This window comes from Algibacter sp. TI.3.09, assembly GCF_038154905.1.
In the GTDB taxonomy this organism is placed as follows: domain Bacteria; phylum Bacteroidota; class Bacteroidia; order Flavobacteriales; family Flavobacteriaceae; genus Algibacter.
In genome coordinates, this window is the sequence record NZ_JBAKAN010000001.1 from 1 (window position 1) to 461,373 (window position 461,373).

335 protein-coding genes, 1 other RNA gene and 1 riboswitch (1 of these 337 only partly in view) are annotated in these 461,373 nt (G+C 32.7%); of the genes, 162 read left to right on the forward strand and 174 right to left on the reverse strand.

The window, feature by feature from the left end:
• The first annotated feature begins 1,874 nt into the window (after positions 1–1,874).
• Complete coding sequence (locus V6246_RS00005) at positions 1,875–4,085, forward strand: NADP-dependent isocitrate dehydrogenase (RefSeq protein WP_341558342.1); 2,211 nt, start codon at positions 1,875–1,877, stop codon at positions 4,083–4,085.
• A gap of 84 nt (positions 4,086–4,169) precedes the next feature.
• Here V6246_RS00005 and V6246_RS00010 read toward each other — a convergent pair whose 3' ends face one another.
• Both V6246_RS00010 and V6246_RS00015 read right to left on the reverse strand, forming a co-directional pair.
• Positions 4,170–4,658, reverse strand: coding sequence for a hypothetical protein (locus V6246_RS00010; RefSeq protein WP_341558344.1), 489 nt, complete (start codon positions 4,656–4,658; stop codon positions 4,170–4,172).
• A gap of 102 nt (positions 4,659–4,760) precedes the next feature.
• Complete coding sequence (locus V6246_RS00015; protein ID WP_341558346.1) at positions 4,761–5,750, reverse strand: helix-turn-helix transcriptional regulator; 990 nt, start codon at positions 5,748–5,750, stop codon at positions 4,761–4,763.
• An 82-nt stretch (positions 5,751–5,832) separates the two neighbouring features.
• Between V6246_RS00015 and V6246_RS00020 the strand changes: the two genes are divergently transcribed.
• The 8 genes from V6246_RS00020 to V6246_RS00055 all read left to right on the forward strand — a co-directional run bounded on the left by V6246_RS00020 (position 5,833) and on the right by V6246_RS00055 (position 15,638).
• Positions 5,833–7,101: a flippase gene (locus V6246_RS00020; protein ID WP_341558348.1), complete on the forward strand. Its 1,269-nt coding sequence runs from the start codon at positions 5,833–5,835 to the stop codon at positions 7,099–7,101.
• A 58-nt stretch (positions 7,102–7,159) separates the two neighbouring features.
• Positions 7,160–9,535, forward strand: a complete 2,376-nt coding sequence (locus V6246_RS00025; RefSeq protein WP_341558350.1) for a TonB-dependent receptor — start codon at positions 7,160–7,162, stop codon at positions 9,533–9,535.
• A gap of 4 nt (positions 9,536–9,539) precedes the next feature.
• Positions 9,540–10,355 (forward strand): DUF4249 domain-containing protein, encoded by an 816-nt coding sequence (locus V6246_RS00030; protein WP_341558352.1) that lies wholly within the window; start codon positions 9,540–9,542, stop codon positions 10,353–10,355.
• A 144-nt stretch (positions 10,356–10,499) separates the two neighbouring features.
• Positions 10,500–11,744, forward strand: coding sequence for an efflux RND transporter periplasmic adaptor subunit (locus tag V6246_RS00035; RefSeq protein ID WP_341558354.1), 1,245 nt, complete (start codon positions 10,500–10,502; stop codon positions 11,742–11,744).
• 2 nt (positions 11,745–11,746) lie between these two features.
• Positions 11,747–13,102, forward strand: a complete 1,356-nt coding sequence (locus tag V6246_RS00040) for an ABC transporter permease (protein ID WP_341558355.1) — start codon at positions 11,747–11,749, stop codon at positions 13,100–13,102.
• 6 nt (positions 13,103–13,108) lie between these two features.
• Complete coding sequence (locus V6246_RS00045) at positions 13,109–14,569, forward strand: TolC family protein (RefSeq protein ID WP_341558357.1); 1,461 nt, start codon at positions 13,109–13,111, stop codon at positions 14,567–14,569.
• Positions 14,570–14,599: 30 nt separating this feature from the next.
• Positions 14,600–15,418, forward strand: a complete 819-nt coding sequence (murQ, locus tag V6246_RS00050) for an N-acetylmuramic acid 6-phosphate etherase (RefSeq protein WP_341559887.1) — start codon at positions 14,600–14,602, stop codon at positions 15,416–15,418.
• Positions 15,408–15,638 (forward strand): DUF6095 family protein, encoded by a 231-nt coding sequence (locus V6246_RS00055; RefSeq protein WP_042504933.1) that lies wholly within the window; start codon positions 15,408–15,410, stop codon positions 15,636–15,638. The genes murQ and V6246_RS00055 overlap by 11 nt, the downstream gene beginning before the upstream one ends.
• A gap of 13 nt (positions 15,639–15,651) precedes the next feature.
• On the opposite strand, the gene V6246_RS00060 is transcribed toward V6246_RS00055, so the two are convergent.
• The 14 genes from V6246_RS00060 to V6246_RS00125 all read right to left on the reverse strand — a co-directional run bounded on the left by V6246_RS00060 (position 15,652) and on the right by V6246_RS00125 (position 30,716).
• Complete coding sequence (locus tag V6246_RS00060) at positions 15,652–16,155, reverse strand: hypothetical protein (RefSeq protein WP_341558364.1); 504 nt, start codon at positions 16,153–16,155, stop codon at positions 15,652–15,654.
• A gap of 92 nt (positions 16,156–16,247) precedes the next feature.
• Complete coding sequence (locus tag V6246_RS00065) at positions 16,248–18,698, reverse strand: helix-turn-helix domain-containing protein (RefSeq protein ID WP_341558366.1); 2,451 nt, start codon at positions 18,696–18,698, stop codon at positions 16,248–16,250.
• A gap of 292 nt (positions 18,699–18,990) precedes the next feature.
• Positions 18,991–19,422, reverse strand: coding sequence for a hypothetical protein (locus V6246_RS00070; RefSeq protein WP_341558367.1), 432 nt, complete (start codon positions 19,420–19,422; stop codon positions 18,991–18,993).
• A gap of 104 nt (positions 19,423–19,526) precedes the next feature.
• Positions 19,527–19,946 carry a thiol-disulfide oxidoreductase DCC family protein gene (locus V6246_RS00075; protein WP_341558369.1) on the reverse strand — a complete coding sequence of 140 codons (420 nt, stop codon included), beginning with the start codon at positions 19,944–19,946 and terminating at the stop codon, positions 19,527–19,529.
• Between the two features lie 80 nt (positions 19,947–20,026).
• A complete protein-coding gene (moeB, locus tag V6246_RS00080) occupies positions 20,027–21,091 on the reverse strand; it encodes a molybdopterin-synthase adenylyltransferase MoeB (RefSeq protein ID WP_341558371.1) in 1,065 nt (354 codons plus the stop codon).
• On the reverse strand, positions 21,091–22,203 hold the full coding sequence (thiH, locus tag V6246_RS00085; protein ID WP_341558373.1) for a 2-iminoacetate synthase ThiH: 1,113 nt from the start codon (positions 22,201–22,203) through the stop codon (positions 21,091–21,093). The genes moeB and thiH overlap by 1 nt, the downstream gene beginning before the upstream one ends.
• 7 nt (positions 22,204–22,210) lie before the next feature.
• A complete protein-coding gene (locus tag V6246_RS00090) occupies positions 22,211–22,984 on the reverse strand; it encodes a thiazole synthase (RefSeq protein ID WP_304407059.1) in 774 nt (257 codons plus the stop codon).
• A 36-nt stretch (positions 22,985–23,020) separates the two neighbouring features.
• Positions 23,021–23,674 (reverse strand): thiamine phosphate synthase, encoded by a 654-nt coding sequence (thiE, locus tag V6246_RS00095; RefSeq protein ID WP_341558376.1) that lies wholly within the window; start codon positions 23,672–23,674, stop codon positions 23,021–23,023.
• Between the two features lies 1 nt (position 23,675).
• Positions 23,676–24,428: a hydroxymethylpyrimidine/phosphomethylpyrimidine kinase gene (locus V6246_RS00100; RefSeq protein WP_341558378.1), complete on the reverse strand. Its 753-nt coding sequence runs from the start codon at positions 24,426–24,428 to the stop codon at positions 23,676–23,678.
• On the reverse strand, positions 24,425–25,024 hold the full coding sequence (locus V6246_RS00105; RefSeq protein WP_341558380.1) for a thiamine phosphate synthase: 600 nt from the start codon (positions 25,022–25,024) through the stop codon (positions 24,425–24,427). The genes V6246_RS00100 and V6246_RS00105 overlap by 4 nt, the downstream gene beginning before the upstream one ends.
• A gap of 159 nt (positions 25,025–25,183) precedes the next feature.
• Positions 25,184–27,043 (reverse strand): phosphomethylpyrimidine synthase ThiC, encoded by a 1,860-nt coding sequence (gene thiC, locus V6246_RS00110; protein ID WP_341558382.1) that lies wholly within the window; start codon positions 27,041–27,043, stop codon positions 25,184–25,186.
• Between the two features lie 77 nt (positions 27,044–27,120).
• Positions 27,121–27,324: a sulfur carrier protein ThiS gene (thiS, locus tag V6246_RS00115; protein ID WP_341558385.1), complete on the reverse strand. Its 204-nt coding sequence runs from the start codon at positions 27,322–27,324 to the stop codon at positions 27,121–27,123.
• Between the two features lie 86 nt (positions 27,325–27,410).
• A riboswitch (TPP riboswitch) is annotated at positions 27,411–27,513 on the reverse strand.
• A gap of 161 nt (positions 27,514–27,674) precedes the next feature.
• A complete protein-coding gene (locus tag V6246_RS00120; protein ID WP_341558387.1) occupies positions 27,675–28,520 on the reverse strand; it encodes a hypothetical protein in 846 nt (281 codons plus the stop codon).
• A 27-nt stretch (positions 28,521–28,547) separates the two neighbouring features.
• On the reverse strand, positions 28,548–30,716 hold the full coding sequence (locus tag V6246_RS00125; protein ID WP_341558389.1) for an endonuclease MutS2: 2,169 nt from the start codon (positions 30,714–30,716) through the stop codon (positions 28,548–28,550).
• Between the two features lie 401 nt (positions 30,717–31,117).
• On the opposite strand from V6246_RS00125, the gene V6246_RS00130 reads away from it, so the two are divergent.
• The 6 genes from V6246_RS00130 to V6246_RS00155 all read left to right on the forward strand — a co-directional run bounded on the left by V6246_RS00130 (position 31,118) and on the right by V6246_RS00155 (position 53,075).
• Positions 31,118–32,431, forward strand: a complete 1,314-nt coding sequence (locus tag V6246_RS00130) for a hypothetical protein (protein ID WP_341558391.1) — start codon at positions 31,118–31,120, stop codon at positions 32,429–32,431.
• Positions 32,432–32,561: 130 nt separating this feature from the next.
• Positions 32,562–34,004 carry a T9SS type B sorting domain-containing protein gene (locus tag V6246_RS00135; RefSeq protein WP_341558392.1) on the forward strand — a complete coding sequence of 481 codons (1,443 nt, stop codon included), beginning with the start codon at positions 32,562–32,564 and terminating at the stop codon, positions 34,002–34,004.
• Positions 34,004–36,946 (forward strand): PorP/SprF family type IX secretion system membrane protein, encoded by a 2,943-nt coding sequence (locus tag V6246_RS00140; RefSeq protein ID WP_341558394.1) that lies wholly within the window; start codon positions 34,004–34,006, stop codon positions 36,944–36,946. Before V6246_RS00135 ends, V6246_RS00140 begins: the two co-directional genes overlap by 1 nt.
• A gap of 66 nt (positions 36,947–37,012) precedes the next feature.
• Entirely contained in the window at positions 37,013–50,842 is a 13,830-nt protein-coding gene (locus V6246_RS00145; protein WP_341558396.1) for a T9SS type B sorting domain-containing protein, read from the forward strand.
• Positions 50,843–50,883: 41 nt separating this feature from the next.
• Positions 50,884–51,858, forward strand: coding sequence for a PorP/SprF family type IX secretion system membrane protein (locus V6246_RS00150; RefSeq protein WP_341558399.1), 975 nt, complete (start codon positions 50,884–50,886; stop codon positions 51,856–51,858).
• A gap of 71 nt (positions 51,859–51,929) precedes the next feature.
• A complete protein-coding gene (locus V6246_RS00155) occupies positions 51,930–53,075 on the forward strand; it encodes an MFS transporter (protein WP_042504960.1) in 1,146 nt (381 codons plus the stop codon).
• 7 nt (positions 53,076–53,082) lie between these two features.
• Here V6246_RS00155 and V6246_RS00160 read toward each other — a convergent pair whose 3' ends face one another.
• Positions 53,083–54,117, reverse strand: coding sequence for a glutaminyl-peptide cyclotransferase (locus tag V6246_RS00160; RefSeq protein ID WP_341558403.1), 1,035 nt, complete (start codon positions 54,115–54,117; stop codon positions 53,083–53,085).
• A gap of 88 nt (positions 54,118–54,205) precedes the next feature.
• Here V6246_RS00160 and ffs point away from each other — a divergent pair.
• Together ffs and V6246_RS00170 are read left to right on the forward strand one after the other, a co-directional pair.
• Positions 54,206–54,304: signal recognition particle sRNA small type (ffs, locus tag V6246_RS00165), an RNA gene on the forward strand.
• Positions 54,305–54,453: 149 nt separating this feature from the next.
• Entirely contained in the window at positions 54,454–55,257 is an 804-nt protein-coding gene (locus tag V6246_RS00170) for an SDR family oxidoreductase (RefSeq protein WP_341558405.1), read from the forward strand.
• Between the two features lie 4 nt (positions 55,258–55,261).
• Here the strand turns inward: V6246_RS00170 and V6246_RS00175 are convergent, their stop codons facing one another.
• A complete protein-coding gene (locus V6246_RS00175; protein ID WP_341558407.1) occupies positions 55,262–56,686 on the reverse strand; it encodes a TlpA family protein disulfide reductase in 1,425 nt (474 codons plus the stop codon).
• A gap of 194 nt (positions 56,687–56,880) precedes the next feature.
• Between V6246_RS00175 and V6246_RS00180 the strand changes: the two genes are divergently transcribed.
• The gene (locus tag V6246_RS00180) at positions 56,881–58,500 is read left to right on the forward strand and encodes an ABC-F family ATP-binding cassette domain-containing protein (protein WP_159019779.1); all 1,620 of its coding nucleotides are present in this window, start codon (positions 56,881–56,883) and stop codon (positions 58,498–58,500) included.
• A gap of 250 nt (positions 58,501–58,750) precedes the next feature.
• Here the strand turns inward: V6246_RS00180 and V6246_RS00185 are convergent, their stop codons facing one another.
• From V6246_RS00185 to V6246_RS00295, 23 genes are all read right to left on the reverse strand, one after another.
• Positions 58,751–59,035 (reverse strand): DUF2007 domain-containing protein, encoded by a 285-nt coding sequence (locus V6246_RS00185; protein WP_341558412.1) that lies wholly within the window; start codon positions 59,033–59,035, stop codon positions 58,751–58,753.
• Between the two features lie 111 nt (positions 59,036–59,146).
• A complete protein-coding gene (locus tag V6246_RS00190) occupies positions 59,147–59,383 on the reverse strand; it encodes a putative signal transducing protein (protein ID WP_159019781.1) in 237 nt (78 codons plus the stop codon).
• Between the two features lie 97 nt (positions 59,384–59,480).
• Entirely contained in the window at positions 59,481–61,907 is a 2,427-nt protein-coding gene (gene pheT, locus V6246_RS00195) for a phenylalanine--tRNA ligase subunit beta (protein WP_341558414.1), read from the reverse strand.
• Between the two features lie 108 nt (positions 61,908–62,015).
• Entirely contained in the window at positions 62,016–62,435 is a 420-nt protein-coding gene (locus V6246_RS00200) for an RDD family protein (RefSeq protein WP_341558416.1), read from the reverse strand.
• A gap of 2 nt (positions 62,436–62,437) precedes the next feature.
• On the reverse strand, positions 62,438–62,620 hold the full coding sequence (locus tag V6246_RS00205) for a hypothetical protein (protein ID WP_341558418.1): 183 nt from the start codon (positions 62,618–62,620) through the stop codon (positions 62,438–62,440).
• Between the two features lie 122 nt (positions 62,621–62,742).
• Positions 62,743–63,915, reverse strand: a complete 1,173-nt coding sequence (locus tag V6246_RS00210) for an ABC transporter permease (RefSeq protein WP_341558419.1) — start codon at positions 63,913–63,915, stop codon at positions 62,743–62,745.
• Positions 63,912–65,072 (reverse strand): ABC transporter permease, encoded by a 1,161-nt coding sequence (locus tag V6246_RS00215; RefSeq protein WP_341558421.1) that lies wholly within the window; start codon positions 65,070–65,072, stop codon positions 63,912–63,914. The genes V6246_RS00210 and V6246_RS00215 overlap by 4 nt, the downstream gene beginning before the upstream one ends.
• Positions 65,069–66,052 (reverse strand): HlyD family secretion protein, encoded by a 984-nt coding sequence (locus V6246_RS00220; RefSeq protein WP_341558423.1) that lies wholly within the window; start codon positions 66,050–66,052, stop codon positions 65,069–65,071. Before V6246_RS00220 ends, V6246_RS00215 begins: the two co-directional genes overlap by 4 nt.
• A gap of 14 nt (positions 66,053–66,066) precedes the next feature.
• Positions 66,067–67,455, reverse strand: a complete 1,389-nt coding sequence (locus tag V6246_RS00225; RefSeq protein ID WP_341558425.1) for a TolC family protein — start codon at positions 67,453–67,455, stop codon at positions 66,067–66,069.
• Between the two features lie 789 nt (positions 67,456–68,244).
• Positions 68,245–68,571 carry a DMT family transporter gene (locus V6246_RS00230; RefSeq protein WP_042504983.1) on the reverse strand — a complete coding sequence of 109 codons (327 nt, stop codon included), beginning with the start codon at positions 68,569–68,571 and terminating at the stop codon, positions 68,245–68,247.
• Between the two features lie 27 nt (positions 68,572–68,598).
• Positions 68,599–68,991 (reverse strand): ACT domain-containing protein, encoded by a 393-nt coding sequence (locus tag V6246_RS00235; protein WP_341558427.1) that lies wholly within the window; start codon positions 68,989–68,991, stop codon positions 68,599–68,601.
• Positions 68,992–69,801 (reverse strand): type 1 glutamine amidotransferase domain-containing protein, encoded by an 810-nt coding sequence (locus V6246_RS00240; protein ID WP_341558429.1) that lies wholly within the window; start codon positions 69,799–69,801, stop codon positions 68,992–68,994.
• Between the two features lie 150 nt (positions 69,802–69,951).
• Positions 69,952–70,281: a Crp/Fnr family transcriptional regulator gene (locus V6246_RS00245; RefSeq protein WP_341558431.1), complete on the reverse strand. Its 330-nt coding sequence runs from the start codon at positions 70,279–70,281 to the stop codon at positions 69,952–69,954.
• A gap of 30 nt (positions 70,282–70,311) precedes the next feature.
• Positions 70,312–70,515: a hypothetical protein gene (locus V6246_RS00250; protein WP_341558433.1), complete on the reverse strand. Its 204-nt coding sequence runs from the start codon at positions 70,513–70,515 to the stop codon at positions 70,312–70,314.
• Positions 70,516–70,808: 293 nt separating this feature from the next.
• A complete protein-coding gene (locus V6246_RS00255; protein WP_341558435.1) occupies positions 70,809–71,285 on the reverse strand; it encodes a hypothetical protein in 477 nt (158 codons plus the stop codon).
• Positions 71,286–71,394: 109 nt separating this feature from the next.
• A complete protein-coding gene (locus tag V6246_RS00260) occupies positions 71,395–71,847 on the reverse strand; it encodes a hypothetical protein (RefSeq protein ID WP_341558437.1) in 453 nt (150 codons plus the stop codon).
• A 229-nt stretch (positions 71,848–72,076) separates the two neighbouring features.
• The gene (locus tag V6246_RS00265) at positions 72,077–73,357 is read right to left on the reverse strand and encodes a hypothetical protein (RefSeq protein ID WP_341558439.1); all 1,281 of its coding nucleotides are present in this window, start codon (positions 73,355–73,357) and stop codon (positions 72,077–72,079) included.
• Between the two features lie 90 nt (positions 73,358–73,447).
• Complete coding sequence (locus V6246_RS00270; RefSeq protein WP_341558441.1) at positions 73,448–73,918, reverse strand: hypothetical protein; 471 nt, start codon at positions 73,916–73,918, stop codon at positions 73,448–73,450.
• A gap of 183 nt (positions 73,919–74,101) precedes the next feature.
• Complete coding sequence (locus V6246_RS00275) at positions 74,102–76,513, reverse strand: alpha-ketoacid dehydrogenase subunit alpha/beta (protein WP_341558443.1); 2,412 nt, start codon at positions 76,511–76,513, stop codon at positions 74,102–74,104.
• Positions 76,514–76,675: 162 nt separating this feature from the next.
• On the reverse strand, positions 76,676–79,513 hold the full coding sequence (locus V6246_RS00280) for a metalloprotease (protein ID WP_341558445.1): 2,838 nt from the start codon (positions 79,511–79,513) through the stop codon (positions 76,676–76,678).
• Between the two features lie 289 nt (positions 79,514–79,802).
• Positions 79,803–80,492 (reverse strand): LOG family protein, encoded by a 690-nt coding sequence (locus tag V6246_RS00285; RefSeq protein ID WP_042499644.1) that lies wholly within the window; start codon positions 80,490–80,492, stop codon positions 79,803–79,805.
• Between the two features lie 37 nt (positions 80,493–80,529).
• Positions 80,530–83,370 (reverse strand): excinuclease ABC subunit UvrA, encoded by a 2,841-nt coding sequence (gene uvrA, locus V6246_RS00290; RefSeq protein WP_341558450.1) that lies wholly within the window; start codon positions 83,368–83,370, stop codon positions 80,530–80,532.
• A 128-nt stretch (positions 83,371–83,498) separates the two neighbouring features.
• The gene (locus V6246_RS00295) at positions 83,499–83,846 is read right to left on the reverse strand and encodes a hypothetical protein (RefSeq protein ID WP_341558452.1); all 348 of its coding nucleotides are present in this window, start codon (positions 83,844–83,846) and stop codon (positions 83,499–83,501) included.
• A 371-nt stretch (positions 83,847–84,217) separates the two neighbouring features.
• On the opposite strand from V6246_RS00295, the gene V6246_RS00300 reads away from it, so the two are divergent.
• Entirely contained in the window at positions 84,218–84,742 is a 525-nt protein-coding gene (locus tag V6246_RS00300) for a hypothetical protein (protein ID WP_341558454.1), read from the forward strand.
• A 7-nt stretch (positions 84,743–84,749) separates the two neighbouring features.
• On the opposite strand, the gene V6246_RS00305 is transcribed toward V6246_RS00300, so the two are convergent.
• From V6246_RS00305 to V6246_RS00330, 6 genes are all read right to left on the reverse strand, one after another.
• Positions 84,750–86,291 carry a ComEC/Rec2 family competence protein gene (locus tag V6246_RS00305; protein ID WP_341558456.1) on the reverse strand — a complete coding sequence of 514 codons (1,542 nt, stop codon included), beginning with the start codon at positions 86,289–86,291 and terminating at the stop codon, positions 84,750–84,752.
• Between the two features lie 163 nt (positions 86,292–86,454).
• Entirely contained in the window at positions 86,455–87,171 is a 717-nt protein-coding gene (locus V6246_RS00310; RefSeq protein WP_341558458.1) for a hypothetical protein, read from the reverse strand.
• A 59-nt stretch (positions 87,172–87,230) separates the two neighbouring features.
• Entirely contained in the window at positions 87,231–87,407 is a 177-nt protein-coding gene (locus tag V6246_RS00315) for a hypothetical protein (RefSeq protein ID WP_341558460.1), read from the reverse strand.
• Positions 87,408–87,594: 187 nt separating this feature from the next.
• Positions 87,595–92,838 carry a T9SS type B sorting domain-containing protein gene (locus V6246_RS00320; RefSeq protein WP_341558462.1) on the reverse strand — a complete coding sequence of 1,748 codons (5,244 nt, stop codon included), beginning with the start codon at positions 92,836–92,838 and terminating at the stop codon, positions 87,595–87,597.
• A gap of 125 nt (positions 92,839–92,963) precedes the next feature.
• Positions 92,964–94,664: a gamma-glutamyltransferase gene (ggt, locus tag V6246_RS00325; RefSeq protein WP_341558464.1), complete on the reverse strand. Its 1,701-nt coding sequence runs from the start codon at positions 94,662–94,664 to the stop codon at positions 92,964–92,966.
• Positions 94,661–95,260, reverse strand: coding sequence for an acyl carrier protein phosphodiesterase (locus tag V6246_RS00330; protein WP_341558465.1), 600 nt, complete (start codon positions 95,258–95,260; stop codon positions 94,661–94,663). Before V6246_RS00330 ends, ggt begins: the two co-directional genes overlap by 4 nt.
• Before the next feature lie 63 nt (positions 95,261–95,323).
• Here V6246_RS00330 and glmM point away from each other — a divergent pair, with 63 nt between their 5' ends.
• A complete protein-coding gene (gene glmM / locus V6246_RS00335; RefSeq protein ID WP_341558466.1) occupies positions 95,324–96,712 on the forward strand; it encodes a phosphoglucosamine mutase in 1,389 nt (462 codons plus the stop codon).
• Between the two features lie 94 nt (positions 96,713–96,806).
• Here the strand turns inward: glmM and V6246_RS00340 are convergent, their stop codons facing one another.
• Positions 96,807–97,697, reverse strand: a complete 891-nt coding sequence (locus tag V6246_RS00340) for a lysophospholipid acyltransferase family protein (RefSeq protein WP_341558467.1) — start codon at positions 97,695–97,697, stop codon at positions 96,807–96,809.
• A gap of 56 nt (positions 97,698–97,753) precedes the next feature.
• On the opposite strand from V6246_RS00340, the gene V6246_RS00345 reads away from it, so the two are divergent.
• Positions 97,754–98,389 carry a rhomboid family intramembrane serine protease gene (locus V6246_RS00345; protein WP_341558468.1) on the forward strand — a complete coding sequence of 212 codons (636 nt, stop codon included), beginning with the start codon at positions 97,754–97,756 and terminating at the stop codon, positions 98,387–98,389.
• A gap of 72 nt (positions 98,390–98,461) precedes the next feature.
• On the opposite strand, the gene V6246_RS00350 is transcribed toward V6246_RS00345, so the two are convergent.
• Positions 98,462–99,259, reverse strand: a complete 798-nt coding sequence (locus V6246_RS00350; protein ID WP_341558469.1) for a hypothetical protein — start codon at positions 99,257–99,259, stop codon at positions 98,462–98,464.
• Positions 99,260–99,516: 257 nt separating this feature from the next.
• On the opposite strand from V6246_RS00350, the gene lon reads away from it, so the two are divergent.
• From lon to cmk, 3 genes are all read left to right on the forward strand, one after another.
• Positions 99,517–101,967: an endopeptidase La gene (gene lon, locus V6246_RS00355; protein ID WP_341558470.1), complete on the forward strand. Its 2,451-nt coding sequence runs from the start codon at positions 99,517–99,519 to the stop codon at positions 101,965–101,967.
• A gap of 169 nt (positions 101,968–102,136) precedes the next feature.
• Positions 102,137–103,156 (forward strand): type IX secretion system protein PorQ, encoded by a 1,020-nt coding sequence (gene porQ, locus V6246_RS00360; RefSeq protein WP_341558471.1) that lies wholly within the window; start codon positions 102,137–102,139, stop codon positions 103,154–103,156.
• 128 nt (positions 103,157–103,284) lie between these two features.
• Positions 103,285–103,980: a (d)CMP kinase gene (gene cmk, locus V6246_RS00365; RefSeq protein WP_341558472.1), complete on the forward strand. Its 696-nt coding sequence runs from the start codon at positions 103,285–103,287 to the stop codon at positions 103,978–103,980.
• A gap of 143 nt (positions 103,981–104,123) precedes the next feature.
• Here the strand turns inward: cmk and V6246_RS00370 are convergent, their stop codons facing one another.
• Positions 104,124–104,504 carry a LysM peptidoglycan-binding domain-containing protein gene (locus V6246_RS00370; protein WP_159019808.1) on the reverse strand — a complete coding sequence of 127 codons (381 nt, stop codon included), beginning with the start codon at positions 104,502–104,504 and terminating at the stop codon, positions 104,124–104,126.
• A gap of 325 nt (positions 104,505–104,829) precedes the next feature.
• Here V6246_RS00370 and rpsA point away from each other — a divergent pair, with 325 nt between their 5' ends.
• Positions 104,830–106,662 carry a 30S ribosomal protein S1 gene (gene rpsA / locus V6246_RS00375; RefSeq protein ID WP_341558473.1) on the forward strand — a complete coding sequence of 611 codons (1,833 nt, stop codon included), beginning with the start codon at positions 104,830–104,832 and terminating at the stop codon, positions 106,660–106,662.
• Positions 106,663–106,987: 325 nt separating this feature from the next.
• Here rpsA and fumC read toward each other — a convergent pair whose 3' ends face one another.
• The gene (fumC, locus tag V6246_RS00380; RefSeq protein WP_341558474.1) at positions 106,988–108,385 is read right to left on the reverse strand and encodes a class II fumarate hydratase; all 1,398 of its coding nucleotides are present in this window, start codon (positions 108,383–108,385) and stop codon (positions 106,988–106,990) included.
• Between the two features lie 186 nt (positions 108,386–108,571).
• Between fumC and V6246_RS00385 the strand changes: the two genes are divergently transcribed.
• Both V6246_RS00385 and V6246_RS00390 read left to right on the forward strand, forming a co-directional pair.
• Entirely contained in the window at positions 108,572–109,213 is a 642-nt protein-coding gene (locus tag V6246_RS00385) for a peroxiredoxin (RefSeq protein WP_042505021.1), read from the forward strand.
• Between the two features lie 93 nt (positions 109,214–109,306).
• Positions 109,307–109,483: a hypothetical protein gene (locus V6246_RS00390; protein WP_199270200.1), complete on the forward strand. Its 177-nt coding sequence runs from the start codon at positions 109,307–109,309 to the stop codon at positions 109,481–109,483.
• A gap of 135 nt (positions 109,484–109,618) precedes the next feature.
• Here V6246_RS00390 and V6246_RS00395 read toward each other — a convergent pair whose 3' ends face one another.
• From V6246_RS00395 to prfB, 3 genes are all read right to left on the reverse strand, one after another.
• Positions 109,619–112,027 carry a TonB-dependent receptor domain-containing protein gene (locus V6246_RS00395; protein WP_341558475.1) on the reverse strand — a complete coding sequence of 803 codons (2,409 nt, stop codon included), beginning with the start codon at positions 112,025–112,027 and terminating at the stop codon, positions 109,619–109,621.
• 91 nt (positions 112,028–112,118) lie between these two features.
• Positions 112,119–112,460, reverse strand: coding sequence for an arsenate reductase (glutaredoxin) (gene arsC, locus V6246_RS00400; protein WP_341558476.1), 342 nt, complete (start codon positions 112,458–112,460; stop codon positions 112,119–112,121).
• A 60-nt stretch (positions 112,461–112,520) separates the two neighbouring features.
• A protein-coding gene (gene prfB, locus V6246_RS00405; RefSeq protein WP_159019813.1) for a peptide chain release factor 2 occupies positions 112,521–113,631 on the reverse strand; the annotation gives its coding sequence in 2 pieces (ribosomal slippage) (positions 112,521–113,567 and positions 113,569–113,631; 1,110 coding nt in all).
• 94 nt (positions 113,632–113,725) lie between these two features.
• On the opposite strand from prfB, the gene V6246_RS00410 reads away from it, so the two are divergent.
• Positions 113,726–114,742 (forward strand): threonine aldolase family protein, encoded by a 1,017-nt coding sequence (locus V6246_RS00410; protein WP_341558477.1) that lies wholly within the window; start codon positions 113,726–113,728, stop codon positions 114,740–114,742.
• Positions 114,743–114,748: 6 nt separating this feature from the next.
• Here the strand turns inward: V6246_RS00410 and V6246_RS00415 are convergent, their stop codons facing one another.
• Positions 114,749–115,072: a YbaB/EbfC family nucleoid-associated protein gene (locus V6246_RS00415; protein ID WP_159019815.1), complete on the reverse strand. Its 324-nt coding sequence runs from the start codon at positions 115,070–115,072 to the stop codon at positions 114,749–114,751.
• Positions 115,073–115,218: 146 nt separating this feature from the next.
• On the opposite strand from V6246_RS00415, the gene V6246_RS00420 reads away from it, so the two are divergent.
• The 3 genes from V6246_RS00420 (at position 115,219) to V6246_RS00430 (ending at position 119,964) form a co-directional block, all read left to right on the forward strand.
• Positions 115,219–117,288, forward strand: coding sequence for a S9 family peptidase (locus tag V6246_RS00420; RefSeq protein ID WP_341558478.1), 2,070 nt, complete (start codon positions 115,219–115,221; stop codon positions 117,286–117,288).
• 78 nt (positions 117,289–117,366) lie between these two features.
• The gene (locus V6246_RS00425; protein WP_159019817.1) at positions 117,367–118,407 is read left to right on the forward strand and encodes a PLP-dependent cysteine synthase family protein; all 1,041 of its coding nucleotides are present in this window, start codon (positions 117,367–117,369) and stop codon (positions 118,405–118,407) included.
• Between the two features lie 297 nt (positions 118,408–118,704).
• On the forward strand, positions 118,705–119,964 hold the full coding sequence (locus V6246_RS00430) for an aminotransferase class I/II-fold pyridoxal phosphate-dependent enzyme (RefSeq protein WP_341558479.1): 1,260 nt from the start codon (positions 118,705–118,707) through the stop codon (positions 119,962–119,964).
• An 82-nt stretch (positions 119,965–120,046) separates the two neighbouring features.
• Here the strand turns inward: V6246_RS00430 and V6246_RS00435 are convergent, their stop codons facing one another.
• Both V6246_RS00435 and V6246_RS00440 read right to left on the reverse strand, forming a co-directional pair.
• Positions 120,047–121,165, reverse strand: a complete 1,119-nt coding sequence (locus tag V6246_RS00435; RefSeq protein ID WP_341558480.1) for a GTP cyclohydrolase — start codon at positions 121,163–121,165, stop codon at positions 120,047–120,049.
• A 26-nt stretch (positions 121,166–121,191) separates the two neighbouring features.
• Positions 121,192–122,196, reverse strand: coding sequence for a transporter (locus tag V6246_RS00440; protein ID WP_341558481.1), 1,005 nt, complete (start codon positions 122,194–122,196; stop codon positions 121,192–121,194).
• Between the two features lie 169 nt (positions 122,197–122,365).
• Here V6246_RS00440 and V6246_RS00445 point away from each other — a divergent pair, with 169 nt between their 5' ends.
• The 7 genes from V6246_RS00445 (at position 122,366) to V6246_RS00475 (ending at position 133,465) form a co-directional block, all read left to right on the forward strand.
• The gene (locus tag V6246_RS00445; RefSeq protein WP_042499604.1) at positions 122,366–122,617 is read left to right on the forward strand and encodes a DUF4834 family protein; all 252 of its coding nucleotides are present in this window, start codon (positions 122,366–122,368) and stop codon (positions 122,615–122,617) included.
• Between the two features lie 114 nt (positions 122,618–122,731).
• Positions 122,732–125,152 carry a YfhO family protein gene (locus tag V6246_RS00450; protein ID WP_341558482.1) on the forward strand — a complete coding sequence of 807 codons (2,421 nt, stop codon included), beginning with the start codon at positions 122,732–122,734 and terminating at the stop codon, positions 125,150–125,152.
• Positions 125,153–125,185: 33 nt separating this feature from the next.
• Complete coding sequence (locus V6246_RS00455) at positions 125,186–126,475, forward strand: glycosyltransferase (RefSeq protein WP_341558483.1); 1,290 nt, start codon at positions 125,186–125,188, stop codon at positions 126,473–126,475.
• 59 nt (positions 126,476–126,534) lie between these two features.
• Positions 126,535–127,989 (forward strand): oligosaccharide flippase family protein, encoded by a 1,455-nt coding sequence (locus tag V6246_RS00460; protein WP_341558484.1) that lies wholly within the window; start codon positions 126,535–126,537, stop codon positions 127,987–127,989.
• A gap of 111 nt (positions 127,990–128,100) precedes the next feature.
• Positions 128,101–129,303, forward strand: coding sequence for an exonuclease subunit SbcD (sbcD, locus tag V6246_RS00465; protein WP_341558485.1), 1,203 nt, complete (start codon positions 128,101–128,103; stop codon positions 129,301–129,303).
• A 12-nt stretch (positions 129,304–129,315) separates the two neighbouring features.
• Positions 129,316–132,969, forward strand: a complete 3,654-nt coding sequence (locus V6246_RS00470; protein WP_341558486.1) for an AAA family ATPase — start codon at positions 129,316–129,318, stop codon at positions 132,967–132,969.
• A 10-nt stretch (positions 132,970–132,979) separates the two neighbouring features.
• Positions 132,980–133,465: a hypothetical protein gene (locus tag V6246_RS00475; protein WP_341558487.1), complete on the forward strand. Its 486-nt coding sequence runs from the start codon at positions 132,980–132,982 to the stop codon at positions 133,463–133,465.
• Between the two features lie 285 nt (positions 133,466–133,750).
• Here the strand turns inward: V6246_RS00475 and V6246_RS00480 are convergent, their stop codons facing one another.
• Positions 133,751–134,899: a hypothetical protein gene (locus V6246_RS00480; RefSeq protein WP_341558488.1), complete on the reverse strand. Its 1,149-nt coding sequence runs from the start codon at positions 134,897–134,899 to the stop codon at positions 133,751–133,753.
• Between the two features lie 294 nt (positions 134,900–135,193).
• On the reverse strand, positions 135,194–135,850 hold the full coding sequence (locus tag V6246_RS00485) for an HAD family hydrolase (protein WP_341558489.1): 657 nt from the start codon (positions 135,848–135,850) through the stop codon (positions 135,194–135,196).
• A gap of 97 nt (positions 135,851–135,947) precedes the next feature.
• On the opposite strand from V6246_RS00485, the gene V6246_RS00490 reads away from it, so the two are divergent.
• The gene (locus tag V6246_RS00490; protein ID WP_341558490.1) at positions 135,948–136,373 is read left to right on the forward strand and encodes a DUF3995 domain-containing protein; all 426 of its coding nucleotides are present in this window, start codon (positions 135,948–135,950) and stop codon (positions 136,371–136,373) included.
• Between the two features lie 5 nt (positions 136,374–136,378).
• A complete protein-coding gene (gene rlmF / locus V6246_RS00495; protein ID WP_081959202.1) occupies positions 136,379–137,254 on the forward strand; it encodes a 23S rRNA (adenine(1618)-N(6))-methyltransferase RlmF in 876 nt (291 codons plus the stop codon).
• 79 nt (positions 137,255–137,333) lie between these two features.
• Here the strand turns inward: rlmF and V6246_RS00500 are convergent, their stop codons facing one another.
• Complete coding sequence (locus tag V6246_RS00500; protein ID WP_341558491.1) at positions 137,334–138,008, reverse strand: ZIP family metal transporter; 675 nt, start codon at positions 138,006–138,008, stop codon at positions 137,334–137,336.
• 62 nt (positions 138,009–138,070) lie between these two features.
• Entirely contained in the window at positions 138,071–138,802 is a 732-nt protein-coding gene (locus V6246_RS00505) for a class I SAM-dependent methyltransferase (protein WP_341558492.1), read from the reverse strand.
• Between the two features lie 246 nt (positions 138,803–139,048).
• Between V6246_RS00505 and V6246_RS00510 the strand changes: the two genes are divergently transcribed.
• The gene (locus tag V6246_RS00510) at positions 139,049–140,206 is read left to right on the forward strand and encodes a THUMP domain-containing class I SAM-dependent RNA methyltransferase (protein WP_341558493.1); all 1,158 of its coding nucleotides are present in this window, start codon (positions 139,049–139,051) and stop codon (positions 140,204–140,206) included.
• A gap of 72 nt (positions 140,207–140,278) precedes the next feature.
• On the opposite strand, the gene V6246_RS00515 is transcribed toward V6246_RS00510, so the two are convergent.
• The gene (locus V6246_RS00515) at positions 140,279–140,854 is read right to left on the reverse strand and encodes a GNAT family N-acetyltransferase (RefSeq protein ID WP_341558494.1); all 576 of its coding nucleotides are present in this window, start codon (positions 140,852–140,854) and stop codon (positions 140,279–140,281) included.
• Positions 140,855–140,985: 131 nt separating this feature from the next.
• Between V6246_RS00515 and V6246_RS00520 the strand changes: the two genes are divergently transcribed.
• The 5 genes from V6246_RS00520 (at position 140,986) to V6246_RS00540 (ending at position 145,746) form a co-directional block, all read left to right on the forward strand.
• Complete coding sequence (locus tag V6246_RS00520; RefSeq protein ID WP_074940413.1) at positions 140,986–141,408, forward strand: PaaI family thioesterase; 423 nt, start codon at positions 140,986–140,988, stop codon at positions 141,406–141,408.
• A 2-nt stretch (positions 141,409–141,410) separates the two neighbouring features.
• Positions 141,411–142,532: a chorismate-binding protein gene (locus tag V6246_RS00525; protein WP_341558495.1), complete on the forward strand. Its 1,122-nt coding sequence runs from the start codon at positions 141,411–141,413 to the stop codon at positions 142,530–142,532.
• 50 nt (positions 142,533–142,582) lie between these two features.
• Positions 142,583–144,343, forward strand: coding sequence for a 2-succinyl-5-enolpyruvyl-6-hydroxy-3-cyclohexene-1-carboxylate synthase (gene menD, locus V6246_RS00530; RefSeq protein ID WP_341558496.1), 1,761 nt, complete (start codon positions 142,583–142,585; stop codon positions 144,341–144,343).
• Between the two features lie 87 nt (positions 144,344–144,430).
• Positions 144,431–144,769 (forward strand): DUF2853 family protein, encoded by a 339-nt coding sequence (locus V6246_RS00535; protein ID WP_042501323.1) that lies wholly within the window; start codon positions 144,431–144,433, stop codon positions 144,767–144,769.
• 146 nt (positions 144,770–144,915) lie between these two features.
• Positions 144,916–145,746, forward strand: coding sequence for a CvfB family protein (locus V6246_RS00540; RefSeq protein WP_282148418.1), 831 nt, complete (start codon positions 144,916–144,918; stop codon positions 145,744–145,746).
• On the opposite strand, the gene V6246_RS00545 is transcribed toward V6246_RS00540, so the two are convergent.
• Positions 145,738–146,166 carry a hypothetical protein gene (locus V6246_RS00545; RefSeq protein ID WP_341558497.1) on the reverse strand — a complete coding sequence of 143 codons (429 nt, stop codon included), beginning with the start codon at positions 146,164–146,166 and terminating at the stop codon, positions 145,738–145,740. The genes V6246_RS00540 and V6246_RS00545 overlap by 9 nt on opposite strands.
• A 216-nt stretch (positions 146,167–146,382) precedes the next feature.
• Here V6246_RS00545 and mnmE point away from each other — a divergent pair, with 216 nt between their 5' ends.
• From mnmE to V6246_RS00635, 18 genes are all read left to right on the forward strand, one after another.
• Positions 146,383–147,780 carry a tRNA uridine-5-carboxymethylaminomethyl(34) synthesis GTPase MnmE gene (gene mnmE, locus V6246_RS00550; protein WP_341558498.1) on the forward strand — a complete coding sequence of 466 codons (1,398 nt, stop codon included), beginning with the start codon at positions 146,383–146,385 and terminating at the stop codon, positions 147,778–147,780.
• 150 nt (positions 147,781–147,930) lie between these two features.
• On the forward strand, positions 147,931–149,061 hold the full coding sequence (locus tag V6246_RS00555; protein WP_341558499.1) for a site-specific integrase: 1,131 nt from the start codon (positions 147,931–147,933) through the stop codon (positions 149,059–149,061).
• Between the two features lie 2 nt (positions 149,062–149,063).
• Positions 149,064–149,669: a hypothetical protein gene (locus tag V6246_RS00560; RefSeq protein ID WP_341558500.1), complete on the forward strand. Its 606-nt coding sequence runs from the start codon at positions 149,064–149,066 to the stop codon at positions 149,667–149,669.
• A 119-nt stretch (positions 149,670–149,788) separates the two neighbouring features.
• The gene (locus tag V6246_RS00565; protein WP_282148414.1) at positions 149,789–150,076 is read left to right on the forward strand and encodes a helix-turn-helix transcriptional regulator; all 288 of its coding nucleotides are present in this window, start codon (positions 149,789–149,791) and stop codon (positions 150,074–150,076) included.
• Between the two features lie 107 nt (positions 150,077–150,183).
• Entirely contained in the window at positions 150,184–150,627 is a 444-nt protein-coding gene (locus V6246_RS00570) for a helix-turn-helix domain-containing protein (RefSeq protein ID WP_341558501.1), read from the forward strand.
• Between the two features lie 63 nt (positions 150,628–150,690).
• The gene (locus V6246_RS00575; protein WP_282148412.1) at positions 150,691–151,317 is read left to right on the forward strand and encodes a hypothetical protein; all 627 of its coding nucleotides are present in this window, start codon (positions 150,691–150,693) and stop codon (positions 151,315–151,317) included.
• 370 nt (positions 151,318–151,687) lie between these two features.
• Positions 151,688–152,248: a BfmA/BtgA family mobilization protein gene (locus tag V6246_RS00580; protein WP_341558502.1), complete on the forward strand. Its 561-nt coding sequence runs from the start codon at positions 151,688–151,690 to the stop codon at positions 152,246–152,248.
• Positions 152,226–153,230, forward strand: a complete 1,005-nt coding sequence (locus tag V6246_RS00585) for a DUF5712 family protein (RefSeq protein WP_341558503.1) — start codon at positions 152,226–152,228, stop codon at positions 153,228–153,230. Before V6246_RS00580 ends, V6246_RS00585 begins: the two co-directional genes overlap by 23 nt.
• A gap of 315 nt (positions 153,231–153,545) precedes the next feature.
• Positions 153,546–154,520, forward strand: coding sequence for a hypothetical protein (locus V6246_RS00590; protein WP_341558504.1), 975 nt, complete (start codon positions 153,546–153,548; stop codon positions 154,518–154,520).
• Positions 154,517–155,557: a hypothetical protein gene (locus V6246_RS00595; protein ID WP_341558505.1), complete on the forward strand. Its 1,041-nt coding sequence runs from the start codon at positions 154,517–154,519 to the stop codon at positions 155,555–155,557. The genes V6246_RS00590 and V6246_RS00595 overlap by 4 nt, the downstream gene beginning before the upstream one ends.
• 659 nt (positions 155,558–156,216) lie before the next feature.
• The gene (locus V6246_RS00600) at positions 156,217–156,582 is read left to right on the forward strand and encodes a hypothetical protein (RefSeq protein WP_341558506.1); all 366 of its coding nucleotides are present in this window, start codon (positions 156,217–156,219) and stop codon (positions 156,580–156,582) included.
• Positions 156,583–157,101: 519 nt separating this feature from the next.
• Positions 157,102–157,344 (forward strand): helix-turn-helix transcriptional regulator, encoded by a 243-nt coding sequence (locus V6246_RS00605; RefSeq protein ID WP_341558507.1) that lies wholly within the window; start codon positions 157,102–157,104, stop codon positions 157,342–157,344.
• Positions 157,316–157,633 carry a HipA N-terminal domain-containing protein gene (locus tag V6246_RS00610; protein ID WP_341558508.1) on the forward strand — a complete coding sequence of 106 codons (318 nt, stop codon included), beginning with the start codon at positions 157,316–157,318 and terminating at the stop codon, positions 157,631–157,633. The genes V6246_RS00605 and V6246_RS00610 overlap by 29 nt, the downstream gene beginning before the upstream one ends.
• On the forward strand, positions 157,630–158,583 hold the full coding sequence (locus V6246_RS00615) for a HipA domain-containing protein (protein WP_341558509.1): 954 nt from the start codon (positions 157,630–157,632) through the stop codon (positions 158,581–158,583). The genes V6246_RS00610 and V6246_RS00615 overlap by 4 nt, the downstream gene beginning before the upstream one ends.
• A 79-nt stretch (positions 158,584–158,662) precedes the next feature.
• Entirely contained in the window at positions 158,663–160,582 is a 1,920-nt protein-coding gene (locus V6246_RS00620; protein ID WP_341558510.1) for a DarT ssDNA thymidine ADP-ribosyltransferase family protein, read from the forward strand.
• A 9-nt stretch (positions 160,583–160,591) separates the two neighbouring features.
• Positions 160,592–162,130 carry a hypothetical protein gene (locus V6246_RS00625; RefSeq protein ID WP_341558511.1) on the forward strand — a complete coding sequence of 513 codons (1,539 nt, stop codon included), beginning with the start codon at positions 160,592–160,594 and terminating at the stop codon, positions 162,128–162,130.
• 1 nt (position 162,131) lies between these two features.
• On the forward strand, positions 162,132–162,794 hold the full coding sequence (locus tag V6246_RS00630) for a hypothetical protein (protein WP_341558512.1): 663 nt from the start codon (positions 162,132–162,134) through the stop codon (positions 162,792–162,794).
• A complete protein-coding gene (locus V6246_RS00635; protein WP_341558513.1) occupies positions 162,778–164,169 on the forward strand; it encodes an ADP-ribosylglycohydrolase family protein in 1,392 nt (463 codons plus the stop codon). Before V6246_RS00630 ends, V6246_RS00635 begins: the two co-directional genes overlap by 17 nt.
• Positions 164,170–164,475: 306 nt before the next feature.
• Here V6246_RS00635 and V6246_RS00640 read toward each other — a convergent pair whose 3' ends face one another.
• Complete coding sequence (locus V6246_RS00640; protein ID WP_341558514.1) at positions 164,476–164,652, reverse strand: hypothetical protein; 177 nt, start codon at positions 164,650–164,652, stop codon at positions 164,476–164,478.
• A gap of 155 nt (positions 164,653–164,807) precedes the next feature.
• Here V6246_RS00640 and V6246_RS00645 point away from each other — a divergent pair, with 155 nt between their 5' ends.
• The 5 genes from V6246_RS00645 to V6246_RS00665 are packed head-to-tail and all read left to right on the forward strand — an operon-like array spanning position 164,808 to position 171,356.
• The gene (locus V6246_RS00645) at positions 164,808–165,707 is read left to right on the forward strand and encodes a DUF4007 family protein (protein WP_341558515.1); all 900 of its coding nucleotides are present in this window, start codon (positions 164,808–164,810) and stop codon (positions 165,705–165,707) included.
• Positions 165,694–168,918: an ATP-binding protein gene (locus V6246_RS00650; RefSeq protein ID WP_341558516.1), complete on the forward strand. Its 3,225-nt coding sequence runs from the start codon at positions 165,694–165,696 to the stop codon at positions 168,916–168,918. The genes V6246_RS00645 and V6246_RS00650 overlap by 14 nt, the downstream gene beginning before the upstream one ends.
• A 2-nt stretch (positions 168,919–168,920) precedes the next feature.
• Complete coding sequence (locus tag V6246_RS00655; RefSeq protein WP_341558517.1) at positions 168,921–170,048, forward strand: phosphoadenosine phosphosulfate reductase family protein; 1,128 nt, start codon at positions 168,921–168,923, stop codon at positions 170,046–170,048.
• Between the two features lie 16 nt (positions 170,049–170,064).
• Positions 170,065–170,823: a hypothetical protein gene (locus V6246_RS00660; protein ID WP_341558518.1), complete on the forward strand. Its 759-nt coding sequence runs from the start codon at positions 170,065–170,067 to the stop codon at positions 170,821–170,823.
• On the forward strand, positions 170,820–171,356 hold the full coding sequence (locus V6246_RS00665; protein WP_341558519.1) for a 3'-5' exonuclease: 537 nt from the start codon (positions 170,820–170,822) through the stop codon (positions 171,354–171,356). The genes V6246_RS00660 and V6246_RS00665 overlap by 4 nt, the downstream gene beginning before the upstream one ends.
• Before the next feature lie 364 nt (positions 171,357–171,720).
• Here V6246_RS00665 and brxL read toward each other — a convergent pair whose 3' ends face one another.
• From brxL to V6246_RS00700, 7 genes are all read right to left on the reverse strand, one after another.
• Entirely contained in the window at positions 171,721–173,145 is a 1,425-nt protein-coding gene (brxL, locus tag V6246_RS00670) for a BREX system Lon protease-like protein BrxL (protein ID WP_341558520.1), read from the reverse strand.
• A gap of 5 nt (positions 173,146–173,150) precedes the next feature.
• Positions 173,151–175,454, reverse strand: a complete 2,304-nt coding sequence (locus tag V6246_RS00675) for a hypothetical protein (protein WP_341558521.1) — start codon at positions 175,452–175,454, stop codon at positions 173,151–173,153.
• A gap of 12 nt (positions 175,455–175,466) precedes the next feature.
• Positions 175,467–180,092, reverse strand: a complete 4,626-nt coding sequence (locus V6246_RS00680) for a hypothetical protein (RefSeq protein WP_341558522.1) — start codon at positions 180,090–180,092, stop codon at positions 175,467–175,469.
• Between the two features lie 23 nt (positions 180,093–180,115).
• On the reverse strand, positions 180,116–180,529 hold the full coding sequence (locus tag V6246_RS00685) for a hypothetical protein (RefSeq protein ID WP_341558523.1): 414 nt from the start codon (positions 180,527–180,529) through the stop codon (positions 180,116–180,118).
• The gene (locus V6246_RS00690; protein ID WP_341558524.1) at positions 180,522–181,304 is read right to left on the reverse strand and encodes a DUF4007 family protein; all 783 of its coding nucleotides are present in this window, start codon (positions 181,302–181,304) and stop codon (positions 180,522–180,524) included. Before V6246_RS00690 ends, V6246_RS00685 begins: the two co-directional genes overlap by 8 nt.
• Positions 181,305–181,359: 55 nt before the next feature.
• Positions 181,360–182,490: a cysteine desulfurase family protein gene (locus tag V6246_RS00695; protein WP_341558525.1), complete on the reverse strand. Its 1,131-nt coding sequence runs from the start codon at positions 182,488–182,490 to the stop codon at positions 181,360–181,362.
• 814 nt (positions 182,491–183,304) lie between these two features.
• Positions 183,305–184,045, reverse strand: coding sequence for a hypothetical protein (locus V6246_RS00700; RefSeq protein WP_341558526.1), 741 nt, complete (start codon positions 184,043–184,045; stop codon positions 183,305–183,307).
• Positions 184,046–184,890: 845 nt separating this feature from the next.
• On the opposite strand from V6246_RS00700, the gene V6246_RS00705 reads away from it, so the two are divergent.
• Positions 184,891–185,142, forward strand: a complete 252-nt coding sequence (locus tag V6246_RS00705; protein ID WP_341559888.1) for an HNH endonuclease — start codon at positions 184,891–184,893, stop codon at positions 185,140–185,142.
• A 49-nt stretch (positions 185,143–185,191) separates the two neighbouring features.
• Here V6246_RS00705 and V6246_RS00710 read toward each other — a convergent pair whose 3' ends face one another.
• Positions 185,192–185,374: a hypothetical protein gene (locus V6246_RS00710; protein ID WP_341558527.1), complete on the reverse strand. Its 183-nt coding sequence runs from the start codon at positions 185,372–185,374 to the stop codon at positions 185,192–185,194.
• 286 nt (positions 185,375–185,660) lie between these two features.
• Entirely contained in the window at positions 185,661–185,780 is a 120-nt protein-coding gene (locus V6246_RS18450) for a Fic family protein (protein WP_445818981.1), read from the reverse strand.
• A gap of 813 nt (positions 185,781–186,593) precedes the next feature.
• On the opposite strand from V6246_RS18450, the gene V6246_RS00715 reads away from it, so the two are divergent.
• The 10 genes from V6246_RS00715 to V6246_RS00760 all read left to right on the forward strand — a co-directional run bounded on the left by V6246_RS00715 (position 186,594) and on the right by V6246_RS00760 (position 204,379).
• Positions 186,594–187,688 carry a helix-turn-helix transcriptional regulator gene (locus V6246_RS00715; protein WP_341558528.1) on the forward strand — a complete coding sequence of 365 codons (1,095 nt, stop codon included), beginning with the start codon at positions 186,594–186,596 and terminating at the stop codon, positions 187,686–187,688.
• Between the two features lie 157 nt (positions 187,689–187,845).
• A complete protein-coding gene (locus V6246_RS00720; RefSeq protein WP_341558529.1) occupies positions 187,846–188,538 on the forward strand; it encodes a vWA domain-containing protein in 693 nt (230 codons plus the stop codon).
• 145 nt (positions 188,539–188,683) lie between these two features.
• Positions 188,684–189,115 (forward strand): hypothetical protein, encoded by a 432-nt coding sequence (locus V6246_RS00725; protein WP_341558530.1) that lies wholly within the window; start codon positions 188,684–188,686, stop codon positions 189,113–189,115.
• On the forward strand, positions 189,105–189,794 hold the full coding sequence (locus tag V6246_RS00730; protein ID WP_341558531.1) for a protein phosphatase 2C domain-containing protein: 690 nt from the start codon (positions 189,105–189,107) through the stop codon (positions 189,792–189,794). Before V6246_RS00725 ends, V6246_RS00730 begins: the two co-directional genes overlap by 11 nt.
• A gap of 3 nt (positions 189,795–189,797) precedes the next feature.
• Positions 189,798–191,225 (forward strand): protein kinase domain-containing protein, encoded by a 1,428-nt coding sequence (locus tag V6246_RS00735; protein WP_341558532.1) that lies wholly within the window; start codon positions 189,798–189,800, stop codon positions 191,223–191,225.
• Entirely contained in the window at positions 191,222–194,611 is a 3,390-nt protein-coding gene (locus V6246_RS00740) for an AAA domain-containing protein (protein WP_341558533.1), read from the forward strand. Before V6246_RS00735 ends, V6246_RS00740 begins: the two co-directional genes overlap by 4 nt.
• Entirely contained in the window at positions 194,608–196,575 is a 1,968-nt protein-coding gene (locus V6246_RS00745; RefSeq protein ID WP_341558534.1) for a hypothetical protein, read from the forward strand. The genes V6246_RS00740 and V6246_RS00745 overlap by 4 nt, the downstream gene beginning before the upstream one ends.
• A gap of 21 nt (positions 196,576–196,596) precedes the next feature.
• The gene (locus V6246_RS00750) at positions 196,597–199,086 is read left to right on the forward strand and encodes a hypothetical protein (RefSeq protein WP_341558535.1); all 2,490 of its coding nucleotides are present in this window, start codon (positions 196,597–196,599) and stop codon (positions 199,084–199,086) included.
• Between the two features lies 1 nt (position 199,087).
• A complete protein-coding gene (locus tag V6246_RS00755) occupies positions 199,088–202,498 on the forward strand; it encodes a hypothetical protein (RefSeq protein ID WP_341558536.1) in 3,411 nt (1,136 codons plus the stop codon).
• Positions 202,499–202,639: 141 nt separating this feature from the next.
• Positions 202,640–204,379 (forward strand): Card1-like endonuclease domain-containing protein, encoded by a 1,740-nt coding sequence (locus tag V6246_RS00760; protein ID WP_341558537.1) that lies wholly within the window; start codon positions 202,640–202,642, stop codon positions 204,377–204,379.
• A gap of 907 nt (positions 204,380–205,286) precedes the next feature.
• Here V6246_RS00760 and V6246_RS00765 read toward each other — a convergent pair.
• The 3 genes from V6246_RS00765 to V6246_RS00775 all read right to left on the reverse strand — a co-directional run bounded on the left by V6246_RS00765 (position 205,287) and on the right by V6246_RS00775 (position 208,121).
• Complete coding sequence (locus tag V6246_RS00765) at positions 205,287–206,270, reverse strand: alpha/beta hydrolase (protein ID WP_341558538.1); 984 nt, start codon at positions 206,268–206,270, stop codon at positions 205,287–205,289.
• A gap of 503 nt (positions 206,271–206,773) precedes the next feature.
• A complete protein-coding gene (locus tag V6246_RS00770; protein ID WP_341558539.1) occupies positions 206,774–207,568 on the reverse strand; it encodes a polysaccharide deacetylase family protein in 795 nt (264 codons plus the stop codon).
• Between the two features lie 124 nt (positions 207,569–207,692).
• Positions 207,693–208,121 carry a hypothetical protein gene (locus V6246_RS00775; protein WP_341558540.1) on the reverse strand — a complete coding sequence of 143 codons (429 nt, stop codon included), beginning with the start codon at positions 208,119–208,121 and terminating at the stop codon, positions 207,693–207,695.
• Positions 208,122–208,462: 341 nt separating this feature from the next.
• Between V6246_RS00775 and V6246_RS00780 the strand changes: the two genes are divergently transcribed.
• Positions 208,463–210,571, forward strand: coding sequence for a DEAD/DEAH box helicase (locus tag V6246_RS00780; RefSeq protein WP_341558541.1), 2,109 nt, complete (start codon positions 208,463–208,465; stop codon positions 210,569–210,571).
• 44 nt (positions 210,572–210,615) lie between these two features.
• Here the strand turns inward: V6246_RS00780 and V6246_RS00785 are convergent, their stop codons facing one another.
• The 43 genes from V6246_RS00785 to V6246_RS00995 all read right to left on the reverse strand — a co-directional run bounded on the left by V6246_RS00785 (position 210,616) and on the right by V6246_RS00995 (position 277,335).
• Positions 210,616–211,083 (reverse strand): DUF423 domain-containing protein, encoded by a 468-nt coding sequence (locus tag V6246_RS00785; protein ID WP_341558542.1) that lies wholly within the window; start codon positions 211,081–211,083, stop codon positions 210,616–210,618.
• A gap of 34 nt (positions 211,084–211,117) precedes the next feature.
• On the reverse strand, positions 211,118–212,116 hold the full coding sequence (locus V6246_RS00790) for a TlpA disulfide reductase family protein (RefSeq protein WP_341558543.1): 999 nt from the start codon (positions 212,114–212,116) through the stop codon (positions 211,118–211,120).
• A gap of 74 nt (positions 212,117–212,190) precedes the next feature.
• Complete coding sequence (locus V6246_RS00795) at positions 212,191–213,405, reverse strand: alpha/beta hydrolase-fold protein (RefSeq protein ID WP_341558544.1); 1,215 nt, start codon at positions 213,403–213,405, stop codon at positions 212,191–212,193.
• 428 nt (positions 213,406–213,833) lie between these two features.
• Entirely contained in the window at positions 213,834–214,736 is a 903-nt protein-coding gene (locus V6246_RS00800; protein ID WP_341558545.1) for a 3-keto-disaccharide hydrolase, read from the reverse strand.
• A gap of 41 nt (positions 214,737–214,777) precedes the next feature.
• Positions 214,778–215,143 (reverse strand): hypothetical protein, encoded by a 366-nt coding sequence (locus V6246_RS00805; protein ID WP_341558546.1) that lies wholly within the window; start codon positions 215,141–215,143, stop codon positions 214,778–214,780.
• Positions 215,144–215,360: 217 nt separating this feature from the next.
• Positions 215,361–215,918, reverse strand: a complete 558-nt coding sequence (locus V6246_RS00810; protein ID WP_341558547.1) for a hypothetical protein — start codon at positions 215,916–215,918, stop codon at positions 215,361–215,363.
• Positions 215,919–215,924: 6 nt separating this feature from the next.
• Positions 215,925–216,176: a hypothetical protein gene (locus V6246_RS00815; RefSeq protein WP_042505115.1), complete on the reverse strand. Its 252-nt coding sequence runs from the start codon at positions 216,174–216,176 to the stop codon at positions 215,925–215,927.
• Positions 216,177–216,202: 26 nt separating this feature from the next.
• The gene (locus tag V6246_RS00820) at positions 216,203–216,538 is read right to left on the reverse strand and encodes a hypothetical protein (RefSeq protein ID WP_341558548.1); all 336 of its coding nucleotides are present in this window, start codon (positions 216,536–216,538) and stop codon (positions 216,203–216,205) included.
• Between the two features lie 223 nt (positions 216,539–216,761).
• Positions 216,762–217,337 (reverse strand): hypothetical protein, encoded by a 576-nt coding sequence (locus tag V6246_RS00825; RefSeq protein ID WP_341558549.1) that lies wholly within the window; start codon positions 217,335–217,337, stop codon positions 216,762–216,764.
• Positions 217,338–217,499: 162 nt separating this feature from the next.
• Positions 217,500–219,218, reverse strand: a complete 1,719-nt coding sequence (locus V6246_RS00830; protein WP_341558550.1) for an amidohydrolase — start codon at positions 219,216–219,218, stop codon at positions 217,500–217,502.
• 741 nt (positions 219,219–219,959) lie between these two features.
• Positions 219,960–220,778, reverse strand: coding sequence for an RNA helicase (locus tag V6246_RS00835; protein ID WP_341558551.1), 819 nt, complete (start codon positions 220,776–220,778; stop codon positions 219,960–219,962).
• Between the two features lie 160 nt (positions 220,779–220,938).
• Positions 220,939–222,150, reverse strand: coding sequence for a hypothetical protein (locus V6246_RS00840; protein ID WP_341558552.1), 1,212 nt, complete (start codon positions 222,148–222,150; stop codon positions 220,939–220,941).
• Positions 222,151–222,288: 138 nt separating this feature from the next.
• On the reverse strand, positions 222,289–223,323 hold the full coding sequence (locus tag V6246_RS00845) for a restriction endonuclease (protein WP_341559889.1): 1,035 nt from the start codon (positions 223,321–223,323) through the stop codon (positions 222,289–222,291).
• A gap of 184 nt (positions 223,324–223,507) precedes the next feature.
• Positions 223,508–224,416, reverse strand: coding sequence for a hypothetical protein (locus V6246_RS00850; RefSeq protein WP_341558553.1), 909 nt, complete (start codon positions 224,414–224,416; stop codon positions 223,508–223,510).
• Positions 224,417–225,021: 605 nt separating this feature from the next.
• Positions 225,022–227,097 carry a T9SS type A sorting domain-containing protein gene (locus tag V6246_RS00855; protein WP_341558554.1) on the reverse strand — a complete coding sequence of 692 codons (2,076 nt, stop codon included), beginning with the start codon at positions 227,095–227,097 and terminating at the stop codon, positions 225,022–225,024.
• Positions 227,098–227,288: 191 nt separating this feature from the next.
• Entirely contained in the window at positions 227,289–228,743 is a 1,455-nt protein-coding gene (locus V6246_RS00860) for a sulfatase family protein (RefSeq protein WP_341558555.1), read from the reverse strand.
• 133 nt (positions 228,744–228,876) lie between these two features.
• A complete protein-coding gene (locus tag V6246_RS00865; RefSeq protein ID WP_341558556.1) occupies positions 228,877–230,553 on the reverse strand; it encodes a RagB/SusD family nutrient uptake outer membrane protein in 1,677 nt (558 codons plus the stop codon).
• Between the two features lie 16 nt (positions 230,554–230,569).
• The gene (locus V6246_RS00870) at positions 230,570–233,665 is read right to left on the reverse strand and encodes a SusC/RagA family TonB-linked outer membrane protein (RefSeq protein WP_341558557.1); all 3,096 of its coding nucleotides are present in this window, start codon (positions 233,663–233,665) and stop codon (positions 230,570–230,572) included.
• A 607-nt stretch (positions 233,666–234,272) separates the two neighbouring features.
• A complete protein-coding gene (locus V6246_RS00875; protein ID WP_341558558.1) occupies positions 234,273–236,381 on the reverse strand; it encodes a right-handed parallel beta-helix repeat-containing protein in 2,109 nt (702 codons plus the stop codon).
• A gap of 13 nt (positions 236,382–236,394) precedes the next feature.
• A complete protein-coding gene (locus V6246_RS00880; protein WP_341558559.1) occupies positions 236,395–237,696 on the reverse strand; it encodes an alpha-L-fucosidase in 1,302 nt (433 codons plus the stop codon).
• 38 nt (positions 237,697–237,734) lie between these two features.
• Positions 237,735–240,068: a GH92 family glycosyl hydrolase gene (locus V6246_RS00885; protein ID WP_341558560.1), complete on the reverse strand. Its 2,334-nt coding sequence runs from the start codon at positions 240,066–240,068 to the stop codon at positions 237,735–237,737.
• A 24-nt stretch (positions 240,069–240,092) separates the two neighbouring features.
• Positions 240,093–241,580, reverse strand: a complete 1,488-nt coding sequence (locus V6246_RS00890) for a sulfatase family protein (RefSeq protein WP_341558561.1) — start codon at positions 241,578–241,580, stop codon at positions 240,093–240,095.
• Between the two features lie 4 nt (positions 241,581–241,584).
• A complete protein-coding gene (locus tag V6246_RS00895) occupies positions 241,585–243,477 on the reverse strand; it encodes a beta-N-acetylhexosaminidase (protein WP_341558562.1) in 1,893 nt (630 codons plus the stop codon).
• A gap of 8 nt (positions 243,478–243,485) precedes the next feature.
• Positions 243,486–244,916, reverse strand: a complete 1,431-nt coding sequence (locus tag V6246_RS00900; protein WP_341558563.1) for a glycoside hydrolase family 30 protein — start codon at positions 244,914–244,916, stop codon at positions 243,486–243,488.
• 6 nt (positions 244,917–244,922) lie between these two features.
• Complete coding sequence (locus V6246_RS00905) at positions 244,923–247,604, reverse strand: glycoside hydrolase family 3 protein (protein ID WP_341558564.1); 2,682 nt, start codon at positions 247,602–247,604, stop codon at positions 244,923–244,925.
• A 12-nt stretch (positions 247,605–247,616) separates the two neighbouring features.
• Entirely contained in the window at positions 247,617–248,987 is a 1,371-nt protein-coding gene (locus V6246_RS00910) for a sulfatase family protein (protein WP_341558565.1), read from the reverse strand.
• An 8-nt stretch (positions 248,988–248,995) separates the two neighbouring features.
• Positions 248,996–251,299 (reverse strand): glycoside hydrolase family 95 protein, encoded by a 2,304-nt coding sequence (locus V6246_RS00915; protein ID WP_341558566.1) that lies wholly within the window; start codon positions 251,297–251,299, stop codon positions 248,996–248,998.
• 44 nt (positions 251,300–251,343) lie between these two features.
• On the reverse strand, positions 251,344–252,945 hold the full coding sequence (locus V6246_RS00920) for a sulfatase family protein (protein ID WP_341558567.1): 1,602 nt from the start codon (positions 252,943–252,945) through the stop codon (positions 251,344–251,346).
• 322 nt (positions 252,946–253,267) lie between these two features.
• Positions 253,268–254,914 (reverse strand): alpha-L-fucosidase, encoded by a 1,647-nt coding sequence (locus V6246_RS00925; RefSeq protein ID WP_341558568.1) that lies wholly within the window; start codon positions 254,912–254,914, stop codon positions 253,268–253,270.
• 1 nt (position 254,915) lies between these two features.
• Positions 254,916–256,442, reverse strand: a complete 1,527-nt coding sequence (locus tag V6246_RS00930) for a sulfatase-like hydrolase/transferase (protein ID WP_341558569.1) — start codon at positions 256,440–256,442, stop codon at positions 254,916–254,918.
• Positions 256,443–256,444: 2 nt separating this feature from the next.
• On the reverse strand, positions 256,445–257,524 hold the full coding sequence (locus V6246_RS00935; protein ID WP_341558570.1) for an alpha-L-fucosidase: 1,080 nt from the start codon (positions 257,522–257,524) through the stop codon (positions 256,445–256,447).
• A gap of 11 nt (positions 257,525–257,535) precedes the next feature.
• On the reverse strand, positions 257,536–259,167 hold the full coding sequence (locus tag V6246_RS00940) for a sulfatase family protein (protein WP_341558571.1): 1,632 nt from the start codon (positions 259,165–259,167) through the stop codon (positions 257,536–257,538).
• 43 nt (positions 259,168–259,210) lie between these two features.
• Positions 259,211–260,515, reverse strand: a complete 1,305-nt coding sequence (locus V6246_RS00945) for a sugar MFS transporter (protein ID WP_341558572.1) — start codon at positions 260,513–260,515, stop codon at positions 259,211–259,213.
• 367 nt (positions 260,516–260,882) lie between these two features.
• On the reverse strand, positions 260,883–262,064 hold the full coding sequence (locus tag V6246_RS00950) for a PNGase F N-terminal domain-containing protein (RefSeq protein WP_341558573.1): 1,182 nt from the start codon (positions 262,062–262,064) through the stop codon (positions 260,883–260,885).
• Positions 262,061–264,280, reverse strand: a complete 2,220-nt coding sequence (locus V6246_RS00955) for a GH92 family glycosyl hydrolase (protein WP_341558574.1) — start codon at positions 264,278–264,280, stop codon at positions 262,061–262,063. Before V6246_RS00955 ends, V6246_RS00950 begins: the two co-directional genes overlap by 4 nt.
• 83 nt (positions 264,281–264,363) lie before the next feature.
• Positions 264,364–266,700 (reverse strand): glycoside hydrolase family 20 protein, encoded by a 2,337-nt coding sequence (locus V6246_RS00960; RefSeq protein WP_341558575.1) that lies wholly within the window; start codon positions 266,698–266,700, stop codon positions 264,364–264,366.
• Positions 266,701–266,708: 8 nt separating this feature from the next.
• Positions 266,709–267,731, reverse strand: a complete 1,023-nt coding sequence (locus V6246_RS00965; protein ID WP_341558576.1) for a N(4)-(beta-N-acetylglucosaminyl)-L-asparaginase — start codon at positions 267,729–267,731, stop codon at positions 266,709–266,711.
• Positions 267,732–267,741: 10 nt separating this feature from the next.
• The gene (locus V6246_RS00970; RefSeq protein ID WP_341558577.1) at positions 267,742–269,988 is read right to left on the reverse strand and encodes a GH92 family glycosyl hydrolase; all 2,247 of its coding nucleotides are present in this window, start codon (positions 269,986–269,988) and stop codon (positions 267,742–267,744) included.
• Positions 269,989–269,994: 6 nt separating this feature from the next.
• A complete protein-coding gene (locus V6246_RS00975; RefSeq protein ID WP_042506106.1) occupies positions 269,995–271,104 on the reverse strand; it encodes a family 10 glycosylhydrolase in 1,110 nt (369 codons plus the stop codon).
• Positions 271,105–271,110: 6 nt separating this feature from the next.
• Positions 271,111–272,181, reverse strand: a complete 1,071-nt coding sequence (locus V6246_RS00980) for a carbohydrate-binding family 9-like protein (protein WP_341558578.1) — start codon at positions 272,179–272,181, stop codon at positions 271,111–271,113.
• Positions 272,182–272,191: 10 nt separating this feature from the next.
• Complete coding sequence (locus V6246_RS00985; protein WP_042506104.1) at positions 272,192–273,157, reverse strand: glycoside hydrolase family 130 protein; 966 nt, start codon at positions 273,155–273,157, stop codon at positions 272,192–272,194.
• A gap of 24 nt (positions 273,158–273,181) precedes the next feature.
• Positions 273,182–275,080 (reverse strand): sodium:solute symporter family protein, encoded by a 1,899-nt coding sequence (locus V6246_RS00990; RefSeq protein ID WP_341558579.1) that lies wholly within the window; start codon positions 275,078–275,080, stop codon positions 273,182–273,184.
• Positions 275,080–277,335 carry a GH92 family glycosyl hydrolase gene (locus tag V6246_RS00995; RefSeq protein ID WP_341558580.1) on the reverse strand — a complete coding sequence of 752 codons (2,256 nt, stop codon included), beginning with the start codon at positions 277,333–277,335 and terminating at the stop codon, positions 275,080–275,082. The genes V6246_RS00990 and V6246_RS00995 overlap by 1 nt, the downstream gene beginning before the upstream one ends.
• A 126-nt stretch (positions 277,336–277,461) precedes the next feature.
• Here V6246_RS00995 and V6246_RS01000 point away from each other — a divergent pair, with 126 nt between their 5' ends.
• Both V6246_RS01000 and V6246_RS01005 read left to right on the forward strand, forming a co-directional pair.
• The gene (locus tag V6246_RS01000; RefSeq protein ID WP_341558581.1) at positions 277,462–278,550 is read left to right on the forward strand and encodes a sensor histidine kinase; all 1,089 of its coding nucleotides are present in this window, start codon (positions 277,462–277,464) and stop codon (positions 278,548–278,550) included.
• Between the two features lie 15 nt (positions 278,551–278,565).
• Positions 278,566–279,276, forward strand: a complete 711-nt coding sequence (locus V6246_RS01005; protein WP_159019904.1) for a LytR/AlgR family response regulator transcription factor — start codon at positions 278,566–278,568, stop codon at positions 279,274–279,276.
• A gap of 34 nt (positions 279,277–279,310) precedes the next feature.
• Here the strand turns inward: V6246_RS01005 and nagB are convergent, their stop codons facing one another.
• From nagB to V6246_RS01020, 3 genes are all read right to left on the reverse strand, one after another.
• Positions 279,311–281,224, reverse strand: coding sequence for a glucosamine-6-phosphate deaminase (nagB, locus tag V6246_RS01010; protein WP_341558582.1), 1,914 nt, complete (start codon positions 281,222–281,224; stop codon positions 279,311–279,313).
• 129 nt (positions 281,225–281,353) lie between these two features.
• Positions 281,354–282,994 (reverse strand): beta-N-acetylhexosaminidase, encoded by a 1,641-nt coding sequence (locus tag V6246_RS01015; RefSeq protein ID WP_341558583.1) that lies wholly within the window; start codon positions 282,992–282,994, stop codon positions 281,354–281,356.
• Between the two features lie 27 nt (positions 282,995–283,021).
• On the reverse strand, positions 283,022–285,376 hold the full coding sequence (locus tag V6246_RS01020) for a beta-N-acetylhexosaminidase (RefSeq protein WP_341558584.1): 2,355 nt from the start codon (positions 285,374–285,376) through the stop codon (positions 283,022–283,024).
• A 612-nt stretch (positions 285,377–285,988) separates the two neighbouring features.
• On the opposite strand from V6246_RS01020, the gene V6246_RS01025 reads away from it, so the two are divergent.
• From V6246_RS01025 to V6246_RS01095, 15 genes are all read left to right on the forward strand, one after another.
• Positions 285,989–289,183, forward strand: a complete 3,195-nt coding sequence (locus V6246_RS01025) for a SusC/RagA family TonB-linked outer membrane protein (RefSeq protein ID WP_341558585.1) — start codon at positions 285,989–285,991, stop codon at positions 289,181–289,183.
• Positions 289,184–289,235: 52 nt separating this feature from the next.
• The gene (locus tag V6246_RS01030) at positions 289,236–290,951 is read left to right on the forward strand and encodes a RagB/SusD family nutrient uptake outer membrane protein (protein ID WP_341558586.1); all 1,716 of its coding nucleotides are present in this window, start codon (positions 289,236–289,238) and stop codon (positions 290,949–290,951) included.
• Between the two features lie 718 nt (positions 290,952–291,669).
• A complete protein-coding gene (locus V6246_RS01035) occupies positions 291,670–294,969 on the forward strand; it encodes a SusC/RagA family TonB-linked outer membrane protein (RefSeq protein WP_341558587.1) in 3,300 nt (1,099 codons plus the stop codon).
• Positions 294,970–294,987: 18 nt separating this feature from the next.
• Positions 294,988–296,694, forward strand: coding sequence for a RagB/SusD family nutrient uptake outer membrane protein (locus tag V6246_RS01040; RefSeq protein ID WP_341558588.1), 1,707 nt, complete (start codon positions 294,988–294,990; stop codon positions 296,692–296,694).
• A 530-nt stretch (positions 296,695–297,224) separates the two neighbouring features.
• Positions 297,225–298,115, forward strand: a complete 891-nt coding sequence (locus V6246_RS01045) for a BPSS1187 family protein (RefSeq protein ID WP_341558589.1) — start codon at positions 297,225–297,227, stop codon at positions 298,113–298,115.
• Positions 298,116–298,257: 142 nt separating this feature from the next.
• Positions 298,258–299,697, forward strand: a complete 1,440-nt coding sequence (locus V6246_RS01050) for a hypothetical protein (protein WP_341558590.1) — start codon at positions 298,258–298,260, stop codon at positions 299,695–299,697.
• A gap of 360 nt (positions 299,698–300,057) precedes the next feature.
• A complete protein-coding gene (locus V6246_RS01055; RefSeq protein WP_341558591.1) occupies positions 300,058–303,213 on the forward strand; it encodes a SusC/RagA family TonB-linked outer membrane protein in 3,156 nt (1,051 codons plus the stop codon).
• A gap of 11 nt (positions 303,214–303,224) precedes the next feature.
• Complete coding sequence (locus V6246_RS01060; protein WP_341558592.1) at positions 303,225–304,664, forward strand: SusD/RagB family nutrient-binding outer membrane lipoprotein; 1,440 nt, start codon at positions 303,225–303,227, stop codon at positions 304,662–304,664.
• Positions 304,665–304,839: 175 nt separating this feature from the next.
• The gene (locus tag V6246_RS01065) at positions 304,840–306,408 is read left to right on the forward strand and encodes a sulfatase (RefSeq protein WP_341558593.1); all 1,569 of its coding nucleotides are present in this window, start codon (positions 304,840–304,842) and stop codon (positions 306,406–306,408) included.
• 46 nt (positions 306,409–306,454) lie between these two features.
• The gene (locus tag V6246_RS01070) at positions 306,455–308,020 is read left to right on the forward strand and encodes a sulfatase (RefSeq protein WP_341558594.1); all 1,566 of its coding nucleotides are present in this window, start codon (positions 306,455–306,457) and stop codon (positions 308,018–308,020) included.
• 113 nt (positions 308,021–308,133) lie between these two features.
• Positions 308,134–308,844: an aspartate/glutamate racemase family protein gene (locus V6246_RS01075; protein ID WP_341558595.1), complete on the forward strand. Its 711-nt coding sequence runs from the start codon at positions 308,134–308,136 to the stop codon at positions 308,842–308,844.
• Positions 308,845–308,995: 151 nt separating this feature from the next.
• Positions 308,996–310,447, forward strand: a complete 1,452-nt coding sequence (locus V6246_RS01080; RefSeq protein ID WP_341558596.1) for a sulfatase-like hydrolase/transferase — start codon at positions 308,996–308,998, stop codon at positions 310,445–310,447.
• A gap of 170 nt (positions 310,448–310,617) precedes the next feature.
• On the forward strand, positions 310,618–311,382 hold the full coding sequence (locus V6246_RS01085; RefSeq protein ID WP_341558597.1) for a hypothetical protein: 765 nt from the start codon (positions 310,618–310,620) through the stop codon (positions 311,380–311,382).
• Between the two features lie 50 nt (positions 311,383–311,432).
• A complete protein-coding gene (locus tag V6246_RS01090; protein WP_042500278.1) occupies positions 311,433–312,005 on the forward strand; it encodes a Crp/Fnr family transcriptional regulator in 573 nt (190 codons plus the stop codon).
• A 58-nt stretch (positions 312,006–312,063) separates the two neighbouring features.
• A complete protein-coding gene (locus tag V6246_RS01095) occupies positions 312,064–312,798 on the forward strand; it encodes an acyl-CoA desaturase (protein ID WP_042500276.1) in 735 nt (244 codons plus the stop codon).
• A gap of 78 nt (positions 312,799–312,876) precedes the next feature.
• Here V6246_RS01095 and V6246_RS01100 read toward each other — a convergent pair whose 3' ends face one another.
• The 3 genes from V6246_RS01100 to V6246_RS01110 form a co-directional block, all read right to left on the reverse strand.
• Positions 312,877–314,238 (reverse strand): exonuclease domain-containing protein, encoded by a 1,362-nt coding sequence (locus tag V6246_RS01100; RefSeq protein WP_341558598.1) that lies wholly within the window; start codon positions 314,236–314,238, stop codon positions 312,877–312,879.
• Between the two features lie 181 nt (positions 314,239–314,419).
• Complete coding sequence (locus V6246_RS01105; protein WP_341558599.1) at positions 314,420–322,375, reverse strand: T9SS type B sorting domain-containing protein; 7,956 nt, start codon at positions 322,373–322,375, stop codon at positions 314,420–314,422.
• Positions 322,376–322,700: 325 nt separating this feature from the next.
• Entirely contained in the window at positions 322,701–323,483 is a 783-nt protein-coding gene (locus V6246_RS01110; RefSeq protein ID WP_341558600.1) for a hypothetical protein, read from the reverse strand.
• 364 nt (positions 323,484–323,847) lie between these two features.
• On the opposite strand from V6246_RS01110, the gene V6246_RS01115 reads away from it, so the two are divergent.
• The 3 genes from V6246_RS01115 (at position 323,848) to V6246_RS01125 (ending at position 335,281) form a co-directional block, all read left to right on the forward strand.
• The gene (locus tag V6246_RS01115; RefSeq protein WP_341558601.1) at positions 323,848–330,471 is read left to right on the forward strand and encodes an amino acid adenylation domain-containing protein; all 6,624 of its coding nucleotides are present in this window, start codon (positions 323,848–323,850) and stop codon (positions 330,469–330,471) included.
• A gap of 66 nt (positions 330,472–330,537) precedes the next feature.
• Complete coding sequence (locus tag V6246_RS01120; RefSeq protein WP_341558602.1) at positions 330,538–334,512, forward strand: non-ribosomal peptide synthetase; 3,975 nt, start codon at positions 330,538–330,540, stop codon at positions 334,510–334,512.
• On the forward strand, positions 334,505–335,281 hold the full coding sequence (locus tag V6246_RS01125) for a 4'-phosphopantetheinyl transferase family protein (protein ID WP_341558603.1): 777 nt from the start codon (positions 334,505–334,507) through the stop codon (positions 335,279–335,281). Before V6246_RS01120 ends, V6246_RS01125 begins: the two co-directional genes overlap by 8 nt.
• On the opposite strand, the gene V6246_RS01130 is transcribed toward V6246_RS01125, so the two are convergent.
• Together V6246_RS01130 and V6246_RS01135 are read right to left on the reverse strand one after the other, a co-directional pair.
• Complete coding sequence (locus V6246_RS01130; protein WP_159019922.1) at positions 335,265–335,657, reverse strand: response regulator; 393 nt, start codon at positions 335,655–335,657, stop codon at positions 335,265–335,267. The two genes, V6246_RS01125 and V6246_RS01130, sit on opposite strands and share 17 nt — an antisense overlap.
• On the reverse strand, positions 335,644–337,515 hold the full coding sequence (locus tag V6246_RS01135; RefSeq protein WP_341558604.1) for a PAS domain-containing protein: 1,872 nt from the start codon (positions 337,513–337,515) through the stop codon (positions 335,644–335,646). Before V6246_RS01135 ends, V6246_RS01130 begins: the two co-directional genes overlap by 14 nt.
• A gap of 489 nt (positions 337,516–338,004) precedes the next feature.
• On the opposite strand from V6246_RS01135, the gene V6246_RS01140 reads away from it, so the two are divergent.
• Positions 338,005–338,451, forward strand: coding sequence for a hypothetical protein (locus V6246_RS01140; RefSeq protein WP_159019924.1), 447 nt, complete (start codon positions 338,005–338,007; stop codon positions 338,449–338,451).
• A gap of 41 nt (positions 338,452–338,492) precedes the next feature.
• On the opposite strand, the gene V6246_RS01145 is transcribed toward V6246_RS01140, so the two are convergent.
• Complete coding sequence (locus V6246_RS01145) at positions 338,493–339,074, reverse strand: tRNA-(ms[2]io[6]A)-hydroxylase (RefSeq protein WP_341558605.1); 582 nt, start codon at positions 339,072–339,074, stop codon at positions 338,493–338,495.
• A 50-nt stretch (positions 339,075–339,124) separates the two neighbouring features.
• Positions 339,125–341,230, reverse strand: coding sequence for an ATP-dependent DNA helicase RecG (gene recG / locus V6246_RS01150; RefSeq protein ID WP_341558606.1), 2,106 nt, complete (start codon positions 341,228–341,230; stop codon positions 339,125–339,127).
• Between the two features lie 107 nt (positions 341,231–341,337).
• Between recG and V6246_RS01155 the strand changes: the two genes are divergently transcribed.
• Together V6246_RS01155 and V6246_RS01160 are read left to right on the forward strand one after the other, a co-directional pair.
• Entirely contained in the window at positions 341,338–343,335 is a 1,998-nt protein-coding gene (locus V6246_RS01155; protein ID WP_341558607.1) for a M1 family metallopeptidase, read from the forward strand.
• 214 nt (positions 343,336–343,549) lie between these two features.
• Entirely contained in the window at positions 343,550–344,470 is a 921-nt protein-coding gene (locus V6246_RS01160; RefSeq protein ID WP_074939406.1) for a patatin-like phospholipase family protein, read from the forward strand.
• On the opposite strand, the gene V6246_RS01165 is transcribed toward V6246_RS01160, so the two are convergent.
• On the reverse strand, positions 344,462–344,980 hold the full coding sequence (locus V6246_RS01165) for a DUF7935 family protein (RefSeq protein WP_341558608.1): 519 nt from the start codon (positions 344,978–344,980) through the stop codon (positions 344,462–344,464). The two genes, V6246_RS01160 and V6246_RS01165, sit on opposite strands and share 9 nt — an antisense overlap.
• A gap of 284 nt (positions 344,981–345,264) precedes the next feature.
• Here V6246_RS01165 and V6246_RS01170 point away from each other — a divergent pair, with 284 nt between their 5' ends.
• The 10 genes from V6246_RS01170 to V6246_RS01215 all read left to right on the forward strand — a co-directional run bounded on the left by V6246_RS01170 (position 345,265) and on the right by V6246_RS01215 (position 356,387).
• Complete coding sequence (locus V6246_RS01170; RefSeq protein ID WP_341558609.1) at positions 345,265–347,016, forward strand: carboxypeptidase-like regulatory domain-containing protein; 1,752 nt, start codon at positions 345,265–345,267, stop codon at positions 347,014–347,016.
• A gap of 37 nt (positions 347,017–347,053) precedes the next feature.
• Complete coding sequence (locus V6246_RS01175; RefSeq protein WP_341558610.1) at positions 347,054–347,854, forward strand: prolipoprotein diacylglyceryl transferase; 801 nt, start codon at positions 347,054–347,056, stop codon at positions 347,852–347,854.
• Positions 347,855–347,894: 40 nt separating this feature from the next.
• Positions 347,895–348,545 carry a putative metal-binding motif-containing protein gene (locus V6246_RS01180; protein WP_341558611.1) on the forward strand — a complete coding sequence of 217 codons (651 nt, stop codon included), beginning with the start codon at positions 347,895–347,897 and terminating at the stop codon, positions 348,543–348,545.
• Between the two features lie 94 nt (positions 348,546–348,639).
• Positions 348,640–349,071, forward strand: a complete 432-nt coding sequence (locus tag V6246_RS01185) for a hypothetical protein (protein ID WP_341558612.1) — start codon at positions 348,640–348,642, stop codon at positions 349,069–349,071.
• A 22-nt stretch (positions 349,072–349,093) separates the two neighbouring features.
• The gene (locus V6246_RS01190; RefSeq protein WP_341558613.1) at positions 349,094–349,765 is read left to right on the forward strand and encodes a hypothetical protein; all 672 of its coding nucleotides are present in this window, start codon (positions 349,094–349,096) and stop codon (positions 349,763–349,765) included.
• A gap of 73 nt (positions 349,766–349,838) precedes the next feature.
• The gene (locus V6246_RS01195) at positions 349,839–350,276 is read left to right on the forward strand and encodes a hypothetical protein (RefSeq protein WP_341558614.1); all 438 of its coding nucleotides are present in this window, start codon (positions 349,839–349,841) and stop codon (positions 350,274–350,276) included.
• Positions 350,277–350,353: 77 nt separating this feature from the next.
• On the forward strand, positions 350,354–350,905 hold the full coding sequence (locus V6246_RS01200; RefSeq protein ID WP_341558615.1) for a hypothetical protein: 552 nt from the start codon (positions 350,354–350,356) through the stop codon (positions 350,903–350,905).
• Positions 350,906–350,953: 48 nt separating this feature from the next.
• Positions 350,954–353,803 (forward strand): sensor histidine kinase, encoded by a 2,850-nt coding sequence (locus tag V6246_RS01205; RefSeq protein ID WP_341558616.1) that lies wholly within the window; start codon positions 350,954–350,956, stop codon positions 353,801–353,803.
• Positions 353,803–354,543, forward strand: coding sequence for a LytR/AlgR family response regulator transcription factor (locus tag V6246_RS01210; RefSeq protein ID WP_341558617.1), 741 nt, complete (start codon positions 353,803–353,805; stop codon positions 354,541–354,543). Before V6246_RS01205 ends, V6246_RS01210 begins: the two co-directional genes overlap by 1 nt.
• 83 nt (positions 354,544–354,626) lie before the next feature.
• Positions 354,627–356,387: a hypothetical protein gene (locus V6246_RS01215; protein WP_341558618.1), complete on the forward strand. Its 1,761-nt coding sequence runs from the start codon at positions 354,627–354,629 to the stop codon at positions 356,385–356,387.
• A 56-nt stretch (positions 356,388–356,443) separates the two neighbouring features.
• Here the strand turns inward: V6246_RS01215 and V6246_RS01220 are convergent, their stop codons facing one another.
• Positions 356,444–357,991, reverse strand: a complete 1,548-nt coding sequence (locus tag V6246_RS01220; RefSeq protein WP_341558619.1) for an FMN-binding glutamate synthase family protein — start codon at positions 357,989–357,991, stop codon at positions 356,444–356,446.
• Positions 357,992–358,220: 229 nt separating this feature from the next.
• Here V6246_RS01220 and V6246_RS01225 point away from each other — a divergent pair, with 229 nt between their 5' ends.
• Positions 358,221–360,506 (forward strand): ATP-dependent helicase, encoded by a 2,286-nt coding sequence (locus tag V6246_RS01225; protein ID WP_445818988.1) that lies wholly within the window; start codon positions 358,221–358,223, stop codon positions 360,504–360,506.
• A gap of 146 nt (positions 360,507–360,652) precedes the next feature.
• Positions 360,653–361,321 (forward strand): hypothetical protein, encoded by a 669-nt coding sequence (locus tag V6246_RS01230; RefSeq protein ID WP_341558621.1) that lies wholly within the window; start codon positions 360,653–360,655, stop codon positions 361,319–361,321.
• A 63-nt stretch (positions 361,322–361,384) separates the two neighbouring features.
• Here the strand turns inward: V6246_RS01230 and V6246_RS01235 are convergent, their stop codons facing one another.
• Positions 361,385–362,254: an alpha/beta hydrolase gene (locus V6246_RS01235; protein WP_282148332.1), complete on the reverse strand. Its 870-nt coding sequence runs from the start codon at positions 362,252–362,254 to the stop codon at positions 361,385–361,387.
• Positions 362,255–362,367: 113 nt separating this feature from the next.
• Here V6246_RS01235 and V6246_RS01240 point away from each other — a divergent pair, with 113 nt between their 5' ends.
• Positions 362,368–362,988, forward strand: coding sequence for an L-threonylcarbamoyladenylate synthase (locus V6246_RS01240; RefSeq protein ID WP_042503747.1), 621 nt, complete (start codon positions 362,368–362,370; stop codon positions 362,986–362,988).
• 13 nt (positions 362,989–363,001) lie between these two features.
• Here the strand turns inward: V6246_RS01240 and V6246_RS01245 are convergent, their stop codons facing one another.
• From V6246_RS01245 to V6246_RS01330, 18 genes are all read right to left on the reverse strand, one after another.
• Positions 363,002–363,403: a hypothetical protein gene (locus V6246_RS01245; protein WP_341558622.1), complete on the reverse strand. Its 402-nt coding sequence runs from the start codon at positions 363,401–363,403 to the stop codon at positions 363,002–363,004.
• Between the two features lie 76 nt (positions 363,404–363,479).
• Positions 363,480–363,974 carry a lipocalin family protein gene (locus tag V6246_RS01250; RefSeq protein ID WP_341558623.1) on the reverse strand — a complete coding sequence of 165 codons (495 nt, stop codon included), beginning with the start codon at positions 363,972–363,974 and terminating at the stop codon, positions 363,480–363,482.
• 206 nt (positions 363,975–364,180) lie between these two features.
• Positions 364,181–364,807 carry a hypothetical protein gene (locus V6246_RS01255; protein ID WP_341558624.1) on the reverse strand — a complete coding sequence of 209 codons (627 nt, stop codon included), beginning with the start codon at positions 364,805–364,807 and terminating at the stop codon, positions 364,181–364,183.
• A 171-nt stretch (positions 364,808–364,978) separates the two neighbouring features.
• Complete coding sequence (locus tag V6246_RS01260) at positions 364,979–365,950, reverse strand: hypothetical protein (protein WP_341558625.1); 972 nt, start codon at positions 365,948–365,950, stop codon at positions 364,979–364,981.
• A gap of 50 nt (positions 365,951–366,000) precedes the next feature.
• Positions 366,001–366,546 carry a hypothetical protein gene (locus V6246_RS01265; protein ID WP_235833551.1) on the reverse strand — a complete coding sequence of 182 codons (546 nt, stop codon included), beginning with the start codon at positions 366,544–366,546 and terminating at the stop codon, positions 366,001–366,003.
• A 593-nt stretch (positions 366,547–367,139) separates the two neighbouring features.
• Positions 367,140–367,454 (reverse strand): hypothetical protein, encoded by a 315-nt coding sequence (locus V6246_RS01270; RefSeq protein ID WP_341558626.1) that lies wholly within the window; start codon positions 367,452–367,454, stop codon positions 367,140–367,142.
• Between the two features lie 164 nt (positions 367,455–367,618).
• The gene (locus V6246_RS01275; RefSeq protein ID WP_341558627.1) at positions 367,619–368,122 is read right to left on the reverse strand and encodes a hypothetical protein; all 504 of its coding nucleotides are present in this window, start codon (positions 368,120–368,122) and stop codon (positions 367,619–367,621) included.
• Positions 368,123–368,531: 409 nt separating this feature from the next.
• On the reverse strand, positions 368,532–369,839 hold the full coding sequence (locus V6246_RS01280) for a short-chain dehydrogenase (protein WP_341558628.1): 1,308 nt from the start codon (positions 369,837–369,839) through the stop codon (positions 368,532–368,534).
• Between the two features lie 112 nt (positions 369,840–369,951).
• A complete protein-coding gene (locus tag V6246_RS01285; RefSeq protein WP_341558629.1) occupies positions 369,952–370,419 on the reverse strand; it encodes a hypothetical protein in 468 nt (155 codons plus the stop codon).
• Between the two features lie 3 nt (positions 370,420–370,422).
• Complete coding sequence (locus V6246_RS01290; RefSeq protein WP_341558630.1) at positions 370,423–370,773, reverse strand: hypothetical protein; 351 nt, start codon at positions 370,771–370,773, stop codon at positions 370,423–370,425.
• Between the two features lie 274 nt (positions 370,774–371,047).
• Complete coding sequence (locus V6246_RS01295; protein ID WP_341558631.1) at positions 371,048–372,139, reverse strand: serine hydrolase domain-containing protein; 1,092 nt, start codon at positions 372,137–372,139, stop codon at positions 371,048–371,050.
• A gap of 229 nt (positions 372,140–372,368) precedes the next feature.
• Complete coding sequence (locus tag V6246_RS01300) at positions 372,369–372,623, reverse strand: Imm17 family immunity protein (RefSeq protein ID WP_042503755.1); 255 nt, start codon at positions 372,621–372,623, stop codon at positions 372,369–372,371.
• 167 nt (positions 372,624–372,790) lie between these two features.
• Complete coding sequence (locus tag V6246_RS01305) at positions 372,791–373,396, reverse strand: hypothetical protein (protein ID WP_341558632.1); 606 nt, start codon at positions 373,394–373,396, stop codon at positions 372,791–372,793.
• Positions 373,397–373,842: 446 nt separating this feature from the next.
• Positions 373,843–374,397, reverse strand: a complete 555-nt coding sequence (locus V6246_RS01310; protein ID WP_341558633.1) for a DUF4274 domain-containing protein — start codon at positions 374,395–374,397, stop codon at positions 373,843–373,845.
• 158 nt (positions 374,398–374,555) lie between these two features.
• Positions 374,556–374,993, reverse strand: a complete 438-nt coding sequence (locus V6246_RS01315; protein ID WP_133965553.1) for a hypothetical protein — start codon at positions 374,991–374,993, stop codon at positions 374,556–374,558.
• A 305-nt stretch (positions 374,994–375,298) separates the two neighbouring features.
• Positions 375,299–376,138: an OmpA/MotB family protein gene (locus V6246_RS01320; protein WP_341558634.1), complete on the reverse strand. Its 840-nt coding sequence runs from the start codon at positions 376,136–376,138 to the stop codon at positions 375,299–375,301.
• Positions 376,139–376,245: 107 nt separating this feature from the next.
• Positions 376,246–377,232 (reverse strand): glycosyltransferase family 2 protein, encoded by a 987-nt coding sequence (locus tag V6246_RS01325; RefSeq protein ID WP_341558635.1) that lies wholly within the window; start codon positions 377,230–377,232, stop codon positions 376,246–376,248.
• Between the two features lie 60 nt (positions 377,233–377,292).
• On the reverse strand, positions 377,293–377,745 hold the full coding sequence (locus V6246_RS01330; RefSeq protein WP_074939512.1) for a type I restriction enzyme HsdR N-terminal domain-containing protein: 453 nt from the start codon (positions 377,743–377,745) through the stop codon (positions 377,293–377,295).
• A 102-nt stretch (positions 377,746–377,847) separates the two neighbouring features.
• On the opposite strand from V6246_RS01330, the gene holA reads away from it, so the two are divergent.
• Complete coding sequence (holA, locus tag V6246_RS01335; protein ID WP_341558636.1) at positions 377,848–378,852, forward strand: DNA polymerase III subunit delta; 1,005 nt, start codon at positions 377,848–377,850, stop codon at positions 378,850–378,852.
• Between the two features lies 1 nt (position 378,853).
• Here the strand turns inward: holA and V6246_RS01340 are convergent, their stop codons facing one another.
• Positions 378,854–379,288 carry a DUF1801 domain-containing protein gene (locus tag V6246_RS01340; RefSeq protein WP_341558637.1) on the reverse strand — a complete coding sequence of 145 codons (435 nt, stop codon included), beginning with the start codon at positions 379,286–379,288 and terminating at the stop codon, positions 378,854–378,856.
• Between the two features lie 68 nt (positions 379,289–379,356).
• On the opposite strand from V6246_RS01340, the gene V6246_RS01345 reads away from it, so the two are divergent.
• Complete coding sequence (locus tag V6246_RS01345) at positions 379,357–380,022, forward strand: uracil-DNA glycosylase (protein WP_341558638.1); 666 nt, start codon at positions 379,357–379,359, stop codon at positions 380,020–380,022.
• A gap of 37 nt (positions 380,023–380,059) precedes the next feature.
• On the opposite strand, the gene V6246_RS01350 is transcribed toward V6246_RS01345, so the two are convergent.
• Complete coding sequence (locus V6246_RS01350) at positions 380,060–380,236, reverse strand: hypothetical protein (RefSeq protein WP_341558639.1); 177 nt, start codon at positions 380,234–380,236, stop codon at positions 380,060–380,062.
• 176 nt (positions 380,237–380,412) lie between these two features.
• Complete coding sequence (locus tag V6246_RS01355; RefSeq protein WP_341558640.1) at positions 380,413–381,528, reverse strand: C1 family peptidase; 1,116 nt, start codon at positions 381,526–381,528, stop codon at positions 380,413–380,415.
• A 54-nt stretch (positions 381,529–381,582) separates the two neighbouring features.
• Here V6246_RS01355 and V6246_RS01360 point away from each other — a divergent pair, with 54 nt between their 5' ends.
• The 7 genes from V6246_RS01360 (at position 381,583) to sppA (ending at position 389,284) form a co-directional block, all read left to right on the forward strand.
• Positions 381,583–382,422 carry a 1,4-dihydroxy-2-naphthoyl-CoA synthase gene (locus tag V6246_RS01360; RefSeq protein ID WP_074939351.1) on the forward strand — a complete coding sequence of 280 codons (840 nt, stop codon included), beginning with the start codon at positions 381,583–381,585 and terminating at the stop codon, positions 382,420–382,422.
• A complete protein-coding gene (gene menA / locus V6246_RS01365) occupies positions 382,423–383,325 on the forward strand; it encodes a 1,4-dihydroxy-2-naphthoate octaprenyltransferase (RefSeq protein WP_341558641.1) in 903 nt (300 codons plus the stop codon). It abuts the gene before it with no gap.
• A gap of 42 nt (positions 383,326–383,367) precedes the next feature.
• Positions 383,368–384,045: a metal-dependent hydrolase gene (locus V6246_RS01370; RefSeq protein ID WP_341558642.1), complete on the forward strand. Its 678-nt coding sequence runs from the start codon at positions 383,368–383,370 to the stop codon at positions 384,043–384,045.
• Between the two features lie 230 nt (positions 384,046–384,275).
• The gene (locus tag V6246_RS01375) at positions 384,276–385,322 is read left to right on the forward strand and encodes an o-succinylbenzoate synthase (RefSeq protein ID WP_341559890.1); all 1,047 of its coding nucleotides are present in this window, start codon (positions 384,276–384,278) and stop codon (positions 385,320–385,322) included.
• Positions 385,313–386,269 carry a CPBP family intramembrane glutamic endopeptidase gene (locus tag V6246_RS01380; protein ID WP_341558643.1) on the forward strand — a complete coding sequence of 319 codons (957 nt, stop codon included), beginning with the start codon at positions 385,313–385,315 and terminating at the stop codon, positions 386,267–386,269. The genes V6246_RS01375 and V6246_RS01380 overlap by 10 nt, the downstream gene beginning before the upstream one ends.
• Positions 386,270–386,271: 2 nt before the next feature.
• Positions 386,272–387,342 (forward strand): AMP-binding protein, encoded by a 1,071-nt coding sequence (locus tag V6246_RS01385; RefSeq protein ID WP_341558644.1) that lies wholly within the window; start codon positions 386,272–386,274, stop codon positions 387,340–387,342.
• A 178-nt stretch (positions 387,343–387,520) separates the two neighbouring features.
• The gene (sppA, locus tag V6246_RS01390) at positions 387,521–389,284 is read left to right on the forward strand and encodes a signal peptide peptidase SppA (RefSeq protein ID WP_341558645.1); all 1,764 of its coding nucleotides are present in this window, start codon (positions 387,521–387,523) and stop codon (positions 389,282–389,284) included.
• Positions 389,285–389,360: 76 nt separating this feature from the next.
• On the opposite strand, the gene V6246_RS01395 is transcribed toward sppA, so the two are convergent.
• Together V6246_RS01395 and V6246_RS01400 are read right to left on the reverse strand one after the other, a co-directional pair.
• Entirely contained in the window at positions 389,361–390,281 is a 921-nt protein-coding gene (locus V6246_RS01395; RefSeq protein WP_341558646.1) for a PorP/SprF family type IX secretion system membrane protein, read from the reverse strand.
• Between the two features lie 10 nt (positions 390,282–390,291).
• Entirely contained in the window at positions 390,292–397,413 is a 7,122-nt protein-coding gene (locus tag V6246_RS01400) for a BspA family leucine-rich repeat surface protein (RefSeq protein ID WP_341558647.1), read from the reverse strand.
• 189 nt (positions 397,414–397,602) lie between these two features.
• Between V6246_RS01400 and V6246_RS01405 the strand changes: the two genes are divergently transcribed.
• Positions 397,603–401,055, forward strand: a complete 3,453-nt coding sequence (locus tag V6246_RS01405; RefSeq protein ID WP_341558648.1) for a VIT domain-containing protein — start codon at positions 397,603–397,605, stop codon at positions 401,053–401,055.
• A gap of 85 nt (positions 401,056–401,140) precedes the next feature.
• Here the strand turns inward: V6246_RS01405 and V6246_RS01410 are convergent, their stop codons facing one another.
• Positions 401,141–402,769, reverse strand: coding sequence for an acyl-CoA carboxylase subunit beta (locus tag V6246_RS01410; protein ID WP_341558649.1), 1,629 nt, complete (start codon positions 402,767–402,769; stop codon positions 401,141–401,143).
• Between the two features lie 148 nt (positions 402,770–402,917).
• On the opposite strand from V6246_RS01410, the gene V6246_RS01415 reads away from it, so the two are divergent.
• The 4 genes from V6246_RS01415 to V6246_RS01430 all read left to right on the forward strand — a co-directional run bounded on the left by V6246_RS01415 (position 402,918) and on the right by V6246_RS01430 (position 405,041).
• Positions 402,918–403,274 (forward strand): DoxX family protein, encoded by a 357-nt coding sequence (locus V6246_RS01415; protein ID WP_042494702.1) that lies wholly within the window; start codon positions 402,918–402,920, stop codon positions 403,272–403,274.
• Positions 403,275–403,276: 2 nt separating this feature from the next.
• A complete protein-coding gene (locus tag V6246_RS01420; protein WP_341558650.1) occupies positions 403,277–403,807 on the forward strand; it encodes an NADPH-dependent FMN reductase in 531 nt (176 codons plus the stop codon).
• A 2-nt stretch (positions 403,808–403,809) separates the two neighbouring features.
• Positions 403,810–404,247: a MarR family winged helix-turn-helix transcriptional regulator gene (locus tag V6246_RS01425; RefSeq protein WP_052415272.1), complete on the forward strand. Its 438-nt coding sequence runs from the start codon at positions 403,810–403,812 to the stop codon at positions 404,245–404,247.
• 71 nt (positions 404,248–404,318) lie between these two features.
• Positions 404,319–405,041 (forward strand): pirin family protein, encoded by a 723-nt coding sequence (locus tag V6246_RS01430; protein ID WP_341558651.1) that lies wholly within the window; start codon positions 404,319–404,321, stop codon positions 405,039–405,041.
• A gap of 86 nt (positions 405,042–405,127) precedes the next feature.
• Here V6246_RS01430 and V6246_RS01435 read toward each other — a convergent pair whose 3' ends face one another.
• Positions 405,128–406,312, reverse strand: a complete 1,185-nt coding sequence (locus V6246_RS01435; RefSeq protein ID WP_341558652.1) for an MFS transporter — start codon at positions 406,310–406,312, stop codon at positions 405,128–405,130.
• 274 nt (positions 406,313–406,586) lie between these two features.
• Between V6246_RS01435 and V6246_RS01440 the strand changes: the two genes are divergently transcribed.
• Together V6246_RS01440 and ettA are read left to right on the forward strand one after the other, a co-directional pair.
• A complete protein-coding gene (locus V6246_RS01440; RefSeq protein ID WP_042494706.1) occupies positions 406,587–406,769 on the forward strand; it encodes a CAL67264 family membrane protein in 183 nt (60 codons plus the stop codon).
• Positions 406,770–406,830: 61 nt separating this feature from the next.
• Complete coding sequence (ettA, locus tag V6246_RS01445; protein ID WP_159019975.1) at positions 406,831–408,522, forward strand: energy-dependent translational throttle protein EttA; 1,692 nt, start codon at positions 406,831–406,833, stop codon at positions 408,520–408,522.
• 376 nt (positions 408,523–408,898) lie between these two features.
• Here the strand turns inward: ettA and V6246_RS01450 are convergent, their stop codons facing one another.
• Complete coding sequence (locus tag V6246_RS01450; protein WP_233268011.1) at positions 408,899–409,096, reverse strand: hypothetical protein; 198 nt, start codon at positions 409,094–409,096, stop codon at positions 408,899–408,901.
• Between the two features lie 369 nt (positions 409,097–409,465).
• Here V6246_RS01450 and V6246_RS01455 point away from each other — a divergent pair, with 369 nt between their 5' ends.
• The 13 genes from V6246_RS01455 (at position 409,466) to V6246_RS01515 (ending at position 421,773) form a co-directional block, all read left to right on the forward strand.
• The gene (locus V6246_RS01455; RefSeq protein ID WP_159019977.1) at positions 409,466–410,809 is read left to right on the forward strand and encodes a microtubule-binding protein; all 1,344 of its coding nucleotides are present in this window, start codon (positions 409,466–409,468) and stop codon (positions 410,807–410,809) included.
• A 212-nt stretch (positions 410,810–411,021) separates the two neighbouring features.
• A complete protein-coding gene (locus V6246_RS01460) occupies positions 411,022–411,489 on the forward strand; it encodes a hypothetical protein (RefSeq protein ID WP_341558653.1) in 468 nt (155 codons plus the stop codon).
• A 34-nt stretch (positions 411,490–411,523) separates the two neighbouring features.
• Positions 411,524–412,588: a hypothetical protein gene (locus V6246_RS01465; RefSeq protein ID WP_341558654.1), complete on the forward strand. Its 1,065-nt coding sequence runs from the start codon at positions 411,524–411,526 to the stop codon at positions 412,586–412,588.
• Positions 412,589–412,679: 91 nt separating this feature from the next.
• Positions 412,680–413,039 (forward strand): four helix bundle protein, encoded by a 360-nt coding sequence (locus V6246_RS01470; RefSeq protein WP_341558655.1) that lies wholly within the window; start codon positions 412,680–412,682, stop codon positions 413,037–413,039.
• A 113-nt stretch (positions 413,040–413,152) separates the two neighbouring features.
• A complete protein-coding gene (locus V6246_RS01475; protein ID WP_282148314.1) occupies positions 413,153–415,114 on the forward strand; it encodes an AAA family ATPase in 1,962 nt (653 codons plus the stop codon).
• Positions 415,104–415,694, forward strand: a complete 591-nt coding sequence (locus V6246_RS01480; RefSeq protein ID WP_341558656.1) for an NUDIX domain-containing protein — start codon at positions 415,104–415,106, stop codon at positions 415,692–415,694. Before V6246_RS01475 ends, V6246_RS01480 begins: the two co-directional genes overlap by 11 nt.
• A 10-nt stretch (positions 415,695–415,704) precedes the next feature.
• The gene (locus tag V6246_RS01485) at positions 415,705–416,292 is read left to right on the forward strand and encodes a hypothetical protein (RefSeq protein ID WP_341558657.1); all 588 of its coding nucleotides are present in this window, start codon (positions 415,705–415,707) and stop codon (positions 416,290–416,292) included.
• Between the two features lie 87 nt (positions 416,293–416,379).
• On the forward strand, positions 416,380–417,615 hold the full coding sequence (locus V6246_RS01490; RefSeq protein ID WP_341558658.1) for a DUF6638 family protein: 1,236 nt from the start codon (positions 416,380–416,382) through the stop codon (positions 417,613–417,615).
• Between the two features lie 82 nt (positions 417,616–417,697).
• Entirely contained in the window at positions 417,698–418,213 is a 516-nt protein-coding gene (locus V6246_RS01495) for a hypothetical protein (protein ID WP_341558659.1), read from the forward strand.
• 50 nt (positions 418,214–418,263) lie between these two features.
• On the forward strand, positions 418,264–418,677 hold the full coding sequence (locus tag V6246_RS01500) for a hypothetical protein (protein WP_341558660.1): 414 nt from the start codon (positions 418,264–418,266) through the stop codon (positions 418,675–418,677).
• 57 nt (positions 418,678–418,734) lie between these two features.
• Complete coding sequence (locus V6246_RS01505) at positions 418,735–420,450, forward strand: hypothetical protein (RefSeq protein WP_341558661.1); 1,716 nt, start codon at positions 418,735–418,737, stop codon at positions 420,448–420,450.
• Positions 420,451–420,550: 100 nt separating this feature from the next.
• Positions 420,551–421,045 carry a hypothetical protein gene (locus tag V6246_RS01510; RefSeq protein WP_341558662.1) on the forward strand — a complete coding sequence of 165 codons (495 nt, stop codon included), beginning with the start codon at positions 420,551–420,553 and terminating at the stop codon, positions 421,043–421,045.
• Between the two features lie 299 nt (positions 421,046–421,344).
• On the forward strand, positions 421,345–421,773 hold the full coding sequence (locus V6246_RS01515) for an FKBP-type peptidyl-prolyl cis-trans isomerase (RefSeq protein ID WP_159019988.1): 429 nt from the start codon (positions 421,345–421,347) through the stop codon (positions 421,771–421,773).
• Between the two features lie 290 nt (positions 421,774–422,063).
• On the opposite strand, the gene V6246_RS01520 is transcribed toward V6246_RS01515, so the two are convergent.
• The 4 genes from V6246_RS01520 to V6246_RS01535 form a co-directional block, all read right to left on the reverse strand.
• On the reverse strand, positions 422,064–423,257 hold the full coding sequence (locus V6246_RS01520; protein ID WP_341558663.1) for a sensor histidine kinase: 1,194 nt from the start codon (positions 423,255–423,257) through the stop codon (positions 422,064–422,066).
• Positions 423,258–423,423: 166 nt separating this feature from the next.
• Positions 423,424–424,209: a TIGR02757 family protein gene (locus V6246_RS01525; RefSeq protein ID WP_341558664.1), complete on the reverse strand. Its 786-nt coding sequence runs from the start codon at positions 424,207–424,209 to the stop codon at positions 423,424–423,426.
• Positions 424,210–424,477: 268 nt separating this feature from the next.
• Entirely contained in the window at positions 424,478–427,600 is a 3,123-nt protein-coding gene (locus tag V6246_RS01530) for a LamG-like jellyroll fold domain-containing protein (protein WP_341558665.1), read from the reverse strand.
• A gap of 231 nt (positions 427,601–427,831) precedes the next feature.
• Positions 427,832–428,908, reverse strand: coding sequence for a helix-turn-helix transcriptional regulator (locus tag V6246_RS01535; protein ID WP_341558666.1), 1,077 nt, complete (start codon positions 428,906–428,908; stop codon positions 427,832–427,834).
• A gap of 137 nt (positions 428,909–429,045) precedes the next feature.
• Here V6246_RS01535 and V6246_RS01540 point away from each other — a divergent pair, with 137 nt between their 5' ends.
• Positions 429,046–430,212 carry an MFS transporter gene (locus V6246_RS01540; RefSeq protein ID WP_341558667.1) on the forward strand — a complete coding sequence of 389 codons (1,167 nt, stop codon included), beginning with the start codon at positions 429,046–429,048 and terminating at the stop codon, positions 430,210–430,212.
• On the opposite strand, the gene V6246_RS01545 is transcribed toward V6246_RS01540, so the two are convergent.
• A complete protein-coding gene (locus tag V6246_RS01545) occupies positions 430,209–430,871 on the reverse strand; it encodes an ABC transporter ATP-binding protein (RefSeq protein ID WP_341558668.1) in 663 nt (220 codons plus the stop codon). The genes V6246_RS01540 and V6246_RS01545 overlap by 4 nt on opposite strands.
• 121 nt (positions 430,872–430,992) lie before the next feature.
• Here V6246_RS01545 and folE point away from each other — a divergent pair, with 121 nt between their 5' ends.
• The 6 genes from folE (at position 430,993) to V6246_RS01575 (ending at position 435,446) form a co-directional block, all read left to right on the forward strand.
• A complete protein-coding gene (folE, locus tag V6246_RS01550; RefSeq protein ID WP_042494719.1) occupies positions 430,993–431,580 on the forward strand; it encodes a GTP cyclohydrolase I FolE in 588 nt (195 codons plus the stop codon).
• A 56-nt stretch (positions 431,581–431,636) separates the two neighbouring features.
• Positions 431,637–431,915, forward strand: coding sequence for a hypothetical protein (locus tag V6246_RS01555; protein ID WP_042494720.1), 279 nt, complete (start codon positions 431,637–431,639; stop codon positions 431,913–431,915).
• 199 nt (positions 431,916–432,114) lie between these two features.
• Positions 432,115–433,515, forward strand: a complete 1,401-nt coding sequence (gene lpdA / locus V6246_RS01560; protein ID WP_341558669.1) for a dihydrolipoyl dehydrogenase — start codon at positions 432,115–432,117, stop codon at positions 433,513–433,515.
• A gap of 337 nt (positions 433,516–433,852) precedes the next feature.
• On the forward strand, positions 433,853–434,437 hold the full coding sequence (locus V6246_RS01565; protein WP_159019995.1) for an RNA polymerase sigma factor: 585 nt from the start codon (positions 433,853–433,855) through the stop codon (positions 434,435–434,437).
• A complete protein-coding gene (locus tag V6246_RS01570) occupies positions 434,437–434,607 on the forward strand; it encodes a hypothetical protein (RefSeq protein WP_304404895.1) in 171 nt (56 codons plus the stop codon). The genes V6246_RS01565 and V6246_RS01570 overlap by 1 nt, the downstream gene beginning before the upstream one ends.
• A gap of 23 nt (positions 434,608–434,630) precedes the next feature.
• The gene (locus tag V6246_RS01575; RefSeq protein WP_341558670.1) at positions 434,631–435,446 is read left to right on the forward strand and encodes a mechanosensitive ion channel family protein; all 816 of its coding nucleotides are present in this window, start codon (positions 434,631–434,633) and stop codon (positions 435,444–435,446) included.
• 159 nt (positions 435,447–435,605) lie between these two features.
• Here the strand turns inward: V6246_RS01575 and V6246_RS01580 are convergent, their stop codons facing one another.
• On the reverse strand, positions 435,606–437,027 hold the full coding sequence (locus V6246_RS01580; protein WP_341558671.1) for an L-serine ammonia-lyase: 1,422 nt from the start codon (positions 437,025–437,027) through the stop codon (positions 435,606–435,608).
• 420 nt (positions 437,028–437,447) lie between these two features.
• On the opposite strand from V6246_RS01580, the gene dnaK reads away from it, so the two are divergent.
• From dnaK to V6246_RS01605, 5 genes are all read left to right on the forward strand, one after another.
• Positions 437,448–439,346 carry a molecular chaperone DnaK gene (gene dnaK, locus V6246_RS01585; RefSeq protein ID WP_341558672.1) on the forward strand — a complete coding sequence of 633 codons (1,899 nt, stop codon included), beginning with the start codon at positions 437,448–437,450 and terminating at the stop codon, positions 439,344–439,346.
• Between the two features lie 165 nt (positions 439,347–439,511).
• Positions 439,512–440,021 (forward strand): hypothetical protein, encoded by a 510-nt coding sequence (locus V6246_RS01590; RefSeq protein WP_341558673.1) that lies wholly within the window; start codon positions 439,512–439,514, stop codon positions 440,019–440,021.
• 85 nt (positions 440,022–440,106) lie between these two features.
• Positions 440,107–440,481: a hypothetical protein gene (locus V6246_RS01595; RefSeq protein WP_341558674.1), complete on the forward strand. Its 375-nt coding sequence runs from the start codon at positions 440,107–440,109 to the stop codon at positions 440,479–440,481.
• A 4-nt stretch (positions 440,482–440,485) separates the two neighbouring features.
• Positions 440,486–441,715, forward strand: coding sequence for a class I SAM-dependent rRNA methyltransferase (locus V6246_RS01600; protein WP_341558675.1), 1,230 nt, complete (start codon positions 440,486–440,488; stop codon positions 441,713–441,715).
• Between the two features lie 79 nt (positions 441,716–441,794).
• Positions 441,795–442,742 (forward strand): NAD(P)H-dependent flavin oxidoreductase, encoded by a 948-nt coding sequence (locus V6246_RS01605; RefSeq protein ID WP_341558676.1) that lies wholly within the window; start codon positions 441,795–441,797, stop codon positions 442,740–442,742.
• A 31-nt stretch (positions 442,743–442,773) separates the two neighbouring features.
• On the opposite strand, the gene V6246_RS01610 is transcribed toward V6246_RS01605, so the two are convergent.
• Both V6246_RS01610 and V6246_RS01615 read right to left on the reverse strand, forming a co-directional pair.
• The gene (locus V6246_RS01610; RefSeq protein WP_341558677.1) at positions 442,774–443,901 is read right to left on the reverse strand and encodes a hypothetical protein; all 1,128 of its coding nucleotides are present in this window, start codon (positions 443,899–443,901) and stop codon (positions 442,774–442,776) included.
• Positions 443,902–443,931: 30 nt separating this feature from the next.
• Entirely contained in the window at positions 443,932–445,500 is a 1,569-nt protein-coding gene (locus V6246_RS01615; protein ID WP_133965604.1) for a hypothetical protein, read from the reverse strand.
• A 483-nt stretch (positions 445,501–445,983) separates the two neighbouring features.
• Between V6246_RS01615 and V6246_RS01620 the strand changes: the two genes are divergently transcribed.
• Both V6246_RS01620 and V6246_RS01625 read left to right on the forward strand, forming a co-directional pair.
• Entirely contained in the window at positions 445,984–447,744 is a 1,761-nt protein-coding gene (locus tag V6246_RS01620) for a serine hydrolase (RefSeq protein WP_341558678.1), read from the forward strand.
• Between the two features lie 143 nt (positions 447,745–447,887).
• Positions 447,888–448,874, forward strand: a complete 987-nt coding sequence (locus V6246_RS01625; RefSeq protein ID WP_042503813.1) for an aldo/keto reductase — start codon at positions 447,888–447,890, stop codon at positions 448,872–448,874.
• Positions 448,875–449,327: 453 nt separating this feature from the next.
• On the opposite strand, the gene uvrA (V6246_RS01630) is transcribed toward V6246_RS01625, so the two are convergent.
• On the reverse strand, positions 449,328–452,111 hold the full coding sequence (gene uvrA, locus V6246_RS01630) for an excinuclease ABC subunit UvrA (protein WP_341558679.1): 2,784 nt from the start codon (positions 452,109–452,111) through the stop codon (positions 449,328–449,330).
• A 235-nt stretch (positions 452,112–452,346) separates the two neighbouring features.
• Between uvrA (V6246_RS01630) and V6246_RS01635 the strand changes: the two genes are divergently transcribed.
• On the forward strand, positions 452,347–452,931 hold the full coding sequence (locus V6246_RS01635; protein ID WP_042495324.1) for an RNA polymerase sigma factor: 585 nt from the start codon (positions 452,347–452,349) through the stop codon (positions 452,929–452,931).
• Between the two features lie 237 nt (positions 452,932–453,168).
• Here V6246_RS01635 and V6246_RS01640 read toward each other — a convergent pair whose 3' ends face one another.
• The 7 genes from V6246_RS01640 to V6246_RS01670 all read right to left on the reverse strand — a co-directional run bounded on the left by V6246_RS01640 (position 453,169) and on the right by V6246_RS01670 (position 460,542).
• Positions 453,169–454,038 carry a hypothetical protein gene (locus V6246_RS01640; RefSeq protein WP_341558680.1) on the reverse strand — a complete coding sequence of 290 codons (870 nt, stop codon included), beginning with the start codon at positions 454,036–454,038 and terminating at the stop codon, positions 453,169–453,171.
• Positions 454,039–454,749, reverse strand: coding sequence for a hypothetical protein (locus tag V6246_RS01645; protein ID WP_341558681.1), 711 nt, complete (start codon positions 454,747–454,749; stop codon positions 454,039–454,041).
• A gap of 83 nt (positions 454,750–454,832) precedes the next feature.
• Positions 454,833–456,398, reverse strand: coding sequence for a hypothetical protein (locus V6246_RS01650; RefSeq protein ID WP_341558682.1), 1,566 nt, complete (start codon positions 456,396–456,398; stop codon positions 454,833–454,835).
• A 30-nt stretch (positions 456,399–456,428) separates the two neighbouring features.
• The gene (locus tag V6246_RS01655) at positions 456,429–457,157 is read right to left on the reverse strand and encodes a DUF6048 family protein (protein ID WP_341558683.1); all 729 of its coding nucleotides are present in this window, start codon (positions 457,155–457,157) and stop codon (positions 456,429–456,431) included.
• Entirely contained in the window at positions 457,123–457,674 is a 552-nt protein-coding gene (locus V6246_RS01660; protein ID WP_341558684.1) for a DUF6452 family protein, read from the reverse strand. The genes V6246_RS01655 and V6246_RS01660 overlap by 35 nt, the downstream gene beginning before the upstream one ends.
• Positions 457,675–457,736: 62 nt before the next feature.
• On the reverse strand, positions 457,737–459,149 hold the full coding sequence (rlmD, locus tag V6246_RS01665; RefSeq protein WP_341558685.1) for a 23S rRNA (uracil(1939)-C(5))-methyltransferase RlmD: 1,413 nt from the start codon (positions 459,147–459,149) through the stop codon (positions 457,737–457,739).
• Between the two features lie 223 nt (positions 459,150–459,372).
• The gene (locus V6246_RS01670) at positions 459,373–460,542 is read right to left on the reverse strand and encodes a mechanosensitive ion channel (protein WP_341558686.1); all 1,170 of its coding nucleotides are present in this window, start codon (positions 460,540–460,542) and stop codon (positions 459,373–459,375) included.
• A 215-nt stretch (positions 460,543–460,757) separates the two neighbouring features.
• Here V6246_RS01670 and rocD point away from each other — a divergent pair, with 215 nt between their 5' ends.
• On the forward strand, positions 460,758–461,373 hold the 5' portion of the coding sequence (rocD, locus tag V6246_RS01675) for an ornithine--oxo-acid transaminase (RefSeq protein ID WP_042494738.1). The gene runs 665 nt beyond the window's last position; 616 of the gene's 1,281 nt are visible here — the first part of the coding sequence; it begins with the start codon at positions 460,758–460,760; its stop codon lies off the right edge, out of view.

Below are 461,373 nucleotides of genomic sequence, written 5' to 3' on the forward strand. Positions count from 1 at the left end.
GTGGGAGAGTAGGTCGTTGCCTTTTTTAATCCTCAACATTTATTTGTTGAGGATTTTTTTTGTAATAAACTCAACGTAAAGAATCAATGGTAATGTGTATTGAATGAGCTGTTTACGATTTAAATAGACTTTTTTTATTTTCTTCAATATAAGATGGCTGTATAATTTTTGAATATTGATTACAAGCTAAGTAATATATTAAGTGTTAAGCTTATTATGTTTTGTTATACTACTGTTTAAAAAGTAATAAGATTGTTTACTTTAGAATGCATGAATTATATGAAATAATGATATTCTTAGTTATACTTCCGCGTAAGCGATATTGTTCTGTTTGTTCAGGGAGAGTTTTATAAGGATAGTACGATACCTTAAGTAACTGTATTAATAAATATAAGGAAGGTAGTTTTGTTTAATATATTTAGATATATTTAAATTCAAGGGATTTAGTATCTAGATCTTTGGTTTTCCTGTCAGTTAAGCATATAGGCTTATATATGAATTCTTGATGTATAGAGTCTACCAAGGGTATCTAAATCTATTTATAATACTGTTCTTTGTAGTAGAAGTTTTAAGATTAAACTTAAATTGACTTTATTTAATACGTTTTGGATTTATCGGTTGACTTATTCATAACTAGTTATCGTTATAAGTAAATGTATTAAGCTGCTAATAGCTGTGTATATAATAATTGTATACAAATACTATTTAAAGATGTACGAAAGTAAAAAAGAGGTTATTTGAATTAAATCAAATAACCTCTTTTTTTATGTTCAAAATTTATTATTGCAATATTAAATCTAGGTAAGCCTTGATATCTAATTTTTTTGTGTTTAAATTATCCATTATTATGTGAGTATAACCTCCGGTTTTAGCGAGTGTTTCGTTTTGAATACAGTCTAATTAAAACATCTGTGTTATAGTCTCTTTCGTTGTCACCGCATGATCTAGTAGGCAAATATAATGGACGGAGAGTTGGTTTTTTGTGTTATTATCTGGATAGCTAACCCATTTATTGTTAAGTTTTAGAGTTTTAATCCGCTGTGTGGTGCTAATATAATAATAGGTAAGTTACCTGGTATGTGCTCTATATATTCTTTACTACTAGTATCAAATTGAGAAACTCTTGGTCTTTTCGCAGATAGTGTAAAAGAGGTCAATAATGAGGTGTAAAATTTTTTTTATAATGTAGTTTTTGGGTGAAAATAAAATTTACGCTAATAATAAGTTTGAAATATGTAAAACGCAATATAAACACCATAAAACCTTTATTTAATAGGGTTTATGTTCATTTATTGATTTTATATAATTGGTTGTGTATAATTAGTAGGTTGGCTAAATTGAAATCATTAATATAGTTTTAGTTGAAATTTAAGCTAAGAATTTTTAAGCGATAGCTACGCTAATTTGTTCAAAAAAAGTAATTTTTCTTGCTAAAATAGCTTGTGATTTTTGATAGAAATAGGATTTTGCCTGATAGGCGCGAGAGCGATAGTAACGGCATCCTTTTTGGACGAAAGTTTTAATTTAAATTTAATGTTACTATTTGTAATTGAGTAGAGTAGCATAAATACTTGTAGGAAAAGATAAATGTTCAAAAAGATACAGTGGATAGCGCGGTTTTTAATTTTTATTAAAAACTCGCACTTTTAGCAATGATTTATTATCGTATTCGTAAAATATTTTTGCTTTATTTTAATTTTGTGAATAATATGGGTTTTTGGAAGAATTGTTACAAATTTGCTATGCTTTATCTCCTTTCGTGTCAAAAATGAGGCATTTTAAAACTCAATTTTTGTATATTCGCAACGCAAAAAATGGCATCTTTTTATTACTATCCATTTTTTAGATATAATAACTCACAAAACATCACACGAATGTCTAAAATTATTTACACGAAAACGGACGAAGCTCCGGCTTTAGCAACACGTTCTTTTTTACCTATTGTTCAAACTTTTGTAAAATCGGCGGGAATTGAAATTGAAACGAAAGATATTTCGTTAGCTGCAAGAATTTTAGCCGTTTTTCCTGATTTTTTAAAGGAAGATCAAAAAGTTTCGGATGATTTAGCTTTCCTTGGAAATTTAGCAAAACAGCCAGAGGCTAATATTATCAAATTACCGAATATTAGTGCATCTATACCGCAGTTAAAGGCGGCTATTTCTGAACTACAAAGCCAAGGCTTTGCTATTCCGAGTTACCCAGATGAGCCTAAAACAGATGCGGAAAAGGAAATTAAGTCTCGTTACGATAAAATTAAAGGAAGTGCTGTAAACCCAGTATTACGTGAAGGTAATAGTGACCGTCGTGCGCCAAAAGCTGTAAAAAATTACGCTAAAAACAATCCGCATTCAATGGGAGCGTGGTCTAGCGATTCTAAAACACATGTAGCAACTATGGATGCTGGCGATTTTGCTCATAATGAGAAATCGGTAACATTATCAGAAGCAACAAGTATAAAAATTGAGCATACCGATACTAACGGAAACGTAACGGTTTTAAAGGATAATTTAGGTCTTTTAAAAGGAGAAATTATTGACGCTACTGTTTTAAGTAAAAAAGCTCTAATCGAGTTTTTTGAAACTGAATTTGCAAATGCTAAAGCAGAAGGTGTGTTATTATCTCTGCACATGAAAGCAACGATGATGAAGGTGAGTGATCCTATTATTTTTGGTCATGCAGTTCGTGTGTATTTAAAAGATGTTTTTGAAAAATACGGAGAAACTTTTGATGAAATTGGGGTTGATGTAAATAACGGATACGGAAATTTAGTTGATGGTTTAAAAGAATTACCAGAAGCAAAACAAACCGAAATTAAGGCTGCTATTGATGCTGCTTTTGAAAATGGTGCAGATTTGGCTATGGTAAATAGTGATAAAGGTATTACTAATTTACACGTACCTAGTGATGTTATTATTGATGCTTCTATGCCAGCAATGATTCGTACGTCTGGTCAAATGTGGAACGCTGCAGGTAAACTACAGGATACTAAAGCGGTAATTCCTGATAGTAGTTATGCAGGTATTTACACAGCAACTATTGATTTTTGTAAAAAACATGGTGCTTTTGATCCAACTACTATGGGAACTGTTCCTAACGTAGGTTTAATGGCTCAAAAAGCAGAAGAATATGGTTCTCACGACAAAACTTTTGAAATTCCAACTAATGGTGTTGTAAAAGTTATTGATGCTTCTGGTGCTACTTTATTAGAGCATACGGTTGAAGCCGGAGATATTTGGAGAATGTGCCAAGCTAAAGATGCTCCAATCCAAGACTGGGTTAAATTGGCTGTTACTCGTGCTAGAGCATCAGAAACTCCTGCTGTATTTTGGTTAGACGAAAACAGAGCTCATGATGCTGAACTTATTAAAAAAGTAAATTTATATTTAAAAGATCTTGATACAACTGGTTTAGATCTACGTATATTATCTCCTATAGACGCTACGCTTTTTACTTGCGAACGTTTAAAAGATGGTAAAGACACTATTTCTGTTTCTGGTAATGTATTACGTGATTATTTAACCGATTTATTCCCAATTTTAGAAGTGGGAACTAGTGCAAAAATGTTATCTATTGTACCATTAATGAATGGTGGTGGATTGTTTGAAACTGGAGCAGGTGGTTCTGCACCAAAGCACGTGCAACAATTACTAGAAGAAAACCACTTACGTTGGGATTCTTTAGGTGAATTTTTAGCACTTGCAGTTTCTTTAGAGCATTTTAGTTTAGCAAACAGCAACCCTAAGGCTAAAATTTTAGGTGAAGCTCTTGATAACGCTACTGATAAATTATTAGAAAACAGAAAAGGCCCTTCTAGAAAAGTTGGTGAGTTGGATAATAGAGGTAGTCACTTTTATTTAGCTATGTATTGGGCACAAGAATTAGCAAATCAAAATGAAGACGCTGCTTTAAAAGCTGAATTTACTCCAATTGCTAAACAATTAGTAGATAACGAAGCTGTTATTGTTAAAGAGCTTATTGATATTCAAGGTGCTTCTGTAGATTTAGGTGGTTATTATGAGCCTAACGAAGACTTAATAAATAATGCAATGAGACCAAGTAAAACCTTTAATGCTATTTTAAACTAAAAGCATTTTAGATTGTTTTCAAATTATAAATAAAAAAGCACCCATTTGGGTGCTTTTTTTGTTTTATCAAGAATTGGTGTGATTCTAATTATATTTAACAGTCCGAAAAGCCATTTCATTTGCATAGTTAAAAGCACTTTGATAATAGCTCGCTCTCATATTTATAGCTTCATCGTCATTGGGATGCGTGTTGAGATAAGTTTCAATATCATTTAAAAAGTAGGTGTCATCATTTTTTAAATGGATTATGGCACGATTTTTAAAAACATCTGATGTTTTGCCTTCTAAGCTAATAACTTCGTCGAAATTAACTAGAGCATCATTCAGAACATTTAAGTGATATAAGGCAATCCCTTTAATCTTATAAGCTATGGCTAAGGTGTCTGTGATGTCTATAGCTTTATCACTATACTTCACAGCTGTTTCGTAATCTTCTATGGCATTGTATTGGTTTGCTTTTTTTACATAGTAATTGTAGACCCTAAGTTGATCTTGTTTGGAAAATCTAGAACCACAATTACAGAGTAATAAAAACATAACGCATGGCGCTATAATTTTATATAACTTTTTCATAGCTATATTTTTTAAATGTTTGTTGTACAAATAAAAAGACCAACTAGACAATACGTGTCCGGTTAAAGAATGAAATAAAAAAGAGGGATAAAAAGAAGTCGTTTAACGAATAAAATCGGGATAATAATGTTGTAAAATAAAATCGTGTTGCTCTACTATGGTTTTTATCAACCACTTTGGTTCTATAACTTTTACCCACATATTAAATTTAAATAATTCAATCAGGAATTCATAATTCGGTTTTAGGGTTACCGAAATTTCACCAAAGATATCCTGGTCTGTATAATCTAAAACGTCAGTATTCATTTTAACAGGACGGCTTAAAATGATTTGAGAATGGTGGAGTGGTTTAGATTCTAAATATTTAAAGTGATGGTTTGCAACTTTTAACCTAACGGTTTCGGTTTTAATATCATTATTTAAAATTCCGAAGGCATCTTTAAAATACAGAGATTCATCAAAAGAAAATGGATCTTGTACCAATTCTTCAGTAATTGTAATGTTAGAAACCCGCTTATCTAAACAAAGTACTTTTACGCCAATAGCTTCATTATAAGTTAATAGATACCAAGCCTTATTCGCTTCTTTTATATGTAAAGGTTGCACTTTAGCTTGTTCAATTTCGGTAAACCGATCATCGTCGTACCAACCTTCATAATTAATTTTAATAAAAACTTTACGTTCTATGGCCTTAACTAAACCTAAAATATTGATTTCGGTATTTAAAGACGATTCTTCTGTGGTAATATAAGGAGACCATTGACGCTCTTTGTGGCTCGCTAAAAATAATTCCATTTTATCGAAAACCGTACGGTGCGTTTTAGTAATTACCGATTTATTAACCATATAATGCCCCTTGTGCCTAACATGTTCAATTTCTACTCCAAAAAAGGATTCGATATCTTTTACATCACGGCTTATTGTTTTTTCATTACTCACCAATAAACCTTGGTATAGCTTGTCTCCAAGATGATAATCTAAATACATTTTTTCTAATATGCTGATTATCTCTTTTCTAGACTTACAATTATTGAGAGAAGTGGTTGCTAGTATTTCATAGATATGAAATTTTCTAATAAAATCTGGGGTCATCAAATAGGGGTTTGAAGTTTCTAAGGTAATAAAATTTGTTGAAAACTTACTATATAGTGCTATTTTAGCCCAAAAAGTAGCATTGAGTTTATTCAGTAAAAAAGATTTCGCAAATGCCAAATGGTATATTGTAGAAAAAGTTTGTCAGTTAATTGTGGGTATTTATATTACTCCTAAAATTTTTAATAGTTTAGGAGCGTTTAATTCGGGCGAATTAGAAATATCTAAAGCTATTGTTGGTGTATTGGCACCCTTTTTCTTTCTTGGTTTATCGGCTATATGTATTCGAGAATTAGTGTTTAAACCTAAAATGAAAAACCAGATTATTGGCACTACTTTAGTTCTTCGCTTATGTAGTTTTGTGTTACTTTCATTGTGTTTGTTAATCTATACTTATTTTACAAATACAAGTGAGATCACCTTTATTGTTTTAATTATAGCGTTTAGTTATTTGTTTAGAATTAGTGATGTTATTGAGTATTTTTTTGTTGCTAGAAAAAAATATAAATACGTTTTTATCTGTAAAATTATCACGCTCATATTTGTATTGATTGTTCAGTATTACGGCGTGGAGCGTAACTTTGGCTCATTTTATTTTGCAGGAGTATTGTTTTTTGAATTCGCTATGCAAACCCTTATTTATTTGGGTATTTTAACGTATTCTAAAGAATTAAACCTTACCAAGTTATCTTGGTCTTTTAAATTAGCTAAAGATTTATTGGTTTCAGCTTTCCCTTTATTACTCACCAATTTTATAATAGTTTTTTATTTAGCAATAGACGATTTTTTTATCAACACCTATTTAGGAAGCGCCGCAAACGGTGTGTTTTCTGTAGTTAATTTTTTAGTTATTTTTATCACCTGGAATATTGGTGCAGCTTTTATTTACGGATTATATCCAGCTTTAGCAGAATGTTATTTAGAAGATAAAATTTTGTATGCCAAACGTTTAAAGTTTATGCTAAAAGTGGTTATTCTTTTCGGTATTTGTATAGGAATATTTTACACTTTTTTAGGAGATTATGTAATATCTACTCAATATGAGAAAAGCTTTGAAGCCGCAAAAAGCCCATTAAAGGTTTTTGCTTGGGCACCTATATTTGTTTTTGTAGGTATGTTGTTTGAGAAGCATTTGGTGAATCAGAATAAATTAAATCGTAATGTTTATCGCTTTATTTTGGGTTGTGCTGTAAACGCTTTATTGTGCTTTTTATTTATTCCAAAATATCATCTTGTCGGTGCAGCTTTTGCACTTTTATTAAGTCATTTTGTAACCAATATTGTATTTGTTTTCTTGTATAAATCTTATAGACAGGATATATGGTTGCTTTTATTGAATAAACCGAAATAATACATGGAAATGATTATTAGTTAGATGCTTTTATTTATTTTTATAAAAAATTCCCTTAATGAAAAACCTTTTCTTGTGGCTAATTATAGCTTGTTCTTTTTTTATTCTTTCCCTAAATGCACAAAGTAAATTTACAATAAGCGGAACCATTTCCGAAGCAAGTAGTAATGAAACGCTAATTGGAGTCAATATTATTTTTCCCGAAATTCAGTCAGGAACCACAACCAATGAGTATGGTTTTTATTCCATTACGCTGGCTGAAGGCACGTATAAACTAGCGGTAAGCTATTTAGGTTTCAATACCATTGTTGAAACTGTAGAACTTACTGGAGATGTGGTTAAAAATTTCAGTTTAAATGATACCTTAGAAAGTTTGGATGAAGTTGTAATTACTGAAAACATCGAAAAACTCAATATTAAAGCACCACAAATGAGTGTAAATAAATTGAGTTCTACTACCATAAAAGAAATACCAGTTGTACTTGGTGAGGCCGATATTATTAAAGCCATCACGTTATTACCTGGTGTTACAACGGCAGGAGAAGCGGCTTCTGGATTTAATGTTCGTGGTGGAGCGGCCGATCAGAATTTAATTCTTTTAGATGAAGCTACCATTTATAATTCGTCGCATTTATTTGGTTTTTTCTCGGTTTTTAATCCTGATGCAGTTAAAGATTTAAAACTTTATAAAGGAGGTATTCCTGCTCGATATGGTGGGCGCGTTTCATCGGTTTTAGATATTTATCAAAAGGAAGGAAATAGTAAAGAGTTTCATACTAATGGTGGTATTGGAATAGTATCGAGTCGATTATTACTCGAAGGTCCTTTAGAAAAAGATAAGGGTTCGTTTTTATTAGGAGGAAGATCTAGTTATGCGCATTTGTTTTTACCACTTTTCGATTTAGATAATAAGGCTTACTTCTACGATTTAAATACTAAGTTGAGTTATAAAATAGACGATAATAATAATGTGTATTTTTCGGGTTATTTTGGCCGAGATGTATTCAGTATTGCTGATACTTTTGAAAATACATATGGAAATACAGTATTAAACTTTAGATGGAATCATTTATTTTCTGATAAGATATTTTCAAACCTATCACTAATTTATTCCGATTATTATTACGGACTAAAACTTAATTTTGTGGAATTCGATTGGAATTCTGGCATTAAAAATTTCAATATAAAATACGATTTTAAACATTATCTAACCAATAAAATAAAATTACAATACGGTTTAAATAGTATTTATTATGCCTTTAATCCTGGTGATATCAAACCAACGGTAGAAGGATCTGGTATTAACCCGTTTAAATTAACTCAAAAGTATGCTTTTGAAAATGCCATTTATTTGGATGCAGAGCATAAGGTTTCCGATAAATTATCATTGTCTTACGGTTTGCGTTTAAGTATGTTTCACCGTTTAGGTCAAGACGAACTTAATGTTTATGAAAACGAACAAGCTGTTGTTTTTAATGAGGATTTTCAAATTTACGAAAAGGCAAATCCTATAGATACCGAAACCTTTGATAGAAGTGATGTTATAGAACGTTTTGTTAACCTAGAACCACGTGCTTCCGTTGCTTATCAGCTTAATACGGTGTCTTCCGTAAAGGCTAGTTATAACAGAATGACACAGTATTTGCATTTGCTTTCCAATACAAATTCTCCAACACCTTTAGATGTTTGGACGCCAAGTGGAAAATATATTAAACCACAATTATTAGATCAATATGCTGTAGGGTATTTTAAAGAATTTAATGATAGTAAATATTCTTTGGAAGTAGAAAGTTTTTATAAAACGATAAAGAATAGAATTGATTATATAGATGGGGCCGATTTGGTTGCCAATAATGCTATTGAGCAAGTGGTGCTAAACGGAAAAGCAAGGGCTTATGGTTTAGAGGTTTTGTTTAGAAAAAATGAAGGTCGTTTTAAAGGCTGGTTGGCTTATACGTTGTCTAAATCAGAGCAGCAAACACAAGGAAGAACAGTGGATGAAATAGGAATAAATAATGGAAATTGGTACAATACACCTTATGATAAAACCCACGATATTTCACTTACCGGAAGTTACGATTTAAATGAAAAATGGAAATTAAACGGGAATTTTTTATTTCAAACAGGTCAACCAGCTACATTTCCAAATGGGCAATATCAATACAACGGTGTAACTATACCTAGTTACAGTAATAGAAATGCAGATAGATTGCCTGTGTATAATCGCTTAGATGTTTCGGCTACTTATACCGCTAAGCCAGATAAAAAATCTGGACTACAAAGCTATTGGGTTTTTGGAGTTTATAATGCTTATAACAGAAAGAATGCAGCTTCTGTTTCCTTTAGTTCTAATCAAGATACGGGTGCTAATGAAGCGAGTAGATTGGCCATTTTTGGTATTATTCCTTCAATTTCTTACAATTTCAAATTTTAATATTATGAAAAAAATTATATATCTATTACTTATAAGTTTTAGTTTTACAGCTTGTGAAGATGTTATCGATTTAGAGTTAAACTCTGCCGAGCCACGCTTAGTTATCGATGCTTCGCTTAACTGGATTAAAGGTACCGATGGTAAAAATCAGCTTATAAAGTTAACATTAAGTGCGCCTTTTTATAACCTAGAAGTGCCTCCTGCAAATGGAGCTGTTGTAACGGTTACGGATACAAACAATAATATTTTTAACTTTATTGAAGATGGAGATACCGGTATTTATGTCAATAATGCATTTATACCCGAAATTAATGGCGTTTATACACTTAGTATTAATTATAACGATGAAATTTATAGAGGCACAGAGCAGTTAATGGCTGTAGCGGATATAGATCGAGTAGAACAAAAAAATGATGGTGGTTTTTCTGGAGATGAAATAGAATTAAAAGCATATTATACCGATCCTGAAGGTATGGGGAATTATTATTTATTCGAATTTGATATACAGGAAACTAACAGTATAAGTCTCGAAGTTTATGATGATGAATTTACAGATGGTAATGAGATTTTTGCTTTTTATACAGATGAAGATCTGGAAGTTGGTTCAGAATTAACAGTTTACAGTAACGGTATTTCCGAACGTTTTTATGAGTATATGGTGGTTTTACTTCAACAAACTGATGATACAGGAGGCGATCCTTTTGAAACACAACCTGCTACAGTTCGTGGAAATTGCGTAAACGAAACAAATCCAGATAATTACCCTTTCGGATATTTTAGAGCTTCGGAAGTTTCGGTGCTGAATTATACTGTGGAATAATATTTAATTGTTTTATTAGATTTTTTGATAGAAAAGTGATGGATTTGAGCTAAAGTGTTAAAAATTAAGAAGATATTAACACTATAAAATCGTACAAAGGCTATTTTTAGTCATATTTAATTTTCATCAATCAAAACATCAAAAATGAACAAAAAAAAAGCAGCCTATGTCATAGGTGCTATTTTGCTATTGGTTATAGCTTACTTCTATTTTAGCTCTAGTAGTGAAACCGATGCTTCAATCACAGCTAAGGTTGTAAAAGGCACTTTTTTAAACGAAGTCTACATTTCTGGCGAGGCACAATCTACAAGTTCCAAACAAATTAACGGACCCGCCAATGCCAGACGTTTTGGTATTTATAACATTAAAATTCAAGATTTAGTTCCCGAGGGTACAGTTGTTAAAAAAGGAGACTTTATTGGCAAACTCGATGTATCGGAAGTTAATGGTAAAATTCTTGATGCCCAATTAAGTTTAGAGACAGCACAATCTAAATACACGCAACAACAGCTAGATACTACGCTCACCTTAAAACAAGAGCGAAATACCATAAAAGATTTATTGTTTAACATTGAAGAAGATAAGCTAGAGCTAGAACGGTCTGCTTACGAGTCTCCAGCAACTATAAGGTCTTTAGAACTTAAAATAGATAAAACAGGTCGAGATTTAAAGGAAAAAAAGGCAGATTATGATATCAAGAAAAGGCAAGCTAATGCTAAAATGATAGAAGTAGGTACGGAGGTTTCTAAGCATAAAAAGCGTATTGATGAACTTTTGCAACTCCAAAAGGAATTCACCATTGTATCTGATGATGATGGAATGATTACCTATATAAAAGATTGGAATGGTACAAAAAAGAAAGTAGGTTCTACCATATCGCCATGGGAGCCTGCTATTGCAAGTTTACCCGATTTAACTAAAATGGAATCTAAAACCTATAGCAACGAGGTTGATATTAGAAAAATTAAAAAAGGTTTGATAACCAAAATAGGTTTTGATGCCTTTCCTGAAATAGAACTAGATGGTATAGTTACAGAAGTTGCTAATGTAGGTGAAAGTAAAGCAGGATCTGATATTAAATTGTTTCAGGTTTTAATAAAGTTGAATGAAACAAATAAAAATATTCGCCCAGGAATGACTACTTCTAATAGAATTTTAACCAATAAAGAAGAGGCTGTTTTAATGATTCCGTTAGAAGCTGTTTTTTCTAAAGATTCCATAAGTTATGCTTATGTAAAATCGGGCTTAGCTATAGATAAAAAGCAAATAGAATTGGGTGTTTCGAATAACGAGGTTGTTATTATTAATAAAGGTTTAGAAGAAAATGAGGTGGTTTATTTAAACAAACCCGCAGATTTAGAAGATAAGAGTATAACGCTATTAAAATAAGCATGATAGATAAAATACTTTTAGAAAAACTAAAATCTAATTTTAAAGAAGCCTATTGGTTTATTACAACCAATAAAGTCCGTACATTTTTAACGGCATTAGGAATTATTTTTGGTGTAGCCTCCGTAATAACTATGCTAGCTATTGGAAACGGTGCCGAAAAAGAGATTTTAGCACAGTTAGAGCTCGTTGGTGTTAATAATATTGTAGTAACACCTATTCCTGATAAGGAAGATGACAGTGCTAGTATGAGTGACGTTGAAGATGAAAAAGAAGAATCTAAACGGTTTTCTAAAGGTCTCGATGTGTTAGATGCACAAAGTATTTTAAAACATATACCTACAGTAAGTTTAGTAAGTCCGGAAATACTTTTAGAGACTTATGTAATAAATAATGGTCGTCAAAATTCGGTGCGGCTTGTTGGTATTTCTCCCGAATATTTTAAATCTTCCAATATAAATTTAGATAGTGGTAAGGCATTTTCAGAATTTCAAATAAAAAACGCATTACCTGTTTGTGTTGTTGGAAAAAAGGTAGAAAAAAAACTATTTACAGGTGAAAGTGCTATTGGTAAACGTATAAAAGTTAAAGATGTTTGGTTACAAATTATTGGTGTTATTGAAGAAAAATTAATATCAGACAAAGCACAAGAAAACTTAGGCATTAGAGATTTAAATGAAGATGTTTATATTCCGCTAAACACCTTTTTAGTACGCTATCAAGACCGGAAAATTATAACGGATAAAGTTGGTGCTAGTAATAGAAATCAAGGCACTGGACCTAAAAAAAGAATAGCACGAGGCAATTATCATCAAATCGATAAATTAACAGTTCAGGTTTCTAATTCAAATGAATTAAAAGCTACAGCAGAAGTGTTAAGTAAAATGCTAAAACGCAGGCATAATGATGTGCTTGATTTCGAAATAACGATACCCATTCAACTTCTAAAACAACAACAAAAAACAAAACAAATTTTTAATGTTGTTTTAAGTATAATCGCAGGTATATCTTTACTTATTGGTGGTATTGGTATTATGAATATTATGCTCGCTTCTGTATTAGAACGTACCAAAGAAATTGGAATTATTCGTGCCATTGGTGCAACAGAAGAAGATGTAGTTTTACAATTCTTATCAGAGTCTGTACTTATTAGTGTTGGTGGCGGTGTAATTGGCATTATACTCGGTATTATTGGGGCTTATGTAATCGAAATAGTTTCGGGTATTGAAACCGTTTTATCTCTAAACTCCATATTATTATCGTTTTTTATAGCCGTAATTATTGGGCTCGTTTTTGGAATTTTCCCGGCCAAAGCAGCAGCAAACAAAAGACCTATTGAAGCATTAAGATCAGAATAAAATATTATGAAAAAAATAATACTAATTGCCCTTATTGTTTTTCCAATATTTGGGTTTTCTCAATCAAAAAAAATCACCTTAAGGGAAGCTATAAAAGTAGCTCAAGAAAAATCTCCAGATTATAAGGTAAACCGAAACATAAACCAAAGAAGTTATTGGCGTTTTAGAAATTATAAAGCTAGTTTTCTACCGCAACTTCGGTTAAATGCAACCTTACCAGAATATAATAATGCAGTTAGAAGAATTACTAACGATGAAGGTCAAGATGTATTTGTAAACCAAGATCAATTGGTATTGGAAGGTGGTTTGTCTTTATCTCAAAATATTCCATATTTAGGCGGAACCTTATCGGTTTACTCAAATTTAGAACGGATTGAACTTTTTGGCCTTAATGATAACATTGGCTACTCTGTGGTGCCATTTTCGTTTAGATATTATCAAAATTCGCTTTTTTACAATCCTTATAAATGGGATAAGAAGATTGAACCATTAATTTACGAAGAATCTAGAAGAGATTTTGTTGAGAAAATGGAACAAATTTCTTTAAACACTTGTCAGCGTTACTTTTCATTACTAAAAGCACAAATGCAATTAAATATTGCGGAAGTAAATTTAGCAGCTCAAGATACTTTATATGAAATTTCTAAGGGGCGTTTTAGAATGGGGAAAATTGCCGAAAATGAATTGCTTCAAATGGAATTAACATTATTAAATTCGAAAAATAGCGTGACAACAAATACGATAGCTTTAAAATTAGCTTCTCAGAATTTAGCTAGATATTTAGAATTGAGTACGGAGAATATAGAGTTAGATATTCCTGTAGAATTAACTGCATTTGATGTAGATGTTAATAAAGCTTTAGAAGAAGCTCAAAACAATAGAAAATCGGTTATAGAATTTAGACGCCAACGTTTAGAAGCCGAAAAAGAATTAGCACGAGTAAAAGGAAGTAATAAAATAGAAATGAGTTTAAATGCTAATTTCGGTATTTCACAAAACGGAAGCGAGTTTAATACACTTTTTGATAATTTTAATAAGCAACAAAATGTGTCGTTAAGTATTTCTATGCCTCTTTTTGATTGGGGTGTATCTAAATCGAGACGTAAAATGGCCGAAGCAGATTTAGATTTGGTAAACAATAATATAGACCAAAGTAAGCAGGCTTTCGAGCAAGAAATTTATTTACATGTGCTTAATTGGTCTAACCAAAGAGATTTTTTGTTTACATCAGAAAAAGCAAAGGAAGTGGCTACAAAGCGGTATAATATTTCGCAAAAAAGATATGTTTTAGGGAAGATTACCATAACAGATTTAAACATTGCACTACAAGAAAGAGATAAAGCAGTTTTAGACTATTTAAATTCTCTTGAAAATTTCTGGCAAGATTATTACATATTAAGACAACTTACGCTCTATGATTTTATAAATGATAAAAAGATAGAAGTTGAGGATGTTCTTTATGATTAAGACCTCAATAATTCATATTTTTGAAAGATGATGAAATTCACAAAAACTACAGAACAAGATTCTAATTACAATCATCTCGAAAAGATGAATCTGTCTGATTTATTAAATAGTATAAATAAGGAAGATAAAAGTGTACCATTGGCGGTTGAAAAAGCGCTGCCACAAATAGAAAAGTTAGTCGAACAAATTGTTTCTAAATTAAAACAAGGCGGACGCTTATTTTATATGGGAGCTGGCACTAGTGGACGTTTAGGTATTTTAGATGCCTCGGAATGTCCTCCAACATTTGGAGTGTCTCCAGATTTAGTTATCGGTCTTATTGCCGGTGGCGATCATGCTATTAGGCATGCTGTAGAATTTGCTGAGGATTCTCTTACCCAAGGTTGGGAAGATTTAAAACAACATAATATTACAGATAAAGATGTGGTTGTTGGTATTGCTGCTTCGGGCACAACGCCTTATGTTATTGCTGCATTAGAGCAATGCAATGAGAATAATATTATCACAGGTTGTATTTCTTGTAATAAAAATAGCCCGCTGTCTCTAACGGCTCAGTTTCCTGTAGAACCTATTGTAGGTCCAGAGTTTGTTACTGGGAGTTCTAGAATGAAAGCAGGAACTGCTCAGAAATTAGTCTTGAATATGATAACGACTTCAACCATGATTCAGTTGGGGCATATTAAAGGGAATAAAATGGTCGACATGCAGTTAAGCAATAACAAGCTTTTCGATCGTGGTACAAAAATGATTATGGCCGAACTTGATATTCCAAGAACCGAAGCCGAAACATTACTTCAAACATACAAAAACGTAAGATTAGCAATTCAAAATTATAATAATGGACGATAATAGAACAGACAAAGTATTACTTTATAAAGGTGTAAAAACCATGATTTTTGCCGTATTAACACTCTTTATGGGACCCATAATTTTGAGTATGGCCTTGAGTCAACCAGAAAACAAGCTTTATATTCCGCTTTTAGTTGTTGGTCTTTTAATATGTGCTTTTGCTGTGTTTTTAATTTTTAAAGGCATCAGGTTAATTATGAATAGTATGTTTAAAAAATAACAAGGCTAATCAATTAACATTTTTCTGAAACCGCTTTTGGAGTCGTTGGGTTATATCCAAACTCACAATCTTCTAGCTCAATTTTCAAACCATTCATAATATAGCTTATAATGGCGTAGTGATGGATGGTGTGGCTGTTGGCCTGAGATAACAGGGCTCCGAAAGTATAGGCTATACTTGTTTTGCCTAAGCCTAAATCGTCTATAACGGTTATTTTAGAAGCTACATCCAAATCTAAAGATTTTAATTGCTCTATAGTCGTATCCAAATAATTACTAGCGGCATGGCATTGGTTTTCTACATCTGTATTTCTACATCGTGCAGTTAAATCAACCTCTAGATTTTCATTCATATTAAAAATACAATTATAGAAGTCTAAAATATGGCGAATATGAGAGCCAATACTCGAGTAGTATGGAGCAACCGATGCATCGCATAAATTGGCATCGCATAAGTTATGTAATAGTAGTTCTGCCTTTTGTAATGTTTTTAAACTTGATGCAATAATTATATCCATGGACACTAAAATAATAATTTAAGTACGAAATGAGTTGTTTTTAGTCTTTAAACATCATATTCCTTACAAAAAAATAAATATGTGCTATTGAGTTAAGCATCATTTAAAGCTCTTAATACCAAACGTAACTCTTCGTAGGTATATTTATCGTCAACTAATTGTTTTAATTCCGTTAGGCTTTCAAATTTTTTCTTCGGAATTATTTTTTTCAATTCATTGTAGTGTTCTATCGGCATTAAATCGCTAATTTTTACTTCACCCGAATCAATAAAATGAGATAAATGTCTAAGAATTGTGGTTCTCGTAAGTTCACGTTCATCCTCAATTTCATCAATAGATTTACCAGATTTAAATAAATCTAGCGATACTTTCTTAGTGTCAACCTTTGGTGCTTTAGGTTTTTCTGCTACTTTTTCCTCAGTAAAATCGATTTTTTCGGCTGTGGTATCAATATCATTTTCATCACAATAACCTTTTATCACCTTTAAAATATCGCTTCCATATTTTTCTACACGTGTTTTCCCCATCCCGTTTATTTCAAGCAATTCAGCTTTACTTAAAGGCAAGGTTTCACACATTTCATAAAGTGTTTTCTGGTTAAAAACTTGATAATGTATTAAATCGTTTTTCTCGGCAATTTCATTTCTAAGCACACGTAGCAATTCAAACAATTCTACATTTGCCGTGCCATCAATAACTGTCTTTCTAGCTTTTTTAGGTTTGTCTTTCGCTAAAAATTTAGATTTTGCTCTTAATTCTAAATGGGATTTGGACGAAAACCCATCTGTTAAACCATTAAAAAATAAAAGCTTAGCGGCTAGTAATTCTTCAAGTAAATCAACGGCTTTAGCTAAATCGCTATCAATAGTTTTATTATCTGTGGTGTAACCAAACGTTTTTAAAGGCGCTACAAAATGCGTTTCAATTTGATCCTTAAAGTAAGCAACAGCTTTTTTAAATCGCTCCTGTATTAAAGTACTCGTATCGGGTAGCGGTTCCGTTTTAGATAACTCTTTTAACTGAGCATTAAAACCAGTACTTACTTTTAAAAAGTTAGTAATTGCTGTTTTTATGGAGAGTAGAGGCGCTTCAACTTGCCCTTCAATGCTACCTCGGTTTTTATAATAAACATCCAAAATACGATTTGCAGGATATAAAAACGGATAGAAATCAAACACTTCAACAATTAAATCTAACTGAAAATTCTTCTGAGATAATTCTAAAACAGCTTCATCGGGTTCATTGGCTTCAGCGTTTTTATTAAACGTAATTACGTTGGCATCACTAATAATTTGGCTAGAATGTATCTTGCTTTTTAAAACCAAGCCTTCTAGAGATTTACATCGACTTAGTGCTACATACGTTTGCCCATGTGCAAAAGCACCTTGCGCATCAATTATAGCTTTTTCAAAGGTTAAACCTTGGCTTTTGTGTATGGTAATAGACCACGCCAAACGCAAAGGCATTTGGGTATAAGAGCCAATTTTGTTCTCCGAAATAGCTTTAGTGTCCGCATCAACGGTGTAATTTATATTTTCCCAAACTTCAGGTTTTGTAACAATACTAAACTCATCATCAGGGCAATGTACAATAACTTCGTCTTGATCTAAATGAATAACTTTTCCAATTTTCCCATTAAAATAGCGCTTCTCAGGGCTGCTGTCGTTCTTTACAAACATTACTTGTGCACCAACCTTTAGCTCTAAAGCTTCGTTGTTTGGATAGGCATATTCCGGAAATTTTCCTTCAACCTTGGCTTTGTAAATCCTGTTTCGGCCATCAATTTTGTTTAATTCTGTAATATTCGTAGCCTCTGCTTTATTGTTGTGTGTGGTTAACGAAATATAACCAGCATCAGGTTCGGGTGTAAAATCGGGTATATATCTTTTGTTTAATTCCGCCGCCGAAGATTCCGAAAGCACGTTATTTCTTATTTCATTTAAAATATTAATAAACGTCGGGTTATCTTGGCGATAAATATGTTTTAATTCAATAGTTACGGCGTTACATTCTTGGTAAGCCAGACTGCTAAAAAAGAATCCGTTTTTGTAAAACGGTTTCAACAAATGCCATTCACTTTCTTTAATCACTGGCGAAAGCTGTTGCAAATCACCAATCATAAGTACTTGTACACCACCAAAAACTTTATTTCTGTCTTTAAAACGGCGCAAAGTACGGTCAATACCATCCAATAAATCGGCACGCACCATACTAATTTCATCAATAACCAAAAGGTCCATAGACCTAATAATATCAATTTTAGTTTTATTAAATTTTCGATTAAAACTCTTAGAGGCATTCAAATCGGTGTCCGGTAAAATAGGACCAAAAGGCATCTGAAAAAACGAATGTATCGTCACGCCCTTTGCATTTATTGCTGCCACGCCCGTTGGTGCTACCACCACTAAACGCTTCAAGCAATCCATTTTTAGTCGGTGTAAAAACGTCGTTTTTCCTGTTCCTGCTTTTCCCGTTAAAAAAATTGACCGGTTTGTGTTATTCACAAATTCCCAAGCCAATTCTAATTCTTTATTATCTGCCATTAATCACTGTTCAAAATCGGAAAGGAAGATACATAATTTCAAAATTTTTATGGGCGGGTTTTTAAGAAAAATAAAAACCGCGCTATCCGCTGTATCTTTTTGTAAAGCAGATTAGTACAACGCTTATCATTTTGTTAATTAATTAAAAATTCTGTAACAATGAAGTTCAAGTCTATTTAAGCTTCACAAAAAGGATGCCGCTGCTATCGCTCCCGCAACCATCCGCAAAGGGGCTAGGCTTATATTAATACCAAGGTTGGTTTATCAAAATGTTTAACTAACAAATATTAATTTAAAGATAAATAGTGATAGTATTGTTTTCAATATCAAAAGTGTGTTCAGTAATTATTACATCGGTAAGACTTCCAAAATCGCAGCATGCATCAGTGTTTGGAGCAGATGTTTTATAAGATATGTTTGAAATAACCTCATTGTTTAATCTAATGTCTAAAGTCGCTATCGCGTCTCGTTTACTTATGAGGAGTAAGCCATTAGGTTCTGATAAATGGAAGTTTAAAGGAGTTTCAGAAGTATCATTTATTATAATAGCATCTTCAGGAATGTTGTTTTTAATAATAATATTTTCATTCGTAGCACTATCTAGTAAATTAATAATAATTGTTGGTTCCATACAGGATACGGCAGAACAATCTGGTTGGTTTTCGTCAGAATTACAAGAAATAAAAAGAGAAACTAGGGCTAAATAAGCAAATTGTTTTATCATCGATAGTTATTTTTATTTAGATGGATAAACCATAGAATGGTTGCGTTCTTATTAAGATTATCTTTCTAAAAAGTTTCAGATAAAACTATTGAACTCAAAAAAAACTATTCCAAAAATCGATTTTTTAATTTAGGAGTAGGTATCATGCACGATTCTTTTTTGCCATACCATTTATATCTGTTTTTTGCGATAAAATCGTAAACCCAGTTTCTGATAAAAGCAGGAACTATAAAAAATATAGCCATCAAATTTTCAGGAAAACCAAGAGAAACGGCTATTTTTAAGGCTGCGGTAGATTTGTAATCAATCCCTTTTTCTGGTGTGTAAAGTAAAATAGAATCTATTTTGGTTGTGTCAATTTTATACTGGTCAAGTATTTGTTTTCCTGTTTCACTTTGTAATGCCGTAAACAAAAAATGTTCTTTTTTATCACGTTTTATTACGTACTGTACACTGCTGTTACAAAGGTTGCAAACACCATCAAATAGTATAAGTTTTTTATGTTTAGGGACTCCAAAATTCATACTGTAAAAATACCATTTTATTAATGGCTTTCAAAGCGATTAAAATAGGTTTTATATCAATGTGTTTTGGGGTGTTTTTCTTAGTTATATGTGTCTAAACCATCCTTTAAATTTACGGCGTTTTTACTGAATTCGTGCTTCTGTAAAATCGTAATAGCTGCTTTACTTCGTACACCCGATTTACAATACACCAACAAATCTTTATTTTGAGGAATTTCATGTAAACGTGTTTCAAGTTCATCTAAAGGAATATGGATACTCTCAATATAATAATCGTTTCGTTCCGCTTTTGTTCTTACATCGAGCACGTTATAGTTTGTTTTGTTTATAGCGTAATCCTGAAATGTAATTTCCGTTATTTTATTCATTACACCACAAAAACCATCATAATTATTTTCTAGTTTTTCTATAAGCATAGTCTCATTTTTTTTAAGTTTAAAAATGAGTTGTTCCGAGCTAAGCGCATTATATGTTAGTATTTTACCCGAAAGTACACGACCCAATTCTAATATTATTTTAAGAACTTCATTCGCTTGTAAACTACCAATAATACCGGGTAAAACACCAAGAACACCAATCTCTGAGCAGTTCGGTACTTCATTTGGTTTTGGAGGGGTAGGGTATAAGCATCGATAAGTTGGTCCGTTTTTATAATTAAATACCGAAACCTGACCTTCAAACTTAAAAATAGAGCCAAAAACTAGTGGTTTATTGCTAAGCACAGCAGCATCGTTTACTAAATAACGCGTTGGGAAATTATCGCTACCATCCACAATAATATCATAACTTGAGAATAAATTTAAAGCATTTTCAGAAGTCACTTTTTCTAAATGGACTTCGAATTTTACAAACGGATTTAATCGAGATAATTTACCCGCAGCAACTTTGGCTTTAGACTTTCCTAAATCGTCATGGGTGTACAGAATTTGTCTCTGTAAATTACTTTGGTCAATGGTGTCATGATCTACAATGCCAATAGTTCCAACGCCTGCTGCTGTTAGATATTGTAAAATAGGGCACCCCAAACCACCAGCTCCAATAACCAATACTGTGGCGTTTTTTAGTTTTAACTGTCCTTGGTGACCGATATTATCTAAAATAAGATGCCGGTTATATTGTTGTTTTTCTTCCTTAGATAATTGCATTATTCCCAGTTGTTAGCCCAATCTTTCCAAACCACTTCCAAGCCTTTTGATTTTAACATGCTAGCCACAGCTTCTGTAGAACGCTCGTCTGAAATTTCAAACTGTTCTAAAGATTCTGGAGCCACGGCATAACCGCCAGGGTTGGTTTTAGACTCGGCACTAATAGAGGTGACGCCAAGATTTACAATATTATTTCTAAAGACTTCACTCTCGCGTGTCGACATGGATAACTCCACATCTTCATCTAATAATCTAAAAGCACAAATAAGTTGTACCAAATCAGGATCGGTCATTTCTACCTTAGGATCTAATCCACCAGAATGGGGGCGAAGCCTTGGGAAAGAAATGGAGTATTTTGTTTTCCAGTACGTTTTCTGTAAATATTTTAAATGTAAGGCTGTAAAAAAACTATCGGCACGCCAATCTTCTAAACCAAATAAAGCACCTAATCCAATTTTATGAATACCTGCTTTACCTAAACGATCAGGCGTTTCTAATCTATAATCGAAATTAGATTTTTTCCCTTTGGGGTGATGTTTTTTATATTCATCTCGATGATATGTTTCTTGATAAACTAAAACAGCAAATAGTCCGTTGTCTATCAATTCTTCATATTCATTTTGGTCTAAAGGCTGTACTTCAATGGTGATGTTAGAAAAATGCGAACGTATTAATTTAAGGGCATTTTTAAAATAGTCCACACCAACCGTTTTATTGGCTTCACCTGTAACCAGTAAAATATGGTCGTAACCTTTAGATTTTATATAAGCAACTTCTTTTAAAATTTCAGCATCAGTTAAAGTTCTACGCGGAATTTTATTAGTCATGCTAAACCCGCAATAAGTGCAAATGTTTTGGCATTCGTTACTTAAATACATAGGCGAATACATTTGTATGGTATTCCCGAAGCGTTTTTTAGTTAATGCTCTGCTAAGCTTTGCCATATCTTCTAAATATGGTTTTGCAGCAGGAGAAATCAGAGCTTTAAAGTCTTCTAAATCGCGTTTAGAATTACCTAATGCGCGCAGCACATCGCTTTCTGTTTTAGTAAAAATGCTTTTTAGGGTATCATCCCAATTATATGTATTAAAAGTGTCTGTAAAGCTGCTCATGGTTTTATTAATTCAAAAAACTGGTTAACGGACTGCTAGCTTCGGCTTTTTTGTGTACAATAGGTGCTAATTTTGCTTGGTGCGCCATGCGTCCAGCTTCAACAGCTAGTTTAAAAGCGATGGCCATTGCAGTTGGGTTTTGTGAAACGGCAATAGCGGTATTCACCAACACGGCATCGGCTCCTAATTCCATAGCATAAGCAGCATGCGATGGTGCACCTATGCCTGCATCCACAATGACAGGGACGTTACTTTGATCGATTATAATTTCTAGAAAATCCTGAGTTTTTAAACCTTTATTACTGCCAATTGGCGCGCCTAAAGGCATCACGCATTGTGCGCCTACGTCTTCTAAACGTTTGCATAACACAGGATCGGCATGTATATAAGGCATCACTACAAAACCTAGTTTTACTAATTCTTCGGCTGCTTTTAGAGTTTCAATGGGGTCTGGTAATAAATATTTTGGATCCGGATGAATTTCTAATTTAATCCAATTCGTTTCTAAAGCTTCGCGAGATAATTGAGCAGCGAAAACAGCTTCTTTAGCATTTCTAACGCCAGATGTATTCGGTAATAAATTAATTCTCGGGTGGTCTAAATGCGATAAAATATCGTCGTCTTTATCTTGAACATCTACACGTTTTAGAGCGACAGTGATTAACTCACTTTCCGAAGCCAATAAAGCGGATTTCATTAATGCCGAGGAACTAAATTTTCCGGTGCCTGTAAACAGTCTAGAGGAAAATGTTTTATCTGCTATTTGTAATTTATCATTCATAATAAAAGTAACTTTTATTAAAAGGTTTTAGCTTTTTTAATTTTTAGTATCTTCCGGTTTCCAACGTTGTTCTTGCGCTGTTCCTCCGTTAATTAGTTCTTTAAACTTTGTTATTTTGTTAAAATCCCGTGTAATTTCACCCGAAACTGCAATGCCAAAAACCCCCGTAATCATAAGGTCTAAAACATCATTTAAGGTGATGCCACCAATAGCAATAATTGGAGTTTTTGTGTTTAAAGCTGTGATGATTTCGGCATAGCCTTTTTCACCCAATACCGGACTTAAATTATCTTTTGTTTCTGTAAAACGAAAAGGGCCTAAACCAATATAATCTATTTTTTTATCGATAAGGGTTTGGCAGTCTTCTAGCGTATTTGCTGTGCCACCAATAATTTGCCAAGAAGCTAATGCTTTTCGAGCCACGGTTGGGCAAACATCTTTTTTACCTAAATGTACACCGTCGGCTTTAACTTCTACGGCCACTTTGTAATGGTCGTTAATAATTAAACGCGTTTGAAAATGATTGGTGATTTCTCTTGCCTTTTTTGCGGTTTCTAAAATAGTTTTAGGATTCGATTTTTTTAATCGTAACTGTACCAATTCCGCCCCAGCAGCGCAGGCACTGTGAATATTATTTAAATGCTCTTGTGGTGTGGCGCCTTGCGATATGTAATGTAATGTCGTTTTCATATTATTTTTTTGAATGAGAGCCTAATAATGAGGTATTAGAACTTAAAAATTTTTCGGTGTATTGTTTCCCTTTTAAACAGGCTTTCAATATAGGAAACTCTAAGGCTAAATAACTCGTAATAGCAGAAGATAAAACGCAACCGCTGCCGTGTTTTTCGGAGCAATTAAATGATTTTGGATTTAAAGTAAATTGCTTTTTATTGGCAAGGTAAAGCACATCTCTTCCTTTTTTATCTGTACGATGGCCACCTTTTAAAAATAAATTGGTTTTGGATGAAATATAAGCAATGGTTTCTTCTATATTTTTCTCTGGGTATAATTGTTGAATTTCTTCGTAATTAGGTGTTAATAGATAGATTTTAGATAATAGGATATCTAGTTTTTCTGAATGATCACTGTGGAAATCAAAATTAGAACTCGATTTTAAAATAGGGTCTAGTATGATTTTTATTTCAGGGTTAAGGCTGTGTAATTTATTGATGATAATTTCTAAAGTATCCCAGTTTTCTACAATGCCAATTTTAACTAACTTGATTTCAAAACGATTAAAAAGAACGTCTATTTGATTTAAAATAATTGAAGTCGGTATCCAATGGCAAGCGATAAATTCCTGATCATCTTGTACTGTATTTGCCGTGCAAACTGATAAACCATAACATTTTAAGGCCTCGAATGTTTTAACATCGGCTGTTAATCCGGCACCGTTAGTGGGATCGAAACCTGCAATGGTTAATATGTTTGGTCTGTTTTTCAAAGTTTGATGCTGCTATGTGCTGTTTGTAATTCTATAAAACTTTTTACAGGGTTTTCTGCATTCCAAACACCACCTAAAACACCAACACCTTTAAAACCGAGTTTGAAAGTTTCTAATAGGGTATCGGTATTAATACCGCCCATGCCAACAATAAATTTATCGATAGGGTTGACGTCGAAACCTCGACCTTCATAACCTGCTTTAGAAATAGATGAAAACACCGGACTTAACAAATGATAATCGAATTCGAATTCGCAGTCGATAAGGTCTTGAATTTCATGAAAAGATGAGCTTATGGTTTTGCCATACATGCTTAGGTTTTTGAAATATTGACCAGGATTATCAATGTGGTCTTTCCGTTTTTGTTCTTGAAAATGAATGCCTTTTAATGGATATGTATTAACAAGCTCATGAAAATAATGAACCACAATGCGGTTATGATATTGCGCCTCTATTTGATTTAAATAAGCACAATGTTCTTCATAAATTTTTTCAGGTTTTCTAAAATGATAGTATTGTAAACCTTCTTGAAATAACTGATTAAGCATTTCAATTTCGTTTGGAATATCGTTTTCTGGTGAAATTAAGACTATCATTTTTTATGGTTATGTTTTGTAACTTCTAATGCCGTAGCGCTATGCCGTGACACTTAGTTAGGGATTGCAGTGGAAATCCTTTTGCTTTTTTGCAAAAGATTGTAACGGAAAGCCCGACCGTGCTTTTGCGAAAAAGCACGGGAACTCCCAAATTATTTGTTAAAGATACACTTCGGATCCTTTTTCTTTAAATTCTTTCGATTTTTCTTCAAAACCTTTTGCGATAACCTCGTTGTTTACAATGTCGTTTTCGGCGGCAAAATCTCTAACTTCTTGAGAAATTTTCATGGAGCAGAATTTTGGACCACACATAGAACAGAAATGCGCGATTTTCGCACCTTCGGCAGGTAGAGTTTCATCGTGATATTCGCGAGCGCGTTCGGGATCTAAACCAAGGTTAAATTGATCTTCCCAACGGAATTCGAAACGTGCCATACTTAGAGCGTTGTCGCGGTGTTGAGAACCTGGATGTCCTTTTGCTAAATCTGCTGCATGCGCTGCCAACTTATAAGTAACAACACCCACACGAACGTCTTCTTTATTAGGTAAACCAAGGTGTTCTTTTGGCGTTACGTAGCAAAGCATGGCGCAACCGTACCAACCAATCATGGCGGCACCGATGCCCGATGTAATGTGGTCGTAACCTGGTGCGATGTCTGTGGTTAAAGGGCCTAAGGTGTAAAAAGGTGCCTCGTCGCAAAGTTCAATTTGCTTTTCCATGTTTTCCTTAATCATGTGCATTGGCACGTGACCTGGACCTTCTATAAAACACTGTACTTCGTGCTTTCGAGCTATTTGTGTAAGTTCGCCAAGGGTTTCTAATTCGGCAAATTGTGCCTCGTCGTTAGCATCGGCAACCGAGCCAGGACGCAGACCATCACCAAGTGAAAAGGCAACATCGTACTGTTTTAAAATTTCGCAAATATCTTCGAAATGGGTGTATAAAAAGCTTTCTTTATGATGTGCTAAACACCATTTTGCCATAATAGAACCACCACGAGATACAATACCAGTAACACGTTTTGCTGTCATGGGTACGTAACGCAATAAAACGCCAGCGTGAATGGTGAAATAATCTACACCTTGTTCGGCTTGTTCGATTAGAGTATCACGAAAAATTTCCCAAGTTAAATCTTCGGCAACGCCATTTACTTTTTCTAAAGCTTGGTAAATTGGCACGGTACCTACTGGAACTGGTGAGTTACGTATAATCCATTCGCGGGTTTCGTGAATGTTCTCGCCCGTAGAAAGGTCCATAATATTATCGGCGCCCCAACGGCATGCCCAAACAGCTTTTTCTACTTCTTCTTCTATGGAAGATGTTACGGCAGAATTACCAATATTGGCATTAATTTTCACTAAGAAATTACGACCTAAAATCATAGGTTCGGCTTCGGGATGGTTAATGTTTGATGGGATGATGGCACGACCTCTTGCAACTTCTGAACGGACGAATTCTGGTGTGATTTTATCTGGAATAGAAGCGCCGAAGTGTTGGCCTTTGTGTTGTTTTCTAATCTCCGTCATCTCGTCGATACGTTGATTTTCACGAATCGCGATGTATTCCATTTCTGGAGTAATCATGCCTTTTTTTGCGTAGTGTAATTGGGTTACATTTTGTCCGGTTTTGGCACGTAAAGGTTTTTTTAGAAGCGAAAAACGCATGTGGTCTAAACTTTTATCGTTTAAGCGTTGGTTGCAATATTCTGATGAAAATGCTTCGAGTTGCTCTACATCGCCACGCTCTTTAATCCAGCTTTCACGAATACGTTCGATACCGGCGTGGATGTCAATTTTTTTGTTTGGATCGGTATATGGTCCCGAGGTATCGTAAACAGTTACAGGCTCGTTTGGCGTTTTCTTTTTGGTCATCGAATCGGTGGTGTCGCTCAAAGAAATTTCGCGCATGGCCACTTTAATTTGTGGATGAATTTTGCCTTCTACATATATTTTTTTAGAATTAGGAAAAGGGTTTCTAGTAATTCCGTCTTGTTTTGGAGCGGTATCTTTTTGTTTCATGGCTTGTGGTTTTTTCGCTGTAACTGTTAATATATTATGGTTAATTTTTGTTTGAATATTTGTTTTTGGAGTAGGGGTTAACCGCCTTGTGTGGCTGTAATAATTAAAACACTGTCGCCCTCTGTTAAGGTATGTGTTGACCAAAGTAATTTTGTAATAATGTCTTGGTTTACGGCTAGCGCAATGCCTTGAGGAGAAAGATTTAGCATTTCTAGAACCTGGTCTAGCGTGCTATTGACTTTAAATTTGTGATTTTGGTTGTTTACTTTTATGTTTATCATACAAAAACGGTTTTGGAGACTAAAAAAAATTAGTCAAACAATTTTGTAAACAATAAAAGATTTTGGAATTTGAAAAAAGGGCAGTGGTGACACTGTTAACTTTTCCCTCCGTTGGTGTTAACCAAATCAGGTTCTAAGGATATTTCTCAAACTAATTAACTTAATAATTAATTACTCCTAAAGTTTACTATCGCAAATATATGTAAAAGTATGAAAGATTAGACTACAAAAAATGAGATTGTTTTTTGAGTAAGGTTTATTTGATTGATTGAGTAGAGGCTTGGAGATTTTAAAATTTTAAAAAAAAACGTATTATTGTCGTATACTTTAAGACTAGGGAAGATAGAAGTTTATTGATTTTTTTCGATTATATTATTTGGACTTGTTTCTCTTTCAATTAAGTGACTCCATGTTTTAGGAATATAATCAGAAAGTCTATTTCTACTAACTTTAGGTATTCCTTTTATTGTCCAAAAGAATTCTTCAACATCATTTAAGTTTTGAGGTTTATCAATTTTCCACATGGCTAATCTTCCATTTTTATCAATGAAATCATTTATTGAATCTAGAATTCGGCTTTGATGATTAGAATTTAATAGATCCCAATAAGCAAGAAAAAGTTTTCCGAGTTTTTCAACCATATTAGTTTGATTAAAATTTAACCGGTCATCAAGAACGGCTTCTTTAAAGTATTCTAAATGCTCATTATAATCTTCGTCTTCATAGTTTTTAATGTTATTTTTTTTAAAGTGTTTTCTTAGTTTATTTTTAATTATTGATAGATGGTAGTAGCTATGTTTTGAATAGTTCGATTGAAAGTTTATTAGTTCTGCAAATGATATTTCAAAGTCAATGTCATGCGGAGATATGTAATATTTGTAAAATCTTTTTTTAAAAAAGTATTCTTTAGTTTCCTCTATAACTTGAATGAAATTATTGAAATCTTCATTTTGTATATATTGTGGTTGAGAGCAAAAGTCTTCCATTAACGTAAATAAAGAAACATTTTTATTTTGGTTAAGAGGAGATTTAAAGGACGTATTTAAAAACTCATTTAAACGAATAAAAAACAAATCGTTTCTTTCTTGGTCATGAAAAAATAGAACAGAGTTATTGTCGGTCAATTCAAATAGAAAAGGACTGATTATGGTCAAAGAGAATTTTTTATATTGTTCAAATAATAGTCTTATATCCATGGGTTTATTGTTGAAATTCAACTTCTTTTACTTCTTAACATGCTCCACCAATTCTAATTGGTCCATACTTACATTAGTAGTAAAGATGCCATAATTTACAACCGCTTTGTTTTTCTCTATTTTATCTATTGTTCCAACGGCACGACCATCTTCCATACGTACGCGATCGCCAAGCCTAATTATAGCTTTTGGTTTAGGAGCTTCAATGGCTTTTTTCTTTTCTTCTTTTTTCTTCTCGCGAATAACTTCTACTTTCTTTTCTACTTCTTTTTTAACTTGAATTTCTTTCGCCTTAACTTTCTTTTTCTCTTTTACAGTAACACGTTTGCGTTTAGAATTTTCAATTTGAACTACTTTAAACAATTCGCCCATCATTTCTTTTTTCTGTTTGTTGTTAAAGAATTTTTCGGCAATATCGTTTACTTTTTGTCCTAAGTAAATAAGGCGTTGGTTGCTATCGTAAAGTTCTTGATAGCTTTCTAGTTTCTTTTGTATTTTGGTATTTATTTCTTCTAGCTTATCGGCTTCTTCTCCTTTTTTCTTTTCGTTTTCTTTTAGAGATTGTCCTGTTTTTTCGAGTTTAGAGCGTTCTTTTTGAAGTTTTGCAATTGTGGCATCGAAACGCACTTTACTACGTTCAATTTTCTTTTTGGCTCGGTTAATTAAACTATAAGGTATACCGTTTTTTTGAGCAACTTCAAAAGTGAAACTACTTCCGGCTTGACCGATAACGAGTTTAAAAAGGGGCTCTAGTGTACGTTCGTCAAACAACATGTTAGCATTTAACATGTGTGGCATTTCGTTTGCTAGAATTTTCAGGTTAGAATAATGTGTGGTAATTATCCCGAAGGCTTCACGATGGTAAAATTCTTCTAAAAATGTTTCCGCTAAAGCGCCACCAAGTTCAGGATCACTTCCTGTTCCAAATTCATCTATTAAAAAAAGTGTGTTTTGGTTACACTTCTTCAAGAAATAATTCATTTGTTTTAAACGGTAACTATAGGTGCTTAAATGGTTTTCTATAGATTGATTATCGCCAATATCACTTAAAATTCTATCGAATAAGGTTACTGTACTTCTTTCGTGTACAGGAATAAGCATACCACTTTGTAGCATAACTTGTAATAGGCCTACTGTTTTTAGTGTAATACTTTTTCCTCCGGCATTTGGGCCAGAAATAACAATAATACGACTGTCTTTTTTAAGTTTTATACTTTGCGGAAATGTTTTTTCTTCCTTTGCTAAATTATTTAAATAGAGTAGAGGGTGGTAAGCGTCGCGTAAATTCATGCTACGGTCTTCTGTAAATTCCGGAAGTATCGCATTCATGGAATTAGCGTATTTCGCTTTCGCGGAAATAACATCGATATCAATTAAGAAAGATTGGTAATCTTCTAAAAGTGTTAAAAACGGACGAATAAAATTAGTGACTTCTTTTAAAATACGAATAACCTCTTCGTGCTCTTCATATTCTAAATTATTAAGTTCCCTAGAATATTGTAATGTAGTTTCTGGTTCTATATATACAATGCTTCCGGTTTTGCTACCACCCATTATGGCACCTTTAACTTTACGGCGATACATGGCTTTTACGGCAAGTACACGTTTATTATCTACTACCGATTCGCGAATATCATCTAGATACTCCAAACCATGATAGGTATTTAGTGCCGAACTAAAGCTGGCATTAATTTTTCCTTTTATTCTGTTTATAGATTGTCTTAAATCGAATAAGGTATTTGATGCATTATCTTTTATGTCTCCAAAACGGTCTACAATACCATCTACTTTTTCAATAAGTACTTTGGTAACTTCAATATGAGATGCAAAAGTATTTAAGTTTGGGTAGTATTCATGAAACTTCTTTAAAAACACCACTATAGCATTTACAGAAATAGACATGGATACAATTTTCTTTAAACCATGCACCTCTAAATAGGTGTTTTCTATACGTAAAAGCTTTAGTTCGTTTACAATAGTATCGAAACCATGATTTGGTATACGATTATCGTTATGGAAAGAAGATAAGTATTCGTTTGTAAGCAGTAAAGCGCTTTGAAGTTCTTCTTTTGTTCTAAAAGGAGTAATATCTAATGCTTGTTTATTGCCTAATGGCGTAACACAAAGCTCGCTTACTTGTTGTAAAACGGTTTGGAATTCTAAATCTTGTAATGTTTTTTCGTGAATGTGTATCATTCGAAGTTTAATGGGGTGTTTTAGGTAATAAATGAGTGCTAATTTACATATTCTTATTGAGAATTGTGATGCTACTATGTGCCTGTATAAAATTAATAGGTTAAAGTGTTATTTGTGTAGTAAAATCCCTATTAAATTTTGTAAATTAGCTATAGAAGAATTGTTTTTTCAAAAAAATAGATGAAAATACCTATAAATTGACCATTTTTTGTTTTTCGTGTCTTTATTGATTTTCAGGGCTTTTAGCGAGTAAAGATGCATTTCATCGATAAAAAAGAACCGTCAAACGACATAAAAATGCGTTTCATCGATAAAATGTATCTTTTCATAGCTTAATTGTTGTATTTTTGTTTAAAGTTTAGAAGCATTGTTTGCTGTTTCACGCTTAAAATTTAATTATTATGAAAAAATTTACTTTAGAATTGCTTTTCTTTTTGTTTTTAATGGGAAGTGCCTTTGCGCAACAAGAAAAAGGTATCATAGGTGTTAATAATTGGTTAGATAATTGGACAGAGTTTAAACCAAACCAAACCGATTATAGAGAGCCAAACCAAATATTAACAGGTAACATTAGTGAAAACACGACTTTAAGCAAGAGAGATACTTATCTTCTTGTAGGGAGTGTTTTTGTAACAAACAATGCAACCTTAACTATTGAACCAGGTACGGTAATTATTGGAGACTACGCTTCTAAAGCATCTCTTACCATTACTAAAGGTGCTATTCTTATGGCCGATGGTTTAGAAACAGATCCTATAGTTTTTACATCTAATAGAAGTGTTAAGCGCGCTGGAGATTGGGGAGGTATTACTATTCTAGGTGATGCGCCAAGCAATAAGTTTGGTAATGGTTCTGTAGCAACTTTTTATTCTGATTTAAATCAAAGTGATTATGCTTTTACAAACTTTGGAGGTAATAATTCTGAAAGCTGTTCTGGTGTTTTAAGATATGTTCGTATAGAATATGCAGGTAAACGTATTAAAGGTGCTGGATATTTAAATGGACTTTTATTAGCAGGAGTAGGTAGCCAAACTGTATTCGATAATATTATGTTAAGCTATTCTGGTGGAGATGCTATTGAAGTATGGGGCGGTAATGTAACTTTAGATAAAATAGTATCATTCAGAACGAGTAGTAATGATTTTAGATTTAATTACGGCGCACAATGTAAACTTACTAATTCTTTAGCTGTAAGATCTCCATATATTTCTAGTAGTGAAGGTTCTAGATGTTTTCAAATATTAGGTTTTGATGAAATTTCTGAAGTTGATTTTTCTAAACCAGGAACATCGGTAACGGCTCGAAACATTACTATGCTTAATGATAGTGAAAATTTAGAAGGTGATATTCAACAAGGATTAGTTAATGAAGCTGTATATATAGGAGAGAGTGCTTCATTGAGTATGGAAAAAGGTGTTATTTCTGGTTTTAATCCAGCTGTGATTTTACAAGAAAAAATTAACATTAATCAAGAAAATCTAGATAAAATTAAATTTACAAACATGTATTTCAATAATTGTAACGGAAATATTTTTGTTGAACACAATACTAATAATGAAGATTTAGAAAACTGGTACGGAAACTCAGCTTTTTATAATGTTTATTCTAAAAGTCATAATGCAGAAACATTTATTGATATAAGAAACGAACGTAGACCAGATTACCGTCTACAGATTAATAAAATTATAGCATCTCACGATTTAGGTACTGACTAATAGGTTTTCGAGCCCCATAAAAATAAGTTTATATAATAAGGTGTTTTTATTTCGGGTTTAAAATTTTTTAATAATCAGGTTTTTAGTGTGATATAAAATTAATATAAAGAATAATAACAAGTAATATAGAATGAAAAGATTAAGTGTATTTGCTTTTTTTGTTTTGAGTTTTACCAATATGGTCAGTGCTCAAATTGTTATAAGTAAGCCAAATCTTGGTTTTTCTCAAGCTTGTGCAGGCCCTGCTTTCAATACTTATTATGCTACGTTTTCTTTTTCTCCAGAAGGGAATTTAGAAGCTTCTAATCAATTTATTATAGAACTTTCTGATGAAAATGGTGATTTCACCAATTCTACAGATATTTATATTTCTGATGTAGGTAGTGTAATCAAAACTCCAGCAACACTAGAGTTTTCTATCCCAACAACAACAACAGGTGAAAATTTTAAAATCAAAATTAGGAGTACAGCTCCTGTAGCTACAAGTTCGGCATCAAACGGATTTCCTGCTTATTATAAAATTCAAGATACTCCATTTTCTATAAATAATTTAATTGATACGGGATCTTATTGTTCTGGCGGAAGTTATTTATTAACTATAGATAATCCGGGTAGTTTATTGAACGATTCACCTTTACAATATCCATCACTTACTTTTAATTGGTATCTAGAAACTGGCCCAACAACATCTGTTTTTATTGCTTCGGGAAGTACTTTAGCTGTGGATACCGCAGGTGTTTATTTTGTAGAAACTGATTATGGTACTTGTACTTCAAATTCATTTTCAAATAGAGTAAGCGTTAGTGAAATTGTCTCTAGCAGTGCAACATTTGATATAAACTCGAGTGTAGATATTCCTTATTGTGCTACCGAAGGTCCAACCACCTTAACTTCTATAAACGGTAATGCATACCAATGGTATTTAAATGGTACGGAAATCGAAGGAGCAACAAGCCAAATGTATACTACCAATACGGAAGGAATCTATTCTGTGAGTGTAGATCTTGGAAGTTGTTCTAGTAGTGCATCTATAGAAATTATAAACACAAATTTTACAGCAAGTATAGACGTTCCAGAATTTAATAGTATTGAAGCGGAAGAAAATTTAGTAGTTACAGCAAGTACAACAGCTGTAGATCCAGAATTTAAATGGTATTTAAATGAAACCTTAATAGCTAGTGCAAATAGTGATAGTTACGAAGCAACACAATCTGGTAATTATAAGGTTGAGGTTATTCAAACTTCGGGCTGTGTTTCAACAAAAACATTTTTGTTTGAAGTAGAAAAGGCTTTAGATTTATTTCCTGATGTAGCATTAATTCCGAATATTGTTAGTCCTAATAATGATGGCGAAAATGATACTTGGGTTATACCAAAAGATTATGTGAGCGGCACAAATGCCGAAGTAGTAATATTTAGCACACAAGGTAAAGTTGTTTTCAAGAGTGACGATTATCAAAATAATTGGCCAGAAAATCAATTAAGCTTTACAAATATCAGTCCTGTTTATTATTATATCATTACAACTTCTACTGGCGAAAAGCAAAAGGGATCAATAACGATCATAAAATAGTGAAAAAGAGCATACTACATATCGTCCTGTTTTTTAGTTTAATTACACAGCTCCATTCTCAAGAGAATGGTGTTGTTGCGTTTACGCTGCCTGTTAGAAACTCTTTGAAGTTTAACAAATATGCGTTAAATCCAACCTTTAGTTTTGTAAGAGAACAAAATAAATACATCAGTATTACTAATAAAAAACAATGGGCTCAGTTCGAAAATGCACCAGAAAATTATCTAGTAAGTTATTCTGGACGATTTAGCGAAAATACCGGAGTTGGTATTGGTTTATTTCAACAGAGCAACGGTGTGTATACTAATTTTGGAGGTATTTTAAACTTTGCTTACAATGCGGTTTTCGATAGAGATAGCAATTTAACCTTTGGTACCAACATAGCATTTTATCAAAGTGGTATAGACCAAGGTAAAATAGTTTCAAACTTTCCAGATTCAGCATTAAATAATACAGAAAAAAGTTCAATAGTTACTATAAACCCTGGGATAAACTACGGTACCATGTTTTTCGATTTTGGTGTAGCTGTAAATAATTTGGTATCATATAACTTAAATACTTCCGAGATTATCGAAGAAAATCCAGAACAAAGCATACAAGGTCATATTATGTATACTGGCTTTTTGCAAGGTAGTGGCTTTTTCGATAGTAGTAAATTTTCAGGTTTATTAAGATCAGAGTTTAAAAAAGAACAAACCGTAATTTCGGGTGTTGTGATGCTTACTGTTCCTAAAGGTATTTGGGGGCAAGCGGGTTATAATACACTTTATGGAGCTTCAGCAGGTATAGGTTTAAATATTAGTAAGCAAATAGCTGTAGAGTATAATTATGAGCAATCTATGGGGGAATTATCTGAATTTGGAAATTCTCACGAAATTACTTTGGCTTATAAATTCAATAAAAAATATAGGTATAATTATAGTGATGATGAGGAAGAAAGCTCAATTTTTTCTTCATCTAATAAAAAAAGAAAGTCTGTTAATAAAAGAAAAGCAAGTGCAGCAACTTCGGAAAGTGATAAAGAAAAATTTAGAGCTAATAGAGTTGCCAGTGAAAAAGTAAAAGCTGAAAGAAAAGCTCAGTTTGAAGCAGATGCTAAAGTAAAAGAGGAAGCAAAACAGTTAGCTGAAGCTCCAAAGGAAATAGAGGAAGTAGCTGATACAGTAGAGGTGCAAGTCGAAGTTGAAGAGGTTACTGAAGAAGTAGAAGTTGATACAAAAGCAGATGAAATAGCTAAAGCGAAACAAGACGCCGAAGCAAAAGCAAGAGCAGACGAGTTAGCTAAAGCGAAACAAGACGCCGAAGCAAAAGCAAAAGCAGATGAGTTAGCTAAAGCGGAACAAGCAGCCGATGCAAAAGCAAGAGCAGAAGAGTTAGCTAAAGCGGAACAAGCAGCCGATGCAAAAGCAAAAGCAGATGAGTTAGCAAAAGCGCAACAAGACGCCGATGCGAAAGCAAAAGCAAAAGCAGATGAGTTAGCAAAAGCGCAACAAGACGCCGAAGCAAAAGCAAAAGCAGATGAGTTAGCAAAAGCGCAACAAGCAGCCGATGCGAAAGCAAAAGCAGATGAGTTAGCAAAAGCGCAACAAGCAGCCGATGCAAAAGCAAGAGCAGAAGAGTTAGCTAAAGCGCAACAAGACGCCGAAGCAAAAGCAAGAGCAGAAGAGTTAGCTAAAGAGCAACAAGACGCCGATGCGAAAGCAAAAGCAAAAGCAGATGAGTTAGCTAAAACGCAACAAGACGCCGATGCAAAAGCAGATGAGTTAGCTAAAGCGCAACAAGCAGCCGATGCAAAAGTAAGAGCAGAAGAGTTAGCTAAAGCACAACAAGCAGCCGATGCAAAAGCAAGAGCAGAAGAGTTAGCTAAAGCGCAACAAGCGGCCGATGCAAAAGCAAGAGCAGAAGAGTTAGCTAAAGCGCAACAAGCAGCTGATGCAAAAGCAAAAGCAGATGAGTTAGCTAAAGCGCAACAAGCAGCCGATGCAAAAGCAAAAGCAGATGAAGTAGCTAAAAATCAAACAGAAAATACATCGAGAGCTGAAGAAATTGTTGAAGCTATAGGGAATGCTCCAATGGATGCCGCTACGCAATCAATGATTGATTTAACAAAATTAACTGATGAGTCTAAAATTATTCAAGAAGATTTACTACGCCGATTAAATGAAAAAATGGCTAGTAAACAAAAAGATTTAGATGAATTAAAACAAGAAAATGATTTAAGAGATCAAGGTATTGTAAGTGCGCCTAAACCATTTAAAAGTGTAAGTGCAGAAAACGCGGCTTTAGCAGCCTTAAAGGCAGATGTTGATAATGTTATAAACAATAGAGATGAAAAAATTAAGGCTATTGAAAAATTATATAACGAAAGACGTAAAAAAGTAAAAAGTAAGCAAGATCCAGTTAATGTTATTTATTTAGATGCTATTGAGCTTTTGTATAAAGAGCAGGAAGAAGCAAAACGTGCTCAAGAGCGTTTAGTTTCATCATTAGAAAGTATCAAAATTGCTACAGATATCGAGAGAAAACGTCGTATTAAAAAAGCGAATTATGATAACGAAGATGATAGATACAATAAAGATAGATCTGCTTTAAAATATATTAAGCAGTCTACAGCTATAAGTGCGGAACCATTATCAGAGAGTGATTTTGATTTTGGAGATATTCAAAGTAATATTCAAATTGTGAAAAATGTTGCTAATGCGGAAAGTGGTTACTATATGGTAATTGCAGTACATGCTGATGAAGCTCAAAGAGATGCTTTTTTAACCAAAGCAGTTGCAGCAGGACAATCTAATATAGATTTCTTTTATGATATTACTAGCAGTAAATATTTCATTTATTATCAAAAATTCGATTATATCGAAACGGCATCAAGAGCATTAAAGAACAAAAATGGCGCACCTTATAACAGTAAAATGTCAATGGTGAGAATTGAAAATTAGTGAAGAATTATAATATATAGTTTCATTAATTTACCAAATAAGAAGATAATTAATTACAACCCCCTTATGAAAAAAACTACTTATCAAAACAAAGGTTTAGCAATATTGCTATTTTTATTGAGTTTGCAAACCTTTGCTCAAAACTATGTGCCATTTTCATCTCGATTTGATCAAGATGTTAAAGGTGATATTGTTTTAATTGGTAATAATATTCTTGGTCCAAGTAATAATGCATTTAATGACAATTCAGCATATAATAATAGGGTCAATATGCAATATATTGATATTGATAGTGATCCATCAACGTTTAGTTCGTCTAGTGCAGATTTGGCTATTCCTAATCCAGATTGTTATCGTATAGTTAGGGCAGATTTGTATTGGGCGGCCGTTAATCCGGGAAGTGAACCAATTACAGATGTTAAATTTAAAGGTCCAACAGGTGCCTATATTGATATTACAGGTACTGTAATTTATGATGCGGGGACAACTTCTGTTGATGGGGGTAATAGTTATTCTTATGCATGCCATGCCGATGTTACTAGTATTGTTACAGCTTTTGGCTCTGTATCTGATTTGGGTACTTATACGGTTGCCAATGTATCATCTGCTGTAGGTAGATCTCAAGATGTTGGAAACGGTACAGGTCAGTCAGCAGGTTGGTCTCTTTTTATAGTATATGAAGATCCTACATTACCTGGTAAATCAATAACAAGTTTCGATGGGTTTAGTGCCATTAGTGCCGCCCAAAACCCTTTTGCCGATATTTCAATTAGTGGATTTAGAACTGTTCCTGCTCCTGCTCCTGTAAGAGCTAATTTTGCATTTGCTACATTAGAAGGGGATAAACGTATTACAGGTGACCGTTTAAGACTTAATGGATCGAGTTTATCCACAGTAGATCGTCCTTCAAATAACTTTTTTAACAGTTCTGTTACTCAATTAAGTGCTTTACCTGTAAATAACCGAAATCCAAATAGTACTAATACTTTAGGTTTTGATACAGGTATTTTGTCTGTTCCTAACCCTTCGAATTCTGTTATTGCCAATGAGGCAACTTCAGCTATTGTGCGTCTAGAAACTGGTGGAGACACGTATTTTCCATACTTTTTTGCAATGGCTGTAGAAATTATCGAACCAAAAATTGTACTTACTAAAATTGTTGAAGATAATACCGGTGCTAATATTGGTGGACAAATAGTAGAACTTGGTGATCAATTAAATTATGTTATCGGTTTCCAAAACACGGGTAATGATGATGCAACTGAGCTTTTTATTAGAGATATATTACCAACCAATGTAGTTTTTGATTACCCTAGTGATCTTGCTTCATTACCTTCAGGGGTTACGGTAGAAAGTTATAATGAAGCCACAAGAGAGTTGCTTTTTAGAGTAGACCCATCTGCTGTAGAAGAAAACGATCCGGTTCAAGAAATTAGATTTGCAGTAACTGTTGTTGCAACTTGTAGTTTATTAAGTAATGCCTGTTCTAATTTAATTGATAATCAAGCTTTTGCTACTTATAAAGGAACGTTAAATCCGATTTTTACAATTTCTGATGATCCTAGTTTTTCTGAAAATACAGGCTGTTTATTAAATCCAGCAGCAACTAATTTTCTTGCAGATATAAACGATTGTGTTTTTGAAGAAGAAGTTATTTTGTGTGGAGCCACTACCGAGTTAGTGGCTGCTGATGGTTATAACAATTATACATGGTCTTCTAGCGAATCATTATCACCAGTTATAGGAAATACACAGTCTATTACAGTTTCGGAAACAGGAACGTATTATGTTTATAATGAAGCTGTAGCGCCTTGTCAATCTATTACTCAGGTTTTTAGAGTTGTTAATTTTGGAACAACGGTTACTAACCCTGTAATTCCATTTGCAGATGAGGTTGTTATTTGTCCGAATGACGGAAAAGAACTTCCAAATATCTTTTTATGTGGTGCAAACGATTCAACTTCAATTCAAACAGGAATTTCCGATACATCGTCCATGATATGGGAAAAACTAAACGAAGCTAGTTGTGATGCTGTAACAAATCAAGATTGTGCTAACGAAAGTAATTCTTGTACATGGAATCAAGTACAAACAGGCCCAAATTTTGATGCTGATACTGCTGGCCAATATCGATTAACTTTAAATTATGCTGGAGGTTGTTTCAGTCAGTATTATTTTAACGTTTATGAGAATATATTAGATCCTAACGTATCATCACGCGATATATATTGTAATACTGCTGGAGAGATAGTAGTAGGCGGTGTACCAAGTGGATATGAGTATAGTCTTGATGGTACAAACTATCAAGATAGTAATGTGTTTACGGTAACAACAGCAGATATTTACACGGTTTATATTAGACAAGTAGGTGTGTCACCAAACCCATGTATATTTACAGTACCAGATGTACAAATTAGAGAACGCGATTTTACAACTTCAGTTATTATAGAGCAACCGCTTTGTAATGGTGAAAAAGGAAATGTAGTTCTTGCAGCTAACGATGTTAGGGCTCAGTATAACTTTTCAATCTATAGTGGAGTTACCATTATTAATGGAGTTGGGCCAATTAATGATAGTAGTTATGAATTTGAAAATCTTAACCCTGGTTTTTACACGGTTAATATTTCTACGGAAGATGGTTGTGTTCATTCTGAAATAATTGAAATTATTAATCCAGAATTATTAACAGCTACCTCAGCATTAACAAGTCCTTTAACTTGTTCTGATGGTGAAATTACAATATACCCAGTAGGTGGAACTGCACCATATTTCTATTTTATAAATGGTTCAACAGATTTTGAAACCGTTCCAACTATAGATTTTACAGCTGCAGGAGTTTTTGATATTAGAGTTGTAGATTCTAATAACTGTGTTGCTACTACGTCTATAACCGTAGAAGATAATCCTGCTCCAATTTTTAGTGTAAATCATAACGATATTCTATGTTATAACGATAATATAGGAGAAATTGAATTTGATGTCACTAACGCAAACGGATATGCTTTAGAATATAGTATTGATAACGGAGTTACTTACGTTTCTAATCCTGTGTTTTCAAATCTCAGCGCAGGAGATTATGAAGCAATAGTGAAATATTCTCTCGATGGATCGGAATGTTTTTCAACCCCAGAAAGTATTACAATAGACCAACCGGATAATGCTTTAACAGCATCATCTGGAGTGTCTGAATTAGCTGGTTGTGGACCTTCAGGAGAAGGTAAAGTACGTATTACAAATCCACAAGGCGGAACACCTCCTTATGAATATAGTTTTGATAATCAAGGAAGTTGGATAACTTCAAACGAAGCTTTTGTAACTCCAGGAACTTATACCTTATATATTAAGGATGCTAATGATTGTATTTATGCCATGCCAGAAATCACTTTAGATCCTGAGCCAGTAGATCCAACCATAGATATTTCTGAACCTGAATTTAATTGTGACGGTACAGCAGACGCAACCGTAACAGTTACCAACTCAGAGGTAGATATGTTTACTTATAATTATTTATTAGATGGTGTAGCAAATACAAATACAGCAGATCCAACTGTGTTTTTAGATGTTCCAAATGGTTCTCATACTATTACTATAGATTATCAATTAAGAAGTGTAACTACGTATAGTAATTTATTATATGAAAACTTTGGATATGGTGAAGATACCTCTTCACCTGGGATAAACCCGACTTATTATTGTTTTGAAAGACAGGTTGTAGGGTCGGAATGTAAAGGTCAAATTAATATTCAAGATGGAGATTATTCTGTTACAGCTGAAATAGTAAGACCATATGGCAGTTGGCTTCAACCTGGAGATCATACACCAGCGACGACACCAGCAACTGCAGACGGAAGATATTTGGCTGTAAATATCGGTTCTAGCATACCTGCAACTGAAATACTTTATGAAAAATATATTGATAATATAATTCCAAATCAACCTATTAATGTTGAGTTTTACGCTATAAATTTATTGAGATCAGGGACATCAGGAGCTAATCCTGATCTAGCAGTTGCTTTAATTGATGCATCTGGTAATGAAATTTCTTCTTACAGTACGGGAGAGATACCAAAAAGTAATCAATGGGAAGAGTATCCAAAAACACCTATAACATTAGATCCAGGAGCTAACACTAGTTTACGATTTATATTAAGATCTAATGTGCAACAAAATAATGGTAACGATGTTGCTGTTGATGATATTACAGTTTATCAATTACCAAAAAGTTGTGTAACAGAAGTAGAATTTCCTTTTGTTGTAGATTCAGGTAGAGCTTTTTCTGCAAGTATAACAGGATCTGAAAATGTAAGTTGTAACGGAGCAACAGATGGTAGTATTAGTATTGCTGCTCAAAATTTTGATAGCACTACAGGGTTTGAATATTCAACAGATAACGGAACGACTTGGATAACCCAAATGACGTCGCCTTATACAATTACAGGTTTAGCGGCAGATACTTATGATGTATTAATACGCTTTGAAACATGTAGTTTTCCTTTTTCTCAAGGTATTTCTGAACCAGCACTTTTAGAAGTTATGGCTTCTGGAACACCAATTACTTGTATTACAGGTTCTACAATAACGGCATCGGCTACAGGCGGAACAGCTGCTTATGCTTACGAATTGTTAGATACGGCAACATTAAATTTAATATCGACTTTTCCAAGTAATGGTATTTTAACAAATATTTCTGCAGGAGATTATACAATAAGAGCTACCGATGCTAACGATTGTGTGGCGACCACCACGGTAAATTTATCTGGAGTAACTGCGCCAACGGCAACGTTAAGTACTAGTTCTAATTTTTGCTATAACCCAACAAGTGGAGGATCTTTAGTAGTAGATGCTGCAGGCGGACAAACTCCTTATGAATATAGTATTACTTCCGGAGTTTATCAAGATAGTAATGCTTTTAACGATTTAGCACCAGGTAACTATACGGTTACAGTTCGTGATGCTAACGGATGTACAGTTGTTTTACCTGCTGAAACTATAGCACCTCAAGTAGCTGTAGCAGTAGAGTTAACAAAAGAATTAGATTGTACAACCTCTCCAGAAGCTTCAATATCAGGAACTATTTCTCAAGGTTATGCTCCATATACAGTTACTTTATTACAAGGTACAGGAACGGTATCTTTAACCGGAAATACATTCAGCTTAAGTACAGCAACAGCTGGTAATTATCAATTTGAAGTAACCGATTCTGAAGGATGTGTTGTTGCATCGAATGTTATTAACGTAAATGCAATATCAACTCCAACAGTTTCAGCCTCTCAAGTTAATGTTACTTGTAACAGTAATTCAGACGGATCTGTACAGTTAACAGGTTCTGGAGGATCTGGTGGTTATACATTTAGTGATGATAATGTAACGTTTTCAGCAACAAATACCTTTACAGGTTTAGCGGCTGGTACTTATAGTTTTTACGTAAAAGATAGTAAAGACTGTACAAATACAGTTAGTGTTACTATTACAGAGCCAACCACTTTAACAGCGACAGCAAATGCAACGGAGTTTAGTTGTAGTGCAACCAATACAAAAGAAGATGCTACAATTACTATTGTAGTTTCAACAACAGGAACGTCTCCTTATCAGTATAGCTTTAATGGAGGTACAACGTTTACATCTAATAATTCATTAACGATTAATGATAACGGAACAACACAAACATTTTCTTATGTTGTTAAGGATGCTAATGGTTGTTTAACAGCAGCTCAAAATATTTCTATTGAACCTTTAAACCCTCCAACAGATTTATCTGTTTCAGTAACCGATATTACGTGTTTAGCAACAGAAGCTACAGCAACTATTACGGCTACCAATGGAGTAGGAGTTTTACAATATGAAACTATTTCGCCTTCACCAATTATTGTAGCACAACAAACATCTAACATTTTTAATAATCTAACTTCAGGAACTTATGTATTTAGAGTAACAGATGCTAATGGATGTTATTATACAGAATCTTATACTATTGATCCTGTTACAAATATTACCGTTACAGGTTTAAAATTAAGTGATGTACTTTGTAGTGGCGATACTACTGGAAGTGTTCAGTTTTCAGTAGCGGAATTTGCTTCAACTTATGCTTACACTATTAATGGAGGTACAGCATTTACAGCGCAAACAAATGCAACAATAACACTAACAGGCTTACCTGCTGGAAATCAGGTTATTGTTGTAACCGATGAAACTACGGGTTGTACGGCTACCGAAACCATTAACATTACGGAGCCAGCAACACCTTTATCTTTATCTGCCGTTGCAACTAATGTGCATTGTAATAATTATAATTCACAAATAACGGTTACAGCAAATGACGGAACACCAAGTTATACTTATGCGGCAGTTTTAACAGGAGCAATACCTGCGGCAGCAGATTATAATAGTGGTAGCGTTATTACTGTAAATACAAGTACGGCGGCCAATTTAATTTGGGATGTGTATGTTAAAGACGCTAATGGTTGTACTGAATTTACATCAGTTACCATTATAGCAGAAACTGGTCCAACCGTTACGGCTCCAGCAGTATCTAACCAATGTACTGCAGCTTCAGGGTTTATGTTTACGGTGTCTGGTACAGGAATCGCTCCATTATCTTATAGTATAAATGGCGGAGCTTCTTTTCAAACGAGTCCTACATTTACAGTAAATACTCCAGGAAATTACACGATCACAATTAAAGATGGTAATGGATGTATAGCAACAAGTGCAACAACAACAGATGTTTATGCACCGCTTAGTGCAAGTGTGTTATTAACAGAAGATCTTACATGTTCTTTACCTGTTGAAGCATCTATCGATATTTCAGTTTCAGGAGGTAATTCAACTTACACTTACGAGGTTAGTGATGATGGTGGTGCTAGTTACTCTACCATTTCAGGTTCACCTTATACAACAACTACAGCAGGTACGTATCAATTTAGAATAACAGATGCGAACAGTTGTGATATTATAACAAATAGTGTAACAGTTACACCAGTTGCAGATCCAGTAATTTTAAGTGTAACCCAAACTCAAGATATTGCATGTTCTTCGGAAGAAACTGCGGCAATAGATATTTCTATAGATCCTTCGGTTGGTTTAGCGCCATTTGAAATAAATGTAACTAATACAACTACAGGTACAGATTATGGAACGCAAACTTCAGGTTTAGCAGCAGGAGATTATATAATTACAGTAACCGATGCTAAAGGTTGTACGGCTACTGAGGCTATTAATATAGCACAGCCAGATCCAATTATTTTAGATTTTGATGTAGATCCAATTACTTGTGCAGCAGGTGGTGTTTCTTTAGGTCAAATTATTATAAATTCAGTTAGTGGTGGTACAGCTAATTATTCTTACCATGTTACAGGTGTAAATGGATACGATGTAGAAATAGCTAACCAACCAGGTACAAGTCAGGTTTTTGAAGTTGTAGATTTTGGTTTATATGAAATTATAATTACCGATGCGAATGGTTGTTCTGTAATGGAACAAAATATATTGGTAGCATCTCCACCAGATAATTTAGACATTGATATAAACATGACTGCAGATTGTTTAACCGGCGGAACTGCTGAGGTATCGATAGGATCACTTTTAACGGGTAACGGACCTTATCATTTTGCAATTTACGAAGGGCCAGGGATGGTGTATACGTCACCAACAAATGCGCCATGGCAAGATGAAGACGCTGTTGGTAGTGAAAAAACAACTTTTACAGGTTTAATTCCAGGAGCAACTTATACATTTATTGTTTTTGATGAATTAACAGGATGTTATTATTATGAAACATCGGATACAGCAGTGCCAACAAGCTCATCATTAACAACAACTTCAATTGTTCCTAACAACATTACTTGTACAGGTAGTGCAGATGGTACCGTTTCTTTTGATATTAACAGTATTTATGGTATTGATACCATTGTTAATTATGAAATTTATAATTCTCAATCTGTTACAACAACAGGTGTATCTGGAACAGGAACTGTGCCAGCCAATGGTACTTTAACAGTTACAGATTTAGGTCTATTAGATTTTGGTAATTATATTATAGTTATAGAAGAAACTGTTGGAGTTAACGCAGGTTGTAGTGTGGTTACAAATTCATTTAACATTACAGAATCGGCTATTGAATTAAGCATAACAGCTTCATCTACAAAAAATGAAACTTGTAATGAGTTGGGTATTATTTCAGCTATAGCTAAAGACGGAACATCACCTTACGAATATCAGACTGTTTTAACAGGAGGTAGCGTAGACGATACAGCTTGGGGAACTTCTAATACATTTAAATTAGCAGCAGGAGTTTACGATGTGTATGTCCGAGATGCTTACGGTTGTGTTAGGTTTGAACAGGAAACTATTATTAAAGATCCGGAACCAACATTAAATACAGTGGCTCCACAATGTTTTGATGGAACACCAATTAATATAACTTTAGTTGAAGGTACTGGTACAGCTATTACACCTTTAACTTACAGCATTGGTGGCGCATATCAATCTAGTCCTAATTTTACTATTACGGCAGCGCAAACTTATACTTTAAGTGTCCAAGATGGAAATGGTTGTATTGCAACACAAACTTACGTTGTAAACGCACCAATTTTATTAGATGCTAATCTTTCAAAAGAAATAGATTGTACAGTAACACCTGGTGCTACTATCGATTTAACACCTTCTGGAGGAACAGGAACTTATACTTATGAAGTTGATTATAACAGTACTGGTTATGTTGCCATAGCTGGTTCGCCTTACACGGCAGCTACAAGTGGAACATATCAATTTAGAGTTACGGATACACAAAATTGTATCGCAGAATCTGGAGTAATTGTTGTTGAAGATGCAATAATTCCAACATTAACTACAGTTGAAACGAATGTAACTTGTAATTTAGGTTCAGACGGAAGTATTACTGTTACAGCGACAGGAGGCGTAGCACCTTTTGAATATAGTATCGATGGTGGTGCTTTTCAGGCTTCAAATGTATTTAGTAATTTAAGCCAAGGATCTTACGATATTGTTGTTAGAGACAGCAAAAATTGTGAGTCTCTTCCGGTTTCAGTGACTATTACAGAACCTACAATTGTTACAGGTTCTGGAGTTTTAACACAAGAATTAACATGTGGAGCAGGAAACGCAACACAGCAAGCTATTGTAACTGTTACAGGTAGCGGTGGTACATCACCTTATACTTACAGTTTTGATGGTGGTGCAAATTATACATCTACAAATACATTTAATACTTACAATTCTGGAACAGTTTCAGCTTTTGTAAAAGATGCCAATGGTTGTATTAGTGCAACTTCAATAGATGTGGTGGTACCTCCAACAGATGCTCCAACCGATTTAGATTTTGCTGCAACAGCTATTACTTGTGATGTTACAACAAGCGAGGTAACTTTAACAGTAACAAATGGTATTGCTCCATTTACGTTTGAAATTATATCTCCTGCAGCAAGTGTTACATCAAATGGAACTGGTGTTTTTCCAGGATTAGCAGTTGGTGATTATGTATTTACAGTTACCGATGCTAGTGGATGTTATTATACAGAATCTTATACTATAAACCCAGTTACTAATATTACAGTATCAGGATTATTAGTAGACGATGTTAGTTGTACATCTGGAAACGATGGTGCTGTAGATTTTACAGTAGCTAACTTTGCAAGCACTTATAGTTATACTATAAATGGAGGTACAGCAGTAACAGGACAAACAAGTGCAACTATAAATTTAACAGGATTGTCTGTTGGTAACCAAATTATAATAGTTACCGATGAGGCTACAAACTGCACAAGTACGGCAACTATTAATGTTAGTGAGCCTGCGTTATTAACACTTGTAGAAGCAACTAATATTAATGCAAATTGTAATGTTGGAGCACAAGTAAGTGTAACAGCAACCAATGGTACAGCGCCATATCAATATGCTTTTGTTGAAGATGGTGTGCTACCAAGTACAGGAGATTATACAAATAGTGCAAGTGCTACTTTAGATCCAGCAACAAATACCAATTGGGATGTTTGGGTTATGGATAGCAATGGTTGTACAGATTCTATAGATGTCGTGATCACTACCGATGCTTTACCAACGGTAGATGTTCCAACTTTAGCATCAAATCAATGTAATTTAACAGGGGATGTTTACTCATTTACAGTAACCAATCCAACAGGTGTTGTGCCGTTTGAGTATTCTATAGGGGAAGGCTTTCAAGCAGGTACAACATTCTCTGTTAACAATCCAGGAACGTATTTTGTAACCATTAAAGATGGTAACGGTTGTACATTTACAAATGCAACGTCAATAACTGTTTACGATGTTGTAGATGTTACATCTACTATCGAAACGTTACCAAGTTGTAATGTAAACGATGGAGAGATTACAGTATTAGGTACTGGAGGTTCTGGATCTTATGCATTCAGTATTAGTCCTTCAGCAGGAATAACACAAACAGGAAATACATTTTCAGGTCTTGCTGCCTTAACGAACTATACTGTAACTATTACAGATACAGTAACAAACTGTACAAATACAGTTGATGTTAATTTAGATCAAGCAACTCCGGTTAGCTTTACTGCAACAGCAATAGGTGTTACGTGTCTTGGTGATAGCGATGGTGTTATTACTGTAGATTTAGATGCATCTAATGATAATCCTTTATATACTTACGCTATTATTGCGGGACCAACAACGGTAACTGCGCAAAGCTCAAATGTATTTACAGGTTTACCAACAGGAAACTATACAGTTGAGGTAACTTCAGGAAGAGGTTGTACCGATACAGAAATTGTATCAGTAGGTACGCCAACCGCTATTGTAGTTCCTGCACCAACAGTTGAAGAGTTTGCTTGTGTAGCAAATACAAATACATCAAACTATGCTACAATAACGGTAGCAGGTGTATCTGGTGGTTCTGGTAATTTTATTACTTATGAATTTATTAGAGATGCAGATGGTGTTGTTGTTCAATCTAATTCTAGTAATGTTTACACAGTAACGAATACTTTAGGAGGAACATTCACAATAAACGTATATGACGATAAAGGATGTTTAGGTTCTACTTCGGCTTCAGTTAATCCGTTTATTTCTTTAGATGATTTAACGATTACTATTGATAATGCTATTACATGTACAAATGATGAAGATGTTACAATTTCTGTAACTACATCGGGTGGTACACCAACAAACTTACAATTCACTTTAGAAGATGTTGTTGGTAGTGTAAACGGCGGAGTTTATAGCCAAGTGAATACAACAGGAAACTTTACAGGTTTAGCAATTGGTAATTATTTAGCTACGGTTGTTAATTTAGATACAGGTTGTACGGTACAAGATGTACATTATGTGAGCAATCCTGATACATTCGATCTTACAGTAGATAATGTGGTTAATGTTACTTGTTTTAGTGCTAATGATGGTAGTGTTGATGTTACATTTATTGATAGAACATCTACTCCAGTAGATAATGCGGGAGCATTTAATTATGAGGTATTCGATTATTTAGGTAATTCGGTTACAACCGGAATAGCAACAAACGCTGGACCAGTTAATATCTCAGGACTTTTATCTGGAACATATAGCATTACAGCTACTTTATCAAATGCACCTTTTTGTACAGTAAATAAAAACTTTACTATTACTGCACCAACGGCAGCTTTAGCTATATCAGAAACACATACAGCTATTACCTGTGTAACGGGTAATAACGATGGTTCTATTTCTGCAAGTGCTACAGGTGGTTGGCCAGGTGCTTATGAATACCAGTTATCAAATACAGGCGGAACGGTTGTAGTACCGTTTGGAGCTGAAAGTAATTTCACAGGTTTAGTTGCCGGAAATTATACAGTTACTGTAAAAGATAGCTCAGGTTGTGAAGATTCTATTGATGTATTATTAGTAAATCCAACGCCAATTAATTTAACAGCGAGTGCAGATATTACTTTGCTAAACTGTTTTGGAGATAGTAATTCAACTATAACGGTTACTAGTACAGTAGGCGGACAAGGAAGTAACTACACATATACACTTAATATGGTTTCACCAACAGTAACTTCATCTGGTCCACAAACGGGAACATCGTTCTCAGGATTAGGCGTAGGAACTTATAATGTAACCGTAACCGATGGTTATAGTTGTAGTGAAACATCAGCAGATATTATAATTACAGCACCTGCAGAAGTAGAAGCGGTATTAGCAAAATCTTCATCACCAACGTGTATCGATAGTGCAGCGTTAACTTTAAGTGCATCAGGAGGAACTGGCGCTTATGAGTATAGTGAAACTAGTAATTTTGCAACAGTATTAGGTACGTTTGTATCTAGTGTTACTTTCGATGCTGCACCAGGAGTTTATGCTTATTTTGTTAGAGATGCAAACGGCTGTACAGCAAATGTATCAAACGAGATTACTGTAGATGCATTACTTCCATTAGAAGTAGATTTAGATACAACTAATGCAACTATTAATTGTACTGGTGATACTACAGGAGTTATTATTGCTACAGCATCAGGTGGTTTAGGAAACTATATTTATACTTTACAAGATGGTTCTGGAACCGATATTACTCCAGCTCCAACTCAAAATAGTCCAGGTGTTTTCACAGGACTTACTGAAGGAAATTATTTAGTTGAGGTTGAAAGTGGAGATTGTTTAGAAACAAGTATTCCAGTTGCGATTACAGGACCTACAAATCCTTTAACTGTAAGTTATGTTGTTTCAAATGTAACATGTCCGGCTTCAGATGATGGTGTTTTAGATATTACTGCAACAGGCGGAACAGGTATTATTAAATATGCTATTTCACCGCTATTACTTAAGTTTGAACCTGATCCTATTTTCGATAATTTAGCACCAGGAATTTACCAAGCTGTTGTTCAAGATGAATTAGGCTGTTTAGTCATTATAGATTTCGAAGTTGAAGATGCTACACCTCTTGTGTTAAGTCTTGTGCCAAATTCTACTTTCCCTGAAGTTTGTGACGGTGATATGGATGGTGAATTTAGTGTAGACCTTGTTGGTGGCGAAATGCCATATAGCGTTGTTCTAGACGATCTTACTGCTGGTTATACATTAGGAGGAGCAACTCAAACACAATTCGATTTTACTAACTTAAGTGGTGGCGATCATATTGTTTATGTTCGTGATAATTTAGGTTGTGAAACTGAATGGAATATTTCATTCCCAGAAGCGGTATTAATTAACCCAGAAGCTGAGGTTGAGTACGGTTGTTCAAACAATACATCTACTAATACAGTAACTGTTTCTGTAGATGAAAGCATAACCGATCTAACCGATTTAGATTACTCATTAAATGGAGGTGCATATCAAGCTAGTAACATATTTACTAATGTGCCTGCAGGTCTTGGACATTATATAGATGTTAGACATACTAATGGTTGTATCAAGCGTACAGCGCTTTTCGATATTAATGCTATTCAACCTTTATTATTAGGTATAGAAGCTGGTGGTTTAAATGAAATTGTTGCAACAGCAACAGGAGGAGAAGCACCTTACGAGTTTACTTTAAACGGAGAATCTTTCGGTAGTACTAGTTCATTTATTTATTACGAATCTGGGGATTACACAGTAACGGTAACCGATAGAAATGGATGTATTGCAACAGCAACATTGTATTTTGAATTTGTTGATGTTTGTATTACTAATTACTTTACGCCAAATGGCGATGGTGTTTTAGATGAGTGGGGACCAGGTTGTACATCAATTTACAACGATTTAACTTTCGATATCTTCGATCGCTATGGTCGTGTGGTAGCTAAGTTAAAAGCTGGACAAAAATGGAACGGAGAATATCATGGTAAAGAATTACCTTCTGGAGATTACTGGTATGTAGTAAAGCTTAATGATATTAGAAATAACCGTGAGTTTGTTGGACATTTTACACTGTATAGGTAATGAAGACAAGTCTATTAATGTTTAGCTCAAAAGAAATTCAAATGAAAAAAATATTTATATATCTATTCCTTACAGTTGTAGCAAATGCTTATAGCCAGGAACTTAATTTACCAGTTTTTACGCAACATTTAGCTGAAAACGATTTTGTAATATCGCCAACCTATGCAGGAATTGGCGATAACTTAAGGCTAAGAGCTAATGGTTTAACGCAATGGGTTGGTATTAAAGATGCACCCGATAATCAATCGCTTTATGCGGATTTTAGAATTGCCGATCGTTCTGGTGTTGGGGTGTCTTTATATAATGATAGAAACGGATACACCATTCAAACGGGGGCTAAATTCTCGTTTGCTCATCATCTTATTTTAGATTATTATTCTAAGCAATATTTGTCTTTTGGTATTTCTTTCAACATTAATAATTTCAGAATTGATGTTGATAAATTTAACACCACTATTGAAAACCCAGTAATAGATCCGTTTGTTACTGACGATAGAAAAACATCAAATCAAAACTTCGATGTTGGTGCTTTATATCGTAATCATGGTTTCTTTTTAAGTTTTAATGCAAACAATGTACTTGCTAAACAAATTGAAGATTTTAGAGCGTTAGAACCAAATTTACTTTTAAACTATCAAATATATTCAGGTTATACTTTTGAAGGGCCAAAGAAAAGTGGTATCGAATTCGAACCTTCAATTTTTTATCAAATGTTTGCAAGTGATAAACGTTCTGCAACCGATATCAACTTTAAAATGCGTAAATACAGCAGAAATGAAGATTATTATTGGGCCGGTATTTCATACCGTTTTCTTAACGATCAATTAATGAAACCTTTGAATATTGGACCAATGGCTGGTTTTAAAAAGAATATATTTTATTTTGGATATTCGTACCAAGTAACCATGAATGGGTTGTCGTCTTATAACTCAGGAACGCATGTAATTACTATTGGTTTAGATTTTCTACAAGGTATAAGCAATTGCCCTTGTACGCAAAGTGCTGTGCATAAGTAATGCATCAAACGTTGTTTAAATCATAAAATGTTACACTACTTTTGTAGCTTCAAAAATGTAATATTTTTAGAATGGAATTACGAGCTAAACAGCGCATAGCTTTAAGTGTTTACTTTTTTTTATCAGGAATTTGTTTTGCTTCTTGGGCATCGCGAATTCCTACCATAAAAACGTTTTTTAATTTAAACGAAGCCGAACTGGGAACTATACTTATTGCCATGCCGATAAGTTCTTTAATTGGTTTACCTATATCAGGCTGGTTGGTTTCTAAATTTGATAGCCGTGTTCCGTTAATATTTGCCTTTGTGTTTTTTTCAATATCATTGGCAATGATAGGGTTTGCAACCACAACAATAGGTTTGGTTTTGGCTATTTCTAGCTTTGCATTTTGTCTACGGATTTTGAATATTTCTATAAACACACAATCCATCACTCTACAGAAGAAATTTGAAAAGCGGGTAGTAGGAGCTTTTCACGGACTTTGGAGCACAGGAGGTCTGTTTGGGGTTTTATTTTCGACTTTAATGGTGAAGTTTGAAGTGCCTATTGGAACGCACTTATTGAGTATAGCCATTTTTACAATAACTGTGGCTCTAGCAACTTACAAATTCACTTTAAAAAATGATAAAGCACCTTCTGGAAATAAATTGATAATGAGTAAACCCGATCCATATATTATGTGTTTAGGGATTATTGTCTTTTTTGCAGCCATTTGCGAAGGTGGCATGTTCGATTGGAGTGGTGTTTACTTTAAAGAAGTTTTAAAAGAAGATGTTTTTACTTATGGCTATTTAATGTTTATGACAACCATGGCGTTGTCTCGTTTCTTTTCCGATAGGTTGGTAACCCGAATAGGTGTTTTAAAAACCTACCTTTTAAGCAGTACTTTAATTGTTATAGGTATTTCTATGGCAGTTTTGTTACCTAAGTTCTGGACCGCTTTATTTGGTTTCTTTTTAGTTGGTTTTGGTACAGCCGCCTTTTTTCCGCTTACCATGTCTTTAGCGGGAAGTTCTAAAAAATATTCACCAGGTATGGCAATTTCAATAATAACAACCTACGCCATTGCAGGAATGCTTATCGGGCCGCCATTAATTGGTTATTTAGCACATGCTTTTGGCTTAAAAAATGCTTTTGGGCTCTTTATAGTGGTTGGTTTACTGTTTATTCCAGTAGCTTTTGCACTATTTCGATTTGAAGAAAAAGTAGAATCGTAATAAGTTATTATTTCTCTACAATTTCTATTTCGAATAATTTATCCCATCGTTTACCTGTTACAAATATGGTTTTAGTTTTAGGGTTGTAAGCAATGCCATTTAAAACATCTAAACCATCGTGTTGGGTTACAAGTTTCTTTAATGGAGAAAAGTCTATTACACCTATTACAGCACCGTTTTTCGGGTTAATAATAGCTACACCATCTTTTTGATAGCGGTTTGCGAAAATTTTACCATCAATCCATTCCATTTCGTTGATGCCAATAATTTTACCTTTATTGGTAAATACTTGTATATATTCTTCTTCAACTAAAGTTTCAGGGTTTAATAACCATATTTTTTCGGTACCATCACTTTTATAAATCGATTTGTCGTTGTGTGTTAATCCCCAACCTTCTTTACTGTTAGCGTATTTAAAGCTGTTTAATTTCTCTAAGGTATTCGCATCGTAAACAAAACCTGTTCCTTTTTGCCATGTTAATTGGTAAACTTTATCATTTAGTACGGTTAAACCTTCACCAAAAAACTCATCGGCTAAATTTATGTTCTTAAATACTTCACCTGTTTTGTAATCTACTTTTCTAAGTTTAGATTCTTTGTTTTGGCCGGTGCTTTCGTAAAGAGTATCCTTATAGAATTCTAAACCTTGCGTGTAAGATGTAATGTCGTGTGGATATTCATTTAAAATATTATAAGTGAATATTTTTGGTGATTCATTATTCAAAATAGTTACAGAAGTATTAATAGTTTGCTTTTCACCATTAAAGTAAACAGTAGCTTCTACAGTTTGCTTTCCTAATTTAAAATGGCTTAAATCGAAGTTGTCATCAATTTGCTTACCATCTAAAGTATAAGAAACAGAGTCGATTTTATGACTCTTTTTGTTTTCTAAACTTAGTTTTAGAGTCTCATTTACTGAAATATTGCCTTTTTCGGCGTTTGTTATGATGCTGAAATCATTTTTTTTGAGTCCGTTATTAGATCCGCAAGCAACAATTATTATGCTTAAAAATATGATTATTAAGTATTTGAATGTTTTCATTTCGAGCTTTAAATTTTAAGCAAGATATTTATTTAAAATCAGAGTAAAAAAATATTGTGAATTTTTTAAAAGGTTGTATATTTGCACCCGGCAAGTCCTACACAACTAGCTCCTGTTGAATCCTCCAGGGCGGGAACGCAGCAAAGGTAAATGGTTGTAGCAGTGTGATGTAGGTAGCTTGCCTTTTTTTATACAATAAACTGAAATCTTGAAAGCTTATGCTTATCGAGATTTTTTAGTTTTAAAGCTTTTCTTCTTTTTAAAACTATCTTATAAATTAAGCGGTATATTAAAATTCATTGTTAATTTTGTACTCATAATATCATTCTAAAAATTATGTCTAAAGTTGTATTAATTACAGGGGGTTCTTCGGGAATAGGTAAATCTATTGGTGAGTTTTTAAAAACAAGAGGATTTATTGTTTATGGAACCAGCAGAAGTCCAGAAAAATATAAGGAAAGTAAATTCCCTATTTTGGCTTTAGATGTAAAAGACAACCAAACTATTTTAGAAACTGTTTCTACAATTATTGAGAAAGAGGGTAGGCTAGATGTTGTTGTTAATAATGCGGGTGCAGGAATTACCGGGCCAATTGAAGAAATACCGGATGCAGAAATTAAAAATAATTTTGATACTAATTTCTTCGGACCTATAAACGTGATAAAAGCTGTTTTACCTCAAATGCGAAAGCAAAATGCGGGTTTAATTATAAATGTTACTTCTATTGCGGGCTATATGGGTTTACCTTATCGTGGCGTTTATAGTGCGAGTAAAGGTGCTTTAGAATTAATTACTGAAGCTTTTAGAATGGAGTTAAAGGGTTTTAATATTAAAATGACCAATGTTGCTCCTGGTGATTTTGCAACTAATATAGCTGCGGGTAGATATCATGCACCATTATTAGAAAATTCACCATATAAAAAACCATATGGAGATACGTTAAGTTTAATGGATTCTCATGTTGAAGGCGGAAGCGACCCAGGTGAAATGGCTCAGGCAGTTTTTAATATTATCAATACTAAAAACCCTAAAATACATTACAAAGTGGGGGCGTTTATGCAGAAATTTTCTATTGTATTAAAGCGTATTCTTCCGGATAAGGTTTACGAAAAAATGTTAATGAATCACTATAAGCTGTAATACATTATCTTTTTAGTAAGCCAACAAGTTGCTCTTCAAACTTGCCATAAAAAATATTAGTATTCCCATTAACAATCTTCTTATTTTTATTGATAATGAAGGTTTTTGTCATAGGGTGAATAGCTAAAGCTTCTGTAGCTAGTTTTGGCGATTTAAAGAAGTATTCATTTCCACTTACAAAACCATTAGATTGTAAAGCACGTTTGGCTTTGTTTACGTTATAGGTGTCAATATTAATACTTACAAATGTTACTTCTGGGTATTTTAATTTTAAGCGGTTTAATTTGTGGTGGCTACTTTTAAAATGATCGTAATAGGTGTTAGACCAAAACGTAATTACCGTTGTACCATTAACCAAATCACTTAAATCTTTAGAATTATTTTTATAATCTACAATATCAAGATTTGGTAAACTGTTTCCAGCATTTAATTTACTAACAGCTTCGGCAAAGTTGATAATCATCTTTTTGCCTTTATCATTTTCTGTTTTCGCTAAATAATTTTTAAGAATGGTATTGGTTTCTTCAGTATCATCACTTAATGATAAAAACTTAACCGTGTAATGGTAAAGTAACTCTTCTTTTAAACCTTTATCAGAAATTAAACTATCTATTTGTTTAAGTCTATCTAGGTTAAAGCAAAGTGAACGCCCCTTTTTAAAATCGTCTTCGCTGCAATGGTCCATATGCTCATTGAGCGCAAGGTTGCTAACGTTCGATTTTAAAAACCATTTGTAAGCAATAAAGTCTTTTAGTTTAGCATTGTTATAATCTATATCATTTCTGTAAGCATAAAAATCTTTAGGCAATGTTTTAAAAATTTGCTCTATTTGATTTCTATCGCTTCTAAAAGGGTAAGTTTCTTTGCTCGCGTAATACGAATAATTAATATGTTGTAAAATTAAATTCTCAAAAGCATCACTAACATCGTTCTTCTTTTTGAATTTATTGTATTGTGCAATTTGAGATTGTTTTATAGAATCTAATTTAGATGTAAATTGTTCTGGGCTAAGTGATCTAAATTTGCGGACTGCTTGTTCAGTTTTTTTGTTTTCTAAAAACTCGTTAAGTAAAAAATTGTTTTGTCTTGCTCCACGACCTGTGTAAACTAAAGATTCGTCAAAATCAAAAGTATTTAACCTAAACAGTAAACTATCATTAGGTTCAAGCATAATCATTTGATATTCACTACCGTGTCTAAAGGTGTAAACACCTGGATAGAAGTTATCTATTTTGTAAAAGAAACGATTTCTTCCATCTAGTTTAATGGTATCAATAGTTTTGTTTTTACTCTCTAAAATTATGGTGTTCTCAATAGGATTTATAATTTCACCTCCAATATAAGCAAAATCATCGCTCTCACTGTGAGCGTTATTTTTGCAGCTTGATATTGTAAGTACAATTGATAATATTGAAAATAATACTCTCATGTAAAAATCCTTAATTAGGTAAAGTGTTTGTACAACAAAAGTATGCCTTGTTTTTATAATCTGCTGTTAATGCGTTGTTAAAAGTTATTTAGACTTATAATAGATTAAACAAAGTGCTGAGTTAAAAAATAGGGCGTCGAAGTTTCTTCTTACCAATGAATTTTTCTACTTTTGCAAAAAAAATAAACAACTTTATGTTATCAGTTTCAAATCTTTCTGTTCAATTCGGAAAACGTATTCTATTTGATGAAGTGAGCACTACATTCAATAATGGCAATTGCTATGGTATTATTGGTGCAAACGGATCGGGAAAATCTACTTTTTTAAAGATTATTTCGGGTAAAATGGAACCAACCTCTGGGCATGTTTCTTTGGAGGCAGGTAAGCGTATGTCGGTTTTAGAACAAAACCATAACTTATATGACGAGAGCACAGTGTTAGAAACTATTTTAATGGGGAATAAACCTTTATTCGACATTAAAACTCAAATTGATGCGCTATATGCTGATTATACAGATGAAAATGCTGAGAAAATTGGTGAGCTTCAGGTTCAATTTGAAGAAATGGATGGTTGGAATGCAGATAGTAATGCTGCATCTATGCTTTCTAACTTAGGGATTAAAGAAGATTTTCATTATACATTAATGGCCGATTTGGATGGTAAACAAAAAGTGCGTGTATTACTTGCACAAGCTTTATTCGGAAATCCAGACGTGCTAATTATGGATGAGCCTACCAATGATTTGGATTACGAAACCATTTCTTGGTTAGAAAACTTTTTAGCTAATTATGATAGTTGTGTGATTGTAGTATCGCATGATAGACACTTTTTAGATGCAGTTTGTACGCATATTTCTGATATTGACTTCGGAAAAATAAACCATTACTCGGGTAACTATACATTTTGGTACGAGTCGTCTCAATTAGCAGCACGCCAACATGCACAACAAAACAAGAAAGCTGAAGAGAAGAAAAAAGAATTAGAAGAATTTATTCGTCGTTTTTCTGCCAACGTTGCAAAAAGTAAACAAGCAACTAGTAGAAAGAAAATGATTGAAAAATTAAATATTGGAGATATTAGACGTACAAGTCGTCGTTATCCTGCTATTATTTTCGAGCGTGAAAGAGAAGCTGGAGATCAAATTTTAAATATTGAAGGTTTAACAGCATCGTTAGAAGGTGAATTACTTTTTAAAGATATTGACTTAAACTTAGCTAAAGGCGATAAAGTAGTTGTGTTCTCTAGAGATTCTAGAGCAACAACGGCATTTTATGAAATTTTAAATAATAATGAAAAAGCAGATTCAGGTAAATTTATGTGGGGTGTAACCACAACGCAATCTTATTTACCATTAGATAATGATGCCTTTTTTAATAATGAACTTACTTTAATCGATTGGTTACGTCAATACGCAACAACAGAGGAAGAACGAGAAGAAGTAAATATTCGTGGTTTCCTTGGTAAAATGATTTTTAGTGGTGAGGAAGCATTTAAAAAATCGTCTGTATTATCTGGAGGTGAAAAAGTAAGATGTATGCTATCTAGAATGATGATGATGAGAGCTAATGTTTTACAATTAGACGAGCCTACAAATCATTTAGATTTAGAAAGTATTACCGCATTTAATAACTCACTTACAAATTTTAAAGGCACTATTTTATTCACTACTCACGATCATGAGTTTGCACAAACAGTTGCCAATAGAGTAGTAGAGCTAACTCCTAATGGTGTTATAGACCGTTATACAACGTTCGATGAGTATATGCAGGATAAAAACATTAAAGAATTACGTGACAAAATGTACACGGTATAAACCTTAATATAGATTATAATAAAAGTTTATTGGAACCTAGTTTCAATAAACTTTTTTTTTGCTAAAAAATGAATAACAGGTTTACTTCTTGTTTTTAATTATAAGCATAAAAAAAGGACCTTTTGAAAAAAAGTCCTTTGGGTCGTGGTAAATCATTGTAGTTTTAACTTGTTGTACTTAAAACCAAATTTTTGTGTTTAGTTGAGATAAAAAATAATAAAAATGAAAAACCAAAATAATTAATTAAGCATTACGCATAATGTTTATTACGGTTTGGTTTACTTTTAGAATTACCTCTAGCTATTGCAGAAGCATTTTTACCCATTAAATTATCAATAACTTCGGTTGCACGATCAATTTCGTCTTGGTGTACTAAAATATCCTGTATGGTCTGGTTTAGATCGCCTGGATAATTAACACGTTCAAACTTAGATTTGGCTCTAATTACAGCGCAAATGTTTAGCTCTGCTAAATTATTGTAAACCCGCTGTACATCATTGAGATTTCCTGTAAATACTTTAATGTAGTTTTTCATTTTAGTTTATTTTAAAAGTTTATTCCTACAATATAGTAAATATTAAAATGTAATGAAAGCTGTAAAGCGTTAAAAATCAGTTAAGTTTATTCGTGTGCGCCAACAACTATGTTAAGGTTCTATTTCTAAGTTTATATTTTCAATAATAGAAGTTGCTTTTGCTAGTTCGTCTTTGTGAACGTAAATGTCTTGATGTCCATATACTGATGCTCCAAAACCGGCCAATCTAGCAGATTCGGTCTCGTCTTTAACTACAGCAGTTATGTTTTCGTTTTCTAAATCGGAAATGATTCGTTTTACAACAATAAAATCTCCACTGAATACTTTTATATAGTTTGAATCTGTCATAATATTATTTAGTTTAATGTTCTAACTAAATATACAACATTTTTAAACACAAAAAAAGCCGGCCATGGCCGACTTTTAATATTTAACAGGTGTTTAACTATCTTAATTCTGCACCAAGTTGTCTTTCAAAACTCGATTGCAGTTTATTCATTATTTTATCAATTTGCTTATCGGTTAACGTTTTATTTTCATCTTGAAGTGTAAAACTCACCGCATAACTCTTTTTTCCTTTAGGAAGATTTTTCCCTTGGTAAACGTCAAAAAGATTTACAGATTTTAGTAGTTGCTTTTCGCCTTGCTTAGCTAATTTGTAAATAGAGTCAAAGGTTACGTTATCATCCAATAATAAGGCGAAATCACGCTTTACTTCAGGATATTTGGTAATGGCTTTAAAAGTTATTTTATTGCGCTTAACCACATCTAAAATAGCATCCCAGTTAAAATCGGCAAAAATAACATCTTGGTTAATATCAAAATGTTTTAAAACTTGCTTTTTAACTAGCCCGAAATCTACTAATGTTGTTTTTCCTAAACCTAGGCTTATACCTTCGCTTATTAAATCGTTTTTAGTTGGTGCTTCGTTAAATCTAGAAATACCTAAACGCTCTAAAATAGAAACGATGCTTCCTTTCATAAAAAAGAAATCACTTTTTTGGTTAGGTGAAATCCAATTATCTTGAGATTGATTTCCAGTGGAAAACACAGCTAGGTGCTTAAGTTCTTCACGTTTATCTTGAAAACCATGGTATGTTTTACCAAATTCAAAAAGTTTTAAATCACCACGTTTTCTGTTAATATTGAATGATACAGCTTCTAAACCAGAAAATAATAATGATTGTCTCATAACAGATAAATCATTACTCAATGGGTTTAGCATGGTAATATTGTGCTCTTCCTTTAATTGCTCGCTTAATGCAGCATAATTAGGTGTAGTTAGCGAGTTAGAAAGTATTTCGAAAAAACCTTGTGCAGCTAATTGATTTCCTACAACATTTTGTATTTTATAATCTTCAAAACGAGATGTAGTCGATATAGAAGCGTTAAGTTTTTCGGTTGTTTTTACATTGTTATATCCGTAAACACGTAAAATTTCTTCTATAATATCAGCTTCGCGTTGCACATCATTTCTATATGCTGGCACAGTTAAACCTAATCCGGTTTCGGTAACATTGTTAACTTTAATGTCCAAAGACGCAAGGATACGTTTTATGGTTTCCTTCGGAATTTCTTCTCCAATTAATTTCTCAGCATTTTCAAAACTTAAACGGACTTCGAAATCTTGAATTTTCTTCGGATAAAAATCAATAATATCACTAGTGATTTCTCCACCAGCTAATTCTTGAATTAATAAGGCAGCACGTTTTAAGGCGTAACCAGTAATGTTAGGATCTATGCCACGTTCGAATCTAAAAGAAGCATCGGTATTTAACGCATGTCTTTTTGCTGTTTTACGAACACTTACTGGGTTAAAATAAGCACTTTCTAAAAAGATACTTGTAGTATGTTCTGAAACTCCTGAATTTAATCCGCCAAAAACACCAGCAATACACATTGGTTTTTCAGCATCACAAATCATTAAATCATCTTCATGTAATTCACGTTCCACACCATCAAGTGTTGTAAATTTTGTTCCTGTAGGCAACGTTTTAACTTCAACTTTATTACCTGTTATTTTAGCAGCATCAAAAGCATGAAGTGGTTGACCTAATTCGTGTAAAACGTAATTAGTAGCATCAACAATATTATTTATTGGACTTAAACCAATAGCTTTTAAACGGTGTTGTAACCAAGCTGGAGATTCTTGTACTTTTATACCAGAAATTGTAACACCGCAATAGCGAGGTGCCAATTCTTTATCTTGTACATCAATATCCATTTTAAGCGTGCGGTTCTCCACGTGAAAAGCACTAACTGATGGCGTAATGAGTTCTAAGTTTACATCTTTTTGAATTAATCCGGCTTTTAAATCACGAGCAGTTCCATAGTGGCTCATGGCATCGGCACGGTTTGGTGTTAATCCAATTTCGAAAACTTGATCGTTTTCAATATCGAAAATATCGGCTGCAGGCGTACCAACCTTTAAAGTTTCATCTAAAACTAAAATACCGTCGTGAGATTTCCCTAAACCAAGTTCGTCTTCAGCACAAATCATCCCGAAACTTTCTTCACCTCTAATTTTTCCTTTTTTAATGGTCCATGCTTCACCTTCTTCCGAATATAAAGTGGTTCCAATGGTAGCTACAGGTACTTTTTGTCCGGCCGCAACATTTGGTGCGCCACAAACAATTTGTACAGGGCCATCTAAACCAATATCTACAGTGGTAATATTTAGTTTATCGGCATTAGGGTGCTTTACGCAAGTTAAAACCTCGCCAACTACAACACCTTCTAGTCCTCCTTTTACAGATTGATAGGCTTCTATGCCTTCAACTTCAAGTCCTAAATCGGTAAGTAATTCGCTAGTTTGTTCTGGAGTCCAATCTGTATTTAAAAATTGCTTTAACCAGTTATATGAAATCTTCATAAATCATTTTCGTATTAAGCGAACAAAGATAAAATATTTGAGCTTAGCTTTCAAAGAAAGGGTTATGAATTGTTAACGGAAAATTAGAAATTATTTAAGATGAAAATTTTATGAGGTAGATGCTTTTTTATTTGGTTTATATGGAAGGACAACAGATTGCGCTACATAATCGTGAATGGCTTTCTTTTTTGAATTACCGTTAACGGTTAGTAATGACACCCAACCTAAAAGTGATTTAGCAATAAAACGAATTATAGCTAGGAGGAAGTTGATGTTTCTGTTCTCGTTAGCTTCTTGTTTAACTACAATATCATTGAAAAAATGACCTAAAGTTGCACCAAAAATGGAAACTAAAAGAGGTTCGTAAAGTATAAATAGGCCTACAAAAACAGATATTCTTATATAATTTGGAATACTTTCAAAAAGATTAAAAACTTCTACAGCTGCATACATTAAAACGATGATGGCAATACTATCGATTATAACGGCTTTTATTCTAGTGGATATTGGAGCGTATTGTGTTTGCATATTTAAATTGTTTTAAAATCCCCAAAAATTATTGAGGTAAGTATGAGTCCTATTCCAATACCCGTAAAGGACCCTTTCATTAAATCCGTTAATTTCATAAATTGAGAAAATATTTGCGACGTAGAAATAACGAGCATTCCAATAGACATTGGAATTAATGTTTTTCTCTTGGTTGTGTTTTTCATCTTAATGAGATTTTTGTAATTAGTATTCAGGTTTTAATTTTTGTTACAATACTCGTATTAAATTATTGTTAGTTACTATAGGTTAGTGTTTTTTTTACCAGTGGATTAAGTGGTGGAAGTAATTAATTCTCAACAGTTTTAACTACCATTTTTTCTTTTATAAATTGAAACCTCACGTAAAGTAATAAATAACCAACTAATAGCAACACCAGTAAATGAATAAACCCATTGGTAATGTTATCTAGCTTAGCACCTTCAGTAGCTAAAGCATTAAATATATTGAAATAAGGTGTAGATGGTAATAAGTTTGCAAATACTTGTAAACCTTTAGGCATTGAGTCGATTGGCCAAGAATATCCAGAAACTAAAAATAACGGATAGGTAGAAAACGCCATAATTTCTGTCCAACCAATGGCTGTTTTAAAAAATGATGCAAATAAGGTTGTGTATATAATTAGAACAGCTATAAACAGTAAACTCAATAACAGATGTAAAAATATAGAGCCATTAAAACTAAGCGAGAAAAACGGAAATATTAATTTGTAGAAAACAAAAAAGTATATAATATAAAGCAATATGTAATAAGAACTTTTTGCAGAAAGGATTTTAATAAACTCAAAGAAGTTTAATTTTTCTGAATGATTAAAAAGGCCATGTTTAAATTCATGCACAATGCTTTGTCCAAAACCAATTATTAATGTTTGTTGAATAATTAAAATTAATAGAATAGGTAACAAATAATCACCATAATTATTGGTCGCATTATAAATTGATTTAAAAACAGGCAGTATGGGCTGTGCTTTTTGTTTAGCAAGTTCTACGGGTATGTTATTAGAAACAAAATATTGCATTCTAACACCTCCAGAGACAGTTAAAATAACACTTTGAACGGCTTTGTTAATTTCGTTTGAAGTTAAAAATTTAGTGTTGTTTAAAATGAGTTCTAACTGTGAACCATCTAAATTCATGGTTTTCTTTTGAAAGTTTTTCGGTAAAACAAGAATACCCTGAACCTCTAGATTCTTAAAATGAAACATAGCATCTTCTAAAGACGAATAGTGACCTTCTACAGATACTTTTTCAGAAGTATTGACTAATTGAGAAACCTTTCTTGATAAATTTGAATGATCAAAATCTACCACCGCAATAGGGATTTCTGTAACGTTTTTTTCGGAGTAAATAGAGCCAATAAAAAAAGCATAGAGTATCGGTGCTACTAAACACGTAAGTAGTATGCTTTTGTCGTCAAAAATGAGAGCTAATTCACTTTTAAATATGGAAAACCATTTTTTCATACAGCTACTTTTTTATTACGAAACATAAATATGCTCACGGTTATAATATAGCCTACCAAAAAGAAAATCAACAAATTTATAGTCGGTTGTATTAAAAAAGAGAAAGGTGCGTTCATCTCCATGCCTTTTATAAAGGCGTTTAAAAAATGGGTGTAGGGTATAAGTTGGGCATACCAAGCATTAAAACCTGGCATGGCCATAATAGGGAATGTAAAGCCGCTAAATACAAATGCTGGTGAATTGTAAACAAAAGATACATCCATGGCAATCGCTTCGTTTTTAAAAATTGTAGAAATCATAATACCCAACATGGCATTTGCCATAACAAATGCTAAAACTACCCATAGAAATGGCAAGGTGCTTTCACTTGAAGGAATACCTAAAAGCGGATGGACTACAGAGAATATAAAAATAGCAACTATCAACCCGAGTAGGGTGTATGCTATCAATTTTCCTAAAATAATTTTAAAAACACTACCATTCGCTAGGTTTAATAATGCGTTATAGGTTTTATTTGAATATTCAGAATTAATAGATCTTGCAGCCAGAAGAAATACTATCATTTGTAATAAAACCGTGGTTAATCCCGGAACTAAATAATACAAATAATTATAATAAGCATTGTAAAGCGGTTTAGTGATTACCTTAATAGGCATAACCATTTTCATGGCTTTCTCGTGCGGAATTCCGTTAAGTTTAAAGGTTTGCAAATTAATTCCCGAAGACATGGTATTTATAAAAGTGGCGGCTTCTTTGTAAATAAGGTTGCCGTATATAATGTTTGAAGAATTGGTGTAAACTAATAATTTTTCTTGTTTTCCGTTTAAAATATTTTTCTGAAAATCCTTCGGAATTACATAAAACCCCTTGATTTCAGGATGATTTATAAAAATGTCGTCTATATTATCATTAGAGTTCAAAAACTGAATGATATTTAACTTCGGAGAAGCTTCCACATTGCTAATTACTTTTCTGCTTAAATCGGTGTGATCTAAATCTAGAACGGCAATTGACACGTTTTTTATAGCGCCTTCTTCATAAATAGCGCCTAGATAAAAGAAAACTCCAATAGGAATCACAAATAAAAGCACCCAAGCGGTAGGCCTTTTTTTAAGCCTTATAAATTCTCTAATTATTATTTGTAGTATCGTTTTCAAAATTGAATATTAAGACTCATGCCTGGACGTAGACCTTTAATTTTTTCTGAAGGTGTTAAATGAATTTCAAAAGTTTTCATATCCAATCGGCCTTTATCGGCAGTTGGAACCCAATCTGCAAAATCGGCCATTGGTGCAATATAAGTTACCTTAAATGTATGTGGCTCATTATTAAAAGCTGGTAGATTTCCTGAGATTTCTGTTCCCATAGAAAAATCTTTTAAAAAATCTTCCCTCACGTGAATTACAGCATATATTTCTTCTAATTTCTGAATAGTAAATATGGGGTAACCAGCAGGCATCACTTCACTTTCTTCTGCTAATTTTGATGAAATTTCACCAGAAACGGGAGCGTAAATCTCCAATTCTTTATAATAAGCTTTGGCTTCACTTACTTTTCCTCCAGCAGCATTCATTTGGCCTTTGGCTGCTTTTTTGTCTTCAATTCTAGCTCCTTCTTTTGCCATTTCAAACATATATTTGGCTGCATTCATTTGGTCGAAAGCTGCATCGCGCTTAAAGGTGATTTCATCCATTTGTTGTTGAGATATCAAACTGTCTTTAGCCATGGCTTTTAATCTTTTAAAAGATTTTTCTGCAAAGCTATATTGACTTTCTGCCATTTTATATTTGTCTTCTACGGCCGATAATTCTTGACTTCTAGCTCCAGAGTTTGCTTTATCGCTTACCGATTTAGCAGCATCAAACATGCCTTCAGCTTGCTGAATTTTAGCATCCAGAATATCACTTTCAATAGTTGCAAGTAGTTGTCCTTTTTTAACTTGGTCGCCTAGCTTTACATAAATGGTTTCTATGCGACCAGGAACTTCGGAAGCCACACGGATTTCGGTGGTTTCAAATAAACCAACAAAAACACGATTTTCATTTTCGTTAGGTTTTAAAAGAAGCAACAAAAATATGCCGATAACGATAATTAACACCGGAACAATTAATATAAGAATTTGCTTTTTGTTTTTCATAATAGAATAAGTTTCTAATTTTTCAAATTTTCAATTTGTAAACTCCCTGTTGAGATTAATAAATCTAGTGCAACCATACGTTGTTGTGCTACAAAATTGTAATAGTTAAGCACGGTATTTTGATATTCTGTCTCGGTTTGTAAGCGATCTGATATTGATATTAATCCTTCGCGGTAACTTTTAATTGCTAGATTTAAACTGTTTTTGGCAACCTGCATTTCTTGCTTTTTTAATACTAATTGTTGGTTTTTAACATCAAAATTAACCTGTACTTTTTTTGCAAAAAGTTCTAGGTTTTCTTCAATATCACTTTTTTCTTCTTCAATTATATTTTTCTCAATACGTGCTATGTGTGTTTCGTTGGTATGTTTTAAGCCGCTAAATAATTCCCATTGCATACCAACTCCCAAAAAGTAAGCAGGAGCTAATTCGAATTTGTCTAATTCTAAATTTATATTTTCACCACCAGGAAGTGCGTAAGGGGTTTCTAAATTAGCATTAAACAAATTAGAGTAAGATAGGGAAGCCACCGCTTGAACCTTTGGTAAATAGGCGTTTTTGTTCATTTTCAACTTATAATCGTAAGCTTTTACAGAAGCGTTTAAGGCTTTTAATTCGGGACGATCACTAAAGTTTTGTCCTATGTTTTTTAACGTCCATGGCGTTAATTCGAAGCTGTAATTTTCTAAAGTTGAAATATTTACATCTGTTAGCATAGAAAGTTTTAAATATAATAAACTGAGATTGCCGTGAAGTTCTACTTTTTTGGATGCTAAGTTTAATTCGGCTGCCGTAATTTTATCTCGATCATAGGGAATGGCTAATCCATTTTCTATGGCTGTTTTTACTCTTTCTTTTTCTTTTGCTAAGCGTTCTTCACTTTTGGTGATAACAATTTCAGATTGTTTCAGTAATTCAATTGTATCAAAAGTGTCAATAACATCCTTTATAATATCTGCTTTTTCAGCATGAAGCATAAAGTTTTTTGCTTTAATTTTTTCTTCGGTGGCTTTAGATCCATATTTTACTTGTAAGCCAGAAAACAGCAGGGCTTTAGCTGTTAGGTTTGCATTGAAAATTTGGCCTTGCGTATTGAATCTCGAATCGCCTTCAAATAATTCAATACCCGTAATTGGTAACTGTAGCGTTGGGATGTCGATATGTATTCTACTCGATGCGTAGCCATACTTGGCATCGGCTTCTAGAGTTGGAATAAAGTTCTGACGGATAATTTTTCTTTCTATGCTGTCGATAGAAAGTTCATGAATCGATTTTTTTAAGGCATAACTTTTTTCTAAACTTCGGTTAATTAAATCGATTTCAATGACGCTTAAATTATTCTGAGCCATTAAAGAACTCATGCAAAAGAAGCTGAAGAAACTTATATAAATTAATTTTTTCATACAACACAAATAATAGAAGAAGTTAGTAAAACCATCATAGTAAAATAAAAAATTATATTATGGTTAATTAACGGTTACGTACAAGAATAGTACGGTTTTGCGTGCGAGGAATTTCCTGATGAAAATTAGACGTAGCAAATACGCTACTACCTTTATTTAAGCACTAAATTACGGAATTATTTCTATATGATGTAACCACATCGTTTTTATTTTTCCTAGAAAATAAGTTGATTAATTTGGTCTTTTATAGAGAAAAGAAAAAGGACAATTAAAAGTGTAAAAAGATTCGTTTTGAATTTTACGTATTCTTTTTCTTTATACCTTTTCATGGTTTGGTAAACTAAAAAAAGGGCTACAAGAACTATTGGAAGTGAATTTAATATGAAGTCCATATACCATAATTTGGCAATTCTACTCGAACTAGCACCGGAACCATATAAGAGGAAGAAAACTAAAGTTTCAATGAAAATTAGTAATAATAGAACTCCAAAGAACAATATTGAATTAATTACAATGCTGAGATAATTTGTCTTTATTTTGAGAAATTCTGATGGTTTCAATTAAGATTTTTTAGTTGATTTAATTGAGATTATAAGCCATAAAAATCCACTGATGAAACAAACTATTCCCAATAAAATTAATATCGTATTTGTCGGGTGGCCAATTTTGATTGTATAGCCAATTCCGGTAAGTAGCCAACCTAAAATGATTGTTATTATAGAGGTTATTATTTTTAATGATCGACTCATTTTAAAAATTAGGGGAGTGGTTTTAATTATTTTTATTTGTTTAATGGGAAACTACTTTCAGACCTATAATTGAAATAATTAATGTTGAAATAAAAAATATACGTAAAGTTGTTGCGGGTTCATTAAAAACAAATATACCAACTAAAACTGTTCCCACGGCTCCAATACCTGTCCAAACGGCATAAGCTGTTCCAATTGGGAGGTGTTGCGTTACTTTTAAAAGAAGTGACATACTTATTACTAAACAAATAATGAAAGCGATGTACCAGTATGTAGATTCTATTCCTGTTGCTTCTTTGGCTTTACCAAGTGAGGTAGCGAAGGCAACTTCAAAAAGCCCAGCAATTACTAATAGTATCCAATTCATTTATTTTTATGTTTTAGTATTGATACTTTATTTTGAAAATTCATTTAAAATTTCCATCGCTTTTTCTGTGTTTTTTACATCGACAAAAATATGATCGTGATAATAAGCTGCAACAACATTGCAGCTTATTCCATTTTTAGATAAAGCATTAGAAAATGCGGCTGTTAAGCCAACGGCTTCTAGAGACGAATGCACTGTAAGTGTAATCCAAGATGCTATAAAAGAATATTCTAAACCCAATTGGTCTGCCACTTCTTTTTTAGCGATAATGGTAGTGCTTTCTTCTTCTTTAAAAGTCATTACAATTTGGCTCAAATTAATGAGCTCCAAACGTTCTGTTTTACAAAATACAAATTCGCCTAAATTGTGTTTAGGTTTCATTGATTTTAAAAGCATTTCTAAATTTTTTTCTCCGCTCATTTATTTAGTGCTTTTGTTTAGTTTTTGTAGCTCTTTTAAGGTTGCTTTACCAACGCTAAGTGCAGATTGTGGGTTTTGCCCTGTTACTAATCTATGGTCTGTAACAACGTGTTCCGTAAAAGGAGCCGATTTTTCGAAAATAGCACCATGTGCAATTAATTGATTTTCTAGTAAAAAAGGAACCACATTTTCTAGTTTTACTTTCACCTCTTCTTCATTAGTAAAAGCGTTAACTTTTTTGCCGTCTACAAGATAGAGTCCGTTACTTAATTTAATGTTTACAATGCCAGCAGGACCATGACAAACAGCGCTTACTACGCCATTGTTTTCATAGATTTGTTTTGCTATTTCGGCAATTTCAGTATTATCTGCAAAATCCCACATCGCTCCGTGACCACCTGCATAATGGATGGCTACATAGTCTTCTGGATTTACTTCACTAGGTTTTTTAGTGTTTTCAATTTTGCTGCGATAAACGTCGTTATCCCAAAATTTCTTATTAATAGAATCATTCATGTTAAATGCATCTACCGGTGCTTTTCCTCCTTGTGGACTTACAAAATCAATCTCGTAACCAGCAGTATGCAATACATCCCAAGGATGTGAAACTTCACCTAAATAATAACCTGTTTTTTCGCCAGTATTTCCTTTTTCACTATGGCTGGTAACTACAAATAATATTTTTTTTAATGCTTTAGTTTCTGTTTTTACAGTAGATTTTTCTGTGTTGTTTTTATTATTACAGCCTATAAGAAGAAGCGTGAACAGTGATAGAATAAGAAGTGTTTTAATTGTTATTGTATTTAACATATCTAAAATTTATTTTAAAATTAGGTTTTAGATTATTCCTGTTTTTTTAAAGGTAAAAATAATTTGATAACCTCTAATTAAGAATAATGCTATGTGGCAAAAGTCTAAAACATTTTAAAGAAACCATTTAACAAATGATAAAAACGATATTTATTTTATGTTCGCTCTAATTCTACTTAAACTAACTTGGGTAATGCCTAAATAGGAGGCTATATAAGATAATTGTACACGCTGTATAATACTGGGGTAATTTTCTAGAAGAGCCAAATATCTTTCGGTTGCAGTATTGAATTGTAAGGCAATAAGGCGTTTTTCTGATTTAATAAGTTCTAATTCTGAAAATTTGCGTCCCCAATTTGCAATTTCAATATCTTCTAAAAAGAGTTCATGAAGTTTTTCTGTTTTTAACTCGTAAAGTTCACAATCTTCTAATAATTCTACATCTTCGTAGCCTTTTTGATTATTAACATAACTCTGCATAGAAACAATAGGGTCGCCTTCTTGGCCAAACTAAAAAGTAATTTGATTTTCATCTGAAAAAGCATAGGCTCTTGCAATTCCTTTTTTGATGAAATAAATACTGGTTTCAATTTTATTTGCTTTGAATAAAATATGTCCTTTTGGAAACTTGACTTCAACGATCGACTCTTTTATTAAACTTTTTGAAGCCTTTGTTAACGGGTATATATTATCAATAATTTGATTTATTTCCATGTGTTTATTCGAAATCAGTTATTTACGATTAAGGTGTTTTGTTTAAATGTAGTATTTATTTAAAGTTCTTTAATGTATATTTAAACTACATTTTCGGCTGATTTGCAGCACTTTTAACTTCTCTTTTTGCGAATATGTTGAAGTGGATATATAGCCATTTCTCCGTTTGTAGTTTTAAAAAAAGAATAAATATATACTATGGTTTTCGTTGTATCTGAAAGTTTAGTAATTAGAAATTCTGTTTTATTATTTTTTAAAAACTCTTTTTATTAGTTGGGTAGAACTAGAGGTTATTAAACTAACTTTTCAATTATTTTACCCAGTTCAACTTCTTTTTGAGTGCCTATTAGAAACTTTTCTCCACTTAGAAGTTCAATAGCCAAACCTTTGTTTCCTTTCATATTGTATACGGTTCCATGTTTTGTCCAAGGACGGATTCCCCAACCTCCAACAAAGCCATAATCTACCATTTCAGCGCTTTTTATTTCTGTCCAATTCACTTGCTTCTTGATAAAGGGGAAGAAATTTATTCGGATTTCATTTTCGTTAATTTCAGTTTTTAGTCGCATAAACCAGAACATTGCTATAAGGCAAAATACAGACACACTAAAAATAATTAAACCTAAATCAGACATAGGTTTATCTCCAAATTGTTTTCCGAGAATTAGTTGCTTGTAAATTCCTATAATCGGTATAATCCCGATTGTGATTAAAATAAGCCAAACCCACCATTGCGTAAATTTCTGATTTTCTTTAAACTCGATTTTCATTTTGTATATGGATCTTTTTAAGCTTGTTTGTGATATCGATGATTAGATTAGTGTGGTTTTGTTAAGCATAAAATAGCAATTATTTTTACAAGGTGTTACCACACGTTTTTTATGTAGCATCAAGACTTATTTCGTGATTTAATAATTCAGTTTCTTTCGCTTTTAAATAACCATCTGTTTTTTCTATTTCCGCTTTCCATTCCGCTAAATTATCAAAATCCATTGCCCAAAAGTTCATATCTTCTATTTCTCCAAAATTTTTCGGGTCAAACGTCAATTTAAGCTTAATTTGATAATATTCTTCTTCTCCGTCAAGCTGTATTTGTCGAGTCAGCGTGAATTCAAATTCAGGTTTCTCTTCTGGATTCCAATTATAAGTTCCATATTCCGCTAACAATTCGTCAGTTTCTTCATCTTTAGAGCAATGCTCAATTTCGTAATTAGATTTAAATTCCAACATAGAATCGAACACATATTCAATCCACGATTTTGATTTCGCAATGATATTCTTTTCAAAGATTTCGCTTAAAATTTCGGTTGATTTCTCAAGTTTGATTTTCATTCGCAATGTTTTTCTTAAATGTGTGGCAACGTTAAATATAAGAAATCGTAGGGCAAGTGATAAACACTATGTTTCCGGTTAGTACTAAGCCAAATATAAATATTTTGATTTTATCTTTTCGGCTATAAATGTCAAAATTTTATATTTGGCGACCTCGCAAATAGACAACCAATTTTCGATTTAGAACAAACGCCCTATGTTTTTTATATAGTGTTAGGCATAGTTTATTTTAGTATTCATTTTCACTGATATTTCTATAATTAAATGAATCCGAAAACCAGCCCAATGATTTTGCATCATTCATTATTTCTAATTCAAGTTCTTTACTAAATGGTTTAGTTAAATGAAAATTATTATATCGCAGTCCTTTAAAATCCTCATAGTAAGCAATAAGAATAAAATCCATTTTCAAATATTTAGTATGTATGGCAAAACTTTCAACAGCTAACATTAATACATTATCTAAATTTTCTCCATTTAATTTATTAGGGTATTTTGCGAATATGAATCCAAATTCAGCAACATCAGTATAAGCTCTTGCAAATTCATTTTCAGAGCTATTTTTATATTTGCCAAAAAACTCAAAAAATGATTTAGACACAATTCTTCGCTCGAACCTTGATAATGACATTAGTTTTTCCGCTAATATTTTTAATTCTTTTCTGTAACCTATTTCGTTAATAACAAAATTGTCTATAAAAAAACTTTGTTCATCATTTTCTTTTTTTATTAAATAATCAGGAGATGCAACGAAATTTTCCCATGATTTATCTATATCGAAGAACATTCCTTGAAATTTATCACTTTTTAATTCCTCTGAATAACTATTTGAATTATTTATATATGAAGCTAATAAATCTAACTCAGTTCCTGAAATATAAACTTGAAGTTTATTCTTTTCTTTTATGGTTTCTATACGTTCGTTAAATTTTAGATGAACCTCTTCGTTAAATTCTTCATCTGTACAAGTTAGCATTATAACAGACTTTTGTTTAAGTAAGTTTTCCCTTTCAGATAAATAATTTGTTAAATCTGTGATAGTATTCATTTCCTTAGTTATGGACGACCAAGTAGTCTTGTCCATAATCGTTACGTGATTTTTAGATTTTGTATATGATGAAGGATGATAAAACTTTAAGCCTTCTCCTAAATTAATTATAATTCTATATATTTTGGAATATTGTTTTTTTTCAAAGAGTTCAATTTCTTTTTTTGGATGTTTGATGTAAAGATTATTATTATCTAATAATTTTCTTTCAGCTCCTTGAATTTGTTTTAATGCTTTTTCAATAGTTTTATTGAAGTATCTATCATAATTACCTTTGAAATCGTAATTTTTTACAGAAATTATAATTAGTACATCTCTAAATAAAATAAGCAAATCGCAAATTTCTTTTTTATCTCCTTTCTCATCTTTTGGACTCGGGTAACACCAATACTCAAGAAAAGTATTATTTGCTATTTCGTTAACAAAATTTTCTCCTAAAATACCTTTTGGATTACTGTCCATTATTTTTTTAAATTATGCCTAACAACAATATAAAGCCAATTACCTTTATCTGCCTTATATTAAGCTGTTCTTTATCATTATTATTTCATTCTATAGTTTTTCAAGCATTTCATTGTAATCGTATTGTAAATCCTCATGTAGGCTCGAAATTATTTTTTTAGCCATGAGTAATTGGCGATCGTATAAGTTTACCAATTGTGTGCTACGTTTAATGCTTGGTGAAAAGTTTTTTAAGCTTTTACAGAAATAGATAAGTAGTTCGGCTTCTGTTTCTTTTTTCTGAGAGTAGCGTACATACTTTTTTACGTTTCTTAGAATTTTACGAACCGATTTCCTGATATAAAAAAAGCTATCTCTGTTTATGGTTTCAAACTCATCATCTATGTATGTTTTAACCGATTGAATATAATCATCCTCATGAGCCGATTCAAACAATAAATAGGTAAGGAGTTCTTTGTTTTCTTTTTTAAAGCGCGATAACCTAAGGCAAAGCGCTATCAATTCGCTTTGCGACTGATGTTGTAATTCTTTTTTTATAGCGACTGCCGAAACTGCTTTCATTTATAAATAAATTAGATTTTAAATTTAATAAAATAATACGGAATTGGCTGTGCTTAGATATAGAAAGTATAGCCGAATAATATTTTATGAAAAACGTGAGGAAATATGTTTGTAAAAAGAAAGGCTTTGCTCGGGAAAACCTAGCAAAGCCTTTTGTGATATGTTTATATGCGAAACTTTTACCTATCTTAATTTAGGAAATTGTACAGGGTTAGTTTCGTGCATTACAGAATAAATAGCTTCAAAAATATCTTCTGCAGATGGTTTAGAGAAATAATCACCATCATTGCCATAAGCTGGTCTGTGTGATTTTGCTGCTAATGTTTTTGGAGCACTATCTAAATATTGAAAAGCATTTTGTTTGTTTAATATTTCATCTAAAATATATGCCGACGCCCCACCAGGAACATCTTCATCTATAATCATTAAGCGGTTTGTTTTTGCGATACTTTTTACAATATCATGATTAAGATCGAAAGGAATTAATGATTGTACATCAATAATTTCAGCATCAATACCAAGGGCTAACAAATCTTTAGCGGTTTGCTCTACAATGCGTAAAGTAGATCCGTAAGATACTAAGGTGATATCGGTTCCTTCTTTTACGGTTTCAACCACGCCAATAGGTGTTTTAATAGCACTAAGGTTGTTTGGCATTTTTTCTTTTAAACGGTAACCATTTAAACATTCTACCACAATAGCAGGATCGTCTCCTTGAAGCAAGGTATTATAGAATCCAGCAGCTTTAGTCATGTTTCTTGGTACCAAAAGGTGTACACCTTTAACTAAGTTTAAAATACCACCCATTTGCGAACCAGAATGCCAAATACCTTCTAGTCTATGGCCACGAGTTCTAATAATTAATGGTGCTTTTTGCTTACCTTTTGTACGGTAATGTAGTGTGGCTAAATCGTCACTTATAATTTGAAGTGCGTATAAAATATAATCTAAGTACTGAATTTCAGCAATAGGGCGTAAGCCTCGTAATGCCATACCAATACCTTGACCAATAATAGTTGCTTCGCGAATACCAGTATCTGCCACGCGTAATTCTCCAAATTTTTCTTGTAAACCTTCTAAACCTTGATTTACATCTCCAATCTTCCCGGTGTCTTCTCCAAAAACTAAAACTTCGGGATGACTACTAAAAATAATATCGAAATTATCACGGATTATAATACGTCCATCAACTAATTCAGAATCGTCTGTATAAGTAGGTTTAATTTCTTTAATTCTTATGTTTGCACGTTGTGTTTCAGAATATAGATGCGAACTGAAACTGTGTTGTGTTTTTGCTATGTTATTGTTTATCCAATTACCGAGCGTTGTTGTTTCGGCATTAGTTTCACCAAGGGTAAGGCGAAGTACTTTTCTAGAGGTCGATAAAATATCTTTTCTGGTAGGTTCTCCAATAGCTTCTAAATCGGTAGCCAATTTCGAGATAAAAACGCGGTTAGCACTTTTTGACGCTACTTGCTTTAAAATATTAACAATCTCTAATTGTTCTTTTTTAATAGGTCTTAAAAACGTGTTCCATGCATTCTTTTTAGCATCACGTACGTTTCTTTTAGCTGTACGTTCAATATCTACTAAAGCTTCATTGGTTGCAATGCCGCTTTCAATAATCCATTGGCGCATTTGTGTATTACAATCGTGTTCGGTTTCCCATTCTAATCGTTCTGCATTTTTGTAACGTTCGTGCGATCCAGAGGTAGAGTGGCCTTGTGGTTGCGTTAATTCTACAACATGTATTAAAACAGGTACATGTTCTTCTCTAGCAATTTTAGCCGCTTCTTGGTAGGTTTCCATTAAATTTGGATAATCCCAACCTTTTACTCTCAGGATTTCGAATCCTTTTTCTTTTTTATTACGTTGAAATCCTTTTAGAATTTCAGAAATATTTTCTTTTGTTGTTTGGTGTCTAGCATGAACAGAAATACCATACTCATCATCCCAAACACTTATAACCATAGGAACTTGTAAAACTCCGGCAGCGTTGATGGTTTCAAAAAACAGACCTTCACTTGTACTAGCGTTTCCAATAGTTCCCCAAGCTACTTCATTCCCTTTTACAGAAAAATTGTTGGTATTGATGTCTTTTACATTTCGGAAAATTTTAGAAGCCTGAGCCAACCCTAATAAACGAGGCATTTGCCCTGCAGTAGGCGAAATATCGGCACTAGAATTATATTGTTCTGTTAAGTTTTTCCAGGTTCCATTGTCGTTTAAACTATGGGTTACAAAGTGTCCACCCATTTGGCGTCCGGCCGACATAGGTTCTAATTCTAAATTAGTATTAGCATATAATCCCGCAAAAAACTGCTCTGTAGTTAATGCGCCAATAGCCATCATAAAGGTTTGATCGCGATAATAACCCGATCTCCAATCGCCTTTTTGAAAAGCTTTAGCCATAGCTAATTGAGGCACTTCTTTTCCATCGCCAAAAATACCAAACTTGGCTTTTCCTGTTAAAACTTCTCGGCGTCCTAACAAACTACACTCCCGACTGACTACAGCAATTTTGTAATCGTTTAAAACTTCTGTTTTAAAATCTTCGAAAGATAGATCGTTTGTTACGTCTGGAATTGTCTGCATATTGTATAGTATCCTTTTTGCAAAAGTAGTTAATATTAACGATTTTTACAATGTTATGCGGCGTTAAAATATTGTTATTAATTTGATGAAATAATGTTTAGGCTTATTTCTGTTGAATTTTTCGTATTATTATCTAGGTAATTTTGATAATTCAATAAAAAATTAAAACCATCTACGCCTAAATAAGCCAAGAAGAGCTTGTGGGTCTAAAGTGAATTTAAACCGGATTTTTTGGTCGTAATTTTCCTGACCAATTTCCCATCCTAAGTTAGAATAGAGTGGAAGATAAATTTCAAAATAATCGGTAACTAAATTAATTCGAATACCAGAATCGTAAACCAAATGAGGATCGCGATGCTTATTTTTAACCAAACCAATATCACCATAAAGTAAAACGTAGTTCCAAAGCGTTGTACTAGCGTTAAAGGTAGACATCCATTGGTTTGCAAAAGGTGTATCTAATTTAGATTTAAAACCACCTTCGGCTTCTATATATTGCTGACTAAAGATACCCGAGGCTTCCGATCTACCTAAATAGGAATAATCGAATAGGTAATCCGATGGACGATCTAGAGCAAAACTAAAATAGTTTGAGCTCGTTGGTAGACTATTTTTTATAAAAGCACCCGTATAAAAACGGATGTTTAATTGCCTGTTACTTTCAAATAACCTTCTGTATTCGTAATTAAAGGCTAGTTTACTAAAATTTTTGGCGACTTGAAAATCAGAATACCAACTGCTATATTTTATAAGGTTATTATTCGAGTTGGTGTAGCGCGCATTAAAAACCGAATAATTAGGTTCCGTATCAGTTAAAACATTAGTTGGGTCTTGGTCCTGATCTCGATTAATATCTAAATATCTAAAACTTAAAGATTCTCGTTTATTAGATCTAAAGTCAGAATCGTCTCTAAAACTAAAAGAAATTGATGGCTGAATTTTACTCACAAATAAGTCTTCTGCATAAGATTTGTAGCTTCCGGAGACACCATAATTTATAGAATACAAATTCCTGTTTTCAAAATAATGTGTTTTAAAAACAGCCGCACCACCCGTAAATGTTTTAGATTTAACAGCGTATTGCGGTTCTATTCTGTAGTTAAAAAGTTTTCTTAATACCGTTTTATTGTAAGCTCTCACACCAAGTGTAAGACCGTCATAAATATTATTAAATTCAACAATAGGCATAAAAAACACCTGGTTATAATGCGGGTCTTCAATATCTTGAAAAACTCTAAGTTGCAACGGTTTATTGTTGAAAAAGAAACCTTTTAGCGATTTCCAGTTGTCTCTTAAGTTGTTTTCCGGAATGCTATTTTCATAGTTTAAAGCTAATTTGTTGGCGCCATTTCTAGGCAAGGTAAAAGTTTTACTTCCCGAAATGTTTTCTAACCAAGTTTTAGAAATTATGCTATCGTTATTTAAAGTATAAAGAGAAACAGGCATGCTGTTGTTTCTTTTATTTTTAACGGTAAGCGTAATAGAATCTTCGGTTTTTGTAACGTTTTGTATTTTAAAATCTATCTTTGTTCGAGTCGCTATGTATTCAGAAAAAAACCAATCGATATCTTTATTTGTGTTAGATTTTATAAGTTTTTCAAAAGCTTTCGTACTTGTTGGTTTTAACTTATTTGTCTTCAAAAAAGATTCTATAGTATTTTCAACTACATCACCATTTACAAATTCATCTAAATACTTAAGGCCAACGCCTGCTTTGTATTTATTGGCAATGTTTTTGTTAAACTTCAACAGAGAATCTTTGGCCATTGTTAAAGGTTGATCTCTATTAGTTCGCGCCATTAACATGTACGCTAAAGTGTATTTGTCGTTAAATTTCATGTCGGCGGCATGAAAAGGGCGTACGGCCCAGTAATCACTAATACTACCTAAAAACTTCATCTTAGGGTAATACTCATCCACGTAATTAATGGTGTAGTAAATTTGAATACCATCTAGCAACCATTGTTCTTTTCTCGGGTTAAGTAGCAAGGTGTTTTCTAAATAATTATGTAAAGCAATCTTTAATATTTTAAGTTCGTACTCAAAATTATCAGGATAGGGTTTTATAAAATTAGGTAAAAAATTAAGCCCATAAACAGGGTCTTTATCGTAATCTATTTGTGTCAATAAAAGCTTTTCGTGCGGATATTTATCAAAGGTTTTTAATAAAAACTTAGATATTTTCTCGTTAATTAAAACCTTATCAATAATCTCTAAACCGCCATCGTCAATATTAGAAACTATAGCGAAATTATCACCTTTAATCGTATTAAAATTAGAGTGTTTACTTAAAAACAACTTAGTGTTAACTCTGTCTTTTCCCTCTAGTTTTATGCTTTGTGAGTTTGCTAATTCTTTTCTTTCAATAACATCTAATTCCGAAGTAATATTATAACCCTTTGGATATTCAAGATTTAAGCTCACATCGGCTAACGGAATATATAAATCATCTAAATCTTTATTGCTGTAATACTGCCATTCGCCATCGTAAATAGCAGGAGTAAAATACCAATAACGTAAATTTAAATCGCCTGTATCTGTTATGCCATACCGTGTAAATTTACTGTTTGGCACCTGCACGCGGTATTCTAATTTAATGGTGTAACTCTCGTTTGGGTTAACAGGTTTTACTAAATTAACCTGTAAAATATCCATTTGATTTTTTACAGGCGAATACGTTAAAACGGCATCGTTTTGCTTGGCTAAAGTCACTACCGAAAAGCCACGATCTTCATTTTTAGCTAAATGAAAATCATTTTTATACTCATCTGCAATTCGAGTTGCTAAAGCTGTTTTTTTAGTAGAATAACTGTTGTTCCAATCGCTTAAATAAATTGTGCTAAGCGTGTCTTTGGAAGTGTTTTGGTAAGTAATTGTTTGTACAATTTCAATCGATTTGTTTTCAATATCGAACTTGGCTTTTAAGTCAATTTTATTCTGACTAAAACCAGCAAGACCAATAGAAGAAAACACGAAAAAAAATAAAAATTGTAACTTCAAATTATTTTAACATTAATAAGGTTTGTAGTGCTTAAGGCTCTGCAATATAATAAAATAAGGTGGCTTAAAAATATTACTTTTAAGTTTAAGCAAAATTGTTTAGAATTAGAGAGAAACTCTATGTTTTTGGGCGTTACCCGAAAAGGGTCGGGCTTTCGGCAGTCGCTTTTTTGTGTTGCATAGGTGCAACCACACAAAAAGAGATTCAACAATGCCTCAATCCCTAACGCAGGGCTAGCTTCTAAAACTAGTAATAGTAACTAGTCTAGAAGCTTTACCTGTGTATGTATTAAAAGTTAGGTGTTAATCTAGATTCTTTGTAGAAAGCGTCTAATATATCTATAACTTCATCTTCAGTATCAACTAAATGAATTAAGTCTAAATCTTTCGCGCTAATATTCTCAAAACTATCTAAAAGTGTCGTTTTAATCCAGTCAATCAAGCCTTTCCAGAAATCTGTACCTACTAGTATTATTGGGAATTTACCTATTTTATGTGTTTGTATCAATGTAATGGCTTCAAATAATTCATCTAAAGTTCCAAAACCACCTGGCATAACAACAAAACCTTGAGAGTATTTTACAAACATTACTTTTCTAACAAAAAAGTAATCGAAATCTAAACTTTTATCGTTGTCAATATAAGGGTTGTCATGTTGTTCAAAGGGCAATTCAATATTTAGTCCAACCGAAGTTCCACCGCCTAAATGTGCACCTTTGTTACCCGCTTCCATTATTCCTGGTCCACCACCAGTGATAACACCGTAGCCATGTTCAACAATTTTACCAGCTACTTTTTCTGCTAATTTATAGTATTTGTGATCTGGCTTAGTACGTGCCGATCCAAAAATAGAAACACAAGGTCCTATTTTACTCATTTTTTCAAAACCATTAACAAACTCGCCCATTATTTTAAAAATGGCCCAAGAATCGTTTGTTTTATTTTCATTCCAACCTTTTGGGTGTTGTTCTTTTTTCATATGTATTATTCTGTTTTAAAAGTTTTTTTTAATTTGTTTACTTTCCGTTTTCAAGCTCTAGCTTTAGAAAACGAGCGGTGTGGCTTTTTTTGTGTTTAGCAACTACCTCGGGAGTACCTTCTACAATAACCTTGCCACCGCCTTTACCACCTTCGTAGCCAATATCAATAACATGATCGACCGTTTTTATAACATCTAAATTATGCTCTATAATTAAAACGGTATTGCCTTTATCTGCTAATTTGTTCAAAACAATCATTAGCACCCTAATATCTTCAAAATGGAGACCTGTAGTAGGTTCATCTAGAATATAAAAGGTATTGCCGGTATCTCTTTTGGAAAGCTCTGTAGCTAGTTTTATACGCTGTGCTTCACCACCCGAAAGGGTTGTGCTTTGCTGGCCTAAAGTAATATATCCTAAGCCAACATCTTGTATAGTTTTTACTTTTCTGTATATTTTAGGAATGTGTTCAAAGAAATCAACGGCTTCATCAATCGTCATATTCAATACATCACTAATCGATTTTCCTTTGTAACGAATTTCTAACGTTTCTCTATTAAAACGTTTTCCTTGGCAGGTTTCACACTCTACATAAACATCGGGAAGGAAATTCATTTCAATAACGCGTAAACCACCACCTTGGCAGGTTTCACAACGTCCGCCTTTTACATTAAAGCTAAAACGACCTGCTTTGTAACCACGAATCATGGCCTCAGGGATTTTTGCAAATAGGGCTCTAATTTCACTAAACGTTCCTGTATAAGTGACAGGATTACTTCGTGGCGTTCTACCAATAGGCGACTGGTTAATATCAATAACTTTATCAATATGTTCCAAACCTTTTATGCTTTTATAAGGCATCGGTTTTTTAACGCCATTAAAATAATAGGCATTTAAAATAGGGTAGAGGGTTTCGTTTATTAAAGTAGATTTTCCACTACCAGAAACACCCGTAACACCAATCATTTTTCCTAACGGAAATTTAACCGATACATTTTTTAAATTATTACCCGTACAGCCTTTAAGCTCTAAGAATTTACCATTACCTTCTCTTCGTTTTTTAGGGATTTCAATTTCTTGCTTTCCGTTTAAGTAATCGGCTGTTAAAGTATCGTGAGTTTTTAATTCTTCTGGAGTACCAATGCTAATTATATTACCACCATGTTTTCCTGCTTTTGGACCAATATCTATAACGTAATCGGCGCGCTCAATCATGTCTTTGTCATGTTCAACCACAATTACGGAGTTTCCGATATCTCTTAAAGAAACTAAAGAGTTTATTAGTTTTTCGTTATCACGTTGGTGTAAACCAATACTTGGTTCATCTAAAATATAGAGTACACCAACCAATTGCGATCCAATTTGAGTTGCTAAACGAATACGCTGTGCTTCTCCTCCAGAAAGTGATTTTGAACTTCGGTTAAGCGATAAGTAATTTAAGCCTACATCTAGTAGAAACTGTAATCTAGACTTAATTTCTTTTATTACTTCTTCAGCAATTTTTAGTTGTTTTTCAGAAAGGTGCTCGTTTAAGTTTTTAAACCATTCGGATAATTCTACAATATCACTATTGGCTAATTCGGCTATGTTTTTTTCGTTTATTTTAAAGTAAAGCGATTCTTTTTTTAATCGAGTGCCTTCGCAAACCGGACATGTAATTTTGTCCATGTAATCTTTAGCCCAACGTTTTAAAGAAGTCGATTCGGCTGTTTTGTATTGATTGTCAATAAAATTAGCAACACCTTCAAAATCAATTTTATAATCGCGAGTTACCCCTAAAGTTTTACTTTCAACCGAAAATTTATCGTTACCACCATACATAATGATTTGTTTGGCTTCCTTGGGTATATCTTTATAGGCATCGGTTAATTTAAAATTGAACCGTTGTGCAATAGTTTCAAACTGCTTAAAAATCCAAGAATTTTTTTCTGGACCATGCGGTGCTAAGGCTCCATTTTTAATAGATAAACTATCGTCGGGAACAATTTTACTTTCGTTTACTTGGTATAGTTCGCCAATGCCGCTACAATTATCGCAAGCACCTTTTGGTGAGTTAAACGAGAAGTTGTTTGGTTCTGGATTTGGATAAGAAATTCCCGAAGTTGGGCACATTAAACTTCTACTAAAGTAACGTGCTTCTTGGGTGTCTTGATCTATTACTAAAAGCACATCTTCCCCATGATACATGGCGGTGTTAATGGTTTCGGTAAGGCGTTTATCGTTATCTTCGGTATCGTCAATTTTTAATCTATCGATTACAATTTCAATATCGTGATTTTTATAACGGTCGAGCTTCATACCTTTTACAAGGTCTTTTATTTCGCCATCTGTACGTACTTTTACAAAACCTTGTTTTGCAATTTGCTCAAAAAGTTCGCGGTAATGCCCCTTTCTAGAACGCACTACAGGCGCTAGAACATTAATACGTTTTCCTTTAAAATCTTTTAGAATAAGTGCTTTAATTTGATCGTCGCTATAGCTTACCATTTTATCGCCCGTGTTATAGCTGTACGCATCACTGGCACGTGCAAAAAGCAAACGCATAAAATCGTAAATTTCTGTAATAGTACCAACCGTAGATCGTGGCGATTTACTTGTGGTTTTTTGCTCTATAGCAATTACAGGGGAGAGGCCGTCTATTTTATCAACATCCGGACGTTCTAATCCACCTAAAAATTGTCGGGCATAAGCCGAAAATGTTTCTATATATCGGCGTTGCCCTTCGGCATAAATGGTATCAAAAGCTAAAGACGATTTTCCACTCCCCGATAAACCTGTAATAACCACAAGCTTTTCTCGGGGAATAGAAACGTCTATATTTTTTAAGTTGTGAACTCGCGCTCCTTTTACTTCAATAAAATCATCAAATTGGCTCATAAATTGGCAAAAGTGCAAAGTTACGATTTTTGATGTTAAAATCTTGTGAAGATTAATTGTCTATTTTGTTAAAAGGAATTGTTCTTTGAATACTGTAAATTTATCTACATGCGTTGGTAAACGTCGCATTATATTACAGACAGTTCGCCCGAATTAATAGATGCATCGTAATTTGCTTTTACGGTCTTTAAATATCCAAAAAACTTGCTGCCATCTTTCTTTTCTAAAATTACATATTTTGTGCCTTTGTTACACGTTTTTATATCGCTAACAACAACTTCGCTGCCTTGAACACTTTTGTAATTGGCAATTTTGCCCTTTTTCACTAAAAAGTTTAATTTAGGGAATTTAACATGGTTGTATTTTTGCCCTGTTGGCGAATTCACAATTAACTGATCTCCAATTTCTGGTGTGTCTTGTGCACTTAAAGCCATGGTGAAAACAGATAAACAAGCGGTAAATAATAATTTTCTCATAATTTATAAGGTGTATTTAGTTATTGGTTTCAATAAAAATATACCTTAAAAACATTCATGTCAAGGGCTTTAAGATTAATTAACAAATACTTCAAAACCGTTGTAAAATGAGTAATCCCTATAAAAAACAGGGTAGTTTGTGGTTCTGTTATTGTCTAAAATAGTGGCGGTATATTATTTTGGATAGATGTGTGGGTAAAGTATTCAGTTTGTCAATTTGTACCCTCTAAAATTATGGGTTGAGTCAAATTATTTTTCTGATTGACTTTAACAAGAAATTAAGAACATTTTGAGTGTTTGATGAGTAAAAATTTCATCTAAAATTATTTAGTTTTAGTATTATTGTGTTTAAAATATAAAAACAACTTCATATGAAATTATTAGGTATAGGGTCTCGAATTAATCATGCTACTCATGGAAAAGGTGTGGTTACCAATGTAACATCTCAGCATTATTGGGTAACGTTTATAGAAACCGGATTAGAAACTATTGATTTAGACAGTGATTTTGAAATTATTGAAGCTGCCGATGGCGATGTAGATGCTGTAAGTTTTTCTGAAGTTGAAAGTAGCTTGGTTAAAATATTAAAGCAATGGAGTGATGTGAGTGAGATTGTGCCTATTGCTGATAAGTATAAAGGCGGAAAACTTATTTTAGAACCGGCCGATGCTAGTATGAAACCATATGAGTTACCAATTGATAAGTTTTTTAATAAAATAATAATGGTTCGCGATCGCTTGCGTGTTATGGAGCAACGCATTAACGCTAGTGATTTGGATGAACAAGGTAAATTAGATTTACAACAATATATTACTAGAATTTATGGTAGCTTAACTAGTTTTAATATTTTATTTAAATCGAAAGCTCATAATTTTGTTGGCCAACGTAGCAAATAAAATAGGTTTAACTAATTAAGGTAAGCTCACCAGAATCGTCAATTTTATATTCAAAATAAAACCACTTTTTTAATTTAGATTTTTCTTCAATTTTAAAAGCGGTTATCAGGCGTTCGCCATCTGTTTTAAGATAGATAGCGCCGTAAACGTCTACATTGGTTTTTGCTAAATGGTTAATGCCTTCTTCGATTAAAGCGTTGAGCTTATCCGACGGGTTTTTTACCATTTTGGCAATGTTTTTCTTCAAGGTAGAGATTACGTTTTTATCTTCATGCTCTCGTGTAGAGCGCTGTAATTCTGTGGAAAGTAAAACGGGAGAATCGCCTCTGCCGTATTTACCTAAGCGTCCTAATAAATCTGGTCTTGGATGTACGTGACCTTCTTGATCTCCAGAAGAAATTACAAAACAAGCCGGATTTACAGCCGACATAAATTCGTTAGTAACATCGGCTGCGCCGTGATGACAAACCTTCATTACTTCAGCATTAAACCAATGTTTTGCTTCTTCTATCATGGTTTTTGATGCTTCGGTACCGTATCTAGGAAACGATTTTCGTTTGGTATAATGTTTTAGAAGAAATTTTTCGGCAGGCTTATTTAAATCTCCACCAAATAATACTTTAAATTTTCCGTAATGCAGCCTTAAAATTATAGAATGGCCGTTTTTTGTTTTTCCGTAATCGCTTATTTTTTCTAAACGAATATTGTCATTTTCATCTTTATCTGTAACAGGTCCGAGGACTTCTATGCTATAATTTTTTCCGTCGGAAGGCGCAAAGTCTGGCATATAAATTCTATCATTTTCATGAGTGCTTTGGCTAGAATCTGTAGAAAGCATTTTGAAATCCTTAATTTTAGGATTGTTTAAAGCGGCATGCATAACCTTTGGAAATACATATCTACCAAAGTTTGAATCATCACTAAAATGTGTTTCAATGTCAGTTTTGTTTATTGCTAAATTTTCAATGTACTTTTTTTTGGTCGTAGCATCTTCTTTATAACCGCCAACTTTATCAAAGGTTCCTTTTACAGCACGCTCCACCAAACCATTTTGGTAAATGGTGTTAAAGCCAATGGTGCTATTCTCAAATATAGATTTAAACCCGTAGTAATGGTCCATATCGGGATGGGTAATTATGGCTGCTTCAAATTGAAATCCACGGTGAGCAAACCTACCTTCTAGAAAGGTTTTCATGTTTTCGCCTTCCCCTGCATCGATAACCATAATGCGTTCCTCTTCGTTACGCTCAGGAGTAATTAGTACAGCACCATCACCTTGGCCTACGTCTACAAAAACAATTTCTAATGGTCTGGTATCAGTAGTGTCTGTTTCTTTTATAAAAAGTGTTTTGGCTTTTGGTGTGTTTGGCGACCAGTTTATGGCTAGCCAACCTGGTCCAATGTCCCTAAAATCATGGTTGTCTTTAATAGAAAGCCAGTCGCCCCATAAAACTTGACGTTCTTTTTTTAGATTACCTGTTTTTACGTTAAGCTCGTATAAATATATTTTTTTGTGATCCTCCGATAAGCCAACAAATTTATGCGCCATTATAAATCGATTTAATTAATTTGTGGGTTAATAATTATCGAAGTTACTTGATGTATTAAAACGTGAACTTCCAGTTTTGGGTGGAATAAAATTACATAATTTTAATTAAAAGTTCTTGTATTAATCTTAAAATTAATAGTTTATTAATCTAGGTGAAGCTGTTTTAGTTTGAAGTTTTAAGGTGATCAATTTCTAAGCCTAAAACCATAAGTTTATGGAAGTTTGGTAATAAAGCTCCTGTTTCGGTAGTTTTCCAATCGCTCCAAGTGGCTTCTAAACCATCGATAGGGAGTATGGATGTCCACATTTTAAATGATACAGGTTTATAATTATCATCTAAAATCCATAAATAAGAATCTCCAGGCGTAGAACCTCCCGACTTATAAGTAATTAAAAGTGCAGGTTTGTTGTTTGCTTGTTTTACGAGGCGACGTTCGGTACCTGCATCGAAAACTTTATACGGAGCAACAAGCCAAAAGGAATCGTTATTAAAATAATTAAGTGCCTTTTCTTTAAGTTCTTCGGCAATTTCGTTTTCTGTAACAAAACCATGAACATAAGCTTTGCTTAAACTGTGGTTGTTTAAGTCTAGAGCAACTCTGTAGTCTTTCCAAAAAACATCACAGGTGTTTTCGCTTTTTTGCCATTGGTAATGGTGTCTGTTTTTAAACGTCCATTCAATATAATCTGTGTTTTTATAAGCTTCGAAATCTAGGGCTTTAAGCATGTTCTCTGCCAAAGCATCTGCTTGTTCACCTTGAACTCCTGTTGGTAAATCTTCATTATATTTAAAATAGACAAAACCAAATAGTAAAATGCTTGGCAATGTGAGGAATACAATAATCCCTAAAACGATTTTTGTTACTTTCTTTATTTTCAAACTGAGAGAATTTATTATCTTAATAATGCAAAGCTAAAAGTTTTAGGTGTATTAATCACTTAAAATCCGATGGCGGTATCATCTCCACGATAATCTGTGCCTCCTTCTAAAGTTTTATCATTTAAAACAAGAATTTCATCTGCTTTTTCTATGACAGGATAATTTTTTTCGTTAATTAAATACCCTAATTTATCAAGGTTTTTAATTATATTTTTATCACAAGAATTCGGTTCCATGTTAATTTCATCTAGTAGCGATTGGTGATGAAAACGGTGTACGTTTACCGCTTCTTATATAGTCATGTTGTCAGCTTGTTCTCGTTGGATTTCTGTTGTAAAGCTTTATTATATTTCAGAAATAAATCAAAAAACGCATGAACTTTTGCTCATGCGTTTATATTAATTTTTGAATATCTTGTTTGAATTATCTTTTAAGCGTGAAGTGTGCCTTCATAATTTTTCTCTCGTTTGTTTTTGGTTCCCTATATTCTACAGTAAACCAATAATCGTTTGTAGGCATTAAATTACCATTATAAGTGCCATCCCATCCTTTACCTTTAGGGTTTAGTTGTTTTAATAATCTTCCGTAACGATCGAAAATATAAATTATAGCATCTGGTTGAGTATCTATAGAATAAATGTTCCAGGTATCGTTATAGCCATCACTATTTGGTGTGAAGTATAGAGGGTAATCTATAACCAATATCTCAATACTGTTTTCACCACATCCATCGATATTATTAGTTGTTACTACATTGTAACCAGGTTTAATATTTGTGAAAGTGTAGCTTGAAGTTCCGTCACTATTAATTGTACCTAATTGTGGGGAGCCATCGTTTAAACTAAATGTATGGTTTGTTGTTATTGTACTAATGCTAGGAGCAGTAGCAGTTACTGTTACATCATGCATGTTTGCAAATGCAGGTGTTAACTCGTAGCTTAATTCTGGAGGTGCGCTTGCCTCAACTATAATTGTATAGTTGTTTGAGCACATAAAAGGGCTAACCATATCGGTTAAAATAAGATTGTATTCACCACTTTGATTTGGTGTTAGTGATGGTTCCGTTTCGTTTGGTATAATTATACCGTTGTAATACCAAGAAAAGCTATATTCCGGTTTATTTAAAGGAATATTTATAACGGTAGAATCGTCAATAGCAATTCCATTGGTGTCAACACATATTAAGTATGATTCTTCTAATTGAATATATGGTAAACTTTCTACCATTAAGCCAAGTTCGGTAATGGCATAACATGTGCTTCCTGGTGAATTATTATCTACTCGCGCATATATAGTCTGAGGATTAATTGTGTTTTCGTAAAGATTAGGTAGAGTATTTGATTTTTGTTCTGCATCTTCAAAAGTCGGATAATAACTAACAGAATATATAGTATTATCTAACCCGTTTAGTACATTGTTGTCTTGGATGCTTAAATCGAAAACAGTGGTATTGTTTGCTGTATTATTATCTGTTTCAGGGGTGTCATCGCAAACATTATAAGTTTCTAAATTTTGATTTGCCAGAATAGTATCGTTTAAGACTGTTATAGTTTGTATTTGATCTATAGCCGAATTCCCATTAGTATCTTCTAAACTCCATGTTCTAGTAATAATTTTAGAGCCAGGACATTCGCCGTCAACAATAGTGTCTATAAAAGTGGCTTGAATTCCAGTGGAACAATTATCTATTTCATCTAATACATCGCCAGTAATATTAATACTAATATCATAGTTAGAGTTAATGTCTGAAAAAATTTCAATATCATCTGGAGCAGTAAATGACGGACTTTCGTTATCTTCTACAGTAACAATTTGTTCGCAAGTACTGGTGTTTCCAACTCCATCTGTCGCTATCCAAGTTATTGTAGTGTCTCCAGTAGGAAAAATTGTGGGAGCGTTATTTGTTAAACTAGCAACAGTACAGTTATCTACAGCTGTTATGTTTCCTAAATTTACATTGCTAGCAGTGCATAATCCAGTATCTGTATCTATTGTTATGTCAATAGCGCAATTAATAGTTGGACTTTCGTTATCTTCTATATTTATTATTTGTATGGTACTAGTAGCGTTGTCGCAACGATCTTTAATGGTATAAGTTCTTGTTATTACAATTGGGTTGGTACCGGTAACTGTGTCATCGCTTGTTACAATTAAATCGTTATCATTGCTACACGAATCTGTAATAGTTAAACCCATGAGTTCTAACTCAGGTAAGGTAGTTACTGCTATGTCGGCATCGCTAGCAGAGCATTTTGCTATTGTTGTTTCTGCTATTGTACCGGTTAAACTAGGAGCCACCGTATCGTTTACTAAGTAATTTTCAGTAGAAACTGTTTCATAGAATAAAGTGTCTCCAGTATTATAAATGTTATCATTATTGATATCTAAGTACTCTATTACAGTATAGGTTCGGGTTACGGTTTGATTACAATTACCAGTATCTAGACTATTTACTGCTGTGATTTCTATTAGGCCACAATTATTATTGTTAATTAAGCCATCGGCATTTCCTAAAGTTTCAAATTCTGTTTGACTTAAAATAGTGCTCGATGGTATGTCAGCATAACATTGAACTTGCGTTGGGGTTGTAGAAAAAGTTGGAGAAACCGATTCAGAAATGGATTTTGTAGTTACGCTTAATAATGCTGTATCAAAATTATCAGTATTTGTTGTTTCTGTAATTTTGTATTCTAATGTGTAAGTTTGTCCAGGTAAACTGGTATTATTCACATCTATATTTCCCATGGCGTCTATGGAAATTACGTTTTTCGGATCTGCAGTTTCTGTAGTTACTAAAAAATCGGTTTGTACTAATGGGAGTTGATCGTAGGTGTCATTATCTAAAACGTTTACAAGGTTGTTGTAAATTGTTGATGGGCAGATATCTAAAACAGAATTTTCAATCGCGGTTAAATCGCTTTCTAATATGTTTATAGTTACTGTAGTGCTATCTATACCATTGCAACCAGTATCTACAACATAATCAAAAACGTAGGTTCCGGCCTCTAATCCAGTAGCATCCCATAAATTATCATTTAAAGTGCCTGAAGGTGTTGCAGTAGTTTCTGTCCAGATTCCAAAATTATCATAAGGACCATTAATGTAGTCGAATAAATTTTCTAGAGTAGTATCTATAAATGCGATATCTACAGTTTGTCCATTACCAGCAATAGGCGGTGCACTAGTGACTGTATAACTTAAGGTTTGGTTAGCACAAGAATTTGGATTAGCACTATAGCTTAAAATTGCATTGTATGTACCAGTATCTGTAGCAGAGTACGGTGTGAAATTTAAAGTGTTTCCTGTAGCAGAAAAACTAGGGTCTCCATCTTTGGTCCATGTAACATCAATAATTGATAAAGCATTAGTAGTAATAAAACCATTTTCTCCAACACACAAGTTGTAGGGCTGTATAACAGATAATTGAGATTTATTAGCATTAATAACAAAATTACTTATAGCGCCACAATCATCACTTATTTGTACCTCGTAAAGACCAGGTGTTAAGCCTGTAAAGACAGGGTCTTTACCGTTATTAATAGTAGGGTTAAGTGCAACACCGTCTCTACTTATTAACTCATAATTTAAATTGACACCTAATGCATCAATTAATAAATCGTTAGTGCCATTTCCGCAATCGATTACCGAAAAATCAACAAGCGTAATGTTATTATCACCAATTGTAAATTCTTGAAGCGTGTTATAGCAACGTTCTTGCTCACTAGTTCTTGAAAAAGAATAATAAATTCTAAATAATCCAGATCCGGTAACATTATTAACAAAACCACTCTCAGTTATGAATTGCCCATAGTTATTTTGATAATTAGTGAATATAATAGACGTGGTACCATCTTGATAAAAATGAGTATTATCAACATAATTAGTTAACTCGGCAGTAGCATTATTAATATTTGCCCAAACGCCATCTGTAGTGTTAAATTTTTGAAGAACAAAGATTGGATTGGTTATATTATATGTTGCAGTTAAATCGATATTGAAGCTACCACAAAAGGATGTAATCGTGGCGTCCACATCTTTAAAAAGAACTCCATTGATAGTTTTGGAGCCGGTTAAAGAATAGCCGCATGTTGTTTCTACATCAAAAGTATAATCACCAGCAGGTAAATCATAAAGGTATATGAAATCTCCATAAAAATTATTAACAGTAGATGCTGCTATGTCTATTATTGAAGGGCCTGTATAGTTTGCAGGTGCAGAGGTGATAGTTACGTTTTTAAAGCCAGCTGCGGAAGTTGGATCAAAAGTTCCTTGCTTTTTTATGTTTATTTCTAAATTACCTGTTGCATCACAGCCCTCTCGGGTTTTAATACTTAATTCTCTTGGTGAGTTATCGGTTATAATATTTATATTTTTATTGACTTCGCGACCACAGTTGTCTTTAAATACAAAGGTGTAATTTCCATCTGGAAGGCTTAAGTTGTAGTATCCAAAATACAAAGTGTTAGAATTGGGAATTGGATCAGAAATATTAGATCCAACAGGAAAAATAGGGTTGTATAAATTAGGGTCATTATTTATATCAAACGCTGCTGGTGCTGTTAAAACTTCAAGGGTCATTGGAAATGCGAAGTTTTTAAAATTAGAAAACCTTAGACGCTGTCCTCCGCATTCTTGAGTTGTTCCCGTAGCAATATCTAGTGTTGGTGGACCAGAAAAATCTACAGTATTTAAATAAACAACGTTACCACATATATCTGTTACTTGTGTTGTTACTGAGTATGACGTATCTTGTGTTGGAAGATTATAATATGATCCATTTTGACTGTTGGAAGTCCAGGTGTCAGTCATTACTGAGTTACTTCCATCGGCATCATCATCATAAGTTATTGTTACATTAAAAGGAAAGAAATTTTCATCAAGAAGACCTGTAGTACTTCCTGTGCTTAATTCTTGAATTATATAAATTAAAAGTTCTGTTTGTGAGCAATCTGAGCTATCAATATTATTATTAAATGTTCTTGGAAGTGTATAAACAGGAGCTAGATCTATTAAATTAATTCCTTGAACTACTATGTTCCCACAAACATCTTCAACTTCTATGGTGTAGTCTCCAAAGGCTAAATTTGTAAACGTACTTTCAGTACCAGCGTCTATTTGAGCCTGAGTAATGGTTTCAATTAACACACCAGCTTGTTTAACTCTATATTCCAAAACATTACCAGAGTTTAATAATACATTGATAGTTCCTAAACAAGCACTTTCTTGGATGGCGTCAAAAGTAATAGGTACAATGTTATTTGCGACTGTAATTACTTGTTCTATTATTGTATCAGTAGCTCCAATGGTTTCAATTGCTCTTATAATATAGGTGCCACTATTTATAGTTGTTATATTGGTTGTAAAGTCAGCAGAACTAATTGGCCCTTCAAATACTGTTTCACTATTTATTGGTGTTGTTAAATCTGAGGTGTCATAAACTAAAAACTCAAAAGTAGCGCCTATTTCAGAAGCATTGATTTCTATTTGGATGTTTCCGTCTCCCGCGCACTCTTCTCCTTTAGCAGTAAGATTCATGGTGTAACCAGAAATTTCAGAGTTATTTAGTGAATGTATATTATCTGTGTTTAACGCGAACACATTAGATATATCGCCATTGAATATTGTTAAAAACACTAAAAAAAGCAGTAGTAGGTATTTGTTTTTCATTATATGTTATTTTTAATAAGGTTATATTACTACAAAGGCACAAGACTAATTATGGGGCGTTTAATAAAGTGCTTTTATAGAGGATTTACTTGTTAAAAAAGTTAGTATTCTAATGGTGTCTTTCATTAAAATCCAACCGCGGTATCATCTCCACGATAATCTGCGCCTCCTTCCAACGTTTTATCATCTAAAACAAGAATTCCATCTACTTTTCCTATTACAGGAGAATCTTTTTCATTAATTGAATACCCTAATTTTTCAAGGTTTGCAATTATAGTTTTATCGAAAGAATTAGGTTCCATGTTAATTTCATCTGGCAGCCATTGGTGGTGAAAACGTGGCGCGTTTACTGCTTCTTGCATGGTCATATTGAATTCATGAACATTTAGAATAGTTTGTAAAACCGATGTGATTATGGTGGCGCCTCCTGGTGTGCCAACAGACATAAATAACTCACCGTTTTTCTCAACAATTGTTGGTGTCATAGAACTTAACATACGTTTTTGGGGTACAATGCTATTTGCTTCGGCTCCAATAAGTCCGAACATATTAGGTTCTCCTGGTTTGCTGCTAAAATCGTCCATTTCGTTATTTAAGAAAAAGCCAAGCTCCGAGCAATACAATTTAGAACCGTAAGCGCCATTTAGCGTTGTTGTTGCAGAAATAGCATTTCCAAATTGATCTACAATAGAGTAGTGCGTGGTTTCATCACTTTCAATGATAGCAATATTTCCATGAGAAACATCTTTGGAAGACGTTGCTTTTTCAAATGAAAAATTGTCCATTCTACCGCCTAAATAAGCTTCATTTATTAAAGTCTCAATAGGGATTTCTACAAAATCAGGATCACCTAAATAAAAACTTCTATCGGCATAAGCGCGACGTTCAGCTTCAGTAATTACTTGAATGGTTTTTTCAGAATTATGACCAAATTCATCGATATGAAAAGGTTCAATCATTTTCATTATTTGTGCCAAACAAACGCCTCCACTAGATGGTGGCGACATCGAAATAATTTTTAAATCATCATAAGAAAAACTAATAGGTGTACGCCATTGGGCTTCATAGCTGGCTAAATCTTCTTCTGTGATGATTCCTCCGTTCTCTTGAATGAAATTTGCTAGTGTTTTAGCCGTTTCACCTTTATAAAACCCATCTTTTCCATGTTCTAAAATACGTTCTAGCGTTTCAGCTAAATTTGGGTATTTAATGGTGTCGTTTGCTTTCCAGGCCTTATCAAAAAGAATAGAGTCTTTATTAGCTTTCTTAAAAAATGGTTGGTAGTGTTCAATACGTTTTTCTTGTTTTTCGGTAACTAAAACTCCTTTTTTAGCTAAAGCGATTACGGGGTTCAAAATATCTTCAATAGGTAAAGAACCAAGTTTTTTGTGCACTTCAAATACTCCTGCAACCGTTCCGGGTACACCAACAGCCATAGCTCCAATTGTACTTTTTTCTGGAATTACGTTACCGTCTTCATCTAAATACATGTTTTTAGTAGCAGCCATTGGTGCTTTTTCGCGGTAATCTATAGCGCCAGTTTCTCCGTTTACTGTTCGGTAAACCATAAACCCGCCACCGCCTAAATTACCAGCGTATGGATATGCAACAGCCAAGGCAAGTTCTGTGGCAGCCATAGCATCAAATGCATTTCCTCCTTTTTTAAGAATATCATTTCCTATTTTAGAGGCTTCAACACGTGCGGAAACAACCATGGCGTTTTGAGTTATTAACCCAGTTTGTCGTATAGTTTCAGGTGCTTTAACTTCTTTTTTACATGAAACAAAAAATGAGAGTAAAAGTGAGGTGTATAGAATATGTTTCATAAAATGGTTTCGTTAAGTTCTTTTAATTTTTCGCTTGAGAAAGCGATAAGTTCATCAAAAAATGAAGAAAATTCACTTTCAAATTCTTTATAGAAAAGCTCCAGTTCGTGTACGGCTTTGTCCATTCCCGATCTGTTTTTTGTACGTCGGTTCATGCCGTCTAAAACTTTAGATATACCTTCAATGGATGCGTAGCTTAGTAGCCAGTTATCACTAATCATGTAAGGCATCATTTTTTGAATGCGTGAAGGAAGCGCACTGTAATTATCTTCTAGAGAATCGTAAAAAGTATCGACATATTTTGCCAAAGGGACACTAGAATAAGCGCTCCAGTTTTTAGCCAAAAAATGATCGTAAAGTATATCGACAATCACTCCAGAATAATGGCCGTAATTTTCATGAAGCCTTTTAGTACTTAGTCTAACTGTTTTATGAGCATCTGTGTAAGTATCTATATTTCGGTGTAATAAAATACCAATTTGAATGTCTCTTTGGTAATTTTTATAATTTTTTCCTTTAATACCATCGGCAATAAAATTTCCGACTGTTACTAAATCATTATCCCCTGAAAGATAAATATGTGCTAAATAGTTCATGGGGGAAATTTACGAATTCCGAATTTGAAATACTATATTTGTCCTTTAAAATTAAACAAAACTATGACACTAATAAAATCAATTTCGGGAATTCGCGGGACTATTGGCGGGCAAGTAGGTGATAATTTAACACCTATTGACGCTGTTAAATTTGCATCGGCATATGGCGTTTGGCTTAAAGAAAACCGTAAAAAAGAAAACTATAAAGTGGTTGTTGGTCGTGATGCTCGTATTTCGGGTAAAATGATGCAAAACTTAGTTATGAATACACTAATTGGTTTAGGTATTGATGTAGTCGATTTAGGGCTTTCTACAACACCAACCGTTGAAGTTGCTGTAACTTTAGAGCATGCCGATGGTGGTATTATTCTAACAGCAAGCCATAATCCAAAACAATGGAATGCCTTAAAATTACTTAATGAAAAAGGTGAGTTTTTAGATGCTATTGAAGGTGAGAAAATATTGAATATTGCTGAAAGCGATACCATGAATTTTGCTGAAGTAGACGATTTAGGGAAAATCACAAAAAATAAAGCTTACATAGATTTACATATTATTGAAGTGCTAGATTTAGATTTAGTAAACGTAAATGATATTGAAGCAGCTAAATTTAAAGTAGTTGTAGATGGTGTTAATTCTACTGGAGGTATTGCTATTCCTTTGCTTTTAGAGCGTTTAGGAGTTGAGGTTGTAAAACTTTATTGTGAGCCAAATGGTGAATTTCCACATAATCCAGAACCATTAAAAGAGCATTTAACAGATTTATCTGAAGAAGTTAAAAAACATAATGCCGATTTCGGAATTGTTGTAGATCCAGATGTAGATCGTTTAGCCTTTATGGACGAAAACGGTAATATGTTTGGCGAAGAGTATACATTAGTAGCTTGTGCAGATTATGTGTTAAGTAAAACTCCAGGAAACACGGTAAGCAATATGAGTTCTACTCGTGCCTTACGTGATGTTACTGAAAAGTATGGAGGAACTTACGAAGCTAGTGCAGTAGGCGAGGTGAACGTGGTTAACTTAATGAAGAAAAATAAAGTAGTTATTGGTGGTGAAGGTAACGGAGGTATTATCTATCCAGATTCTCACTACGGTCGTGATGCACTTGTTGGTGTCGCGTTATTTTTAAGTTTATTAGCAGAAAGACAAATGTCTGTTAGTGCACTTAGAGCAACGTATCCTGATTATTTTATGAGTAAGAAGAAAATTCAATTAACACCTGGTTTAGATGTTGATGGTATTTTAAAGGAAATTGAAACACGTTACCAAAATGAGCAATTAACAACTATTGATGGTGTGAAAATCGACTTTGCAGAAAGTTGGGCCCATTTACGTAAAAGTAATACTGAGCCAATAATTAGAATTTATACAGAGGCAAAATCGCAAAATGAGGCCGATACTTTAGCTGATAAGTTTATTGAAGAAATAGGGGCTATTGCAAAACTATAGGCTTTGAGTTAAACTGTTTCTATTTATAAAAAAAAACGAGTTAGATATCTAACTCGTTTTTTTGTTACTATAATTTGAAATAATTCATTTTTATCTACAAAAATGAATCAGGAACTTTATCCATATGCTTCCAACGTTTATGAGTCCATAAATAATATTCTGGTGCTTTGTAAATTTGTTCTTCAACACGTTTTAAAGCTTGATCTGTAATTTGATAATTTTCAATACCGCTAGTGTCTTTAATAATATCCATAAACGTGGCTTCATAATAACCTCGTTTTGTTTTTTTTACTTTTAAAAATACGGTAGCCATACCTAAACGTTTGGCAAGAACTTCTGCGCCAACATGCACAGGTACTTTTACACCCATAAAATTTTGCCAATGTAAAGCTTTGTGTGCTTTTGGCGATTGGTCAAAAACAAAACCATTAAGAGTTAGCTCTTTATTTACTTTAGCTCTTAAAAGGGTTGGTACAGTTTCTTTTGTGGTAATTAAATGGCTATTATATTTTGCTCGGATGCGTTTTACTAGGGCATCAAAATATTTATTGCTAAGTTGTTTATAAACAGCATATCCTTTATGATTTACATGAGCTTGTAGAATAAAAATCCATTCCCAGCTAGCGTAATGCCCCATTAAGAGTACAATGCTTTTGTTTTCTTTTTCGAGTTTATGTACTTCTTCCACATTAGTGAAAATATAGCGCCTTTTTATTTCAGCTTCAGAGATGGTTATCGACTTAACTGCCTCTAAAATCATATCGCATAAATGATGGTAGAATTTCTTTTGAATTAAAGCAATTTCTTTTGCAGATTTTTCAGGGAATGCGAGCTTTAAATTACTAGTTACAACTTTTTTTCTGTAGCCAATAATGTAATAAATTAGAACATAAACAGCATCGGAAACCATGTAAAGCAATTTAAATGGCAAAATAGAAATTAACCATAAAAACGGATAAAGAATAATATAAGCTATTAATTGCATGAAATAATTTTAGATTTGCAAATATATGTTAATCAATTTTAAACATTAAAGTGAGTATGGGAAAATTAGATTTAATAACTATAGTTATTATTGCTGCCAATGTAATTATCTCCTATAAAGGATTTAATGATTATGCTTTTTTTGAAAAATACAAATTCAATGTTGGAGGTATACAGCGTGGCGAGAAAATTCGATTTTTTAGTGCCGGATTTTTGCATGTAGATATGCAACATTTGCTTTTTAATATGGTAACTCTATATTTTTTTGCTGGACGCGTTATTTATGAAATAGGTGTTATAGGTTTTCTAATGTTATATATTGTGAGTTTGTTAATAGGGAATTTATTATCTCTATACTTTCATAAGAATGAATACCATTATAGTGCTGTTGGTGCCAGTGGAGCTGTTATGGGTGTAATTTATTCGGCTATTTTATTCGATCCTTGGGGTAAGATTAACTTTTTTATTCCCGGTTTTGTCTTCGGTATAGGTTATTTGTTATACTCTATTTACGGAATGAAAAAGAGAATCGGTAACATTGGTCACGATGCCCATTTTGGTGGTGCTATTGGTGGGTATTTAATAACCTTGTTGTTGTCGCCTTGGTTATTTGAAACTAATTTAATTATGATTGTTTTGCTCGCGCTTCCTATTGCGCTTTTATTCGCTTTAAAGAAGTTAGGGAAGATATAAATAGGTTTACAAAGTACAAAAGCCAATTCAGTAATTGAATTGGCTTTTGTATTTTGTAAAATAGGTTATGTTTTATTCGTAGATATATTCTATGGTTCCAAGAAGTTCTTCTTCATTTGGATTGGAAATATCTTCATTGTAATAATTTTCTGAACTTTTAGGATATCCGTTTTCATTATAAGTGTATTCAAATCTTTCAGAGCTTGTAGGCCAGCCATCCTGTTCGTCAGTTATTTTAGTAACATTGTTGCTTCCTCCATAAATCTCAAAACCAAATTCACTATTAATATTAATAAAGTTGATAACTTCAAAACCTAAAATGTTGTTGAAAACACCTTTTTTGTTATCAAACTCATATGTTTCATTATCCGTAATATCATCATAAGATAACTTGGTGATGTTTGAATTTGATATTGTGTAAGTTGTTGTTCCCATCGGTTCTGTTTGAGATGAGAAATTACCACGTAATACTTCCACATCAACAGTATTGTCATTATTATAAGTTAAGATTTGGTTATAAGCTATATCATTACCATCAATATCAAATAAATAATTGATATAACTTGTTAGCTTTCCCTCCGAATTATAAGATACCGTAAAGTATTCCAGTAATTCATTATCTTCATAATTATCAATTCTTGTTACTTTGTTATCTGAATATGTAATTTTAGTTTCATAACCGTCATTATCTGTTATACTATTTAATTTATTACCATCATAGTTAAAAGTTTCGGTAAATTCATCATAGTAAACTATTTTTTTTACTAATGTATTGTCTGTAGTTTCTTCTTCGTCACTATTTGAAGATTCAGAACTACAAGCAAAAAAAGTAATGCATAATGTAAAAAGTAGGATTTGTTTAAATTTCATTTTATTTGTTTTTTAGATTTGAGTGAGCTAATATATGTTTATTGCTAGAATTCACCTACGTTTATTAGCGTTTTTTCATAATCTAGAATCAATTTAATCTCTTTTAATTTTACTATGGCATAGCTATTGAATTTATAGAAGAGTTGAGTCTAAAGGTTTAGTTTTAAATACTTGATTTTTAGTTGCTTAATATTTTATGTAAATTGTTAAACTTAAAGTTCAATGTGTTTTTATGACAGATTGACTCAAAATTATATATGAAAAAATCAAAATTTACAACTCTTGACAGTTTGTCATTACAGGAATTTGATGAGAACTCAGAATTAATTCCTTTAATGACGCCTGAAGATGAGGAAGCTATAAATAATGAAGAATTGCCGGAAACACTGCCTATTCTATCATTACGAAACACCGTTTTGTTTCCTGGTGTAGTAATTCCAATTACTGCAGGGCGTGATAAATCGATAAAACTAATAAATGATGCTAATAAAGGCGGAAAAGTTATTGGTGTAGTGGCTCAAAAAGACGAGTCGGTAGAAAATCCATCTGCAAGTGAAATTCACGAAACAGGTACTGTAGCTCGTATTTTACGTGTTTTAAAAATGCCTGATGGTAACGTAACGGTTATTATTCAAGGTAAAAAACGTTTTAAAGTAGCCGAAGTTTTAACAGAGGAGCCATACATGAACGCGACTATTCGCGACATGGCAGAGGCTAAACCTGCAGTAAAAAACAAAGAGTTTTCTGCAATTATAGAATCTATAAAAGAGTTAGCTTTAGAAATTATAAAAGAAAGTCCGAATATACCAAGTGAGGCGTCTTTCGCTATAAAAAACATTGAAAGCAATTCGTTTTTAATCAATTTTGTATCGTCTAACATGAATCTTTCTGTGGCCGAAAAGCAGTCGCTTTTAGAAATGGACGATCTTAAATCTCGTGCATTGGCAACTTTGAAATTCATGAATGTTGAGTTTCAAAAATTAGAACTTAAGAATGATATTCAGTCTAAAGTTCAAATGGATATGAGCCAACAACAACGTGAATATTTCCTTCATCAACAAATGAAAACGATCCAAGAAGAATTGGGTGGCGTAAGTCATGATGAGGAAATTGACGAAATGAAAGTAAAGGCTAAAACCAAAAAATGGGATAAAAAAATAGGGAAGCATTTTGATAAAGAATTAGCCAAAATGCAGCGTATGAATCCTCAAGTAGCCGAGTATTCTATACAACGTAACTATTTAGAGCTGTTTTTAGATTTACCATGGAATGAGTTCAGTAAAGATAAATTCGACCTAAAACGTGCCATGAAAATTTTAGATCGTGACCATTTTGGTTTAGAAGATGTAAAACGCCGAATTATAGAATATTTAGCCGTTTTAAAACTTCGTAACGATATGAAATCGCCTATTTTATGTTTATACGGACCTCCAGGAGTTGGTAAAACCTCTTTAGGTAAATCTATTGCTGAAGCCTTAGGGCGCGAGTATGTGCGTATTTCACTTGGTGGTTTAAGAGATGAAGCTGAAATTCGCGGACATCGTAAAACCTATATTGGTGCTATGCCAGGCCGTATTATTCAGAGTTTAAAAAAAGCTGGAACATCGAATCCTGTTTTTGTTTTAGATGAAATTGATAAGTTATCAAATTCTAATCAAGGCGATCCATCTTCAGCTATGCTAGAAGTTTTAGATCCTGAACAGAACAGTGAGTTTCACGATAACTTTTTAGAAATGGGTTACGATCTTTCTAAAGTTATGTTTATTGCAACTTCAAACAGTTTAAACACTATACAACCTGCCTTGCGCGACCGTATGGAAATTATAAACGTTACAGGTTATACTATTGAAGAAAAGGTAGAAATCGGTAAGCGACATTTACTTCCAAAGCAGTTAAAAGAACACGGATTAACTTCTGATAATTTAAAAATTGGAAAACCTCAATTAGAGAAAATAGTTGAAGGTTATACACGCGAATCGGGTGTACGTGGCTTAGATAAGCAAGTGGCAAAAATGGTGCGTTATGCGGCCAAAAATATTGCCATGGAAGAGGAGTATAATGTAAAAGTATCCAATGAAGATATTATTGAAGTATTAGGCGGCCCTAAAATGGAACGTGATAAATACGAAAACAATAATGTAGCCGGTGTAGTAACTGGTTTAGCATGGACGAGTGTTGGTGGAGATATTCTATTTATAGAGTCTATTATTTCTAAAGGAAAAGGCGCAATGACGATTACCGGAAACCTTGGTAAGGTTATGAAAGAATCGTCTACCATTGCTATGGAATATATAAAATCTTATGCCGAAGAGTTTGGAATAGATCCTACGGTTTTCGATAAGTATAATGTACACATTCACGTGCCAGAAGGTGCAACGCCAAAAGATGGGCCAAGTGCAGGTGTAACGATGTTAACGTCGCTAGTGTCTTTATTTACCCAGAGAAAGGTAAAGAAAAGTTTAGCAATGACGGGTGAAATTACATTACGTGGAAAGGTTTTACCTGTAGGTGGAATTAAAGAGAAAATTTTAGCAGCAAAACGTGCTAGGATTAAAGAAATCTTGTTGTGTGAAGAAAACCGTCGTGATATTGAAGATATTAAACCTGAATATTTAAAAGGTTTAACCTTCCATTATGTTACAGAAATGAGTGACGTTATTAAGTACGCCATTACCGATGAAAAAGTTAAAAACGCGAAAGTGTTATAATTGATAAATTAGATATAAAAAAATCCTCGACATGTTCGGGGATTTTTTTTTGCGCTTTCCGATTTAATCGATAAAACAAGATGAAAAGCACAAGGAATACTTTTTAAATTAAAATAAAAAATACATGTGTTCGTTTTAAGATAGATTTATTTTCTTTGCAGCCGGAACTATGTTTAAAAAAATAGCAACATTTTTTTGTTTTTCATTTGGCTTACTTGCAACTGCGCAAGTAGGAGGTGAGTCTACATATCAATTTTTGAATTTAATATCGTCACCTCGTCAAGCTGCACTGGGAGGTAAAGTTCTAACTAATGTAGATTACGATGTTACGCAAGGGCTTTATAATCCGGCTACTATTAATGTAGAAATGGATAACCAATTAGCCTTAAATTATGTAAGTTATTTAGGCGGTATAGGCTACGGAACGGCCTCTTATGCTTATACCATAGATAGGCGTACACAAACCGTACATGCAGGAATTACCTATGTAAATTACGGACAGTTTGATGGTTATGATGAAGATGGGAATTCCACGGGAACTTTCAGCGGAAGCGAAACCGCATTATCCTTAGGTTATGCTACACAAATTGGATATTCAGATTTTTATTTTGGGGCAAATCTAAAATTGATTACCTCTAAATTAGAGCAGTATAGTTCGCTTGGTGCGGCTGTAGATTTAGGATTAATTTATATTAATGAAGATTTAGATTTCAATGCTGCTTTGGTAGTCCGTAATTTTGGAACACAAATTACAACCTACGCAGGTTTAAACGAGTCGTTGCCTTTCGAGGTTAGTTTAGGTTTATCTCAAAGGTTAGAACATGTACCAATACGTTGGCATGTTACTTTTGAAAATTTACAAGAATGGCCTATTGCTAGACCCAATCCTGCGCGTGAAACTAGTGATTTAAGTGGAGGTAGCTCTTCTGAGGAAATTGGATTTATAGGTCAAGTTATTAGGCATACAATTTTAGGTGCCGAGCTTTTCCCTGAAAGCGGATTCAATATTAGATTAGGATATAATTTTAGAAGAGGTGAGGAGTTAAGAATTGTAGATCAACGTAATTTCTCTGGTATTTCGGCAGGTATCTCTATTAAAATGAATAAAATGCGTTTCAGTTATACCCACGCCAAATACACTAGTGCTGCAAATGCTAACTTTTTTGGTTTACAAATAGATTTGCAATAGCCATTCACTTTCCATTTAATTTAAACCGTTTTACTTTTCGCTTTATATTTCTTTAAGTATTTTTGAAAATTCAAAATAGAAGTCATTCAAAGTACATTATAATAGTCACGTTTCAACTTTAAAAATACATGAACAAAATTACCATAGCCATCGACGGGTTTTCTTCAACCGGAAAAAGTACCGTAGCCAAGCAATTAGCAAAATATTTGGGTTACGTTTATGTCGATTCTGGAGCCATGTATCGTGCGGTGACATATTACGCCATGCAAAATGGATTAATTTCTAAAGACGATTTTAATGTTGAAGCTTTAATTTATCAGCTCGATAATATTAATATTACTTTTAAATTTAATGAGAAATTAGGTTTTGCCGAAGTGTATTTAAATAACGAGAATATAGAAAGAGCCATTAGAACTTTAGAGGTTTCTAGCTTTGTAAGTAAAGTGGCTGCCATTTCGGAGGTGAGACAAAAACTTGTTGAACAACAACAAAAAATGGGTCAAGGTAAAGGTGTTGTTATGGACGGTAGAGATATTGGGACCGTAGTTTTTAAAGATGCTGAACTTAAATTATACATGATCGCTTCCGCGGAAAAAAGGGCTATCCGCCGTTTCGATGAACTTATTGAACGTGGCGATCAAGTTTTGTATGAAGATGTTTTGAAAAACGTTCAAGAACGCGACCATATAGATTCTACTCGCGAAGATTCGCCTTTAGTTAAAGCTGATGATGCTATCGAAATTGATAATTCAGACATGACATTAGATGAACAATTTGATAAAATTTTACGTCTTGCCAAAATGACAATCGAAGATTGCGAATAAGTTTTCGGTTGGCAGTAAAATAGTATCCAGTAAATAAAGGGGATTCAGTAAGCAGGATTAGTGCTTAACTTCAAAATAAAACATAAAAAAAACGAACGCCTAAATAAATAGACGTTCGTTTTTTTATAAATATACCTCAAACCTTATAGATTAGGAATAATTAATTCTTGATCTGGGTGAATTACATCAGGATTCTTTAAGATATCAGAGTTTGCTTTAAAAATATCTTGGTATTTAGCAGCTTTTCCATAGTACTGAATCGCTATTTTTCCAAGAGTCTCTCCACTTTTTACAGTGTGTCTATGGAAAACGGTTTCATCGGCTACTTTAATATCAGCCATAATATCAGAAGGATTATCTCCACCAATTTCTTTTATTTTATCCCAAATTAGGTTCTTTTCGTAAGGTGTATTAGCTGTTCCTGTAACTTTTAATTGTCCGTTTTCTTCTTTAACATCACCATTTTGGATGTTTAAAGTTTCGCCTAGATCTAATACAGGTTGGTACTTTGCTTTCATTGTCATAAGTGTAGATTTTAATTTTGTTTAACAGGTTCAATATAGCAAAACCGATGCCAATTTTGAAGATTTTTCTCAAATTTATTATTTCGCTAATAATCAGTGCTTTAAAATATTTTATTAAAATTAGTCTAATTGATTGAAAATATGTATTTTTGCACTCCTTTTAGCGATTTATTGGAACAGATAAAAGGAATGAAACTTTATATAAAAATAACACTTCTGTGTGTTACTCGCTTAAATCTTCCAAAACATATAGAATACAAAAACATAGTGCTGTTTTATTTCCGCGAAAGCGATGTATTTAAAACACATTATTAAATTTAATTAAATGGCGGAAAACGCAAACCCAGCTGAAGTTGAAGCAACTGAAGCAAACAATGTTGGAGCTCCAGTTGTATCTGAAGCAAAAGCAAACCCTGAAAAATTCTTAGCGGATTTTAACTGGCACAATTACGAAGAAGGAATTGATGAAGTTGATAGCCAACAATTAGAAGAATTTGAAAAATTAGTAGCTGAAAATTTCGTTGACACATTAAACGATGAGGTTGTTGAAGGTACAGTAGTACACATTTCTGATAGAGATGCTATTATTGACATTAACGCAAAATCTGAAGGTGTTATTTCTTTAAACGAATTTCGTTACAACCCAGGTTTATCTGTAGGAGATAAAGTTGAAGTATTAATTGATGTGCGTGAAGATGCAACTGGTCAATTAGTATTATCTCACAGAAAAGCTCGTGTAATCCAAGCATGGGATCGTGTAAATAAAGCACACGAAACTGGAGAAATCGTTAACGGTTTTGTAAAATGCAGAACTAAAGGTGGTATGATTGTAGATGTTTTCGGAATTGAAGCATTCTTACCAGGATCTCAAATTGATGTTAAACCAATTAGAGATTACGATCAGTATGTAAACAAAACTATGGAATTCAAAGTTGTGAAAATCAACCATGAGTTTAAAAACGTTGTTGTTTCTCATAAAGCTCTTATTGAAGCTGATATTGAAATCCAGAAGAAAGAAATTATTGGTCAATTAGAAAAAGGTCAAGTATTAGAAGGTGTTGTTAAAAACATTACTTCTTACGGTGTATTCATCGATCTTGGTGGTGTTGACGGATTAGTTCATATTACAGATTTATCTTGGTCTAGAATTAACCATCCAAATGAGATTGTTGAGTTAGATCAAAAATTAAATGTTGTAATTCTTGACTTTGATGAAAACAAATCTAGAATCCAATTAGGTCTTAAACAATTATCTAAACACCCATGGGAAGCTCTTGCAGAAGAGGTGAAAGTTGGTGATAAAGTAAAAGGTAAAGTTGTTGTAATCGCTGATTACGGTGCATTTATCGAAGTTGCTGATGGTGTTGAAGGATTAATTCACGTTTCTGAAATGTCTTGGTCTACACATTTACGTTCTGCTCAAGATTTCGTTTCTGTAGGAGATGAGGTTGAAGCAGTAATCTTAACTTTAGATAGAGAAGATCGTAAAATGTCTCTTGGTATCAAGCAATTATCTGCAGATCCATGGACAGATATTACTACTAAATACCCATTAGCTTCTAAGCATACAGGTATTGTACGTAACTTTACAAACTTTGGTGTTTTTGTTGAATTAGAAGAAGGAATTGACGGATTAATTTATATCTCTGATTTATCTTGGACTAAGAAAATTAAGCACCCATCTGAATTCTGCGCTGTAGGAGATAAATTAGATGTGGTTGTATTAGAGTTAGATGTTGAAGGTCGTAAATTATCTTTAGGACACAAACAAACAACTGTTAACCCTTGGGATAAATACGAAACTGAGTTTGCTTTAGAAACAGTTCACAACGCTGCAATCACTGAGATTGTTGATAAAGGAGCTACTATTGAGTTTAACGAAGATATCGTTGCATTTGTACCATCTCGTCACTTAGAGAAAGAAGATGGAACTAAGCTTAAGAAAGGTGAAGCTGCAGAATTTAAAATCATTGAATTCAATAAAGAATTCAAAAGAGTTGTAGCATCTCACACTGCTGTATTTAGAGCAGAAGAAGCTAAAATGGTTAAGCAAGCAGTAAGAAAAGCTGAATCACAAGCAGCAGAGTCAAAACCTACTTTAGGTGATGCCAATGATGCTTTACAAGCGCTTAAAGATAAAATGGACGGAAAAGCATAATTTATTATGAGTTTTCAATTTCTGTGAAAACAGAAATCTATTTATAAAATTAAAAGCTCCTCAGAAATGAGGGGCTTTTTTTATGCATTATTATTATTATTATTAAAGTAGAAGCATTATAATACTTCAATTGTAAAGTCCCTAATGTGCTGTTATGGTACAATGCCAAGAACACTTGTTTTAAGCGATAAGAAAGAGTTATTAAACACTTTAAAGTGAGTCTAAAAGAACTTAGTTGTACAATTTAAACTAGCCTTAGATTTACGGTAACAAAAAAGCCGATAACAAACGTTACCGGCTTTTATAATATATAAAAGGTTGTTGACTATTTTAAAGCACCAACCATATCTTCTGGTTTTACCCAAGCATCGTAATCTTCTGCAGTAACATATCCTAAACGTACTGCTTCTTCTTTTAAAGTGGTTCCGTTTTCATGTGCTGTATTTGCAATTTCAGCAGCTTTATAGTAACCAATTTTTGTATTTAAAGCTGTTACAAGCATTAACGAGTTGTTAAGTAGCTTTGTAATTACTTCTTGGTTTGGTTCAATACCAACAGCGCAATTTTCTTCGAAACTAGCACATGCATCACCTATAAGTTGAGCCGATTGTAAAACATTGGCAGCCATAACAGGTTTAAATACGTTTAGTTCGTAATGGCCTTGCATGCCTCCAACGGATACAGCAACATCGTTACCCATAACTTGAGCGCAAACCATAGTTAAAGCCTCACATTGTGTTGGGTTAACTTTGCCTGGCATAATAGAACTTCCTGGCTCGTTTGCTGGAATTATAATTTCTCCAATACCCGAACGTGGTCCAGAGGCCATCATTCTAATATCATTAGCTATTTTATTTAATGATACTGCAAGTTGTTTTAATGCACCATGCGTTTCTACCAAAGCATCGTGAGCAGCTAGTGCTTCAAACTTATTAGGAGCAGTTACAAATGGTAATCCTGTAAATTCTGCGATATATTCTGCAACACGTTTGCTGTAGCCTTTAGGTGTATTTAAACCTGTACCAACAGCTGTACCACCTAAAGCTAATTCGCTTAAATGAGCTAAAGTATTGTCTAAAGCTTTTAAGCCATGATCTAATTGTGCTACATAACCCGAAATTTCTTGTCCTAAAGTTAAAGGCGTAGCATCCATTAAGTGTGTACGTCCAATTTTTACAACATTTTTAAAAGCTTCAGATTTTATCTTTAATGTTTCTCTAAGTTGTTTTACACCAGGAATTGTGGTTTCAACTATTTTTTTATACGCTGCAATATGCATTCCGGTAGGGAAGGTGTCGTTTGATGATTGCGATTTGTTTACATCATCATTTGGCTGAATTGTTTTTTCGCCTTCGCCAACCACTTTTCCTGCTAATTGGTGTGCTCTATTAGCAACCACCTCGTTAACGTTCATGTTACTTTGCGTACCAGAACCTGTTTGCCAGATTACTAACGGAAATTGGTCGTCGTGTTTACCTTCTAAAATTTCATCACAAACCTGTGCAATTAAATCTCTTTTTTCAATATCTAAAACACCTAATTCGCAGTTTGTGTAAGCAGCAGCTTTTTTTAAGTAAGCAAAACCGTAGATAATTTCTAACGGCATAGATGCAACGGATCCTATTTTAAAGTTATTTCTTGAACGCTCTGTTTGTGCGCCCCAAAGTTTATCGGCAGGTACTTTTACCTCACCCATAGTATCTTTTTCTATTCTGTAACTCATGGCATTAATGGTTTAATTATAAGTTACAAAGTTAATCGTTTTAGTCTGTTTTATTATGAGGAATGTCTTAGTTTTTCTCGTAAATTTTTTAACAAATTCATAAGATTAAAAATTATTTGCCCTGTTAAAAATGAATTATCTTTATAATGAATTTAAATAGTAATTAATTTTAAACTAAATATAAAAATGGCAACAATTAGATTAGGAGATGAAGCTCCGAATTTTACAGCAGAAACATCTGAAGGAACAATTAACTTTCACGAATGGTTAGGTGATAGTTGGGGAATACTATTTTCGCACCCAGCAGATTATACGCCAGTTTGTACTACAGAGTTAGGAACCGTAGCTAGATATACCGATGAGTTTAAAAAACGTAACGTAAAAGTAGTAGCATTGAGTGTAGATGGGGTAGAATCTCACCACGGTTGGATAAAAGATATTAACGAAACACAGAATACCACAGTAAACTTCCCGATTATTGCAGATGAAGATGGAAAGGTTTCTGAACTTTATGATATGATTCACCCAAATTCAGATAGCAAACTTACCGTGCGTTCTGTTTTTGTAATTGACAATAATAAGAAAGTGAAACTAATGATTACTTATCCTGCTTCTACAGGTAGAAATTTTGATGAGTTGTTACGTGTTGTAGATTCTTTACAATTAACAGCTTACCATAAAGTAGCAACACCTGCAAACTGGCAGAATGGTGACGATTGTGTGGTAGTACCAGCAATTGCAACGGCCGATATTCCTGCAATTTTTCCAAAAGGATTTAAAGAAGTGAAGCCTTATTTACGCATGACGCCGCAACCTAATTTAGATTAGTGAATAACCTGTTGATAAATCTTAACATTGTTATTGGAAAACAAAATGGTTTATATTATATTTGTGGCACATTTATAAAAGACACCAACAATTATGTTTGATTTTGATCAATATTTAGGCTTTTTAGCATTTTTAGGTATATTAACTTTAGGATTTTGGTTAATGATTTTCTTAGTAACCTTTATAATTCCTTATTGGGTTGGAGGTGCTTTAATCGAAAGATTAAAAGAAATTAGAGAAGAGAAAAAAGCAAAACGTTTAAATGCTTAAAACTTAATTGAAAAATATATTAAAAAAGGAAGTTCTATTAGAGCTTCCTTTTTTTTGTGCTTTCATTTTCTGGCATAAAAAAACTCAAAGCGTGAAGCTTTGAGTTTTTTTTATTTAAAACCTTATAGAGGTAAACTACATTTCCATAGTTTCTCCACCTTCGCCACGTTCGCCACGTTGCTGTTGTTTTTGTTGGTTAAAACGGTATGTAAAGGCTAGATTATACGTTGTGCCACCTCTAAATTGAATTTCTTGATAAGATGTAAACGTATCGGCTGTTATATCATTTCTGCTTACTCCAGTATTAAATACATCTCTAACGTTAAATGCTATAGAAGCTTTGTCTTTCAATATATCTTTGCTAAAAGCCGTGTTTACCGTTCCGCTAGCTCTTCTATCATTTTGAGAATCTACAGTTGGTCCACGGTAGCTAAAGTTTGTTTGCCAATCTACAGAATAAGGAAGTGTCAGTTTATTTGTTAAACGCGCATTCCAAGTTAAGTTGTTTGCTGTTAAATTAACATCTTCAAAACTTCCGTTACGTTCTAATTTATAGATATTAAAATCGGTATTTACACGCCATTTTCTAGTAGGACTAAAGTTTAAATTGAATTCAAAACCATAACGATCATCTGTAGCTAAATTTACAGGGCCACGTTCTATTACCGGAAATTCTTCTCCATTTATAAATACGGTTTCTCCGTTATCTCTACTTAAAAATGTCATTACATCTGTAGAGTGTGAGTAGTAAACAGAAGAACTTAAAGTGAATTTTCCGAATCTATTTAAATATCCAATATCAAAAACACTAGAGTAAGTTGGGTCTAAATCTGGATTTCCTTGAAAAACGTTAGTTAAACTAGAACGAGAAGGGAAAGGGTTTAACATAAAACCACGTGGTCTACGTAATCTTCGGTTATAACCAACCGTCATACTTGCATCTTCATTAAATTTATAACTTACGTTAACTGTAGGAAATAAACCTGTAAAGTTTTTTCTTTTAAAATCACCAGAAGTAGGTTGATCCAATGTGTATTTAGTGTTTTCTAATCGTAAACCTAATAGGTATGAGAATTTATCAATTTTACTACCAAACTGAAAATAAGCAGCGTTTAAATATTGCTTAAAGTTAAATAGGTTCGATAGGTTGTTGTTTAATTCAAAGGCACCAGCATCATTAAGTAAAGAAACTTGGTAATCAGTTTCGGTAGTCGTGAAATCTCCACGGTACCCCAATTCAATTTGGCTATTCTCACCTAAAGGCAATACGTAATCTGTTTGTAATAATATCTGTTGTTCATCTTCCAAGGTTTGTAAGATATCGGTATCAAGACCATCAACACTAATTAATGAGTATTCATCATCATTAGAATCTTCAAACTGAAAATCGAAAGAGAATTTATGCCCATCCGTTTTAAAATCTTTCATGAAATTTAAAGCATATTGAAATGTTCCACTTTCCCCTTCTTCAGGATCGCGACGTACACTTCTGCTAGTTTCATTTGTTATTTTATTTAATTGAACTAGGTTATTAATCGAGTTGTTGTAGCTACTATTATCACTATAAACAATAGAGTTTGTTAACGATGCCGAATCTGTAATATACCATTCAATACCTGTATTGGTTGTAATCCCTTTTCGAGTATCATCCCAATTACGTTTTTCATCTAAATCTGGTGTGTTTTCATCAAAATACTTAACATCATTATACCATCTACCAACACTTTCTCGGTACCTGTAAGATGTGGTGTTAAATATATTTACGTTACCAGTTCTGTAATTTATATTTCCAGATAATCCAGCTGCATCAGGGTGTCCAACATTTGCTGTAACAGAACCGTTAAAACCTAACAGTTTACTACGGCGTAGAATAATATTAATAATTCCTCCCGTTCCTTCAGCTTCATATCTTGCTGATGGAGAAGTAATAACTTCAACTTTTTCAATAGCATCTGCAGGTAATTGTTGTAGTGCTTCGGCTGAATTTAAACCAACTAAACCAGATGGTTTTCCGTTAATTAAGATACGTACATTGTCATTTCCGCGTAAAGCGACACCACCTTCGGCATCTACAGAAACAGATGGTACGTTATCTAGAACATCACTAACAGACCCACCACTTACGGTTAAATCTTTACCAACATTATAGATTTTTTTATCGAGCTTAATTTCAACAGTGGTACGCTCGGCAATAATTTCAACTTCGCCTAAAGACTCCGTATCTAATTCTAAAGAATAAGACCCAATATTTTCAGATTTGCCAATTTGTTTATTAGCAATAGTAATAGTTTTAAATGAGATATATTCAATGGTAATGTTGTAAAATCCAACAGGAACAGGGATAGAGAAGTTTCCCTTTAAATCTGTAATTCCTCCGGTTTCAATCTTGTTTTCCTTTTTATTGAAGAATGCAATAGTTGCATATTCTAAAGGTTCGTTGGTTTCTTTGTCTATTACTTTACCACTTATTGTTACTTCTTTTTGTGCAAATAAGAGTGTAGAAAATAAGCTTAAAAAAACAAATAAATGTATTCTTTTTCCCATGCTGGTCTTTTAATTTATTAGACTGCAAAACTATGGGATGGTTTAGCTTTATTGAGTTAAACCTATGTTAAAATAAACCTTAAATTTTGGCTTATAGAATGTCTAGAATTAAACTTGGTGGACGACCAATAACTGCTTTTTTACCATTTATAACAATTGGACGTTCTATTAATTTTGGGTTATTTGCCATAGCCTCAATAACTTCAATATCGGTTAGATCTTTACCTTTAAAATCACTTTTCCAGATGGCTTCGTTTTTTCTAACCAATTCTATAGGTTTAATGCCTAAAAGTGTTACTATTTCTGTTAACGCTTTCGCGGAAAGGTTATCGTCCAAATATTTTACAATTTCGAAGGGTTTTCCAGAATTCTCAATAATTTCTAGGCCTTGTCTTGATTTTGAACAACGTGGGTTATGATAAATTTTTGTCATTGTAATACTCTGTTTTAATTAAACCTCACAGATTTAGAACCTGCAAGGTTTTTTTATATGTTATAATTGTCCGTCGTCTTCAACTTTTTGTCCCATCATCATTAAATAGGCCTTTAAAAAGCTGTCAATATTACCATCCATTACGGCGTCTACATTACCGGTTTCATGAGCGGTACGTACATCTTTCACTAACTTATAGGGATGCATTACGTAGTTTCTAATTTGGCTTCCCCATTCAATTTTCATTTTTCCAGCTTCAATATCTTCACGCTGTGCCAGTTGTTTTTGAAGTTCAATTTCGTACAATTGCGATTTAAGCATTTGCATAGCACGCGATCTGTTATCATGTTGAGATCGGGTTTCCGAACACGATATTTGAATACCTGTAGGCTTGTGCGTAAGTTGTACTTTGGTTTCAACTTTATTTACATTTTGCCCACCAGCACCACTAGATCTTGCGGTTGTTATCTCTATATCGGCAGGATTTATTTCGACCTCAATAGTATCATCGACAAGCGGATAAACGTAAACTGAAGCAAAGCTAGTATGGCGTTTGGCATTACTATCAAAAGGAGAAATACGTACTAATCTATGTACACCATTTTCACCTTTTAACCAACCAAAAGCAAAGTCGCCTTCAATTTCTAGTGTCACAGTTTTTATACCAGCAACATCACCTTCTTGAAAATTGAGTTCTTTTACTTTAAAGCCGCTTTTTTCAGCATACATTAAGTACATACGCATAAGCATATTTGCCCAATCACAACTTTCTGTTCCGCCTGCGCCAGCTGTAATTTGTAGTACGGCACTTAAGCTATCACCTTCTTCAGAAAGCATATTTTTAAACTCAATATCTTCTAATTGCGTGGCTAATAAATTGTATTGTGCTTCTACATCTTCGGCAGTGGCATCATCTTCCTTGAAAAATTCGTAAAGCACTTCAAGGTCTTCAAATCGGGTTTTTGCTGTTTTATAATCTTCTACCCATTTTTTCTTCACACGTAGTGATTTCATTATAATTTCTGCTGCTTTGGAGTCGTTCCAGAAATTAGGGTCAAAGGTTTGTTCTTCTTCGTTTTGTATTTCTATCAGTTTGGCGTCTATGTCAAAGATAGTGCCTAAGTTTATCGAGGCGGGTATTTAGATCTTTAATTTGATCGGAAGTTATCATGTATCAATTTATTTCTAACAAAAGTAGGATTTCTTTAAGCCAGCAGAAAACAAATCTGAATATAATTTTATAGCTTTATCCACAAATTGAAAATATGATTATTGATTTAAGAAGTGATACCGTTACAAAACCAACTAAACATATGTTAGATGCCATGATGCAAGCTGCTGTGGGAGATGATGTGTTTAGAGAAGATCCAACGGTAAACGCATTAGAAAGCCGAATAGCTAATATGTTTGGAAAAGAAACGGCCTTGTTTTTTCCGAGTGGGACTATGGCAAACCAAACGGCAATTAAATTACATACCAATCCTGGAGATCAGGTTATTTGTGATAAATATGCGCATATTTTTAATTATGAATCTGGAGGAGCGTCTTTTAACAGCGGTGTGTCTTGTAATTTATTAGATGTTAATAATGGCATTTTTTCTGCACAAGATGTGAAACAAGCCATAAACCCAGAAGCTTACTATTACAGTAAAACAAGTTTAGTTGAAATTGAAAACACGGCGAATAGAAGAGGAGGTTCTTGTTGGGATTATAATGAAATAATTAAAATTAGAACCGTTTGCGATGAAAATAACTTAGGGTTTCATTTAGATGGAGCTCGTTTGTGGCATGCCTTGGTAGCAAAAAATGAAACAACTGAGCAATACGGAAAAGCTTTTGATACTATATCAGTATGTTTAAGTAAAGGTTTAGGTTGCCCTGTAGGTTCCGTTTTGGTTGGTGATAAGGCTATAATGGAAAACGCTATACGAATTCGTAAAATATTTGGTGGCAACATGCGCCAAGCCGGATATTTGGCGGCAGCAGGTTTATACGCTTTGGATAATAATATTGAAAGGTTGGCAGAAGATCACCAAAAGGCAAAGGAAATTGGTGCCATTTTAGCAGAGCGTTCTATTGTAAAATCTGTAGAACCTATAGAAACTAATATTGTTATTTTTGAATTGAATAACAACGTTAACGAAAAAGAATTCACTCAAAAATTAGCCGATAAAAATATACATATTATAAGCATGGGTGGTAATAAGCTGCGTATGGTAACGCATTTGGATTACACCAATACTATGCACGACAAACTTTTGAGTGAATTAATAAAACTATAAATAAGCTTACTTAAACATATCCATACCAGGTATATTTGGCATACCGTCTTTTGCGGCAGCAGCAAGCTCAGCTTCGTTAATTTGAGTAGCTCTTTCAATAGCTTTGTTTAATGTTAAAACAAGGTAATCTTCGAGCTGCTCTTTATCTTCTAATAAAGCATCATCAATGTCAATAGATTTAATAGTTCTATTGGCTGTTAATGTAATTTTTAGCTTATTGTCGTTACTAGTTTCATCTACTAAAACAGTATCTAAGCGTTTTTTTGTTTCTTCTACTTTTTTCTTGGCTTCTTTGAGCTTACTCATCATGCCCATCATGTCTCCAAACATATTTTTAAATTTTTTTAAGGGGGTTGGTAACTGCAAATTTATCAAATACTAAGCCAAATTGTTGTATTTTACAATGAAAAATGAAAATAGCAACCATTCTTTTAAGCTTAAGTTTTACTTTTGCCGCTTCGTGTAAAAATATAAATATGAGTAAATCTATAAATGAAGTGGCTATTCCTTCAGCAAAAAAAATATCAAAAACATTAGAAATTCACAATGATGTTAGAATCGATAATTACTATTGGTTAAATGATCGTGAAAACTCTGAGGTTATAGATTATTTAAATGCCGAGAATAACTATACCAAAGCCTTAATGGCGCATACTGAAGATTTTCAAAAGGATTTATTTGAAGAAATGAAGGGGCGAATTAAGGAAGACGACTCATCATTACCTTATAAATTAAACGGGTATTGGTACATTACACGTTATGAAACCGGAAAAGATTATCCTATTTATTTGCGTAAAAAAGGAAGTTTAGATGCCGAAGAAGAAATTTTATTCGATTGTAATGAAATGGCTAAAGACCAATCTTACTTTAGTTTAGGAGGTATTTCTATTAGTCCGGATAATAAAATGGCAGCGTTTTCTACAGATACAGTTAGTAGAAGGCAATACACTGTTCAAATTAAAAACTTAGAAACAGGCGAGATTTTAGCCGATAAAATTTTGAATACTACCGGAAGCGCAACATGGGCAAACGATAATAAAACATTGTTTTATACCATGAAAGATACTGTAACGTTGCGTTCTCATAAAATCTTCAAGCATAAGTTAGATACCGATTCTAAAGATGATATTGAAGTTTATCACGAAGCAGATGAAACCTTCAATACCTTTGTATATAAAACAAAATCTAAAAAATATATTGTTATTGGTTCGTCTAGTACGTTGTCTTCTGAATATCAAATTTTAAGTGCAGATACTCCAGATGCTGCTTTTAAAATGTTTCAAAAAAGAACAGACGATATGGAGTATAGTATTGCACATTATGATGATGCGTTTTACGTGATTTCTAATTGTGACGATGCTACAAATTTTAAACTTTTAAAAACCAGCGAAACAGCTACTGAGAAAGAAAACTGGAAAGATTTACTACCTCATAGAGAAGCTGTTTTATTAGAAGATATCGAGATTTTTAAAGATTATTTAGTTGTTAATGAACGTGAAAATGGACTTAACAATATTAGAATAATAAGTTGGGATGGTAGCGAAGATTATTACCTGCCTTTTAATTCTGAAACTTACACATCTTACATAGGTAACAATCCTGATTTTGATAGCGATGTGATGCGTTATGGTTTTAATTCGTTAACCAACCCAAGTTCGGTAATGGATTATAATTTTAAAACAAAAACAAGCGAAGTTAAAAAGGAACAAGAGGTTCTAGGAGGGAAATTTAATAAAGAAAATTACGAATCTAAACGTATTTGGGCTACAGCTCGCGATGGTGTAAAAGTGCCAATTTCTTTAGTTTATAAAAAAGGAATTAAGCTAGATGGAACTAATCCATTATTACAGTACGCATATGGTTCTTATGGTTCAACAACAGATCCTTCGTTTTCTACCATTCGATTAAGTTTACTAGATCGTGGTTTTGTTTATGCCATTGCGCATATTCGAGGTGGAGAATATTTAGGACGTAATTGGTACGAAACAGGAAAGCTTTTAACTAAGAAAAACACTTTCACAGATTTTATAGATTGTTCTAAGTTTTTAATTGAAGAAAATTATACTTCAAATAAACATTTATATGCTTACGGTGGTTCGGCTGGTGGTTTGTTAATGGGCGCTATTATTAATATGAATCCGGAATTGTACAACGGTGTTTTGGCTGCTGTACCATTTGTAGATGTGGTTACTACTATGTTAGACGATTCAATTCCTTTAACAACAGGAGAATACGACGAGTGGGGAAATCCAAATAACGAGGAGTATTACCATTACATGAAATCGTATTCACCATATGATAATGTAGAAGCAAAAGACTATCCAAATATGCTCGTTACAACGGGTTTACACGATTCGCAAGTACAATATTGGGAGCCTGCAAAGTGGGTGGCAAAGCTTAGAGAATTGAAAACAGATAGCAATATATTATTGTTACAAACAGATATGGAATCGGGACATGGTGGTGCTTCCGGACGTTTTGAAAGTTTGAAAGAAGTTGCGCTAGAGTACGCGTTTTTACTAGATTTAGAGGGAATTAAGCGCTAATAAAAAAAAATGTCTTATTTTTGTCAAGTTTTAAGAAGCATAGATTTGTTTAAATCGTGCAACTTGTAAATTGAATTTATGAAACACAGAAATCAAGTATTTGATAATGTATTAGAGTTAGTTGGCAATACTCCTTTAGTAAAGCTAAACAGAATTACCTCTAAGTTCGAAGGGGATTTTTACGCTAAAGTAGAATGTTTTAACCCAGGACAATCATCAAAAGATAGAATTGCACTATACATTATTGAAGAAGCCGAAAAGAAAGGTATTTTAAAACCAGGCGATACTATTGTAGAAACCACTTCTGGTAATACAGGTTTCAGTATTGCAATGGTAAGTATCATTAAAGGCTACGAGTGTGTGTTAGCAGTAAGTTCAAAATCTTCTCCGGATAAAATTGATATGTTACGTACCATGGGAGCAAAGGTATATGTGTGCCCAGCTCATGTTAGTGCAGACGATCCAAGATCGTACTATCAAGTTGCAAAACGTATTCACGAAGAATTAAAAGGTTCGGTTTACATCAATCAGTATTTCAATCAATTAAATATTGATGCGCATTATAACTCTACAGGGCCAGAAATTTGGAAACAAACAGAAGGAGAAATAACGCATTTAGTGGCATGTAGCGGTACTGGAGGAACAATTTCTGGAACAGCAAAATATTTAAAAGAACAAAACCCAAATATTAAAGTAATAGGTGTTGATGCTTTTGGTTCGGTGATTAAAAAATACCACGAAACAAGAGAGTTTGACGAAAAAGAAATTTATCCATACCGTATAGAAGGTTTAGGTAAAAACTTAATTCCAGGTGCTACAGATTTTGATGTAATAGATCAATTTGTAAAAGTTACCGATGAGGAAAGTGCACATACCGCTAGAGAAATAGCTAGAACAGAAGGTATGTTTGTAGGTTATACTTCTGGAGCTGCAACCCAAGCTATTAAGCAATTAGGTGAACAAGGTGCCTTTAAAAAGGGAGATAAAATTGTTGTTATCTATCCCGATCATGGTTCTCGTTACATGAGTAAAGTTTACAGTGATAAATGGATGAGCGATCAAGGTTTCTTCGATTCGCAAAACGAAGCTGCTGCGGAAAGCATTCAATACATAAAATAAGAAAGCATAATATTACATTATACAGGTCCATATTTTACTAATTTGTGAAATATGGACTTTTTTTATGCACCAAAAAATCGATATAAAAGTTTTTTTCAACTTTATTGTCCATATTTCGCAAATGCATCGTAAAAAATTATGCTCAATCCATATAAATATTTAATTTTGCACGGACTGACTAAAACCAAAACATTCTTGATTCTTTCATAAACAGCTCGTTTTGTTTGTGTTCCTTAAAAGTTGTTTAATTTGGTTGTAGTTATATCTAAAGTTTAATAGCAATACCATTTATAATAGATGAAGGATTTATTTGAAAAGATTTATAAAGACAAAGGACCACTAGGAAAGTGGGCGTCTCAGGCTGAAGGTTATTTTGTATTCCCAAAATTGGAAGGCGAAATTTCTAATAGAATGAAGTTTCAAGGAAAAGACGTAATCACATGGAGTATTAATGACTACTTAGGTTTAGCCAATCATCCAGAAGTTCGTAAAGTAGATGCAGAAGCAGCTGCACAATATGGTTCTGCATACCCAATGGGAGCAAGAATGATGTCTGGGCATACTGATTTGCACGAACAGCTTCAAAATGAGTTAGCATCTTTCGTAAGTAAAGAAGCGGCTTATTTATTAAACTTTGGATACCAAGGTATGGTATCTACCATTGATGCTTTAGTTTCTAAAAACGATATTATTGTTTATGATGTTGATGCTCACGCTTGTATTATTGATGGTGTGCGTTTACACATGGGAAAACGTTTTACTTACAAACACAACGATGTTGTAAGTTTAGAGAAAAACTTAGAGCGTGCTACCAAAATGGCAGAACAAACAGGTGGAGGAATTTTAGTAATTTCTGAAGGTGTTTTTGGAATGCGTGGTGAGCAAGGGCGTTTAAAAGAAATAGTAGCACTTAAACAAAAATTTAATTTTAGATTATTTGTTGATGATGCTCACGGTTTTGGAACTTTAGGAGCAACAGGAGCTGGTGCAGGAGAAGAGCAAGGCGTGCAAGATGATATTGATGTATATTTTGCAACTTTCGCTAAGTCTTTAGCTAGTACAGGTGCTTTTATAGCGGGTGATAAAGAAATAATTGATTATTTAAAATATAATTTACGTTCTCAAATGTTTGCAAAATCTTTGCAAATGCAATTAGTTGCTGGAGCTCTTAAGCGTTTAGATATGCTTAGAACTATGCCAGAACTTAAAGCTAAACTTTGGGAAAACGTAAACGCATTACAATCTGGATTAAAAGAGCGTGGTTTTGATATTGGTACAACGCAAAGTTGTGTAACACCGGTATACTTAAAAGGATCTATTCCTGAGGCTATGGCTTTAGTAAAAGATTTACGTGAAAATCATGGTATTTTCTGTTCTATAGTTGTGTATCCTGTAATTCCAAAAGGATTAATTTTATTAAGATTAATTCCTACAGCATCACATACCTTAGAAGATGTTTCTGAAACTTTAAATGCATTTGATGTTATTAGAGAGCGTTTAGAAAATGGAACTTACAAACGATTATCTGCTTCTGTTATGGCGGCAATGGGCGAGTAGTAGTTCAATAAAATATAGTATAAAAAAATCCGATTCAATTTTAATTGAATCGGATTTTTTAGTTTTAATAAGAAGCTAAAATTTATAGTAATTTCTTGTACGTTTTTCTTCTTTTGTAAACTACAGGATCAAAATGTTTCCATATTTGATGTATAGCGTGGTTATCTTCTAGCTCTGGAGTTCTAAAGCATGTTTGGATACCTTTTTCTTTAAAAGTCTCGTAATATTCATTGAAAATCACAGCATGCACACCTTTGTTTTGGTAGTCTGGATGAATTCCTATTAAATAGAAAATAACATCTTTACTATTCTTTTTAGCATTCAAAATATGTCTGAAACCAAAAGGAAATAACTTACCATTCATCTTTTTTAAAGCAGTAGTAAATGCAGGCATTACAATAGCAAAACCAACTAATTCATCATTTTTATCTACAACAAATTTGATATATTCTGGATTTACAAAACTTATAAACTTCTTTTTAAAATAAGCTTTTTGAATATCGTTAATTGCCACAAATGAAGATAATGAAGCATAGCTTGCGTTAAATAAATCGAACATTTTGTCAACATAAGGCATCACTTCACTTGTTTTAGTGAATTTTAAGGCTGTTAGTTGGTAGCGTCTTTTTATAAGCTCTTGTGCTTTTTTAAAAAATTCTGGTTTTACATTTTCAAAAGGAAAACGACTTTCAGAATACGATTTTTCAATCTCATAGCCGGCAGCTTCGTAATGTTTTACATAATAAGCGTGGTTGTACCAAGTTACCATAGGAGCAGTACTGTCAAAACCTTCCGTCATTACACCAACCTTATCTAAGTTAGAGAACCCAACAGGACCTTCAGTGTATTCTAGATTTTTGCTTTTTCCTATTTCAGCAACCTTATCAAGTAATATTTTAGAAACTTCTAAATCGTCTATAAAATCGAACCAACCAAAACGCATTTTCTTAATATTTTGGTCTTCTATTTCTAGATTATTAGTAATAGCAGCTATTCGGCCAACAATAGCATTGTTTTTATAGGCTAAAAATAACTGAGCTTCGGCATCTTGAAAAACAGGATTCTCGTTTTTGTTAAAAGTGTTCATCTCCTGACTTATAATAGGAGGTGTCCAGTATTCGCAGTCTTTATAAAGCGTGAAAGGGAATTTTACAAATGCCTTTAAATCTTTTTTATTTTTTACTTCTTTTAGTGTAATCATATACTTGTTATGATAAATTTATCAGATTAATCTTCAAAATCTATAGCGTCTCGTTTTGGTTTTTTTGTACTTTCTTTTGCGTCTTTTTTACTGCCTTTTTTCTTTTTCTTTCCTGAGCGTTTAGAAGTTTCTTCAATGGTATTTCCATTGTCAATTTCTTTGTCTTTATGGAAATCTAATCGGTAAGACATTCCGAAGTTTACGCTAAATACAGATGGCGTATCCTTTGTATTAAAAGTTAAAGCGGTGTCTAACTGAAAATCTTTACCCCATAAATAAGCGCCACCAAATCTAAACAAATTATCGGCGTAATAATCACTTTGAATACCTTGTGTTTCTCCGAAAACAACCCATTGTGGACTGAAAGAATGCGTTAAGGTTAATATGTATGAAAAGTCAGATTGGTCTGTTCCTATGCGGTCTTTTATTAAATTCATTACAAAAACCCAACCTCCAGAAAAATTATTTTGTGTAGCAATCATTACTTTAGGGCTAAAACCTTCTATAGCGTCTGCAGTATATGGATTGTCTGGCGTATCGAAATTTGCACCAGCATAAACTGCTATGGCAGGAATTAACGATTTCCATTTAAAGGTGTGGTTTGCTTTCCAGCTATAAAGATTAGGTTTATCGTCTTCTGCATTTTTATACGGATCGTAAACTAAATATTTAGCTCCAAGAGTTAAATATTTAAAATTAGAACGACGGTCTTTGTTGTCTAAATTTGAAAAATACGATTTGTTGTCACTTTGGTAGTTCCCTTCAAAGTTTAATTCTAATTGTTCCCATAATAATCCGTAGCGTATAGCAAAATCGGCACCAAAGCCTGAAACTTTATAGCCAATAGCTGGTGTGCGTTCTTCTTCAATAATATATGGTCCAACTTCAAATTGTGCCACATTTGTTCCTACAGAAAAGGCGCTTCGGGAAGTACCTGGTCGGTTAGAGTTTATAACATCTGTATATTGGCAAAATGCCTGAGTTGAAAAAAATGTGAGTAGGAGAATTAAAATCGATTTGATAGCTTTCATAGTTGAAATTTTTAACGCATTGTACATACGCGTAGATTTTATAATTTTAAGTACTAATGATTAAGGGTTTTCAAATATAGATATTTTATATATTTTTTATCATTTTTCAATGTTTTTTAAACGTATAGAATTGTATTTTTGTTGTTAGTTTTAATCAAAAGTTTCACTTATGGGTTTATTAAGAACCATATTTATAATTGTTTTAGTCTATTATTTATTTAAAGTGCTTTCTCGAATATTTGCACCGCTCTTAATGAAGTTTGCCGTAAAAAAAGCAGAAGAACGCTTTGGAGGTCAGTTTCAAAAACAACAACAAGAGCCTGTTAATAAAGAAGGAGAAGTGACTATTGATAAAATCCCGAATACCCGAACGTCTAATAAAGATGTTGGCGATTACGTAGATTACGAAGAAGTGGATTAAGGTTTTATCCTTTTTTTATTTCTGCGAAAGCGTAAAATTCTTAAAATTTAAGATAAACTTCGATGCTAAGAAAATAATAACTAATGTTCACATTCATTGTTTTAAACTACTTTCATGCAATTTTCAATTAAAAGTATACTGCCACACATCTTAGTTATTCTAGGATTTGTAATATTATCATTGGCTTATTTTAGCCCAGTTTTACAAGGAAAAGAAATTTATCAAAGCGATATTGTTCAGTTTATTGGCATGAGCAAGCAACAGAAGGATTTTAAAGTTGAAACTGGAGAGGAAACCTATTGGACTAATGGGGCTTTTGCAGGGATGCCAACTTACCAATTGGGAGCGAGATATCCGCATAATTACATTAAAAAAATTGATGCTGTACTGCGTTTTCTACCTCGCCCAGCCGATTATTTGTTTTTATATTTAATGAGTTTTTATGTATTGCTTTTAGTGCTAAAAGTAGATTACAAACTTGCAGCGCTTGGTGCTTTAGCCTTTGGGTTTTCAACGTATTTAATTATAATTTTAGGTGTTGGGCATAATAGTAAGGCACATGCAATAGCATACATGCCTTTGGTGTTAAGCGGTATTATACTCACTTTTAGGCGAAAATATATCGCTGGTTTTTTACTCACAGTTTTGGCTATGGGATTAGAAATTGTATCGAACCACTTCCAAATGACTTACTATTTAATGCTATTGGTGCTTATTTTGGGTATAGCTTATTTAGTAGATGCTTACAAGAAAAACGTATTACCTCATTTCTTTAAATCTGTTGGAATTTTATTCGGAGCTGTAGTTCTTGCTATTGCTTTAAATGCAACGAGCGTAATGGCTACGCAAGAGTATGTAAAGGAAAGTACACGTGGTAAAACAGAACTAACCATTAATGCCGATGGATCTCCAAAAGAGGTTTCAAACGGATTAGATAAAGATTATATCACGCAATTTAGTTATGGTTTTGCCGAAACGTTTAATTTATTTATTCCTCGTTTTATGGGCGGAGGAAATGGAGAGAATGTTGGTAAAGATTCTGCTACATACGAAGCTTACAGAAAATTAGGCGCCACAACAACTCAAGCAGCCGAAGAGGCTAAGCGCGCTCCATTATACTGGGGAGACCAACCTATTGTAGAAGCTCCAGCTTATGTTGGTGCTGTAATTTTGTTCTTGTTTGTATTTGCTTTATTTTTAGTAAAAGGCCGTTTAAAATGGTGGCTTGTTGGCGGAACAGTGTTTTCTTTATTATTGTCTTACGGTAAAAACTTAGGGTTTTTAACTAACTTTTTTATTGATTATGTACCCATGTACAATAAATTTAGAGCCGTAACATCAATACAAGTTTTATTGGAGTTATGTATACCAGTGTTGGGTATTTTTGGTTTGGTACGTTTGTTCAATACTTTTGAAAAAGAAGAAGAAAAGCTAAATGCTTTAAAATATACCACAATAATTACTGGTGGTTTAGCGCTTTTATTTTTAGTAATGAAATCGTCTTTATTTGATTTTGTTGGCGTTAACGATGGTTTTTATCGTCAGAATTACGGACAAGATTTTGTAGATGCCATAAGAGAAGATAGAAAAAGTGTTTTTACAACAGATGCCCTTAGAAGTTTAATTTTAGTACTGCTATCGGCAGGTTTAATTTGGTATTACTTAAAGGGTAAGCTAAAAGAAAACTTACTTGTTATTGGATTTGCTGTGCTGCTATTGTTTGATTTAGTTGGTGTAGATAAGCGCTATGTTAATAGTGACGATTTTGTAGCTTCTATTAAAATGAATAAACCGTTTGAAGCTACGGAGGTTGATAAAGCTATTTTACAAGATAAAAGTTATTATCGTGTTTACGATTTAGTTTCAGGACGATCAAAACCATCATATTTTCATAATTCCTTAAATGGCTATAATGCGGCAGAGTTAAAACGATACCGTGAGGTTTTCGATTTTTATATCTCTCAAAATAACATGAATGTGCTTAATATGTTTAATACCAAATATATTATTGCTCAAGGTGAAAAAGGAGAAACGTTTCCTTATACTAATAGAGAAGCGAATGGTGCGGCTTGGTTTGTTAGCGAACTTAAAATGGTAGATTCTGCTAACGAAGAAATTAAAGCTTTGGATAGTTTAGATAATAAGCATGTTGCTGTTTTTGCTAAAGGAAAAGATGCCATAATTCCAACGGAAACAAAAAAGTTTAATGTTGATTCTGTATCAAGTATAAAAATTGTTGAGCACAAACCAAACTATTTAAAATACGTTTCTAGCAATGCAAATAAAGGTTTTGCAGTGTTTTCTGAAGTGTATTATGGAAACGGTTGGAAAACATTTATAGATGGTGAAGAGACCGAGCATATACGTGTTAATTATACGCTACGTGGTTTAGAAATCCCGGAAGGAAAACATGAAATTGTGTTTAAGTTTGATCCAGATGTTGTGAAAACAGGAAGTACAATAGCACTTGCAAGTTCTGTTTTATTTGGACTTTTACTACTAGGCGGACTTTTCTACGGATTTCAAAAGAAATAGTTTTTTACTTCTACGCAGATCGAATTTTTTTTAATGAAGGCACTAAAAGTACTTATAATAAGTTATTACTGGCCACCAGCAGGAGGTCCAGGCGTGCAGCGTTGGTTAAAATTCGTAAAATATTTACCCGACTTCAATGTTGAACCGATTGTTTATATTCCCGAAAACCCGAATTATCCTTTAGTAGACGAGAGTTTAATTACTGAAGTTTCAAAAGATGTTACCATTATAAAACAGCCTATAAGTGAACCTTATAAGTTGGCTAGCCTGTTTTCAAAGAAATCATCAAGCACTATTAGTAAAGGCATTATTCCTGAACAGAAAACACAAAGTTTTATTGAAAAAGCCATGCTTTATATTCGTGGAAATTTCTTTATTCCCGATGCGCGTAAAAGCTGGGTGAAACCATCGGTAGCTTATCTTTCAAATTATATAGAACAGGAAAATATTTCAACTATTATAACCACTGGGCCTCCGCATAGTTTACATCTTATTGGTTTACATCTTAAAGAAAAATTAGGTGTAAAATGGATTGCAGATTTTAGAGACCCTTGGACTACTATTGGTTACCATAAGCAGTTGAAATTGACGGAAAAATCTAAACAAAAACACAAAGCTTTAGAAAAGCAGGTTTTAAATACTGCCGACGATATTGTTGTTACTAGTTCTGTAACAAAAACGGAATTTGAAGCCATTACCAATAAACCAATTGAGGTTATTACTAACGGTTATGATTATGAATCTGTAGAATCTAAACCACTTGATGCTAAGTTTACAATAGCGCATATTGGTTCGTTATTATCAAAAAGAAATCCTATAATTTTATGGCAAGTACTCTCGGAACTTGTTCAGGAACATGAGGATTTTTCTAAAGATTTTCAATTAAATTTTGTGGGAGCCGTTAGCGAAACTGTTTTGCAATCTATAGAAACCGTAGGTCTTGCTAATCATGTTAATAACGCCGGGTATGTATCTCATAAAGAATCTATTGTCTATCAAAAAAGTTCACAAGTTCTATTGTTAGTCGAGATAGACTCCAAAGAAACTAAATGTATTATTCCAGGAAAACTGTTTGAATATATAGTTTCAAATCGGCCTATTTTGGCTTTGGGGCCTCAAGGTTCCGATGTGGAAAATATTATAAAAGAAACCAATACCGGAAACTACTTTTACTACACAGATTATAAATCGTTAAAATCGACTATCTTGGTGCATTATAAGAGCTATCAAAATAAAAATTTAGAAGTACATGCTATTGGTTTGCAAAAATATAGTAGAAAAAACTTGACTTCTAAACTAGCTTCGGTTTTAAAAAAGCCCTAATAATCTATCATTTTACGCGTTTACTTCGTAGTATAAATAATGAAATCTAATCAAAAATAATGGGCATAGTTGCTTCTCAATCTTTTAAAAATATAATCTCCACGTATTTGGGGTTTTTAATTGGGGCAATAAATACGCTGTTTCTTTACACTAAATTTTTAAGTGATGATTATTACGGTATGGTAGGCTATATGCTTTCTTTAGCCTATGTTATTATGCCGTTAATGGCTTTTGGAGCTCATAATACTTTAGTTAAATTTTATACAACATTCAAAACACGCGAATCACTAAATGGCTTTTTAACGCTCATGTTATTAATGCCAATTGCCGTTATTATTCCCATTGTTTTGCTTACGTATTTTGGTTATGGTTTTATAGGCGATTTATTATCAAATAAAAATCCTATAATTAAACAATACTTATGGCATACGGTGGTTATAGCGATTTCTTTGGCGTATTTCGAGCTGTTTTTTTCTTGGGCAAAAGTGCAAATGCAAACGGTTTTTGGTAACTTTATGAAAGAAGTTTTTCATCGGGTAGGTACTATGCTACTGTTGTTTGCCTTTCATTTTGAATATATAGATTTAGAGCAGTTTATGTCTGGTTTAGCTATAATTTATTTTGTAAGAATGCTGATTATGAAGGTATATGCATTCACATTAAAATTTCCAAAACTAACATTTAAAAAGATTAATGATTTAAGTCGAATTTTAAAATATTCGGGGTTAATAATTATAGCAGGAGCCATCGCAACGTCGCTTTTAGATGTAGATAAAGTAATGCTTGGACATTACATTCCAATTAAAGAAATTGCATATTACAATGTGGCTATATTTATCACAGCTGTTATTGCGGTGCCACAACGTTCCATGCATCAGTTATTAATGCCTATGACGGCTAAGTTTTTAAACGAACATGATTATGATGCTTTGGAAGATTTGTATAAAAAGAGCTCATTAAACTTGTTTATTGTTGGTGGTTTTATCTTTTTATTAATTGTTTTAAATATTAATCAGCTTTATTTAATTATTCCCGAAGAGTTTAATGTTGGGCTTTATGTGGTATTCATGATTAGCGTTGTGAAATTATACGATTCTCTTTTAGGAAGTAACAATGCTATTCTTTTTAATAGTGATTATTACCGAATGGTGCTGGTTTTAGGTGTTGTTTTAGTTATTGTTATGGTAGCTTTTAATATTTTATTTATTCCCATTCTTGGTATCAATGGTGCCGGTTTAGCTACGTTTTTAGCTGTGTTTTTATACAATTCAATTAAGTTATATTTTGTTTACACGAAATTTAAAATCTCACCATTTTCACCAAAAACTTTACAAATAGGTTTGTTTATCGCAGGGTTTGCCGTTCTTTTTTACTTTTGGGACTTTCCATTTCATCCTATTTTAAACATTGCATTAAAGTCTATTTTAATTGCCGTACTCTACGGTTTTATTGTTTTCAAATTCAAATTTTCAGATGATATTTCTAAGTTACTTCAGAAGTATTTGAAGGTTTAATTCAAACTTGATTTTGAGGTTTTATTTGTCTAAATTCGTTGAATAAGATGGTTTAGACTGTCTACCTTATTTTTTTTAGAGTTTTCCAAAATAGCACAAAACATAAATCACTTGAAAATACTTCATACAGCCGATTGGCATTTAGGACATAGATTACACGAACAATCTCAAGTAGCCGAACAAACTTTATTTTTGAGTTGGATTGAAACGTATATCAGTACCGAAAAAATAGACGTCCTCTTAATTTCAGGCGATGTATTTGATACGGGTTCACCTTCCAATCAAAGTTTAGAAATGTACTATAGCTTTTTGGTGAAGTTGAAAGGTACAAGTTGTAAATCCATTATTATTACCGGAGGAAATCACGATTCTGCAGGAACTTTAAATGCACCAAAACACATTCTCGATGCTTTATCGATTAAAGTGGTTGGTAAAGCAACTGAGGAGATAGAAGATGAAGTTTTTGAAATTGATATCGAAGGCGAAAAAGTAGTTGTTGCTGCCGTCCCATACTTGCGTGATGGTGATATTAGAAGAGCTGTTGCCGGAGAATCTTTCGACGAACTTATTGATAAATATAAAACAGCATTAATTAATCATTATCAAGCAACTGCCGAGCAATGTAAGCTAGTAAATACCACCGATGCTCCCGTTATTGCTATGGGGCATTTGTTTGCAACAGGAGGCTCTGTTTCAGATAGCGAACAAAATATTTATGTAGGAACATTGGGCCATATTGGTGCTGAAGATTTCCCTGAGTACTTCGATTATATTGCTTTAGGACATTTGCATCGACCTCAAATAATTGGAGAAAATGATAAAGTACGTTATTCAGGTTCTCCACATATTTTGAGTTTTAGTGAAATAACTTATGATAAAAACATTATTGTATTAACCGTTAAGGACAATAAAGTAAGCACCATCGACGATGTTGTTGTTCCGCGTTTTAGGGAGTTTTATAAGTTGGTAGGCACCATGGCAGAATGTATAGATGCATTTTCTAATTTGGTTTCTAATGAATTCCAATTAACACCATGGGTAGAAATTGTGCTTAATGAAACACATACTATAAATACTGATGATTTAAAAAAAGCTGCAGAAAATTATCCGTTTGAAATATTAAAAACAGCCTTGAAAACACAGCGTAGGCAAAAAGGTATTGAAGAGTTATTAGAAGAAACAAAATCTATAAAAGAGTTATTACCAGCTGAAGTTTTTAAATTGAAATGTAAAGAAATTGGTTTTGATTTAGATAACAGGCCAGAGGTGGAAGATGCTTTTAATGAAATTTTACAATCTGTTAAAAATCAGTAAGCGTAAAGGACTATGAAAATTTTAAAAATAGAATTACAAAATATTAATTCTTTACGCTCCAATACTTCTATTGTTATAGATTTTGAAAGTGAACAGTTTAAAGATGTTGGTTTATACGCTATTACAGGTTCTACAGGAGCAGGTAAAACTACTATTTTAGATGCTATTACTATTGCGTTATATCACAATGTACCTAGATTTAATGGCTCTAAAGGCACCTTGATTGATGTGGTTAGCCATGGTGCTGATGATGCTTTTAGTAGAATCACTTTTGAAAATGATAATATAGTTTATGATGCCTTCTGGGGAATGAAGGTTGCCGATAAATCTGGTAAAAAGTATAAAAACCCAAAGGAAGAAGTTAGTTTAAAGAACTTAACAACTGGTGCTATTTTGGCAAGCCAGAAACGGAGTTTAATATCAGAAGTGGTTCGAGTAACTCAATTAGATTACAATCAGTTTTTACGTTCTGTGATGCTTGCTCAAGGTGAATTCGCTTCATTTTTAACAGCTAAAGGCCCCGAGAAAGGGAAGCTGTTAGAACAAATTACAGGCGAAGAAATTTATAAAAAGATAGGGCAGAGCATTCAAGAAAGAAAAGTAAGAGAAGAAAATGCGCTTAAAGATATTCAGTCTAGAATTAATTCTGATGATGTTTTATCAGAAGAGGCTAGAGCTGAGTTAACCCTAAAAGATAAAACACTCAATACCGAAATTTTAAAGATTGAAAAGGAGATAAAAACCACTCAAAATATTGTAGAATGGTATGTGAAATTCCAGAAAATACTTGATGAATCTGAAAAGTTAGAAATAGAATCTAAGGAGGTAAATTTATTTGTTGAAAAGCATAAACAAGAATTAGAACAGTTAGATTTAAATGAAAAGGCAGCATCTTTTAAAGAGTTACTTCAGAATTTAAATAGAACAGAGCAAGAGTCTGTTGATAAATCTAAACAATTAGAACGTTTAGAGTCTGAACTTAAAACCTTAAAGCCTGAGGTTGAAAAACTAAGTTCACAAACTCAGAAAGAAATAGAGTTGCTAAATGTGGCAGACAAAACGTTTGCAGATTGGTTACCAAAATTTGATGCTATAAATGGCTTAGACAGTAAGCTTAAAAATGAAGTTGAAAACAAGCAAAAAGCAACATTAGAATTAGAAGCGTTAGATAACCAAATTAAGTTGTTAAGTGAAGAACAAACTAAATTGAATAAAGATTTAGCGGATACTGAAGCTAAAATAAAAATAGATCAAAGCTTTATTTCTGAGCATAAACTATTGAAGGATGTTGATTTACAAATATCCAATTGGGCAAGTGAATTAACTGCTTTAAAAGCTAAGAAAGAAAGTTTAAAGGAAGCTCAAGATTTTGTTTCTGTAAAAAAAGAAGAGGTAGAAAAAACAGAAGCGCGCTTAAAAGAGGGCCATAAATTACTGAAAGTTGAAACTGCCGAAATTGAAAAAACAGAAAAATTATTAGCTGAGATCACTTTAAAATTATCTAAAAATAATTTAACCAATTTGCTAGAGGCCAAAACCAAATTAGCCACAAAAGAAACAAACTGGAAACAGTTTAAAACCCTATCTGAGCAAATACTAAAAGTTGAAAAAGAACAAACCGATTTATTAGCGAAACAAAAAGCGCTTACAAAGGCATTAGAGGTTAGTAAAAAGGAAATGCAAGCGGTTAAGCAACAAATTGAAGTTCAAGAAAAGTCGGTTGGAGATGCGGATAAAATTTTAAACTTAGAGAAAAGTATTTCTAAATATGAAGCTGATCGTCAGGGTTTAACTGAAGGAACTCCGTGTGGTTTGTGTGGTTCATTAGAGCATCCGTTTACCGAGAATTTGGTTTCGGTAGGTGTTTCAAAATCTGAATTAGAACTTAATAAACGCAAAGAAAAGCTGCAAGCCTTAATTGTTTCAAAAAACGAATTAGAGAAAAAAGAAGTTGTAGCGAACACAACCATCGATGGTTTAACGCAACGTAGTGGTTTAATTAATGATGAAGTAAAAGCATTAAAATTAAAGACGAAACAATTAAATATAGATTGTGAGTTATCGAATACAGCTCAAATTGAAATTGAGGTTAAAAAAGTAACACAGGATATTTTATTATTAGATGAAAAGTTAAAAGTAGCTCAACAATTACAAAAGGATAGCAATAAATTAAACGATACTTTTAAAATACAAAGTGAGGGGTTTAATAAGATTAAAAATGGTGTAGCCACGCTTGTTGAAAAGAACAAAAATAGCAATAAGGATATTACAGAAAAGCAAAAACTAATTGTTAATTTAAAAGAAACCTGTAATAATTTAGAGACCGCGTTAGAAGCAAAACTATCTAAATTTAATTACCAATTGCCTTCAGCAGAAAAGAGTAATGAGTTTATTGAAAGTCTTAAAACTTTAATTGCGGATTTTAATAAAAAAGAGAAGAGTCTAGACTTATTAAAATCTAGTGTATCTGTTGTAAACACTAAGTTAGAAAACAACAAAGAGAAGTTAGAAATACAACTTAAAGCAAAAGAAGTTTGTTCTAAAACGATTACAGTATCTACTGTTAAAATGGAACAATTAAAAGTTGAACGGGAAGCTATTTTACCTATTGCTATTTCTGTAGAAGAGAAGCGCAAGTTTTTACAAACAGAACGAACTACGTTAGCTAAAAAAGCGGAATCGAGTAAAAAGGAACTTCAAGAGTTTTTAGATTTACAAAACAAAAAAGAAGCTTTAAAAATTGAAAATAATAAGGAACAATTAGTTTTAAAAGAGAAATTTACAGCTTTAAATTTAACTTTTGAAACTCAATTAGAAAGTAGTCAATTCGATAAAAGAGAAACTGTTCAAAAAGCAATATTACCTGATGAAGATGTGGTGAGATTCACCAAAAATAAAGAAGCGATAAAAGAAAAACAACTTCGTTTAAAAGCTTACCGAGAATCTAACGAAAAAGCAAAAATAGATTTAGAAAAGTTTAAAACATTTGAAATTACTGAGGCCGAGAGTAAATTGACTTTAGAAGATTTAAATAAGGCAAATAAAACGCTGCTATCGGAAAAAGGTGAGATTATACAAGCCTTTAAAAAGGATAAGGAAATTAGAGATCGAAATAAAGAAATCTATAAAAAAATAGATGCTCAAGAAACGGTTTGTAATGTTTGGAGAGAGCTGTTTAAAATTATAGGGAATTCTAAAGATGCCTTTAATGTATATGTGCAACGCTTAACTTTAAAGCATTTACTAGACCTTGCCAATGTACATTTGTATAAATTAAATAAACGTTACTCTTTAAAAATGGAAGAGGCTTACAAACCTAAAGAGGAACTTAATTTTAATTTAATAGACCATTACCAAACGGACCAGGCCAGATTGGTAGACACATCTAGTGGTGGTGAGAAGTTTATTATTAGTTTGGCTTTAGCTTTAGGATTGTCTGATTTGGCTAGTAAAAACGTAAAAATCGATTCGTTGTTTATTGATGAAGGTTTCGGAACCTTGGATAAAAACACTTTGGAAACGGTTATTTCTACTTTAGAAACTTTGCAATCGCAAGGTAAAATGATTGGTATAATATCTCACGTTGAAAATTTAAAAGAGCGTATTTCTACTCAAATTCAAATTACTAAAAAGAATAATGGAGTGAGTGTGGTGGATATAATGTAATTCAAGATTGATGAAAAAAAATGATGTTTTATTAGTTTTATGGGTGATTTTTGGATTTGTATTTGTGACGGCTGTTGATACAATCTTAAATTTTATTATTCATTTATTGTATTTTAGTCTGGTTGAGTTAGGTGTTTCTTTTCTCATTTTGACTTATTTACTCCCATCAATTACGTTGGTTACGTATTTGTTTACCGCATATCTTGTGGTTGGCAAAATTAATAGAAAATCTCTTGGATTAGAATTATATAAAAGGGAATTACCTAAACTACTATTGGTAGTTTTAAGTCTTATTATCTTTATTTTAGGGCCATTGACAAATTGGTTTTCAGGACTATATAGTGCAAGTGCATCTGAAAGTCACCATGGAGATATTCAAAGCTTTTTAATGTTTTATGGATGGTTTACCGCTGGTTTTGGAATATCTCAAATGATAACTTTAGTCAGTCTTGTAATTTATTCACTTATTAAGTTAAAAGACTCAAATAATAATTAAAGCTGTTTTATAAAAGAAGAGGGGCTAAAATATATTACCACAGCCGTAACTCGCGTTAGGGATTGCAACGGCATCCTTTTTTTGAAGATTAAGAAAATAGTATCGATTTAGTTTACGTTTTAATTGGAGGTCTAAACTTACTTAAAGTAGCCCAAGCTAAAAAAAAGATATAGTGTAAAGCCCGACCCTTGTGGTAACGCCCAAACTATTAAAAATGAAAAACCCCGTGATGTTGCTTTGAGGCAAACGGTTCACAGGGATTTTCGTACTAACCAACCAAAATTTTTATGATCGTCTACGTGTGGTAGATGTTGTCGATCTTGTATTGTTGCTAGATTTACTACTACGTTGCGTTGCTTTACTATTGCTAGTTCTTGGTGCTTTAGTAACGGTAGCTACACGTTTAGTGCTTCTAGTATTATTGTCGTTTCTAGTATATGTACGAGCCTTTGTTGCTTTTGGATTTTTAGATACCGTATTTATTTTCGTACGGGTTACATTTCTAGTATTTGTACTGTTTGCACTAGGTCTTGTAGATCTAGTGGTTGTAGTTTTAGTAACCGTTCTGTTTGGTGTTGTTTTTACTACACGACTATTATTGCGTTGTGTATAATTACGGTTTGTATTTTTTGCATTAGAGTTTCTATTTGGTGATGTTGTTGTGTAACGACGGTTGTTATTTGTTGTTACGTTACGTCTGGTTTGTGCGTTACGGTTAATTTTAGTAACGTTTCTAGAACTTCTATTTACTGTAGCGTAATTACGGTTTCTGGCAACAGTATTTCCACGACGACTATATATAGCTGATGATGGACGGTGGTTGTTGTAAAACGGACGGTTGTACACATAACGCACTGGAGCATAATGTTGACGGTAAGGACGATTAAATACTACACGAAAATTAACTGATGGCGTGCGGTAATAATTGTGCCATGGACGGTAAATGTAACCACGGTTATACACGTTTATAAAACCAGTATAGTGAGAATATCTGTTATAACGATCGTAGTGCACATATAATCCACCAACGTTAGATATGTAACCATTGTTGTTGTAGTTTATGTTTACGTTTCCGGCTTGAGAAATTCTACCGTAATAATCGTAATAAATAGGTGTGTTTTCTATTTGAATAATTGCACCAAACTCATCGTACTGCACGTATGCATTATAATCGTAACCAGAGTTAAAACTCAAATCTAGATTTCTAGAATGTAATGATACATTTACGTTTGATGTTTGACGTTGTAAATTGAAGTCGAATTGACCATCGGCAAATACCGAAAATTCTATACCGTTTTCAACAAATATGAAAGAGCTGCCGTAACCTCTGTTAATATTTGATGCTTCGTTTGTTTGGTTGGCGGTTGTTGTGTCTGCACTAGCGGTGAATCCTGCAAGGACCAATCCGGCTAATAAGAATATATACTTTTTCATATCTGTATGTTTTAATGTTATACAGTTAGGTAATTACAAACAGCGTGCCAAAAAACGGAAGTAAGTATTAGTGTGTTGATTGTGAGGTTGTTATTTTTATTTTTTAAGATGAAATAAGCCTGTGGAATTTAAATATTGGGTTATGAAAATTTAAATTTAATTGAAAATTCGAGTAAAATGGAGTTGAAAATAGATGATGATACTCGGCTCTAAACTAAAATTAGAGCACATAATAGCAATATACAAATCTATGATGTGTAGGGTAGAGGTAATCTATTATTTAGGTATTAGGTTCTAGAAATGCGTCGTAATTTTATCGAAGGTAATAGTTTTAAAATCTTCAATTTTTAGGTTGGCATTGGTGTAATCCTGGTTTTTTGAATGTACACTATCAAAACCTACGCAAAATATATGCGCATCGTTTGCAGCTTTAATACCGTTGGTAGAGTCTTCAATAACCATACATTCCGATGCTTTAAAACCTGATGCTTCGGCTGCTTTTACAAAAATTTCTGGGTGTGGTTTAGATGCTTTTAAATCGGCACCACTTAATTTGGCTTTAAAATATTGGTTTAAATTGAAACGTTTAAAAATTCGTTCAATACTTGGCATAGATGCCGATGATGCTAAAACCAGAGTAAGCCCATTAGCATGATAGTTTTTTATTAAATCTAAAACACCATCTATTAAATCGAAATCTTTATCGTTTTCAAAAATGTATTCGTAATGTTTTCTTTTTAAGGCTACTAAAGCTTCTGGAGTTTCATCTAAATTAAAATGATCTTTAACTTGTTTACAAACGTTAAGCGTAGATTGCCCGGTGTAAGATTCGTATAGCTCATTAGAAACATTGGCGCCAACATCGCTAAACATTTTATGATAAGCATAATGGTGTAGCGGTTCGCTATCTATTATTACTCCATCCATATCGAAAATTACAGCTTTTAACATCTCAAAATTTATTTTGGGCTAAGATAAAAGAAATCGTTTCAATATCTAAAACGAGGTTCAAATTATTAAATTTGTAGTCTAAACTCCGTTAATTATTATGGTTGCTGTTTTATCCTTATTACTTAGTATTGTATTTCTTGTGCTTGCGGTTATTCATTTTAATTGGTTTTCTGGCGGAACATTTGGTTTTGAGGCCTCACTACCCACTAAAGAAAACTGCGAGCGGGTTTTAAACCCTAAAAAAATGGATAGTGCTATTGTTGGCTTTGCGCTATTAGCGTTTTGTTGTTTTTACTTTTATAAGTCGGGCGTAGCAACGGTTTATTTACCTAATTGGGTTATGCAGTACACCGGTTGGATTATAGCATTGTTGTTTTTTATTCGTGCTATTGGCGATTTTAAATATGTAGGCTTTTTTAAGAGCGTAAAACAGACTACTTTTGGCACCATGGATACAACCTATTATGCACCGTTGTGTTTAGTTATTAGTAGTGTTGGCATTATAATAGAAATTTTAAACTAGAAATTATCAAAACAACTCCAAATTTTCATCCAAAAAATAAGCATAAATCGGGTTACGATTTAGAGGCTTTATGTAATGTATATCCAGAATTAAAGCCCTTTGTTTTCGAAAACAGACACCAAACGGTAACTATAGATTTTGCTAAACCTAAGGCTGTAAAAGCGCTTAATACGGCTTTACTGCTTAAAGATTACGGTATTAAGTTTTGGGAGTTTCCTGAGGAGAATTTATGTCCGCCAATTCCTGGTCGTGTAGATTATTTGCACCATATAGCACATTTAGTTAAAAAAGCAAACACAGAAAACGGCGTTAAAATATTAGATATCGGTACAGGTGCAAGTTGCATTTATCCACTTTTGGGTCATGCAGAATATAACTGGGAGTTTGTAGCTACAGATATTGATGGCGCTTCGTTAAAAAATGCTCAAAGAATAATAGATAAAAACAAGATGGGTAATGCTATTAAGCTGCGCCATCAAGAAGATAGTGCCGAAATTTTTAACGGTATTTTGGATGAAGGTGAGACTTTTGCAGTTTCTATATGTAATCCGCCCTTTTTTAATTCTGAAGAAGAAGCTGACGAAGCAACCACTAAAAAATTAAAGAATTTAGGTAAAAAGACAGATAAAATAGTCCGTAACTTTTCTGGTACCAATAACGAGCTTTGTTATAAAGGTGGTGAGAAAGCTTTTTTACATACCTATTTATATGAAAGCTCATTGCATAAAGAAAGCTGCAAGTGGTTTACAACCTTAGTGTCTAAAAAAGATTTAATAAAAGGAATGCAAAAATCGCTTACAAAACTAGGCGCTACAGAAGTTAAAGTAATTAATATGGGACAAGGAAACAAAGTGTCTCGTATTCTAGCTTGGACGTTTTAAGAAATATACATCTATCCCCATTTTTGCGAAATATTAAGCAGAATGCTATATAAAAAAGAATGCTTATTTGATTTAGAATCTAAATCAAATAAGCAATTCCAACACCTAAAATAATAGCTACAAACTTACTTAGGTTAAACTTATGTCCGTCGCTACTTTCAAATAGAATAGTAGTCGATATATGGAAAAACATACCAATAACCAGGGCATTAATACCATGAGCAAAGGTTTCTGTTAAATTAGCAGTATTCGAAATTAAAGTTCCTAACGGTGTCATTAAAGCAAAAATCACTAAAAATACAGCAATTTTAGTTTTACTAAAACTCGACTGAAACAAAAACATACTTATAAGCGTAGCAATAGGTATTTTATGTATTAAAACACCATAAACCATATCGTTATGCTCGTGTATCGGGAAACCTTCTAATAAACTGTGCAAACACAAGCTTACAAATAACCACCAAGGAAAAACGGTTTCGTTTTTATGGATGTGTACATGCCCGTGCTCAGCACCTTTAGAGAACAACTCCAAAACAATTTGAAGTAAAATCCCGATCATAATAAACAATCCCGTTTGTTTAGAATCGAGATGCGCATAGACCTCAGGTAATAATTCAAATAAGGTTAAAGCCAATAAAAAAGCCCCACTAAAAGAGAGCATAAGCTTCATGTTCCAAGACTTTTTATTCTTGGTAATAGTAGCTATTAGCACGCCTAAAATAACGGCAATTACAGGAAATATAAATTTATTCATTTAAAAATAAGCTCAAAAAATGAGTGTTTAAGTTTTTCTAGATCAAAAAACGTTGCAATTATTTATTTAAAAATCATTACTAAACGTTCCGAGAAGGCTTTTCTAAATTGGCCTAACTTATAATCTCCAAAAACATCAAGTAAATGCACGTCGGCTTGTTCAAAAAGCGTTTCAAAATCAGCTAAAGTAAAACCACGTACACGCTCTTGGTATTTAAAATCTTTGCCGTCCGCATTAAATGCAATATCCTTAATAATGTAGCCATCTTCCACGTAGCGTTTCAAATAAAAATCGATACCATCAACCGTTTTCACTTCCTCAGGTACTAAATTATCAATTACAAAATCCGAATTCATAAAATCAATAACACCAAAACCATAATCGTTCAAATCGGCTTTTATCGCTTTTATGGTTCTTAAATTATCAGCTTCATCATCAAAATACCCAAAACTTGTAAATAAGTTAAAGACGCCGTCAAAGGTTTCTGGGTAAGGGTTACACATATCGTGAACCTCAAATTTTAAAGTATCGTTTTCAAATTGCTTGGCGTAATTAATGCTATTTTCACTTAAATCAACACCAGTAACATTGTAACCAATTTTGTTTAAATACACCGAGTGTCTTCCTTTTCCGCAGGCCAAATCCAAAATTTTCCCGCCCTCAGGCATATTCAAATAATCACTAAGGGTGTCCATAAACGCATGCGCCTCCGTATCATCCCTGTCTTTGTATAAAATATGATAATACGGCGTGTCAAACCACGATGTAAACCATTCTGTCTCTTGTTTTTCCATATTGTTTTTTGGGGGTTACCACGCCTTAGGGCGAGGTCGGGCTTTCCGCTATATCTTTTTACAAAGCCTTCTTTTATTCTTTTTAAGAATCAAACACCAATTAAACATCAGGTTTAACCCAAAAATAGGCTTTAAAACCTTTGTAAAAAAGATGCCGCTGCAATCCCTAACCCATTATCCGCTAATATCTCTTGCTTTCTGCAAAATTAAGTTATTTTTGCAATCTATTAGACGTAGACGAAAAAAATGGAAGAAAATTTCAACATGGTTGCCAAAACCTTATTTGGCTTTGAAGATTTATTAGCAGACGAGCTAACGCAGTTAGGCGCATTGTATGTAAAGAAAGGTACTAGAAATGTCTCTTTTTCAGGCGATAAAGGATTTATGTACAAATGTAACTTGGGCTTGCGTACTGCTGTAAAAATTTTAAAACCCATCCATAGTTTTAATGTAAACAGCGAAAAAGAGCTTTACGACAAACTTTACGCCATGGATTGGTCTAAATATCTTAAAGCTACAGGTACTTTAGCTGTAGATGCTACCATCCATTCCGATTTATTTACGCACTCGCTCTACATTGCTCAAAAAACAAAAGATGCTATTGTCGATAAATTTAGAGATACTGAAGGTGTGCGCCCGAATGTAGACTTAAAATTTCCAGATATAAAAATAAACGTGCATATCGATCGACGTAAATGTACTATTTCTTTAGATTCTTCTGGAGATTCTCTACACAAGCGTGGTTATAAAACAGCAACTAATATTGCACCAATAAACGAGGTATTAGCCGCCGGACTTATTATGCTTTCTGGTTGGGACGGACAAACAGATTTTATGGACCCAATGTGTGGTTCGGGAACCATGTTGATAGAAGCAGCCATGATTGCTTGTAACATTCCACCAAACTTAATGCGTAAAGAATTTGCTTTCGAACGTTGGCCAGATTGGGATGTTGAGTTATTTGAAAAAATAGAAGAGTCGTTACTTAAAAAAACGCGCGATTTTCATCATAAAATCATTGGTTTTGATAAAGCACCAAGTGCGGTTACCAAAGCTAAGGAGAATGTGAAAAACGCTCAGCTAGACGATTTTATAGATATAAAACACGAAGATTTCTTTAAAACCCAAAAAGGTGGCGACGAAAAATTACATATGGTTTTTAATCCACCATACGGTGAGCGATTAAATATCGATATGGAAGAGTTTTACGCTAATATTGGAGATACACTTAAGCAAAGTTATCCAGGAACTGATGCTTGGTTTATTACCTCTAACCTCGATGCTTTAAAGCATGTTGGTTTACGTCCGTCAAGAAAAATACATCTATTTAATGCCAAATTAGAATCACGTTTAGTTAAATACGTAATGTATGAAGGCAGTAAAAAAGGAAAGTATATGAAATAACTGTTAAGCGGTTAAAATATAATTAAGAATAAAAAAAGCTCAGATGTTATCTGAGTTTTTTTTGTTTATACATTATTCAAAATCTTTAAAAGTGGTTGTTTTTATTGCAGGCCATTCTTCAATTAAAATACCATAGCAGCAAGAACTTCTTTTAAAACCATCGAGCATCAGCATATCTTTTCGTAAAAGCCCTTCAAGAGTGCCTCCAATTTTTTCAATGGCTTTTCGGGATGCTATGTTGCGCTCATCGGCACGGAATTCTACTTTATCAAACTTTAAGACTTCAAAAGCATATTGAAGCATTAAAAATTTCATATTCATATTTAAACCTGTGCCTTGAAATTCATGGCCAATCCAGGTCCAACCAATGTGTAAAACTTTATTATGCCAATCTATATGCGCAAAGCGAGTTGTTCCTGCGTAAGCATTGGTTTGTTTATCGAAAACTATAAACGGAATTACGGTTTCGTTTTGGTAAGCGGTAACAGCGGTTTCTGCGTAGTTTTTTAAATCTTCTGGTGTTGCAATTTTACTTGGTGAATAAAGTACTAAGTTTTCTTGTTGTCCAATTTTAAGAATTTCAGAATAATTATTTAAAGTTAAAAGACTAAGTTTTACACGGTTATTTTCTAAAGTTGGTGTATTCATAAAATAATTAAAACGTTTAAAATATTGGGTGTTAATCGCGATGTGGTTGTAATAAAAAGCTCTCGCCATCTAAAGCCAAATGCCCTTATAATTTTGTACTTTTGCAATCGCGATTAAAAATACAATTTCTTATGGAATTATCTAAAAAAGCAGTTTTAGAAAAAGCTAATTTAGCTTGTAAAAATACATTAATGGAAACATTAAGAATTGAAATGGTAGATTTTGGAGAAGATTACTTAACAGCCAGAATGCCTGTAGATTCTAGAGTGCATCAACCCGATGGTGTATTACATGGTGGTGCTACCGCAGCTTTAGCCGAAAGTGTGGGGAGTTTTGCTACGCATGTATTTGTAGATACCGAAAAACTTTTTGTGCGTGGTTTAGAAATTACGGCCAACCATTTAAAAAGCGTAAAAAGTGGTTTTGTTTATGCTAAAGCAACTTTTTTGCATAAAGGTAGAACAACGCAATTATTAGATATTAAAGTAACGGATGATGATGATAATTTAATTTCTGTTTGTCGTCTGTCAACCATATCGTTACCTAAAAGATAAGGATGACATTTAACGAGTTTTTAGAACGTATTGATACTCAATACAATGCACAGTTACCATTTGTAATTTATAGAAAACCAAATGAAAGCGCTGTTAATGGATTACTGCAAGAAACAAACGATTTAATATATACCGAAGATTTTACAGAAAAAGGTTTTGTATTTTCACCTTTTGACAACACAGAAAAATCGGTTTTAATGCCTTTGGAACTTTCTGATAAATTAAAAAGTTTGGTTCCAGAATCCACGGCTATTGATTCTATTGAAAGTAGTTCTAAGGTTGATAACACGCTGCAAAAAGAAATACACATCAAGCTTGTTGAACGTGGCGTAGAGGCTATAAAGAACAGTCAGTTTAAAAAAGTAGTGCTATCTCGAACGGAATCTGTTTCGCTTTCAGAAAACAACCCTATTGCTATATTTGAAAATCTGTTACAAAATTATGCTTCGGCATGTGTGTATTGTTGGTATCATCCAAAAGTTGGTTTGTGGTTAGGCGCAACACCCGAAACTTTGGTTAAAATTGAAGGACAACGTTTTTCAATTATGGCTTTGGCAGGTACGCAAAACTATAAAGACAGTTTAGATGTTACTTGGCAAGCTAAAGAGTTGCAAGAACAGCAATATGTCACCGATTTTATTTTAGATAGTATAGCGACTACCATCGACAATATTAATATATCGAAAATAGAAACGGTAAAGGCTGGTAATTTACTGCATCTAAAAACTAGAATTTGGGGCGTTTTAAAACCCAATGCCATTAGCCTAAAAGATTTATTATACAGTTTACACCCAACGCCAGCCGTTTGTGGTTTACCTAAAGAGGCCGCAAAACAGTTTATTTTAGAAGAAGAACATTATAACCGCGAGTTTTACACGGGTTTTTTAGGTGAATTAAATTTAGAAATTACTTCGGCACCGCGCTCCGGAAAAAGAAATATAGAAAATAGAGCATACGCTACAACCAAAAAAAGCACGCAACTATACGTAAACTTACGTTGTATGCAGCTTAAAGAAAACAAAGCTATTGTTTATGTTGGTGGCGGTATTACCGAAAGTTCTAACCCTGAAAACGAGTGGGAGGAAACGGTATCAAAATCTTTGGTGATTAAAAAGGTACTATAAGCGGTTAACTTATTGCAGTAATTCTTATTTTTGGACATATTTAAAATGTTATGATGTATCCAAAAATTCCGCTTGCGCAAACCGTTATTCAGTTGTGTAAAGCAAAAGGAATTAAACATATTATATTATCTCCAGGAAGTAGAAATGCACCCCTAACTATTGGTTTTACTCACGACTCGTTTTTTGAGTCTTACAGTGTTGTCGATGAGCGTTGTGCTGCATTTTTTGCATTAGGCATTGCTCAAAAAACACAAGAGCCAACCGCTGTAGTTTGTACATCGGGTAGTGCGTTACTTAATTATTATCCTGCGGTTGCTGAGGCTTTTTATAGTAATATTCCGTTGGTTGTGTTATCGGCCGATAGACCTAAACATTTAATTGGCATTGGTGATGGGCAGACTATTAACCAGAAAAATGTATTCGAAAATCATATTTTATATTCAGCTAATTTAAAGCTCGATTTAAAAGATGAAAAGAATGTGCCTAACCATGAAGATCTCCCTATATTTAAAAATCTAGAAGATAAATTTGAACGTTTATTAGGCTTACAAAAAGGCATTCAAACATTTAACGAAGAAGAGATTAATACCGCTATAAATATTTCAAAATTAAAAAAAGGCCCTGTTCATATTAATATTCCTTTTGATGAGCCACTTTACAACATGGTTGAAGCATTGAGTGTTTCTCCAAAAGTTATTGAAATTCCTTTTAAAGAAACCGAAATTGAAGAGCATATTTTAAAATCGTGTTTTGAAGATTGGAATTCGGCATCGAAAAAAATGATTTTGGTTGGCGTAAATCAACCGAATAGTATTGAGCAAAAATGGTTGGATGAATTATCGGAAGATGATAGTGTTATTGTTTTAACCGAAAGCACTTCAAATTTACACCATCCTCATTTCTTTAATAGTATCGATCAATTAATTGCGCCTTTATCAGAAGAGGAGCAAAAGCAACTTCAACCAGATATATTAATTACTTTTGGAGGCCTAATTGTATCGAAAAAGATTAAACAATTCCTACGAAAGTATAAACCAAAACAACATTGGCATATTGATGAAAAAGATGCGAACGATACGTTTTTCTGTTTAAACAATCACATTAAGGCCACTCCAAATCAGTTTTTTACGGAGTTTTTACCCAAAGTAACCCATTACGTAAAGAGTCATTATAGTGCGGTATGGAGTGCCGTAAGGCAAGACCGATTGGTAAAGCATAAGCAGTATTTAAAAACGCTTCTTTTTTCGGATTTTACAGTGTTTAATAAGGTTTTAAAATCGATTCCAGACCAAAGTATTTTGCAAGTAGGGAACAGTTCGGCTATTCGTTACACACAATTATTCAATTTAAATAAAACCCTAGAGGTGTTTTGTAATCGCGGTACAAGCGGTATTGATGGAAGTACAAGTACGGCTATTGGGAGTGCTGTGGCCAATGAAAAACAAACGGTTTTTATTACAGGTGATTTAAGTTTTCTATACGATAGCAATGCACTTTGGAACAATTATATTCCGAAAAATTTTAGAATTATTATAGTAAATAATCAGGGTGGAGGTATTTTTAGAATTTTACCAGGACATAAAAACACAGAAAATTTCGATACTTATTTTGAAACAAAACATAATCTTACGGCCGAACATTTAGCGAAAATGTATGGTTTAGATTACGTAAAAGCTTCCGATAAGATAGAATTGAAAGGGGCTTTGGCTACATTTTACGATGCCGGTGAGCAACCAAAAATATTGGAAGTGTTTACACCTAAAGCTATTAATGATGAAATTTTACTAGATTATTTCAAAAATTTAAAATAAGAATGTGACTTATCAATTTATTTGGTGTCTAAAAAATAGTTATCTTAATAACTTAATTTATAAACCCTTTTTAAAAACATTCTAAACATGAGTAAAAGAGACGATTTAATTGTAAAGTACGCAGCAGATTTAAAAGATAAATGTGGTGTAACTCCAGATATGGATTTCTTGAAAAAAGTAACAATTGGTTGTGGACCATCAATTTATAACGCAGATTCTTCTACGGTTTCTGGTTCGGATGCTTCTGAATTAGCCACTGTAAAGAACAACTTCTTAATTAAAAAATTAGGATTAGCTGATGATGCTAGCTTAGACGAAGGTATTGCAGCTGTAATAGAACAATACGGAAAATCTAACCGTACAAAGTACAGAGCGGTTGTTTATTACTTACTTGCAAAGCATTTTGGAAAAGAATCTGTGTACTAGTATTACAGTATAACTCTCTCTATAATATTAAAGGCGTTACAATTTTGTAGCGCCTTTTTGCATTTAAAATATTGTCTTCTAAAAAATTTCTCTTTTCTAATAATTTTAATCTCGATTCTTTTTTCTAATATCATTACCTTTGCGGCATGATACATTTAGGACAAGTAAATACATTAGAAATTCTTCGTGAAAGTGAGCATGGTGCTTATTTAATTGATAATGAAGATAACCAGGTTTTGTTACCAAATAGATATGTTCCGCAGGAATTTAAAATCTACGACAAGCTAGATGTTTTTGTGTATTTAGACAATGACGAGCGCCCAGTGGCTACAACAGATATGCCATATATTATGAAGGATGGTTTTGCGCTTTTGCGTTGTAACCAAGTTACCGAATATGGAGCCTTTTTAGATTGGGGTTTAGTTAAGGAATTGTTTTGTCCGTTTCAGGAACAAGCTTTTAAAATGAAACCAGGTGGTTGGTACTTGGTTCATTGTTATTTAGATGAAAAAAGTGAGCGTTTAGTAGCTTCTAGTAAAACCATGCGTTTTTTAGATAACCGCGAATTAACGGTTGCTGAGTTTGATGAGGTCGATTTAATTGTATCTCACCCATCGGATATTGGAATGAACGTGATTGTAAATAAAAAACATATTGGTTTAATTTACAAAGATCAAATTTTTAAAGATTTAAGTATTGGCGATAGATTAAAAGGTATCGTTAAAAAAGTACGCCCTGGTAATAAATTAGATATCGCTTTAGGTCAAATTGGCTATAGAAATATAGAGCCAAATGCCGAAAAAATTATGCATGAATTACATGATAATAGCGGCTATATTAATTTAACCGATAAATCTAGTCCAGAAGCTATTAAAGAGCAGCTTCAAATGAGTAAAAAGAACTTTAAAAAGGCTATTGGTACATTGTATAAGCAACGTCAAATAGAAATTAAGACAGACGGCATTTATTTAGTTTAAAGATACCGAGATTTTAGTTTTTACTCTGCTGTAAACATAGTTAACACCATCGCTAATATTTTTGAAGTGTATGTTTTCTCGTGAGCAAAAATTGCTTTCGATTTCAGCATTCATAGCACTTGCAGAATTATGACTTATAACACCGTAAGCGCACAGGTTGTTCATTATTTCTTTAAAACTGTTTATATCTAGCAAGTTAATAGAGTAGGAGTTTACACGATTTGCAATAATGCCAAAAGGTCGCGATATTCCGAAATGAGAAATTAGTTTTTTAAAAATTTCCGATATATTATGGATGTCTACATGCACGCCTTCTTTAAACTCGATAACTGCTATGTGATTAAAAAAATGGATCTCACCAAGTGATATTTTCTCCGATTTTAAAATATGCTGAGAGAATTCGGATTCAATAATTTTCATGTTTGCTATGGATTAAATTAAGCTATTAAGTTGTAGGGACTTATTAGTAAGACACTTATATCTTTAAAAAGTCACACCTTTTTTATTAAAATTTTGAGCTTTTGATAATATATTGAGTTATAATCTTTGTAATCGCAAATTTTAATACCCAAAAGCCTATTAATTTCAGTATAAACTTATATCCGTAAACATTTCCATTTTTAGTACTTTTGCCAAATGATAAACGACGATACTATAGTAGCATTAGCAACACCTTCTGGAGCAGGAGCCATTGCTATCATCCGATTATCCGGAAAAGATGCCATTACAATGGCGGACAGCGTTTTTAGATCTGTTAAAAGTGACAAGTCGCTTTTAACGCAAAAAACGCATACCATTCATTTAGGGCATATTATAGATAACAAACGCACTATAGATGAGGTTTTGGTGTCTGTTTTTAAAAACCCGAATTCTTATACAGGAGAGAATGTGGTAGAAATATCGTGTCATGGATCTAATTATATTCAACAAGAAATTATTCAATTATTTATAAGGAAAGGTTGCCGCACGGCATCGCCTGGTGAGTTTACTTTACGTGCCTTTTTAAACGGGAAATTAGACTTAAGTCAGGCAGAAGCTGTGGCCGATTTAATTTCGAGTGATAATGAAGCGTCTCATCAAATAGCCATGCAACAAATGCGTGGTGGTTTTTCTTCGGAAATAGCAAAGTTGCGTGAAGAACTTTTAAATTTTGCATCCTTAATAGAATTAGAACTCGATTTTGCAGAAGAAGATGTTGAGTTTGCCGATAGAGGACAATTTAAGGATTTAACCGAACGTATTACATTTGTATTAAAAAGATTGATAGACTCCTTTGCGGTTGGTAACGTGATTAAAAATGGAATTCCGGTTGCTATTGTTGGAGAGCCAAACGTAGGTAAATCTACGCTTTTAAACGCCCTTTTAAATGAAGAACGCGCCATAGTATCGGAAATTGCAGGAACCACACGAGATACCATTGAAGATGAAATTTCGATAGGAGGTATTGGTTTCCGTTTTATTGATACGGCTGGTATTCGAGAAACAACCGATGTTGTTGAGAGTATAGGTATTAAAAAGACTTTTGAAAAAATAGATCAGGCTCAAGTTGTTGTTTTTCTGGCTGATAGTAGCAACTTTAAGGAAACGTCTTTTCTAAAATCTTTTAAAATTGAAATAGAAAAAATTAAAAATAAATATCCGTTAAAACCATTATTGATTGTTGCTAATAAAGTAGATAAGCTTGATGAAAAGCAAGTAGATATCGTTAAGGCAGAAATTGAAAACATTCATCTGCTTTCCGCTAAAACAGGTACGGGCGTCGAAGCTTTAAAGGATAAACTTTTAAGCTTCGTAAATACAGGCGCATTGAGAAATAATGATACTATTGTTACTAATACCAGACATTACGATTCGCTTCTAAAAGCTTTTGAAGAAATAGGGAAAGTAAAAGAAGGTTTAGAAATTGGTTTATCTGGAGATTTAATGGCGATAGATATTCGTCAGGCACTATATTACTTTGGTGAAATAACCGGAGAAATTACTAATGATGATTTATTGGGGAATATTTTTGCTAATTTCTGTATCGGGAAGTAAAATGTGTTTTCTCTCGTTTCTTTTAGTGTCTTTTCCTTTATTATCAGTTAATTAGAGTGTTTTTATTTTTCTTTTCATTAGCTTTGTTCTTATATTTGTTACTTCATATGTACTACATTTTTTTATTGTGTAGTACAAACGTACTACTTTATGAAGATAACATTGAAAAAGCGTAAACTGGCAAGTGGTAAAATTAGTTTGTCAATTGAATATTACAAAGGTTCCGAAACTACGCCAGAGGGTAAGCGAAGACATATTAGAGAAAATGAAAACTTAAAGCTGTTTCTTTATGGAGACCCAACAAATCCGGGTGAAAAGAAAAAAAATAAAGAAACTTTAGTTTTAGCTAAGAAAATTTTAGCTATTAGAGAAGCTGAATTTTATCAAGGTCGCTTTAATCTAAAAAACACAGCTAAGTCTAAACGGCGTTTTTTAGATTTCTTTATAGAGAAAGCGGAAGAAAAAAGTGATAGTCAAAATAATTATGGTAACTGGACTGCTACACTGGTTCATTTAAAACGTCATATTGCTCCGGGTACTGTTTTTGAAGAGATTGATGATGCTTTTGTAAAACGAGTTCGTAATTACTTCGATAAGGAAGCTCGTACTAAAAGTGATCTACCTCTAGCTCTAAACTCCAAATATTCCTATTTTAATAAATTTAAGGCTTCATTAAGATTGGCTTTTAATGAGGGGTATTTGTCTATTAACTATGCAGCTCAGGCTAAATCTTTTGAACAAGCAGAAAGTCAAAGAGAGTATCTTACATTTAAAGAATTACAGAATTTGTCTAATACACCTTGTAAATATGAAGTTCTTAAAAGGGCTTTTTTATTTTCATGTTTAACAGGTTTAAGGTGGTCGGATATTAATGCTATGATCTGGTCAGAGGTTAGGGATGAAGATGAAGATGTAATTCGAATTAATTTCAGGCAGCAAAAAACAGATGGCGTGGAATACCTTTATATATCAAAACAAGCAAGGGATTTATTGGGAGAAAGGAAAGAGCCACAAGACAGGGTTTTTGTGGGTTTAAAGTATTCAGCGGTATATAATAATGAAATAGTGCGTTGGTGCAATCGTGCAGGCATATCAAAACACATCACTTTCCATTCTGCTAGACATACCAATGCCGTACTGTTATTAGAAAATGGAGCAGACATCTATACGGTTTCCAAACGTCTTGGACACCGTGAAATTCGTACCACAGCTATTTATGCCAAGATTGTAGATAAGAAAATGAGAGAGGCTTCTAATTTAATTCCAACGCTAAAGTTTTAACCATGGATAATATTGAAAATAAGATTTTGGGTAAATTAAAAGATGAAATCAAATCTGAAATTTCTGATGAAATACTCGCAGAAATTAAGAACATAGTAAAAGAGGAGGTAAGGTCTGTATTAATTACAGAAAGAGGGCTTGAAACCTCTTTAACTGCCTATATAAAATCACTTTGCTATGAAGAAGTACATTATTTAAGAATGTTAAATAGAGGTTTAGTTAAACACGGTTCGACATTAATTGAAATACCAGATACCTCAAGGAACATAGTATGGTTGACTAAAAGAAAAAATATTGACATTAGGAATTTATATGAAGAGTATCGTTTTGGTAATTTTATATTTTGCTCTTATGAAGATTTTAATTTGGTATTAGATTTTAAAGTACCCTCAAAGCCAATTTCTTGGAATGATAAAGGAAGAAAAGACTTTTCATATAAGCGTCTTTTTGAGTTATATAATAGTGTTTATGTTTTAGATTTTTCAAAATCAACTAGATTGAGAAATAAATTCTTGTATTTTCTGGCTGATTGCTTTTATTTCAATGGCGAGTTTAAGAAATTCGTAAATATTAAAAAAGCATTTGATAAGGTTTATCCAATCGAATAATTAATGAAAAGTTAAAGTTAAAGGAATATGCACCCTTTTGTGGTGCCCCTTAATTCCCTTATTTTTTTTTCTGTTTACATTTATAACCTTTGCTATCGTTAACCTATAAAAGTATAGCAATGGAAAATCATTTAATTTTAGAAAAACTGAATCGATTAGAAAGACTAATCGTAGATTCAACTAAAGAAATCCTCAACGTAGAAGATTTAATAAACTACACAGGTTACAAGCGCTCATATATCTATAAGCTTGTACATAACAATGTAATCCCATTTTCAAAACCAAATGGAAAAACTTTATTTTTTGAAAAATCTGAAATCGATACCTGGTTACTTCAGAATAAAAGTCAATCTATTTCTCAAATAGAAGATAAGGCTCAAGATTATATTAATTCTAGAAAAAAATAAAAGCATTGTGTTGGCGCACAATGCTAATTAATTTAACCAAATGGTCAAATGTATTTTGTTCTAGAAAGTAAAAATACGAAATTCTTTGGCTGATAAAACTTTTAACAATGAATTCAACCAATAAAGATTCTGAGCCTGCTTATTTCGCTGTTCTAGTTGCACCAGTAAGATATGATAAGAGATTGAGTCCAAGCGCAAAATTACTGTATGCAGAAATAACAGCATTGACAAATAAACTTGGTTTCTGTTATGCAAGTAACTCTTATTTTGAAAAACTCTATGATGTGTCTAAACAATCCATAAATAATTGGTTGAAAAATCTTGAAGAATGTGGGTTTATCCAAAGGCATATTTATCGAGCAAAGGGTAGTAAAGAAATTTTGAATAGGTATATAACAATTTTTGATAAGCCTATGCAAATAAATTTGAATAGGCCTATACAAGAAATTTTGAATGATAATACTATAACTTTAAATAGTAAATTAAATATTTCTTTAAAGAATGAAAATAAAAGTTTTAAAAAATTAACTCGTAGCCGTGTTTTAAAATAAAAAAAAATGAAGGTAGGTGGAGCAATAACTTTTTGGAAAAATGATTTTTTAAAGGCAAAAAAAATGAAGTCAACAATTCAGAGTTGTATTACAACTAATCAGTTGAAAAATTTATTTAACAAGGAAGCGAAAATTTATTACGGTTTAAAAAATAGAAGTTTTCAAGTTGATGAAAATAACGCCATATTTTTAAATCTTATTTGTAAATATTTTGCACGCGACCCAAGTTTTGAATCTGAGCATTTAGGAGACCTCTCAAAAGGACTTTACGTATGTGGTCCAAATGGAACAGGTAAATCATCAAGTTTTAAAATTATTCAAAACATTTCGGTAAAGTATCATTTGAAATCGCTCTGGTTTCCAATAATTGAAACGTACAAGGTTGTTGAAAAATTTAATATTGAAAAGCAAAAAGATTTTGTTACCAAAAATTATTCTAAGGGTAGATATTTATTTGACGATTTGGGTGCTGAAGTTGAAGCAAATAACAATTTTGTTTATGGTAAAGACGATATTTTTAAAAAAATTATGCAATCTCGATATGACGAATTTATCAGAAAAGGCACAATTACTCACATAACATCAAATCTCAATATTGAACAAATTAAGCAACGTTATGGTTCTAGAGTTGAAGATAGATTTGTTGAAATGTTTAATTTACTTGAATTAAATGGGGAATCGAAAAGATAAATATTAAGTCAATAAAACAAATTAAAAGCCTACAACTAAATTTTATTTACTTAATACTATTGTTTTAAACTATAGAAAAACCTATGGATTTTACCGTTCTCTAAGTTGCAAGTTTGATTTAATCAAAAGAATGATTAATTGTGTTTTTTCTAAAAACGATATTATTTCTCTAAAATGCCTTTTTATTATTAAGGTGTATGCCGAAGAAATAGCAAGTAGAACAGGGGCAGAGCCCCTATTATTCTACTTGCCCTGCGGGGCTAAAACCTTGATATGACTGCGATAACCGCAGTTTTAAAACTATATAAAAATATAGTGAAATTATAATAAAACGTATAACCATCTGTTTTTCAGTGTAAAACATTATATAATGACTAAAAAAAGCATTTTAATATCGCCCCTACATCATAAAGAACTTAAGAAACTTTCTGAATCTAATAGGCTTAGTTATTACAAGTTAGTAGAAGAGATGATTATGTATTTTAAGAAAACAGGCATTGATCCAACAGACTCTAAAAACGAAAGTCCTTCAAAAGGATTAAAAGAACTTGATAAGCGATTAGTCTCATTTTTGAAAGTTCAAGAACGAGATATTTTGAAACCGATGCGTCAAGATATCTATGAAAATTCTAAGGATCAAAAACAGCAAATTGAAAATGTTTATACTAATCTTATCGAGGCACTAAATAGTTTGAATGGATTTGGAAATAATAGAAGAGACAGAATAATTGAAGAAATAGCAAATCAAGAAATAAGTATAAAAAAAATTGAGGAACAGCAATTGAATTTAAAGAGTGATTTGTTACGAGAAATAATAAAGCAGGAAAAAGCTATAATTGAAATATATAATTTAATTCAAGCCCAAAATGAATCAGGATTTTTCAATAGAATAAAAAATATCTTTAAAAATGCCGATAAGCAAACCTCATAGCACATTAGGTGCAGGAAACACTGGAAGTTGTTCCGCATTAGTCAATTACTTAGATAAAGAAAATCGAGAGTTAGAAAAATTAATTAATAAACATAATAGTTTACAAGAAATCAGAGATTTTCAAAATAGAAGACAAGATTTTTTCAACCATGACAAATCTGATATTGGGTTGCTTGAAGTCATTGATGGTATTGATAGAAACAAAAGAAAACTAGGTAAAAATGACTCGAAGTATTTTGCACCTACAATTAGTTTCAGTCAGAAAGAGCTGAAACACCTTATTTCTTTATCTACCGAGAAAACTGAAATTGATGACGTATGGCAATTAAACCCAAAAGAGCTTGAAATATATAATGAGCATTTAAAAAATTACGTAAAAAAAGCAATGGATAATTATGCTATAAATTTTAATCGTCAATCAAAAGGGTTGCAGACAGGGAGAGATCTTGTTTATTATGCTAAAATTGAGCATTTCAGGAAGTTTAAAGGCACAGATTCCGAAGTAATGCAAGGATTGTTTAAAAACGGAGATTATAAGCCTGGTCTTAATTCTCACGCTCATGTAATTGTAAGTAGAAAAGACAAAACACAGCGTCTAAAATTAGACCCAACGACTAAAGAGCGGTCTACTCAAAGAACTATTGGAGGAAATTCATATCAAGTTGGTTTTGATAGAGCAAAATGGATTGACAAAAATGAAACAACCTTCGACAATCTTTTTAACTACCAGAGAATGGAACGTGAAAGATTTAAAAATCAAAACATTTTAAAGAACGGTACCCCAAAGGAGAAGGATTTATTGACTCAAGAGATAAATAAAATAGAAAAGAATAAGAAGTTCGTTTTAAATAATGGTGCTAAAAAAGAGCAGGGCCAACTGATTAAAAAAACAAATAGTCAAGAATTGAACGAGGAAAACAAGGAAATTGAGAGGGAGCCAAAGATTGAGAAAGTGAGAAGTCGAACAAGACTTAGATTTTAAAAAGGATTATATTGTCTAAAGCTAAAGCTAAAGATAAATAATGAATGAGTTAGGAGCGCTCTCCTGAATAATAATTCCTAAATTTGTAGGATTAAGTAATGAAAAATAGATATAGATAAAAATTAAATAAATATAAAAATATAAAGCGTTTAGCTTTTGATTTGGATATAGGAACTCGCCAGTTTTGAATTACCCCAAGGTCAAAAGTAAGACGCCCACGTCTATGGCGTGGGCTGTTCTTATTTGGGGTAAGGTTTCTGGCGAGACCTCTATACTGATAAGTTACAGTTCCACGCTTTTTTATGCCTTAACATTATGGGAATTAAAAATGTACACGTGGAGTATTTAGAAGATTGCTCTGTAGAATCTAAAGAAATAGCCATTCTATATTGGGAATTGGATGGCCATAATCAGTTTGTAAACAAACCTGCCCAGATCAAGAAAAAATATATTTTAAGACAACACGCACTTAATCAAATTATTTTTCAAAGTTCATTCTTGGAGTTTGAATTGGAGTGTGATGAATGTAACGAAATAAAAAAGCTCAAAGTTAAGAGTCAAACTAAATTTAATCAAAGGGTACGCGAGGCTAGTAAATTCTATAGCACATTTCAGTGTTCCTCTTGTAAACAAGCAGCAATAAGCAGAGAAGCAATAAAAGCTGAGGCAGAGCGTGGAGCATTACGAAATAGGTTCAAAAAGGCATTAGATGAAAAAAAATACGAGAATTTATCGCTCTTCAATAAAGAATTGTTACATCACTGTCTTACTAAAAATTTTCAAGACCTAAAAAAGCATTATGAAAAAAGACCAGGCAACCGAAATTTCAAACAGTTGTTTTCTGGACTCTATTATTTAGAGTCTATAGACTTAATTTTACTTCAAAGAATTGAGAATAGTAATACAGTAACCGATTTGGCTTATCTACCAAGGTTAAAAGATAAATTTACATATGAAGAGCCTATACTCGAGACAAAAGGCCCCGTTGTGCTTCAAACAAAAGAAACGAGTAAACTACAAATTAAACTTACTGCAAACCATAATGGTAACCATCCTGATAGTCCACAACACGCAGGTTTAGTAACGTTTAAACATCCAATAAAAATTGAAGCTGATGTTGAGTATACTTTCGCATTTTGGCCAAGAGCAAATGGCAGTCTGTATTTAACACTAGTTCCAACAGACGATATATATCGAGCTCCAAAACAATCTTCTATTTCTAATTTACCTATTTCGCTTCAAGAGGGGATTCAAGATTTTTTGGCCAATATAAAACCTGAAGATTTATGAAAACTTATTTAGACTCATATATAGAGTGCTCCATTATCTTAAAAAATGGCATATGCGTAAAACGTACGATGAAATGGTCATTTTTAATGACAAAATTTATTGATGAATTATATAATGAATACAATGATAATTGGAAATATTTTATAGCCAAATTTTCAGACACAGGTAACCCCTATGGTAAAATTTCTAACACCATAGAAACAAAACGATTACGTTCTAAAGAACTTGAGAAAGTGAATTTTGATTGTATCGTAGAAAATGATTTTCTTATTGATTGTGAATTGTATTTAAAGTCGGAGCCTTCAAATCCAAGACAATACACAATAACAAAAGAAGAACTACTTAATAAGTTTGTCCAAGATATGGACGATTTACATGGTAGGGATTGGAAATATTTTAATACCTGTTTTAACGATTCAGGTCAAGTAGCTTATGGCACCATAAATAATACTAGTTACCTTAGACGAACTAACAAACTTACTCCCTCTGGACTTAAGCAAAGAAGATATGCATTAAATAGACAAAAGTGGGAAGATGAAAAAAATAAACGTGTTGAAATTTTCTATGTTCTCGTGTTTAAAGATTCGGGTTTTTTGAAAATAGGGAACACGTTTAGAGATATAGAATATCGATTATATAATTATATTTTCCCGAGATCGGATAGAGAAAAAAAAATCTATGACGGGCGAATAATAGATTTTGAAAAATCATTTATAGTAAAAACAACCAAAAAACGAATAGATATATCCAATAAAATTGAGTGCTCATTAGAGTCAAAATTTAAAGAGATATTAAAGGATTATAGGTTTACAAATTCAAAAGAAATATTAAAAATAGAATGTCTCTCAGAAATTAAAGTTTACCTAAGAAAGTTGGGTTATCTGGAAAAAACTTCTCTTTTGGAGTATACTGGTTTTGAAGATGGTAATGAAATGAAAATATATAATGTAGAGAAAGGGGTGTATGAAAATGCGTACAGGTTCTATGGTATAAAAAGTAACCCTACGATATACCTTAAAAACAAGCTTGAAAAGTGATAAAAGACACTGATGTTTTTTAAATATAAATATATACTTATAGGTTTGTATGTTTATACTTTTATATAAAAACACAAACTATTCGTGACCGCTGCCGCTAAGGCTCATTTTAAAAATCAGTTGATTATTAATACAGTATAGAAAAATCAACTGATTTTTAAATCGGAAAAACAACAAGGGTAAGCTTTACCATCAAATCTTGAACGAGAGTAAATTTCATTATAATCTACCTTCGTTTTTAATAGATATAAATATATTTTTATACAAGTGTATTTTTGTACAAAAGTATAATTAGACATTTGTATAATTATATCAAAATAGAGACTTCTTTAAAATCCCCAAATCAACTCCTGGTCCCTTAAACACCTGAATAATACTACTTAATTTTAGTTATTAGTATTCATGTTTTTTATGTACTAAAATTACAAGTAAATTTCCCCAATTTTAATGCTATGGAATGGAGGTTTATGATTGTTTTGGCAAAATAACAAGTAGATATGGATTTTGTAGTATGAGCATCTTTTAGTCAAAAAAAAGTGTATTGTGGTTGACCCGAGAGATTAAAAGAACAGAATAAACTTCAACTTTAGTTAATCTATAATTATGGGTTTCCATAAATATATCAAGGTAATTCGTTATTTTTAGAAAAAATAAGATTAATGAAATGGAATGAAGCATTACCATTATTAAAGGCCAAGATTGGTTTAAATTTACATTTAACCCCAGAAAAAAACTTCAAAATAGTAAGAGAGATTCCGCCTTATAAGTGTAAAAACTATAATAATTCAGAAGGATTTAGAGTACAAGTAGGTACAAATACTTCTGTAAATATTCCTCTAGACATGTTAGAGACAATTTTCGAAGCTACAAAACGGAATAACAACACCTACAATAGAGCTGTTTTTGAGACAAATTTTCCGAGAGAACTCAAGGCAAAACCATGCAATGTACATTCAGTTGGTAAATTGTTTGAACATGCAGGTATTATGCAAATGGTAGATAAACGTAATTATCAAATTCTTTAATAAAATGAGACTACACAAAGTACTTCATCAAATATGAAAAAAAACTAACTTTATCACAACTAGAACAATATTTATCTAAAGCTGCTTGGATTCTTAAAGGGCAGTAGCTGCTTCCGATTTTAATATATATTCTTTATTATTTTTTAAACGTTTATCCGATGTTTATGATGAAGAATATCAACAAGCGTTGTAGGAATCAGAAGGAGATATAGAGTACGCCTCCCTATCCGAATTTCATAGATTCGAAATTCCAGAAGGATGTCATTGGAAAGACGTTAGATAAACTACAACTAATGTTGGACTATTTGGAAAATTCAGAGATTTGGTTTTGGATGAAAAATAATTTCCTCTCTAAAATCCAAAAATAGCATCCTATTTTAGGTATTGTGACATCTTCCGCTTAGGTTTATTTTAAAAATTATACCTTTAAAGGTGTAAAGTTTGATTTTAAATACAATATACACCCTTAAAGGTATAATATAAATATATTTTATTATATTGTACCCATAAAGGTATAGTATGAATAACTGGGATAGAGAGAACGATATTGCCCAATTTGTTAGGGATAGACGTAAAAAAGCAAAACTGACGCAAGTAGAGTTGTCTGACTTTACAGGAGTCGGATTGCGTTTTGTACGCGAACTTGAACAAGGAAAACCAAATCTAATGTCGGATAAAGTAAATCAAGTACTCTTATTTTTCGGACACACATTAACTCCAACACCTATAAGCGATGAGACAAGGCGAAATATGGGTAAATAATACACTGGCAGCTACCTTAACTGAAAATGACAATGATTATAATTTTGAGTATAAAAAAACATACTTAGAAGACGAAAACGCGATACAAATTAGCGTAACACTGCCATTACAAAAAGAACCTTTTATATCTGAACAATTATTTCCCTTTTTTGATGGATTAATTCCTGAAGGATGGTTATTAGACATTGCACACAAAAACTGGAAAATAAACCCAAGAGATCGTATGGGGTTATTATTAACTACATGCAGAGATTGCATTGGTAATATTAGCATTATAGAGAAAACATGAAGTATTGCTTAGCCTGTCATAAAAAACTAAATAAAGGAGACAATAATTATCACCCAAAATGTCTTGCACATTTTTGGCAAGAAGATACACCTGTGCTAGAACTAGATTATGAGTTATCTCAAATCGAAGATTTAGCAAAAGAAAACGTAGCACAACGTATTATTGTTACAGGTGTACAACCCAAATTATCACTAGGTTTTACAGAAGAAAATACTCAAAGTCGTTTAACAATCGTAGGTGCGTTAAACGGACGATATATTTTAAAACCACCGTTTCAGTTATATCCACAAATGCCAGAGATTGAGGCGTTGTCTATGCTACTCACACAATCTTGTGGTATAGCAACAGTACCGTTTTTACTAATTCCATTAAAAGACGGATCATTAGCCTATTTAACTAAACGTATAGATCGTAATGCTAATGGCGAAAAATACCCCATGGAAGATGCTTGTCAATTTACAGAACGCCTAACAGAACATAAATACCGTGGTTCTTACGAGCAAATAGCAAAAGGAATTCTTAGGTATACTCAAAACCCTTTACTGGAAACCGTAAAGTTTTATCAGCAAGTGATTGTATCTTTCCTATTTGGAAATAATGATATGCATTTAAAAAACTTTTCGATAATAGCAAACGATAATAAACATTACGAATTGTCTCCTGCTTATGATATGGTAGCTGTGAAATTATTAATTCCAGAAGATCAGGAAGAATTAGCTTTAAACCTTAATGGTAAAAAAAGAAAATTGAAACGTGAAGATTTTAATGAAGCCATGTTAAAAGCTCACATACCGGAAAAAGCAATTAAAAACCTTTGGAAACGGATTGAAAAAGGAATGAAAAACTGGAATAATTTGATTGACAATAGTTTTTTAAGGGATGAAAATAAAAATACGTTAAAAGAATTAATAGAAAATAGATCAAATCAATTAGAACTTCGTGTAAGTTAAAAATTGCTATATCAAACTATAATATTATTGAATTCTACCAAACAATAGTCAATTATGTGGTTGTTGAAATTTGAAATTTATGAATTTTTTTAAAGAAATATTTCTAAAAATAACGAGTTGGTCTTCATTTCTATTTAGAAAAGGAAAAAAGACTAGCTCTAATGCTGTAAGCAAGGAAAAAGAAAAAAAATTTACAAGGCAAATAGAGGTAACAGAGGAGATAATTAGCGAAATTGTTAAAGATCAGATAGAGGAAAGAAAGGAGGTAATTAGAAAAATTGATAGCACAGCTAGTAGAGTTTCAGAGCTGTCTCAAGTTCAAGAAGCACTAATTAAAAAAAAGCATAGTATTCAAAATAATAATCGTAAAAGTATAAGTGTTTTCAATCAGGAAGAGCTTGCTTATCAATTAGAATTATTGGAAACCAATCTACAACTTCAAAAAAAGAAAGTATATACACCTCAATCAGTTTCTACAAAATCTCTTATAAATATTAAAAAGGAATTAATTACAAATAAACACGCAGGTAAAGCCGTTGTTAAGGTCCTTCAAGAAAACAGAATAATTATTAAAGAGCTCAGAGATAGTGATAAAGTTTCCATTATTAAAAAGAGAAACGATATTTCGAAGTATTCATTAATTGAACTATTCAAAGAAAGTGAAAGAAAAAAAGAAATTGAACGATTAGAGCTTCAAAAGAAAGAGGAGAAAAGAATTCAAAACCTAAAATTTGACAAATCTATTAAGAGAGCTAAAATTTTGATTGGAAATTACGATTTTGATTCAGCAGAAAAGGAATTAAAGTATGCATTGTCTATAAACCATTTACGACGTAAAGTAGTTAACGATTTAAAAGATGAAATTTTAAGGTTAAAGATTCATTTTGAAAAACAAAAAGCGGAATTTAATAAAGTTTTTGAAAGAGCAAGTGTTCAAATGCTGAATAAAGATTATCAAAATGCACTGAAGAATTTTAACCAGTGTAAATTATATGATATAAACATTGAAGAAATTAACGAAAAGATTAAAGAAATAAGAGCTCATATTCAATATGAAAAAAAACAGGAAGAAAATTTCTTAGTAGAAAAAGAGATTTTTATTGTTGAAATAAATAATAAAAACTTCATTAAAGCAAATAGAACACTAGTTAGAATTATAGAGGGGTTTGATAGTAAAGAAATTGAAATTAAAAACTTACAAGATCTATTTGATAAATCAAAATCCAAACACAAAAAGGTAAAAAAGAAGTATAAGCAGAATGTAGAAAAAGCAGAAAACTTTTATTTGAATAACGATTTGATTAATTGTATCAGAATTTTTAAAGATTGTTTGAGTTTAGATATAGATAATGAATTTTGTGAGAAAAGAATTAGAGAGATAAAACATAAGCAAGATTTAGAAGAAAAGAAGCAAAAATTATTACAAAAGAAAGCGAAAGAAGAAAAGATACGTTTAACCGAATTAGAGAAGTATAAGGAAGAAAAAGAGGGGATTTTAAGTTTTTTAAGAAGTAAAGGAATTACATGCTTTTATCATTTTACAGATGAATCAAATATTAGCTCAATAAGGTTAAATGGAGGTCTTTATTCTTGGAGTTATTGTGAAGAAAATGGTATAGAAATAAGTAACCCAGGAGGTGATTATACTTCAAGAAGTTTAGATGAGAGATATAGCCTCGAAAACTTTGTAAGGTTATCATTTGTAAAAGAGCACCCTATGAAATATGTGGCTTCTAGAGATGGTCGTATAAGGTCTCCAAAAATTCTTACAATTGATATAGAAACAGCAACGTTCAAAAATACTTTGTTTTCCAATATGAATGCAACTAGTAATGGTCATTTAGAAGGAGATGATTTAAGTTTTTTAAGAAACGAAATAAAATTTTATGTTGTAAAACAGCCTAATCAATTTAACTTGTCAGTTGAAGAAAAACCTTTTTATCAGGCAGAAATAATGGTTGAAGAACATATTGAAACAAAATATATAAAGAACCTTTAAAAAAAGAAAATGAATTTAGAATTATTGATTATAATTACGGTTATCTCGATACAAGTATATGTTTTTATAAGAACATTTCTTAGAATTGAAAAACTAAAAAAATATTTTTCATCAAAAGAAAAAATCAAAATCAAAAATAAAAAAGTAAAGTTTTCTGAAGGTTCATCAGAAGAAATGACTATTGATTATATTTCAATCAATGACGATTCTTCGAATGAATTTAATGAGAATGTTTCATCAATAAACTCATATTTAGGTAAAAATAAAGGAAGTGCAGCTGATTTTAATATTATAAAAGATATTACAGAAAGACATATAGATTCTATTATTAATGGTATAAACAGTACGGTATCAACCCCTCTTTTTTTAGGTTTAGCGGGGACTTTTTTTGGTGTTATTTATGGTCTAAGTTTTTTAGATTTTCCAGTAGATGAAAACGGCATTTCAGTAATCTCAACGGAAAGTTTAGGCTTATTGATTAACGGTATAATTACAGCTATGGTTGCAAGTGCAGCAGGATTAATATTAACATTAGTAAATTCTGCTTTCTTTTATAAAAATGCCTTATATAAAAACGAACAGGATAAAAATAAATTTTATGATTTTATTCAAAGCGAATTACTTCCAAAGCTTTCTAGAGATGTGTCTGATAGTTTAGGTAATTTAAAAAGTAACTTAGATCATTTCAATAATAAATTTGGTGAAAATTTAGTAAGTTATAAAGATAGTTTTTCATTGTTAAATGAAAATTTAAAAATGGAAAAGGATTTTTTAGATGCTGTTCAACAAGTTGGTTTAAATAAACTTTCGAATCAAATTGTAAAAACCTTTGAACAAGTCAATAAATCTACTAATGACTTTCATGATTTTCAAAAATATCAAGAAGGTTTAAATTCTAATATGAATGCATCTATTAGTATTTTAAAGCAATACAATAAAGTTACTTCAGATTTTGGAAACTTTAATAACAATTTAAATTTAGTGTCTGAACATATTATTGAGTCTTCAGATTTTTATCATCAGTTTAAAACCTTTTTAGAAAGTCATTTTTCAGAAGTTGAAGTTAGAAAGAACGCTTTTACAAATTCAATAGATGTTATAGATAGTGCTTTGACAAATAAGTTAAAAGAATTATCGAGTAAGACAATTGATCAAAAAGATTTTTATAATGAACAATGGAGAAAAACAGTTGATATATTAAACCAAGATATAGTAAACCTTTTTTCAAAACTTTCGGATTATGTGGAAGCGGAAGCTGATTCTTTAAAAAGTTATATTTCGGCTGAAGAACACGGACTTCAAAAAATATTTGAATCTAATAAAGAGTTTTTTAAAGACTTTAGATACGTTGAGCAGTTGTTTACAAAATTTTCTTCATATGCTGAGATATCGCATATTCATCAGCAGAATATTGAAAGTGGTTTGGAAGTGGTTACGAAGTTACTTTCTGATGATGCAAGCTTGATTAATGTAAATAAAAACCTTGTTGAGATTAAAATAGCTATTGAAAAGTTAGCAATGAGTATTAGCGAATCGAAAAAAGAATAAAATGAGTAGAAAGAAAACTGATTTTTTTTGGTTAAGTTATTCTGATCTTATGACGAGCTTATTTTTTGTAATGTTAGTTCTATTTATATTGGTTTTTTCAATAATGAGCTATGAACAGAGTAGGCTAAAATTAAAGTTAGCTGAATTTGAGAAATTACAAGAGATAAAAAAAGCAATAAATAGTCTAGATAAAACGTATTTTAAATATGATGAGGTTAATAAAAGACATGAATTAAAGCTAGAAGTATTATTTCGTTCTGGAATTTCTAGAATTCCTGAAGCTAATAAGGACGAATTATATAAAGCAGGTTTAGCTTTAAGAGATTTAGCAGATAAAATGCCAGAGAACCAGGAAGGTATAAAGTATTTAGTAATTATTGAAGGAATGGCTGCTCGTTATTCTGCTCCTTCGGAAATATATAAAAATAAACAAGCACACCGAATAGACGGTACATATATTTTAAGTTATAATAGAGCAAAGGCGTTATATAATTTTTGGCAATCAAAGGGAATCATTTTTAATGAAGATATGTTTGAAATTGTCTTAGCAGGTAGCGGTTGGTTTGGGGCAGGGAGATATACAGGTGATTTGGAAGGAAAGAATAAAAGGTTTTTAATTCAAATAATACCCAAAGTTGGAGAAATAGATGCAAAAAATGATTAATAGGTATAAAAATAGTATCCTTTTATCTGCAATTGGTGATTCCTTAGGTTGGATTACTGAATTTGAAAAGTCAAAAGATAGCATAAATACTAAATATGGAAATATTGAAGTTACAAGTTTTCAAGATTGGGAAAAATATGTAGGTGGAAGATTTAATGGGTATTTGGATAAAATTAAAAAAGGTGCTTATTCAGATGATACACAATTACTCTTAGCTGTTGCAAGAGCAATTAATGAAGACGGAAGAGTTGATAATGTCTATTTTTCTAAAATTGAATTAACTTCTTGGCTTAGTTATGCTAGAGGTGCAGGTCGCACGATAAAAAATGCAGCAAAAAAAATATCTCGAAAATCTGCAGATTGGAACAATAATTTCTTCGTTTTTTCTGCTGGTAAGAACAAAATAGATTATCGTGAAAGTGGAGCAAACGGTGCTGCAATGCGTATTCTACCAATTGCACTGGCAAATAGAGGTAAACCAGAGATTATTAAAGAAGAAATTTTTTCAAATAGTATAATAACACATGGACATCCAAGAGCTCTCGTTGGAGCAATTTTATATGGATTTGCTGTCAATAAAATGTTACAACAAAATTTACTGGATTTCTCTTATAAAGATTATCTCACAGATTTAGGGAGTAATATAGAAGAACAATATAATACTTCATTTCTATCCAATTCTAAATATACAGATTGGCAAGATAAATGGAACTCAGAATGGTCATTAGATTTTATAACGCTATATAATGAAACAGTTAATGAAGTTTTAATAGCATTAAGGTCGGTATATTTAAATATTAAAAATAATAACAATGAAACGGATGCTTTAACTGAATTTGGTTGTTTTGATCCAAAGACTAAAGGTTCTGGTGTAGCTACTGTAATTGCCGGAATTTATTTGTCTATAAAGCATTATAACAATCCTAAACAAGCAATAATTTCGTCTGTAAATGCTATTGGGGCAGATACAGATAGTATTGCCGCTTTTGCAGGTGGACTTTGTGGTGTATTATATGAAGGTAACTGTGTTCCAAAGGAATGGAGCCAAGTACAGGATGAAATGTATTTGTCAAATATGGCAGAAAAGTTATATGGTATTTCAAAAGGGGGTTTTGAAAAAATCAATAAACAAGAAGTCATTTTTGAAATGAAATCCTTGAACGATATTAAAAACGATTCATATCAATTGAATGAAAAAATAACTTTCAATCCTTTGGGTGAAGGAGTAATTATTAAAATTGATCGACAAAAAACGTTAACGTCAGGTAAGTACAATCTCATCCTGGATGTTGAGTTTAATTGTGGTCAGTCTTGTAAGTTTTCAAAAATGCTAGATATTAAATCCAATAATGCTGAAACCTTTTTTGAAAATTAAATTATATTAAAATGTTTAGAATACTGATAACTAGTAGTTTATTTTCTAAATTACAGAATAGACTTAAAGTAGTAAATCGTAGAGGTGTGCATTTAAATGCTATTCCAAACCGGCCTCGTTTTAAGTTTGATTTAAATAGATTATCTCATTTAGAAAAAAGTTTACCACAAAATTTTATAAATGCGTTACTTTCAGAAAAACCTCTGAAATTTGATGTGAGCAGGAAAAAAATGTTCTAGATAATAATTCGCTTTTGTTACTTTCGTGTCTGATATAGTTGAAATAATATTTACCCTAATATTGTGTTTAGTCTTTTTCTAAATTATTTAAGCTTTTTTTTGAATAGAAATAAGCGTTACCACGCTTTTTAAACTCAAGTTTTCCTTGGATTCTATAATGCATTAAATCACAGCTTTTAATTTTGGTAGTTTTCATAGCGTCTTTGCTTGAAACCCATAACTTGTTTTCTTTATTATTAGGCATATTTTTAGTTTTTAATTTAAACAACTGACAAACAGGTGTTTGTGTGGTTTTTTGTGGTTTTCGAAATAAATATTTATCTAAATGGATGAGTTCATCCATTTAGATAAATATAATATATTATCTTGCACTACTAATTAAATTTATATTAAAAATTAATGATTTCAGATCAAGAATCTTATAGGTTTTCGGGGCATGATACGTTTCATTGTAAGGAACAGTGGGTTTTGAAAGGAGCGCAACTAGTTGAAAAAGAAGGTGGTATATGTGTTTTTAGAGGAAATGAAGCTATTCCTTTATTAGGCGTTGGTAAAAATATGGTTAGATCCATTAATCATTGGTTAAGAGCTTTTGGTATATTAAGTAAAGATGATAATGTAAGTGGTTTTGCTAATTTACTATTTCTAGAAGATAAATTAGACCCTTATTTGGAAAATGATGGCTCGTTGTGGTTACTACAATATTATTTGTGCAAAACTAATCATTCATCAATTTTTAAATTAATATTTTCAAGTTATTTTTCAGATAAAGCTACTTTGGATTTTTCTGAATATCAAATTTTTAATTATGTTAATAGACTTCTTATAAAGAAGGGGGTAAAAGAAGTAGCTGAAAAAACTTTTAATTCTGATTTTAAGGTTTTTATTCGAACTTATGTTTCTCCTGCTAAAAATGAAAAAACCGTAGAAGATGATTTTAACGCCCCGTTGCTGAGCTTGAATCTAGTGTCAGATACGGGAAGAAAGAATGCAGCAAACCAAACTATTTATAGGTTAAACAGAGGTGTTCAAGACAGCGTGTCTTGTGAGATTTTCGGGTATTGCATATTAGATGAATTTAAAAATGAAACATCAATTACTTATGATGAAATAAGAAAGAAAATTGGTTCTTATCTGTGTTTATCTAATGAAGGATTAGAAACTCTGATAGATAAGCTTTGTGAAGAAAACAATGAATTCATTTATAAAGATGACGCAGGAGTTAGACAGTTACAAATGAAAAAAAGCTCAGAGAATTTTAAAAATATAATGTTGAAAAGACACTATGACATACAGTAATAATATTTCAACCAATATAGTTAGGGATGAATCTAAGGAAATAGATTACGTAGTAACCCCTAACACTAAGGAAATTTTTGATAGGATTTTTATAAATAATTATGGTGCTAATAAATCGTTTAACTTAATAGGTAACTACGGTACAGGTAAATCAACATTTCTTTGGGCTCTTGAAAAAAATTTAAATAAAGAAAAAATCTTTTTTAATGACCTAACCCCCAAAGAAGATAGTATATTAGATTTTGAATTTATAAAAATAATAGGCGAGAATAATTCTCTTTTAAATGTATTAGGTAAAGAACTTAATCTTAGGGGGGAAGTTGATAATTCTAGAATAATTAGCGCTTTGGAAAAGAGGAGGGTAAAAGCTCTTGCAAGCAAAAAAGGTGTTGTATTAATAATAGATGAGTTTGGTAAATTTTTAGAATATGCTTCAAAGAATAAATCTGCTGATGAATTATTTTTAATTCAGCAAATTTCCGAGTGGGCAAATGATGATTCAAATGACACGTATTTTATTATTACGTTGCATCAAAATTTTTCAAGTTATGGTAATAGCTTGTCTAATCAAGATAAGTTAGAATGGGAGAAAGTTAAAGGACGATTTGTAGATTTAGTTTTTAACGAACCTGTAGAACAACTTATTTATTTTGCCAGTAAAAAACTAAAGGAGTTCTCTATTCCTGTAAAAAATAAATCAGATTTTAAGAACTTATTAAAGCTTATACAGAATTCGAAATTAGTAAGTCACAACAAATTAGTTAATGAAGAATTAAGTGATTCTTTATATCCACTAGATTGGTTGTCATCAAATGTTTTAGTCAATTCTCTTCAGCGTTATGGGCAAAATGAGAGATCTTTATTTTCATTTTTAAATGATGATACAGATTATTCGATTAAGCACTTAAAAGAAAATTTTTATTCTGTTTCTAATGTGTATGATTATTTAGTAAACACATTGTCAACAGAAATTAATAGTTCCGATAATCCTCATAGAGCTCAATGGCTAACTACCTTTAGAGCGTTAGAAAGAGCTGAGTTAGTTTTTGAAGAAGATTACTTAAAGGTTTCAGAAGTAATAAAAACCATAGGATTAGTTAATATTTTCTCTAAGGTAGGGGGGCTTTTCGATAAAAAAATTATAGCTAGATATTTTAAACTAACAAGAGGTTCTGATGTCCTACCTATTTTAGATGAACTGGAAAGAGCAGGTATTATTAGATTTTATAAGCATAGCAATAAAATAAATTTTTTAGAAGGAACAGATTTAGATTTAGAACAAGAATTAATTACTGTTAGTAGAGAAATTAATCCTGATTTTTCTATTGCCAATGAAATTAAAGAGCTCGTAGATCTGCCTGTTATACTCGTTAAAAGATATTCTTTTGAAACGGGGACGAGACGTTTTTTTGAATACCGAATATTTGACTCGTATAATGAAGTTACAGAAGCAGAGGGCGTAATAGATGGTTATATTAACTTGGTTTTTGAAGATTTAAAAGTTTCTGATATTAAAAAGAAATCAAAAGATTCTATTTCTAATATTTTTGTGTTGTATAAGAACTCTTTTCAGATTAGAAACGAGGTTTTAATGATTCTAAAATTTAATAAGCTTTTAGAAAAGCATCAAGACGATAAAAACGCATTAAAACTTTTAAATTCTGAAAGGGAGTTTCATTTGCAACAGCTAGAAAATCTTGTAATTAATAAGTTGTTTAATAATGATAAGAATATCTGGATTAATAATGGTAAAGCTGAGCTTATAGTAAGTAAGCATAAACTTTATGAATGGTTAACGGAGATATGTTACACTATTTACGAAAAAACACCAGTATTTAACAATGAACTTATAAATAAGCAATTTTTAAGCACGCCTATTAGTACAGCTAGAAAATATTTGATAAGAAGTTTATTGGAGAATGTTCACTTAGAAAACTTAGACTTTCCTAATGATAAATTTCCTCCTCAAAAAGCTATTTATATTAGTTTATTAAAGGATTCAGGAATACATCAAGAAAATAAAAAATTAGGTTATTATGAGTTAAAGAAACCAAGTAAAAAGTCTTACTTATATAATCTGTGGCAGGAGTCTGAAGATTTTCTAAAAAGTACTTTGTCCAATAAAAGAAATTTACTTGAATTTTATGAGCTATTGGAGCAAAAACCCTATAAACTCAAAAAAGGCTTTATTGACTTTTGGGTACCGCTCTTTTTGATAGCTAAAAAGGAAGATTATGCTTTGTTTCATTCTAATGGAGGGTTTGTTCCCTTTATAACAGAAGACACAATAGATTTGATCCATAAAAAACCACAAGACTTCTTAGTAAAAAGTTATGATGTTTCAGGGTTAAAGGTTAATTTATTAGAAAGTTACAAGGAGTTAGTTCAAATTGGTGATTCTACTTCTAAAGGAACTCAATCTACTTTTTTATCTATTTTCGGAAACTTTTTAAGGTTTCAAAGAGGATTAAATAACTATACTCTTAAAACCGACAAATTATCTATTAAGGCGATTAAGTTAAGGGAAGCAATTATTACCTCAAGGGACCCTGAGGATGCCTTGTTTAATTTATTTCCTACCGCTTTAGGTTTCCATTCATTAGCAATAAAAGAGGATGTAGAGGTTCTTAATTCATTTACAAACCATATACAAGATGCTATTAGGGAAATACGTAGTGCTTATGATGAATTGCTTAATAGGGTAGAACAGGTTATTATAGAGTCACTTTATTGCTCATCTCGGGAGTTTGAAGTTTATAAAAATGAAATTAACTCTAAGATTAATCAAATTAATCCATCGACTTTAGGTAAAGTTCAAGGTGTTTTTTACAAACGGTTGATGTCTCCTTTAGATGATAGGATAAGCTGGATTAAATCTGTTGCAGATGCAGCCTTAGGAAAAGGTCTTGAAGATCTATTAGACGAAGAAGAACCATTATTAATGGATACAATAAAAGATTTGTCTTTAGGCTTAATAAAAGCTTCAGAAATTCGTAATTTTAATAAAAATTCAAATAAAGGGACATTATACTCTATTCGCTTTTTTGGTGAGACGGGAGAATTTGTTGATAAATCATTAGTTGTAGACACAAATAGCTCCAAAGAATTTATGTCCATCAAGCAAAATATAAGCAAAACAATTAACAAGTTAGATGAAGCTAAAAGGAAAGAGCTTTTAATTGAGCTGCTCTCAAAAGAAATGCATATTTAGTAATGGGAAAAGTAAAACATTTATTAGGTATATCAGGTGGAAAAGATAGTGCAGCACTATCTATTTACATGAGTCAAAAATACCCTGAACTTGATATAGAATATTATACTTGTGATACAGGAAAAGAATTAAAAGAAACTTATGATTTAATAGGTAGACTTAATTCTGTTTTAGGACGAGATATTGAATTATATAAATCTATGGATGAGGATAATTCACCTATGAAAAATCCTTTTGATCACTTTTTAGCAATGTATGGAGGCTACTTACCTTCTGCAACAGCCAGATGGTGTACAAACAAGATGAAATTACAGCCTTTTGAAGCTTATGTAAGTGATGAGCCAACAATTTCTTATGTAGGTATTAGAGGAGATGAAAACAGGGAAGGCTACATTTCTAAAAAAGAAAATATTCAAACTATTTTTCCTTTCAGAAAAAATATTTGGAGTGAAGATGTTATAAAAAAGCTTTTAATCAATTCTAATATCGAAATGGTTAAAGCGTATTATCAAGAATATGCTAATAAAAATATATTGCCTAATGCTTTGCAATATGTTGAACAACTTATTTCTCCAAAGTTCACACAAACACAAAAGCTAAACGCTTTAATGGATGTAGATTTAAAACTGTTTAATAAAGTGGTTTTTGAATTTTTGAAGACTACAGATTACCCAATTGGTAAGTTAGATGAGTTTCCTTTAATTGAAAATGATGAAATTATTGGTTTAGATGATGTTTTTCAGATTCTTGAAGAATCGGGAGTAGGTATTCCAGCTTATTATAAACCAATTGAGTATCAAGTAGAGATTGATGGTGAAATTAAAAAAGGAACATACTCTAGAAGTAGATCTGGTTGTTTTTTCTGTTTTTACCAGCAAAAAATTGAGTGGGTTTGGTTGTTAGAACAGCATCCTGAATTATATGCCAAAGCTATTGAATACGAAAAAGAAGGCTATAGCTGGATGGCAGAACGTTTGGAAGATTTAGAAAAACCTGAACGTGTTGCTTCTATAAAGAAAGAGCATTTTTTAAGAATGAATAGACAAAAGAAAAAATCTAGAACAGGACAATCATGGCAAGACGATATTCTTGAAGCTGAAGGAGAAGGTTGTGCTAGTTGTTTTATTTAATTAAAAATCTATAAATATGTTCAAAATATCTTATAAAGACATAACCTTATTTTCTATCATAGGAGTTATGGCTTTGGTAATTATAAATTTAATTTGGAAAAATAATATTATAGTAACATCTATAACAACTGTGTTAGGCTCAATTTTAGCTAGTGTTATTATTTCTATGATTTATCAAAACAGTCTACATGATTCTTTTCAGACTTATAAGAAAATAGGTATTCGGAATACATTTAAAAATTTTGAAGAAGCTTTTGACGACATCAAGAAGGATATTGGTAAATGTAAAAAAGCAGATATCTTTTTTATGTTTGGTTCATCTTTTATAAATAGTTCATCATCATATATTAAAGATGCATTATCAAATAAAAGTACCAAAGTAAGATTTTTTATTTTTGATGAGAATAATCCTTTTATTGAGGCCTATGGAAGTCAGTGGTCTAAAGATGGCGAAAAATATGACACAGAAGGTATAAAAAAATTAATAAAGGAGAGCTTTGCCAATATTCAAAAAATTTATGAAACTATAGACGAAGAAGAGCGTGGAACATTAGAGATTTACAAAATAAAAGTATCTTCCTTATCTTATTCATTTTATAAAATAGACAATAAATTGTATTATGTTCCTTCAAAACTCACGACTAGTAAGTTGTTTAAACATCCTGTTTTTCTTTTTGAAAAATCAGATGATAGAAGAAACTTGTATAATTCAATTGAAAATGAAATAGACCTTATGATTAATGATCAAGAAATTATAAAAATATACCCAAAATGATTTGTTTTTTAGATTTTGAAACAACCGGAATAGATGTTTTTAAAGATCACCCAATTGAAATTGGTGCTGTATTGGTAAATGATAATTTAGAAATTGTTAAGGAATATCATTCATTTATCAACCCAAATAGAAAAAGAAAATTTAAAATATCAGCGATTAAAACTCACGGGATTGAATCCATAGATCAGTTGAAGAAGTACCCTATATCGATGGATATCTTGTTAAGTTTTTTTGAGGAATTCGGTACAAATTACTGTTTTTCAAGTTGGAATATTTCTTTTGATGTAACATTTTTTAGGAAACTTTGTCATCAAAATAACATGATGACAAAATATAATGAAATAAACTATAGACATTTAGATTTACAGTCAATAATGTCATTTTATTACAAAATAAATAAAATAGGAATAGACAAAAATTCACTAGACAACACTTGTCTTAATTTTAACATAAAAAGGAGCGAGAAACATAATGCTTTAGAGGATGCTAAACTTCTATTTGAGATATATAAAAAAATTATTCCAAATAATTGATTGACTTAAGGCGTTTATAAGACCTATTAACTAAATTTATTCCTTTATGTAAGAATTTATAAATGATATTCACACTCTAATATTACTGTAATATTAGAGTGTGAATATCATTTATAAATTCTTTTTTTTAATAACTTCTGATATGCTTGTTTTCAAACGACTTAATCAAATCATGATTTATTTTTAAATTTTCTATTTTAGAACTAAGCTCTGTTTTACTTTTATTAGCATTCTGGGATTGTTCTTTTTTGACTTAAGCAGGGTTTTGTTTTTTTCCAAACAATAGTATACGTATTCTTTAATAAAACTGAAGCTCTCTTATTTTATAGGTTAAAAAATATACAGAGCAACTAATTTAAGTTCTTTAAAACATATTATCTTTATCAACTACGGTTATAACATAATTTTTATACTCAGGATCTAAATAATGCAATTGATCTCTTACTCTTTGTCGCAAGGCAATGGCAGGTTCCAAACAGTGCTTTATAAAATCTACATCATTTACATCTCTTAAATTAGGAAATAGTAATTTCAAAAAGCCTGAGGCCATTCTCATAATTGCTTTCTTATCTCTTAAATCAGTTGTACCAATAAAATGACTTCTATCTTCAACAAATTTATCAAACTCAACTCGACTCCTTAAAGCATGGAATATTTCACCAATAAAATCCGCTTTAAATCCCATTCCATTAGACAAAGTTGATGTCTTAATTCTAGGTAATTCCCAGCCTTCAATAATACCGTGAATTCGATCTATAAAAGCAGTTTCTTGAAGTATTTGTGGGAGTTCTTTAAATAAGTTCTTTGAATTAATAGGCAAGCCGTTAGAATCCATTTGCACATTAGCAATAAATACAGCTCCAGAATCTGCAGTAGACTCAAATTTACCTTTAGCATATTTACCAGACTCAAGATACGTTTTTAAATTTGAAACTGTGACAGCTGGATTTGTGAATGAAAGACTTTGTGCTTCATCAAAAACAACAGCATCAAATTGTGTTAGTAAACCAGGAACTTTTGAGTTTTCATTATAGAATAAAACTGCTGGCGATATTGACCCTGTAACGAGTCTGCTATATCTTGAAAAATTTCCAAAAACAAATGATTTACCAGTTCCTTTGGGTGCAAGTTCAAAAAGATTCAGTCTTTTTTGGACAAAGGGAAGTAAACGACTCAATAATACCTGTTTAGTTTTATCTTTAGTATAACCTTCGGGATTTAATCCAATAGAATTAATTAAAATGGCAATCCATTCTTCCAAAGAAAACTCAAGTCTTTGAGCTGCAAATTTATCAAAATCGATTTGAGAGGCTTGTAACGGTACAAAATTTTGAAGCCAAACTTCACCTCCTTTATCATCTATTTGGTAGTTGTAAACAGCCGCACCCCAAAGACCACCTTGTAATAATCGTGGAAATTGATCAAGTAATTGTTCTTCTATGAAAGCTTTCTGATTACCTAAACTTGAAGACTCGACGTACGTCTCATTCTTCTTTAGGTCTACTTTTGGACTAATAAATTCTAAAATTGTAACATTATCACCATTTTTCAACTTACTTTTTAAAAGTTCAATATCACTTTTTTTAGGAATATACCTAGATACAAAATCCAATACTTTTTCCTTAACATCATCATCCCATTCTCCCCCTTTTAACTCTCTATCTATTAACCACTCCCCAACAAATACAGGTATACTTTGTTCGTTTAAGCCTGAACTGCTATAAAGGTTTTTGTCGATACTAGCATCTTCAAAAACAGCCAATATTTTTTCTTTTAAATCCTTTTCCATTTTTTTTAATTGAATAAATTGTCTAGATTATCATTTACCGATTTCTTAATCCCTACTTTAACTACTAATGTTTTTCTTTGTTTTTCTCCAAAAAGAGAATAATCTATAACTACATTTAGTTGTGTCTTATGCTCCTTAATCAGAATATTTTTGGGTAGCTTAATATTACCTTCACACATCTTTGATGATAGTGGGTTAAGTTTTTGATTAAATGAAATATTGAAGTTCTGATCTTCTAATATTTGTATACTTTCAATATCAACAACTGCATCATTATCATTTTTAATTATGAATTTAATTTTATCGGTATATCCTAGTCGTAAATCGACGTCTCCGGAAACAATTACCTTAATTGGTAATATTTCATTTTGTGCTACTTCACAAATTAAAAAAGGAACAATGGTTTCTTCAGGTGTAAGGCCACCGTGTCTGTAGCCATAATCAAATCTTCCGAAATATCTATATCCTCTTGCTAAAGCCCAGTCCTTAACATTTCTAGAAACTTCTTTTTTAAGATAATAAATTTCATTCTCATCTAAATGAGCTTTCGATAAAGTTTTTGTTAGTTCTACACATCTTTCTTTTGGATTATCTTTACATGCTTCTAGTAATGAAGAATTTTTTATAGTAAGCCCCTTGGTAAGGCATTTAGTGCTTCCATGATCTGTAGATATTATAAGTTTTATTTTCTTATCTGTACTAGCTTTTATCACATTTGCGATCTGTTTAATCCTAGCATTAAGCAACCGTTTTATTTCGTCTATCCTTCTGGTATCGATATGATTATCTTCTTTATGCATAAATTGATCTATTTCATGCCAATGTAAACAGCAAAGATCAAAATCTGAACTTAAAGCATCTCCAAAATGTTTTATGCTATTTTTAAAAATTACATCCTTAAATTTAAAGGCTCTCTTCAATGACTCCTCTTTATTATTTGTATATCCTTCCGATTGAGGAAAAACACCTCCTAACTGAGTAGGCATGCCAATTTCCGTTATAGTTGGAATAGCTGCGAAATTGTAACTTTCTTGTATCTTATTTACACCATGAGATTTTAAGATAGAATTTAATGTTTCCGTATAAACAGATGGAAAACCATCAATAATTAACCAAATAACACTAGAACCTGATAATTCATCATGAATTTTATTGGTTATATTATAATTAGTTTTAATACCACTTTGAATTATATCAGAATATGAATCAAACAGCCAATCAGAATAAATATTAGCATACTCTTCAACTAATTTTACATCATCATCATTAGGGAATTCATCTAGATAAAATTTAAAAGGAATAAATTTTTGTACTGCCCAATTATGCCACGCATCAATTTTATCAGGTAGAGACATATTGTCAACTAAAGGAGGAGGAGTAAGGTCTGGTTTAATTAATGAATGTATTTTCTCTTCTAATTCGTAGTCTAATATATCTCTATAATTAGAAAAAATAATCTTTTTCTCACTTTTTGTAATAGATTTCACTTGTGATAAGTAAGCTCTAAGAGTTCCTTTATAGTAACCTTCTTCTTTAAAAAACGCTGTAATATCTTCTTGAAAAACGATTTTAAAAAATCTTTCTATTTTTATTTCATATTGCTCTTTAACATCTGTAGCAAACTTTGATTCAGTAAAAAACATTTCTAAATCTCGAGCTGAACATTTTAAATTAGATTGCAAGTAGGCCGTTTCATCATGGCTAAACTCCTTTAATAATGTATTGGAATTTGACATGTAAACTAACTGATTAATAACCTTACAGAAATCTTTATCCCTTTCCTTAATTTTAGAAACTAATGCTCTAATAAAATCTGTTTCACATACTATAATATCTAAATATTTAGACCATTTAATTTGCAAATATTTAGAATCTAAAAATGTTTTTGGTGGATTTATAGCAAAATTTGTAATTTCAAAGAGTACTTCTTTCAAATTTTCGGTATTTAGCAAAAACGATCCAATATACTTATTTACAATTGATTTTTCGGTTGGCTCAATAGTATCATTAATAAGATTAAGAAAGACAATATCTGTTTCTTCTAATTCTTTATCAATTTTAACATTTTTAAATTTATTTTGGAGAATTTTAGATGGCAATATATACTCTAAATCTATCTCGTTTTCAACATCATAAAACCAAGAGCTATAAGGACTAGAATTAACTAATATGACTTTGTATTGCAGATCATCATCACCCATTTTATGATTTAATATCAACTTTCGAGATTCAATAAAAGTTTCATCATCAGTAACAACAAATGCGTCTGAATAAGTTTCTAAATTATATTCATCAATAATTATTTTCATAATATAATCTGATTATTTGCCTTCAATAATATCATTTAACACTTTCCTCATTTGAGTTTCATTTAGCTGAAGCGAATCTTGCAGTATTAAGATTTCCTGTTTTACTTTTGTTTTTGCTTTTTTAAGTTTTTCTGCTTCTGGAAATTTCCATTTAATCAAATTATTGACGCCTTTCTTTAATGAAGTTATAAAAGCTTTTTGTTCTTTATCAGTCCATAGATTTGAATTACTATCAATCTTTAACTCTTCTGAAATCAATGGTATAATATTGCTAAGATTAAAATCATTTGCTGTTTTTTGAGCACTTTCATAGATAATGGTAGAAACCGAATCATTAAATAGCTTACCATCGATTTTATTCTTGTATGCATCGGATTGCTGAATATTACTATGGAGTTTATAACAAAATGATTCTTCATTCGAGGATTTGTCCTTAGTTTTTTCTTCATAAGCTTCTACGAGTTCAAACAAAGGTCTTTTATACTCGTCAAGTATATTTTTCAAATCGGTAAATTTATCGATATAAGAATCCAAAACTGTATCATTCCATTCCTTAAACAGAGGTAAATTAAATAGTTCGGCAGATTCTTCAAATATAAATGTCTCAAAAGTGCTTTCCTCGTCTAAAGATGCTATTAACTTTGAAATGTTAACTTCTGTTTTATTCCAATTTGCAATTTTTGTCCTTTCGGGTAATAGATTAAACCATTTTTTTACTTCAAGATATAGCGAATCTAAATCGCTTATTTTATTATTATCATATAGCCTTCCTAAAGCAATAAAAACTAGTTTTTGCTCTACGGGAGGCTTCCACTGTGTAATTTCATCAATACATTTTCGATATTTTTTTCCTATAACTCCTGCATCACTATTGCTCCAGGATTCCCATTGAGAAGAAATATGTTTAGGTAGGTATTCAATTTTCTCCCATGCTTGAGGAATTGTTTCAAGATAACGTGTTTTTGTAGCAGAAGGGAATAAGATTTGAGAAACCAATAAATTTGTTTCCTCCGAATACTGTTCCACTTGTTTTATAGCTGACATTGAATCCCACCATTCTTTCATAAAATCATCAAACTTAGCTTCAGAATCGCATTCTGCAGCTGATTTTTCTAGAGCTTCACGGGCAATAATTTGAAAGACCTCTAACGGGCTCTTCGTATATTCTTCAATTTGTTTTTTATATTCCTTGAATCTATTAATTAAATTGTACTTCCCATATGAAATATCATCCCAATCCTTCAATGGAGCTTCATTAAGTTTAACTAAATACAACTCAAATGGTTCACTTGTAAAACTATTTTTAATCTCTAACAACCAAGTTTTAATTATAGCACTTTCAAACTTACCACTCTGGTTTGGTGCGGGTAAGCTTTTGAACCATTTAGAAACTACTGGAGTGATTTCGTTTTTTGTTACAATAGTAGTTTCAAAAACTTGTTTTGCTAATTCTCTTATAATATCAGTTTTTAATTCTGCCTCTTTCTCTCCTGGGTATTTTTTAAAATAATCTAACTTTTCTATTAACATATCTACTTCACTCGAGTCTTCGATAAATTCTCGTCCTTTATTAAAAACTAGACTTGGCAGATATTCCTGAAAATACTGCTGACTAAGCCTCTCTTTGTCAGAGTCTTTTATTAGATATTCCTCTTTTAACGCATCAAGAGATTCGTAGAATTTCTGTAAATATATGTCTCCAGAATCTTTAATAATAGTTTTCGATAGCGTGGTTAAAAACTGATTTATACCAATAAACTTTTGAGACACGTCCATCCATGTGTTTACATCTTGTTTATCAAATAATTTTTTTAACTGATTTAAATATCGGAGCTCAGGCCCAGAAATTTCAATTTTTCTAATTAAAAAATCTTGAGGCTTTTTAATTAGTGAATCAATAAGGTCTACAGATAAATTCCGAACAATTTTACTTTTAGAATTAGAAATAGTTATTCTTTCAATATCATATCTAATATAAGCAGTGAGTAATAGCTTTATGATACTTTCTGATAATCCATAAGGTGCTTGTAATAATGAATTTATTATTTCAATAGGATTGACATACGAGCCTGATTTAAGCTTAATTTCAATAAGTTTCCAAGCTTTAAATATTTGCGAATCCTGAGCAGGCATTTTTATTTCCCCATACTGAATATTCTTTTCTCTCTTTTTATCTGATGTTAATTCTATGTTAGTGAAGAAATTTCTGATAATTCTTTTGTGAGCAGCATTATCATTATCATCTCTCAATACTATACGATCTTTATCTGAATTAAAGAGTAAATCTAAAGCTTGCTTACGATCTTTAGCCCCTCTGTTGCCTTCAATGAACCATAAAGCATCATCTTTTATTACGGGTGTTTCGGAAAAAAGAATTTCCATTCTAGAACTAACCCATTGACTAAATTTAGGCTTTGACTTTAATTCAATATCACACTCCTGTTGATAATTCCATTTCCAATTTGAAGGTTCATATAAATCTTTAATTTTAACTTCAAGTTGTCCTCTAACAATTTGAAATTGATCTTGTATATTTTTTAATCTTGCTGGATTTTGTATAATATCAGATCGTTTTGAAGTATTTTCAATTGACTTGTAGCGAAGTGTTTCTGTTATTAAAGAGTCAAATTGAAGAAGATTAACAGGTGAACCAAATATGATGTATGGAGCTAAAAAAGGTTTCTTTAAAACCTTGCTTTTAAGTTCTTCAATCTCATCCTCAGAACTTCCAATAAAATAAAATAAATATCCATTTCCAAAATATTTTGTACCTGACGTATAATATTTCTCTAATTCATCTAAACTAATAATTAAATCACCGATATCATTAATTGATTTAGTGAACAGACTTCTATTACAACCAAATTTATTATTTTGATCCCTTAACAAAAAGATTTCTTTTTCATGAATTCCTTTCCAAATACTCATACATTGTGACAAAGAGAGACTATCTAGTTTTCTTTCCTCTTCATCAATAATTTTTGATAAGGGAGCAGATCCAAAATCTGGAAATTGATAATTTTTATTAGTAGGGTTTAACTCCAATAATTCGTGAGTTGAGACTAAATCATGTAAAAGGTTTATAAATTCACTTTTCCTAGAATTCTCCCAATTCATAGCCCAAAAGAGAGTTTCTTCGTTTGGCTGGATTAAACTATTTTTTAAAATATTAAGTAAAAAAAGATTCTTCATTATCTGCCTATGATAGACATCTTTAACTTTACCAAAAGACTCTTGGTAAGCCTCATAATAAGTCTGAACCATTCCTCCTTTATCTTCCCTTATATTTTTAAGAAAGAAACCTAGTAATAAGTCTGGTGTAAAAAGATTTAATTTATCATCTTCATAAACATGTTTTTCTTCCAAATATATTCTAAAAGCCCCGTCTTTAGTTTCTATAGGACTTAAAAAATTGAACATTGATCTTGTATTCTGTGCAAATTCTGCTGATAACCTTGGAAGAATATACGATGTAAGTGGATGCAACGGGTAAAGATTTTGAAGAATTTTAGACTCTACCCATTCAGTATCTTTATTTGGATAGAGATTAAACTCTTTAATCATTTCAAGATTTTCTTTAAATAAAAGGTTTTCATTTATTTTAGAGAATTCAGTAGGGTTTTCTTTTATAAAAATCGCTCCCATTACTTCCTCTCCTTCAGATTCTGACACCATCAATTGATGTCTTTCAAACCTACCTATAACTTTATTTAAATCCTTTTCCTTACTTGCTCTTAAACTACTAGGATCTTGATGACTTGCTGAAATAAACATGATATTGCTGCTATCTTTCTTGTCTTTTATGTCTTCAATAAATTGTTGTATTGAAAGACCGCTTGCAGAAGAAGAACTATTAATCAGTTTACCAAGCATTTCGCCGAACTCATCATAGACAATAGCAATTCCTCGGAAACCTTGTTTTCTTATAGCTTTAGCCGTATCAGCAAATATTGGAAATGCCGATGTGTGGCTATCTGAAAAAGGGCTTCCGTTTATTTCCTTATAGATTTTTTTAAACTCTTTATATGTGCTTGGATCGTATAAATCAAGCTGTTCGATAAATTGCTTAATACTACTATTTTCAATATGACTCTCTAACTGCTTATAGTTTTGAGGACTTTTTTCCTTCCAATGATTAATAGTTTTTACCGCTTCTTCATAATTAGTTTTAGGCACATAATCAATATTATTTTTCTTTAGCGCAAACTTCAAACCCTCTAGCAAAGAATGATCAAAATCAAGATCACCGTACTCTGGTATTACCATTAGCATTGGCCCAGAATTTTCAATATGATTTTCTAAAGCACCCGAAAGCCCATCATTATAATAGTTCTCCTTGTCCTTAATTTTATCTATAAAACTAGTTTCAATTTTATTATTAGCTAAAATATTAGCTAATATTAATAGTAAATAAGATTTTCCAGTTCCGTAAGAAGAAATTATTAAATGTAGTTTTTTATCCGTGCTCTCAGAACAACTTAGCAATATACTTTTAAGAATATCACGAGAACTTTTATTAGGAAGATAGCCTCTAACCTTTTCTAAATTCCCTTCGGGACTTCTGTAGGAATAATCACGCAATACATTTACCTCAGTAGCAAAAGCATCAGATAATTTTATAACTTTACTTAATTTCATGTGTTACTCTAATTAGTTTAATATTATAGTTCAACAATATTATATCGGTTAAGTTCTTTTGACTCATAAACATCTCTAAAACCACGAAATAAATTTTTTGAATAAAAAAAGAAAAATATAGGCTTCAAAGGCTCTCTTGAAGTTAACAACCTCGCTATTTCGCCCTTAAAACCAGAAGAATTAGAAACAATAAAGGTTTCCAAATTAGCAATGATGGTTGTCCTAACTTTACATTCATCCTCTATTTTATCTAACAACTCCTTTGGTGAGAAAGTGAGAGAATTTGTATGAAATTCAGCACAATCAATAAAGCAAATTTCAGGAATAACTATTTTAAATTGATCTACAATAGGATTGAATAATCCATCACAATATATTAGCCCCGTTCTTTTTCTTGAATTTTCGACAATTGAAATGAAATCACTAATTTTATTCATAATATTTATCTAATAATTTTAAAGCTGCTTCTTGATAAGTGTAAACAATATGCTGCAAGTTTGCTGTTTGTACATATTTAAGTAAACCAAGATCACGTAAGCCATAAATTTGTTCTAATAATGTTTCTTTATCTAAATTGAAAACTTTCCCTATGTTATTTGGTTCTTCTAACAGCTCATCAAATGTTATAGTTGTTCTTCCATTCCGATTATCATACAAGACATAAGCTAACAGTAAGGCATTGACTTTATAAGGGATATCTCTATAGTATTTATCATTCTGAACTCTAAATATATTTAGATTTTTAAAAGCATCCGAATCTAAAAATGAATTCGTTGTGATATTAATTAAACCTTTTACAAAATCATCACCATAGTCAGTTTTTATATCATTTAGAATAGACCAAGAGCGAAAATCTTTTGCTAAATTCTCTTTCGTTTTTGCTTCAGTTGATTCGTTTAGGTGATAATATAAAAATGGATTAGATTCTTTTTCAGTCCAATGGTAAAACAATACCCATAACGTTATTTCATCTTCAAAATATTTATCATTTAAATAAATAATTTTGGCAAGTTCGGTTGGCCTATAAAGCTTATCAAGCAGATTCAGGTGTTTTAAATAAAGTTTTAAATTATCAACTTTATTATTTCCGAATCCAGACTCTAAAAGAAGATCTTTTTTCTTGAAAGTGGGGTTATTGTATATTAGATAAAAAAGTTTGTATAATTCATTTTTATCTAACTTAAACCCTCCGTATTTAGTTATATTTTGCATTTGTACTTTTAGTATTTATTATCCATAATATTGAATGGAATAGTATTTTAAACAATCATTTGATTTTTACCTCATTTTGAATGATTTCAACTAACTCAATAATTTGATTTAAACTAATAGTTTTATCAATAGAGATTCTTAATGACTGGCTACATTCTGCATCAGTAAACCCCATAGCTTTTAACACATGAGAACTTTCGATAATCTGAGAAGTACATGCTGATCCATTACTTAGTGCCAAAAACGGAATTTTAGATATAATTATATCAGAATTTAATTCTGGTACAATAACATCTATGATGTTTGAAGCCCTATAGTATTGATTACCAACGACAAAAGAGTCTTTAATTTTTTTTAATTCTTGAATTAGAAATTTACTTTTTTGTTCAATTACATCTATATTGTGTTTTAACTCATCGCAGGCTATTTCACAAGCTTTACCCAACCCCACTATAAGAGGTGTATTGTAGGTCCCTCCTCTTAAGCCTTTCTCTTGTCCACCTCCATGAATTAAAGGTGTTAATTCTATGTTTTTTCTTTTATAGAGAACACCAATCCCTTTTGGTCCATTTAATTTATGTCCAGAAAAACAAAGCATATCTACATAATCATCTTCAATGTCTACTTTTATTTTTCCAACAGATTGAGTTGCATCACAAAAGAAGGCAATATTATTTTCTCTTGTAAACTCACCTATCTCTTTAATTGGTTGTATTATACCTGTTTCATTATTCACATGCATAATTACAACAAGTGAAGTGTTTTCTTTTACGGAATCCCGTAATTGGTCAAATAAAATGACACCATTTTTATCGACATCTAAATAAGTCACCTCAAAACCTTTAGTCTCCAAATATTCACAAGTAGATAATACCGCCTTGTGTTCTGTCTTCACAGTTATAATATGATTACCCTTATCCGGATTAGACTCAACATAACCTTTTATTGCCATGTTTATCGATTCTGTAGCACCAGATGTGAAAATAATTTCTTTATTATCACAGTTAATAATTTCTGCAACTTGTGTTCTAGCTTCTTCTATTGCTTCATTAGCTAACTTACCAAAACTATGACTACTAGAAGCATTTCCGAAGTACTCGGTAAAGTAGGGGAGCATTTCTTTAAGAACTCTTGGGTCTGTTTTAGTTGTAGATGCTGAGTCTAAATATGTTATTTCGTTTTTCAATTAATATTTTTTGTTTTTGTAAAAATTTACTATTGCTAATGTATCAAATTTGCAATAATCTAGTAAGGTTTGTCTTATTTTTCTTTGCGTTTTTTTTCTTTTTCTGTCTTTTGATATCTAGTTATTAGACAGTATTAAGTCTTTTTGTAAACCTTCTGTTATTTTGGGGAGACTATAAAAAAAGAGCTAATCTTTATTGAATCGATTAGCTCTCTTAATATGTTGAAGACTATACAGTAAAGAAGTGTTTACTCGGTTCTAAATTTTTGTTTTATTGAAATCCTTTGAATTTATTATTGATGATGTTGAAAAAAGTATTAATCAGTAGATAATAGGTGTTTTTATGCTTGATTACTAGAGGGAACAGGTATTGTTAAATATCTAATATTCTTAATTTTATAATATTACAAGTGGATTCTAAAGAATTGTTTATTGGTGTGTTAGGTTGCTCTTTAAAACTTGACTAAGTTTTATTTCCCAGTTAAATTATAAGTGAAGGCGTAAACAATTTATTTGTACTAAGGCAATAGGCTTTTGAGTGTTCAAAAAAGGGGGGCACACTCTTAAATATTGATCTAAAGGATGGGAGGCGTGTTTATAAAACTATTAATGTAATAAAACAGTCAAAGTTGTTTACTTATATTATTACTTTTCTAATGTAGAATTATATTGAGAATTCAGCTGAATTTTCTTTATTTACTTTTTAAAAAGTAGCAAGTTTACAATACCTAAATAGGCTATAAAACTCAGATATATTAAACTTGCTAAGATTTTTATTTAAGAATAAAAGAAATAATTTTTGAGGAGTTTGTTTCTATAGTTTATCTTGTTCTCCCTTAGGTTGACCTCCGAAAATATTAAAACCTATGCCGGCTGATAAGAACATATTGCCATTATACTTCCAATTATATTGACTTTGATTATTTATGTAGTCAACGCCAGTATAAAGTCCTATTTGTATCCCTTTAAAGTTTAAATTTAAGCCTGTAAGACCTGTAAGTATCTGAACGCTTTGATCTTTTCCTTGTTCAATACTTGAATTGGTTGAAGTTAAATCAGTTGAACCAAATCCAAATCCCAGTTGCCAAGTTAAATCCCAGTCGTTTATAAAACTTTCATTAAGTCTGATAGCCAACGCAAAATTAACATTTAGGTCTGTTTCAAAGTTTATCTCTCCATCAGAAGATCGTAATTTGAGAGGTAAGGCGAGCGCTCCAAAGCGTAAAATCTCTTTTCCGTTTGCTGGTTTCGTTCTGTTGGTGTAGTCAGATGATGACATTTTATAGATTTTGTAATTAAGTACTTTTGCACTTGGTGCATTTTCAACTAATCTTTTTACGCTAAATTCAATAAAACCCGCAGTTGTTCCAGTTATTTCATACCTTATATAAGGAATTAAAAAATCAGAATGAGATGTTGTGTCTGCCTTAGAATCAAATGTTTTTACAAAAGTAATTGGTATTGATGCGGATTTTGAAGTAAATAAATCACCTACATTTTGGCTGTAAGAATAACAAAAAGAAAGGATAAATGTAATTAAAAGAACTTTTTTCATAATTATTTGGTTTTAGGTTAGTAATTTATAAGATCTAAAAATCTAAATAAGAATCTTTTATAGAGAATGTCTTATCTTGACTTATCTTTAAGTAGTTTTTTAGTGTTTAAGTGAAAATAATAGCCTTTATTTAATCGTTAATTTGGTTAACGTAATAACAACGAGAATTAATAAATGGCGTGAATCGTTACTAAAATTACCTCGTGCTAATAATATGAAAAAAATAAGGGAGAGTGTGTAATAAGCTTGCTTATAGCTTATTGGGAATTAAATATAAATAAAAAAAATAAATTTTAACTGTTTTTAATCTTTTTTATAAAAAAAATCTAATATTATAAATCCAACTTTAGTGATTTAGTAGAATTATACATTAAATAATAAGGCATCTGGTTGAAACAAATCATTTTCCAAAATTTTATCTTCCTTTTTTTCATTTGAGAAGCGAACCCTTTTTGTTTTTAGTTTCAAAAAACGGAAAATCACTTGAATTAACAAGTTCGAAAAGTATTAAAAGCTTTAAAAGTCTTAACGAAACCGGAGCTTTTGCAAAGATAGACAGAAAGTTATATACTACTTTAATGGATAAAAATAATTCATCCTTATTTATTGAAATTCTACTTGATAAGCATTTTAAAAATAGTAAAGCCAATTTCTGTAATCAAACTTAAGATAGTAAAGAGAATAAAATAGAAAATCAAATTTTAAAAGAAGAAAGAGAAGATTATCAAAATTTAATTATTGGCTTAAAATCAAAACTTAATGATGATGGATATTAAGAGGAAATATTCATAAGAAGTCTTTTATTCAAAAGGACTATTCCTAAAATATATAATTATTCTTGTTGCATTTCTGAAATGAAAATAGAGACATCTGTTAATATACAAATGGTTGACGGTTGTCATATTATTCCTTTTAGTGTTTCAAATGATGATACAATACCAAATGGTTTATCATTATCTCCAAATTTACACAGAGCTTTTGATAGGGGAATTATAACAATTAATGAAGATTACGATACAATATGTAATATTTGCTTTTTCTATTGGGTTTGTAGCAGTTTTGGTGTACAAAAGCTGTACACTTTTATTTTCTTTTAACTGTTGTTTAGTGGATAAATGTACGACAAATATAAATTTTATAAAATAATTATGTTTTGTTGAAATTGATTTGATAAGAAGTATTTCGTCCTTTGCGGAGTAATTTTAAAATATCCATTTCTAATAAATTTTGTAAATCACATGTAGCAGTCTTTTTAGAAGATTTAGCAATAGTAATATAATTTTTAATGGTAGTACCTCCTTCAAACCCTTCAATACCTTCTGCTAACATCCGTTTAATTACTTTTAATTTTCTATCATTTCATTTCGATTTATAGATGTCAAAAAGAATCGTTTTTTTCAACGTAAAATCTATAAGAGCTTCAGATAAATCTAACGCATCTAATATTAGATCAATATAGTATTGCAGTCAATTAGTTATTACATTGTTCCATGTCCAATATCTAAAGATTCATAGATTGCTTTTTTTCTTTTTCAATACTTGTAGAAAGACTAATTAATAAAGGACTATCTATGTTTTTCAAAAGGGCTTCTTTAGCAATCGCTCTTCCAATTCTTCAATTACCATCTTCAAAAGAATGAATGCTTTCAAAATATAAATGAGCAATAGCAGCTCTAATAGCTGCGTGTTTTATCGTTTTTTTTCCATTTTGGTAGGATCTACAGAGACCAAACAATAGTTTATAAAATATAATAAAAACAGCAATTATGAATGATAAAGAAATATTAGGATTAGTAATAGCAGGCTTAGGTTAATTGGTAACCTTGGTAGTAGAAGGATCAATAGAAAAGGAATCGCGCGACCTTAACGCGAAGTAGACATTTAACTTTGCGGAAGCATAATCACAAATAAATAGAGATAAGATGAAAAATAAAATATTAGAATTATTAACAACAGCATTATTAGGGGCAGTAGGTTTATTAGCAGCAGAATTAAAAAAAGATGATAAAGGATCTATAGAGACCAAACAATAATTTATGAAATATAATAAAAACAGCAATTATGAGTGATAAAGCAATATTAGGATTAGTAATAGCAGGCTTAGGTTTATTGGTAACCTTGGTAGTAGAAGGATCAATAGAAAAGGAATCGCGCGACCTTAACGCGAAGTAGACATTTAACTTTGCAGAAGCATAATCACAAATAAAAAGAGATAAGATGAAAAATAAAATATTAGGATTATTAACAACAGCATTAGTAGGGGTAGTAGGTTTATTAGCAGCAGAATTAAAAAAGGATGATAAAGGATCTATAGAGACCAAACAATAATTTATAAAATATAATAAAAATAGGAATTATGAGTGATAAAGGAATATTAGGATTAGTAATAGCAGGCTTAGGTTTATTGGTAACCTTAGTAGAAACATTAAAATAAAATAGATCTTCATTTCATTTAAAAAATAATTTAAAGTAGATGTCTAAATATATTTATAGTTAAAAGGTTTAGCTATAATCATTATATGTATTTTTAATGTTAAAATAATCAATTATGAGTTTGTCTAAAAATAAAAGTCAACTACCACTAACTAAAAAACGAAATATAGTAATTATTATAGCAATCCACAATGTATTAAATAGTCTTAAGTCATCTACGAAAGAGGAACTAAAAAAAGAAGTTAACCTGGATTTAAGAGATTATTCTTTAGATCAAATTAATGATGTTCGTACAATTGAAAAAGGAATTGATACTTTAGAGAAGCTATTAGAAATTAATATTTTGAAAGAAGGTAAGCCTGTCGTATATAAATACAAAACAAGAAATATTAAAATTGCAAAACAATTGTTTTTACATTCTGGTATGGAACATATGGTACTTATGTATGATGTTTTATTGAGTCTTGATGGGCTTTCCTTTAATAAGCTTAATGAAAAGGTATTTCATACTCTAGGAAGTAAAGGTTATTCGAAATTAAAAGAGTTGAATTTTTTTGAAAAGGAAAACGTGATTACCCCTTTAATCCAGTTCGAAAGTCACTCCAAATTTGAAATGGACCAGGGAAAATTATTTCTAGAGTTATTTGACGCTATAAATCAAAAGGAAGTTTTAGATTTAGAGTATAAATATTTCAATGGTGATATTAAAAAGTACAAAGTATCTCCTTATTTATTAAAGCAATTTAACAAAAGGTGGTTTTTGTTTGTTTTTAATCATGAGAAAAAGTCTATAGACTATTTTGGTTTAGCTCGAATTGAATCGCATACAATATTACCGAAAGATAATTTTAAGGAGAAAGAACGTAAGTGTCTTTTTGGAGAAGAAAGTTATTTTTCAGATAAGGTTGGGGTTTCTAAATATGAAAATAGGTATGAGAATTTACCTTCGAAAAAAGCTACTAGTATAAAAATTAGGGTCGAAAAAATGCAGTTTAATTATATCGAAACAAAGCCTATCCATGATTCACAGAAGTGGCATAAGAACGAGGGAGATGATGAATATGAGGTGATTTCAATTGATGTAATTATTAATTTTGAATTAATAGCCATGTTACTTTCTTTTGGTTCTACTATTAAAATTATTGAACCTATTGAACTAAGAGATATCTTAATTGAAAAGTACAAAAAAGCACTTGAGAATTATGAGTGAAAATAGAGAGATAAATTCTTCTCCAAATAAATAAGTTAATGAACATTATTTTCAGAATAATTTTCAAAAAAAATATTTATAACTATGCAGCAAGTCCGTGTAGTTTGATGTTTTGGTTGCATTATAAAGTTTAAAAATTAATAAAAATATAAAGAATATGGCATTTAATCCAGCAGATTTTACAGTAGAAGAACCAAAGTCTATACCAGTAGTTTTATTACTAGATACAAGTTCTAGTATGCAAGGAGAATCGATTATAGCATTGAACAATGCTGTTGAATTAATGATTACAAAGTTTAAGGAAGCAGAAACATTAGAAACATTTATTAAACTTTCAATAATCACTTTTGGTAATGAAGATGTGCAACTTCATACACCGTTAAAAGAAGTCTCTACTATCGAATTTGAGAAATTAAACCCAGGAGGTATGACTCCGATGGGAAAGGCATTAAGAATGGCAAAAGAAATGATTGAAGATAAGGTTATTTTTAAAGGTAGAGATTATCGTCCTGCAGTTATTTTGTTATCAGATGGGGCACCAAATGATGATTGGGAAAAATCATTAGATAATTTCGTAGGTAATGGTAGAAGTTCTAAATGCGATAGGTTAGCTGTGGCAATTGGTGATGATGCAGATAAAGTTGTATTAGAAAAATTCATATCAGGTAATGAGAATTCTCTTTTCCTTGCAGAAGATGCGAGTAAAATAATGGATGTATTTAAAAAAATAACGATGTCAGTTTCTATGAGAACAAAATCGGTGAATAAAAATGCACCAATTAACATAGATGAAAGTTTAAGTAATGGAGACATTGATATTAACGATTTAGATAGTTTTAAATTCGATTAAAATTATTTGAATTGTTTTTATTACAGAATAGTCTTTAATTTATCAGGACTTACAGTAAGATATCTTATCTAAAAATAAGATTAATAAGGAAAGTATATTCAAAATTAGTGGATTCTAATTCAACTTATTTAAAACATATATAAAAGTGAAAATAATTAATGTTTATCTGGATACCTCTGGAAGTATGGATGAAATGGGTAAAGGAAGTGCCCTTTTGTATATAGCGAAATCTATAAAAGATTATTGTAAATTTAAATCAATAGAAACTTGTTTTTATAAGTTAGATAAAACTAAGATTGTAAACATGGAAGGAGTCAAATTTTCTAATGATGTAAAATTAAGTAAAGACAACTTTTTAAGTAATAGTATTTTACTTAGTGATGGGTTATTTGAAATTGAAGGGAAGAAAATATTTGATGTTGCAATAGCTGTGGGGGTTGATGCAGACGAACTCAATTTAAATAAATTTTCTAGTAAATTATTTACTAGCGATAATGTAATTAAGGCTTTAGAATATTTGTTGTTTAATAATGACTTATTAGGAAAATCACTAAATAAAGATGAAGATGAGTGGTAAGGAATGGAGTGGTTGGGGAGTTTCAGGAATAGGTCCTCTTCATGTAAAAGAAAGCATACCTAATCAAGACTCTTATATTGTGAAAAAATATTCTTGGGGTATAGTTGGAGTTGTGTGTGATGGTTTGGGTAGTAAAAAGCAATCTCATATAGGGTCATCAGCATTGGTAAAAGCTGTAACAAAAACAGCTGTACTCTTCGATTTTAATTCAGACATCAAACTATTTGAACCATTATTGAAATCATTATGGAATATAAATATATACCCATATAACCAAGAAGAAACGGCAACAACGCTTTTATTCGCAATAATAAAAGATGAAAAAATATATACAGGTAGAGTTGGGGATGGCGTAATTGCGTTATTAGGAAAAAATAATATTATTGTAGAAGAAGATAAAGATATGTTTACTAATTACACGACTCCATTTGGTAGGGATTTAAAAATAGAATGGTGTATCTATAAGGAAAAAGATGTTGATTCTATAGTTATGTGTAGTGATGGTATTTCTGAGGATATTAAAAAAGAGAACCTTTTGCCCTTTTTTAATAATTATTTGGAAGCATATAAAAATACACCTTCAAGAAAAAGAAATTACGAAGTTAAGCAATGGTTAAAGAATTGGCCAGTTAAAGGTCATACAGATGACAAAACTATTGTATCACTTTTCAAAAAATAAGTAATGGGGAAGATTATAAAGAAAATAGATGAATTTGATAATATCCATTATATAGAAACTGATAATGAACTTGGGCGTGGAGGTCAAGGAGTTGTATATAAAACTAAAAATGCAGACACTGTTATAAAAATTGCTTTAGATAACGAGTTACCGATTAAAGACCCAACACAGATAAAGTCTTTTCACAAAAAAATTAAAAAGTTAATTTTTAAGCCTCTTCCTATTGATATTAATATTGCAAGACCTGTAACTGTTCTAAAAGATGAGGCAGGTTATGTAATGCAACTATTAAATGGTATGGAGCCGTTTTCTAGATTGCTTCCTCAAGAATTAAAAAAAGAAGAAGCTGCTAATATGGAAATTCCTGTTTTTTTAGAGGAATTATCAAAAAGAGATAAAAGAGCTGCTCTTTATTTTACTCACTATAATAAAAGTGGAGGTCTAAGAAAAAGGTTGTATACCTTATCTAGACTTGCAATAGTACTAAATAGATTACACACAAGAGGTTTAGTGTATTTTGATATATCACACAATAATGTTTTTATTAATAAAGACGATATACCATTAGTCTATCTAATAGATGCTGATAATATTGAATATGAATCAATAAATAAACAAACGGTTTATACTCCTAATTTTGAGGTTCCGGAACTAATGCAAAATAGTCCTAACTCAACATATAGTGATATATATGCTTTTGGAATATTAAGTTTTTTAACGCTAACAACTAAGCATCCTTTTGATGGTGAAGGTTTAGAAGAAGAAGATTGGGATACTGAAGCTGCTATAAAAAAAGAGAAATGGGAATTACCATGGATAGAAGATAGTAATGATGATTCTAATAAAAGTAAAGCTGGTTTAAGAGGTCACTTAACGATAACTAAAGAACTAAATATTCTTTTTCATAAACTTTTTGAAGGAGGGAAGTTCGATAAATATCAAAGACCAACCTTACCTTTATGGATAGAGTTACTGGAAAAGGCTGCATGTAAAACAATTAAATGCAGTTCTTGTAATATGAGTTATTATAATGATGTTTTTGATAAATGCCCATATTGTGAATCTGAGAAACCTAAGCGTTTGATAGTAAAATCATACTACTATATAGATGGTAAAAAACAAGAAGAGCGGTGGGAATATGTAAGAGAGATTTTAGAAGGAACAAAAATAATTGAAGTACCAAACTACCTTTTTAAATCATTTGATATACTTAAAGTAGATGATGTTTTTTTAGAAATTAAATTCTCTAGACAAACAAGGATAGAGTTATCATTTAATAAAACAGGTGATGAAAAAATATTTTTTGAATCAGAAACATCGAAGCCTATTTTTAATAAGAAATCAATAAGAGATGAAGAATTAAAAAAAGGAATATCAATAGTAACCTTTAGTGATATAAAAACATTAGTGGAAATTAAAATAGAATTATGATTTTAGATACATTAAAAACAAATACTACTTTTATAGTTGAAGCTAAAAATTTAAGTCAAGAAAAAATTCCGGCTAACGGATTATTAGGGTTTCTAAGGCATAACGATATAAATTATGAAATATTTATAGAAAAAAAACTATATGATATTGAAATACTAGATAAAAATAAATTAGATAATATTGACGGCTTTTTTTTAAACAGAAATTATACAGCAATCATTAATATTATAGAATCTCTTAGAGATGATGTTTTTACTTTAGAAATTATCTTTTTTGCTTATCCTATAATAGAAATTTTTGAACCTTTTTTTATTTCTCTAGGTGAAAAAAATATAAAAACAGCAAAGGATATAGGGCTAATCTCAAAAAAAGATAATATTGATAGTCTTTCAGAAAAAATAAAAGAAATAGTGTCTTTTAATATAAATGGAGAGAGTTACTTTCTTACTTCTACTGCCATTTCTAGTCAACAAGAAATTTTTGAAGAAGATTTAAATAATATTAGAGAAAAGATAGAACAGATAGAAGAAGATAAAGATGAGGAACTTAAAGAAGATTATAAAAAAAGACATATACTCGCTATAGAAAAAATTAATGCAGATAAAAAAGCTTTAGCTTTTACTGTTCATGGTGAAAATATTAATGTAGCTGTTAAAAAGGAGTTTGCTCAGAATGGTTACAAGTTTACCGCAACAAAATTAAAAAGATTTATAAAACGAAAGCCAAATGATTCTCTTAGATTAATAAAAGGGAACATCGAATTTAAAAATGGATTAGTAAGTGCTAAAATAGCAGATGATTTAGGTGATATTGTAGAAAAAGAAGGTAGTTATTTAAATACTTGGGATAAATATGTAAATGAAGAAGGTAAGTTATTAATAGATAAAGCAAAAAGCATTGGGGTTATAGAGTTTATAGGTACTCCAGAACTAATTGCGGGTGGTTATAATTTAAAAATAAATAATTTTCCAGAGCTAAAAGAAATATTAGTTGTTGGTGATTACTTAAGTATGGTAGCTACAGTACCAAGTTATATTACAGATAATTTAAGCTGGTTAGAATACATTGCTCAAAAAGAAATACAAGAAAGTATTAATATACAAAAAGACAACGTTGATTCTTTTGAAGTTACGCATATAGATAACGAATTTATAACCATAAAAACAGATAATAATTATGATTTCGCATCAAAAAAAATTGTCTTATCTATTTATGGAGATGAAGTACAACTAGAGAGAAAATTTAAAGCAAGAAAAAGGCTGTTAGAAGGTAAAAGTGCTAATCCTCTTTTAGGGCTATTAATAGAGGATACAGATAAATTTAAGCAATATATGAAAACTTCTAAGAAAAAGGTTTTAGAACCTTTGACGGAAGTTGTTAAAAATAAAATATTTTCGAAAAACCCACCCACAGAAAACCAAATAGATGCAATTGATATGGCATTAAACACGCCGGATATTGCAATAATACAAGGGCCACCAGGAACAGGTAAAACAACCGTTTTAGCTGCAATTATAGAAAGATTAAACGATGTTTCTGATAAAGAAAATATTAGAGGGCAGGTATTAGTGGCAGGTTTTCAGCATGATGCTGTAGAGAATATTATACAGCGTTTGGATATTAATGGAATTCCTACGCCTAAATTTGGTAAAAAATCAACAAGCACTGTAGATATAAGCTCTTATGAGAGGGTTATGGAGTGGAGTAACGATATAGCTTCAAATTTAACAAAACCACTCACTAAATTAACTAATTATAATAAAATTAATAAGTTAAATAAGAGTTTTGAAGTTTATTTAAAAACACCGTCAAAAACAAGAACTATTGAGTTGCTAAATTTTATAGTTTATGAGTTAAGTGCATTTTTAAAAGAAGATATTGTAGCTGATGCACAAAACTTATTAAAGAGTTTGAGCATTAAACAAATAGATAATGTAAAGGAATTACAACAAATTTATTCATTAAGAACTACAGCTGTTGGTTTTATGGATGATGGGGTAGAAAGAAATTTAGATTTAAAAGTTTCTAATATCGGTAAATTATTAAGAGATGACGAGAAAGGTATTTTAAACTATAATAACTTAAATGATTTAGAGAACTATCTTCCTAAACTTCAAAAATTAAAATATAATTTAATAGATAGGTTTTATCCAAAGCCTATTTTTAAAGCAGAAAAACCTAATTCTGATATTATAAACCTTAAAGATAGGGTTGAAAGCCAGTTATCTAATAGTTTAAGTACAAAAGATAGAATAAATGTGGTACTAGCTAACTATATAAACGAGTTAGAATCAAATCCTTTTGGGTTAAAATCGATGATAGAAGAGTATAGTTATGTTTTTTCGTCAACAACAGGACAATCATCCAAAGCTTCATATGAAAAAGGAGGAAGAGATAATGAAGACGTTGTATTTGATACACTTATTATTGATGAAGCAGCAAGAGTAGCTCCTATGGATTTGCTTTTAGCAATGGTATTGGCAAAAAAAAGAATAATTCTAGTAGGAGATCATAGGCAACTTCCGCATATGGTTGACGATAAAATTATTAAAAGTGCTAATTTAAATGAGAATGATTTTATCAAGGAGAGTATGTTTGGCTACCTAAAATTAAGAGCCAAAAAATTAAAAGAACATGATAATATAACAAGAGAAATAACATTAGAAAATCAATTTCGTACACATCCATTATTAGGAAAGTTTATAAGTGATAATTTTTATTTGCACTATGGTGAAGCATTTAAATCTCCTAGGGTTGAACAAGATTTTCATCAAAACCTAAAAGGAATTGAAAATATACCAGCAGTTTGGATTGATGTTCCAAATGATAATAATAAAGGCAAAGAAAAAAGAGGAGAGAAGAGCAGAAGTTGGAGTAGAGAAAGTGAAGTTGAGGCAATAATAGAATATTTAGGGAAATGGATATTGTCTAAGCAAGGTAAATATTTAACCTTTGGGGTTATTACTTTTTATGGAGATCAGGTAAAGGAATTAGAGAGAAAAATATATAGAACAGACGGAAAAGGAACGTTTTCTATAGAAGAACAAAACTTTTTTAAAGAAAGATTAAAAATTGGAACTGTTGATTCATTCCAGTTTAAAGAAAGATTAAAAATTGGAACTGTTGATTCATTCCAGGGTATGGAGTTTGATATTGTTTTTTTATCTGTTGTTAGAAGTTTAAGTTTAAAGAGCCTAGGAAAAGCTAAATCTCCATTTGGCCATTTAGCATCAAAAAACAGACTTTGTGTAAGTATGAGTAGGCAAGAAAAGAGTTTAATAGTAGTAGGAGATAAAGAGTTTTTTGAAAGTGAAAGAGCGAAATCAGAAGTTAAAGAGTTAAACAATTTTTTACAGGTCTGTATAAATAAGGGTAAAGTTTTATGAAAATAATTAGTTTAGAAAAGTTTGATAAGAACGAAGTAGTGTATGCTTTAAAGAAAGACTTATTAATAGCTTGTTATACATACCAAATTCCTATAGAAACTTCAAGAAATAAAGAGTTGAATTTTATAGAAAAAACGGTATTAAAACTTATTCAATTAGACGATAGTTTAAAACACGATACTATAAGACTCTCTAATCGATTAGGTTTTTTTAGTGATAATGAAGCGGATGATAAAACTAAGATTGTAAGTCTTATTTTGAAAAAACTTAAAGATTTACGAATTGATAGTATAGAAAATGATGATGAAAAAACAGAGGTTAAGGTCTATCAATTTTATCAAGAGGCTTACACAGGTAAATTATTACCTATAATAACCGAAGAACAAAATACGTATTCGTTTCCTACAAACGAATATAATTTTAATGAAAATTTTAATTATAAAGAAGTTTCTTTTAAGGCAGGAATAGATGCTAAAAGGAAAACAAAGGCAGTTTTAGTTAAAGACTTTAATTCAGAAAATGATATTAAAAAACCTACTAAGTTACAGATAGTAGAAACCATATTTAAACATAATCAAAGTAAATATAAGGGAAGTCATAAGATAGATGTTAAGCAATTTAATATTGATTTATTAAAGCCTGAGTTATTGTATTTACATACAAAGCTTTATATACTTAAAGATAATATAGATTCGTTTGTGATAACTAATGGATTTACTAATGACTTTTCTACTGTATTACGAAAATTATTTAGTGAACGACATTCAACATTATTACCCTTATTAAGAAAAAATATAAGAGTTGATACTGATAATAGGCAAGATAAAGTTGAAGTACCTTTTGAAAAGAGTATAATAAGATATAAGATTGAAAAAAAGTTAATTGTAACCATAGAAAAGGAAACCTTAACGATTAATAATACACATACAAATAAAGAGACTATTAAAGCTTCTAAAAGTGGTTTAATAGCGTCATTGTACGATCTTATTGAATTATTATTTAAACGCCTATCTAAAGATGATTCAGATAGCGATAGTTTAAAAAAAAGAGAGTTGTTGGAAAATATAGCAAAGGATATTGGTTTTGAAATTAATGATAAATACCTACATATATTAAAAGTACACAGTGGTGATAATCTACAAAAGTATCTAGCAAAGTCTTTACTGTATAAAAAAAAGGAATTATATGATATTGCCTCAAACTACCCAGATTTTCTTTTTGTGTTAAGTAAGTTACTTAAACTAAGAAACGGAGTTAAACATTCCGAAAAAGATAAAGCATTAGAAAATGTAGACATCTTAGAGTTAGATGAGTATAAGGTAATGACTTATTATTTAGTAACAATTATTTTAAAAATCAAAAATAAAAACATAGAACATAAGAATCTAGATACTTATAATATAGAGCTTAAACAAAATGCATTATTAAATTTAGAAGAAGAACTTCATTTTGACATAGTTTGTAAGTTACCTGAAGAGATAAAGAAAAACTTAGTTAATGTTAATTACTTTTTGAGTTTAGATTTTGAGTCAAATAAGTACACTATTGTAAAAGAGGTAATTAATAATCTTTATTCTTCTTTTGAATTTATACTTAAAAAGGTTGTGAATACCTTGGATATAGTAAAGGAAGCTATACCAGCAAAAGAGGATTTATTAGCTAAGGTTAGAGAGAGAAATGAATTGAATGAAAGTTTATATAGGGTAAGTCCAAAAATGATAGAGAATGCTTTTAATAAGAAACCTGCTAGTTTAGGTGCTTATATGCTCGTTTATCTTTATTATAAAAGTAACACAGAAAATGCACCTAAAAATGAATATGTTAGTTTAATAGAGATTGTGTTAGCTAAGCGAGGCCATAGTTCACCAACTGATGAAGATTTACAAAATACAAACTTAAAAGAGTTACAAAACTTAAAAGAATTAAGCTTTAAACACATAGAAATATTAATAGCAGAATTATAAAATATAAGATATAAAATAAGTATGAATATAAATGATTTTGTAAAGAAGCATCAATTAGATAGAAAGGGCGTTATAAGTGTTGCTAAAAAATTGGGCATTAAAGGTGCTGTTTATCTTAAAGATGATCAAAATAGAATTTTAGCAGAAGTAAAGAAATATGAAGCTCAAATAGATACAACATCAAGCAAAAAAGAGTTTATGAATTCAGATTTAGAAAAAAGGAACAAAGAATTAGATCAAAGAGAAAATAAAATAGCAGAGAATGAAAAAATATTAAAGCAGTTTCATGAAAAGATTTTACAAGAGAAAAACGATTTAGCCAAAGAGAAATTAAAATTTGAATCATATAAGAAAAGTGAGACTAATGCTTTGAAAATAAAGTTGTCTGGTGATGAATTAAACCATACCAATAATCTTGAAAGCCTGAAAATAAAAACACTTAATAACTTAAACGATGACTTTATTACTACTACTAAGGTAGAATATGATAAAATTAAAACAAAGTTAGATGATGTTATTCAGAGAGAACGAAAACTTCATGAATGGCAACAAGAAATAGATACAACCAAAACAAAACTAGAATCTGAAAAAACACTATTTGAATCTCAAAAAGAGAAGTTGTTAAGTGAACATAAACAATTGCTTCAGAATCAAAAAGTAATATTTAATAATGACCAAGAAAAAGAAAAAGTAAAAATTATTGAAGAGGCAAATCAAAAAATAAAAGAGCTATATAAAGATAAAGAACAGGAGATAAATAAAAAAACAGAAAGCCTAAAAGAATTAGAGGAAAAGTTGAAAAATAAAAAAGCAACGCTATCTGCTAAAGAAAAATCTTTAGAATCAAAAGGTGACGAAATTTATATTAAAGAAAAAGATAGGGTAAATGAAGAGTTAAGGAACCTTCAAGCTAAGGTTGATGGTTTTGAAAACGCTAATCACCAGTTAAGAGAAGAGTTGTCTAATGCCCAAGAAGAATTAGATGCTTGTAAAAAATATAAAGGTAGAAATTTACCATTGGAGTTAGATGAAAAGCAAAAAGAACTAGATAGAACTAAAAAATCACTAGCTGATTACATTGAACAAAAAAATGATTTAGCGACAGAAAAAGAAGCAAATGCACGTTCATACGAACAAGAGAAAGATGTTTTGTTGAATGATAAAGAACAATTATTAAGTGAAGTTTTAGAAGTGACAGTTTTAAAGAATGAAAAAGCGCTATTAGAAGACAAAGTTAAGTCTAGTGAAAATCATTTAGAATTTTTACAAGGTGAAAATAAAGACTTAAACGATAGATTAAACGCTATTTATTCAGACGGAACAGAGATTGAAGAACGAATTAAAGATCTTAAGCAAAAACCATACAGAGAGATTAAATTAGATACTGAAATTAAAATAACTGATGAAATTAAGTATTTAGATGGAATACAAAAAAACATGAAGGATTATGGGTTAGAATACCCTAAAAGACTCTTATATGCGTTTCATACCGCATTAAAAAGTGCAGACTTCTCTCCATTAACAGTATTGTCAGGTGTAAGTGGAACAGGTAAATCAGAGCTACCTAAACTATATTCTCATTTTGGAGGTTTTAATTTTTTAGCAGAGGCGGTTCAACCTACCTGGGACTCTCCATCTTCTATGTTAGGCTTTTATAATACAATTGATAGAAAATTTGATTCAACAAATATTCTAAAATTTTTAGTGCAAACTTCACAGAGTAAAACTGAGAATCCTTTTGGGTTAAAAGAAAGTATGAATATGATTCTTTTAGATGAGATGAACTTGGCACATATAGAGCTTTATTTTGCAGAGTTTTTAAGTAAATTTGAACTTAGAAGAGGTAGCAAAGGCGTTAATTTAGATGTTCAATTGGGAACAGGTATGAATTACGGATTACCATTAGATAACAATGTCTTATGGCTAGGTACTATGAATGAAGATGAAACCACAAAATCGCTTTCAGATAAGGTATTAGACAGAGCTTTCTCTATTAATTTTCCAAGACCAATAGATTTAAAAAGTAGAACGAAACTTAAATCTCTTGAAGAGATAAAGCAATTTGAATATCTAAACAAGAATACATGGGATGGTTGGATACAGAAAGAGTCTCTTTTTATTGGTGATAAAACGGAAATATTAAAAAATTATCATGCTATAGCAAATAAAATAAATGAAGAGTTAGCTCCAACCGGAAGAGCTATTGGTCATAGAGTTTGGCAATCTATGGAATTTTATATGAGTAATCATCCTTTAGTTATTCAAAATATAGATAATGAACAGGAATTAAATAAAAATGTAAAGCTAGCGTTTGAAGAGCAGTTAGTACAAAAAATAATGCCCAAACTAAGAGGTATTGAAGTGCATGGAAAAGAGAAAGATGCACTTGTAAATATTAAAGATATCTTAAATCAAAAGAAATTTAATATAGTAGAAGATTTTGATTTATCTATGGATAACCCTTACGGGCAATTTATATGGAATAGTGCCAATTACCTAAAAGAGGATTAATATGGAATTTTTAAAACTATATGATAAAGAGAATGAGAACATTCTTCATAACATGAGTTGGTTAAATAAGAATTCTTTTTTTGATAAAAGTATTGGCACTTTTGAAGTCACTGACCTGTTTAAATTTTTAGAAAACATTAATAAGTTTGATTACCATAAGGATCTTATTTATGATGATATTTATTATATCCTTGAATACACTCAAGGTAGTATCTTGTATCTAATAAATAATATCAATAAAGAGATTAGAAGAGAGCATAGAGTTCTTCCGTTAGCTCAAGCTAAAGAGTTTGATAAAAAGAGTATTATTTGGTTAAGTAAACAAGATGGTCGAACAATAAAAGAAAAATTAAAAAGCAATAAGATTAAAACTGTAAAAAGATATAGAGATGTAGACACTTATGAAAATAGGATTTTTAAAATTCTATTAAAAAGAATAGTTTTAATTGAGGATGTAAGAAAGGGGTTTCAAAGTAATGACTATTTGGTCAATAAAATTAAGCAATGGTTAAGAAGTGAGGATGCCAAAAGTATAAATGAATATGGAAATATCATCTTTAATAATTTATTGTTACATCATCCTCACTACAGTAAAGTTTTCAAAAGTTATAAATGGTTAAATAGGTTAGATGAAAAAGTAAATACATACATAAATACCTATCCAAATCAGATTTCATCTATTTTAAACCTTACAGTTTTGTCTAAATTACAATTCAAAACTGATGAATTTGTTTTGCCAAAAGCTTTAATAGTTGACTATTCTAATTTTCAATTACAATATGACAACCCCTTATTATTTAAAAAAAATAAATTGATTGGTAGCCAAAACAGAGATTTAAGCAAAGCTATAAATGATTTGATTTGTAAACAAAACAGGGGTCTGATATTAAAAAATATTGATAAATCAGCTGATACTATCATAAGTAAACTAAAAATAGAAGAAAAGCAAAATAGAAACTTCGTTAATGATAATAGAGCAGTGGAGGATGCTGTTTTTATTGATATGTTTAGGTTGTTTCCAGTTGTAAGATTTAATAATAAAACAATCTCATACCCAATTTTCTTAAAACAAAAAATCGGAAATGATATTGTGAATGCCAACAATACAAAGATTATAGATTTAAATCATTGCATTTTTACTCTCCCTGAGTTGTTGAAAACATACGATACAGATATCTTAAAACTGTTTATGAATGATTTATTAGGCTATATAAATACAAAACAACTTAACTACATAATTCCTGATTATGTTAACATATTTGAGTTTGCAAAAATAAAGAAGAGTATTAATAGTTACTTCCCTAGTAATAGAAATGTACCCAAAAGTATTTTAACAGGTTTAGAATATCTTTTTCAGAAAAGAGTAAAAAAGGATGATACTCTTATATCTATTCAAAAAGATCATAATAATGATGTATATGTAACTCCATTACTTGTAAAATTTGACAAAAAGCTAAAGTCTATTACGGGTGGTTTTTTTCTAGAAAAACATCCAACAAAAAGAATAGAAGGTGACTATGATATATTAGATGAATTAAACAAATCATTTGATAGAAATCTATCTTCTAGCTTAATAAATAAGTTTTTACAAGATGGTATAAAAGGTATTAAAGAGAAAAATATATATTTCTATTATAATGGTAAGGCTATATGTTTAAATAATGAAAAAAGTGTTAACAATAGAGTAAATAGTCCACAGAAATTTAGAAACTTGTTTAACAATAAACACTTGTTTAAAATTAAAAAATCATTTAGGTCTGAAGTCATAGATGTTAAAGATAATTATGAGGATAATGAGAGTAACCTTCATAATTTTGAAAGATTATTAGATTATGAAAAGCAAGGTTATACTCTATGGAAAGAACATTTACCAAGATTAGCGATGCAATTACCTATAAATGGTTATATGGATGAATTTGTTTTTGTTGATGATAGTAGTGAAGTTACTAATAGTAATATAAAAATTGAAAATCATTTTATAATTCCTGCAGATACAAAGGAACTCTCTTTTCCATTAATTTTCGGTGATAAAAACATCAATTATGAGGCATATATTTCATCTAACGAGTTACCAGTAAAAGAAGATTTAGAGTGTGAATTAAAACTTATATACAACTATGAAGCAGAATCTCCTTATGAATTGACATTTAGAGCTATTAACAACTCTATTTTCCCACTAAAAGTTAAGTGGAAAGAGATTAAGGAGAAAGCGTTTGATAACTTACCAGTTCCTGATTTTCCTGATCGCAAAAATTGGACTGATTTTACTAAATACCCTAAAGAAGATGGGAAGAGTTATTCTGACCTTTTGAATTGGTGTAGTTCTACATTGGAAATATTAAAGAAATTCGATGACCAATGTGAAGGGGGCTTTATTCGTAGAAATAATGATTATTATTGTTATGTTGATGTAAAAGGGGCTGAAGTTTTATGTCATAAATCTGATTTTATAGAGAAAATAGACTTTATTGATTCAAATAAAGGAGATGCTATATACTTATCTATAAAAAAAGACGGAAAAGGTAAATTATCTGGAAAAGATATAAGTTTAAGACGAACAATAGATAGTGTAAAAATTAAAATATTTAATATTCGTTTTCCTGTATTAACAATTTGGAACAATAGCAATTCTCTTTCTGAATCCGGTGTTCCTAATGATTTTAGAAATGCTTTATTTGAGGGGGTACAAAATGCAATTTCGATACTGGAATCTGAAGATATGCCAGATTCACTTAAAGATGAACTTTTCTTTTTCTTAAGTTGCCTTCATAAAGATTCTCCAGAATATGTTAGTAAACGACTTAGTAAAGTAATCAAAAATATTCCTTTATTTAAAAAGTATTACAGAAATATAGCATTTGCTATTGGCGATGCAGAGTTGGAATGGCAAAAGGATCTATTAAATAAGGTTTTAAATTCTATTAATAATAAAGATCTCACGTCTATTACTTTAGATGTATTATCAATTGCTCTTTGGCGGTCCGAAGAATTAATTAATAAACTTAAGAAGAGTGAAATTAAAAATATAAGAAACAAGTTATATGATAATTTAAAAATTGATATAACCAAGGTAGAAGATAATAGAAAAAGTAAATCCTATCAATTAACATTAAGTATGCATTTGGAATTATTGTTAGCTCTTTTAAGGATTCGAGGGAACAATGATAAACAGTTTATGAAAATATTGTCTCCCAATGAAAAAAGAACTCAAGAATATGTCAAACTAATTGATGGCATAACAAAAGTTGTTATTGAAAAAAATATTAATCTCACATCAAGAATCGAACTTCAAATTGAGAAGCCTAAAAGTTTTAATAAAACACCAGATCTGCTCTATGCTTTAAGAACTTATCTTACAGGAGATAGTGGTGCGGCAAATAGTATTCGAGTATTAGGAGTAAGTGATGATTAAATAAAGACCTTTTAAACCTAGAAGCTATGGGTAGTGGGGGAAATAAAAACATTTTTAATATATTATAAACTTATTGTAAAAAAAAAAGTGTTTAAATGGCTGTCTTTTTATTAAAACTTAAACATTTAAAAAGAAAAATTTATGAGAAAAATATTATTAACTTGGTATGGAATAACAGATTTAACGGCTTCTTTTCAATCCAACTTAGGAAATGGACCTATTTTAGGAGCATTAAAATCTGATGAATATACAGATATATTGATTTTAGGTTATACAAATCCTAATAAAAAAAATATAGAGAAAGAATCTTTTGATGTAGATAAAGAGAGAATTAAAAAAGCTTTTAATTTAAAAAAAGATTCTAATTTAATTTCCAACTTAATTTATGATTATGCAAATACAGATTTTTCTCATAAGCATTTTATCTTATGGTTAAGAGAGCAGCTTAAAATAGCATCCTTAAGGACTAAGGTTAATTTTCGTCCGGTAAAATTAACTCATCTTAATGATACTGAGGGTATTTATAATACATCAATAAAAGCGTTAGATAATATAGTTTCTATAGAAAAAGAAGCTGAAGTTTGGCTCTATTTAAGCCCTGGAACTCCTATAATGGCTTTTGTTTGGGCTTTTGTTTCTATGCGATACCCAAACACTAAAATCAAGTTATTAGCTTCTTCAAAGTCAGGTGTTCCGCCAGAAAAAATAGATCTTCCAAAAGAATGGTTAGAATTACATGGTAAACAGATTAATAATGAAACAGATTATGATAGTTTTGATGTTGTTTTTCATTTATTAGGTGAGCAAAAAATGCCAAGTTTATTAGGTATCAGACAGTTTGATTGTAAAGAGCATGTATTTGTAAATACCAAAAGATATTCTGCAGGTGGATTAACCTTGTTTATTGAAGGTGATAACTCTTTAGAAATAAATATAAATCCATTCAACCCAGAGGATGTTATGGAAAAAATATTAAATGTTATTTCAAAGAAGCCAATTTATACTCGAATTGGATTTAATTTAACAGGCGGTACTAAGTTAATGTATGCAGGAGCATTAGCCGCTTGTAGAAAGATTAATGGTATACCTTTTTATTTTGATATTGGTAATAAAGAAGTTGTATACTTAGATAATTTCAAAAAAAGAGTTCCTATTAAAGAGATTGAGAATGTAGAAACATTTATTAAACTAAATAGTAACTATCTAAGAATATCTAATAAAGGTGATAGTTCGGATTTTAATGATAGAATAGAATTAACAAAGATCCTTTGGATAGAGAGAAGTCAAATATCTAAATTATATAAAGAAATTGTAAAATATAATAAACAAAGTGGAACACCTTTTAAGTTATCAAATAATAAAATTTATGTAGAATTAACAAAAGAAAATACGGCAAAAATTACAATTAATAATAAATCGTTTAAGTTTTTAAATTGTCCAGATTTCGCAAAATATTTAACAGGAGGTTGGTTCGAAGAATATGTCTACTATAGGCTAAATCGACTTAAGGAAAAAGGTATAATAAAAGATATTCGTATTAATTTTGAAGTTTCTTATAAAGAAAATAATGAAAAACAAGTTGTAGGTCAACAAAGAAGTTTTTCTGAAAGTGCCTATCAAGAATTTGATATTATTTTTACAGATGGGAATAAACTATATATTGTGGAATGTAAGGCTGGAAATATAAAAAGTGAGTATGTGAGAAAGTTAGAATCTATAACTAGAGATTATGGAGGGATTGGCGCCGTAGGTATATTAGCTTGTTGTTTCAAATCCAATAACCAAGTTATTTCTAAAAAAGCTGAATTATCTGCTAATGTGAGGCTTTTTGCAGGTAATAAGTTATTTGATGAATTTGATAACTTGTTAAGCTTAATTTAGTTACATAATTACAGAAATAAAATTGCTTAATTAAAAAGAGGATATATTAAAAGTCTAGGCAAAGCTCCTCACAAACCTATATTAATGTTATCAATTATTGAACTCATTAAGAAAGGTTTGATAACATCTAATAGAATTTATATAACAACAGAACTTGTGTTAGCATTTAAAAATAACTGATATAATCCTTAAACAATGAGCCGATTAACGTAATTAATCGGCTCATTATTTTATTATTACCTTTGATAGGTAAGTTTATCAACAAATTTTCTTTTATTTTCCTTTTTTGACTCTAAAAAGTACTATTTGTACCCCACATGTACCTCGTGTACTCTTGATCCCCTTTGTTTACTAGGGATTTTACTTACTGTATTGGGAAATAAATATTAATACAAAATATTAGAATGAATATATTGTAAAAGAAGTTCGTGAAGTATGAAAAACAATTGAATTGGTTAAGCTAATTGTAAGAAAATCCATATTTAATAAGCTACTGAAACAAGCTTTTAAAAGTGCAAAATTAGAGCTAATTTATGATGATTTTTATAGAAGTATTTTAGTAAAAGATTAATGAGTTTTTACTTGTTTTTTACCACAGTACTTTGTGAGCTAACGTTTTTTTATCAGTGTAATATTTTTTTCATGTTTGTAATAGAACTAATTGCATCCCCCTTTTTTACCGTTTTCTTAATTTCAACTACCTGTCTATCAAAAACTATTATAGCGTTATTTTCAAAAGATGCAATTCGCCAAGGTAAATTTCTGTCGCTATATTCATATACAGTATAAGTTGAATCCTTAAACTCGACAGTCAAAGTGTCTTTTTCTCTAATTGAGGTCGTATTATAAATGTTTCCTCGTAATTCATTCGCAATGTCAATCCGTTCGACTTTTTTGGCAACAGTTTTTAATTGTTTTTATTCCAGTCATGAATTAATTCAAATGTTTTAATATTTTTTACAATATCCAAATGTTTTACATTCTCCATAATTTCTACTTGAACAAATTTTTTGGCAGGTTCAAATACAATTGGAAATTGTTCAGGATAAAAGCTTTCGTCTTCTTTCCCAACTAAAACCATGCAAGGTATATTAATGTTATCTATCTCTTTTTGGTGGTCTTCGGTGTCAAAATTCATAGTCATATTATACGAATAAGATGGAACTTGTAGACGATCATTCATTGTTTCTGGGCGATTAAAAAATAGTACAGGTAAATGGTTAAAGTTTTTCACATACACATTATTAAGCATTGAAAGTCCGATAATTCTTCTCAAGGCTACTTTTACCCAACCACCACTACTTGGTTTTACTGTTGGTGCTTTATATCCTAAATATGGTGAAATTAAAACTGCTTTATCTACTTTTTTATTTTTCGGATTGCCAATAAACCTTAACACAAACCCACCACCTGAAGAGTGTCCAGCAAGAATGATATTATGAGCATTGAAATTGTTCTTACTAAATTGAATAAAATCTTCAATGTCATTTTCAAGTTGCCCAATGAAATCAATATCACCTCTTTTTCCTGTATTTCTTCCGTGTCCTCTCATATCGGGTGTTATTACTGTTGCTATATTTTTATTAGCAATTGCATTGGCGATATTTGCCAAATATCTGCTATCAGAACCAGAGCCATGAATTAGTATCATAATGTCTTTACTCTGACTTTTATAAACTCGATTAAAAATTTCTTTATTATCTCTCATTTTTGTCCATTGTTCAACTCCTAAATCTGTATGAGTTTGAGTTTTTATTGAACTATAATCATAATTTTTAACATTTTTTTCAAGCTTGATAGGCCAACAGATTAGAGCTAAGGATATTACTGCGTAAATGCAAAAACTTATTACGATTATTTTTCCAATCTTATTTAAAATTTTAATTCTCATTTTTTTAATATATTGTTTATAACAATAGTATATCTTAATGCTTATTAATAGAAAAATATGATTCTCAGTTGTGGTTTTGCAAAGATGAGCTGTCAAATTGTTGCCAACTTGTTTATTGACTCACTTCAACAACATATTTAGTTCAAATATATCTCGATAGTTTATCCGTCATCTGATAAATTACGTAAACATATCTAGGCCAAGTTGCTTATTCCTTATAAAAAAATAAATAAGTACTTCTGCGTATTTGTTATAAGCTGAAGCTTAGGAGTTAACTCCTAATTAACTAGTTTTACAGAAAACCGTAATTGGGAAAATAACTAAGAAAATTTTTTTACTTGTTGCTAGAAATAGAGGAGATAGTAACGCCTTATTTCTTCAACTAAAAACTTTAAAATAGTTGTTTTAGGTGTTACTAAATAATGTTTAAATGCTTTTGATTATAAGCTTTTAATGTTAGTTTATTATGTTGCTTGGTTTACTATTTTATTCCTAACGTTAATTTAATTTTTTAGTGTTTTGCTAAAATTAGGTACAATAGTTTCTCTAGCCTTATCAACATTTATATAATTGCTTAAATCTCTAAGTGAGATGACTTTAAATTTATTCTCATGTAAATATTGTAGATATTCTTTAAATAATTTAGGAGGTGTACTTACCCATGGATGTTCAATATCTGGTACACCATGTAGAGTTAGAACAACAATTTTTCCGTTTTTAGCTTCGTTAAAGGAAGCCATTATTTCCGCTTTATTACTTGCATCTGCCGCCCAACTTGGAACTAGAAATGGATGATCTTCCAAAGGATCATAAACTCTGCTACCTCCAGCTCTAGCAAAAACGTACTTTTTCTCTTCTAAAAATTCTAGCACCTCAGAATTCAGTGCGTAGCCTGGATAGGCAAAATTAGTTGGAGTTTCAATATCTAGAGAATCACATTTATTTTCTATATAAGCTAACTCTTCATTAAATTGTGCTTGCGATAAATTGGCAACATTAGCATGTGTATGTGTATGTGTATGATTGGCTATTTCAAAGCTCATGTTGTTAAGTGCTTTAATCTGTCGCCAATTCATATAAAGCGTGCTGTCTTTAAATTTGGGAGGAAATTCACAGACAAAAAAAGTAGTTCCAAAACCGAATTCTTTTAATAATGGTGCCACAATTGAATATTGACTTGCCGGAGCATCATCAAAAGTCAGTACCACTAGTTTATCTGGTATTTCCTTTTTTAATATTTGAGAATTACCGTAAAATGTAATTGAAAATATAAATAGAAAAGCACTAATTATTTTCATAAAGGTATTTAAAATTAACTATTAGTCTTTGTGTTAATAATAATTTCGAGTTTGTACTTGCAAGGATTTTCTAAGGGGAATTAGATATAGTAAATTCTAGAACTTACCTTGGTTTACAAAAACATTAGCTGCTTTTCTTCTTTTTTTTAAATATATCTTTTAGTATAATATATTGTTCGTGATATAAAAGTATAGAAGCAATAATGAAGGGTACTCCAGACCAAAACGCCCATGTATGAAAATCGGTGTTGTTTACACTAGGATATGCTAAATACCTAAATGAAAACCATAATGAAATTAGCCCTAAAATACCGATTACGTGCTTAGTAATAACTTTTTCGATTTTTATACTTAAAAGGATAAGTAATTGACCTAGAAGTGAAAGTAGTGAAGCGCCAAGTAGCAGGTTAGCAAAAGAATCGGAAAAACCACTGCTTGAGAGCCATCTATCTAAAGTAATATACTCAGTTAATAGCATTACAGAAATAGTGTTTTTATGAATTATAAAAATAAATGAATGCAATATTAATGTCCAAATTTTAAGCTTTTTCATATTCTTATTTATAACAATTAAAGTAAGTTTTTAAAAATGTTTTTTGATTGTGGAACAAGTTTAGCATATTGAATTTACATGTTTTTTTCATTTATACATTAGCGAACTTAACCTGATTACAAAATAGACCTCTATTCTTACTTATTCAAGCTAATATATAAATAATAAATTTTAGGAAAACAATAGTTAACTATATTGGGTCTGTTAGTATTTAGTAACAAACAAGTTTCAATAAAACCACGCTGTAAAAGTCATTTTGTATAGCTTTGCTGAAATATAAATTACATAGGGATCAAATTCTATTTTGATAGGGCTTAGGCTCACATAAAAGCGTATTATTAATGAAATATATTTTTAAGGAAATAATTTTTAAATGGAACGAAGATCACCATAAACAAAAGGCTTATAACGAAAAGCAACTTGTTAATTTATTATACAAGCAAAATATTGAACTCGAATTAATTGAAAAAACACTCAGTGATTATTCAGTTTATTTTGATCGCGTAAAGCGGTATTTATATAGTCCAAAATGGAGTAAGCTTACAAGAGATTTTCCTACTTGGTTTAATTTAGTAGATAGTAAAGAGCAAGAAATTACAAAGGCTTTTATAGACGAAGAAAATGCTATCGAGGACGATAATACTAGGTTATGGGTTGTAGCCAAAATTGATAAGAAGATTTCAAATTCCGATTTCGGATTTTTGTACCAAGCTGTTATTTCTCTGCCCGATGGTGTTTCTAGTCCTGGGCAAGAAGGCATACCAATAAATTTATGGTGGCAAGATGTTGCTAAGCAAAACAATATTCAAGGTGTTTTTTTAGCATATTATAGAAGTATTTCAACCATAATATTTCGAGTTTCAAATGAATTAACAGCCGAGCATTTAAATACTACATTTAAATTTAAACCCAAGGCTATTAATTTTTTAAAACATATAAAAGATCGGTTTAAAGCTGTAAAATATGACGAACTCAGCCTTACAAATAAGTTATTTTTTAAAAGGAATATTAGAATAGATGATGACTTTAAAGGTGAAATAATAGATGCATCATTAAACCAATCGCAGCAACAGGCAGTTCAAAGTGTATTCTCTCAAAATGTCACTTTTATTTGGGGCCCACCAGGAACAGGAAAAACATACACACTTTCAAAAATTATAGCAAAAGCATGTACAAACGGGTTGCGCGTTTTAGCCGTTAGTATTTCAAATATTTCTATTGATATTCTAGGAAAAGAAATTATAAATGAATTTGAAAATTTCTCAGAAAATTCAAAGAAACTTCTTGAAGATAGAAAGGTTTTAAGGTTTGGTTATCCCGTTTTATCAGAGATTGTAAATGATAGCAGACTTTACCCCAAAAAAGAAGAAGTAGATCGCGTAAGAAAAGAATACGGCACAGTTTTAAAATATTTAAGAAGTCATTCTAAAAATACCGATAGGGAAGATATTGCCAGAGCCAGAAATAAACAAATTTTGCTTAAAAATGAGATAAAACAAATTAATCAAACAAGAATTGCTAATTCTCAATTAGTGTTTACCACAGCGGCACAGTGCTTTTTAGCTGATAATTTTGAACATGAAAAATTTGATCTTGTAGTTGTTGATGAAGTAGGGATGATGCCATTGATACAAACGCTTACTATGGCCAGTTTTTCAAAAAAAAAATTTGTTGTTGCAGGAGATTTTAAGCAACTTGGGCCAATAAGTACAGGCCAGACAGAGGCTGTAAATAATTGGTTTAATAAAGATGTTTTTGAATATATGGATGATGTTGAAGGCTATGATGAAAACATTAGAGTCATGCTTTCCGAGCAACGCAGGATGCATCCAGACATTTGTTCGCTAGTAAATGATAGGTTTTATAATGGTTTATTAACCTCTAATTATCAGGAGAAATTCACTTCAATTAATTCTGTTTTTGGAGTTATTAATACGCCGTATTGTTTTATTCCTGTAGAGCCTAAAAATGGAGCAATTGTAAAAACCACGCAAGGACGATCTAGAATTAATGATAAATCTGCTCAGGTTGTAACTGAACTTGTAGAAAGTTTAATAATAGAAAATGAAGCGATGATAATTGGTGTTATTACGCCCTATAATGGCCAAGTAATAAATTTAAAACGCAAATTGAGAAACAAAATGCTTTCCGATAATCAGCTTAAAAATGTTACAGTTGGTACAATACATTCTTTTCAAGGTTCGGGTTTCGATGCTATTATTTATGATATAGTAGATAACTGTGAAAAAAATATAGGTATGCTATACAAAGGCATTCAAGGAGAACGATTAGTTAATGTGGCACTTTCTAGAGCAAAACATAAGTTAATTATTGTAGGCGATCCAAAGGTGTTTTCAATTTCGGACGATTTAAATGAAGTTTCTAAAAAATTACGGTCTTTAATGGTTGATTTAAGATTGTCTGAGAATAAGTTGAATTATAAAAATTAAGAATCCAAAATAAACTTGACTATCAGTAAATCTTCATAGTTTCTTTAAATCGCTAAAACTTTGGAAATCATTGTCTTGTATTCATTCATGTTTCTTTCGTATTTTTTCTGAATTCTAATCCATAGTATAACGCCAACCGCTAAAATAGCAACCGCCATTAGATACAAATAAGGACTACTATTTTCTCCGGAAAATAAAGTTATTAGCATAGCTAAACCCACAAACATATCTGTAAATATGACCAATTTCCACAAAAAGTGTTGATTAAAAGAAATTTCTACATCGGTCTCATTTTCAATAGCCGTTTTCGATAATTTTCCTTGTACAATAACGGTATTTATATAGAATAAATACCATGCGTATAGAATCCGTTTACGCATTTTAAAGGTTATTGAATCATTTTTATCATGGTTCATATTAAACACCAGTCCCTTTACAGTCCCAAGTGAAGATTCTATATTTTTACTAACCGCTTTAAGGTTACTGTTTAGTTTAAAATTCCATTTTTTCATAATAATGTTTTAAAAAGCCTGTTATCAAATGGCACTATTTTAAAATTTCCTTTATTTTTTGTTTTAATTCTTCTCCTCGCAAGTCTTTACTAATTATAATTCCATGCTCGTCAATCAAATAATTTGTAGGAAGTAAGTTTATTCCGTAAAGAATTGCTTGTTTATTTTTCCACCCTTTTAAATCGCTTACATTAGTCCATTGAAGGTTATCTTTTTTTATCGCCTCTAGCCATTTTTCCTTATTATTATCTAATGAGACTTGAAAAATTTCAAAACCTAATGGATTGAATTCATTATAATAATCAACTAGATTTTTATTATCTGTTCTGCAAGGCGCACACCAACTGGCCCAAAATTCTAAGAGCGTCAATTTTCCTTTAAAATCAGAAAGTTTAGTTTCTTTTCCGTTTTGGTCTGTACTTATTAAGTCCACATATTTATCTCCAACTTTTAGGTCATGGATAGATTGAATATAGTTGAGAATTTCTTTTCCATATATTGAATTTTTATTCTTTTCAGAGAATTGATTGTATAGCGGTTCAGTTCTTTCTTTTTTCAAGGATATGTACCATTCGGCAAGTACGAATGAGCCTAAAATATTATCCGAATTGATTTTTATAAATTCTAATAATAAGTTTTCACCTTCTTTTCTCGCAAGCGTGTCCATGGCTTGATATAAATTGTCATATTCTATTTGAGAATCTGAACCAAGAATCTCAGCATTTTTGAAATTTACATTTGAAGCATTAAATGTTATAGGGCTATCTTCTAACCACATTTTTTTAAAAAGTAAATTATCGTTGCTTTTCAAAACAGCAGGAAAAGGATAATATTGCAAGTCTTTTGTTAGATAGAATTTATTATTCTGCACAATTACAGAATCTATTACATTTTCTATTGAAGAATCAAATAGATACAAGGCTGTTCCGTTTTGTAAATCTTTTGTCGTTCCACTTAATGAGAATTTTAATGTTTTTTCTTGATTACAAGATGTAAAAATTATCAATATCACCAAAAATGTTAGTTTTTTCATAGATTTTTGTCGTGTTGGTAACGAGTATTTATGTATCACAAAACAGTAATAATCTTTATTTAAGCCTTAAATAGTTATTCTTTTACCTTTATTTTATTTTCCAAATTATCTAAGTTGTTTTGATATAATTCCCATTCCGGATCTTGAGCTTTCTTGATTAATTTTAATGCTTTTTCATAATTAGCTTTTGCCTTTTGTAATTCACCGAGTTCTTCGTAAGCTGAACCTAAATCAGAATACGCATCGTATGAATTAGGGTGGGCTTCTATATTGGCTTTAAATGCCTTTATCGAATATTTCTTAAATTCTTCTATTCTCAGAAAAGCAAAACCCAAATCGTTTATGGCATATTCGTTTGTCACTTCAAAACCAAGTTTTTCGGATAATTGATCTAGGTGTTCTATTGTCTTTTCGATAGCTTTATCTGGTCCACCTTGAACCATTATTTCTTCTTTAGTTCTAGGAATTGTATATTGGATTGGTTCAAAAATAAAACGTAAACCAAAATATATTGAAGGCAAACCAATGGAGCCGTGAGACTCTTTAGGCATGGGGTCATATTTAAACCTGAGATTAGCCTCTTTATGCGTATTTATATAGTTTTCGAACTCTCCACTTAACTTGAGGACATTCCCTCTCATATTACCGCTATTTTCATTAGCTAGGCTCAAATAAAAAGCTCTGTTAGGTTCTAGAAGATTAGTAAATGTGCTTTCAAATTCTTGAGAAATTAATTCATTTGGATACCATAAACTAGGACTAATAGTAAGGTATGCATTAAAAAGCTCTGGTCTTTTTAAAAAAGTATAAACGTTGAAAAGACCACCTAAAGAATGTCCTACGATTACTTTGTACTGAGCGGCTTTATATGTTTGTTCTATAAGTGGAATTAATTCTTTATCAAAAAAATCTATAAATTTATCAGCTCCACCTGTTAAGCCTAATCTTTTTTTATGTCTCTCACTAAGTTCAGGAGAATTAGGAGTGAGGTCGCGATTACGTCTAGTATTCCTTATACCCACAATAATCATCTCAGGAATAAGTTCGTTTAAAAGAAGATATTCAATAGTTCCTACTGCGTGCGAAAAATTATAAAAACTATCAAGTAAATAGAGAACAGGATAAGTTTTATCTGATTCGTTATAATTCTTAGGTAGATAGATTTCTAGAGTTCGTTCTTCATCTAATATTTTTGAATAGATTGTTGAGGTTTCACCAATTGTTATAGCATTTTGTGAATAACTGGTAAAACTTAATAGAATAAAAAGGATTAGAAATTTTATTTTCATAGTAAGTTTTTCTATTGCAATTTTTTATGGTCTTTATCAAAGAGTCAGTAATAAAGGCACATAATGCGTTAATAATGTTTAGTACTATTCACCAAGATTGACTTTTGCCAACAATTGTAAAAACAAATAGGATATATGTAATGAGCTTTATTATAGCTTATTAAGATAAAAGTAATTAAAAAAAGTCGATTTAAGAGGTTTCCTAATCTTTTTGGGGAAATAGATATTATGTAATAATTTGATTTTAGTAAATCAAGAAAGTTTTTTAAGCTTAAAACCTTAATTTAAATTAATAGCAGGGAAGAGGAATTCCTTTAATTTACAGCGCATGATAAGATTGTGTTTTTAGCAATAAGCCGATTAATTTTACTAATCTAGCTCACAATTTACAAATGAAAGGCAATGAGCATCTCATTAAACCATCATCACTACTTTAACTGATTAGCAAATTCTGATGGAAGCTCACTAATAGATCTGATTTTTACATCTTTATAATACACTTCTGCACCTTCACTTTGGAGTTGAATTTTACCTTTGGTTAGCGGTTTAGCTATGTTTTTTTCATTATAAGTAACCGATTTTTCTACCACAAGAGCTATTTTTCCATTAACAATATGGTAAGCTTTATCACCTATACAAATCAAATCAATTTGATTCCATCCTTCCAGCTTTCCGTAGTTAGCATTTTTTCTGCATCGGCCGTCTTCTCCGGTTTTAAATTGTTTATAAGCACTGTTTGGGTTGTAGATAAAAATATCCCAAGCCGAATCTGGATTTTCTTTCTTAATCGCTTTTATATCGGCACCTGTACCAGCAATAGTGTAGTAATCTCCACAATCTTCTTCTTGAATCTGAAATTCCTGAGACTGCATCCAACAGTTCCAAAAAGCACCTTGTTCTCCAATGGCATGGTACAAAATTCCGCTATCCATGGGTTTACCTAAACGAGGCGCATATTTTTTATCGCCCCACTTAAACATAAGGCTTAAATGGTAGTTTTCGTATTCTTTTTTGGTAGTTACTGCGCCGTAGATTTCTCCTGAAACTTTCAACACAGGTTCACCATCCATTTCAATAGCCGAAAAAACGTTTAAAGGGTCGTTGTTTAATCCCAAAGGTGTTCCTTCCTCCATGCCATTACCTTTATCGTAACCTTCAATAGCTACGCTGTAGTGCGGTGCGCCAACAAACTCATCCCATTGGCTTAATTCCATATCTAGGAGATGTTCCCAGTCTTGGTTTGTAGAATTTTTCGAATTGCAAGAGCTCAGCGTGATGCAGAGTAGAACAACTGTTACGGGGAATATTATTAACTTTAAACTAGATTTCATATTTATAATTTAAATTCTATCGATTAATTCTACACGGATATCTACTGCATTTCTATTAATGTAAGTTCTGCTAAAGACCAACCGTATTTGCTCCAAAATCCTTCTGGTTGAAACTCTATTCGTTTTATTTTCTTTTCGGCTAAAGCGTTTTTTATTTCAAAAATGGTTTGCCAATCGTTTATATTAAGCCGACCAATTAATTTATTTGTAATTCGTTTTTTTTCTTTTATTTCAATTTCCGATTTATCTTTTTCAAATTTAATTTCTCTAAAAGAATACACAAGATTGTCATAACTTATTTTAGTTTTCTTACCATTAAAATGCGCACAAACTAATGTACTTCCTTTAAATTCTATGGCTTTAATGAAGCTTTTTTGACGATTTAAACATCTTATGTTGGATATCATTTCAATGCATAAAAAAGGGAATATTAATAAGATAATTATCCAATGAATTTTAAAGTAGAATAAAGAGAGGTATAAACCAACTTCAACACATATTAGAAGGGTATAAAAAGTTTTTTTGTTCTTAAGATGGTCTCGTTTAAATGTCATTCTTTGAGTTGTGACGAATGGTTCTGGATATATTTATTTACGCATTTGGTAAACTAAAACGAGTCGGTTTTTAAACACATTTTTTATTATAATAATTGATAATATCAACCACCTGCTTTTTCTTAAATTCTTTCTTTTTTATTTTATCTATTAAGGTAGGGCAATCTTCAATTAGATTAAATTTTCGTTTTTTAAGCCAAGCTCCTGTTCTTATTGTTACATTATTTTTTTCTAAAAAATAAACATAACCAGACGATGCAGGTAGGCTCATTCCTGCACCCATTCCCATTCCCATTGCAGAGCCAGAATTTGTAACAAAAACACTATATAGATTAATTTTTCCTAATTGTACTATTTTCATTTTACGAGAAATTCCTTGCACCAGTTTAAATCTATATCGCTCTACACTCTTATCTTCTCTTTCTATATCATAACCATTTAGTTGGCTATTTTCATAATGAATAATATCTGAATTTAAATTTGCTTTATATTTTATACCTCCCAACATTTTGGCCTTAACTAAACCTTTTAATTCTGTTGAGTCTTTTAAATAAATAGTGCCTTTTTTAGATTGTGCATTGATAAATAGAAATGATAGAATGGCTAAAAGGGTAAGTGTTTTTCTCATACTTTTTTAATTGTTAATGTTCTTGATAACTGAATTATTTTCATCGAACCAACTGCCATTTTTGTATGTTACAGCACCTAGTTCTGAATGAAAAAACACGTTGCCTAATTCGGTTTTTTGTTCTATTCCTGTTATATAATCAGGCACACAAACTCCATTATCTAGTTGAGTATAGCCTTCATCGCAAGGATCACTTTCGCAATTTATAAAAGAGATGCTTGTTATTAAAATAGCTAATAATAAAATATGTTTTTTCATTTTATAAAGGGTTTTATTCTGATTTTTTAGTCCAATTCATGAAAATATTCATGAGCCATTCCTTCAATTTCTCCACTTAATTTACCTCCGCAGACTTGGTTGTTATTTTCATAAAAAATAGAATAAGTCTGCTGTTCTAAATCTCCGATTGAAGTACACCCATCTAACCCAAGTAGGATTGTATAAAAAATGTCCGTAAAGGAAGCGTCTAAGGCTTTTTTTATTATTTCAGTTTGTTGGTCAGTGAGATTAAGAGACTTAATTAATTGTCCAACTTCGGTTTTAGAATTTTCAGATAAATATTCTTTTAAAAACCCCTCTTTTTCGGTGTAAAATGCTTTTACGAATTCTTCAGTGTTCATTGGCTTCTTTAGCTTGTGGTTAGCATCTCGTCTAAGAAATGGTAGGGCAGGAGATATGCACTATCGTTTCGGTTTGTTCCTTAGCGAAATATAAATATTTTGCTTTTAACTTTTCTATTATAAATGCCAAATCAAAAGATTTGGCGGACTTTATAAAAATACATTAAACTTTGGGTTAAGCACCAAACCCCGCATTAATTATAGCTTTTGTTATACTTAGTTTTTATTTTCTTTTCCATTTCGAATCAACTTTAATAAATTCCATTTTCACTTTATCATTTTCAGATTTATTAAGAGAATAACTATAAATTATAACGGTATCCTTTTTTATGGATATATCTTTAACTTCATAAAGTTCTTTCTTTTGATTTGATGAATCTGATATTATTTCAAAATTATATTTTTCTGACATAAAATTATTGTCAAAAATAATTCCAACAATAATAGTGCTACCATTTAAAGAATTACTCATTTCAAAACCCTTTGATAAATCAAGATAAAAAGGGTTGTCTAAAAGATGTTTTATTTTTTGAATTCTTTCCGAAAAAGTAGGTGTTCCGTCAAATCTAGAGTCATTTCCACAGACACCATATTCTCTCTTTGTAGCTAAATATAAAGTATCATTATTACTCAGGCTGCTGGCAATTTCATTAACAATTTCAGTCTTTAATTGATTTGAATTTTCGACTTCCTTCGTTGAAGGTAAAAAAAGGTCTGTATTAATAAATAAAAAGTATAAAAACGACAAAAGAATCATAATTGATACAAATATTTTTAGTCTTATGTTTTTTATTTTCAAATCAGTTTTTTTAATTAAGCACAACGTCTGGTTTATGAAATGTAGCGTGTTTGTGCACTAAAGTTAGCAAATAAATCACAGATAGAAAGTTCGCAAGGACCTTTGTAAGTAGTCTAAAACCAAGCAATTAATCATACGCGTTGTTGTGCTTTCGCTATTTGGCTATTTCTTGTAAATTACTTTACCATTAAAAATAGTCATGACGATTTCAGTATCTAAAATCTGATTTTCTTCCACGGTCATTAAATCTTGATTGAAAATTGTAAAATCAGCAAGCTTACCACTGCTAATAGAACCTTTAATGTTTTCTTCGAAGGCGCCATACGCAGCATCTAAAGTGTATGATTTTAAAGCCTGCATTCGTGTCATTTTTTGTTCTGGCTCATAACCGCCTTCAGGAGTTCCTTTAAGTGTTTTTCGGCTTACGCTAGCATAGAAACTAGCAATAGGATTAAGAGGTTCTACAGGCACGTCCGTTCCATTAACAATAGGAACGCCACTCTGTAATAAATCTTGCCACATGTAAGCGCCATCTTTAATTCGTTTTTCACCTAAACGGTCAATGGCCCAAGGTCTATCGGAAGACAAGTGTATGGCCTGCATTGCAGGAATTACATGCAGTTCTGCAAAACGAGGAATGTCATCTGGATGTAAATGTTGTGCATGTTCAATACGGAATCTATGATCGGTATCTAACATATTTAATTCTTTTAACGCTAATTCATATTGATCCAGAATTTCTCTATTAGCACGATCTCCAATAGCATGCGAACAGACTTGAAAATTGTTTTGAAGTCCTTTTATTGCTACTTCTTTTACAATGTCCATAGGAAGCGTTTCATGGCCATAGTGACCTGGGCGATCTGTGTAAGGTTCTAAAAGCCAAGCACCTCTAGCACCTAAAGCACCATCACAACTTAATTTAATAGAACGTATAGTAAAACGATGATCTGGATCTATCCTCGGACCTTTTTCTAACCATTCGTTAAGTAGTTCTTCACCACCTCTTAGCATGGCATACAATCTAATATTCATTTTTCCGGCCGATTTCATGTCATCGTAGAGTGCTATTGTATTACTTGAAATACCTGCGTCATGAAAACTAGTGATACCATTTTTATGACACGCTTCCATAGCTAGATTAAAAGCTTGAATGTTTGTTTCTGGTGTCTCTTCTGGGATATACTTGTAAATCATAGATATTGCATGTTCATTGAAAATACCTGTTGGCATACCAAATTGATCTACAATAACTTCTCCTCCTTCCATATTATACGTCTGGATTCCTTCTTTACGTAAGCCTTTTAAACCTGCAATTTCCATAGCCTTAGCATTTGCGAAGCCTGCGTGACCACTTGCATGACTTAAAAAAACAGGATTATCTGGTGATACTTCGCTTAGTAAATGATGCGTCTGAAATCCTTTAACGGTGTTTGCTGGCATACTGTCCCATTTGCTTTGGTGCCAACCTCTGCCAAGAATCCATTCGCCTGGTTTAGACGTTTTAACTTTCTCAGCAACAGCGTCTACAATATCTTGATAGCTGCTTGTATTCATCAGGTCAAGCTCTAATTCATTATAGCCTAAGCCCATAAAATGACCATGACCTTCAATTAAGCCAGGCGTCATCGTCTTACCTTCTAAATTTATAAGTTCCGTTTGTTCGTTTTGATAGCTTTTGGCTTCCTCAAAACTTCCAGCAAAGAGAATTTTATCCTTTTTTGTTACAACGGCCTCTACTGTTGTCTGTATAGAGTCTACTGTATAAATGGTTCCTCCATGAATAATTATGGTGCCAAATTCTTTTTTATTATTAGCACATGAACTTAAAAAAAGACAGGCAATTATTATGTTTAATTTGTAAAATCGTAGTGTCATCATAGTTGTAATTAGTTTTAGTTAATTAATGCTCATCCTATAACTTAGCTAGAGTAGTAGAGAATCTGTCGTTTTGTCTTCCTTATATCTATTACTAAATCAAACACTAAGCCTTGCGTAATTTGTATTTGAAGTCGTTCTTTTTTAAAGAATTTTATCATTGGTTAGCGGTTTCTGATAATTAAGCACTAAAAAGCATACAGTTAGTATTAACTATATATCTTTATTATGGTATTAAAACTATTAATTTTTTAAATGACTCAATATGAGTACATAAGCTATCATATTGAAATTCTTTAGGGAAGAAAATATGTTTAAATATATTAAAAGTTACTTAAAAAAGTAAACGAAATAGAATTTTTCTATAAACCGAGGTTATTTTAAGAAACCCTTTAAGAGGAGGGAAGTTGTTTTTTGTTACACCTATGTTCGTTCAATAATTCGTGGAATTGAGCCATTGTCGCAGCACCACAAATTGTAAGGAATTAAGAACCAAAAATGGTTAAAAATTTTCGTGAATAAATATATTCCAGCTGTTCTAATTGTTAGAGCTGTTAAAATTCGGTTTGTCATTAACTTTCGGTTTTGGTCATATGTTGCACAATGTTTATGTGTAAGAACAGTTAGGCGTTTAAGCAGCTAAATTTAGCAAAAATGAAACGAAGCAAAGGGAAAATTTAAAGAATATCAAATGTAGACAAGAACTAAATGATTATTTTCAAAAGTATTAAGTAAGCAGGTTTTTTAAAAAGGTAACTCTTCTGTTAGGTATTCTACCATATCAATAACGTCATTTTTTGTATTATTAGTTAGTTTAATCTCCTCAGAGTTCATTATATAGTCAATTAATTCTTTTTTGTAGCCATCAGACTTAACTTTCCAAATATCTTTTAAATCTTTTTCCTTGCAAAACCTATCAAGAATAGTGTCAATTATTCTTGAATCTATTTCTTTGGCATCAAAAAACCTTAGTAGAGTTTGGTTCGTATATTTTGGTTTTGGATTAATAGTTTTGATTCGTTCTTTTATTTCATTAAGAGAGTCTATTATATATTTTTCAGAAGAAATATTTGTCCGTTCCAAAGTTTGAACGTTATATTCGCCAAAGTGTTTTAAAAAAGTAGTGTAATTAGGGTTATCCTTAGATTCTTTGTAGGTGTTTTGAATTTTCTCAGCTAAATTTTTTTTAAAGCTTTTAATTTTTGAAAATCTCAAATCTCTAGGGTAAACTAAATGTTCTATTACTGAGGTGTCAAAGCTGTAATCCGTCTTATCATCCTTTATTATTATAGTTGGCTTGTCAAATGCTAATCTAAGACCTAATTCAAACATGACATTTGGGTTTTTACCACTTACATCACAGACCACTAAAGGATTTTTATAGAGGTTTTGAACAATTCTTTTTTGAATAACACCAGTATCTTTTCCATTACTGACTAAGTTAGGCTCGAAATTGGAATCATAAATACTTTCGCAAATGATACTATAAACTTCTTTCCAGTGATCAGAACTACACGCGTCACATTCTGAAATTGGCATAACTACTCCACATTTTTCAATCATTTTATTTTTATTTTATTAAATTATTAATTTTAATCGATCATATAATTGTTTTTTTACTTGTCTAATTGAAACAAGAACTAAGCAATGAAATATGCGCGTTCTTATCATTTTGTGCTTGAATAAGGTGTTATAACAAAATACATTTTTTTTTAAATATAAACTACCTGTTTTTGCTTTTTATACCCCAAAAATCATAAGTCATTGTATAGGGACATTTTTTTTCACAAGTTGACGCAACTTCAAAACATTGTTCCCCAGTTATATCCACAACTTGGTTCTGGCAAAATGATAAATAAGTACAAGTCTCTTTACCTGTTAGCACTCTGTCTAAGACCAGTTTTTGTCCTACTAACTCTATTAACTCTGGTGAAGTGTCTGGGAAGATATTCTTATGTCCTAGTGTTCTAATATTTGGTGATTTATAATTTTGGAATAATTCTGTTAGAATGTCATATTTATTTAGGGATTCATCAGTTAATATTTCGGCGAAACCTCTAATATTCCCAACGTTAATACTTCTAATATTGTCAAATATAGACTTGAAATATTTCATTTCTGAAACTAGTGAATTCTTCATTGTCTCTTCCAGACTAGCCAATGTTTCAAGTTTTGCTTCATTTAAATTTTCAAATTTCTTTCCATTAATAGTAGGTTCTAACGAGCTATGAATTGATTTGTAAAATTCTAAATCAGTTAATTTTAGATAGTAGTCTTTTCTTGATGAAACCTCGTTAATTAGATTAACAAATGTTTTACCACTATTGAAGCAACATTCGAGTGACACAAAGGATAATAGGATTATTTTCTTAGGTACTTCAATAAGTTCCGGGCATTTCTTTTTACAGATAGCTTCAACTACTAAATATGGTAAAGTATTATGCTCTACTTTTGAATCAAACAATTGCTGAAACATGTGAGCCATACCTTCTTTAACACATAAATTTCCAAATTCTATATTCCCAACTATTGTATTTGATTTGAGAAACTTAATAATAGGCACTTCGGTATCCAAACAAATCTCAATATTATCATATTTAATTGCTCGGCTAGGTGCAGAGTATCCTTTATATTTATCTATCGATGCCTTATTGTTTATAGTTGTTTCTGATAAATTAAAGTCGACAATCGGGATTTCAATATTACTATGAGTTCTTATATATTCTCTTAACTCCAATACTAAACAGAAAAAGCTTTGAGAACTCACTATCCCTACAATAGTTTCGATATTTTGCAGATAATGACAATATTCATGAGCAAATGTGCCAATATCGCTATCTGTCAATTTTGTAAAGTCAATGTCAAAATCCCCTTTTATGAATATTGAAAAAAATGAAGGATAATATTCCCCCCTAAATTCAAAGTTTATTTCCATGTACTATATTGTTTGTAACTGTGACTAAGTTTATGTGTATCTTGGTTAGGCAACTAATTTAGGAAAAGAAAACGAACCGTAGGAAAATCCGTATATTTTTCCAAGTAAGCAAGAATCAAGCAATAATTTTACACGATGTTATGCACTGAAATTTTTTAAATATTTCTTATATTCATTTACAATTTCGTCTTGAGTATTATTGGTCAATTCGGAAATTTTTTCAGGCGTGAAATCTTTAATTATTCTAATCTCGGTTTCTTCAGAATCGAAAATTTCAAAAGCAAGATCTTCGTAAATGACAAATAAGTAAGAACCTATTTTCCACTTTTCTTTGGCTTGTTTATGGTTTAAATGCAAATCATAATGTTGAAAATTGTATTTGACTATTTCGTGAATATTATCCTCGTCATTAAGCCAAAACATTTCTTCAAACATTCCAGTTCCGCCAAGAATATCATAGTCGTCTTTATATGCCTCAAAAGATTTTAATGAAGTATTGTCAACTGAATTTTTTAAATGCTCTAACACTGGATAAATAATAGTTTCATCAAAATCTCCATAATATTCATTTCGGTTTTCAAAAAGATTGAATTGATTGTAAAAATTAAATAAGATAAAACCTATTTCATTCTTATCTAATTTCGCTAAATCAATATTCTCCGAAATCTCTTTTAAAAATTCAAAACTTGGATTAATATTAAATTTAGTTTTGTAGTCTCTAACATCATTAAATAGTTGTTCGTATCTATTGAGTGAAAAATATCGTTCTATAAGTTCAGGATATTTTAAAAGTCTATTTTTTAAGTCTTCTCCCTCAATTATGACTATTTCATATTGCTTTTGTGGTTCAATTTTTTCAAGCCAAGTTCTAGCATTATTTGTTAAATAGGAACTTATGAAAAACACAAGGTAATCTGGTTGTTCAGCATCAGCCCAAGTTATTTTAGAACTAATATCAGCAGGTAGAACACCTCCAGAAGAATAACGTTTACATTCAAAAAACCATTTAGTTTCTAAATTTTTAATCGTATTACGAAAAAAATAATTTCCTTCAATATCTCTTCCATTATCAGCACCTCCTTCTCTCCAAATTAGGTTATGAAAATTATATGTTACTAATAAGTCATAACATAGATTTTCAAATGCTCTTGGTGTTATTTGGTCAAATTTTATATCTTCTAATGTATATTTTAATTACGTGCTGTTTTTTGTGCATAACGTTGTTGTATAAGATTAGTTGCGTTGATTTAGCACTAAATTAAGCAAATAATCACAAATAGAATATTCCGCAGGAATGTTCGTAAATAGGAAAAAGCCTAGCAATTAATTTTATATGGTGTTGTGCGTAGTTTTTTTTCTATCGTATTGATTTTAAAAATTCAAAACCCATATTTTCATAATAAACCCCATTTTCGTTAAACATTTTTGCTGTATTGTCTTGTTCATTTCTTAAAATACATAGTAATAATATAAATAATGATATTTCATTATGTTTTAAATATTTTGCTTCAAGTGGTGCTATATCGAACACTTTTAATGTTTTAAGAGAAAGATTAGAGATATCTTTACTCTTAATATCATTATCCACAACCAAGATTAGGTTTTTTTTTAAATCTCCAATGTCGATGTTTAAATTGTTAAAAGCTGATTCTATTGGTTTACTTATATTGTCTAAAATTGCTAAAGCTATATCTTTTGTAAAAACTAACTTGTTTTCTTTTTCTATTTTTTTAAAAATAATATTTTCAACATTTTCCGTAAATTTTATTTTAGGTTCAGTGCTTGAAATATAATCTAAGGTAAACCCTTTTTCTTCTCGCCAAGTTATTAAATGTATTCCATTCTTAGAATTTATATTAATATTATTATTTACAGATTCTTGAGCATAATCAATACATTCTTTTAAAATAGTTTCGTCATTTCCAATTGTTCTTGTGACAAAAATTTTAGTTGAGTTTGGAGCGAAAAATAGTTTATCAAAATCTTCTTTAAAACCACCGAAGTTAATTTTACTTATTTCACTTTCTAAAACTAAAGGTATGTTAACAACTGTTGTTTTAGATTCATTATATTTTAACTCTGACCAAACTAAATCAAATAACCATTCACCATCGTCTGCTATCTCGTTTAAACCAGATGTATTCACGAAAAAATCTTTATTCTGTCCAATTTTGGTGATAATTTCTTTTAATAATTTTGTCCAATTAGTTTGCCAATTAAGTCCTGAATGTAGCAAATCTGTAAATTCACTTTTTTGTTCATTCAATTTAGTAACTATTTCATTTGCGTATTGCGACATTTTGTTTAATTTTTAATTTTGTTTCGAGTGTTGCTCTAAATTACGCATAACTCATTCATATAACTACTTCAACTATTCATTCACTCCAAAACCATCCCAAACAGCATCATTCTACATAATAGAAAACCCATTGAAGCCATTCGGCCGAAGTTAGTTATTCTTAGTAATAAAAAACATACGTGTTTCTACCTATTTTTCTTAAACTGAAGCTAAAGTACAAAGGCTGTTTTAATTAGTTTTACGGAAAACCGTAATTGGGTAAAATAAATAATAAAAGCAGGTTGTTTTGTTATCGAGGAATTTCAGGGTTTTTTAATCCCTTTTAAAGACGTAATGGCTAATTTTTATAAAAGAAAGCGGTAATAAAATTTTCATATCATCCTTTTCACTACATTTAATCCACAATTAAAACATCTTAAAACATTAAGTTATGGCTAAATCGCAAGATTCAAAAAAGAATGTAAAAAAAGAGGCAACATTAACGCCTAAAGAAAAAAAAGCTGCAAAGTTGGCTAAAAAAGCAAGCAAAAAATAAACAGCTTCATTGTAAATACACTTGAATGGCAAGGTAATTAGCGTTCAAGTTTATTTATCATTCTTGTGGTGTTTCCTACCTTCAAGAAATAAGTTTCGGAATTTAAATTATTTATTCTGAGTACAACTTTAGTGTTAGAGCGAGATATAAATTCAACAGCATTGGATATATCTCTGCCTAACATAGAGTATAATTTTACTTCTTTATTTAGTAAATTTTTCCCAGTAATGGTTAGTTTATTAGCAAACGGATTAGGGAAAATTTGAGTGGCAGTATTCTGTTCAATAGCGTTGGTAACTAAAGTATCATCATAAGCCATCACTTCATCTAGTATCTCGTTAGGTGTACCAAATAGCTGTAAGGCTTCCATTTGGAAAGCTTCATATATATTGGGGTCGCCGTTAGATGGCGCAATTAAGCCTTCATTTCTTATATACAAATTCATTCTGCACCAATTTGTTTTTCTCCAATCGGCAACTATGGTTACAGAGGTTCTTCTATCGTGTGTGTAGTTAACCGTTTTATCGATTCTGCTTTTTCCTAAAGTACTGTTGGTGTTATAATCACTTTCTGGATAAAACCAAGATACGGCTCCCGGAGCATCAGGATCTGATGAGGTAGAAAACACTAAAAAACGTTTTTCTAAAGCGGTGTTGGTGCGTATTGTTATTTTTTTAGAATCGCCAACGGCTGTTACATTTAACGATTGCCAGGCGTTATTGGAGTCTCTCCACAAAATCCACTGGTAACCCAAATCTTTGTTTAGTCTAAACTCAAATTTATGTCGCATTTCGCCCATATCGTTATTGGCACCTGTAAAGGTTTCAAAATCTGGACGCACATTCTCACTTACTTCATGAAATTGAAGAATAAATGATGGATGACGTATATATTCCCATTCTGCAATGTGCCTTACGGTAGATATACTGCCGGTTTTAGTTACATTTTCTATAGAGGTGTTAAAATCTAATTCGCACATTAACTCGTGCCTCATATCGAGCCCGAACTCATCGTAAACATCATCATCAATAATGGCAGGATCGTTTTCATCTCCAAGCGTTTCATTATTAGGGTAAACTAAAGGTGTGTTTTCGGTAAAATCATCTTGAATATAAGAGTGCAACGGAAAACGCTCTACTTCAACTTTATTGGCTGTAGTATTTATATTAGCCAAATGCCCACCCGATGTACTAGAAATTCCTGCTTGCACTGGGTTAAAGTTACTGGTATGGAAATAGCCTCTAAGGGTTTTTGTGCCTCCAGAACCAAATTTAGGAAACGGATCTAGATTTGGGCCACCAGGTGTTAATTCGGTAAAGGTAATGTAGCCGCCACCGTTTTCATTTAAACCAATTTTTTCGCCATTTGGTAAGGCTAAAAAATGCTGTCTGTCTCCTGTAGTATTGGTATAGCCAGCAGGCGTATCGTCTACAAATGGGGTAGAAGGCCCAAGCCACCATTTTATTGGGTTACTGTAAATGAATAGATGGTCTATTTCCGATGCAAACGTTGTGTTACTATCTGTAAAAGCTTCGAGGTTTATGTTTTGTGCCGTGGTATTATCTGGTAAATTGAGCGTGAATGCGTTTGCGGCATCGTTTTCTAGCATAAGTGTTGCACTACTAGAACAGCTATCTAAGGCCAGAGAATAGGTTATCCATTGGTTTATTGTAGGCGCTGAGGTAATAAACTCTAAAGTGTTTGTGCTGTTGGCATAATATATGCCCGATGAAGTAAATTGTAGTTCTACTTTTTTTGCACCCGTAAAAAGGGAGAAGCTGAGTTTATCGGTGTCTCCGGAATATTGATTGACTCTAACCCTGATGTTTATTTTAAAAGCACATGGGTTTAAATCCATGTAGCCAAAATCGTTGTAATTGATGCTTAACGTTTCGTTTACAGGTTTTAACTCTAGTGCATAGTTGTTTTGAGCATCTTGTTTGTATAGATTGAATTTACTAGAATCGTTGATATTAGTGCCTGTCCAGTTTTTTAAACCGTCGTTATAAGTATCGTTAACAAAATTGAATCCGTAAGAAGAATAATCTGCTCCAAATTGAGAAAAACAATTTAAGGAACATGTTAAAATCGCTAAGAGTATAATGTGTTTCATGGTGAATTGGGATTTTATGAAAAGCAGATACTGTTTTATAATTAAAAATGAAACTAACCAAAAGCAACTGATATTCAGTCGGTAAAAGTAATGAATAGTAAGATGAAATGAAATAGGAGTGGTGTTTAAAATGAAAAATCTCACATAAAATAATTATGTGAGATTTTTGATGTTCGATTTTTAAGACGGTTTTAAGGCGCCTTAATTGAATGTTTTTTATAAGGAACTGTACCTAATTCGTCCACTTCAATGCCCCATTTTTCTATATAATGAGCTCCTGGTAAAAATTGATCGTCATTAGCTTTTAAGCGTGCCATTAATCGTTTGTCTAAATCGGATTGTAGTGTGGCAAACTCGGCTTGGTTTACTAAATTATTAATTTGGTAAGGGTCGTCTATGTTATTGAATAGGAGCCAAGGCCCATTTAAATCTTTTACGTATGTATATTTTTGAGTCACTAAACCTCGGTATTCTCTACCGTGGCGTTTTGGTCGGTTCCATTCTCCAAAGGGGTGCACACAAGTTATTATGGTTTCTTTACCAACGGTATCATCGTTACCTTGCATATAAGGTTTGTAATTAATACCTTCAATAGGTTCTGGTATATTGATGTGGCATAAACTTAATAGGGTAGGTAGAACATCTTCGGAATTTAAAATAGCTTGACGTTTACCTGGCTTTATACCTAAAGATTTAGGAATGTGAACAAGCATAGGGACTCTAACCGATTCATCAAAAGGTTGTTGCTTTCTATAAGCCCCTTGTGAACCTAATAAATCGCCATGATCGGATGTAAATACAATGATGGTGTTGTCTAATTGGTTGTTGTCTTTTAAATTCTGAATTAATTTCCCAACCATATCGTCTAACGCAACAATATGTGCATAATAACCTGCTATATCTTTCTTTACTTTGTCTGCTATGTTTTCTGGTACATTAGGACGTAATTTCATGTCGTCCGGATTAAACATATCTCTATATTTTTTTGGAGCAGAACCATAAGGGTTATGGGGAGTTCCCCAAGAGAGCATTAATAAAAAAGGATTATCATTTTCTTTTTTTGAATTCATATAATCAATCGCTGCGTCTGTTTGTTCGAAGGTATCATAACCATCCCATATTTTAGGTGTTGGGTCGTCGTTATCATAATAGGTTGAACTGTTGTAATTATGAGTACATTCGTTAGCCATCCAAAACTGGAAGCCTTGTCTTCTGTTTCCGGGTGGAATAAAACTTTCTCTTCCATGCCCATCGATATGCCACTTGCCAATAAATCCGGTATGATAACCTGCTTTATTATATATTTTTGCCATGGAAACAGCATTAGTGTCTAGTTGTACATCGTTTACAAATACACCATTTGTTATTGGCCGTTGGCCTGTGATAAGTGAGGCTTTAAAAGGTGTGCAAACTGGCATGCCAGATACAGCATTTTTAAAGTTGACGCTTATAGCTTCTAAATTATCGAGGTGTGGCGTTTTTACATTAGGGTCGCCAGCATAACTTGTAGATTGCGCTCTAAGTTGGTCGGTTAAAATAATGAGGACGTTGGGTTGTTTTTCTTCGGAAGGAATATCTTGCTTTTTAGATTTTGAATTGCAGGATAATAATATAAGTGTTAAAAGAATGCATAAGGAGTGTTTCATTTTTTACTTGTTGTGTTTTTGCTAGGTTAAATTTGATTGAGGTTTAAATTTAAAATTTTTAAAATAAAAACACCCGATAAAAATGATATTTACCGGATGTTTCTAAAACTAACTATTTAAAATGTACTGATAATTATCTGCCTTCCCAACCTGGGTTTTGTTCCCAAATAACATCTTTATTACGGTCTATTACCGTTTGCGGAATAGGGAATGTATTAAAGTCGAATGTTAAACTGTTAACTTGATAATCGTATCTAGCATATCTTCTAATACGATCTGAAGCAATGTTGCCGCCCATACGTAATAGTGTGTTCCATCTACTTTCTTCTACAAATAATTCTCTAGCTCTTTCATCTAAAATAAAATCTATGTCTACCATAGCAGCAGTTGCTAATACATTACAATTTGCGCGTTGTCTTATTAAATTAATATCATCGGCAGCTAATTGAGTATCTCCTTTTCTTAAGTGTGCTTCAGCTCTTAAAAGAATAGTTTCTGGTAAGCGAATTACATAACGATCTCTCCATATATCTTCTCTGCGTTCTCCATCATCTAGACCTTCAAATTGATCTGTAGTTAACTTTTCAAAAATTGGGAAATATGCGCCATCGGCTAAGCCTAAGTTTGCTTCATCTAAAACGTTTTGAGGTACTACTTGTCCAAAGTTAGCTGCACTAGGGTCGTTGTATAAAACAGTACGTCTAATGTTACTTTCTTCACCACGCATATCACCATCAGAAATGCTAGGTTCCCAAATAATGGTTTCTGTTAACTCTGTAGGTCTAAGGAAAGCAACGCCTCTTCCTCCAACATCTTCTAGCTCGCCTATAACACCTTCTATAGCTCTCCACACTGGACTAAAATAATAAGGGTAACGTAATCTGGCACCATTATCTCCAGCTTTGTAAGCTTCATAATCAAATTGATGCGTCCAGATACTTTCTGTGTTTCCATCGGCATAATTTTGATTGTTCAATCTAAATAAATCCCAGTACACGTTTTTTCCAGGCTCATCGGCTCTAGAACCAAAACGACTTGTCATTAAAGAATAGACACCACCATCAATAACATCCGAAGCATATTTTATGGCTTGATCATAAGCAAGGTTGTCATTATTCTCAATACCAACACCTAGGTAAAACTCGCTTAAATAATGCTGTGCAGCACCACGAACTACGCGTCCTGGTTCGCTTGTTATTTCTGGTAAATCGTTTAAAATAGATTCTAAATCATCGATAGCAAATTGATAAATTTCGGCTCTTTCAGCTTGTTCATAATCAAACCTAACGGTAGTTGTTGGTTCGTCTACAATAGCAACACGACCAAATAATTGTGCGGCTTGGCCATGTGCTTTTGCTCTAAAGAATTTGGCTTGTGCAATGATATAACTTCTAGCGTCTTCACTTTCAAAAGTAATATCGGTTTGTTCTGCTAAAGAAAGCACAAGGTTTGCTCGCGATATCATTTGATAAAGCTCTGAATATATCGTGTTTAAACGTCCTGCTCTTGGTGTAATTGTAGAGTTGTAATCACTAAAATTCGTGTTTTCTCTAAAAGTAGGCACGGTTAAAACATCTGTACCTTGGCCATGCATAACACGACCTTGGTTATTATCTACATACGATCTTAAGGCGCGATCTTGTTGGTACATGGTGATTAATACCTGATCTACTTGAGTACCTGAAGTAAAAATATTATCTACCGTTAAAAAGGTTTCTGGCGGCGTGTCTAAAAATTCTGCATCATTACAACCCGTAGTTAAAACCACCAGGGATAGTAATAGTAATTGTTTTATATAATTTATTTTCATGATATTTTTTTTAAAATTAAAAACTAAGGTTAACTCCAAAAGTGTAAGCGCTCATAACAGGGAACGTTCCGCTTAATGCTGCAATTCCTCTTTCTGGATCTCCACCACCAAACCAATTTGTAAAAACTAATGGGTTGTCGGCACTTATGTAAAGGTTTAAAGAACGAATGCCTACGTTTAATTTGTCTAAAATATTTTGATCAAATTGGTAAGATAAGTTTACGTTCTGTACACGTACAAAACCTCTAGATTGGTAACCACTATAACGACTATCATTAAAATCTGGACGTAGGTTAGTGGTACTTTGGTTTTCTGGTGTCCACCAATCTCCATTTTCTATATCGTTAAAATCAAATCGGTTTTGAAAAGAATTACTTCTAGGGTTTGCACCAATAAAGTAGTTTTCACTTCCGCCACCAAATGTGCCATTAACTAACATGTATAAACTTAAGTTTTTGTAAGTAAATGTGTTAGAGAAACCCATTCTGAAATTAGGTACATTATACCCTAGAATTTTACGGTCATCACCAGTAATACCAACCTCACCATCTAAATCTCTAAACATTGGATCTCCAGGTTGTGCTCCATTATCTGCGATGTACTGTGTGTCACTTTCTTGTACAACACCAATGTACTCGTAACCATATTGCGCACCTAAAGATTTACCAATAAATAAGCTGTTAGAAATATCATCGTCTTCTAGACCATCTCCATCTATATCGTCTCCGTAAAGCGTAACAATTTTGTTTCTGTTATTCCAATAGGTTAGTGTAGAAGTCCATTGAAACTCTTCGGTATCTATATTTTTAGTTCGTAAAGTCATTTCTAGACCACGGTTGTCTACTTGCCCTAAACTAGCTAATATGCTAGAGAATCCACTTGTAGTAGGTATTACTCTATTAAAAATTTGATCGCGAGTTTGTGAGAAATAAACATCGGCATCAAAGAAAATACGGTTATTTAAAAACGCTGTATGCACACCTAAGTTTAATGATGTAGTTTCTTCCCAACCTAATTCGAGATTACCAAGACCAGATTGCGAAATACCAAATTGACTTACAGAAGGATCGTCTCCAAATGAATATCTAATATTACCTGGTTGTCCTGCACTTACTGGTGATAGTGTTTCGTACGGATCTAAACCTTGGTTACCATTTAAACCGTAAGAAGCATTAATTTTTAAATAATTTAAAACGGAATTATCTTTTAAAAAGTTTTCTTCGGAAACTGTCCATGCGCCTCCAACAGACCAGAATGTGCCAAATCTTCTATCGGCTCCAAAAACGGAAGCTCCATCGCGTCTAACAGATCCTGTTAAGTTGTATTTACCAGCATAACCATATGATAGGCGACCTAAATAACCAACGTTAGATCTTTCTGCTAAACTATAAGAATTTGTAACGGTTGTTGCGAAAGGCACACCTTTAACACCTAATGTTGTGTTACCAAGTGCAGCAAAATCGGTTCCTGATACGGTAGAGAGGTCGTTTACTCTGTAATCTCGTGTTGCAACAAAAGTGGCATCAATATTATGTTCTCCAAAAGAGTTGGTGTAACTAATAATATTATCGATCACATAGTTTCTATCGGTATATCTAGAGTTGCTACCATTAGCTTGAGATAGGTTTGCTTGTATAGATTGTTGAGAATATCGATCAAAATATGGCGTATTCTCTGAAGGAAGTGCTATAAAATAATCTTCATACTGAAACTGATCTACACTCCTGTTTTGTTGACTTAATGAATAATTAAGTGTATATTTTAATCCTTTTACCCAAGGTATTTTGACTACAGCATTAGCAGCAAGTCTAAAATAATTTCTTTTATCAAAATTTTCTTGAGTTCCATCGGTACCCCAAAGTGGGTTAGGTACATTGTTAGCCGTTGGGTAACGTTCTAAATCTGTAGAGGTGTTAGAGCTTGTATTAAAAGGTTGTCCATCGTAACGGTATGGGTAACCAATTGGAGCTATTTGAAATGCTCTACCTACGTCGGCTGTTACACCCGAAAAATCACTGTTTGTGTATGATCCGTCTAGACCTAATTCTAACCAATCTGTTATATCTGCTTGTAAACGTGATCTTACAGAAATTCTATTAAATTGGTCGCCAATAATAACACCTTCTTGCTCTTCATAACCTCCAGACATGAAATAATTAACTTTGTCAGATCTTCCAGAAATAGAAACATTATGTTTCTGTATTTGTCCGTTTCTAGAAACTAAATCTAGCCAATCTGTATCTACACCTTCGTCTTGTAATACACCTCTATATTCTTCTTCCCAAACAATATCATCTATAGAACCGATGTTTTGTTGTGCTATGTATTTCTCTAAATAACGATCTCTATCTAATAAATCGGGTTGATCTTGCCAAGTATTAAAACCTGTAGAGGTAGAGAAATTAATAACAGGCTTACTTGTTTTACCTTTTTTAGTATTAATTAAAATAACACCATTGGCGGCACGAGATCCGTAAACAACAGCAGCCGAAGCATCTTTTAGTATATCTAGAGATGCAATATCGTTAGGGTTTATGTCATTAACACTTCCTAAAAACACAATACCGTCCAATACAATTAAAGGATCGTTATTACCATTAATAGAGTTTTGTCCTCTTACTAAAATAGATGGTGTTGTTCCTGCAGAGTTTTGTGCACCAATATTAATACCTGGTGTAGCACCTCTAATGGCTTGTAAAACATTTGTGTTAGAAGAAAGCGAGATAGGAGAGTCCTCTAATGTAACCCGCTCAACAGCGCCTGTAATGTCTTTCTTTTTGGCTGTACCATAACCAATAAGTACAATTTCATCTAGTCCGGCAATATCTTCTTCTAATGAAACATTGATTTCAGAAGATGAGCTAACAGTAACTTTAGCTGTTCTCATACCTAAGTAAGAAAACACAAGTACATCTCCTTTTTTTGCGGCAATACTATATTTTCCATCAAAATCTGTTTGAGCTCCAGTGTTGCTCCCTTCAACTAAAACATTAACTCCGGGTAGAGTCATATTTTGTGTATCGGTTACTAATCCGGAGACTGTAATCGATTGCGCATTTGCTAATGTAAAAGACATTAAGCAAACATAAAATAACATTAATTTTTTGTTCATAAATCTTGATTTAATTGTGATACTTCTTTAGTTAAATTGGTTGTTTTTTTTGCTTATTTAATGTTTGGAAATGAGAGTTTTTTTATTAAATAAACTAGACTATAAATTTATCCTAATACCACGGTTTTTCCATCCTGTACTATCCTGTTGCCTTTTGTAAGGAATATCTTGTTTTAGTGTTTTGAATGTTGTATTGAAAATAATTAATCTCTTTTTTAGTAATTAACTCGTTGGTAGTCTTTTGTTTGTGTGGTGTTTTTTTGAATTGATATAAAGGTGTGATTATTTTTTGTTTTAGAAGGTAGTTTGAAAAAGGAGCTGTTTTTGAAAATAATTCTTGTTAATAATTGAAAGAATTTATTTTTGTTTTGATGCAGTCGATTTCAATAGAAAATGAGGAGCTTTTATTTTAAGATTTTAGATGAATGGTTAGGTTGTAATCGGGCCGCTTTTTAACCGTAAAATGTTCACTTAAAAACAAACACAAAACCTCAACTATTTATCTAAAATAGTTGAGGTTTTTTACTAATAATTTTATAATGCTTGTAGTGCTAAAAAGATGTCGTTTTACACTACAATAGACTATTACTTTAACGGTGTTATTCCATTATCTTTTAATCTTCATTTTCATATTCTTTTCAACAGCGGCATCAAAGGCTTTTGTAATAGATTGAGGTAATTTTGATGTTTCAATCCAGTCATTACTTCCATAAACGCCAGCCTCGGAATAGTTAAATGGCTTAAAGTTTATTTTTTTGTAAGTGGTATTTTTTTTGAAGTTGAAATTAAAACTTTCAGCATCTTTAAAAAACGGATTAGAAATGTGGCTGTTTTTATCGAAGCCTAATTTTTTCCATCCTTTAAAATTATGATTATTGAAGTTATAATCGCCACCATTAATATTCCAATAGATGTTATAATCCATGCTGGCATTAACATGGTCCCAAGCACCTTTTGCTACAAGGCCTTCTTTAAAAATGATAATGTTATTTGTAAAGGTGAAAGATTTATGATCTTCAGAAATAGTACATTGCAATTGATACTTTTTTGCAAAGGCTAAAATGTTATTTTTAACTGTATTATTTTTTCCGTAATTCTGCTGAAATCCGCCCGTTTTAGTATTGTAAACTAAGTTGTTTTTAAAGGTAATTCCAGAAGACCCTTCATCGGCATACATACCCCAACCACCATAAGAATAGGCGTGAACATTATTAATAACATTATGGGTAACTTGTGTACCTTCGGAATCGCCTAAGGTATAAATACCTGCCATATCACTAAGTAAATCCCAACCAATATGATGAATATGGTTATAAGTAATAGTGTTACGTTTTGCTAAACTAGGCTTATAGCCCCAAACCCAACCTACCGAAATTCCTGTATAATAGAAATTCCCAATGTCGTTATGAGAAATGGTATTGTCGGCACTATGGCCAACCCATACACCAACCGAAGCAGGGAACTCTTGGCCACCAGTTTGAATAATATTATTCTTTACGGAAATATGGTTAGTATGCGCTTTACCATCTAGAGGTTTAAAATCGCCTAAATAGATACCGCCGCCACCAAGATGATGCAAATAACAGTGTTCTAACTTGGAATATGTGGTACCTTTTCCAAGCCAGATGGCATGCTGACCAATTTGCGAAACTTCACATTTTAAAAACTCAATATGGTTTGAGTATTTCACTAAAATAGCGGCATTAAGTATTGCTGCAGCTTGATTTGGTTCCGAACCTGTAACCGGAATTTTGTAGTGCGCATGTTTAAAAGTTAAGCCTTCAAAAGTAATGTGTTTTGCATTATCGTTAGGCGTACCAGAAATAGATATAAGATTTTCTAAAACGGGAGCAATAACTTCGGTGTTTGCTATAGTTTGGCCTTCTAGCGGTTTGTATAATAAAGTGCCGTTATCTTTTAAATACCATTCGCCCACAGAATCTAGAGCAGCTTCATAGTTTTCAAAAATGAGGCGTCTATCCTTTTTTAAAGGATTCCATGGCTTCATACCTTTACCAGAAGTAATAAGTTTTAAACTATCGGTATCTATGGCATCAATATGTCGTAAGGTATAATCCCATTTATGGAATGCTTTAAAACGTACATTGTGAATTTCTTCCTGTTTAATTTCTGAAAGTATTCTGATATCTTTTGCATTAAAGAAAATGCTTTGTTCTGCTTTTTCGGCCACTTTAGATGTACCGTGTTTCCAAATAGTTTGCGTTACCGTATCAATTTTTATAAAGCCTTGATTAGGTGTTCTAGCTAAAGTCGCTCGTTTATGGTTAATATAAAGTTGATCGAATTTCCATTTGTAGTAGTAGCTTTCTGGGATTTGTGTTTCCCAAAGTCCATTTGAATTAACTTTAAACCCTGTTATTTTTTTTCCACCGCTAAAAACGGGTTTTGCTCCTTTTGCTGCTTTGTAGATTATTGGAAAGTTAGATGAACCACTGTCCATAGCGTTGAGTTCCAAAGGCGCTTTCATGAGGTAATTTCCAGTTTCGATAAGCACTTCAAAACTATGGTTTATACCATTTTTATTTTTGTAGTTTCTAATGGCATCGCGAGCCCCTTGCAATGTAGCAAGAGGTTGCGATTGACTGCCTGTATTTAAATCGTTTCCTGCGGTAGAAACATAAAATGTAACCTGCGCCTGAAGTTTAAAGGTTAAAAGAACTATTAAAATGAAAAAAAACAATCCTTTTTTAAACATACAATTTAGAATTTTATTTCAATTTTAATTTGATAATACCATCGATACTAGCATCGAAATCTTTTCCAGGATAAAGAAAAGTTCCTTCTTTCATTTGCTTGAATTTAATTTTTGTTTTCCCATCAAATGAAGTTGCAGAAGTAATTTTTTCGGTAAATTCAGATATAAAAATATAAGGTTCCGAAGGTGCTTCTAAAACGTGCACGTAAAGTATTTTATCTTTTTTAGTAATTGTTCCCCAATCTTGAGAACCTGTAACGTTACCACGTGTTCCATAAATACTTTCACCGTATTTACTAGTCCATTCTCCAACTTCGCCTAAAGTATCAACAAATTCTGGTTGAATTTTACCATTTGGCATTGGACCAACGTTTAATAAAAGGTTTCCGTTTTTACCTGCTGCTTTTACTAAAAAGTGAATAAGTTGTTTGGTAGATTTAAACTTTTTATCATAAATGCTGTAACCCCATTTTCCTGCCATTGTAGCGCAAGACTCTAATGGTAATTGGCTTACTTCTACACCATGGTTAAATCCGCCGTGATTTTCACCAGGTAAATCACGCTCAAAAGTTTGAACATCATCTCCAGGAATGGGTTGAATATGGTGATTGTTTGCTATTAAAGTGTTTGGACTAAGTTCATGGATTAGAGAGTAAATTTCGTCATAATGCCAGTTAGCTTCTTTTTGATCCCAGTGACCATCGAACCAAATACAGCCTACTTCGCCATAATTTGTAAGCAGTTCAGTAAGTTGTGCTTTCATAAAAGCTACATATTTATTCCAAGCTTCTGCATCTCCTTTTTTACCATCTTTATAGTCGTCACGTCTCCAGTCTAATAAAGAATAATAGAAGTTTAGTTTAATACCTTCTTTTTTACAAGCTTCTGCCAATTCTTTTAAAGGATCTTTTCCGTAAGGTGTGGCATCAACAATGTTAAAATCACTCGCATCTGTATCAAACATACTGAAACTATCATGGTGGCGCGATGTAATGGTGATGTATTTCATACCAGCATCTTTTGCTATTTTAACCCATTCTTCAGCATTAAATTCTTGAGGATTAAAAAAATCGGCTAAACGACTGTAGTTATCTTTTTGAATCTTTTTTAATAACATCACCCATTCTCCGTCAGCCAAAATACTGTAAACTCCCCAGTGAATAAACATTCCAAATTTCATATCTTGAAATTCCTCACGAGCTTCTAAGTTACCCGCAGTAGGCGTATATTCTGGCATATCATACGCATACTTTTTTTGTGCATTTGCACTAAATAGTATTAAACCAAATAAACATATTAGTCCTATTTTTTTCATCATTTCTTTTTTTGAGTTAGTATTTTTTGATTTCTTTTTTAATTTATTTTTGGTTCTAGTCCCATTTCCATTTCTAAAACGCCTCCTTGTGTAATTTCTTGATGTGTAATCCAGAACCGATTAAGTGGCTTTCCGTTCAATGTCATAGATTGGATATAAATATTTTCTTCGGAATTGTTATTTGCTACAATTTTAAAAGTCTTTCCGGTGTAATAATCACTATCTAATTTAATTTCAATATCACTAAAAACGGGACTCGTAATTTGATACTTGTTATCGCCAGGAGCAATAGGGTGAATGCCGATGGATGCCAATACATACCAAGCCGACAGTTGGCCAACATCTTCATTGCCACACAATCCGTAAGCATCGGTGCCGTAAGCATCATTACAAATTTGGCGAGTATATTTTTGAGTTAAATGAGGCACACCTGCTTCATTCAACATAAACGGAACATGGTGTACAGGCTCGTTTGGATGGTTGTAATAATTGTTCCATAGAAAATCGTCTGGTGTGTTTTCAAAGAAAGAAACTAATTCATTTCTAAAAGCTTCTTCGCCACCCATTAACGCTTTTAGACCATCAATATCATGAGGTACAAACCAACCTTGTTGATAAGGATTACTTTCAATACAACCTTGTCCGTGTACTGTTTTTCCTTTCCATTCTAGCCAAGTGCCGCTGCTGTCTTTGGCTCTAAACCAATTCACTTCATCGTTCCAAATATTCTTGTAATTTTCACTTTTCTTCAAATAGGTTTCAGCAATATCATCTTTACCTAAAGATTTGGCCATAACACTTAAAGCCCAATCAGAATAGGCATATTCTAATGTTTTAGAAATATGTTTGTTTGAATAACCTAACTCGCCGTTTCCTGTATTATTGACCGTATTCAATGAATATTGAAAAGCCTTTTCTACATCGTAATTTCGAATACCTTTTTCGTAAGCATCCACAATAACAGACACGGCTGGATTTCCTAACATAACACCAGAATAGGAATTCAACATTTCCCAACGTGGCAAATACTCCTTACCACTCAATTCTGCCATTTGTAGTAATGAATTGATTTCATCGTTTACCAACGTAGGATTAATAATGGTTTGCAAAGGGAATTGAGATCTAAAAACATCCCAACCACTAAAAATAGTACGATAGGTGAAATCGTTAGTTTGATGTACTTTTTTATCAGCGCCCATGTAATTTCCATTCACATCCGAAAAAGCACGAGGATCTATTAAAGTATGATACAATGATGTATAAAAAATAGTTTTTTCTCTATCGGTAGCACCTTTAACGGATATGTTGTCAATGGCTTTACTCCAGCTATCACGAGCTTCTTGTTTTGTTTTATCGAAATCCCAATGGTTAATATCGTGTTCTAAATTTTCTTTAGCCCCAGGAATACTTACAAATGAAATACCACTTTTCACTAAAACTTCTTCGTTTGCTTTCGTGCTAAAATTGGTGTAAAAGCCTAAATGTTTGCCTTGCATTTCAGTTTTACCTTCAAAAATTTCAGCATTTTTAATCGAATCTTGATAGTTGTCTCTTCTAATAAAACGCATTTTTCTAGGAACATCCGGAATATCGGCGCTCCAAATACCATAATCTTTTAGCGGTTTGCTAAATTCACAATAGAAATACACCACGTAATCGGCATTTCCTGCGCCAGCGCCCCAACCACCACCTTCTGGAGGACATTTCATCCAACCTTGTATGGTGTTTTCATTTACTACTTTTATGTATTGTTCTGTTGAAGTTCCACCAACACGACGTGCTAAATCAATTTGAACTCGAGAACTATCAGATTCAGGGTAGGTAAAGCGAATAATACCTGCTCTTGGAGCCGATGTTAATTCTGCTTTCACATTATAATCGTCCATAGTAACGGCATAATATCCCGCTTCTGTAATTTCCGTATCATGAGAATATCGAGAACGGTAACCACTTTCTGGATTTTCGGCAACACCACGATTAGTTTGTAGTTTACCGGTTGCAGGTGTTACTAAAAAATTTCCTAAATCACCAAACCAACCCACGCCACTCATGTGTGTAAAACTGAACCCTTCCATGGTTGGATGCTCATAAGAATATCCAGAACCATTATCGCCATCAGAAACCGTATCGGGACTTAACTGCACCAACCCAAATGGCGTTGCTGCACCCGGAAATGTTTTACCAAAACCATGAGCATCTTTCGATTTTTTACCATAAGTAATAGCTCCAATTATGGGGTCTATGTAATCTACAGGCTGCTTTTCGTTTTGAGTTGCTTCTTTATCAGATTTTGAAGAATTACAAGAACTCGCCACTAAAGCCGTTAATGCCAGACAGAAATAAAATAATATGTTTCTTTTTGTAGTACTCATGTAATGGGCTGCTTTTAATATCTATTAGTGCGCTGCTGTATTTTGTGTCGTTTCTGTTTTGTAAAGATCTACAGGTACATCATTCTCTTGTGATTTTCCAGAGGTTGTTCTACCATTTTCAACAATATGTTTTAATTTTTTTGTCAATTTGGCAACGACTCTTGGATGCTTTTTGTAAACATTAGTCGTTTCTTCAGCATCGGTTTTCATGTTATACAATTGAATTTCTGGCAAGTTTTCTTTTCTAGCTTTGTTATCCGTTGGGTTAGACCAACCACCAGAACCAGGCGTTAATTCTAATTTCCATTTTTTATTTCTGATAGAAAATTTACCATGTATAGAATGATGAACTACTAAGTTATAATCCGTTTTTGCCTTTTTGTTTTTCAACATTGGAAGAATACTATACGAATCTACACCAGCATTATCAGCCACATTTAAACCTGCAATTTCAGCACAAGTCGCCATTAAACTCGTTTGACAAATTAGTTTATCGTTTATAGAGTTAGCCTCAATATGTTCTGGCCATCTCACCATAAAAGGAATGCGGTGTCCGCCTTCCCAAATATCAGATTTGTAACCTCTAAAATCAGCACTTGGGTAATGTCCAAATTCATTTTCTAACTTACCAACTTTTGCAACAGGGTAGGAGCAACCGTTATCACTCGTGAAGAATACCAAAGTATTATCTTCAATGCCATTTGCTTTTAAGGCTTCGAGTACACGACCAACAACATCATCGGTTTCCATAACAAAATCGGCATAATCTCCCATGCCACTTTTTCCTTGCCAAGCTTTTGATGGTACTACAGGACTATGAGGCGAGTTTAATGCCAAATACATAAAAAATGGTGTATCGTTTTTAGATGCCTTAGCGATATAATCTTCTGCATGATCACCTAAAAATTGTAACATCTTTACAGGTTCCATTTTATCAACAACCTTATCGTCTTTTATTATCGTTTTCATAACTCGAGAGTGGTGAAAGCCAATATAAGAATCAAAACCACGAGAAACTGGTCCGTTTGGTACCGTAGAACCAATAGCTGGGCCAATTACTTTTTTACCATCGTAAACTTCAACAGGTTTTCCTTCATCATCAACGAATTTAAATCCAAGATGCCATTTACCTATAGCGGCAGTTTTATAACCTGCATCTTTAAGCATTTTAGGCACCGTCATTTGGTCTTCAGCTATTAAAGGTTCTAATTCTTCTCCTCCTGCTAAAACGCCTTGTTGCAATCTAGAACGCCAAGAATAGCGTCCTGTTAAAATAGCGTAACGCGATGGTGTACATACAGCAGAAGCAGAATGCGCATCGGTAAACGTCATAGATTCTTTTGAAAAGGCATCTATTTTTGGAGTAAGTATTTTTCCTTTTTCAGGATTTAAAACTTGTACATCGCCATAGCCTAAATCGTCACAAATGATGTAAACAATATTTGGTTTTTTTTGAGCTGAAGCAGAAGCAACAACGAACATAAAAAGAGCTACTAATTTTGATATTTTCATGATTTTATTTTAATCGTATTTCTGTTATTTCACCTAGTAATTCGCCAGTTTCGTTAAATAAACCAGTTTTTAAAAGGGTTTTAGGCTTTGTTTTAAAATCGCCTTCATACTTAATCGCGTTTATTGTTGGATCGCTACCATCAAGCGTGTAATAAATAGAAAAGCCAACAGTTTCTGTTTTCAAAAACACAATAGCTTCTGTGTTTAATTGATCGATAGCAAAAGCCGGATACACAGTAAACATGCTATTTGCATAATTAACCTTGTCTCTTTCTAAACGTTTAAAATGATCGGTTTTTAATGCATTTTGAAAACGTTCCCAGTTTTTTACTTTTGGATTGCTCCAAGACACCTCGGCACTTGCTAAGGTTCTTGGGTAAAGCATATATTCAAAATGTTCTTCGGTTGGTGTAAATTCGGCCCATAAACAAGTTTGGTTTCCTAATACACGGCTTGCTTCTTCCTCAGTTAATTCAGCAGGAATAGGTTCATGATTATAAACTACAGAGAGCGGTAATACCGAATTTGGTCCTTCTGGCTCCATAAAAGTCGGACCTTGAACACGACTGATATATGAGTGTAAATACGAAGTCATAATTGTTGGGTAGCCTTCACGTGGAGCTTGTAACTCCGGTGTATGCATGCCTCTTCTCCAAGCCATAATGGTAGCGCCTTTGGCTCCTTTACCGCTTAAAATTTCATCCCAACCAATCATTCGTTTATTTTGGGCGGTTACTATTTTATTTACTTTTTGAATAAAATGACTTTGTAATTCTTCCTCATCAGCAAGATTGTGGTCTGTCATTACCTTTTGGCAATGCGGACATTTTTTCCAATTTGTTTTGTTGCATTCATCTCCACCAATATGGATGTATTTAGAAGGAAATAACTCGGCTACTTCTTTAATAACATCTTCTAAAAAAGCATAGGTAGTTTCTTTTCCTGCACAAACTGCGTTATCGGGCGCTTTTCCACCAGTGGCTAATTCAAAATTAGCATCAGTTTCCCCATCAAAACAAAACAATTCTGGATACGATGCTACTAAAGCTTTACTGTGTCCGGGAACATCAATTTCTGGTATCACCTCAATATTTCTAGCAGCTGCATAAGCAATAACTTCTTTAATATCTTCTTGGGTATAAAAACCACCAACGGTTTTAGGTTCATCTGCTGTAGCATGCTCACGAGACCACCAAGCAATACCTGTTCTGTCGGCACGCCAAGCCCCTTTTTGAGTTAGGTTTGGGTATTTTTTAATTTCAATTCTCCAGCCTTGATCGTCAGTTAAATGCCAATGAAATTTGTTTATTTTATATGAAGCTAATACATCAAGTTGTTTTAAAATAAAAGCTTTAGTTTGAAAATGACGAGAAACATCGAACAACACACCACGCCAATGGAATCTTGGATTGTCGGTAATAGTCAAACTTTGTATGGCTGTAGTTCCATTAGAACCGGCAGGAATAGCCTGTCTCAAAGTTTGGAAACCATTAAATAAACCAGCATAATCGGTTGCTTTTACCGTAATTTTAGAAGCATTTACTTCTAAAACATAACCTTCGGCTTCAATAGATGCGTTTTTTACTTTTTCAAAAACAATAACGTTTTTAGACGCTGAGGTTCTTCCTGCGTTTACAGTAAGCGATAAACCGGTGTCATTTGTAAGTGTTGAAGACACGATAGGCGCTAAAGCTTTGTTGAATTTCTTCGGAATAAAAACTTGCGTGTTTTCATCTAATTTAAATCCGCCTGAAGCGTATACAACAGATTCTGGTTGCGGAATAAAAGTATTCTGGACATCTTGAGCATAAATACTTACTGAAAACATGAGACATACTAAAAGTAATGCTATTGTTTTTACTCCGTAAATATTTGTTTTATATGAAGTGTTTATCATGTGTTATTCTAATTTAAACTTACAGCAAGCGTGTTAAAAGATTTTCCGTCTAGGGCTACTTTTACAATCTCGTTATTGATGTTTAATGCTAATTCTTGAGCTTCCGAAGTATTGTTGTAAGCCAAAACAGTTACCTCATTATTGGCTTTGTTATAAAAAGCAAGTGCGTTATTAGTATCTCCAGAGGCCGCTAATTTTACCGAACCTGGCGCTACAAAAGCACTTAAATGTTTCATTAAATAAAACTCAGGATTGTATTTTATAGCTTTGGTTTTGCTATCAATAGAAATCATAGAATTTTGTTTCCATCCCCATTGGCTTTTTCCTGTTTCGTCTAAAACCATATTCCAATACATGTATGAGTTGGCACCGTTTTCAAAATAATGTTTCATTAAGTTGAAGGTGTATTCTGCCGCTTTCCAATCGTTAGAACCGTCACCACATTCTGTTTCAGTTTGCATTAATTGCATGTCTGGATATTTAGCATGTACAGCTTCAATAGCGCCTTTTCCTGCCCATTGAAAACCAACACCTGTAACATAATCTTCAGTGTTTTTGTATTGTAAAACATCATCCACACGTTCTATTTGTGGACGCTCAACAGTACCTAACCAGATATCTGTATCTAAATTTTCAGCTTTAAGTTTCGGACCTAAATAATCGGCTATAAAAATGCCTAAATCTTGAGGTTTCCAAACACATGACGGGAAGTTTTGAGCTGAATTTGGTTCATTTTGAACATGAACTGCACTAATTTCAATACCTTCATTATCATAAGCTTTTATGAATTTTGAAAAGTATAAAGCGTAAGATTCTAAATATTCTGGTTCCATAATGAAACGAGACACTAATTCTTCCGTAGAACTCCATTCTATTGGTAAATCGTTAAATTCAGGATTAGATTTACAAGCGTAATGTTTGCTATGTTTCATCCAAGATGGCGGACACCATGGTGAAGCCCAAACTTCTATTTCTGGATTTATTTTTTGTGCTTCCTTAATGTAGGGAATTAAACGTTTTTTATCACGATCGATAGAGAAGTTAGACATTGCGAAATCTTCCGCAGTTTCGTTATGGCTGTACCAATCTACAGCATAATCATTAGCGCCAATAGGCATTCTACAAACGTTGAATTTACAACCCGTTTCCTGACTAAATAAATCGTTTAAAATTTGTTGCTTTTCTTCTGGAGTTACCATAGCTAAAGCATCCCAACCTAATTCGTTGAAACAGCCGCCAAAACCTGTAACTTCTTGTTCTTGGTTTTGTGTATCAATAGTAATGGATAGGTTAGTAGCTGTATTTTCCTCAGAAGGATTATAGGTTTTTTCAACCCAAACATTATCATTAGTACTGCTTACCCAAGTTACTTGAGGCTGTTTTTTACAAGCTGAAAAAGCGACTAAAAGGGTTAAAGCTGAATATTTAAAAACGTTCATAATGTTCTATTTTACTGTTAAAATTTTTCTTAAACGGATATCTTTTGATGAAGCGCCAACCATGATTCTAAAATCGCCTGCTTCAACTAATCTTTTCATGTCTTTATCTAACATTGATAAGGCTTCCGGATCTAATTTAAAGGTTACATTTTGAGATTCTCCAGGGTTTAAAGTGATGCGTTTAAAACCTTTTAATTCTTTAATAGGGCGAGATACTGAAGCTAATTCATCACGGATATAAAGTTGAACCACTTCGTCTCCAGCAACTATTCCTGCATTTTTAATGGTGCATGAAACTTCTACGCTTTCGTTAGCTGAAATATTATTTTTACTGAACTCTATATTTGAATATTCAAAAGCCGTATAGCTTAATCCGTAACCAAAAGGGAATAAAGGTTGCCCTGTTAAGTTGTGGTAATTATCACCACGACCGGTTGGTTTATTGTTGTAATACAATGGACATTGCGCTTCATCTACCGGGAAAGTAATTGGTAAACGTCCGGCAGGATTTTCATCACCAAAAAGGATATCTGCAAAACCGTTTCCGCCATTTTCACCAGAATACCATGCCATTAAAACACTATCGACATCGTTAATCCAGTTAGACATAGTAATAGCACTACCACCAACTAAAACAACAACTGTTGGTTTTCCTGTTTTAGCAACGGCTTTAATTAATGCTTCTTGATGACCTGGTAAAGCTAATAAAGCACGATCTTGAAATTCACCTTCGTGAATACCAGCAACCACTACGGCAACATCACTTTTTTCTGCAGCTGCAACAGCATCTGCAATTTGTTGTTCCCATTCGTTTTGAATTTCGGCATCCCAAATTAATTTGAATTTTGCATTTCCTGCGGCTTCAAAAAACTCAATTTTAATATCGTATGTTTTTCCTTCTTCAAAAGAAAAAGGTTTTAAAATACTATTATACGATTGTTTTTGCCAGTTATCAATAATTAACTTACCATCTAAATACATGCGGTACCCATCGTTACCTTCAATTCCAATGTTAAAATCACCTGTTTTTGGCGCTTTTAGTTTTCCTGTCCATCGTACCGAAAACCAATCGTAAGCTAAATCTTCATGTGGTGAAAATAAGGTCCATCCAAACTTAATTTGCTTATCAATTCGCTCTACTTTAGGTTGACCGGTTAATTTAATATTATCAAAATAATCCCCTTTTAAACCTTCAACTTGTTTACCTTCTTTAGTAGTCGATAAATAAGAAGACGCTACCACATTATAATTTTCTTCAGCTAAAGCTACACCAGGCGCATAGATAATATTGTCTTTACCTATCTTGTCTGATACACCTTGATACATAGAAATAAGATTATTTCCTGGGCCACTATAACCACCTAATCGTACGGTTTTTACATCGTGCCCAATAAGTGCCATTTTTTTAACAGCTTTATCAATTGGTAAAGCTTTATTTTCATTTTTTAATAAAACCATTGCTTTAGAGGCTGCTTTTCTAGCCAACTCACGGTGTGTTTTATGTCCGTTCCAAATTGCTGCTTCTTTAGCATCTACGTATGGATTTTCAAATAAACCTAATTCGAATTTAGCTTTTAAAATACGGCTTACTGCTTCGTCAATGGCTTTAATATCGACCATGCCATTTTTGTAAGCTTCCCAAAATAAAGGGTAGTGGTTGTAGTTGGTTTGAAACATAACATCTAAACCAGCTTCTACAGCATCTTCGGTAGCTTCGGCATAATCTTTAGCTGTAAAGTGTAATACATTAGCACCACCTGTAGCTCCAGCATCGGAAATTACAAAGCCATCAAAACCCCATTCTTCTTTCAGTTTAGTACGCAATAACCACTCGTTAGACGTACATGGCGTACCGTTTAATGAGTTGTAAGACGTCATTACTGAACGCGCACCTACTTTTTGAAAAACAGCTTTAAAAGCAGGAAAGTAAATTTCCTCTAAAATACGTTCGTTATAACTAATTGGGTAACTATCACGACCACCTGCTCCAACATTAGCAACAAAGTGTTTTGGTGTGGTTATTACACCTTCTTTCTCGAATTCTCCAAGATAAGAAAGCGCCATTTGCGTTGTTAAATATGGATCTTCACCATAAGTTTCCTCGGTACGTCCCCAACGCACATCGCGTGCTATGTTTAATACTGGCGATAATATTTGACGAATTCCTCTTGTTTTTGTCTCCTTTGTTATGGCTCCGGCTACTTCGCCAACTAAGTCTGTATCCCAAGTTGCTGCTAATGCAATGGCTTGCGGATACATGGTAGCTCCATCTCGAGCTAAACCGTGAAGGGCTTCGTTAAAAGGAATGATAGGAATTCCTAAACGGGTTTCTTCTAAGAAAAACTTTTGAAGTTCGTTAATTTCGTTAGCCATATTGGCTGCAGTTCCCGTAGAACCATAATCCATAATTTGTTCGGCTGCATTATCATTTAATCCTTTTGAAGAAATTTGAAAACCAAAAATACCGTGTTTCAATTTGTCTTTTCCAATCTTTAAATCGCCTGGAATCATAAACATTTGCCAGAATTTTTCTTCTAACGTCATTCTGCCTAATAAATCGCTTACACGTTCTTCAACGGGTAACTTCGGGTTTTTATAAGGTGGGTCTTTCTTATTAGAAAAAGCGAAAGCACTTATGATTAGTGCAAAAACACTGACTATTTTTAGGGTATGGAGAATCTTTTTCAAACTGCTATTATTTTAATTATATTGATGTTGATTTGCTTTTAGATCGGCATCGAACTCGGTCATCATTTTCTGTAACTTCTTTACGATTTTAGGGTTTGTCGCTGCTACATTTTCACTTTCGGAAATATCGTTTTTAAGGTTATAGAGGGCTACAGAATCTTGTGTAATACGTAGTTTCCAATCCCCTTTTCTAACGGCTTCTAAGGTAGAATCTTTGTAATAAAAGAAACCATCTTTTCTATGTGGCGACTTCGCTTTTTCATTTCCTGAAAGTAGGGGCCACATGTTTTTACCATCTATTTCTTGTTTCGGTAATTCTGCATCTGTTAAATAGGCTAAGGTTGGCAAAATATCTATAGTTGAAGCTAATTTATCGGTAACCACACCCGCTTTAATTTTACCGGGCCATTGTGCAATCATAGGTACTCGAAATCCACCCTCAAAAGTTTGATTCTTGTGTCCCCTTAAAGGCAAGGCACTACCACCTTGATCTCCTTTTGATGTCCAAGGTCCATTATCTGAAGTAAAAATCACTAACGTATTTTCATCAATACCTTGTTCTTTTAATGTTTTTAAAACTTCACCAACACTCCAATCGATCTCTTCAATAGTATCGCCGTATAATCCTCTTGCACTTTTACCTTTAAAATCTGGCGAGGCATATAATGGGACATGTGGCATGGAATGAGCCAAGTATAAAAAGAAAGGTTCATTTTGATTTTCTTTTATAAAATTAATGGCTTCTTTTGTGTAACGCTTAGTAACAGTAGATTGATCTACAGGATATTCAATAACTTCATCTTGCTTCATTAATGGGACTCTTTTTCCTCTCCATTTTTTCTCTCGCAAACTATCAATCGTCATACCTTCTCTAAAAAGAATATCTTCTGAAACCTTTGATTTTGGGTTAACAGACATATCATTACTGAAAGGAATACCGTAATACGAATCGAAACCTTGTTTTGTTGGTAAATATTGAGCCTCGTCGCCAAGGTGCCATTTACCAATACATGCTGTATTATAGCCTTTTGTTTTTAGCATATTGGCTATTGTTTGTTCTTCATTTGATAAACCTCCAGGTAAGTTAGGCCACAACACTTTGGGCACACCAACACGTAGCGGATATGCTCCAGTTAATAAGGCTGCTCTTGATGGCGAGCATACTGATGAAGCAGCATAGAAATCGGTAAATTTTATACCATTTGCCGCCATATTATCTAAGTTGGGTGTTTTTATTAATGGAGAACCAAAAACACCAATATCTTGATAACCTTGATCGTCTGTAAAAAAAATAATGACGTTAGGTTTCTCAGTTGTTTTTTGTGCTGAAAGCGCTCCTGTACAACTTAAAAAAACGGTGAGTATACTGATTACGAATTTCATATTCTGAATTATTTTTTATTTAATGAACCGTCGTACTTATACGTTTTTCCTGCTTTGGTGTCAAACTCTATCGTATTTCCGTTGTACTCTAAAACACAAGCTTCTCCTTTTTTAGATGTAATTTCAACGTATTGTAATTTCGAGTTTTTCCAAGAGAAAGCCAATTCAAAACCACCTCTAGCAACAATACCTTTTACTTCTCCATCGGCTAAACCATCTGGTAAGGCAGGTAGTAATTCTATTTTATCTAAATGACTTTGTAATAACATTTCTAAGATACCTGAAGCACCACCAAAATTTCCATCAATTTGAAATGGCGGATGTGCATCAAAAAGGTTAGGGTAGGAGCCTCCTCTAATTTTGCGTTCCGGAATTTCTGCCGGACTTAATAATACATTCAATAATTTATAAGCGCGGTTTCCATCTTTAAAACGTGACCAGAAATTAACTTTCCAAGCTAAACTCCAACCTGTGCCGTTATCGCCTCTAAATTCTAAAGATTGTTTTGCAGCCTTCATTAATTCTGGAGTGTCTTCGTAATTAATTTCACTTCCAGGATATACCGACCATAAGTGCGATACGTGTCTGTGATGACTTTCTGGATTATCTTTATCTTCTAACCATTCTTGCAATTGCCCGTGTTTACCTATTTGGTTTGGTGCAATTTTAGGAATCATAGTCGTTAGTTTTTCAGCGAAAGCTTCATCTGTTTTTAAGATTGAAGATGCTTCAACAACACTTTTGAAAAGCGCTCTTATGATTTGGTGATCCATCGTTGGTCCAGCCACTAAACCACCAATTTCTGGGGATGTAGATGGCGTACTTATCAGGTAACCTGTTTTTGGGTCTTCAACTAACAAATCGGTATAGAAAAGCGCCGACTCTTTCATGGAAGCATAGTTGTTCTTTAAAAAAGTTTCATCTTTTGTAAATAAATAATGTTCCCAAATATGTGAGCAAAGCCAAGCACTACCAGATAACCAAAGTCCGTGATTAGAATGGTTTACTGGTGCAGCACCTCTCCAAATATCAACGTTGTGGTGTACATTCCAGCCTTTAGCGCCGTAATGTTCTTTGGCTACGTTTTTTCCAGTTTCAGAAACATCTTTTATAAAATCGAAAAGCGGTTCGTGACATTCACTAAGATTAGCAATTTCAACTGGCCAATAATTCATTTCTAAATTAATATTAGTTGTGTAACTACTAAACCATGGTGGCGTTAATTTATAGTTCCAAATACCTTGTAATGTTGGTGGTTTGGTTCCTGGACGGCTACTCGCTATCATTAAATAACGGGCATATTGTACGTAAAGTGCAATTAATTGCGGATCGCTTGGTGTTTTCCAGAAATCGAAAATACGCTTATCGGTGGTGTTTGCCGATTTCCCATTATCACCAAAATCAATATCAAAACGGTTGTATAGTGATTGGTAATCTTTGAGGTGTAGTTTTTTTACTTTTTTATAATTTTCTGAAGCAACTTGCGCTAAAGTGTTTTGCGTGATGTTTTCAGGATTTCCCGAAACATCATTGTATTTAATATAGTTGGTTGCAGCTGTTAAATATATGGTTGCTTTTGATGCATTGGAAATTTGAAGTTTCCCGTTTACAGTTTCAATAGTACCATTAGTTTGAATGTTTAAAGTGGCAACGCCTCTAAGGGCACCTTCTTTAACTTGAACCTTTAATGTTTGTGTGTTTCCAACGGTTTCTACCGTTTTATCTTCGTGAAGGGCATCTAACCATAAATCGAAATTAAGCGCTTTAGATTTACTAGAGGTTAGGTTGATAGCAATAATTTGTGATGGATAACTAGAGAATACTTCTCTTTTGAAATCCACACCATCTACAGAATAAGCTACTTTAGTGATGGCTTCTTCTATGTTTAGCTCTCTTGTGTAATTCTTGTAGTTTTCATGACCTTTAAAAGCGATGTAAATATCACCAAAAGGTTGGTAAGGCTGTTGCTTTAAAGGCGTACTCATAAACTCTTGCATCGCTAAGTTTTGAGCATCCACTTGTTTACCATCTGTTAATAACTGGCGAATGGTATCTAAATACTTGTAAGCGCCTTTATGTGCATAATCATGAGGTTTTCCTGCCCAAAGTGTTTCTTCGTTAAACTGAATATGTTCTTCAGGAACACCACCAAAAACCATAGCGCCAAGGCTACCATTTCCTATAGGTAAAGCTTCGGTCCATTTTTCAGCAGGAGACTCATAAGATAATTTGTGAGTTTCCTGTGCTGAAATTGTTGCTATACATAATAGAATAGACACACAGGAAATAATTGTTTTTTTGTTCAATTTCATAATTGTTTTATTTAGTCTATCTATTATAGTGTTAACTTTATAAATTAAGCGTTCCAATGACTCTCTATAATCTCATGGATTTCCGGATTATCTGGATCCGTATCTTTTAAAGCTTCTCTTTGTTTTAAGATTTCTACTTTCATTTCTTTTATAATCTCTTGGTATTCCGGATCATTATAAGCGTTGTGAGATTCGTTTGGATCTTTTTCTAAATCGTAAAAGTCCCAAAATTTCTTTGGTTGATTTTCTTTAGTAAACCCGTTTTCCTTTAATGCATTTCCGTAATAGAAGGCTAGTTTGTAACGTTCTCCTCTAATTCCAAAATGTCCAGGACGATCTATAGAATGGTCCCAATATCTGTAATAACCATACTTTCTCCAATCTTTAGAAGTATTCCCTTTTAAGTTTTCACGGAACGAGTGGCCTTGCATTGTTTCAGGATAATCAACACCTGCATAATCTGCAAATAACGCCGAGAAATCTACATTTTCAATAAGATCAGAATTACGTGTTCCTGCAGGAATTTCTTTTGGATAACGAATTACAAAAGGCATATGAATAGACTCTTCATATATTAATCGTTTATCAAACCAACCGTGTTCTCCTAAAAAGTAACCTTGGTCTGCTGTATAAATAACGATGGTGTTTTCTGCTAATCCAGATTTGTCTAAATAATCTAATAATTTACCAATATTATCATCAATAGCGGCTCCACAACGCATGAAGTCTTTTACATATTTTTGGTAGGTTTTATATCTAGCTTCATCATTTGTTAAACCATCTACAGTTAATGGTAATTCAGGATACTTCATGTAACCCGGTACATTTTCAGGGTCTTTTGAAGCTAATAAATATCTTTCTTTTAAATTATCTACAGACTGCCCTTTAAAAGATCTACCCGTAGTTTCTGCGCCTTTATCATAAAGTGAACTAGGAACAGGAATATCTTGATCTCGATATAAATGACTAAAACGTTCTGGATAATCAAATGGCTCGTGCGTGGCTTTAAAATGACACATCATCATAAAAGGTTTGTCTTTATCTCTTTTATCAATCCATTCAATGGTTTTATCTGCAATTACATCTGTACTAAAACCTTCATAAGCTTTACCACCTTCCATATAATCTTTCCAATTCTCTTTGGTTTTTAATATAGGATTCCAATATCTACCTTGTCCAGGTAAAACACTGTAATAATCGAACTCATCGGTAGGTTCTTGTTTTAAATGCCATTTCCCTATAATAGAGGTTTGGTAACCGCCACGCTTTAAAACCCCAGCAATGGTAGGATGCGTTGGAGGTAAACCACCCGCTAGAATTTTTACACCGTTGATATGACTGTATTGACCGGTAAGAATTGTGGCTCTACTTGGCGAACAAATAGAGTTAGATACCAAACAATTATCTAACACAAGTCCTTCTGCAGCTAAACGCTCAATGTTTGGGGTATGTACATAATCTTTTAAAATTCCATCGTAAATACCTAAGGCTTGAGAAGTATGATCATCGGCCATGATGTATAAGATATTAGGCCTTGCTGCTTTTACTTCAGCTTTAGTTTCTACTTGTTTTGTTTTTTCTTTACAGCTTGTTACGGTTGCAAGGGCAAGTAAACAAATGGCACCTATTTTAAGTACATGTTTCATTTTTTTTGGTTTTAATTTGTAACAATTAGTTTTACAGTTTCAAAATTATTTGATGAAGGACCAATACCTATTTCAAAATCTCCTGGCTCAACTATTTTTTTTATTCAGCTCTTTGTCAAATAATTGTAAAGCTTTTGAAATGATTTCAAAAGTTATTGTAGTGCCTGTATTGGTTTTAAAGAAATACGCATTAGTCTCTTAAATTTATAAAGCTCGTTTAATAGAACTCTCTAAATCTTTAATATACAATTGTACAACTTCTTCTCCTTTCAAATCTCCTACATTTTTGACATTAACAGATACTTTTGTTGCCGCTGTGTGTTTAATGTTTCTTTTTGAATTTAGCTTTCAAAACCACAGGATAGCTATCTCCATTAACCACTGGCATATTTATAGTTAAACCTTTATTTGTTTGTTTAAATGAAACCTTTCTACCATCGTATAGTTGAATTAAATCTTTTAAATCTCCTGGGTTAACTTCGCTAAATTTTCCAAATGAAGGAATAACGAATTCACCTCCTTTTGGATTCATTACTGTTATGTAAAAATCATCTCCCTTTGTGGTGTAACGAACTTCGTCGTGCGCAAAAGCAGGTGTAGCTGTTGTACGTTGGTTAAAATGCTCGCCATGCTTTTGAGACTCTGTGGCATTTCGTAATTCGCCATCAACAGTTTCAACGGCTTCTCCTCGAACACTTCTACCATCGCCATAAACCGTCCATGGACGTGTTCCGTAAATAGCTTCACCATTTATTTTAAGCCAATCGCCAACTATTTTTACGCTCTTTTTTATCTCATCAGGAATTGTGCCATCTGGCTTTAATTCCATACTTAATAGCAAGTTTCCGTTTTTGCTAACGGCTTCAATCAGCATTTCCAATATTGTACGTGCATTATGAGTTAGGTGTCGATCTTTTTTATAAAACCAATCGGTAAACGTAATTTCCGATTGCCAAGGATATGCTCTTAAGGTATTACTACCTCCAGATTCTACTTCGTTAACCGTGCCTTTTGCTTGTCTTTTTAAAAGCATAACAGCATCTATTTTGCCATTATCTTTTAAACTATTGTTGTAAAGTTTACGTGTAACTTCTTTACCGTAATCTCCGTAAGTAAAATTAAAACCATCGTTGTACAATAGATCTGGTTTGTAATTTGTAACTAATTCAATATGGCGCTTTAGCCAGTTTTTCTTAATATCTTCAATAATTTCTGGAGTACGATCTTCTGGTGCTGGACCATATAAATCTTTAGGGTCTAAACCTTCCCACCATTTTCCTTTGCCATCGGCTTTTGTTAAACGTCCATCATAAGGTACTCCTGCATATTCACCTGTTTTATCTGCTCCAAAAGCAGGTTGCCACCAGTTTAGAAAACGATCGTCATGGCTAGTTACTCCAAATTTTAAGCCAGCATTACGTGTTGCTTTTTCAAAAGCACCAATAATATCTTTTTTAGGACCAACATTAACCGAATTCCATGGGTGATAAGAGGAATCGAATAAATCGAAATGATCATGATGATTTGCTAAGGCTACAATATATTTAGCACCATTTTCTTTTGAGAAATTTATTAAATATTCAGCATCAAATTTTTCAGCTTTCCAAGTATTAATAACATCTTTAAAACCGAATTCTGAAGGATGACCATAAGTTTGTAAATGATATGGATTGGCCATTTTTCCGAATTTTTGGCGACCAACATCTTTCATGTACATATGTCTAGCATACCAACCTCCACCTTGTTCAGGTACAGATTGAGGTCCCCAATGAAACCAAATCCCGAATTTAGCATCACGAAACCATTCAGGACATTCATATTGATTAGCAAGTTCATCCCAAGACAAATCTTTGTCTTGAGCCTGTGCATATTGCGTTGTACACAGAACAAATACAACCATAAAAAGCACGTTTAAAAAAACAGGCTTTTTATGGTTGTATGCTAATGTATTTGAATGTTTTAAAATCACTCTAGTTCTTTTTAAAGTTAAAAGCTTGAATATCATCAAACAGTCCGAATTCATTTTTATCTAATTGAGCAGGATCGCCTGTTTCATCAATAAGAATTTGCAATTCTTTCATTAAATCATCTTTAATAGTGGCGAAGTTTTCATCGTCTATTAAATTATTAAGCTCCCAAGAATCTTCTTTTACATTGAATAATTGATAGGTAAAAACTTCATGCTTTGCGCTTACAATTAATTTGTAATCACCTTTACGAACTGCGCGGTGTCCGCCACCAGGATTATGTTTTCTGTTTTTATTAAGTAAATCGCCAGGCCAAGAATTATAGGCGTAGAGCATACTGTTTCTAACTTCTTTCTTTTCACCCGTTATAACTGGTGTTAAATCTTCTGTTTCGATAGACTCAGGAATTTCTAGTCCGGTTAAGCCGCATAACGTAGGAAACACATCGTGTAAATAGGCTAGGGCATCGGTTTTTTGATTTTTAGGAATGTTTGGTCCGCAAAAAATTAAAGGTACACCAACACTATGCTCATACACATTTTGTTTTCCTAATAAACCATGTTGTCCTAAAGCTAAGCCATTATCTCCTGCAAACACTATAATAGTATTTTCTGCTTGTCCAGAAGCTTCTAGCGCTTTTAAAACACGCCCAATTTGTGCATCGGTAGCGGTAATCATAGCATAATAATCTGATATTTCTTTTTGAATAATAGCTTCCGTTCTTGGAAAAGGCGCTAAAACTTCATCTCTAATTCTATCATCAGCAATTTCAAAAGGATGCTCGGGCATAAAATTTTCTGGCACTTTCATGTCTTCAGTAGGGTACATATCATGAAATTCCTGTGGTGCAGTTCTTGGGTCATGTGGTGCAGTAAAAGCCACATACATTAAAAACGGATTCTTTTCTTTATAACTATCTAAGAAACCAACAGCGGCATCTGCAAAAACTTCACTACTGAATTTTTCTTTATCCTGATAAGCTGCAGACCATCCTGTTTCTGGTGTGTAATCTTTTACTTTAGTTCCAAAATGTGTAGTCATACCTCCTAAAAAGCCTGATTTTATTTGATTAAAACCACGTTCTAGCCAAATTTCACCATTGTGTTGTTTTCCTGTTGCAAAGGTTTCGTAACCGTTAGCTTTAAAATATTCTGGAAAGGTTAATAAATCACTTTTTCCTTTTTCTTCCTTCGGAAAAGCGAATTGTGCATAAACATTAGGTTCTATATTGAAATAGTGACGCCCCGTCATTAACATCGCTCTACTCGGAGAACAAACAGCTGCCGTTGTTGCTCCTAAAATATAAGAATTGGTAAACGATGTTCCATTTTCTACTAACTTATCCATGTTAGGTGTTTTTACACCGTATTTGTGCATGGCTTCTATAGTACCAGCACGCTGATCGTCTGTAAATAAGAAAAGGATGTTTGGTTTTTGCGCTACAGCTTCTTCAGCTTTTGGCTTTTCTTTACAACCTGTAGCTATTAATGCAATAAGGATTACGCTGTAAAATATGGTTTTGTTAGACATGTTTATCTTTTATAAATAATTTGTTTTTCTTCTTTACTGAGCATTTTACCAACCTGTTTTAAAATCTTGGCCGATTCTTTTGGTACATTTCCATCGCCATCAGGACCAATGTTTAACAAAAAGTTTCCACCTTTTCCGTTGATGTCCTTAAGTTTTTCGTAAACAACTTCTGGACTTTTCCAAGCGGTGTCTTTTATTTTGAAACCCCAAGAATCGTTCATGGTGTAGCAAGCTTCCCAATAATGTTTTAAAGTTGAATCTGGATGAAATTGTTCTGGTGTACCGAAATCTTTTTTGAATGTATCACGTTTTGAAACGCGGTTGTTAATAATCACGTTTGGCTTTAAAGTTCTGATGTATTGATATAAATCGTTACCATCTTCTTCTATCCACCAATGTGTCCAATCGGCATCGAACCAAATAATTTCGCTATCGTAATTTTCGATAAGCTCCTTAATTTGGTTTTTCATGTAGGTCACATACTCTTCTTTTCTGCCAGCCTTCATTGTGGTTAAGCCCCAGTTTTTACGTTTTTCTTCTTCGTTATATTCAACGGTTTGGGAGGGGTGATGCCAATCTATAATACTGTAATACGTACCAAAGTGTAAACCACGTTTTTTACAAGCGTCGGCAAGTTCTTTAACTAGATCTCTACCTTTTATTGGACTTTCAGCAATATCGAAATCGGTATATTCAGAATCCCATAAGCAAAAACCTTCATGGTGTTTGGTAGTAACTACCAAATATTTCATACCTGCTTTTTTAGCCAACTTTACAATATTATCGGCATCAAAATCTTTAGGATTCCAAGTGTTTATTAACGTTGCATATTCTTCCGAAGAAATATTTTGATTTCCTTGAATCCATTCTGCATAGCGCCCTTCATCATTACCTTTGTAAATACCGCCTAACTGACTATACAATCCAAAGTGAATAAACATGCCATATTTAGCATCTGTAAACCATTGCATTCGTTTAGTGAAATCGGCTTCAGATTCTTCTAAATAATTAACCTGTTCTTGAGCAAAGCCAGATGTTATTAATAATAGAAGTGTAAATAAAATGACGTGTTTTTTTTGCACAGTATGGTTTGTTAGTGGTTTATGTTTTTTGCGCTTAAATAATTTTCTAGGTTAGAAGCATTCAGCGCGTCACTATCTCCATATTTAGTTCGCATGTTTTCTAATTGTTTATGCATATCTGCTTGTACATCTGCATATGAAGGATCGTTGTAAAGATTGTTCATTTCTGAAGGATCTTTTTCTAAATCGTATAATTCCCATTGCTCAATATCATAATAGAAATGAATCAATTTGTAACGTTCTGTTCTTACGCCGTAATGACGTTTTACATGGTGCTCTCCAGGGAATTCGTAATAGGTGTAATAAATTGCATCTCGCCATTCGCTAGCTTCACCATTTACTAGTTTTCTAAAAGATTCACCTTGGATATCTTTAGGAATATCTACACCTGCATAATCTAAAAATGTTGGTGCAAAATCTAAATTCTGTACCATGCCATTTACAACCGTACCTGCTTTAATTTCTTTTGGATATTTCATTAAAAGCGGTGTTCTAAAAGACTCTTCATACATGAAGCGTTTATCGAACCAGCCATGTTCACCTAAATAAAAACCTTGATCTGAAGTGTAAACAACAATAGTGTTTTCTTCTAAACCGTTTTCTTTTAAATAATCTAAAACCTCACCAACACCATCATCTACAGATTGAATGGTTCTCAAATAATCATGCATGTATCGGTTATATTTCCAAAGGGCAAGTTCTTTTCCTTCTAATTTTTCAGCTTTAAAATCGGCGATAATAGGGTCGTAATAAGCATCCCAAGCTGTTTTTTGTTCAGCATTCATTCTACTGTAACGGCCTTCAAAAGCTTTTCTATATTTGGTTTGAATGTCACCTTCTTTATCTAGCATTTTTAAATCGTACACTAAATCCATATCTTTATAGATACCCATTTCGTGTGCCGCTGCTGCTGGTCTTCCTTCGTAATCATCGAAAAAATTTGCTGGCGGATCGAATGTTTTGTCGTCAAAAAGTGTTAAATACTTTTCCTCAGGCATCCATGTTCTATGTGGTGCTTTTTGGTGGTATAACAATAAGAAAGGCTTGTCTTTTTCGCGCTTATTTTCTAACCAGTTTAAAGCAATATCGGTGGTTACGTTAGTTACATAACCCGGGATTGTTTTCTTTACACCATTCTCAATAAATTCAGGAGAATAGTATTGGCCTTGCCCAGGAAGCACGTTAGAGTAATCGAAACCTTGTGGTAAACCATCCATATGGATTTTACCAACTAATGCGGTTTGATAGCCCGATTTTTGTAGACTTTTAGCAAAATTATCTTGGTCCCAATCAAAGGCACTAATATTATCAACTTTTCCGTTTATAAAACTATGTTTACCGGTAAGCATTACTGCTCTACTTGGCGCACAAATAGAATTTGTTACAAAACCTCTGTTGAAAAGCGCTCCTTCATTCGCAATTCTATCAATATTGGGCGTGTTGTTTAATCCATGACCGTAAGCACTTATGGCTTGGTAAGCATGGTCGTCACTCATTATAAAAACAATATTTGGTCGTTGTGGAGTTTCAATTTCAACCTTAGCTTTAGTTTCATCTTTACAGCTAAAGCATAACATGAAAGCCGATAAAACCACCAAATAGGAATTATTCAATTTTGTTGTATTTAGAATGTGTTTTGCCATTTTTATTAATTGAATTGTTAGTGTTTTTTATTCTATGAGATGTTTATTTCTTTCCAATTTTATGTCCCCAAACAGCAAAGAACAAAATAAGAGCGTAGCAAGGAATTAATATCCAATAACTACTTGTGGCAGCGCTTGAAGTTGCTTGTACTTGATCTATACCACTTAATATAAGTTCGTTTTTATTAGCATCTACAATTCTACCATATAATGGCGGAATAATTGCACCACCAGAAATAGCCATAATTAATAGGGCCGAAGCGGTTTTTGTAAATTTTCCTAAACCTTCTAATGTTAAAGGCCAAATAGCTGGCCAAACTAAAGCGTTTGCTATACCTAAAGCGGCTACAAATAGAATAGAAGTGAAACCTGTAGTGTATAAAATACATAAACTAAATACAATACCAAGTATGGCACTAGCTATTAAGGCTGTTTTTTGTTTAACGTATTTTGGAATTAAAAATACACCTAATGCATAAGTTGCTACCATGGCCATAAGGGTGTAAGTTGTAAAGTATTTAGCTTCTTCTCCTGTAAAGCCTAAAGAGATTCCGTAAGATATAATAGTGTCTCCAGCAATTACTTCTGCGCCTACATATACAAATAAGGCTAAAACACCTAACCATAAATGAGGGAATTGAAAGATGCTAGTTTTAGTGCTTTTACCTTCTACAGTATCGTCAGCATCTTCTGCTTCAACATCTGGTAATGGAGCCATTCTAATTAAAACACCTAATACAAAAAGAACGATAGCCATAATTAAGTAAGGCATAAATACACTATCGGCCATGGTATCTAAAAGTACATTCTTCTCATCTAAAGAAACGCTTCCTAATTTTTCTTTTACTTCATCTATACCGGACAGTAATAAAGCACCAAAAATTAAAGATCCTAAAGCTCCGGCGGTTTTGTTTGCTATTCCCATTATAGCAATACGTTTAGCACCACTTTCCATTGGGCCTAAAATTGTAATGTATGGGTTGGCAGCTGTTTGTAAAAGCGTCATACCAACACCTTGAATAAAAATACCTGTTAAAAACACCCAGTAAGTTCTAGCTTCGGCTGCAGGTATAAAAAGTAAAGCACCTATACCCATAATGATTAACCCCAAAGACATACCTTTTTTGTAACCTATCTTATTTAATATATAAGATGCTGGTAATGCCATTAAAACGAAAGAGATGTAAGATGCAGAAGCGACTAAATAAGATTGCGCATCTGTTAATTCGTTTATGGTTTTCATGAAAGGAATTAACGCCCCGTTGATCCAGGTAACGAATCCAAAAATGAAAAACAAACTCGCTATAATAACGATTGGAACTAGATTACTTTTTTTTGGTGATTGCATATTTTTTTTGATTTTTATTATTAAATCTGAATAAATAAAAAAAATACAAAAAATCTAATGGTTGGTTCCCATTCTAATTCTTTAGTCGATTAATTGTTTTTTTGAATTTTGCAGATAGTTTTAATTGTTGACTAAATTAGATGTTATAATGTATTGAAACAAATACTAAGTTAGTAGAAAACTATTTTATTCTTTTAAGAAAAGGGAGGACGTTATGAGGATCCTCCCTTAGACTTAAAATAAAACAAAACTAAACTTCAAATAAACTTACCCTAAAGTAAGTGACATAAAAGATTATTAGAAAATTAGTTCGACGAATAACAGGTTTGAAAAGGTGTTGGTTAAAAAGAATTTAATTAAGCAAAAACTATTTGTCGTAAGTGATATAAGCAGACACTAACCAATGGTTAGATTTATCTTTTCCAGCTGCTGTAGCGGGTATTGTAATAGTTAAAGATTGCTCGCCAGATTTTAGGTCACCAAGTTCTGCGACAAAAGGTTCCACTTTAGAACCAGGACACCAATTTGAACGAGAAAGATCTGAGGACGCTAAGCGTTCTTCAATTTCCTTAATCTTATATGTTTTTGTTTTTCTATCTCTGTAGTAAGTAGAATCTTTACGTAACCAAACGCCAGAGGTTGGGTTAAAACGTCTAAAAGAAGCGCAATCGTCTCTCCATGGTATGGTGTCTATTAATGTTTTACCGTTAACTATAACGGTATTTTTAATTTTAATAAATTCATCACCACCGCTATGTCCGCCGTGACCTGTGGTAATGTAATGCAGTTTAGCATTTTTAATGTTTTTATCTAAAACGAACGTGTGCTCTAAAGATCGGTTAGCAAAAAAATCAGGCAAAGCTTGTCCCTTTACATAATTTACCGCGTTAACTAAAGGTAAAACTTCGCGTTGTTGTTTTGGTCGGCCAGAATAGATTAGGCTTAAATCAACTTTATAACCAACTTTGCTCCATGCATCAATCCAAACACCCACATAAAAAGTATCGCTAACAATACTTTCAAGGTCTGATATATCTTGATTCCAAACCACTTCCTTTTCCCAATGTGGCACATAAACAGGTTTTCTGTGCTTTACTTCATCTGTACTATAATGGCCCACTCCAAAAGGCGTCATAAAGCGTAATAATTCAACTACAGGTTTGTAATCTTCAGTCGCTTTTACACCGCCATGTTTTTCGTTGGTATAAGATCCCTTCGGAAATTTAGTTTTGCCTTCTGCTAAATTTAAAAATGAAATATCATCAGGATTAGTAATTACAAAGCAAGAACCCGATTTATCCCATTTATCACCATTAGAACGCAATGATAATTTAATATGAACATCGGTACCTTTTTTAAACTTCGGAACAGTGACTTTCTTTAAAATCACACGACCACCTTGCAGTCTAATAATATCCGGATTATCCACCGTTGGTTTTCCGTAATTAACTTGTTGATCTTCGAATATTATTTTTTCTAGTTGCTCTTGTGAAAAAGACTGTGAACTACTAATTAAAAGAATACATAGGGCTATGAATCTGATTTTCATTTTAAATTGATTTTTAATTTTGAACCTTTTATTAAATCTGAATGGTTGATAAAGTAGCTATTATGCGCCTTACCATCAAGTTGAATTGTGTTTATAATACCTTTTTCAGTACCCGATTTTTCAATAACAAGTGTTTTTCCTTGGTAGTAATTCGAGTCTAAATCGATGGTGATTTTATCGAAAACAGGCGTTGATATCGTGTAAATAGGATCTCCAGGAGATACAGGATAAATACCCATCATGCTATAAATTAACCAAGCCGACATGGTGCCAGTATCATCATTACCTGGTAAACCTGCAGGTTTGTTTTGAAAATATTCATCCATTAACTCATGCACTAATTGTTGCGTGCGCCATTCTTCACCTTTTACATAATTGAATAAATAAGGATAAGCAATATCGGGCTCGTTTGCCATATCGAATTGTTTGGTGCTAAATACCTTTTGAAGTTGTTCGCTAAAGCCTTTTTTACCGCCCATAAGTTTCATTAAAGCTTTAATATCATGCGATACCATAAAGGCATATTGCCAAGCGTTACCTTCAATAAAACCAATGTTTTTAGTGAAATTTGCTCCAGCTAACGGATCGAAAGGTTCATGCCAAGTACCGTCTGCATTACGCGGGCGTAAAAGTTTTAAGTCTTTATCAAATAGTTTTCTATATGAAATGGAACGCTTAGAAAAACGTTTGTAATCGTCTTTTTTATTTAGCGCTTTGGCTAATAGTGAAATGGAATAATCGGTAGCGTTATATTCTTGAGTGGTAGAAACCGAACCATTTTGATCGGTGTTTAAATAACCCTTTTCAATATACGGTTGAATACCAGGTCGCAACGGATTATTTTCTAAAGCATCGGCACTTTTTACCATAGCTTCATAGGCTTTTTCAATATCGAAATCGGTGATGCCTTTTAAATAGGTATCCGTTAAAATAATACCAGCAGGATCGCCTACCATAGTTGTGGTTTCGGTGGCGTTGAGTTCCCATTTTGGTAACCAGCCACTTTCATCATAAATATCAAGCATGCTTTTAACCATATCCGATTGTTGCTTCGGGTAAACCAAAGACATCAAAGCGTGAAGGTTTCTGTAGGTATCCCAAAATGAAAACACTGTAAATCGCGTGTTTTCTGTTTTTAAAGTTTCTCGGGTTGCCATTTTTGGGTATTCACCATTAAAATCGTTTAAAATATTTGGGTGAATTAAGGTGTGATAAAGTGCTGTGTAAAAAATGGTTTTATCATCTTCAGTACCACCTTCAACTTTGATTTTAGATAGTTGTTGTTCCCAGTTTGATTCGGCTTGTTGGTGTATGGTTTCAAAACTGAAATCTTGTGTTTCTTGCTCTAAATTTTCGCGTGCATTTTCAATACTCACGTATGAAACTCCTATTTTAACTTCTACTTGGGTTGGTTTTTCAAATTGATAAGAAAAATAACTACCAATACTATCGCCTAAAACTTCTTTGCGATAACCTTCCATAAGTCTTGGTTTTCCATTGTATGGCATCCAGGCAGCTTCAGCGCCCTTATATTTTTTAGGAGTTTTCCAAACGCCATAATTTGTTGCAGGTTTACTGAATTTTGCAACGAAATAAACAGGATAAGCTTCTTCGGGTTTGTAATAACAAAAAGAGCCCACAGTACGCATACCTTCAATTTCTGTTGGCGATACTATTTTTATAGCAGCACCTTCCTCATTGGTTAGGCCTAATCCTAAATTTAATAAGATGTTCGATTGTCCTTCAGGAAATGTGCATCTAGAAATACCCGTTCTGGTGGTTGTTGTGGTTTCAACCTTAATATTATATTTTGTTAAAACATTTGAGTAATAACCCGCTTTGGCCGTTTCGTTCGTGTATGTACTTCCGTATTTTAAATGATTAGTTTCAACATCGCCAGTTGTTGGCATTAACAAGATAACACCTAAATCCGGACAACCAACACCACTTAAATTGACGTGAGAATAGCCTGTTAAAAAGGTGTTTTCGTTCACATAAGGGTTGGATAGCCATCGACTATCTTTTTCTAACGTATTTTGAGTTCCCGCCACGTTGAAAGGGGATACACTTACCATACCTCGTGGTGCAATAGCTCCCGGATTGGTGGCTCCAAAGTTTGAAGTTCCTATAAAAGGATTTACATATTTAGTGAATTCTTGCGCATTTACAGCCAAGGTGTTTATTAGGATAGATACAATAAAAAGCTTTTTTATCATCGGATAGGGATGTTTATAGATCGTTGTTACAACTTCTAAATTAAGCGGTATTTACTTAGCAAAACAGAAATACTAATCGAATTTTAATCGATTAGTATTTCGTCTATAAATAACCAACCTTCGTTGGCATTTTGTTCATTTTTAGAAGTGCTCACTTTCACCTTAACAAAACGTGCAGATGCTGCTCTACATTCTAAAACAAAATCTTTCAGTTCAGGTTCAGAAGTGGTTGCAAAAGGTCTTTTAATAGAAGCTGTTTCTGTAAATGTTTCACCATCATTAGAAATGAATACCTGAATTAAAGTCGGGTAGTAGATACCATTTTTTTGATTTTCCATACTACCAATAGTCACCTTGTTTATTGGTGTTTCTTTTTCTAAATCAATAGTGATTTCGGCAGCGGTGTTTAACCAACCTTGCCATCTACCATCTCTAAAGTTTTTTGTACCTCTTAGCGTATTTACTAAGTTGTAGGCACCAACACCTTGATATCTTTTATGGTATTCTGTTTGGTAAGTCGTTTCGTGAGCTACTGCATTATGAAACTTAACAGTATCTTTAAAAACGTTTCCAACTAAAACATCATCTTTAAACAAGCCAGCTTTAACAGCAGTTGTTTTAGATAAAATAATAGGGTCTGTATAGTGTTTTGAATCGCTATTTAAAGGCTCGTCATTTAAAGCATAACGAATATCAGATACTGCGTATTCATTTTTTAAAACTAGCGATACGGTTTTGTTTTCAACACTTGTTTCCATTTTAGAAGTTACGATAAATGAGCTTTTTGAATAGTTTATGCCTAAATATTCATAACGCTCAAAAGCAGCTGGTAATCGTCTTGAGAAATCGTCCCAATCTCTTAAGTTTTTAGCACTCCAAACGGTTTCGGCTAAAGCCGTTAATCTTGGGAAAATCATGTATTGAGAATGCGATGTTGTTGGCACGAACTCAGCCCATAAGTTGGCTTGTCCACCTAAAACGTGTTTCGCTTCGGCTTCGCTCATCGTTTCCACAACCGGATCAAATTCATAAACTTTATTTAAAGGTGTAAAACCACCACCTCCAGCAGGCTCTTGTTCTGGTGGACCTTGGTAATAATCGAAATAAGAATGCGAAACTGGTGTCATAATTACATCATGACCTTGAGCAGCTGCTTCTAGTCCGCCTTTAAACCCGCGCCAGCTCATTACTGTAGCATCAGGAGCAAGACCGCCTTCTAAAATTTCATCCCAGCCTACAAGTTTTTTTCCTTTGGAATTGATGAATTTTTCTATTCTTTTAATGAAATAACTTTGAAGTTCTTCAACACCTTCTAAATCTTCATCTTTAATTCTTTTTTGACAGTGCGGACAAGTTTTCCAGTTGGTTTTTGTGGCTTCATCACCACCAATATGAATGTATTTAGATGGAAATATATCCATAACTTCAGTTAAAACATCTTCTAAAAACTCAAAAGTATGCTCTTTACCTGCGCAGTAAATATCTGTAATTGGCCATAAAGCGCCCGATGGCACACCAATAGGTTCTGCTAAACATGATAATTCTGGGTATGCTGCAATAGCACTAGAAACATGGGCAGGCATTTCTATTTCTGGTATTACATCTATACCTTTTAATTGTGCGTAAGCTACAATGTTTTTAAGTTCTTCTTGAGTTAAAAAACCACCGTAAGTGGCTTTGTCATCAGGACTATTTTTGGTTCTAGAATTCCAAGGAATATCCTCTTGATCTACACGCCATGCACCAACTTCGGTTAGTTTTGGATATTTTTTTATTTCAATTCTCCAACCTTGGTCGTCTACTAAATGAAGGTGTAATACATTCATTTTTAATAGCGATAAAGCATCGATTGTTTCTTTAATATAAGCTTCGTCGAAAAAATGACGAGATAAGTCTAGCATTAAGCCACGATATTGAAAACGCGGACTATCTTCAATTTCTATATTAGGAATTTCCCATGAAATATCATTCACTACGTTTTTACTTTCGATAGCTGTTGGTAGCAATTGACGTAAAGATTGTACAGCATATAAATATCCTGAATTACCCGAAGCTTCAATAGTTATTTGAGCATCTGTAACGGTTAATTTATAAGTTTCTTCCGCTAGGGTTTTATCCTCTTTAAAGCTGATAACATTACTTTTTTCTGAAGCATCGGTGATCGCTAGATTCCAATTTGCAGCCAACTTAAATTTATCTTGTAATAATGTGGCTGCGTTTTTTTGTTCATCATTAGAAACAATAAACGTGGTGTTTTCATTAAATTCAAAAACGCCAGGATTTATTTGAACCTTTTCAATTTTCGGAATGATATTAATATCAGCTTCCGTATAAATTTTAGGTGTTTTTTCTTGGCAAGCTGTCAGTGTTAAAAGGTAAATAGCAGTTGCTAAAAAAGGCTTATATAATTTATTTTTCATTAGGGTCATTATTTATCTTTCCAAGTCATTTTAAAATCAGGTTTCTCCATTCGGTTTCCGTTATCGGCATCGCAAACTGCGAAATTGAAACCAGCACGTAAGCTGTAACCACCATATTCACCTTGTTTATTTATGGCTATAAAACCAACTTGTAAATAAGGCATGTCTTTATGGTTTTTATGTTTGTTGTAAATGCGTTCTACAATGGTTTTACAAGCTTCGTTTGGCGATAAACCTTGGCGCATAAGTTCTACAACCATAGCGCTTCCGGCCGTTCTAATTACGGCTTCGCCTAAACCTGTTGCGGCAGCGGCACCCACTTCGTTATCTAAAAATAAACCAGAACCAATAATAGGGGAGTCTCCAACGCGGCCATGCATTTTCCATGCAGCGCCACTTGTAGTACAACCACCAGTTAAGTTCCCGTCTTTATCAATAACGAGCATACTTATGGTATCGTGATTTTCAATGTTTATTACAGGTTGGTATTTCGATTTTTCTAACCAGTTTTTCCAAGCTTGTTCAGATTCTGGTGTCAGTAAGTTTTCTTCTTTAAAACCTTGGGATAAAGCAAAATTTAAAGCGCCTTGACCAGATAACATCACGTGTGGTGTTTCTTCTAAAACCTTTTTTGCAACCGAGATAGGATGTTTAATACCTTGTAAAAAAGATACTGAACCACAATCGCTATTTTGGTCCATAATACAAGCATCTAAAGTTACTTTACCTTCTCTATCCGGAAGCCCGCCATACCCAACACTTCGAACTTTTGGGTCGGCTTCAGAAATATTTAAGCCTTTTTCTATGGCGGTAAGTCCAGATTTACCTGCATTTAGCGCCTCCCAAGTGGCTTGGTTTGCTGCTAAACCATGATTCCAAGTAGAAATAATTAATGGTTTTTTTGCGGTTTTTATTGGCGCTTCTTTCGGAGCTGTTGTCGCGTTGGAGGCTTGAGCAGCACAAGCACTAAATGCGCTTAATGCCACAGAGCCTAATGCTGCTTTTTTTATAAATTTTCTTCTACTCGACATAACTTAATTGTTAATTAAAGACTTCTGATGATGGTGCCATTAGGAATTTATCATCCTTGTTTGGTGTGTCCCCCATAACAAAAACCAACTCGCCACCTTGCATAATGGTTTTATGAGAAATATAACTTTGATTGATCTTTTTTCTGTTAAGGGTAATAGATTGAATATACTTATTGGTGTCACTATTATTTTCTGCGGAAACCGTAAAGCTACGTCCGTTTTCTAAATGAATTGTTGCTTTATCATGTAATGGCGCACCAAAACTATAAATACCTTGTGCCGGATTTACCGGATAAAACCCTAAACTACTAAAAATATACCAAGAGGACATTTGTCCGCAATCTTCATTTCCGCAGTGTCCGTTAGGCGCATTTTTATATTGAGTTTGTAGAATTTCTCTAACTTTTTCTTGTGTTTTCCATGGTTTGCCAATGTAGTTGTATAAGTAAGCAACATGGTGGCTTGGTTCGTTACCGTGAGCGTATTGGCCAATCATTCCGGTACTAAAAATAGGAAGTTTATCTTCTTTTAAAGGATAATAAGAAAACATGGAATCTAACTTTTTCTCGAAAGCCATTTCTTTTCCTATGGTAGATATAAGACCTTCGATATCGTGAGGTACCGACCAAACATACTGCCAAGCATTACTTTCACAAAAATACGGTGTGTAATCCTTCGGAATAAAATCTTCTATAAAAGTACCGTTTTTATATTTCGGTCTCATAAAAGTACTAGAATCGTCGTATATGTTTTTCCAATAATTAGCACGTTTAGAAAAGATCGTGTAGTCTTCCGTTTTACCTAAAGCTTTAGCGAATTGCGCAATACACCAATCATCATAAGCATATTCTAATGTTTTTGAAACAGACCAATTTTCGTGACTTTCATCAATAGGTACATAACCGTAAGTCATGTAATCATCAATTTGTCTTGACTGATCCATGGCGCTGGCTTTACAAGCTTCAAAAGCTAATTCGGTATCAAAATCTTCAATACCTTTAAAATAGGCATCCACAATTACAGGTACCGCGTGGTAACCAATCATCATGTTGGTTTCGTTACCTTGCATAGACCAAACGGGTAGTAAGCCGGTTTCGTTGTAATGCGCTAATAAAGAGTTTACCATGCTAGACACACGTTTTGGGTGCAGAATTGTATGTAAAGGATGTGCTGCACGATAGGTGTCCCACAACGAAAAGGTATCGTATCTATCGTAGTTTTTGGCGTTCATTATGGTATCGTTTGCTCCTTTATAATCGCCATTTAAATCGCTTAATAGAGTAGGTGCTAACATCGATTGATATAGCATGGTGTAGAAAATAGTTTTCTTTTCAACATCATCAGTTTCAATCGTAATTTTTTGTAGTTGTTGGTTCCAAATGCTATCGGCTTGTTGTTTGTAAGCTTCAAAATCGAAACTAGGCGCTTCCGTAGTAATAGATTTATATGCGCCATCAATACTGCCTGTAGATAGGCCTGTTTTTAAAACAATCTGTTCGTTTTCGACAGTATCGAAATCAAGAATTAATTTGGTGTTTATTCCTTTTAAAGGCGAAGTTGCAGGTTTGTTATCTTCTAAAAGAGAATAAGATTTAAAAGGTTTTGATAATTTTATAACAAAAAACAAACGTTGGTCTCTAGCCCAACCTTTAGACATTCTGTAACCTTCTATAGTTTCGTTATCGACCACTTTAAAGTAAGTGTCTGTGGGTTTATCCCAGTTTAGAGAATACCCTAAATCGATATGAATTTGTGATAAACTATCCTTCGGGAAAGTATATTGATGAATACCTGTACGGCGCGTTGCCGTAACTTCTGCTTTAATGCCGAAATCGGATAACATTACGCTGTAATAACCTGGTGAAGCCGTTTCATTATCGTGAGAGAAACTAGAAAACGGTTTGAAGTTATTGGCTTTAATTTTTTCTGAAAAGCGACTGTTGGTTGGCATCACCAAAATATCGTACATATCACCAGCGCCTGTACCGCTAAGGTGTGTGTGTGAAAACCCGGAAATGATAGAATCTTGATAAAAATAACCGGCAATTCTATCCCAACCTGGTATGCCATGATCTGGGCTTAATTGCACCATACCAAACGGAACGGTGGCTCCAGGGTAAGTATTCCCTGGGCCATCGGTACCGATAAATGTATTAACAAAAGCGGTTAGTGTTGTTGGTTTTGCTTCAACTTGTGTTTCTTTTTTACAAGCATAAAAACAAAGGGTTAATAAAACGATGTAAACACTTTTGTTCATGATAATTTATTCTTTAGAATTTTTAATGACTTCAAATTGTTCGTCAGACATGCTATAATCATCGAAAAAAGCAACACCATTGGCGCCATTATCTTTCGCTAATTGTATAGCCGATTTTAAATCGGGTACGCTTAATTTTGGTGTGTATAAACCAGTGTGTAATTCGGTTGGGCGACCTTCTAAATCGTCAATACCTTGTTTTGTTGCGTAACCAATCCAATCCAATTCTTCGTTGTAAAAGTTGTAGTAAATCATTGGTAAAACCATATCGATTTTCCATTTATCCCAACGTTGACGCACCATATGGTCAGCCATTTCAGGATAAGGGAATACAGCAGCACTCAATTTTTTATTGTGTTTGTGTACCACATCATAAGCTTCGTTAACCAAAGATTTAATTTCGTTTAAACGGAAGTTTTTCCACTCAATATCTATAGCAGGATTTTCCATTTTACGAGGATCTTTATGATGAAGCGCCATGAATTTTTCTACACTAGCATCAGAATAATCGAAATCGAAATCTGGTAATTCTTCTTCTTGTTTTAAATCGTATTTAGGAAGTAAACCTATTGGTAAATAAATGTCTGGATAACGAATATAATCTAGGTGTACACTTGCAACACCTTCAACTTTAGCTAAACCTTCAACTAAACTTAAAATGTGTTTTCTAGCCTCTGGATGACTTGGCGATAACCATTGGTAGTAGTTTACGTAAGGACGCTCATCGAAACAAGATTTTCCGCTACGGCTTACCATATACCATTCTGGGTGTTGTAAAGCAATAGAATCACCTGGTCTGTTTGTAGTAAACATCCATGCGTGCACCTCTAAACCTGCTTTGTTAGCAAGAGGAGCAAGGCGTTTTAATAGTTTTGGATCGGCACCTGTGTTCATTAAAACGGCATCGATACCATTACTTTTTAATTTGTTGAAATGTGCCGTGTATGCTGAATCTGACTTTTTATGACCAACAGTAATCCAGTTCCAATATTTAAATTTTGCTGGAGCTTCAATAGTTGCCGTTTCAGTTTCGCTTGCTGTTTCAGTTTTTACTGTTTTATCGCAAGATACCACACTTAATAGTAGGCTTAAAAATGCTATTTTTAATACGTTCATGAGTTATTATTTTGATATAAATTTTCCATCTTCTGTAACGGTGAGTACCTTATTTGTGAACGGACTTTTAACTGAAATATTCCATCCGGTACTGTGCATTTCTAAAGTTGGTGTTATTAATTTTTTGTCTATTTTTATTTCTGAAGTCGTTAAATCTTCTATGGAAGTAAAATAGGTTTGATTTTTTTTGAAATGTGCGGTTTGTATGCGATACAGTTTATACAACTCCCATTTTAGTTTATCATCTTGAGGAATGCTAAAAGTATTTTCTGTTTTTGGTACTTCCGAAGAAAATAAAACATAAGCCCATTTTTCGGGTTCATGCATATTTATAACACCCATTGGCGACCAAACCCAGTTGTATTCGTGCAACAATTTGCCGTTAGCGTCTTTTTTTCTTTCGTATTTGCCATTGGTAATTTGATGATCCCAATTGACTCTAGAAAAATTAACACGCCAAAATTGATCGGTAGGCACGTTTTTATGAAAATAACCTGTTTTATAAGCTGCCCAAGGAATAGCAATTTCTAGAACCCAACCTTTGTCGATATCGTTCGGGTTATTGATGGTACCGTTAACTTTTACAGCCGATTTTAAACCGGTTATATTCCAGTCGTTTAGAACTACATTACTGTTTCTGTATGGTTTGCTTACAAATAAATCCCAAGCGGTGTTTAATGCGTTTATCTCAAGCTCGTAGTAATTATGAGTGTCTCCCGTTGGATCTACAAAAATCTCAAAGTCATTATTATGAAAAATAATAGCATCGCGCTTCGTGATATCTCCCCAAACATGTGGCTCGTCCATTTTGGCTAAAACATAAAAATAAGTATCATCCCAAAGCATTTTAACTTCCGTTTTATACTTCGGTTGTTTTTTGCCTTCAATATCTATAAACGGGTTGGTCCAAGCGACTTTGCTCCAAGCATCTTCGTTAAATTCACCATCAATAGTTATAGCTTCTGAAGTTTTATAAGCGGTATACGTTTCGGGAATAATGGTTGTTTCTTCTTGAGCACAACTTAAAGCCGAAATGCTACAACTTAATAACCATAAAAATGTGACCTTCAACTTCATCTGTATCGCTTTATAAACTGTTGTTTTTTGTAAATTCTACCACTTCGCTTAATTTTCCAAAAGCTAAAGCGACTACTGTATCAGCAGCGCCATAATATACGGCCAATTTATCTTCTTCTGTATCATGTAATGCTGCACATGGGAATACCACATTTGGTACATCGCCCACTTGCTCGTAAATTTCGGCAGGACCTAATAAATAAGGTTGTGTTCTGTATTTAACTTGGTCTGGAGCGTCTTCTTCTAAAAGCGCAGAACCCATAGCATATCTAAAGCCGTTACAGGTATTTATAACACCGTGGTAAAGCATAAGCCAACCTTCATCGGTTAAAATAGGGATTGGACCAGCACCAATTTTTGTGCATTGCCATGCGCTATCTTCAAAGTTTGTGGCCTTCATAACACAGCGATGTTCGCCCCAATATTTCATATCTGGACTGTAACTAATATAAATATCACCAAAAGGCGTGTGGCCATTATCACTTGGTCTACTTAACATCGCAAATTTCCCGTTTATTTTCTTCGGAAACAAAACACCATTTCTGTTGAAAGGTAAAAATGCGTTTTCACATTGAAAAAACTCTTTAAAATCGAAAGTATATCCAATACCGATAGTTGGGCCATTATAACCATTACACCAAGTAATCCAATAACGATCTTCAATAAAAACAACACGCGGGTCGTATTTATAATCAGAATCTATCATTTCGGTATTTCCGGCTTGCATTTTAATAGGCTCGTGTTCGATATCCCAATTGATGCCATCTTTACTGAAACCAGCAAAAATATTCATTTGTACAGCTTTGTTATCACAACGGAAAACACCAGCAAAACCATCTTCAAAAGGCACAACGGCACTATTAAAAATACTATTAGACGATGGAATGGCATACCTATCTATAATAGGGTTTTCGCTATAACGCCACATAACATCATTACAATGACTAGGTTTTTCTTGCCAAGGGATTTGTTTCATTCTTTTCAACTTTTGAGTTAATTGTTATTCGTTAGGTAAATCTTCGGTGTCAGGAATTTGACGGACTTTATCTAACCATGTAAATTTTAAAATAACCGATGTGATTATAAAAATAAGCAATGCTATTAAACTTTTAGGGTAATCTCTAATCATAAAGTAAATTGGCAGTAAAACCATACTCGATTGCCAGATTATACCCACTAGACAATTTAACATATCGGCTTTAAAATCTGTGTTTTTAGTGACCTCAGGTTCGTCTAGTTTTAATGCTTTATAAACCGGATGCCACCAGCCCCAAGGGCGCACGTTGTTATAGAACGCTTTTAGGGTTTCCATATTGGTGGGCGCTGTTAAATAAGTACCTAAAAAAGACCCCAATAACGACACGGCGAATATAATTGGGAATATATAAATAACATCAATGTGTGCACAATGGTATAGCCAAGAACCCACTTCGAAATTCGATTTGTTCATGTCTAATAAAAACTGAATAGTCGCAATAATTAAGCCAGAAGTCATACCCCAAAAGTAGCCCCAACCATTAAAACGCCACCAAATCCATTTTAAGAAATTAGATGCCACATAACCGCCATAAAGCGCACTTGTAATCCAAAGCGTTATAGCGTTAATAGATTCTGCAAAAAAGCCCATAGTAACACCAAGAATAACAATAGCAAACGAGGTGATATGACTGGCTTTTATATAATGCGATGGTTCAGCTTCTGGTTTTACGTATTTTTTGTAAATATCGTTAACAACATAGGCTGGTCCAGAATTTACAAAGGCTGAAAAAGTAGACATAAACGCTGCTAAAAGCCCAGCAAGTAATAAACCTTTAATACCAACAGGAACGTGGTTGTTAATTACGGTTGGCAATATAATTTCTAAATCGTCTAAGCTTAATGACGGTGAAGCCGCCATAGTTGGCGCTAAGTATACTAAAGCTAAAACCACAATACCTGCAATAAGTAAATAGCGCGGAATAAATAAAATAAGGTTTGTAAAACCACTCATGTAAGCGGCTTCTTTTACAGAGCGTGTCGATAAAATACGTTGCATATCGTAACTTGGTGTTGGACCTGCAATACTTGCAAAAAAACCTTTAAACAAGCACATACCAATAAAAGCGCCAAACATTTTGTAACCTTGTGTATCTACTAAATTGTTAAAAGCGGTGAGTTCACCTGTCCAAGAACCTTCAATAGAATTTCCGAAGAAAATAGTACTCCATTCTGTAGAAATGATATTGTTTATTTCAACATCGGATACCGAAACGAAAGCATAAATAGCAATTAATATACCCGATAAAACCATGATGCCGTATTGTAAAACTTCGGTAGCAACTACCGAAAACATACCGCCTTTTATGGTGTAAATCGTGGTTAGAAATATAATGATTAAGGCATAACTCTGACTTGAAGTTAATAGCACAGCATCGTTTATGATTAAAGGAACATCCCATGGTAGAATAACCGACATAAATTTACCAACACCTTCAAAAAAGTAAGCAATAAAACCTACGGAAGCTACAATGGCAAAAATAGCCACAATAAGGTGTGAGGCACGACCAGCTCTATCATCTCCAAAACGTGTTAGAATCCATTCGGAACCCGTCATGATGTTAGAACGTCTAATCCAAACAGCTAGGAAAACCATGATGAAAATTTGATTCCATATTGGCCACATCCACATAAACATGAAACTTTTGGCACCATATAAAAAGAGTAAACCAACCATCCAGGCGGTACCTGAAACATCGAACATTCCGGAGCCATTACTAAGCCCTAGGTAGTACCATTTTATACTTTTCCCTCCTAAAAAATAAGAGTCTAATCCTTTTGATGCACGTTTAGATATCCAAATACCAACACCGAGGGTTAAAAGGATATAGAGTACAATTATTATTACATCTATACTGTGCATTATTTTTCGCTGTTTTTGTTAATTCCCCACGATTTGTTTGGTGTATTTCCCATTGTGAAATGAAGTGTTCCACCTTCTAAAAGGGTTTTATGAGAAATGAAGGATTGATTGAAAGGGCTGCCGTTAAGTGTGGCAGATTGTATGTAAATGTTTTCTGCTGAAACGTGTTCTGCTTCAATAGTAAAACTTTTTTCTTCTGAAATATTAATGGACGCTTTATCAAAAATAGGACTTCCAATTTCGTATTCGGTAGATGCTGGATTCATTGGGTATAAACCAATAGAACTTAAAGCGTACCAAGCACTCATTTGTCCACAATCTTCATTACCACTTAATCCGTTAGGTGTGGTGTTGTATTGTGTGTCTAAAATATAGCGCGACCAATATTGTGTACGCCAAGGTTTATCGGCGTGATTAAACATGTAAGCAATATGATGGCTCGGTTCGTTTCCATGAGCATATTGCCCTATTAAACCAGAGATATCAGCAGATGTGTTGCTTCCTGTAATTTCAGAACTTTCAGTAAATAATTGCTCTAAGCGGTCAGTGAATATATCGTTGCTGCCGTGTAGTTCGATAAAGTTTTCTACGTTGTGCGGTACAAACCAACTGTGTTGCCAAGCGTTACCTTCTGTGTAATCGGTGTGTTCTCTGTGGTTAGAATATTTAGGATCGAAAGGTGTGTTCCAAGATTTTCCGTTTTCAGATTTTCCTCTCATAAAGCCCGATTCATTATCAAATAAAAATTTGTAAGCTTGTGATCGTTTTGAGAAATAATTGTAATCTTCCGTTTTCCCTAAAGCCTTTGCCATTTGTGCCACGCACCAATCATCATAAGCATATTCTAAAGTTATAGTAACCGATTCATCTAATAAATTATAAGGGATGTATCCAAATTCTTTATAGAATTTTAAACCACGTTCATCCTGCATCATGGTGGTTTTCATGGCGTCGTATGCTTTTTCAGCATCAAAACCTCGAATACCTTTTAAGTAAGCTTCCACAATTACTGGGATAGAGTGGTAGCCCGTCATGGTGTTGGTTTCATTGCCGTAAAGCGTCCAAACCGGAAGAATCTTTTTAGTTTCGTAATAAGCCAGCATCGTGTTTGTAATATCTGAAACTTTATCTGGTGCAATTAGAGTAAGTAATGGGTGTTCTGCTCTAAAGGTATCCCAAAGTGATAGGGTAGAGTATGCGGTGTAATTTGTAGCAGTAACTATGCTGTCGTTCTCTTTTCTAAATTGACCGTTTTTATCGCTGAAGGTAACAGGCGCTAATTGTGCATGATACATTGCGGTGTAGAAAATAGTTTTTAAAGAATCTATTTCAGTCTCTACTTTTATTTTAGAAAGCGCTGTTTCCCAATTAGATTCTGCCTGTTTTTTAACGGTTTCAAAATTAAAACCATCGGCTTCTAAATTACCTTTTGCGTTATCAATACTTACCGATGATAAGGCTACTTTAGCAAGTAATTCATTATTGTCATCTGCTTTAAAGAATAGTTGCGTTGCGGTTTGTATTCCTGTGGCAACATTATTTTCAATGATTTCTTTATCTGAAGCTAAAGTCTGTTTTGTAATAGGTTTAGAGAACTTAGCAACAAAAAATACTTTTTGGTTTCTGGCCCAACCTGTACTGTAACGGTAACCGCTTATGGTATATTCGTCTTCAATTTTTATAGAGGTTTCTGTAGCTTTATCCCAATTAATTCCAAAACCTAAATTTACCACTACGGTTTGTGTATCGGCAGGTTTAAAGGTGTATTTGTGGTACGCTGTACGTAACGATGTTGTTAATTCTACATTAATATCATGGTCTTCAAGAAAAACTTGATAATAACCCGGAGTTGCTTTCTCGTTGTTATGGCTGTAAGTCGATTTATAACTTAGAGAGTCGCGTGATTTTGGTGTGTTGGTGATGTCTACAGCTTTATTCACTGGCATAAATAAAACATCGGCTAGATCGCCAATTCCTGTTCCACTTAAGCTTAAATGACTAAAACCAACAGCAATAGAATCGGAGTAATGATAACCAGAACACCAGTCCCAACTGCTTTTCCCGTTTACCGGACTTACTTGTAACATTCCAAAAGGTACTGTTGCACCAGGGTAAGTATGACCATGACCACCTGTACCTATAAAAGGGTTTACATGTTTGGTTATAGAATCATTTTTAGCTTGTTTTTTTTCGATACTTTTGTTACAACTAATGATTAAAAAGGTAGCGAGAAAAAGTAGAGTAAAGTTTTTCATAAAACGATTTAAGCGGTTTAATTATTTAAATTTTCATAAATTTAGCGAATATTAAAAGTTATTTAGACGGATAACGCATTAACTCAGGTAAACATCAAAAAATACCTCTAATTTTATTTTACTCTCGTGGATTTTATATCAAATCACCTCTATAAAGTATCCTTAAAACATCATATTCTTTTTTGGTTAGGATACTTTACTCTAAACACTTTACGTTGGGGTAGTTACTTTGACGATGTTTCTTTTGAAGGCGTTTTAAAGTTCCCTTATTGGTACTCTTTAAAAACAAATACGCTTGGTTTTCCTATACACATGATATTGTGTTATCTTAATATTTATGTGCTTATGCCTAAGCTCGCTTTTAAGAAAAGGTATGTATCTTATATTGTGCTTATGCTATCTGCAATTTTTATTATGGTGGTTGTAAAGTTCAATTTAACCTTCTTTATGGTGAATCAAAATGTATGGCCAGAAGGTCCTGCAACCATTACAAATCTATCGTTAAATTATACTATAGATATGATGTTTGGAGAGCTTTATGTGGTTACGTTTGTTACTGCGATTAAAATTACTTTAGATTTTTTAGAAGAACATAAACGAGTTGCAGATTTAGAAAAAACACAATTAGAAACCGAATTATTATTTTTAAAAACTCAGATTTCTCCACATTTTTTCTTCAATACTTTAAATAATATTTACTCGTTATCTGTAGAGAAATCGAAAAAAACGCCAAAAATCATTTTAAAATTGGCAGAATTGATGAGATATCTGCTTTATGAAACAAAAAATAAACGCCAATCTTTAGAAGCTGAAATTCTTTGTATTCAAAATTATTTAGACCTAGAACGCGTTAGGCATAATGATCAATTAGAGATAGATATGTCTATTTCTGGAGATATTTCCGACAAGGAAATTGCACCTATAATATTGCTTTCTTTTATTGAAAATGCGTTTAAACATGGTGTACACAAAAATATAGGAGAAGTTAAAATTGAGATTGATTTATCTATTAAAGAAGATTTTCTGTATTTTACGATTTCAAATCCTATGCCTGTAATTACAGAGTATCAGGAAACGTTTTCTGAATCTAGTGGGATTGGTTTAGAAAATGTAAAAAAACGATTAGCATTAGGCTATGAAAAAAATGATTATAAATTAGATATTAAAAGTGATGATGACATGTTTGTTGTTAAACTTAAAATAAAAGTCTCTTAAAACGAATACAAAATCATGAAGGTAAAATGCTTAATAATAGACGACGAACCTCTTGCTATTAATGTCATTAAAAACTATTTGGAGCAAATAGAAGATTTTGAACTTATTAGTACGTTTAGTAATGCTATCGATGGTTTAAATTTTTTAAAGAGTAACACGGTAGATGTCATATTTTTAGATATAAACATGCCTGTGCTTGATGGTTTAAATTTTATTAAGAGTTTAGAGAATCCACCACTTTTAATCATTACAAGTGCTTATGATGAGTTTGCTGTAGAAACTTACGAATTAGATGTTCTAGATTACCTCATTAAACCTATAGAATTCCCTAGGTTTATGAAGGCTTTAAATAAGGTAAATAGGAGGTTAGAAAATAATAAAGTAATAGTAGACACCTCTAAAGATAGACCATATATCTTTGTTAAAATTGATAAGAAGAAAATGAAAAAAATCTTTTTAGATGAAATTTTAACCGTAGAATCTTTGAAAGATTATCTAAAAATAAACACCCTTACGGGGAAATATATTATCCACAGTACATTATCAGATTTTACAAATTTATTGCCATCTAACGACTTTATAAGAATCCATAGGTCTTACACTGTAGCTATTGATAAAATTGATGCTGTAGAAGGGAATAGTGTGGAAATAGAAGGGCTTAGGTATGTAATAGGAAGGTCTTATATTGAAGAAGTTAAACAAAAAATATTGAACTCCTCTATATAAGACCTTGGTTGGTTTTATTTGCTATTAATAAATCCTAAAAATGATAACGTTTAAAAGCTTCAATTGCTGCATAATCAGCTAAGCCTAAATCGTTGTATTTTTTTGCTGTTAATCTATTTCTATCCTCAACTCTTACCCAAAATTCTCTGTTATCGTCTCCTTGAAACATAACACCATCCTTTTGTGATTGGTGATAAAAAATAGCGTGTCTTTTTCTTAAAACTTGGTCTGGACTCATTGGTACAGCCATTTCAATCTCGTAAGATTCCCATTCGTGCCATGCACCACGGTATAACCAAACCCAACAATCGTTCATGTAGCTATTACCTTTTAAAGCTTTTAAGGCAATAAAAATAGCATCTAAACAAACTTTGTGAGTACCATGCGGATCGGCTAAATCGCCAGCGGCATATATTTGGTGAGGTTTAATAGTATCTATTAATTCACAAACAATACCGATATCATCTTGACCTAAATTATTCTTTTTAATAGTTCCTGTTTCGTAAAACGGAAGGTCTAAAAAGTGAACATGATCATCGTCTAATCCAAAGTAGCGTGTAGCTCCAAGAGATTCACTTCTTCTAATAAGTGCTTTTAATTTTCTTACTTCAAGAGAGTCTATTTCGTTACCTGTTTTATTGTTTAGGTAATCTATAATAGCTTGAGGTTCTTTAGCATCTGCGTTAAATGATTTTGCTATTTCAGCAAATTTTAAAGCTTCTTCATCAGAAACAGCAATGTTTCCTGAGGTTTGGTATGCAATATGCACATCGTGTCCTTGCTGTACTAATCTATCGAAAGTACCGCCCATAGAGATAACATCATCATCTGGATGTGGACTAAAAATAATAACACGTTTTCTTTCTGGAGTTGCTCTTTCTGGACGATTAGAGTCGTCTGCATTAGGTTTTCCACCTGGCCAACCAGTAATAGTTTTTTGCATTTTATTAAACATTTTAATGTTTAAATCGTATGCAGAACCTTCTTCGACTAACAAATCGGACATGCCGTTATCGTTATAATCTTTGTCGGTTAATTTCAAGAAAGGTTTCCCTGTTAATTGGCTTAACCAAACTACAGCTCTAAGTTCTAACTCTTCGGTCCATTTACAAGACGCTACTAACCATGGTGTTTTAACACGAGTAAGTTCTGCTGCTGCACCTTGATCTAAAACAAATGTAGTATTATCATGTTCTTGTAAATATGTTGCAGGAACATGACCTGTAATTTCACCTTCAATGGTTTCTTTTAAAATACTGGCTTTATTTAAACCCCAACCTAATAAAACAATACGTTTAGCACTTCTTACGGTACCAACACCCATTGTTATTGCTTTTCTAGGTACATTATCTATACCTAAGAATGAAGGTGCCGCATCGGCTCTTGTAATGTGGTCTAAAATAATGCTTCTAGTTCTAGAATTAAAGTGCGATCCAGGTTCGTTGAAACCAACATGACCTGTTCTACCTATACCTAGTAATTGGAAATCTAAACCTCCAAGTTCTGTAATTTTATTTTCGTAATCAATGCAATATTGATGTAAATCTTCTGGGCTTACTGTACCGTTTGGTACGTTAACATTTTCAGGAAGAATATCAACATGATTAAACAAATGCTCGTGCATGAAGTAATAGTAACTTTGGATGTTGTTTTTATCCATCGGAAAATATTCATCCAAATTAAAAGATATCACGTTAGCAAAGCTTAATCCGTCTTCTTTGTGCATTCTTACAAGTTCTTCGTAAACTTTTATAGGTGAAGACCCAGTTGCAAGACCTAAAACACAAGGTTTGTTTGCTGCGCTTTTTTCTTTAATTAAAGTAGCTATTTCTTGAGCAACGATAATTGAAGCATCTTGCGAAGATTCGAAAATAACATTATGTATTTTCTCAAAACGTGTTTCTTCAAATTTACCGGCTTCTCTGTATTTAATTGGTTCTGTTTGCATATTACGTGTAATTTGTCCTTAGTTACCCAAAACTATCTTTTTATTGTTTCAATGCCTTAAAATTTCGACCAGTAACTTCTGGTTATAGACAAAAAAAGCAGTTGAGTGACGTGTTTTTTTGTTAAGCGTTTATTTTTCGGTTTTAATCTCTAAACTGTGCTTTGCATAATTTAAACCAAGTGCTTCATACCTTTTTGTTAGATGAATAAGGCGCGTTTGAAAATCGTTCCAATCTTTAGTCTCGTAGCTAGACCACACCACTTCAGATAATGCAGTAAGCCTTGGTAAAACCATATATTCAACCTGTTCTGGTGTTTTAATATATTCGGTCCATACATTGGCTTGTGCGCCTAAAATATATTTTTGCTCTTCTTTGGTTAATTCTTTTGGTAACGGGTTATAACTGTAAACTTGTTCTACGGAAGTGTTACCGCCAATAGCAAGAGGTTCGTTAGTTCTATCTTTTGTTTGATAGAAATCAAAATAACAAAAGCGGGTAGGCGTCATGACTACATTATGATGCATTTTAGCAGCTTGAATACCTCCTTTTTCACCTCGCCAAGACATTACGGTTGCGTTTGGCGCTAAACCACCTTCAAGAATTTCATCCCAACCAATAATATTTCTTCCTTTAGAGTTTAAGAATTTTTCAATACGTCTAATAAAATAACTCTGTAATTCATGTTCGTCTTTTAACCCTTCTCTTTTAATAATATCTTGAGCTAATTTACTGGCTTCCCATTGTTTTTTTGGAGCTTCATCGCCTCCAATATGTATTAATTTACTCGGGAAAAGTGCAATAACTTCAGTTAAAACATCTTCTAAAAATTTAAAAGTTTCTTCGCTTGGTGCATATATTTCTGGAAATACGCCCCATCTTTTACCAACTTCATATTGTTCGCCTGTGTTTCCAAGTTCTGGGTAAGCCGTAATGGCAGCAAGAGAGTGTCCTGGTAATTCAATTTCCGGAATTATGGTAATGTGTCTTGTTTCCGCGTAAGCGACAACCTCTTTAATATCTTCTTGGGTGTAAAAACCACCGTAAGGTTTACCATCGTATTCTACCTCGGGTTTGTTCCATGTGTTACCATGACCAATAATAGTTTCTTTTCTAATGCTACCAATAGACGTAAGTTTTGGATATTTTTTAATTTCTATACGCCATCCTTGATCTTCGGTTAAATGCCAATGAAAAGTGTTCATTTTGTGCATGGCTAATATGTCGATGTATTTTTTAACAAATGAAACCGGGAAAAAATGACGAGCAACATCTAAGTGCATGCCTCTATAAACAAATTTAGGGCTATCGGTAATGGTAGTTGCAGGAATTGAAATCTCCGGTTGAGGACTGCCAGCGGCTGCAGGTAAAGGAATTAATTGACTTAAGGTTTGAATACCATAAAATACACCTGTGCTGGTTTTTCCGGTAATTGTAATTTGATTGTAGCTTACGGAAAGCGTGTAGCCTTCGTTGTTTTCTATGGTTTCATCTAGTTTTAATAGAATGTTTCCTTGAGTTTCTTTTGAAAAAGGAATGCTTTTATTTGAAACCGTACTTAGCATTTCAGAAAGGTACTGTCCTTCGTTTTCTAATGTGGTTTCTGCTGTAATCGCTGTGTTTTCATCTAGCAAAAAGCGGCCTTCGGAAATTTTTAAAGATGTAGGTTTTGGGATAATTTGGTAATCTGCTTCGTTATTAATAAGCTTAGCGTACTTGTTTGAGCAGGCTGAAACAATGATGCACAGCGCAATTAGTAGAGTGTTTTTCATTATAAGTGTGTTGTTAGTTTTAATTTTTTAAAAAACAATAAGTTCGTCGATTAGAATTAGCGAAGCATTACCAGCTCTTCGGTGACCTTCTGGTATTGGATTAACGCTTTTAGCTTTAACTTTTATGGCTTTTACTTGTGTTTTTTCGAATTCTATAGTAGATTTTACTTTGTTTCTGCCTTGAGTATGGCTGGCTTCTAGTTGTTTAATTTCGCCAAGTTTGGTGAAGGTTTCACCGTCTATAGAACCGTAAATCTCGATATATTCAGGAACATAAACGCTAGAGTTTGTAAACCTAAGGCTAGTAACTTCTAGAGATTGGATGTCTGTAAGTTCTTCGAAGGTTAAAACGACATCTAAATCACCTCTTATGTTTAGCCAATTACGATCGCCACGGTTTAATTTTCCGAAGTTTAAATCTATTAGCTTGTTTGTTTCTTTTGCATCGGTAATTTTTGGTGCATTATAAACAACTTTGGCTCCAACAGCTTTATGTATAGGAAAGGTTTTTTCTGAAATATTGCCTATTTGGTCTTCTTTGTAAAATGTAGTTGCTTTTAAAGTAGTTGTATTTTGAATAGTGATAGGGGTTTCGTATTTTGTAGAGGCTAACGAAGGTTCTGTACCATCTAAAGTGTAGTAAATATCCATACCATTAACTTCGGTTTTAAGCGCAATTTCTATACTGCCATCTTTTTGTCCGGTATGGTATATTCTCGCATTATAAGCACTTGTTGCATATCGCTCGCCTTTTTGATCTAAACGTTTAAATTGGTTGAGTAAACGGTTTGTAAAATCATCCCAGTTTTTATCGGATTGACTGGTCCAACCATTTTCCGCTACAGCGTATAAACGCGGAAATGTCATGTAGGTTATTTGGCTCCAATTTCTAAGTGATTCTGTCCATAAATTACCTTGAAGGCCTAAAACATGTTTGCCTTGTTCGGTAGTTAAGCTATCGGAAATTATTTTATAATTATAAGTGTCTTTTAAAAAAGAGTAGGCGTAACCAAGATTCGGTTCTAAGTCGTCGTCACCTTGTTTTAAATCGAAATAGCAGTATCGTGAAGGTGTCATAATTACATCGTGCCCTTGTCTAGCTGCTGCAATACCTCCTTTTTCTCCGCGCCAAGACATAACTGTTGCGTTTGGAGCTAAACCGCCTTCTAGAATTTCGTCCCAGCCAATCATGTTTTTACCGTGGGTATTTACTATTTTTTCTACACGTTTAACAAAATAGCTTTGTAGCTCGTGTGTATCGGCAAGATTTTCTTCTTTCATGCGGAGTTGGCAATCTGGATCGACTTCCCATGCTTCTTTATTACATTCATCGCCACCAATATGCATATAATCAAAAGGGAATAAATCCATAACTTCACCTAAAACATTTTCAACAAACTCAAAGGTGACTTCTTTGCCAGGACAATAGGTGTTGTTTCTAACCACACCACCTGTACCTACGTAAAAAGGGCCTGTAGAACACGAAATTTCTGGGTAAGATGCAATAGCTGCTAAAGAGTGACCAGGCATATCTATTTCTGGAATTATCTCTATATATCGTGCTTTGGCGTAAGCAACAATTTCTTTAACATCGTCTTGCGTGTAAAAACCTCCGTAAGTTGCTTTTTCGCCAGGTTGCTGTGTTGGGCGTCCCCACCAATTAGATGTGTTTTCATCTATATCATTTTGGTTTACACGCCAAGCGCCAACTTCTGTTAATTTTGGATATTTTTTAATTTCTATGCGCCATCCATTATCGTCTGATAAATGCCAGTGGAAACGATTTAATTTTACTTCTGCCATAAAATCGATAGCATCTTTTACTTCTTCTTTTGTGAAAAAATGACGAGAAACATCGAGCATATAACCACGCCATTTAAAAGCCGGTTCATCTTTAATGGTAACAGCGGGAATTCCCCAAATGGTATTTGTTTGTTTTTCTTTGGAATAAAATGTTGTTGGGAGTAATTGACCAATGGTTTCCATAGCATAGAAAAAACCGGCCCCTGAGGCCGATTTTATATGTATGCCACCTGTATTTACGACTAATTCGTAAGCTTCAGGGTTGAGAGATTTTTCAGTATAAAAAACAATATCTGCCTGCTTATTATTTATACTTATTTCTGGGATCCATCCGGATGCGGTTTCAAATTTTTTAAAAAAATTGGTTGCAATGTTTTGTTGCTCTTCGTTATTAACTGATACAGTTGTTTTATCGCTAATAATAAAATGTCCGTCGCCTTCTATTAATTCTGCTGGTAACGGGATAATTGCAGTTTCTCCTACTTTAAGTTCTTTTTTATCGCATGATGTAAGTGCTAGTAAGAAACATAATAAGTATGAGGTTAATGTGCTTTTTATCTTTCTAAAAGGGGTACTCATGTTTTGGTTGATATTAGAAGTTAGTGTTGTTAATAGTTTACTTTTTAGCGGTGTAAAAAAAACAAACTGATTTTATCTACACATATTAATATGTTATAAAAATATACTTATTTATGTTTTATGAGTTTAAATTTCGACCAATAACTTCGGGTTATAGATAAAAGTCGTTTTCTTCTTACGTCTTTTTGTTTTCTGATAATGGATTAATGGTTTATTAATAAATAATGAATAGGATTGATAACGTACTAAGTTGTATTAGTGGATTTTTAATGCAAGAAATCATATCGTGATTAGGTGTGTATTTTGGTTTGAGTATTCTTTTTTGTAAGATAAAAAACACGTAAAATGTTAGCGTTTAGCTTAGTGTTAATGGGCTTTTATGTAGTGTTTTGATTATTTGTCGAGAGCTAGAGGTCATTGGTCGAAATAGTTACCTGTTAACTTTAAAGAACTTATAAATTTATTACATTCTTAATGTAAATTTTAAAAAGCATTAATATTAAAAGTATTCTGTATTGTTTAATCAATATTGAATGTTGATTAATATTTTTGCCTTAAAATAAAAAAGGATATTTTTAAAAATATATATATTGTTAATTAACTCGAATTTCTATGAAAATTAAATTAAAAAATTTCTCTTTCTATCGAAAAAAAGAGCACTTAAGTTTTTTCTTGAGCGTATTGGTTTTTTCGTGTGTTTCTGCTAGTTACGGTTTGGAACCTATTATGAGTGTAGAATCTAAAAAAACTACAAACTATTTACAACAACAAGTAAAAGGACTTATTACAGACGTTAACGGGCAACCTATTCCGGGTGTTAATATTGTTGAAAAAGGTACAACAAACGGAGTTCAATCTGATTTTGATGGTGGTTTTTTTATTAGTCCATCAAACGAGAATGCCGTTTTGGTGTTTTCATTTGTTGGTTTTGTCACAAAAGAAGTTCCTATTGGTAACCAAACAGATATTACGGTTATACTAGAAGAAGATATATCTCAACTAGATGAAGTTGTAATTGTTGGTTTTGGTTCTCAAAAATCAAGCAAAGTTGTTAGTTCTATTGCTCAAGTTACTGCTGAAGAGCTAAAAATAGATCAAAGACCGGTAACTAGTGGGTACTCTGCTTTAATAGGAGCTGTTCCTGGCTTGGTACTAAGCAATAATAATGGTTCTCCTGGTGCTGTACCAAATATTTCAATTAGAGGAACAAGTACTCTTAACGATGGTACTTTACTAATTATAATAGATGGGTTTGAAGGCTCTCTATCAGATATTGATCCACAAAGTATAGAAAGTGTATCTGTATTAAAAGACGCATCTGCTGTTGCTGTTTATGGTGCTCGTGGAGCTAACGGTGTTCTACTTGTAACAACTAAAAGAACTAATAGAGACGAAAAAGTAGCTGTAAGTTATAACTTTAGCTCATCGATACAATCTAAACCAGATTTACCTTCAACATTAAACTCATTAGAGTATATGGAGTTTCAAAATACAGTAGAACCTGGTAAATGGGATGATACAGCATTAGACCTTGCAAGAAGTGGGTTTTATCCAGATACAAATTGGGCAGATGAACTTTATGAAAACACGGCATTACAACAATCTCACAATTTAACACTTACAGGAGGGTCAAAAAACACAGGGTACTTAATGTCTGCTAGTTATTTAACACAAGACGGTCTATCTTTAGGTGATGATAAATTTGAAAGATTAAATCTACGTTTAAAAATAGATACAGATGTTACCGATTGGTTAACAGTGGGAGTTAATGCTTTAATTAGTAATAGGACTGATACAAGTGTTATTACTGTTACAGGTAGTAATGTTAGAGGTTTACCATTTTTTCCAGTGCAGAGTGAAGATGGTTTATGGGTAGGTAATGGTTCGAGTGCCAATAGTAATCACGTAGCAGATGCTGGTTCGGGTTCTTTTGATACAACAGATTTAGATCGTGTTAACTTACAATTATTTGCACAACTTAAACCTGTAAAAGGCTTAACCATTGAGGAACGTGTTTCAATAATTAAAACAAACTCATTAAGAAGAGATTGGGATAATATATATGACATTGTTACATTTGATGCGTCGGATCCAGATTCATATACAAATCCAGATTCAGCAAACAGAACGTATATAAATGGACTAACACAAGACAGAAGACTTTCTTTAACCTCTTTTACTGGTAAAACCATTAGATCTTTAACTTCTGCAACTTACGATTTCGAAAAAGGTAAGCATGCAGCAAAAGCCTTTGCTGCCATTCAAACGGAAACGGGTGAAGATGAGGCATTTCAAGCCGCAAGAACAGGTTTCTTTTTTGATAATATCCTTTCATTGTCCCTAGGAGATATTGCAGATGCTGATGTAGGAAATAGTACAGGTAATGCAGAAACTAGAAATGGAAATGAAACTACATTATCTTATATTGGAAGATTAAATTATAGTTTTGATGATAAATATTTAATTGAAGCTGCCTTTAGAGCTGATGGTTCTTCTTATTTTTTAGAAAGTAATCAATGGGCCTACTTCCCTTCAGTAGCTGTTGGGTGGGTTGCTTCGAAAGAAAATTTTTTAAGCAATGCTAACTTTATAAGTTTATTAAAATTTAGAGCTTCTATTGGACAAGCCGGAGATGATGGTGGTTTAGGAGCTGTTACACAACAATTAGTTAATTTTTCTGCAGGAGGTTATCCTATAGGAGGGACAATAGGTTCGTCACTTAACGTAGCTACTTTTGTAAACCCAGATTTAGTTTGGGAAACATCTACAATTACCAACATAGGAGTTGATGCTTCATTATTTGGAGGTAAATTTCAATTCGAATTAGATTACTTCGATAATAAGCGTAAAGACATTCTTTCAAATATAGAAGGAACAGCATATGAATATGGCTTTGGCGATGCCCAAGGTAACCCTTACGACTTACAAAGTTGGGGTTGGGAATTAAACTTAACTCATAAAAATAAAATTGGAGATTTTGGTTATAGAGTTTCTGGAAATATTTCTAGTTATGACAACAAAATCACTCGTATTCAAGAAGATTCTACAGATCCTGATTTTCAAGTTGGATTAAGTGCTAATAATCGTTTAGGTTATGTTACTGATGGTTTCTTTGATGATGCCAATGAAGTTGCAGCCAATGTGTCTAGTGATGGGGCAACACTTATAGATCAAAGTGGTGTAGGAGGTTCTGATGTTGGAGATTTCAAATTTGTCGATCAATTAACCGTAGATACCGATGGTGATGGAACTATGGATGCTAGTGATGGCATCATTAATGGTGATGACCGTATTATAATTGACAGTAACAGTGACACCAATTTCAACTTCGGTTTTAATCTAGGTTTTTCATACAAAAACTTATCTTTATCTGCTCGTTTTTATGGTGCACTAGATAATAACCAGTACTTAAACACGACTAATGCATCACAACCATTTTTAGGAGATGCCGTACCTTTTTCTTACCAAACAGATGTATGGTCATCAACTAACACAAATGCATTATATCCTGCACTTACTACAACTGGTCCATTACAAGATTGGAACCTTGGAGTAGACCACCTTATAATAGATGCAGAATATATCAAATTACAAAACATTACTCTTAATTATGATTTTGGCCAAGATATACTTAGTAAAATTTCATTCATAAAAAGTATGAACTTATACGTATCTGCTGAAAACTTAGGTGTTATTTGGACAAACAGTCCGCTATACGATAGTGGTTGGGATCCAGAACTTGGTGTAAGTGCAGTGCAATATCCATTACCTTTTACAACTGCAGTTGGTCTAAATATTAAATTCTAATATTATGAATAATACACAACATAAATCCATACAATTAATTAAAAAGTTTAATATGAAATATATAAAAACATATAAGATTATACTTTTGGTTACATTACTTAGCACGTTAGTGTCTTGTAATGATTTCTTAGAAGTGGAAGATCTTGATCAGTATGAACTCACGAATCTTTATCAAACAGAAGAAGATTTAACTTTTGCTCTAGATTTTTTATACTTTTCTCTTCCAACAGCAAACCTTGAAGACAATGTATTTGCTATAGACAGTGATCAGGCTTATTTATTGCCTTATTTTTGGACAGATGATGCAACCCACAGAAATATTAATGGTGCAGGTTTTAACGGATCGGACTTTGTATGGAGCGAAAATACGAGAGCTTTAAGGTCCTTTTATAGGTATCAAGATATCGCTGATATTAACTTTTTCTTAGAAGCACTTCCAGGAGCAAGTTTTACAACAGAAGCTAACAGGGCTAGATTTGGCGCCGAAGCACGGTTTTTAAGAGCTTGGATATACGAATCTATGCTATTTGCTTATGGAGATGTCCCTCTTTTAACAAATACCATTGCGCCAACAGAACAACCAACTAGAACCCCTAGACAAGAAATTTTTGATTTTGTAATTACTGAGTTAGATGAAATTGACGATTTATTACCAAACTCATATAATGCTGAAAACTTAGGTCGTATTACAAAAGGAGCTGCGCTGGCTTTAAAGGCAAGAACGTATTTAAATGCTATTGGCTGGGTTAGTGACGTTAACGCAATGTATGCTGGTGCTGAAACTGCTTGTGATGAAATAATTAATGATATTGGTGTTTACGCTTTAGTTCCAGGTATAGATGGTTTTAAAGCCCAATTCACTGTTGAGAGTGATTTGGTTTCTCCAGAAACTATTCTTGCTAGACATTGTGCACTAGAAACAGGAACGGATAGAGAAGACAACAAACTATCAAGACAAATTGCACTTAGAGGCTCCTATGCAAATAGCGGTACTGGACAAAGACGAGCTGGTTATAGTTCTGATTTTATAGAAGAAGTACAAACTATAAATGGATTATTTCCTAAAGATGATCCTAGTTATGATCCCACTAATCCTTGGATAAATAGAGATCCAAGACTTGGAGCTTCGGCTGTTTTATCTGGAGATATAGTGCCTGCAACAAGTGGTCTAGATGATGAATATGAATTTCAACCACACCCAAATATTGATCCTTCGAGAGATAATATAGAAACCGTAAACAGTCCAACAGGTTATCTTTTTAGAAAATATTTAGATTACACAGCGGTTGATATGGAAGATGCTGAAACCGATTTAAAAATAATTCGGTATTCTGAAGTTCTATTAATGTATGCTGAAGCTTTAGCTGGTCAAGGTAGAGATGCTGAAGCATTACCGTACTTAGATGAAGTTAGAGATCGCGTTGGTATGCCAAAATACGCAGATATAGGTTTACCAACTGTTACTAGAGGAACAACAGGTAATCAAATGATAGATGCAATCCTTTTAGAAAGACGTTATGAATTTGCAGGTGAAGGCCCACAAAGATGGTTTGATATCTGGAGATATAAATTAGCCGACCAAGTTATAAAGCCTGTATTTGGTATCCCTGTAAGTGAAGCAGAACCAGGAGACTTAGTAGGTGAAAAATATAGAGCTAGTAATAATGACAGTTTTGAAAGAGTATGGGATGATAAATATTACTTATTACCAATATTTTTACCATTCTTAGATGCGAATACTAATTTAACTCAAAACCCTAACTATTAAAAATAGTTAAATTAGTAAAAGTTATCAAAAAAGTAATATATATGTTTATATTACTTTTTTGATAACTTTTTTTATTCCATTAAATTTAAGTGTGTTAAAGGGAGAGGGTATAGATTAATTAGAACTTATTTTTTAACAAAAAATCATTTTGCAGGTTTCTCAAACCAATATTAAGCTTTACTTAAGAGACTAATTAAATAGATCCTAACTTTAAATAAACAAACTTCCTAATTTTTTTAGTACATATATTAATCAATATTAATTTTAGATGATAATGTTAATCTAACACAGAATCCTGGGTACTAAAATTCAGAGTATTTATTCATAATAAAACCTCCAATGATTTAAAATCGTTGGAGGTTTTTTATTTGGTTTAAACACCTAGAATATTAAAATTTTATATACCCCAATACCATAATTTAATCAATTTTCTATTGTCTGTATAAAAAGGGTTCTTTTTTAGTTAATAAAAAATTAACATGATTTTAATACTTATTTGTCGAATGGCAGGTGTTGTTTGTCGAAATTCTTATCTTCATTACGTTTAGAATATATAGGTTTATTATGTTTTTAACATTGTTTTATGAAAATAAACGCTACAAAACTAAATTCCTTTAAGAATTTTTTTGCTTTCGTTTGTTTTTTTTAGAAGATGTTTAAAGACGAAAAGCTACTACTAACCACAAATTTTTTTAACTATTAATTAACTCACATTTCTATGAAAATTAAATTACACAATTTCGCTTTCTATCGAAAAAAAAGGCACTTAGGTTTTTTCTTGAGTGTTTTGGCTTTTTCGTGTGTTTCTGCAAGTTTTGGTTTGGCGCCAAACACGAGTGCAGATTTAAAAGTAACGCGTAGTTATTTGCAGCAACAAATAACAGGAACAATTACCGATGTTAATGGGCAACCTGTACCAGGTGTTAATATTAGCGAGAAAGGAACAGGAAACGGAGCGCAATCAGATTTCGATGGTGGTTTCGCTATTACACCATCTAAAGCAAATACTGTTTTGGTGTTTTCATTTGTTGGGTTTAAAACTCAAGAAGTTACAGTAACTAATCAAAAGGTTTTAAAAATAACTTTGGAAGAAGATATTTCGGCTCTTGATGAGGTTGTTGTTGTTGGGTATGGTACTCAGAAAAAAGTAAATTTAACCGCAGCAGTATCTCAAATTGGTGCAGAAACTTTTGAAAACAGACCTTCAGCAAACGTTGCTCGTTCATTACAAGGTTCTGTACCGGGTTTACAAATTAGTAACTCGTCTTCTGGTGGAGCTCCTGGTGCCGATACCAATATTAATATACGTGGTTTTTTAACTAGTGCAGGTAGCGGTGGTAATGTTCAAGAATCTTCGCCATTAGTACTTGTAGACGGTATTGAAATGAATTTAAATGATATTGACCCTGAAAGTATCGAAACTGTTTCTGTCCTTAAAGATGCTGCAGCAGCATCTATTTATGGGTCGCAAGCTGCTGGTGGGGCTATATTGATTACCACAAAAAGTGGTAGTAATATGAAAGGGAAGATGAGAGTAACTTATAGTACTAACTTCGCTTTAACGAAACCGACAAAAATACCTGAATTAGCCAGCGCTATTGATTTTGCTTATACAGTTAATGATTCTCGGATAAATAATAATCAAAATCCATATCACGATGAAACAGATTTAGCTAATATTTTGGCCAATATGGCAAACCCTGGAAGTGCGCCATCATTAGGTGTTAATGCTGCGGGTACAAACTGGAACTATACCAGTATTGGAATTGATGCTACAGGTGCTACCGATTGGACTGATGTTTTATATAAAGATTGGGCTGAAAGAACTAAACATAACTTAAGTATATCAGGTGGAGATCAAAAAATAAACTATTATTTCTCTGCAGGGGCATATGATGAAGGTGGTCTTTTGAAAGTAGGAAATGAATCTTTTCAACGATACAATCTTGATGCAAAAATTTCTTCACAAGTTAATAAATGGTTAAAAATAGAGTTATTAACTAAAGTTTTAAAAAGCTACTCAGATTACCCAACGCAAGGAGGTACAGATAATGACTTATCAGGAGTTTTAGATTTGTTATCTAAAATAAAACCAACCTTTCCTTTAGTAGATCCTATTTATGGAGAAGAATGGCTTGGACACTCTTATTTTCCGTTTTGGGATACTCAACGTGTTAAAACAGAAAAAAATCAACTTGTGTTATTACCAAGATTTATTATTGAGCCTATTAAAGACTTGAAATTAAACGTTAACCTTAATTATAAAAGAAGTAATAACTATGAAGAAGAGAGTATTTTATCAGTTCAAGAAATAAGACCTAACGGCTTTATTGATAGAGTAGCGCAGCAAAACACTTCTTATTCTCCAGCTTTCGCAACAACCGAATATTTTTCTCCAAACATTTTTACGACTTATGATAAAGCAATTGGGAACCATAACGTTAATGCTACCGTAGGATACCAAAGTGAGGTAAACAATTTTCATAGTTTAGGTGCACAGACCGATTATTTAATTTCTGATAATGTAGTTTCTTTAAATGCATCTTTGGATGATGACCAACTTGTAAGTGAAGCTATAACACATTGGGCAACACAAAGTGTATTTAGTAGATTTAGATATAATTACAAAGAAAAATATTTATTAGAATTTAGCTACCGAAGAGATGGTGCTTCTAGATTTGCTCCAGAGGATAGATGGGCTGGTTTTCCAAGTTATTCGGCTGGATATAACGTAGCTAAAGAGGATTTCTGGCCTATAGATGCTATTAGTATCTTCAAATTAAGAGGGTCTTATGGTACATTAGGAAATCAAAATGTTAGTAATTATTTATATTTATCTAATATAGAATTAAATACTGGCGGAACAAGCTATTTGTTTGATGGTCAGCGCGAAACTTACACTTTTACGCCAGGTTTAGGCAGTGAAAACTTAACTTGGGAAAAAGTAAAAACTACCGATATTGGTTTTGATCTTAGCGCATTTAACAACAAACTGGATATAGGTTTTTCTTGGTATCGCACAGATATCGAAGACATGGCTACAAGTGGTCTTAATTTACCTGCACAGTTAGGAACAGGTGCTCCTGTAGCAAACGCAGGGATTTCAAGAGTTCAAGGATGGGAAGTAGAGGCTAAATGGAGACAAAATATAGGTAAAGATTTTAGCTATAATATTAGAGCTGTACTTTCAGACTATACAAGAAGCATTGTAGATTACCCTGTTCCTGATGGAACAGCAACACAATCTTTAACTCAAACCTACTACCCAGGACAGGATTTAGGAGCGATTTACGGTCTTACATGGGACGGCTGGTTTTTAACAGATGAAGAAGCTGCAAATCACCCTATAGATCAAAGTGCAGTTACTGGTTGGGCTTATTCAGCTGGTGATACAAAATATAAAGATCTTGATGGAGACGGATCTATAAACAGAGGCGCATGGGAAGTTGGCGACACTGGAGATTGGAGTGTACTTGGTAATACCACGCCTCGTTATCAATATGCAGTAAATCTTGGTTTTGTATATAAAAATTTAGACTTTAATGCTTTTATACAAGGTGTTGGAAAACGAGATGTCGTAGTATCTAATCACCAAAGATTTAGAGGTCCTGCTCAAGGCGCATTTCATGCTAATGTTTGGGAAGAACACTTAGATTATTTTAGACCTGAAGATACTACAAATCCATTAGGGCCAAATTTAGATGCTTATTTCCCAGCACCATACTCTGCTAACCCAGGTAGAAATAACAAAAATTATAGTCAAGTAGTTGACCGTTATATACAAAATGGAGCTTATGCCAGATTAAAAAGTTTACAATTAGGATATACAATTCCTAAAGATGTAACTAGCAAGCATGGTATAACCAATTTTAGACTTTATGTTACTGGAGAAAACCTATTTACAGTTAATGATATGCTCTTCTTTGATCCAGAAAATATTACAGCTGGCGTAACAGGTAGTGCCATATCTTACCCGTTACAGAAAATTGTATCCATGGGATTAAATGTATCATTCTAATTATAAAATTGTAGAAATATGAAAAATATATTAAAATTATTTATTTTAAGTACAGCAGTGACTTTGTCGTCTTGCGATGACTTTTTAGAAAAAACACCTTTAGATGTTGTCTCGGAGGTTGATTTTTATAGCACACCTGGTGATTTAAGAGCATCCGTTAATGCTTTTTATAATGATTTGCCAAGTTGGTCAAATACTTCTGTAGGTTTTTCTGTATTACCCGATCTAGATTCCGATATGGGTATTGCTGAAAATATTAACTCTAGACTTAGTGGTCAAACAGGTATAGCTACGGAGTCTTCAAACTCAGTTTGGAGTTGGGACGAGGTAAGAGAAGTTAATTGGCTTTTAGATCATGTTGATCAAGCAGAAGGTGATCAAACAGAAATTGACCAATACATAGGAGAAGCTTATTTCTTTAGAGCGTATTATTATTTTAATCTTTTAGTTGATTACGGTGATTTACCAATATTTGATAAATATTTTGATGATAAGGATGAAGAGTTTTTATTTGCTGCTAGAGAACCAAGAAATGAAGTGGCCGATTTTATACTTTCAGATTTAACCACTGCTATTTCTTTATTACAATCTTTTCCAGATATCGCAACAAGTCCTCGTATAAGTAAAGAAGCTGCACTATTACTAAAAGCAAGAATTGCTCTTTATGAAGGTACATGGGAAAAATATCATAATGGAACATCTTTTGGAGTAGCTGGGTCTAATGGCTCTGCTTATTTGGAAATCGCTGCAGATACTTCTGAAGAACTTATTGATAGTGGTGTATTTACGCTTCATGATGATTACTCTACTTTATTTAACCAAATTGGGCTTAGCGGTAATAGCGAAGTGATGCTTTGGAGAGATTTCGATAATGATTTAGGTTTTAATAATAGCTTACAAATTTCTTGGCCTAATCGTTGTGCTTATACCAGGGAAGCAATACGTACCTATTTATGTATTGATGGCGACCCTATTTCAGTGAGCGATTTATATGATGAAGGAGATAAATCTTTAGCGACCATAGAAGTAGACAGAGATCCAAGATTAGCAGCTTTAATAATGGTGCCTGGAGATTTAATTAAAAGAGATGGTAGCTCAACTGTTGATTATATAGCTCCTGATTTTACTACTGCTAATGCAGGACTTACAGGGTATGAATCACAAAAATATAGAAATATTGATATAGATCCTGTTACTAGTGATTTTACTAAAAACACGTCTAAGGTTATAATGCGTTATGCTGAAGCGTTATTAATTTTTGCTGAAGCTAAAGCAGAATTGGGTACCATTACTCAAGCTCATTTGGAAAAGTCTATTAATAAGCTACGTACTCGCGTAGGTATGCCTGGTATAACTTTAGGATCAATAACTACAGATCCTGATTGGCCTAATTATGGGTATAGTCTTACAGATATTTTATATGAAGTTCGTAGAGAACGCGCTGTAGAACTTATGGCAGAAGGCTTTAGACTTGATGATTTATTACGTTGGAGAGCTCATGAATTAGTTAATGGAACAACCCCTAGAGGTGCGTATTTTTACGATGGTATTGTAAATTCAGATACACCGGAATCAAATGTAACGCTAGATTCTGAAGGTTATATTGCACCATTTATTAATTCAGATCCTTATAATTTTGATGAAACTAAAGCTTATTTATTGCCTATACCAAGTAATGAATTAATACTTAACCCTAATTTGTTGCCACAAAATCCAGGTTGGTAAAATTTAATAATTAGTTTTTAATTAAAAAGCTCAACATCAAAATTTGATGTTGAGCTTTTTGTTTTATCATAAAAAAAACAATGAAACAGATTTTTACATGGCGTCTTTTAATTCTTGCTTTCAATAATTTTTTTACAAACCTCTACCAGATTTCCATAAGAATAAAGAGTTTTGCATATTAACCATTCTAAAATAGATACTACAATTTCAGTAGTAAATTCTCCATATTTAGTGGTTTGTAATCCAGAGGCCATATAAGGGAATCTTATTCTTTTTATAGCAGTAGCATGAGGGATTGCAATACCTAAACAAAAGACTAATCTCCATAATTTATCAATTTTCTCGTTTCATAACAAAAAACAGACTTATTACATAAAGTGTAGTATAAGTGTAACCCCTTTTTTTAATGGTTTACATAGGTTTTTTGTTAATTTACGTATTGTTGTTTGGAGCGAGAACTAACTGCTTTATTCTATTATAGATAGTTTTTTATTAAAACCAATAATGCCTAATTTTAAATCAAAAAAATAATGAAACAGATTTTTACATCACTTCTTTTAATTGTAGCTATTAATAGTAGTGTTTTTTCGCAAACTTCAACTGGGTTTCCAGAAGAATATAAAGTTTTGCATATTGAACCTTCTAAAACAGATTCTACAATTTCAGAAGCAAATTCACCACATTTAGTAGTTTATAACCCAGAGGCTAAACAAGGGAAGCTTCTTTTCTTTATGCCAGGAACAGGAGGTATTGCATTAAAAGGGCCAAAAAAATTATTTGCTACAGCCGTAAATCAGGGTTATCACGTTATTAATATATCATATATTAACACACCAGCAGTGGCGCAAATTTGTAGAGGAAAAGTGCTTGCTGAAAATTCTAATTGTACCGAAGAATTCAGAATTAGACGTATTTATGGAAACAATAATTTTTCATTGATTGATGATGCCCCCCAAGACGCTATAGTTAACAGGTTAACCAAGTTGCTTATTTATCTATCGGAACATGATAAAACAGGTAATTGGAATACTTACTTAGAAAATGGAGCTCCTAAATGGAGTGAAATTGCAGTTTCTGGTCAGTCTCAAGGAGGGGGAATGGCCGCTTTTATAGCTAAAGAACAATTGGTGTCACGTGTAGTAGATTTTTCAGGAGGCTGGGATTATTCAGATAAACCAAAAATAGCGAAATGGTATTATTCACCAAGTGTAACGCCAAGCAATGTTTGGTATGGTACATATCATGTTACAGAACCTGCAGCCAAAATAATAAGAGAAAGTTATGAAGCTATGGGGATTCCAGAAAATCATATTTATCCTTTCAACCTGCCTGTTCCAGAAGGTAAAAAAGGCCATTCTAACGGTGTTAGAAATATTGGATATGTAAATGATTGGATAGAATTATTGGGTAAGGGTAATTAAGCTTCAATAATTTTTATTTCTTGATTTTTCTTATAATAAAAACGCGGTATCTGTAAATTTTTTTAGAGGCTATTTTTTTTAATAAAAAGGAGGTACTTTTACGTAGAAACCCATGCTTTTTTAAAACTTATAGTTCTTTATAATGCGTAATATATATATCAATATATTTTTTTTAATAGCTTTTTCAAATAGCATATTTGGGCAGGAGCATGAGGAAAAGCATATTGATTATTCGCAACAACGAAAAAAAGTAAGAGTTTTAGTCAATCAAGGGGAAATGGAACAAGCCCTAATATTGAGTATCGATATTATTGAAAAGGCAAAAAAGCATAATGAAGATGATGCCGTTGCATTAGGGTATATCCAAATTTCGGGTATACTATGTACTATAGGGAAACATTTGGAGAGTTTGCAGTATTTGGATTTAGCAAATCAAATAATTTCCGAAGAAAAATTAGTAACAGCAAAAATTAAGATTTACGAAAATTATGGTAGAAATTATTCTGCACTAAAACTAAATGATAAATCTATCAAATTTCTGAATAAAGGACTTCGTCTTTATGAAACTAAAAAAACAGCTTCCTCCCAACTCTTAGCCACGTTATATGTTAATAAAGCATCTGCTTTTTTAAATACAAAACACAAAATAGATTCTTCATTATTTTATCTTCATAAAAGCTTAAAAATTAAGGAATCATCTTTTAAGTATGCCGTGATTTCAAATTATTATTTAAAAACAAATAGAAATATAGATTCCGCAAGGTATTATTTAAATAGGTCTAAGGTACTAATGCAGGGGGAAAAGGTTTCGGCATACCATAAATCTATTTTATTACAAGCGCAGGGTAACTTTTATAAATCTATTGGAGAATATCAAAAAGCTATAGATTATTATGAAGAATGCCTAAATATTTCTATTAGAATGAAGAAATATATAGAGGTTAAATTGGTGTATAAGCTCCTTTCTGAAACCTATGAGTTGCTTAATCAAGAAAGCCGAGCGCATGAGTATCTTTTGAAGTATACTACTTTTAATGATAGCGTAAATACAGTATATAAAAAAAACGTAGATGTTGTAATAAGTGGGTTTTTAAATAGTCAAGAACAAAATCATAAAGAAAAAGAAAAAAAGTTTAGTTATTTGTTAGGGGTTGGTGTTTTGCTATTCATTGCAATAACAGGGTTTGTTACCTTTTACTATAGGGAAAAACGTTTGGGTTTAATAAAAGAAAAAGAAAACGTTATAAAGCAGAAAAACTTAGAGCGTGATAAACTTAAACAAAAGCTTAACGTAGCTTTTGATGAGGTGATTTCTTTAGCGAAAGAAAATGATGCTTCTTTTTTAATTCGATTTCAAGAGGTGTATCCAAATGTATGCGAAAAACTGTTAGAAGTTAATACGAAACTAGTCAACACAGAATTATCATTGTGCGCTATGATTTGGCTTAATTTTTCATCTAAAGATATTGCAGCTTATACAAATATTCAACCCAAAACAGTGCAAACTAAAAAATATAGATTACGCAAAAAACTAGAACTTCCAGAAGGCACCAATCTTTACGTTTGGATTAAAAATTTATAATATTCATCTATAATATTTGTTGCTTAAAACACATTCTTCTACGGCACTCTATTTAGATATAAAGCATACAACTAGCCATTCCGCCCTCTGTATTTAAAAATACCCCATGGAATTTCATTTTAGATATCCATAATTTTAACCCTGCCATTTTTATAATCCCCTAATATCTTCAATCTATATTTAAAATATAACAAAACATCTGTGTTTACAATGGCTGTAGTACAAGTGTAACCTCCAAAACACGGTCTTTTTTACGGTTTTTGTGTTTATTTACGTAGAAGCTAAGGCTAAACTACATGATAAAATAATGCTAGTTATACCTTACTTCAAAACTAACTCTCACTCAAATTAATTAACTTTATGAAAACAAGAACTGCAAAATTACTCATTCTATTTCTAGTCACTCATCTATTAAGTACGCAACATATTTTTTCCCAAGAAAAAACAATTTCAGGAAATATTGTAGATGAAACAGGATTGCCTGCTACCGGAGTTAACATTATAATAAAAGGAACTTCAAGAGGTGCTCAATCTGATTTCGATGGAAATTATGCCATTAAAGCCAGCCCAGGACAAACGCTAATTTTTTCATATTTAGGCATGGAAACCCAGGAACAAGTTATTGGTACTTCCGCTACTATAAATATTACCATGAAAGAAGATGCGCAGTCCTTAGACGAAGTTGTAGTAACCGCAATGGGCATTGAACGTGCCGAAAAAACATTAGGTTATGCCGTTAGTTCAATAAAATCCGAAGATTTTGAAGAAGCAAGAGAAAGCGATGTACTTCAAGCATTACAAGGTAAACTATCTGGTGTTCAAATTACCGGCGGAGGCGGCGGTGTAGGAACTTCAACAAAGATAACAGTAAGGGGGCTTACTCGTATATTTGGAGATAATAACCCTTTATGGGTCATTGATGGGGTTCCTATATCAGATAGTAATAGTTCCGACGGTGGTATTTCAGGAGGAGCAAATTATGGAAACAGAGCCCAAGATATTAATCCAGATGATATTGAAACATTAACCGTACTTAAAGGTGCATCAGCCGCAGCTTTATATGGTTCAAGAGCATCTAATGGTGTTATTGTGGTAACTACTAAAAAAGGGAAAGGAAAAGGCGTAACCATTACCTATAGTTCAACCATGCGTTTCGATTCTCCTCTACGACTTCCAGATTTCCAAAACAGCTATGGCCCAGGTAGTTTAGGAGTTTATAGTGAGGCTGATGGCGATAATATAAAAGACGCCTCTAAAGGTTGGGGACCTGCAATTTCTAGCGGAACAGCCTACACAGATTATGCAGGTAATTTACAAACCTTTACATCGAATCCAGATCTTCAAAAAGATTTTTATGATTTAGGTTCAACTAAGGTAAATAGTTTTTCAATTTCAGGAACTTCAAACGAAGGAAAAAACAATTATAGAGTAAGTACTTCTTATAGTTCAAATGAAGGGATTTTACCTGGATCGTCTCTAGACAGGTTGAATTTAGGGCTTAAAGCAGGTTCTGAATTATCCGATAAATTAAACTCTGTATTCAGCATAAATTATATTAACACAGGTATAGATGGTGCAGTGGCAACAGGGGCAAATGACCCGAATATATTAACAAGTATTATAAATACTTTACCAAGAATTACCAATATAGATGTTTTTAAACCATGGGTAGCCGATGATGGAGTAACACAGCTATCTCCTGTTGATGCTGATGGAACCAATAACCCGTATTGGATTGTTAATGAAAATCAAAGAACAGCCGATACCGAAAGATTTTTTGGAAATGTGGCGCTTACTTATAGTCCTATAGATCACTTTTCTATGTTAGGAAGAGTAGGATATGATACCTATAACACAAAGTATTTTAGAAATAATCATAAAGGAACCATTGGACTTCTAGAAGGTAATTACAGACAATCTACTACAAGCAGAAACGAAATAACTTTAGATTATTTAGCAACTTATGATAATTCTTTTGAAGATTTTGATGTCACTTTAAGAGGAGGAATGCAATGGAACCAAAGAACAACTGATATTATTGGTAATATTGGTGAAACGCTTACCATTCCAGAGCTTTTTGCCCCAGGTAATGTAGAAAGTAATGTCCCTTTTAATAATTATTCTCAAACACGTGTTTTTGGAGCTTTTGGAGATTTTACAATGACTTATAAAAAATGGCTTACTTTAAATGCAACCGCTAGAAACGATTGGTCTTCTACATTACCAGAAGCTGACAACAGTTATTTCTACCCATCTGTAGCGTTAAGTTTTATTTTTTCCGATGCCTTTAATATTAAGAGTAATATTTTTAGTTATGGTAAATTAAGAGGGAACTGGGCTAACGTAGGGAGTGATACAAGCGCATATCAATTAGATTATTTGTATTATCCTCAATCAAGTTGGTATGGACAATTTAGTACAGGAGGAACATTTCCTTTTGATGGTCAACTCGCTTTTTCTGGCCCAAACTCCTTACCAAATTCAAACTTAAAACCAGAAAATCAATTAAGTAAAGAAATTGGTATTGAATTAGGATTTTTTAAAAACAGATTTACAGTAGATGCAACTTATTATAAGACTAATACTACCGATCAAATTATAGCATTATCTACCTCGCCTTCTACAGGGTATAGTTCTGCTTGGACTAATTTAGGAGAAATCTCAAACACAGGTTTTGAACTGGAATTAGGAATAAAACTGATTAGAGCTAAAGGGTTTAAATGGGACGTAAATTACAATTTTACAACCAATGAAACCATTATTGAAGATTTAGGCGATTTAGGAGTATACACTATGGCAAGTACCTATAACGGTTTAACAGTAGCTGCCGGAGAAGGACAAAGTATAGGCCTATATGGAAATAGATTTGCTAGAGCTGTAGATGAAAACGGAGATACTATAGAAGATCAAATACTAGTAGGAAGTACCGGTTTACGTTATGAAGGTAATACAGAACGCTTAGGAGACATAATGCCAGACTTTACTATGGGGCTTACTTCTGTATTTAGTTATAAAGGTTGGAGACTATCCACAACTTTCGACTGGAAAGAAGGCGGTGTTTTGTATTCGCAAACCGTATCTAACCTAAGAACTAGTGGTTTGGCTGCAGAAACAGCTGTAGATAGAGAAACACTTTTTGTAGACCCCAACACCTTTGTTGATAATGGAGATGGCACTTACTCTGAAAACACAACACCAATACCAAGCGTTCAAAGTTATTGGAGTAATTATTCTGCCGCTAGAATTCATGAAAGCAACACGTTTGATGCTACTTATATAAAATGGAGAGAGTTAGCCTTGTCTTATTCATTAAATAAAAAACAGTTAAAAAAGACACCTTTTAGCAGTTTAAGATTTAGTCTGCAAGGAAGAAACATAGCCATTTTTAACACGAGTATCCCTCATATTGATCCTGAAACAAATTTGTTTGGCTCAAGCAGTAATGGAGGAGGTATAGAATATAATGGTTTGCCTTCAACAAGTAGTATTGGGTTTGGTGTAAACGTTAAATTTTAAATAAGAAAAAGATGAAAAATACAATCATAAAAACAAAGTATTTATTAATATTATCGATAATTATATTCAGCTTAAACGGATGCACTAAGAATATCACAGATATTAATGAAGATCCATTAGCAGTAACAACAGTACCTCCTTATCTTTTATTTCCAGAGGTCATAGTGAATATGTCTTCACAAAGAGTTATTGAATTTGCAGGTTCTAATATGCACGCCCAACAATGGGCAGGTAGTGGTGGCACCTGGAGAAGTAGAAGTAGATATACACTTGGTGTACCCTCAGTAAATAACGCATGGACCAACTGGTATACTACCTGTTTAAAAAATTTATCTTTAGTAGAATTATTAGTTGAAAAAGATTATCCAGATGACATATATATTGTTGCTCAAGCAAAAATATTAGAAGGTTTTATTTATTCTAATATAACACAAGTATGGGGTGAAGTTCCTTTTACTCAAGCAGGAAATCCAGCAGAATATCCATATCCAGTGTTTGATTCTCAAGAAACTGTAATGGAGGGTATTGTAACTTTAATGGATGAGGCTATTGCCATTTTAGAGCAAGATGTAGACTCTGATATTGTTGATGATTTAATTTTTGAAGGCGATAAAACAGCATGGATTCGTTGGGCAAATTCTTTAAAGTTAAAAATGCTTATGTTTATGGCGAACAAAAAGCCTAGCGAAGTTTCTAGTAGACTTCAGGAGGTAGCAAATAGCTCATTAATCTTCACTAACGACCAAGAAGCCAAATTACAATACAGTTCTGAAATTGGTAACGAAAACCCTAAATATACTTTTATAAATAATTTTTGGGGAGGAAATATTAATTTATGGTACGCAGGAAGTCCACTAGTAAACCTTATGAACGATTTAGACGATCCCCGTAGAGCAACCTATTTTGATCAAAATACAAATGGTGTTTATGTTGGTTTAGTTCAGGGATTTACAGGTGTCGCATTTACTTCAAAAATAAATGTAAACAATATTCTAGCAGACACACCTGATAGATACTCAACAGCATCTGAAACCTACTTTTTATTAGCAGATGCTGCCGCAAACGAATATATTTCTGGAGGTTTAGCTCAAGCAAATACATGGTTTCTAGAAGGCGTTACATTGTCTTTAGATTATTTCGATGGTTCTCTAGGAGAGATTTCACAAACAGATAAAGATACCTACATCTCTAGTTTACCAGATTTATCGACTTTAACAAAAGAAGAGGCTTTGGATTACATTAACGATCAACATTATATATCATTATTTGGTAACGGAATAGAAGCATGGAATTTATGGAAAAGAACAAAGTCGGTTGATTTTGATGTCCCTAACCTTTCTGGAGCAACAGATATAATCAGAAGATATACATATTCTAGCAATGAAGCCGCAGCTAACATAAACATCCCTACCGAAGTAACTATCGAGGATCCAATGTGGTTTGAAAAATAAAAAGAATCATTTTTTCTATTGATAATAAGCCAGCGGATTACCTTTTTTACTTTGAATTAGTTTTTACTCGAAATAAATTATTATTAAACGCTGGTTTTTTTTAATTTCCTTGTCTATAATATTTAAAGCTAAGCCTTAAGCCAATAATAGCTATACTACACTAAAAAGAAACCTCATGAGAATTTTACTAGTACTTTTGTCTTTATCACTTTTATTAATGTCTTGTGATGAGCGCAACGAAGTAAAACCTAAACAAAACCCAAATATCATCTTCTTGTCGATAGACGATCTAAGAGCCGATCTTGGAAGCTATGGTAATACCGAAATAAAAACCCCAAATATGGATGCCTTAGCAGCAACTTCCATGGTGATGTTAAATACACATTGCCAAGCAGCAGTTTGTGCTCCATCAAGGGCAAGCACCATGTTAGGCTATAGACCAGATTCTACAAGAGTTTGGCATTTAGGCGATAAGTTTAGAGAAATTAATCCGGAAGCAGTTACTATGCCTCAATATTTCAATAAAGCAGGATATTATACGGTTAACATTGGTAAAATTTTTCATAATTATATGCCGGATTCTATTTCATGGAACGAGCCAGATTTAAAACCATACCCTTATAATACCAAAGCTTATGCTTTGCGTGATGCAGAAACTTATTATTACACTGAAGAAGCCTTAGCAGACCAAAAAAATCAAAGAGAAATTCTCTTAGAAAAAAGAAAAGGTCAAAAGGTGTATGGAGATGGGTGGAATCGTGGTCCTGCAATAGAAGATGCCGATGTTCCAGATTCGTTATATTTTGATGCGATGCAAACACAATTAGCATTGGAAACGATAGATAGAATTAAAGACAAGAATAAACCATTTTTCATGGGACTTGGACTTTATAGACCTCACCTTCCTTTTGTAGTGCCAAAAAAATATTGGGATTTATATCCTGTGGGTTCAGTTTCTCCAGCGGCCAATCCAAAATTACCAAAAAACGCTGCGGTAATGTCGGCTAATTCTAATTATGAATTAAGAGCTTATACTAATCCTTATAAAATTGGACGTCCAGAAGATGCGCCACTTCCAGAAACTTATTCCGATTCGCTCAAAAGAGGATACTATGCTAGCGTTAGTTTTGTTGATGCTTGTGTTGGGAAGCTAGTGACAGGTTTAAAGGAAAGAGGCCTTTATGAAAATACAGTTATTGTACTTTGGGGAGATCATGGATGGAAATTAGGCGATCACAACGGATGGGGTAAAATGACTAATTTTTATATTGATACGCATGTGCCGTTAATTATAAAAGGAGTCAATCAAAAAGAAGGAAAACGTATTGAAGCACTTTCAGAATTAGTAGATATTTTCCCAACACTTTGTGATTTAACAGGTGTAGATAAAGCGGATTATTTACAAGGAACTAGTTTAATTCCTGTTTTTGAAAACCCAGATTTAGAATGGAAAGATGCTGTTTTTACACAGTTTAGAAGACGTGCACGTGTTTCTAAAGATGGTAACGAATACATGGGCTATTCCATGCAAACCAAGCAACACCATTATATTGAATGGTACCATTGGGATAATCATAAAAAATTGAAAGGCGATTTTGCTGACGTTGAATTATATGATCATTTTGTAGATAGTAACGAAACTGTTAATGTGGCTAAAAATCCCGAGCAGGAGGATATTGTTAAACGTTTATCTGCGCAATTGGCAAAAGGTTGGAGAGGCGCATTGCCCAAAAGTAAATCTTAGAGATACAGTTAGAACTAAATAGAATTATCAAAATTTATATTTAATTATGAGAAAAAAAATAAAAACCCTCAATGCATTATGGCTTTTAGCTATTTTAGTTTTAAGTGGATGTAATCAGGAAAAAGAAAAATTAGCTAAAACTACACAGGTAAAAAGGCCGAATATTTTATTTATTCCAGTAGACGATTTAAGACCAGATTTGGGATGCTATGGTAACAGTATTGTAAAAACACCTAACATCGATAAACTCGCTAGTAATGGTGTTGTTTTTAATCGAGCCTATTGTCAGCAAGCGGTTTGTACACCGTCTAGAACAAGTTTGTTGACGGGTTTAAGGCCTGACTCTACTCAGGTTTGGGATTTAAAAAAACACTTTAGAGATGTTTTACCCGATATTGTTTCATTACCTCAGTTTTTCAAAAACAACGGCTATCATACCGTAGGTTTGGGAAAAACATTTCATAATACGTTACAAGATTCTGTTGCTTGGAATGAATACCTGCATGTCGATGGTTTCCCTTTCGATCCGGATGCTGTTTATATTAATCAAGAAAACTTAATTATACAAAAAGAGCAAGAGCTTAATCGTGTAAAAAAAGGAACAGCTAAGTTCGATAAATATGGTTTTATCTACACCAAAGCTAATTCTATTGAAATGGCAGAAGTAAATGATGATGATTATTACGATGGAGCACAAACAACCATGGCGCTAAAAAAAATGCGTGAATTAGGAAAATCAGATGAACCATTTTTCTTATCGGTAGGTTTCTATAAACCACACTTACCATTTACAGCTCCAAAAAAATATTGGGATATGTATAATAGTGAGGATATTCCTTTGGCAACAAATCGATTTACTCCTAAAGATAGTCCGAGTTTTAGTATGCATGGTGATGCAGAACTTAGAGGTTATTCTGAAAGGCATGATTTACCAAAACCAAATGAAGCATCATTATCTGAAGCGGAGCAAAGGGAATTAATACATGCTTATTATGCTTGTATATCTTACGTCGATGTACAAATTGGTCGTTTAATGGATGAGTTAGAGCGTTCTGGGCTTATGGAAAATACGATTGTTGTTTTATGGGGAGATCATGGATGGAAATTAGGCGAACACAATGGTTGGGGAAAACAAACCAATTATGAAATAGATACTCGTGTGCCATTAATTATAAGTGGTAATAACGTTAACGGTAAAGGTAAAACAAGTAAAGCCTTAACCGAGCTCGTTGATATCTACCCAACACTTTGCGATGTAACTGGCTTTGAAGTGCCTAAACATTTACATGGAACAAGTTTAAAACCTTTATTAGAAAACCCAGAAGCTAGTGTTAAAGATGCTGCATATAGTCAATTTCTATTAGGGCGATATGGTCCAAAAGCACTCAGAGGTATTGAAAGAATGGGTTATACCGTTAGAACAGATCAATACCGTTATGTGGAGTGGTACGAGTGGAAACCAGAGAGTAAAACACGAGGTGATTTTATAACAAGTGAACTTTTTGATCATGAAATAGATACTCAGGAGAATATTAATATTGCTGATAATTCTGAAAATAAAGTAGTTATAGCACAAATGGCAAAAGTGTTAAACAAAGGGTTTAATAATTAATTTATTTTTTCATGGCTCTACTAAAAAAGCAGCTATATTGTTTAGTACTTTTAGTGGCTATAGCATGTAATAAACCTATAGAAAAAATTAAGGTTTTAAATGAAAAATCAAAAATGAATCAGAAAGAAATGAAAACCCTGGGGCTAATAGGTGGCACCTCTTGGCACTCTACAATCGAGTATTATGCGGCAATTAATCAATCTATCAACGATTATTTTGGCAATAACACCAATCCGCCTTTATTAGTTTATACGCTCAATCAGGCTGAGGTACATAGGTTTCAAAAGGAAGATAAATGGGATTCTATAGCTGGTATGTTGACGGAAGCTGCATTAAGCCTTAATAAGGGTGGAGCAGAATCTGTTATGTTTTGTGCTAATACTCCGCATAAAGTATATCAAACAGTGCAGGATCAATTAGATTTTCCGGTTATACATATTGCAGATGCTACCGCTAAGGCAATTCATAATAAAGGTATTAAAAGTGTTGGTTTTATTGGAACTATTTACACTATGGAAGCCGATTTTGTAACCCAAAGAATTGCTGATAACGGTATAGAAGTTTTAGTTCCTGAAGATAAGGCTGTACTTAATGAACTACATAGAATTATACAAGAAGAACTTACCTATGGGGAAGTTAAACCCGAATCGAAAGCCTATGTGTTAGAGGTTATTCAGGGTTTTGTTGATAAAGGAGCGGAAGGAATTGTTTTAGGTTGTACTGAGTTTCCTTTAATGATTTTTGACGAAGATTTAGATATTCCAGCTTTCAATACCACAGACATTCATGCTATGGCTGGTGTAAATTATATTCTAAATAAATAGTTGAAGTTTTAATAAAATTAGGTTTTTTAAACATCCCTTTATAGTCAATCTATAAAGGGATGTTTTTTTTGATTCGTAATAAATTTGAAATCTTTATATTCAACTTAAACATTAATTTTTAACTTGTCATTTATAACATAAAAATCAAAAAATGACAATCTTTTTAAGAACACAAAAAAGTGCTTTAAATACGTTTGGTTTATTTATTCTACTGCTAATTTTTGCGTCATCTTGTAAAGAAAACAAAGATGAAAGTGTTACCGAATTTAATAAGCAACCCAATGTTATCGTTATTCTTATAGACGATGCCGGTTATGCCGATTTTGGTTTTATGGGGAGTAAAGATTTAGAAACACCAAATATTGATGCTCTAGCAAAAAGTGGTGTTATTTTAACTGATGCTCATGTAAGCGCTACCGTTTGTGCGCCATCTAGAGCGGGCTTAATGACAGGTAAATATCAACAGCGTTTTGGTTTTGAAGCTAATGGAACTGGCTTTGGTGATTCTGGTGATATTGGCCTTTCGGATGATGTTTCTACAATGGCCGATGTGTTTAAAGCCAATGGATATAAAACACTAGCTTTAGGGAAATGGCATTTAGGAGCCGATAAAAGCGATCATCCAAATCAAAGAGGTTTCGATGAGTTTTTTGGTTTCGAAGCCGGAAGTCGTTCCTACTTTTCTTATAAAAACCCTAAGAAAGAAAAAATGCTTCAGCATAATAGTAAACGAGTTATGTTCGATGGGTACTTAACCGATGTTTTAGGAGATCAATCTGTAAAGTTTATTGAAGAAAATAAAGCGCAACCCTTTTTTATGTATTTAGCTTATAACGCCGTGCATACACCAATGGAAGCCAAAACGGAGCATTTAGAAAAGTATAAAAATCATCCAAGACAAGAATTGGCAGCCATGACTTGGTCTTTAGATGAAAATATAGGGAAGCTTCAACAAAAGTTAAAAGCATTGGGCTTAGCAGATAATACACTTATATATTTTTTAAGTGATAATGGTGGTGCGGCAAATAATAGTTCTAGCGGTGGCCCTTTAAAAGGTTGGAAAGGTAATAAGTTTGAAGGTGGACATCGTGTGCCTTTTATTGTGAGTTGGCCTAAAGTCATTAAAGGTGGTCAAACGTTTGGTGGCTTATCTTCATCTTTAGATATTTTCACAACATCTTTGGCCGCAGCAAACATTAAAAAAGCTGATGATTTAATTTTAGACGGAGCTAATTTATTGCCGTATTTAAAAGGAGAAAAAACAGGAAATCCGCACGATAAATTATTCTGGAGAAAACTGGAAGAAGCAGGAGCTAGAATAGGTGATTATAAAATGATGAGATTACAAGATTTTGGAGCAACGCTTTATAATTTAGAAAATGATTTAGGGGAAACCACAGACTTAAAAACATCCAAAGAGGAAGAGTATCAATTACTACAAAATGAATTGAAGCTGTGGGAATCTAAAATGATGGATCCGTTATGGATTGAAGAACGGAGTTGGATGGATGTTACGCACCACATTCATAAACAATTAATGCAGAACGAAAAGGTATTATATTCTAATCCTGCGCAAATGAAAACTGTACTTTCTAAAAAGTAATGGCGTTACGGTGATATTTTTTCTAGATTAGTACGACTTTTAAGTTCTAGCTGGTAAAATGATGTGTTTAAGATTAATAAAACGAGTAGTATAATTACATCGTAATAATATTGGCTTATCTTGTGGCCGTTTTAATTGTAGTTGCTACAATTAGCATAAAAGTTATAATCATGAAGAATAGTAATATTAGCGAAGATCAAGTCGCTCAAATTAATAAAGTAATAGAGAATTATTTTAATACAAATACGGATAAAAATTCGATTCCTGCTAAGGATCTTATGTCCGATTTAATAGAGGCAGGTGTTTTTACAAAAGACACAAAAAAAGGGTTACCGCTTCGTAAAGTTTTTAGAGCTTTAGATAAAGAAAAAGCTTTAGATAAAATTCCTGCTGTACATGCAGAACGTACAGAAACAGCGGTTTATTGGTATTTATTAAGAGAAGGAGCAGAGTTTGTACCGAATGAAGCTATTGGTGCGGTTTCTAAAAAAGAAAAAGCTCAAGAAACAAGAGAAAATAGTGATGAGTTCTATGTTTTAGACCTATGCGATGAGGTGCTTAACGAAAAAGCATCGCGTAAGCATACCTTTCCTTTTTTATTAGGAGATATGCATAAAAGAGGAAAAACTAGAACAAAATTGCCATTAGCAGGTTTTTATAAAGATGCCAATTTAGTTGTTGAGTTCTTAGAAAAGGAAAGTGAAGCCGACCAAGATGAAGAGAAGCTAAATGTAATGACGGTTAGTGGTATAACTAGAGCTGAACAAATAAAAAAATATAATAAAAGACGTAGAGACGTGCTGCAAAAGAAAGAAATCGATTTAGTTGAAATTGATTATGCCGCTTTTGAAAATGATAAAGAAAATCGTTTAGTACGTAATAAAGAACAAGATATATTACTTTTGAAAGAGTTACTTAATGCGTATATAAAATAATTTTAATTCATATTTTATCCAGAGTTTTTCGAGAACTAGAATAGTTTTAAATGAAAAATATTAGAGCCTATATAGAAGAGACCATAACGGTAAATGATACCGATTGGACGTTGTTTTCATCTAAATTAATTAAGCGCGAGTTTAATAAAAAAGATAAACTTACCGAAGTTGGTCAGGTGGAGAACTACATCTCTTTTATAGAATCTGGTATTGCACGTTTTTTAATTCCGAAGGAAGATAAAGAGAAAGAAATCACTTTCGGGTTTTGTTTCGAAAATGAATTTATAAGCGCTTACGATTCGTTTTTAACACACAAACCATCGCTCTACCAAATAGAGGCGCTTACCAATATGGTTATTTGGAGTATTTCTTATGAAGATTTACAAGAGGTATATCAAAAAAGTTTTGTTGGTAATGTTATAGGGCGCATGTCGTCAGAGCGTTTATTTCTTATAAAATCTAAACGAGAACAGTCGCTTTTAAATGAAACTGCAGAAGAGCGTTACCTTAAGTTATTTACAGAGCGCCCAAACTTAATAAAAGAGGTGCCTTTAAAATACATTGCTTCGTATATAGGGGTTACAGCGCAGGCTTTAAGCCGAATTAGGAAACGAATTTCTTAACCTAGGTTCATTGTAATTTCCATAAAGTAATAAGACCTTTGTTATCTAAACAAAGATTATGAGTATTCTTATTTTTATTATCATTTTATGGTATACAGGTTTGTTTTTTCAAACATTCTTTTTGCATCGTTATGCGGCGCATCAAACCTTTACCATGTCTAAAATAGCAGAGCGTATATGTTTCTTTTTAACTTGGGTTTTTCAAGGTTCTAATTACTTAAGTGCTTATGGTTATGGCGTTATGCATAGAATGCACCATGCTTATGCCGATACAGAAAAAGACCCGCATTCGCCTAAATATGATGCCAATGTGTTTTCTATGATGTGGCGTACAAAGAACATTTATCAAGATATAAATCAAAAACGAATTGAGGTTGCCGATAAGTTTACTAAAAACGTTCCGCAATGGGAGTCTTTCGATAAATTTGCAAGTTCTAGAGTATCTCGATTAGTTTGGGCTGCTTTATACACTGTGTTTTTTATTTTCTTTGCAACTGCTTGGTGGCAATGGTTATTTTTGCCTGTAGCTTTTTTAATGGCACCAATACACGGTGTAATTATAAATTGGTTTGCTCATATTTATGGGTACAGAAATTTTAAAGTTGCCGATACGTCTAAAAACTTATTACCATTTGATTTTTTAATGATGGGTGAAGGCTATCATAACAATCATCATTCTCATAGTGGACGTGCAAATTTTGGAGTGCGTTGGTTTGAGGTTGATATTACGTATTGTATTATGGTTGTTTTAGATAAACTACATATTATTAAATTGAAGAAAGCCGTTAGTTAGTAAATTCGGTATTATATAGTAAAAACAAAAAAGCAACCTAATTAGGTTGCTTTTTTGTTTTATGTAAATTAAAATATGTTACTGGGTTTGCACGACACTTTGATCAGGACTAATCAATATTTTATTCAAAACTCTTTTAATATCTATGTTGTCTTGTTGAGGAATTAAAAAAGGTTCTAAATCTTCCGAAGTATTAATTTGCTCGTACTTATCAATAAAACCGTAACCTTTGTAGCTGCTGTTTTCAATTAAAATAAAAGCCTCTTCATTTTCATATCGTCCTTTTTGTTTTACAATTACATTTTTAGACATGTTTTTAAGATAATCTATAGCTTGTTTAACACGAAGATTATATAAGGCCATCGATTCTTTTTTATCACAAATACCTTTGCAAGATTGAATAGGGTAGAGCGAACAATTTGCAGTGCCTTCTTGTAAATGCGTGTATTTTGGACACAAATTAAACTGTTTACAAAGCACCTCTAAGTAATGGTTACATTCTTGAATACTATATAAAACCTGTATGGCATTTGGCGTAGATTTTAGCGTATTGTAAGCTAAATGTAATATGCCATTTCTATCTTGGTAACTGAATATAGCATACGCTTTAGGAGCACGTTTTGGTGCTTGATTGTATTTTGGAAGATGTTCCTTTAACGCGGCATCTTCCATAAGTAATGCAATGGTTTCACTACCTGAAAGCTCGTAATCTACATCGGTTAATTCTTTAGATAAATTAATCTCCTTTTCTGCTTTACTCGAAAAATGACTTAGCACGCGTTTTTTTATATCTTTAGCTCGGCCTACGTAGATAATAGCATCGTTTTCATCTTTAAAATAATAGATTCCGGTGGTACTTGGTAGCTGATCGAAAGTTTCTTGTTTAAGATGTTTTGGTACTTTAGTTTCTTTAGTAGCTTTCTTTAAAAAAGACTCAATAACTTCTGTTGCTGTAGGTTGTTTTAGCAATATTTTAAATAGAATAACAGTAGCTTCAGCATCGCCTCTTGCGCGGTGTCTGCCTACTATAGGAATATCTAATTTGGCACACAATTTACCTAAACTATAGGTTTTGTGGCCTGGTAATAATTTTCTAGAAAGTCTAACGGTACAGAGTTTCTTTCTAACAAATTTTATATCTATTGCCGCAAATTCATTTTGTATGGCGTTATAATCGAAACTCACATTATGCGCTATAAAAATAGCGTTTTGGGTAATCGATAAAATATCTTCTGCAATTTCTGCGAATGTTGGTGCTTTAGCAACCATCAAATCGTCAATGCCTGTTAAATCGGTAATGTATTCAGGGATTAACTGTTGAGGATCAACAAGCGATGTAAATTCATCTATTAACTCATCGTCTTCATATCTAAAAATAGAAATCTCAGTAAGTTTATTTCCTGGTCCAGCGGTTTCAACATCAATTACGGTATAAATCATTATGCTAATCTTTCTAAATTCTTATGGAATACTACACTATATTTAAATGAAGTGTTTTTTTTGTTGTACTACAAATGTAAGCAATAATTGCTTTAATATGTAGCTGTGAATTTTATTGTGAATGAAATATTTTAAAAATTAGATTTTGATAAATTTTGCAAAAGATTTAAATAGTTGATTTTTATCGTTTTAAAGTGAAATGACCTTTAAATTGACGATGTTTTTGGCTGAAAAGTTCTTGAAAATCAACGGTGTACCAATAATCAGAAGATGGCATCGGGTAACCTTTAAAAGTGCCATCCCATCCTGGGCCAAAGGGATCTAAAATATTTAATAGTTTTCCGTACCTATCATAAATATAAATAGAAACATCTGTTTGGAATTCTCTAGATATGCCTAAAGGCAGCCATGTATCATTAAAATTATCTCCATTTGGAGTAAAGAATTTAGGAATACTAATAACTGAAATTTTCTCAGAATCTATACCACAACCATTTTTATCTCTAACGTAAATGGTGTGCAATCCGCCTTCTACATTATTAAATATATTACTGTCTTGGTATGGTCCAAATTCGCTGTCTATAGCATATTCATTGTCTCCAATACTATTCTCGCTAAGATAAACGGTAACGGTTTGTATGTCCATAGCATCTATAATATCTACGCGATCTATAGTTGGTATAGTTGAAGGTAAAACAATAATTTCTCTTGTTTTCGAACAACCTTCTAAAGATGTTACAGTTACGCTATATGTTCCAATTTCGTTAATTTCAATTTCAGGAGTTGTCTCGTTTGTGTTCCATAAATAAGTGAAATTATTTGTAGAACCCGTAATTAAACCAGCATCTAAGGTGATGGTCTCAGGGTAGGTATTTAGACAATAAATAGTTTCATGAGTAACTTCAATATTAGGTAAGCTATTTACAACTAGTAGAACTTCTTCAATATATGAACAACCTTCGTTATTTTCAACACGAGCGTAAATGGTTTGAGAATAAGCCTCAGTATTTTGATAATTATTTGCTAATAGATCTATCTGCTGTTCTGCATTTTGATAAGTTTCATAATAAGCGACGTCAAAATTTTCAGTTGAATTTATTAAAACTTGAGGAGACGCTAAGCTTAAATCGAAGGTGTTTAATCCGTCTTCAGAATTTAATTCATCACAAACATATAATATGGCTGGCGTTAATTCTATAAAACTACTATTTAAGGTTAGCGTTGTAGAATCAAAACAACCGGTAGTGTTATCAACTACTTTTACGTAAACGGTTTGCGGATTTGTAGTGTTTGTAAACGTTGCGTTTTGTTCGTTGAAATCATTGTCTAATTCGCTTTGTGATAAGTAAAAGTGAGTTGTAACGTTGTTATTGTTTCCTGTAACTTGATCGTCATAATCATGAAGATTAAATTGCATTAATCCATCGGCAATACCTGTATAATCACATTCTGTAATGGATGTTGCAATTGCGTTTGGTAGAGGTAACTCTTCAACTTCAACATCAAAGGTACCAATACAGCCATCGCTGTCTTCTAAAGTTACGTTGTAAGTTCCTGCAACGGAAACTTTAATGGATTGTGTGGTTTCTGTCGTGCTCCAGGTATATGTTGAGTAATTTAGACCTATATCTAAAACCACAGAAGTGCCCGCGCAAAAGGTTGCTTTGGTTAGCGTTGGTGGCGTAATATGGATAGTCTCAATGTTGAAACTCGTAATATTATCACATTTATCGGGAACAGATACTCGAACAAAAACAGTTTGCGAATTTGGATTTACGTTTTGATGCACTGTTGGATTCTGAATTTGGTTTTGCTCCAAATTAGCATCCATTCTGGTATTGAAATATCTAAAAGTGGCTCCAATTTCGGTAGTGAATAAATTTTCAAAAGACGTTAAATCGAATATAGCATAATCATCTAAATCATCGTCACAAGATTCTAGTATTTCGGTAACCGTTTCCACGGAAGTGTCTGCTCTGTGTTGTATTTCCACGGAAGTGATATAGGCACAACCTAAACTGTTTTCTACTCGAACATAAACATCATGGTTATTATTTGGGATGGTATAAATACCGGAAAGTGCTGAGTTTTGGTTTTCGGCATTGGTTTGCGAATTGTAATATTCAAAAGCTAGGTTCGCGGTGTTTGCAACAACTAAAGTGTTTAATTCACTAAGGTTGAAGCTGTAATTACCATCGAAATCGGTATCGCAAATTTGGTATGTATTTGGCCTTAACTCTATAAAACTACTATTTAAGGTTAGCGTTGTAGAATCAAAACAACTGGTAGTGTTATCAACTACTTTTACGTAAATGGTTTGCGGATTTGTTGTGTTTGTAAACGTTGCGTTTTGTTCGTTGGAATTATTGTCTAATTCGCTTTGCGATAAGTAAAAGTGAGTTGTAACGTCGCTGTTGTTGCCTGTAACTTGATCGTCATAATCATGAAGGTTAAATTGCATTAATCCATCGGCAATACCTGTATAATCACATTCTGTAATGGATGTTGCAATTACGTTTGGTAGAGGTAACTCTTCAACTTCAACATCAAATGTACCAATACAGCCATCGCTATCTTCTAAAGTTACGCTGTAAGTTCCTTCAACGGAAACTTCAATGGATTGCGTGGTTTCTGTAGTACTCCAGGTATATGTTGAGTAATTCATCCCCATATCTAAAACCACAGAAGTGCCCGCACAAAAGGTTGCTTTGGTAAGTGTTGGTGGCGTAATATGGATAGTCTCAATATTGAAACTCGTGATATTATCACATTTATCGGGAACAGATACTCGAACAAAAACAGTTTGCGAATTTGGATTTACATTTTGATGTACTGTTGGATTTGGAATTTGGTTTTGCTCCAAATTAGCATCCATTCTGGTATTGAAATATCTAAAAGTGGCTCCAACTTCGGTAGTGAATAAGTTTTCAAAAGCCGTTAAATCAAATATGGCATAATCATCTAAATCATCATCACAAGATTCTAGTATTTCGGTAACCGTTTCCACGGAAGTGTCTGCTCTGTGTTGTATTTCCACGGAAGTGATATAAGCACAACCTAAGTTGTTTTCCACACGAACATAAACATCATGGTTATTATTCGGGATGGTGTAAATACCAGAAAGTGCTCCGTTTTGGTTTTTGGCATTGGTTTGCGAATTGTAATATTCAAAGGCTAGGTTAGTGGTGTTTGCAACTACTAAGGTGTTTAATTCACTGAGGTTGAAGCTGTAATTACCATCGAAATCGGTATCGCAAATTTGATATGTGTTTGGAGTTAACTCTATAAAACTGCTATTTAAGGTCAACGTTGTAGAATCGAAACAACCGGTAGTGTTATCAACGACTTTTACGTAAACAGTTTGCGGATTTGTTGTGTTTGTAAACGTTGCATTTTGTTCGTTGGAATCATTGTCTAATTCGCTTTGCGACAAGTAGAAATGTGTTGTAACGTCGCTGTTATTTCCTGTAACTTGATTGTCATAATCATGGAGATTAAATTGCATTAATCCATCGGCAACACCTGTATAATCACATTCTGTAATGGATGTTGCAATTACGTTTGGTAGAGGTAACTCTTCAACTTCAACATCAAATGTACCAATACAGCCATCGCTATCTTCTAAAGTTACGCTGTAAGTTCCTTCAACGGAAACTTCAATGGATTGTGTGTTCTCTGTCGTGCTCCAAGTATACGTTGAGTAATTTGATCCCATATCTAAAACCACAGAAGTGCCCGCGCAAAAGGTTGCTTTGGTTAGCGTTGGTGGGGTAATATGGATAGTCTCAATGTTGAAATTCGTAATATTATCACATTTATCGGGAACAGACACTCGAACAAAAACAGTTTGCGAATTTGGATTTACATTTTGATGTACTGTTGGATTCTGAATTTGGTTTTGCTCCAAATTAGCATCCATTCTAGTATTGAAATATCTAAAAGTAGCTCCAATTTCGGTAGTGAATAAGTTTTCAAAAGTCGTTAAATCGAAAAAGGAGTAATTGTTTAAATCATCGTCACAGGCTTCTAAAGTTTCGGTGACCGTATTAACATTGGTCGATGTTCTAATACTAACATTAACAGCTGCAACAGCCCAACAACCAAATTGATTTTCTACTCGAATATAAATGGTATGATTATCATTTGGAATGGCATAATTTGTAGTGTTAGAAATAGCTCCGGTTTCATTTTCAGCATTTGAGAATGAGGTGAAGTATGTGAACACTAGATTCGTTTGATCTTGGATAATTAATGAATTTAAGTCGCTTAAGTTTAGCGTGAAAAATCCGTCGAAATCGGTATCGCAAATAGTATGACTACTATCAATTAATTTAGGTGTGGCGAGTACCTTTAAAATAACGCGACCTATAGAAAAACAGCCCGTTAATGTATTGTCGAATCTAACAAAAATATTATCGGTTTCTGAAGCTGTATTATGATTTTCGGGTGTTGAAATTAGAAAAGTTGTATTTGCGGTTTGTGCGCCTACTTCATCAGAATAATAAGTAATATCAAGTCCTGTAGTATTGGCTAACATAGCCGGAATAGCAGTGGTTAAATCAAACTCTTCGGAAAGGTTAAAATCATCGTCGCAAGCCGTAAGTTCGGTGTCGTTTACAGCGATAGGAAAAGTGAAATTTAATGTTATTTCGGCAATTGAAAAACATCCCGTGGTTCTATTTGTAACCCTTATATAAATAGTTTGCGGAACACTAGTAATTAGATATCTATATGAAATTGCTCCGCTGTTATTAAGAGCATTATTTTCTGAAGTAAAATAACGGAATGTATGGTTTGCAGGATCGGAAATGATAGCATTATGGCTTAAACGCAAGTCGTAATATTCGCTGCCATCGGTAAAGTTATCGCAGACAGTAACATCAATGTTGTTAACTACTGGTGCGGAAATTAGGCTAAAGCTAATGGCTCCAGAAATATCGCAACCATCTGGTGCGGAAAGATTAACATATAGGGTAGTGGTGTTTGTTATATTCGCCGTAGTTATTGGTGTGTTTTTGTTGTTTGCATTATCTAAACTGTTGTAATACGTTAAATTAATGTTGTTTTGAGTTCCAATAATATCTGAGTTGAAATTGGATAAATCAACATTGTTTTCAATACCATCATTTTCAAAATCACAAATACTTAGCATATTAGATCGTAACTCGGGTATGGAAACAATAGTTATTTCTATTTCGGCTGTGTTATAGCATGTTGTGGTTGTATTATATAAACGAACAAAAACGGAATGGTTAGATGTTGCTAAATAATTTTCAGGTGTTGGTATTTGTGCTGTAGGTTCGCCTGTTTCTGCCTCCGCTTCGGTATTGTAAAAAGAAGCTTCATAGTCTATAAAATTTATGTTTACATCTGGTAAAGCATCGTTTAGGTTAACTAATTCTTCATTATTGTTATCGCTATCACAAGCTTCAATTTCGGCGTCGTTGGTAGTTATTATTGGATAGAAATCGAATGTAATATCGGTTTCTGTTGTACAGCCGTCTGGTGTAGTTACAAAGACATTAATAATTCGTGTTGGTCCAATAATGTTGTAGGTTTCTGGTGAGCTAATGTCTCGTCCGTAAATGTCTTCATATTCGAAAACAGCACCTGTTTCTGTAGTGATGGCATCTTCATATTGAGTAATGTCATGTATTTCTCTGTTGTTACCAAATTCGTCGCAAATAGTTGCTAAAACCGGATTTAGAAGTATGGTGGTTTGAAAATCTAAATTAACTTCTTCTACTGTAGAATCGAGTTCGGTTCCTTCAAAAACTAATGCAATACGAGCATAAAGCGTTGTTGGTGTGGTAATGTTTATTTCGGTAATAGCACCAGTATTAGCGTCGGCATCGGTTTCTAAAATATGATAGGTGACAACCATGTATCTAGAATCATCAAAACTAGAAATTAAGCTATCATCATATGCGCTTAATGTTACTAATTCTTCGGAATCGTTATCGGTATCACAAATTTGAAAATCTCCATCGATAGCTCCTCCGGAAAATCCAACAGACTCTAATTCGATACTTCCTATGGTGATACAACCAGAATCTGTATTGGTGAAAACAACAAAGACTTCGGTTTCAGGATTAGTAACTCCAAAATTAGCAGGATCACTTATTAAACTGCTCGGGTCTTGTATTTGTGCTCCATTTTCAGAATCGTAATATTGAACAGTAATACCTGTTAAATCGGTGACCATATCATTAATAGATGTGGTTAAATCGAAAATAGTTCCTGTACTAACTTGGTTATTGTTTTGAACGGTTACACCATCGATATATGTGAAATTTATAGGAAAAACTTCAATACAACCATTCGATGTGTAAGATCGTACCCAAATTTGAGAAGCGCTATTTAAACGGTAAACTTCGGGGTCTATTGGATTGCTCGTGGCATTTGGATCAAAAGGATAGATGTTTCTTTCCGCCCAACTTTCATAAAGATGATAACTAAAGTTTAAAGCCGAGGTATTGTTCGATTGTACATCTGTTTCATGTTGTGTTAAATTGTAAATAGCAATATTAGAACAAAGCGTAACCTCAATAGGTGCAACAACGGGAACAGGATTAAGAACTATAGGGATTTCTACAATATTTGGACAAGATTCATCGGGTTGAAGCGTTAAGCGAACAAAAACAGAATCGCCATTTGCAGCGGTTAGATTGGTTTGTGGATTTAGATTGTTTTCAGCTTCATTTTGATTTAAATGATACGAAAGTGTAGCGCTAGATTGGCTACCAATAATTTGCGTGGTGTAATCGGAAAATGTTATAATTTCTGAATTATCATTATCTACATCGCATTCTGAAATTTGAGAGAGTTGTGAGGTTGCTAATTCTTCTAGATTAACGGTTAGTGTACCTACATCAAAGCAACCAACGCCACGTTGTAATCTAACATATATATTTTCTGTTGGGTTCGTTAATAGGTAGTTTGCTGGAGTAGGTATAGGGTTCGTTTCCTTTTTTGCATCGTCTGTAGAATTATAGTAACTCAACACTAAACCAGTTTGTGTGCCAACCATTAATGGCGCATAGGTTGTTAAATCTATAGTTTCTTCTCCAACCAAGTTAATGTCGCACACGGTTTGCACATTGTCTATAGCTATTGGGTAAGAGAAATCAATGGTAATATCTATGGTATCTTCTAAAACAACATCGGTGCCAATACACATATCATAAGTGACTCTAGCGGTATAACTTGTCGATTCTTCTGGGCAAATGGTTATTTGATCGCCTGTTGCAATGAGTGTGTTGCTAGCATCTCGCCATTGAACTACCGTTGTTGGAATTCCGTTTGGTGTAAACCGCCAAGCTTCATTAGAGGCGCTCCAAATACCAGAATTTCTGTCGGTAGGCGTTGTTGCTGAAGTTCCATCTTCATTTTGAATTCCTATTAAAGCATTTTTTCGATAAGCTCCAGATGTTGTTTCGCAGTTTATTGGTTTGTCCTTTATATAAACATCAATAATATTTGAAGTTTCGTAGAGTACAATTTGAGTTGTGGACCTTGTGTTTTCGCAATTAAAATGGTTTAAATTTTCGTAACTAATAACAAAGGTTCGTTGTGGAGCAGTGCCTGTAGTATAGGTTTTAATTTCTCCACATTCGTTTTCCGGGGTGCTTGGGTCGTCGGTGCAACCAAACACATTATCATCGTTTGTTAAATCGTGATAAGCACCAAATATAGCATTGGTTGGCATGGATGAGTTTGGTAAACTTCCTGAAAAATAAGGGCTGTCGGCAAGAGCTAGTGTCGTGTTGAAACTGATTAGACCATTATCTCCAAGAATAAAGGAATTGAAACCTTCGTTATAAAAACAAAAATCGAAAGGTAAGGATAAAACAGAACTCCATTTATCGTCGGCAGAAACGGTTACCGAACTTTCGTTAGTTAAACTAGATAAGTTAGTAAAAGGTATACTGTTTACTTGATAAGAAGTGGTTTCGTAAATAGTAGTGTAATTGGCTTGTAAAACAAAGCAGCGATCGGCATCTGTGGGGTAATCACAATCTACCAAAATATCTGTTAAACCTCCTGCGTCACTAATTTCGATTGAAGGGGTAATATTTTGTGAAAAAAGTATGGTTGGTAATATCAGGGATATAAGGAGGGACCTATAATGCCACATATAATTGTCTTAATTATTTTAATAAAAAAATAAATATATGGAAAATTAGATTTAACAAAGCTTTAAGTATTCTTTGTTCGACGTATCTCGTTTTATGGGTGTTGTATTGATTGGTTTTTGAGGAGTGGTTGACGTTTAATATTGCGGTGTTTTAGTTTTGAATACGGAATTTGGAATTATTGGCTCTTTTGGATAAGTAACATGTTGTGTTTTCTAAAGGTATAGATGTTAGGTTATTATAAAGTTAGCCCGTTCTATATCAACTTCATTGTTGGTGCTTTTAAGGTGTAGTGAAATAAAGTGAAAATTTATATTAATTTGTAACCTATAAAGTTGTTCTTTTTGTAGGGTTTAAAAAATACATAAAAACTAACATAGTGATAAAATAAATAATAGAAAAAACAGTATAAGTAGCTGTACCACCAACGGTAGGAGAAACAGGTAATATTAATATAGACATATTTAGCATATATTGTAACAGCCAAACGCAAATGCCGCTTTTAGTTTTTGAATAAACAAAAGTGCACATACCTGCGGCTCCTAGCATGTTAAATAATAAAGGTATTATTGGTAGATCAGTAATAACACCTGCGTTTAAATAAACGACAGGAACCCACCATAATGTCCAGAAAAAGCCAACTATTTGACTTGCGTAAAATGGTTTTGTGATTTTTGATAATTCACGAACAGAATAGCTTACCCAAACAACTTCACCTACAAAAGCCCAAATTAAAATAACAAGGCTGCTTCTTAAAGTTATAGCTGTATGATCAAATTTTAAAAAACTATTATAATCACCTTCATAATACAGACCTTTTAGTATGAGCGTTATTGAAGCTATTGTTAATGCAAATAATAGACTAAATAAATACCATTTAGGATTTACTCTCCAGTTTAGCATAGGTTTAAAAATGTTTTTTATGCCTTCTATGCCTCTTGTAAATTTAACAATAATAATAAGTAACAATAAAAGAGAGTAAAAACGACCATGTGTATAAGCAAAACCAGGAATCAACCCTTTAATTCTGGCATAAACAATAATTGTACATATGATGGGAGCTAGAATTAAAAACACCCAAATCTCATTTTTTTTAATAAATTCTTTCATAATAAATTCAAAACTAATTTTCACAAGCAATGATAATACCGTTATTAAAATAGAGTGAAATCTGATAAAATAATCAAACTTAACAATTAGTTTATCGGATTTTATAGTATTTACGAGAGGAAATTGTTGCCTTTTATTTGATATGTATTATTCTTGTATCAAGAAAATTGATACTCTCGAAATAATACAAATTATATCAATTGCTGCAAATATAACTAATTAATTAATGGGTAAGTATTCTTTACTAATTTCGACTTAGTAAAGTGTGTTTTTCCAATTTTAGATGCAAAATACTTTCATGATTTGGAGTGTTAAAGGCATTTCTTTCTAAGTAAAAAGAGTATTAAAAAATATAAAGTAAACCATGAAACCTGCTTATAATATCTTAGGACCTACATTGGAGTATCCAAAATCAACTCTTCATGAACTTTTAGAGAAGCAGGCTATAGCTTACCCTAAAGCCGTAGCTTTAGAGTTTGATAATGAAAAAATTTGTTACGGTAAGCTACAAGAAGATATAAATAAAACAGCCCATTACTTATGGAGTAAAGGGGTTCGCCCTGGTCAGATTATAGCTATTTCATTAGACAGGTCTCCTGATTTAATTACTTCTATTTTTGCTGTTTTACAATGTGGTGCTGCTTATGTACCTATTGACGCTAGCTACCCCACAAAGAGATTAGAAATGATTATTGCTGACTCAGAAGCAAGCTATATCATTTGCAAATCGACTAAAAATGATCTTTCAGATACGTCTAAAAACATTTTCATTGAAGACATTATTGAAGGCAGAAATGATAATTCTTCAAAATCTCTTGATATAATAGTACAACCAATATCGGTTGCTTATATAATTTACACTTCGGGTTCTACAGGCAAGCCCAAAGGTGTTCAAGTTTCTCACCTTAATACTATCAATTTAGTTTATTCTATGGGTGTAGAACCAGGAATTAGTAGAGAAGATAAAATTTTCGCACTTACTACCATTTCATTTGATGCTATGGTAATGGAAGTTTTTCTTCCATTACTTCATGGGGCTTCTATTGTTTTAGTTGATGAAGAAACAAGACTTGATGGTGAAATACTATTAGAAAAAGCTTTAAAAGATAATATTACCATGATGTGGGGAACTCCAAGCATCTGGCAAATACTTTTAGATTCTGACTGGAAAACACCTTTAAAAATTAAAGCATTGATTGGTGGTGAACCTGTACCACTAAATTTAGCTACTAAACTCCTAGACCTTTGTAGCGAATTATGGAATATTTATGGCCCAACTGAGACTACTGTTTGTGCTTTTCTGACAAAAATTTCTAAAGGCGATACTCAAATTGCAATCGGAAAACCTGTTGCAAACACACACGCTTATTTAATTGATGAAAAAGGAAACCATGTTACTAAAGGAGAAGTTGGTGAAATTGTTATTGGTGGTGATGGTGTATCATTAGGCTATTTAAATAGGCCCGAACTTACTACTGCTTCATTTGTTGATGACCTTTTTGTTGCAAATAATAAAATGTATTTATCTGGCGACTTAGGGAAGCTTTTGCCTAATGGACAAATGCAATGTTTAGGCCGCAGAGACCAACAGGTTAAAGTTAGAGGACATCGAATTGAATTAGGAGAAATTGAAAAAGTTATTGAAACACTGCCAAATATTAAAAAAAATGCAGTCTTAGTTAATAATTTAAAAAGTGGAGAACCAAGATTGGTTGCCTATTTACAATCTGCAACAGTTAATCAAGACTCGAATATTGTTCGGAATCAATTAGAAGAGATTCTTCCTGAATCTATGATTCCTTCAATTTTTATTTGGTTAAACGAATTTCCAATTACTACAAATGGTAAAATTGATAAAGAAAAATTACCACAACCAGAATATGTCAGACCAGATTCTGCACCACTTTTCAAAAAACCACGCACAAAGTTAGAAAAAGATATCGCATTGATATGGAGTGAGCAACTTCAGGTGCCAAGCATAGGTATTGATGACAACTTTTTTGAAATGGGAGGAACATCACTCCTTACTCAAAAAGTAGCAACCTTAATGAGGAAGCGTTTTAAACTAAAAATACCAGTAACAAAAATTTACCAACACCCTACTATAAAAGAAATAGCAACGTATATTGAAAATGATGACAAAACAGCGCCTTCTATTGATTATTCAAAAGTAAAAAAGAATAAAGCATCTAGCGATGTCGCTATTATTGGTATGGCAGGAAGATTCCCCGGAGCTGAATCAATTGATGAGCTATGGGATGTTCTTAAAAATGGAAAAGAAACGACTTCGTTTTTTACTCCAGAAGAACTTGATAAATCTATTTCAGAATCTTTAAGAAATGATCCGCTTTATGTAGGAGCTAGAGGTATTGTACCTTCTGTTAAAGAATTTGACGCAAAGTTTTTTGGTTTAAACAAAAAACTTGCCGAAGCAATGGATCCGCAGCAACGCTTATTTTTAGAAATAGCATGGGAAGCTTTGGAGCAATCAGGTCATCTTCCAAAGCATTATAAAGGGAGTATCGGTGTTTATGCTGGTACAGGTACAAATACTTACTATAAAAATAACGTACTACCTAATAAAGAATTATTAAAACAAGTTGGTGTACTTCAGGCCAATACGGTTAACGAAAAAGATTATATATCATCAAGAACAGCATATCATTTAAATTTAAAAGGGCCTGCAGTAAGTGTACACTCTGCTTGCTCAACATCTTTATTAGCTATAGCAGAAGCTGCAGATGCTATTAGAAATGGTCGTTGTGATGTTGCTTTGGCAGGAGGCTCAAGTATAACGGCACCTATTCACAGCGGACACCTTTATCAAGAAGGTTCTATGCTTAGTCCTGATGGTCATTGCCGTTCTTTTGATGAAAATGGTAAAGGAACTGTATTTAGTGATGGTGCTGGTGTAGTACTTCTTAAAAGCTTAGAAGATGCTAAGGCTGATGGAGATATTATTTACGGAGTGATAAAAGGCGTTGGTTTAAATAACGATGGCGGTAATAAGGGAAGCTTTACTGCTCCAAGTACAGAAGGTCAAGCTGGCGCTATATCTAACGCATTACTTGATGCCGGTGTACAGCCTTCTGAAATTAGTTATATTGAAGCTCATGGTACGGCAACGCCTATTGGTGACCCAATAGAGATTGAAGGACTAAAAATGGCTTTTGGAAAACAAGCTGTTAATGGATATTGTGCTATCGGCTCTATTAAAAGTAATATGGGGCATCTTACTGCTGCGGCAGGAGTTGCGGGTATGATTAAAACAATATTAGCGCTAAAGCATAAACAAATTCCAGCTTCGTTAGGTTTTCAGAAACCAAATACATCTATTGACTTTGAGAATAGCCCGTTTTACGTAAATAATAAATTAAACGCTTGGGAATCTGATGGTCTCAGAAAAGCAGGAATTAGCTCTTTTGGTGTTGGCGGAACAAACGTGCATATCGTTGTCGAAGAATATAAAAATGAACAAAAAGTTTCTAGTGCTTCGCGATCGTTACAAATTTTACCTTGGTCAGCTAAAACACAAAATAGTTTACAAGGGTACCAATCTAAATTAGGTCATTATTTAAAAACAAATTCTGATTTTTCACTTGCAGATGTTGCTCATTCTTTAATTAATACGAGAGATTCGTTCACAAACAGAGGTTTTGTAATCGCTGAGAATACAGAAGATGCTTCTAATAAATTATTATTAGACGACAATAAAAATATTAAAACAAATGTACTAAGTATTACCTCTAGTGAATTAGCTTTCTTATTCCCAGGGCAAGGTGCACAATACCTTCAAATGGGTAAATCTCTTTATACTGAAGAAAAAATATTTAAAGTAGCTGTAGATAAATGTGCTGAGTTATTAAAGTCTTATTTAAAATTAGATATTAGACAAATAATTTATCCTGATGAAAACTCAGAAGAGGCTGAATTAAAATTAAAAGACACCAAATACACACAACCAGCATTATTTGTTGTAGAGTACGCGCTTTCGCAACTATGGATGAGTTGGGGAATAAAGCCAACATTACTTTGTGGCCATAGTGTTGGCGAGTTTGTAGCAGCCCATTTAGCTGGTATATTTACTTTAGAAGATGCATTACATCTTATTACAATGCGAGGTAAGCTAGTTAGTGAACTTCCGGGTGGTAGCATGTTATCTGTTCGATCTAATGCTAAACATGTTAAAAATATAATTCCTGAAACACTATCCATTGCTGCTATCAATTCAGATCGATTAATTGTAGTTTCAGGTCCTGATAATGAAATTGAAAGTTTTTCAAAAGTCTTAGAAGCAGAAAATATTGCTAATAAGCTTTTATTAACAAGTCATGCATTTCACTCTACAATGATGAATCCTGTTTTAGATGTTTTTGAAACAGAGGTAAAAAAGATAACATTAAGTGTTCCTCGATTACCTATTGTATCTACAGTAACTGGAGATTGGTTAACAGATAGCGAAGCGACTAGTTCAGAATATTGGACGAATCACTTAAGAGCAACCGTAAACTTTTCGGGAGCGATGGAAACTGTTTTAAAACTAGAAGATCCTTTATTACTAGAGGTAGGCCCTGGCCGTGCATTAACAACTTTGTCAATGCAAAAATCAGGTTTAAAATCTTTAGCCTCTATTGCTAGTTTATCGCTTCCTAAAGAAAATGAAACAGCTCACCATTCTGTATTGTCTGCATTAGGTACTTTATGGCTACACGGAGTAGAACCTAATTGGAGCTCTTTTTATGGGGAACAAACCAGACAAAAACTTTTATTACCATCATATGTATTTGATCGTAAACCTTGTTGGGTAGAGCCTTTATCTATCCCATTGGACGCTAATAAAGAAATAAATAATATAGTAAATACCAAAGATCAGTCTATTGGTCTAGTACATAATACCGATTATAAATTTATGAGAAAACCTATCCTTCTTAATAAAATATCAGAGATTATAGAAGAAAACTCTGGAGTTGAAATTGAAGCTAATGATTTTAATCACAGTTTTTTAGAACTTGGCTTAGATTCTTTAGTGCTAACTCAAATGGCTATAACTTTTAAAAACGAATTTAACACGCCAATTACTTTTAGACAGTTAAATGATGAACTTGGTTCTCCAAATTTGTTAGCAGATTATATCGATAAAATTTTACCGAAAGAAGTTTACGCTCCGGCTTCAGATGTTAATCTTGTTCAAGCGCAAGCTCCTGAAAATTATGCAGCACCAAGTGCGCCAGCAACACAACCTATAAATGTTGTAAGTAACCCTAATCAAAATACTGCATTAGGCTTAATTGCTCAACAATTACAACTTTTAGGGAAACAAATGGAGTTATTACAAGGTCACGATAGTACGGTTGTTCAACCGCAACCTGCACCTGTTGTTCAAGACCAAAAACCAATAATAGCTTCTGTTATTATCGATCCAGAAGATTTATCAGAAGACGAGAAAAAAGAGCATCAAAAACCTTTTGGTGCATCACCAAAAATTGAAAAAAAATCAACAGGTGTAAGCAGTAGTCAAAAGACTTTTTTAGATAATTTAATTGAAAGCTATAACACTAAAACAGCTGGTAGTAAGGCATATGCTCAGAAGCATCGTAGTCATATGTCTGATCCAAGAGTTGTATCAGGTTTTAAACCAGAAACAAAAGAACTTATATACCCTATTGTTATTGAAAGATCATCAGGAAATCGCCTTTGGGATTTAGACAACAATGAATACATTGATACTTTAAATGGTTTTGGATCATGTTTATTTGGTCACCAACCAGATTTTATCAAAGAAGCATTACACAAGCAAATTGAAAGTGGTTATGAGGTAGGTCCTCAACATCCACTAGCAGGTGAGGTTTGTGAGTTGCTTAGTGAGTTTACAGGACATGAGCGTGTTGCGCTTTGTAATACGGGCTCTGAAGCTGTTTTAGGTGCTATGCGTATTGCTAGAACCGTTACTGGCCGCTCGCTTGTTGTTGCATTTTCTGGTTCCTACCATGGTATTAATGACGAGGCGCTTGTAAGAGGGTCTAAAAAACTTAAAACTTTTCCAGCTGCGGCAGGTATTTTATCTCAATCTGTACAAAATGTATTAGTTTTAGAATATGGTACAGATGAAAGTTTAGAAATCATTCGTCAACGTTCGCATGAGTTAGCTGCCGTTGTTGTTGAGCCAGTACAAAGTCGTAGACCAGAGTTTCAACCTATTGAGTTTCTTAATAAAGTTCGTGAAATTACAAAAGCATCGGAAACAGCACTTGTATTTGATGAAGTTATTACTGGGTTTAGAATGCACCCAGGTGGAGCGCAAGCTTTATTTAATATAAAAGCAGATATTGCTGCATATGGAAAAGTAATCGGTGGAGGTCTTTCTATTGGCGCGATTGCAGGAAATAGTACTTGTATGGATGCCATTGATGGTGGTTTCTGGAAATACGGAGATAAATCTTATCCTGAAGTAGGTGTTACTTATTTCGCAGGTACTTTCGTTCGTCACCCACTTGCTCTAGCAGCTTCTAAGGCTTCGTTAATTTTTATGAAAGAACAAGGACCCGAATTACAGACTAGGTTAACAGCTATGACTGAAAGTTTAGTTTCAGACTTAATCCTTGAAATTAAAAAACGTAAGCTACCAATTGAAGTTAATTACTTTGGTTCTTTATGGCGATTAAAATTCTTAGAAGAAATACCTTATTCTGAATTACTTTTTGTTTTAATGAGAGAAAAAGGTATTCATATTTGGGATGGTTTTCCTTGCTTTATAACTAATGCTTATAACGAACAAGATATAAATAAGCTTAAAAGTGTATTTACTTCTTGTCTTGATGAACTTATTTCGGCAGGTATTTTTAATTCTAATAATAACACATTATTTACTGCTTCTTTAAATAAACCACCATTAACAGGAGCGCGTCTTGGCATGGATGAAAAAGGTAATCCTGCATGGTTTATCGAAGATCTAAATGTAGAGAGTGGTTTCGCTAAAATAGAACTGTAAGAAAACTATATTTTTTACGACTACTTTATAAGTTTTGAATCAAAATTAATGTAAAACCCTATTACGTTGAACAAAATTAATAATTTCAATCCTTTTTCTGGCCCGGAACTAGAAAAGGTGATTGCTATAACGCAGTCTCAAGCAGAAATCTGGATTAGTTGTAATTTAGGTGGAGTTGATGCAAATAGAGCTTATAACGAATCAATATCTCTTGTTTTAGAAGGGGATTTGAATCATTCTGCTTTACAAAATGCTTTGCAAACATTAGTGCAAAGGCATGAAGCGCTGCGCTCTGTTTTTAGTCGTGATGGACGTTTTATGAGCGTCATGAAGTTTGTTTCTTTTGAAATTAAACAACACGATTTATCACAATTTACTTCAGAAGAAAAAAAGCAGGCTATAGAAAATTATGTATCAGAAGATGCTAATTTTATTTTTGATTTAACAAAGGGACCACTAATTAAATTTTCTTTAATAAGAAAAAGCAATCAGGAGCATGACCTGTTAATTACGGCTCACCATATTATTTGCGATGGTTGGTCTTTCGGTATTATGTTAGAAGAGTTAGGTGAACTTTATTCTGCCTACGCTACAAATAAAGCCTATAACCTTCCTGATGTAGACGACTATAGTGCTTATGTAGATAATTTAATTCAGTTTACGGGAAGCGAAGACAATATTAAAACAGAAAATTACTGGTTAGAGCAATACCAATCAATAATACCAGAACTCACATTACCTACAGATTTTGCTAGGCCAAAACTTAGAACTTTCAAGAGTAATCGTTCAGATTTTTCGATAGAGAAAGACTTATTATCTAAATTAAAGAAAATAGGAATACAATCTGGTTGTAGTTTTGTAACAACGTTAATGGCTGCTTTTGAGGTTTTTCTCTGTAAAGAAACAGGTCAAGATGATATTGTGCTTGGTTTACCTGCAGCTGGACAATCGGTAACCGGTAAAACGCAATTAATTGGGCATTGTGTAAATTTATTACCACTTCGGAGTAAGCTTAATACTTCTTTTTCATTTGGGGAATATTTAAAATATAGAAAAAATTCTGTTTTCGATGCTTACGATCATCAACAGTTAAGTTTTGGGGAGTTACTACAAAAACTTCCATTACAGAGAGATCCATCGCGAGTACCATTAGTTCCTGTTGTTTTTAATATTGATATGGGCATGACGTCTCAAGTTAATTTTGAAGGATTGGAATATAAGGTAATTAGCAACCCGAGAACGTCGGAAACGTTTGAGATATTTTTAAATGCTACGGGTACAGAAGAAGATTTTATTTTAGAGTGGTCTTACAATTCAGCGCTTTTTAAACCATCTACTATAGAACGTATGATGGCTTCTTTTAAGTCTATATTAGAATCGATTGTAGCGCAACCAAGTATTACCATCGGAGAAATTGTAAAGGTTGATGCTTCTCAATATGAAGAATTAAATAGAACACAAGCTGTTTATCCACAGATGCCTTTACATGATCTTATTAAAGAGGTTTCCAAAATTTTTACTAAAAAGCAAGCCTTAAAGTTTGAAGAGACGGAAATTTCATATCAAGAACTAGAAGCTCAAGTTAATCAGCTTTCTCATTACTGTGTAGAGCAAGGTGTAAAACCTGGAGATATTGTTGGGGTTGCTTTACCGCGTTCAATAGAGCTTGTTGTTTCATTAATTGCCTTAATGCAATGCGGAGCAACCTATTTACCCTTAGATCCAAATTATCCAATAAATAGATTGGAATTTATGTTAGATGATTCGGGAGCAAATTTTCTTATTTCATCTAAAACATTTTCATTAAGTTTAAAAACAAATGCATCAGTATTATTGTATGAAGATGTATTTTCAAATTTATCAAAACACCCTTCAACGTCACTTTCTTTAAATATTGATAACGATGAGGTTGCATATATATTATATACTTCAGGTTCTACAGGTAAGCCAAAAGGTGTATCTGTAACACATAAAAATTTAGTTAATTTTTTGTTTAGCATGATGCTTAAGCCAGGCATTAAAAACCAAGATAGATTATTATCGATTACAACAATTTCATTTGATATTGCTGGTCTTGAGCTTTTTCTCCCATTATTAGTAGGTGCTACATTGGTAATTGCAAACGATGATACGGCTAGAGATAGTCGTTTAATGTTGAAGTTATTAAAGCAAGAACGCATCACGATGCTTCAAGCAACGCCAACTACTTGGCAAATGCTATTAGATGCAGGATGGGAAAACCCATTAGCAATAAAAGCGCTTTGCGGTGGTGAAATGTTACCGTTGCCTCTAGCAAAAAAAATATTAAGTAGGGTAGATGAGTTATGGAATGTTTATGGACCTACTGAAACTACAATTTGGTCTACCGTAAAGCAAATTGATAAGGATGATGAGCAAATAACAATAGGAACTCCAATCGCGAATACTCAAATTTATTTGTTGAACTCACAAGGATTATTGGTGGAAGCAGGAAAAACTGGCGAAATTTGTATTGCCGGAGACGGTGTAGCTAAAGGGTATTGGAGGCGACCTGAGCTTACGGCAGAAAAATTTACAAGCAACGATTTTGATACAGAACAACAAACCAAACTTTACAGAACTGGAGATTTGGGGAAATTGCTACCATCGGGAGATATTTTGTGTTTAGGTCGAATAGATCATCAGGTTAAAATTCGTGGACATCGTATTGAGTTAGGTGAAATAGAAGAAGCTTTAGATGAGGAAACTGAAATACTGTCGTCTGTTGTGGTTGTTAATTCAAGTCGTTTAATGGCTTTTATTATTACTAATGAGGCTCGTGATTTTTCCGAAGATAACATGGCGAAATGGAAAAAGAATCTTTCTATAAAGCTTCCAGATTACATGGTGCTTCAGGACTTTAATTTAGTAACTGAATTTCCAAAAACACTAAATGGTAAAATAGACAGAAAGTCTTTATTAGAAAATGCTTCGGAAAAAAAAGAAACAACTCATTTTACAGCACCTAGAAATAAAACAGAACAAAGAGTAGCCGCAATATGGCAAGAGTCTCTAGGGCTTAATAGTATTGATATATTTGCTAATTTCTTCGAACTTGGTGGCCATTCTTTAATAGCTTTAAAAGTTATGGTGCGTATAGAAAAGGAAACGGGGGAAAACTATCCGCTTTCTTCTTTATTAGAACATCCAACCATTGAGAAGTTGGCTAAATTTATAGATTCGGATAAAGATATTTCTAGTTGGAGTTCCCTTACACCAATAAAAACTTCTGGAACTAAAGCGCCACTTTACGTGATACATGGTGCCGATCATAATGTTTTAATATTTGAAACCTTATCGAGAACGTTACATAAAGAGCAACCTGTTTATGGGTTACAAGCAAAAGGCCTTAACGGCATTGATGCACCACACGATTCTATAGAAAAAATGGCGGCGCACTATGTTGCGGAGATTGTTGAATCTAACCCAGCCGGACCTTATGCTATTGCAGGATATTCGCTAGGCGGAATTATTGCTTTTGAGATGGTTAAAATATTAAAAGCTCAAAACCGAAAAGTGTCGTCACTAATTATGTTAGATAGTTATGTGTATCCAACTTATAATTATGAAGTTTCTTTTAAGAAAACTAGAGCGCATTTATCTTATAGTTTAGGGCAAGTTGCTTTTGTTGCTAAAATGATGCTTTTAAATAAGGAGAATTTTAGCCGATGGTTAGATATTATAAAAATAAAAATTAAATCGTCTTACTTAAGAATTAAACTTGGGCGAGAAGCACAACATAAATTAGAATATCCTTGGCCTTTAGAGTTGGATGATATGCATAGGTTGGCTGTTAATAATTACCAAATTATACCTGAGGATTTGGAAATAGATTTACTTAAAGTTGAGGATAATAATATATTTTATGCTCACGATACCAACTATCTAGGTTGGAGAGAAGTGGCAAAAGGCGGCGTAATTAGGCATGTTATTCCTGGGAATCATAAAAATATGTTTCAAAGTCCGAATGATAAAGTGTTAGGACAAATTTTACAAGCTATTTTAGATAGAGACCATGATTGATTCTCAAATTAAAACATGTTGTGAATCTATAAAATTAAGTTTTACTGAGGTTTATGATGTAAAGTTAGATGAGAAAGGTGTGAAGCTTTTCAAGTTTAAAATATCCGATTATGTAAATCTGCTTCCGGAATTAAAAATGCTTTTAAATACTTCGGAAATAGAACGCGCTCAAAGATATTATCATCAAAAGGATTCTAATAGGTTTATAGTGTGCAGGGGTTTGTTAAAACTAATTTTAGCAAAAGAAATAGGCGTAGATGTTTCGAGAATAGAATTAAGTAAACACGCTAATAAAAAGCCGTTTTTAGCTTTTTGCCCCGAATTACACTTCAACGTGTCTCATGCAGAAAACTATGCGTTAATAGCTTTAGGTGTGCAGGAATTGGGTGTGGATGTTGAGTATCTTTCTAAAGACTTTAATTTTATCGAAATTTTACCAACAGTTTTTAGTGCACCTGAAATTAATGCGGTTTTAACTGCTGAAAATAAAAATAAAACATTTTATAAGTTGTGGACTAGAAAGGAAGCTATTGTCAAAGCAACAGGGAAGGGAATTGATGATAATCTTGTAGAAATAAATGTTTTGGATGGAGCAGAGTATATTGAGGTTAGTGCTTTTCAATCAAAACAACATATGCAAGTAGTTAGTTTTAATGTTGATCAAGATTACATAGGCGCTCTTGCATTTAAAAAGGGTAGAGTAGATGTTGATAACATAAAACTCTACCCTTTAGATACTTTATTAAAAGATTTTAAGCACCAAATATAACATCTTGTAATTTCTCTAATGTTATGGGCTTAACAATATAGTTGCTGTCAATATTATAGTTTTTTGCACGTTCTATATCCGCTTCATTGTTAGAACTTGTAAGTATAAAAATGTCTATTTTGTCTTCTACAGGTATTTCTTTAAAGGCGTCTAGAAATTGCCAACCATCCCAAACAGGCATGTTTAAATCTAATAATATTAGTTCTGGTAGCTTTTCTCCGCTAGAAATTATGGCTTTTAGCTTAGTAAAAGCGTCTTTTCCATTAGAGCATATTAAAATCGAATCCACAAGTCCGGTTAGGTTTAAAAATCTTTTGGTAATGTAAACGTGTGTTGGGTCGTCTTCAATAATACAGGCTAAATTAATTTTTTTCATGTTTAAAAAATACTTTAAAAGTGGTTCCTTTATTTAGTTCGCTAGTTACTTCTATTTTTCCGCCTAAAGTTTCTATTTGGTTTTTTGTAATAAATAAACCAATACCTCGGGCATCTTCATTGTCATGAAATGTTTTATACATTCCAAACAATTTGTTTTTATTTAAATCAAGATCTATTCCAATACCATTATCTGTAAAAGATATAATGATGTATGGACCTTTTTTCTCCGAATTTATATTTAAAAAGCTGTCTCGCTCACTAGAACTATATTTTATAGCATTCGTTATGAAGTTTAAAATTATGCTTTCAACATAAGCAGAAATACCAAGTACTTTAATGTTTTCTTCAGTATTGTTTGTGATTTTTATGTTGTTTTTTTCTGCAATAGGGGTGAGAGATGCAATTTGCTTGTTAATAATATTACTTAAAGGTATTAATGATAAATTATCGTTTGATGATAAATTAATTTTAACAACCTCTGATAAGTGGTTAATAGTTTCTTGTAAATTAGAAGATGAGGTTTCTAATAACTGAATCATTTCATTTTCGAAAAGTTCCGGTTCATCATCTCTTAAAATTTGCAATAATGCCGAAATTCCTCCAGAATGTGATCGTAAGTTATGCGATACAATGTGGGCGAAATTTTTAAGACGATCATTTTGATCTTGTGTAATAGAAATAATACGTTTTAAAGCCTTTTCTTGTTCTTTTAGAAGGGTAATGTCTATAATTTGAGAAATAAAATAAAGCACCTCATTATCTGTGCCTCTTACAACAGATACTGCAAAATGGATATTGATAAGGTGTCCGTTTTTATGAAAATAGCGTTTATCTACTTTGTAATGGTCTCTTGCGCCATCAATAATTTCTTCTATTTCGGCGGCGTCTGTATTTAAATCTTTTGGGTGCGTTATATCTTCAAAGCTTAATAAAGAAAGCTCATCGTGCGTGTAACCCAGTATGTCGCAAAAGGTTTGGTTTATTTTTAACCATTTTTTATCGTTGTCAAACAAAGCCATTCCAATAGCTGCATTTTCAAAGTTACCTCTAAAGGCTTGCTCGCTTTGTTCTAATTTTATCTGGTACTTTTTAAGATCGTTTATGTCTTGTATAGTGCCATAAACTCTATTGTAATTGTCTTTTATTTTTTCTGGAAACCCAATAACTTTAACCCATTTGTATTCGCCTTTTAGAGTAACAATTTGTAATTCATCGTTAAAAGGTTCTCCAAAATTGAGAGCTCTAAATACAAGTTCCGTAATTTTAGTTCTGCTCGAGCCTTCTTTATAGAAGTCGATACTAGTTTCAAGACAAGGTTTGTAATCTAAGTCTACACCATGTATGGCTTTGGTTGTATTACTCCATTTTATAGTTTTGTTTTCTACAGACATGTCCCAAAAACCAATATTGGCTTCTTGGTTACAGCGATGCAAAAACTCTTCATTTTCTTTAAGTTCGGTAATTTCTAGATGAGAGCCCACCATTCTAATAGCTTTGCCTTCCTCATTTCTAATAGCCATACCTTTAGATCTAATCCATACTGTTCTACCTTTTTTATGGGTATACCTTAGTACTTGATCGTATGGGATGCTAGGGTCTGCAACATGTTGATTGAAGTTGATTAGGGCTGCTTTTAAATCGTCCTGGTTTATAATTTCTCGCCAAGTAGAAGATTTGTAAGGCATGTTTTGAGGGTTGTACCCTAAAATTTCCCAGAAACGATCGTCCATCCATTCATTTTCAGGGTTTTCAAGATCTGAGTACCAAATACCATCTAATGAGTTTTTTTCAATAAACTCAAAAATTTTAGGATTTGTTTTTAAAGAACTGTAAAGCTCCTTTTGTAAATAATTCATTTTTGTAGGGAAAAAGTTTTACTTAAAAACACAAAATGTAAATCAATAAAAGAGCAGGCTTTAATTGATGTTTTATAACAAATGTAGCTAATTAACTAGAATAAACGGTTTATATGTAGAAATAAAAAATTACTGTAAGAAAAGGATTAAGTCAAGGTTTTTCTTGTTTAACAGGAATCTTAATTATATTGAGCTCGTGTTTTTTAGATTAATTTGCTTGATTAGTTGGTGTTTAATCCCTCGGTTTTTGGCTCTAAAAAGGAGGAAAAGCTAATTTTTTTTATTGTTAAGTATTTTAAATGAAAGAATTATACTAATTTAGTAGAAAGAAAATGTTGTGTTGTTTTTCTATTAAAGAGCTAGAAAACAAGGATGTTAAGGTTTTTAATGTGTTCTAATAGATATAAAAATGAACATATAATCGATAAAACGCTTGTTTTTTACGTTTAATAGCTTAAATTTGCAATGTTGATCCCCAAAAAATTCAATATGAAATTTAAAGTTATATTATTTTGTTTTAGCCTTTTTATGGTAACGAGTGTTAGTTTTGCCCAAAAGAATAAGCCGGCTAGAAGTATTATTAGTGAAAAGGTAGCTATTAAAAAATACCATAACAAGGCAGATTTAGAGCGTATGCAAAAAGGCCAATTGTTGGTTTTGTATGTAGAGCGTATTGAGAGCTTAGTAAAGCTTTTGCCTTATATTGCTTTTGCTACTAAGCCAGGTATTACCATGACGAGTTTAGGTATACCTAATGATAGTGATAATAGTGATGCTTTAGATGATCAATTTGAAGCAACCGATAAGTACTTGGAACAAATGAGGGAGTTTCAAGGTCGTATCTTACCTTATTCTGATACAGATAATTTAATTTCGGCCATATTGTTTTACGAAGAAACTTTTAAATCGTTACACGAGTATAGTGAGTTTCATTAACCTAGAAATTACATTATAAAATATAATAGCAAACCATACACCTAACCGTGTATGGTTTCTTGTTTTCCGTAGTTTTGAATAACTTCTGCTTCAAAATCTATTAATTCTTGCCAGCGTTTATCCACATTTATAGGTTTTCCATACTTTCTAGCAAAGCCAATAAATAGAGTGTAATGCCCGGCTTCACTAACCATAAGGTCATGGTAGAATTTAGATAATTCTGGATCTTTAATTTTTTCTGAAAGTAATTTAAAGCGCTCACAACTTCTAGCTTCTATCATGGCAGAGAATAATAAACGATCTACCATCGATTGCAGGCGATTTCCGCCCTTATTCATAAATTTGTATAGTTCGTTAACGTAACTATCTTTTCGTTCACGTCCGAGCTTAAAACCGCGGTTTTTTATAATCTCATGCACCATTTGGAAGTGTTCTAGTTCTTCTTTTGCTAATTCAAGCAAATCGGTTACTAAATCGTCATATTCAGGATTTAGCGTAACTATAGTAATAGCATTGGTGGCGGCCTTTTGTTCGCACCAAGCATGGTCGGTTAATATTTCTTCAATATTAGATTCTACAATGTTTACCCATCGAGGGTCTGTTGCTAATTTTAAACCAAGCATGATATTTTGTTTTTTGTAAAAGTAAGTGTTTTGCGGAATTTTAGTAAAACCTAACTAATATAATTCCAAATGTTTTTATACTTACTTAGCGATTTATAAGTATTTAAAATAGGTAGGTTTTCTGGAGCCGATAAGCTTTTATCTTTGTTGAGTATGTTTTTAGCATGATATCTAGCATGTTGCAAAATATCGTTATCCTTAATGATATCGGCGATTTTAAGGTTTAAAACACCACTTTGTTGTGTGCCCATTATATCACCAGGGCCGCGAAGTCTTAAATCTACCTCTGCGATCTCAAAGCCATCATTGGTTTTAACCATGGTTTCTAAACGCTTTTTGCTGTCTTGGCTTAGTTTGTAACCCGTCATTAAAATACAATAACTTTGTTCTGCACCACGACCAACGCGTCCGCGCAATTGGTGTAATTGCGATAAACCAAAACGTTCAGCGCTTTCAATAATCATTACTGAAGCGTTTGGCACGTTTACACCAACTTCAATTACAGTGGTTGCAACCATAATTTGAGTTTCGCCTTTTATAAAGCGTTGCATTTCGTATTCTTTATCGGCGGGCTTCATTTTTCCGTGAACAATGGAGATTTGATATTCTGGCATAGGGAAATCTCTAGAGAGGCTTTCGTGGCCGTCCATCAAATCTTTATAATCCATTTTTTCGTTTTCTTTAATCAAAGGGTAGACTACATAAACTTGTCGGCCTAATTTAATTTCATCACGAATAAAACGGAAAACATTTAGCCTGTTTTTATCATAACGATGTACCGTTTTTATCGACTTTCTACCGGGGGGTAATTCGTCGATTACAGAGATGTCTAAATCACCATAAACAGACATGGCTAAGGTTCGCGGAATAGGAGTGGCCGTCATCACTAAAACATGTGGAGGTGATGTATTTTTGTGCCACAATTTACTTCGCTGAGCAACCCCAAATCGATGCTGTTCATCTATAATAGCGAGGCCTAAATTTTTAAATTTCACTTTATCTTCAAGTAAGGCATGTGTGCCAATTAAAAGCTGTAATTCGCCACTTTCTAGTTTTTCATGAATAATTTTTCGTTTTGAAGTTTTAGTTGAGCCTGTGAGTATTTCTATGCTGATATTTAATTCTTTAGATAGTTCTAGTAATCCATTATAGTGCTGGACTGACAAAATTTCAGTCGGAGCCATTAAGCAAGCTTGGAAACCGTTGTCAAGCGCCATTAATGTTGACATGAAGGCTACTATGGTTTTTCCTGAGCCTACATCACCCTGTAAAAGGCGATTCATTTGCGCATTACTGCCTAAATCTGCTCTAATTTCTTTTAAAACGCGTTTCTGTGCACCTGTTAAATCGAACGGTAAATGGTTTTTAAAAAAGGTGTTAAAATATGTACCGACTTTATCAAACGGAAAGCCTTTTATTTTAGATTTATGAATTAAATTTTTAATAATTAATTGCAATTGAATATAAAATAATTCTTCGAATTTTAATCGAAATTGAGCCTTAGAAAGTAGCTCTTGACTCTTTGGGAAATGGATGTTAAAAAGCGCTTCACTTTTGCTTGTTAATTTTAATTCTGAAAGTAAGTTTTGAGATAAAGTTTCAACAAATCTTCCGTTTGTATCAATGAAAATTTGCTGCATTATTTTGCTAATCATTCGATTTGAAACCCCTTTATTTGAAAGTTTTTCTGTGGAAGGATAAACGGGTTGCATGGCCGAACGCATGTTTTTTTCGTGTTCTTCTAGTGGCTCTAAATCTGGATGCGGCATGCTATATTTCCCGCCAAAGGCATTGGTTTTTCCAAAAGCAACGTATTCTGTATTCAATTTTAGGTTTTCACGAATCCATTTTTGACCACGAAACCAAACTAATTCCATCGCGCCTGTGTCGTCAACAAAAGTAGCTACTAGGCGTTTGCCTCGTTTTTGTGCTACTTCGGTAAATTTGGTTATTTTTCCAATGACTTGAATTTCGGCTGTATTGGGTTGTAAACCCTTTATTTTATAGTATTGCGTGCGGTCTATGTAGCGATTTGGAAATAGATTTATTAAATCTTGATAGGTGTGAATACCGAGTTCTTTCCGCAGTAAATCTGCGCGATTCGGGCCTACGCCTTTTAAATAATCTATGGGTGTTTGCAGGTAATTACTTTTCACATAACTAAACTAGAAATAATAATTAAACTACAATAATTTTGGTGCTAGTTTTTAACTTTTAAACATCAAAACAACTATATTGGTGCTGTTTTTGAAGGGTTTTATTTATGAGATTGTATTTTGTGTTAATTTTTACTGTTTTTAATTATGCGTTTGGGCAACAAACCGAATACGTTAATTTCACTGTAGCTCAAGCTCATATTGCTTTTGGCGATTTAACCAAAAAAGAAGTTGAGGGCGAGATCACTTATCAATTTGAAATTTTAAAAAATACCGATTCAGTATATATCGATGCTAAAAGCTTCAAGACTATATCTTATGTTTTGGATAATCGGTTTTCGGGAAGTGATTACGATGGTAATCATTTGATTTTGAGGGGTGATTTTAAAGCTGGTTCAAATCATACCGTTGTTATTTCATTTGAAACCCAGCCTAAAAAAGCCATGTATTTTATAGATTGGGAATACCCTGATGGTAATAAGCAGGTTTGGACACAGGGTCAGGGAAAATATACAAGCAATTGGCTGCCTAGTTTTGATGATATGAACGAGAAGGTGGTGTTCGATTTAAGCATTTCATTTCGTAAAGATTATCAGGTTATAGCAAATGGAAACCTTGTAAATAAAGAGGTTTCGGACAGTTTGGCTACTTGGCATTACGATATGCAGAAACCAATGTCGAGTTATTTATTAGCCATTGCAATAGGTAAATACAGTAAAAATCAAGAAGTTTCTAAAAGTAATAAGCAGTTAGAAATGTATTATTATCCAGAAGATTCCTTGAAATTTGAGCCTACATACCGCTATACCAGACAAATGTTCGATTTTTTAGAAGATGAAATTGGAGTGGCATATCCTTGGCAAAATTACAAGCAAATTCCTGTAAAAGATTTTCTTTACGCTGGCATGGAAAACACGAGTGTAACCTTGTTTTCCGATGCTTTTGTGGTAGACTCTATTGGTTTTGTAGATAAAAACTATGTAAACGTTAATGCGCACGAGTTGGCACACCAATGGTTTGGCGATTTGGTAACCGAAACTTCAGGCACTCATCATTGGTTGCAGGAAGGTTTTGCAACGTATTATGCGCTTTTATCGGAACGTCATGTGTTTGGTGACGACTATTATTTTGGACGTTTAAACGAGTATGCTCAGGAGTTACTGGCTCAAGATCAGGCTGGTGAAAGTACTTCGCTTTTAAACCCAAAATCGAGTAGTGTTACGTTTTATAAAAAAGGCGCTTGGGTACTGCGTATGCTAAGGCAGCAAGTTGGTGATAATGCTTTTAAGCTTGCTGTGAAAAACTATTTACTGAAATATCAATTTAAAAATGTTGAAACTAAAAATTTTATAGATGAAGTAGAACGGGCCAGTGGTAATGATTTAAGTCTGTTTGTTGAAAATTATTTAATTAATACAGAGTTTTTTAAGGTTGAATTAATAAAGCAGTCCGAAACTATATTGAATAATTTAAGGCGAAAAAACAAAACACTTTTAATTGAAGAGAAACCAATAGATGAAAGTCATTTTGCTAAATGGGATTTGCTTTATGGAAGTACGAGCGATTTTGCGCGTATGGATTATTTTAAAAGACTTTTGAAAGATTCATTGATTGGTAAAATTAATTTATTTCGAGGGGTTTTGAATTCTAAAGACATCAAAATACGTCAGTTAGTAGCTCAGACTTTAACTAAAATTCCAACAACATTACAAGCCGAATATGAAACGCTTTTAAGTGATGATTCTTACTCAACCATAGAGACAGCCTTATTTAATTTATGGGTAAATTTTCCGCGTAAGCGAAGCCTCTATTTGGATAAAACAAAAGATGTTCAGGGGTTTAATGATAAAAATGTAAGGCAGCTTTGGTTAACGTTAGCTTTGGTGACTGAAGATTATGAGTCTGAAAATAAATCGAAATATTTTGATGAGTTAACAAATTATACAGGTTCTAATTATGGTTTTGAAACGCGCCAAAATGCTTTTCAATATTTACATCAAATACAAGCTTGTAATACGCTTTGTCATAAAAACTTAGAGCAAGCATCTTCGCATCATAATTGGCGATTTTCTAAGTTTGCTAAAACGTTGCTTAAAGCAGAGTAATTTACTTTCTGCGTTCTAGATGTGATGGCTTTCTAAAGGTTAAATAATTAAGTAAAACTTCGGAAATATAAGTAACCAACAGAGGTAATAAGCACTTTTTGTAAGATTTCTTTTAAATCGTTTTGGCCTTTCTTTATTGGTTGTAAAATAAGTTTTAAACGAATAATAAGCTATCTGTAAATTCTTGTTTATATTTACCCACTAAATATTTTAAATGAAAGCATTAGTAATATCGGGTGGAGGAAGTAAAGGTGCGTATGCAGGTGGCGTAGCTCAATATTTAATGCAAGAAGAAGGTCGTGAATACGATTTGTTTTTAGGAACATCTACTGGCAGTTTGCTTGTGCCGCATTTGGCCGCAGGTAAAATTGATAAAATTTATGATGTTTTTACTAACGTGAAACAGAGTAATATTTTTAGTATTAACCCTTTTGTAATGCGTAAAAAGGAAGGTCGGGATTATGTTACTATTAATTACTTTAACACGTTACTACAGTTTATAAAGAGTAAGAGGACCTTTGGTGAGAGTAAAGCGCTTAAACGCTATTTAAAAAGGCATTTTACCAAGGAAGAATTCGATTTAATTAGAGCAACCAAAGAAGATGTTGTGGTTACGGTTTCTAATTTATCAAAAAATAGAGTTGAGTATAAGTCTATAAAAGATTTTAGTTACGACGAGTTTTGCGAATGGATATGGATTTCTTGTAATTATATTCCGTTTATGTCTTTGGCTAAAGTTGATGGTTTTGAGTATGCCGATGGTGCTTTTGGCTGTGTTGTGCCAATAAGAGAGGCTATTTTGCGTGGTGCTACCGAAATTGATGCCGTAATTTTAGAATCGGAAAATATGGAGTACAACAAAGTACTTGGTAAAAACCCCTTTTCGTTAATGCTTAATTTATTTGGGCATTTATTAGATCAAGTAGAGCGTAGTGATATTACTATTGGTAAGTTGGCTGCAAAATATAGAAATGTGCAACTTAATTTATACTATACACCGTCTAAACTTACCGAGAATTCTTTAATTTTTAATAAAAAGCATATGACGGTTTGGTGGAAACAAGGCTTTGATTATGCTAAAAGTAAAAGCTTGGAGGCACGCTCTAATGAGTTGCGTCAAGATATTTTACCATAAATCGGAAACTTCTTCTTTAATATAAGATAACGCAGCATCGGTTGGTGCTAAGCGCTCCATCATTTCAGTTAAAACAACTTCGCGTAATTTGTTTGCAGTATCTGTTTTTTCTAGTAAACTCGCTTTTCTAATAAGTTGAATGGTTGCGTTTTTAGATGCTGTAATAATGTTCCAACATTTATCGGTTATGTAGATTTGTTGCGATAAGTTATGCTCAAATTCTTGCTCTATACTTTGTATTAACAAAGACTCGTAGTTTTCTTTATTAGACGATGTTGGCGCTATACGTATAAGCAATTTTGATGGTGTAATGCGTTCTAAAAAAATAGCCATACGTTCGTAAGCTTGCAAACGCAAGGGGAGTGCAGTTACTTGCATATCTTTTTTTAATAAAAAGCGCCTGCGACCATCTTCATTTTTGGTGTGTTCTCTAAAAAAGTAAAAAGCGATTAATCCCGTAATTATAGATGGGATTGTATACATGATAAGGGTTAAAACTTGTTCTTCCATAGGTTTAATAATACACTTACAAACATAAGGTGTTTTTTTATAAAAACATAAATTTTCTAATGGTTGAATGAAATAGCTCTTTCATCGAACCAAAACTTCATCTCCGTAAATGCGTCTGTAAAACTCTGCATATAGATGTTATTTTGCAATAGCTATTAGTTATTTCAACCTAAAACTCTTTATTCATATTTTCTTAGAAAGAAGGGTAACATTTTTACAACTTGATTGATGTAACTATAGAAAGCTTGTCTACTTATGGTTAAAGCTACAAAACAACATTAGTTATGAAAACAATTTTAAAGACCACGTTATTCCTTTTTCTAGCAATTTTAATACATAGTTGTCATGAAGATGATTCTATAGGAGGCGATTCTGGATCTCAAGGAAACGAAGAATTCGATTTCGGATCTCAAGTGCAAAGAGATTTTATAGGTATTATAAAAGATGAAACCGATGCTACTATTAGTAATGCCGAAGTTGTTATTGGCACAGAAACAGTACAAACAGATGCTAATGGTGTTTTTGTAATTACAGATGTTTCCGTGCAAGAACGTTTTGCTTATATAGAAGTTAATAAAGCTGGTTATTTAAAAGGTTTAAAAACGGTTGTACCTACAGAAGATGTTAATAGTATAGAAATAGTATTGTTGGCAGAGCAAGTGCAAGCGCTACCATCAAACAATGAAATTCAATTATCAAATGGAACAAAAGTAACTTTTGATGGGAGTTTTGAAGATGCAAACGGAAACGCATATACTGGTGCTGTATATTACTCAATGAATCACATGGATCCTGCGAGCCCAAATATAGCAAACGAAATGCCCGGAATGCTTTTAGGAAAAACAACTGGAGATGATTTTGAAATGTTACAAACCTATGGTATGCTTCATGTGAGTTTAACCGATGCTTCTGGAAATTCACTTCAAATAGCAGCAGGAAGTTCTGCAGAAATTAGAATGCCAATTTCTACTGAATTACAAAGCGGTGCGCCAACAACAATTCCGTTATGGAGTTTTGATGAAGATGCTGGTTATTGGGTAGAAGAAGGTTTTGCAACTAAAACAGGTAACGAATATGTGGGTACTGTTGCTCATTTTTCTTGGTGGAATTGCGATATTAGTTTTCAAACAGAACTACTTTGTTTAATTGTAGAAGATGTTAACGGAAACCCTTTAGCGAATGTAAATGTAGATTTAACTTTTCCGGGGAATCCTTTTCCAGGAGTGGGCACCTCAAATCAATATGGACAAATTTGTGGAGTGGTGCCATCTAATGAGGTCTTAACACTAACAGCTTACGATTCTTGCGGAAACACACTTCTAACAGATACTATTGGTCCGTTAAACGGAACAAGTTCGACTACGATAACACAAGTGCTTACCATTCCAAATAGTTCAGCATTACAAGTTGTTACAGGAAACTTTTTAGATTGTAACAATAACCCTGTAACAAATGGTTATGTAGAATATCTTTATGATGGTAAACGTGTTGTCTTTGTTGTAACCAATGGTGTTTTTGAAATTAGCACGCTAATTTGTAATTCAAATACTAATGCTATCATCGAAGGAGTAGATTATGGTTCGGATCAATCTACCGGGTCTATGCCTATTCTTTTAACCCCGCCTACAACTAATCTAGGAACACTTATTTCTTGTAATGGTATAGATGAGTATATGACTTATCAATTGGATAATAATCCTGCTGTTACCATAGCAATGGTTCAAGGAAATAAAAATATTTATTCGGGAGGTTTTGATCTTTATGGAACACCACAAGACCCTTTACAAGAGTATTATTTTAGCATTCAAACGATAACACCAGGAATTTATACTTTGGCTGATTTTAATGCACTTGTTGTAATTACTGAAATTGATTTAAACACCAACATTTCAGCAACCCAAAATTTTCAGATTGTAGTTAATAACTTCAGTACTATTGGAGGTTTTATAGATGTAGCGTTCTCGGGAGATTATGTTGATAGTAGTGGAATAACTCATAGTATTTCTGGAACATTACATGTAAGAAGAGATACTTAATAAGCTTCAATTAAAAAACAAAGAAATATTTTAAAATATGTTTCCAGAACTATTCACTTTTGAGTTATCAGGATTTTTATCAAACCTATTGGGTGTAAAACATGTTACGGTCTACTCTTATGCTTTTTTAATAGCATTAGGAACTTTGGCTGCAGCTATTTACACTAAATGGAGCGCGAAAAGAGAACTAGGTATCACTAATATTTCTAACACATTTTTTTATCTCATTTTTATAGCGGGGTTTGTTGGCGGAAAGTTGTTTTTCTATTTGCAAGATCCGTTGCTTTATATACAAAACCCCAGTTTAATGTCTGATAATTTTTCGGGAGGTTTTGTATTCTATGGTTCATTTGTAGTCATTATTCCATATATCATTTGGTATTTAAAAAAGCATAAGATACCGGTTTTGCCAATGCTAGATATTTTTGCAATTACAACAACCATTGTACATTCTATAGGCCGATTAGGCTGTTTTAGTGCAGGATGTTGTTATGGAGCTCCAACAACTAGTAGCTCTGGTTTAATATTCCCTACAACACATGGTGCGTCTGTACATCCAACACAATTGTACGAAGTATTATTATTGGTTTGCATTATGCTAACATTATTAATGGTTAAAAAACACAAACAATTTAATGGGCAAATTTTCTTAATCTATTTAATGCTTTATGCTTTAGGTCGTGGTATTCTAGAGTTTTTTAGAGGAGACGATAGAGGGTTTATTATAGAAAATGTGCTTTCGCATTCGCAATTTATCGGCTTATGTCTTATTTCAATTTCAGCTTATTTCTACTATAAATATTATAAACGAACAGATTTAAAAACAATTAATATATAACATTATGAAAAATCGATTTTTAAAAATAATATTACCAATTATGTTATTAGTAACCGCTGTATTTATTATAGGTTCCGGGTGTAGTATGGGTGGTGGTGCTTCGTATAATTATTGGCCAGACTTAGATCAAGATGGATTTGGTGACTCATCAGTAAATGGAGTTTCTTATACATCTGGTGATGAACCTACAGATTATGTATTAGACAATACAGATTGCGATGATACTAACGCCGATATTAATCCTGGAGCTACAGAGATTCCGGATAATCTTATAGACGAAGATTGTAATGATTTACATGCCATTACTTTTTATTATGATAATGATGGTGATGGTTTTGGAAACCCAGATGTTTCCGAAGTTATTGAAGTTGTTTTATGGGAAGATACTCCAGAAAATTTTGTTACAAATAATGCAGATTGTAATGATAAAGATCCAAACGTAAATCCAATTGCAGACGAAATTGCTAGTAATGATATAGATGATAACTGTAACGGGGAAATTGATACAGATGATATTACTTATGTAGATGCAGACGGCGATGGTTACGGTTCTCAAGTACAAGCAGAAAAAGATGGTGTTTATAATGCTTTAGATTGTGATGATACTAATAGTAAAATACATCCGTATGCTTTAGAAATTAAGGATGGTATTGATAATGATTGTGATGGAATAGTAGATGAAGTTTCTTAAATAATTAAAAAAAGAATCAATTAAGGGGTAACAATTTCTTAGTTGTTTTGATATAAGGGAAATGTATAATAAATATAAAAACAAATTAACGATTATGAAAACAACTATCAAAACGCTTTGTCTACTAGTTTTAACACTAGTTTTATTTAACTGCGATAATGATGATGGCAATGCAGACAATCAAGATGAATGTAATTTTGCCGGTTTTACTTTTTTAGATACTTCAGATAATACACAAACATTAATTAACGAATCTGATTTAACTACAGATTTCTTTTACACATCATCAAATGGGCCAGAAGTAGAAATATATAAATCTAGCGACCCAGGGAATTTTTGGTTTGTAACATTAGTGGTAACAGACGGCGCAACTGGAGTAGGGCAATTAAGTGTTAACGGTACAATCTATAATGTTAATGTTGCTTGCCAAAGAGCAGGTAATGCTATAGGTGAAGAATTTAGATATGATATTACCGCAAGCGGATTAGAAGCCGAATACTGTGTAATTATCGATTTATACCATTAATAAGATTAAATAAAAAATAAAGATGAAAACAATAAAAGCCATTTTAATACTTCTTACTATTTCAATGTATAGTTGTGATAATAATGATGACGCTCAAACAGATCCAGTAAACCCAACAGATGGTTTTACACATAATGGCACATTTTACGAAACGGCCAATGCTTATTTTGAAGTAGATGAAGATAATAACCCTCCAGATGAATACAACTTTTTCTTTATTGATGGGCGTATGGCAGATGGCGATTCTAGCACGGGAGCGCCAGCAGATGCTAACGAGTATATATTTACATTAAACACGTCTAATTTTGTGTTCTTTAATTTAACAGTTGAAGATAATCCAAGCTTAGCAAATTCTGCGCCAACTGCAGGAAATACTTATGTCGGTGATCTTTATCATGCAACAATCAATTTAACCCCAGATACTGTAATAGTAGAAAATTACATAGGCACTTTTGAATCTTTAAGCACACCTTATTTTATTGATGGTGTTGAGTATGGAAATCCATCTTCAGATGATGATACCAATGCACAAGGTCCAGGGAATGCTACACCTACATTAACAGTAAATGCCATTAATATTGACACTTTCAACCCAGAAGAAAGCACGATTAATGTGGATTATGTTTATGAAAATCATCTTGGAGAAATATTTACAGGACATTATGAGGGTACTCTAGGTGTTTTTCAAGATTAAAAAGCATATTAAAATTTAATAACAACTTTCAATCAAGGATATGGTAATTATATATCCATTTTAAACTATTAATATGAAAAATATATACTTTTTATTGATTTTACTTTGCATAGTCACATCTTGCGATAATGATGATGGGAATGCAACAAACGAGTCGCAATGTAACTATCAAGGTTTCTCATATTTCGACAATAACAATAACGATCAAACTTTGATTCCAGAAATGGAGTTAAATACGCAATACTTCCCCAATGCAAGTAATGGGCCTTATGGTGCGCCAGGAATAGAAATAGCATCATTTACAAGTTCGCCAACCTTGTTCTTTACAACCAATGTTATTGAATTAAACGAAACTGGCCCAGGTTGGATTTCAATAAATGGTGCCGAATTAGAAGATGTAACAGTTACTTGCCAACGTTCGGGAACAGCCGTAGGCGATGAGGTACGCTTAGATGTTATTTATAACAGTATGGAATTAGAATTTTGCGTAATAATAGATGAGGTTTTATAAATCTATTTTAGATTAGGAAGAACTAAAATATCTAATCAGTTTTTAAAGACATCAATATCAATAATAAAAAAATAATAATGAATTCAATTTTAAAATCAATAAGCTTAACCGTTATATTGTTATTAATGTACAGTTGTAGTAGTGACGATGTATTAACGTCTACAGGTAATACCGATGAGTATTTTAAATATACCGTTAATAACGGAGTAGAAAGAGTTTTCGATTCGCAAGCTAAAGGTTGGTTTACTTCAAATACTAATTCCGTATACCAAAAGTTCTTTTTTAGAGCAGGTGCTGAAACAGCATCAGGATCAAGCCCGATTATAGATGGAAGTTTTACTTTTCAAGATTTCAGCGCGTTTACATCTACTACTAATTTTGGTTGGGGAGTTTCAGATGGTGTTACTAGTAATTTTTATTTTACAGATATTTTTGCAGGAAATATGTTTATTTCTAGTACAACAAATTTGCCAAGCACACCTATTATGTGCACAGTTACAGCACATCCGGTAATTGTTGGTGATTATATAGAATTCACCTTTTCTGGAGATTATATTGATGCATTAGATCCTACAATTCAAGGTTATGTAGAAGGTGAAGGTAGAGTATTACGAGAAATAGATCGATAAATACTTAAAACCCTTACTTTTGTTTTAATCACTTAAAATTAAATACTATTGAAATATAAAAAACTCTATATCGCTTTATTACTTATTTCGATATGGAGTTTTTCCTTTTCACAACAATTTACAAATTACACTACCGACGATGGTTTGCCAAGTAATCATATTTATAAAATAGCCCAAGATCAAAAAGGTTTTTTATGGTTTGCTACCGCTAAAGGTTTGGTTAAATACAATGGTAATAACTTTAAAGTATTTACTACTAAAGATGGTTTGGCAAATAATGATGTTTGGGGAATTTACCCAACACCAGACAATAAACTTTGGTATTTGTCTAAATCATCAAAATTAGGTTACATAGAAAATGATAGTGTATACGGTTTTGAGAGTGAACAAAAGGGAGAAATTTTTAGCCCAATATTTTCAAGCCAAGTTGATAACACTATTATTTTAACCAGCTCCAATAAGTTTCATGTTTTAAAAGATGAAAAATGGCGTAGCCTAATAGATTCTAAAACAGAAGATTTAATAAGAGTGGCTTATGTTAAGCATGCTAAGGTTTCAAGTTTTACAACAAACACAGCTAAAGACTCTATTTTTGTTAGAGATGAAAATAAGATTGTTATTGGCGGTTTTGAGTTTAAAGATGTACTTGAAAATAAGAATGTAAGAGGCCAAATTACCGACAGTTTATTTTATTGGGTGAATAATAAAGAATATGCTTTTCTCAATTTAAATACTTTAAAATTATATAGAAGAAGTTTTAAAAATGAGATTAATATTGAAACCTCTAAATACGTAAGGATTAATCTTGTTAATAATCGTTTACAAATTTCAGGAGCCAGCTTTGTAGGTGTGCTAGATACCGATTTTCGTATCACTAATACCTATTATATTCCGAAGGAATTAAAAGCACATTTTGGTTTTTATGATAAAGTGGGGTCTATTTGGTTAAGTACATTTACAAATGGCATTTACCACTTGCCTAAAGAAAAACAACAAGTTAAATATTGCTTATCTGCAGAAACAGTAAGTGATATTAGTTATGTAAATGATAAAATAATTGCCAATGTCTTTAATAAAGGATTTTATAAATATGACGAGGTTAAAAAAGAATTTGTTCAATTTATAGCAGAGAACGATTATATTTTTGATGCGTCTTATATTAAAGCTTTAGACGCGGAATATTATCTATCTAAATCGAGTGTAATAATCGCGAAAAACAATAAAACTGAGAAGCTCGGTTTTTTAAACAACGTCAACGATATTAACGATAAAATTAGGCAGTTAGTTTATCATGACGATTATTTTTATACAAGGTTTGCATTTGGAATGAATAAAATAAACCCAAATAATTACAGCATTGAAAAACAATATAACCAACAAGGGATTAATCAAATATTTCTGTTTAATCAAAAGCTTTTAGTTGCTACATCTAGTGGTTTGAAAGAGTTTATAGATGAAGAATTTCAATCTATACCATTTACCAATCAGGATTTTAATAAGTCTATTTTAAACCTGAAAGCAGTTTCAGAAGACGACATTTTAATAAACACAGATGGTTTTGGCGCTTACATTTCAGATTTAAAAACCATAAAGCAGCTTCCTGGTTCCGAATTTCAAATTGTAAATAATGCTTTTGTTGAAGATAATATTATTTGGTTAGCAACAGAGTCTGGTATATTTAAATACATAAAAAATAATGAGGATTTTAGTCTACAATTAGTTCTAGATAAAAACAACGGATTATCTTCTAACAGTGTGAGCAATGTTATTGTTTACAAAAATCAATTAATGGCGAGTACAGACAAAGGGATTGTAATTTTACCTAAAGATGTAAAAAACGAAACCCGTTTGTTAGATGTTTATATAGATAAGGCCACATACAATAAAAGTGATATTTCAGCAGATTATTCTGTTTTTAAATACCAAAAAAATAATAACTTAAATTTCAATATTGCTCATATCGATTTTTCTTCGGGAGACGATGTTTTTTCATATAAATACAAATTAAAACCTATTCAAAAAGATTGGGTAACAACAACAACCAATAATTTTAGTTTTAACAATCTTCAACCAGGAAAGTACACATTGCATATCGATGCCATTAGTGCAAAAAAACAATTAAGTTTTACTATTCAGCCGTTATGGTGGCAAGCTATATGGGTAAAAGGACTAATGGTGTTGCTCAGTATTATGCTTGTTGTATTAATTTCTAGATTTTTTGTAAAACGCTCACAATTCAAAAAAAATCAACAAATATTTCAAGACAAGCGTTTGTCAGAATTACAACTAAAAGCTTTAAGGTTTCAAATGAATCCTCACTTTGTTTTCAATTCCTTATCGGCAATACAATACTATATAGGTGAAAATAATTTCGAAGCTTCAGAAACATATTTGGTAAAATTCTCAAAACTTATTCGTCAATTTTTCGAGTTGTCCAAAGAAAACGAAATTTCTTTAGGCACCGAAATTAGCGTGCTTAATAACTATTTAGAGATTGAGAAGCTTCGGTTTAAAGAAAAGCTAAATTTCACTATCAATATCGATGTAAAATTAGATAAAGAAAGTATTACCATACCAACGATGTTATTGCAGCCTATTGTAGAAAACGCAGTGAATCATGGAGTTTTTAATAAAATGGATAACGGATTAATTACGCTCAATTTTGTTTATATCAGTCCGCTCACTTTTAAGGTTGAAATTATTGATGATGGAGTTGGTTTTGTGAACACAAAAAAAAGAAACCAAAAGGAAGTTAAATCTTCTAATGTTTTAAAAGACAGATTACACTTTTTAAATTCTTCGGAAAAATGGAACATCATTTACAGCAAAGAAGAAATGTATCCAGATCGAGAAGATAAAGGGAATAAGTCAATATTTATAATTGAAAAAAATAAATAATGGATAGTATAACAGCCATATTGGTAGACGATGAAATTTCAAACTTAAAAGGTTTACAGCGCAAGATTGAAAAACTATTTCCTGTTATTAAAATTTCGGGTGCTTTTCAAAAACCAGAAGAAGCCATAGTCGCAATCAATAAAGAAGAACCGCAAATTTTGTTTCTAGATATAGAAATGCCTAGAATGAATGGTTTCGAACTGCTGGCTAAATTAAAAGACGTCAATTTCCAGGTCATTTTTGTAACAGCATATAGTGAATATGCTATTGAAGCTTTTAAAAAATCGGCTATAGATTATGTTTTAAAACCGGTAGATAATGAAGATTTGGTTAACGCCGTAAATAAGGCTTTAGACTTAATTAAGTTAAAGAATGAAAGCGACAACAACTCTAAGCTGGTTAGTTTATTAGAAGAAAACATATCGAACAATAACAAAATTGTGGTGCCTACTAAAAAAGGGGTTTCCTTTATTCCTCAAGATGAGGTTTTACATTTAGAAGGTTATGATGGGTATACTAAAATCCATTTAATAGATAAAACAACAATAATGAGTTCTTATAATTTAGGGAAATTTGAAAAGCTCTTAAATTCTAAATTTTTCAAATGCCACAAATCACATATTATAAATTTAGAAAAAGTACGCCATTTTGAAAACGAGGGTTACGTGGTTTTAGATAATACCTACCGAGTACCTATTTCCAAAGCAAATAGAAAAGCATTTTTAAGTTTGTTTAATTAATTTAAATAAAGGGGTAACAAAAATTAAGGTCTATGTATATATAAGTATAAACAGTAAAAACGGAACATTTAAATATTTAAATTATGAAAATAATAAACAGAAATTTTAGATTTATACTTGGCTTAGTCCTGGTGTTGAGTACATTATTCACTTCTTGTAATCCAAAGGATGATAATGGTGGTTCTTTTGAAGAAGGAGGAATTAAGGAGGCCGTTTTAGATTTAGGCTCAAGTATTCAAAGGGATTTTATGGGAAGAATTGTTGATGAAGCAAATCTACCTGTAGAAAACGTATCCATTTCTATAGGAGGTAAAATAGCTTCTACAGATCAAAATGGTATGTTTATTATCAATAATACCGATGTAAACGAAGAGCAAGCATTTATTACTGCTGAAAAATCGGGTTATTTAAAAGGTATGCGAGCGGTAGTGCCGACTTCTGGTACAAATCAAATTAAAATTATGCTAGTTGCAGAGCATTTAGCTGGTACTGTAGCTTCTGGAAGTAATAGTGAGGTTTCTTTAGCTAATGGAACAAAAGTAAGTTTTGATGGTGATTTTAAAGATGAAAACGGAAACGCTTACTCAGGGAATGTTAAGGTATTTGTATATCACTTAGATCCAGCTAATCCGGATGTGGAGGATTTAATGCCTGGAAGTTTACAAGCTCAAAATTCTAATGGACAAGAGCGTGTTTTAGAAACTTACGGGATGATAAATGTTGAATTAAAAGGAGATTCTGGAGAAAAATTAAACATTGCAGATGGTAGTGTTGCACAAATTGAATTACCTGTAGATTCTGCTCAAATAAATGTAGCGCCGGCAAGTATACCGTTATGGCATTTTGATGAGGTTAATGGCTATTGGATAGAAGATGGTGCTGCTACATTAGTAGGAGGAAAGTACGTAGGTGAAGTTTCTCATTTTTCTTGGTGGAACTGTGATGCTCAATTTCCAACAGTAAACTTATGCTTAAATATTGTAGACAATGCTAATAACCCTATTTCTAATGTAAAAGTGGAGTTATGGAGAACTGGAGCTATTTATCCAAGAACTGGTTATACTAATGGAGACGGCGAAATTTGTGGATTAATACCTGCAAATGAAGTATTAACATTAAAAGCCTTTAATCAATGTAGCGATTTAGAGTATACCACAACAATTGGACCTTTTTCTTCAGATACTAATTTAGGAGATATTGTACTAACTTCGGTTGTTTCTTCAACTATTACAGGGAGTTTGGTAGATTGTTCTAGTGTTAACGTAACAAACGGATATGTAGTTTTAGATTATGGTAATTACTATGCAACATCTGAAGTAACAAATGGTTTGTTTTCATTTTCGGTATTACAATGTGCTTCTGTTCTTGATTTTACGTTAGAAGGTGTAGATTATGATAGTTTTCAAACAACAAATGAGTTAACATTCAACTTTACAAATAGTAATGTTGGTAATATTATAGCGTGTAACACCATAACAGAATACGTTAGCATACAGGTAGATGCTAATCCAGTAGATTATTACGTTATAGGTATAGATGCAAATGCATATCAACAAGGAACAGGTTTTACTATAAATGCAAAATCGAACACCGGACCTATTACCGATTGGTTTTATATTGGAATCGATACAATAACGCCTGGAAATTATGCTTTCTCTCAATTTGGTTTCGAAGCAGGGAATGTAGACCTAGATTATAATGTCGCGAATAGTTTACAGCTAAACTTGGCGAGCTATGGTAATGTTGGTGATTATATTGATGCAACCATTAATGGAACCTATACAGATTTATCAGGAAATATAAGAACCCTTTCTATAACGATACATGTATTAAGAGATAATTAACGAGATCTTAAGCCTAAAATTAAAAAGCCATTTCTTTTAAAGAAATGGCTTTTTTTTTATTTTACGCCTCCTAGATATTTACAATCTTTCAGGCTTTGCATCCCGGTGAAAGGGACTTTTGTTTTCTCATACATATAAGTACGGCTGAGGTCTTTTGCGAGGTCGTTACCATCGATATTAATTTCAATATCGGTCATTTTAAACTGGCAAGGATGCTCGTAACCGGCAGCATGCGTAATTTCTATTAATTCTTTTCTAAACGTTTTGTAATACTGCGCTAAACGTTGTGCTTTTAACTCTGGATTAATACCGTTTTGCAACCATTTGTTTTGTGTGGCAATACCAGTAGGGCAGCGGTTGGTATGGCAAACTTGCGCCTGTATACAACCAATACTCATCATAGATTCTCTAGCAACATTTATACAATCTACACCCATAGCAAATGCCATAGCTGCTTTTGCAGGGAACCCTAATTTTCCACTACCAACAAATACAATACGTTCGCTTAAGTCTTTTTCTTTAAACATTTTATACAAATCGGTAAAACCATAAACCCATGGTAACGATACGTGATCGGCAAAACTTGGCGGAGCAGCTCCTGTACCACCTTCACCACCATCTACGGTAATAAAATCTGGGCCTTTACCTGTTTTTTTCATAATGTCGGCAAGCTCTTTCCATTGGTCTAATTTTCCGATGGCTGCTTTTATACCTACAGGTAAACCTGTAGCTTCTGCAATTTTTTCGATAAATTCTACCATTTCTGGTACGTTAGAAAAGGCTTTGTGGTTTGGAGGAGAAAGTACATCTTTTCCTATTTCAACACTTCTAATTTCCGAAATTTCTTGAGTAATTTTTGCACCTGGCAATACACCACCTTTTCCTGGTTTTGCACCTTGAGAAAGTTTAATTTCTATGGCACGGATAAAAGGTTTTTTTTCTACTAACTCTACTAGTTTTTCTAAAGAAAATCCGCCATCAGCATTACGCACACCAAAATATCCAGTTCCAAAATGAAAAACCACATCGCCACCATGACTGTGGTAAGGCGATAAGCCACCTTCACCTGTGTTGTGATAAGCATCGGCAAGTTTTATCCCTTTGTTCATAGACTCTACAGCTTTTGCTGAAAGTGAACCAAAACTCATAGCAGATACATTTATAATAGATGCAGGACGGTATGGTTTTCTACGTTTATTGAATTCACCCATAACTTTGGCACATGGTAAAAACGATTTGTCAATTTTATTAGGATGATTTTCGTCTTTAATTTCATGAGGCATCATGGCATTATTCACAAAAAAGTGTTGATGCTGGAAAATATCTCTATCCGTACCAAAACCTTCGTAGTTGTTTTCATTTTTTGCAGAGGCATAAATCCAACTACGTTCAATTCTATTAAAAGGTAATTCTTCTCGGTTATTTGCTACAAAATATTGGCGCATTTCTGGTCCTATACTTTCTAACCAATAGCGCAAATGCCCTACAATAGGGAAATTATGACTTATAGTGTGATGCTTTTGCAGTACATCACGAATGGCCACAATGGCTAGTGCAATTAACACCCAAACCCACCATGAAATTGTTCCGAGAAAATCTAACATATGTTTTTTTTATTTGAATAACTTAGACGTAAAGATATTTAAAACTTAAATATTTAAGTGAATTGTTCATAATTTTTAATAATTCCGACTTAGAAAATGCTGAACAATGGTTAATTTCACGCTTTAAAATGAATAGGATTTGAAAAAGGATTTAGAGAGGGAATTACAGGAGCAATTAGGTAAGTTAAACGAAGCCCAATTAGCGCCAACCATACAAAAGGATGGCCCTATGATAGTTATTGCCGGCGCAGGTTCGGGCAAAACACGTGTGCTTACTTTTCGTATAGCGTATTTAATGAGTCAGGGAATTGATCCGTTTAATATTTTGTCGTTAACTTTTACCAATAAGGCGGCAAAAGAAATGAAAGAACGTATTGCTACTATTGTTGGAAATAGCGAAGCGAAAAACCTATGGATGGGAACTTTTCACTCGGTTTTTGCTAAAATTCTGCGTATGGAAGCCGATAAATTAGGCTATCCGTCAAATTTCACTATTTATGATACTCAGGATTCCGATAGATTAATTTCTTCTATAATTAGAGAAATGGGTCTAGATAAAGACCTTTATAAGTACAAACAAGTACGTTCTAGAATTTCATCTTACAAAAACAGTTTAATTACGGTTCGCGCATATTTTCAGAATCCAGAATTGAAAGAAGCCGATGCTATGGCACGCCGACCAAGAATGGGAGATATTTACAAGGAATTTGTAGATCGCTGTTTTAAAGCAGGTGCCATGGATTTTGATGATTTACTATTGAAAACCAACGAGCTTTTAACCCGTTTTCCAGAAGTGTTAGCAAAATACCAAAACCGATTTAGATATATTTTGGTTGATGAGTATCAGGATACAAACCACTCGCAGTATTTAATTGTGAGAGCGTTATCTGATAAGTTTCAAAATATTTGTGTGGTTGGGGATGATGCGCAGAGTATTTATGCCTTCCGTGGTGCAAATATTAGTAACATTTTAAACTTCCAGAATGATTATGATGATGTTAAGGAGTTTAGATTAGAGCAAAATTACAGATCTACAAAAAACATTGTAAACGCTGCAAACTCTATTATAGATAAAAATGAAACCAAACTAGATAAAGTAGTTTGGACAGCCAATGATGAAGGTCCTTTAATAAAGGTAAACCGATCGTTAACCGATGGTGACGAAGGGCGTTATGTAGCAAGTACCATTTGGGAAACTAAAATGAACGACCAGTTGCCTAACAGTGATTTTGCTATTCTATACCGTACCAATGCGCAATCGCGTTCTATTGAGGATGCTTTAAGAAAGCGAGATATTCCTTATAGAATTTATGGTGGTTTATCTTTTTACCAAAGGAAAGAGATTAAAGATGTTTTAGCTTATTTAAGGTTAATTATTAACCCTGCCGATGAGGAAGCTTTAAAACGAATTATAAATTTCCCTGGTCGTGGTATTGGCCAAACTACTGTAGATAAATTGATTGTTTCGGCCAATGGTTATAAGCGTTCTATTTTTGAGGTGATGAAAAACATCGATAAAACTGATGTTAAAATCAATGCAGGAACCAAAACCAAACTTAGAAATTTTGTTACTTTAATTGAAACGTTTCAGGTATTAAACCAAACGGCCGATGTTTTTGAGTTAGCAGAATACGTAACACGAACAGCAGGTATTATTACCGAATACAAAAAGGATAATACGCCAGAAGGTGTTGTTAAAATTGAAAATATAGAGGAACTTATAAATGGTATGAAGGATTTTGTGGAAGGCCAAAAAGAAATAGCCGATACCACAGGTAATTTAGCCGAGTTTCTAGAAGATGTAGCCTTGTCTACAGATATGGATTCCGATAAAGGTGATGCCGATCACGTTGCTTTAATGACGATTCACTTAGCGAAAGGTTTAGAGTTTCAGCACGTTTTTATTGTTGGTTTAGAGGAAGATTTATTTCCTAGTGCCATGAGTATGAATACGCGTAGTGAACTAGAAGAAGAACGCCGTTTGTTTTATGTAGCCTTAACACGTGCCGAAAAACAGGCGTATTTAACTTATGCTTTGTCGCGTTACCGTTGGGGTAAATTGGTAGATTCCGATCCGAGTCGATTTATAGAAGAAATAGACGAAAAATATCTCGATATAGTAACACCAATAGAAGAGCGTAGGTTTAACCCTATGTTAGATTCTAAAATATTTGGTGATGTTTCAGAAAATAAGCCTACAAGTGCTGGAAAAATTAGATTTAAACCTGCTAAACAAGCGGTGCTTAAAAAAGGAGGGCCAACAAAGGGTACTTCTGATAAATTCCAAGTTACTACACCTAAAAACTTAAAGCCTATGGCTAAAACGACCAACGATACTAATTTATTTGATAGTAAATTGGCTGTTGGTAATATTGTAAAACATATTCGTTTTGGTACAGGTGAAGTCAAAAAAATAGAAGGAACAGGTGCCGATATTAAAGCTGAAATTAGTTTTCAGCATGGAGGTACTAAAAAATTATTACTACGTTTTGCTAAACTAGATGTTATCGGTTAAGCGTTTATTTAAACAATTTAAAAAAGCCTTTTAAGTCCTCTTAAAAGGCTTTTTTTATGTTTATAATTCGTTAAAATTATCCTAACAGCGCATGTTATTTTGTTATTTAGCATCTAAAGTTAAAAACAATAGAAAAACAAATAGATATGAGAATTCTTTTAGTATTAGTATGCATGTTAAGCTTTAGTTTTATTTATGCCCAACCAGGTGGTGGCGGACAAGGTGGCCCTCCAGGTGGTGGTAGAAGCATGAGTAGTAGCCAAGAACGCCCAAAGATGGTAGAGTTTAACGCGACTAAAGTAGCAGGTATTTTTAATTATGATGATGAAGCTGCTATTAAGAAGATTAAAATTAAGAAAAAACATAAAGATCTAATCTTAAAGGTGCGTAAAGCAATCGAGAAGTATAATATTCGTGTTAACGAAATTGCGCTTTTAAACAAGGATAATTTTGATACGTTAAACGTATATGTAAATGCACAAATGAAAGCGATGCAGTCTAGTCGTCAAAACAGCCAGACGGGTGGTAATAGTAGTATGGATCGAGGAGATGATAGTGATAGCCCAATGAAAGCTTCACGCGAATTAATTAAACAAAAAATTGATCCTGCTAAAAAAGAAGTTAAAGTTGCCGAAGGAAAACTAAACACGCATTTGGAATCTATTTTAAGCGAAAAGCAATATGCAAAATGGCTTAAATATCAAGCAAAAGTTAAATCGGAGTTGATTGCAGAACCAGAATCGAATAATAATAGTGATTCGGGAATGTCTCGTGGCGGCGGACAAGGTGGCCCTCCAGGTGGTGGCATGCGTTAATAAAATAAGTATAGAATAAAAAAAAGGCTAAAATTCAAATTTTGAATTTTAGCCTTTTTTAGTTTATAAGTTATCTATGGTAAATGCTTTTATTTTGGTCCACGTATCTATAAATTCTATTCCGGTCCAGCCGTGTCCAGCTTCGGGATAAAGTGTGTACTCGTGGGTAACGTTAAGTTTAGATAGTTTCTCGTTTAAATCTGCTCCTTGGCTTATTGGTATCAATGGATCTTGTCCGCCATAAAACAAAATAGTTGCAGGTGCATTAGCTGTTACTTGGTGTAATGGGCTTGCTTCTTCTAAGTATTCTACGGTAGGATCTTCTCCAAACAAGGTTAAAAAAGCATCTAATTCACTACTTTCTTCTGCTGCTAAAGCAAAATTAGGATCGGTTAAATTTGTTGGACCAACAATACTACAAACCATATTTGTTTTTTGTAAGGTATCAAAACTATAAGCCCATAATAAGGCTAAATGCCCACCAGCGCTTGCTCCAATAAACCCAAGCTGATCGGAAATAGAAAGCTTTATTTGGTTCGTTTTTAAATATCTAATTACCGTGCTAATATCATTAGTTTGCATTGGGTAAGGCTTGTTATTGCTATCTGCTAAACGGTAGTTCATATTCACTATGGCTACATCTGGAAAGTCTTGAATTAAAAGTGTTTTTAACGGATCCATTTCTGCTTTATCACCAGCAGACCAACCACCACCATGTATTAATATTATAATTTTAGTATCTGCGGTTCTATCGGCAGGCAGGTATAAATCAAAAGTTTGATTCTCATCATCACCATATACTATATCCAACTCTTCGTACTCCAAAGTCGTATCTAAGATATCCGCTGTAGCAATAGGTTCTATTTTTTCTGAGCAGCTTAAAATAGTTATAACCGCCAAGAGGTTTATGGATAAGATTTTAAGAAATTTCATATAAATAATGTTTTTTGTAAAAGCTTTAATTGAAGTATTTTAAACTACTTCATTATATGTTAAAAATAATATTTACTTTGTAGCGTTAAATAATGTAACGCAAGATAGTTATTATGGCTGAATTTTTAAGAATTTATGAGGAGAACCCAAATCCAAAACAGATTGAAAAAGCAGTCGCTATTTTGAAACGCGGCGGACTCATAATCTACCCAACCGATACTGTTTATGGTTTAGGTTGTGATATTACTAACGTTAAAGCTTTAGAGAAAATTGCACGTATTAAAGGTGTTAAGCTCGAAAAAGCTAATTTTTCGTTTGTTTGTCACGATTTAAGTAATATTAGTGATTACGTAAAGCAAATTGATACGTCTGTTTTTAAAATACTTAAACGTGCGCTTCCTGGGCCTTATACGTTTATTTTACCAGGTTCTAAAAACTTACCAAACCCGTTTAAAAAGCGAAAAACAGTTGGTATTCGTGTGCCAGATAATGCTATTGCGCTCGATATTGTAAAGCTTTTAGGAAACCCGATTATATCAACATCTATACATGATGAAGATGCGGTTTTGGAATATACCACAGATCCAGAATTAATTTTGGAAAAATGGGATAACCTAGTCGATTTAGTAATCGATGGTGGTTATGGTGATAACGAGGCTTCTACGGTTATTGATCTTTCTGATGGTGAACCTATAATTGTTCGTGAAGGTAAGGGGAGTTTAGATATTTTTTAATTGATACTCTTTTTTAAAACTGGTACGTTTCTGTTAATTTAGAAATGATGTCTTTAATAGCCTTTTCCTTGGTTATGTTTTCTCTGTAATAGTCAATGTTCAATATTGGGTCTTTTTTAAGGTCGGCTTTATTGTATGGGTATTCCAGTTTTTCTAGTATAGCACTTAGTGGTTCGTTGCTAAAACTTATTTTAACGTCTTTTACTTCCTGAGCCTCATCATTAGAGTTCGTGGAATAAGAGAAACTCGAACCAAAACTAGTAACTTCATGTTTTCTTATGGATATGGCTGTATCATCAGTAGCTTTTTCAATTTCTTCAATTATACATTTTTCTTTACCAGAATTACAGCTAAAAATAATAAACGCGATGAGAATTAAAAGATAGTAGTTTTTTTTATGGTTTGAATTTTTCATGAGTTGGTGGTTTGTTTAGTTGTTTTTCGTTTATTCGATATTCACATTTGATAGTCTGTAACTCGTTTTCTAGTTTTTATTCTTTTGAATATTCTTCGATTAATATTGATCCTGTAATTAAATTACCTGCAGCATCAAAAAATTGATTTTCTTTTCTGACGGTCAAAAGACTGTTATTATTTGATAAAATCATTTCATCGTATTTCTGACTTAAATTAGCTAAAACCATTCCAAAAGATACAATGCCAGATATTTGATAACCGTTTATTGAGCTATAAGACCAATTTTCATCAGAAATCGATTGAACTGAATCGTAACACTCTCCGTTTATATCTTCATTAAATTTTGATAAAGTATAACCTTGGTTGGAAGAAAATATCATACGATTTCTTTCTTCACATTCAGAAAGTGGTTCTTCGGATATTGGGATTTCATTTAAATCAAGTATTGTTACGTATTCAAGTTTCCAGTTCCCAATTATTGGGTCTTGATTTCCTGAACTGTCATCATTTGAACACGATAAAATGATAAATCCAATTAAAAATCCAATCAATAAATTTAGTTTATTCATTGTGTATATGTTCGTTCAGTGTAAGAACCGTAGTGTGTTATATGATAATTAAATTTCAGTTTTTACTTAGCTAAATATAAATATTTTGCTTTTATTTTTTTTTTACTATAAACGCCAAATTTTATATTTAGCGGACTTCATTAATATGCACAGACCTTTCGGTTTATCACAAACGTCCTATGTTTTTTATACCTTGTTGGCAGTAGTTATTGCTTTTCATACTGTAATATATCAAATGTGCAATTATCATTATCAGCTTTCAGAAAATTGTCATTTTCTATATTTTCATCTAATGTTAAACGCATTAAATAACCAAAATTTTTACTTTCTCTTTCTAATTCATTTTTTCTTTTAAGTCCAATAATATCTAAGGAGTATATTCCTTCTTCAATTTCTAAACCAAGAGATGTATTATACTTCTCTAGAATTCCTTCAGGTCCACTTGGAGTTAAATCACTTTTTTCAGTTATGTTTTGCTTTATTAGACTTGATTCATATTCCATAAAATCAAAACTTGAAAAACACAATTTGTTTTCTTTTCCAACTTCGATATAGAATCCATTGTATTCATACACTTTTAAATAATCTTTTGGAATATTCATTTCACTTTCATTTACAGAAACAAATAGTTCATACTCAAATGATGCTAATTGGTATATTGGAAGAATTTTTCCGTCTTTGATTGTTTGATGAAAGAACTCTTTATTTTTGTCAAAATATGATATGTATTTCTTTGCCCGACATTTCTTTAATTTTAAATAATCACAAAAAACGTCTGGTGAAAATATCATTATCCCATAACCATCTGCACTTAAATCTCCTATGTTTGTCATTTTTTTCTAATTACTGTCAACTACGGTACATGCGTACTTGTTTAGAAGTAAAAATACAATTTCGAAAGCGGAACTCATAAAGAATTTTGTAATAATTAGGCTACTACGATGTTAAAGTGAAAATCTCGCAGAGAGATACGAGCGAGGAGGTGTAATGAAAAGCCTTGTTAACTATAGCCCATCATTATTTATAGTTGATATTGAGTCTTTATTTTGATTTAATACTACCTTAACAGATCTAATTTCACCTTTTATACTAGGTTGTTTTTTTAAGAACATAGTTTCAAAAAGTTCTGTTTTTTTTACAAAGGTAAGGCTGTCTAGTTTTTTGTTGTAACAACTAAAGTAGAATGTACTGTTTTTAGGTAGGTTTAGCCTTGGAGCTAAAAGTGATTTAATTCCGTGATATTCTAGTTTTTGTTCTTGAAGTTCTTTTTCTGTAAAAATGGCAATAGAATATTGTATTTCATCCAATAATGCTATTTCTTTTTCAGGCGTAGATCCAACTGCAGCAAACCATGATCTCTCTCTTTCCTTTATTCGCTCTATTAAACGTTGTTTTGTTCTATCTGGATAGTAATGAAGTTCTATAACTTTATATTTGTTTACACTATCTTGTTCATTAACGTTTTTAATGCGTATTTCACTACCTAATTTGTTTTGAAAAACATTAGTAAGAAATTCATTTCCTTTTCCTCTGTTAATAAAAATATTGAACCCTAAACTATCTATCTTTTCTTCGAATTCATTTATATATTTAATGATTTTATTAGATTCTGCAATATGGTTTCTACCAATTTGGTAAGGATTGGTGTAATTACTACTATATTTTCTATTCGCCTGTATTAACGCAGAGTGTATTGTTGTTGTGTCGTTTGTATAGTATAGAATTGTGTTTATCTTGTTTGCTAGGTTATTGGTTAAATTATTGAGTTCTTCAACTTTATTATTTCTTGCTGCAATATGCTTATTTACTTCAGAAACGGGGCCTCCGTAATGAATCATTTCCATTTCTCTTTTAGCCTTGTAGTTATGAATCATTTCTTCAAAAGAATAACCAAAAAGTTTCATTAAAATCAAGCCTATTAAAATGCTGTAAATGCCATATTTAAGAATAAGGAAGCCTATTTTATCTGCTTTCATGGAGGTGAATGTGTTATTGCGTTTTTATTGTTATTGTATGTTCATTATTTTTATTTCAGTTGTATATGAATATGGTCATCGTGTCTAACTGCCCTACACCCGTGATATCTTATTCTATTTTCTTTTAAATTCATTCTGCTTTTTAAATGCGGTTCAATAAACAGCTTTCCTAAATCTTTACTTTTTAAGATGTTCTCTATTAGTTTTTTTGTTCCTTTTTTCGAGAAAACCAATTCCTTATTAATTTCTCCTAAAGTTAAGTGTTTTGGAAAGTCATATTGAAAAAATCCATTTTCTAAACACTTTTCAATTTGATTGAATTCACTTGGTTTTGGGTTTTCAAAAAATCCGTAACCGCTAATAGATTTTTGTTTATTCGTAATAATTCCGTTTTGAGTTTCGTAAATTAAACTGATGTCAATTTTCTTTCCATCATTATGGCTTAAATGTGGAAGTAAAGGGAACTTATTAATGAAAGGGAAATTAGCATCTAAATAATGAATTTCAATATTCGTTCCGTTTAATTCTTTTTCCGTTTTGTTTAATAATTCGTTCAGTTTAGGCCTTACATAATTCCTGTTCAATAAAACAGTCATATAATTCGTTGGTTTTATTTTTTCGGAATGTTTTACTTTTTCTCGTCCAAAAAATTGTGATATTACTGGAACAATTAAAAGTGTCGAAAAAAGATAAAGACTTAAAAAAATAATAAGAGTTTTAAATTTCAGTTTTGTATTCCATTTTTTAGAAATTATTAAACTTGCCAAATAAATAATTCCACCGATTTGAGTTATTACAGTTAGAAAGACAAAAAGGAATGTTTTATATATTATTTTTAGTAGGATTTTCAATTTTGAGTTCTAATTTTTGAATGAAGTGCAACGGTATTCTGTAATAATAGATCGATTTTTTGTGTGATTATTTTTCGTAAAAACATCAGAAGCTAGCAAACGAGCAACAAACTTTGGTTTAGCTAAAACTAGCAATTTTTTATATTCTTTGTTACTTGCTGGCTTTTATTTTTTTATCTCTTCTTTTTCTTAAAGCAATTATTTCTAATTCTAAATCTGATAATGCGATTTTCATACTTTCAGCTCGAATTTTTTTTATAATATTCTGTTTTTCTTTTTCAGTTGTAAGCTTCTCGTATAATTCAGGTGAAGGTGGTAAAATATTAACCGTCGGATTGTCAAAACTCCTGCTTATTCCACACGTATTCAGTCGAAGGAATCCATTTTCCTTTTTTCTCAATAGATGGTTCGCAATATTTCCAGTTTTTTCCAACATAAACATTTCCTTTATTGTCTTCGCCGTCCAAAGATTCAATTACTTTTATTTTGAAACTCAAATCTGAGTTATTTACCTCAATAACTTCTCCAATAAAAATGCATTCGGAATTTTCCATTTCATATTTCTGTAAATCAGAAAGTTTCTTTACTGGACAATCACAAGCAAAACTTTTGAATGAAATTAAAATAAGAATTATAGCTAATTTTTTTTTCATAGTTTTGAGTTTTAGCTTGGAGGTAACGGTCTTCTGTATGATTAGTTGCGTGTTTCAGCAACTAATTTAGCAAATAAATCACAGATAGAATATTCCGCAGGAATGTTCGTAAGTCGGAAGTGACCAAGCAATTAATTATACACGGTGTTGTAAATTGGCTTTTTTTATTTTATAACTCCGCTAAATGTTTTTGATTCGTTATAAACAGTAATTCCGAAAAGATTCCACTTCAAAATTCCATTTGCAGTAAATTCAGCTTTTCCATTCGGTTTATAATTATTAGTTTCAATCAAGGTAAATTCCCAATCGTAACCACTAACAAATCCAGTCAGGAAACTATTACTCTCTATAGGAATCAATTCGTTTTGTTCAATCGAATATTTTACGAGCATATTTATATCAAAAGTCAAATTATCTTCGAGCTTTACTTTTTCTACTTTTGAATTATTCTTTTTGTTATAGTTGTTTGTTATTGTGATTCGGTTCGTTTTTTCCTCCGAATTAGCAGCAGAAATTACTTGAACAATTCCAATTACCATTACAAATATTGAAACAACTTTAAATTTAGGATTAAAAATTTGTTTACCTTTTCTAATAAATCCGACAATCAGATATAGAAAATAGAAAACAATAATTAAATTAATAATTGACCAAAGTAAATGTATCATAGGTTTTCGTTTTTTAGCTTGTTTACAACTAACGTATAAGCTTACTTATTAAGAAGTAAAAATACAATTCCAAAGGGAAAACCCTAAAAAAAATGTAATAATTAAGCTACTAGAAGATTGCTGTAGTAACCAAACCTTTGTGCTTAGCCTTGCGTTAAGGATTGCAGTGAAAATCCCGCAGAGAGGCACGAACGAGGAATTGTAACGTAAAGCCTGACCCGATAGGGTAACGCCCAAAAAGCGAAATTAGGAATATGTTATTAATTTGGTTCTTTAATGTTGATGTATATATTACGTGTTCAAAGGTTAAAGTGACCAAACAAAAACCATATAGAAAACTTGTGAGAATTTTGGAGAATAGGGCAGGGCCAAACAATTATTTAGAGATGGTATTTGGCCAAGGTTATTTTTATTCGGCTAACGCTTTTGCTTTGTTCCAAAGGTTTTTTCCTGTGTTTTTAATCTCGTCTCCGGTTTGCTTTAGGTTTTCTGCGCTAGAGTATTTCTCCATATTTTCTAAAAAGATTTTTAGGTTATCGATGGTTTTAAAAATTTCGTCGGTATGAGGCACATTTTGTTCTTTCATTACTTTTTTCCAATCTACTTGTGCTAAAATTGAAAACATATATTTTGTAGCTATTTTACTTAAAAAGTACTTATCGTAAACGCCATTGAGTACTTTTCCGGGCTTTCGGTTCTTTACATACTCTATAGATTCGTCTATTCTTTCTTTGTCTCCAGAGGAAAGTAATTTGCTTGTTTTTAGTTTGGTTAAGGCTGCAATTGCTTTTTCATTATCTTCGTTTTTTAGATATAAATAGCTTTCAACAGACCATACAATTTCATTGTCTAAACCAATTTTCTTGGTGTCTTTTAAAAACATTTCAAAATCTTCCAGGGCACGTTTTTCATCAATTTCCCTTTCCATCATTAATCTATCAAACCCTCTAAATAAATGATTTAAAGAATGAATTCCTATATGGGTTTGCTCATTATTGAGGTTTCCCCATTGAAATAGCGCTCTTGTATATGGCAAGTCGATTTCTTTGTTGTGGTTTAACCAGTCTATGTTTCTAGAAATTTCATCTTCGGATAAATAATAAAGCCCTTTTTCAAAAAATAAAAATCCTCTAAAATACTGTAACAGTGTTTTTATCTCAGAATCTGGTAGTAATTCTGGGTATGTTTTTGTGCACTCATAGAGTGATACTTCTTTACCTAAATCTTTACTTAAAATTACAATGGCGCTTAAAATGGAGTGTTCTATATTTTGAACATACACTTTATCTTCTCCTTTTAGATATTCTTTTTGTTTGCTAATAGAATCGCCATAAGCCAAATTGAAGGCGTCTATTAATGTTGGAAAAATATCTTCGTCGGTTTCCATTATAAAATCTTCCATATTTTTATAATCACGATAAATAGAAATGTAATCGAGTACAGAAAGGCTTTCCGGGTTATCTAAATCGTGTTTTACGACCTTGTTGAATATTCTATCCAGATCAGATTTAAAAGATTGAAATTCTGGGGATATGGTGTTTTTTTCTGCGGAAGCTCTAATGAGTATTTTACCAAATTTGTAAGTAGCAACTTTATAAGAATCTAGGTTTTCTACTAATTCTTTTTTGTCGTTTTCTAGTAATTCTTTATCTGTTTTGCTCTCGTTAGAACAACTAAAAATGAAGACAAGTAATAAGACTAAAACTATTTTTTTCATGCTTGGTTCTTTACTAATGTTGAGTAAGGTCTATGTATAACAAAAAATACAACGGCCTTTGATGAAGCCAAAATAGTAATTATTTTTCTATGATATGGAAGGTTTCCGTTTTTTAGATTTTGTATCTTTTTAACTTTTTTTCAAACATATTTTCCGCAAAATTATTTTGAAGATAATTATTAGCTAATTCCCAAATCAAGTCCATCATATCATTACCTTCTTCTATTATACCCACTCCTTCATTTTCGGCAATTTCTCCTTGCGAATTAATATATTTTCGTTCAAGATTTCCGTTGATGTATTTTTCAAAGTAATAGGTATCAGAAACGTCTGAAATCATAAATTGTATAATTTTGCCATCAAAAATTGAGATGTCGTAAACTTGTCCCAACTCTGTAATTATGAGAGTTCCTGTTTCAGTTTGTAAAATATCAATTGATTCATCATCATCGCGATAACTGCTAGAAGCTTCTTCAAAGTCTACTTCTCTTAAAAAAGTAATTTTACATTCTAAAATCTTTTCAATTTCTTGTTTTTCTATTTTATTTTCAATTAGTAATCCCGCAATATTAAATCCCATGTTTTAATTTTTAATTTCAGATATATCCCGATAAATTTTATTTTCCTTGCCTATTAATACTGCTAAATCTTCATTTAGTACAATATTTAAAATTTCGTTTTTAATACTATCTATATTTTCATAATCAATATCAATAACTACTATTTTTTCATATTCTTCAAAAATTAAATAATTTCCCCAAACCATTTTATTTGGTAATTCAGGAAATTGCAATTTTATAAGCTTTATTACGTTTTTTAAACTTTCAGTAGCATCCGTTTTCTTTTGATTTAATTTTTTACTGATTCCAATCCATGTTATTTTATCTGAATCTTTAAGTAGTTCTTTTTCTGATATAATTATTGAATATTTCATCTTTGTATCAATGTTGTTTTAAATTGCTAGTAGGTTTTACATAACAAAACGGAAATGACTTTTTGTTATGTACTTAATTATCATTTTTTGTGTTTCGCTGCGTGTAGCTTTTATTCAGCTGTAAATTCGTTGATGTTGTATTTAATATTTTTTTAATTTTCTAAATTTCGTTAACTCAAGGTTTTAATTGAACGTTAATATATTCCAAAATGACCAAGACTTAGTTTTAATAATAACTTGTGTAGTTGTTTTAATTCTCTTTTAAGCTTCAATTTTATGGTAAAGTGTATTCTAACCCAGAATATATACTTAAAGCTCCAATTACAATATCGTTTCTTGACATAGAAACTCCATTTAAAGTGATAGAGATACTAACATTATCATTAGGGAAATGAATAGAAATAGATTGAAAACCGTCTAAAAGGCCTGTGCCGCCAAAACCCATTTTTTGATAAAAGGGAATAGCTATTAAACCTAATCCATAAATGTCTGTACTGTTTGCTTGCATTTGTTCCAATGAGATTGCTGAAACTACATTGCCATCGAAAAGTTCTTGAAAAAAAGTATTTAAATCTTCAGGGTTTGAAACTATAGAACCCGTTCCATTCACAAGAGTTGTATTTGTTTCAGTTGCTAAAATCCAATCATTAGATTCAGGATTATAGGATAATGCCTCGTTATTAGTTGTATCTATTGCTTCGCCATTATAGGTGTTTGTTAAACCCAATGGTATTACTATTCGGTCTCTCAAAGCATCTGAATAAGGTTTTTGGTCTATGCTTTCAATAATAAAGCCTAAAACAACATAGTTTGTATTGGAGTAAAGCGTTTGTTCATTTGGTTGAAAAACAGTTCCATTCTCTATAAATAAGTCAATTAGTTGTTGCTGTGTTGCTGGTTGGCTTACAATATCAGTACCGTATGCGGTATCTGTGTAATTGAAAAGACCACTTTTATGCCTCAATAAATGTTCTATTGTAATTAAGTTTGAATTGGGTAACTCTGGAAAATAAGTATCAAGTGTTGTTGATAGTGTGAGTTTATTTTCCTCAATTAATTGCATAATCATAGATGCTGTAAACGTCTTTGTTATTGATGCAGTTCTATATTTGGTTTGGGGTGTTGCTGAAATGCTATTTTCAATATCTGCTTCTCCAAATGATTTTTGATAATCTAATTGTCCGTTTTTAAATATGGCCACACTTCCCATTCCAAGATTTTGCTCCTCAAGTGTTAAAAAGAAAGTATCCATTTTATTTCGGTCAAAATTTTCTCCAAATTCAAAACTTTCGATTGTGTTTTCTGAACAACTTACTGTGAAGCATAAAATTAAAATGCTTAAAATTTCAAGTTTAATGTTTTTCATAATTATCTGTTTAAGATATAATTTTCCATCTTTTTTTCAACGCCAATCCAATTATGATAAAGTGGTTTTATTGAAAATTTAAATTAATATTTTATCAGTTATCGCTCTCGAAAAGGCAAATTGCTTGTAGGGATTGTCCTTTTTAAGTTTTCATTATCAGCTAAAAAAACAACGGGGTTGGAGTAATTTCTCTACCTTAAAAATATTTACACTTTCCATAGTATAGTTATTAATTTGATAAATAGAAACCCAAAAAACAGGCTATTGCACCAATCGAAAATAGTATTCCCATAATTGTGCTAAAATATTTTTCTCCTAAAAAATTATACCACCAACGTTGGCTATATCCTGAAGGCGAAACTGCCCAATTCCATTTTTTAAAATTCCCAACGGAAAAGATAAAAAGAACTATTGAACCAACTAAATATCCATAATGTGGGTTCTGTGACATAAATTCTTTGGCTTGATTGAATAATTCTTCCATTCTTTCTTTATCTGTTGTTTTTGACTGTTATAATAGCGCCGTGTAAGGATAATTTTGTGTTTGCATGCAAGAATTTTTCGCAGGAAAATTAGACGTATCAAAAGTGCAACTACCTTTGGTTAGATTTAAAATAGTAATTGTTTTTATAGGGAGCTGTAGCGCATTTTTTAGATGTGTCCATTCATTCTAACTATATCTGTTCCAATTTTAGCTTTTAATTCCATTAGAAATTCTTCTTTTAAATCTGGCCAGTTCCAAAAAGTAAATCCAAAATTTGAAAACGCTATTGAATTATCCGTTTTATAATTTATTAAATTATTTTCTTTTAAACAATGTGGACAGATTAAAGATGCATTTTCATTATTTGTCCATTTGTCAAATTCTGGAAAAACAGTATCAAATCTATTTAATTGTTCCTCGGTACAATTGTCAGTAAAAAAATCTTGAGGTGTTATTCCTTCAAATCTGTCGGTAATACAATTTGGGCATTCTAATTTAGTCATTGCAGTAAAGGCACCTGCGTTAAATACTTCTCTTTCCGTTTTTATTTCAACTCCGCATACTTTGAGTCTTAATATATTTTCGTCAGAGCCAATTACATCTATATGTTTGTTTCCTGGTTTATAACCTTTGTTACTCATACTTAAAATACAGTAAGATAATTCACTTTCTATTATTTCATTTGATTGTAACCATTTTAGAATTTTTTCACTCAATTCTTTTGGGTTTTCAACTTCTTTTACTGTACAAATAGTTATATAATTATCACTCATTTTATTCGTAATTCGATTTTTTAAAATGTTAGTTAAGAGACATAGTTACACAAGTTAAAGATTAGAGTTAACACTAAAATAGTAAATTTCTAATTAATCACTTAGCCAAAAAAATTATCGGTTAGTTTTTGTTTTCCATATATCTTTCGCTTTTTGCTAAAGTCCATATATTCAGTACTTGGCTTTTAAGTCCGTTTATGTTATTTGGCTCTACAATTTCAATCTCCGTAACTCCAATTAGTGATATTCGATATTTTTTACTTTCTAATAAATAACCGTCAATATAGATTTTATTTTGTTTATTCAGTCCGAAAAAATCATTCAGTTCAGATTGAGATTTACTTATAAGTTTTTCTTTTAAAAGCCAAATCTTTTGATTTGGCGAACTTGTTAAATATACATAGCTTTTTGTTTAAGTACGAAACCCGTATTAATTATAACCAGTGTTATTCTACTTCATATTCTTCAAATATATCATAAACTTTTTGAGCATAATCTATTGGTTTCATAGGTAAACCATTATCAAAGTCTTTTGGATATTCTTTTATTTCAATTTTTCCATTTATTTTTTCAAACATTATTTTTGGAATCTTTCTAACTACAACTCCTTCATCATATTCACTTGTCCAATCATAATCTTCAGAATCACTTTTTGGATCAAAAGTTATTTCATTGCATTGGTAGAATCCGTCACAATATTTTTTTTCTATTTCCTCTACAAAATCAAAACCGTCTATTGAAAATGAACTTTTCTCCAATAAATCTTCTCTGTTTGAAAACTCTTTGAAATAACTTGGACTACTCATCCAATAAGCGACTAAAATCGTTCCTTTATCCGTCTTTGGATTGTTTTTAATCAAATTAAGAAGCAAACTATTTCCGTCAAAGTTTGATGTGATTAATGATTTATGAATTTCAATAGGTGTTGCTTTTTCAAGAAATTCTAACCAAATTTTATTTTCAAGAACTTCAAATTCTTCTGTTGTTATCTTTTTTTTCATTCTAATTTGTTTAATTGTGCCCAATGTTTATGTGTAAGAATGGTTCCGGGTTTGTCAGCGAGGATTTTCCGAAGGAAAATCGGATGCAAGCAATCAAAGCAACTACATGGTTTAAGTACAAAACATCAATTTTTTATATACAGTGTTGTAGCCAGTTTTTATTCTCTTTCATCTTGTCCATTATCTCCAATTAACATTTGTTCTCTAATATAGTCTTTATAAGTTTTATTGGTCTCATATATTGTTCCGTCTTCGTGCCAAAATTCAACTACTAAATCAGGGTTACCATTAAAATCAAATCCAGAAAAGTCTCCAGAAAAATTATCTCCGAAAAACTTGATTCCATCTTTTAATTCATAATGTTCTTCAAGTCCTAAATCTTCTAAATCAAATAAGTATTTTTGAACTTTAAATTGACACTCTCTAAAGTTTCCACTTCCAATTTCACTTAGATAATCTAAAAATTCAGATGATATTTTAGGGAACTCTTTTTTTAGATTTATTAATTCAATGTCTGATATTTTTTCTCTCAAGTTTGTGCTGTCAGTTTTATCTTCAACTTTTTCTAAAAATTCTTTTTCAAAATTATATTTCATTCTTTCTGAGTTTTCTCAAATTGGCTACAACTAAGGTATAATCTTACTTATTAAGAAGTAAAAATACAATTCCAAAATCAAAACCCATAAAAAAATGTAATAATTAAGCTACTAGAACATTGCTTTAGTGACTAAACCTTTGTGCTTAGCCCTGCGTTAAGGATTGCAGTGAAAATCCCGCAGAGAGGCACGAACGAGGAATTGTAGCGTAAAGCCTGACCCGATAGGGTAACGCCCAGAAAAAAAAGGACATAAAAAAAGCCCAACTTTACAGTCGGGCTTTTAAATATTTTAAACTAGGTTGCTTATTTTCCTGCAGCCTCTAAGTTTTTCATTTCTTTTTCGATCATATCGTAAAATTGATCAATTTTAGGAAGAACAACAACACGAGTACGTCTGTTTTTTGCTCTGTTTTCTGCAGTATTGTTATCTACTAAAGGCACATAAGAACTACGTCCTGCAGCGATTAACTGTCCTGGATTAACACCTAAGTCTTGCAATACACGGATAATTGATGTAGAACGTTTAACACTTAAATCCCAGTTGTCTAAAAGCACACCTTTTTGGTAAGATTGGCTATCGGTATGACCTTCGATCATAGCTTCGAAATCTGGTTTGCTGTTAATTACTTTTGCAACCTTAGCTAATACTTCTTTAGCTCTAGTAGTTACATTGTAGCTTCCACTTTGGAATAATAATTTATCTGCAATAGAGATAAATACCACACCTTTTTCTACGTTTACTTCAATATCTGGATCATTAATACCAACTTCACGTTTTAAACTTGTTACAAGTGCTAAAGTCATGCTGTCTTTTTTAGTCATGGCATCTTGTAAACGTGTAATTTTAAGCTCTTTTTCTTTGATGCTTTCTAACGTTTTTTCGATACTACTAGCTCCTTTTGCTGATAATATTTGAAGGTTATCGTTGTTTTTACGTAAATCGTTTACTTGAGATTCTAATACAGTTGCTTTTGCAGTTGCAGCGGCACGATCTTCTAAACACGAGTTTAATTTTACGGTTGCAGAATTAAGTAAATCTTGAGTTTCTTTTTGCTTTGCTTCAAGATCTGTGAATTGTTTTTTAGTAACACATGAACTTAAAAGTAACATGGCTGATAGACTAAGTAATAAAACTTTTTTCATAAGTTGTTTTATAATTTTGGATTAAAAAATGTTCTTTCTATAATTAACAAAAGTATATAAAAATAGGTTGATAGCAGAGTTATTAACAAAACTTTTACTTATTCCTTTTAACTTTTGTAATACATATTCTTATTTACGAAATAATCCATAACCACAGATGTTTTGTTGTAGTAAATAATTTTATTTTTTGTGGCCTTACGCTGTTTTAATAACCGGTTTAAATTGTAGTAATAATTAAAGTGTGCTTTTAAAATAGCAAATGTATGTTTAGGTTTTAATTCGAATAGAAATTTAACCGCTGCAATACCATCTAAAACTAAACGAATAAAAATAATTGTGAATATGTTGCCTTTCGCATTTTTAGTTACCATGAATAGGCTATTTCTAAAATTGAGATAGGTTTTTTTAGGGTTTATGGCATTTAGTGTAGCGCCACCAACGTGGTAAACGGTAGATGTGCCCACGTATTTTATTTGGTGGCCTTGGTTTTTTGCACGCCAGCAGAGGTCTATTTCTTCCATGTGTGCAAAAAAGTGAGCGTCGAACCCATTGATTGCTTTAAAAACATCACTTTTTATAAATAAACATGCCCCAGTTGCCCAAAAAATATCGATGGTGTCGTTGTATTGTCCGTTATCTTTTTCTATTGTATCAAAAATGCGACCTCTGCAATATGGATAGCCATATTTGTCTATAAAACCACCAGCAGCACCAGCATACTCAAAAAAGGCTTTGTTTTTAAAGTCTAATATTTTAGGTTGAAGTATGGCCGTTTTTGGGTTTTTATTAAAGGTTTCTATTATAGGTTTCAACCAATTTTCTGTAACTTCTACATCGCTGTTTAATAAACAAAACACATCGGCTTCAATATGTTGTAAAGCATCGTTATAACCTTTGGCATAGCCACCATTTTCTTGATTCTGAATTATTGTTACATCAGAAAAATGAGTTTTTATATAGGCAACGGAGTTATCTGTAGAGGCATTATCGGCCACATAAATGTCGGCTTCTTTAGAATGCGCAACTACCGATGGTAAAAATTGCTTTAAAAGCTGTGTTCCGTTCCAGTTTAATATAACAATGGCAAGTTTCAAAAGATGGTTTGTTTATGGGTTAAAAGCTTATTTGTTTTAGTCTGATAATTAAATTACTGATTACTGAGAACTATACTCCGGTATATCTTTTAAAAACTGATAACGCTCGTTCTCGAAATCCATTTGACAATAATAATGATTAATTCCGTTAGTAACCATTAAATACGTGGCGTTTAGCGCGGTGTTATAGCGTGCAATCTGGTCGAACGTGGTTTGATTAATATTTATTTTTGGGGCTTTACATTCTACAATTAAATGGATACTACCGTCGGGATTAAAAATAACAATATCATATCGTTTTTTTAAATCGTTAATAGTGAGTTCTTTTTCGACGTTAATTAAAGAGATGGGATATTTTTTAACCTCCATTAAATAAAGCACACAATGTTGCCTTACCCATTCTTCGGGTTGTAAAATCACAAATTTTTTGCGAATGCAATCGAATATAGATACTTTATTTTCGCTATTTTTGAAACGAAATGAAAACTCAGGAAAATTTAATTTTTGTAACACTGAAATTTTAAATTTTTTCAAAGTTAAGGAAATAATCAAGTTTTAAAGACCGCAATCGTTTTTAGGAATTTGAAATTTATAAAATAGGAATTTATACTAGATTTGGACGAAGTAAAACAAATAGTAACCGATATAAAAAACAAAAACTTAAAGCCTATTTACTTTTTAATGGGTGAAGAGCCTTACTATATTGATAAAATTTCTGATTTTATTGAAAGCTCTGTTTTAGATGAAGCCGAACGCGGCTTTAACCAAATGGTATTGTATGGTCGTGATGTTACTATAGATGATATTGTTGGGCATGCTAAACGTTACCCAATGATGGCAGAGCACCAAGTGGTAATTGTAAAGGAAGCGCAAGATTTAGCTCGAAGTATTGAGAAATTGGCTAAATACGCCGAAAACCCACAGCCAACTACAGTTTTAGTTTTTAATTACAAGTATAAAAAAATTGATAAGCGTAAAGCGCTTTACAAAACACTTAAGAAAAACGGGATTGTTTTTGAGAGTAAAAAACTTTATGATAACCAGGTTGCCGATTGGATTCGTCGTGTTCTAACACCTAAAAAGTACGAGATAACTCCAAAAGCAGCACAAATGCTTGTGGAATTTTTAGGTACAGATTTAAGCAAAATAAATAATGAGTTAGAAAAACTTCAAATTATTTTACCACAAGGCACTCAAATTACTCCAGAGCACGTTGAGGAAAATATTGGTATTAGTAAAGATTATAATAATTTTGAGTTAAGAAAAGCGGTAGGTGAGCGTAACACCGTTAAAGCTTTTAAAATTGTACACTATTTTGGTGATAACCCAAAAGATAACCCAATGGTGGTTACAGTATCGCTGTTATTTGCGTTTTTCTCACAATTGCTTACGTTTCATGGTTTAAGTGATAAGTCGCCAAGGAGTGTGGCATCTGCGCTTCGTGTTAATCCATATTTTGTGAACGATTATATTACGGCTGCTCGAAATTTCCCGATGAGAAAGGTGAGTGGTGTAGTAGCTACGCTAAGGGAGTTTGATGTAAAAAGTAAAGGTGTGGGGTCTAATGCTGTGCCGCAAGGCGATTTACTAAAAGAACTGTTGGTACGTGTTTTTAGTTAAGCTATAATCCTAAAAAAGGTAATTGTTTAACGGTGTGGTAGGTTAAAGCCGCAGCAATACATTGTTTTAATTCGATTTCGGGTATGGTATCATTAAGTTGAAAAACAATAGCGCGATGGCCTTCGAACTCAAAACTATCTTTAAAAACAATTTTAAATGTTTCTACAAGTTTACTAGTGCATTTAAAATACATGGCATATTGGTCGGGTTTCTTAGGTTTCCAGTCTATTCTAAGGGTGCTTCCTTTTTTTGCTAAATAACTAGGCTCTCCCCATTTTAAGGTTTCTTCAAGAGTGTTTATACTTTCAATGTTGTTAGCTACGTCTAGAATTAAAGCTCTAAGATGTAATATTTTGCTTTTAACAAATTCCGGATAGGCGTTAAACACGTGTTCCATTCTGGCATCTGTTTTTATATCTAAAGAATTAAGCGACATTTTTTTCTTCTTAAATTGAAATTACAATAAAGATAGTGTTAATTTAGTTTCTTAATAAAATTTTATAAATGAATTTAGAGATTCACGAAAGTTGGAAACCTTATTTAGAACCAGAGTTTAAAAAGGATTATTTTAAAAACTTAAAAGCATTTGTTTCTAAAGAATATAATGAATCAACATGTTTCCCTCCGGAAGACGCCATTTTTAATGCCTTTAATTATTGCCATTTTAATGATGTAAAAGTGGTTATTATTGGGCAAGATCCTTATCATGATCATGGACAAGCTAATGGATTATGTTTTTCTGTTGCAGATGGCCTTAAGCATCCTCCATCATTAATAAATATTTTTAAAGAAATTGAAACGGATTTAAATATTCCGTATCCTGAAAGTGGCAATTTAGAACGCTGGGCAAAGCAAGGTGTTTTACTTTTAAATGCGACACTAACGGTTAGAGCTCATGAAGCAGCAAGCCATCAAAAACAAGGTTGGGAAACGTTTACAGATGCTGTAATTAAAACGGTAAGTGATAATAAAGAAAATGTGATATTTTTACTTTGGGGTGGTTTTGCAAAAAAGAAGGCTAAATTAATTGATGCTAGTAAGCATTTGATATTAACTAGTGGGCATCCGTCGCCATTATCTGCAAATAGAGGGTATTGGTTTGGTAATCAGCATTTTTCGAAGGTTAACCAAGAATTTAAAACTCTTGGCAAAAAAACGCTGGAGTGGTAAAAAAAGAAAAGGGAAAATTAAAACGCTTTGCTACAAATTAGCTACCTGTTGGTGCCAGTCTTTCTTGCATGGCATCTAATTTTAGATACGGAGCCAAAATAACGGGCTGTTTGTTAACTTTTGTTGTTTTAGCTGTTTTGTTACAACTAAATTTTAAAAGCAATAAATTAACGAATACAAGTAGGGTAAATGTAAGAGTAATTGTTAAAATCATATTAATCTGGGTTTAAATACGTTGTAATGTACGATTTATCTCGATAATTTGCAAGTTTTCCTGACAAACTGTTATTACTCGGCAAAATTAATAATTATATTCATACCAACATCGCTTTATTATCACGACTATTTACTTTTGTGATATCCGCAATTTACTACCTATTTAGTTTAGTATTAATTCAAAATTTTGTGATATTTTTTGTCAAGTACATTTTTATTTAAGGTAATTGAAATCATTTTTAATTTGAAATAAGCCTCACTCATGTATATAAAGCCATTGTTAGCAACGCGTTCGGAGTTTTTACCCCAAGAGTTTTTTACTTTATAGTAAATATTCCCGTTTTGGTCCTTTACTAAACCTGTAATATGCATTAAGTGATCGTCGGTAGTATTGAAGTTTTCAAACTCTTGTTGTCTGTAGGCTTGCGTAATCTCTTTTTCGGCTACAATTTCTGTTAAGTCCTTTAAATCAACATTGCCATCTTCTGGTATAATCGCCATACCTGGGTTTGCTGTAAATGTACTTTCGCTTACATCGCAATCTAAAGCAATAGTGTATCCTTTTTTAAGCGCGTTATTTGCGGTTTTAACCATTTCTTCAATTGGGATGTTGTAGAAGCTTCCGTTAGAAAAATTATCAGGAATATTTAAAATGAAGCTTGTGTAAAATGGTTGGTGAGAAAATGATGTTAAGCTCACATAATCATCAGGATTTATTTTTGTGAATTCTAAAAACGATTGTGGTGTGTATTGTACGCCTTCATAATTAAAAGTTTCAATGTTTTTTCCTAAATAAATATCTAAAACCGATTCGGTAACCTGTTTCCATTTTGGAGATAATGGTTTCTTTACATCCTTAGTATAGGTGTTTAATAAACCTCTTAAAACGGTAAGCATTTCAGTGTGGTTATGTCTGGTCGCATTTTCTTCAAGACCTGTAAAAGCGAAAGCTGGTACTAAACCATGATTTTTTACGCTATTTAAAACATCGTGAGCCAAACCACCATCACTAAATTGTGTTTTACCTTGGCGCATAATGTAGTTCCAGGCCTTTTTCGGGTAGGTGTTTCTTACGGTATACATTTCAGATAAATCAATCTTTTTACCTGTAATTCTTATTATTTCACTCTCTAAAAAAGACGATGTAGAAAAACTCCAACACGTTCCTGTATTTCCTTGGCTAATAACATCGGTAGTTTCAAGGTCTATAACCGTTTCAAATTTATAAGATTGCGCATTTAAAGAAAGGCAAATAAATAGTAAAACGAGTAGTGAAATATTATTTTTCATAGGTAATGAAGGGTTTTAATGAAATAAAATTTATTTTTGGCTAAAATAAAGAAAATGAGTCAAGAAAATTGGGTAACTGTTAAAGAATACACCGATATTACATATAAAAAATGTAATGGTGTTGCGCGCATAGCGTTTAATAGACCAGATGTGAGAAATGCATTTCGTCCGAAAACAACATCGGAATTGTATGATGCCTTATATAATGCTAATGAAGATGTGAATATAGGTGTGGTATTATTATCTGCTGAAGGCCCATCGACTAAAGATGGTGTTTATTCATTTTGTAGTGGAGGCGATCAAAAAGCACGTGGACACCAAGGTTATGTTGGTGAAGATGGGTATCACCGTTTAAATATATTAGAAGTACAACGTTTGATTCGTTTTATGCCAAAAGCAGTAATTGCTGTGGTTCCGGGTTGGGCTGTTGGTGGAGGACATAGTTTACACGTAGTTTGCGATTTAACTTTAGCGAGTAAAGAGCATGCTATTTTTAAACAAACCGATGCCGATGTTACTAGTTTTGATGGTGGTTACGGATCGGCTTATTTAGCCAAAATGGTAGGACAGAAAAGAGCTCGTGAGATTTTCTTTTTAGGAAGAAACTACTCGGCTCAAGAAGCTTTTGATATGGGCATGGTAAATGCTGTTGTTCCTCACGATGAATTAGAAAGTACAGCCTATGAGTGGGCTCAGGAAATATTAGCAAAATCGCCTACATCTATTAAAATGTTGAAATTCGCTATGAATTTAACAGACGATGGTATGGTAGGGCAACAAGTATTTGCTGGAGAAGCAACGCGTTTAGCTTACATGACGGAGGAAGCTACCGAAGGTAGAAATGCTTTTTTAGAAAAACGAAAGCCTAATTTTGAAAAAAAATGGATTCCATAAATGAATAAAACAAAAGTTTGGATTTCTTCCATGCGTTTGCGCACTTTACCTTTATCTGTTTCAGGAATTATTTTAGCCTCGTTTTTAGCAGCCTATCAGGGTGTTTTTAATTGGGTAATTTGTGTGTTGGCTATTTTGTCGACTTTAAGTTTTCAAATACTATCAAATTTAGCAAACGATTATGGCGATGGTGTAAAAGGCACAGATAATGATGATAGAATAGGGCCAGAGCGCGCCATACAAAGTGGTGTAATCACTCCAAAAGAAATGAAACGGGCTATTACAATAAATGTCGCAATTTCGGTTATTTTAGCCTTACTTACCGTTTATTTAGCCTTTGGTAAAGCTCACTTCTTTCTTGCGGTGTTGTTTTTTGCTCTTGGCGTAGCGGCTATAATTGCGGCTATAAAATATACTGTTGGCGGTAATGCTTACGGCTATAATGCTATGGGCGATGTTTTTGTGTTTCTGTTTTTTGGTTTAGTGAGTGTTGTAGGTGGTTATGTATTGTATGCAAAAACCATAGATTTTGTTGTTATTTTGCCTGCAATGGTAATAGGCTTGTTAAGTGCAGCGGTACTTAATTTAAATAACATGCGAGATATAGAGTCTGATACTAAATCCAACAAAATTACGTTAGCCTTAAAACTAGGAAGCCAAAAAGCTAAAACTTATCATATTGCTCTTGTGGTTTCGGCAATTTTACTATCCGTTTTATTTGGAATTATCTTTTATAGTTCACCTTTTAATTTCATTTTTATTATCGCTTTTATCCCTTTGTTTCTTCATCTTAAAAAAGTGAATAACACACAAAACCCAAAACATTTTGATCCCGAATTAAAAAAGTTAGCGCTAACAACAGTACTTCTATCTATTTTGATGGGTTTGGGACAAGTGTTGTAAATATTTAGTAAATTTAGAGTTCAATTATATAATTTATTTCGAATGAAAATCACATTTTACGGTCACGCTTGTTTAGGTATTCAAATAGATGATATTAATATACTTGTTGATCCTTTTATTACAGGAAATGAAAAGGCTGCAAATATTGATATTAATTCTTTAAAAGCCGACTATATTATGGTAACGCATGCACATCAAGATCATATTCTAGATGTTGAAGCCATTGCCAAACGTACCAATGCTGTTATAATTTCTAACTTCGAAATTGTTACTCATTTTGGTAATCTTGGTTTCGAAGGTCACCCAATGAATCATGGTGGGCAATGGGATTTTGAATTCGGAAATGTAAAATATGTAAACGCCATACATACATCGTCTTTTCCTGATGGCACTTATGGTGGGCAACCCGGCGGTTTTATTATAGAAGGCGAACATAAAAATATTTATATAGCAGGCGATACAGCTCTTACTTTTGATATGAAATTAATACCACTTCAAACTAAACTAGATCTTGCTATTCTTCCTATTGGAGATAATTTCACCATGGGTATTAACGATGCCATTTTAGCGAGTGATTTTGTAGAATGTGATAAGATTTTAGGTTACCATTTTGATACTTTCGGCTATATTGAAATTGATCACGAAGCTGCTAAACGCAAGTTTTTTGAGAAGGATAAAGATTTAATGCTTTTAGAAATAGGAGAAAGCATCGAACTTTAATAAATTCATTTTAACACGTATTATATTAGTCGTCAAAACTGATTAAATTGATTTTGAATCATTTAGTCTATACCTTGTGTATGGGTGAAAGTGGTTATTTGTAATATTATACATCAAATAATTATCGATTTTATAGTAAAAGATTGAACAATTAGTCAATCTGAAATTTTTATTATAATCCTTCTATAGTTTTGATGTTCCATAAAATAAATCGTTATTTTAGCATGACTATGACGGCAACTTACCAACCATACACTTTAAACTTCAAACAAGCTAGCGGAACTTCTCGCGGTATTTTAAAAACTAAAGATACTTGGTTTATTATTTTAAATGAAGGTGAAAAAAAGGGGGTTGGAGAGTGCGGCATGTTTCGCGGACTTTCTATTGATGATAGACCCGATTTTGAAGATAAATTAAAATGGGTTTGTAAAAATATTCAATTAGGTTTAGATGCTTTATTACTTCAGTTAGAAGAATTTCCAAGTATTCAATTTGGATTAGAAATGGCATTTAAATCTATAGAAAGTATAGATGGTTTCGATTTATTTCCTTCAAAATTCACTAAAACGGAAGATAGTATTGCTATTAACGGATTAATTTGGATGGGGACGGAAAGTTTCATGAAACAACAAATTCAGGATAAAATAGAAGTAGGGTTTAGTTGTATTAAAATGAAAATTGGTGCTATCGATTTTCAAACAGAAATTAATCTTTTAAAATCTATTCGAAAAGAATTCAATTCAAATGATATTGAATTACGAGTAGATGCTAACGGTGCTTTTAAACCTTCGGAAGCTTTAGAAAAACTGAAAATATTATCAGATTTCGATTTACATTCCATTGAGCAGCCTATAAAACAAGGCCAGATAGCCGAAATGGCAAAACTCTGTGAAACTACACCATTACCCATTGCTCTAGACGAGGAACTTATAGGTGTGTTTTCCGAAGAAAAAAAACAAGCATTATTAGAAACCATTTGTCCGCAGTACATTATTTTAAAACCAACCTTAATTGGCGGTTTTAAAGGGAGTGATTCTTGGATTAATTTAGCGCATAAACAAAACATAGGTTGGTGGATTACAAGTGCCCTAGAGAGTAATGTAGGCTTAAACGCTATTGCACAATACACCTATGGTTTAAATAGTAATTTGCCACAAGGTTTAGGTACGGGCGGTTTGTTTTCTAACAATTTTGATTCACCGCTTTTAGTTAAAAATGGTACATTGCAGTATAATAAGGTAGAACCTTGGAAATTTAATTTAGAAGTATGTATATAGCTCAAGCCTTTAAAGGCTTACACGATTGGTGGAGATATTTATTAGGTGTATTAATAGTTTTTACCGCTTGGCAAATGGTTGGTATGATTCCTTTGGGTGTTGTATTAGGCATAAAAGTTTTTGAAACTGGAAATATACCCGTTACAATCCCCGATATGATTGAGGCTTTGGGTAGTAATTTATTTCTGTTTTTAATGCTAGTATCTTTTGCAGCAGGATTGGCAGGCGTTATTTTTTCGGCTAAAATTCTGCATAAGCAATCGTTTGTGCAATTAACAACAACACGTAAAAAGATAGATTGGAGCCGTTTTTGGTTTATTTTTATTCTTTGGGGTGTTATTTCTTCTGGTTTTGTATTGATAGATTATTTCTTTTTTGCGCCAGAAGATTATGTGCTAAATTTTAAATTAAAGCCATTTTTAATACTCGCAGCAATAGCTATTACTCTAATACCGTTACAAACAAGTTTCGAAGAATACTTTTTTAGAGGCTACTTAATGCAAGGTATTGGTGTGGTTTGTAAAAATAAATGGTTGCCACTTTTAATCACTTCGGTTGGTTTTGGGCTTATGCACATTGCAAATCCAGAAGTAGATCAATTAGGGCCCGTTATAATGGTTTATTATATTGGTACCGGTTTGTTTTTAGGTGTTTTAACTTTAATGGACGAAGGTTTAGAGCTTGCCTTAGGGTTTCACGCAGCTAATAACTTGTTTACTGCGCTGTTGGTTACTGCTGACTGGACTGCCTTCCAAACTGATTCAATTTTAAAAGATATGTCTGATCCAGATACCATGGCATTAGGCGAAATATTTATACCTGTATTTGTCGTTTTTCCTATACTTTTATTTATTCTTTCTAAGAAATATAATTGGAGTAATTGGAAAGATAAATTGATAGGAAACGTTATTGAACCAACAAAAGAAGACTATAAAATAATAGAATAATTATGATACCAGATTACACTAAAGTACATGTAAGGTTTAAATTAAATAATCACCATTATTCTCATGAAGATTTAATGGAGGTTGCGTATAGCTTTGTAAAAGAAGGCGTTGCTTACGAGCGCGAATTGGGTGAATTTTTACTCGATTGGTTAGATAAGCATGATTTTATAAAAGTACGTACATCGGGATCTACCGGTAAGCCCAAAGAGATAATAATTAAAAAGGAAGCTATGGTAAAATCTGCCATTGCAACTGGTAACTTTTTCGATCTTACTCCTGGTAAAAAAGTCTTACATTGCTTACCGTCGAACTTTATTGCAGGTAAAATGATGATGGTTCGTGCTATTGTTTTAGGTTTAGAGTTAGATATGGTAGAGCCAGCGGCTTTCCCTAGAATCGATTATGAAAAGGATTACGAATTTTGTGCATTTACACCAATGCAACTTAAAAACTTCGCTAAATATTTTGATAAAATTAAAACTGTAATTGTTGGTGGCGGACGTGTTTCTGAGAGTATAAAAGCTTTAATTCAGGATAAAAAACCTAATGTTTATGAAACTTATGGTATGACGGAAACGGTATCGCACATTGCCATTAAGAAGATAAATAACTTTACAGATGCAGAGTCTGATAAATACTTTAAAACCTTACCAAATATTACCATTTCTACCGACGATAGAAGCTGTTTAGTGATTAATGCTCCAGAGCTTTTAGATGAAACTATAGTTACAAATGATATTGTAAAAATACATTCAGATAGTAGTTTTGAATGGTTAGGCCGTTTTGATAACGTAATTAATTCTGGTGGTATTAAGTTATATCCAGAGGTGATAGAAGAGAAGCTACAATGTAAAATACCTCAACAGTTTTTTATTACATCTGTTCCTGATGAAACTTTGGGAGAGAAGGCTATTTTAATAATTGAAGGAAAAGACAATAAAGTAGACGAAGGGATTTTTGAAGGTTTGGATAAATACGAAAAACCAAAAGCTATATATGCTGTAAGTAAATTTATAGATACAGCTTCGGGAAAAATTCATCGTAAAAACACTTTAGATCAGGTTGTTTTTTAAACCCGAATAATGTGTGATTTTAATAATACCTACTAGGTTTTTATAGCTTGGTAGGTATTATTGTTTTATGTCAACACATTTAAAGTCAAAGCTTTTATAAAATGTGAAAAATAATGAGGTAAAAGTGTAACGTCTTGGCCTTTTTTAATACTTATAGAAAAATAATAATTTAAAAAATATGGAATTTATAAAACGTGTATTTTCAACACTAACAGGAATCATTTTGTTTTGTGTGCTTTTCTTTTTAGGAATAATTTTTCTAGGCGCTATTATGGGGTCTGGCGGAGATGATGTTGTGACAGTAAAAGATAATTCTGTTTTAGAATTAACATTAGATTTTCCCCTTAAAGATTATGCAGGTAAAACGGAGTTTGCCGAATATCCTTTTTTAAATGAAGATGAAAAAAATGGACTTTTCAATATTATAGATGGTATTAAATTAGCCGCTACAGACGATAAAATAAAAGGAATATCTATTGATAATAATTTTATACAAGCTGGTCTGTCACAAACAAAAGCTTTGAGAGGTGCGTTATTGAAGTTTAAAGAATCGGGTAAATTTATTGTGGCTTATGCCGATATTTATACGCAAAAAGATTACTATTTATCTTCGGTTGCCGATACTATTTTTATGAATCCTGTTGGAGCTATGGAATTTAAAGGTTTATATTCTGAGCAGTTATACTTTAAAGATTTACAAGAAAAATCGGGTGTTAAAATGGAAGTGGTGCGCTTCGGAAAATACAAAAGTGCTGTAGAGCCATTTTTAGAAAATGAAATGAGCGATAATAATCGTGAGCAAATTTCGGTGTACTTAAATTCGCTTTGGACAGAAATGAAACGTGATATTTCTAAAAGTAGAATGATTGATGAAGCGGAACTAAATATAATTGCAGATAGCCTTTTGGCGCGAAATGCAACTTTAGCTAAATCGTCTAAAATGATTGATAAAATTGCTTATCACGATGAATATATTGATGGACTAAAATATGCTGTTGGTATTGAAAATGATAAAAAATTAAAGACCATTTCTATTGCAGATTATGCTATTCACGCAGCTGATAAATTGAAATTAAAAAGTAATAAAAATAGAATTGCAGTTATTTATGCCGAAGGTGAAATTATCTATGGAGAAGGTGATGAGGATAAAGTTGGTCAAGGTACTATGGGAGCTTCGCTTAAAAAAGCAAGGGAAGATGATAAGGTTAAGGCTATAGTTTTACGTATTAATTCTCCAGGTGGAAGTGCAGTGGCCAGTGAGTTAATTTGGAGAGAAATAGAGTTAACTAAAAAAGTAAAACCTGTAATTGTGTCTATGGGTAACGTTGCGGCATCTGGTGGTTATTATATAGCTTGTAATGCTGATAAGATTATTGCAGAACCAACAACTATTACAGGAAGTATAGGTGTGTTTGGGATGATGCCAAATGGTAAAGCGTTAGCAGATAGAATAGGTATTAACGCCGAGCAAGTGATTACTAATGCAAACGCCGTGTCGTTTAGTTTTTATGAGCCTATGAGCGATGTGCAACGTGCTTTTATTAAAGAAGGAATTATTGATGTTTACGAGTTGTTTACCAAAAGAGTAGCCGATGGTCGTGGTATGGATCAAGATGATGTAAAAGCTATTGCGCAAGGTCGTGTTTGGACAGGTACCGATGCTGTAAAAAATGGTTTGGTAGATGAATTGGGAGGATTAGATTTAGCCTTAAAATATGCTGCTGAAGCTGCTGAAATTGAAGAATACAAAATAAACGAATTTCCTGTTTTCAAAAAGGACTTAGATAAAATGCTTCAAGATTTTGGTTTGGTGAAAGCTAAAGAGGCCATTTTAAAAGAAGAGCTAGGCGATGTTCAATACAACATTTACAAAGAAGTAAAAACACGTACACAACGTAAAGGTATTCAGTTATTATTTCCTTATAGTTTAGATGTGAAGTAGTACTGCTATCATATTTTAATAAACAAAAACAGACGCTTATATAAGCGTCTGTTTTTGTTTCTAGTTGTAAGTAAATTTAATTCACACTATAGCCATCACCGAGTTGAACGCTTAATATTAAACCATGCGTGTTTCCTAAAGCGGAGTTTTTGTTAGCGAGATTGTAATTGTATATAGCACGTAAATTATTGAATAAATAGATTCCTGCTAAAAAGTTTATGGAATTACTGGTTCGGTAACCTGTTCCTATTTCTAGCTTGTTTCTAAAACTAATCGCTACATTAAAATCTGCTTGTAACGGGGCTCCATCTTCATATTTAATGAGTATGTTTGGTTTTATCATAAAATCTTCAAAACGATTATTATAAATACGATAACCAAAATACCCGTAGTAAGGACTATTTAAAACCAAATTACTGTCTGATGCTAAACTATCGCCCATAACATTTGGAGTTGAAAAACCAACATAAAAAGAAGCGTGATTAAAAAGAAAACTTAAACCAATGGTTGGTATTGTACTGTTTATATCTTGTGCAAATTTCGGATCTCCTATAATGCCTAATTGGGTTAAATTACTTTGATATTGTTGTAACCCGGCGGTAATACCAAAAGATAGAACACCTGCATCATACAATTGCCAGTAAGGTCTATTACTTTTAAAATCGAAAAATATTTTATAGGAGTATGCTGCGAAAAAAGAGGTAGAGGTTGTAACTCCTATTTCGTCTCTCATTATACCTGCCCCAATGCCCATTTTGTTTCTGTTTATAGAACCATGGCCACTAAATGAAAAATTTCTCGGACTTCCTTCAAATTGATTAAAGAACCCTGTATTACTCAAAGAGAACTCGGGGTTTTCTGTTAAGCCAGTATAAGCTGCATTTATAATAAAAGGGTTGTAATTATACTCCGAGAATGTAGGTGTTTGCTGTGCGTTTAATTTACAGGCAAATATGGTGATGATAGCAATTGCTATTATGTTTTTTGTAAAAATCATTGAAATGGGTTTATCTTTTTATAACTACAAAGCCTTCTAGTTTGTCAAAATTATGCGGGCCACTTATATTAAACTTAAAGAAATAAGTGCCTTCTGGTAATACATCAGCTCCCATTTTAGTCTTTTTATTTGCAATACCTCTAAACACATGGGTTGTGTTATTGTATCCGTTAATTTGGAATACCATATCGCCCCATCGGTTATATATAGTAACCATATTATCAGGATGCATTTCTATACCTTCAATATTCCAGAAATCGTTGATACCATCGTTATCTGGTGAAAAACCATATTTTACATCATGTTTTGGAGCAGTTAAAGTGGTGAAAACATTTTCTGCGCAAGAAGTTGCATCTCCCATAATATTATAAGGTATAACGTTTACATAATATGAGGTGTCTTGCTGTAAATCTTCTGATAAAGTATATGAAGTGGAGTTTCCAACATCTTCGTTATTCAGAATATCTGTTCCTCCTGGTGAAGAACCTATTGAAATTTTATATCCATCAGCGTTAGAAACAGGATCCCAGCTAAAATCGGTATCTAAAGAAACGTCGATATCATTTTGTGTAGGATTGTTAAGGATTGTACATTCGGGACGTGTTAAAAGTGTCTCCGTAGAAAAAGATTCTTCATTACATCCAGTGGCATCACCAACGGCATTGTAAGGTGTAATAGTGACGAATATTGTGGATGTTTCAGGTAAATCTGAAGTTAAGTTATAAGTAGTGTTGTTTCCAACATCTTCGTTGTTTACAATATCGGTAGCGCCAGAAGTTGTTCCTATGGAAATTCTATATCCTGTAGCATCGGTTGCAGCATTCCAAGTTAAGTCTGTCGTTACATCTACATCAATAGTATTGTTAGCAGGAGCGGAAAGTGTTGTACAGTTTGGAACTGTTGGTAAAGTTTCCGTAGTAAAAGATTCTTCATTACATCCAGTGGCATCACCAACGGCATTGTAAGGTGTAATAGTGACAAATATTGTGGACGTTTCAGGTAAATCTGAAGTTAGATTATAAGTGGTGGTATTTCCAACATCTCCGTTGTTTACAATATCGGTAGCTCCAGCACTTGTTCCTATGGAAATTCTATATCCAGTAGCATCGGTTGCTGCAATCCAAGTTAAATCTGTCGTAACATCTACATCAATAACATTGTTAGCAGGAGTAGAGAGCATTGTACAGTTTGGAGCTGTTGGTAAAGTTTCGGTAGTAAAAGATTCTTCATTACATCCAGTGGCATCACCAACGGCATTGTAAGGTGTAATGGTAACGAATATTGTAGCTGTTCCAGGTAAATCTGAAGTTAAGTTATAAGTAGTGTTGTTTCCAACATCTTCGTTGTTTACAATATCGGTAGCGCCAGCACTTGTTCCTATGGAAATTCTATATCCAGTAGCATCGGTTGCTGCATTCCAAGTTAAATCTGTCGTTACATCTACATCAATAGCATTGTTAGCAGGAGCGGAAAGTGATGTACAGTTTGGAGCTGTTGGTAAAGTTTCGGTAGTAAAAGATTCTTCATTACATCCAGTGGCATCACCAACGGTATTATACGGTATGATGGTAACGAATATTGTAGCTTTTTCAGGTAAATCTGAAGTTAAATTATGAGTAGTGTTGTTTCCAACATCTTCGTTGTTTACAATATCGGTTGCGCCAGAAGTTGTTCCTATGGAAATTCTATATCCAGTGGCGTTGGTTGCGGCATTCCAAGTTAAGTCTGTGGTAACATCTACATCAATAGCATTGTTAGTAGGAGTAGATAGCATTGTACAGTTTGGAGCTGTTGGTAAAGTTTCCGTAGTAAAAGATTCTTCATTACATCCAGTGGCATCACCAACGGTGTTGTAAGGTGTAATAGTGACGAATATTGTGGATGTTTCAGGTAAATCTGAAGTTAAGTTATAAGTAGTGTTGTTTCCAACATCTTCGTTGTTTACAATATCGGTAGCGCCAGCACTTGTTCCTATGGAAATTCTATATCCTGTGGCGTTGGTTGCTACATCCCAGGTTAAATCTGTCGTAACATCTACATCTGTGGCGTTGTTTAAGGGAGCAGATAGTGTTGTGCAACTTGGTGGATCTGATGCTGAAAAAGCACCTGTTCTAAAGCTTTCTTCAGTACAACCTGTAGCATCGCCAACTTCATTATATGGTGTTATTGAAACAAAAATTAATCTATTAGGAGGTAAGTCATCCGGAAGATCATAAGTTGTAAAATTGCCCACATCAATATTGTTCAGAATTTCAATACCACCTCCTGTGGTTCCTACAGTAAGTAAATATCCTGTAGTATTTGGTGCAGCATTCCAGCTAATATTAGTATCTGTTGATACATTTGTATCTCCATTTAAAGGAAGCGTTAAAGTAGTACATGCGGGAGCAACAGGAATAATTTCTGTAGTGAAATTTTCTTCAGTACAAGTTATTGCATCTCCTGTGCTATTATAAGGCGTTATACTAACATAAATGATTGTGTTTTCCGGTAGATCTGTTGGTAAATCATAAACGGTTACATTGTTTACATCTATATCATTTAGTAAATCAGTAGCTCCTGAATTTGTTCCTGCAGTGATACGGTAGCCGTCTGCGTTTGCAATTGGAGTCCATTCTAAATTAGTTTCAACAGACACATCTATACTACCATTTGTTGGCAATGTTAGGTTTGTACATTCAGGAACTGTTGGTACACTATTGTTGGTAATAGTGAAGCTTTCTGTAATACAGCCAGTAGGTTCTCCTTCGTCATTAAAAGGAGTAATTGTAACTTCTACAGATTCACCTCCTAAAAAATCTGATGTAAATTGAAAGGACGGATCGGTAACTGATTCATTGTTTACTAGTACAGCATTTCCGGGTTGTGTTGTAACAGTTAGTCTATATCCTCGAGCATAAAGCGCAGGTTCCCAACTTAAATTGGTGTTAACAGGTACGTCTGTATCTCCATTAGCAGGAGAAATTAATTGTGTGCAAACCGGAATAGGACAATCTAGAATATCGCCTGTAAACGACCAACCGTAAGTATCTATCATGGATTGTCTTTCTTCTAAAGCATCGCAATAGAGTAATCCTTGAGCACCTAGATTTATACCAGGCGTTAAGGTTTGCTTAGACCAAGCTACTAATGTAGCATCGTAGTGTTCTCTTGTAAGTGCGGTATTATCTAGCATGTATTGCATGTTGGTAACTCGACTAACATCCCACTCTGTAAATTCTTGATTTATGGCGGTAGCGTTACTAAACATATAGCGCATATTAGTTGCTCCAATATCCCAACGGTCTAAATTTTGATTGAAGGCTAATGCGTTTCTAAACATACCACTCATGTTTAAAACATTAGTAATTCGCCAACTATTTATAGTTTGATTAAAACTGGTTGCGTTATAAAACATGTTTTCCATGGTAGTAACGGCTCTTACGTTCCATCCATCAATGGTTTCGTTAAAAGCAGAGGCTCCACTAAACATATCTTCCATAGTAGTTACAGAGGCTACGTTCCATGAATTCATGGTTTGGTTATAGCTAGTAGCGTTTTTAAACATGGCTTCCATAGTGTTTACAAAAGAAACATTCCAGTTGTCTATGTTTTGATTGAAAGCTGCTGCGCCACTAAACATTTCAGAAGTCGTTAAAACTTCACCTGTATCCCAATTATCCAAAGCTTGATTGAAAACTAAAGCGTTTTTAAACATGCTTTCCATGTTAGTTACAGAGGCTACATTCCATGAATTTATCGGTAGGTTAAAAGCATGGGCATCTTCAAACATAGATGGCATTAAAGTTACAGAACTTACATCCCAATTATTTAAATCTTGATTAAAGGCTAAAGCATTTTCAAACATCGACGTCATATTAGCAACAGCACTAACATCCCAAGTATTTATAGGCTGATTAAAGGTTTCTGCATTTTCGAACATGGAAGACATGTTTACCACAGAGTTTACATCCCAATTATCTAAAGGTTCATTAAACATTTCGGCAGATTGAAACATAGATGCCATATTGATAACATTAGTAACGTTCCAGGTATTAATGTTTTGGTTGAAAAGGTCTGCACTATTAAACATAGACTGCATATTGGTAACCGAGGAAACATTCCAATTATCTAATGGCTCATTAAAAGTGGATGCTCTATTAAACATGGAGCTCATGTTTGTAACAGCAGCGACGTTCCAATTATTTATATTTTGGTTGAATGCTGAAGCAGAATTGAACATAGAATTCATATCGGTTACTGCAGCAACATTCCAATTACTTATTGGTTGATTAAAAGCTGAAGCTGAATTAAACATGGCTTCCATATTGGTTACAGACGTAACATCCCAAGTATCTAAAGGTTGATTGAAAAGAGTAGCCCTATTGAACATTTTTTCCATGGTTGTAACCGCGGTAACATTCCAAGAATTGATGTCTTGGTTAAATACAGAAGCCGTTTCGAACATTCTAGACATGTTGGTAACACTACTTGTATTCCAATTGTTTAATGGTTGATCGAATGTTGTAGCAGACAAAAACATAAGTTGCATATTGGTAACATTGGAAACATCCCAACTATTTAAAGGTTGGTTAAAAGCCGATGCTCCAGCAAACATAATACCCATATCTGTAACGTTGCTAACATCCCAATTATCAATATCGCCATTAAAAAGTTTGGCTTGATAAAACATTTGGTACATATTGGTTACCTGAGACAAATCTGGGACATCGTTAGCATTATACTCCATGTTTTCGCAATTATAGAATGCGTTTCTCATGGATTTCCAAGGCTGAGTTCCCCATTGGTCTACAGATATTAGTTTTACATTATCTGAAAAATAAGAATAATAATGCGCAGGGTATTCACCAATAATCGTTACTGTATAAACGCCGGGTGTAAGGTAAGTGTGCGTGATGTCTCCGGTAACGTCATTATTAAATTGATCGTCTCCCCAATCTATAGAATAATTATAAGTTAAATAATCTGGATACCCAGAATTGGTTTCTATTTCAAGCTGGTTTGCAGCAGAGGTATAGCTTTCTGTTAAGCTAGTATCGAATGTGAGTTTAAAAGCAGTTGTGTCGTTTACCCAACTAGGTATAACGCTAAAGCTTTCTTCAGTACAGCCAACGGCATCACCATCGGTATTATTATATGGTACAATGGTTACAAAAACGGTATCACCAGGTGTTAGGTCTGATGTGAAATCCAAACCAACAACATTACCAACATCTTTATCGGTTTCTGTAAATGTAGTAGCACCACCATTTTCTATTCTATAGCTCACTTTATAACCAGTAGCTCCGGGTACAGCTTCCCAAATTAAATTAGCGTTCGAAGGCACGTTAACATCTCCATTTACCGGAGAAACTAAAGATGTACAAAGTACAAACGAACAGTTAATAATATCTCCATCGATACTCCAGCCAGAGTTATCTATAAGATTTTGACGCTGATCTCTACTATCGCAATAGTTAAGGCCGCTAGCGCCTAGAGTTACGTTGTTTTTAACCGTTTGTGCTTCCCAACCTATAAGTGTATTATCATAATTGGTTTGCGAAAGTCCAGAACCAGATAGCATAATGCTCATGTTAGTAACATTACTTACGTTCCATGAACCTAAATCTTGATTAAAGGTACTAGCATTTCTAAACATGCTAGACATATTAGTAACAGCGCCAGTATCCCAACTATTTAAGGGTTGGTTAAAAACGGTTGTTACATTATAAGAACTAAACATACTAGACATGTTAGTTACCGCAGTGGTATCCCAATTGCTTAATGTTTGGTTAAAAGCTAAAGCCGAATTAAACATGGAACTCATATTGGTTACTTTGCTAACGTTCCATACATCAATAGGTTGATTAAAGTCGTCAGTTTCTTGAAACATTGAGCTCATATCTGTTACATTGCTAACATCCCAACCGGTAATATCTTGATTGAATACTTGTGTGTTTTCAAACATCCCTTTCATATTAGCAACATTACTAACATCCCAATTATCCAAAGGCTGATTAAAAAAAGCATTATCCCTAAACATGTATGTCATTTCTGTTACGCTACTAACGTCCCAGTTATTTAAAGGTTGATTAAATATACCGCTCCAAATCCAACCATCAAACATGCTAGTCATATTGGTTACCTTACTAACATCCCAGTTGTTTAAAGGCTGATTAAATGTTCTGTGTCTATAGAACATATAGCTCATGTTTGTTACCTTACTAACATCCCAGTTTTCTATAGGTTGGTTAAATTCCGATTGTCCAAACATTCTAGACATGTCGGTTACATTACTAATATTCCAGCTAGAAAGTGAAAGGTTAAAATCTGAAGAATAAAACATACCAGACATATCGGTAACAGCATCGACTACCCAGCTATTTAAAGGCGTATTAAAACTATTTGCACTATAAAACATGTTCGCCATTGTAGTCACTCTGCTAACATCCCAATTATTTATGTTTTGGTTAAATCTAGATGCAGAATGAAACATGTCGGCCATGTTTGTTACCTGTGCCGTATTCCAATTATCTAATGGTTCATTAAAAGTTCTAGCGAGATAAAATGTTTCAGACATATCGGTTACATTACCGGTGTTCCATAAATCTAGAGGTCTGTTAAAAATTACTGCACCATAGAATAATCCTGACAAATCTGTAATAGTATTTGTGTTCCAATTATTAATAATGCCATTAAAAGATTCAGCATTTTTAAACATGTTCCTTAGAGTGGTCACTTGCGATAAATCTGGAGAATCTATGGCGTCAAAATTTAAGTTTTCACAACCATAAAAAGCATTTTCCATAGTTTGCCACTCAATAGTGCCCCAGGATAAGATTTCTATTATTTTTATTTTATCGCCCGAGTTATTAAAATAAATAGAAGGAAAGTCTCCACTTATTTTAATAGTATATGTGTTTGGAGCTGTGTAGGTATGTGTAATATCACCAGTAACGGCGGAGTCTGTTTGTCCGTCTCCCCAATCTATGGTGTAATTATAAGTGTAACTAGGATTAGTAGGTATGGAAATTTCATTATCGGCAGAAGATCCAGATTCAGTATTTGCTGTATTCCAAATGGAGGTAAATTCTGTTTGCGAAAAGACAGAGATATTCCATAATAAAAGGAGTAGGGTAATTAAATATTTCATGTTAGGGAGTTATAGCTATATGAAGCAAAAATAAGATTTAAATTTTAATTCGACTTTTAATGGGTAATTTTGAACCATATGACGATTTTTTACTCTACACTCAATCAAAAGTTAGTTTCACTCATTGTCATTTTTCTAAGTGTTGTAATAAGCATAGTTTTATCTAGAACCTAAAATTCATTACTTATTATGAAACAGTACTACTTCCAATTATTATGTCTTTTTTTGAGTGTAAGCTTGTATGCTCAAAACATTCCAGAAGTTAAATTAAAAGATAACTCTAGATTAAAACTTATTAATTTAAATGTTGAGGTTAACATTACAGGTAATGTGGCTTTAACCACTTATAAAATGAAATTTTATAATGGCTCAAATACTGTATTAGAAGGCGAGTTGGCGTTTCCTTTAGGTCAAGGACAATCGGTTACAGATTTCGCTATGGATGTTAATGGAAGCATGAGGCATGCTGCTATTGTAGAAAAAGAATTAGGACGCGTAGCTTACGAAAGCACAATAAGAAAAAACATAGATCCGGGTTTTTTGGAGATGACAAAAGGGAACAACTATAAAGCTAGAGTTTATCCAATTCCGGCTAAAGGTTATAAAGAGATAGAAATAACTTATGAGCAAACACTTGTTGCCAATAACCAAAAGCACAGCTACCAAATACCTTTAAATTTTGAAAATAAGTTATCGCATTTTTCTATTGAAATAAATGCCTTCGGAAAGAAAAATATTCAAATTACAGATCCTTCTATTTATAATGATTTGAAGTTTAGAAATGCATTAGGACTTAAAAAAGCAAGTTTCAAAGCTGCAAATTTTACTCCTAGAAACACCATTACTTTAGAAATGAGGTTGGAAGATAAAGCCAACTTAACCACTTATAATGATTATTTTAATTTTTATAAATCTTTTAAGCCAAAATCACGATTAAAATCGAAACCAAAGGCTATTACTGTTTTTTGGGATGCATCATATTCTATGGAACGCAGAAAACTAGATAAAGAATTTGAGTTGTTAGATGCCTATTTACAATATCTAGAAAACGTTAAATTGAATGTGGTTGTGTTTAATACCAAAATTAGAAGTAATAACACATATAATATAAAAAATGGAAATTGGAATGTGGTTAAAAAAGCCCTCGAAAATGTAGTTTACGATGGTGGCACATCTTACATTGATTTAGAAAATCATATTTCTGAAACCAATTTACTCTTTACAGATGGTATGTTTAATTTAGGCGATTTTAAGCCAACAAATAATGGTGCTATTTATGCTATTAATTCTTTAACGTCAGCAAACCATAACAGGCTTTCTCAGTTGTCGCATACAAGTCAAGCAAATTATGTAAACCTATCTAACGTTGAGGTGAAACAAGCTATAAAAACTATTACTAGAGAGAATTATAGGTTTTTGGGAGTTGCTAAAAATGACAAGGTATATGATGTCTACCCGTTAAAAAATACTATTGTAAATGAAGATTTTTCGTTATCCGGAAAGTTTAAAGCCAATACAACCATAGAATTGTTATTCGGCTATAACAATGATATAACAGATAGGGTAAAGGTTAATCTAGAAAATCTAGAAAATAGCCCAACGGTGAAACGTTTATGGGCAAAGCAAAAGCTGAATTATTTAAATAAAAATTCCGAAGAAAATAAAGATGAAATTATTCAATTGGCATTAAAAAACCATTTGATTACAGCATATACCTCTATGATAATTTTAGATCGTGTTGAAGATTATGCACGTTATAAAATTGAACCTCCAACAGAATTGAAAGCAAGATATAAAGAGCTTGTAAAACAAGAAGAAGCCAATGAAGCAGATAGATTAAAACAAGTAGAAAGTAGAAAACATGATTTGCTTTCGGAATACATAGATTTAATGAGATGGTACAGTAAAGATTTTTCTAAAAATATAAAAGATATTAAAAAACCTAGACAAGAGCGTACAGAAACGAACACAACACCGTTACAGCATAATGGAGCACCTGGGGCAAATTCAAATACATCAAATTCAAGTTTTACACGAGTTATAGATTCTACTAAAAGGATAATTAGTGGTTATGTTACGAGCATTAGCGGAGAACCGCTTCCTGGTGTAAATATTTATGTGAAAAATGATGTTTTTGCTGCTGTTACAGATTTTGATGGTAAGTATATGATTAATGCAGAGTTCGGATCAATTTTGGTCTATTCTTACATTGGTTTTTTAACTGAAGAAGTAACTCTTGGTTCAAATTTTGTTGTTAATGTAGCTTTAAAAGAAGATACGTCGTCTTTAGATGAAGTTATTGTGGTTGGTTACGGCGTGCAAAAAAGAACTTATGTTACTGGGGCTGTTACAACAGTTTCTTCGGAAAGTATAGAAAACGAAAATATAGTAGTTGAAGCTTTGCAAGGGCGTGTTGTGGGATTAAATATGGAGTCAAAACGAGCACCGAACAATACAGATGATGCTTCAATTCGTGTTCATGGATTAAATTTGAATGATAGTGAGAATGCACCATTATATGTTGTTGATGGTATCGTGTATTCAGAGGAAGATTTTAAAGATATTTCGGCAAAAAACATTGATAATATTAGAGTTTTAAAAGATGGAGCAGGGAGTTCTATTTATGGAAGTAGAGCTTCAAATGGTGTTATTCTCATTTCAACTAAAAGCGGAATACTGGAAAACAAAGAAAAAATTGAAGCATTAAATAGAAAGATTGACGAAGAAATTGTTTTCAAGCCCTGGTCGCCTAAAGCAGAGTACTTGGTAAACTTATCTAAATCTGAAACTCCGGAAATAGCTTATAATGCGTATTTAAAATTACGAGAAACGTATAAAAACACACCAACATTTTTTATGGATATCGCAGAGTATTTCGATTCTATTAATCAAAGGGAATTAGCGGTGCAGATTGTAACTAATTTAATTGAAATAGATTTAGATAACCATGAACTTAGTAGAGCCTTAGCCTATAAATTGCAGTATTTTAAAGAAGACGCTTTAGCGGTTTATGTTTATCAAGAGATTTTGAAATTAAGACCAGAAGAACCTCATTCTTATCGCGATTTAGCATTAGCTTATGAAGCCGTAGGTGAATATCAAAAAGCCTTTGACATCTTATTTAGAATTGTAAATGGCGAATTACTAGAAAAAGATGAAGATGAACGTTTTTATGGTATTGAGCACATTGCCTATGTAGAAGCGTGCCACTTGGCGTCGCAACATGAAGACGAGATAACATTAACTGAAAATCAAAGAAAGTTACTTAAAACATTTGATGTAGATATTAGAGTTGTGATAGATTGGAACCATAATGATACAGATTTAGATCTTTGGGTTGAAAATCCTAACGACGAAAAAGTACTCTACAGTAATAAGACCTCTAAAGATGGCGGGCGACTTTCTGAAGATATAACTGAAGGTTATGGTCCAGAAGAATTCATGATTAAAAAAGCTTCGAAAGGAGATTATGAAATTCTTGTAGATTATTATGCCGATCAGGTTCAAAAAATATCTGGACCAACAACTTTAAAGGTGACCATATTTACTAATTATGGAAGAAAAAATGAAAAGAAGGAAATTAGAATATTACGCTTAAATAAAAAAGAAGATGAAATTGAAGTAGGCACCGTAAGTATGTAATAGAAAACATATTTTGAATTAAACAAAAAACTCTCAGGTTACCAATTAGCCTGAGAGTTTTTTATTTTACAAGAAGATTGAATCCTTAAACCTGTAAAATCCCTAAATTGAATGGCTTCTCAATAGGAGCGTGGTTAGCAGCCTCAATACCCATACTAATCCAGGTTCTTGTATCTAATGGGTTTATAATAGCATCGGTCCAAATACGGGCAGCCGCATAGTATGGAGATACTTGACTATCATATCTATCTTTAATTTTATTAAAAAGCTCAGCTTCTTTTTCCGGAGTAATTTCTTCTCCTTTTTTAAGTAAAGATGCTTTTTCAATTTGAAGTAAGACTTTTGCAGCAGAGTTTCCGCTCATAACCGCAAGTTCAGCACTTGGCCAAGCTACAATTAATCTTGGGTCGTAGGCTTTTCCACACATGGCATAATTTCCGGCACCGTAACTATTTCCTATAATAATAGTAAATTTTGGCACCACCGAATTACTTACTGCATTCACCATTTTGGCACCATCTTTTATAATGCCACCATGTTCACTTTTACTACCTACCATAAAGCCAGTAACATCTTGTAAAAACACTAATGGAATTTTCTTTTGATTACAATTGGCAATAAAACGTGTGGCTTTATCGGCGCTATCATTATAAATAACACCACCAAATTGCATTTCTCCACTAGCCGTTTTAACTAGTTTACGTTGGTTGGCAACAATACCAACAGCCCAACCATCAATACGCGCGTAAGCTGTAATTATGGTTTGTCCGTAACCAGCTTTATATTCATCAAACTCAGAGTTATCGACTACGCGCTTAATAATTTCGTACATATCATATTGATCGGCACGGCTTTTAGGCAAAATCCCGTAAATATCTTCAGGGTTTTCTTTTGGTTTTTTAACTTCACTACGGTTGTAACCGGCTTTATCAAAATCACCAATTTTATCAATAATATTTTTAATAGTATTTAAAGCATCGGCATCATCTTTAGCTTTATAATCGGTAACACCCGATATTTCGCAATGTGTTGTAGCACCGCCCAAAGTTTCATTATCTATAGTTTCACCAATAGCTGCTTTTACTAAGTAACTTCCAGCTAAAAATATACTACCTGTTTTATCTACAATTAAAGCTTCATCGCTCATAATTGGTAAATAAGCACCACCAGCAACACAACTTCCCATAACGGCAGCAATTTGAGTAATACCCATGCTACTCATTATAGCGTTGTTTCTAAAAATGCGTCCGAAATGTTCTTTATCTGGGAAAATTTCGTCTTGTAAAGGCAAATACACACCGGCAGAATCTACAAGATAGATAATAGGCAGTCTGTTTTCTATAGCAATTTCTTGGGCACGTAAGTTTTTCTTCCCAGTAATGGGGAACCAAGCTCCAGCTTTTACAGTAGCATCATTAGCAACCACAATACATTGTTTACCTTTTACATAACCCATTTTTACAACCACACCACCAGATGGGCATCCGCCATGTTCGGCGTACATATCTTCACCAGCAAAGGCGGCAATTTCAATAGATTTCTTTTTTGGATCTAATAAAAAGTCAATACGTTCTCTAGCCGTCATTTTACCTTTACTATGTAGTTTCTCGATACGACTTTTTCCGCCACCGAGTTTTACTTTAACAAGGCGTTTTTTTAATTCGGAAAGTAAGAGTTTATTATGATCTTCGTTTTTATTGAAGTTAATGTCCATGGTCGAAATTTTATTTGCACGAATTTACAAAACCCGTAATCAATTTTAAAGCGAATGTTTTGTTAAAATATAAACCATGGAAATATATTCCTTGGAATATAAATTTATTTTGATTAGTTTTGTACTCTAATATTGAAATAAAAATAAGATGAAAAGAGATAAAATTATATTTTATATCGCAACAGGTTTATTATCTGTAATTGTATTGTTTTCGGTTTACATGTATGTTTTTAAACATGAAGCTATTGTTGGCGCATTTACTAGTTTAGGTTACCCGCCGTATTTAATTTATCCGTATGCAGGTTTAAAATTACTTGGTTTATTTGCAGTATGGAATCCTAACTTTAAGGCATTAAAAGAGTGGGCTTATTCAGGTTTCTTTTTTGCTTTCGTTTTAGCTTTTTTTGCGCATATAATGGTGAATGATGGCGGACACATGACAGCAGCGTTAGCATTAGTGTTTTTAATAGTATCGTATATTTTTAATAAAAGAATAAATAAATAATTATGAAAAAAATTATAGCATTTGCAGGAAGTAATAGTAAACAATCTATTAACAAGCAGTTAGCAACTTACGCTGCGAGTTTGGTTGAAAATGTAGAAACTACTGTGTTAGATTTAAACGATTTTGATTTACCACTTTATGGTATGGATCATGAAAATGAACATGGCATTCCAAAAGATGCACATCGGTTTTTAGAAATTTTAAAAAATACAGATGGTATTATACTATCGTTAGCCGAACATAATGGCGCGTATTCTGTGGTTTTTAAAAACTTGTTCGATTGGATGTCTAGAATTGAAGGTAAATTATTTTTCAAAAAACCAATGTTACTTATGGCAACATCACCAGGTGGGCGAGGTGGTTTATCTGTTTTAGAGATCGCTAAAGGTCGTTTCCCTTTTCATGATGGAAACATTGTAGAGAGTTTTTCACTTCCTTTTTTCGGTGATAATTTTAAGGAAAATAAAATAGTAGACAACGCACTAGATGCTCAGTTAAAAGAAGCAGTTAATAAACTTCAAAATAGTCTATAATTGTGGGCGATATAAGTAAAGATATCAATTCGAAATTCCCTAGCAATAGGGTAAAAGCGATGCTTAACGTTCTTTACACAGCAAATTGGATTGCGAGTTACCAAACTGAGTTTTTTAAACCCTTTGGTATTTCGGCACAACAGTTCAATATTTTAAGAATTTTAAATGGTGCAAAAGAACCTTTAAGTGTGCAAGTGATAAAAGATAGAATGGTAGAACGAGCGCCTAATGCAACACGATTAATGGATAAATTATATGCCAAAGATTATATAGAACGTTTGCCTTCGAAGGAAGATAGGCGTGTAGTTAATATAGAAATCACCAAAAAAGGCATCGATTTATTAGAATCTATACCAAATACATTGAATTCCGATTTGTTTAAAAATTTAAATGAAGAAGAAGCAGGACAATTAAGCGATTTACTTGATAAAATGAGATAATAATACAGCTTTTTAACTTTAAATAGTTTTTGAAATTTTAAGCTGAGGTTTTAATAAAAACGTATAATACTATGAAAACAATAATTCATACAGCAGATAGTAGAGGGTTTGCAAATCATGGATGGTTGCAGGCCAATCATTCTTTTAGTTTTGCTAATTTTCATAATCCAGAAAAAGTAAATTTTGGAGCTTTACGTGTTTTAAATGATGATGTTATTGCGCCTAAAATGGGCTTTGGTACACATCCGCATGATAATATGGAAATTATTACTATTCCGTTAAAAGGCGTGCTAAAACATCGCGATTCTATGCATGATGCATGGCAGGCGGTTTTACCGGGTGAAGTTCAAATTATGTCGGCCGGAACAGGTTTAGAACATTCTGAAATTAATGGTTCGGTAGACGAGCATTTATCCTTATTTCAAATTTGGGTTATACCAAATAAGGAAAACGTAACACCTAGATATGATCAAAAAATGTTCAATGTAGATGAAAGAAAAAACAAACTTCAAACCTTGGTAACCTCAATAGATGAAACTCATGAAGGTAGTTTAAAAATTCATCAAGATTCGGTAATTTCTCGAATAGATTTGGATAAAGACAACACCTTCAGTTATAATTTGAAATCTGAAAATCATGGTGTTTATGTCATGACGATTTCTGGAGAAGTAATCATCAATAATTCACTTTTAAATTCTAGGGATGCTATAGGTGTTTCAGAAACAAATATATTTGAAATACACTCAAAAGAAGATGCTAGTTTACTTCTTATAGAGGTACCGATGTTATTCTAAAACATAAAGTTTAAGACATAAAAAAAAGACTGTTTAAATTAAATTTAGACAGTCTTTTTTCATTTTGAAAATATTTTAAATTGCTATTAAGAGTAGCACGCTTTCATTTTATTTTTCCGCTTAAAGCGATAATTCCTATATAGAATAATTCCGAAGGCAATAAAAACACCCAGAGCGGCCATACCTGCACCAACCCAATCGGCAGATGTATAACCATAACCCATTGCAATTGGTAAGCCGGCAAAGTAAGCGCCAGCTGCATTACCTACATTAAATGCGCTTTGGTTTAGTGAAGAGCCTAATGTTTCGCCTCCTTTAGAAGCATTAATGATGGCTAACGAAATTGGAGTTGATAAACAAAATGTTATCATACCAATTACAAACGTCATTACTAAAACCATAACCTTATCGGAAGCTAAATAGGTGTTTAATACTAAACAAACAGCCATAAATACAAGTGTGATTAACACAGCCATTATAGGTTGGAGTTTTTCGGCAAGTTTGGCACCAATAACGTTACCGATAACCATACCTAATCCCGCAAGAATCATGGCGTAGGACACCACTTGTTTATCATGCCCTGCAACATCGGTAATTAATGGTGCAATATAACTGTACCAAGCAAAGAAGCCTCCAGTACCGATGGTTGTTAGCAATATGATAAGCCAAAGTTCTAAACGTTTAAAGATTTTAAATTCTTTAATAAAACTAATTTCTGAAGATTGTTTTAAAGTTGGCATCCAAAATTTAACCGCTAAAACCGCTAAAACGCCAACAATACCAACCATTAAAAATGAAACATTCCAGTTAAAATGCTTACCTAAATAGGTCCCTAACGGAACTCCTAATAAGTTCGCAAAGGTTAAACCACTAAACATAATGGCGATGCCTTGTGCTTCTTTTCCTTTTTTAGATAATTTCCCGGCAACCACAGCTCCAATACCAAAGAATGCTCCATGTGGCAAACCTGATAAAAAGCGTAATACTATAAAAGAATTATATCCAGTTGCGAAAGATGATAAGGTATTAAACACCGTAAACCATAGCATTAAAAGTAGTAACACTTTGTGCGCCGGCCATTTGCTACCTAAACCGGTAAGTGTTGGCGCACCAACAACTACGCCTAAAGCATAAGCCGAAATAAAATGTCCGGCCATAGGGATGCTAATATCAAAAGAGGTTGCTATATCGGGTAATATACCCATAATTACAAATTCGGTAAGGCCAATTCCGAATCCGCCAATAGCTAAAGAAAGTAGGGCTTTGTTCATTCAATTAGATTTTAATCAACTGCAAAAATAGGAGTTACAAGCGGTGTTGATTGTGGATTTATTATTAAATAAAAGTTAATTGAGAAGTGTTTAATATAAATGGTAAAAAGTGGTTAAAAGAATAAGAAAGGCGTTCGTGTTTTGCTTTATTCTTATATTTCTAATTCATACATAAATACATAATCTTTAAAAAATATAATGAATAGAACTTTAGTTTTACTGGTAAAAATCCGATATTTGCCTTTAGACTAACCATCAATACAAGAGAAAGAATATGGCAATGAATAAAAACACGGTTTTAGCTTGGGCTACAATTATAATGATTTTCGTAGGATTAGGTTTAATAGCATTAGGCGCTTTTCGATACGATGATGTTGCTGGCTGGGGTTTTGCAGCTGTAGGTTTCGGCTTTTTTGCTGTGGCTTGGGTGTTTAACGCGCTAAAAGGACGTGTTTAAATTTAGAATTTAAACGCAATAATTAAAATCTTAAACCATTTTAAATAGATAATTACAAAAAATGAGTGACGATAAAAAAATAATATTTTCAATGTCTGGTTTAACCAAGACATTTCCGGGTGCAAATACACCTGTATTAAAAAACATTTATTTAAGTTTCTTTTACGGAGCTAAAATTGGAATTTTAGGTCTTAACGGATCTGGTAAATCTACTTTGTTAAAAATTATCGCTGGTGTCGATAAAAACTATCAAGGTGATGTTACTTTTCTTCAAGATTATTCAGTTGGGTATTTAGAACAAGAACCACAGTTGGATGATGATAAAACTGTAATGGAAATTGTGCGCGAGGGAGCAGCCGAAACGGTTGCTATTCTTGATGAGTACAATAAAATTAATGATCAGTTTGGTTTAGAAGAAGTATATTCTGATGCCGACAAAATGGAGAAATTGATGAACCGCCAAGCGGAACTTCAAGATCAAATTGATGCGTCTAACGCTTGGGAATTAGACACTAAATTAGAAATTGCTATGGATGCGTTACGTACTCCAGATGGCGATAAAAAAATTGGTGTATTATCTGGTGGAGAAAAGCGTCGTGTAGCATTATGTCGTTTACTTTTACAAGAACCAGATGTATTACTTTTAGATGAGCCTACCAACCATTTAGATGCAGAATCTGTACATTGGTTAGAGCATCATTTAGCACAATATAAGGGTACTGTAATTGCTGTAACGCACGATAGATACTTTTTGGATAATGTAGCGGGTTGGATTTTAGAATTAGATAGAGGTGAAGGTATTCCTTGGAAAGGGAACTACTCATCTTGGTTAGATCAAAAATCTAAACGTATGGCTCAAGAAAGCAAAACAGCTTCTAAACGTCAAAAAACGTTGGAACGTGAGCTAGAATGGGTACGTCAAGGAGCAAAAGGACGCCAAACGAAGCAGAAAGCGCGTTTAAATAATTACGATAAATTAATGAGTCAAGATCAAAAACAACTTGACGAAAAATTAGAAATATACATCCCTAATGGTCCTCGTTTAGGTACTAATGTTATCGAAGCTTCTGGTGTAGCCAAAGGTTACGATGATAAGTTGTTGTATGATAATTTAAACTTCAACCTACCTCAAGCTGGTATAGTTGGTGTTATTGGGCCAAATGGTGCTGGTAAAACCACTATTTTCAGAATGATTATGGGTGAGGAAACTCCAGATAAAGGTGAGTTTAAAGTTGGAGATACGGCTAAGTTGGCTTATGTAGATCAAAAACACTCTAATATAGATCCAGAAAAAACAATTTGGCAAAACTTTAGTGATGAACAAGAATTGGTAATGATGGGCGGCAAAGAAGTAAATTCTAGAGCTTATTTAAGTCGATTTAATTTCTCTGGTGGCGAACAAAACAAGAAGGTGAAATTACTTTCTGGTGGAGAGCGTAACCGTTTACATTTAGCTATGACGCTTAAAGAAGAAGGAAACGTATTGCTTCTCGATGAGCCAACCAATGATTTAGATGTAAATACATTAAGAGCTTTAGAAGAAGGTTTAGAAAACTTTGCAGGGTGTGCCGTTGTTATTAGTCACGACCGTTGGTTTTTAGATCGTATTTGTACACACATTTTAGCTTTTGAAGGCGATTCGCAAGTCTATTTCTTCGAAGGTAGTTTCTCTGATTATGAGGAAAATAAAAAGAAACGTCTTGGTGGAGATTTAATGCCAAAACGAATTAAGTACAAAAAACTAGTTAGATAATTTTTCTACAGTATAAAATTAAAAAAACGCCCACTGAAAAGTGGGCGTTTTTTTTATGAATAAACTTTATATAAACGGTTCTTTTTTAAGCGTGATCGGAGTTTGTTTTTAACGTCCTTAATTCCGTTTCTAAAAGGGAATTTTTCTTTTTTAGTTTATAAACCTTGTATAGGTTTAGTGTAAATAAAACTAACATTGTAATAAATGCGATAGAAAGAATTGAAATTAGAGTGTTTAAGCTATTTAGGTGTTCTATTGTATTCTGCATATTATGGGGTTTACGAATTATAAATTCATGGGTTTATATTTTCTAAAAAAACAGTTTGTTTTCTTTGTAATCTAAAAACGCTCAAAATAATATTAGTATTCAAAACAGCTATTTTTTATCGTACATGTGGCTTTGTGTAAAATCTTTGTAGGGCTTATCTTTTTCATCTTCTATTTGAGGATTCATCGATTCTAAGCGCTCGTTTTCCTTCTTTAGTAAGTAAGATTTTCTAACACCAAGACATAAAAGTGCAGCAAAAAATATAAGTACAATAGTAAGTATAGTTGCGATTGCAGATTGGGACACAAGTACAATTGTTAACGATACTATATGTAGTTGAAAATTCAACATGTTTTCGGTAAAGTATAATTAATAGCGTTTCAAAGATAATGTTTTTTTATAAGGTTTTTCCTCTATTTAATTATTATTCACAACTTTATCAAAGTTTTTTACTACAAAAAGGAGGTTCTATATGTCTTCATAGTAGGGTTTTAAAATAAAAACACGAAAAAGAATTGTAACATTTTTAAAAAGTGATAGACTTATATTTTGTAAGAATTAAAAGTGAAATTTTTAAATCGATATAACTATATTTTGGTTTTACTTTTACAACTCACAAATTTTACCGAAATTGCTTACGCAAAAATGTTTAATCTTAAATAATACAGTATTCATATGTCCGATGATTTTGATTTATTAGAAACTAATTCAAACGAAAAAACAGAAAAAGTAGATGTCAATTGGGGAAAAGCCATAGACACCATGAAATCTAAATTGTCTCAAGAGGACGATCCAGAAGTACGTCAAAAAATTCTGAACGCCACCTTGGACGATGTTGTTCATATGGCAGAAAAAGACCGTTCTACGCTTCTAGATGCTATTAAAGATTTAACAGATTATCAAGATGAAGTTGGTATTATGTTCGAAAAATTTTCAGCATTAAACCCAACAGAACAAAAAGTAATCGACGATGCTCAAAAGGCATTAGAGCGTGCTCGAATAGAGCTAGAAGATGCTGAAAATAAGGCAGATACTTGGTGGAACAATCTATGGGGACGTAAAAGCAAGATTAAAAAAGAGCAAACCGAATATAAAGAAGCAGAGAAAGTACGTGCAGGAGCCGATAATAAGGCCAAAGCTATGTTTCAAGAGCGTATAGAAAGTGCTGATATACAAACACTTTTAAGTGAGTTGTCATACAAATCTCAAGCTGCTGTAACACGTTTAAAAAATCGTGAAGTAGAAATTAAAGAGGTTGAAGAAAAACTAAAGGATGCGATTGTAGAAGCTTCTAAAAACCATACTAAAGCTTTAGAGAAAAAGAAAGAAGTAGAAGGAAAGCTAGAAGAGCAGTACGCTTTGTTAAAACAGGCGCGCCAAGAACTAGAAGATATTGCCGATAAACAATCTACTGAGTATTCTGAGGCTATTGGTAAAATGACGGCTTTAGAGCAAAAAGTAGAAGAGTTAGAAGGTCTTAAAAACGCTTATACTACGCTAGCTGCCAGTAAAGATAGTTTTGTGCACAAGCATAATTTAACCATAAAAGTATTAACGTCTTTACGTAGTAACTTGCAAACGCATCGTGCTAAATTAAAGTCGGATACCGAAGAGCGTCTTAAATATTACGATGGTTACGTTGTAGCTTTAAAAGCTAGAACCGATCAAGAATTTGCAGCAATTTTAGAGCATTTAGGTGTAAAAACCGATGAGCATATTGGCCAAACCTTAGCCTCTATGCATACTGCAAGTGCTAAAGCACGTCAAGATATGATGGATAATATTCCAGTTCACGAAAAAGTTATGCAAGGTGTTTATAGCAGTTATGCAGAGGCTTTACAAGAAATTCGTGCTAAAGATGGCGAAATTCAAAAGAACTTTGCAGAGCGTTATGGTATCGACATGAAAGAAATTTTCGAAGATTATTATAAAGCAGATGCAAATGCACCACAAGGTGATGGAGGTGAACCAGCAGGAACGCCAAAACCAGCAACCACTGAGGACGATTTGTTAAGCTAAAAAAGTAAAGAACAAAACACTTATAAAATAGTGGGCGTTCCTTTTTACAATACTGCAAGGTTTTTAAGTAAACCTTGCAGCATCGTAAAAAGTCAGGCTTTCACTACTCGCTCCCTCCTAAGGTCGGGGAGCTCAAACAGGCCGTTCAATCCTTAACGCGGGATTATACCAAAGGCCAGTTTTTAAAACAGATGTTACTTTAAAATAGCCAAATGAAATCATTACATATCATCATTATTTTATCTGCTTTTATCACCTTAACATCTTTTAAAACTAAAGCTACTTTTCAATCTAACATAAATTATACAATAGCCGTTATCAACCAGAATCAGGATGATAAAGTCTTTATTGGTAAGTGGATTCAAAACAGCCATTCGCCAGCAGCTAAAAAATATAGAGCTAGTTCTATTCTCGAAATTGATTTCAAAAAAGATTATACTGCTCATTTTGTAGTTTCTAAAGGCGGTGAAATCAAAACTATTATAGGGTCTTGGAGTACCAAAGAAACTGAGAGTTCCATAAAAATTATGGGGCCAAACGCTAATTTAGAAAACGGTGTTATTCTCGAATATTCAAGAAACGGAAAGGACTTGAATGTAATTCACCTATCCAAAAGCATAAAGGCTGGAAACGTGTTATTAAAATCAGGTGATGTTATTTTCGAAAAAGCATCAAAATAAACAATCTGTAAAGATTCATATTTAATTAAAATAAATGTCAATAAACCAAATAGTTACACCATTAGACTCTGCCATTCTAGATTCCAAGGAGCAGTATGTCTTTTATCATAAAATGGTCGACTTTGTTTTTAAAGAACTTATAGTTGCCGTGCAAAGGCAAAAACTTTGTAACGAGCAAGAAATACAGTTATTCAAACAATATTCAGATTTACTATTATATTCCATCGAAGCCATGCGTATTAAATACATGTATGATGATGAAGATAATATGAAAGTCGATTTAACCGAGTCTGGTTTTCCTAATTATTTAGAATTCCGGTATCTGTTTAACGATCTAGAATTGCGTCAAGAATATTTAGAAAAGCTAACACCAATAGCAACTTTAAAAGAAGATTTTTTAAATACTTTAATGCATAAAAAGCAGCCCGTTTCTAAACGAAAGTTGTTTCAAGCCGCATCTATTGTGTATTATTCATCAGTAAAGAAAGAATATATTTTTAACCGTTTTGTACAAGGTAAAATATTGGGCGCACCGCAAAACTCGATAGCTGATTTATTAATAAGCTGGTCATTTTTTGATGTCTCCTTAAACAGGCCATTTATCTGTTTTATGTATTTTAATTATGATGGTAGCCGAATAAACGATTATAAAGATGAAATTTACGAGGTCTTAAAAACCACATCAGATCGTAAAATGTCGTTAGATACTATGGCGTATACTATAGATAGAAAATTACCAAAAGTATCTCCTAAACTTATAAAACGTGTTGATTTGGGCCCAATACACAACGTATTTGCAAAAGATGAAAACTTAGTAACCCATACTATTTTAGAATCTATTGCTAAAAAGGAAATTCCCTTAGAGTCTTATGCCATTTCTTTAGAAATAGACGAAGTTGCATCTGGAAGTGAATTTAAAGAAGGTAGTTTTTTTAGCAAGCAAACCCTTCAAAAATGGGATACGGTATTTAAGCAAAAATACATTTTTGCACCACACCGTATCATTCAATTATTATATAATAAAACACCAGAGTTGTTAGACGGATTAGCGAAAGCACCGTTTGAAGTCTCGGGTTTAAAAATAGATATTAAAAAGTAGAAAAGTACTCAGTTGCAGTATTCAGTAGGCAGTCATAGCGTATTTGAATGTGAAGGAGGAAAAAAGTATAAAGTAGAAGAATTGAAATAAAATGAGTTTTAAAACATTATTGGCTTATCAAAAAGGATTCGATTTAGCGATGGAAATATTTCATCTCACTAAAAGCTTTCCTAATTCTGAGCAATATGCTTTAATTTCTCAAATAGTCAGATCAAGTCGATCGGTATGTTCAAATATTGCTGAGGGTTATAGAAAACGCCAGTATGAAAAACATTTTAAAAGTAAACTATCCGATGCAGATAGTGAAAATTCCGAAACACAATTATGGCTCGATTTTGCATTAGCTTGCGATTATATTTCAAAAGAAAAAAGACAAGAATTACAATATAAAAGTGAAGAAATAGGGAAACTCATTAATTACAGGATGAAAAACCCAGAAAAGTTTAACTAAAAAAAGCAGAGAATATTTAAAGAAAGATTAGATACCAATACGTTAATACAGAGAACTGTTTTACTGAGTATTAGTGACTGATTACTGAAAACTGAATACTGCCAACTAAAAAAATGGAACACAACTCAACTTTCCCGATAAAACTTACCGAACTCGATATGCTTCGCGACGAGGCTTCATCATACTTAAAAAGTGTGCAATGGGAGCAAGGCTCAAGAGCTAAAAATAAAGATAAGGATGCTAAAGACGAATCTATCTTACTCTATTTATCTAGAGCAAATAGCGGTTCTTCGGTAGATATTACTTCGGTTTCTAAAACGATTTTAGCCTTAAAAAAGCGATTATTGCCCGATTCTGTAGCGCTTCCTATTCATTTAAATCAAACTCTTTATGCTGTGCAGGAAGGGATTACTTTGGGCATTTGGATTAAGGATAGCTATTATGATGCTTCGGGATTATCTAGTTTAAACGAAAATAAATCGGCTTTAGATTCTAACGGAAAACGTGAGTTCGAAAGTAAAATGCATACCGCAACGGCATTCATGTTATTTTCAACAGCTTATAAAATCCTAAACGATTTAAAACCTTTTGCTTCAGACGATTTATCGGTTATGAAACAGAAATTTGCCGGTATTCCGGAGGTTTCATTGTTATCACCTTTAAAAGGAATTGCGTGTAGTTTGTTTTATTTTGATAAATACCTTGGACATCCAGAAATTGTAAAGTCTGATAAAGATGTTATCGATTTTACGGTTGTGTATTTTGAGGCTTTAATTGGCGAAATTCAACTTAGAAAAAGTAGTTTAGAGTATACGGAAACCATTGAAGATAGAACGTATAAACTCGAAAAATCGGAGTTTGCTATATCCGGCTGGAATAATGTGTTTTCGGGTACTGCCAAAAGTATTGAATTCAACAAAATAAAATTTGAACAAATTGTAGGTAACCGAGATGCGAAGCACTTTGCACGTCGTTTAACAGAGCGTATGCTGAGTTACGATTTTACGGCAAAAAAGAATCCGTTTCAGGAACTTGGAGGGTTTATGCCCGTTTTTATGGGCTATGGAATTCCTGGTACAGGAAAAAGTATGCTTATTGCAGCTATTGCAACACGCTTAAAAGAGCATTGTGATAATTTAGAAATCCCGTTTTTGTTTCACCCTATGCCAGATACTTTAATTTCTACATTCCAAGGTGGATCGGCAGAAAAAATGGTAGAGTGGATGAAACCGATGCAAGATCCTGCAAAATTGATTTTCGCACCTATTGATGATGCCGAAAACAATTTACAAGAGCGTACAGCTCAAGGCGTATCTGCAGGTGTAAAAGAAGTTATTGGTGTGTTTTTACGTTATACAGAAGGCGCTTATGCCGTAAATTACGGTAACAGTTCTATTGGTTTGTTTACCAATTTACCCGAAATGTTAGATAAAGCCGTGATTTCTCGTGTACAAGGTCGTTTTAAAATTGATGGAGCCCGAACGGAGCACGATTTTTTAGATCAAGATTACATTTGGTGGAATAAACTAAACCAATCTTTACCCGATTTTGTAAACATGGAAAACCCTGAAAGTTATAAGTATTTAAGCGATCAAGGGCTTTCTAAAAATATGGGTGAAATATTAAACACATCTAGTAAACCTAGTGAAGCTAGAGTGCATGCTATTTGCGATAAGGTGGAAGCTAAATTTAAAAGTAACGAGCATTTGTTTTATGCCAATTTGTATCAAGAAATGCAAAAGGCTTTCCCGTTCTTTTCATCTCGTGATGTTAGAAATATTCAGTCGGCTATTTCTTTACGTCTTACCGATTTTGATTTAGAAGAAAGTTGGTTTGAAAACCCTGAAATTTATTTTAAGCAAGATTATGACACTAAGTTTAATATGCTTCAGGAAGTGATGAAAGGGAATATGAAAGGTTTAGATTTCTCTGAAATTAGACGTCAGGAAGTAGTGCGTTACTTAGATAACGTTGCCACTATTGCCGATACCGATTTTAAACGCAAAGTAGACGCTAGAGTAAACCAAATAAATATAGAAACCGCAGCAAGAAAAACTTTTGAAAATGGCATCTAACAGATTAAAAAATATAAAAAGCACGTTGCTTTCTGATAATTATTACATTCTTAAAAAATTAAGTTTCGACTATTTAATGTCTAACGGTACTTGGGTTAACCAAATGCGCGAAGTTTACGATAGAGGAGATGGCGCAGGAATTTTACTTTACAATACCGAAAAGCAAACGGTTATTTTAACCAAACAGTTTAGAATGCCAACCTATCAAAACGATAATGAGGATGGCTTTTTGGTAGAAATTACTGCAGGGATGTTGGATAAAGATAATCCGGAAGACTGTATTATTAGAGAAACCGAAGAAGAAGTTGGTTACCGCATAAATAAAGTAACCAAAGTTTACGAAGCCTATACTTCGCCTGGTGTAATGACCGAGAAAATGCACTTTTTTATTGCTGAATATACGGATGATATGAAAGTGAGCGAAGGCGGTGGTGTAGAAACTGAAACCGAAGATATTGAAGTGCTAGAATTACCTATTGAAGAAGCGATAGAGATGCTTAATAATGGTGAAATTCAAGATATGCGGACTATTGTTTTGTTGCAGTATGCTATTATTAATAATTTGGTGTCTACAAGTTAACAAAACAGGAATGAAAAGAATATTTTTAATCTTTATGCTAAGTATATATTGTTTGAATTTTAGTTTCGGACAAGAACTGCCAGATGGTCAAAAAATATGGAGGTCAGATTCAAAATTGACTATAAATGATTTTAAAATAAAAATTAGTAACGAAAATAACGATGCTGTTTATGCTCAATTTATGATTTCTCATTCAATTGGTGGATTCGATTTTATGAAGCGAAATCTGAATAATAAAATTAAAAACCGGTTTTTAGGAAATGCATCTTGGATAGATACTACAAAAGTTGAGAGTATTGAAAAACAAATTGATTTTCAACAAATGCAATTTGACCTTGCTGAAATTCAAGCAAGAAAATTTAGAAAGCGAATATTAAAAGATAAAGGGCAAATTTCTAAAGGTTTTGATATTGTCGAAAAAATAAATAACGAAATAATAGTAGAGTTTTCTAATGTTAGATTAGAATTAATGAGAGAAACTGAAAGTGGTAGAAATGAAGAAAAGGTTTCAAAATGGAAAGAAAAAATTAAAACAGAACTTGAAGATTTAGATGAGTTCAGGTTCGAGAATGCGAAGAAAATAAAGCTGAATAAATAAGTTTTAAGTTAACAATAAACACGAAGTAAGTTATAATGAAATGGGTTTGTATTAATAACATTTTCAGTAAAATCTATAAGTAAACAAATGCAAAAATTACTAGAAGCGAATTTATACCGAAGCGAACTCATTTCAGTGAGCGGGAAACTCGTCGAGCGTTACAATAAATGCTTGGTAAAGCTTGGTTTTTCGGAAACAAAATTAAAGTCTTTTCAAATTGATGGTATCGGCTGGAGTCCGCAGGTAGCAGAAGAAAAGGGTGAAATAAACTACCTGAATAACGGTGAGGCAAATCCGCATGGTATTATAATTTCGCCTTTACAAAAAGGAAAACCGGTGTATTTACCGTTTCATACGTTCGATAGAGAACTTATGAAATTTGTATTTAAAATTCATGGTGATAAAATTAAAGATATCACAAGAGATTGTGCTATTTGTTTAGATTTCGATCAAGGTATTGATGCGTTTTACGAGCCTTTAGATGTTTTAAAGTACAAAACGGTAAACATCCATTTTCATTTAATTAACGATTTGCTTAACGTTCAAAAACAGCAACGCGAACTAGTTAAAACTTTCAATAGGGATCAGAATTTTATAGACGAAAATATTCAGGCTGCTTTATTACAATCCGCAAAGAAGCATGGCGATTTACGCGAACGCGATTTAGATTTACACGAACTTGAATATTCCACAAGTTCGTTTTATACGCGTGCTTTTGGAGGTGTTTATGTATTGCGAGATTTTATTACGCCTATTGTTGTTTTTGAAGATGAAACTTGGCATAAGGAAGCTATAAAAGATACTAATTACGATGTTTTAATATTCCATATTTCGCAGCCCGAACTTATGGTTAAGCTTCGTGATCATGTTATTATAGAATGCGATTTGGAAGAGGTTGTAAAAGACAAACGTTACGAACGTGTAAAAAAATACGAGATGGCATCCTATTTAAAAGATACACAACACCCTATAAAGGACATTTTAAACGACCCGATTTTATATAAAAGTTATTTAAATAAACTCGACATTAAAGCTCGTAAAAAAGTAATGAGTGTAGAGCGTTATTTAGAAAAGCTGGAAACGAGTAATCAATATAAAATTTCCGATATTGTAGATTCTAAAATGTACGAAGCACTGCACCAACCGCATTCGTCTTTATCTGCCAAACATCAAGATTTAATTTGGATGCTATTGGTAAATATTTCGCCCAAAGATGTATTGTTTATGTATTGGTTCGATAAAGAAGCATTTTACAGTAGTTTTGAAACTTGGGATGAATCTTTAAAAGATTGGGCTATAGAAACTATTAGTAATAATATTTAAAACAAATAGACTAACACTATAAATAAGCTTGTTCTTTTTCCGCGAAAGCGATATAACATAGCATAAAAACAAACAAAAAATCATGACATTAGAACTTATAATCTTTATTGCAGCTATCCTTTTCGGAATTTTTATTTATTGGAGAGAATCTAGAAATAATGGATTTTATCGTTTTTTTAATAAGGTAATAAACTCTAAAGCCTTACAAATGAAGCCTGAGGATAAAACAGGTTTTGTGTACAAGCAATCGTTTTTGTTGCGCTTGGTTTTTGTTGGTTTTCTGTTTTTAATTGGTATTGTAATTGTTCGTTTTTTAATTCCGATAGATGTAGCTACAATTTCTATATTTGCCTCTATGATAGTAGGTACCATAATTGGGACTTATTTGGCTAATTTCATTTTTAAATCTAGTGAAGTTATTGAAGAGCAAACGGATTCGCTTGAAGATATTATGCAAGACACTATTGAAAAAGGAAAGGATTTTATTGAAGATTTAACGAGTAAAGATGATCTCGAAATAGAAACTGTAAAACGAGAGCAGCCAAAAGTTGAAGAAAAAAGTGCACGTGAGAGATTGAAAGATAAAGGGCTTTTGTAATATTTTTTGTTTTGAAAAACGAAACTTATATTATTTAAATAAAAGGAATTGTGATTAACGAGAAAGATACATTACTTAGAGAAATTCAACGTCTAACATTGCTCTTAAAAACATTAATTAGTAAAGTTGTAGACATTGAACCTAACGACATTGATGTTGCTGTTGAGGAAACTGATACGGTTTTAAAAAGTACTTTTGATTTATCTTTAAATGCTATTTCTATAATGCCTAATGATGATTTTAAAAGCGTAATTAAAGATCTAAATGAAGAACACGTTGAAAGATTAACAGAGCTTATTTTTGAAGTTTTGAAAAAGGCAAAACAAACAGATAAAACAACTGGTTTTAACATCATAGAATTGATTAAAAAAAATATACTTTTGATTAACTTTTTAGATGAAAACTCCGATACGTTTTCAATGGAAAGAATGGCAATGAAAAACGTATTGCAGCAAGGTTTATAATGGTTTCGCGCTAAGTGTAAACCAAAACAAAAAGAATAAAAATTTTACAATATAGAAATGATTAAAAATTATTGGAATAAAGGAAAAAAGCAAAAAACAGTAACCGTAATTGGTTTTTTAGTTTTACTTATTTTATTATTTGTTTTACGAGACGATTACCAACCGGCTTTACTATTTGTTAGAAAATACATTTTTGTTATTCTGTTTAGTGCTGTGGTTTTATTTTTTGGTTTGCGCAAGTTTAGAAACTCAGTAAGTACAAGTGGTAGATTGGGTATGCTTGTTGTTTTAATAATCTTTTTCGGAATATTATACGTGGTAGGATGGCAGTTTAAAATGTATGAATACATGAAAACTTACAATGTTTACAATAACCTAAACCGCATTGAAATTAACGAGTTGCCGCTAACACAAAACGAACGTATACAGCCTATGCGTAACGTGTATTCTATGGCAAACGAAAGTGTGGGTGAAACTAAAGATGTGTCATTACCGCATTTGGTTCGTGTTGGAACGGAAAATAAATGGACTATGGCCATACAACCCACTGAGAAATACAGATGGCAAGGTATGACGGATAATACGGAAGAGGTGTTCGCTGTGTCTAGTACAACGCCATTTCCTCGTTTTTCTAGTGAAAATCGTATTCCTGTAACATTTTCTATTGGGGAGTCTTTAAAATTTAGCCGAAACACTTACAATGCCGTAGTGCAACGTTTCAATATTTTTCAATTATTTACCATGGAACCTAGCGATACTTACTACATGAAAAATGATGCTGGTAAATGGGTAGAAGTTGTGAGTTTAATAAAATGGAAAGGCTTTTTATTTCCTTACCCAACTTATGGTGGTGTTATGGTTATAGATAGTGGAGAACACGATTTTAACGATTACATTGAGCGTATTTTAATAGGGAAAGGAACTTATATTAGTGCCGAGGAGATGAAAAATCATCCTTACTTAATTGGCCAAAATACTTTAGCAGAAAAGGTATCGCGTTTACAAGCTGAATCTTTAAAATTCTTAGGTGGTTTTAGCGATCCGTTACCATGGAATATGGAAACAGCTGTTAAGATCCCGAATTTAGCCGATGATCAAAACAAGCAACCTTATGTAACCGATTTTAATTTCTCTGATACCGATACAAATGCTTACAATGGCCTTTACCATTGGTTTGGTTTAGAGCCTGTAGGTACCGAGCGTACCAGTTTATCTTATAGTGTTTTTGTGCCTGCAGATGGTAGTAATGCTTTTTATTATTACGATCATGCTTCTAAAAAGGAAGGTTATGCAGGAGTTTCTGCTATGCCTTTAAAGGTTATTGAGTCGCGTAAGGAATTTGATTGGTCGGTAAATAAACCTGTTGAGTTTCGTCCGTATATCAAAGATATTGCAGGACGTCGTCGTATGTTTTTCTTAGGTACTATATCGGCAATTCGCGAAGATTCTAATAATTTTGATGGTTCTGCAACTCCAGATTTGGCATTAGTAGATAGTGAATATCGCGATGTTGTTTGGATTGATGTAAAACACCCGAGTCAATGGGATAAAACAGTTTACGATCAGCTAAATGAAGCTTGGAGGTCTAGTGAAGGTATTGGCAAGTATTTTCTAGAAGAAACTAAGCAAATTGATGCTGTACAACAACCAACAGATTCTATAAAACCAGTTTCTACAGACGAGTTGCTAAAACAACTTCAAGAAGAGAAAAAAGTATTAGAAATTGAAAAATTAAAGAAAGAAATAGATTCGCTAAAAGCGGCTTCTAAATAGAACTTTAAAAACCTTTCAGATTACTTATTCTGGAAGGTTTTTTTTGATTAAAACTGTAACATTTTATTCTAAACATCTACATATATATTAAAGATATATTATGGGAGGATACATGGGTTTAGGCTTACAGCAGTGGATTTATTCTAGAGATCCGCAAAAAAAGATGTTCAAAAAACAACCTTTGAAATCTTTTACGGCGTTACCCAAACATTCACGAACATTTAAGTTGCAATCTAGTAGAAAAGAGAACAAAAAGCTAAATGGGTTTATAACGGTTCTGTTCGCTTTTAGCGCTTTACTACTGTCCGTTTTTACAATTAATCATTTTATAGATTATTCCGATAAACATACACAAGATATTATCACGACCACAAAGAAAAAAGATTTAGAAACCTTTTTATTTCTTGTAAACTCGGGAGAAGATCGTTTAATAAATAACCACCCTTTTGGGGCGTATTCTGAGTTTAAATTGGCTTATAAAGTAAATCCAGAAAGCGAAAGGTTAAATCAATTATTAATTGAAACACTAAGCATCCTTTGTGTTGATAATAATGAGTTTTGTAAAGAATTAGACCATACTTTGGAAGTTCAATAAAGGTTTAAAGTGTCGCTAAAAAATAGTTTTTCAGGCAATAACTGACACATTTACTGATTATTTAATTTTTAATCGTAAATATTTATCAAATCTTACAAAATTCATCGTTTACTGCTATTAAAGGGCTGCAAGCCATTTCTTCTAATAATAATTTTACAATTTGCTGGTTTTTTAATATTCATGTCTGCATTTTTGCTTTTGGCTTGGTTTTGGTGGATATGGGCATAGAAAGTTTAAACTAAAATATTTGCTGCGTAAGAATTATGCAAAGAATATTTTTAAAAATTAAGTATTATAGTATGAGTCAAGTAAAAGAGAATAACACGGTAAAAGTAAATTACACAGGTAAATTAACAGACGGACAAGTTTTTGATAGTTCAGTAGGGAAAGAGCCAGTAGAATTTACTTTAGGACAAGGACAATTAATTCCTGGTTTTGAGAAAGGGTTAATCGATATGAAAGTGAATGAGAAAAAAACCATTACAATTGCTAAAGAAGAAGCATATGGGGAAATTAATGCAAATTTAATTCAAGAGGTTCAAAAATCAGAACTTCCTCAAGAAATGGCTCCAGAAGTAGGTATGGGCTTAGTGTCTAAATCTCCAGATGGACAAGAATTTAATTTAGTTGTTGTAGAAGTTAAAGAAGAATCTATTGTTGTAGATGGAAATCATCCTTTAGCTGGTAAAGATCTTGTTTTCGATCTTGAAGTTTTAGAGATTAAATAAATACAACACATTTATTTTATAAAAACCCGACCTCATTTGCTTAATGTTTTTAAGTAAATAAGGTCGGGTTTTATTTTTGTAGAAAACAATAATTTGGGCGTTACCCGAAAAGGGTCGGGCTTTACGTTACAAATCCTCGCAAGCCCAATTCCATTGGTCTTACTGTGGGTTTTTCACTGCAATCCCTAACGCAGTTATTTGCGAGCTACATTTTACGTAATAAAGTTTTTTATGTATCTGTAGCGCTTCTTTTTTTTCTTAAAACAAAAGTATCGGATTTACGATTAGCTTTATTTTGCGATACTAAAAGTAAAGATACTTCCTATATTTAACTCAGATTTTAGAGTAATGGTACCTCCTAATTTTTCAACTAAATTCTTCACAGTAAACAAACCAATACCAGTTCCTTTTTTACCTTTAACATCGACTTGGTTGTTATTGTTAAACAGTTTAAAAACTTGGTCTTGTTGTGCTTCAGCAATGCCATTACCATTATCTTTAACTGTAAAAGTATAATTATTTTTGTTTTCAGAAAACCCTAAAATAACTTCAGGATTTGGTTTATTGTTATACTTTAAAGCATTGTCCACCAAATTAATTAATACCTGTGTTACAGCAGCTTTTACTATAAAAACACTATCCGTGTAATTACTGAATTTTAATTGTTTATCATTTAATAAATGAATGCGTTGTACTTCTTCAAAAACAGAATTTAATGTTGCGTATTCTTTATCAGCATTCAGTAACTCGTTTGCTTTATAATGAATAAGTATACCATCTATATAGTCTTTCAATGACTCAGCAGATTCTTCAATAAAACTGATATATTCAATAGACTCTTCAGAAAACGTATTGGCTTCATCTTCTTTTAAAAAAGTAGTTAAAGACATGATGTTAGCCAAAGGCGATTTTAAATCATGAGATACATGGCTTGCAAATCTTCCAAGTTCATTATTTCTGTCCGTTAATTCTTGTTTAGACTCTGCAAGTAATCTATTATTTAATCTTAAATCGAATAGATTTAGAACTTGCTTGGCAATAGTAATTAATGCTTTTTTTTGTGTTTCTGTTAGTTTTCTAGGCACATGGTCGTATATGCATAAGGTACCTAACGCAAGGCCTTCTTTAGTAATTAACGGTACACCGGCATAAAAAATAGCATTTACGCCAGCGACTAGCGGGTTGTCTTTAAAGCGTATATCTTCTCGAGCATCTTCAACAATAAAAATATCATCTTGCAATATCGCATGCCCGCAAAAAGAAATATTTCGAGGAGATTCTTGGATGTCGATACCATGATGTGATTTTAAAAAATTACGATCAGAGTCGAGTAATGTAATTAGCGATATAGGAACTTCGCAAATAGTAGCCACTAAACTCGTTATGTTATCGAAATCACTTTCAGGGAGTGTATCTAGTAGTTTATATCTATTAATTTGCGCAAGGCGTTCTCTTTCATTTTTAGGGAAATCTGGTGCTATCATTTTAGGGAATCTTTAGGAGCTTAAAGTTTTTCTAAGCACGAAAATACTTAGAATTTAGTATTATTAATGCTAAAAAATTAATAAAACAGTTAAATTAACCAATAAAACAGCTGTTTTATTATTAAATAATTGATGTTGTTCAATTGTTCAATCTAAAAAATAGAAGCTAAAATCCTTCAAAAACGCCTAAGCCAAAAAGGGCAAAATCGTATTTTACGGGGTCGTTTTTATCTAGTTTTCTTAAGTTGGTATCTAATTCCAAAAGTGCTTTTGCATCATTTTGTTTTCTATCTAATAGGCCAAGTTTACGAGCAACGTTTCCAGAATGTACATCCAACGGACAAGATAATAGGGCAGGCGATAGGCTTTTCCAAATGCCGAAATCGACACCAGTGTTATCCTTTCTTACCATCCATCGTAAAAACATATTAATACGTTTGGCAGCCGATTTTCTTAACGGATCGCTTACATGTTTTTCAGTTCGCTTTAAATGATCAATTTCAAAAAATGTATGTTTAAATTCAGAAATAGAAGTCTGTAAAAAAGCACTATCGGCATGTTTTGCAAAAACGGCTTCTAAACCATTATGGTTTTTGTAGATGTGCTGTAGTGATTTTATAAATTGAACACAATCGTCACCATTAAAAGTGCGATGTACAAAAGGAAGTAACTTCTCTAAATCGTCTTCGGTATGGTTTAAAACAAAATCGTAAGGAGAATGGTCTAAAAGCGCCATTAACTTATTAGCGTTATTAATAATGCTTTTACGGTTTCCCCAAGCAATAGTTGCGGCTAGAAATCCTGCTATTTCAATATCTTCCTTTTTAGAGAATTGATGAGGAATTTGAATAGGATCACTATCAATAAATTTGGGACTATTAAATTCGTAAACCTTAGCGTCTAAAAATTCTTTAAGTTCTTGTTGGTTTAACCTTTTTGATTGCTCTTTCATAATAAAGCAAAAATACTATAAAAACGAGTTGTTTTATAATTTATAGAGCTTGATAGTATAGGTTTATGTTTTATAAAGGACGTTAAGGTTACAAATGATTTTTTGTGCTTATGGCTGTGGTTTTACTTCAAGATTGTATTAACTTAAAAAAAAGAAACGGCTGTACATAAAAATACAGCCGTTCTAGTAAAGGAAACATTCTTAGTTTATATAACTAGCAAATAAAGTAATTGCTCAAAACTATAGAGTTGGTTTTCTGTAAACTTTATTATTGCTTAATAACTTTTTTTATTGTGGTACCTTCGGTTGTAATTATTTTAAACATATATACGCCAGAAGGATACTTCGTAATATCGATGCTGTTTGTGATACTTTCTAAAGTTTCGTTTTTTATAATTTTACCTGTAATATCTAATATTTGTAATTTGGCAGTGGTTAGATTATCAACATCGATATTAATAGCGTTAGTTGCAGGGTTTGGGTATATTTTTAATTTATTGCTAATATCAAAATTATTAGAACTAAGCGTCGATTCTACGGTTACTACAATTTCTATTCTGTCACTTTCGCAACCGTTGACATTTGTGCTGGAAACCCAGTATGAGGTAGAACCTGCTGTTGTGGTATCTGGTGTAGGTGCTGTTGTTATTCCTGTTCCATTAGTTTCAGTAGTGTACCAAAATAAACCCGTGCCGTTTGCACCTGTTGTAGCTGTTAATGGTGACGCAGTATCACCTTGGTTATATGTTACTGGTGTAGTAACTGTCGCTTCAGAAGGTATTATTGAACCTGTTGTTACTGGAGAACCAGCTAACCAATTAGAAGTTGCACCAGTTAAATCAAAATTTGTTAATGTTCCATTATTTGTACCTGTTACATCTATAGCTGTAGTCTCTGAAGTATTAGTTGATGAGTCGGCGCCTTGATTAAAATTATAGTAGGCTACTAATCCTGTTTCAGTACCTTGTAATTCACAATTTTTACTTCCGTTAATTTGTTCTGCTGTTCTGGCAATATTCCAAATACGAACCTCGTCTAATGAAGCATCTAATCCTCTAGTTGTATCTTGAGGATCTCTCCCTATGTTTACATTAAAATTAGAGTTACCAATATTACCCATTGCAATATTAGTTGAAGCAATCTCAATACCATCAATGTAAATTTTTGATGTCGTACCATTATACACCCCTGCAATATGAAACCAAGTATCTAGAGTAATTGTATTATCTGGAGTAGTTAATTCATGCCACCCAGAATTTGCTACAACAAAATTAACGGCACCATTACCACCAGCTCTTAGCATATAACCACTAGAAGTTGGTGCTGCTTTATTAATAATATTACCTAACCAATGTTCTGAACCAAAAGTATTGAATTTCACATAAGCCTCTAAGGTAATTGTGTTTCCAGTAATTTGTAAGCTTGGGTCGTTACCGCAATCTACATAGTCATTCAAACTACCAAAATTAAGATGTGTTGCAGGTAGTACTACTGTAACTACAATTTCTGTTCTTTCACTTTCACATCCATTTGCATTAACGCTAGAAACCCAGTAAGAGGTAGAACCAACTGTTGTAGTATCTGGTGTAGGAGCTGTTGTTGTTCCTGTACCTCCCGTTTCAGTAGTGTACCAAAATAAATCTGTACCATTTGTACCTGTTGTAGCTGTTAACGGTGATGCAGTATCACCTTGCTTATATGTTACTGGTGTAGTAACTGTAGCCTCAGAAGGTATTATTGAACCTGTAGTTACTGGAGAGTTAGCTAACCAGTTTGAAGTTGCGCTTGTTAAATCAAAATTTGTTAATGTTCCATTGTTTGCACCTGTTGCATCTATAGCTGTAGTCTCCGAAGTGTTAGTTGTTGAATTGGCACCTTGATTAAAATTATAGTAGGCTACTAACCCTGTTTCAGTACCTTGTAATTCGCAATTTTTACTCCCGTTAATTTGTTCTGCTGTTCGCGCAACATTCCAAATACGAAGATCCTCTAAATTTCCATTAAAAAAATCACTACTATTTCTTTTCCCTATTTGAAGAATTCCATTTCCATTATATGTTGCTACTCCTGTATCCTCCCCAACCAAAATACCGTCTTGATATACTTGTCTTGTACTATTAATTACGTCGTAAACACAAGACCAGTGGTGCCAAGCATTATCAGAAACATAATTAGTAGCTGGTATATTTATATCATTGTACCAAAAAGCAAATGTAAAATCATTGGTGTCTCTAAACCCAATATGTAATAGACCGTTATTCACCTCATATCCTTGGGTTAATACCATACTATTCACATCACTTGAAGCACGTTTAGCATAAAATTCAACTGTAAATGATGAGTTAGCTATATTTATTCCTGAAGGCACTTCAACATAATCACTAACACCATCAAAATTTAAATGTGTTCCAGGTAATGCTACTGTAACTACAATTTCTGCTCTTTCACTTTCACAACCATTTGCATTAACGCTAGAAACATAGTAAGTAGTATTTCCAAGCGTTGTAGTTGAAGGTGTTGGCGCATTTACTGATCCAGTTCCTCCCGTTGCATCTGTATACCATAATAAACTTATACCATTTGTACCTGGTGTTGCAGTTAATGCTGTTGCTGTGTCATCTTGTGCATATGCTATTGGTGAAACAACATCTGGTGGAGATGAAAGTGAGGTTATTGGTGAACCAGCCAACCAATTTGAAGATGTTCCAGTTAAAGCAAAATTCGTTAACGTTCCATTATTACCATTTCCCGTTATATCAGTTAAATTAGTTACATTAGTATTTTCGCCTGCATCAATACCTTTATTAAATTGGTAATAGGCTACTAAACCCGGTTCATTACATTGTATTTCGCTACTTTTTGCATTATTAATTTCTGTAGCAGTTCTGATTACATTCCAAATACGTAATTCATCTATAGAACCACTAAAGTGTGAATTATTAAAACCTCCAACAATTAATGAGCCCATTGGAACTGTATATACACCGAATGAACCTGAATTATCTAAAACACCATCAATATATAAGTTACCTTGACCATTTGTGTTTATTGAGCTTGTAGAAAATGCTACATGATGCCAAGTATTATCGTCAACATTTTGATTAGATGTAAGAATAAAACCTCCGTATCCATGTCGACCTGTTGTATAAGTTAGCTTTCCATTAGTTACTGATAAATAACTACTGTCATAACCAGAAATACTAAATAAAATTATTCCGTCAGTATCTGTTTTTATCCAAGCTTCAATTGTAAAATCGGTAACAGAGCTATATGTGTTTGTTATTGATAATGAATCATCTACACCATCAAAATTTAAATAGTCTGCATCACTTTGTGCTTTAGCATAATTAATACATAAAAAGAGTAGGATAAAAAAATAAAATTTTTTCATAAGATTTGGTTTAAATTATTTTTAAGGGTTGTTAAAGCCGCAAAGTTATAGGCTGAATTATTTTTCGAGTAGCCCATTCGGACAAAACGATAGCCCATTAAGATATTTGAACGGGTTTAAATAACACTTTGTCGATTATTTTAATGTTTTTAAATAATCGAATTCACTCTTCTATACCTTTTAAAATAAGGGGTAGTTAGTCTTTGAGAAGTTTTAGGATTAAATGATTTTTTATTCCAATTTACTATCTGAACGCAATTCTGAAGGGAGTTTTCCATGCTTTTTCTTGAAAGTAGCACTAAATTTACTAGAACTATCATAACCCACTTCCTTAGCTATATGCTTAATTTGCATAGTTGTATTAAGGACGAGCTGCATAGCTAGTTCCATTTTTTTATCAATATTATATTGAAGTATTGATGTTCCGTAAACCGACTTGAAATCCGTTTTTAGTTTAGAAGAAGACATATTGAATGCTTTGGCAAGTGCATCAATTCCTATAAATGGTTTGGATAATTTTGTTGAAATCATCGATTCGCACTTTGCGATAGCTTTATAATCTACAGAGCTTTTTTCTTGGTAATTATCAGTTCTAGTATCTGCAAAAACATTTTTAAAAAATATAGTTATTATACTTAATGTTTGTGCTTTTAATATTGTAGAGTTAAAAGCATCATTATTAAATGTTTTGAAGGTTTGCAGTATATCCTGCGACAATTTTTCTGCATTAGGTACAATATCTTGATAAGAAATAAACCCTTTGCTTGAATCTAAAAATTTTTTAAATGGAATTTTACGGTCCAATATGTCTAGTGGTACATGTTTTTCTAACCAGCTAGGACTTATATAATAGATGTAAAACTGGCATTTTGATCCTTTATAAAAACAAGCACCTACATCGGTTCCTGGTTTTTTAAAACTCCAGAATTTGTTTTGAAAAGGGACTTTGTCTATGAATACATTTTGAAGTTTAACCTCGCTTTCAAATACAGTAAAAGTTATTGAATAGTGATCGCTAGGAATTCCATTGGCGTAATTAGATTTAATAACGGTATCGTATTTAAACTTTAAATTAGTGATAGTGAGCCATAAACCCTCTTCAATTTGTCTATAATGCATTTCTCCATTAATAAATGGATTGTTTCTGTAAACTACCTGCTCTTCAGCAGCATGCTTACTTCCCGGTGTTTTTATAGTTGACTCTATGAATAATTCGGGTGTGTTTGCTAAATAAGGAAATTCAAAAAAACCATCTTTATAGAACCTGAAATTAGGCTTGATAAGTTGATACCATTTCGATAAGTTCATATTTTTATCTAATTACTATTTAATTTTAAGTTAATAGGGATATGCTTTATAAAATTAGCAAAAATATTGTAATAAGTTGACTTTTCATCCGTCTTACTAACCAATTAAAAACTAAATTCGTTTTCTTATTTATTTTAATGAAGCAAGCCAAGTATATTTTACCAATTATTGTTTTTTCTCAATTTTGTTGCACCTCATTGTGGTTTGCTACAAATGGAGTTATTGAAGATTTAGTAACTAACTTTAATTTAGATAGTTCGGCTTTAGGGCATCTTTCATCAGCTGTGCAATTTGGTTTTATTATCGGCACCTTTTTATTTGCACTTTTAACCATTACCGATCGCTTTGCACCTTCAAAAGTATTTTTTATAAGTGCTGTGCTGGCGGCTGTTTTTAATGTTTTAATTGTTTTGGAAAACCATAATCTTTGGAGTTTAGTAATGCTTCGGTTTTTTACAGGTTTTTTTCTAGCTGGTATTTATCCGGTAGGAATGAAAATTGCTGCCGATTATTACAATAAAGGCCTCGGGAAATCTTTAGGGTTTTTAGTTGGCGCCTTAGTTTTAGGAACTGCTTTCCCTCACGGTTTAAAAGGCTTTGGAAGCGGTTTTTTATGGCAAGACATCATTTATACAACAACTGTTTTAGCGGTACTTGGCGGTGTTGTTATGTTTGGTTTTGTGCCAAATGGACCTTATAGAAAATCGGCTGCTAAATTTGATGTTTCAGTGCTATTTAACGTGTTTAAAGTGCGTGAGTTTAGAAAGGCGGCATTTGGATATTTTGGCCACATGTGGGAACTATATACCTTTTGGGCTTTTGTCCCCGTACTTTTAGGTGCTTATGTGGAGTATCACCCAAGTGTAACGTTTAACATTCCATTATTAAGTTTTATAATTATAGCTTCTGGAGGAATTGCTTGCGTAATTTCGGGCTATTTATCTCAAATGTTTGGGATCAAAAAAATAGGCGCGATAGCATTAGCACTTTCGGGTATTTGCTGTTTAGTATCTCCGTTATTTTTTAGTTTAGAATCGGAAATTAGTTTTATAATATTTTTGGGGTTTTGGGGTATGGTTGTCGTTGCCGACTCTCCATTATTTTCAACCTTAGTCGCGCAAAATGTTAGTGCACAACATAAAGGCACGGCATTGACTATTGTTAACTCTATTGGGTTTGCTGTAACCATTGTAAGTATTCAATTGGCTAGCAGTTTAATAGATGTTATGGCTGTGAAATATTTGTTTTTGTTTATTGCTATTGGTCCCGTTTTAGGTCTTGTTGGACTTTTAAAGAGAGCTTAGCTCACAATATTACCATCTACCATAGTTAATTTTCTATCTGCAAGATTAGCAAGTTCTTCATTATGGGTTACAATCACGAAGGTTTGTCCAAATTGATCTCTTAATTTAAAGAATAAACTATGTAAATTCTCAGCAGATTCACTGTCTAAGTTTCCAGAAGGTTCATCTGCAAAAATTAAAGCAGGACTATTAATAAGGGCTCTTGCGACAGCAACACGTTGTTGTTCTCCTCCAGATAGTTCATTTGGCTTGTGGTTATAACGATGTGATAAGCCAAGGAAATCTAGCAACTCCTTAGCGCGTTTTTCTGCATCTTTTTTATTTGTTCCTTTAATAAAAGCTGGTAAACAAACGTTTTCTATGGCTGTAAATTCTGGAAGTAATTGATGAAACTGAAAAATAAACCCAATATGTTCATTTCTAAATTTAGCCAAAGCTTTATCGTTAAGCTCACCAATATTGATGTTGTTTATAATTAATTCAAAATCGGCAACAGGTGATGCCTTATCTAAGGTTCCTAAAATTTGTAAAAGAGTTGTTTTCCCTGCACCCGAAGCACCTACAATAGATACTACTTCGCTAGGTTTAATATGTATGTCAACGCCTTTTAAAACTTGTAAATCGTCGTAGAATTTCTGAATGTTTTTTGCTCTAATCATCTAAATAAAATATAGGCGTGAAATTACTACTTTAAGTTGTGCCGTACAATTTTGAATCAATTTTATTGTATAGTCCATTTTTAGACTTATATTTATTTTCGAAATTAAATTATAGTACAAGATGCCTTACAGAAAGCTAGAAGAATACAATATGCAGGTTACCGACGATGTTAAAAATAGATACCGAAACATCATTGAAGATTTAGGTGAAGATACCGAGCGCGAAGGCTTAGTGAAAACTCCCGAACGTGCAGCAAAAGCCATGCAGTTTTTAACACAGGGTTACGATCAAGATCCTGTAGAAATATTAAAAGGGGCTATGTTTAAGGAGTCTTATAATGAAATGGTTATTGTAAAAGATATCGAGTTGTATTCACTATGCGAGCATCATATTTTACCATTTTTTGGAAAAGCACATATTGCTTATATTCCAAACGGACATATTGTTGGCTTAAGTAAATTACCTAGAATTGTAGATGTTTTTGCCAGAAGATTACAAGTGCAAGAGCGTTTAACAGAACAAATTTTAGACTGTATAAACGATACCCTAAAACCTCAAGGTGTAGCTGTTGTAATAGAAGCATCGCATATGTGTATGATGATGCGCGGTGTACAAAAGCAAAACTCTATAACTACAACATCTGGATTTAGAGGTCAATTTGAGAAAATTGAAACTAGAAACGAATTCTTAAAATTAATAGGGAAGTAGGTATTTAATAATTTTGGTATGTTTCTTGTTTATTATAAAGTATAAATTACTATTAAATGAACAAATACAAAAAACTAGCAATTAGTATTGCCTTTGATGCTTTAGGCTATGTCTCTTTCGTAATTCCAGGTTTTGGAGAATTTACCGATGTGGTATGGGCTCCTGTATCAGCTTGGTTAATGACGAAGTTGTACAAAGGTAAACCAGGTAAAATTGCGGCTGTTATTTCCTTTTTAGAAGAAGCAGCGCCAGGTTTAGATGTTATTCCAACATTTACCCTTATGTGGCTTTATACCTATGTCTATAAGGCAAAAGAAACAATTATTGAGGTTTAGAGAGATATTTCTAAATTGGTTAACCAATTCTGTGAATAATATAGCATTTAGCGCTTTTTGTAAGTGAATTTTAAATAATTAGGCTAAAGAAATAGAAGAATTATAATTCTATTTGATATGTTATTTTTTTTATTGACTTCCCACAAAACATTCGTATTTTTGATTTTCAAATTACAATGATAAATTTCAAAAAGATATTATGAATTCATACGATGTAGCCATTATTGGCTCAGGTCCAGGAGGCTATGTAGCAGCAATTCGCTGTGCACAATTAGGAATGAAAACTGCAATTATTGAAAAATATAGTACCCTTGGTGGTACATGTTTAAATGTAGGTTGTATCCCAAGTAAGGCCCTTTTAGATTCTTCGCACCATTATGATGATGCTGTAAAACATTTTGAAGAGCACGGTATTGAAATTCCTGGTGAAATTAAAGTGAATTTAGAAAAAATGATAAACCGCAAACAAGCTGTTGTAGATCAAACAACAGGCGGAATTGATTTTTTAATGAAGAAGAATAACATTGATGTTTATCAAGGTTTAGGAAGTTTTAAAGATGCTACGCATATCACAATTTCTGGTGAAGAAACTATCGAGATTGAAGCAAAAAACACCATTATTGCTACCGGAAGTAAACCATCTACATTACCATTTATCACTTTAGATAAAGAACGTGTAATTACATCTACAGAGGCTTTAAAATTAAAAGAAATTCCGAAACACCTAATCGTTATTGGTGGTGGAGTTATTGGTTTAGAATTAGGACAAGTTTACAAGCGTCTTGGTGCAGAAGTAACTGTTGTAGAATATATGGACCGTATTATCCCAACAATGGATGCTGGTTTATCTAAAGAATTAAATAAAGTTTTAAAGAAACAAAAATTCAAAATTAATGCATCTCACAAAGTAAAATCTGTGGAACGTGTTGGCGATGAAGTTATCGTTAAAGCAGATAATAAAAAAGGAGAAGAAGTAGAGTTTAGAGGCGATTACTGTTTAGTATCTGTTGGTCGTCACGCTTATACAGATGGTTTAAATGCCGAAGCTGCTGGTGTAAAATTAACAGATCGTGGTTTAGTAGATGTAAACGAGCATTTACAAACTAGCGCATCTAATATTTATGCTATTGGAGATGTTATTAAAGGCGCTATGTTAGCCCACAAAGCTGAAGAAGAAGGTGTTTTTGTAGCAGAGACTATTGCAGGACAAAAACCACATATAGATTATAACTTAATACCAGGTGTTGTTTATACATGGCCAGAAGTTGCTACTGTTGGTAAAACGGAAGAACAATTAAAAGAAGCTGGAATAGAATATAAAACAGGTCAATTTCCAATGCGTGCTTTAGGTAGAAGTAGAGCGAGTATGGATCTAGATGGTTTTGTAAAAGTTTTAGCCGATAAAACTACAGATGAAATTTTAGGAGTACATATGGTTGGCGCTCGTGCTGCCGATATGATTGCTGAAGCTGTTGTTGCTATGGAGTATCGCGCTTCCGCGGAAGATGTATCTCGTATGTCTCACGCACACCCAACATTTACAGAAGCTATCAAAGAAGCGGCTCTAGCTGCAACAGAAGATAGAGCATTACATATATAAATTTCAGTATTTAATTTAATTTAATATTGAATTATTACAAACACTTTAAGGCTGTCTAATTTCGATTAGCAGCCTTTTTTTCATTTCTTCTAAAAAAGAAGAGAAGGAAAGTGTTATTTTCTTAAAATTGTGTTAAATTTACACTAAACAGTTAAAGTTTATTCCTTCAAAAATGAATTTCAAAAAACATTTATTTTATTTTAAACTATAATCGTCTTTAATTTAGATGATTACATTTTTATTTTATGTTTTTAAAAAGAAATATAAAAAAGATTGTGACCTTTTAAATGTATACGTGTCTTAACAATTGTAACCATTAAACTAGCGTAAGCTAAATTTGAAAACCCTACCAAAAATTAATAAAAAATCCGACGAGGATTTGATAAAAGGCATCGTTCATAGCAACGATACGCTGCTTTTTGAAGTTCTATACGACAGGTATGCTACCTTAGTGTATAACAAGTGTATGGGGTTTGCTAAAGATGAAGATGAAGCAAAAGATTTAACACAAGATATATTTCTAAAGTTATTTGTTAAATTAGCAAGCTTTAAAGGAAATTCAAAATTTTCAACATGGTTATATGCATTTACTTATAATCATTGTGTAAATTATGTCACTAGAAATACAGCAAAAAAAATTGAAAAACAATCAGTAGATTACGCTGATGCAGAGAATGTAGAAAGCCTCTATGAAGATGATGAAGATGATAGTAGTTTTCTAAGTATGAAAGTTGATAAATTAAAAATAGCATTAGAATTGATTTCTCCGGAGGAAAAAATGATTTTGCTTTTAAAATATCAAGACTCCTTAACTATAAAAGAAATTGAAGATGCTTTAGGAATAGGAGAAAGTGCAGTAAAAATGCGAATTAAACGTGCTAAAGATAAATTAGTAGACGTTTATAATAATAACCTTGGATAATGGAAAACCCGTTTTTAGACATAAATAAGCCATTAAAGGAAGTTCCACAAGAACTGAAGGCTAAGGTTATGAGCGATATTGCCATAGCTAAGTTAATAATGGAAATAGCCGAATTGTTTTCGTACAATTTATCGAGCGTAATCGAGCTAACCATGAAAAGTAGAAAATAAGTAACCAAAATACTCTAAATAAAATGAACCTTGTCGACAGCTTAAAAGAATCATTAAGTACAATTTGGGAAAGTATAATAAGTGTGTTACCTACCGTTGCAGGAGCAATAGTTGGTATAATCATTGGAATATTAATTATAAAATTAGTAGTTAATATAATAAAGAAGTCATTAAAATTTGTGAAGGCTGATAAGCTGGATGATAAATTAAATGAAATTGACTTATTTGGTGATAAGAAGATACAATTTAATGTTATTGATATTGTAGCGAAGTTTGTTAAATGGATGCTCTACATTATTTTAGTAATGATTGTTACAGATCTATTGAATTTAACAATGATCTCTGATGGTATTAAAAGTGTTATTGGTTATTTACCAAGATTAATTACAGCATTAGCCATATTTGTTATTGGTCTATTGTTTGCGAATTTTGTTAAAAAATCTTTGCAGTCGTTCTTTGAGTCTATGGAATTGTCTGGCGGTAAAATGATAAGTCAGGCTATATTTATGTTACTGCTTATATTTATATCTATTACAGCTTTAAACCAAGCTGGTGTAGATACTGAAATAATAACAAGTAACATTACCATGATTTTGGCAGCATTTTTATTAGCATTTGCTTTAGCTGTTGGATTAGGAGCACAAAAAGTAGTAGGCGATTTGTTTAGAACGTTCTACACAAGAAAAATATACGAAGTTGGACAAATTATTGAGTTCAACGATATAAAAGGAGAAATAGAGTCTATCGATGGTATATCGGTAACCTTAAAAACAATAACAGGAAAAATAGTAATTCCTATTAAAGATATAGTGGAAAGTCAAGTAAGAGTGCAAGATTAACTTTAAGTTAGGGTTAAAATTTGGTTGGTTACTATTTTGTATTACGAACCACTTTCTACTGGTCTCTTCTCATTAATTTGGGAAGAGACTTTTTTTGCTTAAAACTTAAGTGATATAAAAAAGATGTCTTTAGAAGAAAAAGAAGTAATTAAAATACTATTAACAATCGGACATATTAACTCCAACTGCTAAGCCACCTTCACTAGTTTCTTTGTATTTAGAATTCATATCTTTTGCAGTTTCCCACATGGTGTTAACTACTTTGTCTAAAGGTACCTTTACGTTGTTTGGGTCGGTATCTAAAGCTAGTTCTGCAGCATTTATGGCTTTTATTGCACCCATAGCATTACGTTCTATGCATGGTATTTGTACCAAACCACCAATAGGATCGCAGGTTAAACCTAAATGATGTTCCATGGCAATTTCGGCAGCAACTAAAACTTGTTCTGGTGAACCGCCAAGTAATTCTGTTAAAGCTCCTGCAGCCATTGCAGACGATACTCCAATTTCGGCCTGACAACCGCCCATGGCAGCCGATATTGTAGCGCCTTTTTTAAATATACTGCCAATTTCCCCAGCAACTAACAAGAATTTTTTAATATCCTCAAAGTTACCGTCGTGGTTTTCTATTACTAAATAATACATTAATACAGAGGGAATAACACCTGCACTACCATTTGTAGGTGCTGTAACTACACGCCCTAATGCCGCATTAACTTCGTTTACAGCTAATGCAAAACAGCTTACCCATTTTAATATTTGTCTAAATTTAACTTCGGTATTTCTAATGGAGTAAATCCATTCTACAGGATTTGAGTATGGAGATGATCCTTGTAAGCGTTTGTGCATATCGAAAGCTCTACGACGTACGTTTAAACCACCAGGTAAATGCCCTTCGGTATGGCAACCGGTATACATGCACTCTAGCATGGTATCCCAAATGCGTTTTAACTCATAATCTATTTCTTCTTCGGTACGAATAGATTTTTCGTTTTCTAAAACAACTTGAGAAATGGGTTTGTTTAAATCTTTACAGAATTTAAGTAGTTCTGTTCCTTTATCAATAGGATAGGGAAATGAACATTTTATTTCAAAATTCTTTTTAGAATTTTTACGTTCTTCTTTTACAACAAATCCTCCTCCAATGGAGTAGAATGTAGATTTTACTTTTTTACCGTTAATCATGGCGCTAAAAACAATGCCGTTGGAGTGAAAGGGTAAAAACTTTTTATTGAAAACAATATTTGTTCCCGGAGTAAAATCTAATATTTTTTCGTTGTTAAAATGTATTTTTTGAGTTGCTTTTATATCTGCAATAGTGGTTTCAATAGTTTCTATAGGCAACGTTTCGGGGTCGGCTCCAGTTAAACCAAGCATTACTGCATAGTCTGTAGCATGGCCTTTTCCGGTTAGGGATAAAGATCCATATAGATCGACCTGAATAGTTTCAACCTTACTAAAAATGTTGTTCGCTTTTAATTCGCCAATCCAGCGTTCGGCGGCACGCCAAGGACCTAAGGTATGAGAACTTGATGGGCCAATGCCTATTTTTAGCATGTCGAAAACAGAGATACATTCCATAGTTACGAAAACGTTGTATTTGGAGACAAATATATATAATGTTTTAAGAGAAGGTTTAAATAATGTGTCAATATTTTATAAACAAAATGTAAAATCATTGCAAATTGAAATTTATTACGTTGGCTTACTGAAATTGGCAGATATGTGCGCAAGGGATGGAACGGTTTGTTTGAGCTCCCGACCTAAGGAGGAGCGAGTAGTGAGAGCCCGACCCTTTTGGGATGCGCCTAAGGTATTAAATTGACAGTAGGTGAATGACAGGTGACCGGCGTTTTGCTACATATAACTAGGTCTGAAAACTGATAGGGCGACTAAAAATTAAAAATATGACACTGTGTCAGTTATTTTTGGTTGGCATAATGATTGACTTATACAACTCGAAATTAAAAATGAATTTTCAACACAATAAAAAAATATATTATGAGTAAAATTATTGGAATCGATTTAGGAACAACCAACTCTTGCGTTTCTGTGATGGAAGGTAACGAGCCAGTAGTTATTCCTAATGCAGAAGGAAAAAGAACAACACCATCGGTAATCGCTTTTGTAGAAGGCGGTGAAATTAAAGTTGGTGATCCTGCAAAACGTCAGGCTGTAACTAACCCAACAAAAACTGTTTATTCTATTAAACGTTTTATGGGTAACAAATATTCTGAGTCTAAAAACGAAGCGGAACGTGTTCCTTACAAAGTAGTAAAGGGAGATAACGATACGCCTAGAGTTGATATTGATGGTCGTTTATATACACCACAAGAACTATCGGCTATGATTCTTCAAAAAATGAAGAAAACGGCAGAAGATTATTTAGGTACTACAGTTACTGAAGCAGTAATTACTGTACCTGCTTACTTTAACGATAGTCAACGTCAAGCAACTAAAGAAGCTGGTGAAATCGCTGGTTTAAAAGTTAGACGTATTATTAACGAACCAACCGCAGCTGCTTTAGCTTACGGTATGGACAAAAAAGGAACTGACCAAAAAATAGTAGTATTTGATTTTGGTGGAGGAACGCATGATGTATCTATCCTTGAATTAGGTGATGGTGTATTTGAAGTACTTTCTACAGATGGTGATACGCACTTAGGTGGTGATGATGTTGATGAGAAAATCATCGGTTGGTTAGCAGATGAGTTTAATGCTGAGGAGAACATGGATTTAAGAAAAGATCCAATGTCTTTACAACGTTTAAAAGAAGCTGCTGAAAAAGCTAAGATTGAGTTATCATCTTCTGCACAAACAGAAATTAACTTACCTTATATTACAGCTACAGCTAGTGGACCAAAACACTTAGTACGTACATTAACACGTTCTAAATTTGAGCAATTAATTGACGATTTAGTAAAACGTACTATTGAGCCATGTCAAACAGCTTTAAAAGCAGCAGGTTTATCTAAATCTGATATTGACGAGGTTATTTTAGTAGGTGGTTCTACACGTATTCCTGCAGTACAAGCAGCAGTTGAGAAATTCTTCGGAAAAGCACCAAGTAAAGGTGTAAACCCTGATGAAGTTGTTTCTTTAGGAGCTGGTATCCAAGGTGGTGTATTATCTGGAGATGTTAAAGATGTATTACTTTTAGATGTAACACCTTTATCTTTAGGTATTGAAACTATGGGTAACGTATTTACTAAATTAATTGAAGCAAATACAACTATACCAACTAAAAAATCGCAAGTATTTTCAACAGCGGCGGATAATCAGCCATCTGTAGAAATACATGTATTACAAGGTGAAAGAGCTATGGCTGCCGATAATAATACTATTGGACGTTTTCACTTAGATGATATTCCACCAGCACGTCGTGGTACACCGCAAATTGAGGTTACTTTCGATATCGATGCTAATGGTATCATTAAAGTATCAGCAACGGATAAAGGAACAAATAAAACACAAGATATTCGTATTGAAGCATCTTCTGGTTTAACTGAAGAAGAAATCCAAAAGATGAAAGCTGACGCTGAAGCAAATGCTGAAGCTGATAAAGCTGCAGCTGAAAATGCTCAGAAATTAAATGAAGCTGATTCTATGATTTTTCAAACAGAAAAACAATTAGAAGAGTTTGGTGATAAATTATCGGAAGATAAAAAACAACCAATCGTTGATGGTTTAGAAGAATTGAAAAAAGCTTACGAAACTAAAGATGTTGCTGTTATTACACCAGCTTTAGATAAAATAAACGAAGCTTGGAAAGTAGCAAGTGAAGAAATGTACAAAGCGCAAGCCGATGCAGGTGGAGCACAACCAGGACCAGATGCTGGAGCAGACGCTCAAGCTGAAGGAAGTGATGTTGAAGATGTAGATTTCGAAGAAGTAAAATAAGCAGAAATTATATTTTGCTAAATCGAAATGAATGAATATTGTATTCTGAATTTATTTAGAATTTTTATAAAACATTTCGTAAAAATTAAAAACGTAACCATTAGTTTGGTTGCGTTTTTTTTGTTTCTTAATATTGCCGAATTATTTAATATACAAAAACAGACTATGAAAAAATTAAGTGTTTTATTTATTGCGTTTACAATGGTTTTATCTTCATGCTCAAGTGATGATACAGCGTCTACTTCTGCAGAATTAACAGGAGCGTGGAATGGCCAAGCCATTAGCTACAACGGAACTATAATTACAGAAGTTTTAGGAGAATCTATAGAGTCTACTTATGTAGCGCAAGGTTATGATATCGATTTTACCATGACCTTTACAGAAATGCCTAATAACGTTGTTGGAGAAGGTAATTATAGTTTAGAATTAGTTTCAACTACGCTAGGGCAGAGTCAAACACAAAATTTTGAAGATCTTTCATTTGAAAATAATAGTACTTGGACTAGAGATGGTAACCAATTATTGTTAACAGATGGTACGGAAACTGTTGCTTACCAAATTACAGAGTTAACAGAAAATAAGCTAGTACTTACAGCAGATAGCCTAGAAGCTATACCAAATGCAAGTGCAAGCGGTATCACAGAAATTAAAATAGAAATTATTCTAACAAGATAGAATTATAATACTTTTATATTAAGCGCGATCATTAATTTGGTTGCGCTTTTTTTATTTGTAAATTTACATGATTAAATGACCTAAGATGGAAGGAAAAATAGACTTGTTTTACATTGGAGATATAGTCCATTCTGCTCATACTTACATTAAAGATCAAATCAATTATCCTGAAAAGTTAGTGGTAATAGGCTTGTTGTTAAGATATATGGAAAATGAAGATTCCGGTTTTAAAACAGTTTCATATTTAATTAAAAAAAAGAGATTGAAATATTCAGATTTATTAATGAAAACCGAAAGTGAGTTTGAATTTATTAAATTAATTAAAGATTTTAACGCCAATATGTTAATTAGGCTATCATCAGAAATAATTCAAGGAATTGAATATGATGAACTAGAAAATAAATGCATGGAAATTAATGAAGAATATAAGAAGGTTTCTTGTGAAAATAATAAAAAATAGATAAATGATTTTTTCAAATAAAATAAAATCTAATTATAATCCAAAAAGATTAGCCGTAAAACTAAACGCTAAAGGCGAACAGTTTGTGGTTCAGGGGCATCCATGGGTGTTCTCGGATAATATTACCAAAGTAAATGATAATGCGAAATCGGGAGATTTAGCTATTATTTTCGGTAAAAACAAAAACCGAGTTGTGGGTTTAGGTTTGTATGATGCTAATTCGCCAATTCGAATTAAAATGCTACACAGTAGTACAGAAAAAGCAGAAATTAATGCCGCTTTTTTTAAGCATAAAATTAGTAAAGCTTTTAGTAAACGTCAATCGTTATTAAAAACAAATACAAACAGTTACCGTTTGTTGTTTGGGGAAAACGATGGTTTTCCTGGTTTAATTGCCGATGTTTATGCATCTGTTTTGGTAGTGAAAATATATTCTGAAATTTGGTTACCTTATATAGAAACTATTATTCCGGATTTACAAGAAATCTCAGATTGTAAAACAGTTGTTATTAGGCTAAGTCGAAGTTTAGAAAATTCTAAAAAACATAAATTAGAAAATGGTGATGTGGTTTTTGGAACTTTAAAAGATGAAGTTGTTAGGTTTGTTGAGCACGACGTAAACTTTTCTGCTAACGTTATTAAAGGACACAAAACAGGTTATTTCTTAGACCATCGTGCCAATAGAAAACAAGTAGGTGAGTTGAGTAAAGGCAAAACGGTACTCGATGTTTTTTCTTATGCCGGTGGGTTTTCAGTACATGCACTTTCTAACGGCGCCAAAGAAGTTACTAGTTTAGACATAAGTAAACAAGCTTTAGAAATAGCCCTAGAAAATGGTAAGCTAAACAAATTTAAAGGAAAACACCATACTATAGCTGGCGATGCCTTTTTAGAATTGAAAAAATTAATAAAAGATAAGGTTACTTTTGATGTGGTTGTTATAGATCCGCCAAGTTTTGCAAAACAGGCTTCGGAAATAGAGCTAGCCAAAAAGAAATATGCGCAATTAGCCGAATTAGGAGAAAAACTTACAGCCAAAAATGGTATGCTTGTTTTAGCGTCTTGTTCTTCTCGTGTTCTTGCTCAAGAATTTTACGATATTAATAGCGAGGTGTTAGCATCTATAAAACGTAATTATAAAATACTTTCAAAAACTCAGCATGATACAGATCATCCTGTAGGATTTCCAGAGGGAGCTTATTTAAAAACGGTTTATTATCGATTTATAGATTAGGTGTTGGTGACTGAGGTAATAGAATAAATGTTATGCGTGCATAATATTTTACTATATTTGTATAAATCAATACAGCCAAATGGAAACTAAGCTCACCACACTACTTAATATAAAACACCCAATAATTCAGGCACCAATGTTTTTGGTATCTAATACCGCTATGGTTATCGAAGCCATGAAAAGTGGTATTGCTGGATGTATTCCTGCTTTAAACTACCGAACGCTAGAAGAGCTAAAAATGGCTATTCTGGAGTTGAAAGCAGCAAAAGTAGAAGGTGGATCTTTTGGTTTTAATTTAATAGTGAATAAATCGAACATAAAGTATAAAGAGCAATTACGAGTACTTTGTGAGGAAGGTTGCGATTTTATAATAACATCTTTAGGAAGTCCAGAAGAAACTATAAACCAAGCTCACAAAGTTGGTATTAAAGTATTTTGTGATGTAACAGATTTACATTTTGCTAAAAAAGTAGAAGGGTTAAAAGCAGATGCTGCTATTGCTGTAAATAATGAAGCTGGCGGACACAGAGGTAAATTATCTCCCGAAGCGCTGATAAAAGAATTAAAATCCAATTTAAATATCCCGGTAATATCTGCTGGCGGTGTAGGCTGTAAAGCTGATATAGATAAAATGATAAGTTATGGTGCCGATGGAGTTTCGGTTGGAAGCCCATTTATAGCCTCAGTAGAAGCAGGTGTAACAGAAGAGTACAAACAAGCCTGTGTAGATTATGGAGCGGAAGATATTGTAATGACAGAGCGTATTTCTGGAACACCATGTACCGTAATAAACACACCTTATGTTCAAAAAATTGGAACAAAATCAACTTGGATAGAATCTGTTTTAAATAAAAGTAAAACCTTGAAAAAATGGGTGAAAATGATTCGTTTTTCTATCGGAATGAAAGCAACCGAAAAAGCAGCCACTAAAGCTACTTATAAAACGGTTTGGGTTGCGGGGCCAAGTATATCGCATACCAATGCTATTTTACCGATTAGGGATATTGTGAAAAAGCTCACAAATTAGTTGTGGTATTAAAAGTTGTTATTACAAGATTTTAGCGTTTTCCAATACCAGTTACTAATTGAAAAGTTAATCCCCAGTTTTTGTTAATCAGGTTTCCATAATTGTAAAAATGATTTAACCTTACTCGAGTATGTGGAGAAACTACGTAAGATAAACTGTTTACAAGGTTTCCTTTAGTTTCTCTGTCGCTACTATTATTAGGTAGGTTTAATAATATAGCGTTAGATGTATTAATAACAAAAACACCTTTAATATAAAGCTCTATATTGTTTTGTAGTGCTAAATCTATACTGTTATCCCGGTTTTGGTAAAAATTTGGTCCACCATGCAGTTGCGATTCAAACTTGAGTTTTTCACCTAATTTTTTCACAACGTCTGCACCAATTCTTGTTAAGTAACGTTCGTTAATACCTTCTCCAGTTTTTCCGGTCATGGCAATTAATCCATATTCAAAAGATTTAAATAAAGGTGAGCCTATACGTGCAGTACCTAGCCAAGAGCCATTAAAATTTGGATTAATAAATTCTACAGCACTTCTATTTATTTTTTGAGCGTCCGTAAGGTTTGGTGCATAGCTAACCAATGGATCTCTTAATAATCCTCCAGAATAAAAGCCAGCTTCAAAATCAAGTTTTTCAGAAATTGCTGTTTTAAAAGTAGCTCCTAAATCTTGAGTGAATCCTAAATCGAGACTCAGGCTATTTGCTATAAAAGATGTTACGGGATCTATTTTGGGGTTATGTCCAAATTTTATATTAGAATAGCCTACAAAAAAGCTTGTTCTATCCCATTTTGTTCCAAAAGATAACCCTACATTTTGTAATTTTAATTGATAATTAAGTGAGGTTTTATCATTTAAACTTCCTAAGAAATCTAAAGATATTTGAGATTTAAAACTGGTTAAAGCGACGTTTCTTATATAGCCTTTTTGTTGTAAGCGTTGGTTTTTTGTAAAATATTGATAAACCAATCTATTCTTTGGTCCAGACGTTGATAAGTCAAAATTTGAAGTATCTCCATCCAAATATCCAAAATGGATATTAGCTTGTAAATAATGAAATCGGTGGTCTTGCTTAGAGCGTTTTAAAGAGCTTTGTGCATATGTAGATGAAAGTAAGAAACAAAAAATAAGAGTAAGCGTGTAAATAGATTTTTTCATTATAGTAAAATTTGGACTAGGTGTATACTATTAGTAATTGTAAAGTTGGTTTCTAATACGTACTTTTTCTCTTAATTCTTTAGGTAATTTTACACGACCCATCCATAAAGGCAGAATACGCTCGTAGGATATTAAATAAATATCGAGCACATCTTTTTCTAAAGTAGGGTAGGTTAGGTACACTTTACTCAGTCCTTTTTTAAAATTATCAACCCATTTACCGGTATGCTTATCCGTTAAAAGTAAAGACTGCTCATAAGCCTTTGGCATTAAATCACTATCAAAATTTATTGTAGGTTGCGCAGGGTTATAGCGGCGACCTTTTGGATAAACATTAAATCCATAATGAAGGCCATAAAGTTTTTGTTCCTGTATCATTGCTAAATCTACATTTGTTATGGTAAGCGTAAATGGAGCCCATTTTCCTGTAATTTGTATCTCACTTAAGCATTCGGTATCCTTTATATCAATAGCACTTATAGATATGTTGTCTAGGTGTTTTAACCAATTCATATCAAAGGTTAACGGCGTTTTATTAGAGTAGAAACCTTCATCTCTAAATTGGGCTAATTTTATAGGTTGCTTTTCCGGATCTAAAATACTTTTATACGTTTCCTTAGAAATACTCGCTAAGTTATTATTAAGGAATAAGCCGTATTCAATTTTATAATGTTCTTCCATATCCAATAGTTCAATTGGTCTTTCAGACTTATAGCCTATCTCGAGCATTTCTGTTTTCCATACTTTTTTTATCGGATTTCTTAAAGCATCAAAATCAATAACAATATTTTGCGATTGTTCAGATAGTGTATCATAATTAAAACCCGTTAAATCAACATCTTTTAAATCAATGTTAGGGTTTTTAAGGGCGATTAAATGTTTGTAAAAAGACTTATCGAGTAAAAACCAAGAGTGCGCTAAAATTTTCGATTGGTTAAAATTGATGTTATTATGAAGGCGACTATCGAAATCTGAAAAATCCTCCGTATTCAAGTTAAATTCCCATTTACCTCCAGAAAGGCAACCATTTGTAATACCTGTTCTGTACACTCTATTTAGTGCATTTTTATCTTCTATTGAAGTTGTTTCTGGAGTAATAATACTAAATTCATTAAACTCTTTTCTTAAGCTAACCCCGTATCTATTAAACTCCTCTAAAAGTAATTCAGGATACAAATGTTGGCCGTTAGAATTAAATTTAGGAACAATTCTAAGTAAATCAAAATCAGAAACAATTACTTTATTTCCTTTACCATCCATAAAAGTAAAGTCAACAATAACAGTACCTTCCGGCATGGTGTTATGTAATTTTAGCTCTACAGTATTAAAATGCATAGCCAAACTATCTTTTGCATAAACACGATCTTTTTCCCAAGCATCAAAAGCATAATCCTCACTTGGGCTAATGGCATTTATAGTCATAATACCGTTTGGAGAAGCATCAAAATAAGTTTTTATTGCATTTGGAGCCTCGCTTAAAAGTGTGCCATTATAGTTGGCCCATTTATAAGAATAGCAACCTGTTAGAATAAATATTAATAAAAAGGAAAAAGTTTTAAAAAAGAGAATTCTCGCTTTTTTGTTTCGAGGAGTAAACATACTGCAATTTAATTTTTCGGATCGCAAGTTACGATAAACAAATGAAAACAAAACGGTTATAATTAGTAGTAGGTCGAATAGTATGCTTCTTTTTAATTTTGGCGCAACCCGAAAAGGGTCGGGCTATCCGCTACAAGTCCGCGTAGCAACAATTACCATTGTTACTACTGTGGGCTTTTCACTACTATCCCTTGCGCATAGTTTGCAACTGTGGTTTATAAAGCTATGTTTATTGTTTTTATTAAGTTCTGCTTATGCTTTTCGCTAACACAAAATAGCTACTAATTTAACCTGGCTTATCAAAGCGATTATATACTTTTTGTATTTTTAAACTTCAATCATTTTTTAATTTAAAGAGTTTATTTTGAAATTTACTGTAACTTATAGGTGTTATTAATCGTCATACATTAATAATCATAATAAGTTCAATCAATCAATCAATCAATCAATCAATCAATCAATCAATCAATCAAAAAACATCTTATGAAATCACAATTAAAATTTTTAAGCCTAAAAAAGGTTTTCTTGGTATTAGCGGTATTGTTAGTTTGTCATGTTACGTTTGCACAAACCAAAGCAGATAAAATAGACCAACTTATAAGTAAATATGTAGAGTACGGTAAGTTTAATGGTTCTGTTTTAGTGGCAAATAAAGGAGAGGTTATTTTTAAAAAGGGTTACGGAATGGCAAATATGGAATGGGATATGCCAAATGCATCCAATACAAAACACCGTCTAGGTTCCATAACTAAGCAGTTTACAGCAATGCTTATTTTACAATTGGCTCAAGATGGAAAGCTAGATTTACAAGCCCCAATAACCTCTTATCTTCCAGATTATCCTAAAGAAGCGGGAAACATAATCACGATACATCATTTATTAACGCATACGTCGGGTATTCCAAATTACACCTCTTTTCCAGGGTTTATGGAAGATGAAAGTCGAAACCCATACACTCCAGAAGCGTTTATTGAAAAATTCCAAGATAAAAATTTAGACTTTAAACCGGGAGAACGTTTCAATTATAGTAATTCTGGATATTTTTTATTGGGTGTTATTGCTGAAAAATTAACAGATAAAAGCTATGGGGTTTTATTAAGCGAAAAGATTTTTAAACCATTAGATATGCATGCTACAGGTTTTGATAACCACAGCGATATTTTAAAAAATAGAGCAACAGGTTACGAGAAAAATGCAGGTAGTTATAAAAACTCGAAGTATTTAGATATGTCTATTCCTTATGCGGCAGGTTCGATGTATTCAACAGCCGAAGATTTATATTTATGGGATCAAGCACTTTACACAAATAAACTGCTATCCAAAAAATATATGGAACTCTATTTTAAACCTCAAATTTCAGCTTGGGGCAACAGTCATTACGCTTACGGTTGGGGTGTTGGTTACAGTAAAATTGGTACTTCTACAGATAGTATTTATGCTATTCAGCATGGAGGAGGAATTAACGGATTTAATACCAATATACTTAGAACACCTTCAGATAAATCATTAATAGTTCTTTTAAATAATACAGGAGGCGCTCCACTTAGTAACATAACAAATGCTATTTTGGGTATTATAAATAACAAAACGTATAGCATGCCTAAAAAATCGGTAGCAGATGCTATGCTAACCGTTATAGAAGCAAAAGGTATCGATGCGGGAATTACTCATTACAATGAAATTAAAGACTCCGAACTTTATAATTTAGAAGAAAGTGACTTAAATGCTATGGGATACCAACTGATGGGGTCTAACAATATAGAAGCCTCGGTTAAAGTATTTGAGTTAATTGTTAATGAATTTCCAAAATCGTCGAATGCTTATGATAGTTATGCTGAAGCTTTAATGACTTCCGGTAAAAAAGACTTAGCTATTATAAATTATAAAAAATCGGTCACGTTAAATCCAGCTAATCAAAACGGCATAGATTTTTTAAAAAAATTAGGAGAAGATGTAAGCGATTTGTTAAAAAATGTTGAAGTGCCAGAAGCTATTTTAGAAACCTACATTGGTAATTATCAACTTATGCCTGGGTTTATTCTTGCTGTTAATCGAGAAGGCAGTCAACTTAAAACTCAAGCAACAGGACAACCCGTGTTTGATGTGTTTCCTAAATCTGAAAACGTATTTTATTTAAAAGTAGTTACCGCACAGCTAACTTTTAATAAAGGTAATTCTGGAAACATAGAAAGTGTAACGCTATTGCAAGGTGGACGAGAAATTACAGGTAAACGCATAAACTAATAATATACTCTTTATTAAAAATTAAAAACACCTTTCATGATGTCATGAAAGGTGTTTTTCTTTAATTAAAGTTTCAAAGAAAGGTTGTGTTAAAATCGTTTTAATGTTTTTAACAGTTCTCTTTTTAAGTATAACTTTACGGTATGCAAAAAAGAGAATTAGGAATACACGGATTTAGAGTTAGTGAAGTTGGTTTAGGCTGTTGGCAATTAGGAGCAGATTGGGGAGAAGGACTATCTCAAGAAGCTGGCTTCGAGATTTTAAATGAAGCCGTAAAAAGCGGCATCACCTTTTTTGATACCGCAGATGTTTATGGTAACGGAAAAAGTGAAACCTTAATTGGCGAATTTCTAAAAACCACCCAAACACCAATACGTGTAGCAACTAAATTTGGTCGCGCAGACAATGCATACCCAAATAAATATACCAAAGCCATTTTACGCCAAAGTGTAGAAGCTTCTATAGCACGTTTAGGTGTCGAATCTTTAGATTTACTACAACTCCATTGCATCCCAATTCAATATTTAAAAGACGGTGATGTTTTTGATTGGTTACGCGAATTAAAAGCAGAAGGACTTATAAAACATTTTGGTGCTAGCGTAGAAACCGTGGAAGAAGGTTTAATTTGCCTTAAGCAAGAAGGCTTACTTTCACTACAAGTAATATTCAATATATTCAGACAAAAACTGGTTACAGATTTGTTGCCACAAGCTCAGGTTAAAGGTGTTGGTATTATTGTACGTTTACCTTTGGCAAGCGGATTATTATCGGGTAAATTCACAAAAGACACGGTTTTTCCAGAAAACGACCATCGTAATTACAATAAAAACGGAGAAGCCTTTAACGTGGGCGAAACCTTTGCAGGTCTGCCATTTCAAAAAGGTATAGAATTTGTAGAAACTATAAAAAAAGATATTCTACCAAGCCACCTATCCATGGTGCAATTGGCCTTGCGTTGGTTGCTCGATCATGAGGCGGTGAGTACTATTATTCCGGGCGCAAGCTCGCCAAAACATGTTATTTCTAATGCGGAAGCTTCAACTTTAGAAGCATTGTCACAAGAGGTTCAGGAGGCGTTAATCGATTTATACAATACACAAATTCATCAAGAAATTCGTGGTGGATATTAGTAATAATTATACCTGATATACATTTTTTGTAACTCAGCTATAGTAATTTATTCTGTATATATAAATTATTTTGGCGCAACCCGAAATGGGTCGGGCTTTTCGTTGCAATTCCTCGCACTTCCTTCGTTAGGCTGTGGGCTTTACTCTGCAATCCCTTGCGCATAGTTTGCAGCGATAGTTCGTAAAGCAGTGTTTATTGTCTCGTTTTGTTACTTATACAGTGTATTCAGTTATCTAAGTGTGTATTGAATATTGCAAACTGAAAACAACCGATTTTTCCAGCAGAGTAAGCACTAAATACTGAGACTGAAAACTGCCTACTTAAAAAACGGTTCACTTCCCCGCGTTAGGGATAGAACGGCATGTTTGAAATCCTTTTTGTTTTCCTTAAAAAAACAAAAAGATTGAGTAGTGATAGCCCGACCCTTTTCGGGTAACGCCCTAAAAATAAATCTAAATTTTCTCGGCTAAATATTTTCCGATTTCCGAAGTTTTAGTTTTTATAATTTCTTCGGGAGTTCCTACAGCAACAAGGTTTCCACCGGTTTCACCACCTTTAGGTCCTAAATCGATAATAAAATCGGCACATTTAATAAGCTCTATATTATGTTCTACAACAATAATAGAATGTCCGTTTTCTATTAAAGCATTAAAAGATTTTAATAGTTTTTGAATATCGTGAAAATGCAGTCCCGTTGTAGGTTCATCGAAAATAAAGAGTGCCTTTTCCTTTTTGTTGCCTTTACCCAAAAATGACGCTAGTTTAATACGCTGGGCCTCGCCACCAGAAAGGGTAGAGGAGCTTTGCCCAAGGGTTACATAGCCCAAACCTACATCTTGCAGCGGTTGGAGTTTGTTCTTGATTTTAGCCTGATCGTTGGCCTCGAAAAAAGCCACGGCATCGTCTATAGTTAGGTTTAAAATATCGTCTATATTTTTATCTGCAAAGGTAACTTCGAGTACTTCTTTTTTAAAACGCTTGCCTTTACAGGTTTCACACTCTAGGTGCACATCGGCCATAAATTGCATTTCTATAGTCACTTCGCCTTCACCTTTACAGGTTTCGCAACGTCCTCCATCTACATTAAATGAAAAGTGTTTGGCTTGATAGTTTCTAATGATACTTAATTTTTGCTTCGAAAATAAGGCACGAATATCATCGTAAGCTTTTATATAAGTAACCGGATTGGATCGAGATGAGCGTCCAATAGGGTTTTGATCTACAAATTCAATTTGTTTTATGTTTGTAAAATTGCCTTCTAAACTAGAAAATTGTCCGGGCTTGTCTCCAAAATCGGTTAACTTTTTCTGTAAAGCTGGGTGTAATATTTTTTTAACGAGCGTACTTTTTCCGCTACCGGAAACACCTGTAACTACAGTTAACATGCCTAATGGAAAGCGAACATCTATGTTTTTAAGATTGTTTTCTCGTGCTCCTTTTATATCGACGTAGTATTTAGATTGACGACGTTTTTTAGGAACTTCAATTTTTAAAGTCTCGTTTAAGTATTGTGCTGTTAACGAGTCGGAAGCCAAAATAGCATCGTAATCACCTTGCGCAACAACGTGTCCGCCAAAGGTTCCTGCCTCTGGTCCAATATCGATAATGCTATCGGCAGCTTTCATGATATCTTCGTCGTGCTCTACAACAATTACGGTATTACCTAAATCGCGTAGGGACTTTAAAACCATTATTAAACGTTCGGTATCTTTTGGGTGTAAACCTATGCTAGGCTCATCTAAAATATACATAGAGCCCACTAAGCTGCTACCTAAAGAGGTTGCTAAATTTATACGCTGACTTTCCCCGCCGGAAAGTGTATTGGATTTTCTATTTATGGTTAAGTAATCGAGACCAACGTTGGCTAAAAACTCTAAACGGTTATTAATTTCTTTTAATAAGCGTTTAGCAATAGTGGTGTCGTGCTCGTTTAATTCTAGGTTATTGAAAAACTCGGCTAATTGATCTAAGGGTTTCTCTACTAAATCGGAAATGCTAGCGCTGCCTACTTTTACATAGTTAGCTTCTACGCGTAAACGTTTGCCATTACAGGTTTTACATTTGGTTTTTCCGCGGTAACGGGATAACATCACGCGGTTTTGAATTTTATATGCTTTAGATTCTAACTCTGCAAAAAAGCTGTTTAAACCTTCGAAATGTTTATTACCATCCCAAATGAGTTGTTGCTGTTTTTTGGTAAGTTCGAAATAAGGTTTATGTATTGGGAAATCAAATTTATGCGAGTTGTTTACTAATTGATCTTTATACCAACTCATAGACTCACCACGCCAAGGGAAAATGGCGCTTTCGTAAACCGATAAAGCGGTGTTTGGGATAACTAAATCTTCGTCAATACCAACAATATCTCCATAACCTTCGCATGTTGGACAGGCGCCGTAAGGATTGTTAAAACTGAATAAATGCACATTAGGCTCTAAGAAGTTTAAGCCATCCAACTCAAATTTATTGCTAAACGTACGTTGTTTATTATCCTTTAAAGTTTCGATGGTACATTCGCCTTTACCTTCAAAAAATGCAGTTTGTATGGCATCGGCTAGGCGGTTGTAAAAATCTTCTTCGTGTTTTGTAATAATACGATCTACAACTAATAAAATTTTGTCTTTTTTACCAATTTTTGTAGCGTCGTCTATTCTAACAACGTCTTCATTAATTTTTATTCTAGCGTAACCTTGCTGATTTAAGGCCTTTAATTTATCTTCTATAGTTCGTCCTTCTTCTAAATGAATAGGAGCGAGGAGTAGCATTTTTTCGCGTTCAGGAAATGTTTTTAAGTAATTTAAAACATCGGTAACCGTATCTTTTTTAACTTCATCTCCAGAAACTGGTGATATTGTTTTACCTATTCTAGCAAATAACAACTTGAGATAATCGTAAATTTCGGTTGTAGTACCTACTGTAGATCTTGGGTTGGTAGAGTTTACCTTTTGCTCGATGGCTATGGCTGGCGCAATACCTTTTATATAGTCGACTTTTGGTTTGTTTAGACGCCCTAAAAACTGGCGCGCATAACTAGATAAACTTTCTACATAGCGACGTTGCCCTTCCGCGTAAAGCGTATCGAAGGCTAAACTCGATTTTCCAGAGCCCGAAAGACCCGTAATAACCACCAATTTGTTTCTTGGTATAACAACATCTATATTTTTAAGGTTGTGTAATTTGGCACCTTTTATAATGATGTTTTGTTTTGGATCAACTTCGGAAAGATTAGTAGTCATAGGCTTTTGTATGCAAATTTCACAAAGATAATATAACTCTGTGAGCATAAAAAATAGAATGACTAGTAAAGAAATGTTAAAAAAAAATAATTAATTTTTGTTTTTTAGGAACGATTCTTGTTATCTTTGAATCAGCTAATTAATTATAAATCAACACCTGCCTATCGCATAACATTACTTTAAAAATTTTAATTTTTGAGAAAACCCAGTTTTTCTTTACCATAAAGTAATGATTATGAAACACGAACCTACTACAGATGCTATTTTAGTTAGTAACTACATTAAAGGCGATGAATGTGCTTTAGAAGTACTTATAAAAAGGCACAAGCAAAGAATTTACAGTTTTATTTATTCGAAAGTATATGATGGCGATGTCGCCGACGATATTTTTCAGGATACTTTTATTAAGGTTATTAAAACCTTAAAACGAGGTGCATACAATGAAGAAGGCAAATTTTTACCTTGGGTAATGCGTATTGCGCATAACTTGGTAATCGACTTTTTTAGAAAGAACAGCCGTATGCCTAAATTTGATAACACAGGTGAATTTAGTATTTTTTCGGTGCTTAGTGATAGCAGTTTAAATGCTGAAAAAGCAATTATTAAGGAACAGGTTGAAAACGATGTGCGCCGTTTGGTGGATGAACTTCCGGAAGATCAACGTGATGTACTGTTAATGCGTATTTATAATGATATGAGTTTTAAAGAAATATCTGAAAGAACAGGAGTTAGCATCAATACTGCTTTAGGAAGAATGCGCTATGCTTTAATAAACCTGCGTAAAATAATTGAGAAGCATAATATTGTTTTAACCGATTAGTTTTACGAAATACAATAAAGTGAATTTTGCTGCGTTTACTATTTAAATTAACTTTAATTTGAAAGAAATGGAAAAAATTTACTCTAAGAAATCTATTGGAAACCCAGAAAAACTTGAGCCCAAGGAGGAGACTATTAATTTTCTTCTCAACTATTCCAAAGCGCTTAAAGTTGTGAAATATAACAATCTGGAGTTTGAAACGCTCTTAAATTAAAAAACATAAAAAAACGTCTGAAATTATATTTCAGACGTTTTTTTATTTATAATATATTTAAATTGTAGAATTCTTAAATTCCATAACGTTAAGGTTTGTAGAGCCGTAATGTTTTCATTTTTAGAACCAACTACGAGCTCGTCTTTAAATGATTTGATGAATTTAGTCCATAAGTTTCCTTTGGAGTCGTTTAGCAAAAAGTAAAAACCACTATCACCAATTTTCTTTCCTGAAGATGTTAAAATGAGTTCGCCGTTTTCTCCAACACTCGGACTTAAAATGACTGTAGCGTTCCCGTTTGGTAAAGGAAATATAGCTTTAATACACGTTTGTCCCGATGGTATTACGCAGGTTTCATAAACACCTGAATACACTACTTCTCCTGATGTTTTAAAAGTTCTAAGCCATATAGTGCGTTTAACTTTTTTTGTTTTAGGATCTAACAAATGAATGATATCACTTTTTAATGATTTTGAATCCTCGATATTCTCTATAGGAACGTTTAATTGTTCAATACGATTACTAAATAATAATCTCAATAAGATACCGAATACTTTAAAAAAAGGATTCCACTTTACTTTTAAATCGAAATCGTAATTACTTGTGTTTTCGTAGAAATCAATGACGTTTTTAGATAATTTATGTTGTGCTTCACTAGATAAATTTAGCTGATTTATAGATGATAATATTCCTTTATCATTTTCTTTTTCATCTATTGTTAGTTGCTCGTTTTTAGCTAGTTGCTTAATAAATTTTACACCAATACCTTTTGTAGTTCCAAAAGGACCTAAAAGCCATTCATATTGATTCTTGGTGATTTTTTCTCCAAATAATATCACCCATTGTTGGGTAATTAAATCTTGAAGGTTTTGTTTTAAAATTGCAATTCCCATTTAATTCTTTTTAAGATTAGGAATATAATTCTCTTTGTTTTTCCATGAGCCAAATTCAGAAATAGGTTTAAAACGTAAAGTTGTAAATTCAAAATGAAAATCTTTTCGTTCCCGCTCTTTCATGGCGTCTGAATGTCTTTTTGGCTTAGGCATAGCACTATGACCGTGAACCATATTGGTCATTTCCTCTTCTGTTTTCCAAATAGAAAAGGTAGAAACTATATTAGGAAACCTTACTGAGGCTAATGAAAGAAAAGTACCTTCGTGGTCACGAACTAATTTTTCAACAGGTCTTCCCCAATGCAAAAACCTTGGAATTGCTAAAGGTTTCATTCTTGCAATTGTAACAGCAACAACTGGAGATAGCTCGCTTTCTAATGTTGCTTTCTGTTCAGGGATTTTGAATCGGCTTATTTTCCCCCATTCTCTCATAAATTCTAAGCGTATGTGCCAACCTTTATTCAAGAGTTTACCAAGTTTTTCTTTTTTCAAGTAGTTTTCAAGAGCTTCTTCGTTTTCCCATTGAGCAAAAATTGCGACTTGTTTTATAAGAAATCTAGAAGAAGAAATAATTGGAGAACCTAGCGTCATTGCTGTCATGTATTCAGAATGAATTAGGCCTTTAGTGTTTTTTTTAACGGGGTTCGAGAACAAGCCTTTTATCGCCAATGTAAATGGAATTCTAACAAGGTGATAAGAGAATATGCTCATATATTTTATTGAATAGTTTTGAGTTTTGTTATGTGTTTTAAATTACACACAACATATGCATAGCTATTAAAACAATGTATTTTTTATTCTTCCTCAGGAAATGTAATATGTTGATAAGCTCCAATATCTGCAGAAGTGGTTCTGTTTACACCTAAAATATCTGTAGGTACTTGTACAGCAAAAGTTGAATTTGCTTGATTTATAGCTTCAGAATCGGCTCCAATTATAAATTCATTTAAATCGGTATCTTTAAAATCGGGTGTTTTATTAAAGATGTTATTTTCAAAGTGATTAGTATCCGTTAGATTGTATACTTCATCTGAGAAGAAATTACTATCATCTTGAAAACGTAATAAACAATTGGTGAATTTAAAGTTGAATGCAACGGTTTCGTCTTCTATTTGTTCTAATAAAAATTCAGGATTATCATTTCCGTAAATAATGCAGTTATTAAAATTTGCTTCACCTAAATCGGCTAGGGTAGCGTTATTATCTTCATCTAAAACAAAATTGTTTAACAATACAGAAGGTAATTGTCTAAAACCATTATCCCAATAGTTTACAATGGTAGCATGTGTAAAATTGTATCTGCCACCAATAGTTCCGGCAAAAGAAGATTGTCCGGCATTATTAATTACAACATTTTCTCCTGCAATAGAGGTGTTTCTACCCATAATACCAAAACTACCTGAATTATAAATTTGAGAATTTGATATATTCAATTTGTGGTTTGTAGCGTTTGGGTCTCCATCGCATAAAATACCAACGTTGGCATTTTTAATAGTGGCGTAATTGATAATATTGTCTATACTACCATCAAAAAGCCAAATGGTTCCCCATTGTCCTGGGGTTTCAGAAAAGCTTGGTTCTAATCGGTCGCCTTCAAAAATAACTTGATTTTCTAATGTTTCTGGATCGTTACTTAATGCACCATTCACTTTTAAAGAAGCTCCGTTAGTAACTAATAGTCCAGATTCCGAATGAAAATAAATACGCGCACCGGCATCTATAGTTAAGGTTTCATTGTTTGGTACGGCAGCAAAACCATAAATTACGTAAGGTTTTTCGTTTGTGAAGTTAAGTTCGTTTGGTAATAATTCTCGACCATGTAAATCGGTTTCTATAGTTTCTCCATCAACGTTAAGAGTTAATGTTTCAATTACTTTTGTGGTATTATCACGATTAGGATATATAAAAATGGCATCTTGAATAAGGGTAACCAATTCTACTTTTTGTTGTTTTGTTCCGCTATCAAATTCTATAGCATCGGTATATAAAAATTGACCTGATGTTGCAGCTTCATTTTCAATATCAACGGTAGTTTCTATAAAAATGTAAAGACTGTCTTTTGCTAGTAGCTCAACGTTTTCGAAAGATTTACCTGCAATACCATCTACGCTTAAGCGGTAATTAGAAGTTTCACCTAAAGTTAATTTTACCGAAGGAATAGATATATCACTATCACTTTTATTATAAACTTTTAAATTATATGTACTAGAACCAATTTTTGAAAAAACAGTATCTAAGTATACCGTATCTCTCGAAAATGTTAGATTCCCTGTGCTTGGAGAAAACTCAAAATCTTTACGACAAGAGCTCCAAAGCATTAAAAAACCTATGGTGAATATAAAGTAAAAGGAACGTTTCATTCTAGTGGTATTAAACGTGTTAAAAATATACTAGTTGTCTTTTTTGTAAAGCGGAATGCGGTAAGATAATGTATAGCCAAAACCAACGCCAATACTATTGCTATCGTATGTTTTGTTGAAACCAGGAATGTAAACATTTTGGAAATTGTCTGGTTCGGTTTCGGTTACTAAAAATTTAAGTTGCACGTTTACGCCAGCAAATAGGTTGTTGAATAATTCAATCTTCATGCCTAAAATAACTTCTGCCCAAACCGCTGTTAAATCGTTAAACTCCTGTAAATCGCTAGATGAATATTGTGGCAACCAATATTGGTTGGTGTTATATATGGTGTAGCTATTAAGTTCTTGACTAAAGGAACTAAAACCTAAACGGAACCCCGTGTAAACCATGTTTTCCATATTTAGCCAGTTATCATACATATTGTAATCAAAACCTGCTTTAATGTAGCTTCCTTTAGAGGTAATATCTAAATAATCTGTTATTGTGTTTTTGTTATCAAATCCAATTTCAGCTGCAGCGTAAAGATCTTTTTTAAGTCTATAATCGGCTACTATTTCAAAACCGCTATAGTTATCTTCAGCAAAAGAACGTGCTAGTTTACTAATATCTCCACCTATACGAATACCGTATTTTTGTTTGATTTTAGTAGAGTCGGTAACTGTTTCCGGGATACTATCGTTTTGTGCATTTACAGACACACAAAATATTAATAGCAGCACGCTATTAATGAAATAAGTTAAAGTGTGTTTCTGTTTCATCTTCTACAGATTGATTTGAATTTAGGGGTTGTATGGATTCTATCCAATTATCTTCATCACTTTCTATTTGTACCGTTACGTTTTCATAAATAGTTTTGTAACCACAAGCTCGCGATACAAAAACTTCTGTGCGACTATAGTTTATGGTAATAATATCTATGTTTGATTCATCGGAAAGAAAATCGTCTGTATCATCATCTGGCGTATCATTATCGTCTAGAACGTAATTGTTAATAAGCGCATATTGTGTTGTGTTATCGGTAGTAATTAAAGGGAGTACCAATTGGCTACTTGTTACTATTTCATAACCTGGTAAAGCGCCATCATTATCAACACCAATTACTACTAATTTAAAAACATTTTTACTGCTATCCTCGTCGGTGTAATCTAAAAGATCGATAATTAAATTAGGTGTTGTAGGGGTAATAGCCGGACAAATATCATCACGTTCACAACTTATAGTTATCCCCACAATTAATAACATTATGGGGATAAAAAGAATTTTAAAATATTTCATACTTTATTACAATGTATTCCTAATTAAAAGAAAAACGAACGCTTAAATTCTAAATTAATGAATTATCGTCTTTCTAAAAGCACTACGTTTTCCACGTGAAATGTTTGTGGAAACATATCTACAGCTTGTGTTTTAACTACTTTATATTGCTCGTCCATTAAGGCTAAATCTCTAGCCTGTGTAGCACTGTTACAGCTTACATACACTACTTTTGCCGGAGCAATATTTAATATTTGTTGTACCACATCTTTATGCATACCATCACGCGGTGGATCGGTAATTATAATATCTGGAGTACCGTTGGCTTCTATAAAATCGGCATTAAAAACATTCTTCATGTCTCCTACAAAGAATTCAACGTTGTTTATGTTATTAAATTGTGCATTTTCTTTTGCTGCCGTAATTGCATCTGGCACAGCTTCTACACCAACCACTTTTTTAGCTTGCTTAGCAACAAACTGTGCAATGGTTCCTGTTCCTGTATATAAATCGTAAACAAGCTCATTACCAGTTAGTCCTGCAAAATCTCTAGTGATTTTATAAAGCTCGTAAGCTTGCTCGGAGTTGGTTTGATAAAATGATTTAGCATTAATTTTGAATTTTAAGCCTTCCATTTCTTCAAAGATATGATCGTTGCCTTTGTAGCAAATCACTTCCTGATCGTAAATAGTATCATTTGCCTTACCGTTAATAACATATTGTAAAGATGTAATTTCCGGGAACGTTTCACCTAAATAATCTAGTATTAGCTCACGTTTCTCTTTATCCTCTTTAAAGAACTGAATCATAACCATAATATCACCAGTACTAGATGTTCTAATCATCATGGTACGTAATAATCCGGTTTGGTTTCTTGTATTAAAGAACTCTAAATCATTTTCAAGCGCGAATGCTTTAACGGCATTTCTAATAGCGTTAGAAGGATCGGCTTGTAGGTGACATTTTTTTACATCTAAAATTTTGTCCCACATACCAGGAATATGAAATCCTAAAGCATTTCGGTCTCCTAAATCTTCATCCGACTGCACTTCTTCTAGTGTTAACCAACGGCTATCACTAAATGAGAATTCCATTTTATTTCTATAGAAATACTGGTTTTCAGCACCAAAAATAGGAGTAACTTCTGGTAATTCTATATGCCCAATACGGGTTAAATTATTTGTAACTTCTTTTTGTTTGTAAAACAGCTGATGCTCGTAAGCCATATCTTGCCATTTACAACCACCACAAGTGCCAAAATGCTCGCAAGCAGGCGTGGTTCTTTTATCCGATAGTTTATGAAATACCGTAGCTTTACCTTCATAATACGCTTTACGCTTTTTAAAGGTTTGCACATCTACCACATCACCAGGTACAGCATTAGGTAAAAAAATAACTTTTCCGTCGGGTGCTTTGGCTATGGTTTTTCCTTTAGCTCCGGCATCAATTACTTCGACGTTTTCAAAAACTTGTTTTCTTGTTTTTCTTCTAGACATGCTGCAAAAATACTAATAGCCAGAAATAAATTTCATATTATTTTCAATTACTTTAATGGAATTTTAATTTCAATTAAAATATAGTCTCTTTTTTAGGTGAAGAAGGCGAGGAGAAGCATTAATAATCTCTAATTTTTTAGTTTGAAATAAGAAAATATTCTATATAAAAAAAAGCTGCTCGGTAAATTACTGAACAGCTTTTAATTTTTTTGAGGGAGATAAACTATTTTTTATTGAATTTGTTAAGTATTTTATCCATTTGTTTTCCTGCAGCTTCACGTCCACCAAGCCCGAAAGATAGTATGATAGTTAGTGCCACTGTACCTAAAGAAATACCGAAGGCCAGATTGATAATTTCATCAGCAAGCCCCATGGTTCTTAATCCGATGGCTAAGAAAATGGCAATAATTGCAATTCTAATGATAGATGCAACAAAAGCATTATCATCATTTTTTGCAAAGTTATTGGCAGCAACAGAAGCTATCCAGTTTCCAATAGCTAAAATAATAAGTCCGAAAATTATTTTACCAGAATAGTTTGTAATGGTATATAAAATATCGGTTAAATAGCCGAATTCTAATTTGTCTACAGCGGTTGTAAGTCCAAATAAAATAATAAAGTAATACACTAAGTTCCCAATAATGGCTACTAGGTTAGTGTTTCCTGTAACGGCACCTAAACCAGCTTTGTTGAAAAAGTTGTTCAAATTCATACTGTTAAGTAGGTCTTTTATAAGTTCACTTAAAAAACGACCACCAACTACAAATAAGATAATAATAATTGCAGCTAAAATTACTTTTGGAATAGCACTAAAGAAATCCTTTAACATCGTTGTTGCAGGTTCCGAGATGGCATCCATATTAAGGATGTTAAATGCTGATATTAATAAAGGAATAAAAATAAAGATGAACACAATTTTTTTAATCACATTAACAATATCAATGTTTTCTGGTAATTTTAATTTTGGAGTTAGTTTTTGAATAGAATCTCCAGAAAGTTCAACTAATTCAGATACTATAGTTGCTAGCATATAGCCAATATAGCAAACTAAACCAGCACCAATAATATTTGGAATAAACCCAGTAAATTCGTCTAGCATATTTTTTAAAGGATCGAGTACACTACTCATTCCTAATTTTTCTAAAGCTAAAGTGAAAACAAAAATCATTACTAAAAAGTAAACCAGTTTGCTTATAAAACCTGAAATTCCAATTTTGGAATTTTTCATTTTGTTGTCGATTCCAGTTTTGTTGAGTAATTTAAAAACAACTCGTTTTAGCAATCCGGCAATAAACCAACCTATAATGATGATAATTAAAGCGCTTAAGGCACTTGATAAATTTCCACCGATAGATTGTGAAAGTTGTTCTAATACATTTGTTAAATAGTCCATGATTTTTTGTTATTGATTAAGTAATAGTTACTACTTGGACACATTAAATATCAAAAAGACACATTTTAATTGAATATTTCATAAATTTGGCATTCCTAGGGATGATTTCTCTCCCACGCTGAATTTTCGAAACTTCGAAAGGATAAAGGTAGAGAAGGAATGGTTATTTTATAATATCCATTTTTTTGGATATAAACGTTTAAATTTTTTTTAAAATGGCTGTTTTAGACCAATTAACTTCGCAACAAGCGATAGATTTAGAAAACAAGTATGGTGCACACAATTACCATCCACTACCCGTAGTATTGAGTAGAGGAGAAGGTGTGTATGTATGGGATGTAGAGGGTAAGAAATATTACGATTTCTTGTCGGCTTACTCAGCAGTAAACCAAGGGCATTGTCATCCAAAAATTGTTGGAGCCATGACAGAGCAAGCGCAAACATTAACCTTAACCTCTAGAGCATTTTATAATGATGTGCTTGGTAAGTTTGAAAAATACGCTACAGAAACTTTTAATTACGATAAGTTATTACCAATGAATACGGGTGCAGAAGCTGTAGAAACAGCTTTGAAACTATGTAGAAAGTGGGCTTACGAAGTAAAAGGTATTGATGAGAATGAAGCTGAAATTGTAGTTTGTGAAAATAATTTTCATGGACGTACCACAACCATTATTTCTTTTAGTAACGATCCTGTAGCTAGAAAGAACTTTGGCCCTTATACGAAAGGATTCATTAAAATTGAATACGATAATCTAAATGCACTAGAAGATGTTTTAGTGAATAATAAAAACGTTGCTGGTTTTCTTGTAGAACCTATTCAAGGTGAAG

Bases quoted from the DNA above. Each gene is read 5' to 3' on its own strand.
- V6246_RS00735 (WP_341558532.1), top strand. From the start codon at position 189,798: ATGGGGAAGATTATAAAGAAAATAGATGAATTTGATAATATCCATTAT.
- V6246_RS01625 (WP_042503813.1), top strand. From the start codon at position 447,888: ATGCAAAAAAGAGAATTAGGAATACACGGATTTAGAGTTAGTGAAGTT.
- dnaK (WP_341558672.1), top strand. From the start codon at position 437,448: ATGAGTAAAATTATTGGAATCGATTTAGGAACAACCAACTCTTGCGTT.
- V6246_RS00005 (WP_341558342.1), top strand. From the start codon at position 1,875: ATGTCTAAAATTATTTACACGAAAACGGACGAAGCTCCGGCTTTAGCA.
- V6246_RS01530 (WP_341558665.1), bottom strand. From the start codon at position 427,600: ATGAAAAAATTTTATTTTTTTATCCTACTCTTTTTATGTATTAATTAT.
- nagB (WP_341558582.1), bottom strand. From the start codon at position 281,224: ATGCAAACAGAACCAATTAAATACAGAGAAGCCGGTAAATTTGAAGAA.
- V6246_RS00555 (WP_341558499.1), top strand. From the start codon at position 147,931: ATGAAGATAACATTGAAAAAGCGTAAACTGGCAAGTGGTAAAATTAGT.
- V6246_RS00445 (WP_042499604.1), top strand. From the start codon at position 122,366: ATGGGTTTATTAAGAACCATATTTATAATTGTTTTAGTCTATTATTTA.
- V6246_RS01320 (WP_341558634.1), bottom strand. From the start codon at position 376,138: ATGAAAAAAGTTTTATTACTTAGTCTATCAGCCATGTTACTTTTAAGT.
- V6246_RS00135 (WP_341558392.1), top strand. From the start codon at position 32,562: ATGAAAAGATTAAGTGTATTTGCTTTTTTTGTTTTGAGTTTTACCAAT.
- V6246_RS00640 (WP_341558514.1), bottom strand. From the start codon at position 164,652: ATGCCTAATAATAAAGAAAACAAGTTATGGGTTTCAAGCAAAGACGCT.
- V6246_RS00045 (WP_341558357.1), top strand. From the start codon at position 13,109: ATGAAAAAAATAATACTAATTGCCCTTATTGTTTTTCCAATATTTGGG.
- V6246_RS01485 (WP_341558657.1), top strand. From the start codon at position 415,705: ATGAAAAGAATATTTTTAATCTTTATGCTAAGTATATATTGTTTGAAT.
- V6246_RS01405 (WP_341558648.1), top strand. From the start codon at position 397,603: ATGAAACAGTACTACTTCCAATTATTATGTCTTTTTTTGAGTGTAAGC.
- pheT (WP_341558414.1), bottom strand. From the start codon at position 61,907: ATGAAGATTTCATATAACTGGTTAAAGCAATTTTTAAATACAGATTGG.
- V6246_RS00610 (WP_341558508.1), top strand. From the start codon at position 157,316: ATGAGACAAGGCGAAATATGGGTAAATAATACACTGGCAGCTACCTTA.
- V6246_RS00255 (WP_341558435.1), bottom strand. From the start codon at position 71,285: ATGAAAATCGAGTTTAAAGAAAATCAGAAATTTACGCAATGGTGGGTT.
- V6246_RS01065 (WP_341558593.1), top strand. From the start codon at position 304,840: ATGAGAATTTTACTAGTACTTTTGTCTTTATCACTTTTATTAATGTCT.
- V6246_RS00300 (WP_341558454.1), top strand. From the start codon at position 84,218: ATGAAATTATTAGGTATAGGGTCTCGAATTAATCATGCTACTCATGGA.
- V6246_RS00485 (WP_341558489.1), bottom strand. From the start codon at position 135,850: ATGTTAAAAGCTGTAATTTTCGATATGGATGGAGTAATAATAGATAGC.
- V6246_RS01380 (WP_341558643.1), top strand. From the start codon at position 385,313: ATGTATATAGCTCAAGCCTTTAAAGGCTTACACGATTGGTGGAGATAT.
- V6246_RS00535 (WP_042501323.1), top strand. From the start codon at position 144,431: ATGAGTAAAAGAGACGATTTAATTGTAAAGTACGCAGCAGATTTAAAA.
- V6246_RS00785 (WP_341558542.1), bottom strand. From the start codon at position 211,083: ATGAAAAAATGGAATTTTAAACTAAACAGTAACCTTAAAGCGGTTAGT.
- V6246_RS01115 (WP_341558601.1), top strand. From the start codon at position 323,848: ATGAAACCTGCTTATAATATCTTAGGACCTACATTGGAGTATCCAAAA.
- V6246_RS01035 (WP_341558587.1), top strand. From the start codon at position 291,670: ATGAAAATTAAATTACACAATTTCGCTTTCTATCGAAAAAAAAGGCAC.
- menD (WP_341558496.1), top strand. From the start codon at position 142,583: ATGATGTATCCAAAAATTCCGCTTGCGCAAACCGTTATTCAGTTGTGT.
- V6246_RS01440 (WP_042494706.1), top strand. From the start codon at position 406,587: ATGGCAATGAATAAAAACACGGTTTTAGCTTGGGCTACAATTATAATG.
- V6246_RS00145 (WP_341558396.1), top strand. From the start codon at position 37,013: ATGAAAAAAACTACTTATCAAAACAAAGGTTTAGCAATATTGCTATTT.
- V6246_RS00940 (WP_341558571.1), bottom strand. From the start codon at position 259,167: ATGGCAAAACACATTCTAAATACAACAAAATTGAATAATTCCTATTTG.
- V6246_RS00320 (WP_341558462.1), bottom strand. From the start codon at position 92,838: ATGAAAAACAAATACCTACTACTGCTTTTTTTAGTGTTTTTAACAATA.
- arsC (WP_341558476.1), bottom strand. From the start codon at position 112,460: ATGACAAAAATTTATCATAACCCACGTTGTTCAAAATCAAGACAAGGC.
- V6246_RS00765 (WP_341558538.1), bottom strand. From the start codon at position 206,270: ATGAGAATTAAAATTTTAAATAAGATTGGAAAAATAATCGTAATAAGT.
- V6246_RS01315 (WP_133965553.1), bottom strand. From the start codon at position 374,993: ATGAAATATAATTTTGAAAAAGAATTTTTAGAAAAAGTTGAAGATAAA.
- V6246_RS00655 (WP_341558517.1), top strand. From the start codon at position 168,921: ATGGGAAAAGTAAAACATTTATTAGGTATATCAGGTGGAAAAGATAGT.
- V6246_RS01235 (WP_282148332.1), bottom strand. From the start codon at position 362,254: ATGAAATTTCTTAAAATCTTATCCATAAACCTCTTGGCGGTTATAACT.
- V6246_RS00500 (WP_341558491.1), bottom strand. From the start codon at position 138,008: ATGAATAAATTTATATTTCCTGTAATTGCCGTTATTTTAGGCGTGCTA.
- V6246_RS00650 (WP_341558516.1), top strand. From the start codon at position 165,694: ATGACATACAGTAATAATATTTCAACCAATATAGTTAGGGATGAATCT.
- V6246_RS00580 (WP_341558502.1), top strand. From the start codon at position 151,688: ATGACTAAAAAAAGCATTTTAATATCGCCCCTACATCATAAAGAACTT.
- V6246_RS00480 (WP_341558488.1), bottom strand. From the start codon at position 134,899: ATGAAAAAGTATATATTCTTATTAGCCGGATTGGTCCTTGCAGGATTC.
- sppA (WP_341558645.1), top strand. From the start codon at position 387,521: ATGGAATTTATAAAACGTGTATTTTCAACACTAACAGGAATCATTTTG.
- V6246_RS01185 (WP_341558612.1), top strand. From the start codon at position 348,640: ATGAAAACAACTATCAAAACGCTTTGTCTACTAGTTTTAACACTAGTT.
- V6246_RS00605 (WP_341558507.1), top strand. From the start codon at position 157,102: ATGAATAACTGGGATAGAGAGAACGATATTGCCCAATTTGTTAGGGAT.
- V6246_RS01640 (WP_341558680.1), bottom strand. From the start codon at position 454,038: ATGGGAATTGCAATTTTAAAACAAAACCTTCAAGATTTAATTACCCAA.
- V6246_RS01060 (WP_341558592.1), top strand. From the start codon at position 303,225: ATGAAAAATACAATCATAAAAACAAAGTATTTATTAATATTATCGATA.
- V6246_RS00720 (WP_341558529.1), top strand. From the start codon at position 187,846: ATGGCATTTAATCCAGCAGATTTTACAGTAGAAGAACCAAAGTCTATA.
- V6246_RS01285 (WP_341558629.1), bottom strand. From the start codon at position 370,419: ATGGGATTTAATATTGCGGGATTACTAATTGAAAATAAAATAGAAAAA.
- V6246_RS00915 (WP_341558566.1), bottom strand. From the start codon at position 251,299: ATGAAATTGAACAAAAAAACAATTATTTCCTGTGTGTCTATTCTATTA.
- V6246_RS01140 (WP_159019924.1), top strand. From the start codon at position 338,005: ATGAAATTTAAAGTTATATTATTTTGTTTTAGCCTTTTTATGGTAACG.
- V6246_RS01385 (WP_341558644.1), top strand. From the start codon at position 386,272: ATGATACCAGATTACACTAAAGTACATGTAAGGTTTAAATTAAATAAT.
- V6246_RS00955 (WP_341558574.1), bottom strand. From the start codon at position 264,280: ATGATAAAAAAGCTTTTTATTGTATCTATCCTAATAAACACCTTGGCT.
- V6246_RS01245 (WP_341558622.1), bottom strand. From the start codon at position 363,403: ATGAAAAATTCAAACCATAAAAAAAACTACTATCTTTTAATTCTCATC.
- V6246_RS00510 (WP_341558493.1), top strand. From the start codon at position 139,049: ATGGAAGAAAATTTCAACATGGTTGCCAAAACCTTATTTGGCTTTGAA.
- V6246_RS00010 (WP_341558344.1), bottom strand. From the start codon at position 4,658: ATGAAAAAGTTATATAAAATTATAGCGCCATGCGTTATGTTTTTATTA.
- lon (WP_341558470.1), top strand. From the start codon at position 99,517: ATGAAAAAATCAAAATTTACAACTCTTGACAGTTTGTCATTACAGGAA.
- V6246_RS01525 (WP_341558664.1), bottom strand. From the start codon at position 424,209: ATGAAAGAGCAATCAAAAAGGTTAAACCAACAAGAACTTAAAGAATTT.
- V6246_RS00860 (WP_341558555.1), bottom strand. From the start codon at position 228,743: ATGAAACACTCCTTATGCATTCTTTTAACACTTATATTATTATCCTGC.
- V6246_RS00645 (WP_341558515.1), top strand. From the start codon at position 164,808: ATGATTTCAGATCAAGAATCTTATAGGTTTTCGGGGCATGATACGTTT.
- V6246_RS01250 (WP_341558623.1), bottom strand. From the start codon at position 363,974: ATGAATAAACTAAATTTATTGATTGGATTTTTAATTGGATTTATCATT.
- V6246_RS01415 (WP_042494702.1), top strand. From the start codon at position 402,918: ATGAAAAGAGATAAAATTATATTTTATATCGCAACAGGTTTATTATCT.
- V6246_RS00105 (WP_341558380.1), bottom strand. From the start codon at position 25,024: ATGATAGTCTTAATTTCACCAGAAAACGATATTCCAAACGAAATTGAA.
- glmM (WP_341558466.1), top strand. From the start codon at position 95,324: ATGACACTAATAAAATCAATTTCGGGAATTCGCGGGACTATTGGCGGG.
- V6246_RS00205 (WP_341558418.1), bottom strand. From the start codon at position 62,620: ATGAAAAACACAACCAAGAGAAAAACATTAATTCCAATGTCTATTGGA.
- thiH (WP_341558373.1), bottom strand. From the start codon at position 22,203: ATGAGCAGCTTTACAGACACTTTTAATACATATAATTGGGATGATACC.
- V6246_RS01455 (WP_159019977.1), top strand. From the start codon at position 409,466: ATGTCCGATGATTTTGATTTATTAGAAACTAATTCAAACGAAAAAACA.
- V6246_RS00410 (WP_341558477.1), top strand. From the start codon at position 113,726: ATGATTATTGATTTAAGAAGTGATACCGTTACAAAACCAACTAAACAT.
- V6246_RS01170 (WP_341558609.1), top strand. From the start codon at position 345,265: ATGAAAACAATTTTAAAGACCACGTTATTCCTTTTTCTAGCAATTTTA.
- V6246_RS01660 (WP_341558684.1), bottom strand. From the start codon at position 457,674: ATGAAATATTTTAAAATTCTTTTTATCCCCATAATGTTATTAATTGTG.
- V6246_RS01505 (WP_341558661.1), top strand. From the start codon at position 418,735: ATGATTAAAAATTATTGGAATAAAGGAAAAAAGCAAAAAACAGTAACC.
- moeB (WP_341558371.1), bottom strand. From the start codon at position 21,091: ATGCAATTATCTAAGGAAGAAAAACAACAATATAACCGGCATCTTATT.
- V6246_RS01220 (WP_341558619.1), bottom strand. From the start codon at position 357,991: ATGTTAGATTTTCTCGGAACAATTTCATGGTGGGTTTGGGTGTTAATT.
- V6246_RS00015 (WP_341558346.1), bottom strand. From the start codon at position 5,750: ATGACCCCAGATTTTATTAGAAAATTTCATATCTATGAAATACTAGCA.
- V6246_RS01370 (WP_341558642.1), top strand. From the start codon at position 383,368: ATGAAAATCACATTTTACGGTCACGCTTGTTTAGGTATTCAAATAGAT.
- V6246_RS00040 (WP_341558355.1), top strand. From the start codon at position 11,747: ATGATAGATAAAATACTTTTAGAAAAACTAAAATCTAATTTTAAAGAA.
- V6246_RS00875 (WP_341558558.1), bottom strand. From the start codon at position 236,381: ATGTTTAAAAAAGGATTGTTTTTTTTCATTTTAATAGTTCTTTTAACC.
- V6246_RS00600 (WP_341558506.1), top strand. From the start codon at position 156,217: ATGAAATGGAATGAAGCATTACCATTATTAAAGGCCAAGATTGGTTTA.
- V6246_RS01030 (WP_341558586.1), top strand. From the start codon at position 289,236: ATGAAATATATAAAAACATATAAGATTATACTTTTGGTTACATTACTT.
- V6246_RS01070 (WP_341558594.1), top strand. From the start codon at position 306,455: ATGAGAAAAAAAATAAAAACCCTCAATGCATTATGGCTTTTAGCTATT.
- V6246_RS00090 (WP_304407059.1), bottom strand. From the start codon at position 22,984: ATGAATGATAAATTACAAATAGCAGATAAAACATTTTCCTCTAGACTG.
- V6246_RS00565 (WP_282148414.1), top strand. From the start codon at position 149,789: ATGGAAAATCATTTAATTTTAGAAAAACTGAATCGATTAGAAAGACTA.
- V6246_RS00900 (WP_341558563.1), bottom strand. From the start codon at position 244,916: ATGAACGTTTTTAAATATTCAGCTTTAACCCTTTTAGTCGCTTTTTCA.
- V6246_RS00270 (WP_341558441.1), bottom strand. From the start codon at position 73,918: ATGAAAGCAGTTTCGGCAGTCGCTATAAAAAAAGAATTACAACATCAG.
- V6246_RS00910 (WP_341558565.1), bottom strand. From the start codon at position 248,987: ATGAAATTCGTAATCAGTATACTCACCGTTTTTTTAAGTTGTACAGGA.
- V6246_RS01600 (WP_341558675.1), top strand. From the start codon at position 440,486: ATGATTTTTTCAAATAAAATAAAATCTAATTATAATCCAAAAAGATTA.
- V6246_RS01265 (WP_235833551.1), bottom strand. From the start codon at position 366,546: ATGACTGTTTTATTGAACAGGAATTATGTAAGGCCTAAACTGAACGAA.
- V6246_RS01570 (WP_304404895.1), top strand. From the start codon at position 434,437: ATGGAAAACCCGTTTTTAGACATAAATAAGCCATTAAAGGAAGTTCCA.
- V6246_RS00390 (WP_199270200.1), top strand. From the start codon at position 109,307: ATGTTTGATTTTGATCAATATTTAGGCTTTTTAGCATTTTTAGGTATA.
- V6246_RS00330 (WP_341558465.1), bottom strand. From the start codon at position 95,260: ATGAACTATTTAGCACATATTTATCTTTCAGGGGATAATGATTTAGTA.
- V6246_RS00175 (WP_341558407.1), bottom strand. From the start codon at position 56,686: ATGAGAGTATTATTTTCAATATTATCAATTGTACTTACAATATCAAGC.
- V6246_RS01135 (WP_341558604.1), bottom strand. From the start codon at position 337,515: ATGAATTATTTACAAAAGGAGCTTTACAGTTCTTTAAAAACAAATCCT.
- fumC (WP_341558474.1), bottom strand. From the start codon at position 108,385: ATGAGTTACAGAATAGAAAAAGATACTATGGGTGAGGTAAAAGTACCT.
- cmk (WP_341558472.1), top strand. From the start codon at position 103,285: ATGAACAAAATTACCATAGCCATCGACGGGTTTTCTTCAACCGGAAAA.
- V6246_RS00870 (WP_341558557.1), bottom strand. From the start codon at position 233,665: ATGAACAAAAAATTAATGTTATTTTATGTTTGCTTAATGTCTTTTACA.
- V6246_RS00995 (WP_341558580.1), bottom strand. From the start codon at position 277,335: ATGAAAAACTTTACTCTACTTTTTCTCGCTACCTTTTTAATCATTAGT.
- V6246_RS00575 (WP_282148412.1), top strand. From the start codon at position 150,691: ATGAAGTCAACAATTCAGAGTTGTATTACAACTAATCAGTTGAAAAAT.
- V6246_RS00505 (WP_341558492.1), bottom strand. From the start codon at position 138,802: ATGGAAAAACAAGAGACAGAATGGTTTACATCGTGGTTTGACACGCCG.
- V6246_RS00315 (WP_341558460.1), bottom strand. From the start codon at position 87,407: ATGGAACCGAATTCTTGTGATAAAAATATAATTAAAAACCTTGATAAA.
- V6246_RS01395 (WP_341558646.1), bottom strand. From the start codon at position 390,281: ATGATTTTTACAAAAAACATAATAGCAATTGCTATCATCACCATATTT.
- V6246_RS00385 (WP_042505021.1), top strand. From the start codon at position 108,572: ATGGCAACAATTAGATTAGGAGATGAAGCTCCGAATTTTACAGCAGAA.
- V6246_RS00025 (WP_341558350.1), top strand. From the start codon at position 7,160: ATGAAAAACCTTTTCTTGTGGCTAATTATAGCTTGTTCTTTTTTTATT.
- V6246_RS01410 (WP_341558649.1), bottom strand. From the start codon at position 402,769: ATGGACATTAACTTCAATAAAAACGAAGATCATAATAAACTCTTACTT.
- thiE (WP_341558376.1), bottom strand. From the start codon at position 23,674: ATGAAAACGACATTACATTACATATCGCAAGGCGCCACACCACAAGAG.
- V6246_RS00630 (WP_341558512.1), top strand. From the start codon at position 162,132: ATGAGTAGAAAGAAAACTGATTTTTTTTGGTTAAGTTATTCTGATCTT.
- V6246_RS00440 (WP_341558481.1), bottom strand. From the start codon at position 122,196: ATGAAAGCTATCAAATCGATTTTAATTCTCCTACTCACATTTTTTTCA.
- V6246_RS01615 (WP_133965604.1), bottom strand. From the start codon at position 445,500: ATGTTTACTCCTCGAAACAAAAAAGCGAGAATTCTCTTTTTTAAAACT.
- V6246_RS01650 (WP_341558682.1), bottom strand. From the start codon at position 456,398: ATGAAACGTTCCTTTTACTTTATATTCACCATAGGTTTTTTAATGCTT.
- V6246_RS01590 (WP_341558673.1), top strand. From the start codon at position 439,512: ATGAAAAAATTAAGTGTTTTATTTATTGCGTTTACAATGGTTTTATCT.
- V6246_RS00070 (WP_341558367.1), bottom strand. From the start codon at position 19,422: ATGATAAAACAATTTGCTTATTTAGCCCTAGTTTCTCTTTTTATTTCT.
- V6246_RS01025 (WP_341558585.1), top strand. From the start codon at position 285,989: ATGAAAATTAAATTAAAAAATTTCTCTTTCTATCGAAAAAAAGAGCAC.
- V6246_RS00350 (WP_341558469.1), bottom strand. From the start codon at position 99,259: ATGAAATTTAAACAAATCCTACTTTTTACATTATGCATTACTTTTTTT.
- V6246_RS00305 (WP_341558456.1), bottom strand. From the start codon at position 86,291: ATGGCGCATAAATTTGTTGGCTTATCGGAGGATCACAAAAAAATATAT.
- V6246_RS00595 (WP_341558505.1), top strand. From the start codon at position 154,517: ATGAAAACTTATTTAGACTCATATATAGAGTGCTCCATTATCTTAAAA.
- V6246_RS01545 (WP_341558668.1), bottom strand. From the start codon at position 430,871: ATGATTAGAGCAAAAAACATTCAGAAATTCTACGACGATTTACAAGTT.
- V6246_RS01290 (WP_341558630.1), bottom strand. From the start codon at position 370,773: ATGAAATATTCAATAATTATATCAGAAAAAGAACTACTTAAAGATTCA.
- V6246_RS00285 (WP_042499644.1), bottom strand. From the start codon at position 80,492: ATGAAAAAAGAACAACACCCAAAAGGTTGGAATGAAAATAAAACAAAC.
- V6246_RS00235 (WP_341558427.1), bottom strand. From the start codon at position 68,991: ATGAGCGGAGAAAAAAATTTAGAAATGCTTTTAAAATCAATGAAACCT.
- V6246_RS01495 (WP_341558659.1), top strand. From the start codon at position 417,698: ATGACATTAGAACTTATAATCTTTATTGCAGCTATCCTTTTCGGAATT.
- V6246_RS00715 (WP_341558528.1), top strand. From the start codon at position 186,594: ATGAGTTTGTCTAAAAATAAAAGTCAACTACCACTAACTAAAAAACGA.
- V6246_RS01310 (WP_341558633.1), bottom strand. From the start codon at position 374,397: ATGAAAAAAAAGATAACAACAGAAGAATTTGAAGTTCTTGAAAATAAA.
- V6246_RS01430 (WP_341558651.1), top strand. From the start codon at position 404,319: ATGAAAACAATAATTCATACAGCAGATAGTAGAGGGTTTGCAAATCAT.
- V6246_RS01085 (WP_341558597.1), top strand. From the start codon at position 310,618: ATGAAGAATAGTAATATTAGCGAAGATCAAGTCGCTCAAATTAATAAA.
- V6246_RS00615 (WP_341558509.1), top strand. From the start codon at position 157,630: ATGAAGTATTGCTTAGCCTGTCATAAAAAACTAAATAAAGGAGACAAT.
- V6246_RS00820 (WP_341558548.1), bottom strand. From the start codon at position 216,538: ATGAACACTGAAGAATTCGTAAAAGCATTTTACACCGAAAAAGAGGGG.
- V6246_RS00930 (WP_341558569.1), bottom strand. From the start codon at position 256,442: ATGTCTAACAAAACCATATTTTACAGCGTAATCCTTATTGCATTAATA.
- V6246_RS00970 (WP_341558577.1), bottom strand. From the start codon at position 269,988: ATGAACAAAAGTGTTTACATCGTTTTATTAACCCTTTGTTTTTATGCT.
- V6246_RS00965 (WP_341558576.1), bottom strand. From the start codon at position 267,731: ATGTCGAGTAGAAGAAAATTTATAAAAAAAGCAGCATTAGGCTCTGTG.
- V6246_RS01420 (WP_341558650.1), top strand. From the start codon at position 403,277: ATGAAAAAAATTATAGCATTTGCAGGAAGTAATAGTAAACAATCTATT.
- V6246_RS01100 (WP_341558598.1), bottom strand. From the start codon at position 314,238: ATGATTTATACCGTAATTGATGTTGAAACCGCTGGACCAGGAAATAAA.
- V6246_RS01460 (WP_341558653.1), top strand. From the start codon at position 411,022: ATGAAATCATTACATATCATCATTATTTTATCTGCTTTTATCACCTTA.
- V6246_RS01270 (WP_341558626.1), bottom strand. From the start codon at position 367,454: ATGAAAAAAAAATTAGCTATAATTCTTATTTTAATTTCATTCAAAAGT.
- V6246_RS00125 (WP_341558389.1), bottom strand. From the start codon at position 30,716: ATGATACACATTCACGAAAAAACATTACAAGATTTAGAATTCCAAACC.
- V6246_RS01165 (WP_341558608.1), bottom strand. From the start codon at position 344,980: ATGGAAGAACAAGTTTTAACCCTTATCATGTATACAATCCCATCTATA.
- V6246_RS00675 (WP_341558521.1), bottom strand. From the start codon at position 175,454: ATGAAAATAATTATTGATGAATATAATTTAGAAACTTATTCAGACGCA.
- V6246_RS00770 (WP_341558539.1), bottom strand. From the start codon at position 207,568: ATGAAAATAATTAGTGCTTTTCTATTTATATTTTCAATTACATTTTAC.
- V6246_RS00895 (WP_341558562.1), bottom strand. From the start codon at position 243,477: ATGATAAACACTTCATATAAAACAAATATTTACGGAGTAAAAACAATA.
- V6246_RS00520 (WP_074940413.1), top strand. From the start codon at position 140,986: ATGGAATTATCTAAAAAAGCAGTTTTAGAAAAAGCTAATTTAGCTTGT.
- V6246_RS01300 (WP_042503755.1), bottom strand. From the start codon at position 372,623: ATGGAAGAATTATTCAATCAAGCCAAAGAATTTATGTCACAGAACCCA.
- V6246_RS00990 (WP_341558579.1), bottom strand. From the start codon at position 275,080: ATGCACAGTATAGATGTAATAATAATTGTACTCTATATCCTTTTAACC.
- V6246_RS01555 (WP_042494720.1), top strand. From the start codon at position 431,637: ATGAACAAATACAAAAAACTAGCAATTAGTATTGCCTTTGATGCTTTA.
- V6246_RS00920 (WP_341558567.1), bottom strand. From the start codon at position 252,945: ATGAAACATGTACTTAAAATAGGTGCCATTTGTTTACTTGCCCTTGCA.
- V6246_RS01305 (WP_341558632.1), bottom strand. From the start codon at position 373,396: ATGAGTGATAATTATATAACTATTTGTACAGTAAAAGAAGTTGAAAAC.
- V6246_RS00865 (WP_341558556.1), bottom strand. From the start codon at position 230,553: ATGAAAATAAATTATATAAAACAATTACTATTACTATCCCTGGTGGTT.
- V6246_RS00415 (WP_159019815.1), bottom strand. From the start codon at position 115,072: ATGTTTGGAGACATGATGGGCATGATGAGTAAGCTCAAAGAAGCCAAG.
- V6246_RS01020 (WP_341558584.1), bottom strand. From the start codon at position 285,376: ATGAGTACCCCTTTTAGAAAGATAAAAAGCACATTAACCTCATACTTA.
- V6246_RS01520 (WP_341558663.1), bottom strand. From the start codon at position 423,257: ATGATAGCACCAGATTTCCCTAAAAATGAAAGAGAACGCCTTGCGCAA.
- V6246_RS00130 (WP_341558391.1), top strand. From the start codon at position 31,118: ATGAAAAAATTTACTTTAGAATTGCTTTTCTTTTTGTTTTTAATGGGA.
- V6246_RS00455 (WP_341558483.1), top strand. From the start codon at position 125,186: ATGAAGGCACTAAAAGTACTTATAATAAGTTATTACTGGCCACCAGCA.
- V6246_RS00430 (WP_341558479.1), top strand. From the start codon at position 118,705: ATGAAGGATTTATTTGAAAAGATTTATAAAGACAAAGGACCACTAGGA.
- V6246_RS00120 (WP_341558387.1), bottom strand. From the start codon at position 28,520: ATGGATATAAGACTATTATTTGAACAATATAAAAAATTCTCTTTGACC.
- V6246_RS01255 (WP_341558624.1), bottom strand. From the start codon at position 364,807: ATGACAAACATAGGAGATTTAAGTGCAGATGGTTATGGGATAATGATA.
- V6246_RS01580 (WP_341558671.1), bottom strand. From the start codon at position 437,027: ATGGAATGTATCTCTGTTTTCGACATGCTAAAAATAGGCATTGGCCCA.
- V6246_RS00960 (WP_341558575.1), bottom strand. From the start codon at position 266,700: ATGAAAAATAAATTATATAAGCCTTTTTTAGCAACTGCTATTTACCTT.
- V6246_RS00855 (WP_341558554.1), bottom strand. From the start codon at position 227,097: ATGAAACACATTATACTCTTAGCGATTTTAACATGTTCCTTAAATTGT.
- V6246_RS00075 (WP_341558369.1), bottom strand. From the start codon at position 19,946: ATGAATTTTGGAGTCCCTAAACATAAAAAACTTATACTATTTGATGGT.
- V6246_RS00055 (WP_042504933.1), top strand. From the start codon at position 15,408: ATGGACGATAATAGAACAGACAAAGTATTACTTTATAAAGGTGTAAAA.
- V6246_RS01045 (WP_341558589.1), top strand. From the start codon at position 297,225: ATGAAACAGATTTTTACATCACTTCTTTTAATTGTAGCTATTAATAGT.
- V6246_RS00190 (WP_159019781.1), bottom strand. From the start codon at position 59,383: ATGACAGATTCAAACTATATAAAAGTATTCAGTGGAGATTTTATTGTT.
- V6246_RS01360 (WP_074939351.1), top strand. From the start codon at position 381,583: ATGAGTCAAGAAAATTGGGTAACTGTTAAAGAATACACCGATATTACA.
- V6246_RS00370 (WP_159019808.1), bottom strand. From the start codon at position 104,504: ATGACAATGAAAGCAAAGTACCAACCTGTATTAGATCTAGGCGAAACT.
- V6246_RS00560 (WP_341558500.1), top strand. From the start codon at position 149,064: ATGGATAATATTGAAAATAAGATTTTGGGTAAATTAAAAGATGAAATC.
- V6246_RS00805 (WP_341558546.1), bottom strand. From the start codon at position 215,143: ATGATATCCAACATAAGATGTTTAAATCGTCAAAAAAGCTTCATTAAA.
- V6246_RS00800 (WP_341558545.1), bottom strand. From the start codon at position 214,736: ATGAAATCTAGTTTAAAGTTAATAATATTCCCCGTAACAGTTGTTCTA.
- V6246_RS01535 (WP_341558666.1), bottom strand. From the start codon at position 428,908: ATGAACTTATCGAAATGGTATCAACTTATCAAGCCTAATTTCAGGTTC.
- V6246_RS01635 (WP_042495324.1), top strand. From the start codon at position 452,347: ATGAAACACGAACCTACTACAGATGCTATTTTAGTTAGTAACTACATT.
- V6246_RS01050 (WP_341558590.1), top strand. From the start codon at position 298,258: ATGCGTAATATATATATCAATATATTTTTTTTAATAGCTTTTTCAAAT.
- V6246_RS00760 (WP_341558537.1), top strand. From the start codon at position 202,640: ATGAGAAAAATATTATTAACTTGGTATGGAATAACAGATTTAACGGCT.
- V6246_RS01610 (WP_341558677.1), bottom strand. From the start codon at position 443,901: ATGAAAAAATCTATTTACACGCTTACTCTTATTTTTTGTTTCTTACTT.
- V6246_RS00660 (WP_341558518.1), top strand. From the start codon at position 170,065: ATGTTCAAAATATCTTATAAAGACATAACCTTATTTTCTATCATAGGA.
- V6246_RS00570 (WP_341558501.1), top strand. From the start codon at position 150,184: ATGAATTCAACCAATAAAGATTCTGAGCCTGCTTATTTCGCTGTTCTA.
- V6246_RS01180 (WP_341558611.1), top strand. From the start codon at position 347,895: ATGTTATTAGTAACCGCTGTATTTATTATAGGTTCCGGGTGTAGTATG.
- V6246_RS00980 (WP_341558578.1), bottom strand. From the start codon at position 272,181: ATGAAGTTGAAGGTCACATTTTTATGGTTATTAAGTTGTAGCATTTCG.
- uvrA (WP_341558450.1), bottom strand. From the start codon at position 83,370: ATGAGCCAATTTGATGATTTTATTGAAGTAAAAGGAGCGCGAGTTCAC.
- V6246_RS00220 (WP_341558423.1), bottom strand. From the start codon at position 66,052: ATGAAAAACAAAAAGCAAATTCTTATATTAATTGTTCCGGTGTTAATT.
- V6246_RS00060 (WP_341558364.1), bottom strand. From the start codon at position 16,155: ATGGATATAATTATTGCATCAAGTTTAAAAACATTACAAAAGGCAGAA.
- V6246_RS01225 (WP_445818988.1), top strand. From the start codon at position 358,221: ATGATAGTTATTGCCGGCGCAGGTTCGGGCAAAACACGTGTGCTTACT.
- V6246_RS01095 (WP_042500276.1), top strand. From the start codon at position 312,064: ATGAGTATTCTTATTTTTATTATCATTTTATGGTATACAGGTTTGTTT.
- V6246_RS01435 (WP_341558652.1), bottom strand. From the start codon at position 406,312: ATGAACAAAGCCCTACTTTCTTTAGCTATTGGCGGATTCGGAATTGGC.
- rpsA (WP_341558473.1), top strand. From the start codon at position 104,830: ATGGCGGAAAACGCAAACCCAGCTGAAGTTGAAGCAACTGAAGCAAAC.
- brxL (WP_341558520.1), bottom strand. From the start codon at position 173,145: ATGGAAAAGGATTTAAAAGAAAAAATATTGGCTGTTTTTGAAGATGCT.
- V6246_RS01005 (WP_159019904.1), top strand. From the start codon at position 278,566: ATGAAGGTAAAATGCTTAATAATAGACGACGAACCTCTTGCTATTAAT.
- V6246_RS00545 (WP_341558497.1), bottom strand. From the start codon at position 146,166: ATGAAAATTATTGAATCCGAATTCTCTCAGCATATTTTAAAATCGGAG.
- V6246_RS00490 (WP_341558490.1), top strand. From the start codon at position 135,948: ATGGTTGCTGTTTTATCCTTATTACTTAGTATTGTATTTCTTGTGCTT.
- V6246_RS00585 (WP_341558503.1), top strand. From the start codon at position 152,226: ATGCCGATAAGCAAACCTCATAGCACATTAGGTGCAGGAAACACTGGA.
- V6246_RS01475 (WP_282148314.1), top strand. From the start codon at position 413,153: ATGGAACACAACTCAACTTTCCCGATAAAACTTACCGAACTCGATATG.
- V6246_RS01645 (WP_341558681.1), bottom strand. From the start codon at position 454,749: ATGAGCATATTCTCTTATCACCTTGTTAGAATTCCATTTACATTGGCG.
- V6246_RS01280 (WP_341558628.1), bottom strand. From the start codon at position 369,839: ATGAAAAAAATAGTTTTAGTCTTATTACTTGTCTTCATTTTTAGTTGT.
- V6246_RS01400 (WP_341558647.1), bottom strand. From the start codon at position 397,413: ATGAAATATTTAATTACCCTACTCCTTTTATTATGGAATATCTCTGTC.
- V6246_RS00475 (WP_341558487.1), top strand. From the start codon at position 132,980: ATGAAAAAAAATGATGTTTTATTAGTTTTATGGGTGATTTTTGGATTT.
- V6246_RS01055 (WP_341558591.1), top strand. From the start codon at position 300,058: ATGAAAACAAGAACTGCAAAATTACTCATTCTATTTCTAGTCACTCAT.
- V6246_RS01605 (WP_341558676.1), top strand. From the start codon at position 441,795: ATGGAAACTAAGCTCACCACACTACTTAATATAAAACACCCAATAATT.
- V6246_RS00420 (WP_341558478.1), top strand. From the start codon at position 115,219: ATGAGTAAATCTATAAATGAAGTGGCTATTCCTTCAGCAAAAAAAATA.
- V6246_RS00460 (WP_341558484.1), top strand. From the start codon at position 126,535: ATGGGCATAGTTGCTTCTCAATCTTTTAAAAATATAATCTCCACGTAT.
- V6246_RS00840 (WP_341558552.1), bottom strand. From the start codon at position 222,150: ATGGAAATAAACTTTGAATTTAGGGGGGAATATTATCCTTCATTTTTT.
- V6246_RS00425 (WP_159019817.1), top strand. From the start codon at position 117,367: ATGAAACACAGAAATCAAGTATTTGATAATGTATTAGAGTTAGTTGGC.
- folE (WP_042494719.1), top strand. From the start codon at position 430,993: ATGCCTTACAGAAAGCTAGAAGAATACAATATGCAGGTTACCGACGAT.
- V6246_RS00540 (WP_282148418.1), top strand. From the start codon at position 144,916: ATGATACATTTAGGACAAGTAAATACATTAGAAATTCTTCGTGAAAGT.
- V6246_RS00740 (WP_341558533.1), top strand. From the start codon at position 191,222: ATGATTTTAGATACATTAAAAACAAATACTACTTTTATAGTTGAAGCT.
- V6246_RS01080 (WP_341558596.1), top strand. From the start codon at position 308,996: ATGACAATCTTTTTAAGAACACAAAAAAGTGCTTTAAATACGTTTGGT.
- V6246_RS00795 (WP_341558544.1), bottom strand. From the start codon at position 213,405: ATGAAAATAAAATTTCTAATCCTTTTTATTCTATTAAGTTTTACCAGT.
- V6246_RS00755 (WP_341558536.1), top strand. From the start codon at position 199,088: ATGGAATTTTTAAAACTATATGATAAAGAGAATGAGAACATTCTTCAT.
- V6246_RS00790 (WP_341558543.1), bottom strand. From the start codon at position 212,116: ATGAAAAAACTAACATTTTTGGTGATATTGATAATTTTTACATCTTGT.
- V6246_RS01350 (WP_341558639.1), bottom strand. From the start codon at position 380,236: ATGATTTTAACAATTACTCTTACATTTACCCTACTTGTATTCGTTAAT.
- V6246_RS00200 (WP_341558416.1), bottom strand. From the start codon at position 62,435: ATGCAAACACAATACGCTCCAATATCCACTAGAATAAAAGCCGTTATA.
- V6246_RS00830 (WP_341558550.1), bottom strand. From the start codon at position 219,218: ATGATGACACTACGATTTTACAAATTAAACATAATAATTGCCTGTCTT.
- V6246_RS01595 (WP_341558674.1), top strand. From the start codon at position 440,107: ATGGAAGGAAAAATAGACTTGTTTTACATTGGAGATATAGTCCATTCT.
- V6246_RS01175 (WP_341558610.1), top strand. From the start codon at position 347,054: ATGTTTCCAGAACTATTCACTTTTGAGTTATCAGGATTTTTATCAAAC.
- V6246_RS00625 (WP_341558511.1), top strand. From the start codon at position 160,592: ATGAATTTAGAATTATTGATTATAATTACGGTTATCTCGATACAAGTA.
- V6246_RS01295 (WP_341558631.1), bottom strand. From the start codon at position 372,139: ATGAAAAACATTAAACTTGAAATTTTAAGCATTTTAATTTTATGCTTC.
- V6246_RS00260 (WP_341558437.1), bottom strand. From the start codon at position 71,847: ATGAAAATCAAACTTGAGAAATCAACCGAAATTTTAAGCGAAATCTTT.
- V6246_RS00295 (WP_341558452.1), bottom strand. From the start codon at position 83,846: ATGAGAAAATTATTATTTACCGCTTGTTTATCTGTTTTCACCATGGCT.
- V6246_RS00750 (WP_341558535.1), top strand. From the start codon at position 196,597: ATGAATATAAATGATTTTGTAAAGAAGCATCAATTAGATAGAAAGGGC.
- V6246_RS00590 (WP_341558504.1), top strand. From the start codon at position 153,546: ATGGGAATTAAAAATGTACACGTGGAGTATTTAGAAGATTGCTCTGTA.
- V6246_RS01480 (WP_341558656.1), top strand. From the start codon at position 415,104: ATGGCATCTAACAGATTAAAAAATATAAAAAGCACGTTGCTTTCTGAT.
- V6246_RS00240 (WP_341558429.1), bottom strand. From the start codon at position 69,801: ATGTTAAATACAATAACAATTAAAACACTTCTTATTCTATCACTGTTC.
- V6246_RS00810 (WP_341558547.1), bottom strand. From the start codon at position 215,918: ATGAGAAAAACACTTACCCTTTTAGCCATTCTATCATTTCTATTTATC.
- V6246_RS00975 (WP_042506106.1), bottom strand. From the start codon at position 271,104: ATGAACGTATTAAAAATAGCATTTTTAAGCCTACTATTAAGTGTGGTA.
- V6246_RS01260 (WP_341558625.1), bottom strand. From the start codon at position 365,950: ATGAAAGCAGATAAAATAGGCTTCCTTATTCTTAAATATGGCATTTAC.
- V6246_RS01130 (WP_159019922.1), bottom strand. From the start codon at position 335,657: ATGAAAAAAATTAATTTAGCCTGTATTATTGAAGACGACCCAACACAC.
- V6246_RS01275 (WP_341558627.1), bottom strand. From the start codon at position 368,122: ATGATACATTTACTTTGGTCAATTATTAATTTAATTATTGTTTTCTAT.
- V6246_RS00985 (WP_042506104.1), bottom strand. From the start codon at position 273,157: ATGAAACAAATCCCTTGGCAAGAAAAACCTAGTCATTGTAATGATGTT.
- V6246_RS00690 (WP_341558524.1), bottom strand. From the start codon at position 181,304: ATGCAAAATATAACTAAATACGGAGGGTTTAAGTTAGATAAAAATGAA.
- V6246_RS00435 (WP_341558480.1), bottom strand. From the start codon at position 121,165: ATGATTACACTAAAAGAAGTAAAAAATAAAAAAGATTTAAAGGCATTT.
- V6246_RS00035 (WP_341558354.1), top strand. From the start codon at position 10,500: ATGAACAAAAAAAAAGCAGCCTATGTCATAGGTGCTATTTTGCTATTG.
- V6246_RS00890 (WP_341558561.1), bottom strand. From the start codon at position 241,580: ATGAAAATATCAAAATTAGTAGCTCTTTTTATGTTCGTTGTTGCTTCT.
- V6246_RS00620 (WP_341558510.1), top strand. From the start codon at position 158,663: ATGAATTTTTTTAAAGAAATATTTCTAAAAATAACGAGTTGGTCTTCA.
- V6246_RS00945 (WP_341558572.1), bottom strand. From the start codon at position 260,515: ATGCAATCACCAAAAAAAAGTAATCTAGTTCCAATCGTTATTATAGCG.
- V6246_RS00515 (WP_341558494.1), bottom strand. From the start codon at position 140,854: ATGAATACACCAACTTTAGAAAATAACCGTGTAAAACTTAGTCTTTTA.
- V6246_RS00250 (WP_341558433.1), bottom strand. From the start codon at position 70,515: ATGGAAATAAATCAAATTATTGATAATATATACCCGTTAACAAAGGCT.
- V6246_RS00065 (WP_341558366.1), bottom strand. From the start codon at position 18,698: ATGGCAGATAATAAAGAATTAGAATTGGCTTGGGAATTTGTGAATAAC.
- V6246_RS01515 (WP_159019988.1), top strand. From the start codon at position 421,345: ATGAGTCAAGTAAAAGAGAATAACACGGTAAAAGTAAATTACACAGGT.
- V6246_RS01110 (WP_341558600.1), bottom strand. From the start codon at position 323,483: ATGAAAGAATTTATTAAAAAAAATGAGATTTGGGTGTTTTTAATTCTA.
- V6246_RS00210 (WP_341558419.1), bottom strand. From the start codon at position 63,915: ATGAAAAAATGGTTTTCCATATTTAAAAGTGAATTAGCTCTCATTTTT.
- V6246_RS01655 (WP_341558683.1), bottom strand. From the start codon at position 457,157: ATGAAACAGAAACACACTTTAACTTATTTCATTAATAGCGTGCTGCTA.
- V6246_RS00710 (WP_341558527.1), bottom strand. From the start codon at position 185,374: ATGTTAGCAGAAGGTATTGAAGGGTTTGAAGGAGGTACTACCATTAAA.
- porQ (WP_341558471.1), top strand. From the start codon at position 102,137: ATGTTTAAAAAAATAGCAACATTTTTTTGTTTTTCATTTGGCTTACTT.
- thiC (WP_341558382.1), bottom strand. From the start codon at position 27,043: ATGAAACAAAAAGATACCGCTCCAAAACAAGACGGAATTACTAGAAAC.
- rlmD (WP_341558685.1), bottom strand. From the start codon at position 459,149: ATGTCTAGAAGAAAAACAAGAAAACAAGTTTTTGAAAACGTCGAAGTA.
- V6246_RS00225 (WP_341558425.1), bottom strand. From the start codon at position 67,455: ATGAAAAAATTAATTTATATAAGTTTCTTCAGCTTCTTTTGCATGAGT.
- V6246_RS00745 (WP_341558534.1), top strand. From the start codon at position 194,608: ATGAAAATAATTAGTTTAGAAAAGTTTGATAAGAACGAAGTAGTGTAT.
- V6246_RS01215 (WP_341558618.1), top strand. From the start codon at position 354,627: ATGAAAATAATAAACAGAAATTTTAGATTTATACTTGGCTTAGTCCTG.
- V6246_RS01375 (WP_341559890.1), top strand. From the start codon at position 384,276: ATGACGGCAACTTACCAACCATACACTTTAAACTTCAAACAAGCTAGC.
- ettA (WP_159019975.1), top strand. From the start codon at position 406,831: ATGAGTGACGATAAAAAAATAATATTTTCAATGTCTGGTTTAACCAAG.
- V6246_RS00780 (WP_341558541.1), top strand. From the start codon at position 208,463: ATGAAATATATTTTTAAGGAAATAATTTTTAAATGGAACGAAGATCAC.
- V6246_RS01145 (WP_341558605.1), bottom strand. From the start codon at position 339,074: ATGCTTGGTTTAAAATTAGCAACAGACCCTCGATGGGTAAACATTGTA.
- V6246_RS01355 (WP_341558640.1), bottom strand. From the start codon at position 381,528: ATGAAAAATAATATTTCACTACTCGTTTTACTATTTATTTGCCTTTCT.
- V6246_RS00730 (WP_341558531.1), top strand. From the start codon at position 189,105: ATGAGTGGTAAGGAATGGAGTGGTTGGGGAGTTTCAGGAATAGGTCCT.
- V6246_RS00030 (WP_341558352.1), top strand. From the start codon at position 9,540: ATGAAAAAAATTATATATCTATTACTTATAAGTTTTAGTTTTACAGCT.
- V6246_RS01155 (WP_341558607.1), top strand. From the start codon at position 341,338: ATGAGATTGTATTTTGTGTTAATTTTTACTGTTTTTAATTATGCGTTT.
- V6246_RS00155 (WP_042504960.1), top strand. From the start codon at position 51,930: ATGGAATTACGAGCTAAACAGCGCATAGCTTTAAGTGTTTACTTTTTT.
- menA (WP_341558641.1), top strand. From the start codon at position 382,423: ATGAATAAAACAAAAGTTTGGATTTCTTCCATGCGTTTGCGCACTTTA.
- V6246_RS01210 (WP_341558617.1), top strand. From the start codon at position 353,803: ATGGATAGTATAACAGCCATATTGGTAGACGATGAAATTTCAAACTTA.
- V6246_RS00775 (WP_341558540.1), bottom strand. From the start codon at position 208,121: ATGAAAAAGCTTAAAATTTGGACATTAATATTGCATTCATTTATTTTT.
- V6246_RS01465 (WP_341558654.1), top strand. From the start codon at position 411,524: ATGTCAATAAACCAAATAGTTACACCATTAGACTCTGCCATTCTAGAT.
- V6246_RS00680 (WP_341558522.1), bottom strand. From the start codon at position 180,092: ATGAAATTAAGTAAAGTTATAAAATTATCTGATGCTTTTGCTACTGAG.
- V6246_RS01230 (WP_341558621.1), top strand. From the start codon at position 360,653: ATGAGAATTCTTTTAGTATTAGTATGCATGTTAAGCTTTAGTTTTATT.
- mnmE (WP_341558498.1), top strand. From the start codon at position 146,383: ATGATAAACGACGATACTATAGTAGCATTAGCAACACCTTCTGGAGCA.
- V6246_RS00185 (WP_341558412.1), bottom strand. From the start codon at position 59,035: ATGAAAAACTACATTAAAGTATTTACAGGAAATCTCAATGATGTACAG.
- V6246_RS00885 (WP_341558560.1), bottom strand. From the start codon at position 240,068: ATGAGTACTACAAAAAGAAACATATTATTTTATTTCTGTCTGGCATTA.
- V6246_RS01195 (WP_341558614.1), top strand. From the start codon at position 349,839: ATGAAAAATATATACTTTTTATTGATTTTACTTTGCATAGTCACATCT.
- V6246_RS00150 (WP_341558399.1), top strand. From the start codon at position 50,884: ATGAAAAAAATATTTATATATCTATTCCTTACAGTTGTAGCAAATGCT.
- V6246_RS00525 (WP_341558495.1), top strand. From the start codon at position 141,411: ATGACATTTAACGAGTTTTTAGAACGTATTGATACTCAATACAATGCA.
- uvrA (WP_341558679.1), bottom strand. From the start codon at position 452,111: ATGACTACTAATCTTTCCGAAGTTGATCCAAAACAAAACATCATTATA.
- V6246_RS01470 (WP_341558655.1), top strand. From the start codon at position 412,680: ATGAGTTTTAAAACATTATTGGCTTATCAAAAAGGATTCGATTTAGCG.
- V6246_RS00815 (WP_042505115.1), bottom strand. From the start codon at position 216,176: ATGAAAAAACATATTTTATTATTAGCTATTTTAATAACAAGCATCTCT.
- V6246_RS01490 (WP_341558658.1), top strand. From the start codon at position 416,380: ATGCAAAAATTACTAGAAGCGAATTTATACCGAAGCGAACTCATTTCA.
- V6246_RS01540 (WP_341558667.1), top strand. From the start codon at position 429,046: ATGAAGCAAGCCAAGTATATTTTACCAATTATTGTTTTTTCTCAATTT.
- V6246_RS01575 (WP_341558670.1), top strand. From the start codon at position 434,631: ATGAACCTTGTCGACAGCTTAAAAGAATCATTAAGTACAATTTGGGAA.
- V6246_RS00880 (WP_341558559.1), bottom strand. From the start codon at position 237,696: ATGAAAAAAATAGGACTAATATGTTTATTTGGTTTAATACTATTTAGT.
- V6246_RS01125 (WP_341558603.1), top strand. From the start codon at position 334,505: ATGATTGATTCTCAAATTAAAACATGTTGTGAATCTATAAAATTAAGT.
- V6246_RS00665 (WP_341558519.1), top strand. From the start codon at position 170,820: ATGATTTGTTTTTTAGATTTTGAAACAACCGGAATAGATGTTTTTAAA.
- V6246_RS00700 (WP_341558526.1), bottom strand. From the start codon at position 184,045: ATGAAAAAAGTTCTTTTAATTACATTTATCCTTTCTTTTTGTTATTCT.
- V6246_RS01015 (WP_341558583.1), bottom strand. From the start codon at position 282,994: ATGAAAAACACTCTACTAATTGCGCTGTGCATCATTGTTTCAGCCTGC.
- V6246_RS01190 (WP_341558613.1), top strand. From the start codon at position 349,094: ATGAAAACAATAAAAGCCATTTTAATACTTCTTACTATTTCAATGTAT.
- V6246_RS01105 (WP_341558599.1), bottom strand. From the start codon at position 322,375: ATGTGGCATTATAGGTCCCTCCTTATATCCCTGATATTACCAACCATA.
- V6246_RS00160 (WP_341558403.1), bottom strand. From the start codon at position 54,117: ATGAAAACATTCAAATACTTAATAATCATATTTTTAAGCATAATAATT.
- V6246_RS00635 (WP_341558513.1), top strand. From the start codon at position 162,778: ATGCAAAAAATGATTAATAGGTATAAAAATAGTATCCTTTTATCTGCA.
- V6246_RS01620 (WP_341558678.1), top strand. From the start codon at position 445,984: ATGAAATCACAATTAAAATTTTTAAGCCTAAAAAAGGTTTTCTTGGTA.
- V6246_RS01200 (WP_341558615.1), top strand. From the start codon at position 350,354: ATGAATTCAATTTTAAAATCAATAAGCTTAACCGTTATATTGTTATTA.
- ggt (WP_341558464.1), bottom strand. From the start codon at position 94,664: ATGAAACATATTCTATACACCTCACTTTTACTCTCATTTTTTGTTTCA.
- thiS (WP_341558385.1), bottom strand. From the start codon at position 27,324: ATGATAAACATAAAAGTAAACAACCAAAATCACAAATTTAAAGTCAAT.
- V6246_RS01040 (WP_341558588.1), top strand. From the start codon at position 294,988: ATGAAAAATATATTAAAATTATTTATTTTAAGTACAGCAGTGACTTTG.
- V6246_RS00230 (WP_042504983.1), bottom strand. From the start codon at position 68,571: ATGAATTGGATACTATTAGTAATTGCTGGGCTTTTTGAAGTTGCCTTC.
- lpdA (WP_341558669.1), top strand. From the start codon at position 432,115: ATGAATTCATACGATGTAGCCATTATTGGCTCAGGTCCAGGAGGCTAT.
- V6246_RS00950 (WP_341558573.1), bottom strand. From the start codon at position 262,064: ATGAAAATCAGATTCATAGCCCTATGTATTCTTTTAATTAGTAGTTCA.
- V6246_RS01670 (WP_341558686.1), bottom strand. From the start codon at position 460,542: ATGGACTATTTAACAAATGTATTAGAACAACTTTCACAATCTATCGGT.
- V6246_RS01345 (WP_341558638.1), top strand. From the start codon at position 379,357: ATGAATTTAGAGATTCACGAAAGTTGGAAACCTTATTTAGAACCAGAG.
- V6246_RS00265 (WP_341558439.1), bottom strand. From the start codon at position 73,357: ATGGACAGTAATCCAAAAGGTATTTTAGGAGAAAATTTTGTTAACGAA.
- V6246_RS00275 (WP_341558443.1), bottom strand. From the start codon at position 76,513: ATGCAGACAATTCCAGACGTAACAAACGATCTATCTTTCGAAGATTTT.
- V6246_RS00395 (WP_341558475.1), bottom strand. From the start codon at position 112,027: ATGGGAAAAAGAATACATTTATTTGTTTTTTTAAGCTTATTTTCTACA.
- V6246_RS00835 (WP_341558551.1), bottom strand. From the start codon at position 220,778: ATGATTGAAAAATGTGGAGTAGTTATGCCAATTTCAGAATGTGACGCG.
- V6246_RS01160 (WP_074939406.1), top strand. From the start codon at position 343,550: ATGAAAGCATTAGTAATATCGGGTGGAGGAAGTAAAGGTGCGTATGCA.
- V6246_RS00170 (WP_341558405.1), top strand. From the start codon at position 54,454: ATGTCTAAAGTTGTATTAATTACAGGGGGTTCTTCGGGAATAGGTAAA.
- V6246_RS01090 (WP_042500278.1), top strand. From the start codon at position 311,433: ATGAAAAATATTAGAGCCTATATAGAAGAGACCATAACGGTAAATGAT.
- V6246_RS01075 (WP_341558595.1), top strand. From the start codon at position 308,134: ATGAATCAGAAAGAAATGAAAACCCTGGGGCTAATAGGTGGCACCTCT.
- V6246_RS00340 (WP_341558467.1), bottom strand. From the start codon at position 97,697: ATGCAATTAATAGCTTATATTATTCTTTATCCGTTTTTATGGTTAATT.
- murQ (WP_341559887.1), top strand. From the start codon at position 14,600: ATGAAATTCACAAAAACTACAGAACAAGATTCTAATTACAATCATCTC.
- V6246_RS00180 (WP_159019779.1), top strand. From the start codon at position 56,881: ATGTTATCAGTTTCAAATCTTTCTGTTCAATTCGGAAAACGTATTCTA.
- V6246_RS00685 (WP_341558523.1), bottom strand. From the start codon at position 180,529: ATGAATAAAATTAGTGATTTCATTTCAATTGTCGAAAATTCAAGAAAA.
- V6246_RS00470 (WP_341558486.1), top strand. From the start codon at position 129,316: ATGAAAATTTTAAAAATAGAATTACAAAATATTAATTCTTTACGCTCC.
- V6246_RS00245 (WP_341558431.1), bottom strand. From the start codon at position 70,281: ATGCAGAGTTATGTTAATAATCAAAAAGGCTACGAAGATGTAGAATTA.
- V6246_RS00345 (WP_341558468.1), top strand. From the start codon at position 97,754: ATGGGAAAATTAGATTTAATAACTATAGTTATTATTGCTGCCAATGTA.
- V6246_RS00450 (WP_341558482.1), top strand. From the start codon at position 122,732: ATGCAATTTTCAATTAAAAGTATACTGCCACACATCTTAGTTATTCTA.
- V6246_RS01510 (WP_341558662.1), top strand. From the start codon at position 420,551: ATGGGAGGATACATGGGTTTAGGCTTACAGCAGTGGATTTATTCTAGA.
- V6246_RS01240 (WP_042503747.1), top strand. From the start codon at position 362,368: ATGGCTGAATTTTTAAGAATTTATGAGGAGAACCCAAATCCAAAACAG.
- V6246_RS01340 (WP_341558637.1), bottom strand. From the start codon at position 379,288: ATGTCGCTTAATTCTTTAGATATAAAAACAGATGCCAGAATGGAACAC.